The organism is Streptomyces tropicalis (assembly GCF_029269835.1).
GTDB classification, from domain to species: Bacteria; Actinomycetota; Actinomycetes; order Streptomycetales; family Streptomycetaceae; genus Streptomyces; species Streptomyces tropicalis.
Genome location: NZ_JARJBB010000008.1, coordinates 1 through 326803, shown reverse-complemented (window position 1 = coordinate 326803; position 326803 = coordinate 1). Strand labels below are relative to the sequence as shown.

The following is a 326803-nucleotide window of genomic DNA, read 5'->3' as shown; positions in this document are numbered from 1 at the left end:
CCCCCCACCCCGTCACATGTCCCCCGCCTCCTCCCAGTTGGCGGGGATGGCGGCCTTGTCCGGGTGTCCCAGGTGTCCCGGGTGTCTCGTGGCGGGCTCGAATGTCCCGGTTCTGTCACGTGACGGCCTTCGTCGCGTTCGGCGGGAACCCCGGCAGGGGGCGGGGCCCTCTTTACCCACGCACTGCAGCGGACCTCGCACATCACACGAACCTGGAGCAGCCCGTGACAACGCCGGACATAGCAGCGCGGCGCGCAATGGTGGCCTGTGCCGCCCTGGTGGTCGGCGCCCTGACCCTCACGGGATGCGGTGGCGACGCCAACGCCAAGGACGGCAAGGACGGCAAGGACACGACCAGGACGTCCGATGCGCAGATCGCCATCTCGGCGAAGGACGGCTCGACGAGCGCGTCGATCAACGCGACCGGGGTGAAGGTCAGCCGCGGCCGGCTGACCGAGGTGAAGATGACGGTGGCCGGTTCCGGGCAGCCGGTGCAGGGCTCGATCGCGGCGGACGGCAGCTCCTGGAAGCCGAAGGAGCAGCTGGAGCGGGGCACGAAGTACCAGATCTCGGCGACGGCGAAGGACACGGACGGCCGGACCGCCGCCGCGAACTCCATCTTCACGACGGTCACCACGGCGAACAGCTTCATCGGCACGTACACGCCGGACAACGGCGCGACGGTGGGTGTCGGCATGCCGGTGTCGTTCACCTTCGACAAGGCGATCAGCAACAGGAAGGACGTGCAGTCGCACATCACGGTGACGTCGAGCAGCGGCCAGCAGGTGGCGGGCCACTGGTTCGGCACGCAGCGGCTCGACTTCCGGCCGGAGCAGTACTGGAAGGCCGGCTCGAAGGTCACGATGAAGATCGACCTGGACGGCGTGCAGGGCGCGAACGGCGTCTACGGCGTGCAGAAGAAGACGGTGACGTTCACCGTGGGCCGTTCGCAGGTGTCCACGGTCGACGCCAACACGCAGACGATGACGGTCGTGCGGGACGGGCAGACGCTCAAGACGGTGCCGATCTCGGCGGGCAGCGCGCAGCACACCACGTACAACGGGCAGATGGTGATCTCGGAGAAGTTCGTGCAGACGCGCATGAACGGCTCGACGGTCGGCTTCGGCGGTGAGTACGACATCTCGGACGTGCCGCACGCGATGCGCCTGACGTCCTCCGGCACGTTCATCCACGGCAACTACTGGTACAACAAGGGCAATCCGCCGTTCGGCCGGGAGGGCACCAGCCACGGCTGCGTCGGCCTGGCGGACGTGCAGGGCGCGCAGGGCGACACCTCCGCGAAGTGGTTCTACGACAACTCGCTCATCGGTGACGTGGTGATCGTCAAGCACTCCCCCGACTCCACGGTGGCCCCGGACAACGGTCTGAACGGCTGGAACATGGACTGGAGCCAGTGGACCGCGGGGAGCGCGGCCTGACCGCCGAGGCGGCGGTGGGCACCGGTCGGTGAGACAGGGTGTGGGGCTCGGGTGGGCCGCGCGGGAACTTCCCGCGCGGCCCACCCGTTTTCGGGGCACACGTTTTCTCGGTTCGAGGACATGATGTCCGACCGAGGGGCTACGGTATGCACCCACCAGGTGACATGCAGCGACGCCGGGAGACACCTTGAGCGTTCCGTTCGAGACGGCAGCGTACGAGCCGCGCGAGTCGCCCGAGTCTCCGGAGGAGCAGCTCGCGCGGCTGCTGGGCCGTGCGCTGAATTCCTTCGAGCTGCCGGACGAGACGATACGGCTGCTCGACTGCGCCCTGGCCTATGACGGTTCGCTGCACTCGGCGCACCACAGTGCGGGGCTGCACCGGGAGACGTACCGGCACACGTGGCTGCTGGCGGACGGTTCGGCGTTGACGTTGTGGGAGCTGGTGCACAATCCCACGCCGGTCAGCGAGTCGCAGCACGAGGTGTATGTCGACGAGGAGGAGTTGCGCGCGGCGACGGCCCGGTTGCCGTTGCCGCCGGAGGCTCCGGATTTCGAGCTGCCGGTGCTGGTGCCCCTGTCGTCGGTGCCGGAGGTGCGGCACGCGTATGTGCCGGACGATTCGGCGGATCATGCGCGTCGGGTGCTGCGGCGGGCGGAGAATCCGGACCGTCCGGGTGCGCAGGTGGCGGCGCGGGTGGCGACGGCGGTGGCGCACCGGATCACGCAGGCGTTCGGGCGGCCGTGCCGGGCGGGGCGTGCGGGGTTGTGCTTCTCGCTGTACGAGCACGCGTTCCTGCTGGGCGACGGTGCGGAGGTCTCCCTGTGGGAGGTGGAGCACACGGCGACTCCGGAGGGCCGGCACATGTGCGAGGTGTACGCGTCGGAGGATGCGGCGCGGGATGCGATGGAGCGGCGGGCGGCGCAGGTGTCGTAGGGGCGCCGCGCGGCGGGGATGCCGTCGTTCGCGGGGGTGGTGCCGGCGTCGGGGGCGTGTCGCGGGCGGGGTGGTTCAGTGGCTGTCGTCGAGGCGGCGGACGAGGCCGGCGAAGGCGTCCTGTTCGGCGGGGGTGAGTTCGACGAATTCGCGCCGGGGTCCTGTCACGGGCTGCGGCGGGAGGGCCGGCAGGCGGGGGGTGGGCTGCCGTCGGGCCAGTTCGAGGCGGACGCCGCGCCGGATGCGGGCGAGGCCGACGACGCAGGCCGCGGTGAGCGCGGCGGGGAGGGCCACCACCATCCACATGAGGGGCGAGACGTGCTCAGGCATGCCTTCCAGTAGACACCACGGCCCGGACAGCGGGCCCGGACCGTGACGAATCTCGCAGGTGCCGTGAACAACTCACAGCACGCCAAAGGGACAAGGCGCCTCCCGCGGCCCGGGGGCCGCGGGAGGCGCCCCGGCCGGCGGGTCATGCCGCCACGGGCTGCTTCCGTCCGGCGGCGGTCGTGGAGGTGCCGTCGGCCGCTTCGGCGGCGGTGGTGCCGGGTGCGGGGGTGCGCAGGCTCTTGAGGACGACGACGAGGGCCGCGGTGGTGCAGACGCCGGCGGCGATGGCGACGAGGTAGAGGAGGGGGTTGCCGATGAGGGGGACGACGAAGATGCCGCCGTGCGGGGCGCGCAGGGTGGCACCGAAGGTCATCGACAGGGCGCCGGTGACGGCTCCGCCGGCCATGGCGGACGGGATGACCCGCAGGGGGTCGGCCGCGGCGAAGGGGATGGCGCCCTCGGTGATGAAGGAGGCGCCGAGGACCCAGGCGGCCTTGCCGTTCTCGCGTTCGGTGGGGGTGAAGAGCCGGCCGCGGACGGTGGTGGCCAGGGCCATGGCCAGGGGCGGCACCATGCCGGCGGCCATGACCGCGGCCATGATCTTCATGGCGGAGTCGCTGGGGCTGGAGACGGCGATGCCGGCGGTGGCGAAGGTGTAGGCGACCTTGTTGACGGGGCCGCCGAGGTCGAAGCACATCATGAGGCCGAGCAGGGCGCCGAGGAGGACGGCGTTGGCGCCGGTGAGACCGTTGAGCCAGTCGGTCATCGCCTTCTGCGCGGTGGCGATGGGCTTGCCGATGACGACGAACATCAGGAAGCCGACGATCGCCGAGGAGATCAGCGGGATCACGACCACGGGCATGATGCCGCGCAAGGCGTGCGGGATGCGGATGCGCTGGATCGCGATGACGACGCCGCCGGCGAGGAGTCCGGCGGCCAGGCCGCCGAGGAAGCCGGCGTTGATGGTGAGGGCGATGGCGCCGCCGACGAAGCCGGGGACGAGGCCCGGCCGGTCGGCCATGCCGTAGGCGATGTAGCCGGCGAGGACGGGGACGAGGAACCCGAAGGCCACGCCGCCGATCTGGAAGAGCAGTGCGGCCCAGCTGTCGGCCTGCGTCCAGACGAAGTGGCTGGTGACGGCGGGGGCCTTGTTGATGCCGTAGCCGCCGATGGCGAAGCCGAGGGCGATGAGCAGGCCGCCGGCGGCGACGAAGGGCACCATGTAACTGACGCCGGACATCAGCCATGTGCGCAGTTTGCTGCCGTAGCTCTCCTGGCTGCCGCCGGTCCGTTCGACGGGGGTGGCGGCGGGTGCGGCGGGGGTGGTGGCCTCGCCGTGGGCGGCCTTGTCGCGTACTTCGGCGATCAGTTCGGCGGGGCGGTTGATGCCCGCCTTCACGTTGACGTCGACGGTGGGTTTCCCGGCGAAGCGGTCCTTGTCGCGTACGGGGACGTCGTGGGCGAGGATCACGCCGTCGGCGGCGGCGATCACGGCCGGGTCGAGCCGGGCGAATCCGGCCGAGCCCTGTGTTTCGACGGCCACGTCGATGCCTGCCTCGCGGCCGGCGTTCTCCAGGGACTCGGCGGCCATGTAGGTGTGGGCGATGCCGGTGGGGCAGGAGGTGACGGCGACGATCCGGAACGGGCGGTCGCCGTCGGCCGGGGTGGGGGCGGTGTCCGCGCGGGTGGTGTCGTGGTGTGTGCCCGCCGTGGCGCCGGCGGAGGCCGCCGCCGGTGCCACGGCGGTGTTCGTGGGGCCGCCCGGGGGTGCGGGGGTGTGGTCGGCGGTGCCGGGCGCGGTGCGGTCCGCGCCGGACGGGCCGGCCGCGGCGGCGGCTTCCGTGTCCGGCGTTTTCGTGTCCGGCGTTTTCGTGTCCGGCGTTTTCGTGTCCGGTGCTTCCGCCGCCGGGGGCTCGTCGCCCCGGATGAGGGCGGCTGCGGCGGCCGGGTCGCCGGCCGCGCGCAGGGCGGTGGTGAAGTCGGTGTTCATCAACTGCCGGGCCAGCGACGACAGGATGGTGAGGTGGGCGTCGTCGGCGCCGGTGGGCGCGGCGATGAGGAAGATGAGGTCGGCGGGTCCGTCCGCGGCGCCGAAGTCGATGCCGTCGGTGCTGCGTCCGAAGGCGAGCGTCGGTTCGGTGACGTGGCTGCTGCGGCAGTGCGGGATGCCGATGCCGCCGTCGAGGCCGGTGGGCATCTGCGCCTCGCGGGCGGCGACGTCGGCGAGGAAGCCGTCGAGGTCGGTCACCCGGCCCTGGGCCACCATCCGCTCGGCGAGGGCGCGGGCGGCCGCTTCCTTCGTGTCGGCGGACAGGTCGAGGTCGACCAGGTCCGTGGTGATCATGTTGCTCATCGCGGGCTCCTTAGCACGCGTATCGCCCGGGCGGGGTGGGCGACGGGGGCGGGGACGGGGTGGGTGGGGCGGCGGGTCACGGGACCGGCTCCGTCAGGGGGCGGTCCACCGGCACCTGGGGTGTGACGGTGACCGCGGCCGGGTCGAGGTCCGTCGGCGCCGGCATGACGCTGCCGGGCAGGCGGACGGCGGCGGCGCCGTGGGCGACGGCGGAGGCCAGGGCGTCCGGGCCGCTGCCGCCGGCGATGAGGAAGCCGGCGAGGGAGGAGTCGCCGGCGCCGACGTTGCTGCGGACGGTGTCGACGGGGGCGCTGCCGAACCAGGCGCCGGTGGCGTCGACGAGCAGTTGTCCGTCGGCGCCGAGGCTGGCGAGGACGGCGCCCGCGCCGAGGCCGCGCAGTTCCTCGGCGGCCTTCAGGGCGTCGCCGACGGTTGCCAGGGGGCGGCCGACGGCCTCGGCCAGTTCCTCGGCGTTCGGCTTCACCACGTCCGGGCCCCTGCGCAGGGCCGCGAGCAGGGCGGGGCCGGAGGTGTCCAGTGCGATCCGGACTCCGGCGGTGTGCGCCCGGGCGACGAGGTCGGCGTACCAGGAGGGGGCGAGTCCCCGGGGAAGGCTGCCGCAGCAGGCGATCCAGTCGGCGCCGCGGGAGCGCTGCCGCACGGTCTCCAGGAGCAGTTCCTGTTCGGCGGCGGTGAGTTCGGGCCCCGGCGCGTTGATCTTGGTGAGGACGCCGTCTGCTTCTGCGAGGGCGATGTTGGAGCGGGTGGCTCCGGCGACGGGGACGGGGGCGGCCTCGATGCCCTGCGCGTCGAGGAGGTCGGCGACGAGCGCGCCGGGTGCGCCGCCCAGCGGCAGGACGGCGACGGTGCTCCGGCCGGCGGCGGCGATCGCGCGGGAGACGTTCACGCCCTTGCCACCGGGGTCCATGCGCTCGCCGGTGGCACGGACGACCTCGCCGCGCTCGAGGGAGGGGACCTCGTAGGTGCGGTCCAGGGACGGGTTGGGGGTGACGGTGACGATCATGCGCGTACCACTTCCGTGCCGCCGCGCTCGATGGCGGCGGCGTCCTCGGGGCTCAGTCCGGTGTCGGTGATCAGGAGGTCCGCGTCGCCCAGGCTCCCGAAGCGGGCGAAGTGCTCCTGGCCGTGCTTGGCGGAGTCGGCGAGCAGCACCACGCGGCGGGCGGCGGCGACGGCGGCGCGCTTGACCGCGGCCTCGGCGAGGTCGGGGGTGGTGAGGCCGTGGGCGGTGGAGAAGCCGTTGGCGGCGACGAACAGCACGTCGGCGCGGATCTCGCCGTAGGCGCGCAGGGCCCAGGCGTCGACGGCGGCGCGGGTGCGGTGGCGGACGCGGCCGCCGACGAGGTGCAGCTGGATGCCGGGGTGGTCGGCGAGGCGGGCCGCGATGGGCAGGCTGTGGGTGACGACGGTGAGCTCCGCCTCCAGCGGGAGCGCCGCGGCGAGGCGGGCCACGGTGGTGCCGGCGTCGAGGATCACGGTGCCCTCGGTGGGCAGCTCGGCGAGGGCGGCCTTGGCGATGCGGTCCTTCTCGCCGGCGGCGGTGGCTTCGCGCTCGGTGAGGTCGGGCTCGAAGTGGAGGCGGCCGGCGGGGATGGCGCCGCCGTGCACCCGGCGGAGCAGGCCGGCCCGGTCGAGGGCCTTCAGGTCGCGGCGGATGGTCTCCGCGGTGACCTGGAACTCCTCGGCGAGGGAGACGACGTCGACCCGGCCGCCGTCCCGGGCGAGCCGGAGGATCTCCTGCTGCCGCTCCGGTGCGTACATGTCCGCCTGCTTCCGACGATGCCCGAATTTGTGGTTTCACTCGGAGGCTACGCCCGGTTCTCCGGAAAGTAAACAGGTTCGGACTTGAATCGGGCATGAACGGGCTTCGCGTGCGTTCCGGGTGGGTCCGACTGGGGCCGGGTACCCCGGCACGAAGGTGCACAGCCTCAGGGCCCCGGGCACGACGAGGACCCGGCGCAGCCACGGCGAGGGCGACGGCACGGCGAAGGCCCGGCACCCCACGGGTGCCGGGCCTGTACCGGGGGCTTCCCTCGCGCCCTCGCCGCGCCTCGCCCCTCCCCCGCGACACCGCGGCGACCACGCGACCGGTCGTCGCCCGGGGTGCCCGCGGCGCGGGACGGGGCACCAGGCCGGGACGTCAGCCGACGGGCTCGCGCTCCGGCTCCCCCTGCGCCGACCGCTCCGGCGCGGACTCCTCCGACGCGCCCTCCACGTGCTGGGCGGGGCGGCGGGGCAGCGCGGACATCAGCACGAAGATGACGGCCATCACGCCGGCCACGTACCCCAGCGCGTGCTGGAAGGCGTGCACGAAGGCGGGACCCACCTGGGCCGGCGTCAGCCGGTCGCCGATCACGCCGAAGAACACCACGGACACCAGGCCGAGGCCGAGCGCGTTGCCCATCTGCTGCACGGTGTTGATCAGGCCGGAGGCCGAGCCGGCGTGCTCGCGCGGCACCTCGGACAGCACCGCGTCCGTCAGCGGGGCCACGATCAGGCCCATCCCGGCGCCCATCACGACCAGCGGCAGCGCCATCTGCCAGGAGGCGATGCCGAGGCCGTACCGGTGGGCCTCCCACAGGTAGAGCAGGACACCGGCCGCCATGATCAGGGCGCCCGCCTGGAGGACCTTGCGGCCGAAGCGCGGGACCAGCTTCTGCACCGACATCCCGGCCGCCACGGACACCGCGATGGAGAACGGGACGCCGGTCAGGCCCGCCCGGAGCGGGCTCCAGCCGAGGCCGATCTGCATGTACAGCGTCCAGACCAGGAAGAAGACACCGAGCGCGACGCCGAAGACCGTCTGCACGGCGATGCCGGCCGCGAAGCTCTTGACGCGGAAGAGGGACAGCTCGACCAGCGGGGAGCCGTCCCGCGCCGCCTTGCGCCGCTCGTACGCCACCAGGACGGCGAAGACGACGAGCGCACCCGCCATCAGGGCGTACCCCCACAGCGGCCAGCCCAGCTCGCGGCCGCGGGTCAGCGGGTACAGCAGCATCAGCAGGCCCAGCGTGACGAGGACGACGCCGACCAGGTCGAGCTTCAGGGCGCGCGGGGCCCGGGACTCGCTGATGAAGGGGCCGCCGAGCAGCAGGGCCGCGACACCGACGGGGAGGTTGATCAGGAAGATCGGGCGCCATTCGAGTCCGAAGAGGTTCCACTCGGTCAGCAGCGCGCCGAGCAGCGGGCCGGACACGGCCCCGAGTCCCACGATCGCGCCGAACAGGCCGAAGACCTTGCCGCGTTCGTGGGCCGGGAAGGTGGCGTGGACGATCGACAGGACCTGCGGCACCATCATCGCCGCCATGCCGCCCTGCAGGATGCGGGAGGCGACCAGCATCTCCGGGTTCGCCGCGAACCCGCACAGCGCGGACGCGAGCGTGAAGCCGCCGATGCCGAGCAGGAAGAGCCGCTTGCGTCCGTGGATGTCGCCGAGCCGCCCGCCGGTGATCAGGCCCGCGGCGAACGCGAGGGCGTACCCGGCGGTGATCCACTGGATCTGGCTGAAGGACGCGCCCGCGTCCCGCTGGATGGACGGGATCGCGATGTTGACGATCGTGACGTCCACGAGGTCCATGAAGGCCGCGGTCATCACGATCGCCAGGGCGAACCAGCGCCGGCGGTCCCCGGCGGCGCCGGCGCCCGGGCCGTCCGTGCTGCTGGTGGAGGGGAGGTCCGCCCCGCCGTCCGCGGTGCCGCCGGCGGGGGCGGGCACCTCGGTGGGGGTGGTGGTCGTGTCGGTGGTCATGACGACACCGTAGAAGACCATTAGGTCAGATCATGTCCTAGTGGTGCGGCATCCTCGACGGCATGACGACGGACACTCCGGCACGGCTGCTGCAGCTCCTGTCCCTGCTCCAGACACCCCGCGAGTGGCCCGGCGGCGAGCTCGCCGAGCGGCTCGGGGTGTCGCGCCGCACGGTGCGCCGCGACATCGACCGGCTCCGTGAGCTGGGCTATCCCGTCCAGGCGACGAAGGGGTCCGACGGCGGGTACCGGCTCGTCGCGGGCAAGGCGATGCCGCCGCTGGTGCTCGACGACGAGGAGGCCGTGGCCATCGCCGTCGGGCTGCGCGCGGGCGCCGGGCACGCGGTGGAGGGCGTGGACGAGGCGTCGGTGCGGGCCCTGGCGAAGCTGGAGCAGGTGCTGCCGGCCCGGCTGCGGCACCGCCTGTCCACCCTGCAGGCCGCGACGACCCCGCTGACCAGCGGGGACGGGGCGAGCATCGCGCCCGAGACGCTCACCGTGATCGCGGCGGCGGTGGCGGGCCGGGAGCGGCTGCGGTTCTCCTACCGGGCCGGGGACGGCACCGGGACGCGGCGGCTGACCGAGCCGTACCGTCTGGTGTCCACCGGGCGGCGCTGGTACCTCGTGGCCTACGACCTGGACCGCGACGACTGGCGGACCTTCCGGGTCGACCGGGTGCACGAGCCGTTCCCCACCGGGGCGCGGTTCGCCGGGCGGGAGCTGCCGACGGGGAGCGCGGCGGAGTACCTGCGCCAGTCGATGTACCGGCGGCAGGAGACGTACACCTTCAGCGTCACCTTCGCCGAGTCCGCGGACGCCGTCGCGGTGCGGGTGCCCGCCTGGCTGGGCACGCCGGAGCCCCTGGGCCCCGGCCGCTGCCGGCTGCGCGCCCCCACCGGCGACCGGGTCGAGTGGCTCGCCGTGCGCCTGGCCACGCTGGGGGTCGAGTTCACGGTGCAGGAGCCCGCGGAACTGGTCGACGCGGTACGGGAACTGGGGGCGCGGCTGACCCGGGCGGCGGGCGGGTGAGACGCACCCCCACCCCTCGACACGGGTCGGTGGGCACACCCCTCGGGACCGGGCGCCGTCCGGGGCCGGGCGCCATCCGGGACCGAGCGCCGTCCGGGGCCAGGCGTCGTCAGGACCAGGTGACGTCGCGCAGGGTGTCCAGATTGCGCAGGGCCAGTTGGGCGGGGCCGTCCGGACCCTCCGGCGGAGCCTCGCCCGCCGCCCACACCTCCATCGCCACACGCACCGCGGCCCCCGCCACGGCCGCGGCGAAGCGGACCTCCTGGGGAACGACGGGAGCCGCCTCCGGACCGGCCCCGGGAAGGCTCCCGGGGCGGACCTCGGGAGGGACGCCGGGGCCGGCGTCGGACGGGGCATCCGGAGAGCCACCCGGCGGGACGTCCGGTGCGCCACCCGGCGGAACGTCCGGTGCGCCACCCGGCGGAACGTCCGGAGCGGCACCCGGCGGAACGTCCGGCGAGGTGTCGGCCGGGACGTTCGCGGCAACGTTGTCGATGCGGGCCGTGAGCACCTCCGCCAGCGTCCGCTCGGATGCCTGGCAGACCTCCGCCCACACCTTGCGCACCGCCGGATTGGTGTCGGCCAGCCGGATGAGGGTGCGGACCCAGTGCCAGGAGGCCGGGGGAACGCCCGCGCCGGGGGTCAGGGTGTCGCGCACGGCGTGTTCGAGGGCCTGCAGGACGGAGAGGTCGGCGGGGGCGTCGCGCACCGCGTCCGTCCAGCGTTCGGCGCCCGTCGTGTAGAGGGGCGCGACGGCCTCCTCCTTGGTGGCGAAATAGCGGTAGAAGGTGCGCGGGGCGACGCCGGCGGCCTGGGCGATGTCCTCGGCGCGGGTGGCGCGCAGCCCGCGGGTGACGAAGAGGCGGGCCGCGGCCCGGGCGATCTCCATCCGGGTGACGGCCTTGCGCCGCTCGGTCAGGGTGGGGGGCGAGGGGGTACGTCTACGGGCGGGGGTGGGGCTGCTCACGTCGGCAGGTTATGCCCGTGTGGCACAATCTGCCATCTGGCGGGCCACCCCGGGGTTCAGGTCCGGGGTGCCCCGTCCTTCGCCCCGCGCGCGCGTGCCCACCCCCGGCCTCTCCCCTGCCTCGCGGGCCTGCCCTTTTGCCCCGCGGGCCTGCCCTTTCCCTCACGCCCTTCGCACGTCGCCCCGCGTACGGCGGCGGCTCCGCCCGCGGAAACAGCCGGGCTCCGGCACCTGGGGGGAGAGGTGCCGGAGCCCGACTCGGGAAGGTCCCGGCGCCGGGGGGTGGTGCGCAGGGACGTGGCTCATGGTGGTGCGGTTGGTGGCGATGTGCTTCGCGGCGGTGCGGTGCGTGGTGGTGCGGTGCGGTCCGCGGGTCCCGGAGTCCGGGCGGGGCATCGGGGCCGCGCCGTCCGCTCGGATGTCGATTCCGCGTTCGAGCCAGGGGGCCCTGAGGGGTTGTTCCCGGTGTTCTCGGCGTTGAAGCGACGGAGGAGCGCCGTGTTCGCGCCGTTTATGCCGCCCCGCGTACGCGGTGGTCGGCAGGCGGTGCGGACGGCCTCCGACGCAGCCGCCTCCCGACGTGCACGACCCCGTCGTGGCGGGAGGCGCAACCGGCAGCGCCGCGGGGGCACTTGCACCGGGCACCGCCCCGCCCGCCGGGTGCGGCTCAGGCCGCCGCGTCGAAGCCGGTGTCGCGGGCCAGCTTCTTCAGCTCCAGCAGGGCGTGCTTCTCGATCTGACGGATGCGCTCGCGCGTCAGGCCGTGCTCCTTGCCGACCTCGGTCAGGGTGCGCTCGCGGCCGTCATCGATGCCGTAGCGCATCTTGATGATGGAGGCGGTGCGCTGGTCGAGGCGGCCGATGAGGTCGTCGAGCTCCTCGCTGCGCAGCAGGGTCAGCACCGACTGCTCGGGCGACACGGCGGAGGTGTCCTCCAGGAGGTCGCCGAACTGGGTCTCCCCCTCGTCGTCGACCGACATGTTCAGCGAGACCGGGTCGCGGGCCCAGTCGAGGACGTCCGTGACGCGCTCCGGGTTGGAGTCGAGCTCGGCGGCGATCTCGGTGGGCTCGGGCTCCCGGCCGTGCTCGCGGTTGAACTCGCGCTGGACGCGGCGGATGCGGCCGAGCTCCTCCACGAGGTGGACGGGCAGCCGGATCGTGCGGGACTGGTCGGCTATCGAGCGCGTGATCGCCTGGCGGATCCACCAGGTGGCGTACGTGGAGAACTTGAAGCCCTTGCGGTAGTCGAACTTCTCCACCGCGCGGACCAGACCGGCGTTCCCCTCCTGGATCAGGTCGAGCAGGGGCAGGCCGCTGCGCGGGTACCGCCGGGCGACGGCGACGACCAGGCGGAGGTTGGAGCGGATGAACACGTCCTTGGCGCGCTCCCCGGCGGCCACCAGTGCCTCGAACTCCTCGCGGGAGGCGTCCGTCGGGGACTCCTCGGACCCGTCGAGGATCTGGCGGGCGAAGACGCCGGCCTCGATGACCTGGGACAGCTCGACCTCCTTGGCGGCGTCGAGCAGCGGTGTACGCGCGATCTCGTCGAGGTACATGCCGACCAGGTCGCGATCGGCGATCTCGCCGCCATGGGCGCGAACACTGCTTGCCGCGTCGGCCGTCTCGCCGGTGGCGGACTTACGACGGGCGACGGCACGGGTTGCCATGCGTGCTCCCTTGCGATGGGTGGGTCAGCGGGTGGTCCTCAGGACGCCGGACACTCTCTTCGGGGACTCTCCTCGTGTGCCCCGCATCCGAGGGAAACAACGACTGGAAACCGGACAGAATTCCCAACCCGCCCCCCGATTTTTCTGATCATGCAGTACCCTGTGCCGCCGCGCCCCGCTGCGGACCCGGTTCGGCACCACGGAGACGCAGGTCAGAGGGGGCGCCCGGAGATCGTCCGGACCCGCCCCGGCAGCCGCCGGGATTCCCCCGTGAGACTCCCGTCACATTCGACGCCACAGTCCCGGCGGGCCGCGGCGGCGATCGCGGTCGGCCTCCGGCCGGGAGGGCGTCGCCGTCGGCCGCCCCCACCCTCAAGGACGGGCGGCACCGGCGGAAGGTTGCCGCACCCCCGGACTCTCAGGAGATTCCCGGGCGCCGCTCACCCGGATGTACGCACGTCACGCGCACGCGTTTCAGCCGAACTGCACGGACCGCTTCGCCAGCCCCATCCAGAAGCCGTCGATCACGGACCGCTGCGCGTCCAGCTCGCCCCCGGCCTCGGCCGCGCCCATGGTCACGAAGAGCGGGGCGAAGTGCTCGGTGCGCGGGTGGGCGTAGCGTCCGGCCGGCGCCTTGCCGAGGAAGTCGAGCAGGGCGTCCCAGTCGCGGGTCTCCAGTGCGCGGCGGCCCCAGTCGTCGAACTCCGCCGACCAGGCGGGCACGCCGGGGCCGGTGTGGCGCAGCGCGGCCAGGTTGTGGGTGAAGAAGCCCGAGCCGACGATCAGCACGCCCGCGTCGCGCAGCGGCGCCAGCCTGCGCCCGATCTCCATGAGCCGGACCGGCTCCAGCGTCGGCAGGGAGATCTGCAGGACGGGGACGTCGGCCGCCGGGTACATCTCGACGAGCGGGACGTAGGCGCCGTGGTCGAGGCCGCGGTCGGGGACGTCCTGCACGGGTATGCCGGGGGCCCGCAGCAACTTGCGCACGTCATCGGCGAGTTCGGGGGCCCCGGGGGCGTCGTAGCGCACGCGGTAGTAGTGCTCGGGAAAGCCCCGGAAGTCGTACACGAGGGGCCGGGTCCCGACCGCGCCGAGGGCGAGCGGCGCCTCCTCCCAGTGCGCGGAGACCATGAGGACCGCCCGGGGCCGGGGCAGGGCGGCGGACCAGGCGGCGAGCTGGCCGGGCCAGACGGGGTCGTCCGCGAGCGGCGGGGCGCCGTGGCTGAGATAGAGGGCGGGCATGCGCTCCTGGGGGGTGGCGGACACGGGGCGGCTCCTCCGGCACGGATCGGATGAAGGGGGGTGGGAAGGGCGGACGACAGATTTACTTGAAACCTCAAGCTCCACTGCCGACCCTACGCCCGGATTGTTCAAGTTTCAAGAAGCAGGCTCGTAGAGTGGGGCCCATGAACACGGCACCCGCATCCGTCCCCGAGCCCGCCCCCGCTCCGGACGGAGCCCATCGCTGGCTCACCGACGAGGAGCAGCGCGTCTGGCGTTCCTACCTGCACGCGACCACGCTGCTGGAGGACCACCTCGACCGCCAGCTGCAGCGCGACGCGGGCATGCCGCACATCTACTACGGACTCCTCGTCCAGCTCGCCGAGGCCCCGCGCCGCCGGCTGCGGATGACCGAGCTGGCCATGAACGCGAAGATCACCCGCTCCCGCCTCTCGCACGCGATCGCACGACTGGAGAAGAGCGGCTGGGTGCGCCGGGAGGACTGCCCCTCCGACCGCCGGGGCCAGTTCACGGTGCTCACCGAGGAGGGGTACGGCGTCCTGCGCGAGACCGCGCCGGGCCATGTGCACGCCGTCCGCCAGGCCCTCTTCGAGCGCCTCTCCCCCGAACAGCAGAAGTCCCTCGGCGAGATCATGCAGATCGTCGCCGAGGGACTCCAGCCGGACGAAGCGGGTGCGGACCTGCCCTGGCTCCGCTGACCGGGCGGGGCCGGGCCCGATCCGGGCAGGCCGCGTCTGACGGGCGGGCGCGGGCCCTGCTCCGGGGTCCCGTACCCCGGGGCTCGTGACCCCGGGTACGAGCCCCCGGCTCGCGTCAGTGGGCGATGACGGGAACCGCCACCGCGTCCTCGACGCCCGCGGCCTCGCCCTCGCCGGCACCCGGACCGGCGACCGTGGCGCCGCCCGGACGGCCGGCGTTGACGAAGGTCAGCGCGATCACCGCGGCCAGGGCCAGGATGCCCACGGCGAACCAGATGGCGCTCGTGTAACCGTGCACCATGGCCTGCAGCCGCACCATCTGCTGCTGCGGTGCCGTCGCGGCGGTCGCCATGTGGTCGCGCACGTAGGCGGTCGTCGCGGAGGCCGCGATCGTGTTCAGCAGGGCCGTACCGATCGCGCCGCCGACCTGCTGCGAGGTGTTGACCATCGCGGAGGCGACACCGGCGTCGCGCGACTGGACGCCCTGGGTCGCCAGGGACATCGCCGGCATGAACGCCGTGCCCATGCCGAGGCCGAGCAGCAGCATCGCCGGCAGCAGCAGTGCCGCGTAGGAGGAGCCGACCTCCAGGCGGGTCAGCAGCAGCATCCCCAGCGAGGCGGCCAGGAAGCCCGGACCCATCAGCAGGCGCGGCGCGACCCGGGTCATCAGCCGGGCGCCGATCTGGGTGGACCCGGTGATCATGCCCGCGACCATCGGCAGGAAGGCGAAGCCGGTCTTCACCGGGGTGTAGCCCTTCACGACCTGGAGGTAGTAGGTCAGGAACAGGAAGAGCCCGAACATCCCGATGATCGCCAGGCCCAGGGAGAGGTAGACACCGCCCCGGCTGCGGTCGGTGACCACGCGCAGCGGCAGCAGCGGGGCCCGGACCTTGGACTCGACGAGGACGAACGCGAGGAGCAGCACGGCCGCCGCGACGAAGAGGCCGACGGTGAGGGCGTCGCTCCAGCCGTCGGACTCGGCGCGGGTGAAGCCGTAGACCAGGGACACCAGGCCGAGCGTGGACAGCACCACACCGGGGATGTCGAGCGGCGAGCGGTTGCGGCCGCCCTCCGGCTCGCGGATGACGAGGAACGCGCCGGCCGCGGCCACCACGGCGAACGGGATGTTCACGAAGAACGTCCAGCGCCAGTCGAGGTACTCGGTGAGGAACCCGCCGAGGATCAGGCCGACGGCGCCGCCGCCGCCCGCGATCGCGCCGTAGATGCCGAACGCCTTCGCGCGCTCCTTGGCGTCGGTGAACATCACGGCCAGCAGCGACAGCGCGGCGGGCGCCAGCAGCGCACCGAACACGCCCTGCAGGGCGCGCGCCCCGAACATCATCGCGCCGCTCGTGGCCGCCCCGCCCAGCGCGGACGCGGCGGCGAACCCGGCCAGGCCGGTGACGAAGGCCCGCTTGCGGCCCCACAGGTCGGCGATGCGGCCGCCGAAGAGCAGCAGACCGCCGAAGGCGAGGGCGTAGGCGGTGACGACCCACTGCCGGTTGCCGTCGGATATGCCGAGGTCGCGCTGGGCGGAGGGCAGGGCGATGTTCACGATGGTGGCGTCCAGGACGACCATCAGCTGGGCGAGCGCGATGAAGACGAGCGCCTTCCAGCGGTTGGCGTCGGGGACGCCGGGAGCCTGTACGGCTGTTTTGGACATGGGGGTACCCACTTCGGGACTTCGGAGCTGCGGAGCTTCGGGCTACGGAGCTGAGGGACTGCGGAGCTGGTGTCTTGCAGGACGTCGTGGTGGCAGCCGGCGCGGACAGGACGCGCGGGCAGGACGCCGGATCGGCGCCCGGACGGGAGGAGGGGCGGGGGAGGTACGGGTCTACGGGTCTGTCGGGCTGCGGGTCGGGTGTCCGGTGTCAGGCCTGGCGCAGGTCCTCCATGGTGGTGACCTCGCCGGGGAGGACGGAGCGGGCCGGGGCCCGCAGCCCGTCGAGGAACAACTGCAGATGGCGGTGCACGAAGCGGTCGAGGCCGAGGCAGCCGGTACCGGCCGGGGGCCGGCTGAGCTGGGCCACGGCCACCATCAGGTCGCCGACCCCGACGTCGGGGCGCAGCTGTCCGGCCGCCCTGGCCCGCTCCATGAGCTCCTCGATGAGGCGCTCGCCGCGTTCGCGTGCCGCTTCGAGATCGGGATGGTTCTGGTCGAAGGTGCTGGAGACCATCGGGCACAGCGCGCTGATGCGTTCGTCGGCGGCGGTGTGCACGAAGTGCTCCAGCGCGTCGAAGGCGTCGCCGGTCTCCGCGAGCGCCTGCGTCGCCGCCTGCGCCGTACGGTCCATGACGGAGCAGACGACCTCGCGGACGAGGGCGTCGCGGTCCGGGAAGTTGCGGTACACCGTGGCGTTGCCGACGCCGGCCCGGCGGGCGATCTCGTCGAGCGGCACCTCGGGGCCGTGCTCGACGAACATCTCGCGGGCGGCGGTGACGATCCGCTCCCGGTTGCGCAGGGCGTCGGCACGCGGCCGGGGTGCCTTGCGCGGCACGGGCGTCGCGGTCTGCACGGTGTACTCCTCGACTCGTTGATGCTCGGTGGCTCGGTGGCTCGGTGACCCGGGTGGGGTGACCGGTAGGTCGATGAGCCGGTTCGGTATGCCGACCGGACGACCGGCGGGGTCCGGGAGTCCGGGATCCGCCGATCCGGGGAAGGCGTCCCCGGTTTCGCTCGACACAGAGCCAAACGGGGAGAGGGTCCCCGGTTATTTCCCTCCTCCGGCATGCTTCCCGGTGACCTGAGTCACACCGCGGACGCCCGTGCACAGGACGCACGGAGACCGCCGCGCCGCACCCTCACCGCCACGGACCCCCCTCCCCCGGAACCCCACCCGACCGGCCCCTTCGTCCCACGATCGGTCCGCCCCAACGCGCGCCCGCCGCCCCGGCGACCCAGGGTGATCGCAAGGGTGCAGCCGGTCATCGGCGGCTGCCCGGAGCGAAAGGCCACGCATGCAGCCGCAGCCCCGCCGTCGGATATGCAAGCGCCGTGCCGCCGCCCTCGTCTCCGTCACCGCACTCACCTTCGCGGTCAGCACCTCCGCCGGAACCGGGCGCCCGTGGCCGGGCTCCTCGACGACCGGCTCCGGCTCGGCCGCCCTGGCCCGCTCCCCCGCCCTCACCCCCTGCCTCATCAGCGGCGCGTCGGCCGTGCAGATGTCCGAGGGCATACCCACCGCCGGGGGCTACGCCCACTCCACCGGCACCGTGCACGCCCTGACGCTGATGGTCGACTTCTCCGACGCGCCCGGCCAGGGCGACGCGCTCGACCGCTTCCACGAGTTCTTCCCGCAGACCCAGAACTGGTTCCGCACCGCGTCGTACGGGCGCCTGGACTACCGCCCCGAGACCCCGATAACCCACTGGCTGCGCATGCCGAAGTCGTTCAAGGACTACGGCATAGAACGCGGCGCCCCCTTCGACCCCGGCTACCGCGGGCTGGTCCAGGACATCGTGGCCGCCGCGGACCCCACGGTGGACTTCCAGGACTACGACCTGCTGAACGTCCTGATGACGCCCAACGCGGGCCCGTCCGCCCTGGACACGGTCCTGTCGGTCACGTTCGCCGGCAACGCCGAGGCCCCCGTCGCCGACGGCGTGCCGATCGCGAACGCCTCCTTCGTCTACTCCCGCCAGGACGACGGCTCCGGCTCCTACGACCACACCGGCTTCCGCGTCCTCCCCCACGAGAACGGCCACATCTTCGGCCTGCCCGACCTCTACACCCCGGAGGGCGGCGGCGCGGTCGGCCACTGGGACATCATGAGCGAGGACTGGGGAGCCGACAACGACCTCCTCGGCTGGCACAAGTGGAAGCTGGGGTGGCTGGACCCGTCCCAGGTCAGCTGCGCCTCCCGGCACGGCTCCACCGAGTACCCCCTCACCCCGCTGGCCACGGAGGGCGGCCCCAAGCTCATCTTCGTCCCCCTCGACGGCCGCACCGGCTACGCCCTCGAACTGCGCACCCAGGCCGGCAACGACGAGTCCGTGTGCCGGCCGGGCATCCTGATCTACAAGGTCAACGCGGACGTGGACACGGGAAGCGGCCCGGTCAAGGTCTACGACGCCCACCGCAACTCCGGTGGCTGCACCCGCAGCCCGAACATCCAGGCCGAACTCTCCGACGCCCCCTTCGCCCCCGGCGAGTCCTTCCGCGACCCCGGGGCGGGCATCCGTATCGACATCGCAGCGGCGGACCTGGACGGGAACTACCGGGTCCGCGTGACCCGCACATGACGCCGGTCCGCCCTCCCGGACCGGCTCGGCGGACACACCACCCCACCGCCCGGCACTGATCCGCTACGCTGTCAGGGACCGCCCTCATCGGCGGTCCCCACTTGCCGCAGCACGGCCGAGGACTCCCCCGGGAGCCCCCGCCCACGCGACCGGCAGGACCCCGCCTTCGTAGCTCAGGGGATAGAGCACCGCTCTCCTAAAGCGGGTGTCGCAGGTTCGAATCCTGCCGGGGGCACCAGGGCAAAGGCCCCGAACCGATCACGGTCCGGGGCCTTTGACATCCACTTCTGACATCAACGCGGGTGGTCACTGACGACCAGGACGCCTCCGCAGCAGCCGGTCCATGTGGCTCATGGCCTCGCGCTGCGTGTCCTGCACGACGTGCGTGTACACATCCATGGTGATGCTGATCTGCGAGTGCCCCAGGATCTCCATCACGACGCGAGGCGCGACCCCGGCCGCCGTGAGGAGCGTCGCGGTGCCGTGCCGGGCGTCGTGCAGCCGGATCACGCGAAGTCCGGCGGACTCGGCGACCCGGGTGAAGGAGCGATAGACGTTCCGCGGCTCGACCGGACGCCCGGTGCGGGTGGTGAACACGTAGGCCGACTCCTGCCACCCTTCCCCCGCCTTGGCACGAGCAGCCGCCTGCCGCAGGCGATGCCAGCGCAGGGGCGCGATGCAGAGCCCTGGCAGCGGGACGGCGCGGCGACGGCGGCTCTTAGGGTCGTCGTCATAGAGGACGCCACGGCGCCGCTGGGTCTGCTGGCGGACGTACAAAACCCGGTTCTCAAGGTCGAGGTCCGACCAGCGGAGCCCGATGATCTCGCCCCGCCGCAGGCCCATGGCGATGGCGAGCACGAAGGCCGCGTAAAGCGGGTCCTTGCGGGAGGCGACCAGGAAGTCGAGCGTCTCGTCCAGGGTCCAGGGCTTCAGCTCGCGGTTGTCGGTGCGCGGCGGCTCGACGAGCTTGGCGACGTTGCGCGTGATCAGTTCCTCGCGGCACGCGGAGGACAGCGCCGACCGCAGAACACGGTGTGCCTCCTTGGCCGTTGCCGCGGTGGTCTGCTGCTCCAGGCGGACGAGGAAGCGTCGGACGTCGGCCACGCCCAGGGCTTCGAGCTGCTTCGCACCGAGCAGCGGCACGAGGTAGAGCCGCACGTGCGCTTCGTACTTGTCGTAGGTGCTGAGCTTCCGCCGGGGCTTGATGACGTTGTCCAGCCAGTACGGCAGCCACTCGGAGAGCGGGGCCGACCGCGTGGGCACGGGCACGCCCTGGTCCACCTTGGCGAGCAGTTCACGGCGCTTGGCGTCGCACTCGGCCCAGGTCTTTCCGTAGGCGAACTTGCGGGCCCGGGTGCCGTCCGGCTGGAGCACATAGACCGCGCACTGGTAGCGGCCGTCCTTGCGCTTGGTGATGGTGCCGGCGCCGTTCGGGTTGCGCTTGCGCTGAGTGGCCATCAGGCACCCTCCTCGATGCGGCCCAGGATGAACGCCTGGACGGCGTCGGCAGGTATGCGCCTACAGCCATCGATCTTGATCGAGGTGAGGCGATGCGACCGGATCAGGTCGTAGACCTTGGAGCGTCCGATCTTGAGTCGCGCCATGACCTCCGGCACGGTCAACAGCTCGGGAGTGGCGGTGGTCATGCTGCGGCTCCTTCCATGGAGAAAGCTGCTGGGCGTTCCTCGCGTGCGATCTCACGGTTGAGTTGGAGGTCGCGGGCGATGGTGGCGGCGAGGGCGGATTCGCCGGGGGTGTGGCCGTGTCCGGCGTACTGCCAGTCGGCGAGGACGAGGACGGTGTCCGGCTCCTGGTCGTCCAGGCCGAGGGCGGTGTGTTCCTGGGCGGCGCGGTAGTCGGCGCGTTCCTGGCGGAGGGCGCCGAGGGTGGTGGAGTAGCGGCGGGACTTGGTGGAGAAGTGGCCGCGGAAGCCGAGCATGTGGGCCCAGGCCCAGAGGCGGCGGTCGGGGTAGAGCGGGTCGAGTTCTTTGCATGCCTTGATGAGGCGGCGGGTGTGGTCGGGGATTTGGTGGCGGTCGAGTTCGGAGAGTTCGCCGATGCGGCGGTCGAGGGTTCCGGTGTTCTCGGCGGCTTTGGTGGCGTACTTGGCGACGTAGGAGGCGACGGCCTGTTCAGTGATGTCGGAGCCGTCGCCGAAGGCCTTGATGGGCCGGACGTCGAGCTGGGTGCCCCAGCGGAAGGTGCGGGTGGGCTGGTCCTCGGCGGCCGGGACGGAGACCGAGGTGTAGGAGTGCGCGGCTGCGGCGCGGATGGCGTCGGTGAGGAGGTCGACGGTTGCCCAGGCGGGCGATGGGGTGCCGGGCCCTTCGGGGCCGTCGATGCGGATGACGGCGTGGAAGTGGAGGGCGCCGCGCTTCTGGAACTCGGCGACCTTGCCGTACGAGACGCGGGCGTTGCTCTGGAGCTCCCGCCGGGAGAGGCCGGCGCGGGCTCCGATCTCCCGGCGCAGGCGAGTGGTGAAGCGCTGCCAGAGCTGCCCGGCGTGGTTGTTGAACAGCACGGCGCCTGCGTAGTCGTAGGTGGCCGGGTCGAGGGCGGTGCCGAGAGCCGGATCGTCGGCGGCGTGGTGGGTGCCGCAGCGGCAGGTGCCGCGGTCGGGTCGGTTGTGCACGCGGCCGAAGGACGGGGCGGTGAGGGTGGCGAAGACGCGGGGGTGGTCGCGGACCGCGGCGGGGATGGCGCGGCGGTCGTCTCCGGCCAGGCCTGCGCGGATGAGGTGGTAGGTGTCTCCGGCGTAGGTCCAGGCGCAGGAGGGGCAGCGGGAGGCGCGGCGGTTGCCGCAGGCGATGCGGAGGCGTCCGCCGGGCTCGTTCTCGGTGCTGTAGTGGTAGAGGACCTGGCCGGTGGTCTTGTCTTTGTGGAGGGTCCAGCCGGTGAGGTGGATGGGGTCGGCGCAGCCGCCGGTGCGGCGGATCTGGTCTTCCCAGCGGTGGTAGTCGTCGGCCGAGGCCACCCTCAGCAGGTCGCCGAGGGTGGCCGGGTCGAGCAGCTGCTCAGGCACGGGCGCCCTCCCTGGTGCGGCGGGCGGGGGCGGTGCCGGTGCCGTGGCAGGTGGGGCAGTGGGCGGTGATGGTGCGCAGGTGGCCGTGGCGGTCGCGGCCGCCGAGGGTGATGGCGGCGGAGGCGAAGCCGTCGCAGGCCGGGCAGATCCTCGCCCGCGGCGGGGTGGGGTGGGTCATGATGGTGGTTCCTTTCGATTGCGGTTGGAAGGAACGGCCCCGGGTGGCGGCGTGCTTGGCGGCTTGTGCGCCACCCGGAGGCCACTCAGCGAGAGATGCGGGAGCCCCGTCGGCCACGGCCCTTGGCCGCATACATGGCCGCATCAGCAGCGGCGAGCGCGTCAGTCAGCGAAGGCGCCGCCAGCTCGGCGAGTGGGCAGACGCCGACCGATGCGGCCAGCGGCAGCGACGCCCCGTCGTAGGGCAGCGGCTGGTGGAGCGCGGCGGTGAGGGCGTCGAGGTCGACGGCGGCCAGGTCGCGGACGACGGCGACGAACTCATCCCCGCCCAGGCGGCCCGGGGTGCCGTGGTGGTCGCACCAGGTGCTCAGTCGGTCGGCGGTGGCGATGAGGGCGGCGTCTCCGGCGGCGTGGCCGTGGGTGTCGTTGAGGGTCTTGAAGTGGTCGAGGTCGACCAGGAGGACGGCGGCGTGCGGGTGCCGGCGGATGTTGTGTTCGGCGCGGGTGGTCCATCCGGCGCGGGTGTGCAGGCCGGTGAGCGGGTCGCGGCGGGCGGTGGCGAGGCGGCGGGTGAGGATGCCGCCGTGCACGGCCCAGCCCAGTAACGGCGCGATGGCGGCGGCTGTCTGCAGGTCCACGGTGTTCTCCTTGGCGAGGGCGGTTGGCTGGCGCAGTCCCGGGTCCTGGGTGGCGGCGGCGTGCTTGGCGGCTTGTGCGTCGCCCCGGAGGCCCGGGTCAGCGGCGGTGCTGGGCGGAGATGAGCGAGCGGGCGACCAGGGCGCAGATGGCGACGGATGCGGCGGTGACGGCGACCGCGAGGAGCATGGAGACCAGGACGGCGCCGACGATCAGGACCACGGCCGTGCCACCGCCGACCAGGGCGGCGAGGGTGCCCGGGGTGAGCTGCACGGTGGGCCGGGACGGCACCGGGGCCGCGGCCGGGGCGGTGGCCGCCGGGCGGTGCTCGATGACGGCGGGCGGGGCGTGGTGCCGGGTGGGGGTGGGCATGGTGGGGATCTTCGGGCGGAGCATGGCGGTTCTCCTTTCGCGACGGACCTATTTGGTGATGGCGGCGTTGATGGCGGGGGCGAGGACGCTGTCGGCGAGGAGGTAGCCGCCCAGGAGGAGGACGGAGATGAGCCACCAGGGCGGGCGGATGAGCTTGATGCCGAGGTAGCCGACGGCGGCGAGGGCGAGCCACAGAGGGACTTGCATGGCGGGGTGTCTCCTAGCGGACGCGGCAGCGGTGGGTGCGGGCGGCGAGCTGGGCGGCGGAGGCGCTGGAGTAGTCGGCGGACCAGCCGCAGCGGTCGGCGGTGCACACGGCGGCGTGCTTGGTCCGGCCGTTGCGGTCGCGGTGGGTGCCGATCTGCACCGGGCCGATCTGCATCACGGAGTGGAAGTGGTCGCGGGCAGGCATGGCGGTCGGTCTCCTTGCGGTCAGGCGAGGTGGGCGGCGATGGCGTCGGCGAGCTGGGGCGGGACGCCGAGGCGGGAGCGCAGGGTGTCGGTGTCGATCGGGGAGCCGGTCCGGGTCCGGTACTCGTCGGCGACCTTGCGGGCGTGATCGACCAGTACCGCCGGAACCGCAGGCACCGGAGCCGGAGTAGGGGCGGGGGCGGGAAGGGCCGCGGGAGCGGGTTCGTCGGCGAGCGCGGCTGGGGCGGCCTTCGGTTCCGGCTCGGGTTCCGTGAGCGGCTCGGGCGCGGGGTCCGTGTCGTGCTTCGGGGTCGGGTCGGGTGCCGGCGGAACGGTCTCCGGCTCCTGGTGGTTGCTGGAGTGGGCGAGGAGGGTGCCGCCGAGGAAGGCGAGGGCGGGCCATCCGGCGATGCCGAGGCGGAGCAGTGCGGGCGGGTTGGCCAGGTCGAGGAATCCGGCGGTGGCCACGTTCGCGCCGAGGGAGGCGAACAGGGCGATCACGAACCAGGACCAGGCCAGCCGGGACGGTCCCTCGCTGCGGAGGCGGCGCCAGGCGGCGACCATGAGCAGGTCGACGCTGACCGGGTAGGCCCATGCCTTCCACCCGTCCTGTCCGGCAGCGGAGGCCAGGTCGTGCAGGTGGGCGAAGGAGAGGGCTCCGGCGATGACGGCCTGGACCAGGACGGCGTCGACTCGGAGGGCGGGGCGGGCCATCAGGAGTCCTCGCCAGGGTCGTGGCCGGGCGGCGGCGCGGGCAGCGAGGCGGCCAGGGACGGGCTGACGGCGTCCACGAAGTCGAGGTCGGCGCCGGTGGTGTCGGCGTAGAGGGCGAGTTGGCCGAGCAGGAGCACGGTGCGGGCGAAGTCCTCGCAGTCGGGGCACATGCCGGGGTCTCCCTTCATCAGGCATGACGGGGGCAGGGACCTGGCGCGAAGACGGTCGCGCCGACCGGGGAGGGTGAGGGGTCAGGCGGTGGCGGGGGCTGTCTTGGACAGCGGCACCGGGTCCGCGGAACTGCCAGGCAGGGCAGGCCGGAAGGGAGCCAGCTCGGGCAGGTCCGGGGTCAGGTCCGCGTGCCGGTTGCAGGTGTTCACGGCCTGGCGCAGGGAGGTGTGTGGGGCGCGGATGCGGTGCCAACCACCGGTGGAGTCGCCTGCGACAGCGAGCCCGCGCATTTCGGCGGGGATCTGGATGGCGGCGATGACGGCGTCCGGGGAGATGTCGCCGAAGGCCATGTTGGCGGAGGTTTCGTCGTTGACGCGGTGGGCGGTGCGGCCGGTGAGCTGGGCGCGGAGCATGGTGATGCCCTTGCCGAGTTCGGAGCCGAAGCGCTGTCCGCAGATCTCCAGGTAGATGCCGGCGGCGCGGCCGAGCTGGGCGAGGCGGACCAGGGCGGTGATGATGCGGTCCCGCCGCTTCTCCTGCTCCTTGTTGGCGTAGAGGGCGAGTTCGGCGACCTCGTCGACCAGGACCACGACCGGGGTCGGGCGCAGGTGGTCGGGCAGGTCCCAGATGTCGGCGGCGATCTCCGCGTCCGGGACATCGGCGGTGATGCGCTGCTCGGCGCGGATGACCTGGTAGACGCCCTCCATCCGCTCCACGAGCGCATCGAGGAGTTCGGCGGCGGTGTCGGGGTTGTCGGCGAGCGCGGAGAAGCGGCGGGCCAGCGGGAACAGCTCGACGCCTTGCTTGCAGTCGATGCCGACCAGGGCGACGTTCATCGGGGCGAGCCCGGCGACCAGGTTGCGCTGGTAGACGGACTTGCCGGACTCCGTCGCCCCCAGGGTGAGGGCGTGGGGTATCGCCCGGTAGTCGCGGTAGTGCACCGAGCCGTCCTCGCGCAGCGCGACCGGGACCCGCATCGGCCGGGTGTCGGTCTTGGACGGCATCTGCACCCGCTTGAGCACGTCGTAGCCGGTCATCCGCACCTCGACCACGCCCGAGCGCAGCTCACGCGAGGTGACCCCGTACATCGAGAACGAGTGCCGCAGCCGGTCGGAGGCCGCCGCGACGTCGAAGGCATCCTGACCCGGGCGGAGCTTCAGTCGCAGGGCCAGGCCGGTCCGGGTCGGGCGCAGCCGCAGGATGCGAGGGGGACGGAACTCAGGGATGGGCCGGTTGGCGGCCCGGGCTAACGCCAGGCGCCACCGCGAGGGCGGAACCGTCAGGCCGCAGGCGTCCATGACCGTGGCGTAGCGGACCAGGACCCGCACGCTCGCGAGGGTGACCCCGAAGGTCAGCCAGTACCAGGCGGGGCGCCGCCACCGCAGGAGACCCGCGGCAGCGACGACCAGCACCAGCGCGACCGTGAAGCCGGTCATGATCAGGCCGCCTCAGAGGTCGCGGCAGCGTCGGCCAGCGAGGTCACCGCGACCGCGCGGAACGCGATCCCGTGCCGCTTCTGGCCGTTGAAGTCGTTCTCCCACGGCCGGGCAATCAGGCCCGTGAGCGCGACCGGGGTGCCCATGGCCAACTCACCCGAGATGCCGGGCTCCGGGACCGCGATGGACAGGATCTCCACCTCGTCGTTGGCCGCGAACATCACGTCCACCGTCATCATCCTCGCGCCGGTCTCGGCGTCGGTGGCGATCTCACCGGTACGGCGGTCCTTGATCTTGGGCTGGGGGGTCTTGGCGACCATCACGGTCGCGCCGGAGGTCTCGACGGGGATCTGACGCATGACGCGCTCCTTGGATCGATGCACCTAACGCACTTAGTACGTCAGCTTGGTCTAGAGGATGGACTTGTCTTACTTGGCATGTCAAGTGGTTCTCTCGACGCTGTCGCCGCGATGTGCTGCACTAGGTACGACAACCACGGAGAGGGGCTATGGCCGACTTCACTGCCGGGCGGGCCGCGTATTTGCAGATCGCGGACGAGTTCAAACGCCGGATCCGCGACGGGAAGCTCGCCCCGGGAGAGAAGCTGCCGTCAGAGGCGGAGCTGATGGCGGACCACTCTGTGTCGCGCACCGTTGCCCGCCAGGCCATCGCGCGTCTCCGCGAGGACGGCTACGCGGTCTCCCACCAGGGCAAGGGAAGCTTCGCCGCGATGCCGGGCGAGGGCAGCACCGTCAAGCGCAGCCCCGAGTTTGAGCAGATCACGGAGTACCTCTCGGAGGTTCGCCGGGACGTTCGCCGCCTCGCTGATCGGATGGACCAGCTGGAGGATCTGGTTCGGCAACAGGCCCAAGGACGTTGATCAGTTCGCCAGCTCGACGCGCCACGTCTGCCAGCTCCTCACAGAGCCCCTCTATCTGGTCGATCAGTTCCCGCTTCTCTGCCGGGGTCAGCACGGTCACAGCCCTCTCGTTGCCCTCTCGGTCTGATAGCCCCTCGGCCTGTCAGCAACGCTAGGCCCGTACGGACTCACCACCCCGGAAAAACCTTCCGGGGCCGTAGAGAGAGACGGGGGGACGCTCTTCCCATGCGAGGAATGACGACGAACCTGACGATCGGTGAGCGAGTTGCCTGGTACCGCCGCAGGCGTGGCATCTCCCAGGAGGTCCTGGCCGGACACGTCGGCCGGACGGTCGACTGGCTGAGCAAGGCCGAGAACAACCGCCTGGAGCTGGACAGACTCTCGGTCATTAAGTCACTGGCCGATGCACTCGACGTGTCGCTTGGGGACCTGCTCGCCGAGCCGACTCTCATGGACTGGACCGCCGATAGCGGGAGCCGCACGGTGCCGGCGCTCCGTTCGGCGCTGATGAACTACCGCCAGCTCACACCCTTGTTGGGTCTGCCGACGGAAGGCAGTCCGACCCCGCTGGAGGAACTGCGTACCAGCGTTGCCGAGGTGCTGGACGCCTACCAGGCATCTCGCTACGGCTTCGCTACCCACCGCCTGCCCCTGGTTTTGGCGGACGCGCTGATCGCGGCGCAGTCATACGAGGGGATCGACCGCGAGAAAGCCAACGCGTTGTTGGCGATGACGTACCAAAGCGCCGCCATGGTCCTCGGCAAGGTCGGCGAGGTGGATCTCGCGTGGATCGCCGCCGACCGGGGACTTGGCGCGGCGCAGCAGTCCGGAAATCCGGCGGTCACCGGGTCACTCTTCCGCTCCGTGGCTCACTGCCTCCTGTCGACCGGTCGCTTCGACGCTGCCGTGCAGCTCGTCGGGGATGCCGCCGACCACCTCCGTCCGGGGCTCATGGACGCCACCCCAGAATTCCTCTCCATCTACGGGACGCTCTTCCTCGCTGGTTCCATGGCAGCCGCCCGCGCGGACGATCGCTCAACCGTCCATGCGTTCCTGACCGAGGCCGACCAGGCCGCCCGCAAGCTCGGACAGGACGCGAACCACATGTGGACCGCATTCGGCCCGACCAACGTCGCCATCCACCGCGTGGCCACCGCGGCCGAGCTGGGCGACATGCAGATCGCCGCGGCCCTGGGCCCGCAGATCGACACCAGCGGCCTACCCATGGAGCGGCGGACACGCCACAACATCGAGGTGGCCCGCGCGCTCAGCGCCCACAACCGCACCGAAGACGCCATGGCGATGATCCTCGAGGCAGAGTCCTGGGCCCCTGAACAGGTACGCAGCCACTACCTTGCGCGCGAACTGGTACTCACGTGGGTACGCAACCACCGCGGGCGACCGAGCCGGACCATGGCGGGACTCGCCGACCGGCTGCACGTGGTCTAGGTGGGTACGCTCGGCTGCATGGCAGCGAACGAGCACGAAGCGAAGATGGCGCATCCGCGCATGGCGGCGGGTGCGCTCTTCTTTGATGCCGGCGGACGTGTCCTCATGGTGGAGCCCACGTACAAGGACTACTGGGACATCCCCGGGGGCTACGTCGAGAACGGCGAATCGCCTCTTCACGCTGCCGCCCGCGAGGTCCAGGAGGAGCTGGGCCTCACGACCACGCTCGGCAGCCTCCTGGCCGTTGACTGGGCACCGAACGCGACTGAAGGCGACAAGGTGCTCTACCTCTTCGACGGGGGCCAGCTCGCCCCCGAGGCCGTAGCGCGGATCCATCTCCAGGCCGACGAGCTGAAAGCCGTCAGGTTCGTCCCCCAGCACGAGATCGCAGAGCGCACGATCCCACGGCTGGCCCGCCGGATCCTGGCAGCGATCGAGGCCCGAGCCAAGAGCATCCCGGTGTACCTCGAGCACGGCCAGGCGCCGGGCGACGCGGCGGCATAGCGGAGGACGGCTCATGCCAGTCGAGAGTCCACGGCACTCGGTCTCGGTTGCCGGAATCACCGTGCGCGAAGACGGCAGGATCCTCGTCATCCGCCGAGCGGACAACGGCGCCTGGGAACCACCCGGCGGCGTGCTGGAACTGAACGAGGACCCACGGGGAGGCGTAGCCCGCGAGGTCCTGGAGGAGACCGGCATCGAGGTTGAGGTACGTCAACTCACCGGGGTCTACAAGAACATGAAGCTCGGCGTCGTGGCCCTCATCTTCCGCTGCGAGCCAGTGGCCGGCACCGAGCGGACGTCCAGCGAGTCAACTGCCGTCGAGTGGCTCCCACCCGACGAGGTCCGCGAGCGCATGTCCGAGGTCTTCGCGATCAGAGTCCTGGATGCCCTGGAGGGCAACGGGCCCTACGTACGGAGCCACGACGGCAGGGTCCTCATCCCAGCGGGATAAGACTTTCTCTACTTCATCAAGAGCTCGCTTCGCTCGCCGTCGCTCCCGACCTCCTGAACTGCAAGCAGTCCGATCAAAGATCGAAGGTGCCGCGCACAGCGCGGCGGCGCCGGACGACCGCCGTCGCGCCACCCCTCAATGCCTTCGGCACCGGGGCAGCGCGCCGTCGGCCGTCCGCGCCCACAAGGGGGCGAAGACCAGGCCGGGGCTGGGCTGGGCTGAGACAGCACAGCCGAGGTCTGAACAGTGCCTCCGGCGGGGGATCGGCCGGCACCGGGATGGAGGGGGCGCCGTTCGCGACTGCGGGCCCGTAGGGGGCTTGCGTGGGGAGCTCCCATCCCGTCCACCGCCGATCCAGGCAGAGCCGAGCAGGCGTGGTTCAGGGCGTCAAGGTCGTTCGTACGGTGGCGCGCTCCACCTTGACGCCCTGAACCACGCCTGCTCCACGGTGTGTGGGTCGACGGCGGACGGGATGGGAGCTGGGGGTAGGTGGTGGGTCGAGGTGGGGATGCGGGCGAAGGTGTGACCTTGGAAGTCTCAGGGGTGCGGGAGGAGCAGACAGGACAGACCCAAGTTGGCGATCCTCTGGACAAGCCGATCTCCAGTGCCGGTATATTTTCCGGCATGAATTCCTACCCGGAATCCCGAGAAGTGCTGTCAGGCTTAGGTGAGAAGGTCACTCACAGCCTGGCTCGATCAGTGAAGCTCGCAGCCGATGACCTGCGCATCTATCGCAGTTGGAACCCGGTGTGGGTGGCAGAGGCGAGCGAGCGCGGGCTGGCTAACTGGATCCACGACCGCCTGTGGGCTCACCTGACGACCCTGCTCGATGGGCACCCAGGAGTGACTCTCAGCGATGGGGAGCCCACCCGCGAAGTGGTCGTGGGTGTCAGCTATCGTCTGCGAGTCAAGCGTCATCGTGAAGATGGTCAGGTCAGCAGCTACGCGACTCAGACAGCCCTGGAGTTCTTTGCGCAGGGCGTGCAGGACACGTTTCCGGGAATGGAAGAGGTCCGCCTGGTCGCCGGCTATGAGTGGGAAGCTGACTCACGCGAGATCGGTGAAGCTGTTCTGTCACTGCGCGACGGTCAGGACAACGTGGTCTGGCTGGTGCCCCTGCCCGAGGTCGGCCAAGCTGGAGGCACGGTTCAGCCTGTCCGTCCCACGGCACCCGAGCCCTCACTCCCGTCGATCAACGTGCCCACGCCTGAGAAGCGCGAAACAACGGAGGATGGGTCGAAATGAGCAGTCTCGGCGAAGCGATTACAACAGCTCGCCGGGCCCTCGGTTACACCCAGGAAGAGTTGGCAGAGGCCGCTGGGGTGACCCAAGCGGCCCTGTCTCGCTACGAGAACGATCTACGTGAGCCTGAGAGCGAGGCGCTTGCACGACTCGCGGATGCACTGGGCGTGACCGTACCGTTCCTCAGGAGCGCCAGCTCCGTTCGAGGAGCGATGGCCGTAGACGCCCACATGCGGAAGCGGGCTACTGCGAAGGCCACGACGTGGCGTCAACTGGAATCCCAGCTGAACATGTATCGCATGCATGTCCGCCACTTGATGGAGGAAGTGTCGCTCCGAGCGCAACAGCGGATCCCGACGTTTGACCCCATCGACACCGATGCCGCTGATGCTGCGCGCATGGTTCGGATGCAGTGGCGCATGCCCATCGGCACTGTGAGGTCGCTTGTCCGGTGGGTGGAAGCGGCCGGCTGCATCGTCCTTGCCGAAGACTTCGGAACGACGCGCATTGATGGGCTCTCTCAGTGGGTGGATGACTACCCAGTGATGATGATCAACGTAGCGGCGCCTGTTGATCGCATCCGCCTCACAGTTGGTCATGAACTCGGGCATCTGTGTCTGCACTCCTCCGAGCCCACTCTCGCCATGGAGGAGGAGGCAACACGATTCGCGGCGGAGTTCTTGATGCCTGAAGAGGTCATCCGTCCTCAACTCCGGAACCTCACACTGGGCCGGCTGCATGACCTAAAGCGAGAGTGGGGAACGTCGATGCAGGCCATCATCGAACGTGCGCATGACTTGCAGGTCATCACTTCCACGAAGCGCGCGAACCTTTACAAGTCCCTAGGGAACCACGGGTGGCGGACGCGAGAGCCGTTGAGCGACGAGCTTCCTCCCGAGGTGCCTGCCCTGGCTCAATCCATTGGCGAGGCGATGGCTGATAAGGGGCTCAGCCGTGAGGAGATTGCAGAGATGGCCGGATTTTCGGATGCAGACCGGAACAAGCTCTTTGTCGCTACCACGCGTCGTCTGCGTGCAGTCTGAGCGACGCCGTCAAGTCGAGCACTAGTGGCTGACCTCACCGGTCGACACCAACAGCGGCGGACGGAGTCGGATCGCTGCGACGACCGCTACCCAAGTGCCTCGAGATGAAGAGGCACGCGGCCGGCGCTGGTAGCTCTCACCCTTGGCGATCGAGGGCCGGGGGTGCAGCTGCACTGCATGGCTGGGCACCTTGGGCGCCGACCCGCGTCCGCAAGCCTCAAGCGCTTAGTCCTCCCCCTCATTGTCAGTTGCCTGATCTATGACAACTAGCGATGTCGAGTGGGGCCCCACTAGGACTACAAACCGCTCGTCGAGTCTCAGGCGGATCGTAGTCTTTGCATCCGCGGCCACAGTACGCGCCGAGTCCAGTAGCGGCTGGGGCACGACCAGGCGCTCGGGCCGATTGGACAGTGAGAAGGTGTCCGATCCTCCTGCCCCCCGACCCTTCGCACTGCCGCGGGAAGAGAAGCGAAGAGGGCGGCGGACGCCGGGATAGAGCGCCGCGTAGAGTCCGCCGAACGTACTAACGTGACTGGCCCCAGCAGCAGAGAGACGGCACACGGGCACGCCTTCGACGGTGTGCCGCTCGACCAAGTAGGGCGAGAGCACGCCGGGATCCGAACACAGGAGCCTCGTGACCGTCCAGATGCCGGAATCCGAACGCTCGGATGCGTCGACGTTGTTGAGATCCACCAGGAGCTGCCATACGTCCGAGGGCTGAGCCGTGCGGTGAAACTGCTCCAGTCGGCGCGGTATGCGAACTAGGCCGCGGTCGTAGACCTCGGTCCAACGTTCCATGGCATGTCGCGCACCAGCCTGCCGCCGGGGGTCCGTGTCGTAGTCCGCGATGACGCGCTCACGCTGGGCTCGGACCTGCTTCTGCCGAAGCTCGCCAAGCTCATATGTCAGGACACGGCGTATGCGCTGCGCAGAGCGACCATACGAGAGGGCCAATTCGACCAGATTCGGATCATCAGGAGCGGGCCCGCGCCATGGGCCAGGCCTTGGTACATAGCGTTCAGCCATGGCTACGACCAGCTCAAACGCACGTGCCTGACGGCGCTGAACAGCAGGCGCCCGATCGATGGCTTGCTCTAGCCATTTACGAGGCAGGCCGAGTGCGGTAGCCACCTCATCCACGAACAGGGGGCGGCGGCTAGGGACAATGCCTTCGTTCTCGAACCGGCGATAGTTCTTGGGCGAGACCCCGAGGTGGCTCACCACATCCTGAGCCCGCAAGCCGGCGCCACGCCGGTAGTCGGCAAGCGTCCATGAGCTATGACGCGCTTTAAAGTTCATGAGTAGCCATGGGTGTACCCGCAACGCTTGAGCTAGGGCACGCACCCGCACCGGGTCCGGCACTCGGTGCCCGCTCTCGTAGGCGAGGATCTGCGCCTTCGTCGCCCCGATAGCTAGCGCCAAGGCTTCCGCGGTCATCGCCTCCGCGTCAGGGCGCCGATGGACGTTCATCCGGAAGTCGCGCAGTGCGGAAGGGTTGAAGTCGGCCAGGCCCCGTGCCATCCGTGTGCTCTTTCTCGTCGTTGGGACCAGTTTAGAGGTACCATCCGAGCGAAGGCTAACTGACATCGTTCGAGGCCACATGGCACCTGACCAGCAGTTTCGTTCATTTTAGTGGCAGAACTGGTGGATGCTCCCGCGGAAACGCGCGATGTTAGGTCTCGTTGGCCGCACGGTTTAGTGACCTCGGTCCACGTGTATCAGTTACGAAAGAGGCCCTGTACCTCCACGGTTGATCACACCGTAGGCGGGGGCACAGGGCCAGCGTGTGGGAGCGAGCTCCCGGAAGGCCCCTTGCTGCAACAAGGGGCTTTTCGCGGTCTAGCGGCGAATGTCGATCAGGTGACGCAACCGGGCACCGAGTGCCCATACCTTCTTGACGATCTTCCGGTTGTTACGCTCCCCGCCCTCCGGCGGGTTTTCCATACGCGGCACCCTTCTCTTGGTGGTGGAGCCGATCGGCCCCGATCGAGTGACCCGATCGACGGGTTACACCTCGAGAAAGATGTTGGGACGAGCTTACCGGGTCCGGCCCGTGATGCGTTCCCCGGAGCGGTACGACCAGTGACAACTTCCAAGCAGGTGTGCTCTTTGACGGGTACTCCGCAGCTCTGGGAGGCGGGGGGCAGGAGTCGCAACGGCGAACACATAGTCGAGTAATGCCTGTTGAAAGCCATCAATTCGTAGGTGAGCGCAGCGCGTCAGGTTCAAGATGGCCAAATGTGACTACGACATCTGGCGCAGGAGCGATCAGTATCGGAGTCGTCAGATCTCGTTGTTGTGGCGTCCATCACCTTCTGAGGGGTGGGCGGAGGATCCCTGGCCGTGGTAGATAGGCCACGCGTCGGCAGCACTAGCCTGTGGCCGGTAGCTTGGCCCCGATCCGCCGGCCGCTCGCCCCGCTAGCGACTGGAGTGCACTTGAAGGTCTCTGTCGATCAGAACCTCTGCTACGGCTCGGCCGACTGCGTGTACAGGGTCCCATCCGTCTTCACCACGGTTGACGGGTTCGGCGCCGTCATCCCGGGGCGTGAGGATGCGGGCCGGGACCCCCGAGTGCAGGACGCTGCTGAACGGTGCCCGTCTCAGGCCATCTCCATCACGGACTCGTAGCGCGGTGAGCGTCGCCCCGTCGGCCTGCCTGTCGGAGGCTGGCGTACAGCAGCGGAGTACAGCAACCGCAGTCGGCCAGAAGCGGCTTTGTGGGCCCGCAGCGCAACTGGTACCGGCCCTCACCGACCGGTCCACATAGAGCTACGGATCAGGAGACGGCCGTGCCATACGCGTGCCAGAACGGGCGGGGAACCGCGGGGAACAGCGGGCAGTCACAGTAGCCGTCCATGAGAACGGCCCCTGACCAAGTCTCCCTGGTCAGGGGCCGTTTTCACTGCTCTCAAAGCGGAGGCGGTGGGATTTGAACCCACGGTGACATCGCTGCCACGACGGTTTTCAAGATCGCTCACTCTGCCCTCAACGTCTGTGAGAACCCTTCTTCCGCGAGGTTGCGCAACGAAACAGCAGGTCAGAGCGCCTCTTCGTTCTCCTTCGACGCCACTCCCGACTGATGTATAGGAGGCGCAACACTCCAGTCGGCCGGAAGTGGCCCTGTGGGCCCATAGCGCAAGGTACGGCCCTCGCAGTGTTCGGGCAGCTCAGGGCTCGCACGGGGAAACGACGCTGCACGGCGCCCGGCCGGAACGGTCGAGGACGACGTCCGCGATGCTGCGGAGGGGGGGCAACTATTTTCGCCAGGTAGGAAGCGCGGTTCGCGGGTACCCGCGGTAACAACTTTTGTCATACGGCAATCATGCTGCCGCGCCCCCGGGAGAAAAATGACAGCCCCTGTGGACACCCCGATCCCTGAGCCCTCGCAGGCGTCCAGGCTTGCAGGTCGGTACGAGCTGGGTGAACATCTGGGGGCCGGCGGTGCCGCGGACGTCTATCGCGGCAAGGATCTACGTCTTGGTCGTCCGGTGGCGGTCAAGGTCTTCCGGGCGGGGAGCGGCACAGGTCTGAAGGACCGGTTCGAGGACGAAGCCGTCGTACTGGCCCGCCTGCAGCATCCGGGACTGGTCACCGTCTTCGACGTCGGCCGCCACGACGGCCAGGCCTTTCTCGTCATGCAACTGGTCGAGGGCCGCACCCTGCGTCAGCGCATCACCGAAACGACCATGGCCGTTACCGCTTTGATCGAGCTCGGGACCCGGCTGGCCGAGGCTCTCGGACACGTACACCGGGCGGGAATCCTGCACCGAGACGTCAAGCCGTCCAACATCCTGCTGGACGCGCAGAACCGGCCCTACCTCACCGACTTCGGCATCTCCCGGGCGATCGATGCCACCGCGTCCACGCGGGACGGCGCCCTCGTAGGAACCGCCGCATACTTGGCTCCCGAGCAGGTCACTGGCCGTCGCGTCGAGCAGAAGGCCGACATCTATGCTCTCGGTCTCGTACTACTGGAGTGCCTGACGGGCCGGCTGGAGTACGAGGGATCCCCAATGGAGTCTGCGGTCGCCCGGCTGCACCGGCCGCCGCGGATCCCCAGGCGACTGCCGGCGGAACTACGCCAACTCCTGGGCTTCATGACCGCGATCGAGGCAGCCGACCGGCCTGATGCGCAGACTTGCGCGGCAGTCCTGTCGGGGTTGCAGCGGATCGGGGAACCTGCCAGCGGTGCGATGACAACAGGCGGCATACAGCCAGGCTCCGAGTGCGGCACCCGTCGCGAAGGGAGCCGATCGGTTTCCCGACGTCGCAGGATGAAGCTCGCCGCGGCCGGAGCGCTGGTCACCGCGACAGCGCTCGGGATGACGGTGCCGACTTGGGGCTCCCAGGCCTCTACCGCCCCTGGGGCCTCCGCGGTCCCGTCCACCCCTCAGAAGGCCTCGGCGTCCGCCGGAAGCGGGGAACACAAGCCTGGGAACAGCGCTACCAAACCTGCCCGGTCAGGGGAGCCGGTGCCCGCAGTTGCCGTAGCGACGTCTGCCACTAGCACGGAACACAGGGCCGGGAACAGCGCTGTCACACCTGCCCGAATGGTGGAGTCAGTGCCCACAGTTGCCGTAGCGGCCGAGGTCGTGATTCGAACTTCGGCGACGCCTCCCTCGGCTCGGTTCCCGCGGCCTGAACCGGCCGGCAACAGGGGCCACCCTCACCCCGAAAAGGTGACCAGGGGCAGGGAGGAGAATTCTCGATCCAGCGAGCACTTGGCCAAGCGTGGGCCAAAGACGGAGAAGGACACGCCGGACAAGGGCAGAAGCCGAGGTCAACGGCGCCGGTAGTGACGGTGGGAGGGGCCGTCTCGCTGTGCCGGGTGGGGAGGTTGTGGGCGGCGGTGCTCCGAGGCTCAGGTTGCTCGACTTGCTGCCGAGCCGGATGCAGACGCCAGGTGCGACTGATGCACGACGGTCAGGTGTCACTCAACCCTGCAGCAGTCCCTTGTGGCAGGCGGCCATGGTGGCCACTCCCAGGATCAGGAGGGCCACCATAGTCATCTTCTTCACGCGGGCACCACGTCCTTGGACTCTGCCACCTTGCGCGTGCCCCAGTGCGTCGTCCGGGCCTGAGTCAGCGCCCAGTACATCGCAGGCTTGATCAGCAGCAGGTTCACCAGCGACACCAGCGGCGTCAGCAGGAGCCACGCGAAGAGCTTCTGCCGGGCGCCGAGCTCGGGCCTCAGCGCGGCGTACATGCCCGTCTGGGCGTAGGTCAGGATGACCCAGTAGCCCAGGCCGTACAGGAACATCACTTTGCTGCCCGTGTAGTGCGGGATCACGAACAGCACCCAGGCGTAGAACACCGGCGAGAGCGCGGTGAGCACCAAGCCGTACAGCCGGAAGAACAGCGGGGCCGCCGAGAAGTTCGTCAGCTCCCAGCCCACGTACTTCCAGTACGACTTGAACCACCGCACCCGCTGCGTCCACAGCTCGCTCAGGTCCTCCGGCATCGCGCTGTACACCCACGCCTCGTTCACCGCGACGACCTGGCCCTGCTGGAGCGCGTAATGGGTCAGACGGCGGTCATCCCCAGCCGTGCCGGAGGTCACGTAATCCTCCAGGTTGGCCAGCACGAACCCCTTGCGGTACAGCCCGAGGATGCCCGAGGTGGGCGCCACGGCACCAAGCTGGGAGCGCGCCATACGGGTGACCAGACACCACGTCACGATCTCCACGTCGATCACGCGAGTGAGTAGGTTGGCCGTTCGGTTGCGAACCAGGGTCAACCCGGTAGCCGCCTGGACACGCAGATCCGACATCGCCTTCATGCAGTGCCACAGCGCGTTCTCGTGGAGCACGGAGTCCGAGTCCACGGTAAGGATGAAGTCGTAGGACTCCGGATCCACCTGCCGCAGCACGTTGGCCTGGGCCTCACGCTTGCCCGCGTTGTCCTGCCGATGCCAGGTGACCAGCGGGTGATCGAACGGCACCACCGGCTCCCGAGAGCCGTCGTCGATCACGTGGATCTGCTCAGGGGGCCGCACCTGGTTGATCAAGCCCCACACAGTGGCGTAGAGGGCCTCCTGCGGCTCGTTGTAGGCCGGGACGATGGCCAGGACCCGACCGGAGGCGACCGGAAGGTGGGTGAAGCTACGCCCCTTCACGGCCGCTCCCAGCGAGTACAGGAGAACCACCGTCACCGCGCAGTAGAAGACCAGCACGACATCCCAGGCCTGGGTGCTCCACACGAAGTGGTAGACGAGGGTCCAGGCCGTGGCCGCCACGACAGCGGCCACGGACAGCATCACCTGCACCCTGGAGCGCCCCTCTACGGCCCAGGAGTGCTTGCGGTGGCTCCCCATGTCCTCAGCCCTGCGTCCGGCGGCCACGGGTGCCCCAGCGGTACGCGAACGCACCGATGAGGACGGCGGCGACCACAGCAGTGACGATCCATCCGAGCGTGATCGTTGTTCCGAAGAGCGTGATCGCTCCGACGCCCGTTTTGGCGAGCGCCCCTTCGTCGTATCCCATGTTTTCCCCTCCCATGGCTCCCAGAGCCTCTCGATGTGAGATGTCAGAGGCATGGCGCCCCTGGTATCCAGCACGCACACCCGTCCAGGCGACGCGCTTCTACAACCGCTCGATGTGCTCGGCGGCCGGCATGACGCCTCGGGTGTCGAGGACGTATGCCGCCTCGGCGGCAAGCTGATCCAGGTCGAATTGACCGTGCGGTGTGAGCACGACGACAGCGTCGAAGTCGCCCACGTTGATGCGGTTCCCCTCCGCGGAGAAGGGGATGGCCTGACAGCCGCCGTCACGCAGGTAGGGGTCGACGACGGTGACATCCGCCCCCATGGCACGCAGCCGGTCGATGACCTGTACGGCCGGCGACTGACGGGCGTCAGCCGTACCGGGCTTGTAGGCGGCGCCGAGGGCGAGAACACGGGCACCATGCACGCTGCGGCTGAAGCGGCGACTGAGAGAGTCCTGCAAGCGGCGCACCACGTAGTCGGGCTGGCTCTCGTTGATGTCCTGAGCCAGCTCGATGAGCCGGAAGGTCTGCCCGTGCCGGGTCTTGACGTGGTGGCTGAGGTAGACGGGGTCGATGGGCAGGCAGTGCCCACCAACACCGGGGCCGGGCAGGAACTTCGTGAAACCGAACGGCTTGGTCGCAGCCAGCTCGAGGGTGCTCCACACGTCGACGCCGAGTACGTGGGCCATCCGCGAAAGCTCATTGACCAGGGCGATATTGACGTGCCGATAGGTGTTCTCGAACACCTTCGCCAGTTCGGCCTCCTCCAAGCCGGAGGCCGGCACGGTGACCTCAGTGACGGAGTCGTAGAACGCCTTCACACGCTGCAGACAGGCGTCGGTGAGACCAGAGACGATCTTGGGTGTGTTCTCCAGCCTCCATTCGGCGTTACCCGGATCGATACGTTCGGGGCTGAAGCCGACATGGAAGTCACGGCCGGCGATGAGGCCCGAACCCTCTTCCAGCAAGGGTATGAGCACGTCGCGCGTGGTGCCGGGGTGCGTGGTCGACTCCAGTACCACGGTGGCTCCGGGCTCTATTCGGGCAGCCAGCACGCGGGCCGCCTCCCGCACACAACTGAGGTCCGGAGCACGGTCGGTCAACGGGGTCGGCACGGTGATGACTGCGACGTCGAAGCCCTTGACGTCTTCCGGGTCGCAGGTCGGCGTGTAGGCGCCAGAGCGCAAGGCGCCCTGCAGACGGTCGGAGTCAATGTCCTCAACGTAGGACGAGCCGGCAGCCAGCCTCTCGAAACGCTCCCGGTCAGGCTCATAGCCAGTCACGGTGTGTCCGGCCTCGGCGGCCCTCAAAGCCAGGGGCAGGCCGACATAGCCCTGCCCGAGCACGCCAATGCGCATGGTGGTTCCCTCCCCTTGATCCGGCTCGCAAGCCGGGAAAACGGCGCCCCTGAGATGCGACTGTCTGTTCCTGAAGCAGGCAGCCGCGGCGTCTGGTACTGCGTTGAAAGGTCCGGAAGCGGCGAGTTGAACCCCCCTCGGGTTACAGCGAGTGCCGCGCCGGGTCATCGTCGGATGCCGACGATCTTCACACTTCCCCCCCACCTGAGGAGGTTAAGCATTCAATAAGAGTCTGCCATATGCAACCGTATTCACCAATTCGATCACTGCACCCCTGCCGCGAGACCCCTCCCTCGTCGCCCGACCTGCAACTTCACTGCGTAGAGCCGCAGTTAGACTCACACTGGCCAGTCTCGACAGCGAACCGAAGGACCCCTCGGCAGTCACGGATCGACCGCACGGCACCTCGAAGCGCATAAAACGATCTTCACAAACACTCCGAGTTTGTGCTTGCTGGGACTTCAGTGGCCGCCTGAGAACCGAGGCCACTGGGGCAGTGCGAGAGCAGTGGGTCAACGAGAGCATGGTCCAAGGCGAATATGGTGACTTGTTCGGGAAGGTCGTCCTTCGGAAAAATCGCCCGACTGGCACCCCTGGCCGCGCCGCAGTCGGCGTCCTCCGAACGGTCGAAGGGTGCAGCGGCAGCGGGTGTCTAACTGCGTGACAACGCCGACGCGCACCGGCGGACGAGTGCGGACGCCTACGCACCATCAGGGCAGGTAGGGACTACCCCAGCCCAAGGCAGAGTGCCCGCCTCAGTTGCTTCGGGACGAAGAGGTCGCCGTGCCACAGCCGTGCCAGAAGCAGGGGTCAGCAGCGGTCAACAAGGGTAGCTAGCGTGTGCATCCGCGCCCGCTAGCTCGACCAGCGAAGCCGCAGGTCACGCGCCGTACGGCCCACCCTCTCTCCTAAAGTGGTTGTCCATCCATCTCACCGCGTCCACACTCGCTGGAACTCTTCGGCTGGGATGGCCTCCAGCGGCTCCACTTCAGGGTTGATCGCTTGGTCTGTCAGGCCGCCGTGCTCGTCCTCCAAGTGCTCCCAGCGGTACCGGTGGAGCTTGCCGGCCGAAGTCAGCTCGGCCTGCTTGACGACGATCAACTCGCCGCGGTCGGGTACCGCCTCGATGTACCAGAGGCCGCCTTCCTCGTCTGCGCACCGGAAGTGGCGGCGCAGGGTGGCCATCTCGTCGAGTGTTCGGTAGGAAGCCACGGTCTCGGCCGCGACGCGCTCCAAATCAATCACGAGTCGATCGTGCCAGCGAGCGCGTGTGGTTGCGCCGTTCTGACATCCACGAGTGACATCAACGGCGCCGGACGCCAGCACTCCTGGATGGTCTGGCATGGCCAGCGTGGCCGCGTGGCTCCCCAGGAGTGCCGCGCAGCGATCGAACTCCTAAAGCGGGTGTCGCAGGTTCGAATCCTGCCGGGGGCACGCAGAGAAGGGCCGGCTCAGGAGGGTTTTGCTCCCGGGCTGGCCCTTCGTCGTTCCAGGAGCCGTGCCGCACACGTGCCACTACGCCCGCGTCACCACCCAGGCGGCCCGCCCGTGTACGGGCGGAGGACGCACAGCAGATCGCCCGCCGCGAACTCATGTCAAGGGCATCGCTTCGCTCGCCGTCGCTCCCGGCCCCCCAAGCTGCAAAAAATCCGATCGAAGAGATCGAAGGTGCCGCGCACAGAGCGGCGGCGCCGGTCGGTCGCCGCCGCGCCGCCCCTCCCTGCCTTCGTCACCGGGCAGCGCACCGTCGCCGACCGCGGGCCCGTAGAGGGGAGCTCCCGTCCCGTCCGCCATCGACCCAGGCAGAACCGAGCAGGCGCGGTCCATGGTGTGTGGGTCGACGGCGGACGGGACGGGAGCCGGGGAAGGTGGTGGGTCAATCCGGTTGGTCAGTTCACGCAGCCAGGCACCGGGACTGCGCTGCCGGCGCAGTTGGTGGGATTGTTGTGCTTCACCTTGCTGTCGTTCAGGGCCACCGTGCCGGCCTTGTTGTTGATGCCGCCGGGAGGGGCGCTGCTGGTGTTGTGCTCCACCTTGCTGCTGGTGAGCGTGGCGGTCCCACCGTTGTTGGTCAGACCACCGCCCTGGGCACCCGTGCCGGTGGAGGTGTTGTGTTCGATCTTTAGCTGCTTGGTGCTCAGCGTGCCCTCGTTGTAGACGCCGCCACCCTGGGCGTTGGTCCCCTCGGCCGAGTTGTGTTCGATCTTTCCGCCGTCGATCGTCACCGTGGCGGCCACTCCCTGGTTCGAGATCCCCCCGCCCACGCCCGGCGCGTTCGCCGTTGCGGTGACCGTGTTGTGCTCCACACGGGTGTGGTGCAGGTTCACCTTGCCGGGGTTGAGGTTGAAGATCCCTCCACCGCCTCTGAAGCCACCGGTGCTGGCTGCGCTGTTCGAGAAGATCTCGGAATCATCGATCGTCGCCGGGCCGCTGTTGGCGAGTCCGCCGCCGACGCCGCCGGTGGCGTTATTGCTGATCGTGGTGCCGTCGGCGATGGTGAGGTCGCCTCTGCTCGAGATGCCGGCGCCGAATGCTGCCGAGGTGTTGTAGCCGACGACACTGTGACGGATCCGCACGGTGGCAGAGGCGAGAATGAAGAAGCCGCCGCCGTCGAAGGCGGTGCCGTTCCTCACGACGCTACGGGTGAGGTCGATGGTCCCACCCGAATTGGCGAAGATGTTGCCGCCGTCGGTGGCGGTGCCGTTCGTCACAACGCTATGGGTGAGGCTGAGTGTCCCACCCGGATTGACGAAGATGTTGCCACCAGCAGTACCCGGAACGCTGCCGTTGCGGACGGTGAGATCGTTGAGTGCCAGGTTCCCGGGTCCGTCGATTTCGAAGATGCGGAACAGGGCTGCCGTCGTCGGGTCTCGTTGGATGGTGGCGTCGCGTCCGTTGATGGTGAGTTTCTTGGTGATCACGGGCAGAGCGTTGTTGGCGTTGTCCGGCGTGGTGTAGCTGTACACGCAGTTGTGGGCCAGCACCAGCGTGTCCCCGGAGTGGGCGCTGGTGATCGCGTTCTTCAGTGCGGTCGGGTCACAGGGCACGTTGGTTGTCGCGGCCTGGGCCGTCACGGGCATGGCCACCAAACCCACCACCATGCCGGCCACAGCGATCCCGCCGCGCAGACAGGCGCCTCGAAACGCTGCCATGGGGCCTCCTTCTTCTCGGGCGGTAGCCCCGGTCCAGAGCTACATGTCCATCACGTCTGCTATCGCCCACAGTGACGACAGGCCGGATGTCAGCCCCTGCACGGCACGCCGATCTCCACCGAACAGACCACAAGAGCGGCGAGCGCAGCGGCTGCCCCCGACGTCACCCCTGAGGCGGTGGCTTCACATACCGCCCACCGCCGGCACACGGAACACCGGGCCCCGGGCGCCCAGCAGCCCGGGCACGGTCTGCCACAGGTCCGCTCCGTTCGCCCGCTCCCATCTCGCGGTCGCCCGGGACTGCGCCCACTGGGCCACGGCCACCGGAACCAGCATGAGGGGCGGCATCAGCTGATGCGATGCCAGGCCGATGAAGGTCATCCAGCAGACCGCTCCAGCCACGAATCCGGCCGTGCGCCGCAGCGCCGGCCGCTGCGCCGCGGCCTGACCGGTGTGCGGTTGTTCTTCGGCGCTGTCGATCCGCGCGGCATGCTCGTACGTGCGGCGAAGCCGGGCGGGGAGACGGAAGCGCAGCGGCAGGAGCACCAGGGACACAAGAGCCACCGCAACCGCTGCCACCAGGAGGGTCTCCAGCCGGTGGGCCGTACCGATCAGGACCAGCAGCAACGCTTCGGACAGCACCGCGCCCGCGCCCATCATCCGTGCGGAGGTCTGCTGGAAGTACACCACCCTTATCAGCCCGGGTCCGGCGTCCTCGGTCATCGTCCCAGCTCTCTGCCCGTACACCCGCACGGGCAGGGACGATCCAACGCCGTGGGGGAACGCGGCGTCAACAGACCGCGTGTCAGAAGATGGCCAAGGCTGTCGGGCCCCGGCTCCCGGGCGCACACGGAGCAGCCGCAGGCGTGCGTGCAGGGACGCTCCTCACGGTGGCTGGACACGACAACGCCCCCCGACCGAACCCAGGTCAGGGGCCCTTCTCGATGCTCTCAGCGTGGAGGCGGTGGGAGGTGAACCCCGGTTGTGCACGAAGGAGCCCTCCGCCCGCCGAATTCCCGCGGGCAGCGGGCTCCTTCGTGAGGTGCGGCCGACGGGTCAGCCGATGGTGGCGATGCCGTCGGTGGTGACGGTCGGGCGGCCCGAGGTGCCGACCACGACGATCTTCAGGGTGTGCTTGGCGGAGCTGGACCAGGTCTTGGTCCAGATCGCCTGGCGGTAGAGGGTGGTGGAGGACTTCAGGTCCACCGTGGTGACCTTGGCGCCGTCGACGTAGACGTACGCCTGGCCCGAAGTGGAGGCCCGCGAGACGATCCAGGCCACCGAGCGTCCGGTGAAGGTCCAGCTGATCGAGGCCTTGGCGGACGAGGAACTGTAGGAGTAGCCGCCCAGGTAGCTGGTGCCGCTCCGGTGCGTCCAGCTGCCGGCCCGGGTGGTGGAGGTCTCCTGGATGATGTTCGGCGTCCGGTAGACGGAGGCGCCGCGGGTGTTGCCGGCCACGTCGTACGCCTTCAGGGCGAACAGGTCCGAGGCGCCGGGCTTGGCGCTGGTCGGCCAGGAAGTCGCCGTCGGGCCGAAGGTGGCCGCGGCCGGCGAGGTCGCCGTGACCTTGGCGAGTGCCGCGTTGTCGGCGGCCTTCCAGGTCACCGTGACCGGGACCGCGGTGGAGTTCACCGTGCCGGTGCGCACCTGCACGCCGGGAGCGGTCGGGAAGGTCGGCGCGGTCGTGTCACCGACCAGGGCGGCCGAGCCGGACAGCGTGGTCGCCCCACGGACGTGGGTCGCGCGGACCTGGACGGTGTGGCTTCCGGAGGCGACCGAGATCGAGGTGGAGCGGGCGGAGCCGGAGGTGTGAGCCACGGCCTTTCCGTCGACCAGGACGTCGAACCCGGAGATCACCGCGGACGGCGTGGAGGTCGTCCAGCTCACCGTGGCCGAGCCCTTGGTGTAGTAGCTCGTCCCGGACTTGACCGCGCCGCCCGCGAGCCCGGTGACGGAGACGGCGCCGACCGGGCCGGACGCGTAGGAGCGGATGGTGCCCAGGGCGCTGTAGAGCTGGTTGCCGGGGCAGTCGGTGGCGAAGCCGTTGCGGTGCCCGGAGACGACGTTGAACGTGTAGTCCTTGCCCGGGGTGAAGCCGGAGCTGTCGGAGGAGCCCTCGGGCAGCGAGGCGGTGGCGGTGGCGGGATCCACGCCCGTCATGCCGAACTTCCACGCCGCGATCCGGGCGATGGAGCTCAGCAGGGCCGTGCTCGGCGTGGCTCCGGTGTAGGTGGTCTCCTGGGAGTCGCCGCCGCTGAGGTCGGTGTAGGTGCCGATGGCGGCCACGCCCATGCTGTTGGTGTTGAACCCGTAGGTCTGGGCGCCCACGACCGGCAGCGCCGTCCCGCCGAAGCGGCCCTCGAAGATGGTGCCGCACTTGTCGACCAGGAAGTTGTAGCCGATGTCGCGCCAGCCCTGGCTGAGGTGTGCGGCGTAGAGGCTGCGCACGATCGCGGGCGAGTCGGCGCAGGAGTAGTCGTTGGGGGTGTCGGTGTGGTGGACGAACATCACCTTCACCGCCGATCCGTACGACGGGTAGCCGGTCTCGCGGGCGCACTCGTCCGCGCCCCAGCCGGACCGGGTGACCACAGTCGGCGGTGCCACCGTCGAGGTGGTCGCGGCCGGCATCGGGTCCGGCGGGGTCGGCGACGCGGACGCGGAGGGGCTGCTGGAGGAGGCCGTGCAGGACGGGTACGCCTCGGACGGCGACGGAAGCTGGCTGGGCGACGTCGGGGACGCGCTGGGTGAGGCGGCTGCGGAGGTTCCGGTGGACGGCGCGACGGATGTCGAGTCCGTGGCCGTGGGAGTGTCCGTGGGCGAGGCGGAGTCCGTCGCGGTCGGAGTCCCCGAAGTGTCGCTGCCTGCTGTGGCCGTTGCGGTGTCGGTGGGGGCGACGCTGTCCGTCGGCGTCGCGGTGTCGGTGGCCGTAGCGTCCATGGCGTATCCCGCCAGGCCCATGCCGGAACCCTGCGTCGCGCCGGTGGCGGGCTTGCCCGGGTCGACCAGGTCCACCCGCAGCCCGGCGGGCAACGCGGTCGCCTTGCCCGCGCCGGTCGCACGGACCTGGATTCCGGCCGACGGCCCCGCCCACATGGGCGACATCCCACCCCGCACACCGGCACGGTTCAGCTCGGCGGCGTCGGGGATGTCGTCCGGCTGCTGCATCTTCAGCCACGACGTCCAGTGGCCGCTGACGGCGGAACGGGTCCGCACCTCCACCGTGCCGCGCAACGTGGCGTGCGCGCCGTTCCAGGTGACACCCACCATGCTGAACGGTGCGGTGGCCTGGGCCCCCAGCGTCTTGAGCGACGCACTGGCCCCGGTCAGGGACAGCGAGTGGACATGCGTCCTGATCGGTCCCCGCGCGGCCGACGCTCCGGCACTGCCTCCCGATCCGGCCATCGCGACGGTCGCCACAGCCACGCCGCCCCCGGCGACGACCGCCCCCAGCGCCAGCCACGTGCGCGTTTTCAGGCCGGCTCTACGACGACCGCGTCGAACCCTGTGTTCAGTTCTCATGCCCCACCCTTGAAGACCAGTTGTGGCTGTCGTCGCAGCCATTGCAGGGCACAGCTGTCTCAGGATGCCCCAGGACTACCAGCGCGCCCGGTCGTTTCGGCGTCACAGGTCCCGAACCCGGGCAGGGGCGGCGGACGCACGCCGAGGGCGACTGTCGGTGCGTGACCCGGACGACCGGATCAGCCGCGCCGGGAGCACCCATCTCCTTGCGGGGCGTGCCCCTTGCCTGCCGGATCCCGCGGGCCGCACCGGGAGCAGCGAGGACCGGGCCGAACCATCCGACTCGCGCGCCGGTCAAGGACTTCGACGTCTTCCCCGCTCGCGATGGACCGGGCGATACGCGGCGCCGCACGACGACCGGGGCGAGCCTGAAGACATCTGCTCCCGGGGCCGCTCGCGCGATGGAGGCACCAGGAATCCGGGGGGCACCTGACGTCTGCCCCTGACATCGACGAGGACCGTCTTCGAGCCGCTCTGAGTGCCCCGCTCCCTCTTTCATAAACAAGGCGTCAGCCGCGAATGAAGGAAACACCGCAGGGAAACCGGGGTGCAGGAGGTTGATAACAATGGTTCCCCTGCTACTCGTACTGCTTCTTGCGCTCATCCTGTTCGGTGCCGGTTTCGCTATCAAGATCCTTTGGTGGGTCGCGGTCGTCGTTCTGGTGCTGTGGCTCCTCGGCTTCGTGATGCGCTCCAACACCGCCGGCGGCGGCCGAGGCCGCTGGTACCGATGGTGACCTGATCGCGCACCTGCTCCCCACCCCGTGAAGGGCCCGGCCGTACCATCGCCGGGCCCTTCGCATGTACACATGCAGAGCGGCCCTCAGCGGCGTCGAAGCGCACAGGCATCCACGTTGCTCGGGCGAGTCACACTTGGATAACGGGGTATGCGGGCTTTGTCGAGGGCGGGTTGCGGCCGCGCGAAGGAACCAGCGCAACCTCCCGCCGTAGACCTGCCCTCGGCCTCACCCCGGCCGGCCCCCTCCGCCCGCCGGTCGCGTCCGGCTGAACACCTGGGAAATACTTCTCTTCGGTAGATGTCGAGTCTTCGGTAGATGTCGAGGTCAGACCACGGACATCGGGGCAGCGAGGGAATCCTGCCCCCTTTCCAGGTAGACGGCGCACTTCTCGGGTACGCGCAGCAGTACAACATTTGCCCGACGGCAATGATGTGGTCACGCCCCTGGGAGAGACATGACGACGCCTCTGGACACCCGCTTCCCTGAGTCCTCGCGGGCCGCCAGGCTTGCAGGACGGTACGAGCTGGGGGAGCTTCTGGGGTCCGGCGGTGCCGCCGACGTCTATCGCGGAACGGACCTGCGGCTCGGCCGTCCGGTGGCCGTCAAGGTGTTCCGGCCGGGGACCGCCACGGGCCTGAAGGACCGGTTCGAGGACGAAGCCCTGGTACTGGCCCGCCTGCAGCATCCGGGGCTGGTCACCGTCTTCGACGTCGGCCGCCACGACGGGCAGGCCTTTCTCGTCGTGCAGCTGATCGAGGGCGGCGACCTGCGCGGGCGCATCAATGCCTCGGCCATGGCCGTCCCTGCGGTGGTCGAGCTCGGGAGCCGCTTGGCCGAGGCGCTCGGGCACGTGCACGGGGCGGGAATCCTGCACCGCGACGTCAAGCCGTCCAACATCCTGCTGGACGTGCAGGACCGGCCCTACCTCACCGACTTCGGCATCTCCCGGCCGATCGACGCCACCGCGTCCACGCAGGCGGGCGGCCTCGTCGGAACCGCCGCCTACCTGTCCCCCGAGCAGGTGACCGGACGTCGCGTCGAGCAGAGGGCCGACATCTATGCTCTCGGTCTCGTACTGCTGGAGTGCCTGAAGGGCCGGCTGGAGTACGAGGGCACTCCGATGGAGTCGGCGGTCGCCAGGCTGCACCGCGCGCCTCGGATACCGAGGCGGCTTCCGCCGGAACTGCGCGACCTCCTGGGCTCCATGACCGCGATGGAGGCAGCGGACCGGCCCGACGCGCAGACCTGCGCGGCCGTCCTGGCGCGGTTGCAGCGGAACGAGGGAGCTGCCTCCGCCTCGATGCCGGCGGGCGGCGTCCCCGACGCCACGCAGCCCGACTCCGAGTGCGGCACCCGGCGCGAGGAGAGCCGATGGGCCTCCCGACACCGCGGCAGGACGCTCGCAGCAGCCGGAGCTGTGGTCGCGGCGACGGCGCTCGGCATGACGGTGCCGACCTGGGGCTCCGGGGCCTCGGCCGACCGGGGACCCGCGGCCACGGCACTGCCCAGCCCTCAGAAGCACTCGGCGTCCGCCGACAGCAGGAAGCGCGAGGCCGGGACCGGCACGGCCGCCCCTGCCCGGAGCAGGGAGCCGGCGCCCTCGGTCACCGCAGGGCCCGAGCACGTGACTCCCGCGGTGCCGGTCCCCCGCCCGACTCGGCTCCCTCGGGCAAGGCAGGCCCGTGGAACCGGTCATCACCACGGCAAGAAGGCCAAGCCCGCCGGTGGCAGGAAATCCGGACCCCACGGCGAACATGCGCCCAGGATCGGGCCGAGGGAGGGGGAGGACGCACCGGGCAAGGGCGGCAGAGGCGGACCTCACCGATAGCGACAGGTGCCAGGTGGCGCAGGACTACTCGGAGCGGAGCATCGAGCGCAGCGGCGACGACGGTGCCGGGACGCGGCACTCGCAGGATGCGTTCCAGGCAGCTTGCGGGACCGGGCGCGGGCCTCCGACATCCGGGCCTGATATCGAGAGCGGCAGATCAACGTGCCTCTCGCCAGCTCGTGCCGGAGGGGGCACGGCCCGCCGGCGCGCGCTGAGCAGCACAGGCCCAACGGGCTGATCGGACTTCATGGACCGGAGGCCACTCCCCACTGCCCCGGATCACGGTCCCGCACCGGTCCGCGTCAGCGCGGCCCCGATCACTCGTGGAGCGCCGGTCCAGGCGCCGACGGCCGCGGGCGGGTCGGCGTACCGGGCGGCGACATCCACTGCAGCACGGCCACGATCCACTGCGCACAGAACACCCGCCCCCGCGGCTACCGTGGGTGCGCGGGGGCTACGGGCCGGGCGCACTCCGGTGAAGGGGGGAACGGGTGCAGAACGAGCGAAGCCGCCCTGATTCGGCGGATCTCGTCGTGGCCGGGTGCGGATGGCTGCTCATCGTGGCGGTGATCTCCCTTCCCGGCCTCCTGCTGAAAGACGGACCGCTGACCGCATCAATGTCCGTGGTGGGCGGGCTGATCGGCTTCCTCCGAGCGCGCAGGAGACTGCACCGCTGACGGGCGTCATCCCTGCCGTGAACCACCCTGGGCAAGCCGGAGGTTCCGGCTCGCCCAGGGCTGAGCGCGGGCGGGCCCGTGAGTGTTGCTGAGACGCAGGGGTGCCCGGTCCCGGCGGCGTCTGCGGAGTCGCCCGCTTCGCCTCCTGTGCGACTCTCAGTGTCCGGCGGCTCCCTCATCGCCTCGTTCAGGTGGTGTCGAAGCTCGCCAGGGCGTGCCTGATCGCTGCGAGGGTCTCTTCGTCGGTGCAGTTGAGCTGTCTGGCTGCGGCCGCGTAGCTGTTCGCGTGCTCCTGGAGCTTCACCTTGGCGTCGGTTGCGGGTGCCGGGGCGATGACCTGGGTGCCGGAGCCTCGGCGGCTCTTGACGAGACCTGCGGCCTCCAGTTCGCGATAGGCCCGCACCACCGTGTTGTTGGCCAGCCCCAGGTCGGAGGCGAGCTGGCGCACGGGTGGGAGCCTGTCTCCCTTCCGCAGTCGGCCGACGGAGATCAGGTCAGCCAGTTGGGCGCGGATCTGCTCGTAGGGCGGCAGCGGGGAAGGGTGGACGACCCTGATGCTCGCATCGCCGGTGCTCATGGCCGCGCCTTGAGGTACACCTGCGGGAGCAGCGCGACGCACAGGCAGTGGCCTGCGGTCACGGCGGAGATGAGGGCGGCGATGACCAGCCCCCACAGCACCGCGATCTTCATCCCGCCCGCACAGGCCAGGCTCAGTACCACGACGCCCATGTTCACGGAGACGGCGAAAAGAGGGGCGCAGACGACCACTCCCCAGGCGCCGATCGCGGCCCTGGCCCCCGCGTGGCGCTGGTCGTCGCTTCCGGACCGGGCCGTGATGCGGCGCAGGATCAATGCGCAGGCGGCGGTGCCGAGCATCAGACCGCCGAGAATCGGCCACGCGTAGTACGGGCCGGGCCAGGGCGACAGCAACTGGTCTCCCTCCGGGCAGGTGACGGACAGAGCGCGGCCGGAGTGACCCGCATCGTCCGGCGAGGCCGTCGACACGGCGACGACCAGCAGGGCGACCAGGACGACGGCCTGCCCGGCGACGCCGGCGGTCAGGCCGTGCGGCACGAAGTCCCGTATCCGGCGCGGGGTCGTACTGGCGACTCTCAGCCGGCCGGGTCTCCGATGCGCGACCACGTCGGCCGCGAGCGCGCCCAGCATGACGCACAGGCCGAACGCGGCGAACTCGTAGAGCAGATCCACGTCCGACTCGGAGTCGAACGGGACCAGTGCGTTGACGGCCAGACCCGTCGCCGCGCCGGCCCACCGCACGGGGGTCTCGAGCCATTCCCGCCACGTGTGGTCCCGTCCTGCGACAGCAGGCATGCCGGCCCCTTCCCTCCCACAAGTGCATCAACTGTCTGACACAATTTCCTCCCGCGAGGCGAAGTGTGTCAAGGGGCTGATACGCATGTGGTAGGGGCAAGAGGCCGGTGAGGCGGTTCGGCGTCGGGCTCCACAGTCGGGCCGCAGGCGCACTCGACCGTATGGATGCCTGCGCGTGAGCCGCTGCCCAACGAGCCCCGGCGCCGCGGCTGGAAGATCGCTTGACCGGTCGTCGCGCCGTACGTGAGTGTTCTGCCCATGCCGGCTCCGACCGGGGGGTAGGAGCGGTGCGGGATGGACATGCGTCTCAGGGGGAAGACTTGCGTGATCTCCAGCAGTTGCCGGAATCCGGGTACGCCCACACGGCCGTCTGGGCACTGGCCATCGGTCTCGCTCTGGTCGGCTGCACCGCTCACCGGGACGCCGACTCCCCCGAGGGGCGGGCGGGTCGCGCCGCAAGCACACCGGCCAGAGGCCCCTCCCCCGGGCCGGCGCCGGACGGGACCCACGAACCTCACGCCGCGTCGGTCACCAGAGCTCCGAGGATCTCCGCGGATGGGATCACGCCGCTGGCGTCCGGCGCCGACGTCGCAGGGGACGGCCTGTATCCGATCCCTGGCGGGATCCACGCGGGCAAAACCCTTGCGATTGCCGTCAATTGTCAGGGTCCGGGCCGCCTCACCGTTGAGGTGGAACCGACGAACACGTCCTTTTCCCTCCCTTGCGAAAAGGACAGGGTGACTCCCGCCCTGAACGAGATCCCCATGGCCCAGGCCCGGGCTTCCAGCTCCCTGCGGTTCACCTCGGACCCCATGGTCACGTGGTCCTTCGCGGTCGGATGGGATCCCGATCCGCCCGAGCGGCACTGACCGTGTCGCCCCGGGCAGCCTCGCCGAAGCCGGCCCCGGCGCCGCGGAGGCCCGGCCGGCGTGACGGCTGGTGCGGTGCCGTGCCCGTCAGTCGGCCGGCGGGTGCCGCGCCGTGACCGTCAGTCGGCCACGCCCAGGTCCTCGCGCATGATCCGGCGCATGGCGGTGAGTGCGGGCTCGGCGGCCTTCAGGTCGGCGAGGGCCCGGTCCGCCGTCTCGCCCTCCCGGGAGTAGCCGCGGTCGATGCGCTTGGCGGTGGCGTCGATCGCGGCCAGGACGGTGTTCACCTCCCGGGACGCCCGGAGCACCGTCTCGGGGACGATCATCTGGGCCTCGGCGTAGCGGTCCCGGTACTCCCGGCGCGCCTGTTCGACCTGGGCCCGGTCGTCGTCGGTGTAGACGCCGTCGCGCAGACGGTGGAGGGCGTCCTTCAGCATGGTGTGGAAGTGGCGGGAGGCGCGGTTCATCGCCGTGTACACGGAGCGCCGCTCCTCGAAGAAGCGGCGTGCCGCCTCTGCCCGGCTCTCCTCCGCCTGCCGGCGCTTCGCCGCCCATGTCGTGACCACCGGCGCCAGGAGCGTCCCCAGCACTCCCACGACGGCGGTGACCATGGCGGCTGTCGTGGCACCCATGGAGGTGACCCTAGCGGCGGGCGCCGACAACGGGCCCTGAGGCATGCCTCGTTGTGGCAGGGGCGCTCAACCGCCTTCCGGGGGAGCCGTTCGTCCCGCTCGGGCGAGTGCCGCCTCGGCCTGCTCGGCCATGGCGGCGACGAGGTCCGCCGCGGGCGGCAGATCGGCGACGAGGTCGACGGCCTCGCCGGCCCAGACCGGCAGGGGCGGTACCTCGCCGCGGCCCACGTCCTCCTCGTAGGCCGCCCGGGCCTGCGGGTCCGCGGCCAGTTCCGCCTCCCGGCCCCGCCAGCGGTCGAGGTGACGGTGGCCCAGGGTGCGGGCGGTGTACCGGGAGGGCCAGGCGGAGCCGCGGACGATGTCCAGGACGCGGCTGCGCTCGGTGTCCTCGCCGCGCCCCTCGACGAGCGCGGCGGCGGTCGAGGGGTGGACCAGGGCTTCGGCCGTGGCCTGGAGGCGGGTGCCGACGACGGCGCCCTCGGCCCCCAGGGCGAGCGCGGCCGCCAGTCCGCGTCCGTCGGCGATCCCGCCGGCCGCCAGCACCGGCACGGGGTGCGCCAGGTCCACGACCAGCGGTACGAAGGGCAGGGTGGACCTGCCGTGCCGGGCTCCGTGTCCGCCGCTCTCGGTGCCCTGGGCCACGATCACGTCGGCGCCCAGGTCGACGGCCTGCCGGGCCTCCTCCAGGTCGGTGACCTGGACGATGAGCGCCGCGCCGGCCCGGCGGACGCGTTCGGCGTACGCGCTCGGGTCGCCGAAGGAGAACATCACCGCCGCGGGTTCGTACTCCAGGGCCCGCTCCACCGCGCGGGCGTCGATCTGCCAGGTCAGGAGGCCGACGCCCCATGGCCGGTCGGTGCCCTGGGTGATGAGGGGCACTTCACGGGCCAGCCAGTCCGGGGCGCCGTTGCCGGAGCCCAGCAGCCCGAGGCCGCCGCCGCGTGAGACGGCCGCCGTCAGTGCACCGCCGGCGGATCCGCCCATGGGGGCGAGCGCGATCGGATGCCGTACACCGAACAGCTTCGTGAACGCGGTCGACAAGGTCATGGCCGTCATCATGGCCCCGGTGGGGCCGCGGGGGTACACCTCACGGCCCCGGCCTCCCCGAGGGCCCGGCGGCCGGGCGGTCCGGCGGGCCCTCGGGGAGGCCGGGCGGCCGGCGCCGGGCCGGGGAAGCCCCGCCTCCCCGGGCCCCGGTCGGGCACGTACCCCCGCGCGGGCACGGCCGTCAGGCCCGCGCCTCGGCCGCCGCCTGCTGGTGGGCCGGCTGCGCGACGACGGGACGGCGGCGGGACGGCAGGCCGAGGTTCGGGTTGGCGACGCCCCAGGCCGCGCCCTTGCAGACGACTTCCTTGTAGCCGGCGGCGAGACGTCCCGTCAGGGCCGCGCCGACCGCGCGGTCGTCGGCGGTGACGTACTGGATGAGGCCCTCCCTGCGGCCCAGGGAGATGCACTGGTTGAAGTAGCGCAGCGGCACCCTGGGGAGCTTGCCGCCGGTCAGACGGGCGGCGATGACGCCGGCGGCCAGCCAGGCCATGGGGGTGCCCGACGCGCAGGACATCCGCAGCGGCTTGCCGCCGGGGCCGGTCGCCAGCGCCGCGTCGCCCACGGCGTAGACGTCCGGGTGCGAGACGGACCGCATGGTCCTGTCGACCACGATCCGGCCGGTGCCGGACACCTCCAGGGTGGTGGCCCGCGCGATCGGGTGGACGGCGAAGCCCGTGGTCCACACGGTGACCTCCGCGGGAATCGACGCGCCGTCGGCGGTGGTGACGCGGTCGGCCTCCACGGCGGTGACCGCGGTGTCCTCGTACACGGTGATGCCGAGCCGGTCGACGACCTTCCGAAGGTGCCGGCGGCCCTTGGGCGACAGCCAGTCGCCGAGGCCGCCGCGGGCGGCGAGGGCGACGTCGAGGTCCGGGCGGGCCTCGGCGATCTCGGTCACGGCCTCCAGGCCGGTGAGACCGCCGCCGACCACGACCACGGACGCCCCGGCCCCGAGGCCGGCCAGCCGCTCGCGCAGCCGGAGCGCCCCGGGGCGGCCGGCGATCTCGTGGGCGTGTTCGGCGACGCCGGGGACGGCCTGGTCGTTCCACGCGCTGCCGAGGGCGTAGACGAGGGTGTCGTACGGCAGTTCCCCGGTGCCGTCCGCGCCGGTCAGGGCGACGCTCCTGCGGTCGGCGTCGACGCCGGTGACCCGGGCCTGCCGGAACGCGACGCCGGTGCCCACGAACATCGCGCCGAGGGGCCGGGGTTCGAGGGTCTGGCCGGTCGCGAGCTGGTGCAGCCGGACGCGCTCGACGAAGTCGGGTTCGGCGTTGACGAGGGTGATGGCGGCGTCCTCGCGGCGCAGCCGCCTGGCGAGGCGTCCGGCGGTGACGGCTCCGGCGTATCCGGCTCCGAGGACGACGATGCGGTGCTGCATGTCCGGGCTCCTGTCTCGATCGGGTTCGCCCCTTGAACCGGGCGGCCCGCCGTTCCCTGACAGGAGTCGGATGTGAAGCAGCTCACAACGTGTCGGGAGGGGGTCAGAAGGCGTGGAGCAGGGGGTCTCCGTGGTCGGAGGCACCCCACCGCCGGTTCGCGCGTGCGAGCTTGTCGGGGTTGACCTGGTTGCGGAACGCGGCGATGCCCTCGGCGGTGATCTCCAGGCACATGACGCCGACGACCCGGCCGTCGACGACCGCGACGAGGGCGGGGCCGCCGTTGGCGGTCGTGATCCAGATGCCGGGCGAGCCGCCGGCCAGGGCGCGCTTGGCCCGGCTCGGCTTGAACAGGCCGCGCATGAACGTCGCGACCGCGAGGGCGCCCTCGAACGCCTTGGCGCGGGCCGGGACCTTCCCGCCGCCGTCGCCGATCGCGACGGCGTCCCCGGTGAGCAGCCGCACGAGCGGCTCGGTCCGGCCGCTGGTGGCGGCCGCGAGGAACTCCTCGACGATCCGCCGGGCGGCGTCGCGGTCGATCTCGGTGCGGGCGCGGCCGTCCGCGACGTGCTTCCGGGCGCGGTGGAGGATCTGCTGGCTGGCGGTCTCGGTGATGTCGAGGATCTCGGCGATCTCCCGGTGCGGGTAGGCGAAGGCCTCCCGCAGCACGTAGACCGCGCGTTCACCGGGCGACAGGCGCTCCAGGAGGGCGAGGACCGCGAAGGAGACCGACTCGCGCTGTTCGGCGGTGTCGGCGGGGCCGAGCATCGGGTCTCCGGCGAGCAGCGGCTCGGGGAGCCACTGGCCGACGTACGTCTCGCGCCGCGCGCGGGCCGAGGTGAGCTGGTTCAGGCACAGGTTGGTGAGCACCTTGGTCAGCCAGGCCTCGGGGACCTCGATCCGGTCGACGTCTGCGGCCTGCCAGCGCAGGAACGTCTCCTGCACGGCGTCCTCGGCCTCGCTCGCGGAGCCGAGCAGGCGGTAGGCGATGGCCTCCAGGCGGCCCCTGGATGCCTCGAACCGGTCCACGTCGCTCATGGTCAGGGCCATGGCCCGGATCCTAGCGGGGGTGGGGCGGGAGGGCCGCCGGATTACGCGGGCCTCCCGGGGCGGTGCCCGGGGCGGTCCTTCCGGGTGGGCGCGGTGCACGGAGGGCGTCCCGCGGGCGGTACACGGGGCGGCTCCCTCCCAGGGGCGCTGCGGCGGCTCTGCTCCGGCCTCTGCCGTGCCCCGGCGGCACCGGGAGGTCGACCGCTCGACCGACCGTCACTTTCCCGCGCAGCGGGGCCGCGGGGCGGTCGGGCGTCGCCCCCACCACCCGCGGGCGTCCTCGGGGGGCGCCGGGCCGCCGGGGATCAGGTCCGTGGCGAGGGGCGCAGGGACGACGTGGTGCGTCCGGTGCGGTCGCGGAGCAGGACGCGCAGGGTGTTGGCGTGCTCGTAGCCGACCCTGCGGGCGATCGCCTCCAGCGGGAGGCCGGTGGTGCGCAGCAGGTGGGAGGCGCGTTCGACCCGCAGGTCCTGCACGAAGCGGACCGGTGAGGTGCCGAGGACGCGCTGGACCGTGCGCTGCAGGGTCCGCTCGCTGACGCCCACGGCGCGGGCCGCTTCCGGGATGCTGATCGGGTCGGCGAGGCGTTCGCGGGCCCAGCGCTCGAAGGCCGCGACCGTCGGGTCGCTCTGCGCCAGGGCGCTGGGGATGGTGTACGCGGACTGCGACGGGCGTTCGTCGACGACGAGGTAGCGGGCGACGAGGTCGGCCGCGGCCGGGCTGGCCGACCGTACGACCGCCAGGGCGAGGTCGACGTGCCCGAAGGCGGCCCCCGCGGTGGTGACGTCGCCGGACGACACCACCATCCGGCTCTGGTCGAGCCGCACGGCGGGATACCAGGCGCGGAAGACCGGCGCGAGCCACCAGCTCGTGGTCGCCCGGCGGCCGTCCAGCGCCCCCGCCTCCGCGAGCAGGAAGGTGCCGGTGCACGCCGACGCGACCGGGGTGCCGCGGGCCCGCGTACGGGCGATCAGGTCCCGGACCGGGAGCGACGCCTCGCCGGCGACGTGGTCCAGGAGGGCCGGGGGACGGCGTTCGGCCAGGGCGGGGACGATCAGCAGGTCGGCGCGCTCCGCGCGGTCGGTGGGCTCGGTCGCGACGAGGTGCCCGGCGCCGGTGCGCACCTGGGGGCGGAAGCCGATCCTCGTCACGTTCCAGACGGGTGGGTCCGCGAGCTCCCCGCCCATCGCGCCGGCGGCGTCGAGCACGTCCAGGACCGCCGCCAGCCCCGAGTCGAACACCCCGTCGTACACGAGAACCGCCACGTCCATGACGGAAACCCTATCAAGGGAGTCGTTTCTGCCACTGCCGCATCCGAGGGCCGGCGCCGTACGTTCGCCGTGTGCCGGGCAGTCCGGCACGTGCAGGACGACGAGCAGTCGACGAGCAGGGGAGAGACCCGCAGTGAGCACGATGAGGATCGGTCTGCTGGCACGCATCGAGGCCAGGCCGGAACACGCCGACGCGGTCGCGGCGATGCTGCGCGACGCGGCGCAGCTGGCGGAGCAGGAGCAGCACACGGTCGCCTGGTTCGCGTTCCGCCAGGACGAGACCACCTTCGGCGTCTTCGACACCTTCGCCGACGAGGAGGGGCGTCAGGAGCACCTGCGCGGCCGGATCGCCGAGGCGCTGATGGGCGCGGCGGAGACGATGCTCAGCTCTCCTCCGGTCATCACGCCCGTGGACCTGCTGGGCTCGAAGGTCTCCTGATGGCCGCGGCCCACGACGCCGGCGCGCCGGAACCCGGGGACATACGCTCCCGGACGCACACCTGGCGGCCGCCCGTCCCCTGGTCGGAGGCCGGGGACCGGTCGGGTTCCGAACTGCTGCAGGGGATCCTGAAGGGCGAGCTGCCGGAGCCGCCCATCGGCGGGACGCTCGGGTTCCGGCTGGTGGCGGCCGACGAGGGCCGGGCGGTCTTCGAGGGCGAGCCCGGCGAGCACCTGCTGAATCCGATGGGCACCGTGCACGGGGGCTTCCTGGCCACGCTGCTCGACTCCGCCCTGGGCAGCGCGATCGCGACCGTGCTGCCCAGGGGCCGGGTCTACACGACGACGCAACTCGGCGTGCACCTGGTCCGCCCGGTCCTGCCGCACACACCGCTCCTGCGGTGCGAGGGCCACGCCGTCCACGTGGGCCGGACCACGGCCACCGCGGAGGCCCGGGTCGTCGGCGCGACCGACGGCAAGCTGTACGCCCACGGGAGCACGACCTGCGCGATCCTCACCCCGGTGCCGCCGGGAGACCGGGGGCGATAGGCGCGGGCGCACCGCCACGGCGTCCGGAAGGCCGCCCACGGCCGCACGGGACGCACGCGGACGCACGGGACGCACGGGACGCGCACCGAGGGGGTGGCCGCCGGACGGGGCGGCCGCCCCCTCGGGTGTACCCGCGGGCGTGCTGGTCCCCGGCAGAGCGCGGTCGGCCGGGGATACTCGGGGCCATGGTCGGTTCGGTGTCCGTGGGGGCGGTCGGGGGACGGGGTCTCGTGACCCGGGGGTCGCATGCTGCCCGGTGAGGAGCGGCGGCGGCTCGTCGCGGACGTGCTCGCGGTGGGCGCGCCGTACGGCCTGGTGCTCGCCGGCGGGCAGGCCGTGCAGGCGCTCGGGCTGGTGGACCGGCCGGGCCGTGAGCTGGAGGTCGCCACGGAGAGCCCGGCGGAGACCGGGGAGATCGTCGCCGCGGTGCGCGCCGGGCTGGAGGCGCGCGGGTGGGGCGTGCGGGTGGCGGAGGCCGAGCCGCTGGGCGCTCTGCTGGCCGTCACCGAACCGGTGACCGGCGAGGAGTGCGCGGTGCAGGTGGTCAAGGAGGTGCTGTGGCGGCCGGCGGCCGACACGGAGCTGGGGCCGGCGCTCTCCGAGGAGGACGCGGTCGGCACCCGGGTGCGGGCGCTGGCCGACCAGGGGCTCGCCGCCGATCTCGTCGACGTGCACGCCGTGTCGGACCGGTGGAGCCGCGCGGACCTGGAGGAGCTGGGCCGCCGGCACGCCGGTGGCGTCCTCGACCTCGCCGATCTGCGGGCCCGGCTGGACGGTGCCGAGTGGATCGACGACCGCGAACTGACCGCCTGCGGGCTGGATCCGGCGGCCGTGCCGGGCCTGCGCCGCTGGGCTCAGGAGTGGGCGGACGACATCGGTGAGCGCCTCGCGGAGTCCGAGGCACCCGACGACGGGGGCTGAGGGTCCGTGGGGGAACTGCTGGACCGTCAGGCGATCCGCCGGGGGGCCGCCGGGGATTTCTTGACGCACTCGTGACGCGGCCGGCCGCATCCATCGGGGGCCGTGCCGTGTCCTCCTCCATGTCCCACTGGCATCGGCGCCCGCCGTGCGCGGCCGGCGCCCGCTGAGGAATGGAGTGCCATGGAAGGCACTGTCGTCGGGGTCGTGCTCGTGGCCGTGGTGGTGCTGCTGGTGCTGCGCGCCGGGATGCGGGTGGTCAACCAGGTCGAGCGCGGGGTGGTGTTCCGCTGGGGCAAGGCCCTGCCGGGCGCCCGGCAGCCGGGGATCACCTTCCTGATCCCGTTCGCCGACCGGATGCGCAAGGTGAACGTGCAGGTGATCACCATGCCGGTGCCCACGCAGGAGGGCATCACCAAGGACAACGTCTCGGTGAAGGTCGACGCCGTCGTGTACTTCCGGGTGACCGACCCGCTGCGGGCCGCCATCGAGGTGCAGGACTACGGCTTCGCCGTGGGCCAGGTGGCCCAGTCCTCGCTGCGGTCGATCATCGGCAAGAGCGACCTGGACGATCTGCTCTCCGACCGGGAGCGGCTGCACGAGGGGCTCGCCCTGATGATCGACAGCCCGGCCGCCGGGTGGGGCATCCACATCGACCGGGTGGAGATCAAGGACGTACAGCTGCCGGAGTCCCTGAAGCGCTCGATGTCCCGGCAGGCGGAGGCCGAACGGGAGCGGCGGGCGCGGGTCATCACCGCGGACGGCGAGTTCCAGGCCGCGCAGCAGCTCGCGAACGCCTCGCGCATCATGGCGGACACCCCGGAGGCCATGCAGCTGCGGCTGCTGCAGACGGTGGTGGAGGTCGCCGCGGAGAAGAACTCCACGCTGGTGATGCCGTTCCCGGTGGAGCTGCTGCGGTACTTCGACCGGGCGGCGCAGAACCTGGCCGGCCCGGCGGCCGCACAGGCTCCCGCGCCCGCGGGGACGGAGGCGGCCGTTCCGGACGCGTCCGCGGTGGCCGCCGGATCCGGCGGCGGCGCCGACGCGTCGTGGACGGCTGCGGAGGCGCCGCGGACCGGGTCGGCGCCGGATCCTAGGACGGCGCCGGCCCCGAGGTCGGAGCCGGGGACGGTTCCGGGGCAGGGTGCCGGGACGGAGTCCGGGGCCGCCGGGCGGCCGTAGCCAGCGTCAGCGTCACGGCCGTCGACGCGGCCGCCAGGACCGTCATCGCCGTGGCGGGCGAGGCGAGTTGGGCCACCGAGCCCGCCAGGGTGGCGCTGAGGCCCTGGAGTGCGAGCATGCCGGCGGAGTGCAGTCCGAGGGCGTGGCCGCTGAGGTCGCCGGGGGTGAGGGCCATCAGCCGCTCCTGCTGGACCAGGCTCGCGCCGAAGCCGATGGAGGCGACGGCGGCCAGGGCCGCGGCGAGCGGCAGCGGCGGGCGCAGCGCGAAGCACGCGTAGGGCAGGGCGAGCAGCAGGAGCAGCGGGGTGGCCAGCCGGCGGCGCAGGGCCGGCGGCAGCAGCCGGCCGACGGTCACGTCCCCCGCGAACATGCCGAGGGCCGCGCACGCGAAGAGCGCACCCGCCGCGTCGGGGGCGTAGGACACGTAGAGGGACTCGCAGCCGACGATCAGGCCGTTGGGGAGCCACAGACCCAGGTAGGTGAGGCGGCGGGAACGGTCCGACCACAGCAGGGCGTTGGTGCGCCAGGTCGCGGCGACCGAGGCGCCGCCCCGGGTGCGCGGCGGGCGGCGGACCAGGCCGAGGCGGATCCCGGCGGCCGCGGCCGCGTAGAGCGCGGCGGCCGCGGCGAGGCAGATCCTCGGCGAGAGGGCGGCCACCAGCAGGCCGCCGGTCGCGTAGCCGGTGACCTGCGTGAGCCCGCTCACCATGTTGAAGACCGAACGCCCCAGCAGGTAGCCGTCCTTGGTGAGGATCTCGTTGAGCAGGCCCCAGCGGACGCCGCCGCCGAGGGAGGAGATCAGCCCCTGGGCGAGGACCACGGCGAGGAGCGCGCCCACCGGCAGGGCGGGCAGGGCGAGCAGGGCGGTGGTGGCCGCGAAGGCGAGGGCGATACCGGCGAGGGTCCGGCGCGGCGGGAGGCGGTCGCTGCCGGAGAGGAGGAAGGTCGCGCCGAGCACCTGCGCGAGCGACGGGCCGAACATGCTCAGCGCGGACAGCAGCGGTGAGCCCGTCGCCCGGTACACGAGCGTGCCGAGGGCGAGGCCGCTCACGGTCTGGGCGACGCCCAGGGCGGCCGAGGAGACGAGGAGCGGGGTGAACTCCGGAGTGCGGAACAGGTCCTGATAGCTGCGCATACGCGGAGTCTCGGGCGGCCCGGGAGCGACGGTTATTGTTTCGCGCGTCCGCGAAAGGTCGACGCGGGCGCACGGGGGCCGGCAGGGCCGTGCAGGGTCGGACGAGGGTGTACGGGGCCGTACGGGGAGGGGCCGGGCCGTGGGGTGGTGGCAGGTCAGTGCGGACACGCTCGCCGGGAGCCGCTTCGTGCTCTCCCCGCTCGCGGAGGCCTTCGCGTCGCTCCTGCTGCTGCACCGGGGCACCGGCGGGCACCCCGGTGAGCTGGACTGGCTGCGCGCGCACCTGCCCGCGTATCGGCGGCGGCTCGCGGAGGACCCGGTCACCGCGGCCCTGGTGCGCGCCGGGCTCGGCCGGCACTGGATCGCCGACTTCCTGACGCCGGCGCCCCGGGACGGGGAGGGGTTCGAGGAGGGGGTGGCCCGGGTGCGGGCGGCCGGTCCGGCGGCGGCCCGCGCCCATCTGCGCACCGCGCTGGCCGGGCCGCTGCCTGCCGTGCTGGAGCGGGACGACCTGCCCGAGCGGGCGGCCCGGCTCCTGGAGGACGTCTGGGCGGACGCGGTGCGGCCGTACTGGGAGCGGCGACGGCACCTGCTGGAGGCCGACGTGGTCGCGCGGACCGCACAGGTCAGCCGGGGCGGCTGGGCGGCCGCCCTGGACGCGCTGCGGCCGGGGACGCGGTGGCTCGGCGAGAGCCGGCTGCAGGTCAACCTCCACGAGTACCCGCCGCGGGAGATCTCCGGGGCCCGGCTCATGTTCGTGCCGGTCACCCCGCAGACCGGTTGGGTGTCGTGGGAGGAGCCGCACCGGTACGCCATCGTCTACCCGTGCGCGGGCGTCCTCGCCGGCACCGGGGGGCGGCGGGCCGCCGTGCCCGCGGCGCTCGGCGCGCTGCTGGGGGCCTCCCGGGCCGAGGTGCTGCTGCTGCTGGAGGCCCCGCTGAGCACCACGCAGCTGACGGCGGTGACCGGGCAGGCCCTCGGCTCCGTCGGCCGGCACCTGCGGGTGCTGCTGGACGCGGGGCTGGTGGAGCGGCGGCGGGCGGGCCGCTCCGTGCTGTACGCGCGCACCGCGGCGGGGCGGGCCGTGGTGGCCGCCGCGGGGGGCGCGGCCGGTGCGGGGCCGGGCGGCGGGGGCGCGGCCGGGCGGCGTTAGCATCCGCTCATGACCACAGCAGACAACAACGGATCCGGCCCCCTCGACGTGGAGATCGGCGCCCTCCAGGGCGGGCCCGCGGACCTCGGGCAGTACACGGGGCGACCCGTCCTCATCGTGAACGTGGCGTCCAAGTGCGGGCTGACCCCGCAGTACGCCGGCCTGGAACGGCTGCACGAGCGGTACGCCGGGCAGGGCTTCACCGTGCTCGGGGTGCCGTGCAACCAGTTCCTCGGCCAGGAGCCGGGCACCGCCGGTGAGATCGCCGAGTTCTGCTCGGCCACGTACGGCGTCACCTTCCCGATGACGGAGAAGGTGGAGGTCAACGGGGACGGCCGGCACCCGCTCTACGACCGCCTGGTCGGCTTCGCCGACGCCGAGGGGCACACCGGCGACGTCCGCTGGAACTTCGAGAAGTTCCTGATCGGACGGGACGGCAAGGTCGCCGCCCGCTTCTCCCCGCAGACCGAGCCGGACTCCGCCGGGATCGTCACGGCCGTCGAGGCCCAGCTCGCCTGACCACCGCCCCGGCGGACCCGGCCCGCGGACACCCGCCCGGGTCCGCCGCGGCGGGCCCGGGGGTCACTTCAGCAGTTCGTCGGGGCACGGGGTGCCGCGGGGCAGCTGGTACGGGGCCGCGAGGCGGTAGGTGCCCGCGCGGGGTGCCAGCAGCCGGGTCCAGCGGTCGCCCTTGGCGTCCGGTTCCGTCTCCCGCAGGCAGCCGTTGACGTTGACGTACGTCTTCGGCGCGCCCTCGGCCCGGTGCTTGGAGGCGTCCGTCTCCTGGGGCGGCTTGAGGCTCCTGCCGTGCGCGTCGACCAGGCTCAGCCAGGGCGAGTACGGGATGCGGATGAGGATGCGGCCCGCGGCCCGCACCTCGATGGTCAGCTCGCCCTGCTCGGCGCGGTCGACGACGGCGCCGGGCTCGGCGAGCGGCACCGGGTCGGTCACCCGGTACAGCTGCCAGTTCGCGTCGCCCCAGATCTGCCGCAGGTAGGGCATGCCCCGCAGCACGAGGGCGCGTTCGCGCTCGCCCCCGTCGCCGTCCGGTTCGCCCTTGGGCAGCACCACGTAGTGGACGGCCCAGCGCTGGAGCCACTCGTGGTAGTTCGCCGAGTCGAGGGTGTCGTCGTAGAAGAGCGGGTTGCGCTCCATGTCGGCCTGGCGGTTCCAGCCGCGGGCCAGGTTGACGTACGGCGCGAGGGCCGAGGCCTCGCGGTGGGAGCGGGCCGGGACCACCTCGACGCGGCCCTTCTCGGCGCCGGCCCGCTGGAGCTGGTTGACGAGCGGCGCCAGTTCCCGCGCCCAGGAGGCGGCAGGGGTGGTGTGGACGATGTCGTCGACGGACTTGAAGCCGAGCCAGACCACGAACCCGGCGAACGCGACGACGAGCGCGTACCAGCGGCGCGAGCGCGGGACGGCGAAGGGCACGGCCGCCACCAGGACCACCCCGGCGAACAGCATGGCCAGCCGGGTGATGTTCGACCCGATCTGGGAGCTGATCAGCCAGACCAGGACGACCGACAGTCCGTAGATCCCGGCGGTGATGCGGACCGTCCGCCACTCCTCCGGGACGAGGACCACGCACAGGATCGCGAACAGCAGCGGCAGGATCACCGAGGCGAACGACATCGGCTGGGTGCCGGAGAACGGGAACAGCCAGGCCGAGGCGGCCACCACGGCGGTCGGCGCGAGGCCCAGCGCCCAGGCGCCGGGGCGGCGCCTCTGCAGGAACATCGCGGCCGCGACCAGGCCGACGAACAGGCCGGCGACGGGCGAGGACATGGTGGCGAGCGCGGCCAGCGGCGCGGTCACCAGCGCCTTGGCCCAGCGTTTGTGGCGCCAGCGGTGGGGCCAGCAGAACACGGCGGCGACCGCGCCGAGCGCGAACACGGTGCCGAGGCCGAAGGTGACCCGGCCGGACACCGCGTTGCACAGCAGCCCGAAGACGCCGGCCAGCGCGGCCCACAGCGGGTTGCGCACGGCGCGGCTGCGGATGAGGACCATCGTCAGCAGGCCCGCGGACACCGTCCCCGCGATCATCATCGTGGTGCGGACGCCCAGGACGGACATCAGGTACGGCGAGACCACGCTGTAGGACACCGGGTGCATGCCGCCGTACCAGGCGAGGTTGTACGCCGAGTCGGGGTGGCGGCCGACGAACTCGGCCCAGGCGTCCTGGGCCGCGAGGTCGCCGCCGCTGTTGGCGAAGGTGAAGAACCAGATGACGTGCAGGGCGCCGGCCAGGGCGGTGACGGACAGCGCCGGGTGACGCAGCATCCGCTCGCGGACGGCCAGGACGGCCCGGGCGGTCCGGGACCGGCCGTCCGGCGGGGTGCCGGGGTCGTGCGGGACGCCGGAGCCGGCGGACGTGCCGCCTCCCGTACGGCCGGCCGGGTGAGCGGCGCCGCCGCGGTCACCGTCGGTGCCGGTCGCGGACAGGCGTATTCGCGGGCCGGTACCCGGGCCCGGTTCGGGGTCGTCGGCGCGTGTCGGCTCCGCAGTGGCCACCTGAAGGCACTCCCCGTGTCCCGTCTTCTGTTCTCGGCCGCTCCCCTTTCGGGTCCCGGGCCGCTCGGGCCCGTGCGCGGCCGTGTCCCGCGACCGGCGGCATGGCCTGTTTCGTGACGCTAGCACGCACCCCGCCGGGGGGCTCCCGGGTGGGGGCTCCCCGGCGGGGTGCGGGCGGACACGGCACGCGGCGGCCCGGGGGCCGGCCGGGCGGGTCAGCCGAGTCGGGTCAGCTTGGCGGCGAAGCCCGGCTCGGCGAGGTCCTGCTGGAGGGCGACCGGGACGCGGACCGCGCCGACGTGGCCGTCGCCCACGGTGAGGGTGCCCACCTTGGTGCCGGCCTTCGCCGTGTGCGGGACGTCGTCGGCCGCGAAGGACAGCTTCACCTTCAGGCCGGACCAGCCGACCGCGGTGACGTCCCGGGTGAGGACGACGGGGGTGTGGCCGCCGAGCTGGTCGTCCACGTAGCCGACGACGTCGCCCTTCTTCAGGATCTTGGCCGAGGCCAGCGCGCGCTCGGCACCGAGCAGCGCGGTCCGGCTGACCGCGTTCACCGTGTCGAGGATCGACGGGCGGTGCTGGCCGAGGATCGCGCCGACGACGGTGACCGTCTGCCCGCCGACCACCCTGTGGGCCGCGAAGAGCAGGTTGCCGCCCGCCGCGGTCGTGGTGCCGGTCTTGATGCCGATGGCGCCGGTCGTGTACGGCAGCTGGTTGTAGTTCGTCCAGGTGTGGCCGGAGGGGTCCTTCCAGCTCGACACCCGGGTGATGGCGACGAGCGCCGGGATGTCCACCACCGCGTTGCCGAGCTTCACCTGGTCGTGGGCCGTGGAGACGGTGGTCTCCTTCAGACCCGACGGGTCGGTGTACGTCGTGTCGGTCATCCCGAGTTTCCTGGCGGTGTCGTTCATCTTCGTGACGAACGCCGCCTCCGAACCCGCGTCCCAGCGGGCGAGCAGCCGCGCGATGTTGTTCGCGGACGGGACCATGATGGCGGACAGGGCCTGCTGCTCGGTCAGGTAGTCGCCCGCCTTGACGCTGTTGAGGGTGGACTCGCCGGCCTTGTCGTAGCCGCCCTCCTTCTCGGCGGTCGCGTCGACCTTGATCCGCGGACCCTCCTGACCCGGCTTCAGCGGGTGGTCCCGCAGGACGATGTACGCGGTCATCGTCTTGGCGACCGAGCCGATGGCGACCGGCGTCTGCTTGCCGAACTCGTCCATCGTGGCGATGCCGTCGACGTCCACCCAGCCCTGGCCCTCGCCCGGCCAGGGGAGCTTCGCCCCGCTGCCGTCGAAGGTGTAGCTGTCCTTCGCGGTGAGCGCGAGGGACGGCTTGGGCAGCGGCCGCAGGGCCTGCACGACCGCAAAGACGATCACGAGCAGGATGACCAGCGGGGTCCAGATCTTGACCCGGCGCACGGCGGTGCGCAGCGTCGTCTCCGGGGGCGGCGGCGTGTTCGTCAGCTCGGCCAGCAGGTCCAGCGGCGGCTTCGGCGGCAGCGGCTGCTGCGCGGTCCGCTCGGGGCCGATCTGCGGGACGGCCGCGGTGGCGTCGGCCGGGGGCGCGGGCGTGGTGGACCCCGGGGCGGCCGGGGGCGCGGCGGGCGGCTTCGGCCGGCGCGTCTCCGGGACGTCGAGCGACCTGAGCGCGACGAACTTGCTGGTGCGCTCGACGTCGGACTCGGGGGTCTTGGAGCCCTTGGGAGCCTTGGTGTCCCCGGAAGCCTTGGGGTCCTGGGGAGCCTTGGAGTCCCCGGAAGCCTTGGAGTCCTGGGGAGCCTTGGGGTCCTCGGACGTCTTCCCGCCGAGCTTCAGCATGGTGGTCGGCTGGTCGACGGCGGGCTTCTGCCCTCCGCCCAGCTTGAGCATGGTGGTCGGCTGGTCGACGGGGGGCTCGGGGCGGTCGGAGCCGCCGTCCTCGCCGTCAACGTCGGCCTCGTCCTCGGCCTCGCTCCCGGCGTCACCCTCGGGCTGGCGCGTGGCCCTGTCCTCGCCCTTGCCGGAGGGCGTGCCGTCGGTGTCGCCCGGCGTCGCGGTGTCGGCGTCGGTGCCGTCGGACGTCTCGCCGGTGTCGGAGTCGGAGTCGGAGTCGGCCGGGGCGTCGGTGTCGTCCGCGCCGGAGGGCTCGTCGTCCGCGGACTCGGACCGGGTCCCGGTCTCGGACCCGGACTCGGACTCGGACCGGGTCCCGGTCTCGGACCCGGTCTCGGACTCGGCGGTGGTGTCCGCGCCGTCCCCGCCGGACCCGGCGTCGGTGGCCTCGTCCGCGGGCTTTCCGGCGGACGAGGCGGGCTTCGGGGCGCGCGGGTCCTCGGAGGCTTCCTCGGAGGCGCTCCCGGCCTTGCCGGACGCCTTCTTCCCGGCGTCGCCGGTGCCCTTGCCGTCGGCGGAGTCCACCCAGGCCGCCACGGCGTCCCGCAGGCGCGCGTCACCGGCCGAGCCGGTGTCGGCGTCCTCGGCATCCTGGGTGTCCTCGGCATCCGCGTCGGCGGCGGTGCCGTCCGCGGGCTCGTCCGTGGGCCCGGTCTCCCCCGTGTCCCCGGACTTCCGGTCCGTCCCGGCGTCGTCGGAGCCCTCGGAGCCGCCGGAGTCACGGACCGCGTCGGAGCCCTCCGCCGCGGAGTCTTCGGAATCGCCCGAGTCGCCCGAGTCGCCGGCGTCCCGGGACTCCCCGGCGCCCTCGGCGCCGGTCCCGGTCTCGTCGGAGTCCCCCGCGCTCCCGCCCTCCGCGGCGCCCTCAGCGGCCTCGGGCCGTGCGCCGGTTCCGGGCGTCCGGGCCGCGCCCGACACGGCGTCAGGACCCGAACCGGGACCGGAGTCGGACCCGGGACCGGAGTCGGCCGCGTCCTTCACCACGTCCCGTACGGAGAGCACCTTCGTCGCCGTGTCGACGCCGCCGCGCCCCCCGGAGCCCCCGGACGTCCCGGACTCCCCCGCGAGGCCGATCCGGGGATCGCGGGCGCCTCGCGCCCCTCCCCCGGCCTCGGGAACCGGACCCTCGCTCCCCTGCGTCGGTTCTGCCGACGACCCGCGCTGCTTCGACCTGTCGGGGGACTCGCCCGCCACCGATGCCTCCTCCTCGCGGCGCACGCCCCGCGTGCGCCTACCGAACCATGTACCAGTGTCCTGTGTGCGGGCTATACCCGAGCGGTAGACGAGAACGACATACCTACCGGTTCCCTCACATACCGGTCACGTGCCCTCGACAGACCAATGTGAGAGGGGTCACCCTGTCATTCATCCACGCGGGGAGGCATGGATGGGCAGGAGCCGCAGAACAATTCCGGAAGAGCTTCTGATGCTCGCACTGGACCCGGCCACGGGTACCACTGCGCAGCCGCAGTCGCTCGACCTCGGTCTGGCCGGAGCACAGCTAGTGGAGCTGGCGCTGGCCGGACGGATAGCCCCAGACGGGGATCGTATCGCCGTGGTGGTCGCACGGCCCACAGGAGATCCAACTCTGGACTGCGCGTTGGAGTTGCTGCGACGGCGCGGCGCTCCGGTGCGGGCCGTCCACTGGATCGGCGGACCCCGGCTGGGGCTCCGTCAGACCTACCTCTCGCATCTGGAGCGGTGCGGCATGGTCGCCGCCGTGCCCGGCCAGATGTGCGGGGTGCTGCCGACGACGCGCTACCAGGCGGCGGACACCACGATCAGCCGGGAGATCCGGGCCCGGCTGGACTCCGCGATCCGCACCGGCGTGCCGCCGGACCCGCGGACGGCGGCGCTCGCCGCGCTGGCGCACGCGGTCGGCCTGGGCAAGCACCTGTACCCGGGCAACGAGGGCCGCTCGTCGCGGTCACGGCTGCGGGACCTGATCCGGCACGACCCGATGGGCGGTCTCGTGGCGCACGCCGTGATGGACGTCCAGAACGGCGTCGCGGCCCAGCCGCGCCGCGGTCCGGGCCCGGCCGGGCGTCAGGCCGCCGGGGCGAGGCCCGGGCCGGAGCCCGCACGCGGTGTCCCGGGGCAGCCCGCCCACGGCGTCCCGGCGCAGCCGCACCGCGGTTCGATGGTGCGCGCCGCCGTCCACTGAGCCGCACCGCGCCCCGCCGGACGGCGGGGCCGCACACCGCCCGCAGCCGCGCCGTCGGTCCCCACGGCCCGGCACGGGAGCAGTCGGCCCGGGCGGGCCGGCGGAACCTCGTGGTCCCGCCGGCCCGCCCGGTCGTGCGCCACCGCGGCGGCCGCGTCCCGGACCGCCGGTGCGGCCGCGGGTCCGCCGGTTCCGTACATCCGGTGTTCTCCAGCGGTGACCAGCCGCTTGGTGGCAATCTGCTCAACAGCAGATACGCAAAGCAGAGGCCCGCAGCCGGAGGTGCACGTTCCGTGGCGTCCAATGTCAATCCCACCGTCAGGCGACGCCGGCTGGGCCAGGAGCTGCGCAGGCTCCGCGAGCTCAAGGGCATGACGGCGGAGGAGGTGGCCGAGCGGCTGCTGGTGTCGCAGTCGAAGATCAGCCGCCTGGAGAACGGGCGGCGCAGCATCAGCCAGCGCGACGTCCGCGACCTGTGCGGGGTCTACGAGGTCGAGGACCACCGCATCGTCGACTCGCTGATGCAGATGGCCAAGGACTCGCGGCAGCAGGGCTGGTGGCACTCCTTCGGCGACATCCCGTACAGCGTCTACATCGGCCTGGAGACGGACGCGGCGAGCCTGCGGGTCTACGACCCCCAGGTGGTGCCGGGGCTGCTCCAGACCCGGCAGTACGCGGAGGCGCTGATCGCCGGCGCGCTGCCGGAGACGGCGCACGCGGACATCGAGAAGCGCGTCCAGGTCCGGATGCGGCGGCAGGAACGAATCTCCGCGGCGGAGAACCCGCTGCGGCTGTGGACCGTCCTGGACGAGGCGGCGCTGCGCCGGGCGGTCGGCAACAAGGGCCTGATGCGGGAGCAGTTGGAGCACCTGGTGGAGCAGTCCCGGCTGCCGCACGTGACCGTGCAGGTGATCCCCTTCGACATGGGCGCGCACCCGGGCCTGAACGGCCAGTACGCGATCCTGGAGTTCCCCGACGCGGCCGACTCCAGCGTGGTCTACATCGAGGGCGTGACCAGCGACCTGTACCTGGAGAAGGCCAACGACGTGCAGAAGTACAGCGTGATGTACGAGCACCTGAGGGCGCAGGCGCTGAACGTGGAGCAGTCGCGCCAGTTCATCGCGAAGATCGCCAAGGACTACGCCAACTGACCTCAGGGGAAACTCCGTTCCCGGCGGCGCGGTGCTGCACCGTACACCTTCGCCGGGCCGGAATGGAAGCTCCATTGGTATATGCCATCCGGTCGAGTGAATAGTCTCTTCGGGCGGCGAGTGTGGCGAGTAGCGTCGATCACGCCAACGGGCAAGAACGTTGGCGAAAAGCGCGCCGTGTTCCCGATCGGGCACGCAGTGCGGCGACAGCAACTCAACAACTTGCAATCCGGAGCAGAAATGGCAATTCGTCAGGGCGCCACGGGCACGTGGACCAAGTCCTCGTACTCCACGGGCAACGGCGCATGCGTCGAGGTCAAGTCACCGGTGGTCGCGGCCATGGCCGTGCGGGACTCCAAGGTCCCCGCGGGCCCGGTGCTGGACTTCCCGGCAGCGGCGTGGAGCGCGTTCGTGTCCTCCGTGAAGGCGTGAGGAGGAGGGTCCTCCCGATCCTCCGCGGCACACCGTCCGCCCTCGCACCACCGACAACCGCACAAGCACCACCGCACGAGCCCTCTCGACCAGTTCGCCGTCCTAGCCGAGGGGGCTCACCGGTGCCCGGCGCCCCGCGGGTCTGCCGCCAGGGGCTACGCGCCCCGCGGGTACCGCGCCAGCCAGCCGGGGGCGGACCCGGCCGGCCCGTGCAGGGCGGGGCCCTGGGTCATCTCCATGGCGAAGTCGTCGGCCAGGGCCAGCAGGGTGGGGCGGCCCTCCAACTCGGCGATCCAGCCGGGCGGCAGGGCGGTCTCGCCGTGCAGCGCGCCGAGCAGGCCGCCGGTGAGGGCGCCGGCGGCGCCCGAGGGGCCGCTCTGGTTCACCGCCAGGCACAGGCCGTGCCGGACGTCCTCGCCGACCAGCGTGCAGTACACCGCCACCGCCAGCAGGCCCTCGGCCGTGCCCTCCCCGGCCAGCTCCTCCACCCGGGCCGGGGCCGGCATGCCCTGCCGCACGGCGCCGAGGGCCCGCTGGAGGGCGTCGGAGACCGGCTGGTGACCCGGCCGCGCGGACAGCAGCGCCAGCGCCTTCTGCACCGCACCGTCGAGGGCGTCGCCGCGGGCGAGGGCGTGCACGATGACGGCGTACGCGCCCGCCGAGAGGCAGGCGGTGGGGTGGCCGTGGGTCTGCGCCGCGCACTCCACCGCGAGCTGCACCACCAGTTGGGGCTCCCAGCCGACGAGCAGGCCGAAGGGCGCGGAGCGGGCGGCCGCCTCCGGACCCCGCTCGGCCGGGTTCTTGGGCGCCTCCGGTGTGCCCATGATGTCGTCGCCCAGGCCGAGCAGCAGCGACCGGGCCGGGTCGCGGCGGGCGTACAGCCACTCCTCGCGGGCCAGCCAGCCGTCCTCCGCCCGGCGCTCGTCGGGCCCCCAGTCCCGCTGGGTGGCGGCCCACCGCAGATAGGCGCGGTGCAGGTCGGTCGGCGGGTGCCAGGCGCCCGCGTCCCGGCGAACCTGGGCGCGGATCAGGCCGTCCACGGAGAAGAGCGTCAGCTGGGTGAGGTGGGTGACGGCGCCGCGCCGCCCGTGGGCGGGGGCGAGGTCGGTCAGCCCCTCCGCGCCGTGGGCCTCCCGGATCGCCGCCAGGTCGAGCCGGTCCACCGGGGCGCCCAGGGCGTCGCCGAGGGCCGCGCCGAGGAGGGTGCCGCGCACCCGGCTGCGGAAGTCCTGCTGCTCGGCGCGCCCCCAGACGGCACCGGACGTCGCGCTCACCCGACCTCCCGTTCTGCACCGTCCGCACGTACGACGGGAGCACTGTAATCGAACGGGAACGGTGCGTTCGGAACCTGCGACGGCACGCCGGAACGCGGCGCGGCGGGGCCGGGGCGGGCGCCGCCGGGCGTCCCGGACGGCGATGCCCCCGTAGGGGCAGCCGTGTTGGCGAATCGGCGGGAAAGCGCGGAATCCGCGGCCGCCGGGAATGTCGACCTCGCGCCGTCCCGCATCCCGGACGGATCGCCTTTCCCCTTTCAGAGAATTCACAGAACGCACAACGGTTCCCCGCACAGCGAGCAGTGCCGGGCGGTGCGGTACGAGGCGGCGAAAGGCGGGTGGCGGTGGGAGCCGGGCGGAGGGCGGCGGAGTGCGGCGCCTACCGGACGACGGTCACCTTCGTCGGCACCGAGGTGAAGGTCCACAGGGCCCTGCCGTCCGCCTTGGGCATCCGGATGCCGCCGGTGCGCGTGCCCGCGGCGGGCGCCGGGGAGGAGCCGTCGACGGCGTTGGAGAAGGCCACGGACACGCCGGACTTGGCGGCGAAGTAGACGATGTGCTCGATCGGCACGCCGTCGGATCCGGTGGTGGCGTTCAGCCGGCGGGAGATGCCGTAGGTGCCGGGGTCCGGGGCGACCGCGCCCGGCCAGACCGTGAAGGTGCGGCGCGGGGCGTCGCCCTGGTCGACGAGCCAGACCCGGTGCTCGGCCAGCGCGTACACCACGCGCCGTCCGGTGCCGGTCCCGGCCGGGACGGCCGGCGGGGCCGGGGTCCGGGGCGCGGCGGAGGCGGAGGGGTGCGCGGAGGCCGTGGCGGAGGCTCCGGGGCGGGCGGCGCCGGCGGCGGGGTGCGGTCCGTGGTCCGCCCGCACCGCCAGCACGGTGACCGCGGCGACCGCCCCGACGGTCAGGCCGCCGACCCAGGCCCACGAAGGTATTCGGGCAGGCACGGGCACGCATCTCCTCAGCTGTTCGACCCCTCCGTCGGGGGTCGGATCATCGTACTGTGGGCGGTCCGCTGCCGGGCTCGTCAGTCCAGGACCGGCAGCAGCTCCGGCAGGTGGCCGTCGGAGGCGGCCGCGGTGCGCCGGCGCTCCTCGGGGACCTCGCCGTAGAGCGTGGTCCGCGGCTTCGCCGGGCGCCCGGCGGCCTCCGCCACCGCCACGAGGTCGCGCACCGACTTGTAGGAGCCGTACGACGAGCCCGCCATCCGCGAGATCGTCTCCTCCATGAGCGTCCCGCCGAGGTCGTTGGCCCCGGAGCGGAGCATCTCGGCGGCGCCCTCCGCGCCCAGCTTCACCCAGCTGGTCTGGATGTTCGGAATGTGGGGGTGCAGCAGCAGCCGCGCCATCGCCGTCACCGCGCGGTTGTCGCGGACGCCCGGTCCGGGCCGCGCGATGCCCGCGAGGTAGACGGGGGCGTTGGTGTGGATGAAGGGGAGCGTGACGAACTCGGTGAAACCGCCGGTCCGCTGCTGGATCCGGGCCAGGGTGCGCAGGTGGCCGAGCCAGTGGCGGGGCTGGTCGACATGGCCGTACATCATCGTGGAGGAGGAGCGGATGCCCAGCTCGTGGGCCGTGGTGACCACCTCGATCCAGGTCGCGGCGGGCAGCTTGCCCTTGGTGAGGACCCAGCGGACCTCGTCGTCCAGGATCTCGGCGGCGGTGCCCGGGATGCTGTCCAGGCCGGCCTCCCGGGCGGCGGTCAGCCACTCGCGGATCGACATCCCGGTGCGGGTGGCGCCGTTGACGACCTCCATCGGGGAGAAGGCGTGGACGTGCAGGCCCGGGACGCGCTCCTTCACCGCCCGGGCGATGTCGAAGTAGGCCGTGCCGGGCAGGTCGGGGTGGATGCCGCCCTGCATGCACACCTCCACGGCGCCGACGTCCCAGGCCTGCTGGGCGCGGTCGGCGACCTGGTCCAGGGAGAGCGTGTAGGCGTCGGCGTCGGTCCGGCGCTGGGCGAAGGCGCAGAACCGGCAGCCGGTGTAGCAGACGTTGGTGAAGTTGATGTTGCGGGTGACGATGTACGTCACGTCGTCGCCGACGGCCGACCTGCGCACGTCGTCCGCGGTGCGGCACAGCGCGTCCAGCGCGGGGCCGTCCGCGTGCAGCAGCGCCAGGGCCTCGGCGTCGGTCAGCCGGGTCGGGTCGTCGGCGGCCGTGCGCAGCGCCGCCCGCACGTCGGTGTCGATGCGCTCGGGGGCCATGCCGGGCGCGGCGGCCTCCCGCAGGGCGCCCCAGTCGCCGTAGACCTCGTCGAAGTCGTCGCGGCGGTCCGAGGTGCGGCCCTCGGTGTCGATCGACGTGTGCAGGTCCGTGCGTCCGGACGCGGTGAAGGCCTCCTCGGGCTCCTGCCAGGGCCGGCCCTCGACGACGGCGTCCTCGCGGGCCAGACCGGTCGCGGGGTCGGCCAGGGCCCGCACGTGGGGCAGCAGGCGCGGGTCGAGCCAGGGCTCGCCGCGGGTGACGAACTCCGGGTAGACGCACAGCCGTTCACGCAGGCCGAAGCCGGCGGCGGCCGACCGCTCGGCGAGCCGCTCGATCTGCGGCCAGGGGCGCTCGGGGTTGACGTGGTCGATGGTGAGCGGGGAGACACCGCCCCAGTCGTCGATGCCCGCGCCGATGAGGCGCTCGTACTCGCCGTCCACCAGGTTGGGCGGGGCCTGGAGACAGGCGGCGGGGCCCATGATGTGCCGGGCGACGGCGACCGTGGCGACGAGGTCGTCCAGGTCGGCGTCGGGCATGCCGCGCATCGCCGTGTCCGGCTTGGCGCGGAAGTTCTGGATGATCAGCTCCTGGATGCCGTGGTAGGCGCGGGAGATCCGGCGGAGCGCGAACAGCGACTCGGCGCGCTCCTCGTGGGTCTCGCCGATACCGATGAGGAGGCCGGAGGTGAAGGGGACGGAGGAGCGGCCGGCGTCCTCCAGCACCCGCAGCCGGACCGCGGGCTCCTTGTCCGGGGAGCCGTGGTGGGGGCCGCCGGGCTCGGACCACAGCCGGGTGGCGGTGGTCTCCAGCATCATGCCCATGGACGGCGCCACGGGCTTGAGCCGCTGGAAGTCCGTCCAGGTCATGACGCCCGGGTTGAGGTGGGGCAGCAGCCCGGTCTCCTCCAGGATGCGCACCGAGATCGCGCGGACGTAGGCGATGGTGTCGTCGTAGCCGTGCGCGTCGAGCCACTCGCGGGCCTCGGGCCAGCGGTCCTCGGGCTTGTCGCCGAGGGTGATGAGGGCTTCCTTGCAGCCGAGTTCGGCGCCGCGGCGGGCGATGTCGAGGACCTCGTCCGGGGACATGAACATCCCGTGCCCGGCGCGGCGCAGCCGGCCCGGCACGGTGACGAAGGTGCAGTAGTGGCACTTGTCCCGGCACAGCCGGGTCAGCGGGACGAAGACACTCCGGGAGTACGTGATGACGCCGGGCCGCCCGGCCGCCTCCAGGCCCGCGTCCCGCACCCGGGCGGCGGAGGCGGCGAGGTCGTCGAGGTGCTCGCCGCGGGCCTGGAGCAGCACCGCCGCCTCCGCGACGTCGAGGGCCACACCGTCCCGGGCACGTTTGAGCGCACGCCGCAGGGAGTTCTCGGTGGGGCCCGTTCCGGAGGTCGCGGAGGTCGTCATCCTCCGAGCATACGGTCGCGGTGATCAGCCCAGACAAGTGTGGCCGGATCCCCCGGGGACGGCGGCTCGGGCCCGCCCGAACGCCGCGCCCCCGCGGCCGGACCGTCCCGCCGGGGCGCGGAGCGGGGCGGCCGCGGCCCGGTCAGGCCGGCAGGTGGGGGGCGAGGGCGTCCAGGGTGTGCAGGACCTCCGCCTCGCCGGCCGGGGGCAGTTGGACCACGATCTCCTCGATGCCGAGGTCGGCGTAGTGGGCGAGTTTGCCCGGGGAGGGCACGACCGCGTAGGGGACGACCTGGAGGGCCGCCGGGTCCCGCCCGGCGTCCGCCCACGCGGTGCGCAGCACCGGCAGCGACTCGGACAGGCCGCGCCCGCCGATCGGCAGCCAGCCGTCGGCGTACTCGGCGATGTGCGCGAAGAGCTTCGGGCCGGCCGCCCCGCCGACGAGGGTGCGCGGCCCGACGACCGGGCCGCGCGGCTTCTGCACCGGCTTGGGGAAGGCCAGGCTGGCCCGCACGGCGCCGTACGGGCCGTCGTGGGCGGTGGGCTCCTCGGCCCACAGGGCGCGCATCAGCGCCATCCGGTCGCGGACGAGGTCGCGCCGGGTGCGCCAGTGGACGCCGTGGTCGGCGGCCTCCTCCACGTTCCAGCCGTAGCCGAGGCCGAGGGTGAACCGGCCGCCGGAGAGGTGGTCGAGGGTGGCGATCTGCTTGGCCAGGTCGATCGGGTCGTGCTGGGCGACGAGGGTGATGCCGGTGCCCAGGCCCAGCCGCTCGGTGACGGCGGCGGCCTGGCCGAGGGCGACGAACGCGTCGAAGGTGCGGGCGTACTCGCGCGGCAGGTCCCCGCCGGCCGGGTACGGGGTGGTCCGCTCGACGGGGATGTGGGTGTGCTCCGGCAGGTAGAGCCCGGCGAAGCCGCGCTGCTCCAGCTCACGGGCGAGCACGGTGGGGGCGACGGTCTCGTCGGTGAGGAAGATCGTGACGGCGATGCGCATGGCGGCCTCTCGGTGGGCGGCTGATGCCCCTCTTGTACCGGCAGACGCCCCCGGAGTCCATACCGACTGGTCGGAACTCAACTCCGTGCCGGGCCGCCCTCCGTTCCGCCCCGCCGCCCCGGGCCAGGGACAGGGCCGGGACGGGGCCGGTCCGGGACGGGCGAGGGCCCGGGACGGGCGAGGGCCCGGAACGGGCGAGGGCCCGGAACGGGCGAGGGCCCGGAACGGGCGAGGCGCGGGAGCCGCAGCCTCCGCGCCCCGGCAGGCCCCGCTCCCCCGCCCGTGCCCGTGCCCGGTGGTCCACCCCGGCGCAGCAGCACGGCGTCGACCGTCCACGGCGGGTACGGACGCGGGGAGCGGCGGCACGGGCGAGGACGGCCACCCGAGCGGGCCCGGCGGACGCGCGCCGTCCGCGACGGGCGCCGCCGCGGCGCTTACGTTGGAGGCGTGACCTTCGCGAGCGGCGCCGCGGCGGCGGACGGCGGCCAGGAGATCCGGACCGTCCGCGGCACCCTGCCGCCGGGCGCGCCGGACTACGTGTACGTGCCCGTCGAAGTCCCCGCCGGCGTACGGGAGATCCACGTGTCGTACGCCTACGACCGGCCCTCCGTCCCGGCCGGCACGCAGGGCAACGCGCTGGACATCGGCCTCTTCGACGAGCAGGGCACCGACCTGGGCGGACGGGGCTTCCGCGGCTGGTCGGGCGGGGCCCGCCCGGATTTCTTCGTGCGCGCCGACGACGCGACCCCCGGCTACCTCCCCGGGCCGGTCCGCGCGGGCACCTGGCACGTCGCCCTCGGCCCCTGCACGGTCGCGCCCCAGGGCCTGACCTACACGCTCACGGTGACGCTCACCTACGGCGAACCGGGCACGCCCGTCCCGCCGGTGTACCCGCCGCGCCGGGCGCGGGGCAGGGGCCGGGACTGGTATCGCGGCGACTGCCACGTGCACTCCTGGCACTCCGACGGGCGCCGCACGCCCGCCGAGATCGCGGCGCAGGCCCGGTCGGCCGGCCTGGACTTCATCAACTCCTCCGACCACAACACGCACGCGTCGCACCCGCACTGGGCGGACCAGGCGGGCGACGACCTGCTGATCATGCTCGGCGAGGAGGTCACCACCCGCAACGGGCACGTGCTGGCGCTCGGCACCGACCCGGGCACCTTCGTGGACTGGCGCTACCGGGCCCGGGACGGCCGCTTCGGGCACCACGCGCGCCGGATCCGCTCCGCCGGCGGCCTCGTGGTGCCCGCACACCCGCACGCCACCTGCCTCGGCTGCGGCTGGAAGTTCGGCTTCGGCGAGGCGGACGCGGTGGAGGTGTGGAACGGACCCTTCACGCCCGACGACGAGGTGACGCTGGCCGACTGGGACAACCGGCTGGTGGCGTCCGTGCGCGAGGGCCGCGGCTGGATCCCCGCGATGGGCAACAGCGACGCCCACCGCGCCCCGGACGCGGTGGGCACGCCGCAGACGGTCGTCCTGGCCGACGACCTGACCGTGGAGGCGGTCCAGGAGGGCATCCGCGCGGGCCGCTCCTACGTGGCCGAGTCCCGGCACGTCACGCTGGCCTTCTCCGCCACCGCGGGGCCGGGACGGCAGGCGGGCATCGGGGAGCGGCTGTCCGTGGACCCCGGCACGCCCGTCACGGTCCGCCTGGAGGTCTCGGGCGCCCCCCGCTGCTCGGTCCGGCTCGTCACCGACCAGGGCGTGCTGCTGACCGGGGATCCGCTGCCGGTCTCCGGCTCGGGCACCGTCGAGTGGCGGACGACCCCCGCCAACACGGCCTACGTGCGGGCGGAGGTCCGGCACGAGACGGCCGTCGGCCCGCTGCCCGGGGTGATGGCGGCCTTCACCAACCCCGTCTTCCTGGGGCACCGGTGACGGGGGCGGCGATCCGGAGGTGACGGTCCGGAAGTGACGGTCAAGAGGTGACGAACCGTCACTGGTGCGACGGGCCACGAGCGTACGGGATGCCCGGCGGGTGTGGAGACTGTGTGTGGAGGCGGTGGACCCCCGTGAGCCGCTCTGTGATCGGCGTCTCGGGCGGCTGACGCATCCGGTGTGAACAAGGCAAACTGACGGGGTCGGTCAGGATGTCTAGGGGGACGGCATGGACGGTGTACCGCGCGCCATGGACGGTGTGCCGCGCGTACCGGAACAGCGACGTCCCGGCTCCCCCGCGGAGCCGGACCGGCTGCGCTTCGGCGTGCTCGGCCCGGTGCGCGCCTGGCGCGGCGACGCCCCCCTCAGCACCGGCTCCCCCCAGCAGCGCGCCCTGCTCGCCGCCCTGCTGCTGCGCGAGGGGCGCACCGCGACCGCGGCCGAGCTGATCGACGCGCTGTGGGGCGAGGAGCCGCCGTCGCAGGCGCTCGCCGCGGTACGGACGTACGCCTCCCGGCTGCGCAAGGCACTGGACCCCGGGGTGCTGGTGAGCGAGTCCGGCGGGTACGCCGTGCGCGGGCTCGGCGAGGGCGCGCTGGACCTGGCGGCGGCCCAGGACCTGGCGGCGCGGGCGGAGAGGGCGCGCACGGCCGGCGACCTGTGCCGGGCACGGGAGGCCCTGGGCCGCGCCCTGGCCCTGTGGGACGGCGGGCCGCTGGCCGGGGTGCCGGGCCCCTACGCCGAGGCGCAGCGGGTCCGCCTGGAGGAGTGGCGGCTCCAACTGCTGGAGTCCCGCCTCGACATGGACCTGGAGCAGGGCTGCCATGCCGAGGCCGTCTCCGAGCTGACCGCGCTCACCGCGGAGCACCCGCTGCGCGAGCGGCTGCGCGAACTGCTGATGCTGGCGCTGTACCGCAGCGGCCGGCAGGCGGAGGCCCTCGCGGTGTACGCCGACACCCGGCGGCTGCTCGCCGACGAGCTCGGGGTGGACCCGTGCCCGGAGCTGCGCGAGCTCCAGCAGCGGATCCTGCAGGCCGACCCGGCGCTCGCGGAGGCGCCCTCCCCGGTGGCGGAGGCGCCGGTGGCACCGGTACGGCCCGCACAACTCCCGGCCACTGTCCCCGACTTCACCGGCCGTACGGCCTTCGTGGACGAGCTGAGCGAGGTGCTGGCGTCGGCGGACGGCCGGGTGATGGCGGTGTCCGCGCTGGCCGGGATCGGCGGCGTCGGCAAGACCACACTCGCGGTGCACGTGGCCCACCGGGCGCGGACGGCCTTCCCCGACGGCCAGCTCTACGTCGACCTCCAGGGCGCGGGCCCGCGGTCCGCGGAGCCGGAGACGGTGCTCGGCTCCTTCCTGCGCGCGCTCGGCACGGCCGACTCGGCGATCCCCGACTCGCTGGAGGAGCGGGCGGCTCTGTACCGGTCGGTGCTGGACGGACGCCGGGTGCTGGTCCTGCTGGACAACGCACGGGACGCGGCGCAGGTCCGGCCGCTGCTGCCGGGCACCGACGGCTGCGCGGCCCTGGTGACCTCGCGGGTGCGGATGGTGGACCTGGCGGGCGCGCACCTGGTGGACCTGGACGTGATGTCCCCGGAGGAGGCGCTGCAGCTGTTCACCCGGATCGTCGGCGAGGAGCGGGTGGCCTCCGAGCGGGAGGCGGCCCTGGACGTGGTCGCGGCGTGCGGCTTCCTGCCGCTGGCCATCCGCATCGCCGCCTCCCGGCTGGCGGCCCGCCGCACCTGGACGGTGTCGGTGCTGGCGGCGAAGCTCGCCGACGGGCGGCGCCGCCTGGACGAGCTGCAGGCCGGCGACCTCGCGGTGAAGGCGACCTTCGAACTCGGCTACGGGCAGCTGGAGCCGGCGCAGGCCCGCGCCTTCCGGCTGCTGGGCCTGGCCGACGGCCCGGACGTGTCGCTGGCCGCGGCCGCCGCCGTCCTGGACCTGCCGGTGGAGGAGACCGAGGACGTCCTGGAGTCGCTGGTCGACACCTCCCTGCTGGAGTCGGCCGCGCCCGGCCGCTACCGCTACCACGACCTGGTGCGGCTGTTCGCCCGCGCCTGTGCGGAGCGCGACGAGCATCCGCCGAGCGAGCGGGACGCCGCCCTGTCGCGGCTGCTGGACTTCTACCTCGCCACCGCGGCCGGGGTGTACGGCATCGAGCGGCCCGGGGACCGGCTGGTGGACCACCTCCAGACGGCCCGCCACCCCGGCCTCGCCTTCACCGACCGCCACCGCGCCCAGGACTGGCTGTACGCGGAGGCCGTGTCCCTGCTGGCCTGCGTGCGGCAGTCGGCCGTCCCCGGCTTCCTCCGCCGGGCCGTCGACACCCTGTGGGCGTGCGTGGACCTCGCGGAGTCGGGCACCAACTCCAAGGCGTACGAGAGCGTCGCCGCGGCCCTGCGCGAGGCGGCGGCGACGTCGGCCGACCCGCGTGCCGAGGCGCGGGCCCTGATCATGCTGGCCTACGTGCACCACATCACCGGCCGCTTCGACCTGGCGGTGCGCGCGGCGGGGCGCGCGGCCGAACTGAGCACCGGGGTCGACCCGCTGGCCGCCTGCTGGGCCTACAACACCCTGGGGGTGATCGCCCTCTACCAGAACCGGTACGACGACGGCGAGGCCCAGCTGGAACGCGCCATCGAGGGGTTCCGCGCCTGCCAGGACCGGCCGGGCGAGGCGAGCGCGCTGTGCAACCTCTCGCGCATCCACCTGGCCACCGGCCGCACCCACAGCGCGGTCGCCCTGGCGCAGCAGGGCACCGACACCTACGACGACATGGGGCACGCACTGAAGGGCGCCAACGGGCGTTACGCGCTGGGGCTGGCCCTCACCCAGAGCGGCCGCCCGGGGGAGGCGTCGGCCCGGCTCCAGGAGGCGCTGGCGGTGTTCCGGGACAGCCGCCAGCAACTGTGGGAGGGAATGGCCCTGTTCCGGCTGGCCGAGGTCGACCTCGTGGCGCTGCGCCCGGCGCAGGCCGCCGCCAACGCGGAACTGGCGCTCACCGTACTGCGCGACATCGGCGGCGACTGGCGCCGGGGGAACGCGCTCGTCGTGCTCGGCCGCGGTCTGCACGGCATCGGGCACACCGGTCGCGCCGAGGTGTGCTGGCGTGAGTCGCTGAGCCTGTTCGAGGCGCTGGGCGCGCCGGAGGCGGAGACGGTGCGGGAGCTGCTGGCGCCGCTGCCCGTGGCCTGAGGGCCGGCGCCGGGGCGTTCATCGTTCGTTTATCGCCGCCCGGCAGTCTCGGAGTTGTCGTTCCGTCGCGTCGGGGGGCGGGCGAAGCGACCAGGGGCCGTGCCATAGGGTGAACGGCCCTGATCCGCCCGGTCGGCGACCCTCGGGGGAGCCGCCGACCGGGCGCGCACGACGACCCATCAGCACCTGCACGGGGAGGCAGACATGAGCGACGAGAAGACCACCGACGGCAACATCCACGCGACCGAGAAGAAGCCGGGCACCGTCAGCACCGACAACATCCACGCCACGACCGAGCCCCTCAAGGGCGGCAACCCGCTGACGGCCGATGCCGGCGGCGACCAGGTCGCCCCGGACAACATCCACGCCACGGACGAGCGCGCCTGATTCCTCCCGCGGTCACGGGGGACACGGGCCGCGGGGAACCGGGCACGGGGGAGCGGGTACGGGGGAGCGGTCGCGGCGGCCCGGAGGGGAGCCGCCGCGACCGAGGCACGTCCGGACGAACGGGCGGACGTGCGACGAAGAGAATCGGCTGTGCCCACTCCTTCCGGAGCGGACACAGCCGATTTTTCGTGCGTGCGGGGGCCGCGGGCCTCAGCGGGTGGCGGGCGGGGCGACCGAGTCCACGACGCAGTGGGCGACCTTCGCGGCGTCGGCCGCGGTGGCGACGGGGACCTTCACGGTCGCCTTCCCGCGCGCGGGCACCTGGACCTGCCGCGGCCGGGACACGAGCGGGAGGTCGCCGGCGTCGCGGAAGCCGACGGTGACGGTGAAGGTGCCGGACGCGGAGTTCGGGTTGGCGACCTCGACGGTCGCGAACGGCGTCTTCGCGCTCGCGCAGCGCAGCAGCCGCGCGGTCGCGTCCTGCCGGGTGGTCCCGGTCGGGGAGCTGCTGGGCGTGTGCCGGTTGCGGTACGGGGTCCGGTAGCCGCCGGAGGAGCCGTAGCCGCGGCTCCTGTGCGTCGACGTGTCGTGGTCCTGGTGGGAGCTGCTGCATCCGCCGCCGCCCGAGGAGTGCCGGCTGTGGCTGTAGCTGTGTCCGTGGCTGCGTCCGGTGAAGCCGGTGAGGCAGAGGACGACCGCAGCCGACACCCCCGCGAGCCTGAGTGTGCGTCCCCGTGAGTTCATGCCCGCCAGCGTAGGCAGGGGGCTGTCACGGCCATGTCACCGGTGGGCGACCGTTGCGTACCCGGCGCAACGCCGGGTACCGCAACGCCGTCCGCCGTCAGGCCGTGCGGGCCGTGCCGGTGCCCTTCTCCGCGTCCAGCGCGTACACGCAGCGGTCCTTGCTGCACGCGTACACCACCCCGTCCCGGATCACCGGGGAGCCGGTGATCTCGCCGCCGGTGGCGAGCTTCCAGCGCAGCCGGCCGTCGTCGGCCTTGAGGGTGTACAGCAGGTGGTCGGTGGAGCCGAAGTGGATCCGGCCCTCGGCGACCACCGGGGAGCCCACCACGTCGCCGCCCGCCTGGAAGCGCCACTTGGGCGTGCCGGTCACCGCGTCCAGGGTGTAGAGGCCCTTGCCGCTGCCGACGTGCACATGGCCCGCGGCGACCAGGACCGGGTCGATCGCGGAACGCGCCTCGGTGGCGATGCGCCAGCGGTCGCGGCCGTCGGTGGCGTCCAGGGCGTAGACCGTGCCGAGGTAGTCGGCGAGGTAGACCCCGCCGCCGGTCACCGCCGGGCCGGACGCGAAGGCCGGCGGGCAGAGGAAGACCGCGGGGGCCTCGAAGTGCCAGCGCACCCGTCCGCCGGCGATGTCGAGGGCCAGGACGCGGGTACCGGCCGCGACGTAGACGTAGCCGTCGGGTGCCGGGGTGAGCCGTACCGGGACCCCGCCGCAGGAGGCGGCGTCGCCGATCGGGTAGGACCAGCGCTCCTCGCCGGTACGGGCCTCCAGGGCGCGCAGCCGGGCGTCCTGCCAGACGAACACCGTGCCCTCGTGGACGAGGGGGCCGGCCTCCGGGGACTCGAAGTCGCTCTGGGCTCCGGACAGCTCCCAGAGCTTGCGGCCGTTCGACGCCTCCCAGCCCTGGACGCCGCCGCCGCGGGTGCCGGTGACCACGGTGCCCCGGTCGGCGCGCAGCGAGTACACCCAGGCGTCGGTCTGCTGCCGCCACAGGTCGGCGCCCTCCCGGGCGTCGAGGGCGAACAGGGTGGGCCCGTCGGAGGCGTGGATCCTGCCGTCGGCGACCGCCATCGACCAGGCCACGTCCCGGGTCTTGAAGCGGCGGCGGCCGGTCGCCACGTCCAGGGCGTGCACCTCGAAGGAGGTGACGTACACGAGGTCGTCGGCGACGGACGGCGTCCCCCACACGTCGTTCGACATACGGAAGCGCCACGGGCGCCAGCCGGCCGCGGTCTCCGGGGGTGTGGCCGGGACGGCCGCGACCGCCGGGTCGGCGCCGTTGACGCCGGGGCGGGGCCGGGACCAGGACGCGGCCAGGCCGGCCTCCGGCGGCGGCGCCTTGACCGCGGCGGCACGGGCGTCGGCGACCCGCGGCCCGGGGCCGATCGGGACCTGTGCGCCGGCCAGCAGCACCGGACCGGTGCCGGGGGCGCCGACCGGGGCGGGCAGGGCCGGCGCCGGGACGACCGGGTCGTGCGAGGGCGGGGGCGGCACCGGGGGCCGGCCGCCGCTGCGGGGGCCGGCGGTGCTCTGCACGGGCGGGCGGCCGCCGCGGCGGCCCTCGATGAGCGCGACCGCCTTCTCCGGCAGCCAGGCCGAGGCGGTGCCGCTGTCGTCGGAGCCGGAGCCGAACAGGTGCGGGGCGAGCTGGGACTGGAGGTCCGCGGGCGTGGGCCGGCTCGGCGCCTCCATCTGCATGCAGGACTCGATCAGCGGGCGCAGCTCGTCGGGCAGGCCCTCCAGGTCGGGGCCCTCCCGCAGCAGCATGAAGACCGTCTCCACCGGGTTGGCGCCGTGGAAGGGGGCGTGCCCGGTGGCGGCGAAGACGAGGGTGGAGCCCAGCGAGAAGACGTCGCTGGCGCCGGTCACGCTGCGCGAGTCCTTCGCCTGCTCGGGGGACATGTAGGCGGGGGTGCCGACGGCGACGTTCGTCATGGTCAGGCGGGTGTTGGAGACGCCCGAGGCGATGCCGAAGTCGATCACCCGGGGGCCGTCCTCGACGACCAGGACGTTCGACGGCTTCAGGTCGCGGTGGACCAGCCCGGCCCCGTGGATGGACTGCAGCGCCTCGGCGACGCCCGCGGCGAGCCAGCGCACCGCCTGGGCCGGGAGGGGACCGCACTCGGTCACTATCTCCTCGAGCGAAGGCGCCGGGACGTAGGCGGTGGCGAGCCACGGCACGGCGGCACGCGGGTCGGCGTCGACGACCGCGGCCGTGTAGAAGCCGGAGACCGCGCGGGCCGCCTCGACCTCGCGCGTGAAGCGGACCCGGAACAGCTGGTCCTCGGCCAGTTCGGTCCGCACGGTCTTGATCGCCACCCGCCGGCCGGACGCCGAGCGCGCGAGATAGACCAGCCCCATGCCGCCGGCACCCAGCCGTCCCAGCACCTCGAACGGCCCGATCCGCCGCGGATCGTGCTGCGTCAGCTGACCCACCACTTGCCTGCCACCTCCCCGTACGAGCCGCGTCACCCACATATGTACGCGACCGAAGTGCAGCGTCTCACCACCGCACCGCCGTGGCGGCACGCACCCCGATTCTTCCTGGCCCGGGCACTGGTTGCGAACCCGGCGACTAATCAGGATGTCATGCCGCAAATCCCCCGCGTCCCGTCACGGAGGGCGACCCTCACCGCTGGAGCAGGGCGAAGGACGCCCCCTGATTGTCGGCGACGACCGCCGCGATGCCGTAGGACGTCTCGAAGGGTGGCACACGGACCCGCCCGCCGAGCCGGGTCACCGTGCCGAGGGCGGCGGCGCAGTCCTCGACCAGGAAGTGGACCACGAAGTGCGGGGGCATCTCGGGCGCGAAGGCGTCGGTGACGAGGGCGCGCCCCAGGTCCGGCCGGGCGCCGGGGCCGAGGAGGGTGTCGTGGAAGAGGCCGCCGTAGAAGGCGTCGGCGGCGGCCGCGTCCCGGGTGTAGAGCTGGGCCCAGGCGAAGGCGCCCGGCTCGTGGCGCCTGCCGAAGCCCGGGTGCCCCGCCGGCTGCCACAGCCCGAAGACCGCGCCCTCCGGGTCGGCGGCCAGGGCGGCGATGCCCCCGGCGACCGGGACGGGCTCCGTGATGACCGTGCCGCCGGCCGCCCGGATGCGCCGGGCCAGGTCCGCGGCGTCCGGCGTGGCCAGGTACACCGTCCAGACCGTGGGCATCCGCCCGTCCGCCTTGCGGGCGAGCGCGGCGACCGGCTCGCCGCCCAGCCGGGCCACCGCCGGGCCCCCGGGGACGACGGGCTGCTCGTCGAAGGTCCACCCGAAGAGCGCACCGTAGAACCACTTGCCGGCCTCGACGTCGGCGAGCTGCGCGTCCGCCCAGCAGGGCAGGCCCTCGGTGTACGCGGACGGGCTGTTTTCGGCCATGTCGCCAACGTAACCGCGGTGCGCGCAGGCCGCAGACCAGGCACAGCAGCCTCCGACTGCCCGTGCACCCCATTTGCAGTCGGCCAAATCGCGCTCCCATCACCCCTCGGTAAGCTGACGACATGACAGGACAAGTGCGTACCGTCGACGGCCGCGTGGCCGGTCGGCGTGGGCAGGCGACCCGGCAGAAGCTGCTCGACTGCCTCAGCGAGATGCTCAGCTCCTCCCCGTACCGCGACGTCAAAGTCATCGATGTCGCCCGGAAGGCCGGGACATCGCCCGCGACCTTCTACCAGTACTTTCCGGACGTCGAGGGTGCCGTCCTCGAGATCGCCGACCAAGTGGCCTCCGAGGGCGCCGGGTTGGCCGAACTGCTGGCGGGCCGCTCATGGGCCGGCAAGGCGGGCTGGCTGACCGCGCAGGAATTCGTCGACGGGTTCCTGGAGTTCTGGCGCCGCAACGACGCGATTCTGCGCGTGGTCGACCTCGGGGCCGCCGAGGGCGACAAGCGCTTCTACAAACTCAGGATGAAGGTCCTCAACGCGGTGAACGGCCCCCTGGCGGACGCTGTTGCCGAACTCCAGTCCAAGGGGCGGGTGGACAAGGACGTGAATCCGGCCGCGGTCGCCGGTTCACTGGTCACGATGCTCTCCGCGGTCGCCTCGCACCAGAAGGGTTTCACCTCCTGGGGCGTGAAGCAGGCCGAACTGCGCCCGAACCTGGCCCTGTTGGTCCATCTGGGCATCACCGGCCGGAAGCCGACGAAGTAGAACCGGTCGCACGTCCTGTCAGGCAGGCGGTGGTCCACCCCGGTGGGCGGCCGCCTGTTGCGCTGTGGCGGCGGTGCGGCGGCCCCGGGCGGCCCGCGGAGTGGGCGAGGCCGGTGGGGACTTCGCAACGGCCACCGCGCTCAGCGGTCGTTCGAGCCGTCCTCGTCCCGCAGCCTGCGCCCAAGGCAAGGTGCGGTGCAGCACGTGGAGGGCGACGGCCGGGACCGAGGTCTGCGGGCCCACGGCGAGCAGCCGGACCTGCTCCGGGCGGGCGCCCCTGGAACGTCTCGTCCTCCAGGTCCCCGACCACCAGCAGCGCGTGCACGGCGGACCCACGGAACGCCTCCAGCGCGGCCTGCAGCAGGAAGAACGGGGCCGACGGCACCGAACGGGTGAGGGTGCCCGCGCCGGGCCCGCCGCGGACGGGGGCTCGGGGGCCGGTGCGCGCGGACGGGTGCCCCCTCCAGCGCGCGAGGGAGCGGCCCCCGGCGGCGGCGTCCCGTGTCCGGGGCCCCTGCGGGGGCGGAGCCATACTCGGGGCATGGAGACCGATCTTCACGAGCTGCTGAGGTCCCTGCGGGTCTGGGACCCGGAGGTCACCGAGCTGCCGGCGTTCGACCCCGCGTCCGCGCCCGCCGATCCCCTGCCGCTGTTCACGGAGTGGATCGCGCGGGCCGCGGCGGCGGGCGAGCGGGAGCCGCACACGATGGCGCTGGCGACGGCCGACGAGGAGGGCCTCCCGGACGTCCGGATCGTGATGCTGCACGGCGCCGACGCGTCCGGCTGGACCTTCGGGACGCACGCCCACAGCCACAAGGGCCGCCAGCTGGCCGCGCTCCCGCACGCGGCACTCGCCTTCTACTGGCCGGTCCTGGGGCGCCAGGTCCGGGTGCGCGGGCCGGTGTCGGCCGCCCCCGCCGAGGAGGCGCACGCGGACCTGCACGCCCGCTCCACCGGGGCGCTGGCCGCCGCCCTCACCGGCCGGCAGAGCGAGGTGCTCGGCTCGCTCGGCGCACTGCACCGGGCGTCCGAGGATGCCTGGGAGCGGGCCCGGCGGGAGCCGGACGCCGAGGTGCCGTCCTGGACGCTGTACCGGCTGAGGGCCGAGGAGGTCGAGTTCTTCCAGGGCGACGCCCGGCGCCGCCACGTCCGGCTGCACTACCGGCGCACCGGGACCGGCTGGGACCGCACCCTGCTCTGGCCCTGAAGCGGAACCGCGCCCGGGCCGCTCCGCCCGGAGCCACCGCCCGGGCCGGTCCCGCCCCGGGGCGCCGACCGGACACGCCCGTCCGGAGGCGCCGGCTCACCCCGGGACGGACCGGTCCCGCCGATCGGTGAAGAGGTGGACGGCGAAGTCGGACACCGGGCGGTAGCCGATGCGCTGGTACAGGGCGTTGCTGGTCGGGTTGGCGAGGTCGGTGAAGAGGAGCACCTCGTCCGCCCCGGAGGACCGCGCGGCCCGGCTGGCCTCGGTGGTGACGGCGCCCGCGTAGCCGCGGCCGCGCAGCTCCGCCGGGGTGTACACGGCGACGACGCGGATCTGCCCGGCGACCCGGGGGGACGTGCCGGCCATGGAGACGGGGGTGCCGTCGGGGGTCTCCCAGAACAGCAGGTCGCCGCGCTCCACCCGGTCGTCGGCCCACTCCCCCGGATCGCGGCCGGCCGGTTCGCCGACCTCGGCGCAGAACTCCGCGTACCAGCGCGCCATCAGTGCGCGGTCCGCGGCTCCGGCCGCCCTGGCCCGTCCCGGCGGCACCGGCTGCGGCGCCGTCAGCTCCCCCAGCCGGTACAGGCGCAGCCGCTCGTGCAGCGAGGACGGGGTGCCGGTGTGCCGCTGCCAGGCCGCGGCGAGGGCGGCGGCGGTGTCCCGGTCGGCGTTGACGCCGCCCGGCGTGCGCCCGGCCGCGGCCAGCCGGCGGGCCAGGCCGTCGGCCTGCCCCTCGGTCAGCGAGGTGACCACGAGGGGATGCGGCGGGGTGCGGAAGAAGGCCGCCCGCACGGCACCGTCCTCCTCCAGCACCCCGAACTCGGGCGCGGCGCCGCCGTAGAGCCGTCCGCCGCGGGTGCGCAGGTTCTCCGTCACGGTGAGGTGCACGGTGTGCCGGTCCGGCCGGGAGCGCAGGAAGCCGCCCGCGCGGGCCAGGTAGTCCGTGAGGTCGTCCGTCAGGTACCAGTCGTCGAAGGCCATGGCCCATGATCGGCCCCGACGGCCGTGCCGCGCCCCCGTATTACGCCCCGGCAGGCGTCCCCGCCCCGGGCACCGGGTCGGCCGCGAGGCGGGCGTGCAGGTGGGCGTCCCGGAAGGCGTCGCGCCGCCCCTCCTCGAACATCTCCCCGCGCAGCGTCCCCTCGTAGCGGAAGCCGCAGCGCTCGGCGATGGTGCAGGAGGCCGCGTGGCCGACGGCGTGGCCCAGTTCGAGGCGGTGCAGGCCGAGGGCGTCGAAGCTCCAGCGGGCGGCGAGGTCCAGGGCGCGGGTCGCCACGCCCCGGCCGCGCGCCTCGGGCAGCACCCAGTAGCCGACGATCGCGCGGCCGAAGACGCGCCGGATCTCGTTCACGCCGAGGTGCCCGACCGCGGGGCCGTCCTCCGCCTCGGCTATCAGGAAGGGCACGGCGGTCCCCGCGGCGGCCTGCTCCCCGCGGGTGCGCAGCGCCTCGCGGGCGGTGGCGCGGTCCGTGATGGGCGTCAGGGGGGTGTTCCAGCGGGCGAACTCGCGGTCGGTGACACCGCGCAGGAAGGCGTCGACGTCGGCGTCGGACGCCGGGTCCCAGGGGCGCAGCCACAGGCCGCCGCCCGACAGCCGTACGGAGGACAGGTCGCCGGGGTCGGGGAGGTCGCGGGTCATCCCGTCATTCAAGCACCGGGCGCCCGGGCCGTGTTCCCCGGTCCGGAACGTCCCGTACGGGCTCCCTGCGCACCGTCCCGCGCACTCCCCCGCACCATCCCCACACCCGTGATCAATCCGCAACCAATTGTGGTCTTGACCGAGACCCATCAACCGGTTGCGTGATTACGCTCACGGACATGGCCGACTCCACCACGTCACCGCACCCCGGCGCCGCCCACCCGGCGGACCGTCCCGTCTACGTCGTCGGCGGCGGTCCGGGCGGGCTCGCCGCCGCCCACGCGCTGCGGGCCCGGGGGATACGCGCCGTCGTGCTGGAGCGGTCCGACCGGGTCGGCGCGTCCTGGCGGCGCCACTACGACCGGCTGCACCTGCACACCACCCGCCGTCTGTCGGCGCTGCCGGGACTGTCCATGCCGCGCCGGTTCGGCCGGTGGGTGTCCCGCGACGACGTGGTGCGCTACCTGGAGAAGTACGCCGAGCACCACGCACTGGAGATCGTGACCGGCGTCGAGGTCTCCCGCATCGAGCGCGCCCCCGACGGCGGCTGGCTGCTGCACGCCACCGGCGGCCGGGAGCTGACCGGCGCCGCGGTCGTGGTCGCCACCGGCCACAACCACACGCCCCGCGTGCCCGACTGGCCGGGCCGCGCGGCGTACACGGGCGAGTTCCTGCACGCCTCCGCCTACCGGAACGCCGCCCCCTACGCGGGCCGCGACGTGCTCGTCGTCGGCGTCGGCAACACCGGCGCCGAGATCGCCGTGGACCTGGTGGAGGGCGGGGCCTCGCGGGTGCGGCTCGCGGTGCGCACCGCCCCGCACCTGGTGCGCAGGTCGACGGCCGGCTGGGCCGCGCAGTACACCGGCATCCTGGTGCGTCGCCTGCCCGTCCGGCTGGTCGACCGGCTGGCCCGGCCGATGGCGCGGCTGAGCGTGCCGGACCTGTCCGCCCACGGCCTCCCCCGCCCGGACACCGGTCTGTACTCCCGGGTCACCGAGGGCGCGATCCCGGTCCAGGACGTCGGCCTCGTCGACGCGGTGCGCGGCGGGCGGGTCGAGATCGTGGCCGCGGTCGAGGGCTTCGAGGAGGACAAGGTCGTCCTCGCCGACGGCGGCCGGATCGCGCCGGACGCCGTCGTCGCGGCGACCGGCTACCTGCGGGCGCTGGAGGGCCTGGTCGGCCACCTCGACGTGCTGGACGGGCGCGGCCGGCCCGCCGTCCACGGCGGCCGCGCCCCGCAGCACGCGCCCGGCCTGTTCTTCACCGGCTTCACCAACCCCATCAGCGGCATGTTCCGCGAGATGGCGGCCGACGCGGAGCGGATCGCCCGCGCGGTGGCGAGGCAGGCCGTCCGCCGCGACGGACTGCGGGTGTCCCGCCTGCCGGACTGACCGCGGGGCCGCGGACGGGAGCGGGGCCCGGAACCGCCCCGCGCCGGGCGCGGGGCGACGGCGACGCCCGCCGGCGTCAGAGGGCGGCCGCCGGCAGTGTCCCCGCCCGGCGCCGGATCACCAGCGCCATCAGCGCCGCCACCGCGCACAGTGCTCCGGAGGCGTACCAGACCGGGTCGTAGGAGCCGAGGACGTCCCGGGCCACGCCGCCCGCGTAGGCGACCGCCGCCGCGCCGACCTGGTGCGAGGCCAGCACCCAGCCGAAGACGATGGCGCTGTTCTCGCCGTACTGCTCCCGGCACAGGGCCAGGGTCGGCGGGACGGTGGCCACCCAGTCCAGGCCGTAGAAGACGATGAAGAAGACCATCGGCGGGTGCACGCCGGGTGCCAGCAGCATCGGCAGGAACAGCAGCGAGATCCCGCGCAGCGCGTAGTACACGGCGAGCAGCCTGCGCGGCTCGAATCGGTCGGTGAACCAGCCGGAGGCGATGGTGCCGGCCACGTCGAACAGGCCGATCACGGCGAGCAGCGAGGCGGCGGTCGTGACGGGCATGCCGTGGTCGTGGGCGGCCGGCACGAAGTGGGTCTGGATCAGCCCGTTGGTGGAGGCGCCGCAGATCGCGAACGTCCCTGCCAGCAGCCAGAACGGGCCGGTGCGGACCGCGGAGGCCAGCGCGGCGACCGTGCGCCGGGCGGCACCGGCCGCGGGCGCGGGCCGCGGCACGAACACACTCGCCCCGTACGGCTTCAGGCCCGTGTCCGCCGGGTGGTCGCGCAGCAGCAGCCAGACGAAGGGGATCACCACGAGGGCGGCCAGCGCGACGGTCACCGCGGCCGGGCGCCAGCCGTGGTCCTGGACGATCCAGGACAGCACCGGCAGGAAGATCAGCTGTCCGGACGCGGAGGCGGCGGTGAGGATGCCGCTGACCAGGCCGCGGCGGGCGGTGAACCAGCGTTCGGTGACCGTGGCCGCGAACGCCAGCGCCATCGCGCCGGTGCCCAGGCCCACCAGCAGGCCCCAGCAGAGCAGGAGCTGCCAGGCCGCCGTCATCCACACGGTGGCTCCGGAGCCCGCGGCGATGACCGCGAGGGCCGCGGCGACGACCCGGCGGATGCCGAAGCGGTCCATCAGCGCGGCGGCGAAGGGGGCGGTGAGCCCGTACAGCGCCAGGTTGACCGAGACGGCGCCGCCGATGGTGCCGCGCGACCAGCCGAACTCCTGGTGCAGGGGGTCGATGAGCAGGCCCGGCAGGGAGCGGAAGGCGGCGGCACCGGTGATCGTCACGAAGGTGACGGCGGCGACGAACCAGGCCCGGTGGATCCGGGCCGGCTTCCGTCCGGCGGGGGTCTCGTCGAGGACCGCGGCTTCCGTTGTCTGGGTCACGTCATCTGTCTGGCTCACACCATCGAGCTTCGGGCGTCCGGACCGCACGAGCGAGTGGCCCGAAGGACAGTGTTCGCTACGATCGGGCCATGGCCACGGACAAGAACACGGGCACGGACACGGACACGGGCACCGGCGCGGGGTTCCGGCCCCACCGCGTGGTGGTGCTCGCGCTGGACGGGCTGCTCCCCTTCGAGCTGGGCATTCCGCACCGGATCTTCGGGCGGCCCCGGGACGCGGCGGGACGGCTGCTGTACGAGGTGGTCACCTGCTCGGTCCGGGCCCCGGGCCCGGTCGAGACGGACGCCGACTTCTCGCTCCACGTCGCGCACGGACCGGAGGCGCTGGCCACCGCCGACACCGTGATCGTGCCGGCCTCCTACGAACTCGGCCCGGTCTTCGAGGAGGGCGTGCTGACCGGCGAACTCGCCGCCGCCCTCGCCCGGATCCGGCCCGGCACCCGCCTCGCCTCGATCTGCACCGGCGTCTACGTGCTGGCCGCCGCCGGGCTGCTCGACGGGCGGCCCGCGACCACGCACTGGGCCGACGCCGACCGCTTCCAGCGGATGTTCCCGCAGGTCGAGGTGGACGCCGACGTGCTGTTCATCGACGACGGGGACGTGCTGACCTCGGCGGGCGTGGCCGCCGGGATCGACCTGTGCCTGCACATGGTGCGCCGCGACCACGGCACCGCGGTCGCCAACGACGTGGCCCGGCGCACCGTCGTACCGCCCCACCGCGACGGCGGGCAGGCCCAGTACATCGACCGGCCCGTCCCCGACCCGCAGCAGGCGACCACGACCGCGGCACGGGCCTGGGCGCTGGGCCGGCTGCACGAGCCGATCCAGCTGCGGGACATGGCCGCGCAGGAGGCCATGTCGTTACGGACGTTCACCCGGCGCTTCCGCGAGGAGGCCGGGCTGAGCCCCGGTCAGTGGATCACCCAGCAGCGGGTGGAGCGGGCCCGGCACCTGCTGGAGTCCACCGGCCTGTCCGTCGACCGGGTGGCCCGCGACGCCGGGTTCGGCACCGCCCAGTCGATGCGGCAGCACCTCCAGGCGGCGCTCGGGGTGACCCCGACGGCGTACCGCCGCACCTTCCGGACCGCGGCCGCGGGCGCCGGACGGCCTGCGTACGGGGTGACCACCGCCGGATAGCGTGGGCCGGTGCAGAAGAACACGCGTACGAGGAGATGGGGCCGCGTCCTGGCCGCCGCGGTGACGGCGCTGATCGGCGCGGTGGTGCTGACCGCCAACGTCGTCCACGTGGTGCGGGCGGAGGGCCGGATCTCCGCGCTGCGCGCGCACGGGCGCCGGGTGCCGGGCGACGCCGAGATCGTCCGCCACTGCTCCGGCGGCCGCTTCACCGAGTGCTCCACGACGAGCGTGTGGCTCGACTTCCGCGACGGCCGGGGCATCCCGGTGACGGCCGTCGAACCCCGCCTGGCCACCTCGCTCTACGTCCCGGCGGGACCGGCCGACGCCGACGGCCGGGTCCGCACCACCGTCGTCTACGACCCCGCCGCGCCGGAGGAGGCCCAGGCGGCCGGTGCCCTCGACTGGGGCCCCCTGGACCTGGCCGGGCACCGCTGGTTCGCCTTCGCGGTCGGCCTGGTGCTGGCCGGGGCGGGCGCGGTCGCGCTCCTCTCGGAGAACGGGTCCGGGGGACGCTAGGACGGCCGCACCCGGAGGACCGGGGCGCGCCGGGAGGACGTTGTCCACAGCCTGTGGAGAGAGAAGGGCGGTCCCCCCGCTCCCGCTCCCGCTCCCGTGAGAATCCGGCTGGCGGCGCGCTCTGCCCGCCCGAGCACGGCACCCCGCGCCGCCATCCGGCTCCGGCGCACCGATCCCAGCCCCCCTCGGCCCCGACGGGACCGGTCGACGCCGATCCGCGACCCGCACTCGCCGAGGGCCACCGTCACCCGGGCCCTCGCCGTCCCCTCGCGGCGAATCGCTGCCCCCCAAGCGTGATCAGGTCGGCACGTGTCGTCAACACCGGTGCGGCGATTTGCCCGTTACGCCGTTTTCGCCGCGGGCGCGCACGGAAGCACCACCCGGCGCACGCCGTTCACACCGGCCGAAAAGCGGCGCTGTCACGGGTGTTCGTGCACCACGCATGCCACCCACGGGTCCGCCCAGGGGACTTCGGCGGCCGGATCCCACCTCCACGGCGGCGGAGGGCCGGCCGCAGGGCGCCTCAGACCGCCTCGTACGCCAGACCGCCGTACGCCGTCGCCTCGCTGCCGTAGGCGTCCGGGACCGCCGACTCACCGGGCGGCGGGCATCGGTCCAGCTCGCACCAGATGCGCTTGCCCGCGCCCTCGCTGCTCCAGCCCCAGCGGTCGGCGAGCCCGTCGACGAGGGCGAGGCCGCGGCCGCCGGTGGCGTCGCCGTCCGCGCAGCGGGGCACCGGGGCCCGGGTGCTGGAGTCGGCCACCTCCAGGCGGACCACGGCCGCCTCCTCCGGCATCCCGGGGAGCGACAGCCGCAGCACGGCCGGGCAGCCGGTGTGCACCACGGCGTTGGTGACCAGCTCCGAGACGAGCAGGATCAGCGTCTCGGCGAGCGGCTCGTCGGCCCCTATTCCCGAGCCGGCGAGCCTCGATCGGGCCCACCTGCGAGCTCGCCCCACTTCCGCGGGGTCGGGCCGGATCTCCAGCTGCACTTGAAGCACCTGCACCGCTCACACCATCCGAACCGGCGGACCCATGGCCCCGCGTCGCGCGAGGGCCACGATCACAGCCATTTTCTGCATGGCCAGAACAACGGCCAGAGCAAGGGTCACGGAACGTGACTTCCGTGCGAGAAAGCATGGTTGACGTACCGTCACCGCTACAAGCGCTTCGGGCATATTCCCGCGCGAAGGAGTACCCGTGCGGCATACTGTGCGACGCTCGTCGCGGGGAGTCGAACGCACGGCGGGCACGACCCGCCCGGCCAGGCGAACGGCGGCGCGCACCGCCGGTTCCGGAGCCGCCTCGGGGGCGGCGCCGGGACGGCTCGTGCTCGGAACCACTCGCATTCGAGACAAGGTACCCGAGCCGGACGGCGACTCCAGGACGTGACGGGTCACACCGGGGACACAACCCGGTATCGACGCTCGGTCATTCCGGAACGCCACGTTCCGTGACATCGATGCCGTCGAGCCCCGGAGCACCGCAGCCAGGAGCCGTGCGGGCCGCCCCGGCCGGACGGCTTCCGCGGCCGCACCCCTCACGCTCCGTCACCGCGCGCGTGCGGTGGGCCGTACTCCCGGGCCAGTGGCCGCCACTCCCGCCCGCCTTGCTTTCGCAGGTGGGCCCGCTCCCGTCGTACGGCGGCCGGGGCGACGCGCCCCGCCGGGACGCCGGGCGGCGGGCCGGGGCGGCTCGGCGCGATCGGGACCGGCCGACCGGACGCCGGGCGAACGTGCGTACGGACGGAACCGGCCCCGGACGACGGGGGCGGCACCCCGGGGGACGCACCGTCCGCGGGACCGCGACCGGCCGTCCGAACTGCTCGCGCACCCGGGCGTGTTGCCCGGCCGCCCGCTCGAACACCAGCGCCGCCCGGGCATCGCCCGCGTCCCGTGCGGCCGCACGGCGCCCCCCTGTGCGGGCGCCGTGCACGTGCCGTCCGCGCCTCGGCTATTCGGGGACGGTGAAGTAGCGGGCGAAGGCGGGCACGACCTCCTGCTCGCCCACCCGGCCGTCGCCGTCGGCGTCCAGCGAGGCGGCGATGACCCGCGCGCCCTCCTCGGGCACCCCGAGGACCGTGAGCACCCGCACGGTGTCCGCGACCGTGGCGGCCCCGTCGCCGTCGTCGTCCGCGACGGCGAGGGCCGCGTGCAGGAAGGGCCGGGCGATCTCGGCGAACCGTCCGGGGTTGTCGCGCAGCCGCTTCACCGCGCCGCCGACGAACTCCGCGCGGGTGATGCGCTGGTCGCCGTCGCGGTCCGCCATGCCGGCCATGCCCTGCCAGAAGGCCTCGGCGCCCGCGTACAGCGCCTGGCCCTTGTCGGACCGGGCCGGGGTGGCGAACTCGGCGAGCAGCGCCTTGGCCGCCACGCTGAAGTCCTCCCGGTCGATCCAGCCGTTGCCGTCCTGGTCGAAGGTGGCGAACCGGGCCGCGATCCTGCGCTCGTACTCGCTGCTGACCATCTCTTCTCCGGCCGCCTCACGTGTGGGGATGCGTCTGGCAGGGAGCGTACGACGCCGGGGCGGTCCCAGGGACGGGAAAACGGCGGTTGTGCCAAGACCGGGGGAATTCCGGGACAACTCCGTGGAACACGCGCGGTCCCGGGGCGCGCGGGGGACGGGGCGGCCCGGCGGGCGGGACGGGGGCCGCACCGGGTGGGCGGGGCGGGTGCACGGCGCCGGGCCCGTCACGGGGACGGGGCACGGGCCCCGCGGAACTCACGCGGACAGCGGTTCCTCGTCCACCGCGGCGGCGACGTCGGGGTACACGTCGAACAGACGGCGCACGCCGAGGGCGCCGAGCACCCGGTTGACGTGGGAGCCGTCGACGGCCCCGCGGGCCGGGAGGATCAGCCGCAGCCGGCCCTGGCAGGACCGGATCAGCCGGCGGGCGGCGATGAGCACGCCGACGCCGCTGGAGTCGCAGAAGAGGACCTCCGACAGATCGAGGACGAGGTCGTGGCGCCCTTCCGCCACCACCTCGTGCACCTGCTGGCGCAGCACCGGCGAGGTCACCAGGTCCAGTTCGCCCGAGACCCGGAGCACGCTCCAGTCGCCCTGTTCGTCGCCGGTCACCTTGATCGCCACGGCCCGCCCTCCGCTCGCCGGATATACACCGGAACCGCCCGGAAACGGAAGCAGTTCCTACGCTTCTTTCCGCGCGGCTGCCCAGCGGCAGTTCCCCCAAACACCTTGCAACAAACCGACTGCGATCACTCAAGGTCTTGTTTCAGTCACCCTCGATCGTGTTCGATCGGGTATGGACAGTCATGGCCGAGCTTGGTCGGAACGTGCAGGGGTAGGCGGACGGACACCATGGGCCGCACGACGCGGACGCGCTGCCTGACGTCCTCCCTACCACCTGCGGGACGCCGGGGGGCGCACATTGCCACAAAGGGGCGTGCACCCTCGTACGTGCCGACTACATTCGGGGGGACGAGAGGCGCAGGCTGGACGCCGGAACCGGACCGCAGCCGCGGCACGATCGGGCGTGGAGGGGGCCGCATGACGACGAAGGACGCACCGCCCCGCTGGGACCGCAAGATGCAGCAGCGGCTCGCACGCGGCGAGGCGGCCGCCCTCGGCGAGCTCTACGACCGGTTCGCCTCGCTCGTGCACGGTCTCGCCCACCGCGTACTCGGAGACGAACGGGCGGCCGACGGCATCACCCGCGACGTCTTCGCCCACGTCTGGGAACACCCCGACGCCTACGACCCCCGGCAGGGGCCCCTGCGCTCCTGGGTCGCCGCGCTGACCGCCCGGCTCGCCGTGCAGCGGCTGCGCACCACGGAGACCGCCGCCCTGGCCCGCGGCGGCGAGGGCTCCGCCGAGGAACTGGAGGTCAGGGTGCGCCGCGCCTCGGTCGCGGCGCGCGCCGACTACATCGCCCACTCCATGCCCGCCCCGCTGCGGGCCGCCCTGGAGCTGGCCTACTTCCAGCGCCGCGACTACCGCCAGACCGCCGCCGACCTCGGTGTCACGGAGGACGAGGCCCGCCGCCGGCTCCGCCTCGGCCTCCAGCTGCTCTCCACCGCCCACGACGCCGGAACCCCCGGCGCACCACCCGGATGCGGGGGTGCGGCATGACCGGCGCGGACCCGCACGACGACCGCCCCACGTCCCCGGCCCCGGACGCCGAGCCCGGCCCCGGCCCCGAGGGCACGGAGGGGCCGGACGCGAGCGACGGTCCGGGCGCCGCACACGGCCCGCGCGCCGGGGGCGACCCCGGCGACGGCGGCACCGACGCATCCCGGGACGCCTGCGGGCCGGGCGCTGCGGACGGCGCCGGCGGCCCCGGTGCTGGTGCCGCAGGGGCCGACGGTCCGGGCGGTCCCGGCGGTGCGGGGGCCGGTGGCGCGGCCGGGCCCGGTGGGGTCGCAGGCACGGACGGTGGTGGGCCCGGGGCCGACGGGGCCCCGCGGATTCCGCTGCCCCGGGCCTCCGTCGAGGACGGCGGGCAGCCCCTGCCGGGCACCCGCCCCGCGCCGCCGCCCGCGCCCCTGGTGCTGGACCACCACGTCCTGAAATCGCTCCTCGGCGCCTGGGCCCTCGCGGCCTGCTCGCCGGAGGAGACCGCCGCCGTCGAGGAGCACCTCGGCGACTGCGGCGGCTGCGCGGACGAGGCGCTCCGGCTGCGCGCCGCGGTCGGCCTGCTCCATCCGCCCGAGAGCCTCGACCTGGACCCGGGCCTGCGCACCCGCGTCCTTCAGGGCTGCCTGGACCGGCGGCCGCCGCGCATCCCGGTGCCCCCGTGGGCGACGCCGTACGACGCCGAGACCGCGCGCCTCGACGCGCTGCTCCAGGACATCGGCGACGACGAGTGGGACGCGCCCGTGCGGCTGCGCTGGTTCGAGCGCGACGAGGAGACCAGCCGCCGCACCACCGTCGCCGGGGTCATCGCGCACCTGCTGAGCGTCGACGGGCTGGTGGGGGTCGCGCTCGGCCTCGACGATCCGCTGGCCGACCTGACGGACCCGGACGAGCCGAGCCCCGCGCGGCGCACCGAGGCGTACTGGCGGGCCTCCCGCCTCCCGCCGTCCCGCACGATCCGGGCGCCCTGGCGGGACCAGACGCACGCCCTGGTGCGGACGGTCGGCTTCACCGGCGGCACCTCCGGCGGGCTCGGGGTGTCGTACGGCGACTTCGTGCTGCCGCTGCGCGACGCGATGCTCGACCGGGCCTTCGAGTGCTGGGTGCACGCGGAGGACATCGCCGAGGCGGTGGACTACCCCTACGAGCCGCCGGCCCCGCGGCATCTGCACGAGATGATCGACCTCGCGGCGCGGATGCTGCCCGTGGCGCTGGCCGCCCGGCGTCAGGTCGGCCTCTCGGGTCCGGCCCCCGCCCGGCACCTGGTCGCCGCGGGCACGCCGGGACGCAGCCTGCGGCTGGAGATCGAGGGGCTCGGCGGCGGCGAGTGGCTGATCCCGCTGGACTCGCCCGGCGCGATCGGCTCCGCGGACCACGAGGTGGCCCATGTCGCCCTGGACGGCGTGGAGTTCTGCCGCCTGGCGGCCGGGCACGTCACTCCGCAGGAGGCCGCGGCCGGCCAGGTGGGCGACCGCGACGCGATCCGGGACGTGCTGCACGCGGCGGCCTCGCTGAGCCGCATGTAGCCGCCCCGCCCGGCAGGGCGGAGGCGTACCGAGCGAGGCCCGCGGGTGTCAGGCGAAGACGACCGTGCGCCGCCCGTTCAGCAGGATCCGGCGCTCGGCGTGCCACTTCACGGCCCGGGCCAGCGCCTGGCACTCGACGTCCCGGCCGACGGCGACCAGCTGGTCCGGCGTGACGTCGTGGCCCACCCGCTCGACCTCCTGCTCGATGATCGGCCCCTCGTCGAGGTCGGCCGTCACGTAGTGCGCGGTCGCGCCGATCAGCTTCACGCCCCGGGCGTGCGCCTGGTGGTACGGCTTGGCGCCCTTGAAGCTCGGCAGGAAGGAGTGGTGGATGTTGATGATCCGGCCGCTGAGCTGCTTGCACAGGTCGTCCGAGAGCACCTGCATGTAGCGGGCCAGGACGACCAGTTCGACCTGCTCCTCGCGGACGAGCTCCAGCAGCCGCGCCTCGGCCTCCGGCTTGGTGTCCCTCGTCACCGGGATGTGACGGAAGGGGATGCCGTAGGAGGCGACCAGTTCGGCGAAGTCGGTGTGGTTGGACACCACCGCCGCGATCTCCACCGGGAGCGCCCCGATCCGGGCGCGGAAGAGCAGGTCGTTCAGGCAGTGGCCGAACTTGCTGACCATCAGGACGATGCGCATCCGCTCGTCGGCCCGGTGGATCTGCCACTCCATGTGGAAGGAGTCGCCGATCGCCGCGAAGCTGGCGCGCAGCTTGTCCACGGTCACCGGCGCCTCGGCCGAGAAGTGGACGCGCATGAAGAACAGTCCCGTGTCGTGGTCGCCGAACTGCTGGCTGTCCTCGATGTTGCACCCGGTCATGAACAGGTAGCTGGACACGGCGTGCACGATGCCCTGCTTGTCGGGGCACGCGATGGTGAGAACGTACTGATCGGCCTCGGCCGCGGCTCGGGTGGACTGCTCGCTCATGCAGCACAGGGTCTCACGACCGTCCCGGGCGGCGGTGCGGCGTCCGGGGAGCGGACCGCGCCGCCGACGACAGGCCCTAGTGCTGTGACCGGAAAGGTTCACCGGCTCGCGACGCCCGGCACGGCACCTCGCCGCGTTGTCGCCTCACTCGAGTACATCCAGTACGCGGGCGACGCTCCGCCTTGCGATGCTCCCCCACAGCCTGAACGGCGTGGGAGGTGCCCCCAGCACCGGACGCCGCGAGCATCCCGGCACACCTTTCCGGCCACAGCACTAGGCGGCCCGGGTGACGATCCTCAGCACCTCGAGACTGCGCGGCGCGGCGTCCGGGTCCTCGCCGTCGCCGACGGCCATCCGGACGTGCGCGTCGCGGGCCGCGCGCACCGCCTCGGGCCAGCCGGCGTGGTCGAGGTACGCGGACACCGGGGCGTCCGGCCCGACCTGGTGCATCAGGCGCAGCACCCGCAGCACGGCCGTGTCGACCAGTGCCGCCTCCTGCGAGTCGCGGAAGATCGTGCCTATGTACTTCTCGGCGGACCAGTTGTCCAGCCAGGTGTCCTCGACCAGGCGGTACACGGCGTCGGTGACGTCGCCGTACCCTTCCACGCCTGCCAGCCAGACGTCCCGCTGGAACACCGGATCGGAGAGCATGTGCAGCGCGGAGCGCACGTTGCTGCGCCAGCGCCACCACGGCATGTCGTTCAGTGGCATGCCGCCCATGGTGGAGGAGCGACGGCCGCGACGGGAAGAGTTCTCCGAACCTTGCACGGTCACCGATCGTACGTTCTCCGCCCGGGCGCCCTCACCGGCCCCTGCAATTCACCGTGAGGTCACTCCTCGTTGACCATGGGTCACTCCCGGGTTAGCGGTGTGACGGAATCGTGCGTATGCATGACCGGCAGGCGACGCACCCGCAAGACGCTCCTCCTCGGCCTCCCCCGCCTCTCCCGGCGCGTCCGCAGAAGGGCCCTGCTGTCCGCGGGCGCCGCGGCGGCCTGCGCGTCGCTCGCCGCAGCCTGCGGCGTCGTCCCCGGCGCCACGGGGGCCTCGGGGGACGACGCCGTCACCGTGATGACCTGGGCCCCGGAGAACACCGGCGCGACCAACAAGCCCGGCATGCCCGCCATGGCCCGGGCCTACGCCCGCTGGGTCAACGCCCACGGCGGCATCGCCGGCCGCCGGCTCAAGGTGCTGACCTGCAACGAGGGCAACGACAGCGTGACCGCGGCGAAGTGCGCCCTGCGCGCCGTCAAGGAGAACGTGGTCGCCGTCGTCGGCTCCTACAGCCAGGACAGCGACTCCTTCTTCCCCCCGCTGGAGGGCGCGGGCATCCCCTACATAGGCGGCTACGGCGTCACGACCGCCGAGTTCACCCGGGCCCTGTCCTACCCCGTCAACGGCGGCCAGCCCGCCCTGCTGGCCGGCCTCGGCAAGGAGCTGGCCCCGGGCTGCGGCCCCGTCGCGCTGGTCCGGCCCGACACCATCGCGGGCGACGAGCTGCCCGGGATGCTCGACGCCGGGCTGCGGGCCGGCGGGCACCCCGCGGCACACGACCAGCGGGCCCCCGAGGACGCCACCGAGTACTCCGGCCAGTCCGGACTGGCACTGCGCCGGGCGACCGCCGGTCCCGGGCACCCGGGCTGCGTGATCCCCGCTCTCGGCGAGCGCACCGACATCTTCATGGACTCCTTCCGCCGGGACCGCGAGAGCTTCCCCTCGGTGCGGACCGCCGCCGTGGTGGGCAGCGTCGACCAGACGGTGATCGACGCGGGGGGCGGGGCCTCGGGGCCGTACGAGGGGTCGTACGTCACCGGCTGGTACCCGGTGGCGAGCGACCCGCGCTGGGACCCGATGAAGAAGGTCATCAACCAGGAGGCCTTCGGCGACAACCGCATCGACCCCGCGGACCCCGGTGTGCAGACCACGTGGATCGCCTACACCGTGCTCCGCGCCGTGCTCGAGAAGATCGGCGGCGGGGAGGTGACGGCGGACTCCGTGCACCGGACGCTGGACGCCGGGCTGCCGGTCGGCACCGGCGGCCTGACGCCGACGCTGAACTGGCGGCTGCGGGACCTGCTGGCCTCGGTCGGCTTCGCCCGGATGGTCAACTACGACGTGACCCTCCAGCAGGTCCGCGAGGGCCGGCTGGTGGCGGCCACCCGGGGCTTCGTCGATGTACGCGGAACCCTGGAGCGGGCGGACGTGTCCTGACCGCCGCCGGGGCCGGAACCGGGCGGGAGCCGCGACCGGCACGGGCGTACGCGCCGCACGGCCGGGACCCGGGCGCCGGCCGGTCCGGCCGGCGCCCGCTTCACCTCCGGCTCACCCACGCCGGCGCCCGGTTCACAACTGGGTCGGCTGGCGCTGGGTGAGCCCGTAGGTCCGGGCGATCGCGTTCCACAGCTGGGCGGCCTTGACCTTCTGGGCGCTGGCGACGCCGCTCTCCCGGTTTCCGGCCTGGGTCTCGCCGGTGGTGCGGGCGTGGCCCTTCCGGCAGCCCTTCTTGCCACCGACCTGGCCCGCCCAGGCCGCGTAGTGCCGGTCCGCCGACGCGGACGCCCTCCACGCGCCGTTCAGGGCGGCCGTGAGCTGGTCGTGCTGGGGCAGCTTGTCGACCTGCAACTGGCCCAGCCGGGTCACCAGACCGGTGCGCTGCTCGGCCGCGCCGCGCAGGTCGGAGGACGCCTGGGCGAGGTTGGTGCACGTCTTGACGGCGGCGACGGACTTGATCACGGCGGCCCGGCTGCTGCCGCTGTCCGAGAGCAGCTTGTCCAGCGCGACGGCCTGCGCGCGCGCCGGGTCGGCGCCCGCCGGGGCGGAGCCGGTGTCGGCCGGCGCGGTGGCGGAGACGTTCTGGCCGCCGCCGCTCGGGGTGTCGCCGCCCCCGCCGCCGCGCAGCAGGACGCCGGCGCCGATACCGATGACGACGATGCCCACGCCGACGGCGGCGATCACCGGCACCCGGGAGCCGGAGCCCCGGCCGCGGCCGCCGTCGCCGCCCCGGCCGCCGCCGTGGAAGCCGTCGTCCTGGCCGGGCGGGGCGTACCCGGGGCGGCCGTACGGGCGGCCGCCCTGAGGGTCCTGGACACGGGGCATCTGCTGGGTCGCCGGGGCCGGGCCCGCGGCGGCGTCGCTGCGGAAGAGGTTGTCGAACTCGGCGGGCGTCCGGCGCCCGGCGTCGTCGCCCGGTGCGTCGTACGGCGCACCGGCCCCCACGGGGGCGATGTACTGGGTGGCCTCGGCGTCGGCCGGGCCGCCGGGCGCGGCGGGGGGCAGCGGGCCGGCACCGTCCTGCGGCAGCCGGCCGAGGAAGCGGGTGTCCTGGTCGCCGGGCGCCTCGGGAGGCAGTGCCCCCTGGCCCATCGGCGGAAGGAACTGCGTGGCGCCGCCGTCGGCCGGGGCGGGCGGAAGGAACTGCGTGGCTCCCTCGCCCGCGGAGGCGCCGGGAACCGGGGGTATGTACCGGGTGGCTCCCTCGCCCGCGGGGGCGCCGGGAACCGGGGGTATGTACCGGGTGGCTCCCTCGTCGGCCGGGAGACCGGGGCCGGCGGGCGGAAGGCTCGGGCCGCCGGACGCGTAGGGAAGGTGCCGGCCGCCTGCCGCGGGGGGCTGCGGGGCCGCCGGGCCGCCGTACGACGGCGGGGCGGCGGGGTGCTGGGCGCCCTGGCCCGAGGAGCCCTCGGGGGGCAGGGCACCGCCGTAGGGCGAGCCGGCCGCCGGTCCGCCCTGGGAGGCGTCCGGTCCGCCCCACGCCGGGGACGGCGCCTGCGGGTACGGCTCCTGCACGGCGGGCTGCTGCCCGGCCGCGCCCCACCCGGGGGCCGCCGGGGGCTCCTGCCAGACCTGGTCGGACGGCTGCGGCGGGCCCTGCTGGTGGCCGGGCCCCCACGGCTGCCCCCACGCCTGGCCGCCGGCCGGGGCCGAGGCCTGGCCGGTCGCCGGCGGGACGGACGGGCGGCCGGCCGGTGAGCCGGTCATGCCCGGCAGCAGCGGCTCGCCACCGTCCGAGGGCAGCACGATGCCTTCGTGCGCGGGCCGCGCCGAGGGCTCCTCGCCCTGTCCGCTCTGCGTCACCGGGACTCCTACGAATGGGGGACCTTCGGAATCGTCGGGTCACGCTACCGGGTACCCGGAGCCCGGTGCCACGCAGCGGGGGGCCGCGCCTCCTCCCCTGTGACCGCTGTAACAAAACCTGCCCGCCAGGCGCTGTATTCGCCTCCGCGGACGCGAACGGCCGCCGTCCCACGCGCCGTCACGCAGCCGCCTGCACCCCCAGGCGGGCGCCGAACTCCCTGACCACCGGCTCGTCCCGGTACGGATCCAGCCGCTGCTGGAGGTCCTCCAGGTACTCGGCGCCCCGGTTGGAGCGCAGCGTCTCCAGCAGCTCCAACGCCTTCGTCCCGGTCGCGCAGGCCTGTTCGACCTCGCGCTGCTGCACCTGCGCCGTGGCGAGGAGCACATAGCCGATCGCCCGGCGCCGCGCCCGGGACGCGGGATGCCCGGCCAGCGACTGCTCGGCGCACCGCGCCGCCGCCTCGGCCTGCCCCAGGTCGCGGTGGCAGTGGGCCAACTCGTCGGCGAGGTAGGCCTCGTCGAAGTGGGCGATCCACACCGGGTCGTCTCCCGATCCGGGTTCGGCGCCCTCCAGCGCGCCCGCCGCCCGGCCGGCCGCGACCTGCGCCGCCCGCGCGTCGCCCAGCAGGGCGTGCCCGCGCGCCTCGGCGGCGTGGAACATCGCCTCCGCACGCGGCGTCACCCGGCCCCGCGCGCCCTCCTGCGCCGCCCGCGCCAACTGTGCGATCTCCCGCGGGTTCCCGAGCTGCGCGGCCAGGTGGCTCATCGAGGCGGCGAGGACGTATCCGCCGTAGCCGCGGTCGCCGCCCGCCTGTGCGAGCCGCAGCGCCTGGATGTAGTAGCGCTGCGCCAGGCCGGGTTGGCCGGTGTCGACGGCCATGTACCCGGCCAGCTCGGTCAGTCGGGCCACCGCGGCGAACAGGTCGCGGCCTACCGCCTCCCGGTAGGACCCGGCCAGCAGCCCGGAGACCACGCTGTTGAGGTAGTGCACGACGACCGGGCGCACGTGCCCGCTGCCGTAGGTGTGGTCCAGGTCCACCAGGGCCTGGGTCATGGCGGTGACGGCGGCCACGTCGGACTGGCCCACCCGGGGCCCGCCCGACCGGGCGACCTGCCCGTCCGGCGCGGAGATCAGCCAGTCCCGGCTGGGCTCCACCAGCGCGGACGCGGCGACGGACGAGCCGGACAGGAAGTCCCGGCGGCCCACGTCGGAGCGCCACAGCTCGCAGACCTGCTCGATCGCGCCCAGCACGGTCGGCGAGAACTGCAGGCCCACGCCCGAGGCGAGGTTCTTGCCGTTGGCCATGCCGATCTCGTCGATGGTGACCGTGCGGCCCAGCTTGCGGCCGAGCGCCTCGGCGATGACCGCGGGGGCCCGCCCGCGCGGCTGCTGCCCGCGCAGCCAGCGGGCCACGGACGTCTTGTCGTAGCGCAGGTCGAGTCCGTGCTCGGCACCGCACATGTTGACCCGGCGGGCCAGCCCGGCGTTCGAGCAGCCGGCTTCCTGGATGAGCGCCTGCAGCCGTTCGTTCGGCTGCCGCGCGACGAGAGGCCTTGCGGCCATGGCGTGAACCCCCTGTGGCTGCGGTGCCTGCCCGCGCACCGAGTTGACGTGTCTTCCCCGGCCCGATCCCGCGCGTCCCGGCGAGGAGATCCGGCCACGAAGATCGATGCCCAGCCGCGGCCCCGAAAATGCGAGACTTGCGAGGATTGCCGGGGTAACGGCGGTTGCCACCCCCCACGGAACTACCCACCACCCGCCGTCGATCCTCCTGCGCGCCCCCGCCTGTGCTCCCGTGCGCCCCGGACCCGGGAGCGGTGCTCTCCCCCGCGCGCGGTGCGGCCGTAACTCCAGGTGGGCACGGGAGTTGAGAGGGGCGTGGAAGAGACGATCCCGGGCACCGGAGCCGCGCCCCTCGCCGGCCAGATCCCCCAGCAGCGTGGCGAGTCGCTGGCGGAGACCGCCGTCCGCTATGTCGAGGAGCGCCACTGGGACGTGCTCCCCGGCACCTGGCTGGAGGCGGTGGACGGGGTGCAGCGCTGCTCCTGCGGCGCACCCGCGTGCGCCGTGCCCGGCGCGCACCCGGCGCGCGGGGACTGGACGGCGCAGGCCACGGGCAGTGCGACCGTCGCGCGCCGGATGTGGCAGCAGCACCCGACCGCGTCGATCCTGCTGCCCACCGGCTTCACCTTCGACGCCTTGGAGGTCCCCGAGAGCGCGGGCTTCCTGGCGCTGGCGCGGATGGAACGCATGGAGCTCTCGCTCGGCCCGGTGACGGTCACGCCGGACCGGCGGATGCTCTTCCTCGTCCTCCCCGGCGCCGCGGCGAAGGTGCCGGGCCTGGTCCGCGCGCTGGGCTGGTCGCCCTCCTCGCTCGACCTGGCCGTGCTCGGCGAGGGCGGCTGGCTGGCCGCGCCCCCCACGCGCTACGGGCAGCGGGGCGCCGTGCAGTGGGCGTGCCGGCCGACCCCGGCGAACCGGTGGCTGCCGGACGCCGAGGAGCTGATCTCGCCGCTGGCGTACGCCTGCGGGCGGGACCGGTAGGGCCGCTCCGCCCGGGCGGGGAAGGGCGTGGTTGCCGTGCTCGGAGAACTTCGCCACCTCGCCGGGGGCGGCCGGGCCTGGCGCCCGCGCCGACCGGCCCGTCCGCGCCGGTGGTCCGCGGAGCGGTCCGACGGTCCTGGCGCGGCCCGGGGGGCCGTGGCGTACTTCGTCGATCCTTGGCGTGGTTCGCCCCCTGACCGGACGGGGGCTCCCGCCGTAGGGTTGATCGCCGACGGAGGGAGATGTCGGTGAGTACGTGCGCCGTACGGGTACGGGGACTCTGGAAGCGCTTCGGGCAGCAGATCGCCGTGGCGGGGATCGATCTGGAGCTGCCCGCGGGGAAGTTCATCGGGCTGGTCGGCCCGAACGGCGCGGGGAAGACCACCACGCTGTCCATGGTCACCGGGCTGCTGCGGCCCGACCAGGGCAGCGTCGAGGTGGTCGGCCACGACGTCTGGCAGGACCCGGTGGCGGTGAAGGCGCGCATCGGGGTGCTGCCGGAGGGCCTCAGGCTCTTCGAGCGGCTGTCCGGACGCGAACTGCTCACCTACTCGGGCCGGTTGCGCGGCCTTCCCGCCCCCGAGGTCGACCGCCGGGCCACGCAGCTCCTGGACGTGCTCGACCTGGCCGGCGCCCAGCACAAGCTCGTCGTCGACTACTCGACCGGCATGCGCAAGAAGATCGGGCTCGCCGCCGCCCTGCTGCACAACCCCGAAGTCCTCTTCCTGGACGAGCCCTTCGAGGGCGTCGACCCGGTGTCCGCGCAGACCATCCGGGGCGTCCTGGAGCGGTACACCGCCTCCGGCGCGACCGTCGTCTTCTCCTCCCACGTGATGGAGCTGGTGGAGTCCCTCTGCGACTGGGTCGCCGTCATGGCCGCCGGCCGCATCCGCGCGCACGGCACCCTCTCCGAGGTGCGCGGCGAGGCGCCCACCCTTCAGCAGGCCTTCCTCGAACTCGTCGGCGCGCAGGGGCGGGACGCCGGCTCCGACCTCGACTGGCTCGGCGGCGGCGCCCGGTGAGCGCCGCCGCCGGGGCCGCCCCGGACGCCCGGGCCGCCTCCCTCACCGCCGTCGTCGTCCGCCTCAAGCTGTCCCTGCTGGGCAACGGCCTGCGCCGGTCCGGCGGCCGGCGCGCCGCGTTCGTCACGTCGGCCGTCGTCGCGCTGCTCTTCGCCGTGCTCCAGCTGCTCGGTCTGATCGCGCTGCGCGGCCACGCCCACATCGCCTCCGCCGTCGTGCCGGGCGCGGCGGTGCTGGCGGTGGGCTGGGCCGTGATGCCGCTGTTCTTCCCCGGCGGCGACGAGACCCTCGACCCGACGCGCCTGGTGATGCTCCCGCTGCGGCCGCGCCCCCTGGTGCGGGCCCTGCTGGCGGCCTCCCTGGTGGGCGTCGGGCCGCTGTTCACGGTGCTGCTGCTGGCGGGCTGCGCGGTCGCGGTGGCGCACGGGGCGGCCGCGGCGGCCGTCTCGGCCGTCGCCGTCGTCCTCGCCCTGCTGGTCTGCGTGGCCCTGGCCCGCGCCGTCGCCGCCGCCAACATCCGCCTGCTGACCAGCCGCAAGGGCCGCGACCTGGCGGTGCTCAGCGGTCTCGTCGTCGCCGTCGGCACGCAGCTGGTCAACTTCGGCATGCAGCGGCTCGGCACGGCGGGACTGGGCACGCTCGACCCGGTCGCAGGTGTGCTGCGCTGGGTGCCGCCCGCGTCGGCGATCGGCGCGGTGGACTCCGCGAGCCGGGGGGCGTGGGGCGTCGCGGCCGCCCAACTGGCCCTGTCCACGGCCGCGGTGGCGGCCCTGCTGGCGACCTGGTCGCGCACCCTGACCCGGTTGATGACCGCGCCCGACGCCTCCACGCTCCAGGACGACGGCGGTGCCGTGCGGGAGCGGGCCGGGCGCTCCGGGGCGGCGCGGCTGCTGCCGGCCGGCCGCACCGGCACCGTCATGGAGCGCAGCCTGCGCTACATCTGGCGGGACCCCAAGACGAAGGCGGCCTGGACGACCTCGCTCGCCATCGGCCTGATCGTGCCGGTCTTCAACGCGCTGCAGGGCACCGGCTCGCCCTACTTCGCCTGCTTCGCCACCGGGATGCTGGGCATCCAGATGTACAACCAGTTCGGGCAGGACACGTCCGCGTTCTGGATGGTCGCGCTGACGATCTCCTCCCCGCGGGACGCCTACGTCGAGCTGCGCGGGCGGGCGCTGGCCCTGCTGCTGATCACCCTGCCCTACGCGGTCCTCGTGACGGTGCTGACCACGGGGCTGCTCGGCCGGTGGCCGGAGCTGCCGGAGGTGCTCGGCCTGTCCTTCGCGCTGCTCGGGGCGATGCTGGCGGCCGGCGCCTGGACCTCGGCGCGCTTCCCGTACTCGATCCCGCAGGAGGGCTACAAGAACGTGGCCCCCGGCCAGATCGGCCTGGCCTGGATCTCCCTCTTCGGCGGCCTGATCGCGGCGGCGCTGCTCTGCTCCCCCGTGATCGCCCTCGCCGTCTGGGCGAACGTCTCCGCCTCCGGCCCCCGGTGGACCTGGCTCCTCCTCCCGGCCGGCGCGGTCCACGGGGCCGTACTGACCCTGGCGGGCCTCCGCCTCTCCGCCCCCCGCACGGCGGCCCGCCTCCCGGAGATCCTCACGGCGGTGAGCCGGAGCTGAGCCGCGCCCGCCTCGCGCACCGGGCCGCGGTCCGTCCCGGCCGGCGCACACGGTCCGTCCGTGCCGGCGCGGACGGCCGCGGGGGCCGGTCCCGGCCGGCACGGGCGGCGGATGCGGTCAGGGCCGGTCCGGCTGCATGAGGGTCGCCAGGTCCAGGGACGCGGCGATGCGGGCGGCGACGTCCTCGGCGTACGCGGTGTCGATGCGCTCGAAGGGTGCGCGGCCGGAGCTGCGCAGGAAGGTCACCACGCCCAGCGTGCGGCCCCGGCTGCGCAGCACCGCGCACAGGGCGTGCACGGTGTCCGCCGGCCACTTGCGGGACAGGGCCCACTCGCGGGACCGGTCGGCCGGCACCGCGCCCGCTCCGGCCCGCACCGACCCGGTCCGCTCGACGCACTGCACGGCGGGGTGCCCCTCGCCGTAGCCGACGGGGAGGCCGGCCCGTCCGCCGGGCAGGCTCGGCCCGGGGCCCCGGGAGGGCGTGGCCGCCATCCGCACCAGCCGGACCGGGGCGGGCGGCCCGTCGCCGCTGAGGACGCCGCCGGCCGGCCGGTCGACCAAGGCGTGGTCGGCGAAGCCGGCGAGCGCGAAGTCGAGGTGCACGGTGGCCGCCTCCACGGGGTCCTCGCACTCGGCGGCGGCCCGGGCGGCCCGGTGCAGCTGATTGCTGCGGAACCGCAGCAGCGCCGCCTCCTGCTCGCCCTGCCGGGCCTCGGTGACGTCGGTGAACAGCCAGGCGACCCCGAGCGGCACCGGCTCCTCCGCGAGCGGCGAGGCCAGCCGCACGAAGCCGCTGCGCCAGCAGCGCCGCCGCTCGTCCTCCTGGCCGCGCACGCTCACCCGGATCTCGGCCGGCGCGGGAGGCGCGCCCTCGGCCAGGACGTGGGTGAGGGCGCTCTCGACCTCCTCCGCGCCCTGGTCGAGCAGTTCGCCGAGCGGCCGCCCGAGCGCGGCGGAGCGGCCGGTGCCCAGCGCCCGCGCGGCGTACGCGTTGACCGCGGCGGGCCGCAGGTCGGCGTCGACGAGGACGACGCCCCAGGAGGCGTCCTCGAACAGCGCCTCGCTCAGGGCGATGGAGCGCTCCAGGTCGATCTGCGCGTGCACCTCGCTGAAGGCGCAGTACACGCCCGCGGGCGCACCGTCCGGTCCGCGCACGGCCGCGGACTGGGTCCGCACCAGGACGCGGCCGCCGTCCTTGGTGAGCAGCGCGAACTCGTGCACCTGCCGGCCCGGGGCCCGCATGGCGGACATCAGCCGCGCCTCGACCTCCTCGGCGTCGGCGCGGCGCACGGCCCACCCGGCGAAGCCGGACCGGCCGACCGCCTCGGCGGCGGTCCAGCCGAGGATGCGCTCCGCCTCGCGGTTCCAGTGGGTGACGACGCCGCGGGCGTCGAGGGCGCACAGGGCCGCGTCCATCCCGTCCAGCAGGGCGGCCAGCAGGTCGGACCCGGGGACGGGCGGGCCGTCCCGCCCGGGCTCGTCCGGCCCCAGTTCGCCGGTGGTCCCACTACGCCGGGAAGCACTCACCTGGACCCCCTGCAGGCTGCGTCCGCACGCACGGCGCGTCGATCCGCTCACTGCCTCTCATTCAACTCGAACGTGACGCAACGCACACCGGGTTCCCGCAAGATGGCGGGAGATTGAAGGAATCACGCTCCGGCCGGGGCCCCGGCGGCGGGCGGCGGCACGTCCCGCGCGGGGTCCCGGTCCAGCCGCCGGGTGATCCCAGGTCCGACTCGCCGGGCATCACGTACCGCTCCACCTCGGCGAACCCGCGGGCCCGCGCGAACCGGACGCCGTCGTCGGCGGCGGCCACGACCACGGTCTCCACCGCCCGCGCGCCGAGTGCCCGCGCGTGGGCGAGGCCCCGCTCGTACAGGGCCGCGCCGTGGCCGAGCCGACGGTGCCCGGGCAGCACGCGCGCGATGACCGTGGCGGCCGCGTCCGGGCCGGCCGGCGGGCGGGCGGACGGTGGAACAGCCGACGAGGACGTCGCCGAGGCAGGCGTTCTCCAGCCGGTTGCGCCCGGCGCGCTCGCGCACCTCGTCGAGGGCCGGCGCGGCCGGCGGCACGATCGTGTTGTGCACGTGCCGCCTGTCGCGGAGGAGGCCGTCGCCGGTGGCGGGTTCGATGCGCAGCGTGGACATGGCGGCAGCCGACCCCGGGCCCGCGGCGGGGTCGACCGCGGTGCGGCCGGGGCGGGGAGGGGTCGGCCCCGGTCCGCCGCGGCCGGAGCCGGCCGGTTCAGCGGCGGTAGAAGATGCGGTCGGCGTACGTGTCGAAGACGCGGCCGTTCCACTCGTGGCCGCCGTCGACGTTGCCCGAGCGCAGCAGCGGGGGCTCGATGCCGCGGTCGGCGAGGATCCCGGCGGTGGTGGCCATGACCGCCTGGAGCAGGGCCGAGGTGACGACGGTGGAGGCCGGGGCGAAGGGTGCCGCGACCGTGTCCAGGGTGAGTTCGGCGTCCCCGGGCGCGATCTTCGAGTCGAGGACGACGTCGCAGTGGTCCTTCAGGTAGGTCCCCGAGGAGTGGCGGGACGTGGTCGCGTCGGCGTAGGCGACGGAGGTGACGCCGACGACCCGCACGCCGAGCGAGCGCGCCGTGTGGGCCATCTCCACGGGGAGGGCGTTGCGGCCGGACAGGGACACGACCACCAGGGCGTCCCCGGCGCGGAGCGGGGAGGTCTCCAGGACGGCGGTGGCGAGACCGTCGACGCGCTCCAGGGCGGAGCCGAGGGTGGCCGGGACGACGTCGACGCCGACGGTGCCGGGCACGGCGAGCAGGTTCATCAGGGCCAGCCCGCCGGCCCGGTAGACGATGTCCTGGGCGGCCAGCGAGGAGTGCCCGGCGCCGAACGCGAAGAGGCGGCCCCCGGCGGCCACCGTGTCGGCCAGCAGCGTGCCGGCGGCCTCGATCGGCCCGGCCTCCTCGTCGCGGACCCGCCGGAGCAGGCCGATGGCGGCGTCGAAGAACTGGCCGGCCGGCGTGCGGTCGCTCATCCGGGGTCCCTTCTCGGTGTCGGGCTCTGTGGGCCGGGGTGGTGTGTCGGTGTGTCGCGGATCACGGTGAGGTCTGGACCAGATCCGTGTCAATACGGTGACCGGTGGCGCCCGACGGCGTGGCGGCGCGCGGGCGCCCGCGGTGGCGGACGGCGCCGCGGGAGCCGCGGTTCCCGCGGCGCGCTCCGGTTGTCGGTGGTATGCGTCAGAATTGAATCCAGGGCCAGCGCACGCGCCGGGAGCCGCCGAGTCTCCGGCAGAGGTAATCGAGGGGCACGTATGTCCGGACTGATCGACACCACGGAGATGTATCTCCGCACCATCCTCGAGCTGGAGGAGGAAGGCGTCGTCCCCATGCGCGCCCGGATCGCGGAGCGGCTCGACCAGAGCGGGCCCACCGTGAGCCAGACCGTCGCCCGGATGGAGCGCGACGGCCTCGTCGCCGTGGCCGCGGACCGGCACCTGGAGTTCACGGACGAGGGCCGCCGGCTGGCCACGCGCGTGATGCGCAAGCACCGGCTCGCCGAGTGCCTGCTGGTCGACGTGATCGGCCTGGAGTGGGAGCAGGTGCACGCCGAGGCGTGCCGCTGGGAGCACGTGATGAGCGAGGCGGTGGAGCGCCGCGTGCTGGAGCTGCTGCGCCACCCCACCGAGTCGCCGTACGGCAATCCGATCCCGGGCCTGGAGGAGCTGGGCGAGAAGGACGGCGCCCACCCGTTCCTCGACGAGGGCATGGTGTCGCTGGCCGACCTGGACCCGGGCGGCGACGGCATGACGGTCGTCGTGCGGCGCATCGGCGAGCCGATCCAGACGGACGCGCAGCTGATGCACACGCTGCGGCGCGCGGGGGTGCAGCCGGGCTCGGTGGTCAGCGTGACCGGGGCGGCGGGCGGGGTGCTCGTCGGCAGCGGCGGCGAGGCGGCCGAGCTGGCGGCGGACGTCGCGTCCCACGTCTTCGTCGCCAAGCGCTGAGCGGGCCGCTCCGCGATCGCGGCGAATCCGGGCCCGCGTGCGCCGAATCGCAGCGCTCGGGCGCTGCGCGTGCGAGGCTGTCGCGGAAGGCATAGGACCGTAAGGGGGCGGGAGGATGTGCCGAGCAGACGCGGAAGGCCCCGGCGCCGCAGGGCGCCGGGGCCTGTCCTCCCCTGTGCCGACCCGGAGCCCCGAGCTCCCAGGGTCGTCCCCTTCGGACCGATTTCCCCGAGCGGCCCGCCTCCCGTTGAAGATCTCCCCTCGGCGGCGGCGATCATGCCTCGAGGAGGGTCACTCGAACGAGGGGTGTTTCCTTGCACGGCCCTCATTCTCGAATGAGCTTTCGATAGCGTGGGAGTGACGGGCCACACCGGACGTGCGCTACAAGAAGGTGCATGACGAGACCGGCAGGGCGGCGGCACGACGGCGGAGGGGCCACGGCCCTGGGGACCCGCCGGCGGGGCCGCGGCCGGTCCGAGCGGAGCCAGGGGGGTACCAGGGCCAATGACGCGACGCATCGACGTGATCGGCACGGGTGGCGTGCGCCTTGCCGCCTGGGAGTTCGCCGACCCGCCCAAGACGGGTCCGGCGCCGGTGCTGCCCCGGCAGGCCGGGCCGGGGCAGCCGGTCCGCGGCCGGGCGTCCGGGCCGGATCCGGCCGGCCCGCCCGATCCGGCGGACGTCCCGGCCGGGCGGGGCTCCGGGGTGTTGTTACTGCACGGCCTCATGGGCCGGGCCTCCCACTGGGCCTCCACCGCCCGCTGGCTGTCCGAGCGGCACCGCGCCGTCGCGCTGGACCAGCGCGGCCACGGCCAGAGCGCCAAGCCGCCCCGCGCGGCGTACACCCGTGAGGCGTACGTCGACGACGCGGAGGCCGCCGTCGAGCAGCTCGGCCTCGGCCCGGCGGTCGTCGTCGGCCATGCCATGGGCGCCCTCACCGCCTGGCAGCTCGCCGCGAAGCGCCCCGACCTGGTCCGCGGCCTGATCATCTGCGACATGCGGGCCTCCGCCCTCGGTGCGGCCTCCCAGCGCGAGTGGGAGGACTGGTTCCGGGCCTGGCCCACCCCCTTCGCCACCCTCGCCGACGTGCGCAAGTGGTTCGGCGAGGACGACCCCTGGGTGGAGCGCCCCAACCCCGCCCGCGGCGCCTTCTACGCCGAGGTCATGCACGAGTGCCCCGACGGCTGGCGCCCCGTCTTCGAACCGGAGCGGATGCTCCAGTCCCGGGAGACCTGGGTCTACGACGCGCACTGGGAGGAGCTGGCCCAGGTCCGCTGCCCCGCCCTCGTCGTCCGCGGCCTCGACGGCGAACTGGGCCGCGCCGAGGCCCAGGAGATGGTCCGCGTCCTGCCCCGCGGCCAGTACGCGGAGGTCTCCGACGCCGGCCACCTCGTCCACTACGACCAGCCGGACGCCTGGCGCGCCGCCATCGAGACCTTCCTCGACACGGTCCTCACCGGCTGAGCCGGCCGCGGCCCGGACCGACCGGGTCACCACGTGCACGCCGTCGCCGTCGGCCGCGCGTGTCCGATCCGCTCCCCGCACACCGATCCGCCGGGTACCGTCCGCCGCCCCGTCACGGGGTCACGCCTGCGCACCGAAAAAACGGTTGATACGGGCCCGGCGCGTTCCTAGGGTGGGGGGTACACGAGAAGGGAGGTGGTTCGGCAGATGTATGGAAACCGGACGCGTGAGGTGACTGCGGGCTAGCGGCCCGTCACCCCACCGAGTGCGGTGCCGGACCGGCACGTGGAAGACGCGTGCAGCCGGCCCCATCCCAAGCAGTCACCCGACCCGCGGGCTTGCCGGCACGTCCGGCCGGCTCCTCCTCGCGAGGACCAGGCCCGCGGGTCGTCTGCGTCTGCGGGCGCCGGCCCGGCCCCACGCGGTCAGGGGCTCAGGCGCTCCACCCGCCAGCCGCCGTCCGGCTCGGCGACGTAGCGCAGCCGGTCGTGGAGGCGGTTCTCCCGGCCCTGCCAGAACTCCACGCTCCGCGGGGCGACCCGGAAGCCGCCCCAGTGCGGCGGCACGGGCACCTGCTCGCCCTCCGGGTGGCGGGCGGCCAGCTCCGCGTAGGCGGCGTCGAGGTCCGCCCGGGAGGCCACCACCGTGGACTGGGCGCTGGCCCAGGCGCCGAGCTGGGAGCCGTGCGGGCGGCTGCGGAAGTAGGCGGCGGTCTCGTCGCGCCCGGTTCGCCGGGCGACGCCCTGGACGATGACCTGGCGGGCCATCGGATGCCACGGGAAGAGCAGCGAGACGTGCGGGTTCTCGGCGAGGTCGCGGGCCTTGCGGGACTCGTAGTTGGTGTAGAAGACGAAGCCGTGCTCGTCGAAGGCCTTCAGCAGGACCGTGCGCGCGCTGGGGCGGCCGTCGGCGTCCGCGGTGGAGACGATCATCGCGTTGGGCTCGAACAGCCCGGCCTCCACGGCGGCCTGCTGGAACCAGCGGGCGAACTGCGCCACGGGCGTGTCGGCCAGGTCGGTCTCGGACAGCCCCTCGGCCCGGTAGTGCTTGCGCATGGAGGCGGGGTCGGCGGGAGCGCCCTCTCGGCCCTGCCGACGGGGTCCGGCTTCTTCGTCGGTCACGCGGTCATCCTGCCCTACGGCTACGGGGGACCGGTGGGGGTGTCATCGGGTCCGCTCCTGGCACCGGGTGCCGCGCACCCTCCCCAACCGTGACACACGGGGTTATCGTGCTGCTGCCGTTTCCGGTGGGGTGATGGCCGACCGCACGGGGCATGACAGGAATGTCCGCAGCGGACCGCGAGTCGCCGCCGCGACCGGGGATCCCTGCCGCGGACGCGCCTTCCCGGCGTCCGGCACCTGGCCGGCGTCCCCACCGCGTCATCCGCCGCACACATCACGAGGAGCCGCCTGATGTCCGACTTCGTACCCGGACTCGAGGGAGTCGTCGCGTTCGAGACGGAGATCGCCGAACCGGACAAGGAGGGCGGCGCCCTGCGGTACCGGGGCGTCGACATCGAGGAACTCGTCGGCCACGTCTCCTTCGGCAACGTGTGGGGACTGCTCGTGGACGGCGCCTTCAACCCCGGTCTGCCGCCCGCCGAGCCCTTCCCCATCCCGGTGCACTCCGGCGACATCCGCGTGGACGTGCAGTCGGCGCTGGCGATGCTGGCGCCGGTGTGGGGGCTGAGGCCGCTGCTCGACATCGACGCGGAGCGGGCCCGCGACGACCTGGCCCGGGCGGCCGTGATGGCGCTGTCCTACGTCGCGCAGTCGGCGCGCGGGCAGGGCCTGCCGATGGTGCCGCAGCGGGAGATCGACAAGGCGCAGTCCATCACCGAGCGCTTCATGATCCGCTGGCGCGGCGAGCCGGACCCCAAGCACGTTGCGGCGGTCGACGCCTACTGGACGTCCGCCGCGGAGCACGGCATGAACGCGTCCACCTTCACCGCCCGGGTCATCGCCTCCACCGGGGCCGACGTGGCGGCCGCCCTGTCGGGCGCGGTGGGTGCCATGTCGGGCCCGCTGCACGGCGGCGCCCCGTCCCGCGTGCTCGGGATGATCGAGGAGATCGAGCGGACCGGCGACGCGGTGGGCTACGTCAAGCAGGCGCTCGACCGCGGTGAGCGGCTGATGGGCTTCGGGCACCGGGTGTACCGGGCGGAGGACCCGCGGGCGCGGGTGCTGCGGCGGACGGCGCGCGAGCTGGGCGCCCCGCGCTTCGAGATCGCGGAGGCGCTGGAGAAGGCGGCGCTGGAGGAGCTGCACAACCGCCGGCCGGACCGGGTGCTGGCCACCAACGTGGAGTTCTGGGCGGCGATCATGCTGGACTTCGCCCAGGTCCCGGCGCACATGTTCACGTCCATGTTCACCTGCGCGCGGACCGCCGGCTGGTCGGCGCACATCCTGGAGCAGAAGCGCACCGGCCGCCTGGTGCGGCCCTCGGCCCGCTATGTGGGCCCCGGTCCGCGCAGCCCGCAGGAGGTCGCGGGCCACGCGGACATCGCGCACTGAGACGCACCGGCGGCACCCGCGCGACGGCGCCGCACACGGGGTGCCGCACGAGGGTGCCGCACACGGCGACACCGCACCCGTACGGTGCCGCGCGCACGGCACTCACGCAGGGCTGAGCAGCTCCGCGTGGTGCCGTTCGGCGACCAGGGGGTGGGCCCGCAGCTTGCCCTTGAGCTCGTTGTAGCCGTACTCGGCGAACAGCGGGTTGCCCGGGTCGTCGGTGGCGCCGGGGGCGGTGGAGGCGTACGGGAAGGGCAGCGGCTCGATCCGGGCGTCCAGGCGCGGGTTGTAGAAGAACGGCACGGAGAACCGCTCGGTGGCGCCGGGCGGTGAGACCACGCGGTGGTTGGTAGCCCTCAGGTAGCCGTCCGTGGCGACCTCCAGCAGCTCGCCGAGGTTGACGACGAAGGCGCCGGGCAGCGGCGGCACGGGGTGGAAGCGGCCGTCGGCGCGCTGCACCTCGAGGCCGCCGATCCGGTCCTGGAGCAGCAGCGTGAGGAAGCCGTAGTCCTTGTGGGCGCCGACGCCCTGGCCGGTGCCGTCGTCGGCGCTGCCGGGGTAGCGGACGAGCTTGAGGTGCGGGTGGGCGTGGGCGCCGAAGACGGGCGCGTAGAAGTCGGCGGGGGCGCCGATGGCGGTGAGCAGTTCGCGCAGCAGCCGGTCGGCGACCGCGCCGAGCCGGTCGATCCAGGTGAGGGCGGCCGCACGCAGCTCGGGCAGGGCGGCGGGCCACTGGTTGGGGCCCTGGAGCCACCAGTAGGCGGGTTCGCCGGGTGCGGGGATCCTGGCGGGGCGCTCGGCGCCTATGTCGAGCTGGTCGCGCCAGTCGCGGGCACCGGCCGTGCGTTCGTCGCCGGTGCGCGTGTAGCCGCGGAAGTGGGGCGAGCCGACGTTGTCCAGGGCCAGGCGGTCGGCCTCGGGGAGCCGGAAGAAGGCGTGCATCGCGGCGAGCAGGGCGTCCGTCTCGGCGGCGGTGACACCGTGCCCCACGAGCTGGAAGAAGCCGACGTCGTGGGCGGCGCCGTGCAGCCGGTCGTGCAGCCGGGCACGGGCCTCGGGGCCGCGGTCGGCGTCGGAGAGGTCGATGATCGGGAGCTGGTCGTACGACGGGTTCGCCGCCGCGGGGACCGTGTTCGTCATGGGAGCGTCCGCAGGGTGTACGGGGTCCCGGGCCGCAGCCATGGGTGGGCGTGCGGGCGCGGGTGCCGAATGGGCGGGGGATGCGGGCGCGTCAGGGGCGCGCCGCGAGAGAGGGCTGGGGTCAGGCGGAGCGCCGACAGCCCATGCTCGTGACGCGCACGTAGTCCACGTGTCGGCGTCGGACGAGCATCGGAAGCATGCGCACAGGGTACTGCGGCGCGCGGCGGGAGGAAGTGGCTTCGGTCACATCCGCGGCGGCCGTGCGGTACGGAGGGCGCCGTCGGCGCCGGGACCTGCGGCGCCGGGGTCAGACGAGGCCGTTCTCCAGCAGGGCCGCCCACTGGGCGACCACGCGCTCGCGGCGGGCGGAGTCGTCGGTGAGCAGGTTGGCCAGGCCCAGGCCGCGGGCCATGTCGAGGAGGCCCTGGACGGTCTCCCGGACGCCGGGGCGGGACTCGTCGGCGCCGAGCAGTTCCACGGCGATGCGGTGGGTCTCGCGGCCGACGCGGGCCTCGAGTTCGGCGACGCGGGGGCCGAGCTGGTCCTCGTGGGAGGCGGCGACCCACAGGTGGAGGGCGGCGCGGAAGAGGGGGCCGGTGTAGAGGTCGACGAGGGCGGCGACCACGGCCTGCCGGTCCCCGGCGGCGCCCTCGGGGAACAGGTCGCGCAGCGCGGTGGAGCGTTCCTCGGCGACGTACTCGACGGCGGCGGTGAAGAGGTCCTCGCGGGTCGGGAAGTGGTGCTGGGCGGCGCCGCGGGAGACGCCGGCGCGTTCGGCGACCACGGAGACCGTGGAGCCGGTCCAGCCGTGCTCGGCGAGGCAGGCCACGGCGGCCTCCAGGAGGCGCTGCCGGGTGGCCCGGCTGCGGTCCTGCTTGGGCACGCGGTCCCGTTCCGTCGTGCTCACACCACCCATGGGGGGTCCCGTCGTTCGAGGAAGGCCGTCATGCCCTCGCGGGCCGGCGCGGAGGCGAACAGCCGGGCCGAGAGCGCGGTCAGGTCGGCCGCCTCCCGGTCGAAGGCTTCCAGCACCCTAGCCGTGAGCAGCCGTTTCGTCTCGGCCAGGGCTTCGGGGGCGGAGCGGCGCAGGCCGTCGAGGACGGGGGCGAGGACGGTGTCGACGTCGTCGCCGGCGGCGGTGACCAGGCCGATGCGGGCCGCCTCGGCGGCGTCGAAGCGCTCGCCGGTGAGGTAGTACCGGGCCAGTGCGCGGGGGTCGGTGCGGGGCAGCAGCGGCAGGGTGATGACGGCGGGGGCGACGCCGATGCGGACCTCGGTGAAGGCGAAGCCGGCGCCGTGCGCGGCGGCGGCGATGTCGCAGGCGGCGAGCAGGCCGAGGCCGCCGGCCCGGACCTGCCCGGTGACGCGGGCGACCACGGGCTTGCGCAGGGCGACGACCGAGCGGAGCAGGCCGACCACGGCGTCGGGGGCGGGCGGGTCGCGCAGGTCGGCGCCGGCGCAGAAGGTGGTGCCGGTGTGGGTGAGCAGCACCGCGCGGACGCCGTCGTCCCGGTCGCATGCGGCGAGCGCGTCGGCCAGTTCGCCGACGAGGGCCGCGGACAGGGCGTTGCGGGTGTCCGGCGAGTCGAGGCTGAGGGCCTCGACGGCGCGTTCGCGGCTGCGTCCGATCAGGGTCACGCGGGCTCCTCGGGGGTGGGGTGCGGTCGTCGTGCGTACAGGTCCCGCAGGTGGCGCCGCAGGATCTTCCCGGAGGCCGCGCGGGGCACGGAGTCGACGAAGGTCACCTGCCGGATCCGCTTGTACGGGGCGACGCGTTCGGCGACGTACGCCATGAGACCGGCGGCGGAGGGCCCGGCCTCGCCGGGGCGGCGCACGGCGTAGGCGTGCGGTATCTCGTTGCCGTCGTCGTCGAGGACGCCGATGACGGCGGCGTCGGCGACGCCGGGGTGGGTGAGCAGCAGGGCCTCCAGTTCGGCGGGTGCCACCTGGTAGCCCTTGTACTTGATGAGTTCCTTGACCCGGTCGACGACGAACAGCCAGCCGTCGGGGTCGACGTGGCCGACGTCCCCGGTGTGCAGCCAGCCGTCGGGGTCGATCATCGCGGCGGTGGCGTCGGGGCGGCCGAGGTAGCCCTTCATGACCTGCGGTCCGCGGACGAGGATCTCGCCGGGCTCCCCGGTGCCCAGGTCCCGGCCGGGGTCGGTCAGGGAGACGATGCGCATCTCGGTGCCCGCGATGAGCCGGCCGACGGTGCCGGGCGGCGCCTCGTGCAGGGCGTCGGGCGGGACGACGTGGGTGCCGGGCGACAGTTCCGTCATGCCGTACGCCTGGCCGAGGGGCGGCAGGCCGAGGCGCCGGGAGCAGGCGGCGGCGAGGGCGGCGTCCAGGGGCGCGGCGGCGCTGACGACGTAGCGCAGCGACGACAGGTCGTACCGGTCGACCACCGGGTGCTTGGCGAGGGCCAGCACGATCGGCGGGGCCACGTACAGGTGGGTGATGCGGTGGTCCTGGACGGCGCGGAGGAAGTCCTCCAGGACGAAGCGGGGCAGGACCACGACGGTGGCGCCCTGGCGCAGCGGGGCGTTCATCAGCGCCGTCAGCCCGTAGATGTGGAAGAAGGGCAGGACGGCGAGGACGCGGTCGCCGGGGCGGGCGGAGATCGCGGGCTCCAGCTGGGCGAGGTTGGTGGCGATCTGCCGGTGGGTGAGCATGACGCCCTTGGGGGTGCCGGTGGTGCCGGAGGAGTACGGCAGGGCCGCCACGTCCCGCACCGGGTCGACGGCGACCTGCGGTTCGGGGGCGGTGGAGGCGAGCAGGTCGGCCAGCGAGCGGTGTCCGGGGGCGCCGTCGCAGACGAGGATCTCCCGGACCCCGCCGGCCAGTTCGGCGGCCCGGCGGGCGGTGTCGAGGAGCGGCCGGACGGTGACGATCCAGCGGGCGCCGCAGTCCCGCAGCTGCTGGGCGAACTCCTCGGCGGTGGCGAGCGGGTGGACGGTGGTGACGGTGGCGCCCGCGCGGGTGGCGGCGTAGAAGGCCACGGGGAAGGCGACGGTGTTGGGGCTGTGCAGGGCGAGCACGTCGCCCCGGCGCAGGCCGGACGCGGCGAGGGCGGCGGCGATGCGGCGGTGGGAGCGGTCCAGCTCTCCGTAGGTGAGGGTGGTGCCGTCGATGCCGTCGACGAGTGCCGGGGCGTCGCCGAGGTCCGCGGCGCGGCCCAGCACGGCCTCGTGGATGGGCAGTTCGACGGCCGGGACGTCCTTGTACGCGCTGCGGAACACGCTTCCTCCAGGCGGCTGCGGCGGCGGTGGCGGCCGGGCGGTCCGTGCCCGGTCCTTGTGCCCGGCGCGGGGCCGGCACGGGGACCGGGCGCGGCGGCGGGGACCGGGCGGACGCCGGTCAGTACGACTTGGGCAGGCCCAGGGTCTGGTGGGAGACGTAGTTGAGGATCATCTCCCGGCTCACCGGGGCGATCCGGGCCACCCGGGCCGCGGTGATCAGCGAGGCGAGCCCGAACTCGCGGGTGAGGCCGGCGCCGCCGAGGGTGTGCACGGCCTGGTCGACGGCCTTCACGCAGGCCTCCGCGGCCGCGTACTTGGCCATGTTGGCCGCCTCGCCGGCACCGGCGTCGTCGCCGGCGTCGTAGAGGTGGGCCGCCTTCTGCATCATCAGGCGGGCCAGTTCCAGCTCGATGTGCGCCTGGGCGAGGGGGTGGGCGATGGCCTGGTGGGCGCCGATGGGGGTCTTCCACACCGCGCGGTCGCGGGCGTACCCGACGGCCCGGTCCAGCGCGAAGCGGCCCATGCCGATCGCGAAGGCCGCGGTCATGATGCGCTCGGGGTTGAGGCCGGCGAAGAGCTGCAGCAGGCCCGCGTCCTCGTCGCCGACGAGGGCGTCGGCGGGCAGCCGCACATCGTCCAGGACGAGCTCGAACTGCTTCTCCGCCGCGCTCAGTTCCATGTCGATGGGCCGTCGCTGGAAGCCCTCGGCGTCCGGCGGGACGATGAACAGGCAGGGCTTGAGGCGTCCGGTGCGGGCGTCCTCGGTGCGGCCGACGATCAGGACGGCGTCGGCGAGGTCGACGCCGGATATGTACACCTTGCGGCCGGTGAGCAGCCAGTCGGCACCGTCGCGGCGGGCGGTGGTGGTGATGCGGTGGGAGTTGGAGCCGGCGTCGGGTTCGGTGATGCCGAAGGCCATGGTGCGGGTGCCGTCGGCGAGGCCGGGCAGCCAGGTGCGCTTCTGCTCCTCGGTGCCGAAGCGGGCGATGACCGTGCCGCAGATCGCGGGCGAGACGACGAGCATGAGCAGGGGGCAGCCGGCGGCGCCCAGCTCCTCCAGCACGATGGACAGTTCGGCGACGCCGCCGCCTCCGCCGCCGTACTCCTCGGGGAGGTTGACGCCGAGGTAGCCGAGCTTGCCCGCGTCGGCCCACAGTTCGGCGGGGTGGCGGCCCTCGGCGACGGTGCGGACGAGGTAGTCGCGGCCGTAGCGCCGGCCGAGGGAGGCCACCGCGGCGCGGAGGGCCTGCTGTTCTGCGGAGTCGGTCAGAGAGGTCATGGGGCTCCTTCGGACTGCGGGTGATCCGGGGGCTGGGCGCGCAGTTCCCGCACCGCCCCGGTCGCGTCGGAGCGGGACGGGCGGGTGTTCGGCGGCGGGGCCGGGACGGGGCGGGCCTCCTAGGAGGTCTCCTGCACCACCGCCAGGAGCGTCCCCGGCTCCACCTGCTGGCCCGGGGACACGGGTAGGGCGGTCAGGGTGCCGCTCGCGGGGGCGGTGATGCGGTGCTGCATCTTCATGGCCTCCAGCCAGACGAGGGGCTGTCCGGCCCGGACGGCGGCGCCCTCGGCCAGCCCCTCGGCGATCCTGACGACCGTCCCCGGCATCGGGGCCAGCAGGGAGCCCGGCTCGTGCCGGGCCGCCGGGTCGGGGAACCGCGGGAGGGCGGTGAGGCTGCTGCCGTTCACGTACACCCGGTCGTCGCCGTAGCGCGCGACGCCGTAGGTGCGCTGCACGCCGTCCACGTCGAGGACGACCCGGTGCGCGTCGGCGTGCACGACCCGCACCCCGTCGGCCGCGAGGCCCTGCCGGGTGTGGCGGTAGCGGACCTCGTGCTCCTCCCCCGCCCCCGCGTACCTCTTGGTCTGCGGCTGCGAGGGCAGGTTGCGCCAGCCGCCGAAGCGGGACCGGCCGTGGGCGTCGGCGAGGGCGGCGGCCAGCGGGGCGTACGGGTCGGGGGCGGGCTCGGTGAGGGCGGTGAGGTGGCGGTCGTAGAAGCCGGTGTTCATGCCGCCGCCGGTGAACTCCTCGTGACGCAGCGAGCGGACGAGCAGGTCCCGGTTGGTGACGGGACCGTGGACGGCGGCCCGCTCCAGGGCGCCGGCCAGCCGTCTCACGGCCTCGGCGCGGGTGGGGGCGTGGGCGACGACCTTGGCGAGCATCGGGTCGTAGTGGACGCCGACGGTGTCGCCGTCGGCGTAGCCGGTGTCGAGGCGGACGCCGCCGGGGACGGCCAGGCGGTGCAGGGTGCCGGTCTGCGGGGCCCATCCGGCGGCCGGGTCCTCCGCGTAGAGACGGGCCTCGACGGCGTGGCCGCGGGCGGCGGGCGGCTCGGCCGGGAGGGGCCGGCCCTCGGCGACGCGGATCTGCTCGGCGACCAGGTCGATCCCGAACACGGCCTCCGTGACGGGGTGTTCGACCTGGAGGCGGGTGTTCATCTCCAGGAAGTGGGCCCGGCCGTCGGCGACCAGGAACTCGACCGTGCCGGCGCCCTCGTAGGACACGGCCCGGGCCGCTCGGACCGCCGTCTCCTCCAGCTGCCGCACGAGGTCCGGCGGCAGGCCCGGGGCGGGGGCCTCCTCGATCACCTTCTGGTGGCGGCGCTGCAGGGAGCAGTCGCGGGTGCCCAGCGTCCACACCGTGCCGTGGGCGTCGGCGAGGACCTGCACCTCGACGTGGCGGCCCTGTTCGAGGTACGGCTCGGTGAAGACCTCGCCGTCGCCGAAGGCGCTCGCCGCCTCCGCGCGGGCCGCCGCCAGTGCGGCGTCCAGGTCGGCGAGGCGGCGCACCACGCGCATGCCGCGCCCGCCGCCGCCCGCGGCCGCCTTCACCAGCACCGGCAGGTCGGCCTCGGTCACCTCGGTCAGCGGCGGCACGCCCATCAGTTCCTTGGCGCGCGTCTTGGACGCCATCGCCTCGATCGCCTGCGGCGGCGGCCCGATCCAGACCAGGCCGGCGTCGCGCACGGCGCGCGCGAAGTCCGGGTTCTCGGACAGGAATCCGTATCCGGGGTGCACGGCGTCCGCGCCCGCGGCCTGCGCCGCCTTCACGATCAGGTCGCCGCGCAGGTACGTGTCCGAGGGCGCCGCCCCCGGCAGCCGGACCGCGGCGTCGGCCAGGCGCACGTGCAGCGCGTCCCGGTCGGCGTCCGAGTGCACGGCCACCGTGCGGATGCCGAGGCCGGCGCAGGTGCGGACGATCCGGCAGGCGATCTCGCCCCGGTTGGCGACGAGCAGAGTCGAAATCACGTGGTTCCTCACATCCGGAAGACGCCGAAGCCGCCGCGCGCGCCCTCGTAGGGGGCGGTGTGGATCGCGGAGAGGCACAGGCCGAGGACGGTGCGGGTGTCGCGCGGGTCGATGACGCCGTCGTCGTAGAGCCGGCCCGACAGGAACATCGGCAGCGACTCGGACTCGATCTGCTGCTCCACCATGGCCCGCAGCGCCGCGTCCGCCTCGTCGTCGTACGGGCGCCCCTTCGCGGCCGCGGACTGGCGGGCCACGATCGACAGCACGCCCGCGAGCTGCTGCGGGCCCATGACGGCGGACTTGGCGCTCGGCCAGGCGAACAGGAAGCGCGGGTCGTAGGCGCGGCCGCACATGCCGTAGTGGCCGGCGCCGTAGGAGGCGCCCATGAGGACCGACAGGTGCGGGACCCGGCTGTTCGACACCGCGTTGATCATCATGGCGCCGTGCTTGATGATGCCGCCCTGTTCGTACTCCCTGCCGACCATGTAGCCGGTGGTGTTGTGCAGGAACAGCAGCGGGATGTCGCGCTGGTTGGCGAGCTGGATGAACTGCGCGGCCTTCTGCGACTCCGCGCTGAAGAGCACGCCCTGCGCGTTGGCGAGGATGCCGACGGGATGCCCGTGCAGGGCCGCCCAGCCGGTCACCAGGCTGGTCCCGTACAGCGGCTTGAACTCGTCGAAGTCGGAGCCGTCTACGATCCGGGCGATCACCTCGCGCGGGTCGAAGGGCGTCCTCAGGTCGTCCGGGACGATCCCGAGGAGTTCCTCCTCGTCGTACTTCGGCGGGTCCGCGGGGCCCGGATCCGGGTACGCCTTGCGGTGGTTGAGGCGGGCGACCACGCGGCGCGCCTGGCGCAGGGCGTCGGGCTCGTCGACGGCGAAGTAGTCGGCCAGGCCCGAGACGCGGGCGTGCATCCCGGCGCCGCCGAGCGACTCGTCGTCGCTCTCCTCGCCGGTCGCCATCTTCACCAGCGGCGGGCCGCCGAGGAAGACCTTCGCCCGCTCCTTGACCATGACGACGTGGTCGGACATGCCGGGGACGTAGGCGCCGCCCGCCGTGGAGTTGCCGAAGACCACGGCGACGGTCGGGATCCCGGCGGCCGACAGCCGGGTCAGGTCCCGGAAGATCGCGCCGCCCGGGATGAAGATCTCCTTCTGCGAGGGCAGGTCGGCGCCCCCGGACTCGACCAGGCTGATGCAGGGCAGCCGGTTGGCGAGCGCGATGTCGTTGGCGCGCAGGGCCTTCTTCAGGCTCCACGGGTTGCTGGCGCCGCCGCGCACGGTCGGGTCGTTGGCGGTGATCATGCACTCCACGCCCTCGACCGTGCCGATGCCGGTGACGAGGGAGGCGCCGACGGTGTGGTCGCTGCCCCAGGCGGCGAGCGGGGAGAGCTCCAGGAAGGGGGTGTCGGGGTCGAGGAGCAGCTCGATGCGCTCGCGGGCGAGCAGCTTGCCGCGGCCGCGGTGCCGTTCGACGTACTTGGCGCCGCCGCCGGCGAGGGCCTTGGCGTGCTCGGCGTCGAGGTCGGCCAGCTTGGCCAGCATCGCCGACCGGTGCGTGCGGTACTCCTCGGCGGTGGTGTCCAGGGCGGTGGGCAGGACCGTCACAGCAGGGCCTCCGGTATGTCCAGGTGGCGGGAGCGCAGCCATTCGCCGAGGGCCTTGGCCTGCGGGTCGAAGCGGGCCTGCGCGGCGACGCCCTCGCCGAGGACGCCCTCGACGACGAAGTTCAGGGCGCGCAGCGCGGGCAGGACGTGGCGGACCACGGTGAGCGCGCGGGTCTCGGGGAGCAGGTCCCGGAAGCGGTCGGCGGTCAGCTCGTGGGCGAGCCAGCGCCAGGCGTCGTCGTCGCGCGCCCACACCCCGACGTTGGCGTCGCCGCCCTTGTCGCCGCTGCGGGCTCCGGCGACGAGCCCGAGCGGGGCCCGCCGGACGGGTCCCGGCGGCAGCGGGGCGGGCAGCGGCGGCTCCGGCACGGCGGCCAGGACACGGGTGTCCGGGGGCGCCGGGACGGGCAGGCGGCGGCCGTCGTCGAGGACGGCCTCGTGGGCGACGCCGTCGCGGGGCACGTACGCGGCCTCGAACACCCCGTACGGGGAGCCCTTCCCGGGCGGGGCGAGGACGTGGAAGCCGGGGTAGCTGGCGAGCGCCAGCTCCACGGCGGCGCCGGTGAGCGCGCGTCCCACGGCCTCCGGGCGGGGGTCGCGCACGACGAGCCGGAGCAGGGCGCTCGCGGTCTCCTCGGTCGGCGCGTCGGGGCGGTCGGTGCGGACGAGGTCCCAGCGCACCTCCGCCGGGCGGCCGTCGGCGGTGCCGAGGGCGTCCTCCATCTGGCTGCGGACGAGGGCGGCCTTGCGCTCGACGTCCAGGCCGGTGAGGACGAAGGCGACCTCGTTGCGGTGGCCGCCGAGGCGGTTGCGGCCGACCTTGAGGGTGGGCGGCGGGGCCTCGCCGCGGACCCCCTCCACGCGGACCCGGTCGGGCCCGTCCTGGGACAGCCGTACGGTGTCCAGCCGGGCGGTGACGTCGGGTCCGGCGTAGCGGGCACCGGCGGTCTCGTACAGCAGCTGGGCCGTCACGGTGCCGACGTCGACGACGCCGCCGGTGCCGGGGTGCTTGGTGACGACGGCGGTGCCGTCCGGGTGGATCTCGGCGAGCGGGAAGCCGGGGCGGCGCAGCCGGTCGGGGTCGTGGTCGGTGAAGAAGGCGTAGTTGCCGCCGGTGACCTGGGCCCCGCACTCCAGCAGGTGCCCGGCGACGACGGCGCCCGCGAGGCGGTCGTAGTCCCCCGGCCCCCAGCCGAAGTGGGCGGCGGCTGGCCCGGAGACCAGGGCCGCGTCGCTCACCCGGCCGGTGACCACGATGCCGGCGCCCTCGCGCAGGCAGGCGGCGATGCCGAAGCCGCCGAGGTAGGCGTGGGTGGCGAGACTGCCGGTGGCGGTCTGCCCGGGCCGGGCGGAGTCGGGGCCTGCGGGGTGGGCGGCGGTCAGGTCGTCGCCCTCGACGTGCGCGACCCGCACCGGGACGCCGAGCCGGTCCGCCAGTTTCCGTACGGCGTCGGCGAGTCCGGCGGGGTTGAGGCCGCCGGCGTTCACCACGATCCGCACCGACCGCTCGTGGGCGAGGCCGAGGCACTCCTCCAGCTGGCGCAGGAAGGTGCGGGCGTATCCGGCGGCGGGGTCCTTCAGCCGGTCGCGGGCGAGGATCAGCATGGTCAGCTCGGCGAGGTAGTCACCGGTGAGGACGTCGAGTTCGCCACCGGTGAGCATCTCGCGCAGGGCGTCGAAGCGGTCGCCGTAGAAGCCGGAGGCGTTGCCGACGCGCAGCACGCCCGTCACCGGGCGCCCGCCTCCGGCTCCCGCTCGGCACCGGACTTCCGTCCCTCGCCGGGCGGCCCCGCGAAGGCCTGGGCGATGCCGAGCCAGCGGTCGGCGTCCTCGCCCTCGGCCCGGAGGTCCAGGTCGTCGCGGTGGGCACGCTGGGTGACCAGCAGGCAGAAGTCGAGCGCGGACCCGGTGACGCGCTGCGAGGCGTCGGGCGGTCCGAAGGACCACGTCCCGCCCGACGGCGCCCGCAGTTCCACGCGGAACTCCGCCGCCGGCGGGGTGAGTCCGTGGACGGTGTGCGCGAAGTCCCGGGTGCGCACGCCCAGGCGCGCCACGTGCCGGATCCGGTCGGTGGGCGGCCGCACCACGCCGAGCGTGTCGGCGACGTCCAGGGCGTGGGCCCAGGTCTCCATCAGCCGGGCGGTGGCCATGGAGGCGGCGGCCATGGGCGGCCCGTACCAGGGGAAGCGGGCGCCGGACGGTGCGGCCCGCAGTGCCCGGTCGAGGGCGGTGCGCCCCTCCCGCCACGCCGCCAGCAGCTCGGCGGGCGGCCGGCGGGCGCCCTCCTCCGCGCCCTCGTCCACGAACGAGCCGGGGGCGGCGAGCGCCTTCTCCACCAGTCCGCGGAAGCCGTCCGCGTCGGTGACGGCGAGCAGCGCCGACCGGTCGGTCCAGGCGAGATGCGCGATCTGGTGGGCAACGGTCCAGCCGGGTGCGGGCGTCGGGAGCCTCCACTGCTCGGGGCTCAACTCGGTCACGAGCAGATCGAGTTCGTCGCTCTCGGCACGCAGGTCGTCGATGACGGGCGTCGGGTCGGCCATGGGGGGAGCATGGCAGCGGGCCCAGAAACAATCAAGCATGCTTGCATGAATTTTCGGACCGCCCGCGGCCGGGCGCGGGTGAGATGTACGGGGGTGGGGCGGGGCCGCCCCGATCAGGGGCGGGGTCGACCGGGACGGCACCCCGAACACCCCGGCCGAGGCGGCCGGGACGGCCTGAAGACTCCGGCCGAGCGGCCGGGACGGCCCCCGAACACTCCGGCCGGGACGACCCCCGAACGCCCCGGGTCGGGGCCGCCCCGCAACGCCCCCACCGGGGTGGGCGCGGCGCCGGGGTCCGCAGGACCCCCGCTCTACTGCCCCGCCGACGCCTCCGGGCCCGGCAGCGCCGCCGAGCCCCCGCGGCGGCCCACCTGGGTGCGGACCGCGCCCATGCTCGCCGCCACGACCAGGGCGATCGCGAGCGCCTGCCACGAGGAGAGGGACTGGCCGAGGACCAGGAACCCGGCGGTCGCGGCGAGGGCCGGCTCCAGGCTCATCATCACGGCGAAGGTGGAGGCGGGCAGGCGGCGCAGGGCGAGGAGTTCCAGGGTGTAGGGCAGGACCGAGGAGAGCAGCGCCACCGCCGCGCCCAGGGCGAAGGTCGTCGGGTCGGCGAGCTTCGCCCCCGACTCCGCGATCCCCAGCGGCAGGAAGAGCACCGCGCCGACGCCCATCGCCAGGGCCAGCCCGTCGGCCTGCGGGAAGCGCCGTCCGGTACGGGCGCTGAAGACGATGTACGCGGCCCACATCGCGCCCGCGCCGAGCGCGAAGGCGACTCCGGCGAGGTCGAGCCCGGCGAAGCCACCGCCGCCGAGGAGGAAGACCCCGGCGAGGGCGAGGGCGGCCCAGACGAGGTTGAGGGCACGGCGCGAGGCCAGCACCGACAGGGCCAGCGGCCCGAGGACCTCCAGGGTGACGGCGGGACCGAGGGGGATGCGGTCGACGGCCTGGTAGAAGAGGCCGTTCATGGCGGCCATGGCGACGCCGAAGACGACGACCGTGCCCCAGTCGGTGCGCGAGTGCCCGCGCAGCCGGGGCCGGCAGACCAGCAGCAGCACGATCGCGGCCACCAGCAGCCGCAGCGCCACGACCCCGAGCGCCCCGGCGCGCGGCATCAGCGTCACCGCCAGCGCGCCGCCGAACTGCACCGACACCCCGCCCGCCAGGACCAGGCCGACCGGCCCGAGCGAGCCCCTCCGGTGCGGCGCGCCGGCCTGCGGTGCGGGGGCGGCCGGGGCCGCGGACGAGGGCGCGGGCGTGGTGGCGCGGGGCGTGCCGGGGAGGCTCACGGGCGGTCCAGGGCTGACTCGGAGTGCGTTCATCGGGGTGTACTGCGGAGTCCAGGGTAATGGACTCAGTCAGGGGTGTGAACCCTTGACGCCACTGTCCTGCACAGGCCCTCGGCCGTCCACCGCGGGCTCCGGCCCCCGGTCGTCCGGCGCCCCGTCCAGCGCGTCGGCGAGGACCTCCGCCAGATGGCGGCCGCGCACCCCGGCGAGCTGCTCCAGCTGGGTCCGGCAGGAGAACCCGTCGGCCAGGACGACCGCCTCCGGCGGCGCGTCGCGGACCGAGGGCAGCAACTGCTCCTCCGCGCACGCCTTCGACACCTCCTCGTGGCCCCGGGTGAAGCCGAAGTCCCCGGCGAGGCCGCAGCATCCGCCGGACAGCTCGCCCGTCAGGCCCGCCGCCGCACGCAGCCGCCGCTCGGCCGCGTCCCCGAGGACCGCGTGCTGGTGGCAGTGGGTCTGCCCGGCGACCGGGCGGTCCAGCCGGGGCGGCCGCCAGGAGGGGGCGTGGCGTTCCAGGGTCTCGGCGAAGGTCAGCACCCGGTCGGCCAGGCGCCGGGCGCGCGGGTCGCCGGGCAGCAGCTCCGGGAGGTCGGTGCGCAGGGCGGCGGCGCAGCTCGGCTCCAGGACGACGACCGGGGCGTCGGTGTCCAGCACCGGCTCCATCAGGTACAGGGTGCGGCGCAGCACCGCGCGGGCCCGGTCGAGCTGGCCCGTCGACACGTAGGTCAGCCCGCAGCAGACCCGGCCGCGGCCGCGCAGCACCGCCACCGGGTCCAGCAGCGCCGACCGCCCCGCGGCCGGCCGCGGCAGCCGCAGCGTCGGCGGCAGCGCGACCCGCAGCCCGGCCGCCTCCAGCACCCGTACCGCGGCCCGGCCCACGGACGGCGAGAGGTGCTCGGTGAAGGTGTCGGGCCACAGGACGACGAGGTCGCCGGGGCCGTCGGCGGCCGGGCGCCGATCCCGCCACCAGCGGCTGAACGGCCGGGCGGCCAGCCGCGGGAGGTCCCGCCCGGGCGCGAACCCGCCGAGCCGCCCGGCCAGCGCCGCCGGGGCCCGCAGCGCGGCGAGCGCGTTGAGCAGCGGTGCGGTGCGGGTGCGGGCGATCCAGCGCAGCCACTGCGGCAGCCGGCCCATCGTGTAGTGCGCGGCGGGGCGGCGGCGCCCGGCGTAGTGGTGGTGCAGGAACTCCGCCTTGTAGGTGGCCATGTCGACGCCGACCGGGCAGTCGGAGCGGCAGCCCTTGCAGGACAGGCACAGGTCGAGGGCGTCGCGCACCTCGGTCGACTGCCAGCCGCCGGTGACCAGGTCGCCCGCGAGCATCTCGTGCAGCAGCCGGGCGCGCCCGCGCGTGGAGTGCTCATCCTCCCCGGTCGCCCGGAAGGACGGGCACATCACGTCCGCCCCGGAGGGCCGCGCCGTACGGCACTTGGCGACGCCGACGCAGCGGCGCACCGCCGCGGTGAAGTCGCCGCCGTCGGCCGGGTAGGCGAAGGCGACGTCGACGGGGCGGCGCGGCAGCACGTCGAAGCGCAGCCCCGAGTCCAGCGGCGCCGGGCGGACCAGCGTCCCCGGGTTCAGCAGGTCGTCGGGGTCCCAGACCGCCTTGGCCCGCTCGAAGAGGGCGACCGTCTCCGCGCCGTACATCACCGGCAGCAGCTCCGCCCGCGCCCGCCCGTCCCCGTGCTCCCCGGACAGGGAGCCGCCGTGCGCGACCACCAGCTCGGCGAGGTCCTGCGAGAAGCGCCGGAAGCGGGCGACACCGTCCGGTGTCAGCAGGTCGAAGTCGATCCGGACGTGGACGCAGCCGTCGCCGAAGTGCCCGTACGGCGTGCCGCGCAGCCCGTGCGCGGCCAGCAGCTCGCGGAAGGCGCGCAGGTAGGCGCCGAGCCGGGCCGGGGGCACCGCGCAGTCCTCCCAGCCGGGCCACGCCTCACTGCCGTCCGGCATGCGGGTGGCGGTGCCGGCGGCGTCCTCCCGCAGCCGCCACAGCGCCCGCCGCCCCGCCGGGTCGGTGACGACCGCGGCGTCGACGGCGCCGGCCGCGCGCACCACGGCCTCGGCCGCGGCACGCGCCTCCTCCGGCGACTCCCCGCCGGTCTCCACGAACAGCCAGGCCCCGCCGCGCGGCAGTCCGGACGCGGTCGGCACCAGGTCGCGCGCCATGCCCTCCACGGTGAGCGGCCGGCACGGCAGCAGCCCGGCCGCGGCCTCGGCGGCGGCGCTCTCGTCGGCGTACCCGAGGACCGCGAGCGCCCGCGCGCCGGGCGCCCGGACCAGCCCCACCACCGCCTCGGTGAGCACCGCGAGGGTGCCCTCCGAGCCGCAGAAGGACCGGGCGACGTCGGCGCCCCGCTCGGGCAGCAGGGCGTCCAGTGCGTAGCCGGAGATCCGGCGCGGCAGGTCCGGGAAACCGGTCCGCAGCCGGGCGGTCTCCCGCTCCGCCAGCTCCCGCAGGCCCGCGGGCGCCCCGGCCCACCCGGGCCCGAGTCGCAGCCGCTGCCCGCGCGCGGTGACGACGGACAGCTCCCGCACGCCGTCGGCGGTCGTGCCCCAGGCCACCGAGTGCGCGCCGCACGCGTTGTTGCCGATCATCCCGCCGAGGGTGCAGCGGCCGTGGGTGGAGGGGTCGGGCCCGAAGAGCAGCCGGTGCGGCGCCGCGGCCTCCTGGAGCCGGTCCAGCACCACCCCCGGCTGCACGAGGGCGGTCCGCTCCTCCGGGTCGACGGCGAGGACCTGGTTCATGTGCCGGGTGAAGTCGAGGACGACCCCCGTGCCGGTGGCCTGCCCGGCGATGGAGGTGCCGCCGCCGCGCGGCACCACCGGCACCGCGCGCTCCCGGCACACCTCCAGGACCGCGGCCACGTCGTCCGCGTCGCGCGGAGCGACCACGCCGAGCGGGACACGCCGGTAGTTGGACGCGTCCATGGTGACCAGCGCCCGGTCGGTGACCCGGAAGCCGACCTCGCCCCGCACCGCCCGGCGCAGTTCCGCCTCCAGGTCCGCGAGCCCGGGCGGGTCCGGACGGTCCGGGTGGTCCGGGTGGTCCGAGAGATCCGTCATGGCTCCAGGATGCCCGCGCGGCGCGGCGGCCACCGGCAGCGCGTCAACCTCGTAGGACCCGACAGTCCCGGAGGCTGACGGCGTCGTCTCATCGGACGGACACGGCTCCGTCCGCCGTCACCGAGGCGATACGCTCCGGCTCGTGGCTGAGATCCAGATTCCTGCTGACATCAAGCCCGCGGACGGTCGATTCGGCGCGGGTCCCTCCAAGGTGCGGGTGGAGGCGCTGGACGCGCTGGCCGCCACCGGGACGTCCCTGCTGGGCACCTCCCACCGCCAGGCCCCGGTCAAGAACCTGGTCGGCTCGGTGCGCGAGGGCATCCGCGCCCTGTTCTCCCTGCCGGACGGCTACGAGGTGGTCCTCGGCAACGGCGGGTCCACCGCGTTCTGGGACATCGCGACGCACGGCCTGATCGAGAACAAGTCGCAGCACCTGACCTTCGGCGAGTTCAGCTCCAAGTTCGCCAAGGCCGCGAAGCTCGCCCCCTGGCTGGCCGAACCGACCGTCGTCTCCGCCGACCCCGGCACGCACCCCGAGCCGCGGGCCGAGGCCGGCGTCGACGTCTACGCCTTCACCCACAACGAGACCTCCACGGGTGTCGCCATGCCGATCCGGCAGGTGGCCGGCGCCGACGAGGGCGCCCTCGTCCTGGTGGACGCCACCTCCGGCGCGGGCGGCCTGCCCGTCGACGTGGCCGAGACCGACGTCTACTACTTCGCCCCGCAGAAGTCCTTCGCCTCCGACGGCGGCCTGTGGATCGGCGTGTTCTCCCCGGCCGCGATCGAGCGCGCCGAGCGCGTGCACGCCTCGGGGCGCCACGTCCCGGAGTTCTTCTCGCTGCCGACGGCGATCGACAACTCCCGCAAGAACCAGACGTACAACACCCCGGCCCTGGCCACCCTGTTCCTGCTCGACGAGCAGCTGAAGTGGCTCAACGGCCAGGGCGGGCTGGCCTTCTCCACGGCCCGCACCAAGGACTCCTCGACCCGCCTGTACTCCTGGGCGGAGGAGTCGAAGTACGCGACCCCGTTCGTCTCCGACCCGGCCAAGCGGTCGCAGGTCATCGGCACGATCGACTTCGCCGACGAGATCGACGCGGCCGCCGTCGCCAAGGTGCTGCGCGCCAACGGCATCGTGGACACCGAGCCGTACCGCAAGCTCGGCCGCAACCAGCTGCGCATCGCGATGTTCCCGGCGATCGACCCGGCGGACGTCGAGGCGCTCACGAAGTGCGTCGACCACGTGATCGAGAAGCTGTAGCGGTTCCCCGCACGACGACGAGGGGCGCCCGGTGAGCACCGGGCGCCCCTCGTCGCGTGCCTCCCCGGCAGCGGCCCACCAGCTCGGAATGCAGCCGTAGTTTCAGCCCACGCCCGCAACCGAAACCTTCCGCATCCCCACGCACCGACAACACGTGCCCACCGCCCGGCGGCCCACGGGACGCCCGCCGGCGCCGCCGGCACAGGCGCTGCCGGACAGCCGGCCGCCATCTGCCGTACCCGCACGACGAGGCATGCCGGCAGGCACCGGACCGCGCCGGCCCGCCCACCTGGCAGGCCGGCGACGACGTGGTGCGGTCCTACGTCCCCAGGCCGTGACGCTCCACCGGCCCCGGCCGCTCACCGCCCGCACGGTCTCACCTCCGGCGCCCGAGCCTGCGCAGGCCGAGGAGCGCGGCCGCGACCACGGCGGCCGCGACGGCGACCGTCCCCAGGGATCCGGCGCCGCCCAGGATCCCGCCGCCGGAGGCGGAACTCCCGTCGGGGGAAGGGGACTCGGACGCGGACGCCCCCGGCGCGTCCCGGACCTCCACCGGGCTGTCGGCGCCCTCGCTGCCGTAGAGCAGTTTCGTGCCGTCGGCGCTGTACGTGACGGACTCGCCCTGCGCCTGGAGGGGCACGTTCAGCTGCCCGGTCCGCCGGATGCGGCCACCGTCGAAGTCGTAGGCGATGCCCCCGAAGTAGCCGCGGACGGCGAGCCGGCGGCCGTCGGGCGAGAAGGCCGCGTCGGTGGCCCACAGGTCGACCGGGGCGATCGGGCGGAAGACGTTGGTGCCGGAGGCGGAGAGCCGGGGCGGCCCCTCGAAGAGGTGACCGCCGTCCTCCTTCTTGTCGATGATGTACACGCGGCCCGTCCTCGGGTGCACCACCAGCGACTCGGCGTCGCGCGGCCCGTTCGCGTAGGTCACCGTGTACTGCGTCGCCCGCACGGTCTGATCGCGGAGCGCCTTGGGCTCGGGGAGCCGGTAGATCCAGACGTGGGACCAGGTGCCGCCGAGGTTGTCGCCGATGTCGCCGACGTAGATCTCGTTTCCGGGGCCGATGGAGATCGCCTCGACGTCCCGGGGCCGGCCGATGCCGCTGAGCGTGACGGTGGCGACGGTCCGGCCGGTCCTGCTGTCCACGGCGTAGAGGTACGGGCCGTCGTCGCTGTCGTTGTGGGTCCAGTAGATCCCGGGGTGCAGGTGCGAGGCGGCGAGGCCGCTGGACTCCTTGATGCGGGGGTCCTTGATGGTGAATCCGCCGTCCCCGTCGGCGGCGGGCGCGGGCGTGGCGAGCACGCCCACGAGGAGGGCCCCGGCGAGGAGGGCGAGCGGTCGGCGCATCCCCCAAGCCTGCCATCCCGCACCGGTGTTCACCCGGCGTGGCGGGCTTCACACCCCCTCGTACCCCACCGGCATCCGCCGTCGTCCATGATGAGCGGATGCTCAGGTTCATGCCCGTCGGTGACTCCATGACGATCGGAAGCGCGGGCGAACACACGTGGCGGTACCGGCTGTGGCAGCACCTGTCCGCCACCCACGGCGGCCCCTTCACACTCGTCGGGCCGCGCGAGACTCTCTACGACAAGGCGGCGGACGCTCCGGACTCGCTGGCCTACGCCGACCCTGCCTTCCCCCGCGGCCACCTGGCCGGCTGGGGCGAGGGCTGGCTGCACATGGCCCCGCTGATCGGACCGGCGATCCGCGCGACCCGGGCCGACGTGCTGCTGGTCTCCCTGGGCCTGATCGACCTCGGCTTCTACACCGACCCCGAGCAGACCGCGGAGAACGTGCACGCCTTCGTGGCCGCCGCGCGCGAGGCCGGTCCGCGCGTCCGGATGGTGCTGCTGCCGGTGATCCCGAACGTGCGGGCCGAGACCGACGCACCCTTCGGCGAGCAGGTGGCCCACTTCAACGTCCTCCTCGCCAAGGCGGTCGCCGACCTCGACACGCCCCGCTCGCCGATCCTGCTCGCCTCCCCGCCCGAGGACTACGACATCCACACGGACACCTACGACGGCACCCATCCCAACGCGCGCGGCGAACACCGCATCGCGGGCGCCTTCGCCACCGCGATGGACCAGGCGTGGGGGCTGGGCGGACCGTACCCGGCGTGATCACTTCGGCCTGATCCCGGCGTCTCCCGGACCCGCTCCGCATCGTTGTACCGCACGGCCGCACGGCGACGGACCGTCGTCCTCATCGGCACCGGCCTGAACCTCACCGACACGGTCGTCGGCCTCACCCTCGGGACGGACGAGTTCCCGCAGGATTGACCCCCGCCGCCCGGTTCCCTTGCATCGAGCGCACTCCAGGACGTTGGCTTGGGGACCATGAAGTACACGCAGCTCGGACGCACAGGACTCACCGTCGGCCGGCTGGTCCTCGGGACCATGAACTTCGGTCCGCAGACCGGCGAGGCGGACAGCCACGCGATCATGGACGCGGCCCTGGACGCGGGGATCAACCTCTTCGACACGGCCAACGTCTACGGCTGGGGCGAGAACAAGGGCCGCACCGAGACGATCATCGGCAACTGGTTCGCCAAGGGCGGCGACCGGCGCGACAAGGTCGTCCTCGCCACCAAGGTCTACGCGAACATGGCCCCCGACGGCAGCACCGTCTGGCCCAACCACGACAAGCTCTCCGCGCTCAACATCCGTCGTGCGGTCGACGCCAGCCTCAAGCGGCTGCAGACCGACCACATCGACCTGTACCAGTTCCACCACGTCGACCGGAGCACTCCCTTCGAGGAGATCTGGCAGGCGATCGACGTCCTGGTGCAGCAGGGCAAGATCCTCTATGCCGGGTCCTCCAACTTCCCCGGCTACAAGATCGCCCAGGCCAACGAGGCCGCCGCGCGGCGCGGCTCCTACGGGCTCGTCAGCGAGCAGTGCCTCTACAACCTCGCCGAGCGGCGCGCCGAGATGGAGGTCATCCCGGCCGCGCAGGACTACGGGCTCGGCGTCATCCCCTGGTCGCCGCTGCACGGCGGTCTGCTGGGCGGCGTGCTGCGCAAGCAGGTCGAAGGCGGACGGCGCGCCTCCGGACGGGCCGCGGACGCGCTGGGCGAGGCCGCCGTGCGGGACCGGGTGCAGGCCTACGAGGACCTGCTGGACAAGCACGGTCTGGAGCCCGGCGAGGTCGCCCTGGCCTGGCTGCTGACCCGGCCCGGCGTGACCGGCCCGATCGTCGGCCCGCGCACCGCCGAGCAGCTCGGCTCCGCCCTGCGGGCCGTGGAGCTGGACCTGTCCGAGGAGCTGCTGACCGGCCTGGACGAGATCTTCCCGGGCCCGGGCCCGTCCCCGGAGGCCTTCGCCTGGTAGCCCCCGGCCGGCGTCGATGCGGACGCCGGCGGCGGACGCTCCCCCACCGGGCCGTCCCCGGGCCCACAGCGGCCTGGGGGTGGCCGGGGGCCGCCGTGCGGGGGCGGAGCCATCACCGGCGCCGGGAAGTCGTCGTGCCGTGCGGGGCGTGGCCGCGGGGCGGGCGAGCCGTCGTACGGGACGGGGACGGCGCCGGGCCGCGGCACGGCGGACGCGGCGGGCACGACGGGTCAGCGGCCGAGTGCGGCCGCCAGGGCGACGACGGCGAGCATCAGCACGAGCGCACCGGCCATGATCCGGTTCCGGGTTTTCGGGTCCACGCCTTCGAGACTAACCGGCCCCGCCGAGTGGCCGGCGGCCGACCGTCTCGTACCGGGGCTGCTCGCCGGGCACACCGGACCTCGGCAGGCGGCTGCGGACCAGGGCGACCTCGTCGACCGTCCACGTACGGCTCGCGAAGTCGTCCAGCGCCGCCACGTACGGCCGGACGTCCACCGCCTCCCGGCCGCGCGCGAGGGTCAGGTGGGCCCGGTAGTGGCGGTGCTCCTCCATCGGCACGCCCGCCCTGCGCGCCGCGGCCTCCGCGCGCTGCGCGAGCTGCCGCAGGGCCGCCGGGTCGCCCTCCGCCCCCGCCCACAAGGCCCGGCCGTGCCCGAACTGCCCGCCGCCGCGCACCGCGAGCGGGAACGGCGCGGTGCGCCGGGCGGCCCGCGCCAGGCGCTCGGACAGCTCCGGCACGGTCTCCTCCCCGACCTCGCCGTAGAAGGCGAGCGTGAAGTGCCAGCCGGGCGGGCCCGTCCAGCGCAGCCGGTCCGCTCCGGGGAGCTGCCGCAACACGGCGATACGGTCGGCGAGTTGGCGGACCACGTCGTCCGGCGGGAGGACGGCGGCGAAGAGTCTCATGAAGCTCACCCTGCCACGCCGGCGGGGCGGCATCATGGCCCCATGCGGACGACGATCAGGCAAGGCGGCCCCGACGACATCCCTCTGATACTCGGCATGCTGGACAGCTGCGTCGCCTGGCTGGTGGCGCAGGGCCGCACCCGGCAGTGGGGCACCGAGCCGTGGTCGGAGAACCCTCGCGCGGTCGACCAGGTCACCCGCTACGCCACCGGGGGCACCCCCTGGATCGCCGAGCTGGACGGCGTCCCGGCGGCCACGCTCACCCTCACCGACGGGCCGGGGTCCTACGTCGCCCCGGCCGGAGAGCCCGAGCGCTACATCCACCTGCTGGCTTCCGACCGCCGCTTCGCCGGGCACGGGGCGGGCGGCGCGCTGCTGGCGCACGCCGCCGCGGAGACCGCCCGCGCGGGGGTCTCCCTGCTGCGGGTCGACTGCTACGCGGGCGACGACCGCAGGCTGATCACCTACTACGAGGGCCAGGGCTTCACCCCGACCGAGTCCCTCGCCCTCGGCCCGGACGCCTGGCCGTGCCAGGTCCTGATGCGCAGGGTCTGACAGAGCGGCCGACGGGACACCGGGCCGGGCCCGGCGCCCCGGGCGGGTGCGGCGCCCCCAGCGGGTGCGGCGCCCCGCCAAGGACGGCACCCCCTGCCGGACATGACGGCACCACCGGGAGGGCACCCGGCCGGGCACGGCGGCCCCCGGCCGGGACGGACCACCGGCATGGAACACCCGGGACGGCCCACCCGGGCACGGCACCCGACCGGGAACGCCCCCCAAGGGACGGACCACCCCGGGGCGGGCGACCGGGGACGGGCCACCGGGGACGGCGGCACACGACCGGGCTGACCACCCCGGAGACGGACCACCGGGGACGGACCGCCCAGGGACGGCGGCACGCGACCGGGCTGACCACCCCGGGGACGGACCACCGGGGACGCACCGCCCAGGGACGGACGTCGCCGGGCAACGGCACCCGCCGGGCCCCCGAAGAGGCGGACCACCCCGGGAACGGACCACCCGTAGGCGGGCCACCGGGGACGGCGGCACGTGACCGGGCTGACCACCCCGGAGACGGGCCACCGGGGACGGCGGCACACGACCGGGCTGACCACTCCGGGGACGGACCACCGGGGACGCACCGCCCAGGGACGGACGTCGCCGGGCAACGGTACCCGCCGGGCCCCGAAGGGACGGACCACCCCGGGGACGGACCGCGCAGGGACGGCGGCACGCGACCGGGCAGACCACCCCGGGGACGGACGTCGCCGGGGGACGGCACCCGCCGGACCCGAAGGGACGGACCACCCGGAGGCGGGCTACCAGAGACGAGCCGCCCGGGGACCGACACCGGCCGGGGACCGGGCCGCCCAGGTACCGACACCGGCCAGGGACCGGGCCGCCCAGGTACCGACACCGGCCGGGCACCGACACCGGCCGGGGACCGGGCCGCCCAGGTACCGACACCGGCCGGGGACCGGGCCGCCCGGGGACGGACACCGCCGGGGGACGGCCCCCGGCGGCGCGTCACGCCGCCGGGGCCAGGTCCTCGCGGCGTTCGCGAGGGACGAAGCGGACGTGCGGGTGGCCCCGGCGCCAGGCGACCGCCAGGCGCAGGCCGCCCGCGCGGGCCAGCAGCAGGCCGATCGTGACCGCCGAGGCGGCCGAGACGACGCCGCCGAGCACGAAGCCGATCCGGGGCCCGTAGGCGTCCGTGATCCAGCCGACGACCGGTGCGCCGAGCGGGGTGCCGCCGACGAAGACCATCATGAACAGGGCCATCACCCGGCCGCGCATGGCGGGGTCGGTGGCCATCTGCACCGCGGTGTTCGCCGTGACGTTGACCGTCAGGCCGCAGATCCCGATGGGGACCATCAGCACCGCGAACAGCCAGTACGACGGGGCCAGCGCGGCCACCACCTCCAGCGTGCCGAAGGCGGCCGCGCCCGCGACCAGCACCCGCAGCCGGGCCGTGCCGCGCCGCGCGGCGAGCAGCGCGCCCACCAGGGAGCCCACCGCCATCAGCGTGTTGAAGAGGCTGTAGCCGCCGGCGCCGGCGTGGTAGACGTCGTCGGCGAAGGCCGTCAGCCACACCGGGAAGTTGAAGCCGAAGGTGCCGATGAAGCCGACCAGGACGATCGGCCAGATCAGGTCCGGCCGCCCGGCGACGTAGCGCAGGCCCTCGCGGAGCTGGCCCTTGCCGCGCGGGGCGCGCTGCACGGCGTGCAGCTCGCGGGAGCGCATCAGCAGCAGCCCGGCGACGGGGGCGACGAAGGACAGGCCGTTGAAGAGGAACGCCCAGCCGGTGCCGACGCCGGTGATCAGCAGGCCCGCGACGGCGGGGCCGACCAGGCGGGCGGACTGGAAGTTCGCCGAGTTCAGGCTGACCGCGTTCTGGAGCTGGCCGGGGCCGACCATCTCGGACACGAAGGACTGGCGGGCCGGGTTGTCGACGACCGTGGCGAGTCCGACGGCGAAGGCGGCGACGTACACGTGCCAGACCTGGACCTGGCCGGTCAGGGTGAGCGCGGCGAGGGCGAGGCCGGTGAGGGCCATCGCGGTCTGCGTGACCAGCAGTGCGGGCCGCTTGGGCAGCCGGTCGACGAGGACCCCGCCGTAGAGGCCGAAGAGCAGCATGGGCAGGAACTGCAGGGCCGTGGTGATGCCGACGGCCGCGGAGGAGCCGGTGAGGCTGAGCACCAGCCAGTCCTGGGCGATGCGCTGCATCCAGGTGCCGGTGTTGGAGACGACCTGCCCGACGAAGAAGAGCCGGTAGTTCCGGATCTTCAGCGAGCTGAACATCGAGGTGCTGCGGGCGGGACGGGCCGAGGGGTCGTGGGTGGACGGTGCGGGGGCGGAAGCTGCTCCGGATCCCGAACTCAAAAGGGTCGCCTCCTTGCGTGACGTGCTTACAGGTGCGCGAGCTTCTCCAGCACGGGGGCGGCGGCGCGCAGTTTCGCCCACTCGTCCTCGTCCAGGCCCTCGACCAGGCCGGCCAGGAAGGCGTTCCGCTTGCGGCGGCTCTCCTCGAGCATGGTCTCGGCCTGCTCGGTCCTGGTGACGACCTTCTGGCGCCGGTCCTCGGGATGCGGCTCCAGCCGGACCAGCCCCTTGGCTTCGAGCAGCGCCACGATCCGTGTCATGGACGGCGGCTGCACGTGCTCCTTGCGGGCGAGCTCGCCCGGCGTGGCACTGCCGCAGTTGGACAGCGTGCCCAGCACCGACATCTCGGTGGGGCTCAGCGACTCGTCGACCCGCTGGTGCTTGAGCCGACGGGACAGCCGCATCACGGAGGAGCGCAGGGCGTTCACGGCGGCAGCGTCGTCGCCATGGGTAAGGTCCGGCATGTCTTTAGCGTAACTCATTACTCTCCCTAAAGACCAACGGTGACACGCCTCCATGCCGTGACCCTGGCCACTGCGGCACCATTTCGGCCGGATATCACTCGTACGGGTGATCCCCATGCGGAACGTGACACGTCGCGCCGAAGCGGGCGGCGACCCTCGTCTGCATGGGGACCAGCGTGCTCAGCCTGCGCATAGACCGTGAGCTGCTCGAACGGCTCCGGGACCACGCCGCCAAAAGAGGCATGAGCGTCCAGGACTATGTCGTCCGGACGCTCATGCGGGATGACTTCGACGAGCGGTTCCAGGCCGCCGTCGAGGAGACGGAGAGGTTCTACGGGGTCACCTGACCCCGCCGGGTCAGGTCAGGCCCAGGGCCGGCATCAGGTAGTAGAAGGCGAAGACCGCCGCCACCACGTACATCGCCGCCGGGATCTCGCGGGCGCGGCCCACCGCGAGGCGCAGCACCACGAAGGTGATGAAGCCCATGCCGATGCCGTTGGTGATCGAGTAGGTGAACGGCATCATCACCATCGTGATGAAGGCCGGGACCGCGATCGTGTAGTCCGACCAGTCGATCTCCCGGACCGAGCCGGCCAGGATCAGGAAGCCCACCGCGAGCAGGGCCGGGGTGGCCGCCTGGGACGGCACCATCGTGGCGACCGGGGTGAGGAAGAGGGCCACCGCGAAGAGGGCGCCGGTGATCACGTTGGCGAAGCCGGTGCGGGCGCCCTCGCCGACGCCGGCCGTGGACTCCACGAAGCAGGTGGTGGCCGAGGAGGAGCTGGCGCCGCCCGCGGCGACCGCGATGCCGTCCACGAAGAGCACCTTGCTGATGCCGGGCATCTGGCCCTGGGCGTCCGTGAGCCTGGCCTCGTCGCTGACGCCCATGATCGTGCCCATGGCGTCGAAGAAGCAGGACAGCAGCACGGTGAAGACGAAGAGGACGCCGGTCAGCACGCCGACCTTGGAGAACCCGCCGAAGAGGCTGACCTTGCCGATCAGGCCGAAGTCGGGGGTGGCGACCGGGTTGCCCGGCCACTTCGGGGTGGTCAGGCCCCAGGACGGCACCTTGGCGACGGCGTTGACGACCACCGCGAGCACGGTCATCGCGACGATCGAGATGAGGATGGCGCCCGGCACCTTGCGGATGATCAGCGCGAGGGTCAGCAGCGCGCCCAGGATGAAGACGAGGACCGGCCAGCCGTCGAGGTGGCCGTCGGCCCCGAGCTGGAGCGGCACGGTGGTGTGGGCGGCGTCCGGGATCCGGGAGACGAAGCCGGAGTCCACGAGTCCGATCAGCATGATGAACAGGCCGATACCGATGGAGATGCCCTTGCGCAGGCCGAGCGGCACGGCGTTCATGACCCGCTCCCGCAGGCCGGTGGCGACCAGCAGCATGACCACGAAGCCGGCCAGCACCACCATGCCCATGGCGTCCGGCCAGGACATCCGCGGGGCGAGCTGGAGGGCGACGACGGTGTTCACACCGAGGCCGGCGGCCAGGGCGATGGGCACGTTGCCGACGACGCCCATGAGGAGCGTGGTGAAGGCGGCGGTCACCGCGGTCGCGGTGACGAGCTGGCCGTTGTCGAGGTGGTGCCCGTACACGTCCGTCGCGCTGCCGAGGATGATCGGGTTCAGCACGATGATGTAGGCCATCGCGAAGAAGGTGGCGAAGCCGCCGCGGACCTCGCGGGACAGCGTGCTGCCCCGCTCGGAGATCTTGAAGTAGCGGTCGAGGGCGCCGTACGCGGGCGGCGTGCCCGGCTGCTCGGGCGCGGGGGCCTTGGCGGTGGCCGAGGTGGACATGCGGGTGACCTCAGGGGTGCGGGGGGTACGGACGTACCGGGGCCGGGAACATGATCGAGTCTCGCCACTCTCCGGTCACCGACGGGTCTCCCCCAGGTTTCCGTTGGTGTTTCATACGAACAGAAGTGGCCAGACTCGGACCGTTTCAGTATGAACATATGAAGCTCAAAAGGCTATCTCCGCGCGTAGACCCTTGGGACGTCAGGTGATCGTCCGGTGACCACCGCGGAAGCGGACGGTCCGGCGGGGCCGCCGTTCGGGGGCCGTAAGCTGAGGGCCATGGCGAAGTGGACCCCCAAGCACGAGGCGCCGGAGCCCCTGGAGGGCCCCGTGGTCGCGACCATCACCGGCGGCACGATCGTGTGGTTCGTCCTCTTCCTCGTCCAGCTCCCCTTCTACGGCTGGTACGCCGGCCACGGCCGCACCTGGTGGCTGTGGACCTGCCTCGCGGGCGGCGGCCTCGGCCTCATCGGCATCTGGTACGTCCGCCGGCGGGACGCGGCGATCAAGCGGGCCGCGGACGCCCCCGCGCCGCAGGAGCAGCAGCACACCTCGGCCGACTGACCCGCGCGGCCCGCCCGGGCCGCGCCGCGGACCTCCGCGCCCCGGACGCGGCCCCGCCGGCTCGGCGGGTGGAGCCGCGCATCCGCACGTACCGTCGAAGGCATGACCCACACCGACGCGGGCGCCGAACTCGACCCGGTGCACCCCGTGCCCGTCCCGGTGCGCGGCGGCGGGCTCACCGCCGCCGAGGTCGCCCAGCGCCTCGCGCGGGGGCAGGTCAACGACGTCCCGGTGCGCAGCAGCCGCTCCCTGGGCGAGATCGTCCGCGCGAACGTCTTCACCCGGTTCAACGCGATCATCGGCGTGCTGTGGCTGATCATGCTGTTCGTCGCGCCGATCCAGGACAGCCTGTTCGGCTTCGTGATCCTCGCCAACACCGGCATCGGCATCGTCCAGGAGTGGCGGGCCAAGCAGACCCTGGACTCGCTCGCCGTGATCGGGGAGGCGCGGCCCGCGGTCCGGCGGGACGGCACCACGGTGCGGATCGGCACCGGCGAGATCGTCCTGGACGACCTGCTGGAGATCGGCCCCGGCGACAAGGTCGTCGTGGACGGGGTCTGCGCCGAGGCCGACGGCCTGGAGATCGACGAGTCCCTGCTCACCGGGGAGGCCGAACCCGTCGTCAAGCGGTACGGCGACCCGGTGATGTCCGGCAGCTTCGTGGTGGCCGGGGGCGGCGCCTACCAGGCCACCAAGGTCGGCCGGGAGGCCTACGCCGCTGAGCTCGCCGAGGAGGCCTCCCGCTTCACGCTCGTCCACTCCGAGCTGCGCTCCGGCATCTCCACGATCCTGAAGTACGTCACCTGGATGATGGTGCCGACCGCGCTGGGCCTGATCGTCAGCCAGCTCGTGGTGAAGCGGACCGGCTTCAAGGACTCGGTCGCCCGGACGGTCGGCGGCATCATCCCGATGGTCCCCGAGGGCCTGGTGCTCCTCACCTCGGTCGCCTTCGCCATCGGTGTCATCCGGCTGGGACGTCGTCAGTGCCTGGTGCAGGAGCTGCCCGCCATCGAGGGCCTCGCCCGCGTGGACACGGTCTGCCTGGACAAGACCGGCACCCTCACCGAGGGCGGCATGGACGTCACCGAGCTGCGGCCCCTGGACGGCTACGAGGAGGCGTACGTCCGGACGGTGCTCGGCGCGCTCGGCGAGTCCGACCCGCGCCCCAACGCCTCACTCCAGGCGGTCATCGCCGCCTGCCCCGACACCGAGGAGTGGCGCTGTGTGGAGGCGCTGCCCTTCTCCTCCGCCCGCAAGTACAGCGGGGCGACCTTCAGCGAGGGCGACGGCCAGGCGAGCACCTGGCTGCTCGGCGCACCCGACGTGCTGCTGACCGCGGACGCCCCCGCGCTGGCCGAGACCGTCCGGCTGAACGAGCAGGGCCTGCGCGTGCTGCTGCTGGCCCGCGCCCGCCGCGAGCTCGACGACCCCGGCGTCGCCGACGGCGTCGCGCCGGCCGCCCTGGTCGTCCTGGAGCAGCGGCTGCGGCCCGACGCGGCCGGGACCCTGGACTACTTCGCCGAGCAGAACGTCCGGGCCAAGGTCATCTCCGGCGACAACGCGGTGTCCGTGGGTGCCGTCGCCGCCAAGGTGGGCCTGAGCGGCGCCACCGTCGACGCGCGCCGGCTGCCCGCGGAGCGCGAGGGCATGGCACGGGCGCTGGAGGAGGGCACCGTCTTCGGCCGGGTCACCCCGCAGCAGAAGCGGGACATGGTGGGCGCCCTCCAGTTCCGCGGGCACACCGTCGCGATGACCGGAGACGGCGTGAACGACGTGCTGGCGCTGAAGGACGCCGACATCGGCGTGTCGATGGGGTCGGGCTCGGAGGCGACCCGGGCGGTCGCGCAGATCGTGCTGCTGGACAACAGCTTCGCGGGGCTGCCCTCGGTGGTCGCCGAGGGGCGCCGGGTCATCGGCAACATCACCCGGGTCGCCACCCTGTTCCTGGTCAAGACGGTCTACTCGGTACTGCTGGCGGTGCTGGTGGTCTGCTGGCAGGTGGAGTACCCGTTCCTGCCCCGGCACCTGACGCTGCTGTCCACGCTGACGATCGGCGTGCCGGCCTTCTTCCTCGCCCTGGCGCCGAACACCGAGCGGGCCCGGCCGCACTTCGTGCGCCGGGTCATGCGCTACGCCGTGCCGGGCGGGGTGGTGGCCGCCGTGGCGACCTTCGTGACCTATCTCGCCGCCCGCCACCACTACACCGGGCCGGGCTCGCTGGAGGCGGAGACCAGCGCCGCGACGCTGACGCTGTTCCTGGTCTCGATGTGGGTGCTGGCGATCGTCGCCCGGCCCTACACCTGGTGGCGCGTCGCGCTGGTGGCGGCGATGGGCGCCGCGTTCGTGTGCGTGCTGCTGGTGCCGGCGCTCCAGCGCTTCTTCGCGCTCCACCTGGTGGGGGCGGTGATGCCGTGGACCGCGGTCCTCGTGGCCGCGGTCGCGGCGGTCGTCCTGGAGTTCCTGTGGCAGTGGGTCGACCGCCGCTTCCCGGCCTAGCCCGGCCGGTCGGGCCCGGCCGGGCGGTGGGGGTTACTGCACGTCGACGTAGTCGCCCGCGGCGCTGACCGCCGGGGTGGTCGAGGTGCCCGCGAAACTGAAGCGGTAGTAGCCGTCCACGCCCGCCGTGGTGGTGGTCCGCAGGTTGCCCGTGGAGTCCGTCGTGACGGTCTTCAGGGTGGTGTAGGTGCTCGTGCCGGCCTTGCGAAACTGGAGCTTCACCGACTGGCCGGTGTAGCCGTGGTAGGCGTGGTCCTCCCAGTTGGCCCGGGACAGCTTGCCGGTGACGGTGATGGTGCTCCCCTTCTTCACCGGCTCCGGCGCGGCGTCGGCGGTGAGCTTGGAGTACCGCTGGACCAGCGTGCTGCCCATGAGGTCCTGGTCCTTGTAACCGACCTTGCTGTAGTCGGGGTTGCTCTGGGACTGCCCGTTGAAGGCGATGGCCTCGGCGGCGGCGGTCCACTTGCCGGCGTCGACGTTCTGCAGGTCGCCGTCGGCGGGGTAGATGTCGATGGTCGCCGTGCAGGCGGCGGTGGTCGACGAGGTGGCGGTGCAGGTCGCCGGGTTGTCGCCGTAGAGCTCCTTGGACGGGTCGGCGAAGGAGCCCCGGTAGAGGAACGGGTCGGTGTAGAAGTCCTTGGCCGTGATGTCGACGTCCGCGCCGTGGGTCAGCGTGTACGTGACCGTGGTGGAGACCTCGTTGGTGGTGCCGACCTTGACCGCCGGAGCGATCTTGTAGTTGGAGAAGCTCACGTTGAGCGTGTACGGCGTGCCGCCGGTCGCGGGGGTGGTGCCGACGGCCTGCGCGGCCGGCACGGCGAGGGCGGTGAGGGCCAGGGCGCCGAGGGCGGCGGCCACGGTGGCTCGAATGCGCATGTGCGATCCCCACAGTGGAGAAAGGGGGCCCTGCGCCGGGCGGCCGGGCTTCGGGTGCGCTCGGCCGTCGTCCGGGCGGGCCCCGGATGATCGTGGAGTCTGTTGACTCACGCGGACAGATCCGCGGTGGCCGAAAAGGGTTGTGGTCGCGCGGCGGAATTTTACATTCCATACCTGCGCTTGACGTGTGCATTACATGATGGCCTCGGCAGGGCGCCGCCGACCGCGCGTCCACGGGCGGCGGCGCCGGGCGGTGCTACTGCACGTCGACGTAGTCACCCGTGGCGCTGACCGCCGGGGTGGTCGTGGTGCCCGCGAAGCTGAAGCGGTAGTAGCCGTCCACGCCCGCCGTGGTGGTGGTCCGCAGGTTGCCCGTGGAGTCCGTGGTGACGGTCTTCAGGGTGGTGTACGTGCTGGAGTCCTTCTTGCGGAACTGCAGCTTGACCGGCTGGCCCGTGTAGCCGTGGTACTGCAGGTCGTCCCAGTTGGCCCGGGACAGCTTGCCGGTGACCGTGACGGTCCTCCCCTTCTTCACCGGCTCCGGCGCGGCGTTGACGGTGAGCTTGGAGGCGCGCTGGACGTGGGTGGTCTTGTAGGCGTCCTTGATGACGTAGTCGCCGTCGTTGGCCGCGGCGCCCGCCCACACCTTCCAGGTGCCCGCCAGGAGGTTGGCGTAGATGTTGTCGTTGGGGTCGGCGACCAGGGTGACCTTGCAGGTCGCCGTGGTGGCGCCGGAGTTGGTGCAGCTGCCGACCTGGTCCTGGTCGATGGTGGCCGGGACGATGGCGCCGTCCGGCTGGTCCACGTTCGCGCCGTGCCACAGGACGGCGAAGGCGTCGTAGATCCCGGCCGGGTCGGTGGCGGTGACGGAGACGGTGAACGTCTTCTTCAGCGTGGTGCCCACCACGATGTCCTTGCCGGCGTTGACGGTGACGCCGGTGATGCGGGTGTCGCCCACGGTCTCGTCCGCCGGGGAGGCGGCGACGGAGGGCGCCTGCCCGGCGGCCGCGACGGAGCGGGCGGCCTGCGCACCCTTGGCGGCGGCCGGGATGTGCGCGGCGAGGTTCGCGTGACCGTCCGCCAGGGCGGCCGGCACGGCGAGGGCGGTGAGGGCCAGAGCGCCGGTCACAACGGCGACAGAGGCACGAATGCGCATGTGTAGTCCCCACGTGGAGGGGGCGAAGTGCGGCTCGGGAGCCCGCACGGTGCCCGGATCGAATCGGTGGAGTCCGCTGACTCCACCGACCAGACCCGGGCCGATAGTGAAAGGTTGTACGAACTGGTGAAGTTGTTTCGCACGGGACTTCACCCGGAGTTCACCTCAGTCGAACCAGCGGTCCCGCTCCAGCTCCTCGGTGCGGGACGGGTCCTCCAGCAGCGCGGCGACCTCGAACCGGCGCGGCCACTGCCCGGCCGCCCACGCCAGCCCCGCCGCCACGCCCTCCAGGGTCGCCGCGTGCAGCACCCCGTCCGGTGTCAGGCGCCAGTCCAACTCGATTCCGTCGACGACCAGTTCATCGTGTTCCACGTACGCCTCGGGGGTCCGCGGCCCGAGCAGCGCCCGCACCGGCCCGGGGACGTCGTGCCCGGTGCCGTCGGAGTCCACCCGGCCGGTGACCGACTCGCTCAGCCGCCGCACCTGGAACAGCTCCGCCAGGTCCGCCGCCCGCGCCGGCCGCACCGGCAGCAGCGGCACACCCCCGGTGAAGGGCAGCAGGTCCGGCGAGTCGCACACCACCGCGTCCGCCGCGTCCACCACCTCCACCCGTCCGTCGACCACGGCCCGCAGCTCGTCGGGCAGGGTCACCTGCTCCGGGTCCAGCTCGGCCAGAGCGCCGTACAGCGCGTGCAGTTGGGCCGCGCCCACCGGGCGGGCCGGGTCGGCGAGCCGGTCCAGCAGCTCGGCGGCGCCGCCGGGCTCGTCCAGCAGGGCGGCGACCGTGGTCCGCACGCCGAGCGCCCGCAGCACCTGCTCGTCGTCGAAGCCGGAGGCGTCGGCCTCGTCGTACAGTCCGCGCAGCAGCGGGTCGGAGCCCGCGGCGCGCAGCCCCGCAGGACGGCGCCCGCCGAGCACCGGGTGCCCGCGCAGCCACCACGCGGTGTAGGGCCGTACGACCTCGTGGGTTCCGTCCGGCAGCAGGATCCGCACCGGCTGGACGAGCGCGTCCCGCAGCGGCGGACGGGCCAGCCGGGCGAGGGCCGCGGGCCACTGGCCGTCGTCCACGAGGTCCAGGTCGCGCACGGCGACGATCTCCGTGGCGACCGGCGGCACCGGGGTGTCCGGGAAGCGGTCGAGGATGTCCTCGCACCACACGTCGACGGCGTCCAGCAGCCCGGGGTCGTCCGGCTCCGGGAAGTCGCCCTCGCGCGGCTCCAGTTCGTCCGGATCGAGGACCACGTCCGCCGCCCGCACCAGCGCGAAGTCCACCAGCACCCCGCAGGCCGCGAGCGGCTGTTCGCCCCACCGCGCGGCCAGCTCGGCGTCCACGGAGGGGAGTTCGCCCTCGCGCGCCACCTGTGCGAACGGGCCGCCGGGGAGGACGAGTTCGCCCGCGGGGGTCGGCTCGCCGTCCTCGTCGGGCAGGGCGAGCGCGCCCAGCCAGGGCTCGTCCCCGGGCTCCAGAGCCGCCTCCCGGACCAGGGCGAGGACCGTGTCGGCCAGCTCCTCGGCGTCCGGGGTGTCCTCGTCCCACGCGCCGGTGTCGTCGTCGAGTGAGGCCTGCACCGCGGCGCGGACCTGCGGGGTGGTGAGCACCGCGCGCGGGGTGGCGGGCAGGGCGCCCAGCTTCTCCAGGAGCGGGTGCGCGGCGTCCGGGTGGGCGACCTTCAGGCCGAGCCGCGCCAGCACCTCCGGGTCGGCCGGGGAGCCCTCGGGCAGCGGCAGCAGCACCTGGCGGGGCCCGATCGTCGTACGCCCGTCGGCCAGCGGCACGGGCAGCCCGGACAGCCGGTCCGGGTCCACCCCGGCCAGGCTGTCGTACAGCCGCCGCCACCAGCCCGGGTCCTTCTCCAGCCCGGCGAGCCGGTCGACCGCGTCGGTCAGCGGCACCCGGGCCACACCCAGCGTGCGCAGCTCCACGCGCCGCTCCAGCCCGGCGGGCACGAGAGTGGGCAGCACCTCGGCCAGGACGCGCACGGTGTCGGCGCCCGCGCCCTCCACCACCTCCGCGTCCCGCGGCCGCAGCGCCTCCGGCAGGTCCGCGTCGTGCTCGGACGGCGCGACGGCGGGCGGCAGGAACGCGGTCCGGGGCAGCCGGGCCAGGATCGCCTGCCGCAGCGCGCCGTCCAGCTCGCCCTTGCCGAGCGGGCCGGGCACCAGGCCGATCGTGCCGGCGTTCACCGGCCGCCAGTCGGCGAGCAGTTCGGCGTAGGCGTCCGCCGCGCGCTCGACCAGGAAGTCGGTGAGCGGCCCGGGGGCGGCGTGCCGGCGGGTGCTGTCCAGCGGGAGGGAGGCGATGAGCAGGGCGGGGACGCCGAGTGGCTCGTCGCTGGGCGTCGGCGCGTGGACCACGGGGCCGGTGCGCGGGCGGGCCGGGCCGCCGTCGGTGTCCACGGGCACGGCCCAGGTCACCGACCAGTGCGGGCGCAGCCGCTCCTCGACCGGGCGGTCGGCGAGCAGGTCGGGGGTGAGCGGGCCGTGCGCGGTGCTCGTGCGCCAGCGGGTGGTGCCGTCGCGGCTGTCCTCCACGACGGCCAGCGTGCCCTCGGCGCCTCGGCGCAGGGTGCGGGGAGCGGCGTCGCCGATCTCCACGACCACCTCCTCCAGCCCCGGCAGGGCGAGGAGCAGCGCGTCGTCCACGCCCTGGAGCAGCCGCTCGGCGAGGTCGGCGGCGGCCGGGTCGCGCAGCGGCAGGATGACGGCCGTGTCGTACGGATCGGGGGCGGTGCCCTCGGCGGCGAACGGCAGGCGCAGCAGAGGTACGTGGCCGTCCCGGCGGCGGATCTCGTCGCCGAGGCCGGGACTGTGCCGCGCGGTCTCCCCGGCGAGGCCGCGGGCCTCCGCCAGGGACCAGCGGACGCCGCCGTGCCGGCCGACGACCGCGGGCTCGTCGGTGACGGCGAGGACGGCGGCGAAACCGACGCCGAAGCGGCCCACCGAGGCGGTGTCCCGCTTCGCGGAGGCCCGCAGCGTGGACAGCGACTCCACGCCGGTCGCGTCCAGCGCGGCGCCGGTGTTCGCGGCGACCAGGTGGCCGTCGCGGAGGGTGAGGCGCAGCCGGCCGGGCGTCCCGGCGCGGGCGGCTGCGTCGGCGGCGTTCTGCGCCAACTCGACGACGAGGCGGTCCCGGTAGCCGCCGTGGACGAGATCCTCCTCGGCGTTGGCGTCCTCCCTGAACCGCGCGGGGCTGGTGGCCCACGCGTCCAGCACGCCGCGCCGCAGACGCGCGGTCCCGAACGGATCACCTCCGGCGGACGGCTGCACCCACATGCTCACGTTCACTCTCCTCATCGGCGTGACGACGACGAAGGTACCGCGCCGCGGACCGGCCCCCGCGCCCAGGACGGGGCACGCGGACCCCGCCGCACGCTCCGGATCCGGGCCCCCGCCCGCCGAAGACGGACGGTCCCCCGCGCCCGCCCTCACCCGGGGGGACGACTACCGACACCACGGGCTGACGCCGCCCCGGGTACGCAGGAGCGTCCCTCGGGGCACGACCGGAGGCGGCGCCGCGCCCCGTCCGGAGGCGGCGCCGCGCCCGGCCCGGACACGGCCCCGCGCCCCGTCCGGAGGCGGCGCCGCGCCCGGCGCGGACGGTCGGATGCCCCACGGCGGGCGGGGGCGACCGGTGGGGGCGGCGGCTGCCCCGGAGGAGGCGGGCGGCTGCCCCGGAGGGGCGGGAGAGCGAGCGCGGGCAGGACACGGCCGGCGCGTCCCCGCGCCCGGCGCGGGCGGCCGGGTGTCCCGCAGAGGCGTGCGGAGCCGCACGGAGGGGTGGGCGGGCGAGCGCGCCGCGGTTCGGGCAGGGGGCGGCCGGACACGGCGGCGCCCCCGAGGGCGGCCGAGCGCCGCGCAGGGCGGGCCGCCACCCGTGGGCGGGTACGCGCCCACGCCGCGGGCGGAACGCGGCCGGACACGACGAGGCGTCCCGGCGAGGGCGAGCATCGCGCAGGGAGGGCCGGAAGCTCCCGGAGAGGCAGGTGGGCGGGCGAGCGCGCCGCGGTTCGGGCAGGGGGCGGCCGGACACGGCGGCGCCCCCGAGGGCGGCCGAGCGCCGCGCAGGGCGGGCCGCCATCCGTGGGCGGGTACGCGCCCGCGCCGCGCGCGGAACGCGGCCGGACACGACGAGGCGTCCCGGCGAGGGCGGGCGTCGCGCAGAGCGCACCGGAGCCGACCCGGAGAGGCAGGTGGGCGGGCGCGGGGCGGGCGGGGTGCGCGGACGGCGGTCGGCGGGTCCGCAGCGTGGGACGGCCCCGGGGGACGGCCCCGGGGGACGGCCCCGGGGGACGGTGGGGCCGCCCGGGAGGGCGGCCGGCCGGCTACGAGTGGCCCAGGTCCGCCGTCGCGTCGTCCGCCGCCGACTCCGGCACGGAGCCGGAGTCCCGGGACGGGCGCAGCGGGAAGGGCTCCACCCGGGTCTCGTCGAGCACCGGTGCGGCGGGCTGCGGCGGCTTCGGCATGACCGCGGCCTCGGAGTGCCCGCCGCAGCCGTACGCCAGTGACACCACGCGGCCGTCGGCCGGGGCGAACTCGTTGGCGCACACACCGAAGGCCTGGCCGAGGGAGCCCCCCATGTGGACCAGGAACGCGCAGCTCACGCACGTGGCGGGGGCCGCCTGGGCCATCGGCGTCTTCGCGCCGAAGGACTCCTCCCAGCGGTCGGCGGCGGTGTGCAGCCCGTACCGGGAGAGTACGCGGGCGCGCCGCATGCCGATCTCCTCGGCGACCGCCGCGATCGAACCGCGCGAGGGCGCCGCCGGGAGGCTGCGCGGCGGGACGGCGGTGACCTCGGCGTCCTCCGCCTCCACCAGCTCGGCCATGTCCTTGGAGACGGCAGAGTTGGGGGCCGGCTCGTCCTCGCCGGAGAACCCGGGCTCCAGCCGCAGGTCGTCGGCGTCGGTGGGCAGCAGGTCGCCGGGGCCCAGGTCGCCGGGGCGCAGCCGCTCGCTCCACGGCACCCACTCGGGTGCCAGCACGGCGTCGGAGCCGGGCAGCAGGACGACCTCGTCGAGGGTGACGACCTTGGCGCGGGAGGCGCGGGCGACGGTCGCGGCCCAGCGCCAGCCGCGGTAGCCCGGTTCCGTGCAGGCGAAGTAGTGCGTGACGACGCGGTCACCCTCGGACACGACGCCCTCGTGCTCGCCGACGACGCCGGGAGCCGCCGCCTCCTCGGCTGCGGCGCGGGCGAGGTCGACGGCCTCGGCGCACAGGCGGTCGGGGGTGCGGCTTCGCGTGGTCGCTGCGCTCACAGGTATCGCTTCTCTCCTACGCCGTCTCTCGGGTGCGCCGGCCTGAGGGCGGGGGTGCGGACGGAGCGGACCCGGGGACCGCGTCGACGTCCACGCCCGATCGCACTCGGGCGCACCTACGTCATCCATTCTGCGGTATGCGCGTAAGGCGCGCGGCCGAGAACGTTCGCGCGACGCGCTGTGCACGCTACCTTCTCGCGTGCGCTCGGCCTACACCGACGGGGTGCTTCGCCGCCGCGCGGCGGGAGTTTCCTTCCCGGTCATGGCCTACCGGGGCCGGACGGAGGGGCGCCGGGACGGTCCGGAAGGGCCTCCCGCGAGACGCGACCGCCCGGGCGGGGCGGCCGCCCCGGGCGGGGGCCGCAAGGGTGCCTTCGGCCGGATCCCCCGTTCCGTCCGTGCCGTCTTCGCACTACCCGTGCCGGTCTCGGGGCACTATGACGGGGTGGCAGCCGCGAGGACGCCCCCGGGCGCCGCCGGGATCGGTGGGGCCAAGGGGGTCAAGGGGAGCAGCCGGGGCAGTGGTTCGGGCCGGTTCGGCGGGCCCGTCCGCGCGGTGGGCCGCGCCCTGCGGCTCCCGGTCTCGGGGACCGTCCGCCAGATCCGCCGGGCCACCCACGCGCACGGCGCCGGCGAGTCCGGACTCGGCAAGCTGATCGAACTGCACGCGGTGAACGGCGCCGGCGATGTCATGATCACCGTCGCCCTGGCCTCCACCGTCTTCTTCTCGGTGCCCACCGACGAGGCCCGCGGCCGGGTCGCGCTCTACCTGGCCATCACGATGGCCCCCTTCACCGTGCTGGCGCCGGTGATCGGCCCGCTCCTGGACCGCCTGCCGCACGGGCGGCGCGCCGCGATGGCCGGCGCGATGTTCGCCCGCGCGCTGCTCGCGCTGATCATCTCGGGGGCGGCGGCGACCGGCGGCCTGGAGCTGTATCCGGCGGCGCTCGGGGTGCTGGTCGCCTCCAAGGCGTACGGGGTGGTGCGCAGCGCCGTGGTGCCCCGGCTGCTGCCGCCCCGGTTCTCGCTGGTGAAGGCGAACTCCCGGGTGACGCTCGGCGGGCTGCTCGCCACCGGCGTGGCCGCCCCGATCGGCGCCGGGCTCCAGGCCGTCGGCTCGCCCTGGCCGCTCTACGGCGCCTTCGTGATCTTCGTGGCGGGGACCTTCCTGTCCTTCTCGCTGCCGCCGAAGGTCGACTCGGCACGCGGCGAGGACCGGGCCCTGCTGGCGGCGGACGAACGGCATCTGCACGGCCCGCACCGCAGGTCGGCGAAGCGGCCCGGCCTGCGCACGGTCGGCCCGGCCGTGACGCACGCCCTCGGCGCGAACGCCTGCCTGCGCTGCCTGTCCGGCTTCCTGATCTTCTTCCTCGCCTTCCTGCTGCGCGAGCACCCGATGGCCGGGCAGAGCGCGGCGGTGTCCCTGGGGGTCGTGGGCGTCGCGGCGGGAGCGGGCAACGCGCTCGGCACGGCGGTCGGGGCCTGGCTGCGGTCGCGGGCCCCGGAGCTGATCATCGTGACCGTGGTGGCGATCGTGCTGGGGGTGGCGGTCACCGCGACGGTCTTCTTCGGCGCGTTCCTGGTGGCCTGCCTGGCCGCGATCGCGGGCTTCGCGCAGGCGCTGGCCAAGCTGTCCCTGGACGCGCTGATCCAGCGGGACGTGCCCGAGCTGGTGCGCACCTCGGCGTTCGCCCGGTCCGAGACGATGCTGCAGATGGCGTGGGTGCTCGGCGGTGCCGTCGGCATCGTGCTGCCGCTGAACGGCACGCTGGGCCTGTCGGTGGCGGCCGCCATCGTGGCAGCCGGATGGCTGACCACCGTCCGCGGGTTGCTGGCCTCGGCCCGGCACGGGGGCGCGTCCCGGCCCCGCGTGGCCTGAGCCCCGGCCGCGGGGGGTACCCCCGCGGCTCCGCGGGACGGGGCGGGACGGCACGCCGTACCCCCGCGTGGCCGGAGGGCTCGACGTGCCCGATAGCCTTCGGCCATGACCTCGCTGCAATCCGCCGTGCGACGCCGCCGCGCCGTCGCCGCTGCCGGCGCCGTTACCGCCGGACTGCTCGCCCTCTCGGCCTGCCAGAAGCCGACGCCGCTGTCCACGATCACCGTCGGCCGGTCCACGGTGAGCTCGGAGGCCACCTGCTACAACGACGGCAACGCGCTCAAGGCCGCCGACCTGGCGAAGTGCCTGAAGGGCACCGGCATCAAGTCGATCAAGGTCGACCCCGACGACACGGTCCGCTTCGGCGTCGACCCGAAGATCGCGGACAAGGGCTGGACGATCCTGATGAACGGTCAGCCGCTGACCGACTCCAGCACCAAGACCTACCGGACCATCCCGGGCAGCGTGTTCTTCAACGCCCAGTACGGCGCCAGCGGCAACTCGACGCTGGTGTCGATCAAGGAGGGCGACAAGAACGTGACCGGTCTGTGGTCCTTCAAGCTGACGAAGGACTCCTGACCACGTCCCCCGCACGCGTGCTCGTGGCCACCGCCGTCCCCGCCGAACGGGACGCGGTGGCCCGGGCGTTCCCGGACCCGGTCCGCGAGGTGGCACTGCCCGGCGCGACCGTGCACCGGGCCGCCGGGTTCGACCTGCTCGCCGCCGGTGTCGGACCGGCCCCGGCGGCCGCCCGCACGGCGTCGGCCCTGACCGCGGCCGCCCTGGCCGGCGCCCCCTACGACCTCGTCGTGTCCGCCGGTGTCGGCGGCGGCTTCGCGCCGCACGCACCCGTCGCCTCCCTCGTCGTCGCCGACGAGATCACCGCCGCCGACCTCGGCGCCGAGACCGCCGACGGCTTCCTGCCCGTCACCGAGCTGGGCTTCGGCACCGTCACCCACCGTCCGCCCGCCGCACTCGTACGGGCGACCGCGGCGGCGACGGGAGCCCGCACCGGAGTGGTGCTGACCGTGTCGACCGTGACCGGGACCGCCGCCCGCGCCGACGCGCTGCGCACCCGCCACCCGCGTGCCCTGGCCGAGGCCATGGAGGGGTTCGGCGTGGCGGAGGCGGCCGCCGCCCACGGCGTGCCCGTGCTGGAGATCCGCGCGGTCTCCAACCCGGTCGGCCCCCGCGACCGCGCCGCCTGGCGGATCGGCGACGCCCTGGCGGCACTGGCCGCGGGGTTCGGGAAGCTCGCGCCCGTCCTGGAGAGTTGGAACCCACATGAGCCCTGACAGCCGGCGCCTGCAGATCGCCTACTCCCCCTGCCCCAACGACACCTTCGTCTTCGACGCCCTCGCCCACGGCCGGGTGCCGGGCGCCCCCGCGCCGGACGTCACCTTCGCGGACATCGACGTCACCAACGGCATGGCCGAGCGCGGCGAGTTCGACGTGCTGAAGGTGTCGTACGCGGTGCTGCCGTACGTCCTCGGCGAGTACGCGCTGCTGCCCTGCGGCGGCGCGCTGGGCCGGGGCTGCGGCCCGCTGGTCCTCACCCGTGAGCCGGGCTCCGGGGACGCCGCCGGCGGTGCGGGACTCGCGGGCCGCACGGTCGCGGTGCCGAGCGAGCGGTCGACGGCGTACCTGCTGTTCCGCCTGTGGGCCGCGGACACCGTGCCGGGCGGGGTCGGGGAGATCGTGGTGATGCCGTTCCACGAGATCATGCCGGCCGTCCGGGACGGCAAGGTCGACGCGGGCCTGGTGATCCACGAGGCGCGCTTCACCTACCAGAACTACGGCCTGCACAAGCTCGCCGACATGGGCGAGCACTGGGAGCAGACCACGGGGCTGCCGATCCCGCTCGGCGCGATCATCGCCAAGCGGTCGCTGGGGGCGCCCGCGCTGAAGGCGCTCGCGGACGCCGTCCGCGCCTCCGTGCGCGCCGCCTGGGACGACCCGGAGGCGTCCCGGCCGTACGTGATGGAGCACGCGCAGGAGATGGACCCGGCCGTCGCCGACCAGCACATCGGGCTGTACGTCAACGAGTTCACCGCCGACCTCGGCGAGGACGGCTACGCGGCCGTCCGCGGTCTGCTGACCCGCGCGGCGGCCGAGGGCCTGCTCCCGCCCCTCGCCCCCGACGCCCTCGACTTCCCGTAGGACCCGCGCACCGCGACGGCAGCGCCCGACGCGAACGACCGGCCCGGAGCGTCTCCGGGCCGGTCGTTCGCGTCGGGGCTCCGGGCCCTAGACGTCCAACTCGTCGGCGACCGCGCGCAGCAGGCCCGCGATCTTCTTGCCGGACGCCTTCTCCGGGTAGCGGCCCTTCTCCAGCATCGGCGTGATGTTCTCCAGGACGGTGGTCAGGTCCTGCACGATGGAGGCCAGCTCGTCCGGCTTGCGGCGCTGCGCGGCCGCCACCGACGGGGTCGGGTCGAGGATCGTCACGGACAGGGCCTGGTCTCCGCGCTGACCGGCCACCACACCGAACTCCACGCGCTGTCCCGGCTTGAGCACCTCGACTCCGGCGGGAAGGACCGAGGAATGGACGAAGACGTCCCCGCCGTCGTCGCGGGAGAGAAAGCCGAAGCCCTTCTCGCTGTTGAACCACTTGACCTTGCCGGTAGGCACGTCTGTCCTCGTCCTCGTACTCGTCGGAAAACTGCTTCGGAAACGGCTCTTGATAGCACTGGGGCGGGCCGCGTCGGACCCGCCGGTACCCAGGCTAATGGGCAGCGGGCGGGTGACAAGACGTCGCCGGGTTGTTCCTTCGCGCTGGGAACTACCCTGGTCTGGTGCGTGACAAAACCCGAACGAATTCCCCCGCGCCCGGTGACCGGCTGATCCGTGCCGGTGCCGTCGTGTTCTTCGTCGGCGCCGTGGCCACCCTGGTCACCCTGGTGCCTCTGTTCCTCGGCGCGAAGCCTTTTCCGACCTACATGTTCGGTCTGAGCATGCTCATGGCCGTCGGGTTCCTCATCGCGGGCGCGGGGTTGCTCCGGTCGATCGCGGCGGGCCGCCGTCAGGCGCGCGGCGACTCCCGGTAAGCGGCTCCGTCCGGCCGAATGCCCGCGCGATAGTCCGAAAACCAATTCGGGAACCCGGTCAGATCGGCGAGGACGACGTCCGCGCCGGCCGCGCGCAGTTCCTCCGCGGCACACGGCCCGGTGGCCACCGCCACCGACAGCGCGCCCGCCGTGCGGGCGCCGCGCACGTCCCCGACGTGGTCGCCGACGTAGACGCGGGCGCCGTGCGCGCGCAGCGCCTCGGCCTTCTGCTCCGCCCACAGCCCGCCGATCACCGCGTCGGCCGCGATGCCCAGGTGCTCCAGGTGCAGCCGGGCGTTGGGCTCGTGCTTGGCGGTGACCACGAGCGCCCGCCCGCCGGCCTGCTGCACGGCCGTGACCGCCTCGCGGGCGCCGGTCAGCGCGGGGGTCACCGCGACCGCGTACGCCGGGTACAGCGCGCGGTACAGGTCGCCGGCGGCCTCGACCCGGTCGGCCGGGAACCAGTGCTCCAGCTCCTGCGCGAGGGGCGGTCCCAGCCGGGTGACGGCCAGGTCGGCGTCTATGTGCACGCCCGTCCGCTCGGACAGCGCCAGGTAGCAGGCGCGGATGCCGGGGCGGGAGTCGATGAGGGTCATGTCGAGGTCGAAACCGACGGTGGGGGCGCACGAGGTCATGGACGACATTGTCCCCGGGGCCTCCGCGGCAGGGACGCCCGGCCGTCTCCCGGGGGCTCCACGCCGGGGACGCCCGGCCGTCCCCGGGGCCCACGCAGCCGGGACGCCCGACAGCCCCCGCCCGGGACCCTCCCGGCCGGACATCCCGCCCACTCCGGACCCACGCAGCCGGACATCCCGCCGCCCGGACCTTCCCGGCCGGGACACCCGGCAGGCTCCGGCCCCCTTGTGGGCGGGCGTCCCACCGGGGCGGTCCGTGGCCGGGGCGCGTGCCGGGCTCAGCGGCTGCGCTGCGAGCGCCAGAGCAGGAACAGTGCCGACAGCACGGCCGCGGCCCGGACCACCCACGGCCAGGTCTCGGTGACGGCGGCGTTCACGTGGCCCTGGGACAGGGGGGCGCCCCAGCGGCCGGTGCTGCGGCCCCACAGCCACAGGACGCCCGCCGCGACCGCCAGCCCCGGCATGCCCACGACCGCCCACTTGGACTCGGCGGGCGACAGGCGGCGGGAGGCGTAGGCGATGACCCAGCCCAGCCCGAGGGCGAACCAGTTGCCGAGGACGGCACCGGAGACGAGCAGCCCGGCCGCGATCAGCAGCAGCGGATTGCTCCACCCGCCGGCGCGCAGCGGCCGCAGCCGGCGGCGCACCGGGCCGGCCCTGCCGCCGACCACGGGCTCGCCGGTGTCACCGGCCTCCCCGGCGTCGGCGGCCCGCTCGACGGCCGGGGCACCGGGCCCGGTCCGCCCCGGCTCCCTCGGCGGCGGCGCCTTGAGCAGCTCCGGGATCTCCACGCCCCCGACGAAGCCCGGCACGTCGTCGCCGATGCCGAAGGGGGTGGTGCCGGAGCGCCACCAGTCGGGCCGCGTCGTCGCGTCGCCCACCTCGGCGGCGCCCGCCAGGTGCGGCGGCAGGGGACGCTCCGCGGAAGCGGGGCCCGGACCGGGGCGGGCCGGGCGCGGCCGCGGCACGACCCGGCGCAGCCCGCGGGGGCGCTCCGGCTCGTCGTCGGCGCTGTCGCGCTGGACCGGAACGAGGGGGGCCGGACCCGGACCGCCGTCCGCGGTCCCGCCCGGGTACCCGGTGCCTGCGGTGGCGGCTCCGCCCGCGGCCGTGACCACGTCGTCGGGGGTGCCCAGCCGGTCCAGGATGCGGCGGACGGCGGCCGGGCTGTCCACGGCGGCCCGGGCCCGGTGCCGGTCGATCTCGTTGCGCAGCTCGGAGACCAGACGCATCCGCGTGGCCGAGGACAGCTGCCGCTGGTGCGCCACGTCCCCGACGCGGCTCAAGTACTCGTAGACGACCTGGTCGCTCTCGATCCCCACGAAAACCCCTCCGGGGCCGACGGCGGTGACACCCCGTGGGGAGGACGGTAGCGCACCGCGACGGCACGGACGGCCCCGGCCGCCGCCTCCCTGCGGCGCCCCCACGCCCCCTTCGAGGTGGGGCGTTCCGCGATCGTGACCCGCCCGAGCAGGCCGTCCGCGGCAGGGGACCCGCTACCGTGGGTCGGATGAGCAGCGATGAGAAACCGGCGGCCCCGCGCTCGCTCGCCGAGGCGCTCCGCGGACGCGACGACGCCTGCCTGGCCGCGCTCCTGCGCAGCCGGCCCGATCTCATCACCCCCGTCCCGACGGACCTCACCCAGCTCGCCACCCGCGCCGGGACCCGCGCGTCGGTGGTCCGCGCCCTGGAGCGCCTGGACCGCTTCACCCTGCAGACGGCGGAGGCCCTCGCGGTGGCGGGCGACCCCGCGACCCGCGACGAGCTGCTCGGCCTGATGGCGGGGGACGCCGGGGACCCCGACGTCGCCGCGGCCCTGCCGCACGCCGTGGACACCCTGCGCGAACAGGCCCTCGCCTGGGGAGGCGACGACCGGCTGCGGCTGGTGCGCACCGCCCGCGAGCTGCTCGCCCCCTCCCCGCAGCATCCCTCCCCGACCGGGCTCGGCCCGACCGTGCAGGAGGCCACCGCCGGGATGTCGCCGGGACGGATCCAGGAACTGGTGGCCGCGGCCGGTCTGGCGTCCACCCACGACTCCGTGTCCGCGGTGGCCGCGCTCACCGCGCTCTTCCGGGACCGCCGCCGGATGGCCGCGCTGCTCGCCGCCGCCCCCGCCGACTCCCTCGACGTGCTGGACCGCCTGGTGTGGGGCCCGCCGTACGGCCAGGTCACCGCCGACCCGGCGCCCCGGCTGCGCTGGCTGCTGGACCGCGGCCTGCTGCTGCCGACCGCGCCCGGCACCGTCGTCCTGCCCCGCGAGGCGGCCCTGCACCTGCGCGGGGGCCGCGCGCACCGCGCGCCCGAACCGCTGCCGCCCGCCCTCGACTCCCTGACCGCGCACCCTCCCCGGGGTGTGGACGACACGGCGGCCGGGCAGGCCCACACCGCGCTCGCCACCGTCGAGGAACTGCTGAAGGACTGGGACGAGGGCGGCCCGAACGTGCTGCGCTCCGGCGGCCTGAGCGTGCGCGACCTCAAGCGCACCGCGGTCGCCCTGGACGTCTCCGAGCCGCTGGCCGCCTTCTGGGTGGAACTCGCCTACGCGGCGGGCCTGCTGGCCTCCGACGGGGAGGCGGACGAGCGGTACGCGGCGACCCCGGCCTACGACGAGTGGCGGGAGCAGTCACCGGCCGAGCGGTGGACCCGGCTCGCCGGGGCGTGGCTCGCGGCGACCCGGACACCGGGGCTGGTCGGCGGGCGGGACGCGAAGGACCGCTCGCTGTCGGCGCTCGGGCCGGGCCTGGACCGCTCCGCGGCGCCGGAGGTGCGGCACCGGGTGCTGGCGCTGCTCGCGGCACTGCCGCGGGGCTCGGCGCCGGACGCCGGGCAGTTGCTCGACCGGCTGCGCTGGGAGCGCCCGCTGCGCGGGCCGCAGCAGGACGACGACCTGCGCACCAGGCTGGCCCGGTGGACGCTCTCGGAGGCCGAACTGCTCGGGGTGACCGGGCGGGGCGCGCTGTCCGCGCACGGGCGGGCGCTGCTCGGGTCGCCGCCCGCCGCGCCCGCGGCCGGGGAGGCGGAGCCCTCGGGGCCGGGCGACAAGCTGCCCGTCCACCGGCAGGCCCGGCCCTCGGGAGCCGACGGCGTGCCGGAGCCGCCGTCCCCCGCCGACCGGGCGGCCGCGGCCGCCGCGGCGGCCCGTACCCTCGCCCCGCTGCTGCCCGAGCCGCTGGACCACGTCCTGCTCCAGGCCGACCTCACGGCGGTGGCGCCCGGCCCGCTGCGGCGGCCGCTGGCGGACGTGCTGGACGTCCTCGCGGACGTGGAGTCCAAGGGCGGGGCGACGGTGTACCGGTTCACGCCCGCGTCCGTGCGGCGGGCCCTGGACGCCGGCCGGACCGCCGGGGACCTGCACGCCTTCCTCACCGAGCACTCCCGCACCCCAGTGCCGCAGCCGCTGGCGTACCTGATCGACGACGTGGCCCGCCGGCACGGGCACCTGCGGGTGGGCGCCGCGTCGGCGTACGTCCGCTGCGACGACGACTCCGTGCTCCAGGAGATCCTCGCCGACAAGCGGTCCGCCGGGCTCCGGCTGCGCCGCCTGGCCCCCACGGTGCTGGCCGCGCAGGCGGACCCGGCGGCGCTCCTGGAGGGCCTGCGCGCGATGGGGTACGCCCCGGCCGCCGAGTCCGCGGCCGGCGACGTCCTCGTGACCCGTACCGACGCCCACCGCACCCCGCCGCGCACGGCGCCCGAACCGGTCCCGGACGGGCCCCCGGCGCCGGACGCGACCCTGCTGGGCGCGGCGGTCCGGGCGATCCGCGCGGGCGACCGGGCCTCCACCGCCCCGCGCAAGCCGGCCGCGACCGCGCCGGCCGACGGCGCACTGCCCCGCACCGCCGCCGCGGAGACCCTGGCCACCATGCAGGCGGCCGTCCTGACCGGCGAGGCGCTGTGGATCGGCTACGTCAACGCCGAGGGCGCCGCGAGCCAGCGCGTGATCGCGCCGATCCGTGTCGAGGGGGGCTTCGTGACGGCGTACGACCACACCGCGGACGAGGTCCGCACCTATCCGCTGCACCGGGTCACGGGGGTGGCCGAGCTGGCGGAGGACCCGTCGTGACCGGCCGCCGGTAGGGCACACTGGAGGATTGGCCGTACCGCGTGGCCGTCCGGGGCGCGGCGGCCGCAGGCAGCTCCGTGCAGAAAGGCAGCCGCGCGTGAATGGTCCGCTGATCGTCCAGTCCGACAAGACCCTGCTCCTCGAGGTCGACCACGAGCAGGCCGACGGCTGCCGTCGGGCCATCGCGCCGTTCGCCGAGCTGGAGCGGGCCCCCGAGCACATCCACACCTACCGGGTGACCCCGCTCGGCCTGTGGAACGCCCGCGCGGCCGGGCACGACGCGGAGCAGGTCGTGGACGCGCTGGTGCAGTACAGCCGCTACCCGGTGCCGCACGCGCTGCTCGTGGACATCGCCGAGACGATGGACCGCTACGGGCGGCTGACGCTCAGCAAGCACCCGGCGCACGGGCTGGTGCTGACCACCACCGACCGGCCGGTGCTGGAGGAGGTGCTGAAGTCCAAGCGGATCGCCCCGCTGGTCGGCGCCCGCATCGACCCCGACAGCGTGGCCGTGCACCCCTCCGAGCGCGGGCAGATCAAGCAGACGCTGCTGAAGCTGGGCTGGCCCGCCGAGGACCTCGCCGGGTACGTGGACGGCGAGGCCCATCCGATCGAGCTGGACGAGGACGGCTGGGCGCTGCGCCCGTACCAGAAGCAGGCGGTGGAGAACTTCTGGCACGGCGGCAGCGGCGTGGTCGTGCTGCCCTGCGGCGCGGGCAAGACGCTGGTCGGTGCGGGGTCGATGGCGCAGGCGAAGTCGACCACCCTGATCCTGGTGACCAACACCGTCTCCGCCCGGCAGTGGAAGCACGAGCTGGTGAGGCGGACCTCGCTGACCGAGGACGAGATCGGCGAGTACAGCGGGACGAGGAAGGAGATCCGCCCGGTCACCATCGCCACCTACCAGGTGCTGACCACCCGGCGGAAGGGCGTCTACCCGCACCTGGAGCTCTTCGACTCCCGCGACTGGGGCCTGATCGTCTACGACGAGGTGCACCTGCTGCCGGCGCCCGTCTTCAAGTTCACCGCCGACCTCCAGGCGCGGCGGCGGCTCGGGCTGACCGCCACGCTGGTGCGCGAGGACGGCCGGGAGTCGGACGTCTTCTCGCTGATCGGGCCGAAGCGCTTCGACGCCCCCTGGAAGGAGATCGAGGCGCAGGGCTACATCGCACCCGCGGACTGCGTCGAGGTCCGGGTGAACCTCACGGACTCCGAGCGGCTCGCCTACGCCACCGCCGAGACCGAGGAGAAGTACCGCTTCTGCGCGACGACGGCGACCAAGCGGAAGGTGACGGAGGCGATCGTCCGCCGCTTCGCCGGCCAGCAGATCCTCGTCATCGGCCAGTACATCGACCAGCTCGACGAGCTGGGCGAGCACCTGAACGCGCCGGTGATCAAGGGCGAGACGTCCAACACGCAGCGCGAGAAGCTCTTCGACGCCTTCCGCGAGGGCGAGATCAGCGTGCTGGTGGTGTCCAAGGTCGCGAACTTCTCCATCGACCTGCCGGAGGCGACGGTCGCCGTCCAGGTGTCCGGCACCTTCGGCTCGCGCCAGGAGGAGGCCCAGCGCCTCGGCCGGGTGCTGCGGCCCAAGGCCGACGGCCACCAGGCCCACTTCTACTCGGTGGTCGCCCGCGACACGATCGACCAGGACTTCGCCGCCCACCGCCAGCGGTTCCTGGCCGAGCAGGGCTACGCCTACCGGATCGTGGACGCCGACGACATCCTGTCGGAGGGCTGACCGGCCTCCCGCCCGGCGACCGGCGGGGCGCCGAGCGCGGCCGCGGCCAGCAGGGCCAGCGACAGCAGCGCGTAGGGCGAGGCGAGCGGCTCCTGCCACCACGGCAGGTGCAGGTCCAGGTCGCCGTCGCGGGGGATCAGCCACATCGTGCGGGCGGTGAAGACCACCACGGCCGCCGCCGCCCAGCGGCGGTGGCCCTGCGCCAGCAGCACGGCGATCAGCGGGACGCACCACACCCAGTGGTGGGACCAGCTGATCGGGGACACGAGCAGCGCGGTGAGCGCCGTCAGCAGCACCCCCCACCGCTCGTCCGGCACGCGGCGCGCCAGCCACAGCCCGGCCACCGCCACCACGAGCGCCGGCACCGCCCAGGCCGCTCCCGGCGCGGTCTCCCGCAGCGCGCGGGCGACCATCCCCTGGAGGGACTGGTCGGCGACGATCCAGACCTCGCCGACGCGGCCGGTCTCGAACAGCCGGCGGGTCCAGAAGTCGACGCCCGCGGACGGCAGGACGAGGGCGCTGCCGACGACCGTCGCCGTGAACGCGGCCGCCGCGGTGGCCGCCTCCCGGCGGCGGCCGCGCAGCAGCAGGTACACGATGAACAGCGCCGGAGTGAGCTTGATGCCGGTGGCCACGCCGAGCGCGGCGCCGCGGGCGCGGGCGCCGGGCGGCCGGGTGAGGTCCCACAGGACCAGGCAGGCGACGGCGAGGTTGACCTGCCCGTAGACGAAGGTCTGGAAGACCGGTTCGAGCCAGAGGGCGACGGCGGTCGCGGTGCACAGCACGGCGCGGGAGGCCGGGCGGCCCGCGAGGCGGGCGGAGAGGTCGACGAGCCACAGCAGCAGCAGGGCGTTGCCCGCGACGGCGGCCGCCTTCAGCAGCGGGACGGGGAGCCAGGCCAGGGGCACGAACAGCAGCGCCGCGAAGGGCGGGTAGGTGGCCGGGAGGTTCCCCTCGGTGACCCGGAAGCTGTAGAGGTCGCGGCCGTGGAGGACGGCCTGGCCCTCGGCGCGGTAGACCACCGCGTCGGGCATCGGCACCCGCTGGACGGCGAACAGGACGACGAGGGCCGCCAGGGAGACGGCGAGCAGGAGAACGGGCGTCGCTGCGCGTGACCGGCGGGCCACCGTCCTTTCTGGCACGGGGCGACCCTAGTGGGTGATCACCGGTGACGCACGCCCGCCTCCTCGCCGTACTCGCCGAGGACGACCACGTCGAACGCGGCGCCCGCGAAGACCTTGACGGCCCGCAGGACGTCGCCCACGCGGTGGCGGTGGCTGCCCTTGACGGCGGTGGCACCGGACGGACGCGCGACGGGGTGGATGGTTGCTGCGCTCATGACTCCATGGTGGAACCCGGGGCACGGGACGGGCATCGGCCCCCGGGACCGGCCTCCTCCTCTTGGCATACCCCTCTGGAGGGACGCCACCCCTTCCCCGGGCGGAGGGCTCCCCCAGGGGATGCCCGGGAGGCCGGGAAGGGCGCCCGGCCGTGCGGCGCGCCCTGGGAAAATGCGTTGGCTCCGTCGCCTCCCCGCGCCCTACACTGACCGTTTTCCCCGCCTCCCTTGCGGAGTGTCGCGCCGCCCGGACGGAAACCGGACGGCTTCCCGCAGCAGCCTGACCCGTAGGCCCACCGGAGGCGCCGCCTTGTCCCCCTCGTCCCCGTCCGCCGGACCCGCACGCCCCGCCGACGACCCGCTGCTCCGCGAGCGGACCCACCTCACGTCCTCCCGCGCCGCGCTGCGGGCCATGCGGGAGGACGTGGAGTCGCTCGACATCTCCGACGTCACCGCGAACTGGGTCAACGCCGCGGTCCTCGCCCGCCAGATCGACGACCGCATCAAGGCGCTGGCCGACCTCAGCGACACCCCGCTGTTCTTCGGCCGCCTCGACTACCTGCACGCCCCGGGCGCCGACCGGGCGGAGGGCGCCGAGGGCGAGCGGTTCTACATCGGCCGGCGGCACGTGCACGACGCGGACGGCGACCCGATGGTGATCGACTGGCGTGCGCCGGTCTCGCAGCCGTTCTACCGGGCGTCGAAGAAGGACCCGATGGACGTCGGGCTGCGCCGCCGCTTCGGCTACACCGGCGGCGACCTCACCGCGTACGAGGACGAGCACCTGTCGGACCCGGCGGAGGCGGCCGCCACCAGCAAGCTGCTCCAGCAGGAGATCGAGCGGCCGCGCGTGGGCCCGATGCGCGACATCGTCGCCACCATCCAGCCCGAGCAGGACGAGATCGTGCGCAGCGGCCTGTCCGGCACGGTCTGCGTGCAGGGCGGTCCCGGCACCGGCAAGACCGCCGTCGGCCTGCACCGGGTCGCCTACCTCCTGTACGCGCACCGGGAGCGGCTCGCCCGCACCGGCACCCTGGTCATCGGGCCGAACCGCTCCTTCCTCACCTACATCGAGCAGGTCCTGCCCGCCCTCGGCGAGTTGACGGTGCGTCAGGCGACGGTGGACGACCTGGTGGCCCGGGTCGAGGTGCGCGGCTCGGACGACGCGGACGCGGCGGTGGTCAAGGGCGACGCCCGGATGGCGGAGGTGCTGCGGCGGGCCGTGCTCTCCCACGTGACGATGCCCGCCGAGCCGGTCGTGGTGGTCCGCGGCTCCCGCCGCTGGCGGGTCCCGGCCCACGAACTCCGCACCATCGTGGAGGAGTTGCTGGAGCGCGGCATCCGCTACGGGGCCGCCCGCGAGGCGCTGCCGCAGCGCATCGCGCACGCCGTGCTGGTGCAGATGGAACGGGCCGGCGAGGCCCCGGACGACCGGGTGCAGGACGCCGTCGCCCGCAACGCCGCGGTGAAGGCGGCCGTCAAGTCCGTGTGGCCGCCGGTGGATCCGGCGAAGCTGGTGCTGCGGCTGCTGACCGACGCCGACTTCCTCGCCGCGCACGCGGAGGGGATCCTCACCGAGCAGGAGCGCAAGACGATCCTGTGGGCGAAGCCGGTGCGGTCGGTGAAGGCGGCCCGGTGGTCGGCCGCGGACGCCGTGCTCGTCGACGAGGCCGCCGACCTGGTGGAGCGGACCCACTCGCTCGGGCACGTGGTGCTGGACGAGGCGCAGGACCTCTCCCCCATGCAGTACCGGGCGGTCGGTCGGAGGTGCAGCACCGGCTCCGCGACGGTCCTCGGCGACCTCGCCCAGGGCACCACTCCGTGGGCGACCCGGTCCTGGGAGGAGGCCCTGGCCCACCTCGGCAAGGCGGAGGGGGTGGTCGAGGAGCTGACGGCGGGCTTCCGCGTGCCGACGGACGTGATCGCCTACGCCTCCCGGCTGCTGCCGCACATCGCCCCCGGGCTGGCGCCGGTAGCGTCGGTGCGCGAGAACCCGGGCTTCTTCCGAGTCCGCCCGGTCGGCGGGGACGCCGAGGTGGTCGGGGCCTGCGCGGAACTGCTGCGCAACGAGGGCTCGGTCGGCCTGATCGCCGCGGACGCCCGGGTGCCCGCGCTGGCCGGGGCGCTCGCCGCCGCGGGCCTCGGCCACCTCTCCCCCGGCGAGGAGACCACGCGGGAGACCCGGCTGACCCTGGTCCCGGCCTCGCTGGCCAAGGGCCTGGAGTACGACTACGTGGTCCTCGACGAACCGCAGGCGGTGGTCGACGGCGAGCCCGACGAGCGCACCGGCCTGCGCCGTCTGTACGTGACCCTGACCCGAGCGGTCTCGGGCCTGATCGTCACCCACACCACGGCACTCCCGGCCCAGCTGTCGGGCGACGCACCGCGGGGGTAGGCCCGGCCGGGTCCCCGCCCCACGCCGCCGCACGGACGCACCCGCCGCGCCGGGCCCGCCGCCCGGGTGCGCCGTCCGGGTGCGCCGTCCGGTGCAGCGCTCCGGCAGGCCGGGCACGCCCGAGCCGCCGGGCGAGCGCGAGAGGCCGGCGCGAGGGTAGCGGCCGGCGTGAGCGCGAGAGACCGGGCGAGGGCCCGGGCTCCCGTCCGGTCCGGCGTGTCCCCGCAGGGCCCGACCCGTCCGGGAGCGCGGCGCCGGGACCCGGGCGTCCGCCCCGCACGGCGTCGCGCGGGCCCCGGCCCGTTCCGGGACGGGGCCCGGCTCACTCCCCGTCGAGGACCGAGCGCCACCGTGCGACGGCCCGGGCGCAGACCGGGCCGGACCAGCCGCCTGGGCGGGCGGCGCCGCCGATGTGGAAGGCGTCGATCCCGGCGGCGCGCAGCGGCGGCACGTGCTCCAGGCGCAGTCCGCCGCCCACCATGATCCGCTGCTCGTACCCGGGCTCGCCGCTGCGTGCGGCCTCGGCGGCCAGGGTGGGCAGGCCGTCGTCGACGCCGCTCGCCGCGCCCGCGGTCAGATAGGTGTCGAGGCCGGGCAGTCCGTCCAGCTGCTTGCGCAGGGCCTCCCGGTCGGCGGCCCGGTCGATGGCGCGGTGGAAGGTCCACCGGCAGCCCTCCAGCACGGCGGCCAGCCGCTCCACGACGGCCAGGTCGGCCGCGCCGTCCGCGTCGAGGAAGCCGAGCACGAACTCCTCGGCGCCCTCGGCCCGCAGGTCCCCGGCGACCCGGACCAGCCGCTCCACGTCGTCCGCGGCGAAGCCGTCCGCGAGCCGCAGCATCACCCGCAGCGGGATGCCGACGGCGGCGCGGATCGCGGCGAAGACCGGAACCGGCGGGGTGAGCCCGTCGGCGGCCATGTCGGTGACCAGCTCGAGGCGGTCCGCGCCTCCGGCCTGGGCGGCGATCGCGTCCCCGGCGTCGAGGGCGATCACCTCCAGGACTGCACGCGTGCTCATAGGACCCCTTTCCTCGGTTTCCCCTGGAGCGAACAGGTCTAGTCCAATCTCAGGGTACGCCGAGCGGGCCGCCGCGCCGAGGAGGCGGTCGCCTCGGGCCGGGCCGGGGTCACCCGAAGATGTTCAGCTCCTCCCGGTCCGCCCCGGCCAGCTCGAAGTCCGCCCCGTGCGGCGGCACCGGCCGGCCCGCGTAGAGCCGGACGAGCGTGGCGGCGGCGCCGATGTAGCGGGCCGGGGTGCGCTCCCCGTCGGACTCGCCGAGGCGCAGCGGCTCGTCCAGGTCGTCCAGGTCGGCGTGGAGCGGCAGGTGTCCGTTGCCCCGGGTGATGTGCGCGAGCAGGGGCAGCGCGTACGGCAGTCCGTCGCCCTCGTACGCCCCCGCGGTGCCGAAGGTCTCCCGGACGTCGCCCGCGTGCACCCACTCCCCGAGGGCGATCATGTCCAGCGCCCCGCCGGCCCGGGCGATCAGCGGGCCGGCCTCGGTCATCCCGCGTTCCAGCTCGTCCACCACGCGGGCGTGCGGCCAGCCGGCGCGCTCGGCGATGTCCCGGTCGTTGGACTCGGGCGAGAACACGCCCTTCTCGAAGCGGCCCTCCACCACCCTGAGCAGCGCGGCGGAGCAGTGCGCGAGGACGTCGCGCACCGTCCAGCCGGGGCAGGCCGCGGTGGGCAGCGTGAAGTCCGCGTCCGGCCTGGATCGCAGCAGTGGGATCAGCGCGTCCCGCTCGACGGTGAGCAGCCGCCCGGGCAGCTCGGGGTCCCGTACCTCGTGCGTCTCGGCAGAAGTCATGCGGCCCACGCTAGTGCTGTGACCGAAAAGGTTCACCGACTCGCCAGACCTTTCCGGCCGGAGCACCGGGTGAGATCCGGCCCGTGGCGCCGGTGCGCGGCGCACCTTCACGAGCACCGCACCCGTCCGTGTCGCCCGCCGCCACCGGGACAATGGCCCCATGGCCGATTCCGCCGACCGCCCCGATCCCACCGGACCCGCGGGCCCCACCGACCCCACAGCCCCCACAGCCCCCGCCGGACCCGCCGGTCCCGCCACCCCCGTCGACCTCGACGCCCTGCGGGCACGCTTCGCCCGTGCGCTGGACGGTGCGCGGGGGCAGGGCGCCGGACCCGACCCGCTGCCGTACGCCGACCGGCTGCTCGCCCGCTGGCAGGAGCCGCAGCGGCGGTACCACACGCTCGCGCACCTCACCGCGGTCCTCGACCACGTCGACGCACTGGAGCGGTACGCGGCCGACCCGGACGCGGTGCGGCTGGCCGCCTGGTTCCACGACGCGGTCTACCTGCCCGACCGCTCGGAGAACGAGGAGCGCTCGGCCCGCCTCGCCGAGCGCGCCCTGCCCGAGGCGGGGGTGGGCCCGGACCGGACGGCGGAGGTGGCCCGGCTGGTCCGGCTGACCGTCACCCACGACCCCGCCGCCGGCGACCGCGACGGCCAGGTGCTGTGCGACGCCGACCTGGCGGTGCTCGCCGCGCCGCCCGCGCGGTACGCCGCCTACGCGGCCGACGTCCGCGCCGAGTACCACTTCGTGCCCGAGGACGCCTTCCGCGAGGGGCGTGCCGCGGTCCTGCGCCAACTCCTGGACCTTCCCCACCTGTTCAGGACACCCCACGGCCGCGGGCAGTGGGAGGAGCGGGCCCGCCGCAACCTCGCCGCGGAACTGGAAATGCTGTCGCCCTGATCACGCGCGGCCTGCGGGACATGGTTTTGCCGGCCTGGTGGGTCTGAGTGAGGAAGTCGACGTTCAGGTTGTCGACACCCGCTCGCTGGCTGCTGAAAGGGCGCACACGTGGCCGGGGAGACCTCGTATACGCCCACCGGCTCCTGTCACCAGGGCAAGGAGTCCGGGCGGCGATTCCACCACCAGCCAGGCGCTGAGGCCGTGTCCCGTGTGCAGGCCAGTTCCTTGCGGAGCAGGCCGTCGACGTCGTCGACTGTCAGCTCTGCGAACAGGGTGTCCAGGGGATCCAATGCGTTCTGGAGCAGTGCGACCAGGTCTCCCGGGAGCTGATGGCGCACCCGTTCCAGCTCGTCTCGCGCTTCGAGTCGCTCGCGATAGAGGTCGGACGGACACCAGCCGGAGGGAGCCCAGGCGGCTTCCAGATGCCGTACGAGCTTCTCCCAGGCGTGCAGGCGAGTGCTCGCCGTCCAGAACGGGGTTCCCGTGGTGCCGGTCTCCCGCGGGTGCAACCTGTTCAGCTCCGCGTCGAAGGCATCGGCAAGCGGGGTGGCGATCCGCAGTTCGCGGACCACCTCCGGGATGCGGGCGACGGTCACATGCGGAAGCCGGTCGACGGGAGCCTCGACCCTGTCGATGGTGTAATGCGGATCTTCGTCGTCGGAGTCGTACAGGCGTGCCCGCGTGACGAGTCCTTCTTTCGTGGCCAACCAGTACGCACTCGGCGGCGCTTCCTCGGCCGGAAAGAACACCACGGTCTCGGCGGCCCGCGCGAGTGCTGAAGCCAGCTCGTGCTCGCTCGGCTGTGGTTGCACCGCTTCCTGGACGTAGATGTCCAAGGAAGTGGACACATCCCCTCGGAGCGTTGCCATGTCGCACAGCACCAGAGCATCCCAGTTGCGCTGATCCTGGTCGCCGGCCTCGTCCGCCACGTCCACCTCCTGCACAGGCACCTGCAGGCACCAGGCAAGCGCGGCCTTGACGGTGTCGGGGATCAAGGACCCCACGGTGAGGAGGTTGTACGTCATTGCGGATAAGTCCCGTTGTAGATGTCCAGGGCCTTCTGCACGGCCTCCGGATTGTTTGTGAAGCGTGGATTCCGGGTCAACTGCGGTGCAGCGTCGATGTCCCCCTTGGCTTTCGCGAGCTGCTGGAGCGCGGCGTATTCGTTCCGGTCGAGCTTGACGATGCCCTTACCGCTGTCGGGGTACACCCTGCCTGTGTCTTCGACTCCGTAGCTGCGTCCGTTCACCTCATAGCGACTGGTGTTCGGATCCCAGGTTCCCTTGCCGGCAGCGATGTCGGAGACATCCTGGCTGATGTCCTGCTCGTAGCCGCGAAGTACGACGCTGTTCGCCTCCTTGACCTCGCCACGGCCTGACCCTGAGATCGTATGCCTCGCGTTCGGGGGCTTGAGCTCCTTGCCCGCCGCTGGTCCTTCCACCCCTCTCGCCGTGGGCCACGGCCCCCTTCCCGGGCCCACGCCCCCGGCTCCGGAGTCGCTGGTCCTCATCGCATAGCGGTCACCGGCCGCAAGGTCGTCAGCGGCTCCCGCGACCTCCCCCCGGAGCCCGGCCAGGGCCATACGAGGGCCGGCCAGATCGATGTCGACGGTGTCGAAGAAACTACGCAGGGCTCCGGAACGAATGACCTGCGCCGTCGCCCCGGCCCCTCCGAGGAGGCCGCCGAGGAGGGCGCCGGACACCCCGGCATCGTGGGCCTCGTCGAGGCTGAGACCGCCCTTCTGCTCGCCCAGTGCAATGGCCATGGGCTGGGTGAGTGCGAGGTTCACGGCGACGGATTCGACGCCGGCGAACGTCGCCGACGACAGAGTCGTGGCCGCGATGGCGGCGATCTCCTCCGACACCGCGACGCCCAGGCCCGCGGCGGCGTCCGCGATCCCGGCCGCCACCGCCACGGCGGCGTCCTCGGAGAGGCTGAAGGTGACGACGGCGAGGGCCCCGCCGACCACGAGCGTGGCACCGGCGATCTCCAGCTCGTGCTCCAGCTTCTTCTTCACCCCGTGGATGAAATCCGCATACGCATCCAGCGCCTTGGCCATGGCGCGGGCGGAGTCGGCGAGATCCTTCAGCCAGCCGCGCTTGTCGTGGTAGTAGCGGCGCCAGAACGGGTCGTCGAAGGCGGATATGGCCTCGCCCTTGTTGTGCTCGATGATGGAGCGGGCCGCCTTGTTGGCACCGGACGTGACATCGTCGACGTCGTCGGCGAAGTCCCGCCACGTCCTTGCGGCATGCCGCAACCCACCCTCGTCGGCCGCCGGCCACCACATGCCGGTCATGTCTTGGACGATCTTGCGGGCCTTGTCCGCAACGCTCACCGGCCGTCGTCCTCGGTGCCGTGGTCGACGTGGATCCGGCTGAACATGCTGCGAATCAGCTCTTCGTTGTCGATGTGACCGTCCGCCATGTCGACCATGGCCTCGCGAATGCTGGCCAGACCATCGGCCAGGATCTGGGTGGCGTGCTCGATCTGCGGGACGTGCGGGCCGTACACCTTGTGGAACTTCTCGCCCTGCTCGTCGTCACCCCACGGCGACCCCGCCTCCGCCAACCCCTGCTTCAGCTTGGTCAGAGCATGTGCAAGGGCAACGCTTTGATGTTCGAAAAGGGGCGCTGCCGCCTTGAGGTCGACGATCTTAATGTCGAGTATCTCGCCACTGTCACCCATGACTTGACGTCCTCCCCCTCCGTTAACTGCCCGGATGCTCGACCCTAGCCGTCGATCACCCTTTTACGATCGCACGAGCGCAAAGGGCGAGCAAAAGCCTCGTTCACCGGCCGTGAGCACTCTCACAACTCATGGGCATGAAGCTGGTGAACAGGCCCAGTTCAGCGCATGATCTCGTGGATTGTTACGAGGTCGGGGACGGGACCGGAGAATGTGCAGAAGCACACCACTCGGGCCGGTCCTCTTCTCAGCAACGGCACCCCGCAAGGTCGTCCCGGGCCGCACCCGGATCCCAACGGGCTTCCGGCGGTGGATGCCGCATCCGCGTCGATCATGTTGCCCCGCCCATTCAGCCAAACGCCAGCTGCTCTGCCGGGCCACCGGAGACATCAGGCTCTGCACGTAGCCCCGCATCCGCCGCTGAAGATCCACCCGCGAAAACCGGCCACCCGCCCGAACAAAGTCCAGTTCCGCCGCCCGCACCTCGGCATCAACCATCCCCACCATGCCCTGCGAACGACGCCGACCAGCTCAGGGCCATAAATCTCACTGGAGTACTAGGGTGCGCCCATGCGACCGATGAATGGGGACCGGGTGGCCGAGGCCGTGGCGGGCTGCACGGCGGTGCTGCGCACGGCCGTCGACCGCGACTGGAGGGCCGTCAGGGCCGGGAATCTCGACTGGGACTGCCACACCACGGCCGTCCATGTGGCCGACGACCTGATCGCCTACGCCGCCAACCTGGCCGGGGGTGCCCAGGACGACTACGTGCCCTTCGACCTCGCCCTGGACGAGGGCACCGCCAACGCGGGGCTGCTGCACGTGATCGAGGCGACGGGCGCCCTGCTCGCCGCGGCCGTGAACACCGCGCCGCCCGGCGCCCGCGCCTTCCACCCGTACCCGTTCCGCAGCGCGGACCGCGAGGGCTTCGCCGCGATGGGCGTCGCGGAGGTGCTGCTGCACACCCACGACCTCGCCCAGGGACTCGGGCTCGCCTACACGCCGTCGGACGACCTCGCCGAGGCCGTCCTGACCTGGCTGTTCCCGCATGTCCAGCCCGGTCCCGCGCCCTGGCCGACGCTGCTGTGGGCGACCGGCCGCGGCGAGCTGCCCGGCCGTGCCGCGGTGACCGAGTGGCGCTGGCGCAACAACCTCGCCCTGCCCGCCGACCGCCTGACCCTGACCGGCCTGCGCCCCGCCGCCGCCCGTGATCTGGCGCTGGGCGGCGACGGGGGCTTCTCCTGGGTGCCCGGCGGCCCGTACGAGGGCACGCGGGACGCCGCCGGCTTCCTGCGCAAGGCGTACGAAGCGGGGGTGCACCGGCCCGAGTTCGGGGTGTTCGTCATCGTCCGGCACGAGGACGGCCGTGCCGTCGGCGGCATCGGCTTCCACGGCCGGCCGGACACCGAGGGGCGCGTGGAGATCGGCTACGACCTCGCCGAGGCCGCCCGGGGTCACGGCTACGCCACGGAGGCGCTGCGCGCGCTGGGCGTGTGGGCGCTGGACCGGGACGAGGTGCGGACGGTGTGCGCCACCGTCGAGCGGGCCAACGTCCCCTCGCAGCGTGTGCTGGAGCGGGCCGGGTTCGTCCGGGCCGACGAGGCCGGTGGGAGCGCCGGGGCCGGTGGCGGCACGGCGCAGTTCTGCTACGAACTGCGTCCCTGATCGCGGCGCTTGGGGCGGCGCAGCCCGGACGCGTGCAGCAGCCGCACCACCTCGCGGCTGCTGATCTCGACCGCCCCGGCCGCGACGGCGTCCGCGTACCGGTGCGCGGGCAGGTCGTAGTGGTCGCGTTCGAAGGCGCGGTGCGGCACGCCCAGGCGCTCGGCGAAGCGGTGGAGTTCGTCGTAGGAGACGTCGCTGACGACGTGCGACCACAGGCGCCCGTGTCCGGGCCAGGTGGGCGGGTCGATGTAGACCGTCACGCCGCGGCCCTCCGGCGCGGCGCCGTCACGAGGCGGGTCCCCCACCGGTCGCCCGCGCCAGGCCGCCCACCGGCGCCACCCGCACGCCCGCCTCGGAGCACACCCAGTGCGGGTCGGGTCCCAGCTCCGGCTCGACGCCGAGGGCGTGCGGGTCGCCGGTGCCGCACACCGGGCACAGCGGCCAGCGCCCGTAGCGGTCCAGCAGGGCGTCCTGGACGTCCTGGGCGACCAGGCCGGCCACGAAGGGAGCGCCCTCGGGCCACTGCTCCACCCACCAGCGGCGCTGGACGACGGAGTCCTCCACGAGCGAGACCACGTCCGCCTGCGCGACGTCGCCCGCCACCAGGTCGGCGAGGACGAGGGCGCGGGCGGCGTGCAGAGCCTGCTCCAGGGGGCTGAGGGGGTCCATGCCTCCATTGTGCGCACTCTTGACCGCACCACGGAACCGAAAATAGCTTTCACGGTGTGACACAGGACGTGAAGGAAATTTTCGGCACCGCGGGTGCCACCGGCGGCGCGCCTCCCGCGCCGGCCGCCCTGGCCGCCAAGGTCCGCACCCTCGCCCCCTCGATGACCCGCTCCATGCAGCGCGTCGCCGAGGCCGTGGCCGGGGACCCGGCCGGCTGCGCCGCCCTCACCGTCACCGGACTCGCCGAGCTGACCGGCACCAGCGAGGCCACCGTGGTGCGCACCGCCCGACTCCTCGGCTACCCCGGGTACCGGGATCTGCGCCTGGCCCTGGCGGGGCTCGCCGCCCAGCAGCAGTCGGGCCGCGCGCCCGCGATCACCACCGACATCGCGGTGGACGACCCGATCGCCGACGTCGTCGCCAAACTCGCCTACGACGAGCAGCAGACGCTCGCCGACACCGCGGCCGGACTGGACACGGTGCAGCTCGGCGCGGCGGTCGCCGCACTGGCCGGCGCCCGCCGCACCGACGTGTACGGCATCGGCGCGTCCGGCCTGGTCGCCCAGGACCTCACCCAGAAGCTGCTGCGCATAGGGCGGATAGCCCACGCGCCCAGCGACCCGCACCTGGCCGTCACCAACGCGGTGCAGCTGTGCGCCGGGGACGTGGCCGTCGCCATCACCCACTCCGGCTCGACCGGTGACGTGATCGAGCCGCTGCGCGTCGCCTTCGAGCACGGCGCCACCACCATCGCGATCACCGGGCGGCCGGGAGCACCCGTCACCCAGTACGCCGACCACGTGCTGACCACGTCCACGGCCCGCGAGAGCGAGCTGCGCCCGGCGGCGATGTCGTCGCGCACCAGTCAACTGCTCGTCGTGGACTGCCTGTTCGTGGGCGTCGCGCAGCGGACGTACGACTCGGCCGCGTCGGCGCTGGCCGCGTCCTACGAGGCCCTGGCCCACCGGCACCGCAGCGCCTCGCGCTGACCGGGCGGTGGGCAGACGCGGGCGCCCGCCGGCCTCCGCGGGCCGGCGGGCGCTGCCGGGGCGTCACATCTTCGGCATCAGCACGGTGTCGATGATGTAGACGTTGGCGTTGGCCGTCTTCACGTTGCCGCAGACCACCTTGGCGGAGTCGTTGACCGTGTAGGACTCGCCGGAGCCGGCGGTCTTCAGGGTGCCCTTCTCCAGCGTCGGGTAGGTGCCCTTCGCCAGGTCCTTCGGAGCGAGCTTCTGGCCGACGACGTGGTAGGTGAGGATCTTCGTCAGCATGGCCTTGTCGCCCAGGACCTTGTTCAGCGTGGCCTTCGGGATCTTGTCGAAGGCGTCGTTGGTCGGCGCGAACACGGTGATGTTCTGCGCGTTGTTGAGGGTGTCGACCAGGCCGGCCTTCTTCACCGCCGAGACCAGCGTGGACAGCGCCGGGTTGTGGGAGGCGGCGGTGGCGACCGGGTCCTTGGCCATGCCGTCGAAGGAGCCGGCGCCGTTCTGCGGGACCGCGGAACAGGCCGGGCCGAAGGGCTGGTCCATGCTGCTCGCGCTGCTGCTCGAACCGCCCATGTCGCCGCCGCCCTTGGAGGCCGTCGCCGACGCCTTGCTGTCCGAGGCACCGGACGTGCCCGAGTCGCCGCTGCCCGAGCAGGCGGTCAGGACCAGGGGCAGCACGGCGGCGGCAGCGAGGAGACCGGTGGTACGGCGGATACGGGTGTTCATCATGTTTCTCCTGATCAATGCGCGGCGTTCTGTGTCCGCGCTCGGGGGTGCAGGGGGAAATCGGTCCGGGAGGGCCTGCCGGCCCTGCTGTTCGGTTCGGAGCGGCCTCAGTCGACGGTGACCACCACGGAATGCCGTCCGCTGGCGCCGTCGGGGATGGTGCGGGCTCTCTTCTCCGTCTGCACGGCTCCGGTGCGGTCGGTGGCGCGGACGGTGAGGGTGTGGCCGCCCTTGGCGGCCTGCCAGGGAAGGGACCACTGGCGCCAGGTGTCCCGGGTGTCCTCGGCCGCGAGGGTGGCCTGCTGCCAGGGGCCGTCGTCGACGCGGACCTCGACCTTGCCGATGCCCCGGTGCTGTGCCCAGGCGACCCCGGCGATCATCACGGTGCCCGCCGCGGGCCGGGCGAACGGCTTGGGGGTGTCGATGCGCGACTCCGTCTTGACCGGCGCCCTGCGGGCCCAGCCCCGCTTGACCCAGTAGGGGTCGTAGGAGTCGAACGTGGTCAGCTCGATGTCCTCGATCCACTTGCAGGCGGACACGAAGCCGTACAGGCCGGGCACGACCATGCGGACCGGGAAGCCGTGCTCGAAGGGGAGCGGCTCGCCGTTCATGCCGACGGCGAGCAGCGCGTCGCGGCCGTCCATGACGTCCTCGACGGGGCTGCCGATCGTCATGCCGTCGACCGAGCGCGCCACGAGCTGGTCGGCCGGGCCGCCCCTCGACGGAGGCCGCACCCCGCACTCGGCGAGCAGGTCCGCCAGGCGTACGCCGATCCAGCGGGCGTTGCCCACGTACGGACCGCCGACCTCGTTGGACACGCACGTCAGGGTGATGTCCCGCTCGACCTGCTCCCGGCGCAGCAGGTCGTCGAAGGTGAGGACGGCCGGTCGGCGCACCCCCTTGCCGTGGATGCGCAGCCGCCAGCCGGCGGCGTCCACCCTGGGGACCACCAGGGCGGTGTCCACGCGGTAGAAGTCCCTGTTCGGGGTGACGAACGGGCTGATCCCGGCGACCCGCAGCCCGGCCCCCTCCGGTACGGGCCGGGCCGGTGACCCGGGGCGGGGCAGGACGACCTGCTTGCGCGAGGCGACCGCGTTCTGCCCGCGCGAGCCGTTCAGCGACCGGCCGGCCGCGCCGGCGACGGCGGAGGCCGCCGCGGCGGAGGCGGCCGCGACGACGAACCCGCGACGGTCCCATCCCCCGGCGGCAGACGATCCGTCCGCCGCGTCAGCGGTCGCGGGCCCGTCCCCGGCCGCAGGCCCGTCTCCGGCCGCGGATCCGTCCCCGGTCGCGGACCCGTCCCCGGCCGCGGATCCCGACCGGGCGGCGGGCGGCCGCCGCACCGCGGTCAGGCGGCCCGCCAGGACGTACAGCAGCAGCGCCCCCACGACGGCTCCGACGGCGGAGGGGAGCGCGTCGGTGAGGCTGCGGGAGTCGGGACGGCCGACCGCGGCCGCCGCCCCGATCGCGCCGAACACGAGCACTCCGGCGGATCCGGCTCCGCGGAACCGCACCGCCAGTGCGCCCAGCGCCAGGGCCAGCACGGTCAGTACACCCAGGATGCCGAGCTGCAGCACGAGCTTGTCGTCGGTGCCGAAGTGACGGATCGCCCAGTCCTTGACCGGCGCCGGCGTCACGTCGATGGCCGCGCCTCCGACCGCGACGACCGGGCCGGCCTCCGGGCGCACCGCGGGCGCCACGAGCTCGGCCACCGCCAGCGACGCGAAGCCGGCCAGCAGGCCGCTCAGCGCGCCCAGCGCGCCCAGCGCACCCGGCGTGGGGCGCGGCGGACCCGGCCGCCCTCGCTGATCCTTCTCGTCGTCCTTCACGCCGGGAATCCGGTCCTGCCGCCGCAGCGGATTGGTGAATCCCCCGATCGGAGGAAAACGGATCTCACACCCATCCGGCACGCGTTCGGCAACGAATGAAGGGCCGAGCTTCGCCGGCTCCGTGCGGCTGGCTCAGCCGGATGGTGCCCTGTCCGGCGGGCCGCCGGGCCGGTGCCGCCAGGTGCGCGGACTGCAGCCGAAGTGCTCCCGGAACCAGCGGGAGAAGGCGCCGGGCGAGGAGAAGCCGAGGAGCGACGGTATCTCCGCGAGCGGTTGCGCGGGGCTGCTCACGAGCCGCGAGGCCAGCCGCCCCCTCGTCTCGTTGAGCAGTTCGGTGAAGGTATTCCCGGAGGCGGCCAGCCGACGGTGCAGGGTGCGCCGGTCGACGCCGAGGCTGCGTGCGACCTGTTCCGCGGAGCAGGAGCCGGTGGGCAGCAGCACGGTGATCAGGGCCCGCACCCGGTCCACCGTGGTGACCGGCCTCGGCCGGGACCGCACCGATTCCACGTACTCGCTGGCGTAGAGCAGGAGTTGCGGATCCGCGCCCGGGATCGGGATGTCCAGGTCGTCGGCGTACATCGTGATGCTGTTGGACCGGCACCCGAATTCCACGACGGAGTCGAAGAAGGCCTGCTGCGCCGTGGGGTCCTCCGGCGCGGAGTGCGTGAAGGAGGCGCGGAGCGGCCGCCATCCCTCGCCCAGCCGGCTGCGCAGGATGTCGGCCCACACGCCCAGGACCAGTTCGGACGACTGCCGGAGTTCCGCGCCCTCCACTTCGAGGCCCGCCGTGATGGTGGCCAGCCCGTCCTGTTCGGACAGCCGGCTGTCCAGGGCCTCGTTGTACATGGCCTGGTGGCTGATCAGCGTCCTGACGGCGGTGCGCAGGTCGGGGGCGTCGCGGACCACGAGGCTCACCGGTCCGAGGGTGGAGAGCCGGCGCATGGACACCATGAGCAGCCCGAAGTCCTGCCGGCCGCAGGCGGCGGCGGAGATCTCCAGCAGGCGGACCGCCGCGTGGGCGGGTATCCAGCGGTCCGGCACATCGAGGTCGGCGGGGTCGAGACCCACCCGGGCCAGCAGCGGTCCGGGGTCGACGTCCAGGGACCGGCAGAGCCGCGGGTGTCCCGTCAGCATCGCCGTCCGGACGAAAGGTTGCACTGTGCCACTCCAGGTCGAGACGGACCGGGTGGGCGGCCGTCCGTGTCTCTGCCGAGGACGACCGGCCTCATGCCGGCCTTGGGGACCCGAGGGGGTCCGGTCGCGGTGCCGAAGCCCGTTCTTCCGTCGTGCTGCCGGGGTCCGGCGGAGACGTCCCGGACAGCACGACACAGACGGAGGCAGTCGTTCCGGTACAGCATGACAGGAACATTCCACGGCGTCGTCACGGCGGCAGCCCGTACGGCCGCCCACCCGCCGGAGGCGTCGTGCGGGCCGGGGCCCGAGGTGGGGACGGGCCGGGATCCGCACCCAAGGGAAGCCCTCCTGACGCTGGTTGACGCTTTTGTGACCGTCCGTCCTCGGTTTGTGACTCTTCGGCCGGGAGGCCGCCCGGCAGCGCGCGGCCCGGGGGCGCCGAGGCATGCGGACGACGTCCCGTCAGGTGAAGTCCGCGTCCCGGTCGGTGATGTCGGCGCGGGGCGCCGCGCCAGCGACCCGCTCGCCGTCCGCGACCCTTCGGCACTCCCAAGTGCACTGCAATACATGAGAGTTGACGGTCATGAGGGTCACCCGTCCGGGCGGCCCGGCGCGACACGGCGGCAGCCGCGACCTCCGGGCCGGACCGGCCCCGGAAACGGCGCGCCTTGCCCGCGACACCGTGCCTTGCATACTGATCTCCGCACCCTCCCCACAAATCCTTCACACGTGGGGAGTTTCTTGTGTCGGCCTCCCCCGAGCGACCGAGTCCCACTGCTTGCCGTGGCCTTCCCGCCGCCCCGCGGTGGGAAGGACGGTTCCGGGTCTTCGTCAACGAGGAATCCATGCCCGCCTTCTGCGCACACTGCGGCAGTCCGCTGACCGCCGAGGGGCGCTTCTGCGCCTCGTGCGGCCGCCCCCACACCGGCTCCGGTCCCGCTCTCCCCGCTCCGGCGGTCACGGCGGCGGCTTCCGTCGCCGCGCCGCCCGCGGCGCCCCTGCTCCCCCCGGCTCCGCAGGCCCCGACGTCGGCTCCGGTCCCGCCGCCGCCCTCCGGTCCCCCGAGCGCCCCGGCGTGGGGCCCCTCCTCCGCCCCGGCCGCGGGCCTCCGCCCGGCGGGGCCGGGAGCCGCCCCCGTCACGGCGGCACTGGAACGGCTGCTGCGGGGCGACTGGTCGGCTCCCGCCCGCATCGCCGCCTGGCCCACCGCCCTCCTGATCGTCCTGGCCCTCGCCGCCGCGTCCGTCGTGGACGTCAAGGGGGTCGGGTTCGGCGACCTGTTCACCGCGGCGCTCGCCCTGGTGCTGTCGGCCCTCGGAGCGCACCCGGGCCTCGCGCTGACGGCGCGCGACGGGTTGCCGGCCTCGGCCGACCTCTCCCTGGTACCGCTGGGCGTCACGGCCCTGTGGGCCACCGCGCTCTGGGCAGGCGCCCGGTGGCACCAGCGCCGCACGGCGGGCACCGGCAGCCGGACGCCCGCCGCGGACGACGTCCTGCCGGCCGTGCGCGGCGCGCTGCTGACCGCCGCGGCCACCGGGCTTCTGGCCTGCGCGGCGGGCGTGTCCCTGACCGTGCCGGGATCGGGGCCCTCCGACATGGCGGCGGACTCCATGGACGGCTCCTGGGCGTCCGGCGGTATGGCCCTGTCGCTCTCCTGCTCCCCGCTGCGCGCGGCCGGGTGGTCCCTCCTGCTGGCGTCGGCGGTGCTCGTCCCCACCCTGTGCCGGGCGGCCGTCACGCGGGCAGCCGCCCGCCGGCCGGGCCTCGCCTCCTGGCTCCGCGCGGCCCGGCCGGCGGCCGCGTCCCTGGCGGTGGCGGTCCTCCTGGCCGGAACGGCCGCCGCGGTGGCCCTGGTGGCCGAGGCGGGTTCCGGGGCGCTGATACCGGCGGTCCTCCTCGCGCCCAACCTCGGCGCACTGCTGCTGGGCCTGTCCTGGGGGGCGCCCGTCCGGCTGACGGTCAGCGGCGTACGCCTCCCCCTGCCCGGGGTGGAGAGCGACGCGTCGGGACAGTCGGTGTCCGCGTCGCTGTTCGACCTGCACGGCGCGTGGCTGCCCGCGCTGGTCCTCCTGGGTGCGGTCGCGGCCGTCACGCTGGGGGTGGCCGCTCTGGGCAGGACGCCTCGACAGGCCGACCGGGTCCGTTTCGTGGTGTGCTTCGCCGCGGGATTCCTGCTGTGCGCCGTCCTCGCGGGGGCCGGCGCCGGGTTGTCCCTGTCGGGCGAGGCGGCCGAACTGCTGAACGTGCTGGCCGGCTCCGGCCTGGAGCTGACCGATTCCGGGACGGTGGCGGCGAGCGCCGGGCTCGCCGTGCCCGCCGCCGTCCTCGCGGCGGTCGTCTGGGGGACCGCGGGCGTGCTCGGCGTGCCGGTCGCGGCCCATCGCCTGTTCGGCCCCGACGCCGACAGCCTTCCCGTTCTCGCCGCCGCCCTGCGGCAGCGCCTCGGGGCCGCCCGGAGCACCCTGCCGGGCGGGGGTGCCGTCCCGGCGACCGGCAGCGGGGCCGGAGCGTACGCGGCACCCACGACGGCCGCGTACGCCGCACCGACCGCGCCCCTTCCGGACCGGGCACCCGCGGCACCCGCGGCCGCGCCCGAGGACGTCCGGACTCCCGCGGACCTCCCGACCGGCGGCACTCCGGACACCGCACCGGCCACCACCACGCGGGCTGCCACCCCGGTGCCCGCTGCTTCACCGGCCGTCACCCCGGCGACCACGCCCGCCACTCCACGAGCAGCCGCCGCACCCACCGCACCGGCCGTCACCGCACCCACCGTGCCCCTGGCCGCCACCCCGCCCACCGCCCCGCCGGCCGCTGCGGATTCCCTCGTGGCCCTCCCGCCGGAGTCCCGGCCGCGGCGCCGCCTGGGCTGGGGCACCGTCGCGGCGACCGTCGTGGCGAGCGCGGTCCTCGCCGGCGGTGCGACGGCGGCCGCGGTGTGGCTCGGGTCCGATCCGTCGACCCACCGCACGCCCGCGGATCGTGCCGCCGCCGGAGCCGGCCCGGTCGCGGCCCGGTCCTCGGGCCGCTCTCCGGAATCCGTCGCGCCCGGCGGCCCGGCCGGCACCGTCGCCTCCCCCTCCGCCCCCGCAGGAGGAGGGACAGGGGTGATGTCCTCGGTGGAGGACCTGCTGAAGGAGAACGCTCCGCTGCACGGCCAAGTGCAGGACGCCCTCACCGCGGCGAAGCACTGCTGGGACGGGGCGTCCTCCGTCCGGGACGCCCACGACCGGCTGACCGCCGTGTCGGCTCACCGCGACGACCTGGCCCGGCGGGTGAGAGCGCTCGTCCCGAAGGCGGACGGTGATCTGGCGCAGGCACTCGGCGCCCTGGAACGCGGCTGGACCGCGTCCGCGATCGCGGACAACGACTACGCGATGTGGGCCTCCGACCTGGCCGACAACATCGACGCCTACCCGATCGGCGGCTGCCCGAAGGACGGGGCGATCCTGGACGGCTCCGTGGCGCAGACGCCGAACGAGGACGCCACGCAGGCGAAGAAGGAGTTCGCCGACCTGTGGAACGCGCTTCCCCCGGACGGCCGGGCCGTGGTGGACCCGAGCACTCTCTAGTGCCGCGACCGGCGAGGTTCACCGGCTCGCGACGCCCGGCACGGCGGCTCGCCGCGTTGTCGCCTCACCCGAGTACATCCAGTACGCGGGCGACGCTCCGCCGTGCGATCCACCGCACCGGACGCCGCGAGCCTTGCGGCGAACCTTTCCGGCCACGGCACCAGCGGTGCTCCGCCCCGGGTGCCCGCGACGTGATCGCGGGCACCCGGGAGTCGGGGCGAGGGGGTGCCCGCCTCCCGCCGCGATGGGCGCCCGGTCCACCGCCGGCCCCCGGAACGCCCCACCGCCCCGGCGTACCCTGGACGCGACCGCCGGGCCGGTCCGCCGGTGGGCGGGGCGGCCGGGACCGGACCACGCGAGGACTGCGCCGACCGACGACCATGAACCACGCCCAGCTCACCGCCCTGGGCCGCGCCCTCCGCCTACTCGGCGAGCACGGCGAGGCCCTGACCGGCGACACCCCCGACGCCAAGCTCCACGAGGTCAAGGCGGACCTGCGGCGCGCCCTGGACCTGCTGGACGAGACGGTCTCCGCGGCCGCCCCCACCACCCGGTGCGCCGAGCACCCGGGCGGGCCCGTGGACACCGGCGCGCCCGACCTGTGCCTGCTGTGCGAGACCCGGCGCCGGACCGCCCGCCGGTCGCAGATGGACGGCTCCTACCCGTCCTACGAGCGCCCGGCCGCCGAGCCCGTCGAGCGCACCCCCTCCCGCTACGGCGTGCGCGGCGACCGCCCGCAGCCCCAGCAGCGCTGGCTGCCGGAGCTGTGGAACGGCCGTGAGTGGCAGCTGTGCGGGACGCCGCGCCGGGACCGCCGCGAGGCCGAGGCCTTCGTCAACGCCCAGCGCCGCGCCCCGCGCGCGGCCATGGCCTACCGGCTCGTGCACGAGTTCACCGACTACGAGGTGGTGCGCATGTGGGGCACCCCGGTCCGGGTGGACATCGAGCCGATGGGCGGCGGGCTCCCTTAGGTCCCCCGCCCGCACCGACGCGGTCGTGCCGGTGGGCCGTCGGGGTGACGCCGAGTCTGGCCGAATCTCTGCGGTGCGCCCTGTCGGCGCAGGTCAGAGGCGGTGCGGGTGACCCCTCGGGGTGGCTTCCGGCCGTGTTTCGGCGGGTTTCGCGGGGAACCAGGTTTTTAGCTAGAGCTAAAGGTGGCATGCTGAAAGAGCGGCAACGTCTGTTGCCGGCAGTCGACTTGGGGGTGTCTCACTTGAGCTTCTTCGCTCGCAGCGAGAGCAACGCCGAGGTGGCAGGTGCGCAACTGGCCCGGCAGGCCACGGCCTCGCTGGCCGGGCTGCTGGCGGGGCTGGGCAGATCGCGGTCCGACCTGGCCAAGGCGATGGGCGTGAGTCCGGGTCGGGTCAGCCAGATCCTCTCCGGGGACGCCAATCTGACGGTCCGTACGCTCGCCGCGGCGGCCGAGGCGCTCGGCGCCGACGTGGAGATCAGGTTCTGTCCCCGGCCGCAGGGCGTGCAGAGCGCCACGGCCGGCAGCGACGGCGCCTCGCCCGTGCGCGAGAACGGCCTTCCCTCCCGCCTGTGAACGCGGGACCCGCGGCCGGCCCCGGCGGCCGCCGCGACCGGCTCGCCGGGGGCTCTACCTGCGGGTGCCCCGGCGGGTGAACCAGCGCCGCTGCACCGGTACCGCCCCGCTGCGGTAGGCGTCGTCGGAGACGACCTTGTCCCGCAGCGCCTCCAGCTCGGGGTGCTCCGACCGCCGGCCCAGCTGGTAGGCGAGGAGGAGCAGGTGCGCGCAGTGCGCGCGGGCCTCCTCCAGGGTCCTGCGGCACTCGAAGCTCTCGTGCTCGGTGGGCCGCCCGGGCGCCGGCCAGCGCGTCCGGCAGGCCTCGTCCGTCCTGGTCTGCACGTCGAGGGCCACGTCGATCGCCCTCTCGGTGGCGTCGTAGGCGGCGTTGACCGTCTTGGCGACGGCGTTCTGCTGGTGGCGTTCCAGCAGGTAGTGCTTGACGCCGTGGGCGAAGAGCCGCAGCTGGGCCGACTCGCGGACGTCCTCGAGGAGCCGGTCGCACCAGGTGAGGCCGTCCGTCCTGAGCCGGTATTCGAGGCGCTCCATCAGCCAGGCGACGCCGAGTGTCATGAACTTGACGTACGGCTGGGTGGTCTCGTCCTGCTTCTTGCGGGGGATCGCCGCGGCGCCGGTGGCGAACCCGGCCGCCGCCGGGGGCAGCGCCGCCAGGTGCGGCAGGAGCTGTCCCGTGCCGACGGCCACCGCGCACATCAGCACCAGCACCGTGCACGCCAGTGCCGCGGACCTGCGGCTGCCGAGCAGCCTGCCCCTGCCGTGGAAGTGGCGCAGCAGCCCGAACCAGGCGACGCCCGCGCACACCACGGCCGGTAACACGAGGTCGGTCCACCAGGTCTGTTGGTACCAGCTCATCAACGATCCCGAGTCGTTCTCCATGGACAGCCAGGACCGTCGCCGGTGAAGCTGAGGTGAGGCCGGCTCCCCCGCGGCGCGCGCCCCGTCCTCGCCCGCCCCGCACGTCACGCGCGAGGCTACAGGGAGTGGTGGTGATGATGTCACCCACGACGACGCGCGCGTCCGCGGGTGACCGACAATCGGCCACCCCGCCGTCGCATCGGGCCGCCCGAACCGTCACATCGGGGCAGCGCCGTGGTCCCCCGGACGGACGGAAGCGGCCCCCCCCCCCACGGCGGGGCAGCGTACCGGTGCGTGCGGGCGCGGGGTCAGCTGAGGGACTTCAGCGCGGCCGCGTCGTACGGCTTCAGCTCGTCGAAGCGGTCGCCGAGGACCTTCGCCGCCCACTCCGGGTCCTGGAGCAGCGCGCGGCCGACGGCCACCATGTCGAACTCGTCGCGCTCCATGCGGTCCAGCAGGTTGTCGATGCTGCCCACGGCGGCGCCCTCGCCCTGGAACGCCTTGATGAAGTCGCCGTCCAGGCCGACCGAGCCGACGGAGATGACCTGCTTGCCGGTCAGCTTCTTCGTCCAGCCCGCGAGGTTGAGGTCCGAGCCCTCGAACTCCGGCAGCCAGTAGCGGCGGGTGGAGGCGTGGAAGACGTCCACACCGGCGGCCGACAGCGGGGCCAGGATGGCCTCCAGCTCCTCCGGGGTCTCCGCCAGGCGCGCGTCGTACGCCTCCTGCTTCCACTGCGAGTAGCGGAAGATCACCGGGAACTCGGCCGAGACCCGCTCGCGGACCGCGGCCACGATCTCCGCGGCGAACTGCGTCCGGGCCACCGGGTCGCCGCCGTAGCCGTCGGTGCGGCGGTTGGTGCCCTCCCACAGGAACTGGTCGAGCAGGTAGCCGTGGGCGCCGTGCAGCTCGACGCCGTCGAAGCCGATCCGCTCCGCGTCCGCCGCCGCGTCGGCGAACGCGCCGACGACGTCGTCCAGGTCCTGCCGGGTCATCGCCCGGCCGGTGCCCTCGGTGCCGTCGATGCGCAGCCCGGACGGGCCGACCGCGGGCGCCTCCGGGAAGGGCGCCTGGCCCTGCTGGCGCACCATGCCGATGTGCCACAGCTGCGGCACGATCGTGCCGCCGGCCGCGTGCACGGCCTCGGCGACCCGCGCCCAGCCCGCGAGCTGCTCCTCACCGTGGAACCGCGGCACCCGGTCGCTCTGCCCCGCCGAGTCGTGGCCGACGTAGGTGCCCTCGGTGACGATCAGGCCCACGCCCGCGGCGGCGCGGCGGGCGTAGTACGACAGCACGTCCTCGCCGGGGACTCCGCCCGGGGAGAACATGCGCGTCATCGGGGCCATGGCGATCCGGTTGGGGACGGTCAGGCCGTTCAGCGTGACGGGACGGGAGAGGAGCCGGGCCGCGCGGGAGGCGGACTCGGGTGCGGTGACGGTCACGGTGGGGGTCTCCTCGGCAGAACGATCGGGTACCGGTCGGTATGTGCACGCGCATGCAGTGCGCCTCCGGGTCAACCGCACCTCCGGCCCGGGAATTCCGCCGGCCCCCAGGTGTGAAGCAGAACACGCCCCGCACCCACGCCGGGCGGCGCCCCGGCCACGCCCCGCGTCCGGGCGGGCTCACGGCAGCCGCGCCGTGCGGTTCAGCCGCCGCACCCGCTCCCGCAGGACGTCCCCGGGCTCCGCCTCCCCCAGCTCCCCGGGCGGGCAGTCCCACTCCCGCCCGCCGCCCACCGGCCGTAACTGCACCCGGCCGCCCACGCGCCCCATGACCTCGCCGATCCGCCCGTCCCGCGCGTCCACGGCATAGGTCCCGACCTCCGCCGGCACCTCGGGCCCGCTCACGCGTCGCCGCCCCGCGCCCGCAGCGCGGCCGCCAGCCGCGAGGCCACGCCCAGGTTGCAGCGCCCCAGGTCGACCAGCGCGAAGGGATCGCCCTGCGCGCCCGTCACCGGATCGATCCGCAGCGACGGCAGGACGATGCCCACCTCGCCCAGCGCCGCCCGCAACTGCTGGACCGCCTCCTCGGCCGTCCGCGCGGGCCGCTCGCCCCTCGCCGCCTCCGCCATGCCACGTCCCTCCATGTCGCCCTCCACTCTGAGTGTCGGCATTCACCACACAGCGTGTCCACCCCGCCTCTAACCTGGCCAGACACGGCGACCCAACAACCCCTCCTGTGTGACAGGGAGTTGCCATGCCAGGACCGAAGGACCTCGACCCGTCCTCCTCGCCCCGCGCCCTCCTCGGCGCCGAGCTGCGCCACGCCCGGGAGCGGCGGGGACTCAGCCAGGCCGAGCTGGGCGAGCCGCTCTTCGTCAGCGGCTCGTTCATCGGCCAGCTGGAGGCCGGCACCCGGCGCCTGCACCGGGAGTACGCGGTGCAGATAGACGAGATCCTGGGCACCGGCGGCTTCTTCGCCCGCAACTGCGCGGCCCTCGCCGTGTCCCGCTACCCGGACCACTTCGCGGAGGCCGCGGAGGCGGAGGCGGTGGCGACGGGGATCCGGGAGTACACACAACTTCTGATCCCGGGTCTGCTGCAGACCAGGACCTATGCGGAGGCGGTGTTCCGCGCCTACAAGCCCACCGCAGCCGACGCGGAGATCGGCGACCTGGTGGCGGCACGCCTCGAACGCGCGCACCTTCTCGACGATCCAACAACGCCGTTGTTGTGGGCGGTCCTGGACGAGGCCGTGCTCCGCCGGGCGGTGGGAGGACGCGCGGTCATGGCGGAGGCGCTGCGTCATGTGACGGGTCTGGCCCGCAGGCACCGGATCATCGTGCAGGTGCTGCCGTTCGGGGCCGGGGCGCATGCGTCGATGACGGGCGCCCTGAAGCTCCTGGAGTTCGGGGATGCTCCCCCTCTCTCCTTCGTCGAAGGCCCGGACATGGGGAAGCTGCTGGACGACCCGGCCACGGTCGCCCGGCACGTGTTGACCTTCAGCCTCCTCCAGGCTGCGGCACTCTCGCCCCAGGAGTCCCTGGCCCTGGTCGAGTCGGTGACGCAGGATTACGAGCATGGAGACCAACACGCGTGAGTACGACCTGAGCACGGCCACCTGGCACAAGTCGAGCTACAGCGGGGGTGAAGGCGGCAACTGCCTGGAGGTCGCCCGCTGGCGCAAGTCCACGTACAGCGGCGGTGAGGGCGGCGACTGCCTCGAAGTCGCCGACGGCCACCCCGCCGTCGTCCCCGTCCGGGACTCCAAGGACCCCCTCGGCCCGAAGCTCGTGTTCCGGGCCGGGGCGTGGGCGGCGTTCGTGGCGGGCCTCGGGCGGAGCTGACCCGCCCCGGGCCCGGGGCTCGAGCCCCGAGCTCCGAGCCCTCTTTCCAAGGAACGGGTGGAGGGCCCAACCCGCCCTCCCACCCGGTCCGTTGACACGGTGCAGCCGATTTGCCACGCACGGTCACGAGGATCTAGCGTGCCCGCATAACGAACAGCCCCCGCCAGGTGCGCCAACACCTGCGGGGGCTTGACCTACGAGATCGAATGAGAGTCGATCCCATGGCTGACGCCCAGTTTAGTGCCGCCCCTGGGACCGCGCACATGTCTCCGCACCCGATGGCCAATCCGGGCTACGGAAAGCGCTCCGCGCCGGACCAGTCCCCCTGCTCCCCCGCGGACTTCGCGCACCTGCCGCCCCGCGAGGCGGCCGTCGCCGCCTACCTGGACCGGCTGCCCGAGGGCGCCGACATCTCGGTGAAGACGCTGGCCAGGACGCTGCCGTACGGCCAGTGCGCCCTGCGCACGGCGCTCAACACCCTCCAGCGGGCCGGTCACTTGCGCCGGGGACGGGAGTGCGTCGCCGCCCCGGGGCCGGACGCCGGGTCGCGCTGGATCACCCGATCGTGGTTCTCCCGTACGGCACGTGACGACGCGTGGTGGGCCGCGTTCACCCGCGGGGACGTCCCCTCGCAGGCAGCACAGGCACCGGCGGAGCGGCCCCGGACCACCCTGTCCCGCGCGCACGTCCTGCTCGCCGCGCTGGGCCGCACCGCTCCGGCGCTCTCGCTCTCCCGGACCGACTGCGCACGGCTCGCGCCGCTGGTGGCGGAGTGGTTCGCGCGCGGGGCGACGGACGGGGCCGTGGTCGCCGCGCTGACCGCCGGCCTGCCCACGCCGGTGCACCACCCGGCGGCCCTCCTCCACCGCCGGCTGACGGACAAGCTGCCCCCGAAGCCCCTCCCACGGGTGCCGCTGCGGGTCCTGGAGTGCGCGGAGTGCGGGAGCCCGGGCCGCCCGGAGGCCCTGCCGGGCGGCCTGTGCGGCGCCTGCCGCGGCGGCTCCCCGGCACGCCCCGGCCCCCACCTGCCTCCCCCCGCGGTCCACGCCCACGCCGCCCGCACCCGGGCCGCCCTGGCCTCCCGCCACAAAGGAGCAACCGCGTGAACCCACCGGACACACGCGCAGGTGTGTCCGGTTTCGACAGGGAGACCCATCCGCTCGTGGAAGCCCGCCAAGGGGGTGACTCGCGCGTCCTCCACCGTCCGGACACAGGCACCGTCACCATCCATGTACTGAAGGTCGGCCGCAGCCTCTGACCCGCCCCCCGGAGAACGCCCGAGGGCGGCACTCCTTGTCTCCAGGGAGTGCCGCCCTCGGTCCGAAGGACGGTCGATCAACCAGGGGTTGATCAGAAGTCCATGTCACCGCCCGGCATGCCGCCGCCGGCCGGCGCGGCGGCCTTCTCCGGCTTGTCGGCGATGACGGCCTCGGTGGTGAGGAACAGCGCGGCGATCGACGCGGCGTTCTGCAGCGCGGAACGCGTCACCTTCGCCGGGTCGATGATGCCCTCGGCGACCAGGTCGACGTACTCGCCGGTCGCGGCGTTCAGGCCGTGGCCCGGGGTCAGGTTGCGCACCTTCTCCACCACGACACCGCCCTCGAGGCCGGCGTTGACGGCGATCTGCTTCAGCGGGGCCTCCAGCGCGAGCTTCACGGCCTGCGCGCCGGTCGCCTCGTCGCCCTGGAGCTCCAGCTTCTCGAACACCTGGGAGGCCTGCAGCAGGGCCACGCCACCACCGGCGACGATGCCCTCCTCGACGGCCGCCTTGGCGTTGCGCACGGCGTCCTCGATGCGGTGCTTGCGCTCCTTGAGCTCCACCTCGGTGGCGGCACCGGCCTTGATGACCGCGACGCCGCCCGCGAGCTTCGCCAGGCGCTCCTGGAGCTTCTCGCGGTCGTAGTCCGAGTCGCTGTTCTCGATCTCGGCGCGGATCTGGTTGACCCGGCCGGCGACCTGGTCGGCGGAGCCGGCGCCGTCGACGATGGTGGTCTCGTCCTTGGTGATGACGACCTTGCGGGCGCGGCCCAGGAGGTCCAGGGTCGCGTTCTCCAGCTTGAGGCCGACCTCCTCGGAGATGACCTCGCCGCCCGTGAGGATGGCGATGTCGCCGAGCATGGCCTTGCGGCGGTCGCCGAAGCCCGGGGCCTTGACGGCGACGGACTTGAAGGTGCCGCGGATCTTGTTGACGACCAGGGTCGACAGGGCCTCGCCCTCGACGTCCTCGGCGATGATCAGCAGCGGCTTGCCCGACTGCATGACCTTCTCGAGGAGCGGGAGCAGGTCCTTGACCGAGGAGATCTTGGAGTTCGCGATGAGGATGTACGGGTCCTCGAGCGACGCCTCCATGCGCTCCATGTCGGTGGCGAAGTAGGCGGAGATGTAGCCCTTGTCGAAGCGCATGCCCTCGGTGAGCTCGAGCTCGAGACCGAAGGTCTGCGACTCCTCGACGGTGATGACGCCTTCCTTGCCGACCTTGTCCATGGCCTCGGCGATGAGCTCGCCGATCTGGGTGTCGGCGGCGGAGATGGAGGCGGTGGAGGCGATCTGCTCCTTGGTCTCGACCTCCTTGGCCTGGTCGAGCAGGGCGGTGGAGACGGCCTCGACGGCCTTCTCGATGCCGCGCTTCAGGGCCATCGGGTTGGCGCCGGCCGCGACGTTGCGCAGGCCTTCCTTGACCAGGGCCTGGGCCAGCACGGTCGCGGTGGTCGTACCGTCGCCGGCGACGTCGTCCGTCTTCTTGGCGACTTCCTTGACCAGCTCGGCGCCGATCTTCTCGTACGGGTCCTCGAGCTCGATCTCCTTGGCGATGGACACACCATCGTTGGTGATCGTGGGGGCGCCCCACTTCTTCTCGAGGACGACGTTGCGACCCTTGGGGCCGAGCGTCACCTTGACGGCGTCCGCGAGCTGGTTCATGCCGCGCTCGAGGCCGCGCCGCGCCTCCTCGTCGAACGCGATGATCTTGGCCATGTGAAGTGGTCCTCCCAGGACTGGGGGTGATGACTTCGGACCGCGCCCGCGCCCGCGACGGACGGCCCCCGGCCTGAGGTTCCCTGCACCTCCGGGCCCGTGGCCTCACCGACCCGGTCCTTCGTTGTCACTCTCACCTTCAGAGTGCTAACGCCAATGATTAGCACTCGACCCATGCGAGTGCAAGCGCCTTCGAGGATGAGGCGGGCGGATCGGCCGCGCGCGAACGCGCCGGGCGCGCCCCCGCCGCGACGCACCCGCAGGCACCGCACGCCCCCGGACGTGCGAAGGGCCCGCACCCCGTGGGTGCGGGCCCTTCGACAGAAGAACGTCGCTTGTGGTGGTCGCGCGATTCAGGCCGTGACGCGGACCATGTCGGCCTGCGGACCCTTCTGACCCTGCGAGATCTCGAACTCGACCCGCTGACCCTCTTCCAGCGAGCGGTAGCCGTCCATCTGGATCGCGCTGTAGTGGACGAAGACGTCCGCACCACCGTCGACCGCGATGAAGCCGTACCCCTTCTCCGCGTTGAACCACTTGACGGTGCCCTGAGCCATGCCTAACTCCCCTATTACTGGCCCTTGCACAGATCCACACTTCGCGGACCCGGGTCAGACCTCACCCCCGCTGGCGGGAGTGTGCGCCGGAACGCGTCGACCGCGGCTGAATGTATCTGTCCGACTGCCGTCTGCAACAGGTCAATCGGACGAGAATTCTGGACGGACGGAGTCCGGAAAGTGGCGAGAATTCGCCTGAATTCGGGGCAAGTCGGGCCCCACAAATGGCGCAAAAGCCGCGGAAAACCGGCGCACTTTGGCTGCTTCTCATCGACCGTGCGGCAGGAATCCAGGGCTCCCGAGGAGTGGATCAGGAGCGGCTTCCCCAACTGTACCGCGCTCAATCACGCAGAATGGCCCCCTCCGTTTCTCTTACGGAAGGGGCCGCGCGCTCTACGGTCCGTGACGGCCGTTACCGAAGGTAATTAACGGCCGGTAATGATCGCCGCCGCGATCGCCGGAATATCAGCCTCCGGCGACCGCCGGAATGATGGAGACGCCGGCCCCGTCGGGGGTGGCGGTCTGGAGACCCTGCTCGAAGCGGACGTCGTCGTCGTTGACGTAGACGTTGACGAAACGGCGCAGCCGGCCCTGGTCGTCGAGCACCCGGGCGGAGATGCCCGTGTGGTTCTTCTCCAGGTCGGTGATGACCTCCCCGAGGGTCTGCCCCTCGGCGCTCACCTCGGCCCGGCCGCCGGTGTAGGTGCGCAGGATGGTGGGGATGCGAACGGTCACGCTCATGCGAGGCCAGCCTCTCGGAAGGAGTCGAGGTTCGGGCGGATGGTGGCGGTGAGGCCGGTGCCGGCCACCGCGTCGAGGGTCTTGAGGCCGTCGCCGGTGTTGAGCACGACCGTGGTGAGCGCGGGGTCCAGGACGCCGTCCTCGATCAGCTTCCGCGTCACGCCGACCGTCACGCCGCCCGCCGTCTCCGCGAAGATGCCCTCGGTCCGGGCGAGCAGCTTGATGGCGTCCACCACCTGCTCGTCGGTGACGTCCTCCACGGCGCCGCCGGTGCGCCGTGCGATGTCCAGCACGTACGGGCCGTCCGCCGGGTTGCCGATGGCCAGGGACTTGGCGATGGTGTCCGGCTTCTGCGGGCGCACGACGTCGTGACCGGCCTTGAAGGCGGTCGACACCGGCGAGCAGCCCGCGGCCTGGGCGCCGAAGATCCGGTACGGCCGGTCCTCCACCAGGCCCAGCCCGATCAGCTCGCGCAGCCCCTTGTCGATCTTGGTGAGTTGGGAGCCGGAGGCGATCGGGACCACGATCTGGTCCGGCAGCCGCCAGCCGAGCTGCTCGCAGATCTCGTACGCCAGGGTCTTGGAGCCCTCGGCGTAGTACGGCCGCAGGTTGACGTTGACGAAGCCCCAGCCCTCGCCGGCCGGGTCGCCGATCAGCTCGGAGCAGAAGCGGTTCACGTCGTCGTAGTTGCCCTCGATGCCGACGAGTTCGCCGCCGTAGACCGCGGCCATGACGACCTTGCCCTGCTCCAGGTCGTGCGGGATGAACACGCAGGAGCGGAAGCCGGCCCGGGCGGCCGCGGCGCCCACCGCACCGGCCAGGTTGCCGGTGGAGGAGCAGGACAGGGTGGTGAAGCCGAAGGCGCGGGCGGCCTCCAGCGCCTGGGCGACCACGCGGTCCTTGAAGGAGTGCGTCGGGTTGCCGGAGTCGTCCTTGACGTACAGGCCGCCGGTCACGCCGAGCTCGCGCGCCAGGTTGTCGGCCCTGACCAGCGGGGTCCAGCCCGGGTTGAGGTTCGGCTTGTCCGCCACGTCGGCCGGGACGGGCAGCAGCGGCGCGTAGCGCCAGATGTTCGCGGGGCCCGCCTCGATCCGCTTGCGGAGCTCCTCGGCGTCGTACGCCGAGAAGTCGTAGGCGATCTCCAGCGGGCCGAAACACTCCTCGCACGCGAAGACCGGGCCGAGCGGCACCCGGTGGCCGCACTCGCGGCAGCTCAGGGCGGCGGCGGGGCCGAGGTCCACGGGGGAGTCGGTGCGGGGTGCGACAGTCTGCACAGCCATGTGAGGCGAGGCCCTTTCTCCTCATCTTCCTCACGACGCATCTCGCCGTGAGACGGATTTGGCACCTTCCCTAGCCGGGAGCCTCGCGGGGGCGGACCTGCCGTGCGCGTGCACAGCAGCCGTCACGAGAACCGGCTGGAGGGTTGCCGGGGCTTCATCGGGCCGTGTCCCTCTGCCCCTCTGGATGAGCGGTATGCGGTTGTGGGCGGCGGGGCGACCCCCGACATGCGATGGTCATCCGCCTTGTTCAAGACTGTAACCGAAGGCCAGGAGAGTTGAGATAGTCGTCCGAACCGCGAGACGCGGGCGCAGGTGACCGCGCCCCGGCCGCGATCCGAGTACCAGTGAGGAGCCGCCGACGTGCTGGAAGAAGTCGAGCGCTGGCTGAGGACACGCTCCTGGTCCGTGTCCGATCGCCCGCTGCACCGCGTCCTGGCCGCCAAGCGCGCGAGCGGCACGACGGTCAGCGTGGTGCTGCCCGCGCTGAACGAGGAGGAGACGGTCGGCGACATAGTCGCCGTGATCCGCCACGACCTGGTGCAGCAGGCACCGCTGGTCGACGAGATCGTCGTCGTCGACTCCGGCTCCACCGACCGCACCTCCGAGGTGGCCGCGGCCGCGGGGGCCCGCGTCGTCCACCGCGACGCGATCCTGCCGCGCCTTCCGTCGGTGCCCGGCAAGGGCGAGGTGCTGTGGCGGTCCCTGCTCGCCACCGAGGGGGACGTCGTCTGCTTCGTCGACGCCGACCTGAAGGAGTTCTCCTCGGACTTCGTCACCGGGATCGTCGGCCCGCTGCTCACCGACCCGTCGATCCAGCTGGTCAAGGCGATGTACGACCGGCCGCTGACCGTCCCCGGCGCGACGGCCGCCGGCCAGGGCGGCCGGGTCACCGAGCTGATGGCGCGTCCGCTGCTCAACATGCACTGGCCGCAGCTGGCCGGCTTCGTGCAGCCGCTCGGCGGCGAGTACGCGGCCCGCCGCTCGCTGCTGGAGCAGCTGCCCTTCCCGGTCGGCTACGGGGTCGAGCTCGGCATGCTGGTCGACGCGCTGCACCTGGTCGGCCTGGACGCGCTCGCCCAGGTCGACGTGGGGGTGCGCCGGCACCGCCACCAGGACGGGCAGGCCCTCGGCCGGATGGCCGCCGCGATCTACCGGACCGCGCAGCTGCGGCTGGCCCGCGGGCACCTGGTGCGGCCCGCGCTCACCCAGTTCGAGCGGGGCGCGGACGGCTTCGAGCCGCGGACGTACTCGGTGGACACCGAGGAGCGGCCGCCCATGATCGAGACACCCGAGTACGCGGCCCGGAAAGTGGCCTGAAACGCCGTCCCGCCCGGTACCTCCCGGCTACGAAGCGGAACCGTACGTTTGAGTGTTTCGGGGGCGGGCTAGGTTCAGGCGTATGGCTTCTACGCACGGTGCCGAGGTGCTGGTCGCGTCCAATCGCGGCCCCGTTTCGTACGAACTGCGCGAGGACGGCTCGCTGCACTCCCGCCGCGGAGGCGGAGGGCTGGTGTCCGGACTGTCGGCGATCGGCCCGGACGCGGGCGCGGTCTGGGTGTGCGCCGCGCTGGGCGACGCCGACCGGGAGGCGGCCCGCCGCTTCGAGGGCGACCGCAGGCTGCCCGCCGACGCGACCGGCGGCCAGCAGGTCCGCATGCTCGACATCGGGGCGGAGGTCTTCCACGACGCGTACAACGGCATCGCCAACTCGGTGCTGTGGTTCGTCCACCACATGCTGTACCAGACGCCTCTGGAGCCGGTCTTCGACGCGGAGTTCCGCCGCCGGTGGGCGTCCTACGAGGCGTACAACCGGGCCTTCGCCCAGGCGCTGGCGGAGGAGGCCGCCGAGGGAGCGGCCGTGGTGGTGCAGGACTACCACCTGACGCTGGTCCCGGGCATGCTGCGCGACCTCCGCCCGGACGTGCGGATCGGCCATTTCTCGCACACGCCGTGGGCGCCGGTGGACTACTTCCGGATGCTGCCCGACGACGTCGCCGAGCAGGTGCTGCGCGGGATGCTGGGCGCCGACCGGCTGGGCTTCCTGACCCGGCGGTGGGCGGACGCCTTCACCGCGTGCTGCGAGGAGGTCACCGGCGGCCTCGGCGGCACCCGGGTCGGGGTGCACGGGCTGGGCGCCGACGCCGACTTCCTGCGCGAGCGGGCGCACCGCGACGACGTCGGGGAGCGGATGGCGGCGCTGCGCGAGGAGATCGGCACCGCCCCCGACGGCGGCCCGCGCCGCACGATCGTCCGGGTGGACCGCACCGAGCTGTCAAAAAACATCGTGCGGGGCCTGCTGGCGTACCGGCAGCTGCTGGAGGACCACCCCGAATGGCGGGAGCGGGTCGCGCACGTCGCCTTCGCCTACCCCTCCCGGCAGGACCTCGCCGTCTACCGCGACTACACCGCCGAGGTGGAGCGGGTGGCGGCGGAGATCAACGAGCGGTACGGGACGCCCGGCTGGACGCCGGTCGTGCTGCACGTCAGGGACGACTTCGCGCGCTCGCTCGCCGCGTACCGCCTCGCCGACGTGGCCCTGGTCAACCCGATCCGGGACGGCATGAACCTGGTCGCCAAGGAGGTGCCGATCCTCTCCGACGGCGGATGCGCGCTGGTGCTGTCCCGGGAGGCCGGCGCGTACGCGGAGCTCGGCGAGGACGCGCTCGTGGTCAACCCCTACGACGTGACCGGCACCGCCCGCGCCCTCCACGAGGCGCTGACCATGCCGGACCACGAGCGGGCCGAGCGCTGCAAGCGCCTGACCGCCGCGGCGACCGCCCTCCCTCCGACCCGCTGGTTCCTGGACCAGCTGTCCGCCCTCCGCGACGAGCCCGCAGCGGGCTGAACCCGGCCCGGGCGAGCCCCGGCCGACAGGGCCGCACGCCGCCTGCCCGGCCGGGTGACGACGGGCGCCGTCGGGACCGGCAGGCGGCGCCACGGGCACCGTGGCGACGGACGTGTGGCGGGCGCCGTCGGGACCGGCAGACGGCGGGCGCCGTCGGGACGGGCAGGCGGCGGCACGGGCACCGTGGGGACGGACGTGCGGCGGGTGTGACGTCAGGACGGGCAGGCGGCGCCACGGGCACCGTGGCGACGGACGTGCGGCGGGCGCCGTCGGGACCGGCAGGCGGCGGGCGCCGTCAGGACCGGCAGGCGGCGGGCGCCGTCGGGACGGGCGGGCGGTGGGCGCCGTCAGGAGAGGTGGGCGGCCAGGGTCGCCAAGAGGTCGACCACTCCGGCGGGGCCGTCCACCACCAGGTCGGCGCGCTCGGCGAGTTCCGTGACCTCGGTGCTGCCGCTGCACACCAGCAGGCCCGGCACGCCGTCCGAGCGGAGCTCCTCCACCGCGGCGAAGGCCGGCAGGTCGCCCAGGTCGTCACCGGCGTAGAGGACCGCGGTGGCGCCCGACTCGCGGACGTGGTCGAGGAGTGCGACGCCCTTGTCCATGCCCGGCGGGCGCAGCTCCAGCACCAGGCGGCCCGGTTCGACGATCAGGCCGTGGCGGGCGGCGAGGTCGGTGAGCGGCCCGCGGAGCTGCTCGAACGCGGCCTGCGGGTCGTCCGCGCGGCGGGTGTGGACGGCGACCGCCCGGCCCTTCTCCTCGATCCAGGTGCCGTGCCGGGCGCCGATCCCGTCGAGCAGCGCGGGCAGCTCGGCGCGCACGGCGGCGACCCCGGGGTGGGGGTCGGGGGCGGTGAGGGTCCCGGTGGCGGCGTCCCAGCGCTCGGCGCCGTAGTGGCCGAGGACGACCAGGTGGTCCAGGCCGGGGGCGTCCGCGAAGCCGCCGTGGTGCACGGCGACCTCGGCCGGGCGGCCGGTGACCACCGCGACCGCGGCCACCTCGGGGGCGAGGGCGGCGAGCGCGGGCACCGCGTCGGGGTGGGCGCGGGCCGCGTCCGGGTCGGGGACGATCGGGGCGAGGGTGCCGTCGAAGTCGAGCGCGATCACCGCGCTCCGCGGCCGCGCGAGGATCGCGGCGAGTCCGTCCCGGCCGGCCCGGGTGACCGGCTCCGGCAGGGCCGGACGGGGGGTGGTGGAGTCCGTGTCGTGGCTGCCCATACCGCGAACCTATCCAGCGGGTGCCCGGCGCACTCCTCCGGCGCGCACCCCTGCGGCCGGCGCCGCCCGGCCGGGCCTCAGCGCTCGGCGCGCCGGGCGTCCCGCACCCGGCGGAGCCGGTTGACCGTCACCGGGTCGTGGGCGAGGGCGCGGGTGTCGTCCAGGAGGGCGTTGAGCAGCTGGTAGTAGCGCACCGGGGACAGGCCGAGCTCCTCGCGGATCGCGCGCTCCTTCGCGCCGGGGCCGGCGAAGCCCCGGCGCTCCAGCGCGAGGACGTCCCGCGCCTGGCGTCCGAGCTCCCGCCGCCCGGCCTGCCCGTCCCCGGCGGCCGGCGCGGCCTCCGTGTCCTGGGGGCGGGGCCCGTCCTGCGTGTCCCGCGCGTCCTGTCCGTCCTGCGTACCGGCCATACGGGCACCGTAGCCCCCGCCGCCGACAGCGGTGCGGGCGGACGGGCCCGTCACGGCGCCGCCGGCGACGGGCGGCCGCGGCCGCCTACCGCGCCGCGCTCTCCGCCGTGGACGCCGTGGCCTGGAGCTGGCCGAGGACCGCCGAGGGGCTGCCGCCGGGGGCGACGGCCTGGCCGATCTGCTTCTTCACGTCCGCGCTGACCTGGGCCCAGGAGGTGTTGCCCACCGGGTAGAGCTGCGCGAGCGGCAGCTCGTCCAGGAAGGGACGCAGGGCCTTGTCCTGCGCGGACGAGGTCATCGCGTCGGAGGCGGAGCTGGTGACCGGCAGCAGGTCGTACTCGCGGGAGAAGTCCAGGACGTTCTTGCGGTCGTAGACGAAGTCGAGGAAGTCGCCGATCTGGTCCCGGTGGCCGTTCTGCTTGAAGGCCATCATCCAGTCGGCGACGCCCATGGTGGCCTTGGCCCGGCCGTTGCGGCCGGGCATCGGCACCATGCCGAACTTCACGCCCTTCTTCGCGGCCTGCTGCATCAGCGTCGGGTGGCCGTTGAGCATGCCGACCTTGCCGTCGGCGAAGGCGGCGAAGGCGTCCGCGCGGTTGAGGTGCCCGGGGGCGACCGGCCCGGTCAGGCCCTTGCCGACCAGGTCGTCGCGCAGCCAGTCGAAGGTCTGGACGTTCTGCGGGGAGTCGATCGTGTAGGTGCCGATGTCGTCGGTGTAGCCGGAGCCGCCGCTGAGCAGCCACTGCATGGTCTCGGCCTGCGCCTCCTCCGGGCCGAGCGGCAGTGCGTAGGGGTACTTCACGCCCTTCGCCTTCAGCGCCGCGGCGTCGGCGGCGAGCTCGGACCACGTGGTGGGCGGGGTGAGCCCGGCCCCGGCGAAGAGGGTCTTGTTGTAGAAGAGGACGCGGGTGGAGGCCGCGAAGGGGATGCCGTACTGGACGTGGCGCAGCTCACCGGCGTCGGCGAGCTGCCCGACCAGGTCGGCCTGGACGGGGATGGAGAGGACGTCGTCGGCGCTGTAGAGCTTCCCCCGGGCCGCGTAGTCGGCGTAGGCGCCGACCTGCGCCATGTCCGGGGCGTGGCCGGCGGCGACCATCGCCTGGACCTTGCTGTCGACGTCGGTCCACGGGTAGACGCTGACCTCGACCTTCACGCCCGGGTGCTTGGCCTCGTAGTCCTTGACCAGGGCGTCCCAGTACTTCTTCGAGCTGTTGGCCGGGGAGTCGCCGTAGTCGGCGGCGACCAGTCTGAGGGTGACGTCGGAGGAGCCGGTGCTCCCGCAGCCGCCGAGGACCGCTGTCAGGCCCAGGGCGGACACCGCCGCGATCGTTCCAGTCCTCGCCCGCTGCACCGCTAACCGCCCCAAACCACTGCCGGCCGTGCGAGCGGAGTGCGCACAGAAACGGAACCTGTGCCCCCACACGGCGAAACTTTCGAATCGTCAGCCACAAGGTCTACACCACGCGAGTGGACTAGACCTCTTCCGGGTCGACGGGTCACACTGTCCCTCGTGGAACACGTCATCGCCCTCGATGTGGGCGGCACCGGCATGAAGGCCGCACTGGTCGCGGCCGACGGCCGTCTGCTGCACCGGGCCCGCCGGGCGACCGGCCGCGAACGCGGGCCCGACGCCGTCGTCGCGGGCATCCTCGACTTCGCCGCCGCCCTGCACGCCTGGGGGGCGGAGCACCTCGGCCGTCCCGCGGCCGCCGCCGGCGTGGCCGTCCCCGGCATCGTCGACGAGGAGAAGGGCGTCGCCGTCTACGCCGCCAACCTCGGCTGGCGCGACGTCCCGCTGCGCGCCCTGCTCGCCGAGCGGCTGGGCGGTGCGCCCGTGGCCCTCGGCCACGACGTGCGCACCGGCGGCCTGGCCGAGGGGCGGATCGGGGCGGGCCGGGGCACCGACCGGTTCCTCTTCGTCCCGCTCGGCACCGGGATCGCCGGCGCCATCGGCATCGACGGCCGGGTGGAGGCGGGTGCGCACGGCTTCGCCGGCGAGATCGGCCACATCGTGGTCCGCCCCGGCGGCACCCCCTGTCCGTGCGGTCAGCGCGGCTGCCTGGAGAGGTACGCCTCCGCCTCCGCGGTCGGCCAGGCGTGGGCCGCCGCGTCCGGGGAGCCGGAGGCGGACGCGGGGGGCTGCGCCGCGGCCGTACGCGCGGGCGACCCGCGGGCGCGCACGGTGTGGCAGGAGGCGGTGGACGCGCTCGCCGACGGGCTGGTCACCGCCCTCACCCTGCTGGACCCGCGCACGCTGATCATCGGCGGCGGGCTCGCCGAGGCGGGGGACACCCTGTTCACGCCGCTGCGGGAGGCCGTCGCACGGCGCGTGACCTTCCAGCAGCAGCCGGATGTCGTCCCCGCGGCGCTGGGGGACGCCGCGGGCTGCCTGGGCGCGGGACTGCTCGCCCGGGATCTCCTCAGCACGTCCCCTACTCCCCCGGAGGTAACCGCCTGATGGCCCCACGCAAGGTTCTCGCCGGCGCCCGGGTGGTCCTGCCCACCGGGATCGCCCACGGCGGCCGGGTCGCGGTCGAGGGACCGCGGATCGCCGCGGCCGGCCCCGCGCCCGCGGACCCCGGCACGCCCGGTACGACGGACACCCCCGCCGGCCCGGTCCTCGACGTCTCCGGCCACTGGCTGGTCCCCGGCTTCGTCGACCTGCACAACCACGGCGGCGGCGGCGCGTCCTTCACCTCCGGGACCGTCGACGAGGTCCTGCACGGCATCCGCACCCACCGGCGGCACGGCACCACCACCACGGTCGCCTCCACCGTCACCGGCGAGATGGACCTCCTCGTGCGGCGGGCCGGGATGCTGTCCGAACTGGCCGAGCAGGGCGATCTCGCCGGGATCCACTTCGAGGGCCCCTTCATCTCGCCGTGCCGCAAGGGCGCGCACTCCGAGGCACTGCTGCGCGACCCCGACCCGGCGGCGGTGCGCAAACTGGTCGAGGCGGCGCGCGGCCACGCCCGGATGATGACCCTGGCCGCCGAACTCCCCGGCGGCCTCGACTCCGTGCGGCTGCTCGCCGACCACGGGGTGATCGCGGCGATCGGGCACACCGACGCCACCTACGAGCAGACGGTGGAGGCGATCGACGCGGGCGCGACGGTGGCCACCCACCTGTTCAACGCCATGCCCGCGCTGGGCCATCGCGCGCCCGGCCCGATCGCGGCGCTGCTGGAGGACGAGCGGGTCACCGTCGAGCTGATCAACGACGGCACCCATCTGCACCCCGCCGCACTGGAGCTGGCGTTCCGTCACGCGGGCGCCGGGCGGGTCGCGTTCATCACCGACGCCATGGACGCGGCCGGCTTCGGCGACGGCCGCTATCTGCTCGGGCCGCTGGAGGTCGAGGTCCGCGAGGGTGTGGCCCGGCTGGTCGAGGGCGGATCCATCGCGGGCTCGACCCTCACCCTGGACCGGGCCTTCCGGCGGGCGGTGGCGGTCGACCGGCTGCCGGTGCCGGACGTGGTCGCGGCCCTGTCGGCCAACCCGGCGCGGCTGCTCGGCATCGACGACCGGGTCGGCTCGCTGGAGCCCGGCAAGGACGCCGACCTGGTGCTCCTGGACGACGACTTCGTGCTCAAGGGCGTGATGCGGCGCGGCGAATGGGTGGTCGATCCCCAACTGGGCTGATCCGTCCGGCCGTACGGCGGCGGTGGCCGGTCCGGGGACTGGGCCCGCCGCCGTACGTTTGGCATGATCGTGCCTCCGCACCGTCGCGCACCAGGCGCATTCACCGGGGGAGGCCGGCCGACGTGATCCTCACGGTCACGCTGAACACCGCTCTCGACCTCACCTACCGGGTGCCGTCGCTGCGGCCGCACGCCTCGCACCGGGTGACCGAGGTGACCGAGCGGCCCGGCGGCAAGGGGCTGAACGTGGCCCGGGTGCTGGCCGCCCTCGGCCACGAGGTGACGGTCACCGGCTTCGCGGGCGGCGCCACCGGACACATGGTGCGCGACCGGCTCGCCGGGACGCCGGGCCTGGTGGACGCGCTGGTGCCGGTGGCCGGGTCGACCCGGCGGACGGTGGCGGTCGTGGACGGGCGCACCGGCGACACCACCCAGCTCAACGAACCCGGGCCGCTGGTCTCCCCCGCCGAGTGGTCGGCCCTCCAGGACGCCTACGTGGACCTGCTCGGCTCGGTGACGGCGGTGGCGCTGTGCGGCAGCCTGCCGCCGGGGGTGCCGGTGGGGGCGTACGCGGGGCTGGTGCGCTCGGCGCGCGCCGCGGGCGTGCCCGTCCTGCTGGACACCAGCGGGGAGCCGCTGCGCCGGGCCGTCGCGGCGCGCCCCGACATCATCAAGCCGAACGCCGACGAGCTGGCCGAACTGACCGGCGCGCACGAGCCGTTGCGCGCGACCCAGGACGCCCGGCGGCGCGGAGCCCGCGCGGTCGTGGCCTCGCTCGGCGCGGAGGGCCTGCTCGCGCACACGGCCGAGGGCCGCTGGCGCGCCGCCCCGCCGTCCCGGGTCCCGGGCAACCCCACCGGGGCCGGTGACGCGGCGGTCGCGGGCCTGCTCTCCGGCCTGGTGGAACGCCTTCCCTGGCCCGACCGCCTGACCCGAGCGGTGGCCCTGTCCACCGCAGCGGTCCACTCCCCCACGGCCGGCGACATCGACCCGGCCCTCTACACGGACCTGCTGGACCGGGTGACGGTGCGGGGGGAGACCACGGCGGCCTGAGCCCTGCCGCCGGGGAACGCGGAACGGCCACCGCGTCCGGGACGCGACGGCCGTGCGGCGGTCAGCCGGCCGGGTCCTTCGACACCCAGTCCTTGACCAGCCACAGCTGGTCCAGGTTGGCGTCGCACTGGTTGCCCGCCTCGCAGGAGATCTTGATGGTGTTGGTGCCCTTGTTGAGCTGGACCCAGTTGTACGTCTTGGTCCAGCCCTTCTCGTAGTCGCCCGCGGGAGCGTTCGCCCAGTTCTTGAGCTTCACTCCCGTGGTGGAGGGCGTGCCGTTGATCGTCAGGGTGGCGGAACCGTCCTTGCCGGGGACGTCGTAGCCGAGGAAGACGGTGTACTTCCCGTTGTCCGGGATGCCGTTGACCGTCCAGGTGACGGAGGCGCCGGGCTGGTTGAAGCCGCCGACGTACACCCCGCCGTCCGCCTTGGCGCCCTTGACGTCCGACGCCGTGGTCGCGCCGCCGCCCAGCAGCAGGGCCTTGGCGTCGATCTTCGGCAGCCGGCCGTCGTCCGCCACGCTGCTGGTGGCCGACGGGGTCGCGGCGGAGCTCGGGGAGGTGCCCGTGCCGCCGCCCGCGTCGTTCTTCTTGTCCTTGCCGTCGCCGCCGGACATCGCGATGCCGATGCCGACGACCACCGCGGCGACCACGGCGATGGCGCCGATCAGCAGGCCCTTGGTGTTGGGGCCGCGACCGCGGCCGCCGCCCTGCGGGGCCGACTGGCGGGAACCGGAGCCGCCGCCGCCCGGGAGGGTCTCCGGGGCGCCGTGGTGGGTGTTCTGCTGCCCGTAGGCGCCCGTCTGCGGCACCTGGCCGTAGGCCGCCGTCGCCTGCTGGCCGTACTGCCGCTGGCCGACCGCGCGGACCCGGTTGACCGAGTTCGGGTAGCCGTAGCCGCCGGACGGCGGCTGGGCGCCGTTGGCCTGGCCGTCCGCGTACAGGTAGCCGAACGGGTCGTCGTCCTCGGGCGTGCTCGCGCCGTTGTTGCCGGGCGTCATCCCTTGGTACTCCTCAACAGGTGCGGGTCGGATGCGGTGGGTGGTGTGAAGTGCGAGCCTACCCGCTCCACGGGACCCAAACGGGTGACCGGGACCGCATCGAAAGGCTGACCTGCGGATCAACCGGCCCGTCGATGTTGTTTGGGACGAGATCGTTTCTCTACGTACATGCGTTCGTCGGCGGACTTCAACACTTCGTCCGCAGTCATGCCGCAGTGTGCCCACCCGATGCCGAAGCTCGCCCCGACGCGCACCGCGCGCCCCTCGGCCCGGATCGGCTGGATGATCTCGTTGCGCAGCCGCACGGCGAGGTCCTGGGCGTCGGCCCGCCCGAGGCCGTCGGCGAGGATGACGAACTCGTCGCCGCCGAGCCGGGCCACCGTGTCCCCGTCCCGCACGCCGTTGCTCAGCCGCCGGGCGACCTCGATCAGGACGGCGTCGCCCGCGTTGTGCCCGAACCGGTCGTTGATCGACTTGAAGCCGTCGAGGTCGCAGAAGAGGACCGCGAGACCCTTCATGCCGTCGTCCCGGTCGTCCTCGGGGGCCACGGTGTGCACATGGTGGTCGTAGGTGTCGTACGCGGCCTCTCCGGGCCGGAAGTCGAAGCCGTGCCCGCCGAGGTCGTACACCGGGTGGCCGTAGGCGGCGTCGAGCGAGTCGAGGTCCCCGGCGTGCGCCGACGCCGGGCGCCGGCACAGGCGGGCGGACAGCCGGGCGCGCAGCTCGGCCGAGTTCGGCAGGCCGGTCAGGGAGTCGTGGGAGGCGCGGTGGGCGAGCTGGAGCTCGCGGCGCTTGCGCTCCTCGATGTCCTCGACGTGGGTGAGCAGGAAGCGCGGGCCGTCGGCGGCGTCCGCGACGACGGAGTTGCGCAGCGACACCCAGACGTAGGTGCCGTCGCGGCGGGCCAGCCGCAGCTCGGCGCGGCCGCCCTCGGCGGAGGTGCGCAGCAGGGTGCCGACGTCCTCCTGGTGGACGAGGTCGGAGAAGGAGTAGCGGCGCATCGCGGAGGCCGGGCGGCCCAGCAGACGGCACAGCGCGTCGTTGGTCCGCAGGATCCGCCCGTGCTGGTCGCCGCCCATCTCGGCGATCGCCATGCCGGAGGGGGCGTACTCGAAGGCCTGGCGGAAGCTCTCCTCGCTGGCGCGCAGGGCCTGCTGGTCGCGCTCCAGGCGGACCAGGGCACGCTGCATGTTCGCCCGCAGCCGGGCGTTGCTGATCGCGATGGCGGCCTGGAACGCGTACATCTGGAGGGCCTCGCGCCCCCAGGCGCCGGGCCGGCGCCCGTTGCGCGGGCGGTCCACGGAGACCACGCCGAGCAGCTCGCCGCGCCGGCCGTCCGAGGCGCCCGGCGTCCACATGGGAGCGAAGAGCCGGTCCGAGGGGTGCCACTCGTCCTCGAAACGGGGCGCGGGGCCGTCGGTGTACCACTGCGGGACGTCGTCGTCGTCGAGGACCCAGCCCTCGGTGTGGGGGATGAACACCAGGTCGCCCCAGTGCTCCCCCATGCCGAGCCGGCGGTCCCAGTCGTCGCGCGGGCCGACCCGGCCGGTGATGAGCGCCTCGGCGGCCGCGTTGCCGGAGAAGGCGGCGACGACGAGGTCGCCGTCGGGGCGGACGAGGTTCACGCACGCCAGCTCGTAGCCGAGGCCGTTCACGACGCCGTCGGCGACCGTCTGCAGCGTGTCCGCCAGGCTGCGCGCGGTGTTCATGTCCGCCATGACCTGGTGCAGTTGCCGCAGGGTCGCAAGACGGACGTAGGGCTCCGACTCGGTCTCCATGCTCGCCCTCCCCCCGAGACCTCGCAGCGAATCAGGGTGCTCTTCGGCGTATCGTCTGTGCAGCGTCCCCGCCACTGAATCACAGCGCGAAGCCCACCCGGTACACAGGGTCAACAATTCCTGCCCCTTGTGACTCAAGTCACAGCTAAACGTGAACAATTGAGTGGAGTTTCTGCGTTTTCCCTGTGCCTTTCCTGAACGTAAATTTTGTGAGTGTGTGGACATGGTGCACGGGAAAGCCCGGGGACGCGCCCGAAACGGGTCAAGGGCGGCTCCGCCGCAGGTCCTAGGTCCGTTCTCGGGCGGAGGCCCGATGCGGCCGGCGCGGGCCGGTGGTTAGCGTTCCGTGTGTGTTGAACATTTCTCCCGCGCCGTCCTCCCCCGCCGCCCCGCCCCCGTCCGGGCATGCTGAGGGGGTGACCAACGACGAGTTCCGCGCCGCGATGTCCCGCCTGGCCGCGGGCGTGGTCCTGGTGACCGCGCAGGAGCCGCCGCTCGACCCGGACGACCCGCAGGCGCCCGCCGGCGAGGACGTGGGCATGACCGCCACGGCGTTCGTCTCGGTGTCGCTGGACCCGCCGCTGGCCATGGTCAGCCTGCGCACCGGCTCCCGGATGGACGACCTCCTCGCCGAACAGCCGCTGTGGGCGGTCTCCGTCCTCTCCGAGGGCCAGCGCCCCGTGGCCGGCCGCTTCGCCATGAAGGGCCGCATCAGCGACCGCCTGCTCTTCGCGGACCTGCCCTGCACGCGCGGCGAGGTCTCCGGCGCCCCACTGGTCGGGGACGCGCTGGCCACCCTGGAGCTGCGCACCGAGCAGCGGGTGCAGGCCGGCGACCACACCCTGGTGATCGGCCGCGTCCTGACCGCGCACGTCCCGGGCACGGCGGGGGGACCGCTCCTCCACTTCCGCGGCCGCTACGGGCACCTGGGCTGAGCCCCGCCGCCCGCGCGGGACGACCCGCCCGGCCCGGTCTCAGGTCCAGTTGCGGCCGGAGCGGCCCTGCTTGCGCTCCGAGCGCTGCTTCTTCTCCCGCAGGCGGCGCTCGTTGATCCCGCGCGGCACGCGGGTCGCCCGGCGCGGCCGGGGCGGCGGCGCGGTGGCCTCGGCGAGCAGCGCGGCCAGCCGCACGGCGGCGGCCTCGCGGTTGCGCCACTGGGAGCGGTGCTCGGAGGAGCGGACACTGACGACCCCGTCGACCAGCCGCCCGGCCAGGCGCTCCAGCGCCCGCTCCTTCCACACCGGCGGCAGCGCCTCGGTGCGCGCCAGGTCGAAGCGCAGCTCCACCTGGGAGTCGCTGGTGTTGACGTGCTGTCCGCCGGGCCCCGAGGAGCGCGAGAAACGCCACATGAGCTCCGCCTCGGGAAGCGAGACGGAACCGCGGACGAGATAGGGACCGGACATGTGCTCCATGTTCCCGGCCGGAGCGGGTCCACGTCACCCGCATTTCCCGGCGGGCGTCCCGGACGGCGGGTAAAAAAGGTAAAGAGATCCGGAACCGCAGGGACCCCCCTTGGCGTTCTCCAGGGTGACGGTAGCTTCGTCGGCAGTAAGCAACGAGGGAAGGGACTCCCAACAATGGCTGTAAGCCTGTCCAAGGGCGGCAACGTCTCGCTCACCAAGGAAGCGCCGGGCCTGACCGCCGTCACCGTGGGCCTCGGCTGGGACGTCCGCACCACCACGGGCACGGACTTCGACCTGGACGCCTCGGCGATCGCGGTGAACCAGCAGGGCAAGGTCTTCTCCGACGCCCACTTCGTCTTCTTCAACAACAAGCAGACGCCCGACGGTTCCATCGTCCACACCGGTGACAACCGCACGGGTGAGGGCGCCGGCGACGACGAGTCGATCAACGTGAACCTGTCCGCCCTCCCGGCCGACGTCGACAAGATCGTCTTCCCGGTCTCCATCTACGACGCCGAGAACCGCGGCCAGAACTTCGGCCAGGTCCGCAACGCGTACATCCGCATCGTCAACCAGAGCGGCGGCGCCGAGATCGCCCGCTACGACCTGTCGGAGGACGCGGCCACCGAGACCGCCATGGTCTTCGGCGAGCTGTACCGCAACGGCGCGGAGTGGAAGTTCCGCGCCGTCGGCCAGGGTTACGCCTCCGGCCTGGTCGGCATCGCCCAGGACTTCGGCGTCAACGTCTGACGGGTCCCGCACGCCCGCGCCCCGGCGCCCCGCGCGGGGGCCGGGGCGCGTTACGTTGCCGGGGTGCTCCTCGAACCTCTCCGCGTCGCCCCCGGCCCCGTCCGGCCGGACGACCTGCCGGCCGGCCTCACCGCGCTGTACGCCTCGCAGCGGGACTTCCACGCCCTCAGCGGCGACTTCCCCGACCCGGACGACATCCGCCCGGAGCAGGTCGCGGCCGCGCTGACCGAGGAGCTGGCGCACCCGGGCACCGAGGTCCTGATCGCCCGTGCCGACGGCCGTACGGCGGCCGTCGCGATCACCCTCGCCCACCACCCCGACCCGGCCGACCCCGACCCCTGGATCGGGCTGCTGATGGTCGACGCGGCCCTGCGGCGGCAGGGCGTCGGGCGCCGCACGGCCCTGCTCGTCGAGGACCGCTTCCGCGCCGCGGGCCGCACCGCCCTCCGCCTGGCCGTACTCGACGGCAACGCGCCGGCCCGGGCCTTCTGGACCGCCCTCGGCCACGAGGTCCTGGACCACCGCCCGGACCGGGAGCGCGGCCGGCCCTGCACCGTGATGCGCAAGGAGCTGCGCTGATCCGGGCACCGGCACGGCTCAGGGGCGGGCGGGCTTCCCGTCGCCGTACAGCCAGTCCTTCCAGATGCGGCTGAAGTCCTTGCCCGGCGCCTCCTTCTCCACGTACGCCGTGAACTGCGCGGTGTCCGCGTTGCCGTGGCGGTGGGCGGCGGCCCAGCCGCGCAGGATGCCGAAGAAGGCGTCGTCGCCCACCGTCTGCCGGATCTTGTGCAGCACCATCGCCCCGCGCTCGTAGACGGGGGTGTCGGAGATGTGCGCGGCGTCGCTGGGCCGGGCCGGCGGGTAGGACCACAGCGCCTTGTTGTCGGTGTCGTCGCCGTAGTAGTCGCCGCGGTAGAGCGCGTCGAAGGTGTGCTGCACGGTGTCGCCGCCGTGGTCCTCCTCCCACATCCACTCGGCGTAGGTCGCGAAGCCCTCGTTCAGCCACATGTCCTGCCAGGACCGCGGGGTGACCGAGTCGCCGTACCACTCGTGGACCAGCTCGTGGACGAGCGTGCCGAGGCCGGGGGCGCCCGCGAAGGTCGGGCGGTTCTGGGTCTCCAGGGCGTAGCCCGCGTCGTGCGGGCGGTCGACGATCGCGCCGACGGAGGAGAAGGGGTAGGGGCCGAAGCGGTGCTCGGCCCAGTCCACGATCTCCGGGATCCGCGCGAGCACCGCCCGGCTCGCCTGCACCTGGGTCGGGTCGACGGCCGTGTAGACCGGGAGCCCGCTCTTCGTGGTGGAGGTGGTGACGGTCCACTGGCCGATGGCGAGCGTGGCGAGGTAGGTCGCCATCGGCTCCGCGGTGTGCCAGTGGAAGGTGGTCCGCCCGCCGCTGGTGGTGCGGCTCTCCAACTCCCCGTTGGAGACGGCCTGGAGCCCCGAGGGCACCGTGACCGTCACGTCGTAGGCCGCCTTGTCGGAGGGGTGGTCGTTGCCCGGGAACCAGGCCATCGACCCGACCGGCTCGCCCAGCGCCAGCGCGCCGTCGGCGGTGCGCAGCCAGCCCTCCTGGGAGCCGTCGGGGTCGGTGACGGTCCGCGGGGAGCCCGCGTAGCGGACCGTCGCCGTGAAGGTCTCGCCGCGGTCCAGGTCGTCGTGCGGGCGGACGGCGAGCTCCTGCCCGGCGCGGTTGAAGCGGGCCGGGCGGCCCTCGACCGTGACACCCCGCACCTGCATGCCCCACAGGTCGAGGTCGAAGGCGGACAGGTCCCGCAGGGCGCGGGCGGTGATGACCGCCGTGCCGGTGAGGTGGCGCGTCCCGGGGTCGTAGGCGAGGGTCAGGCCGTAGTGGGCGACGTCGTAGCCGCCGTTGCCGGCCCTCGGGAAGTAGGGGTCGCGCAGGCCCGCGCCGCCGGGCGTGCCGTGCACCCCGCCGCCGCACGCGGTCAGGGCCAGGGCGAGCAGGGCGGCGGCACCGGCGGCGGCCGTGCGGGCGACGGGTGCGGAGGGGGACACGTGCGCGATCCTATGCGGCGCCGTGACACCATCGCCTACGTGCTCGACATCGGCTACGCCCTCTCCCTGCGCTTCCCGGATCCGCCGCAGACGGACTACCGGCGGGCGGACGTGCGCGCGCTGCGGCACGACCTGTTCTGCGGGGACGTCTACCTCGCCGACACCAAGGCGGACCGGGAGCTGGCCACGTCCTGGGGCTGGGTCCCGGTGCTCGACTTCGCGTGGGCGCTGTGCGACATCGTGGAGCGGCTGGACCGGGACCCGGCCGGCTCGCGGGCGTCCCGGCCGCAGCGGGCGGAGCTGGACTTCACCGAGTCCACCGACCGCATGCTCTTCGAGCGCCGCTTCGGCTGGGTCGACATCGCGTCGGACTGGATGCCCGCCGAGGAGCCCCCGCTGGCCTTCTCGCACGCGGAACTGCGCCGCGAGGCACGGGACTTCCTGCACGACCTGATCGCCGACCTGTGCGACCTGCACGAGGACCTGGCGGAGAACCCGGCCGTCTGGACGCTCCAGGCCCGCTTCCCGCGGGTGTCCTGAACGGGCGGAGGACGGCGGCCACCCGCACCGCACGACGCCGGTCGCACCCCTGTACGATCACGGCCCATGCCCGAGCCCATGTCCCGCCACCAGCGCGCCGCCCTCGGTTTCCTGAACCCCGGGGAGCAGCTCCAGACCTTCGGTGTCGTCGTCCCGGCCAAGTCCGCCAAGGGCAGCGGCCACGGGCAGATCGGCGGGGACCTCGGCGGCATGCTCGCCCGCAGCGTCGGCGCCCAGTCCGGCGGTGCCGGGAGCGTCGCGTCGGGCCTGCCCGCCACCTCCGGCGCCGCCCTGCTCCTGCGCGTCACCGACCAGCGCGTCGGCCTGGTGGACCCGCTGCGCGGCACCCCGGTGTGGGAGGTGCCCCGGACCTGGGTGGCGCGGGTCGAGCGCCGGCCCCGGCTCCAGCTGATGGCCCGGTTCCGGGTGCACTACTGCGACGGCTCCTGGCTGGCCTTCCTCACCATGCGGCGCCGCACCGCCGAGCAGTTCGGCGCCTGGCTCGGCTGACCGGGCCGGGGCGGCACGGGCCGCGCGCCTCCGGGCGGCCGCACGGACCCGCGGACGTCAGTCCTCCACCCGCAGGCCCAGTCCCGCCGCCAGCTGCGGCGCGAGGTCGAGCAGCTGGCCGGTGCTGATCACCGCGCCCGCGAGCCGGTCCATGCCGCGCGCGATCTCCAGCGGGGCCGCGCCGCGCAGGTCCACGTCGGTCAGCGTGGCCGAGCCGAGGTCGGCGCCCCGCAGCGCGCAGTCCACGAACTCGACCCGCTCCAGCCGGGCCCCGCCGAAGTCCGGTTCGACCAGGACGCAGCCCTCGAAGACGACGTCCCTGAGGCGCGCCCGGCGCAGATTCGGATAGTCGATCTTGCCACCCCGGATCCACACCCGCTCCAGGACCGCGCCGTGCAGCTGGACCCCGCCGAGGCGGGCGCCGGTCACCTCCACGTCCCGCAGGGTCGCCTCCGCCAGGTCGGTGCCGACCCCGCGCGGGGCGGTGATCACCGAGTCGAGCAGGCGCGCGTGCCGCAGCACGGTGTCGTCCAGGACGCAGTCCGTCAGCGCGCAGTCCAGGAAGCGGGCACCCGAGCCGTCCTGCCCGGCGAAGTCGGCGGCGCGGAACTCCAGCCCGTCGTAGTCCCCGTCCGGCGACAGGGGGGCGCCGTCGTGCGGGGCCGTCGGCGGCATCCGCACCTCGGGCCGCCGGGCCGGCCGCACGCCCTTCCCGCCGGCCCGGCGCTCCCCGGCCGCGGCCGTCCTGTCCGTCCCTCGCCTCACCATGCGCCCATCCTGCACCCCGCCACTGACAACGCCCCCGGCAGCGCCTCCAAACCGGCCCGGGGGGACAGAGATGCAGTACGTCCCGATTCATGATGTTCTGACCTGATGACTGTCACCCGAACAGGCGAATCCGGTGGTGCCGTGGACACCGATCCCCGACGCTGGTGGGGCCTGGTGGTCATCGCGCTCGCCCAGCTCATGGTGGTGCTGGACGCGACCATCGTGAACATCGCGCTCCCCTCCGCGCAGCGCGACCTCGGCCTGTCCGACGGCAACCGCCAGTGGGTCATCACCGCCTACACGCTCGCCTTCGGCGGGCTGCTCCTGCTGGGCGGCCGGGTCGCGGACCTGGTGGGGCGCAAGCGCACCTTCGTCGTCGGCCTGATCGGGTTCGCCGGGGCGTCCGCGCTGGGCGGCGCGGCCGGGTCCCCCGGGATGCTGTTCGGCGCCCGCGCCCTCCAGGGCGCCTTCGCCGCCGTCCTCGCGCCGTCGGCGCTGTCCCTGCTCACGACGACGTTCACCGCCCCCCGGGAGCGCGGGAAGGCGTTCGGCATCTACGGCGCACTCGCGGGCAGCGGCTCCGCGATCGGCTTCATCGTCGGCGGCCTGCTGACCCAGTACCTGAGCTGGCGCTGGTGCCTCTACGTCAACGTGCCCATCGCCGTGGTCGCGGTGGCCGGCGCCCTCGTGCTGCTGCACGACCGCCCCGGCCACGCGGCCCGGCTGGACGTGCCCGGCGCGCTGCTCGGCTGCGGCGGCCTGGTCGCGATCGTGTACGGCTTCAGCGAGGCGGAGTCGCACGGCTGGACGGACCCGCTGGTGCTGGGCCTGTTCGCGGGCGGCGTCGCTCTGCTGCTGGCGTTCGTGCGGTGGCAGACCCGTGCGCCGATGCCGCTGCTGCCGCTGCACATCGTCCGGGACCGCAACCGGGGCGGCTGCTTCCTGACCATGCTGCTGGCGGTGATCGGCATGTTCGGCCTGTTCCTGTTCATGACCTACTACCTGCAGGGCATCCTCGGCTACTCGCCGCTGCGGACCGGTCTGGCGTTCCTGCCGCTGACCGCCGCGATCATCGCCGGCTCGACGCAGATCTCCGCCCGGCTGCTCCAGCGCGTGGCGCCCCGGGTGCTCATGGTCCCCGGCACGGTCCTGGCGGCGGGCGGACTGGTGCTGCTGACCCGGCTGACGGTGACGTCGAGCTACGCGAGCGAGGTCCTGCCCGCGCTGGTGCTGATGGGCCTCGGCATGGGCCTGACCTTCATGCCGGTGTTCGCCACCGCCACCGCGGGCGTCGCCCCGCAGGACTCGGGCGTGACCTCCGCGACCGTGAACACCTGGCAGCAGGTGGGCGGTTCGATCGGCACCGCGCTGCTCAACACGATCGCCACGACCAGCAGCACCGCCTACGTCGCCGCCCGTCTGCGCAGTCCGGCGGACCGGGCCCGGGTGGTACCGGAGGCGGTGGTGCACGGCTACACCGTCGCGATCTGGTGGGCCGCGGCCGTGATGCTGCTGGCCGGCCTGGTCGCGGGCCTGCTGGTGACCGCGAAGGCGCCGCGGCGCGGCTCCCCGGCCGGGCGCCCGGTGCCGGAGCCGGCGGCCTGAGTCGGCTCGCCGGCCCCGGTGCCAAGCCGGTGCGTCAGCGCAGGCGGCGCGGGTCGATCGCCCAGATGCCGCGGCCGTGCGTGGCCGCGTAGAGCAGCCCGTCGGGGCCGGTGCGCAGCTGCATGACCGCGGTGGTGGGCAGGTTCCGGCCCGCGACCTTCCAGCCGCCCGAGTGCGGGCCGCGGACCAGGACGCCGAGGTCGGTGCCGAGCACGGTGGTGCCGTCCTTCAGCAGCACCACCGAGTTCGCCGGGACGTCCGGCAGGTTGCCGGAGACGTCCTTCCAGGTGGCGCCCCCGTCCCGGGTCTCGAAGAGGTGGCCCACCCCGGCGCCCGGACCCTCGGTCCACTTGCGGGAGAAGCCGTTGACCGCGAGCAGCACGTGGTGCGCGTCCGCCGGGTCGACCGCCAGGCCGGACAGGTAGCGGTTGGGCACGGTGCCGTCGGCGGGCAGGTTCAGCTGGTGCCAGCCGGTGCCGTCCGCGTTGCCGACCGCGATGCCGCGGGTGAAGCCCTGGTTGTTGCAGGGGCCGCACCAGGCCGCGTAGACGGTGCCGCCGGAGGAGGCGACCGCCGTGGCCGTGTGCCCGGCGCCGAGGTCGTAGGCGGCGGTCCACTCGCTGCCGCTGCGGATCGCCCAGCCCTTGGTGTTGATCCACACGTGCCGGCCACCCGCGACCCAGGTGCTGCTGTTCTTCAGGTCGGCGTTGAGCGGGGCGATGAAGCGGGCCTCGCCGGTGGCGCTGTCGGGCGGGGCCACCGAGTACGACGTGGCCCGGGACGGGTCGGTGGTCCAGCTGCCGTCGTTGACCGCGCAGTTCTGCGTGACGGACACCGCGAGGTAGACGTACTCCTGCGCGGTGTTGCAGCCGTTGGCCGGGTCGGTGATGGTGTCGCCGCCGTCGCCGCCGAAGTTCGAGCCCATCACGCGGTCGTGCGGGCGCAGGATCGACTGGCCGTTGTCCTGGAGGCCGCCGGTGACGTCGACCCCGTGGCCGTCGGCGCCGACACCCACCGAGTAGTACTGCAGGGCGTCCATGGTGCCGTCGTTCAGCGAGGTCCAGTCGGTGGCGTGGCCGTCGGCGTTCGCGCTGCCGTTCAGCGGGCGCCGGAAGGCGCCGCCGTCGTCGCCCACGATCACGTACGGGCTGCCGTGGTCACTGCCGACGGCGACCGCGTGCTGGTCGGCGTGGACGGTGGCGGGGCAGGAGCCGGACTGCCGGGACGGGTCGATGGACCAGCACGGGAAGCCGAAGTTCCAGTACGGTCCCGGGACCGTCCAGGAGTGGCCGCCGTCCTTGGTCTCGAAGACCTCCTCCAGACCCGCGTACACGTGGTCCGGGTTCTTCGGGTCGACGGTCAGGAACTGGTTGTACCAGGCCTGGATGCCGGGCTGGTAGCCGGCGCCGGTCAGCGCGGAGCCGGAGTCGCGCAGCTGCCGGTAGTCGGCGATGCGGGTCCACGGCCCGGTCGGCGAGCCGGACTTGGAGACGAAGATGCCCTCGAGACCGCTGTCGGGGTTCTCGTTCGTCTGCTCCGGCGACTGGTCGATGGCGTAGTAGCGGGAGCCGTCGGCGCTGTGCGCGAAGGTGACGTTGCCGACGTCGGCGCTGTCGCTCGGCAGGTCGCCGAGCGAGGTGAGCCGCTTCCAGGTCCCGCCGCTGCGGGCGTAGAAGCCGTTGTAGTCGTCGCCGCCGCGCCAGCCGACCGCGAGGACGACCCGGTCGGGGTTCTTCGGGTCGACGGCGATGTCGTTGGTGATGTTCTTGTAGGCGGCGTTCGGGTCGGCGGCCTTCGCATGGCCCGGCAGATAGTCCGGGTTGGGGGCGAACTCCAGCTTCCAGGCGCCCTTCAGCGTCTTCGTGGAGTGGCTCCACACCCCGAGCGTGGTGGCCGCCCAGACCTTGTCGCCGGCGAAGCGCAGCGCGTGGATCGAGGTCGACTCCAGCTCGTCGCCGCCGACCCGGTCGCGCTGCTCGAAGCGGCCGTGGCGGGGGTCGTCGAGGACGTAGACACCGGTGCCGAGGAAGGAGGTGGCGCTGGTGTTGGCCTCGCCGGTGGCGTACCAGAGGCGGCCGCGGCCGTCGAGCTGCAGATCGCCGGTGGACAGGGCGGGCAGCCGGTCGGAGATCTCGGTCCAGTGGCCGCCGCCGGTACGGGAGCGGAAGACGCCGCCGTTGGCCGAACCCGCGTAGACGTCGCCGTGGTTGTCGGCGGCGAGTCCGGTCACCCGGCCGGTGACGCGGCCCGCGCCGCCGCTGGAGTTGGAGTTGACGTCCCGGTAGCGCGGGTCGTCGGAGTTGTAAGGAAGCTGGGTGACGTCCCGCCAGTTCCCGTGGGTGCGCGGCAGGTTGCGCAGGGCCGTGTAGGCCGCCCCGTAGGCGCCGGGGGCGACGATGCCGGGCGACGTGCGGGCCTCGGCGTACTGGTCGGCCTGCTCGGCGATCTCCTCCCCTTCGTTGCCGCCGTCGTCGTCCCCTTCCTTCACGAGGGCCGACCGGCCCGCGTGCCGTTCGTGCGACTGGGCCTGGTGACGCAGCGCCCGCACCCCGAAGGGGTCGCTGCCACCCCCTGACGCCGCCTGGGCCTGAGTGATGGTCAGTCCCAGTGCGGCTGCAGTGACGAGCGCTGCCGCTGTTCGTCTTCCGTGCCGGCTTGTGGCCGCCATGAAGAACCCTCCCCGAAAAGCCGTGGCGTACATGACACAACCGGCACACAGCTTCGACGGGATCCGAGCGACGGGAGGCGCCCGTGACGGCAATCAGAACGTAAAGATTCGGCCGTGACGCAAAACGACCTCAGTGACGGCCCGCCACCCGGTCCGCCAGCCGCGCCAGCCGGGACGAGCGGGCGCTGTGGGTGACCAGCTCCCGGCGGTCCGCCGTGCGGTAGGCGGCGTACATGCCCTGCACGCCCAGCCAGCGCAGCGGCTCCGGCTCCCACCTGCGCACCCGGTGCCCGACCCAGGGCAGCCCGGTCAGCTCGGTCGGGCCCGCCTGGCCGGAGTCGAGCCGGACCAGGTCCCGCAGGGTGCGGGCGGCGAGGTTGGCGGTGGCGACGCCGGAGCCGACGTACCCGCCGGCCCAGCCCAGGCCGGTCGAGCGGTCCAGGGTGACGGTGGCGCACCAGTCGCGCGGCACCCCGAGCACCCCGGACCAGGCGTGCGCGACCCGCACTCCGGCCAGCGCGGGGAAGAAGCGGACCAGCAGGTCGTGCAGCGCACGGACGGTCGCCTCCTGGGTGCGGCCGTCGGAGTCGGTGCGCGAGCCGAAGCGGTACGGCACCCCGCGGCCGCCGAGCGCGATCCGCCCGTCGGCGGTGCGCTGGGCGTACATGTAGGCGTGCGCCATGTCGCCGAGCGTCTCGCGGCCCTCCCAGCCGACAGCCGCCCACTGCTCTCCGGTCAGCGGCTCGGTGGCGATCATCGACGAGTTCATCGGCAGCCAGGCCCGCCGCTGCCCCCTCAGCCCGGCGGTGAAGCCCTCGGTGCAGCGCAGCACGTAGGGCGCGCGGACGGTGCCGTACGGGGTGTCCGCGTGCCGGGGCCGGATCCCGGTGACCGGCGTCGACTCGTGGATCGTGACCCCGAGCGCCTCGACGGCCGCCGCGAGGCCCTTGACCAGCTTCGCCGGGTGCAGGCGGGCCCCGTGCGGGGTCCAGCCGGCGCCGACCGCGCCCGCGACCCGGATCCGCTCGGCGGTCGCGCGGGCGCCGTACAGCTCGCGGTCCTTCTCGCCGAACGCCAGCTCCTGCTCGTGGAAGGCCCGCAGCCGGGCCAACTGCGCCGGGGTCCGCGCCACTTCCAGCACGCCCCCGCGGTGCACGTCGGCGTCGACGCCCTCCTCGGCGGCGACCCGGACCACCTCCGCCACGGTGTCGTTCATCGCCCGCTGGAGCCGCACGGCGGCCTCGTGGCCGTGCAGGCGCGCATAGCGGCCGCGGCCCGCGATGCCGTTGTAGAGCCAGCCCCCGTTGCGGCCGGAGGCGCCGTAGCCGCAGAACCGCTGCTCCAGGACGGTGATGCGCAGGAAGGGCGCGGCCTTCTTCAGGTAGTAGGCCGTCCACAGCCCGGTGTAGCCGCCGCCGACGATCACGACGTCGGCGCTCGCGTCGCCGGTGAGCGGCTCCCGCGCCGGGGGGATGCCGTCGTCCGCGAACCAGAAGGAGATGCCGCCGTTGACCGCGCTGCGGGCCGAGGTGTCCATGGCGGGACGCTAGCTCCTGATGAGGGCCAGTGTCTCCTTCGGATTCCATGCTTTTCCACGGCCCCTGACCAGCGGATAGCAGCCGAGACCGATCAGCACGGAGGTGAAGTGGCCGAGATCGGTGAAGGTGCGCCCGAGGATCAGCGGCGCCCCGTAGAAGGCCAGCACCCCGGCCGCGTACAGGTACCGCCAGGGCGGGCCGATCCGGTAGGTCAGCACGGCCACCACCCCGGCCAGCGCGTAACTCACCCCCACGTCGAGGGTGTTCACGGCCGCGTCCGGCGCCACACCGCTCTGGACCGCCCACAGCAGCGCGCCCTCGCTGATCAGCGTCGCCAGCACGTGCGCGGCCACGCACACCAGCAGCCAGCGCAGCGTGCCCAGCCAGCGCTCGGCCTGGGCGTGGAAGACCGTGTACAGCGCCGCGTACGGCAGCCAGCGGCCGCTCGGGATCCACATGGCGCTGGCGAAGAGCGCCCGCACCGGGTTGTTCGACAGCTCGTGGATGTTGGTCGACCGCTGCCGCAGGAAGTCCTCCTCGAAATCCGGCGACATGTGGTGCAGGGCGACCGTCGTCACGAACAGGATCAGCAGCCAGACGTACGTGCCCGGGGCGCTGCGGACATAGGCCGCGACCGCCCCGAGCCCCCGTCGTATCCGGATGACCCCGTTCATATGAAAAGTATCGGTGCGAAGGTGATCGGGGTGCCTGCCGAGCCGACCGTTCTCAGGAGAAATTCAAACGCGGCGGCGGCCCCCGCCGGGGCGCCCCGCGCGCAGGACACGCCGCCGAATGGCCCATCCGGGGTCCGGCGACTCATCGGGTCATAGCGTACAGAATATGACGAAACGCCATACTGCTCTGGCCCTGTGCGTCGCCGCGCTCGCCGGCTCGGCAGTCGCCGCCGCCCCTGAGGTCGCGGTGCCGAGAACGCACGTGGTGCACCCCGGACAGTCGATCCAGAGGGCCGTGGACATTGCGAGGTCCGGTGACACCGTCCTGGTGCTGCCCGGCGTCTACCACGGGAGCGTCAGGGTCACGACGCCCCGACTGACCCTGCGCGGCGCGGGTCGGCGCACGGTCGTCGAGCCGGGCCCCCGGAACGCCGCGGACCGCTGCGCCAAGAGCGGCAACGGCATCTGCGTGACCGGCACCAGGAACAGGCGCCTCACCGGCGTCACCGTGTCCGACCTGGCCGTGACCGGCTTCACCCGCGCGGGCGTCTTCGGCATGGCGACCGACGGACTGGCCGTCCGCCGGGTCACCTCCGAGAGGAACGGCCTGTGGGGCTTCGCCGAGGAGCGCTCCGTGCGGAGCGTCTACCGGGGGAACACGGCCCGGGCCAACGGGGAAGCGGGCCTGTTCCTGGCGAACACCATCACCGCGGAGAAGGGCGCCTACGACACCGGGGGCACGCTGCTCCGGCAGAACCGCCTCGAGGGCAACCGCATCGGCGTCACCATCCGCCGCCTGCGCAACGTCACCGTCTCGCGCAACGTCGTCACCGGCAACTGCGCGGGCCTCTTCGTCGTTGGCGACGAGAACAAGCCCCGGGCCGGCGCGGTGACCGTGCGCCGCAACCGGATCGCCGCCAACAACAAGTACTGCGCGAAGACGGCGCGGCTGCCCTTCCTCCAAGGCTCGGGCGTCGTCCTGACCGGCGCGGAGGACTCCCTCGTCACCGGCAACACCATCACCGGCAACAGGGGCAGGTCCCCGATGTCCGGCGGAGTGGTGCTGTTCAAGAGCTTCGTGGGCGCCCCGAGCCGAGGCAACCGCGTCAGCGGCAACCGGCTCACGGACAACGCCCCGGCGGACCTGGTCAACCAGGAGACCACCAAGAGCAACAACCACTTCCAGGGCAACTCCTGCCGGGCCTCCAGGCCCGCGGGTCTGTGCTGACCGTCCGGCCCCACCCCGCCGCGGACCCGCACGGGTCCGCGGCCCCCAGAAGGAAGGAAGGCGGCAGATGACGACCGCACACTCCCCCAAGCTCTCGACCCCGCCCGGACAGGGGACCCAGCCGTCCCCTCCGCCGTCGATGCGGCTGCGCGAGCTCGCGTTCGGGGCGGCGTGTGCCGCCGCCCTCCGCGCCGTCGCACGGCTCGGCGTCGCCGACGCCCTCGGCGAGCAGCCCCTGCCGGTCGCGGACCTCGCGGCCGCGGTGAAGGCCGAGCCCAAGCCGCTGCGCCGGCTGCTGCGCGCCGTGTCCTGCTACGGGGTCTTCGCCGAGCAGGAGGACGGGACGTTCGCGCACACCGAGATGTCCCGGCTGCTGCGCGAGGACGACCCGCACAGCCTGCGCTACATCACCCTGTGGTGCACCGAGGCGTGGACCTGGGACGCCTGGCCGAAGCTCGACGAGGCCGTCCGCACCGGCCGCAACGTCGTCGAGGAGCTCTACGGCAAGGAGTTCTTCGTCTACCTCAACGAGGACGCCCCCGAGTCGGCGGACGTCTTCAACCGGGCCATGACGACCTCCAGCCGGCAGTCCGCCCAGGAGGTCGCCGCGCTGCTCGACCTGTCCGGCGCCTCGTCGGTCGCCGACATCGGCGGCGGCCAGGGCCACGTGGTCGCGAGTCTGCTGGAGAAGTACCCGGACATGCGGGGCACGCTGCTCGACCTGCCGCGCGTGGTGGAGAACGCCGACCCCCGACTGCTGCCGGGCGGCGCGCTCGCCGACCGGGTGCGGATCGTGCCCGGCGACTGCCGCGAGGACATCCCGGTCACCGCCGACGTCTACATCATCAAGAACATCCTCGAGTGGGACGACGAGAGCACGGCCCGGTGCCTGCGCAACGTCATCGAGGCGGGCGGCCCCAAGGCCCGCGTCGTGGTCATCGAGAACCTCGTCGACGACACCCCCTCCATGCGGTTCAGCACCGCGATGGACCTGCTGCTCCTGCTGAACGTGGGCGGGGCCAAGCACACCACCCGCAGCATGGAGGAACGGCTGACCGCCGCCGGTCTCGTCATCGACGAGATCAGCCCGGTCAACCCCTACCTGCACGCCTTCGACTGCACCGTCCCCGCCTGAGGGGACCGCAGCCGGCAGGACCGCCGGTCGCCGGGCCCACCGCACCGCGGGCCCGGCGACCGGCGGCCGTCCGAGGGGTCAGACGGCGGGCCGGCCGGCTCCGTCGCGCTCCCAGAAGTAGAAGCGCTGCGCCATCGCGTCCTTCGGCGAACGCCACGTCTCCGGGTCGTAGGCGCTGACGTACGCCGAGAGCCGCTCGCTGACGCCCCGGAACTCGGGGTGCCCGGCCACCTTGGCGATGGCGGGACCCGGGTCCCGGTCGGCCTCGACGAGGTGCATGTACACATCGCCGAACTGGAAGAGGCTGCGCCGGGTGACGCCGACCAGGTGCGGCAGCTCGCCCCGGTCCGACTCACCGAAGATCCTGGCGATGTCGGGGGCCGAGCCCGGGGCCATCCGGGCGACGATCAGTCCTTGGTGCATGGCCGTGTCCTCCGTCCCGGTCAGTCGGTGCTCAGGGCGGGCTCGGACCGGCGGCCCGCGGCGGCCCGCTCGATCCTGTCGCGGATCAGCGCCATCTGGACCTTCGAGTTCTTGTTGATGTTGTCGGTCATCCAGTCGTCGTCGACCGGGGCGTCCGGCTTCATCGCGAAGTCCTGCGTCCACACCATCCGGGTGCCGGAGGGCACCTGCTCGTACTGCCAGTGGATGTTCATGTGGGCGAAGGGCCCGGTCTCGACCCGGCGGGCGCGGACCGTGAGCGTGTCACGGTCGGGCTCGCGCTCCGAGACCCAGCTCCAGACGGTGCCGTTGTCGTCGGGGTGCATGGTGAGGCGGAAGGTGCACTTGTCCCCCTCCTGGGACAGGATCTCGGCGGAGGCGTACTCGCTGAACAGCTGCGGCCACCTCTCCACGTCGTTGGTCATGTCCCACACCAGGTCCAGTGGTGCGGCGATGGTGATCTCGTTCTGCGTGTGTCCGGCCATGTCAGGCTCCCGCGAGAAGGCTGCTGTTGACGAGGGCGAGGAATTCCCGCGGGGTCTTGCAACGCTCCGCGTCCACCGGCATCGCGGTACCGTGCCGGTTCTCCAGCTCGCCGACGATGCCGAGCAGGCCGAGCGAGTCGATGCCGAACTCCTCGAAAGCGGTGTCCGGCCGGTCCCGGAGCTCCTGCGGGCTGACGGTGATGCCGGCGGTCTTCTTCATGAGCTCGGACAGTTCTTCCACGGTGATGCGGTCACTCATGCGGTTCGTTCCTCTCCTTGTTGCTCCCGACGGCCCCGCTACGAGGCGCCGGCGGCGCCGTGCCGGAGCACCAGCGCCGAGTTCGACCCCATGAGCCCCCGGCTGAGGACCAGCGCCGTGCGCACCTGGGCGGCGCGGGCACGGTGGGTCACCAGGTCGAGGTCATGGCAGACGTCGAAGACATTCGGGGTGGGCGGGATCAGGTCGTGCTCCATCGCCAGCACCGCCGCAGCGGCGTCCAGCACCGGTGCGGCGCAGTAGCCCCGGCCGGTGCCGGTCTTCGGTGCCGTGACCGGCACGCGCCGGCCGCGGGCGCCGAGGGCGTCGGCGATCGCGAGGGCCTCGGCACGGTCCGCCTCCGGGACCCCGAGGGCGTCGGCGAAGACGACGTCGACCTCCTCCGGGGCGCAGCGGGCGTCGGCCAGTGCCCCGCGGATGGCCTCCGCGAGGCCCTGCCGGGACCGCTCCCAGCAGGAGGCGCCGGTGAAGGTGGAGGCGTGCCCGGCGACGAAGGCCCGTACGGGCACGCCCCGTTCACGGGCCGCCGCGGCCTCCTCGACCACCAGCATCGCGCCGCCCTCGGCGGGCACGAACCCGCACGCCTGGTCGGTGAAGGGCCGGTAGGCCCGCTCGGGGTCCTCGACACGGCTCAGCTCCGGGTAGCCCAACTGGCAGACCATCGAGTACGGCGCGAGCGGCGCCTCGGTGGAGCCGGCCACGATCACGTCGGTGCCGCGGTGCACCGCCCGCGCCGCGTGGGCGAGGGCGTCCAGGCCGCCCGCCTCGTCGGCGGCGACGACCGAGCAGGGCCCCTTGAGCCCGCGCCGGATGGAGATCTGGCCGGTGCTGGCCGCGTAGAACCAGGCGATCGACTGCCAGGGACCGACGAAGCGGCTGCCCTTGCCCCACAGCTTCTGGAGCTCCCGCTGGCCGAACTCGCCGCCGCCGGAGCCGGCCGCGGTGACCACGCCCGCGGAGAACGGCGCCTCGGCGATGTCCGCCTGGCCGAGCCGGGCGTCCTCCAGGGCGAGGTCGGCCGCGGCCATCCCGAAGTGGGTGAAGCGGTCGGTCTGCACCAGGTACCGCTCCTCGACCGCCGCGGACGGCTCGAAGGCGCGGACCTCGCCGGCCACCTTCAGCGGCAGGTGGCCGCAGCCCTCGCGGGTGACGCGGTCGAGGACGTTCAGCCCCTCCCGGGTGGCCTTCCAGAAGGTCTCCGTGCTGGTTCCGTTGGGCGCGACCACACCGATACCGGTGACGGCCGCACGCCGTTCGTGCGGTGCGCTCATCGTGTCGTCCTCCCTACGGCCGGGTCAGGATCACGGCGGACTGGAAGCCGCCGAAGCCGCTGCCCACGGAGAGCACGCTGGACAGCTTGCGCTCGCGGGCCTCCCGCGGGACGTAGTCCAGGTCGCACTCGGGGTCCGGGGTCTGGTAGTTCGCGGTCGGCGGGACCGCCTGACGGGCCAGGGCCAGCACACAGGCCACCACCTCGATCGCGCCGATCGCGCCGAGGGAGTGCCCCACCATCGACTTGATGGAGCTCATCGGCGTGTCGTAGGCGTGGTGCCCCAGGGCCCGCTTCACCGCCGCGGTCTCGTGGCGGTCGTTCTGCCGGGTGCCGGAGCCGTGCGCGTTGACGTAGTCGATCGCGGACCCGTCCAGCCGGGCGTGGTCCAGCGCGGTCTCGATGGCCCGGGCCATCTCCACGCCCTCGGGGGTCAGACCGGTCATGTGGTAGGCGTTGCCGAAGGTGGCGTAGCCGCTCAGCTCGCAGTACACCTGCGCACCGCGGGCCCGGGCGTGCTCCAGCTCCTCCAGGACGAGCACCGCACCGCCCTCGCCCATGACGAACCCGTCGCGGTCGTTGTCGAAGGGGCGCGAGGCGTGGGCCGGGTCGTCGTTGTTGGGGGAGGTGGCCTTGATCGCGTCGAAACAGGCCATCGTGATCGGGGAGATCGGCGAGTCCGACGCACCGGCTATGCAGATGTCGGCCCGGCCCTCCTCCACGGTGTGCAGGGCGTACCCGACCGCGTCGAGGCCGGAGGTGCAGCCGGTGGACACCGTCTGCACCGGTCCGCACGCCCCGAACCGCTCCGCCACCGTCGAGGCCAGGGTGCTGGGCGAGAACGCCCGGTGCAGATGGGGCTGCGCCTCGCGGTGGTCCACCTCCCAGTCCTGTCCGCCGTGGCTGACCAGGACGTAGTCGTTCTCCAGACGGGTGGTGCCGCCGACCGCGGTACCGAGGGACACCCCGATCCGCCAGGGGTTCTCCCCGGCGAGGTCGAGGCCCGAGTCGCGTACCGCCTCCTGACCGGCGGCCAGCGCGAACTGGATGTAGCGGTCGCAGCGCGCGACCTGCTCCGGGTCCAGTCCCGCGGCCACCGGGTCGAAGTCGCACTCCGCGGCGATCCGGGACCGCAGCCCGGCGGGGTCGAAGAACGTGATGCCCCGCGTGGCGGTGCGCCCGCCGGCCAGCAGGTCCCAGAACGCGGGGGCGCCGATGCCGCCCGGCGCCACCACGCCTATGCCGGTGACCGCCACCCGCCTGGTCACGATCGCACCTCCGCGGGCGCGGCCGGGGCCCCGGCCGGGACCGCCTCGGCGTCGGTGCCCTCGGTGTCGACGTGGCCGAGCTGCGGGCGCGGCGCCAGCGGACCCAGGTGGAAGACCAGGCGCGCCTCGGTGTCGCCGACGTTGCGGAAGCGGTGGCGCATGTACGCGGGGATCATCAGCCCCTGCTCGGGCTTCAGCGCGTGCGGCTCGCCGTCCAGGTCGACCTCCAGGTCGCCGCAGACGACGTACACGAACTCCTCGGAGTACGGGTGGTAGTGCTCACCGATGCGGTCACCGGGCTGCACGAGGGCCACGCCCATGAAACCGCTGGTCGAGCCGACCGTGGCCGGGGTGAGCATGGCGCGCAGATCGCCTCCGCGCCTGGTGTTGGGCTCGGTCTCGCTGAGGTCGACGATCCTGGGCCGGGGTTTGATCACGACGTTCCTCCGTGGGTGTGGTGCGGTCGGCGGGGGTGCGGCGCCCCGGCGGTCAGGACTCCGGCGCGGACCGGCGGTCGGTCACCAGGTCCATGCGGGCGAGGGTGAGCAGGTGGGCGGGGTCGGCGGCGCGTGGCGACGAACCGTCGACGAGGGTCGTCAGCTCGGCCGCCTGCGCCGGGTCCAGGCCGAGGGCGAGGAACGGGTCGGCGTCGAAGCCCTCCCGCACGTCGACCAGCCGGACCACCACGTCGTCGCGCTCGTAGACCGTGCTGCGCAGCATCGGCCCGTGCGGGTCACCGGCGGCGCGCTCGTCGTGCTGGGCGAGCCGTTCGGCCAGCTTCATGCCGAGGCCCGGCCGCGCCTGGTAGTAGAGCGCGTGCCGCTCGACCTCGGTCGCGTCGTCGGCGGTGACGTGGTGCACGGCGGGCAGCGCAGCCCGGGTGAAGAACACCCGCGCCGACTCCTGGTCGTCGAGGTCGCGGTGCTCCTCCAGGAAGGGGTTGATGGCCTCCTCCACGGCCCGCACCTCGGGCTGCCGGGACACGTGCCGCAGAGCGGCCAGCAGGTCGCCGCGCACCTCGATGGCCCGCACCACGCGGTTGCCGTGCATGAACAGCGAGGTGCGGCACAGCCGGGTGCTGTCGTCGACCCGGGCCTCGGGCGAGGCGTAGCCGGACAGGATCTTCGCGACCTGCTGCTCGCTGCCCGGTTTCACCGTGAAGGTGAGCGCGTGCCGGATCACGCCGTCGCCGATCCGCGGGGAGTTCTGCAGGCGCCGTTCGGCGGCCCCGGAGCGGGCCGCCTCGCCGCCGGTCTCGCGGACGATGTGGAAGCGCAGCGAGCGGGTGTCCCGGATGCAGCTGTGCATCGGCTGCACCATCTGCACGTGCTCCTCGCTGTTCACCCAGGCGAGGAACGGCGGGGCGCTCTCCCACTCACTGGTGATGAGCCACTGGGAGGGGTTCTCGATCGACTGGCAGAGCTGGTCGCTGACGTGCCCGGGGACGGACGCGACCTGCTTGCCCATCTGCTCGTAGGCCTCCAGGAACTGCTGCTGGGCGCCGTCGTAGACGTCGACCAGCAGCACGACCCGGAGCCGGGACCCGTCGAACACCGACTGGGAGACCCGCTTCGCGGCCCGTCGCAGCATCGGTTCTGAGGCTCGTTCAGACGTAGTGGTCATCCTGCGCACGTCTCCTTCGCGGGGCAGAGGTGGACGCCGGCCGCCGGTGACGCGACGTCAGCGTGATCTCGATCCTGTGCCGCTCCCGATCGGCGCGCGACTCGTATGAACCACGTGGGTGATCACACGGGTGATAGGTCCCCCGGACGTACGCGGAGCCGTCGCGCAGCGGGCATGGACCTTCCGATGCACCCCGCACCCGCACCCCCGCCCCTGGAGGCATCGATGCGTCAAGAAGCCGATCACCGGGTTCCCGTCCTGATCGTCGGGGGCTCCCTCGTGGGCCTGTCCACGTCCCTCTTCCTGGGCCGCCTCGGCGTGCCGCACCTCCTGGTCGAGCGGCACTCGGGCACGTCCGTCCACCCGCGCGGGCGCGGCAACAACGTGCGGACGATGGAGCTGTTCCGGGTGGCCGGCATCGAGCCGGACATCAAGGAGGCGGCCTCGCTGCTCGCGGACAACCACGGCATCCTGCAGACCCCGACACTGGCCGGGGACGCCGGGGAGTGGCTGTTCAAGCACATCGACCCGGGCGGCGGCATGGCGCGGTTCAGCCCCACCGGCTGGTGCCTGTGCAGCCAGAACGACCTGGAGCCGGTGCTGCTGCGGAGCGCCCGGGCCCTCGGCGGCGACCTGCGCTACTCCCACGAGATGGAGTCCTTCGCGCAGGATGCCGACGGGGTGACCGCGGTGGTCCGGGACCGGGCCACCGACACGCGGTACACCGTCCGCGCGGACTACCTGGTCGCCGCGGACGGGCCCCGCAGCCCGGTCCGCGACCGGCTCGGCATCGGGCAGAGCGGGCCCGGCGAGCTGTTCGCCAACGTGAGCCTGACCTTCCGCTCCAAGCTGCTCGCCGACGTCGTCGGCGACCGGCGCTTCATCTGCTGCTACCTCACCGACCCGGAGGCCGACGGCGCGCTGCTGCCCGTCGACAACAAGGAGCACTGGGTCTTCCACGCCCCCTGGCACCCCGAGCGGGGCGAGCAGCTGGAGGAGTTCACCGAGGAGCGCTGCGCCCGGCACATCCGCCGCGCCGTCGGCGTCCCCGACCTGGACGTGGAGATCACCGGCAAGGCGTCCTGGCGTGCCGCCGAACGGGTCGCCGACCGGTACCGGGACGGCCGGGTCCTGCTGGCCGGCGACTCCGCGCACGAGATGTCCCCGACCGGCGCCTTCGGCTCCAACACGGGCATCCAGGACGCCCACAACCTGGCCTGGAAGCTGGCCGCGGTCCTCCAGGGCTGGGCCGGACCCGGCCTGCTGGACACCTACGACGCCGAGCGCCGTCCGGTCGCCGCGGCCACCAGCGCCCGCGCCTCGGCCCGCTCCGTGGAGCACAGCCATCCCGGTTTCGCCCCGGCGCCCGGCGTCGGCGGCGGCCCGCGCGGCGGCATCCTCAACGTCGTCCTCGGCTACCGCTACCCGCAGGGCGCGGTCGCCGGCGCCGACCCGGCCCAGGAGGTCGTGCCCGACGGGGTGCGGCTGACCGGGGAGCCCGGCAGCCGGGCCCCGCACCTGTGGCTGCGCCGGACCGGGGAGCGGCCGGAGGGGCCGGAGCGGATCGAGCGGCTCGAGGTGCTCTCGACAGTCGACCTCTACGAGCGCTCCATGGTGCTGCTCAGCGACGCGCGGGGCGCCGGCGGCTGGCACGAGGCGGCCCTGCGCGTCGCCGGCGGGGACGGGGTCCGCCTGGAGTCGTACCGGATCGGGGACGGCCCCGGCGCCGACCTCGTGCCCGACGCCCCGGCCGGCTCGGAGGCACCGGACTGGGCCGGGCTGCACGGCACGACCACCGACGGCGCGGTGCTGGTGCGTCCTGACGGCTTCGTGGCGTGGCGTTCACCGGCCGGCGTGCCGGATCCGGAGCGGACGCTGCGCGAGGTCCTGGGAGCCGTCCTGCGGACCGCCTGAGGCCCGTCCGGCACCCGTCCGGGGCTCCACAGCGCCGAGGCCCCCGCACCGGACGGTGCGGGGGCCTCGGCGCTGTGGAGCCCCCTGTCGGATTCGAACCGACGACCTGCTGTTTACAAGACAGCCGCTCTGGACCAGCTGAGCTAAGGAGGCGTGCACGGACGCGCCCAGGCAGTGTACCCACCCCGTCTGCGCGCCCCGTCGAGAATTTCGGCGAAGTTCACCGGCCTCCGGGTACTGACAGGGGAGGCGGACGCCGGGTAGCGTCCTGTGCCGTTCACCCATGTGGACCTCACCACGGCGGACGCACCCGCCGTGGCCCACCACCTTCCTACAACGGATCGTCCGGCACGTTCCTGCCGGTAGAAGGGGGCCCATTCACCATGGCCACTGTCCAGTTCGACAAGGCGACCCGGATCTACCCGGGCACCGAGAAGCCCGCCGTCGACGGCCTCGACATCGACATCGAGGACGGCGAGTTCCTCGTCCTGGTCGGCCCGTCCGGCTGCGGCAAGTCCACCTCGCTCCGGATGCTCGCGGGGCTCGAGGACGTGAACGCCGGCGCCATCCGCATCGGCGACCGCGACGTGACCCACCTGCCGCCGAAGGACCGGGACATCGCCATGGTGTTCCAGAACTACGCCCTGTACCCGCACATGAGCGTCGCCGACAACATGGGCTTCGCGCTCAAGATCGCCGGCGTGAACAAGGCGGAGATCCGGCAGAAGGTCGAGGAGGCCGCGAAGATCCTCGACCTCACCGACTACCTGGACCGCAAGCCGAAGGCGCTCTCCGGCGGCCAGCGCCAGCGTGTCGCCATGGGCCGGGCCATCGTGCGCGAGCCCCAGGTGTTCCTCATGGACGAGCCGCTGTCCAACCTGGACGCCAAGCTCCGCGTGTCCACCCGTACGCAGATCGCCTCGCTCCAGCGCCGCCTCGGCATCACCACCGTCTACGTCACCCACGACCAGGTCGAGGCCATGACGATGGGCGACCGGGTGGCCGTGCTCAAGGACGGCCTGCTCCAGCAGGTCGACACCCCGCGCAACATGTACGACCGGCCCGCCAACCTCTTCGTCGCCGGCTTCATCGGCTCCCCGGCGATGAACCTGGTGGAGGTCCCGATCACCGACGGCGGCGTGAAGTTCGGCAACAGCGTCGTCCCGGTCAACCGCGAGGCCCTGAAGGCCGCCGCCGACAAGGGCGACCGCACGGTCACCGTCGGCGTCCGGCCCGAGCACTTCGACGTCGTCGAGCTGGACGGCGGCGCGGCCGCGTCCCTGTCGAAGGACTCCGCGGACGCCCCGGCCGGCCTGGCCGTGTCCGTCAACGTCGTCGAGGAGCTCGGCGCCGACGGCTACGTCTACGGCAGCGCCGAGGTCGGCGGCGAGACGAAGGACCTCGTGGTCCGCGTCAACGGCCGGCAGGTCCCCGACAAGGGCGCCCAGCTGCACGTCGTGCCGCGGCCGGGCGAGACCCACGTGTTCTCGACCTCCACGGGCGAGCGCCTCACCGACTGACGCCGCCGGGTGACGGAGCCCGGCCGAAACACCGGGACAACCACCCACAATTCACCCAGGTTGACGATCAGGGCCCCGCGCAGCGCCGCGGGGCCCTGTCCGTGCGCGCCCGATACCCCGGCGCACGGGACATTTCGAGTGGCGTGCGTCAACGCCCCACCCCGCCGACGATGCTTCCCGATCCCTCGAAGAGGTGACTAAATGTCGCCACATCATCACCGGGCGCTACCCTCACTCGCGTGAAGCACTCCACCACGCAACAGACGCGACGCGGCCGGGGCACCGCCCGCCGGATCGGCCGCTCCCTCGCCCTCGTCCTGCCCGTCGTCCTGGTGTTCTCCGGGACCCTCGCGGTCACCCGAGTCAACTGGTCGGGGAACTCCTCGAGCTCGGTGCTCACCGCGTCGGACGCCACCGTCACCGAGGTCTCCCACCAGACCCGCGCCCACGCCCCCGAGGACGTGCTGCGGGACCGGCTGATGACGGAGCTCCAGGAGAAGAACCCGGGCACCGCCCTCACCCACCTCCAGGAGGCCGTGAACGACCGTCCCTCGCTGGCCCGGTACTGCACGTCCATCGCCCGCGCCCTCGGCCGTGCCGCGGTCCGCATCTACGGCCCCACGCACGCCCAGTCCTTCGCCCGCCCGGTCTGCGACACCTCGTACGCCTCCGGCGTGCTGTCCGCCGCACGCGGCTGACCGGGCCTCTGCGGCCGCCGCCCGGCCCGGGGACATCCCGGGTGGGAAGTGGGTAACCACTGATTAAGGAGCGGCCGCAGGCGAAAGCGGCGGGCGGGGCGCCACGTACAGTTCGGGCATGACCCATCCGAATGCGGCGTCCCGCCCCACTCAAGCCGTCATCCTGGCCGGCGGCCAGGGATCGCGGCTGCGCCCGTACACCGACGACCGGCCGAAGCCGATGGTCGAGATCCCCGGCACGGGCACGCCGATCATCGGCCACCAGATCGCCTGGCTCGCCGAGGAGGGCGTGACGGACGTGGTGGTCTCCTGCGGCCACCTCGCCGAGGTCCTGCAGGGCTGGCTGAAGGTCACGGAGCTGCCCGTCACCGTCACCACCGTCGTGGAGACGGAGCCGCTGGGCCGGGGCGGCGGCCTGCGGTTCGCCGCCGCGCACCTGCCGCGGCCGGACCAGCCCTGGTACGCCACCAACGGGGACATCTGGACCCGTTTCTCGCTGCGCGACATGGCGGACTTCCACGCGGAGCGCGACGCCGTCGCCACGCTCGCGCTGGCCCGCCCCCGGCTTCCCTGGGGCGCCGTCAAGACGGACGGGTTCGGCCACATCACCGACTTCATCGAGGCCCCGCCCTCCACGTTCGAGATCAACGCGGGCGTCTACGTCTTCTCCTCCGAGTTCGCCGCCCTGCTCCCCGAGCGCGGCGACCACGAGCGGACCACGTTCCCGCGCCTGGCCCGCGAGCGCCGCCTGTCCGGCTTCCCGATCCCGCAGGGCGCCTACTGGCGCGCCATCGACACCGCGAAGGACCTCTCCGAGGCCGCGAAGGAGCTGGAGGCGCTGGGGCGCTGAGACGCCGCCGGGGCGGCACGCAGCGCGTCTCGGACGCCTCTCCTCCCCACCTCGCCCTGCCCCGCCGCACACGGTCCGCGGCGCCCGGGCGCACCCGTGCGGCGAAGGGGTCCCGCACCACCCGGTGCGGGACCCCTTCGCCGTACGGGGCCGTGCTCCGGCCGGGGAAGCGGCTATCCCAGCAGGCCGCCCACCAGGCCCGGGCGGCCCGAGGAGGAGCCGCCGCCGGTACCGGTGTCCGAACCGCCGCCCGGACCAGTGCCGCCGGTCGCCGAGCCTCCGGAGGTCGGGCCGGCGCTGGTGCTGGGGAGCTGCTCGACCGGGGCCGACCGGCGGGGCGGGACCTGGCCCGTGCCCTGGGTCTGGCTGGGCGTCCCGCCGGTGGCGGTGCCGCTCTCACGGGCCGCGCCCGGCGTGGCCGCGGGGCCGCCGGAGGGGCCCGCCGAGGACCGGCCGTGGGTGGGCGCGGTGGAGACCGACGGGGCCTTGCGGTGCCGCTGTCCGGGCGCCTGCGGGAGCGGGGAGCCCGGCAGTTCGTTGCGCGGGGACTCGCCGGGTCCGGGGACCACCACGCGGCCGGCCTCCCGGACCGCACCGCCGAGCAGCGAGCCGACGAGCAGGGTGAGGCCGGTGACCACGACGGTGAGCAGGGCACCGCGGCGCAGCACGAACTGGCGCAGCTCCCAGATGTCGGAGCGCGGGCCGAGCCGCCGCCAGGCCGAGGCGGCGAGCCGCCCGTCGACCGAGTAGACCGGGGCGCCGGCGATGAGCAGCGGGGACCAGGCGGCCAGGTAGATGATGTCCGGCGCGTCGTAGACCGGGACGGTCTTCCAGCTGACGGTGACGATGAGCGCGGCGGAGAGCAGCGCGCCGACGGCCGCGGCGACCCGCTGCCAGCAGCCCAGCACCGTGAGCACGCCGACGACGACCTGGAGGAAGGCGATGCACAGACCGGAGCCGACGGGGTGGTGGAGCGCGAACTGCCGCAGCGGCTCGGCGGCTTCCCAGGGGTGCAGGGTGTCGAGCCACTTCACCATGGAGCCGCGCTTGCCGCCGTCGAAGTACAGCGGGTCGCAGATCTTGCCCATGCCGGCGTAGATCGAGATGAACCCGAGGAAGATCCGCAGGGGCAGCAGGACCACCCCGAGGTTCATCCGGCGGCCCGGGAAGTAGGCGTGCCGCACCGGGTCCTCGCCCTGCCGCCCGGCACGCCGGTCCGCCTCCGCCGCCCCGTGGGGGTCGTATCCGGCGTAGCCGTCGTCCGCGTAGCCGTCGCCGGGGTAGGCGGGCCGGCCGTGTCCGGGGGTGTCGTACACGGGATCCCCGTACGCCGGATCCCCGTACGGCGCGCCGTAGCCGGGTTCGTCGTAGGCGCTGCCGACGGTCCGCATGTGCGGCAGCAGCCGCGTGACCTGCGGCTCGCCGGCGCGCCGGGGGCCCACGACGGGGGTCTCGACGGTCTGCTCCAGGTCGTCGTACCCGTCGTGGCCCAGGCCGTCGTGGCCCAGGCCGCCGTGTCCGTAGCCCGCGCCGGGGCCGACGCGCGGGAAGACCCGCGTGGCCCCGCCCTCGGCGGTCCGGTCCTCGTCGTGCCGGACGCTTCCGCTCCGCACGGCCTGCAGCAGTCGGTGGGCGCCGGTGTCGTCCGGGGCGGACCTGCCGCTCCAGACGACCGGGCGGCGGTGGCCGGCCGACCCGGGCCGGGGCACCGTGCCGGTCACGGGCACGCGACCGGGGTCCTGGGTGGCGCTCGTGTGCCGGGCGATGCGCGGGGACTGGATGCGCCGCGTGGCGACGCCCAACTGCACGCGGAAACTCGCGTGGTTGACGATGATCTGCGCCGGATCGCTCGGCACCTTCACCATGCTCAGCGCGGGAGCGTCGTCGATTCCCGACGAACGGTCCCCCGTGGGTGTGCGGGGTGTTCTGGTGTCCACACTCATCTAACCGAGTGATGCGGAGTTAGGACACTGTCTTGACCCGCCGGATCTGTCCGGACCGCGTCAAGGTTGTACCGCTCGCCCGGATTTACCCGGGCGGGGGACCGCCCGGACGCCCGTTCGGGCGCCCGGTGCGGGCCGGTTCAGGCGCGCCTGCGGGCCGCCTCGTAGAGCACGACACCCGCCGCGACACCGGCGTTCAGGGACTCCGCGCCACCGGGCATCGCGATCCGCACCCGCAGGTCGCAGGTCTCGCCGACGAGCCGGGACAGGCCCTTGCCCTCGGATCCGACCACGATGGCGACCGGACCGTCCAGCACCTCGAGGTCGCTCAGCTCGACCTCGCCGTCGGCCGCGAGACCGACCACCGTGATGCCCGCCTTCTTGTACGCCTCCAGGGCGCGCGTCAGGTTGGTGGCACGGGCGACGGGCGTCCGGGCGGCCGTGCCGGCGGAGGTCTTCCAGGCACCGGCGGTCATGCCGGCCGCACGCCGCTCGGGAACGAGGACGCCGTGGCCGCCGAAGGCGGAGACCGAGCGGACGACGGCACCCAGGTTGCGCGGGTCGGTCACCCCGTCGAGGGCGACGATCAGCGGGTCCTCGCCCGCGTCGTACGCGGCGCTCGCGAGGTCCTCGGGGTGCGCGTACTCGTAGGGCGGGACCTGGAGGACGAGGCCCTGGTGGTTCAGCCCGTTCGTCATCCGGTCCAGCTCGGGGCGCGGCGCCTCCATGAGGTTGATGCCGCCGCGCTCGGCCGCGAGGTGGAGCGCCTCGCGGACCCGCTCGTCGTTGTCGATGAACTGCTGGACGTAGAGCGTGGAGGCGGGTACGCCCTCGCGCAGCGCCTCCACCACCGGGTTGCGGCCGACGACGAGCTCGGACGAGGACCGTCCGCCCCCGCGGCGCTGCGTCGCCGGGCGCACCTGGGCGCGCCGGGTCTTCGCCTGGGCGGCGCGCTGCTTGGCGTGCCCCTTGCGCATCTCGGCGGGGGGCGTCGGTCCCTTGCCCTCCAGGCCCCGGCGTCGCTGGCCGCCACTGCCGACCTGCGCGCCCTTCTTGCCGGACATGCGGCGGTTGTTCGCGGCCATGACCTACCTGTCTCTGCTCTCTGCGTGACGGAGCGGCCCGCGTGGTGCGGTCCGCATGAAGCGTTCGATCGTACGGCCTGTGCGGGCCGTGCGCATCGCGAGGGTCGCCCGGGCTTCGGTGCCCTGCGCCCTTGCAGTGTGCCGTCCGGAGGGCCGGAGGGCACACCCGATCTTCGTGACCGCGCCGGGCTCAGCGGGCGCCGAGGCTCCAGCGGGGTCCCTGCGGGCTGTCCTCGATGACGAGTCCGGACTGGGACAGCTGGTCGCGGATGGCGTCCGCGGTCGCCCAGTCCTTGCGGGCGCGGGCACCCTCCCGCTGGTCGAGCACCAGGCGGACCAGGCTGTCGACGACGCCGTGCAGCTCCTCGCCGCGCCCGCCCTCCCCGGCCCACCGCGGATCCAGCGGGTCCAGACCGAGCACGCCGAGCATGGCCCGCACCTCGGCGAGCCGGGCCACGGCCGCCTCCTTGTCGTCGGCGGCCAGGGCGGAGTTGCCCTGCCGGACGGTGGTGTGCACGACCGCGAGCGCCTGCGGCACGCCCAGGTCGTCGTCCATCGCCTCGGCGAAGGCCGGCGGCACCTCGGCGGCGGGCTCGACCACTCCCCCGGCCAGCTCCACCACCCGCTGCACGAAGCCCTCGATCCGCGCGAACGCCGACTCCGCCTCGCGCAGCGACTCCTCGCTGTACTCGATCATCGAGCGGTAGTGCGGCGTGCCGAGGTAGTAGCGCAGGACGATCGGGCGCCACTGCTTGACCATCTCCGACACCAGCACCGAATTGCCCAGCGACTTCGACATCTTGTCGCCGGCCATGGTGACCCACGCGTTGTGCAGCCAGTACTGCGCGAAGTCGTCGCCGTAGGCCTTGGCCTGGGCGATCTCGTTCTCGTGGTGGGGGAAGACCAGGTCCAGGCCGCCGCCGTGGATGTCGAAGGCGGAGCCCAGGTACTTGTGCGCCATCGCGGAGCACTCCAGGTGCCACCCGGGACGCCCCCGGCCCCACGGCGTGGGCCAGCTCGGCTCCCCCGGCTTGACCGCCTTCCACAGGGCGAAGTCCCGCGGGTCCCGCTTGCCGGTCTCGCCCTCGCCGGTCGGCTGGAGCAGGTTCTCCAGCTCCTGCCGGGACAGCTCCAGGTACGACGGCAGGGAGCGCACGTCGAAGTACACGTTGCCGTCGGCGGCGTAGGCGTGGCCGCGCTCGATGAGGCCCTGCATCATCTCGATCATCTCGGGCACGTGGCCCGTGGCCCGCGGCTCGTACGTCGGCGGGAGGCAGCCCAGCGCCTCGTAGCCGTCGTTGAAGGCACGCTCGTTCTCGTAGCCGATCGCCCACCAGGGGCGGCCCTGCTCCGCGGCCTTCGCGATGATCTTGTCGTCGATGTCGGTGACGTTCCTGATGAACGTGACGTCGTAACCGCGGTGGGCGAACCAGCGGCGCAGGATGTCGAAGTTGAGGCCCGAGCGGATGTGCCCGATGTGGGGTGCCGCCTGCACGGTGGCGCCACACAGGTAGATCGAGACGCAGCCCGGCACGAGCGGGGTGAAGTCACGGATCTGCCGGGCGCTGGTGTCGTACAGGCGAATAGTCACCACTCCAGAGTAGTGGGCGCCGGGGGGTGCCTCACGACCCTTCCGGGAGCGGCACGCCGTTTCGCCGGGCCCGGCGGTGCGGCGGGGGCGCGCCGGGTGCGACGACGGGGGCGCCGGGGGCGCTCACAGCCTCCCGACGACCCTGCGCGGGGTGACCCGCACCACCACGCGCTCCGCGTCCTGCGCGGAGGACGGGTTGAACTCCGCGTACTTCTTGCCGGTGTACTTCACCGACAGCTCGTCGATGAGCTCCCGGCCGCCCCGCGTGGTCGTCTCGGCGGTGCCGCGGATCTCGGCGTACTCGTAGGGGGAGTCCGGGTCCAGCACGACGACGCCGACCCGCGGGTCGGCGTCGAGGTTCCTCTTCTTGCGGCGGTCCATGGTCGTGGAGAACAGGACGTCGTCGCCGTCCCGCTTCACCCAGACCGGGGACATCTGTGCCGAGCCGTCGGGCTGGACGGTTCCCACCACGACGAAGACGGGCCGGTCGAGCAGGGCCTTGAGCCGGTCGGACAGGACGGCGGTCATGGGCATCTCCGGGGCACGGTCGGACGGGGCACGGTCGGACGCGGGTCGGCGACGACTCTGCGTGTACCCTCGCACGCCCTCCGTCCCCCCGCACGGCGAACCGGACCGCCGCCCCCGGCCGGGCGGCTCAGCCGAGGCGGGCGACGAGTGCCGTCGCCACCGCCATCAGTCCCTCCCCGCGGCCCGGGAAGCCGAGGCCGTCCGTGGTGGCGCCGGAGACGGACACCGGCGCGCCGGCCGCCTCGGAGAGGATCCGCTGGGCCTCGTCGCGCCGCTTGCCGATCTTCGGCCGCGGGCCGACGACCTGCACCGCGACGTTGCCGATGCGGAAACCGGCCGCGCGCACGATCCGCGCGGCCTCGGTCAGCAGCGTGACCCCGGACGCGCCCGACCACTCGGGGCGCCCGGTGCCGAAGTGCTGCCCGAGGTCGCCGAGCCCGGCGGCGGAGAACAGCGCGTTGCACGCGGCGTGCGCGACCACGTCCGCGTCGGAGTGCCCGGCGAGGCCCGGGCCCTCGTCCTCCCACTTCAGACCGGCGCACCACAGCTCGCGGCCGTCCTCGAAGGCGTGGATGTCGGTGCCGATGCCGACCTGGGGCAGCGGCGCCGGCGCGGGGCCCGCGGAGGGATCAGAAGCCATCGTTCAGCCTCCGGCGGGCCAGCACGGCCTCCGCGAGGACCAGGTCCAGCGGGCGGGTGACCTTGAAGGCCTCCTCGTGGCCGGGGACGGCCACCACCCGCTCGCCTAGCTGCTCGACCATGCTCGCGTCGTCGGTGACGTCGCCGGTGACGGTCTTGTGCGCGCGCACCAGCGTGGCGCGGTCGAAGCCCTGCGGGGTCTGCACGGCCCGCAGCCGCGACCGGTCCGGCGTGGCGACCACGGGCTCCGGCGCTCCCGGCGCCCCGGCCGGCTCGACCTGCTTGACGGTGTCCGCGAGCGGCAGCGCGGGCACCACGGCGGCCGCCCCGCCGCGGACGGCCTCGATGACCGCGTCGACGGTGTCCACCGGGACCAGCGGGCGGGCCGCGTCGTGCACGAGGACGACGTCGTGGCCGGGGGGCAGCGCCTCCAGGCCGAGCCGCACGGACTCCTGGCGCGTCCCGCCGCCGGGGACGACGAGGACGTCGGTCCGCTCGGGCAGCGCGTGCGCGTCCAGCATCGACTTCACCTCGCCGGCACCGTCGGACGGGGCGACGACCACCACGAGGGAGACGGCGCGGGAGGCGGCCAGCGCGCGCACCGCGTGGACGAGCATCGGCGTGCCGTTCAGGCTGCGCAGGGCCTTGGGCGCGCCGGGGCCGAGGCGTACGCCACGGCCGGCGGCCGGGATCACGGCGGCGACGGGGGACGCCTGCGGGTCTGCCGCGGGCGAGGGGCGCGAATCGTCAGACATCGGTTCCTGTCAGGTTTGTGTGCTCGGCCTACGTGGGTATGGCCACAGGCAGCACCCGCGGCCGTCGGCCGGGGGACACCGAGCGACGCCTCGACCGGACCCCTTCCGTGACCCCGGCCGAGAAGCTCGCCCGGACCTGACACAGACAGTAGCGAGACGACGGTGCCGTGGGCGTCGCCCCGGGCGGATCGACGCGGGTGCGGTCTGCGCCGCGCAGCTCCGCGCGGGCGGGCGCAGCGGATGCGCACATGCCGCAGCGCCCGGCGACGTCATGGGCGTCATCGGGCACCGCGGCATGAATCGGTGTGCTGAAGCTGAGGCGGGGTGGGCTCCCGCCCTCGCGTCAGGACGCGAGGACCTCGTCGAGCAGGGCCTCTGCCTTGTCCTCGTTGGTGTTCTCCGCGAGGGCCAGCTCGCTCACCAGGATCTGGCGGGCCTTGGCGAGCATGCGCTTCTCACCGGCGGAGAGACCGCGCTCGCGCTCACGACGCCACAGGTCGCGCACGACTTCCGCGACCTTGATGACATCGCCGGAGGCGAGCTTCTCCAGATTCGCCTTGTAGCGACGCGACCAGTTCGTGGGCTCCTCGGCGTACGGAGCGCGCAGGACCTCGAAGACCCGGTCCAGCCCGTCCTGACCGACCACATCACGCACGCCGACGAACTCCGCATTGTCCGCTGGCACACGTACCGTCAGGTCGCCCTGGGCGACCTTCAGCACCAAGTAGGTCTTGTCCACGCCTTTGATCTGGCGAGTTTCGATAGCCTCGATCAGCGCGGCCCCGTGATGGGGATAGACCACGGTGTCGCCAACCTTGAACGTCATGTGACAGGTACCCCTTCCGTGGCTATCCAGGGTAACACGGATACGGCGTCTTCTGAATGGCGTTTTCGCAGGTCAGGGCATATCTCGGGGCTTGACAACAGCGACGGGGACGTGCTTCGGAAGGGTCACGGGGGGTAAGAGGAAGCGGGTATTCGCAGGTCGGAGGGGTACTTCACGCGAGGCGAAACGCGTACGTTACACACATCCGGCCGACTGTCCAAACGGCCGAACGTCCCGGTTTGTCTGGTTCCAGATGTACGAGTTCCGCTACTCCGTTCGGTGCGGGGCGCCGCACTCCGGCCGATTCCGGAATTGATCACACGGACACCGCGAGCACCTGCCGATCCCCGATGATCAATTACCCGGGGGCCGCGCATTCCTTCACCGAAAACCCCCCGGACGGATGCCGGGGCATACCGCGGTGGCCATAAGAGAATGGTGAGTCGCGGGCACTCCGAAGTGACGGGTGAGTCACTTGCGGCAGGTGGGAGCGAGCCGTCCGCGGGATGTGTTCCAGCTCTCGTCGAGGGCCCCCGGCACGCAGAGGGGCGGGTCGGGTGCGAGGCCCTGGGAACGGCTCGGTAACCTAAGGCCGCTGACAGACACTTAGGGTGGCTTTATAAAGGGGGCCGCCCTGCTCCGCCCACGTTCAAGGAGTTGCCGCCGCCGTGAGCAGCAGCCTTCGACGCGGCGCCCTCGCCGCCGCCGCCATCGCGTTCTCGATCGCCTCGCTCGCCGCGTGCGGTGCCGGCAACAACGCCCAGACTCTTGAGGTCAAGCCGGACAACGCGGCCACCTCGGTCGGCAACATCAAGATCCAGAACGCGGTGATCATCACCCAGCCGGACGTGCAGACCAAGGGCCCCGCGGTCCTCTCCGCGACCATCTTCAACACCGGCACCACCAACCAGACGCTGGACGCCGTCCGCATCGGCGGCGACGGCACCGCGCAGATCACGCCCGCGACGGGCAAGGGCAAGCTGACCGTCCCGGCCGGCGGCTCCGTCGTCGTCGGCGGCAAGGGCAACGCCTCGGCCGCCCTGTCCAACCCGGGCCCGGCCGTGCAGAACGGCAACGCGCAGCAGGTGACCTTCACCTTCAGCTCGACCGGCGACGTCAACCTGAAGGCCTTCGTCGTCCCCGCCGTGAGCTACTTCGACAAGTGGGGCCCGAGCAACGTCCCGGCCGTGCCGGGCGCCCCGGGCTCGCCGTCCGCCTCCGCCTCCGGGAAGCCCGGCAAGCCCGGGAAGCCGGCCAGGCCCGGCCGGCCGGCCGCGTCGGGCACCGGCTCGCCGTCGGCGTCCGCGACCGGCGCCGCGGGCACCCCGGCCCCGAACGACTCCGCGTCGCAGTCGGCGGCCGGTCACTGACACCCGCCGGGCCCGGGCCCGTACGACGACCAGGGGCGGCACCCTCGAAAGGGTGCCGCCCCTGGTCGTGTCCGTCGCCCCGGCCGCCGTCGCGGCCGGTGGCCGGGCCGCGCGGTCTACGGCTCGAACTTGTAGCCGAGGCCGCGGACCGTCACCAGGTAGCGCGGGGCGCCCGGGTCCGGCTCGATCTTCGCGCGCAGGCGCTTGACGTGGACGTCGAGGGTCTTGGTGTCGCCCACGTAGTCGGCGCCCCAGACCCGGTCGATGAGCTGCATCCGGGTCAGCACCCGCCCGGCGTTGCGCAGCAGCATCTCCAGCAGGTCGAACTCCTTCAGCGGCAGGTCCACCTTGGAGCCGGAGACGGTGACCACGTGGCGGTCGACGTCCATGCGCACGGGACCGGCCTCCAGAGCGGCCGGGGTGACCTCCTCCGGCTCGCCGCGGCGGCGCAGCACGGCACGGATGCGGGCGACCAGCTCACGGGAGGAGAAGGGCTTGGTGACGTAGTCGTCGGCCCCTATCTCCAGCCCGACGACCTTGTCGATCTCGCTGTCCTTGGCGGTCACCATGATCACGGGGACGTTGGAGCGGCCGCGCAGCTGCCGGCACACCTCCGTGCCGGGCAGCCCCGGCAGCATCAGGTCGAGGAGGACGAGGTCGGCGCCGTTGCGCTCGAACTCGTCGAGTCCGTCGGGGCCGGTGGCCGCCACGGCGACCTCGAAGCCCTCCTTGCGGAGCATGTACGACAGGGCGTCGGAGAAGGACTCCTCGTCCTCGACGACGAGCACTCGGGTCACGGAAGGACCTCCGGGGCAGGAAGCGGTTCGTACGGGGATGACTCGGGGGTCCCGGCCTCGTCGTCGAGGGCGGGGTGCTGCTGGGCGCGGTCACGGGCCGCACCGGCCTCGGGCAGGCGCAGGGTGAAGGTGGACCCCTGGCCCTCCGCGCTCCACACCGTGACCTCCCCGCCGTGCGAGGCGGCCACGTGCTTCACGATCGCCAGGCCCAGGCCGGTGCCGCCCGTGGCACGCGAGCGGGCCGGGTCGACGCGGTAGAAGCGCTCGAAGATGCGCTCCTTGTCCTTGTCGGAGATGCCGAGGCCCTGGTCGGTGACGGCGATCTCGATCAGGTCGCCGCCGGGGGCGGTCACCCGGCGGGCGGCGATGCCGACCCGGGTGCGGGGCGGGGAGTAGTTGACCGCGTTCTCGACGAGGTTGCCGAGAGCGGCGGCGAGCTGGCCGCGGTTGCCCCACACGTGGAGGTCCGCGGTGCCGCCGGCGGCCATGGTGATCTGCTTGGTGCCGGCCTGGTGCCGGCAGCGGTCGGCGGCCTCGGCGACCAGCTCGTCCACGCCGACCGGCTCGGCGTCCTCCAGCGGGTCGTCGTTCTGCACCCGGGAGAGGTCGATCAGCTCCTGCACGAGGCTGGTGAGGCGGGTGGCCTCGTTCTGCATGCGCCCGGCGAAGCGCTCCACGGCCTCGGGGTCGTCGGAGGCGTCCATCACGGCCTCGGACAGCAGGGAGAGGGCGCCGACCGGGGTCTTGAGCTCATGGCTCACATTGGCCACGAAGTCGCGGCGCACCGCCTCGATGCGGCGGGCCTCGGTCAGGTCCTCCACCAGCAGCAGGACCAGGCGCGAGCCGAGCGGGGCCACTCTGGCGGAGACCGCCAGGGCCTCGCCGCGCCCGGTGCCGCGCCGCGGGAGGTCCAGCTCCACCTGGCGTATCTCGCCGTCCCGCCGGGTGTCCCGGGCCATCTGGAGCATCGGTTCCACGGAGAGCCGCCCGCCGCGGACCAGCCCGAGGGCGTACGCGGCGGAGCTGGCCTTGACCACGGCGTCCGCCTCGTCGAGGACGACGGCGGAGGAGCGCAGCACGGACAGGACGGTGTCGACACCGGGCGGGAGCACCGGGTCGGTGTGCAGGGACGTGCGGGTCGGGCGCTTCTGCTCGCGCTCGCTCCAGCGGAACGCCAGCATGGCGATGACGCCGGTGAGCACTCCGGCGATCGCTGCCGCTGCGGCGACCGCCGCGTTCACGTTCATGCATCCAGGTTAGGCATGGGGTCCGACACGGCCACAGCCGTCCGAGGGCGAGCTCGAACACTCGTCGCCCAGAGTTCACCTTGGAGCCAGGACCGGTTCATTTGGGGTGGCGGAAACGGACGCGTACGGCCCGGAACGTGGGAGCGTGGGGTTCACACCGCTGGTTTTCACCGCGGCCCCGGCCCCGAACCCCCGAACGAAGACGCACGAGAGGGAACCTGATGCGGGACGCGTACCACGAGGAACTGGACTCGATCGGCGACGGTCTGGTGGAGATGGCCCGGCTGGCCGGGTCGGCGATCGGGCGCGCCACCACGGCCATCCTCGACGCCGACCTGAAGCTGGCCGAGAGCGTGATCGAGGCCGACAAGAAGGTCGACGAGCTCCAGCACGACCTGGAGGCCCGGGCGATAGCCCTGCTGGCCCGCCAGCAGCCGGTCGCCACCGACCTGCGGATCGTCGTCACGTCGCTGCGGATGTCCGCCGACCTGGAGCGCTCGGGGGACCTCGCCCAGCACGTGGCCAAGCTGGCCCGGCTGCGCTTCCCCCAGCGGGCGGTGCCGCAGGACCTGCACGCCACCATCCTGGAGATGGGCCAGCTCGCACAGCGCCTGATGGCGAAGGCCGCCGAGGTCATCGTCACCAAGGACGTCGACCTCGCGCTCCAGCTGGAGCAGGACGACGACGAGATGGACCTGCTGCACCGCACCCTCTTCCAGCACCTCATCGACGACCGCTGGAAGCACGGCATCGAGACGGCCGTGGACGTCACGCTGCTCGGCCGCTACTACGAGCGGTACGCGGACCACGCGGTCGCGGTCGCCAAGCGGGTGGTCTACCTGGTGACCGGCGAGCACGCGGACACCCTCCAGGCGTCGGAGATCCCCCCGGTGGCGGGTACCGAAGGGGCCTGACGGCCGGCTCCCGCGGGCCCGGTCCCGGCCCGCGGGTCCCGCGCCGGCCTGCCGTCCCGGCCCGCGGGCGACGCCTCGGGCCGCGGATGCGATCCCCGTTCCGGCCGTCCGGGTCCCGGGCCCGCTCCGCCCGGACGGGGGTGGCCGGAGGGCTCGGGCGTGAACGGCGCGGACGGGCGCGGAGCGAGCGGCCGGGCGCGGCTTCCGGGCGCCGGGGTGTGTGCGAGCCACTGTGCGCCGTTGATGCGCCCAGTGCAGCGGGCATGGAATGGGCACAGGCACCAGCCTCTAGGAGGGACCCATGGCCGAATCCCCCAGCACCACGCCCGACCCGACGCAGGAGCGCGAGACCGAGCAGCCGGCGCACGCCAGGAGCCTCCCGCTCCTCGCCGCCTGCGGCTGCGGCTCGGGCTGCGGCTGCGGCTGCCAGTCCGGAAGCCCCTGCCAGTGCGGCTGAGGGCACGGTCCCGTACGCCGTCCCCGTAGGACGCGTACGGCGCCCCGCCGCACTGGCAGGGGCTTCCCGTCCGCCCTCGGACGGCCCCGCAGGGCCCCGGCATCCGGCCGGGGCCCTGCGGCGCGTCAGCGGCGGGCGGACCCGCGCCGGCGGGAGCGCACCACCGCGGCGCCGCCCGCGAGCGCGAGCGCACCGGCCGCGGCGGCGACCAGCGCGGTGGCCCCGGAGGCGCCCGTCCCGGCGAGCGGCGGCGCGGACTCGCCCACGCTCACCATGGCGGCTGCGGACGAGTCGTCCGGGGGCGGGGCACCGGCCCCGCCCCCGGACGGTCCCGGCCCGGCCCGCCGGTCCCGCCCGGCCCGACGCATCGTGACGGAGCGCCCGCCGTGGTGGCGGGCGCTCCGGGGCGAGGGGGCAGGGGGTCAGCCCCGGCTGCGGCTCTCCGCCTCGGCCTGCGCCATGGCCTGGGCCTCGGCGTCGGCGAGCGCGACGGTGAAGCCGAGCGCCTCGGTGATGTGGGCCGCCGCCGCCATCACGCGTGCCGTCCCCACGACGGGGGCGATCGCCACGAGCACGTCCTGCACCTGCTCGATCGTCAGGTTCGCCCGCACGGCGGGCCCGACGTGGGCGAGGTAGGAGACGGCGGGGGCGTCCATGGCCGCGAGCGCGGCGATGCGGGTGAGGATGAGGGTGCTCTCGTCCAGGCCACAGCGTTCGAGCGAGTCGATGGTCATGGCGGCGAGGGTGTCGAGCACGGGTGTGTCGGACGTGGTGGTCATCTGGGTGCCGCCTTCCGGGCTGTGCGACGCCGTCACGCGTGGCCCACCACCGGGAGGAACCCGCACGCGCCGGCAGCTTGCATTTCCACCGTAAGCGGGCTCCGAGCCTGGCGCATGCCGGGCCGTTCGAGTGAATCCCCCTTCGGATCGGACGGCCCGAACGGGTGCTACCCGGTGGTCTTTGGGTAAAGGCTTCGACATCGACAGTTCAATGACCTTGTCCTGTGCATGACTCACTCGATGGGATGCGCGGAGACCACTTCGTGAGACTCCGGACCACACTCAGGGGGATTCATGCACACAGCCCGTACCGGAAGGGGAGCGGCGGCGTCCCTGGCCGCCGCCGCCGCTCTCCTCGTCGCCGCGCCGGGGACCACTCCGCCGGCCGGTGTGACCACCGCCGCGCCCGCCTCCGTGCCGCACACCACGGCCGTCCCGGCCGTCGCGGGGAACGTGCTGGCCCACAGCACGACCGGCCCGCTCTCCATCGAGCAGTGCCGTGCCAAGTGGAAGATCGCCTGCTACACCCCGCTCCAGTACCGCACCGCGTACCACCTCGACGGCCTGTACCGGAAGGGCGTCACGGGCAAGGGCCGCACCATCGTGATCGTGGACTCGTTCGGCTCGCCGACGGTCCAGCACGACCTCGACGTGTACTCCAGGCAGTTCGGCATCCACAGCACCAAGGTGAACGTGGTCAAGTGGGGCCACGTGCCCGCCTTCGACCCCAAGAACGCGGACATGACCGGCTGGGCCGGCGAGACCACCCTGGACGTCGAGGTGGCCCACGCCATGGCCCCCGCCGCCAAGATCGTCCTGGTGGAGACGGCGGTCGCCGAGACCGAGGGCACCACCGGCCTGCCCGAGATGATGAGCGCCGAGAGGCACCTGATCGACCACGGTGTCGGCGACGTCATCAGCCAGAGCTTCGGCGCCACCGAGAACACCTTCCCGGGCTTCGCCCGCGGCGACTTCACCAGCATCAAGAAGCTGCGCTACGCCTTCCAGGACGCGAACCGCAGGCACGTGACCGTCCTCGCCGCCTCCGGCGACGGCGGCGCCACCGACATGACCCTGGACGGCAAGCACTACTACAAGAAGCGCGTCAACTCCTGGCCGTCCTCGGACCCGCTGGTCACGTCCGTCGGCGGCACCCAGCTCCACCTCGACGACCAGGGCCGCCGCGTCAAGCCGGACAGCGTCTACAACGACCACGGCGCGGGCGGCGGCGGCCGGTCCCACGTCTTCGCCCGCCCGGCCTTCCAGGACGGTGTGCAAAAGACCGTCGGCACCCGCCGCGGCACCCCGGACGTGTCGATGGCGGCAGCGGTCGACGGCGGCGCCTGGATCTACTCCAGCTACGACCCGGCCGCCACCGGCTGGGAGGTCACCGGCGGCACCAGCGAGGCAACCCCGCTCTTCTCGGGCATCGTCGCCCTCGCCGACCAGGTCGCCGGCCACCGGGTGGGCAACATCAACGAGGCGCTCTACCGCCTCTCCACCCGCCACGCCGACGGCGTCGTCGACGTCGACGACGGCACCGACAACACGTACGCCGGCGTCCCCGGCTACACGGCCGTGAACGGCTACGACATGGCCACCGGCGTCGGCACCGTGGACGCCCTGCGCTTCGTCCCGGCCCTGGCCCGCGCCGCCCGCCGCTGACCCGCACGACCGCGCGCAGGGCACCCGCCCCCGCGTCCCGCAGCACGGCCGGCCCGGACGGCAACACCGGGCGGGCCGTGCCTGCGGGGGGAGGGACTGCGCACCGGTCCCGGGAGGCCGCCGTGCCGCGGGCCGGGCATCCGTCCGTGCAGGGCAGCCCTCGTGCAGCGGTCAACCGGAAGGGACGGAATCCCGCCGCCCCCACCCGCAACGGGGCACGGTGCGCGGCTACTTGCCGCTGAGCTCGGCCAGGAACCGGTCGAAGTTCCCCTCCGACCAGTGCTCGACTATCTGGCCGTGCGCCACGCGGTCGATGGAGATGCCACTGAGGTGGACCTGGTGGCCGGAGGCGGGGATGCCGAAGATCGTGCCGGTGTGGACGCCGCCGAAGGTCCAGCGCGTGACGGTCTTGTCGCCCTCCACGATCTGGTCCTCGACGGTCATCCTGTAGTCGGAGATCCCCGCCTTGATGCCGAGGTCCGCCTGGACCCAGTCCTCGCGCTTTCCGGGGCCGTCGAACCCGTGGAGCACCAGGTCCTTCGAGATGTAGCGGTCGAAGCCGGCGGCCAGGTCGCCGTTGTAGCTGGCGTAGAACGCCGAGGACACCTGACGCGGCGACAGGTTGTGGTGGTGCGCGTGGACGGTGGAGGCGCCGGGAGAGCCCTGGGCCTGCGCGGCCGCGGGCACGGCCACGGTGGTCAGCGCGGCGGCGACGGCGAGGCCCGTCAGGGCGCCGATCACCTTTCTGCGCCGTCCGGGTGCGGCGACGGCGATGGCGACGGACTCGGCCTCGGTGGTCCTTTTCGGAATCACGGCACACTCCTGAGAGGTGGGTGACGGTGCCCGACGGCACCGCATCGGCAGACGCGGAAAGCATGCACCGCCAAGTCCGAAAAGCCTCACGAATAGACCTGAAATCGCCTCTCCTTCGAGCAATTCTCCAGGCGTGAATACGGTTTGGAATCCTCCGCTTTCCGGTCCTCCGGAGAAGCGGGCCGCCGGACGCCATCGAGCCCCTTGCCGGCGGAGGATCCGCCGGCAAGGGGCTCGATGGTGGCACTCCGATCGGCGACTGCGTGCCGCGGCGTCGCCCGCGTGCCGAGTGGGAGACCGTCAGTACGGATGGTGGTTCGGCTTGTCCCGCCAGGCCTGGTAGGCCTGGTCGCCCAGCTCCGGGTACATCTGCTGGATGCTGATGCTCCGCTGGTCCGGGGGCCGCTGGAAGTCCTCGTACTGGAAGTCGTCGCTGAACCCGATCTCCTCGGTGGCCTTCCAGTCGCAGCTGAAGTAGACGGCGTCGATGCGCGCCCAGTAGATGGCGCTCATGCACATGGGACACGGGGCGCCGCTGGTGTAGATCGAGCATCCCTGGAGCATGCGGGCACGTTCCGGCAGGATGTCCGGCGAACCCTCGGGACGGGGCACCAACTCCAGCGTGTACTCGTTCTGATGGCCTTCCGAGACCGTCGGAGCATCCGGGTTGAGGTACTGAATCGCCTTGCGTATGGCCTCTACCTCGCCGTGCGCGGTGGGGTCCGCCGTGAGCAGCACGCGGTTCTGGCCGCGGGCGATGACCTCGTCGTCGTGGGTGATCACCGCGCCGAAGGGGCCTCCCCAGCCGTTCTCGACCGATTCGGTGGCCAGCTGCGCCGCTTCGCCCAGGTACTCCCTGTGTCCCATCTCGGTGCCTCCGCTCGAACGCTCTTTTGCACCATATGCCCCAGTTATCTACTCTAGGACGCGTGAGTCCTCCTGCAACACATGGCTCCCACGATGGCAGCGTGACCGTCGTGATCTCCCAGAAGGTCCGTCGGGGGCGTGAGGACGACTACCGGCGCTGGCAGGACCGAACCAACGAGGCCGCAGGCGAGTTCGACGGATTCGAGGGCACGGAGCAGTACGCTCCGCCCTCCCCCGGGGGAAACGAGTGGGTCGTCGTCTACCGCTTCTCCCACCTGGACCAGCTGACCGCGTGGATGAGGTCCGACACCCGCCGTGAACTCCTGGAACAGGGAAGGGACCTGTTCGATGAGGCGCCCGCGCAGGAAGTTCTCGCGGGCGGCACTCCGGTCCACGAGGCCGTCACCGCGGTGATCTCGCACGACGTGCGCCCCGACCAGGAGCGGGCGTTCGTGGGCTGGCAGGGAAAGATCCTGGCCGCTCAGCGGAAGTTCCCCGGGTTCATGGGCTCGGAGTTGTTCCGGCCCGTGAAGGGGGTCCAGGACAAGTGGGTCACTGTATTCCGCTTCGACACCCGCCACCACCTGGACACGTGGCTCGAATCGCCCACGCGCCGAAAGCTCCTCGCCGAAGGACAGGGCGCCTTCGTGTCCTACGACGTACGCAAGGTCGGATCCGCGTTCGGCAGCTGGTTCCGATTCGAGGAGGGCACGGAAGAAGGTCCTCCGCCCAACTGGAAGCAGGCCATGTCCGTGGTGCTGGCCCTCTATCCCACCGTCCAGGTCCTCAACCTGGCGGTGGGCCCCCGACTTGATGCGCTGGGCCTGCCCGGTTACGTCTCCTTGTTCATCTCGAACGTGTTGAGCGTGAGCATCCTGACGTGGCTGCTGATGCCGTTGGTGAACAGGGCCTTCGCCTTCTGGCTGGCGCCCAGCCGGGGGCGCTCCCTCCGCCTGGACGCGGCAGGGGCCGTGGCGGTGGCGATCTGCTGGCTGGCGTTCATCGTGATCTTCGGCCTGACCACCGGCTGACGTTCGGCCCAGGAGGTCGCCATGAGCGAAGACAGCGGGCGTTCGCGGATCGAGGGTGTGGTCCTCCACCGGGGCGACGCGGGCTACGAGACCGCCCGCGCGCACGCACTGTGGAACGGGCTCACACCGGACCGGCGTCCCGACATGATCGTCCGCGCCGCATGCGAACAGGACGTCCGACACGTCCTGAAGGTCGCCGCGTCCCGCGGTCTGCACGTCGCCGTGCGCGCGGGCGGGCACAGCTGGTGCGGTTCACCCCTGCGGGACGGAGGCGTACTCCTCGACCTCTCGGGGCTCGATCGGTGGGAGATCGACGCCGACTCGGCGACGGCGACCGTGCAGCCGGGTGCCATCGGCAGCAGGTTCGCGAGGGAGCTCGCCCGGCACGATCTCGCCTTCCCTGCAGGGCACTGCCCCTCCGTCGCTCTGGGCGGCTACCTCCTCAGCGGCGGCCTCGGCTGGAACTCCGGACTGTGGGGGGTGGGCTGCGCGAGCGTCCTGGAGGTCACCGCGGTGACCTCCGACGGTGACGTGCTCAGGTGCACCGAGGAGGAACACCCCGGCCTGTTCTGGGCGGCACGGGGCGCCGGACCCGGCTTCTTCGCCGTCGTCACCCGCTTCCGTCTCCGTCTGCAACCGCGCCCGTCCGCACTCGCCACCACCTCCTGCACCTTTCCCCTCGCGGCAGTCGGCCCCGTGGCCGACTGGGCCACCGAGACGGCGCGCGAACTGCCCGCGAACGTGGAACTGTCCCTCCTGCTGGCCACCGAGGGCGCATCCGGCGCGACGGACGGCCCGTCGTCCAAGGTGGTCGTCGTCACCGCCACCGCCTTCGCGAACGCGCACCCCGAGGCCGTCGGCGCCCTGCATCCGCTGCGGAGCCGCCCCCTCTCGGAACGGCCGCTGTCCCGGCAGCTCGACCGGCCGACGTCTCTCGCCGCCCTCTACGCCGCCGCCACGGACCTGTGGCCCGAGAAACACCGCTACGCGGCCGACACGCTGTGGTCGCACGAGAGCTACGCCTCGCTCCTGACGAAGCTGGGTGAGGCGTTCGCCGAAGCCCCGTCCGGGAATTCCGTCGTGCTGGCACCCGTGTCACCGGTCTCGCAGGAGGAAGGACTGCTGCGGAACATGGCGTTCTCCGTGCTCGGGGAGAGCTACGTCGTGCCCTACGCCGTCTGGTCCGACCCCGCGCACGACCACGTCAACGTGCGCTGGCTCCGCGAGGCCGTACGCGCAGTGGAGCCCTGGGGATCCGGTCACTACATCGCCGAAACGGACCTGACCGCCGATCCCTCCCGTGCCCGGCGATCGTTCACGACTGCCGACTGGGAACGCCTGCAATCGGTGCGAGCGGAATACGACCCGCAGGGCCTCTTCTTCTCCTACCTGTCCGGCCGGTGCGGCCCCGAGTGAGCGAAAAGCCCCCACCGGCGGTGACCCGCAGACAGGGGGGCTTGTTCACGGGCACTTGCTTTCTTCCTTCCCCGGATCTGGCGGGCTCTTGCTTTGCCTCGTGCGGCACTGGGCCGAAGGATCACATCCGGGATGTTGAACGCGCGCCCCATCGAATTGAGGGGAGGGAACACGCGACAGTGCGAAGGAAAGAGAGGACGATCGGTCCTCTTGCAGTCCGACCCACCCTGCAATCCACCAGTCGGGCGTCCGGCCGAAAAGAGGTGCACCGCTCCAGAGAGATTTTCTCTCCTGAGGCGCCGGCGGGGGCGGCCGGTGCCGAGGGATCCCGGCGGCGTGCTGCATCCGGCCGATGCGGCGCCGCCGGGACGCCGGCCTGGCGGAGGGCGGAGCCCCCCGGAGCAGGACCGCAGCCCAGGAACCCAAATGCCCCGATTATCGGGATTTACCGACAGAGATCACGTTCAGCCCGATGAATTCATCCGGTATGACGCCGTGGTGAGCCATGCCTTCCGAATCCACCGCAGCTCCTGAAACCGACGGGTTTCGGATGGCAATGCGGAACGGGATTCGACACCTCACCGGGAGAAGTGGACGCGGATTCCCCGGAGTTGTCGGGCTGCCGCCCCGCGGCCCGTTTCCAGCCGGTTCCCCATGCCCCCTCCGGCTGGTTCCGCGTGGGCTTCACCCTCCCCGATGCCGAACACACCTGCCGCAGACCGCTCTTGAGGTGAAAACGTGCGCGTGTCGGCGAAGTCGTGCCTATCCTTTGGTTGACGGGTGAAGATTGTGTATTAGGGTGAATGCCGTCCTGCCGATCGCCACCGAACGGCAGGGCTCCAGGGAGTTCCGCCCCGTCCGTTCCCAAGTCGCCCATGCGCGGCCGAGTTGATCCCTGGCGCCGTAACGCGACGGCGCCACAGCCGAATGGCGGACTCCTTCTGGGTGCTCAGTGGGCATCCGGCACGGCGAAACCCCGTGCCGGCCGTCGGCCTGTCCCGGCAACCCGCGACCGGTTGCGCAGCGGTCGCGGCGATCCCGCTCCCCACTGCTCCGACACTGAATTTCCCTCATGGTGACAACGATTCAATCTGAAGCGGGAGGCGCCCGGTGATCTTCTCCCGTGCTTCGCGAGAACGCCGTGACACAGCGAATGCCGCGGCGCAGTCACCGGAACCAGCAGCGCCTCCTCCCAGCTCCTCGCCCCCGGCGCCGCGTCCGCTGCCGGACCTCGTGCCGCTGACCGCGGAGGAGATCGCGCTGATGCGCGCGAGCGTGGGCGTGGTCGGCCCGCACGCAGCGGACATGACGGTGTATTTCTACGCCATTCTGTTCGCACGCCACCCCGAGGTGCGCGCGCTCTTCCCGGACAACCTGGACGTCCAGCGCGACCGGCTGCTGCGCGGGCTGCTGCAGATCGTCGACCTCGTCGACGACCCGGAGAACCTGATCCGTTTCTGCGGCCGGCTCGGTCGCGACCACCGCAAGTTCGGAGCGCTGGACGGCCACTACCCCGCGGTGGGCGAGTGCCTGCTCGCGTCCCTGGCCCGCTACGCCGGCCCGGCGTGGAGCCCGGAGCTGGCCGCCGCATGGACGCACGGATACGGCGTCGTCGCGCAGGTGATGATGCACGCCGCGGGGGAGGACGCACGCAGGGCGCCCGCGGTGTGGGAGGCGGAGATCATCCACCACCTGCACCGCGGCCACGGCATCGCGGAGATCACCGTGCGGCCCGACGCGCCCTACCCGTACACGGCAGGACAGTACGCGAGCGTGGAGACGCCCTGGAACCCCAAGGCGTGGCGCTACTACTCGCCCGCGCACGCGCCGCGACCGGACAACACCGTGACCTTCCACGTGCGCGCGGTCGCCAAGGGCCAGGTCAGCGAGGGCCTGGTCTACAACGCCAAGCCCGGGGACGTGGTGCGGCTCGGACCCACGCAGGGCGACATGACGCTCGACCCGCGCAGCGACCGGGACCTGGTGTGCGTGGCCGGCGGGACCGGCATGGCCCCCATCAAGGCCCTGGTCGAGGACGCGGCCCGCACCGGGACGGAGCGCTACGTCGACGTCTTCGTCGGCGCGCGGACCGCCGAGGAGCTCTACGGCCTGGACGACATGCTCAGGATGTCCCAGCGGCACCACTGGCTGTCCGTGCGGGCGGCGGTGTCGCACGAGCGTATTGCGGGGCTGGAGGGCACCCTGCCGCGGGTGCTGAACGAGTTCGGGCCGTGGTACCGGCACGAGGCGTTCCTCTCCGGGCCGGTGGACATGGTCACGCAGGCCAGCGCCACCCTGGCCCGGCAGGGCATCCCGCAGGAGCGGATCCATTTCGACCCCTTCGACGTGCCCGCCCTCGAGGCCTCGCTGCTGCCCCGGCGGATGCGGGAACCCCCCGAGGACTGAGCGTGCGGCCCGATCCGGCCGACCCGGCCCCGGCCGTGCGGCGACCCGCTCGCCGCGCCCGCCCGCCGGACTCGGCTCCGCCCCGTCCGCTCCCGGCCGAGCGGCCGCGCGACCACCGCCGGCGCGCCGGGCCCGTGTGAGCACCAGGCCCCGAGCAGGAGAGAATCCGGTGCATCTACCCCCTTCGTCCGACCCGGCCCGGCGCCGCCCGCCGGCGCACGAGGCCGTCCTGGCGGCCGCCGAGGTGTTCCTCCGCCAGTACGCCGCCGAGAACCCGGGCGACGGTGATCCGCGCCGGCGGCTCGCGGAGGTCACCGCGGAGGTGGAGCGCTGCGGCACGTACGAGCACACCCCGGCGGAGCTGGCGTTCGGCGCGCGGGTGGCCTGGCGCAACGCGGCGCGCTGCATAGGCCGGCTCTACTGGAACAACCTGGTCGTGCGGGACCTGCGGCACGTGACGCACCCCGACGACATCGCCGGTGAGTGCTTCGAGCATCTGCGGATCGCGACCAACGGAGGCCGTGTCCGGCCGGTCGTCAGCGTCTTCGCCCCCGACCGCCCCGGCCGCCCCGCCGCCACACTGCTGGGCGAGCAGCTGGTGCGCTACGCGGACGACCCGCGCAGTACCCACCGGGTGTCGCTGGCCCGGGGCTTGGGCTGGAAGGGCGGCGAAACCCCCTTCGAGGTGCTGCCGTTGCTGGTGCAGCCCGGCTCCGGCCTGCCCCCGGTGTTCTACGAGGTGCCCGAGGACGCCGTGCTGGAGGTGCCGTTGACGCATCCGTACCATCCCGGGTTCGCCGGCCTCGGTCTGCGCTGGTACTCGGTGCCGGCCGTCAGCGACATGTCGCTGGAGATCGGCGGGGTCACGTACCCGGCCGCGCCCTTCAACGGCTGGTACATGGGCACCGAGATCGGCTCGCGCAACCTCGCCGACACCGACCGCTACAACCTGCTGCCCGTCGTCGCCGAGCTGTTCGGCCTCGACACCCGCGACGAGCGCACCCTGTGGCGGGACCGCGCCCTGGTCGAGCTCAACCTGGCGGTCCTGCATTCCTTCGGGCAGGCGGGGGTGAGCATGGCCGACCACCACACGGAGTCGCAGCGGTTCCTCGCGCACGTGGACCGCGAGAGGCGGCACGGGCGCCCGGTGCCGACCGACTGGAGCTGGATCGTCCCGCCCCTGTCCGGAGGTGCGACCGCGGTGTTCCACCGCTACTACGACCCCGCGGATCCCGACCTGCGGCCGGCCTTCGTGCACCGGACCGCAGGGGCGCCGGAGGGATGCCCCTACGGCACCCCCCGAGAGGGCATCTGACGATTCAGACCACCGGTGGTCCCGCTTCGATGCGGCGCAGCACCGGAGGGAGCCGGTCCAGGTCGGGGCCGGTCTCGATCTGCCGCTCGTCCCACCAGGTGGCGCCGGCGTCGCGCAGGGGACCGATCACGTCCCTGGCCTTCGCTGCGTCCGGCGGCGTGGCACCGCCGAGCACCATCTCGAAGGGCCGCCCGGCCCCGGCTGCGCGGTGCTTGCGTACGTACCCGACCAGCTCGCGCACCTCCGCCACGTCCGGCACATGACCGTGCCGGGCCGTCTCGAAGAGCGGCACCGCGCCGTCCCAGCGTGCTGCCCGCCGCATGGGCGCACGACGCGGCCAGAACCCCCCGATCCACACCGGCGGACCGGGCTGCTGCACGGTGGCGGGCAGCAGCGTCACGTCGCGGACCTCGTAGTGCCGGCCGTGGTGGTCCACCGGCTCGCCGGACCAGAAGCGGCCCAGCAGCTCCAGTCCCTCGTCCAGCCGCTCGGCGAGGAGGCGTGGCTCGGCGGCGTCGCCGAAGCTGCGGTACTCGTCCTCGACCGGACCGCCCAGGCCAGCGGCGAAGATCACCCGGCCGCCGCTGACGTGGTCCAGGGTGGCCACCTGGCGGGCCAGCTGCTGCGGACGGTAACGGGGGACCGGCGTCAGCAGTGTGCCCAGCCGGATCCGGGAGGTGGCCAGCGCGGCCGCGGTCAGGAGCATCCAGGGGTCCCCGAAGGGACGCCCTTGGTGCCGCCGGTGCAGTACGTGGTCCCAGACGAAGAGCCCGTCCCAGCCGGCCTGTTCGGCGGCGACCGCAACGGCCGCGACGCCACGGGGGTCGGCGAAGTCACCGAAGTTCGGGATGTTGACGGAGAAGCGCATGCCAGCAGGATGCGCAGCCGGACGCGGGGCAGCAACCGGTTTCGGCACAGGCGGCTTCACTCCGGCAGGTCGCGGCTTGCCGCCCGCGAGGAATTCTCACCTCTGGTGCGTCGGCAGTACTGCCCGGGCCCACTCGTCCGCTGCGGGCCCACGACGCTCCGACAGCACGTGGCAGTGCGGATGCTTCGAGTCCTGGTAACGACCGAGGGTCGTCAGCACACGGCATGCTCCGTGTCGGGCGGTCACGCGCGCGGCCAAGTCACGGACCACCCTGAGAACCTCTGCGCGCAGCGTTTCGCCAGCGCCGCCCAGGTCAACGAGCGAGGGGACGCGCACTTTCGGCACGACGACCGCATGAACCGGCCGGAACGGCTCGGTGTGCTCGCGGCCCCGGCCGGTGAGGGAGTTGCCGTCCGGGCCCGCCCGTTCCTGATCCGCGACCCTGGGCGGCACGCGGAAATTGGCCTGCCGTTCATCCTGCCTTCCGTTCGGCCATGCTCACTGGGGCAGGCTCGCAGCAATTCCCACCAGCTCGTCCGCGCAAGGGAGTGCCTGTTCGCATGACGGCCGTACACAACGCACCCCGACCACCCCGCCGATTCGACGACGTCCCCGGGTGGTTCCCCGTACTGGACCAGATGCTCTTCGACTGGCTCCTGGCCCGCCAGGAGTCCGCGGGGATGCGGGGCGATCTGCTGGAAGTCGGGGTGTACATGGGGAAGAGCGCGATCTTCCTCGGCAGCCGCCTCCGGGACGGTGAGCGGTACACGGTGTGCGACCTCTTCGAGGGCGACGCGCCGGACGACGCCAACCGGGCGGAGTCCACGAAGTCGTACAGCGCGCTCAGCCGGCGGGCGTTCGAGGAGAACTACCTCTCCTTCCACGGCGAGTTGCCCCGTGTCCTGCAGGGCCCCAGCTCCCTGGTGCCGGAAGAGGTCGAGCCCCGCTCCTGCCGGTTCGTCCACATCGACGCCTCGCACCTGTACGAGCACGTGCACGCCGACATCGGCGCGGCGCACGACCTGCTGCTGCCAGGCGGAGTCGTCGTCCTGGACGACTTCCGTTCGGAGCACACGCCCGGCGTCTCCGTGGCCGCCTGGGAGGCAGTGCTCAACCGCGGTCTGCGCCCGATCTGCCTGAGCACACAGAAGCTGTACGGCACCTGGGGCGACCCCGGCCCGGTGCAGGAGGAGCTGCTGGCGATGGCACGCGGCCGCGGGGACTGCCACCTCAGCGTCCAGGAGGCGGCCGGACACCGCATCATCCGGCTCAAGTCCAAGGGCATGCGGGCGCCGTCCGTCCCGTCCTCCCGGCACGCCGCAGCGCCCGAGCCGGTCGCGGAACGGACAGCCGGTCGGCCCTCCACACCCGCCGCACCGGGCCGCAGCCTCACCCGCCGTATCGCGGCCGACCTGCTGCCGCCCGTCCTCACCCGTGCGATTCGCAGCTCCCGCGCGGCCAGGCGCTCGGCGCGGAGCTGACCCCCGGCGGTCGGCTCAGCGCACCAGGAGATCGATGGCGACCTTCAGTCGTTCGAGAAAGAACTCCCGTGACGGCGCCTGATGTTTGAGGCCGATCGATGTGCTGATCACCGTCCGGGCGACAGCAGGCGCCGCCTCCCGTCCTGTCTCTGCGGCGATCGCATCGGTGACCAGTTCCTCAAAACGCCGTGGCACCGTCTCCACCATCTCGCCGAGCAGATCGGGGTTGGCTTCGACGACCTCCGCGACATCGCGTGCCAAGGGGCCGATGTAGCGGCCCGCCCACTGGTCGAACGCTTCGACGAGACGCTCCGACAGGGGGTGTCCGGTGTCAGCCAGGACGTGTTCGACCGCTGCGATGTCGCGTTCCAGGGCTTGGGTGACCGCGGCTCGGAACAGGACCTCTTTCGAGGAGAAGAGGAAGTAGAGCCCTGGCCGGGAGATGTGCGCCGCCTGCGCCACCTCCTCCATCGAGGTCTTCCTGTAACCGAATCGCGCGAACGTGGTCAGGGCGGCGTCCAGAACCACGGCCCGCCGGCTGGTGTCGACGACTGCCGAGGACGGGCGGCCAGCATCAGGACTACTCATGGACCTCCAGCGAAAAGCCCCCTCCCGGCGGAGAACCCGCAGGTAGGGGCTTGTTCGTGCGTGCTTGCTTCTTCTTGCCCTGGGTCTTGCCGGGGATCTTGGCGACCTGCGTTTCCGCTGCTCAACGCAGTATTCGTGAGCGGTCAAATAGTCGTCATCAGTCATAGTTGGCCACTGTCGAGCGGCCTCGGACGGCCCAGGGACGGCCCAGAAAATGACCCGGCGGCCCTGGACCACCTGCGCCGCCGGAGCCACACACGCGCGGGCTGCCCGCCCTGTCCGGTCGCCCTCGTGGTCGACTCGCCCTACCTGTCGAGCGGGCTCCGGTCAGGAGTAGCGTGCCGTCCCGCATGCCGACCCGGCATCGCCGTCAACACGGGGGAACACATCATGCTTCGCAGAACCCGGCTGCTCATCGTGGCCGCCGTGGCCCTCGCCATCGTTCTGATCACCACCATCGTCAGCCTCATCGGCGGCTTTGACCGCACTGACGGCGGCCAGGTGGCGATCGTCCGCAATGGCGGCATGTTCGACAACCGGAACATACGTCAGATCATCCAGCCCGCCTCGGGACTCACGTGGCGCGGGCTCTACTCCACCAGCCACAAGTACCCGGCCCAGCAGCGCTTCTACACGATCACCGCGAAGGCCAACGCGGGAGACCGCTCGGGGGTGGACGTAGTGCACACCCCGTCTTCGGACGGCGTGGACATGGGCATCGAGGGCACCCTGTACTTCAGCCTCAACCTTGACCAGAAGACGTTGCGGGACTTCGACGACAAGTTCGGCACCCGCACCTTCACCGCCGCGAACGGTCGGACGTACCACGCCTACGACGGGGACGAGGGCTGGTCCGCCTTCCTGGACCAGATCATCCGGCCGGTGATCGACAACGATCTGCGCGAGCAGATCTCCCGGTTCCGCTGCGCGGAACTGGTCTCGTCCTGCTCGTTGGTGCAGAACAACGGCAGCGCCTCGGGCAGCAAGGTGGCCGGCAAGAGCAACAACGGCAACATCGCCGCGGTCCAGAACGCCATCAACAGCTCGCTGGCGGAGGATCTCGAATCCACCCTCGGGGACAAGTTCCTGATGGGCCTGCGCTTCAACCTGGTTCGGATCAGCCTCCCGGACAATGTGCAGCAGGCCGTCGACAAGGCCCAGGCTGCCTTCGCCGCCGTCTCCGAGGCCCAGGCCAAGGTCGCCCAGGCCCGTGCGGAGGCGGCCGCCAACGAGGCCCGTCAGCAGGGCTATTCCAAGTGCCCGGCCTGCGCCACCATCGACGAGATGAAGGCCATCCCGCCGAACGTCAGCACCTTCGCACCCGGGCAGGGCTTCGCCGTCACCCCCGGCGCGAAATAGCCGGGCGCGCCTTCCCGGACCATGCCGCCGGGGCAGGGCGAGCAGCCACTGGGCCAAGGCACGGAAGGCGGCAGGCGTCACGGCGGAGCTGCACTTCCACGATCCTCGGCATACGGGCAACACGCCGGCCTCGACGGCCGGGGCCAGTACGCGAGAGCTGATGACGCGGATGGGCCACAGCAGCTCGCGGGCGGCGCTCAGCTGGTCAGACTGTCTCGGGTGGCGCCTTGGATGTCAGCCGTTACGTTGTACCGGTGATCCGACTCGTCGCCGATGACTGCACCGTGGTACTCGATGAGAAGCAGGTGACCAAGATCCAGTTTTGGCTCTTGGAGCTCCTTCCCGCCTGGCGGTGTGAAGTAGTTCCCGGTCCTGGCGTTGAGATCGTGGTGCCGGACGTCGATCGACAGCTCGATGACATCACCCCGTGGGTGCTGTCCAAACTTGAAGAGATCGTCGGCTGTACGTTGCATCCTGGTTGATCCAGCCGATCTGTCGACAGGTCCGGCACCAGTTCGGAAGACGGCGTATGCGGAGGGCGACCGACCTGCGGAGTCCTGACCTGGGCCGGAGCGCGCCCGGTGCCGTCGTCCCCCGTGCGTGCCCGCTGAGTCCCGCAGGAGCGGGCACACGGCGGGCACGGCTCTGGAGTGATTGCGCCTGCTGACTACGTCGGTGGGATCAACCGCTGTCACCACTGAGTGGTATCCCTGGCCGCATGAATCTTCAGCAGGCGGACCCCAATGACCTCGCGGTGCTCCGTGCAGCCTTCGCTGTCGACGACGGCGGTCGGTCCGCGCTGGGCTGGGAAGCGGTGCGAGCCTTCGAAGCGAGGCACCGCATAGTTCTGCCGGAGCCCTATCGGACCTTCGTTGCGGAGATCACCGACGGCTCGTACTCCGGTCCGCCGGACTACGGGTTGGTGGGCCTGGCAGAGCTGCCCGATGACTGGGGGGACGACCGACCGGAACGTGACCTGAGCCAGCCCTTCCCCCTCACCTCGCAGTGGCTGTGGGAAGAGGACGACGCAGAGCCGTCGGAGGATACTGATTTGATCATCGACGGAGTCTTCGATCACGGGTCAATCGTCCTTGGGACGGACGGATGCGGCATGTACTGGCACCTCGTCGTCACCGGCCCGCATCGTGGACACGTCTGGTTGATCACCGGGGAAGGCGCCACTCCGTTCGGAGCCGAGTTCGGGTCCACCACGGCTGAGCCGGGATTCGTCGGGTGGGTTAAGCACTGGGCTGCCAACAAGCCCTGGTTCGAAGCTGCGTGACGAGGTAGGACAACGGGCGTTCGGTCCAGCAGGCGCACGAGCGGGCGGCGTAGCGACGTCGGCCGGGAGCTGCTTTGGCGCGAGTGATCACGGCCCCGTAGCGAGCGGATGCTCCATCGACGGCCCCACGACGGCCCGGGTGCACTGAAAAGCCCCCTTCCAGCGGAGAACCCGCAGGCAGGGGGCTTACTCGCGGGCGGTTACTTCTTCTTGCCCTGGTTCTTGACCGCCTCGATGGCCGCTGCGGCCGCCTCGGGGTCGAGGTAGGTGCCGCCGGGGGTGAGCGGCTTGAAGTCGGCGTCGAGCTCGTAGAGGAGGGGGATGCCGGTGGGGATGTTCAGGCCGGCGATGTCCTCGTCGGAGATCCGGTCCAGGTGCTTCACCAGGGCGCGCAGGCTGTTGCCGTGGGCCGCGACCAGGACCGTGCGGCCGGCCAGGAGGTCCGGGACGATGCCGTCGTACCAGTACGGGAGCATGCGGTGGACGACGTCCTTCAGGCACTCCGTCCGCGGGCGCAGCTCCGGCGGGAGCGTCGCGTAGCGCGGGTCGTCGGCCTGGGAGTACTCCGAGCCCTCCTCGATGGGGGGCGGCGGGACGTCGTAGGAGCGGCGCCAGAGCATGAACTGCTCCTCGCCGTACTCGGCCAGGGTGGCCGCCTTGTCCTTGCCCTGGAGGGCGCCGTAGTGGCGCTCGTTCAGCCGCCAGGTGCGGTGGACGGGGATCCAGTGGCGGTCCGCGGCCTCCAGGCCCAGCTGCGCCGTGCGGATCGCGCGCTTCTGGAGGGAGGTGTGGACCACGTCGGGCAGCAGGCCGGCGTCCTTCAGCAGCTCACCGCCGCGGACCGCCTCCTTCTCGCCCTTCTCGTTGAGGTTGACGTCCACCCAGCCGGTGAACAGGTTCTTCGCGTTCCACTCGCTCTCGCCGTGGCGGAGGAGGATCAGCTTGTACGGTGCGTCGGCCATGCCCCAGAGCGTAATCGACGCATTCGGGCCGCCGCCCGGGCCGCCCGGCAGGCGGACGTTTGACGGCATCTGTTAATCGAGTGGCCCTCCGCGCCGCGCCACCGTAAGTTGTGCTCACCGCTAGAGCCGCTTACATCACCGCCTGTGCCCGTGGGGGGATCCGCCATGTCCGTCACCCGTCTCAGACATGCCGCCCGGGAGACCGTGTCCGGGCTGCCCCGGGCCTTCTGGTGGCTGTGGACGAGCACCCTGGTCAACCGGCTCGGTGCCTTCGTCGCCACCTTCATGGCGCTCTACCTGACCGTGGACCGCGGCTACTCCGCCTCGTACGCCGGTCTCGTGGCCTCCCTGCACGGACTCGGCGGGGTCGTGTCCTCGCTCGGCGCCGGCGTGATGGCGGACCGGCTCGGACGGCGCCCGACGCTGCTCGCCGCCCAGTCCTCCACCGCCGCAGCGGTCGCGGTCCTCGGCTTCGTGCACGACCCCGTGGCCATCGCCGCCGTCGCCTTCGTCGTCGGCATGACGAGCAACGCCTCGCGGCCCGCGGTGCAGGCGATGATGGCCGACATCGTGCCGCCCGCGGACCGGGTGCGGGCCTTCTCGCTGAACTACTGGGCGATCAACCTCGGCTTCGCCGTCTCCTCCATGGCGGCCGGCTTCATCGCCGAGTTCAGCTACCGCGCCGGATTCCTGATCGAGGCGGGCATGACCCTGGTCTGCGCCGTCGTCGTCTTCCTGAAGCTGCCCGAGTCCCGGCCCGAGGCACCCGCGGACGTACCGGGCGGTGCACCCGACCCGGTCGGGCTCGCCACGGTCCTCCGGGACGGGCGCTTCATGGCCGTCGTCGGGCTGTCCTTCCTCGTCGCGCTGGTCTTCCAGCAGGGGTCGCTCGGCCTGCCCGTGGCGATGGGCGAGGCCGGGTTCACGCCCGCCGACTACGGCATGGCGATCGCGGTCAACGGCCTCCTGATCGTCGTGCTCCAGATCCCGGTCACGCGCTTCATCGAGCACCGGGACGCGCGCCGGCTGCTGGTCGTCTCCTCCCTGCTGGCCGGGTACGGCTTCGGGCTCACCGCGCTCGCCGGCTCGGTCGGGGTCTTCGCGCTGACGGTGCTGGTGTGGACGCTGGGCGAGATGATCAACGCGCCGACGCAGACCGGTCTGGTGGTGCGGCTGTCGCCGGTCCACGGCCGGGGGCGCTACCAGGGCGTGTACACGCTGTCCTGGTCGCTGGCCGCGCTGGTGGCCCCGCTGATGTCCGGCTTCGTCATCGACCACTTCGGCGCGGCCTGGCTGTGGGGGCTGTGCGCGCTCGTGGGGACCGCGGCGGCCGTCGGCTACGCGGCGCTGATGCGGCGCCTGCCCAAGGAGAGCGCCACGGCGGAGGTCCCGGCGGGAGCGACCCCCGCGCCGCCGGCGGTCCCGGCGCCGCAGGCACCCGTCGCACCGGTCGCCGCCGCCGCTCCGCTCGCGGGCGGTACGTCCGCGGACACGGCCGCCCCGGCGGGGCCGGCGGACGCGGCCCCCGAGGTCGCACCGGCCTGAGCCGCCCGCGCCGAAGCCGAAAGCCGCCCCGCCCGCGCCCGCCCGGGGATGGGCCCGACCGGACCGGTCCCGTCGCACCGGGCCGGGGGGGGCTGCCCGGCCCGTCCGGGCGGGTCCACCGCGCCGGCGCCCGGCCCGACCGGCCGCACGGCCCCGGCCCGGCTCAGTCCGCCGTCGGCCCCTCGGGCGAAGGGCCGCCGGGCGAAGGGCGCTCGGCCGGACGGCTGTCCCCCGTCGGCCGCTCCGTCAGGTGGCGGAACGCCTCCAGGTTCCGCGTCGGCTCGCCGCGGGACACACGCCAGGCGTACTCCCGCCGGATCGCCGAGGCGAAGCCCAGCTCCAGCAGGGTGTTGAAGCTGCCGTCGGCTGCCTCGAGCACCTGGCCGAGGAGCCGGTCGACCTCCTCGGCGGTGACCGAGGCGAGCGGCAGGCGGCCGGTGACGTAGATGTCGCCGAGCGGGTCGACGGCGTAACTCACGCCGTACAGCCTGAGGTTGCGCTCCAGCAGCCAGCGGTGCACCCCGGCCTCGTTCTCGTCGGGGTGGCGGACGACGAAGGCGTTCAGGGAGAGGGAGTGCCTGCCGGCGATCATGGACAGGGTGGTCGACAGCTTCCGGGTGCCGGGCAGTTTGACGACGTACGTGCCCGACTGCGGGCTCTCCCAGTCCAGTTCGGCGTCCTTCAGGGTCTCCTCGATGACCTGCGCCGCCCGCTGCTGCTCCGCCTCACCCATGGGGGGAGCGTACGCGACGGCGGTGGGCCTGCATCGCGGCCGTGTAGACGTCGGCCGTGGCGGCGGCCGAGGTGTCCCAGCCGAAGGACTGCGCGTGCCGGGCGGCCGCCGTGCCCATCCGGGCGGCCAGCGCCGGGTCGTCGGCGAAGTCGCGCAGCACCCGTGCGTAGGCGGCCGGGTCGTGCCCCTGCACCAGGACGCCCGTCTCCCCGTCCCGGACCGCGACCGGCAGTCCGCCGACCGCGGCGGCGAGGACCGGCGTGCCCGCCGCCTGGGCCTCGATCGCGACCAGGCCGAAGGACTCGCTGTACGACGGCATCACCAGCACCGACGCGGCCCGGAACCAGTCCGCGAGCTGTTCCTGCCCGACCGGCGGGCAGAACCGCACGACGTCGGCGATGCCGAGGCGGGCCGCCAGCTTCTGCAGCCCCTCGGGCTTGGCGAGGCCGCTGCCGCTGGGGCCGCCGACTATGGGCACCACGATGCGGGAGCGCAGCTCGGGCCGTTCGTCGAGGAGGGCGCCGACGGCCCGGAGCAGCACGTCGGGGGCCTTGAGGGGCTGGATGCGGCCGGCGAAGAGCGGGACCAGGGCGTCCTGCGGCAGGCCCAGGCGGGCGCGCGCGGCGGCACGGCCGTCGCCGGGCCGGAACCGGTCCAGGTTCACGCCCGGGTGCACGACGGCGACCTTCGCGGCCTCGGCGGAGTAGTGCCGGACCAGCTCGCCGGCCTCCTCGGCGGTGTTGGCGATCAGCCGGTCGGCGGCCGCGACGATCTGGGTCTCGCCGATGACCCGGGCGGCGGGCTCGGGGGTGTCTCCCGCGGCCAGGCTGGCGTTCTTCACCTTGGCCATGGTGTGCATGGCGTGCACCAGGGGGGCGCCCCAGCGCTGGGCGGCGAGCCAGCCGACGTGGCCGGAGAGCCAGTAGTGCGAGTGGACGAGGTCGTAGTGGCCGGGGCGGTGGCCGGCCCAGGCCTGCATCACCCCGTGGGTGAAGGCGCACAGCTGGGCCGGGAGGTCCTCCTTGGCCAGGCCCTCGTAGGGGCCCGCGTCGACGTGCCGGACGAGGACGCCGGGGGCCAGCTCCACGCTCGGCGGGAGGGTGCCGGTGGTGGCCCGGGTGAAGATCTCCACCTCGATGTTGATCGCGGCGAGGCGCTGGGCGAGTTCGACGATGTAGACGTTCATGCCGCCGGCGTCGCCCGTGCCCGGCTGGTGGAGGGGTGAGGTGTGCACGGAGAGCATGGCGACGCGCCGGGGCCTGCGGTGCAGCCTGAGCCGCGAGGGAGCCGCCGCAGAGCGACGCCCGAGCCTGCTGACGTACTGGCTCACGTGGCGTTCCTCCTTGATGCGGGCATGCCGGACCGGGAGCGCCGAGCGCCCTTCAGGGGCTAACGCCGGGAGGAGGTGGCTCCATTTCCGCCCCGCCCGCCTTTGCCGAAACATTGCCGATTCTCGCTCAACCGTTCGATGGACGCCGCGGAGGGCACCCGCACTCCCGGACGCGTGCCCGCATACCCTCGTAGGCATGACATCCCGCGCCGCGACCCGCCCCGTGGGCTCGGTGACGCGCGGGACGACCAACCCCAACCGGCTCCGCCGCATGGACCGCTGGATCGCGGCGGCGCACGGCGCCGAACTGCGCCGCGCCGCCGACCCGGTCGCCGTCGACCTCGGCTACGGCGCCGCCCCCTGGACGGCGGTCGAACTGCTGCACAGGCTGCGCACGGCCGCCCCCCGCACCCGGGTCGTGGGGATCGAGATCGAGCCGGCCCGGGTCGCCGCCGCGCAGCCCTACGCGCGCGAGGGGCTCGCCTTCCGGCACGGCGGCTTCGAGGTCCCGCTCGCCGCCCGCCCGCACCTCATCCGCGCGGCGAACGTGCTGCGCCAGTACGACGAGGGCGAGGTCGCCGCGGTCTGGCAGCGGCTGTGCGCCCGGCTCGCCCCGGCCGACGACCGCTCGCGCGGGGGCCTGCTGGTGGAGGGCACCTGCGACGAGGTCGGACGGCGGCACGCGTGGGTCGCCCTCGGCCCCGAGGGCCCCCGCACGGTCACCTTCGCCACCCGCCTGGGCGCCCTGGACCGCCCCTCCGACCTGGCCGAACGCCTGCCGAAGGCGCTCATCCACCGCAACGTCCCCGGCGAGCCCGTGCACGCCTTCCTGCGCGACTTCGACCGGGCTTGGGCGGCCGCCGCGCCCTACGCCTCCTACGGCGCCCGGCAGCGCTGGATCCGCGCGGTGCGCGACCTCACCGCCGACTGGCCGGTGACGGACGGACCGCCGCGCTGGCGGCAGGGCGAAGTGACGGTGGCCTGGCGGGCGTTGGCCCCGCAGGCCTGAGGCGCCCGGCCCCGGCGGCCGGCCGGCGCCTGCCGGCTCCGGCGTGGCGGGGAACGATCTCCCCGAGTCGTACGTCACACCGCCGGGGAGATCGTCATGACCCGCGCCCGCCCGGGGGAGGGAGCCGACGGGCGGCCGGGCCCGCGGGACCCACCCGCGTGCACGGCGTGTGCCTCTGTCACTTTGCGCCGCGACATGGCACGATCCCCGAGGCGCTCGAAAGTTACTGACGGTAAATCAGGTGGGGGCGGTATGCGACGGGGCAGGATCAACGCGCTCGCGGTGGCCGTGACCGTGGTCTGCGCGGTCACCGTACTGGCGGCACCGGGCACGGCGTTCGCCCACGCGGGGCCCGCGCCGGGCCCGTCGGCCTCCGCCTCCGCGGGCGGCCCGTCGGCCTCCCCCGCCCCGGCTCCGCTCGCGGACAAGGACCTGGAGGCCGTCGGCGCCCAGCTCGACAAGCTCTACCACGACGCCGCCGTGGCCACCGACGCGTACAACGCGGCCGAGGAGAAGTCCCGGAAGCAGTCGGCCGAGATCGACGGCCTCAACCGGAAGATCGCCGAGGGCCGGCAGCGGCTGGCCGCGCTGAAGGACCGCGCCGGGGCCGCGGCCCGCGCCCAGTACCGCAACGGCGGGCTGCCGCCGGAGGCGCGGCTCGTGCTGAGCGGCGACCCGCAGCAGTTCCTCGACGGCGCGGGCCGGGCGCGCGAGGGCGAGCGCGCGACCGAGGGCATGCTGTCGGAACTGGGCCGCGTCCAGAAGGACTTGCGGGAGTACGCCCGGGACGCCGCCGACCGCTGGAAGAGGCTGGAGGCCAACCGCAGGGCGAAGGCCACGGCGAAGAAGGAGATCGAGCAGCGGATCTCCGACGCCGAGAAGCTCCGGTCCACGCTGGAGGAGCGGCAGCGCGAGCGCCTGGACCGGCTGCAGCAGGACGCCGCGCTGAAGGCCCAGGCGGCCTGGCTCCGCACCGGCGTCCTCAAGGACCTCAGGACCACGGCGTCCGCGGCGGGCCGCAAGGCGGTGGAGTTCGCCACCGCCCAGCTCGGCAAGCCCTACGTCTGGGGCGCCGAGGGGCCGCAGACGTACGACTGCTCCGGGCTGACGTCCCAGGCCTGGGCGGCCGCCGGGCGGCCCATCCCGCGCACCTCGCAGGAGCAGTGGAGGCAGCTCCGGCACGTGGACGTCAAGGACATGCGACCGGGCGACCTGATCATCTACTTCGACGACGCCAGCCACGTGGCGATGTACGTCGGCGGCGGCACGATCGTGCACGCTCCGCGGCCGGGCCGGACGGTGACCGTCACGGGCGCCGGCACCATGCCGATCCTGGGCGTGGTCCGCCCGGACGCGGACTGAGGCCGGCGGGTCCGGCCGAGACCCGGACCGGGCGGCGGGCCGGGGAGCCGGACCGGTGCGGGGCCCGGTGGCCCCCGGTGACCTGGGCCACGTGACCCACCGCACCCGGCGCCGGGGGCCGCGGCCCGCACCGACGTGAGCTTCGTCATCCCGCCCGCATGGCCGTCCTGTCCAACTCCGGCAGGAATAGCAGCATATGACAGTGGCCGAAGCCCGGGCCTCCGGCCACGGACCATTCCGCTGCGGCGCCGACTACCGCTAAGGTCCCGGTCGGTGGCGCGAGGTCCCTCGCGTCTCCATGCCCTCGGGGGGAGGGAAGGAACCAGAACCATGCCCGTGCCCGTACCGCGGCAGAGAGCGATCCCGGCCGTCGAGAACGGCGGGGCGCAGACCGACTTCCCCGGCGGCCCCGCCGCAGCACAGGCCCCGCAGAAGGAAGCCACGGTCGAGAAGAACACCCGCGCCACCACGCCCGCCCACGCCCACAGCCCCCATCTCACCCTGCTGCTGATCGAGGACGACCCCGGCGGCTCGCCGCTCGTGCCCGAGCTCCTCGACCCGGCGGGCAAGCCGATCCGCGTCCGCACCGCCCGCAACCTCACCGAGGCCGCGCGGCTGCTGACCGACGACGTCCACTGCATCCTGCTGGACCTCGCGCTGCCCGCGCCCGGTCGCGCCGGCTCCGGCGACGACGGGGAGCTGGCCGTGCTCAAGCAGGTGCTCGAGCTGGCCCCCCGGCACGCCGTGCTGGCGCTGACCGCGTCCGGCGACGCCGAGCGCGGCGCCGAGGCGGTCCGGGTCGGCGCCCAGGACTACCTGTTCCGCGACGAGCTGGACGGGCGGCTGCTGAGCCGCGCCATCCGCTACGCGGTGGAGCGCAAGCGCTCCGACACCGCCGAGCGCCGGCTCGCCGAGGGCCGGCTGCGGGCGCAGGAGAACCGCCGGCTGGAGCGCGGCCTGCTGCCGACGCCCCTCCTGGAGGGTTCCCCGCTGCGGTTCGCCGCCCGCTACCGGCCCGGCCGCTCGCGGGCGCTGCTCGGCGGCGACTTCTACGACACCGTGCGCACGCCCGACGGCACCGTGCACGCCATGATCGGCGACGTCTGCGGGCACGGCCCCGACGAGGCCGCACTCGGCGTCGAGCTGCGGATCGCCTGGCGCGCGCTGACGCTGGCGGGGCTGTGCGGCGACGAGCTGCTGGGCACGCTGCAGCAGGTGCTGGAGCACGAGCGCTCGGACGACGAGATCTTCGCGACGCTGTGCACGGTGGACATCGCGCCCGACGGGCGCCGCGCCGGCCTGTGCCTGGCGGGCCACCCGTCGCCGCTGGTCGCCCGCCCCGGCCGTCCGGCGGAGCTGCTGCCGTACGACAACAACGGCCCGGCGCTGGGCCTGCTGCCCGGGGCCCGCTGGCCGCGGATGCAGGTGGAGCTGGGCGCCGAATGGAGCCTGATGCTCTACACCGACGGCCTGATCGAGGGCCGGGTCGGCGCGGGCGGCGACCGGCTGGGCCAGGACGGCATGGTGGAGATGGTCCGCCGCCAGCTGGCCCAGGGCCTGCACGGCGAGGACCTGCTGCGGGCCGCGGTGAACGAGGTCCGCGCACTGAACGGCGGCGAGCTGGCCGACGACGTGGCGGTCGTGCTGCTGGACCGGGTGCCGTAGCCCTCCGGCCGGCCGCGCCTCCCGCGACCGCACCCCTGACGCGGCCGAGCCCCCGCCCTTCCCGGGCGGGGGCTCGGCCGTGGTGTGTCCGAGGGTGCTCAGCGGCCGCCGTTGTACGGCCCGTACGGACCGTCGCTGCTGCTGCCGCGGCGGCGGCCCCAGCCGCTGCCGCCGGAGACCTGCTTCACGGCGGGGCGGACGTCCACGATGTAGACGATGCTCGCGATCACGCCGATGACCGGCAGGAACGACAGCACCGAGAACAGGGCGCTGACCACCAGCGCGAGGCCGAGGACGACGAGCCAGAACACCTTGTTCTGCTTGTCCGCCGCGCGGAAGGCGTCCTCACGGCGGAAGGCGGCGTCGCACAGCCCGAACGCGGCCAGGGCCATGAGCAGGATCTTCAACAACCCCAGGAACCCCGCGAAGCCCAACATCAGCATGCTGTCCACCGCCCGTTCTCTCCCGATTCCTCTGCGGCCACCGTACCCGGAGAAACGGGCCGGACACCCGAGGAGTGCCCGGCCCGTTCCGCCGCTGCTACTTCGCCGGCGGCGTGGTCTTCCGGCCGTTGGTCTTGCGGTTCACCGGGGGCTTGCGGACCGGGGCCGGCTTCTTGGCCGGGGGCTCGGCCACCTTGGACGCGGTGGGGGTGTCGTCCTTCACGGTCACCGGCTCCGTGCGCGGCTCGACCGCGATGGCGAGCTCCTCGACGTCCTCGGCGATCTCCTCGATGCCCTCGGCGGCCTGGCCGCGCCAGTTCCGCACGGTGCTCTCGCCGTGCTCGGCGACCTTCTCGTAGGTCTCGCGGGCCTTCACCGCGTACTCGGCGGCGACGCCGACACCGCGCAGGGCGAAGTCCTGGGCGGTCTCACCGAGCTTCTTCAGGTCGGAGTCGAGGTTGGTGGAGAACTTCTTCAGGTCGGAGTCCAGGGAGTTCAGGAACTCGCCCACCCGGTTCTGGATGGTCGTCTGGGTCTCCTTGACCCGGGTGCCGGCCTCCTTGGCGCGGGCGGCGGCCCGCTCCTGGACGGCCTTGGGGTCGGTGTTGCGCACGGCGTCGATGCGGGCCGGGGCCTCGGTACGGAACTGCTCCACCAGGGCGGGCACCTTCTTGGCCTGCTGCAGGGCCAGGTCCGCGGTGCCCGCGGCGAAGTAGAGCGGCGTCGGGTCGCTGAGGGTCTTGCGCAGGTCGTCGGTGATGGCCATGGTGCGGGACCTCCCGGGTCGTGTGCTGCTGAGGGTTTCAGGTGGTGCTGGTGCGCGGCCGGCCGGCCGGCTGTCCGTCCCGTTTCCGGGCCCTGCGGTCAGCCGGCCGGTCTCCGCTCGGCGGCGGCGCTGCCGCCGGACGTGCGGGTGGGGTGCTCCGCGGAACGGCCGCCGTCCACCGCGGGGGCGGGGCGTATGCCGTCCTCGCCGTCGGCTCCGGGGGTGTCCCCCGGGCCGTCGGGGCGGTCGGCGGGGGTGCCGTGGCCGGTGGGTCCGGCACCGGCCGTGCTCCCCGCGCCGTCGTCCGTGCCCTGGGCCGCCCTGGCGATCCCGAACCCGTTCTCCTTGCGGAAGGACTCGTAGATCTGGAGCAGCACCTGCTTCTGCCGCTCGCTGAGGGAGGGGTCGGCGAGGATGACGGCGCGCGTCTCCACCTCGTCCCGCTCCCGCTCGGCGTCGAGGATCCCGGCCCGCACGTACAGCGTCTCCGCGGAGATGCGCAGCGCCTTGGCGACCTGCTGCAGCACCTCCGCGCTCGGCTTGCGCAGCCCGCGCTCGATCTGGCTCAGGTACGGATTGGACACCCCGGCGGCATCGGCGAGCTGCCGCAGCGACAGCTGCGCATTGCGCCGCTGCTCGCGCAGGTACTCACCGAGGTTGCCGACGTTGAGCGATGCCATGCCCCTACCTTGCACCAGCTTCGCTAACAATTGCAAGCAGTCCGCTTGCAATTGTGCGCCACCCCACGTCCCCCGAGGGGTACCCCGCGACCGCCGGGAGTAACGGACACGCTCACGGCACGGGCGGACGGCCCGCCGGATCCGGGCAGCTCGGCCGGAGCGGGCCGGGGTCGGCCCGGGTGTGTGCACCGGGGCCAGGGTCCTCGGGCATGGGCGAAGGGACCTCCCTGCACTCCACCCGTTCGGCCTACGACACCGTCGCCGCCGGCTCCGAGGTGCTGCCGCGCGACGGGCTGGACGCCAATCCGCCGGTCCGCGGGCCGGACGAACGCGAGCGCCCCACGCTGGACTCTCCCCGCGCACCGGCCTGCCCGGCCCTGAACCCCGCACGGCACGGCCCCGGCGGTACGGCTCAGCCGATGGTGAGCCAGGCCCGGACCGCTGCCAGGTCGGTGTCGGTGAGGCCGCGGCGGTGGTCGACGCGGTGGAGGAGGGCGCGGGCCGTGTGGTGGGCGGCGACCCAGATGCGGTCGACGGCGGTGATCTCGTCGTCGAGCCAGACGAACGGGCGGCCGGCCGCGTGGGCCACCAGCGGCCGCGTCTTCCAGTGCAGCCCCCGCACCTCGTCCGGCCCGCTCTGCGCCGGGTCGGGCCAGTCCACGAGGGGCAGCGGCGGCAGCCCGAGCCGCGGGGCGACGCAGGTGTTCGCATCCTCCAGCCAGGTGGTCGCCCACACCGTCTCGCACCCGAGCGCCGCCAGCCGCGGGCCGAGCGTGGGATCGATCCGGGACAGCAGCGGATGGCCGGCGTCCCCGGGCGAGGGCGGCCCGTGGACGGGGTACGGGCGGGTCGACCCGTACGGGATCAGCGTCCCGTCGACGTCGAGGAAGAGCAGGGTCATCGGCACCAGGATGCGTCCCGGGGCACCGGCGCGCCTCGGGCGTCCCGCTACGCGCGCGCACGTCCGGGGTGGGCACCGGCCACCGAGCGGACCGGCAGGCCCAGGGAGCCGGTGGCCACCGCGAGGGTCGTCGCGTAGGAGTCGACGGCCCTGCGGACGTTGGGGGCGTCCAGGCCCGCCCGGGTCACCAGCCGGTCGAGGTCGACGTAGGCGGACCGGACGGTCTCCAGCCACCCGTACACCCGCCAGTCCCGCTGCCAGCCGGCCGTGCAGCGGGCGGGCATGCGCCGCTCCCAGCGGCGGAACATCCGCTCGCGGATCTCGGGGCGGTTGGGGGTCAGGTGCAGGTGCCGCACCAGGTCGTACAGCGGGTCGCCGACGAGCGCCATCTCCCAGTCGATGACGGTGAGGCCGCGGGCGCCCTCGCGGCGCACCAGGTTCCACGGGTTGAGGTCGCCGTGCAGCAGGGCCAGGGACCGCTCGCCGACCCCGTGGCGGGAGAGGATCTGGCGGAGCCGTTCGGCGTCCGGCAGGCCGAGCTGCCGGGCCAGCTGCTGCGACTCCTTCGGCAGACCCGCGACGAGCAGGACGAGCTGGTCGCAGAGCCAGGTGAAGAAGACCTCCTCGCCGGCGACCGGGTCGAGTTCCCGGTAGTCCACGTCCGCCAGGGCGCAGAGCTGGTCGACGAGCGCGTCCGCCTCGTGCGGCAGCAGGCCGTGCACCGGATGGTCCGGGGGGCGGTCGGCGTCGTCGGGCCCGACGTAGGTGTGGATCGCGAAGGCCTGGCCCCGGTGGCTGTGCCCGAGCGCGAGGGCCCGGGGCGCGTGCACCGGGACCCCGGACCGCTCGATGGCGCGCAGCACGGCGTGCTCGCTGAGGAAGCTCGGCTCCCGGCGGCACACGCGGGCCAGCCGGCGGCGCACCACGACCGGCTGGTCGACCCCGGGCACCCGGACCACCGAGTTGAGGTGGGCCGTGCCCTTGAAGACCCGGCCCGCGGGAGCCATCCCCTCGGCCATCAGGGCGTCGGACACGGCCCGTTCGGGGAAGTCGTCGCGGCGCGGGAGGCGCGGGTCCCAGGTCCACGCGAGGGCGCCGCGCGGGCGGCCGCGCGCGACCACGGTGCGGGAGGCGGTCCAGCGGAAGAGGATCCGCTCGATCTCCGTCCCGTCCGGCACGTCGGCGAGGCCCAGCGGCTCGGCCGCCGCCCGCAGCGCCCGGTGCACGCGGGACGTCGCCCCGTCCAGGTTCTTCTGGTCCTGGGTGCGGGCCAGTTCCGTCGCCGCGCGCATCACGTCCGGGTAGACGGACTGCGCCCGCTCGAAGGCGACGTAGTGGCGCAGGTCCCTGGCCAGGCCGTTGACCGCGGCGGGCCGGACGCGTTCCACGGCCGCCGCCCAGGCGTCCACGACCGCGTCCCGCTGGTGGGCGGGGTAGCGCATCCGCACCAGGTGGGTGGCGAGGTCGTGCAGCGGGTCGCCGTAGGTCGCCAGTTCCCAGTCGACGCAGGTCAGCGGCGGCACCCGGCCGTGCGACAGGATCAGGTTGTCGCGGTGCAGGTCGGTGTGGAGCAGGCCGAAGGGCCGGCGGGCCATCGCGGGCACCCGGGCGGCCAGCCGCGTCAGGGCGTCCTCGGGGATGCCCAGCTGCGCGAACAGCCCGCCGAAACCGGCCACGTTGGGCTGCCGGATCTGCTGGTTCGCCAGGCGGGCCAGCGTGCGCAGGAATCCCTGGCTGTCCGCGTGGTGGCCGGGCCAGCCGGACGGCAGCGGCGGCAGCGCCGCGCGCCGCACCCGGGTCGTCCGCGCGAGCAGGTCCGCGAGCGCGGCGACGTGCAGGGGGTCGACCGGCGTGCCGTCGGGGTACGGGCCGGAGAGCGGGACGCCCTCCACATGGCTGTGGACGGCGAACCCGTCCCCGGCGAACAGGCACCGGGGCGCCTCCGGGAGCACGTGCGCGACGGCGTCCAGCACACGCGTCTCGTCGTCCCAGGTGCGGATCACCACCGGCAGCGCGTCGGTGCGGCGGATCCGCACCGTCACGAGGGTGCCCGGCTCGCGGCCGAGGAGCGCGGCCACCGGCTCCGTCAGCGGTACGACGTGGTTCCGGTGGTGGTGTCCGCCGGTCGGCCGGCCCTGCCGGGCGAGCCGCACGAACGCCTCCATCTCGCGCCGGGCGCGCTCCCCCGGAGTGGGACGGGGGAGGGATGGTGCGCCCACGGCCGCTCCAGACGCTCGCACAGGAAGGAAGGTACGCAAACGGTATGTCACGGACATACCACGCACGACCGGTGCACGAGCCGGGTGGGCGCAAGGGGTGGTGCGCCTCGGCCGTGGGTCCGGCGCGCGTCAGCACCTTCCGGGCCGGCTGTCCCGGCTCTGGGCGTGCTTCACGTGTCCGGCGGAGCTGTTGCCCACGCGGTGCGGGCATGCTACAGCACCACCGCGGGGCGACCTGGACACTTCCGTCACTGCGTACACGGCGTCAGGACGGCCGCGGCGGCGGTCGCTCCGCCGGTGTGCCGGACGGTCGCTCCGGCCGCGTCTCAGGCACGGTCGCGCAGCGCGCGCAGCACCGCCTCCAGGGAGTCGACGACCAGCGCGGCTCCCGCCTCGCGCAGGAGCTTGGCCTTGCGGGGGTTGCGGGCGTAGCCGAGGAACGGGACGCCGGCGCGCAGCGAGGCCTCGTGGTCGGAGGGGGTGTCGCCGATCATCAGGGCGTCGGCGGGGGCCGCGCCCGTCGCGGTCAGGGCCCGGTTGAGGCAGTGCGGGTGGGGCTTGAGGTGGTGGAGCTCCCCGGTGCGGCCGTAGAGGTGGGGGGCGAAGCAGGGCAGCAGGCCGCGGCCCTCCAGGTAGCTGCGCACCACGACGGGCGAGTTGTTCGTGGCGATGGCCAGCCGCGAACCCATGGCCGCCCAGGTGCGGATCAGGGGGTCCGCGTACGGGGTGGGCATCGCCGAGGCCGCCGCCCTCAGCTCCTCCTGGGTGAGGCGCTCCTCCAGCTCGGCCACGAGGTCGCTGTTGGGGTGCCGGCGGTCGACGGCGCGCAGGACGACGTGCGGGTCGAGCGACTCCCGTTCGGGCGCGGACAGCAGACCGCGCAGGCCGCGTCCCTCCAGCCAGTCGGCGAGGTCGCCCGCGACCCGTTCCGCCGAGTGCCCGGCGAACAGCCGGCAGATCGGCCCGTCGAAGTCCCAGAGCACGACCCGTGCCCGTGTGATCGTCTCCCGCAGTCTTTCGGTCGCTTCCCCGGTCATTTCCATCACCGGTTCGGTCTGCGTCGCATCAGAAGTCACTAGGAGAGTGTCAGGTCCGTGGTGATGGTTTCCCAGAGGGCGTCGAACCACTTCTGCGATTCCGCCACGAACGCCGCGTCCCGCCGCCCGGCCGCCTCCTCGAAGGAGAACAGCAGGGACTCGGTGCCCATGACGTCGTACATGTCCAGCAGTCCGGCGTCGGAGGGTTCCTCCCGGCGGGTGATCATGTAGTACGCCATCAGGGCCTCCGCGCCGTTGAGCAGGTACAGCTTCATCGGCGGGGTGAACGGCAGGGCGCGGAAGGTCACCCGGACGTCGATGCCGTGGGTGGCCCGCAGGGCGGTGAGGTTGTGGCGCAGGACGTGGCCCTGGGCGTTGCGCTGGGCCAGCCAGCGCTGGTGCACCGGGTCGTCCTGGCTGTCCCGGTCCACCGAGATCGGGAAGGCCAGGTTGATGTTCCGCGACGGCAGCAGGATGCGGACGTCGATCGACTCCGGGCGGATGCGGCCCTCGTGGATGTGGCGCACGGGCTCGCCGAGCGCCAGCATCAGGGTCTCGGCGGTGAGGCAGGCGGCGTCGATACGGACCTGACGGGCCGCGAAGGCCTCCGTCAGCCGGGGGGCCAGACCGACCATCGTCGGCTGGGGCTCCGCGCGGGCCGGGCTGGGGACGGCCACGCGCGGCGGGCTGCCCTTGGTGACGTTGCTGAGGAGGCCGTCCTCCCGGAGTGACCGCAGGGCCTCGCGGACCGCGCCGCGCTCCACCCCGAACGCACCGGCGAGTTCGGCCTGGGTGGGAAGACGGTCGCCCGGCTTGAGCACACCGGAGCGGATGCGTTCCCGCAGGTGGTCGGCGATCTCCTGGGGCGAGCTCCTTCTGCTGCCGTTCACGGTCACGTTCTCCTGGGTCACGACCAAACGCTACAACTTTGATCCATCTAAAGGCACTTGTTTGAAAGTTGTTTATGAGTAGGTGCCAAGTGGGGACAACTTAAACAGAGTTGGTTGCCAACTTGGTTGAGTTGGCAGAGGTTTTGCCTCCCGCCCCCCGCGCCTCGACCGGCTCCGGTCCACTCCCGCACCGCCCACCGCCCGAAGGGGGAATCGCCGTGCCTGCTCCTGCTCTTCTCTCCGCCGTCCTCGTCGTCGGCTTCGAACAGATCGTCCAGTGGCGGTTCGGCGCCATGGGCGTCGTCGGCCTGCTGACCCTGTCCGTCGGCATCAAGGCCAAGAGCCCCGCCCTCAGCTCCGTCGGGGCGGTGGTCCTGGCGATGCTGCTCGCCGGCCCCGTCCTGTGACGGGCCGAGCACCCGCACCGCGCACCGGCCGGCCGTCCGCCGGCCCCGTGGGAGGCGTCAGGTCGTGAGCTGGAGCTCCGAGCTGATCGTCTCCCACAGTGCGTCGAACCACAGGTGGGACTGCTCGACGAAGGTCGCCTCGCGCGCCCCGGCACCCGGCACGAAGGGGAACAGCAGGGACTGCGTCCCCTCGGCGTCGTAGAGCTCGAGCCGCTCGTGGTCGACCTCCTCCGCACACCGCCGCAGCGTGTAGTACGCGAACAGCGCCTCCGTGCCGTTGAGCAGGTAGAGCTTGACCGGCGGGGTGAAGGGCAGGGCGCGGAAGGCGACCCGCACGTCGATGCCGTGACTGCCGCGCAGGGCCAGCAGGTTGTGGCGGAGCACCTGGCCCTGGGCGTTGCGCTGCCGCAGCCAGCGCCGTCGCAGGCCGCCGGACGCCGGGCCGGACTCCACCGGAGCCGGGAAGGCGAGGTCGATGTCCCGGCTGGGCAGCAGCACGCGCACGTCGACCTTGGCCGGTTTCAGCCGTCCGGCGTGAATCTGCCGCAGGGGTTCGCCGATGGCGAGGGTGAGCGAGATGGAGGTCAGGCAGAGCGCGTCGATCTGCACGTGGGGGGCCGCGAAGGCGGCGGCGATCCGGGGCGCGAGCGCGGGCGTGGTGGGCCGGGGCAGGCCCGCCGGGCCGGCCGCGGGGCCGGCGTCGGGTGCGACGGTCGCCGGGCTGCCCTGGGAGCCGCCGGTCAGCAGGCGCTCCGCCCGCAGGGTGCGCAGGGCCTCGCGCACCGTCCCGCGCTCGACGCCGAACTCCTCGGCGAGCGCGGCCTGGGTGGGCATGCGCCGTCCCGGCCGCAGCTCGCCGGTCCTGATCCGGCGCCGCAGCTCGTCGGCCACCTCGCGGTGTGACCGCCGTGGCCGCTGTGACCTCGTCCGTCCAGTGGCGGAGACGTGTTCCGGGTCCACTCCTCGACGGTACAACTTCGCGCCAACCTCGGGCAGTTCGCGGAAAGGTGGTTATGAGCCGCTTCCCGGCGGAGATAAGAGGAGTGAAGTTGGTGGCCAACTTCACCGACATGGTCGAACTTCCCGAGTGTTGGCCACCAGGGTGACGTCGGGGACTTCGGACCGAGTTCCCTTCCGGAGGGGAGCCGGGAGCCCGGCCGAGCGGCACCTCCCGGTGCCCGGTCACCGCACGGCACCACCGGCACAGCCACAACTCCACAGCCGTCGCACAGCCACAACTCCACAGCCGTCGCACAGCCACAACCGAACACCGGCACAGCCACAACCGAAGATCGGCACACCGCGGATGCGCCATCCGTGACCCCGTCCCCCGCAGGAAGGAGCCTCAGAAGATGTCCGGGCACCACGCGCGCCTGGACGTGCGGAGCAGGGCGTCGGCCTTCCGGGCGGCGCCCGCTCGTTCCTCCCGGACCCGGCCGAGCGCCGCGAGCCGCACCGCCGACTCGTCACCCAGCCACAGGGCCGCCAACTCCCCGACCTCCAGCGCGAGATCCGCACTCCGTGTGGTCGGCGTGCACGACACACCCTCCGGGGAGGCGTCCAGCAGCAGACGCCCGCCGGCGAGCCCGGCCGGGTCGGCGACGTCCAGCACGAGCGCCCCCCGCCCCTCGCAGGTCCGCGTCTCCAGGGCCCGCCGGACGTCCAGGATCCGCACCCACAGGAAGTCCGCCTGCGTGACGATGCCGGCCGCCCGCGGATCGGGCAGGAGCAGCGGGAGCAGATCGTCGGGGGCCCGCCAGCCGCTCCGGACGGACGTGATCCAGTCGACCGAGCACAGGTAGTGCCACAGGGCGCGCTCGGCGGCCGGGGTCACCGCGACCAGGTCCCTCACCCGCAGCGTGTTCTGCGGCTGCTTCGCGTCCCCCCAGGTGTCGTCGCAGTCGTAGGTGACCAGCCCCTCGACCGTGCCGTCCGCCGACCGGTACACCGCGTGGAACGGCTCGGTCCAGGGTTCGTCGGACACGCGCAGCTCGCCGGTCGCGATCCGCCACCAGCGCTCCCCGCGGCTGACCGCGCCGGGCTGGACGCGGCGCAGCCGCTCGTGCAGACCGGGCCCGGTCCTGCGGACCTCCGCGCCGTCCGCGAGGTCGATGCGCCCGCCGCCCTCCGGGCCGGACCACCGGGGGTCGAGGCCGGCGCGGGGCACGTCGACGGTCCACTGGGCGGCCCAGGCGGCGGGTCCGAAGCCGTAGCGGCCGTAGATCGGGTACTCGGCGGCGATCAGCGTGGCGACGACGTCACCGCGCTCCTTCGCGGCCGCGAGGTCCTGGGTCATCATCCGCGTCAGCAGGCCCCGGCGGCGGTGCGTGGCGGCGACGGAGACGTTGGTTATCGCGTTCGCCGGCACCGGGGTGCCGCCGACCGCCGTGAGCTCCTGGTCGAAGGAGCGGAAGGTGGCCACGACCGGGGCCGCCCCGCCCACGCGCGGGGCACCGGCGTCGAAGGCCCCCAGGGTGCGGGACGACGCGAGCGCCGCGCCGCGGCCGGCGACCTCCGCCGCGGACACCTTCGGCGGGCGCAGGAAACCGGTGTGCAGCGTACGGATCCAGGCGGGGTGCTCCGCCTCGGTGACGGGACGGACGTCGAGGTCGGGGCGCAGGGTCATGACGGGACCGTAGGCGGCTCCCGCGACGGTGTCGCGGGAATTTCCCTCCCCGGCCCTCCCGGGCCGGGGTCCGGTCGGTCACAGAAGGAGGTCGTCGACCTGCGCCTCCCCCTCGCGGTACCGGCGGGCGATCTCCGCGCTGCAGTCGTCGGCGGTGCGCTGGAGCCGCTGCCGGCGCCGGGACACCTGCCGCTCGTAGCGCACCAGCCGTGCCATCCCCGCGTTGAGCTCCAGGTCGGTGCGGGCCGCGAGGTCGGACAGCTCGACCTCGCCCAGCATCTCGGCGGCCAGCTGCCGGTACTCCTCGCTGTGCGGGGTGCCGAGCGTCACGTGCCGGGCCGAGGAACGCTGCCGGGCGGGCGCGTCCCGCAGGATCTCCGCGAGCATCTCCACCACCGAGGCGGGCTCGGCCGCGGGCACGGTGTCCCCGGGCTCGCCGGGCCGCCCGCCCGCCGCGGTGTCCTCGCCCGCCGCGTCCGGCTCGGCGGTCGCGGCGGGCGCGGCCCCGCGCCGGGCCAGCTCCGCGCGCAGGATGTCGATGCGCCCCTGCAGCAGCCGGCGCACGTAGCTCAGGTCTGCCTCGTCCCGCTGCGCCTGCCGGCGCAGCGTGCGCAGCTCCGGCAGACTCGGCACGGTCAGGTCGTGCTCCGGTGGATCGCCGGGCAGCCAGGGGCTGTCGGTGCGCTGGACGGGCGGCCGGTGGCTCTCCGTGCCGTCCGCACGGGTCGACGGGACCGCCGCGGACGGCTGCCCGGTACTCGATGTGCTCATGCGCCCCTACCGTCCCCTCGACCGGCGCGTACGGAAGCATCGTGCCACCCGAAGTGGCCCGTATGTGACCGAGTGCCCCCGATCGGCCCCAGATGGGGGGTTACGGAGCAGAAAGAAGCACGATATGGCCGGACCGCCGCGGCCGTCCGCACGGACCGAACCGGCCGACCGGCCCGAAACGGCGCCCGGACGACCCGGCATGATGGTCGGCATGCGTGCAGTGGTGCAGAGGGTGGACGGTGCGAGCGTCGTCGTGGACGGCGAGACGGTCGGGGAGATCGAGGGCGAGGGGCTGTGCGTCCTCGTCGGGATCACCCACGACGACACCAAGGAGAAGGCGGCCCAGCTCGCCCGCAAGCTGTGGTCGATCCGGATGCTGCAGGACGAGCGGTCGTGCAGCGACGTGGACGCCCCGCTGCTGGTCGTCAGCCAGTTCACCCTCTACGGCGACGCCCGCAAGGGCCGCCGCCCCACCTGGAACGCGGCCGCCCCGGGCGAGGTGGCGGAACCGCTGGTCGAGGAGGTGGTGGCCCGGCTGCGCGCGCTCGGCGCGACGGTGGCCACCGGCCGCTTCGGCGCACGCATGCGGGTGTCGCTGGCCAACGACGGCCCGTTCACGGTCCTGCTGGAGATGTGAGCCGGGCGGCCCGGAGGCCGGCGCGGGAGCCTACGGCTCGACCACGACCTCCTGGGCCGCGGCCGTGTCCCCGGCCGTCAGCCGGGCGTCCACCGGGACGTTCCGCTTCACCAGGGCCAGCGCGATCGGGCCGAGCTCGTGGTGGCGGGCGGACGTGGTGACGAAGCCGATCCGGCGTCCGTCCGCGCCCTCGTCCGCGAGGCGCACCTCGTCGCCGTGCACGGGCAGCCGGACCTCGCTGCCGTCGAGGTGCAGGAAGACCAGGCGGCGCGGCGGCTTGCCCAGGTTCTGCACCCGGGCCACCGTCTCCTGGCCGCGGTAGCAGCCCTTCTGCAGGTGCACCGCCGAGCCGATCCAGCCCAGCTCGTGCGGGATGGTGCGGTGGTCGGTCTCGAAGCCGAGCCGCGGGCGGTGCTGTTCCACCCGCAGCGCCTCGAGGGCCAGCAGGCCGACGGGCGGACCGGCCTTCTCCGCGTACGACTCGAGGTCGGCGCGGGGCAGGAAGAGGTCGCGGCCGTAGGCGGTCTCGCGGACCACGACGCCGTCGGGCACCTCGGCGATCGAGCCGGCCGGCAGGTGCACCACCGCGGTGTCGGCGGTGCGGTCGGCGACCTCGACGCGGTAGAAGAACTTCATCGACTCCAGGTAGGCGATCAGCGCCTCCTGCGTGCCGGGCTCCACATGGGCCCAGACCGTGGTGCCGTCGTCCACGAGGTACAGGGCGTGCTCGATGTGGCCGTGCGCCGAGAGGATCAGCGCCTCGGCGGCCTCGCCCACCGGCAGCCCGCTGACGTGCTGGGTGAGCAGCAGGTGGAGCCACGCGAGCCGGTCCTCGCCGGTGACCGTCACGACCCCGCGGTGGGAGAGGTCGACGAATCCGGAGCCGTCGGCGAGGGCGCGCTGTTCGCGGAAGAGGTCGCCGTAGTGCGCGGCGACCCCCTCGTCGACGCCCTCGGCGGCGACGGCACCGGGCAGGGACAGCAGGGGGCTCTTCATGGGCACAGCCTACGAGGTGGAGGGGGAACTCTTGAGCGAACAGGCACGGCACCGGCCGAAGATCGCGAAGTGCTTCATGTCGGTGTCGAAACCGAACTCCTCGCGCAGCTTCGCGGTGAAGTCGGCGGCCACCTCCACGTCCGCCTCGATCACGCCGGTGCAGTCGCGGCAGACCAGGTGGAGATGGTGGTGCCGGTCCGCCAGGTGGTACGTCGGCGCGCCGTGCCCGAGGTGGGCGTGGCTGACCAGCCCCAGCTCCTCCAGCAGCTCCAGCGTCCGGTACACGGTGGAGATGTTGACCCCCGACGCCGTCTTCCTCACTTCGCCGAGGATGTCGTCGGGGGTCGCGTGCTCCAGGGTGTCCACGGCTTCGAGCACGAGTTGCCGCTGCGGGGTCAGCCGATAGCCGCGCTGCCGCAGATCCGTCTTCCAGTCGGTGCTCACCACACTGAAAGTCTAGGGCCGGCCGCCGGGCTCGCTCACTTGAAGAACGCGATCCCGTCGTCCGGCAGGTCGTCGGGGAGGGCCTTGGCCCAGCGCTCGACGTCCTCGGGGGTGACGACCTTCTTCAGGTGCGCCGACATGTAGGGGCGCAGCTCGACCTCGGGGGTCTGCTTCTCGCCCACCCACATCAGGTCGCTCTTCACGTAGCCGTACAGCCGCTTGCCGCCGGTGTAGGGGGCGGAGGCGGCGGTGCGTGCCACGGCGTCGGTGACCAGGTCGATCTGGGGCTTCTGGTGGGCCATCTCGCCGTACCAGATCTCGATCACACCGTCGTCGCGGGTCATCGTGACCTCGACCTTGCGGTCGGCGTCGATCCGCCAGAAGCCGGACTCGGACTCCAGGGGACGGACCTTGTTGCCGTCGTTGTCCAGCACCCAGGTGTGGGAGCGGTACTCCAGGAAGTCCCGCCCGTCGTGGGTGAACGACACCTCCTGGCCGAAGTTGCACTTCTCGGCGCCGGGGAAGTCGTGCACGCCGGCGCCTGCCCAGTTGCCGAGCAGGAAGGCGAGGGGGACCAGGTCCTTGTGGAGGTCGGACGGGATCTCGATCATGAGCAGCTCTTCGTCGTGGCCGTCTGGGTGGTCGGGGTCAGCGCTGGCCCTGGTACAGCTTCTTCACGGTCAGCCCGGCGAAGGCGAGGACGCCGACGCAGACCAGGACCAGCAGGGTTTCGTAGAAGATCTCCACGGGGTGCTCCTCGGTTGAGCCAGGGGGCGGTACGTACACGGGACCGGGCCCCAGCTTAGTCGGCCGGGGTCCGGCCCTCCTGACGAGGTGGGCCGACCGGCCGGGGGCGCCGCCGGGCGGCGGCCGGGGCGGCGTTGACTACGATGCGGAGCATGGCGAAGAAGCTCGTGATCAAGGTGACGGCGGGGGCGGACGCCCCGGAGCGCTGCTCGCAGGCCTTCACCGTCGCCGCGGTGGCCGTGGCCAGCGGAGTCGACGTGTCCCTGTGGCTGACGGGTGAGTCGTCGTGGTTCGCGCTGCCGGGCCGGGCGGCCGGGTTCGAGCTGCCGCACGCGGCCCCGCTGCCCGGTCTGATCGACTCGATCCTGGCGGCCGGCCGGATCACCCTGTGCACCCAGTGCGCGGCCCGCCGCGAGATCACCGAGAAGGACGTCCTGGAGGGCGTGCGGATCGCGGGCGCGCAGGTCTTCGTCCAGGAGGCGATGCAGGACGGCGCGCAGGCGCTCGTCTACTAGGGCGTGTCCGCGACGTCGCGTCGTTCGCCCGCAGAGCGGGCGTCGCGGCGTCCGGTGCGTGCTCTCGGCGTGCCGGCCGGAAGTCCTCGTACGGGGCGTACTCGGGCTTTCGGCCGGTGCGGCGAGAGTGCGTGCCGGGCGTCGCGACGCAGACGGGACTTCACGGACACTCCCTAGGAGTCGCCGACGCGTCCACCGCGGGCCGCGACGCGGTCCCCGTCACGGCCACGGCAGGGCCCGCGGGAATCAGTGGCGCTTCCTGCCGTCCAATTCGTCCCACCACTCGTCGGACTGGGGATCGCCCGACGGGTCGTCCCACCAGCGGTCCTCCGGTCCGCGCCGGTTGGCGACCACGGCGGCGACGGGCGGGATGACCATCGCCACCAGGCACATGGCCACCGCCGCCGGGACCGACCAGATGCGCACCACGCCCCAGGCCAGGACGAACAGCGTGATGCAGAGACCCATCAGGGCGAAGTACACGTGACGCCGTCGTGCGTACATGGCTCCAGCGTAGGTCGCGCGGGCGCTCCCGGACACGTGGGAGGAGGCACCGCACGGCGAAGGGCCGCACCCCGAGGCGTCCAACCCGGGGGGGTGCGGCCCTTGCGCCGGTCTCCGGTGCGGGCTCAGACCGCGATCGCGACCTCCGCGAGGCCGCCCTGCTGGGCGACGACGGTGCGGTCGGCGGTGCCGCCGGGGACGAGGGCACGCAGGGTCCAGGTGCCCTCCGCCGCGTAGAAGCGGAACTGGCCCGTGGCGGAGGTGGGGACCTCCGCGGTGAACTCGCCGGTCGAGTCCAGCAGACGGACGTAGCCCGTCACCGGCTCGCCGTCGCGGGTCACCTGACCCTGGATCGTCGTCTCACCGGGCTTGATCGTCGAGGCGTCGGGGCCGCCGGCCTTCGCTCCACACATGTGTTCTCCAGAGGTTGGGACGGGTCGAAACGGTCTTACTTGCCGGCGCCGAGCTCGATCGGCACACCCACCAGGGAGCCGTACTCGGTCCAGGAGCCGTCGTAGTTCTTGACGTTGGGGACCTGGAGCAGCTCGTGCAGCACGAACCAGGTCAGCGCGGAGCGCTCGCCGATGCGGCAGTAGGCGATGGTGTCCTTGGCCAGGTCGACGTCCTCGGCCCCGTAGAGCTCCTTGAGGGCGTCGTCCGACTTGAAGGTGCCGTCGTCGTTGGCGTTCTTCGACCACGGGATGTTCTTCGCGCTGGGCACGTGGCCCGGACGCTGCGACTGCTCCTGCGGCAGGTGCGCCGGGGCGAGCAGCTTGCCGGAGAACTCGTCGGGGGACCGCACGTCGACCAGGTTCTGGCTGCCGATGGCGGCGATCACGTCGTCGCGGAAGGCGCGGATGGAGGCGTCCTGCGGCTCGGCCCGGTAGACGGTGCTCGGGCGCTCGGGCACGTCGGTGCCGTCGACCAGCTCGCGGGCGTCCAGCTCCCACTTCTTGCGGCCGCCGTCGAGCAGCTTGACGCCCTCGTGGCCGTAGAGCTTGAAGTACCAGTACGCGTACGAGGCGAACCAGTTGTTGTTGCCGCCGTAGAGGATCACCGTGTGGTCGTTGGCGATGCCCTTCCCCGACAGGAGCTTCTCGAAGCCCTCCTGGTCGATGAAGTCGCGGCGGACCGGGTCCTGGAGGTCCTTGGTCCAGTCGATGCGGATCGCGTTCCTGATGTGGTTCTTGTCGTAGGCCGAGGTGTCCTCGTCCACCTCGACGACGACGAGGTCCGGGTCGTCCAGGTGGTCCTGCAGCCAGTCGGCGTCGACCAGGACGTCGCTACGGCTCATGCTCAATCTCCTCCGGGGCAGATGCGGCGGGGCGTGCGTGGGGTGCGGGTACGCGCTTCGGCGATGGCGTGCGCGGCGCACGGAAGGCCCGCAGTCGGGCGCGGGGCCGGCGATACGGGAGGCGGAGGCTCCCGCTCAGAAGGGGCGACAGAGCATGGCGGCAACGCGGCACAGGTCCACTGCCCGCCGCTTCGTGAGATCCGCCTGTCGCTTCATGTGCCCGATCGTAGGGAGCGACGGGCGGCCGTGTCACCGGCGTGTCGCATGATGAGATGCGATCGTCCACCATGCGAGAGGCCTGGTGTCGTCGGGGCAGCACCGGGGGCTCCCCGCCGCTCGGCCGGGGCGGTGCATCTGCGGTGCGGACCAGGCCGTCTCGCCTGTCGGACACCGGCGATTCGGGGCGCCTCCGGAGACGGGTCCCGGAACCCGCCGTGCCCTGCCGCCGCGCGGCTTCGGAGCCCCACCGTCCGGCGCCACCCGCGGGCGCCGGGCTCCGGACGCCCGCCGGGGAGCACGGGACGGCCCTCAGCCGGCCAGCTTGACGTGCGAACCCTTCACCGTGATCTCGACGCCGTCCTTCGCGGCCCGCACCGAGTCCACCCGGATCCCGCCGGGCAGCCGGTCGACGGCCTGCTGGAAGTCGGTGATGGCCCGGACGCGGCTCTCGGCGATCTCGGCGCCGCCGAGCGCGGGAAGGGCGTCGGCCTTCACCCGCACCTCGTCGCCCTGGACCGTGACCGAGCTGAGCACGGCCACCGGGCGGGGCAGCCGGGCGCCGAGCACCGTGGCCTCCACGGCCACCTTGATCTTGCCGTTGCCGCCGTCGGACAGGCCGACCACCCGGGCGGTGATGCCCGGCGCGACGCGGGTGGGCTCGGACTTGGCGGTCCGCAGCAGTTCGGAGTAGGAGATGGTCGCGGTGCCGGTCGCCGAGTCGGCGGTGGCCGCGTGGTAGTCGCCGGAGAGGACCACGCCCCGGAGGTCGGCGTGGAGGCCGTCGATGCGGATCTTCTGGCCGTCGCCGGTGGCCGCCTCGTAGTGCCCGATGCCGACCTCGACGTCGTCGAGCTCGCCGCTCGCGACCTGGGTGAGGAAGGGGAAGCCCTTGATGGACACGTCCGGGGTGCTGTTCAGGTTCTCGCTGGTCCGCAGCCTGTCCGCCGCCTCGCCCTCGGCGAAGTGCACCGCGAGCCGGTCGGCCGCCGTGAACAGCCCGCCCAGGACCACGACGAGGATCAGAAGTATTCGCAGCGCGCGCATGGTTCCCCACCTCGGCCTTCCGGGGCGGCCGGCCGGCCGCCCCGGCGCGAGCGTAACCCGGGCGGCAAGACCTTCCGGCGGATTGTCGATCACCTGTGACATGTGCGGGCCCGGACAGCGGACCGCCCCCGGACCGGCGGGTGGGGCACGGTCGCGGGGGGCGGTCGGGAAAGCGGAGGGATCCAGGGCCTCTCGTTTGGATCATGCCGGGCTCGCGGGCCCTGGCACCGCGCCCTGATCCGGCATGATCCGAACGAAAGACCCTAGCCGAGCGCGCGTCCCAGCACCCACACCGCCGGGGCCGCGGCCGCCAGCGGCAGGGCCACACCGGCCGTGAAGTGCACGAAGCGCGAGGGGTAGTCGTAGCTCGCCGCGCGGTGGCCGACCAGGGCGCACACCGCGGCGCCCCCGCCGAGCAGCGCGCCCGCGGCGCCCGTCCCGGTCGCGCTGCCGACCGCGATGCCCGCACCGGCCGCCGCGAGCAGCGCGACGACCACCGAGACCGGGGTGGGCAGCGGGAGCGCACGGGCCAGGACTGCCACGGCGACCGCCGTCGCGCCGATCGCGACCGCGTCCGCCCCGGCGGCGAGGTAGCCGGTCGCGATGATCGCCAGGGCCGCGGCGGCCACGGTCGCCATCAGCCCGTACATCCGCTCGTCCGGGTCGGCGTGGGACCGCAGCTGGAGCACGAGGGTGAGCAGCACCCACACCCCGAGCGTGCCGAGGATCGCGGCCGGCGCGTGCTCCCGGCCCGCGCCCAGCACGGCCGCGTCCGCGGCCAGCGCGCCCGCGAAGCCGAGGGCGATGCCCTGCCGCGCGGGCCACATGCCGTTCAGCCGGAACCACCCCGCCGCGGTCACCCCCTGGAGCACGACGAGCGGGACGAGCAGCGCGAACGAGCCGAGCTCGGCCGTCCCGGCGAGCAGCAGCCCGAGCAGCGCCGTGAGCGCGGCCGGCTGCATCCCCGGCTCGATGACCGGCGAGCGGCCCTCGGCACGGGCCCGCTGCGCGTCGGTGACGCGGGTGTTTCCGGCCACGGTGGCCGGGCCGTACTCCGGCGCCTCCCCCGAGCCGCCCGCCGCCGCGGTGCCCGTGGGAGCCCCGGCGGAGGCCGCCGGGAGAGGGCCGCCGGACGCGCCGCGCGCGGCCGCCCCCTGGTGCCCCACGGGCGGGAGGTACGCGGTCTGCGCGGCCGCCGGGTCCTGCGGCCGGACCGGCGGCAGGTACGCGGTCTCCGCCAGCGCGGCCGGCTCCTGCTGCCCCACGGGCGGCAGGTACGCGGTCTCCGCCGGCGCGGCCGGCTGGTGCGCCCGGGTGCGGGACTCCCAGGTCTGCCCCTGCCACTGCTGGGTGTGCTGCTGCCCGGCCCGCGGGTCGTCGGGGGCGCCCGGCCGGCCGGGCCACTGCTGCCGCGGGTCCCCGGACTGCGCCTGCGGCCCTGCCTCCGGGTACGGCTGCGCCTGCGGGTACGGCTGGGCCTGCGGATGCGGGTGGTGCGGGTACGCCTGCGGGTACGCCTGCTGCCCCGGCTGCCCGTACGCCTGGTCCGGCTGGGACGGGTCGGCGTGCGGGTACGGCTGCTGCGGCCGGCCGTACTGCTGCGCGTACGGGTCGTAGCCCTCGTAGGGGGCCCCTTCATGCGGCCGGTCGGTCATCGTTCACCCTCCTGCGAACGGGGGGAGCACCTCGACCGTGCCGCCCTCGGTCAGCCGTACCGTGTCATGTCCGCGGGTCCCCACGGGGTCACCGTCGATGAGGAACGAGCAGCGCAGCAGCACGCGGGCGAGGTCGCCGGGGTGCTCCGCGCGCACCGCGTCGAGCGCCTGTGCGAGCGTGTCCGCCTCGTACGGCTCCTCGGCGACCCCGGCCGCGGCCTTCGCCGCAGCCCAGTAGCGCACCGTGACCTGTGCCATCCCGTCCCTCGGTTCCTCGGCAGTGAACAGGGCCAGGCTAGCCCGCCCGCGCGGCGGCCCAGTCCCCGATGCGGTGCAGCAGGCCGTCCGCGGCCGCGTGCTCGGCGTGGCCCATGCCCGGTTCGATCCACAGTTCGCCGTGGTCACCGGCGGCCTCGGCCAGCATGCGGGGGTGGTCCAGGGGGAAGTACGCGTCCTGGTCGCCGTGCACGATCAGCAGCGGGACGGGCGCGATCCGGCCGGCCGCCTCGACCGGGGGCAGCGGGACCGGGTCCCAGTCCCGGTGGTGGATGCGGGTCCGCAGGCCGTAGCGGCCCACCAGCCGGCCCTCGGGGCGGGTGACCAGCCAGTGCAGCCGGCGCATGGGGGCCGTGCCCCGGTAGTACCAGCGGGCCGGGGAGCTCACCGAGACCACCGCGTCCGGCCGCGCCCCCGCCGCGGCCGGGGTGCCGTCGGCCGCGCCGCCGAGGGCCGCCTGCCGCAGGACGACCGAGCCGCCCATGGAGAAGCCGACGGTCACCGCGCGCGCGTGCCCGAACCCGCGCGCCCATGCCACCGCCGCCGCGAGGTCGAGCACCTCCCGGTCGCCGACCGTCGAGCGCCCGCCCGAGGCGCCGTGGCCGCGGAAGGAGAAGGTGACCACCGCGCCGTGCCGGGCGAGGGCCCGCGCCACCCGGCGCACCTGCGGCCGGTCCAGGTCGCCGGTGAAGCCGTGGGCGACCACGAACACCGGCCCGCCGGGTGCGCTCCCGGCCGCTCCCGGCTCGTACCGGGCGTCGACATCCACCCCGTCCGCCGTGCGCAGATACATGCGGACCCTGGCGGGTAGGGGTGTCTCAGACTCCGGGACGATCGCCGAACGTGCCACATGATCTGCCGAACCCGAGCTCATGTCGGCTATTCTGCTGGGAAGAGGACTCGGGCAGCGACGCCCCCGGGTCCTTTTGTGCTTTCGGACCGTTGTACACGACGCGGGAGAAACCGCAGGTGTACGGGGCGACGGGGCGCACCGCGGTCCTCCGGGGCCGCAGCGGGTCCCCCGGGGCACGGGATTCGCACCACGTACGAGGCAGTGCCGCAGACGTCCTCGCAGGGACCGAGGAGGAACCAGACGCCATGGACGAGCGAACCGAGCACGAACGCACGACGATCCGGTCCGGGGGATCCCCCCGGACCGCGCGGAACCGAGGGCTCGGGGGTGGGGCGCGATGAGTTCCCTCCTGCTCCTGACCAACGCCCTCCAGCCGTCCGCGGAGGTGCTTCCCGCTCTCGGCCTGCTGCTGCACAACGTGCGGGTGGCCCCGGCGGAGGGCCCGGCCCTGGTGGACACCCCGGGCGCCGACGTCATCCTGATCGACGGGCGGCGCGACCTGCCGCAGGTGCGCAGCCTGTGCCAGCTGCTGCGCTCCACCGGCCCCGGCTGCCCGCTGGTCCTCGTCGTGACGGAGGGCGGCCTCGCGGCGGTCACCGCCGACTGGGGCATCGACGACGTGCTGCTCGACACCGCCGGGCCGGCCGAGGTCGAGGCCCGGCTGCGGCTGGCCATGGGCCGGCAGCAGCTGGTCAACGACGACTCCCCGATGGAGATCCGCAACGGCGACCTGTCGGTGGACGAGGCGACCTACAGCGCCAAGCTCAAGGGCCGGGTGCTGGACCTCACCTTCAAGGAGTTCGAGCTGCTGAAGTACCTCGCGCAGCACCCGGGCCGCGTCTTCACCCGCGCCCAGCTGCTGCAGGAGGTCTGGGGCTACGACTACTTCGGCGGCACCCGGACCGTCGACGTGCACGTGCGGCGGCTGCGCGCCAAGCTCGGCCCGGAGCACGAGTCGCTGATCGGCACGGTCCGCAACGTCGGCTACCGGTTCGTCACTCCCGAGAAGCCCGAGCGCTCCGCAGGCGGCGCCTCCCGGACGGGCGGGACCGCGGGCAAGGCCGCCGAGAAGAGCAGGACGGCCGGGGCCACCGGGGCAAAGCGGGACGATGCGGACACTCCGGCGGGCACGGTGAAGGCGGAGGCCGGCGCGGAGGCGTGACGGGGCGCCGGGCAGGGCATTGCTTCCGCACATCCACCGTGCGATACGCCCTGCCCGGAGGGGGTCAATCCGCGTAGACTCCGCGCGTGGCAAAGGTGACTCGGGACGATGTGGCGCGGCTGGCGGGGACGTCCACCGCCGTGGTGAGCTACGTCATCAACAACGGACCCCGGCCGGTCGCCCCGGCCACGCGGGAGCGCGTGCTCGCCGCGATCAAGGAACTGGGGTACCGGCCCGACCGGGTCGCCCAGGCCATGGCCTCGCGGCGCACCGACCTGATAGGTCTCATCGTCCCCGACGCCCGGCAGCCGTTCTTCGGCGAGATGGCGCACGCGGTCGAGTGGGCGGCGGCCGAGCGCGGCAAGATGGTCCTGGTCGGCAACTCGGACTACGTGAGCGAGCGCGAGGTCCACTACCTGCGGGCCTTCCTGGGGATGCGCGTCTCCGGGCTGATCCTGGTCAGCCACGCGCTGAACGACCACGCCGCCGCCGAGATCGACGCCTGGGACGCCCGGGTGGTGCTGCTGCACGAGCGGCCCGAGGCCATCGACGACGTCGCCGTCGTCACCGACGACCTGGGGGGTGCCCAGCTGGCCGTCCGGCACCTGCTGGAGCACGGCCACGAGTACGTCGCCTGCATGGGCGGCACGGCCGAGACCCCCGCCGTGGGCGACCCGGTCTCCGACCACGTCGAGGGCTGGCGGCGCGCCATGGCCGAGGCCGGCATCCCGACCGAGGGCCGGCTCTTCGAGGCCCCGTACAACCGCTACGACGCCTACCGGGTCGCCCTGGAGATCCTCGCCGGGCCGAACCGCCCGCCGGCCGTCTTCTGCTCCACCGACGACCAGGCCATCGGCCTGCTGCGGGCGGCGCGCGAGCTGCGGATCGACGTGCCCGGCGAGCTGGCCGTGGCCGGCTTCGACGACATCAAGGAGGCGGCCCTCGCGGACCCGCCGCTGACCACGGTCGCCTCGGACCGGTCGGCGATGGCGCGGGCCGCGGTCGACCTCGTCCTGGACGACGGGCTCCGGGTGGCGGGCTCGCGCCGGGAGCGCCTGAAGGTCTTCCCGTCGCGCCTGGTCCTGCGCGGGTCCTGCGGCTGCGGCTGAGCGGGCTCCGGGGCGGCTCCGGCCCCCCGGCCGCGGCGCCCTTATATCGGGCATACGAGGTTCTGTCGGGCTTCTCAGGCGGGACTCAGGAGCCTCTCATGATCACGGGTCACTCTCCTTGTCATGAGTGAGAGCATCCGCCGCAGCGGCGAGTACGACCACGCCCAGGGTGACGCGACCCAGCCGGCCGCGTACCCCCGGCAGCAGCACGCCTCCTCCCCCGTGAACCCGGAGTGGCCCCCGCCGCCGGCCCACGCGCCGGACCCGGTCGCGTTCGCCGGCGGCGGGAGCACCCCGTACGGCGGAGGCGTGCGGGGCGGCGGAGGCGCGCAGGGCGGCTGGGCCGGCTGGGGCGGCCACGGCGGAGGTCCCGGGGGGACGGGGACCTTCGCGGCGGAGCCCGCGCCCGCACCGCACCGGCGCGCCAGGGGCACCACGGCGCTGCTCGCGGCCGTGGCGATCGCCGCCGCCGCCATCGGGGGCGGCACCGCCTACGCCTTCCAGGAGCTGACCGGCAGGAACGCGGCCGCCGCCGGCGGCACCAGCGCCAACGCGGTGCCCGCCGGCCAGCGGGGCAGCATCGCGGCGATCGCCAAGGCGGTCAGCCCGAGCGTGGTCGAGGTCAACGCCACCCTCCCCGACGGCTCCTCCACCGGCTCCGGCGTGGTCGTCACCGGCGGCGGCGAGGTCGTCACCAACAACCACGTCGTCGCGGGCGCCTCGTCGGTCAAGGTGCGCACCAGCGACGGCCACCAGTACAGCGCGCGGGTCGTCGGCACCGACAGCTCCAAGGACCTCGCCCTGATCGACCTGCAGGGCGCCTCCGGCCTCAAGCCCGCCGCCCTCGGCGACTCCGCCGGCGTCGCGGTCGGCGACCAGGTCGTGGCCATCGGCTCCCCCGAGGGCCTCACCGGCACCGTCACCAGCGGCATCGTCTCGGCCCTTGACCGCGACGTGACCGTCTCCACCGACGAGAGCCAGGCGCAGGGCGGCGGCGGCGACGGACGCTGGCCGTTCCAGTTCGGCGGCCGGGAGTTCAACGGCGACACCGGCTCCTCCACCACCACGTACAGGGCGATCCAGACGGACGCGTCGCTGAACCCGGGCAACTCCGGCGGCGCACTGATCGACACCAGCGGCAACGTCATCGGCATCAACTCCGCGATGTACTCGTCCGGTTCCAGCACGGACTCGTCCAACGCGGGCAGCGTCGGCCTCGGTTTCGCGATCCCGGTCGACATCGTCAAGTCCGACCTGGCGAAACTGCGTTCAGGCTCCCAGAGCTGAAGCGGGCCCCTGCCGGGCAGACGGGTTCCACGAGCGCGTGAGCGAGTGAGAAGGAGTACGTCATGATCCAGCACGATCTGCACGAGACCACCGGCACCACCGAGACCTCCTCCCCCGCCGAGACCACCCGCGGCCTGCCCGCCGCCCGGATCCACGCCGCATCGGACCGCCCCCTCCCCGAGATCTCCGTCCCCGAGCTGATGGGCCTGCGCATCCCGGCCGGCCACCGCACGCACCGCCACAAGGTCCCGCTGCGCCGCCTGACCGCGGTCCGCGGCTGACCGGGACCGGACGGCCGCGCCCGACCCGCCCCGCCGCTCGCCGCCATCCGCCCCACGGGCCGGAAACGTGCGACGCTGAGACCGACCCACCACGACCGCACCCGAGGAACCCGAGCGATGAGCCCCGCCGATGGCGACCGTGACCCCCAGCGCATCCTGATCGTCGACGACGAGCCCGCGGTGCGCGAGGCGCTCCAGCGCAGTCTCGCCTTCGAGGGGTACGGCACCGAGGTCGCCGTCGACGGCGCGGACGCGCTGGAGAAGGCGGCCGCCTACCAGCCGGACCTGGTCGTCCTCGACATCCAGATGCCGCGCATGGACGGCCTCACCGCCGCCCGCCGCATCCGCGGCACCGGCGACACCACACCGATCCTCATGCTGACGGCCCGGGACACGGTCGGCGACCGTGTCACCGGGCTCGACGCGGGCGCCGACGACTACCTGGTCAAGCCCTTCGAGCTGGACGAGCTGTTCGCCCGCATCCGCGCACTGCTGCGGCGCAGCTCGTACGCGGCGGCCGTGGCGGCCACCCCCGACGACAGCGACACCCTGACCTTCGCCGACCTGCGCATGGACCTCGCCACCCGCGAGGTCGTCCGCGACGGGCGGCAGGTGGAGCTGACCCGCACCGAGTTCACCCTGCTGGAGATGTTCCTCGCCCACCCCCGCCAGGTCCTCACCCGCGAGCAGATCCTGAAGACGGTCTGGGGCTTCGACTTCGAGCCCTCGTCGAACTCGCTCGACGTCTACGTCATGTACCTGCGCCGCAAGACCGAGGCCGGCGGCGAGCCGCGCCTCGTGCACACCGTGCGCGGTGTCGGGTACGTCCTGCGGCAGGGCGGCGCCGAGTGAGGAACGCGGTACGCCGGCTGCGGTCCCTGCCGCTGCGGTCCCGGCTGGCCCTGCTGGTCGCGGCGGCGGTGGCCTTCGCGGTGGCCGCGGTCTCGGTGACCTGCTGGTTCATCGTGCAGAACCGGCTCTACAACGAGGTCGACAACAGACTCGGGAACGCCAACACCCACCAGCTGCTCGACGACACCCCCTATGTGACGGCGCTCCTCGCGAGCTGCCCCGTCGGCCCGGCGGGCGACTCCGCCGGCCGGCCCTCGTACTTCTACATGCAGCTGGTGACGTCGCAGGGCCGGTCCTGCGTCCTCCCCCAGTCCGAGGGCGTGGTCAGGGTGACGCCGACGGACCGCAGGATCGCCGCCCGGCCCGACCTCAGCATCCGCACCTTCCACAACAGCACCGACAGCGCGGGCAACAACGTCCGCGTGATGGTCGTCGCCATCCCCCTGCAGGGCGGCCCCGACGCGCAGCCCTACCCGGGCGCCGTGTTCACCCTCGGCCTCTCCCTGAAGGACACCGAGAAGACCCTCGACGGACTGGCGCTGCTGCTCCTGCTGGTCTCCGGCGTCGGCGTGATCGGCGCGGGGGCCGCCGGGCTCGCCGTGGCGCGGGCCGGGCTGCGGCCCGTGGACGAGCTGACCGAGGCGGTGGAGCACGTCGCCCGCACCGAGGACCTCACCATCCGCATCCCCGTGGCCGACGACACCGAGGACGAGATCGCCCGCCTGTCCCGCTCCTTCAACTCCATGACGTCGGCGCTGGCCAGCTCCCGCGACCTCCAGCAGCAGCTCATCGCGGACGCCGGGCACGAGCTGCGCACCCCCCTCACCTCGCTGCGCACCAACATCGAACTGCTCACCCGCAGCGAGGAGACCGGCCGCCCGCTGCCCGAGAGCGACCGCAAGGCGCTGCTCGCCTCGGTGAAGGCGCAGGTGACGGAGCTGGCCTCGCTGATCGGCGACCTCCAGGAGCTGTCGCGGGCGGAGGCGCAGCGCGGCGAACGCGTCCAGGTCGTCGCCTTCCAGGACACCGTGGAGGAGGCGCTGCGCCGGGCCAGGCTGCGCGGCCCCGAACTGACCATCACGGCGGCACTGTCCCCCTGGTTCGTCCGGGCGGAGCCGGCCGCGCTGGAGCGGGCGGTGGTCAACATCCTCGACAACGCGGTCAAGTTCAGCCCCGAGGGCGGCACCGTCGAGGTCGTCCTCGACGCGGGCGTGCTGACCGTCCGCGACCACGGGCCGGGCATCCCCGCCGACGAACTCCCGCACGTCTTCGACCGCTTCTGGCGCTCCCCGAGCGCCCGCGCGCTGCCCGGCTCCGGTCTCGGCCTGTCGATCGTCGCCCGCACCGTGCAGCACGCCGGCGGCCGGGTCGCCCTGGCCCCGGCCGACGGCGGCGGCACGGTCGCGACGGTCAGCCTGCCGGGCGCCCCGACCCCGCCGCCCGAACGGCCGTGACCGGCCCGGCCCGACCGGCGTGACCGGCTCCGGCCCGACCGGCGTGACCGGCTCCGGCCGCGCGGCCCGGCGCCGGACCGGGCACCGGCGGGGGCCGAAGTCGCCGCCCACGGCCGTACCCTCGTTTGCATGACCAGCGACGACACCGCACCGATCGCCCGCTCCCTCGAGACCTGCTCCGTCCTCTCCCCGGACCGGGCCGACGCCGTGCTCGGCCTGCTGGCGGAGGCCGCCCGCGCCGACGGCCGGCAGGCGGTGTCCGAGCAGGGGCGGCTCCAGCTGCGCGGCGGTGCCCGCGACGGCGTGTCCCACCTGCTGCTCACCCTCGGCGGCGAACTCGTCGGCTACGCGCAGCTGGAGGACACCGATCCGGTGGAGGCGCCCGCCGCGGAACTGGTCGTCCACCCGGCGCACCGCGGCCACGGCCACGGCCGGGCGCTCGGCTCCGCGCTGCTCGCCGCGTCCGGGAAGCGGCTGCGGGTGTGGGCGCACGGCGGCCACTCCGGTGCCCGGCACCTCGCCCAGGTCCTCGGACTCACCCTGTTCCGCGAACTGCGCCAGATGCGGCGGCCGCTCACCGGCGCCGACCTGCCCGAGCCGAAGCTGCCGGACGGCGTGACCGTCCGCGCCTTCGCCCCCGGCGAGGACGACGCCGCGTGGCTCGCGCTGAACGCGGAGGCGTTCGCGCACCACCCCGAGCAGGGCTCGCTGACGCAGCGGGACCTCGACGACCGCAAGGCCCAGCCCTGGTTCGACCCGCAGGGCTTCTTCCTCGCCGAACGGGACGGCCGCCTGGTCGGCTTCCACTGGACCAAGGTCCACGCCGAGGAGCAGCTCGGCGAGGTGTACGTGCTCGGGGTGCGGCCCGGCGTCCAGGGCGGCGGCCTCGGCAAGGCCCTCACCCTCGTCGGCCTGCGCCACCTGGCGGCCCAGGGCCTGCCGACGGCGATGCTCTACGTCGACGCCGACAACCAGGCGGCGGTCTCGGTCTACGAGCGCCTCGGATTCACCACCTACGAGACGGACCTGATGTACCGGACGGAAACCTGAGCCCCACGGGTCCCGGCCGCCCCTGACGAACACCGCCCGGCCCCGCGGTTCCGGGAACACGGCGCCGGACGGCCGGCCTCCTCGCGCAGGGACACCGCGCGGAGAGACCGGCACGTCCGCCGAGGCGTGCCGGAGGTGCCGGGCACGCTCATCGAAAGGCGCCCGGGGTCTCGGAACGCTCACCGCGAGCCGGGCACCGCACCCGGCGACGGCCGGAGCACCCACCGCACGCCGCCCGCGCTTCGAACCCCTGGCCCCCGGACACGCGTAACCCGGGCCCGGTCGGCTCCCAGGCGGCGTGCCTCGGGGGCCGTGGGCCGCGGGGCACCCGGTCCCCGGGCTGCGGGCCCACGGCTCGCTCCCGTGGGCCCGGCTCCCCCGGCCGGATCACGCCCCCCGAGGCGGCGGGCCCGGGGCTGCGGGGCGCGGCCCCCGAGCCGCCGAACCTCCGGCCCACCCCCGCGCCCCCGCTGCACCCCCGATCCGTTCACCTGAGCCCGGGGGCCGACCGCCACCCCACGATCCGGCCGCCCCGGCTCCGGGCACGCCGGGGGCGGACGCCCGCCCCCGATGCGCCCGTCCCGACCCCCAGGCCGGATGATCGGGCTCCCGGTGCGGATGCCAGGACCCCCGGGGTCCGGGCGCCCAGACCCCGGGGCGGCCGGATCGCGTGGGGGCGGACGCCCGGCCCCCGGAGGGCGGACCGGCACCCCGGGGGCCGGGCGCCCGCCCCCGGTGTGCGGCTGGCGGCCGGGGGCGGGCGACCGGCCCCCGGGAGCCGCCCCCCGCTATCCCGCACGTCATGTCTCCGTAACCAGTGATTCAGACGGGCTTGCGACGCTCGGCCAATGAAGCCCGCCGCGCCAGAGCCTTCGCCGCCCCCCGAGGGGGTCACGGGGAACGGGCACGTGCCCGACCACTCGCGGTCCCGGCCGGCCGGGGGGACTCCCACCGCCGCCGCGCTCCCGCTCCCCCGCTCCGACGCGCCTGTCTCACGCCCGGCGCGGAAGAATGGGTTCATGAGCCAGCCAGACGCCCAGGCCCCGGCGCACCCGTCTCCCACCGCCGCTCCCGTGGGAGGCCCTGCGGGCCGCGAGAACCTCCAGCACGCCCAGCCCTCCGTGGGCTCCATAGCCGCGCACCGCCCGCACACCGTGGCGGCCACGGTCTCCGACCTGGAACCCGACATCGACGCCGACCTCGACGGCTACGAGGAGTCCGCGGCCGACGGGGGCCCGCTGCCCCAGGGGCGCTTCCTCGACCGGGAACGCAGCTGGCTCGCCTTCAACGAGCGCGTGCTGGAACTGGCCGAGGACCCGAACACCCCCCTGCTGGAACGCGCCAACTTCCTGGCCATCTTTGCCAGCAACCTGGACGAGTTCTTCATGGTCCGGGTCGCCGGCCTCAAGCGCCGCATCGCCACCGGGGTCGCCACCCGGTCCGCCTCCGGGCTCCAGCCCCGCGAGGTGCTGGAGATGATCTGGGCCCGCTCCCGCGAGCTCATGGCCCGGCACGCCGCCTGCTACCACGAGGACGTCGCCCCCGCACTCGCGGAGGACGGCATCCACCTGGTCCGCTGGAGCGAGCTGACGGAGAAGGAGCAGGCCCGCCTGTTCACCCTCTTCCGGCACCAGATCTTCCCGGTGCTGACCCCGCTGGCCGTCGACCCCGCGCACCCCTTCCCGTACATCTCCGGCCTGTCGCTGAACCTGGCCGTCGTGGTGCGCAATCCGGTCACCGGGCACCGCCACTTCGCCCGCGTCAAGGTGCCGCCGCTGCTGTCCCGCTTCCTGGAGAGCTCCCCGGGCCGCTACGTCCCCATCGAGGACGTCATCGGCGCCCACCTGGAGGAGCTGTTCCCGGGCATGGAGGTGCTGGAGCACCACGCGTTCCGGCTCACCCGCAACGAGGACCTGGAGGTCGAGGAGGACGACGCGGAGAACCTGCTCCAGGCCCTGGAGAAGGAGCTCATGCGGCGCCGCTTCGGCCCTCCGGTGCGTCTGGAGGTCGAGGAGTCCATCGACCGCGAGGTCCTCGACCTGCTGGTGCGGGAGCTGAAGATCAGCGAGGCGGAGGTGTACCCGCTGCCGGGTCCCCTGGACCTCACCGGCCTCTTCCGCATCCACAGCCTCGACCGTCCCGAGCTGAAGTACCCGAAGTTCGTCGCCGGCACCCACCGCGACCTCGCCGAGGTCGAGTCGGCCTCCGCGCCGGACATCTTCGCCGCGCTGCGCGCCCGGGACGTGCTGCTGCACCACCCGTACGACTCCTTCTCGACGTCGGTGCAGGCCTTCCTGGAGCAGGCGGCCGCCGACCCGGACGTCCTCGCCATCAAGCAGACCCTGTACCGCACCTCCGGCGACTCCCCCATAGTCGACGCGCTCATCGACGCCGCCGAGTCCGGCAAGCAGGTCCTCGTCCTGGTCGAGATCAAGGCCCGCTTCGACGAGCACGCCAACATCAAGTGGGCGCGCAAGCTGGAGGAGTCCGGCTGCCACGTCGTGTACGGCCTGGTCGGCCTGAAGACCCACTGCAAGCTGTCGCTGGTGGTCCGCCAGGAGGGGGACACGCTGCGCCGGTACAGCCACGTCGGCACCGGCAACTACCACCCGAAGACCGCCCGCCTCTACGAGGACCTCGGGCTGCTCACCACCGACCCGCAGGTGGGCGCGGACCTGTCCGACCTGTTCAACCGGCTGTCGGGCTACTCCCGCCGCGAGACGTACCGCAGGCTGCTGGTCGCCCCCAAGTCCCTGCGGGACGGGCTGGTCGCGCGGATCGACAAGGAGGTCCAGCACCACCGTGCCGGACGTCCCGCCTTCATCCGCGTCAAGGTCAACTCGATGGTCGACGAGGCCGTCGTCGACGCGCTCTACCGCGCGTCCCAGGCAGGGGTGCCGGTCGACATCTGGGTGCGCGGCATCTGCGCGGTGCGCCCCGGCGTCGCCGGACTCTCCGAGAACATCCGCGTGCGGTCCATCCTCGGCCGCTTCCTGGAGCACTCCCGCGTCTTCGCCTTCGGCAACGGCGGCGAGGCGGAGGTCTGGATCGGCAGCGCCGACATGATGCACCGCAACCTCGACCGACGTATCGAGGCACTGGTGCGCGTCGTGGACCCGGCGCACCGGGCGTCGCTCAACCGGCTCCTGGAGACCGGGATGTCCGACACCACCGCCTCCTGGCACCTCGGCCCGGACGGCGAATGGACCCGGCACGCCACCGACGCGGACGGCCAGCCCCTGCGCAATGTCCAGGAGATGCTCATAGACGCCCGGAGGCGCCGGCGTGGCAATGCAACACCTTGACCCGACGGACGACCCCACCGCCGGGCCGGTACCCTCCGACATCCTCGCCCGCTATCTGCGGGACCGGGCGACGGAGTTCCTCCGCGCGCTGCGCCGGCACCGCGAGGCCGGCCCCGGCGGCCCTCCCGCCCGGACGGAGGCGCGGCCGGGCGGGAGCGGCCCGGAGGAGTCCGTCGACGCGGCGCGCGCCCTGCGCCGCTCGGCCCGCCGCATCAGCGGCAGCCTGCACACCTTCCGCCCCCTGCTGCAGGAGGCCTGGTCGGAGGAGATGCGGCCGGAACTGGCCTGGCTGTCCGGCGCGCTGGGCCGCGAGCACGCCTACCAGGCCCGGCTGGAGCGGCTGCTGCTCGCGCTGCACCGGCTGTCCGGGTCGGCGGCCCTGCCCGTCCAGGGCCTCGACCCGGCGGAGGTGGCCGCCGCCGGTCCGCCGTCCCACCCCGCTGCCCCGGACCGGGGCAACCTGACGGTCGGCGCGGCGAAGGCGGGCGCCCTGCTCGAACGGCAGCTGACCCTGGCCCGGACCCGGGCCCACTCCACCGCCCTCCAGGCCCTCGGCTCGGCCCGCTTCCACGCCGTCGCCGACCAGGTCGCCGTCCTGGCCAGCGAGGTCCCGCTGACGCCCGCCGCGGCCGCCGCCGACCTGCGCCCGCTCGCGGCGGCGGCCCAGGACCGGCTCCACGACGCGGTCGCCGCGCTGCCCCTGGTCACCGCCGGCAGCCCGTACAACGCGACCGCGCTGATCCACGGCCTGTCCCCCGACCCGTCCCCGCACCCGCAGGACGCGCCCTGGCACCAGGTCCGGCTGCTGCTGCGCCTGCACCGGTACGCCCGCGAGGTGGTGCTCGGCGGCGGCGCGCCCACGGACGTGCGGATCGCGGCGGCCGGGCGGGCCCTCGACCACCACCGCGACGCCGCCGAGGCGGCCGCCGCGGCCGCCTCGGCGGCCCGCACCCCCCGGATCGCCCCGGCGACGGCGTACGCGCTCGGTGTGCTCCACGCCGACCAGCGGCACGAGGTGGAGGCGGCCCGCTTCGCCTTCCAGCAGGCCTGGCAGATGCAGACCGTCAGCGCTCCCTGAGGCGGTGGGCCACCGGTGACTTCCCCGAAGGACACCGTCGTCCGGGCGGCCGGCTGCGTGCTGTGGCGCCGCTCGCCGGTCGACGGAACCCTGGAGCTCTGCCTCGTGCACCGGCCGAAGTACGACGACTGGTCCTGGCCCAAGGGCAAGCTCAAGCGCGGGGAGGACCCGCTCGCGGGCGCCCTGCGCGAGGTCGGGGAGGAGACCGGGCACACGGCCGTGCCCGGCGCCGAGCTGCCCACCGCGCACTACACGGCGGGCGGCCGCCCCAAGGAGGTCCGCTACTGGGCCGCCGAGGCCGTCTCGGGCCGCTTCACGCCCAACTCCGAGGTGGACCGCGTCCGCTGGCTGCCGCCCGCCGCCGCCCGCGCCCGCCTCACCCAGCTCCGCGACCGCGACCTCGTCGACGCGCTCCTGGCGGCCCTGCGCCACGCCTGACCCGCGCACGCTCCCGACGGCCCCCCGCCCGGGCCGGAGAGCGGCCCGGACGCTCAGCGGGCCGCCGCGTGCTCCTCGGCGTCCGTACGGGCCAGGCTGCGCGCCCGGCGCGCGGGACCGCGCCACCCGCAGGTGCACCGCGCCAGGCAGAAGCGGCCCTGTTCCACCGTCGTCGTGCGGTGTTCCCCGTCGTACGGGCCAGGGCCCGGCCCCTCCTGCTGCGCCACGGCGTCCACGGTACCCACACCGGGTGAACGGGGCGTTGCCGCGGGCCGGGGTCCTCCGTCCGGCGTGACGGGGCCACCTACCCGTCGTTAACCGGGTGACGGGGGCCCGTGACGGACGTACCGGCTGGGGGTAGGCAGGCCATGGCGGAGCAGCAGCGGACGGGGGTCCACCCCGGTCGGGCCGAGGCGGCGGCCCGCGGGAGGGCCGGCGGGGCGTTCCTCGCGACCGGCCTCCTGCTGGGCGCGTGCGCCACCGGGTGCGCGGGCGGCGGCGCGGCCGCCGACGACGCGCGGGCCGCGGACGACCCGGTGCAGACACTGCGGCACGCCCCCGACGCCCTGGTGCGGGCGGGCGGCGCCGAGGCGCGCACGTCCATGGAGATGGCCACCGGCGGCACACTCGTGACCATCCGCGGCGACGGCGTCTACGACTTCCGGGGCCGGCTCGGGCGGCTCACGCTGGTGCTGCCGCAGGACCCCGCGGCCACCGAGGCGCACCGCCCGATCACCGAACTCCTCGCGCCGGGCGCCCTGTTCATGAAGAACCGCGGCGCCGGTGTGCCCGCGGACAAGTGGGTGCGGGTGGACACCGCCGCGCTGTCCGACGGCAATCTCGTCACGGGCGGCGCCACCGACCCGTGCGCCGCCGCCGGGGTCCTGCGCGGCACGCGCACGGCGGCGTACGTGGGGGCGACCGAGCTGGCGGGGACGCCCGTGCGGCACTTCCGCGGCACCGCCGACCTGGTGCTCGCCGCGCGGGGCGCCCCGCCGGACACGGGTGCGGCGCTGCGCGCGGCGGCGAAAGGGTTCGCCACCGCCGAGGTCCCGTTCGACGCCTACCTCGACGACGCGGGCCGCGTCCGCAAGATCCGCCAGCGCTTCAGCTTCGTCAACGGCCGGCGGCCGGGCACGGTCGCCGTGTTCTCCACCACGCTGCTGTACGGCTTCGGGACCCCGGTGACCGTCCGGCTTCCGCACCCCGCCGACATCTACACGGGCCGCATCGCCGAGAATTGACCGCCGAACTAGCCCGTCCGTGCCATGCGCGGGGAGCGGCCCGCTCCCTACCCTGGTACTGCGGCCGGACGGGTGCGCCGGCTCGCGACGCCCGGCGGGCCTTCCCGGTCCCGGCGCCAGGAAGCCGGTGACGGCAGAGACGAGGTGACGCGCGTGGCTCCGGTCGGCGGTACGGCGGTGCAGGACCACGTGGCCCTCGCCGAGATCGAACTGTGCGGGGAGCTGATCATCGCGGCCTCGGCGGCCGAGGAGCGGCTCAGCCTGGAGAGCATCGACGAGGTGCTGCGGGTGGACGAGGAGCGCGGGGGCCCGGCCGCCCGCTGAGCGCCGGGACGGCCGTGGCGCGGGCTCCGGGACGCCGGGCGGCCGCCGGGCGCGGCGGCTCAGGTGCGCAGCAGGCGCCCGATGGCCTTCGTGGCCTCCTCGACCTTGGCGTCGATCTCCTCGCCCCCCTTGACCGCCGCGTCGGCGACGCAGTGGCGCAGGTGCTCCTCCAGCAGCTGGAGCGCGAAGGACTGCAGTGCCTTGGTGGAGGCGGACACCTGGGTGAGTATGTCGATGCAGTAGACGTCCTCGTCGACCATCCGCTGCAGCCCGCGGATCTGTCCCTCGATCCGGCGCAGCCGCTTGAGGTGCTCGTCCTTGTGATGGTGGTAGCCGTGGATCCCGCGGTCGTGGTCCGTCACCGCGCCGCCGGCGCCCTCGGAGGGCACCGCCGCGCCGGCCTCGGTGGTCGTCATAGCGGCCTCCCTCTCAGGGACGAGCTCCGACATATACCCCTACAGGGTATATCGAATCCAGCGGACCGGGTATACGCGCCGTGGTCGCCGCCTCGCACAGCGAACCCTTCCGCGCCGGGGCGCCGCCCCCGTGCCGAGCAGCGCGTCCGATGGGCGACACTGGGGGACGGCCCCTTAGCCGTGGCCGGATGATGCGCCTAGCATCACCCTGACCGAAACCGAAGCACCCCGAGGACCCCACGTGCGCTTTCGTCTGACCCCCAGGGAGACGAGCTTCTACGACATGTTCGCCGCATCCGCGGACAACATCGTCACGGGCTCGAAGCTCCTGATGGAACTGCTCGGGGCGGACTCCTCCGCCCGAGCCGAGATCGCAGAGCGTATGCGGGCCGCGGAACACGCCGGTGACGACGCCACGCATGCGATCTTCCACCAGCTGAACTCCTCGTTCATCACGCCCTTCGACCGCGAGGACATCTACTCCCTCGCGTCCTCCCTCGACGACATCATGGACTTCATGGAGGAGGCCGTCGACCTGGTCGTCCTCTACAACGTCGAGGAGCTCCCCAAGGGCGTCGAGCAGCAGATCGAGGTCCTGGCGCGGGCCGCGGAGCTGACGGCCGAGGCCATGCCGCACCTGCGGACCATGGACAACCTCACCGAGTACTGGATCGAGGTGAACCGTCTGGAGAACCAGGCGGACCAGATCCACCGCAAGCTCCTGGCCCACCTCTTCAACGGCAAGTACGACGCGATCGAGGTGCTGAAGCTCAAGCAGATCGTGGACGTGCTGGAGGAGGCGGCGGACGCCTTCGAGCACGTCGCCAACACGGTGGAGACCATCGCGGTCAAGGAGTCCTGAGGCGTCCATGGACACCTTTGCTCTGATTCTGACCATCATGGTCGCGCTCGGATTCGCCTACACCAACGGCTTCCACGACTCCGCCAACGCCATCGCCACGTCGGTGTCGACCCGCGCCCTCACCCCCCGGGCGGCGCTCGCCATGGCCGCCGTGATGAACCTCGCGGGTGCCTTCCTCGGCAGCGGGGTCGCCAAGACCGTCAGCGAGGGCCTGATCCAGACCCCCACGGGCGGCAAGGGCATGGGCATCCTCTTCGCCGCCCTGCTCGGCGCCATCGTGTGGAACCTGGTCACCTGGTACTTCGGCCTGCCCTCGTCGTCCTCGCACGCCCTGTTCGGCGGCATGGTCGGCGCGGCCCTCGCGGGCGGCACGACGGTCTACTGGTCCGGCGTGCTGGACAAGATCGTCACCCCGATGTTCCTGTCCCCCGTGGTCGGCCTGATCGTCGGCTACCTGGTGATGACGGCGATCATGTGGATGTTCCGCCGCGCCAACCCGCACAAGGCCAAGCGCGGCTTCCGGATAGCGCAGACGGTCTCGGCGGCCGGCATGGCGCTGGGCCACGGCCTGCAGGACGCCCAGAAGACCATGGGCGTCGTGGTGATGGCCCTGGTCATCGCCGACGTCGAGAAGTACGGCGACCCGATCCCGGTGTGGGTGAAGCTGGTCTCCGCGCTGATGCTGTCGCTCGGCACCTACGCGGGCGGCTGGCGCATCATGCGGACCCTCGGCCGCAAGATCATCGAGCTGGACCCGCCGCAGGGCTTCGCCGCGGAGACGACCGGCGCGTCGATCATGTTCGCCACCGCGTTCCTCTTCAAGGCGCCGATCTCCACCACCCACGTGATCACCTCGGCGATCATGGGCGTGGGCGCGACGAAGCGGGTGAACGCCGTCCGCTGGGGCGTCGCGAAGAACATCGTCCTCGGCTGGTTCATCACCATGCCGGCGGCGGCCCTCGTGGCCGCCGGATCCTTCTGGCTGATCGACCTGGCGTTCCTGTAGGAGCGGCCGGGCAGCGCAAGGGGCCCGCCCCCGGGTTCTCCGGGGGCGGGCCCTTTCTGCGTCCTCACGGTGGCACCGCCATGCAGCACCGCGAGGCGTCGGGGCGGGACGCCGGCTCAGCCGAAGCGGCCCGAGATGTAGTCCTCCGTGGCCTGCACGGACGGGTTGGAGAAGATGCGCTCGGTGTCGTCGATCTCGATCAGCCGGCCCGGCTGGCCGACCGCGGACAGGTTGAAGAACGCGGTGCGGTCCGAGACACGGGCGGCCTGCTGCATGTTGTGGGTCACGATGACGATCGTGAACCGCTCCTTCAGCTCGCCGATCAGGTCCTCGATGGCGAGGGTGGAGATCGGGTCCAGGGCCGAGCAGGGCTCGTCCATCAGCAGGACCTTCGGCTCGACCGCGATGGCGCGGGCGATGCACAGGCGCTGCTGCTGACCGCCGGACAGGCCGGAGCCCGGCTTGTTCAGGCGGTCCTTGACCTCGTTCCACAGGTTGGCGCCCTTGAGGGAGCGCTCGACGATGTCGTTCAGCTCGCTCTTGCGGTGGGTGCCGTTCAGGCGCAGGCCGGCCGCCACGTTGTCGAAGATCGACATGGTGGGGAAGGGGTTCGGGCGCTGGAAGACCATGCCCACCTCGCGGCGGACGGAGACCGGGTCGACCCCGGTGCCGTACAGGTCCTCGTCGTCGAGCAGCACCTTGCCCTCGACCCGGCCGCCCGGGGTGACCTCGTGCATGCGGTTGAGGGTGCGCAGGAACGTCGACTTGCCGCAGCCGGACGGCCCGATGAACGCCGTCACCGAACGCGGCTCGACCGTCATCGAGATGTCCTCGATCGCCTTGTGGGAGCCGTAGTAGGCGGTGAGACCGCTCACGTCGATTCGCTTGGCCATGACTACTTCTTCACTTCCAGTCTTCGGTCGCCGGTGGTCGCGGGCGCGTGGCGGGAGCCGCGCGCCGAAGCTCAGCGACCGGTCTTCGGGGCCTTCCAGCGGGCGATGCCGCGGGCCACCAGGTTGAGGATCATCACGAAGGCGATGAGGGTGAGGGCCGCCGCCCAGGCGCGGTCGTACGCGGCGCCGGAGCCGGAGCTGTTCGCGTACTGCTGGTAGATGTACAGCGGCAGCGAGCCCTGCGGGTCCTGGAAGGGGTTGGTGTTGATGAAGTTCGTACCCCACACCAGGAGCAGGACGGGAGCGGTCTCACCGGTGATGCGCGCGATCGCGAGCATCACGCCCGTGACGATGCCGCCGATGGAGGTCGGCAGCACCACCTTGAGGATCGTGCGCCACTTCGGGACGCCGAGCGCGAGAGAGGCCTCGCGCAGCTCGTTCGGGACGAGCTTGAGCATCTCCTCGGTGGAGCGCACCACCACGGGCATCATCAGGATCGACAGGGCCAGCGAGCCGGCGAAGCCGGAGTAGCCCATCTGAAGGATCAGGATCCAGAAGCTCAGGACGAAGAGGCCGGCGACGATCGACGGGATGCCCGTCATGACGTCGACGAAGAAGGTGACCGCCCGGGCGAGCCGGCCGCGGCCGTACTCGACGAGGTAGATCGCGGTGAGCACACCGATCGGCACGGCGATCAGGGTGGCCAGGCCGACCTGCTCCAGGGTGCCGAGCAGGGCGTGGTAGATGCCGCCGCCGGGCTGGGTGTCCGCGACGCCGGCCATCGAGTGGCTCAGGAAGTACCCGTCGAGGACCTTCACGCCCCGCTTGACCGTGGCCCAGATCAGCGAGGCCAGCGGGATGACGGCGACGAGGAAGCAGACCCAGACCAGGCTGGTCGCGATGCGGTCCCGGGCCTGGCGGCGGCCCTCGACCCGGGCCGCGACGACGTAGGTCGACAGCACGGCGAGGACGGCGGCGATCAGGCCCCACTGGACCCTGCTCTGCAGGCCGGCGCCCAGGCCGATGGCCACGGCGACGACGAGGGACCCGGCGACCGCGGCCACGGGGAACCACTTCGGCAGGCGCGCGCCGTGCAGGGAGCCGGCGCTCTTGTCGGTGACGGCAGGCGTGGTCATGCGTTGGCCCCCGAGTACTCCTTGCGGCGGTTGATGATCATGCGGGCCGCACCGTTGACGATCAGGGTGATCACGAACAGCACGAGGCCGGAGGCGATCAGCGCGTCCTGGCCGAACTCGGTGGCCTCGTTGAACTTGCTCGCGATGTTCTGGGCGAAGGTGCCGCCGCCCGGGTCGAGCAGGCTCGCCTTGATGTCGAAGGTCGGCGAGAGGACCGTGGCCACGGCCATGGTCTCGCCGAGCGCGCGGCCGAGGCCCAGCATCGACGCGGAGATCACGCCGGAGCGGCCGAAGGGCAGCACCGACATGCGCACGACCTCCCAGCGGGTGGCGCCGAGGGCCAGCGCGGCCTCCTCGTGCATCCGCGGGACCTGCCGGAAGACCTCACGGCTCACGTTGGTGATGATCGGCAGGATCATGATGGCCAGCAGGATGCCGACGGTCAGCAGGGAGCGCGCGGCGCCGCCCTGCCAGGACAGCACGCCGGTCCAGCCGAAGTAGTGGTCCAGCCATCCGTACAGGCCGCTGAGGTGCGGCACCAGGACGAGGGCGCCCCACAGGCCGTACACGATGGACGGCACGGCGGCCAGCAGGTCGATCACGTAGGCGATGGGACCGCTGAGCCGGCGGGGGGCGTAGTGGGTGAGGAACAGCGCGATGCCCACGGCGACCGGGACCGCGAGGGCCATCGCGATCACCGAGGAGACGACCGTGCCGAAGGCCAGGACGGCGATGCCGAACTGGGGCGGCAGGATGTTGGTGTTCCACTCGAAGGTGGTCAGGAAGCTGCCGTGGTCCTTGCTGATGGCGAGGCTCGCACGGTAGGCGAGGAAGACCGCGATCGCGGCCATGATCACCAGCAGCAGGATGCCCGAGCCGCGGGACAGACCGAGGAAGATCCGGTCGCCGGTGCGGCTGGCGCCGCGGGACGTGCGCGTGCGCGCGTCCGGGCCGGGGCGGGGCGTGGGGGGAGCAGCGTCGGTGTGCTGTGTGGATATGTCCATCGGGTTCTCCGGTCTGCGGAGCCGTGCGTGTCGTACGGCCCCTGGCGGCGGTGCACCGGACGGTGCGGCCCGGCCCCGATCAGGTGGGGAGGCCGGGCCGCACACTGGGATCAGTTCAGGCCGGCGATGGTGGTGCGGACCTTGGAGATGATCTCGTCGGGGATGGGGGCGTAGGAGGCGCCGGTCAGCTGCTTCTGACCGTCCTCGGACGCGGTGTAGGTGAGGAAGGACTTGACGCCCGGCAGCGTGGCGGCCTTGTTGCCCTTGTCACAGGCGATCTCGTAGGTGACCAGGGTCAGCGGGTAGGCGCCGTCCTCCTTGGGCTCGTAGTTGAGCTTCAGGGCGAGGTCCTTGCCGGTGCCGACGACCTTGGCGGAGGCGATGGCCTTCGAGGCGTTCTCGGTGGTCGCCTTGGCCGGGGTGGCGGCGGCGGTCTTCAGGTCGACCGTCTTGACGCCGTCGGAGGCGTAGGACAGCTCGAAGTAGGAGATCGCGCCCGCGGTCTGCTTCACCTGCTGGGCCAGGCCGGAGGAACCCTGGGCGGACTGGCCGCCCTTGGCCTGCCAGGCCTTGCCGCCGGAGTAGGGCCAGTCGCTCTTGGCGGTGGCCATCAGGTACTTGGTGAAGTTGTCCGTGGTGCCGGACTCGTCCGAGCGGTGGAACGCCTGGATCTTCAGGTTGGGCAGCTTGGCGCTCGGGTTGAGCTTCTTGATCGCCGCGTCGTTCCAGTTGGTGATCTTGCCGTTGAAGATCTTGGCGATGGTGGACGGGTCCAGGGTCAGGCTGTCGACGCCGGGGACGTTGAAGCCGACCGCGATCGGGCCGCCGACCATCGGCAGGTCGATGGCCTGGCCACCGGAGCAGACCGACTTGGACTTGGCGATCTCCTCGGGCTTCAGCGGGGAGTCCGAACCGGCGAACGCGGTCTGGCCCTGCAGGAAGGCGGTGATGCCCGCACCCGAGCCGGTCGGGTTGTAGTTGATCTGCACGCCCTTGCAGGCCTGGCCGTACTGCGTGTTCCAGGCGTCGATGGCGTTCTTCTGCGCCGAGGAACCGGACGCCTGCAGCTGGCCCTTGGCGTCGCCGCACTTGATCGAGCCGGGGGCCGCGGCCGCGGACGAGTTGCTGCCGCCACCGCCGTTGCTGTTGTTGTCCGAGCCGCACGCCGTGAGGGCCAGGGCGCCGGAGGCGGCGAGAGCGCCGAGAACGAGAGCCCGCCGGTTCTTGCGCTGAAGCTTCACTGAGGGAATTCCTTCCGATAGCCGCCGTCCTGATCGGCGGCGTGCGAAGTGTGGGTGACGCCGACGCGCAGGGCAGCGCATCAGCACCGGGTACGGCCGAAATTAGGCAGAACAGGTGAAGCCGCCGATGGCCAGAAGTGAACGGGGGGTGAACCCCTGCCGTCAGTGCGGTGAGGTAACGGAATGCTCACGGGGAGGGCACGTCCAGGTCCCGGCGCCGGGGGTGCCCGCCGCCCGGAATCCGGGGTGCCACCGGCCCACCGGGACGGTCCGCCCCGGAGTCCCACCCCCATCGTCGCGCCGTCCGGCCCGTCCCGCACCGCACACGCCTCCGGTGCCGGGGAACCCTCCGGACCCCGGGGCCGTCTCGATCCACGGGAGCCGACAGGAGGGGGCAGCAATGGAACGTCGTGCGTTCATCGGGGGGACCGCGGCCGTGATGGCGGGCGTGGCCACGGCGGCGTGCAGCGGGGGCTCGTCGGCGGGGGCCGCACCCGCCTCCGCCGCGGCCGCGGCCGGCGGCGCCGCCTCCGGCCCGCCGCTGCGGACCACGAGCGCGGCCGCCGCCGCGAACTGGGCCGCCCTCGCGCGCGACCTGGACGGCACCCTCGTCCGCCCCGGCGACGCCTCCTGGAAGACGGCCCACCAGCTCTACAACACCCGCTTCGACGCCCTGCGCCCGGCCGCGGTCGCCTACGTCGCGCACGCCGGCGACATACGCTCCACGCTCGCCTACGCCCGCGCGCACCGCGTCCCCGTCGCCATCCGCAACGGCGGTCACTCCTACGCGGGCTGGTCCTCCGGGGACGGCCGGCTCGTCGTCGACGTGTCCCGGCTGAACCGGATACGGGCGGCCGGCGGCTCGGCCGTGGTCGGCGCCGGCTCCAAACTGATCGACGTCTACCGGGCGCTGGCCGCCAGGGGCGTGACCGTACCCGCCGGCTCCTGCCCCACCGTCGGCGTCTCCGGGCTGGTGCTCGGCGGCGGCCACGGCGTGGTGTCCCGCGCCTACGGGCTGACCTGCGACAGCCTCACCCGCGCCACCCTGATCACGGCCGACGGACGGCAGCTGACCGCCTCCGCCACCGAGAACGAGGAGCTGTTCTGGGCGCTGCGCGGCGCGGGCAACGGGAACTTCGGCGTCGTGACCGAACTGGAGTTCCGCACCCACCCCGCGCCCCAGGCCGTCTCCGCCTACCTGACCTGGCCGTGGGAGAAGGCCGCCGCGGTGGTGAAGGCCTGGCAGGAGTGGGGCCCCGGCCAGCCGGACGAGATCTGGTCCTCACTGCACCTGGCGAACACCCCGGGCGGCACGCCGACCGTGTCCGTCGCCGCGTTCTCCCTGGGCACCTACGGCGAGCTGCAGAACGCGGTGGACCGGCTGGCCTCCGCGATCGGCGCCCGCGCGCGCAGCGTCTCGCTCCGCCGCCACACCTACGAGCAGTCCATGGAGGCGTACGCCGGCTGCTCCTCCTTCGCCACCGACGCGCAGTGCCACCTGCCCGGCTCCACACCCGGCCGCTCCCCGCAGGGCGCGCTCGGCCGGGAGACGTACGCGGCCCGCTCGGACTTCTTCGACCGCTCGCTCGGCCCGGCCGGGATCCAGGCGCTGCTGGCGCAACTGCGGTCGGTGCGGGGCGGCCCGGGCAGCATCGCCTTCACCGCGCTGGGTGGCGCGGTCAACCGCGTCGCCCCGACGGCGACGGCGTTCGTGCACCGCCGCTCCCGCATGCTCGCCCAGTACATCTCCTCCTGGCCGGCCGGCACCGCCGGGACCACGGCCCAGTCGTGGCTGGCCTCGGCCCACCGGGCGATGCAGCCGTACGCCTCCGGCGCGGCCTACCAGAACTACGCCGACCCCACGCTGCGCGACTGGCGCACGGCGTACTACGGCGACGCGGCCGGGCGGCTGGCGAAGGTGAAGCAGCAGTACGACCCGCACCGCTTCTTCTCCTACCCGCAGGCGCTGTAGGCGCGGCGGACGGCGCCCCCGCCCCGGGAGACGCGGGCGGCCCGGCACCCCCGAGGGGGCGCCGGGCCGCCGTGGTCCTCCCCGGTCCCGGGTGTCCGGTGCTCAGGCCGCGAGGTCGCGTTCCCCGGCGGCGCCGCTGCGCTCGTCGGCGCGGGTCTCCTGGACCACCGTGTCCGGGCCGGGCTCCGGCCGCCGCCGGGCGCGCACCAGCCGGCCGCCCCAGGACGACCGCTCGACCGCCGTCACCACCGGCGTCAGCAGCGCCATCGCGAGCGGCGACAGCAGCAGCGCGACCGCCGTGCCGAGGGCGAAGCCGCCGACCACGTCGGTCGGGTAGTGCACGCCCATGTACACCCGGCAGAAGCCCTCGAACAGGGCCAGGGCGATGCCGGCGAGCCCGAACCGCCGGTGGGCGACGAAGAGGGCGACGCCCATCGCCATCGTGATCGTCGCGTGGTCGCTCACGAAGGAGTAGTCCGTCTTGCCGGAGACCAGGACGTCCAGGCCCTGGTGGTCGAGGAAGGGCCGGGGGCGCTCCACGAAGCCCCGGATGGGCACGTTGACCAGGACGGCGAGGCCGGCGGCCAGCGGGGCCCACACCAGCGCGGCGACGGACGGCGCCGCATCCTCGCCGCCCCGGCGGCGCACGGACCACCAGCACCCCAGCACGAGCAGCACCATGGCGAGCAGCAGCCCGTACTCGCCGACGAACTCCATGCCCCGGTCGAACCAGTGCGGGGCGTCCTTGGCCAGGCCGTTGATGTCGTAGAGCAGGTCGACGTCGGGGTTCGACCCGGATTCGGCGAGTCCAGCCATGGTGCTGCGGCCCCTTCGTCGGTCTCGGCGGCCGCACCCGGTGTGCGCCGCGCCCTGCCACCCCCGTGGCTGTAGATCCGCTTCCGCTGCCCGCGCGTACGACACGCGCTCCGCCCGACGTCCGCTCGGCTACGTCAACAGGAACGCACGACCCCGATCGATACGTTCCACACTCCACCGAATGATCACGCAGACGTTATCGAAGAGAGACTCGTCTCCGCAGCTCAGGGGGTGGGTTCACGCTCGGTTCACACCTGGGTGGGCAGCGCTTTCGCGCCATCCTCGGTTACCCGGGTCCCCCCGAAGTAGTCCGGAGTGTCCACGGGGTCGAAGCGGATCACGGCCCCCGAGCGCGGGGCGTCGATCATGTACCCGCCGCCGACGTAGATGCCCACGTGCCGGATGGCCCGCGAGTCGGACGGGTCGTCCGAGAAGAACACCAGATCGCCCGGGAGCAGTTCGTCCCGCCTGGGGTGCGGCCCGGCGTTGTACTGGTCGTTGGCGACCCGCGGCAGCGTGATCCCCACGTTCTCGAACGCGGCCTTCGTCAGACCCGAGCAGTCGAACCGTCCGCCCTGGTCGGCGGTGCCGTCCCCGCCCCACAGATAGGGCGTCCCGAGCTTGCTCTGCGCGAACGAGATGGCCCCGGCGGCCTGCCGCGAGGGGTCGACGCGGGTGACGGGGGCGGCGAAGGTCCGCTGCAGCGTCGTGATCGTCTTCACGTAGTTCCGGGTCTCCCCGTAGGGCGGCACTCCGCCGTACCTGATGACGGCGTCCGGACCCGCGTTGTAGGCCGCGAGCATGTTCTGCGAGACGTCACCGGGGACGGTCTTCACGTACGACGCGAGACTGCAGTCGTAGGAGGCGGCCGACGGAATCGCGTCGTTCGGATCCCAGACGTCGCGCCGGCCGTCGCCGTTGCCGTCGATCCCGTGCGTGGCCCAGGTCCCGGGGATGAACTGCGCGATGCCCTCGGCGGCCGCCGCGCTGCGGGCGCGGGGGTTGAAGCCGCTCTCCTGGTACAACTGCGCCGCCAGCAGGGCGGGGTTGAGGGCCGGGCAGAGATTCCCCCAGCGCTGCACGAGGCTCTGGTAGACGGCGGGCACGGCCCCCTTGGCCAGCGCCACGCTGCCGCCGCCGACGCCGTTGACGAGGTTCCCCGCGACGACGTAGACGCCGACGACGAGGAGGGTCACGAGGGCGAGCCCGGACGAGACGGCGGCGATCGCTACGATCCATGCCTTACGCACCGTCAACCGCCCTTCGTGGTCCGGGAGTCCGCAGGCGCCAGTCTAGGGGCGGGCCCGGTGCTTCGGGGGTCCGCACACAAGGAGAAAAGGGCACGTGACGACGCCGTACCCGGCCCAGCAGCCCGTCTCGGGCAATCCGTACGCCGCGCAAGGCGCTTACACGCCGAATCCGGCCGCCCCCCAGCCGCAGGCGCCGTATGCCGCGCCCGGTCCGTACGCCCCCCAGCCGGGGCAGGTGCCGGGGGCCGCGGTGCCGGCAGGCTTTCCGGGGCACCATGTGCCGGGGGCCGCGTACGGGCTGCCGTACGGTGTCGCGCCCGCACCGGTGTGCCGGATATGCGGAGCCGGGCCCGCGGGCGACATCACGATCCGCCAGCACACCGGTCTGCTGGTGGCGATGCGGTTCGGCAGGATGGAGGGGCCGCTGTGCCGCGGGTGCGGGGTGGCACTCCACCGGGACATGACGGCCAGGACCCTGGCGGGCGGCTGGTGGAGCCCCGTCTCGCTGCTGCTGTTCACCCCGCTCACCCTGCTGTGGAACCTCTTCGTCCACTTCAGGCTGGCCAAGCTGCCGCAGCCCTCGCCCTCACCGCACGGCGTCGTGATGGACCAGGGCAAGCCGCTCTTCCGGCGCCCGCAGGCCTACGTGCCGCTGGTCATCCCCGTCTGGATCCTCGCCGTGTACACCTTCTCGAAGTAGGCGGGCAGCGGCGCGCCCCCGCGCCCCGCCAGGACGGCGGAGGGACGCAGGGGCGCGCGCAGGGAGGGTCCGTGCGGGCGGCTCACGGGTCGCTCGCCGCGTCCTTGTACAGCTCCGACGCCTCCCGCCCGAGGACGACGCTGTAGGAGGTGTCGGCGGTGGAGCCGCCCTGCTCGTGCCCGCCGAGCACGCCGACGACCTCGCGGTCCCCGTTGACCCACGGGCTTCCGCTGGTGCCCGCGGTGAACTCCGGGCAGTCGATGCGCTGCTGGGTGGCACTGTGGGCGCTCGGCTTGTTCGTGCAGCTGATGGGCGCCTCGCGGGAGTCGGGGTACCCGGTCACCGTCACCGCGGTCGCCCCGGTCCCGACGCCCGTCGCGAAGCGGTTGCCCCCGACGGTGTCCTCGATGCCCTTGCCGTCCCGGTAGTCCAGCACGGCGAAGGCCAGGTCGCTGTCCTCGTCCTGGTCCTTGGACCAATTGTCGGGCATGAAGCGTCTTTTGACCGTCCAGACCCCGAAGGGCGCCCGGCCGTCCCGGTATCCGGGCGCGAACACCAGGTCCTTGCCGCTGCCGAGGCAGTGCGCCGCGGTGACGACAAGGTTCCGGTTGGGGCTGTGCACGACCGACGCGGTGCAGAAGTGCTGACCGGACAGGCCTCCGCCCGGGGTCGCGACGAACAGTGCGCCCACCCGTGCGCTCTGCGCGGTGATGGCGGTGACCGCGGTGACGCCGAGCGGGCCGGGCCCGTCGTCGGCGGCCGCCACGGACGCCGAGGTGCCGGCCAGCAGGACCAGGGCACCGAACAGGGCGGACTGCCGGGTGCCGAGCCGCGGGCGGGCGTGATGTGCGGGGCTCTGGATACCTGAGGTGCGCTTCATCACGCCCCACTCTGTCCCACGAAGGTGAGAATCCCGTCTCGACTTCACTGAGATTTTCCTCAGAACGCTCGAACATCGCATCTCCGTGCCCTGGATGCGCGGATTCCCGCCCCGGCGCCTTCTACACCTGCGCGGCCAGGGAGAACGCCGCCCCGGTCAGCTCCTCCGACACCGTCCACAGGCGCCGTGCCACGACCGGGTCGCTCGCCGCCCGGCTGCGGCCGACCAGCGTCGGGGCGCCCCGCATCTCGCCGGGACCGTCCGGACCGACGTAACTGGCGCCCGGCAGGTCGCGGGTCGCGGCGTACAGGGTGGGCTGCGCGCCCGCCCGGTCGTCCTGGGCGAGGAACCGGTTGCCGACCTGCATGGCCACCCGCACGACCGGGTTGGCGGCATGGCTCTGCAGGTTGGTGGCCGCCCAGCCGGGGTGCGCGGCCAGCGCGCGGACCGGCGACCCGGCCTCGGCCAGCCTCCGCTGCAGCTCCAGGGTGAAGAGCAGGTTCGCCAGCTTGGACCGGGCGTAGGCGCGCTGCGGGGTGTACCCGCTGTCCAGGTTCAGGTCGTCGAAGTCGATCCGCGGGTTCCCCCAGCGGTGGGCGCCGGAGGACACGGTGACCACGCGGTCGGTGACGTGCGGCAGGAGCAGGTTGGTCAGCGCGAAGTGGCCCAGGTGGTTGGTGCCGAACTGCATCTCGAAGCCGTCCTTCGTGCGCTGCTTCGGCAGCATCATGACGCCGGCGTTGTTGATCAGCAGGTCCAGCGGGTCCGACCAGGCCGCGGCGAAGGCGCGCACCGAGTCGAGGTCGGCCAGGTCGAGCCGGCGGACCTCGGTGCTGCCCGGGATCCGGTCCGCGGCCGCGCGGCCCCGCTCCGGGTCGCGGACGGCGAGGACCACATGGGCCCCGGCGCGGGCGAGGGCGTCCGCGGCGGCCAGGCCGATGCCGCTGTTGGCTCCGGTGACCAGGGCGGTGCGGCCGGTGAGGTCGGGCAGTGCGGCCGCACGGGAGGTGTCAGGGGTGGCGTTCATGGCCAGCAATGTAGGCGCCGTCAACAATGATGTCAACGACAACAATGATGCCATCGCCAACTATGCTGGCAGCGCCTACATCGGGATACGATGACCCCCATGCCCACCCAGCGCCCCTACCACCACGGAGACCTGCGTGCCGCCCTCCTCGGCGGCGCCGAGCGCACGCTGCGTGAGCGGGGCGCCGCCGCCCTGTCGCTGCGTGAGCTCGCCCGCGAGACCGGCGTCAGCCATGCCGCCCCCGGCCGGCACTTCCGCGACAAGCAGGCCCTGCTCGACGCGCTGGCCCTGACGGGATTCGAGCGGCTGGCACAGGTCCTCGGGTCCGCCGACGACGCCGGCCTGCCGCTGGAGCGGCGCCTGGCCGCACTGGCCCGCGCCTACCTCGGCTTCACCGTGGACAACACGGCCCTGCTGGAGCTGATGTTCTCCCGCAAGCACGACCCGGACGTCTCCGAGCAGCTCGCCGCCGCCGTCGACCGGTCGATCGGCTCCTTCACCCGGCTCGTCGCCGACGCCCAGCAGCGCGGCGAGATCGTCGAGGGCGACCCCGAGCGCATCACCCTGGTCGCCGCGGCGGGCCTGCACGGCCTCGCCGCACTGGTGGCGGGCGGCAGCCTGCCGCCGGAGGAGGCCCTCGCGGGGCTCGACGAGCACGTCCGCCTCGTCCTCCACGGCCTCCGCCCCCGCTGACCGGGCCCGCGGCCCCCACCACCTGCCCGACGGCCCTCCGCGCCGACCGGCCGCGCCGGCCCACCGGACCGCGGGCCCACGCCCCCCGCACCCGCCGGAAGCACCCGGGACCCCCGGCACGCCTCCGTCCGCCCCCTGTGCGACGGGTCAAGCCGTGGCCATCGCGCCACCATGCCTGCACCATCGGCCGGTAAGCGGGCGGCGCGTTCGGTAAGGCGGGGGTCAGAATTCCGGCCACCGCCTTGTTGTCACGTACTCAACAAGCCATCGTCGTCGCGGGCCACCGCCCCCGCCGAGGACGCTCCGGCGGCAGCGCGGCCGGCCCCGGACGCCTCCCCGCCGGGTCAACGGGGAGCCGCCGGCACCAGGAGGACGTGGGGTCTCCTCGGCGGTTGCAGACGAACGGGCCGCGGCAGCCTGCCGCGGCCCGTTCGTCGTGCGAAAGCGTGAGACCATCGTGACGGCCCCTCACCCGACTGGCCGTCAGAAAACGGGCGCAGCCGGAAAAAGGGTCAACGACGGAACCACTCGACAGGTTTCGGTCCGCCTTCATTGCCCGGCGTGACCTGCCGTGATACACCGTCATACACAGAGTGACCAGGCGCACCTTCGCCCACCACTCCCCGCCCGTCCGACCCCTCGGCGCGCGGCGGTGGCAAGGTATCCGTACGAAACCCGCCAAGCAATGACGCCAAGTCGACATACCCGGGCGTGATTGTCGGCGAGAATGAGGCCCGACCTCTGCGCGCCCGCAGAGGCACGCGGAACTACCCAACTGGGGGCGGTGACTTACATGCTCTTTGCGGCCGACAAGGGTGACATCAACACCATCATCGGCGGGATCGCTCCGAACTGGGGCCCCTTCGGCAGCCTGGGCAACGAGGCGAAGGTGATGATCGAGGTGGTGATGGCCGTCGCCATCCTGCTGTGCCTCGGCATCGCCGTCTGGGGCGCCGCGAAGCAGCGCATCGGCGCCACGGCACTGCGCGACACCTTCAGCGCCGAACAGGGCAAGGGCCTCATCATCGCCGGGCTGACGGGAGTGTTCATCATCGGCTCGCTCGGCACGCTCTTCACCATCGTGTACGGCATGGCCGTATAACCGGCGCATGACCGGCGCGCGCGTGCGCATGCCACCCCGCCGGACCCGCAGGTCCGGCTCCCCGGGCGCGCCCGGTGCTCCCGCTCCCCCCACCCACCACCGTGCCCACCGGCTGAGGTTGCGTTTCCCTGATGTCGAGTCACCACACCGCGCCCGCGCGGGAACCAGCACGGCTACCGTCGTACATCCAGGCGTTCCGGTACGAGGCCGAGGGGGCGTACGGGACATGAGTCTCGGAGACGAGCACGGGTACGGCGACACCGCGCGCGCCGACGACGGGTACGGGGGCAGCGGGCAGACCCGCACCCGGCTGCCCGACCGCGCCGGCGACCCGTACGGCGGGGCGCGGCGCGGCGGCCGCTCGTCGTCCCGCAGCCTCATCACGGTCGTCGGCGTCGTCGTGCTCCTCATCGCCGCGATCGCCTTCGCGAACCGCGGCGGAGACAACGGACCCACCGCCTCAGGCCCGAAGGGCTCCGCCGCGAAACCGGCCCCGACCGCGGCGACGGGGGAACAGCCGGTCCGGGCGAAGACGGGCGGCATCCCCACCGGTTACACCCAGGACGCGCAGGGCGCTCAGAGCGCGGCCGCCAACTACTCGGTGGCGCTGGGCTCCACGGGGATGTTCACCACCGCCCAGCGGCACCAGATCGTCGACACCGTCTATGCGTCCGACGTCGCCGCCCGCCGCCGCTCGGAACTGGACGGCGCGTACTCGAGCGCGAAGTTCCTCAGCACCATCGGTCTCGCCAAGGACGGCAGCGCCCCACCCGGCCAGACCTTCGTCTCGCGGGTCGTCCCCGTGGGCACGAAGCTGACCTCCCTGACCGGGAGGAGCGCGACGGTCGAGGTCTGGTACACCTCGCTCTTCGGCCTCTCCGGGGAGGCGTCGACCAATCCCGTCTCCGAGAGCTGGTTCACCACCACCTACGAGATGACCTGGGCCGGCGACTGGAAGGTCACCGACTTCCAGCAGAAGGACGGCCCCGTGCCGGTGGGCCGCGACCAAAAGGCCTCCACCGCCCACGACATGACGAAGGCCGTCGAGGAATACGGAGGGTTCACGTATGCGCGCTAGCCGCCGCTTCCTCAAGGTCTCAGCCCTACTGACCGCCGTGCAGGCCGGAGCCGTGGTCCTGGCCACCCGGGCGTTCGCCGCGCCCCCGCCCAGCCCCTCTCCCACGGGGAGCAAGGACCCCTGCGGCCTGATCCGCGGCCCCGCCAAGGACTACTGCGAGCGGGGCACCAGCCCCAAGGGCGTCACCGGCACCCCCAACGACATCACCTCCCCCCTGGACCCCCTCTCCTCCCTCGCCAAGGGCTGTGCCGACGCCGCGTCCTGGACCATCGACAAGCTCAGCAAGGCGGTGCAGCAGACCGCCAACGTCGACTTCACCAACACCAAGTTCCTCCAGCAGTACGCCGTGGTGTTCGCCGCGTCGACGATCCTCACCCTGCTGCTGTGGCTGCTCGCCGTCGCCAAGCGCGCCGTCCGCGGCGTGCCGCTGACCACCGCCATCTCCGAGGCCGTCGGCTTCCTCTGGCTGACCGTCCTCGCCTCCGCCTTCACCCCGCTGATCCTCTACACCGTCGTCTCGGCCGCCGACGGCGTCAGCGACGTCCTGGCGAGGGCCACCGGCAACCAGGCGGACACGTTCTTCGGCACGTTCTCCGCCGCCATCGGCAAGGGCGACCACATCGGCGGCGGCCCGATCATGCTGATCGTCGTCTCCCTGGTGTCCATCCTCGCCGCGGGCGTCTTGTGGCTGGAACTGGTCCTGCGCGCCGCCCTCCTCTACGTCGGCGCCCTCCTCGGCACCGTCGTCTACGCCGGGCTGGTCGACAAGAACCTGTGGGGCCACGTCCGGCGCTGGGCCGGAATCATGATCGCCGTGATCCTCGTCAAGCCGGTCATCGTCATCGTCCTCGGCCTCGCCGGCGCCCTGGCCTCCGGCGACAACGGCCCCGGCGCCTTCTCCGCCGTCGTCTCCGGACTGGCCATCATCCTGCTGGCCATCTTCGCCAGCGCGATGATCTACCGCTTCGTCCCCGGCTTCGGCGACGAGATCTCCGCCGGCCGCAACAACCGCATGATGCAGGGCGCCGAGAGCAAGGCCGCCGCCGTCATCAGCTCCCCCGCCACCCTGGTCGCCCAGGGCATCAAGACCCACAGCACCCGCGCCGACAGCAACGGATCCGGCGGCGGCTCCTCGTCGGCACCTCGCCCGGCCAACCCCGCCTCCGGAGGCGTCGCCGCCCACAGCGCACGCGTCCCGGACGGCGGCGGATCCGTCCCCTCCGCCGCACCCGCTCCCCGCGCGCCCAGCCCGGTGAACACCCCGCACGCCAGCAGCACCCGCAACAGCAGCAAGCCCTCGGGAGGTGAAGGGCGTTGACGACCGAGTCCCACATGTCCCCCACGATCGCGCCCCGCCGTACGTATCTGATCGGCCGCGCCCGGCCCAACGCCGTCGTCGGACGCAACCGCGAGTCGGGCGAGATCGCCCTGATCGTCGCGGGCGCCTTCCTCGGCATGATGTCCGGGCTCCTCGTCCCCGTGCTCTCGCTGCGGATCGTGCTGCTCACGGGCTTCCCGCTGCTCGCGCTCGCCGCGGTGTACGTGCCCTACCGGCGCCGCACGTTCTACAAGTGGTTCGAGATCAACCGCAGTTACAAGCGCACCGTCAAGCGCGGCACCGCCTACCGCTCCGGCGCGCAGGAGGCCGGCACCCGCCTCGACGGCCGCGAGATCGAGGTCGGGCCACCACCCGGCATCGGCCGCATCAGCTGGCTCGCCGCCCCCTTCGGCCCCGACGAGATCGCCGTCCTGCTGCACGCCGACCGCAAGACCGTCACCGCGTGCATCGAGATCGAGGGCCCCGGCGTCGGCCTGCGCGACTCCGAGGACCAGGAGGCGCTCGTCGACCGCTTCGGCACCCTCCTCAAGCACGTGGCCAACGGCGACGGCTTCGTCACCCGCCTGCAGATGCTCGCCCGCACCCTGCCCGCCGACCCCGACGCCCACGCCAAGGACGTCGCGGTCCGCGGCGACGACCGCGCACCGCACTGGCTGTCCCGCTCGTACGACCAGTTGCAGTCCATGGTGTCCACCAGCAGCGAGCAGCACCGCGCGTACCTCGTCGCCTGCATGCACTACTCCCGCGAACTGGCCGCCGAGGCCCAGGCCATGGCCCGCGCCGCCCGCCCGCACGGCGGACGCAAGCTCGACCGGGACTCCGGCCTCGCGGTCGTCATGGCCCGCGAGCTCACCGACATCTGCTCCCGCCTCCAGGAGGCCGACATCCGCGTGCGCCAGCCCCTCGGGCAGGGACGGCTGGCCTCGCTGATCCACTCCATGTACGACCCGGACCACCCCATCGACCACATCCAGGCGATGTCCCAGCGCAACGCCTGGCCGGCCGAACTCGACGCCATGGAGCCCACCTACCTCCAGGCCAAGACCCGGGAGTCGGCGACCCGTGCCCCCTGGTGCCACGCCACCGCCTGGGTGAAGGAGTGGCCGATGACCCCGGTCGGCGTGAACTTCCTCGCCCCGCTGCTCGTCCACACCCCCGACGTCATCCGGACCGTCGCCGTCACCATGGACCTCGAACCCACCGAGATCGCCATCGAGCGGATGCTGACCGAGAAGACCAACGACGTCGCCGACGCGAGCCGCGCCGCCAAGATGAACCGCACCGTCGACCCCCGCGACGTGGCCGCCCACCACCGCCTCGACCAGCGCGGCGAGGACCTCGCGAGCGGTGCCGCGGGCGTCAACCTCGTCGGCTACATCACCGTCTCCGCCCGATCGCCGGAGTCCCTGGCGCGCGACAAGCGCACCATCCGGGCCTCGGCCGGAAAGTCGTACCTGAAGCTGGAGTGGTGCGACCGCGAGCACCACCGCTCCTTCGTGAACACGCTTCCCTTCGCCACCGGAATCCGACGGTAGGGACTGATGCTCTGATGCGGGACCCGCTGACCGCCCTCACCGACGCCTTCACGTCCTTCCTGTTCGGCAAGGTCGAGACGACCCGGCTGCCGGTGCGCACGTCCACCGGCCAGGCCCAGGCGGTCTACCTGCCCACCGCCGCGCCCGGCCTCGGCGACTCCGGCGTCATCATCGGCCGCGAGGTCTACTCCGGGAAGGGCTACATCTACGACCCCTTCCAGCTCTACGGCCAGCAGCTCCCCGCGCCGCACTGGCTGGTCCTCGGCGAATCCGGCAACGGCAAGTCCGCGCTGGAGAAGACCTACGTCCTGCGCCAGCTGCGCTTCCGCGACCGGCAGGTCGTCGTCCTCGACGCCCAGGGCGAGGACGGCGTCGGCGAGTGGAACCTCATCGCCGAGGAGCTCGGCATAACGCCGATCCGGCTCGACCCGACGGCCGCCCTCGACCACGGCATCCGGCTCAACCCCCTGGACCCGGCGATCACGACGACCGGCCAGCTCGCCCTGCTGCGCACCATCGTCGAGGTCGCGATGGGCCACGGCCTCGACGAGCGCTCCGGCTTCGCCCTCAAGGTCGCCCACGCCTACGTCAACGAGACCATCGTGGAACGCCAGCCGGTGCTCACCGATATCGTCGAGCAACTCCGCCACCCCGAACCGGAGTCCGCGGAGGCGATGAACGTCGCCATAGACGACGTACGGGCCTGGGGCCTGGACGTGGCCCTGGTCCTGGACCGCCTGGTCGACGGCGACCTGCGGGGCATGTTCGACGGCCCCACCACGGTCGGCATCGACCTCGACGCCCCGCTCATCGTCTTCGACCTGTCCCACATCGACCGCAACTCCATCGCCATGCCCATCCTGATGGCGATCGTCGGCGTGTGGCTGGAGCACACCTGGATCCGCCCCGACCGGAAGAAGCGCATCTTCCTGGTCGAGGAGGCCTGGCACATCATCAACAGCCCGTTCGTGGCCCAGCTGTTCCAGCGGCTGCTGAAGTTCGGGCGACGGCTCGGCCTGTCCTTCGTCGCGGTCGTCCACCACCTGTCCGACGTGGTGGACGGAGCGGCCGCGAAGGAGGCGGCGGCGATCCTGAAGATGGCGTCCACGAGGACGATCTACGCCCAGAAGGCCGACGAGGCCAGAGCGACCGGCGGGGTGCTGGGCCTGCCGCGCTGGGCGGTGGAGATCATCCCGACCCTCACCCCCGGCATCGCGGTGTGGGACGTCAACGGCAACGTCCAGGTGGTCAAACACCTGGTCACCGAGACCGAACGCCCCCTCGTCTTCACCGACCGCGCCATGACCGAGTCCTCCGCCGACCTCGCCACCGACGACGCCCTGCGCGCGGCCGAGCTGGAGGCGGAACAGCGGGCGGCCGCGTTCGTGGAACACCACATCGCCGATCTGGACGGCTCCTCCGAGTCGACGGTGGCCTAGGCAGGGAGACACGGCGTGCGACCCGACGACCGCGACCAGGTGCAGGGCCGCCGGGACGGCCCGGGAGGCATCCCGGACGGCCTGCTCGTCGGCCTGCTCGCCTTCCTGCTCGGCATGACCGTGCTGGTGTGGACGGCCACCGGCCTCGCGGGCCTGTTCTCCCACGGCGCCTGGCCGCCCGGGATCTCCTTCACCCGCACTCCCCTGGCCATGCGCCATCTCATCGGCGCCCCGCACGACCTGGCCGGCGCATGGCCCGGCACCCCGCCCGGCGGGCTCTCCGGCTACGGGCTGTTCTGGGGCCTGTTCATCGGCCAGCTGATGGTGCTGCTGGTGCTGACGGTCTTCGTGATGGGCACGTGCGCGCGCTGGAGAGCGGTCCGGCTGCGCAGACGCCAGGAGGCCGCAGCCGCAGCGCCGGCGAAGGAACAGGCCCCCGGGCCCGGCACCCACGAGGTCCCCGCCCCGCACGACGTCCCCGCCCCGCGCACGGTGGTCGCCGCACCGCACCCGGCACCCTCGGCCCCCGCACCCCAGCGACCCGAGGCCCCGCAGCCGGAGCGCCCCCGGAGCCCGGCGGGGGCACCGCACCCCCTGCCGGCGGACACCGGACCGGTCGCCGCTCCCGCCGTCGCGCCCCTCCTCGCCAAACGGCCCGGCAGCCGCACGGGGATCGTGCTGGGCACCCCGGAGACCCGCCGGGCCGCCGCCGCACGGGCCGTGCGCGACGCCGAGGGAGCCGCCCTCGTGGTCACCTCCCACCCGGCCCTGTGGCAGGACACCAAGGACGCCCGCGCCAAACTCGGCCCGGTCCACCTCTACGACCCCGGCCACCTGTGCGACACCCCGGCCCGCCTGCACTGGTCCCCCACGTCGGGCTGCGAGGACCTGCGGACCGCCGCCGCCCGGGCCGCCGCCCTCCTCGCCCCGGTCCGCCCCACCGCCCGGATCGACCAGCTCCTCGCCGACACCGCCGAGACCCTGCTCCGCTGCTGTCTGCACGCCGCCGCCGTCGACGGACGCACCGTCCGCCACGTGCACCGCTGGGCACAGGGCATGCAGGTCCAGGAGGCCGTGCGCGTGCTGCGGACCGACCCGCGGGCAGCCGCCGGATCGGCCGGCGAGCTGGAGTCCGCGCTCACCTCGCACCCCCAGCGCCGTGACATCGCGCAGGAACTGACGGGCCGTGCCCTGTCCGCGCTGCTCACCGTCAACATCCGCGAAGCGTGCACTCCTCACCGAAGTGATGCCCTCGCCTTGGATTCCTTCGTGAGCGAAGGGGGCACGCTCTATGTGGTCGGGGAATCCATCGAGGACCCCCGGACCCACCCGGGTGCGATGCCCTTCCTCACGGCACTCGCCTCAAGCGTGGTCGAGCACGGCCGGCACATGGCCGAACGGTCATCCTCCGGTCGGCTCGACCCACCACTCGCCCTCGTCCTCGACGACGTGGCGGCCGTCGCCCCCCTGCCCCAGCTCCCCGAGCTGCTGGCCACCGGCGCCGACCGCGGCCTGACCGCCCTCGCTCTGCTGCGCTCCCGGGAGCAGGCCCGCAGCCGCTGGCCGCGCCACGACCTGCCCTTCCCGGAGCAGACCCCGGGCGCCCCGGCCACCGTCGTCGGCGACCAGGGCGCCTGAAGCCCACCACGACCGCTCCGCTCCTACGCCTCCTGGAGCGCCGCAGTCCGCTCCAGCACGAACTCCAACTCCCGCTCCTGCGGGGCCTGCGGCAGCGGCACCGTGAGCCCGCTCGGCTCGAACCCGAGCCGGCGGTAGAAACGCTGGGCACGCCCGTTGTCCTCGTGCACGATCAGCCGGACCCGGTCCGCGCCCTCGTCCCAGGACCACTCCAGGGCCGCGTCGAACAGCACCTCCGTCAGCCCGCAGCCCCGGTGCTCGGAGCGCATGAACACGCCCACGAGATGACCCTGCCTGCGCTCCACGGGGAACCCGGCCCAGTCCGTCGTGCCGGCCTCCTCGATCAGCACGGTGACGGTCCCGGCCCACGCGCCGTCCGGTCCCTCCGCCACGAACTGCCGTACGCCGCTGCCCTCTTCGGCGGCCCGGGCTGCACGCCCCTGCCAGAACGAGTCCGGCTCGGCAGCGGCCTGGTCGTAGGTCTCCAGGAAGGCGAGGTGGGCCACGGGGTCGCGGAGCGCGAGGAGCCGCAGCGCCTTCACGGCCGGCCACTCCTCGGCCCGTACGGCCCGGACGACGTACTTCTCGCTGGTGTCGACGCTGCTCATGGGCGCTACCGTACGGCACCCGCCTCCGCCGCCGACAACCGTTTTCCCCGCCGGGTCCCGTAAGACCCCTGAAATGCAGAAAACCCCGCACCATACGGTGCGGGGTTTTCCCCAACATTAGTTCGGCGGCGTCCTACTCTCCCACAGGGTCCCCCCTGCAGTACCATCGGCGCTGTAAGGCTTAGCTTCCGG

Annotated in this window: 297 protein-coding genes, 2 tRNA genes, 1 rRNA gene, 3 pseudogenes and 1 riboswitch; of the genes and pseudogenes, 128 read left to right on the top strand and 175 right to left on the bottom strand. The window is 73.4% G+C overall.

Features of this window, described 5'->3' with window-relative positions:
- The first annotated feature begins 224 nt into the window (after window positions 1-224).
- Entirely contained in the window at window positions 225-1439 is a 1215-nt protein-coding gene (locus tag P3H78_RS18595) for a L,D-transpeptidase (protein WP_276110137.1), read from the top strand.
- Window positions 1440-1626: 187 nt separating this feature from the next.
- On the top strand, window positions 1627-2373 hold the full coding sequence (locus P3H78_RS18590) for a DUF6227 family protein (protein ID WP_276110136.1): 747 nt from the start codon (window positions 1627-1629) through the stop codon (window positions 2371-2373).
- 75 nt (window positions 2374-2448) lie between these two features.
- Here P3H78_RS18590 and P3H78_RS18585 read toward each other — a convergent pair whose 3' ends face one another.
- The 5 genes from P3H78_RS18585 to P3H78_RS18565 form a co-directional block, all read right to left on the bottom strand.
- The gene (locus P3H78_RS18585) at window positions 2449-2703 is read right to left on the bottom strand and encodes a hypothetical protein (protein WP_276110135.1); all 255 of its coding nucleotides are present in this window, start codon (window positions 2701-2703) and stop codon (window positions 2449-2451) included.
- Between the two features lie 142 nt (window positions 2704-2845).
- Window positions 2846-5056, bottom strand: a complete 2211-nt coding sequence (locus P3H78_RS18580; protein ID WP_276110134.1) for a PTS fructose transporter subunit IIABC — start codon at window positions 5054-5056, stop codon at window positions 2846-2848.
- A gap of 76 nt (window positions 5057-5132) precedes the next feature.
- A complete protein-coding gene (pfkB, locus tag P3H78_RS18575; RefSeq protein WP_276110133.1) occupies window positions 5133-6080 on the bottom strand; it encodes a 1-phosphofructokinase in 948 nt (315 codons plus the stop codon).
- Window positions 6077-6838: a DeoR/GlpR family DNA-binding transcription regulator gene (locus P3H78_RS18570; protein WP_276110132.1), complete on the bottom strand. Its 762-nt coding sequence runs from the start codon at window positions 6836-6838 to the stop codon at window positions 6077-6079. The genes pfkB and P3H78_RS18570 overlap by 4 nt, the downstream gene beginning before the upstream one ends.
- 379 nt (window positions 6839-7217) lie before the next feature.
- Window positions 7218-8669, bottom strand: coding sequence for an MFS transporter (locus P3H78_RS18565; protein ID WP_276110158.1), 1452 nt, complete (start codon window positions 8667-8669; stop codon window positions 7218-7220).
- Between the two features lie 218 nt (window positions 8670-8887).
- Here P3H78_RS18565 and P3H78_RS18560 point away from each other — a divergent pair, with 218 nt between their 5' ends.
- Entirely contained in the window at window positions 8888-9853 is a 966-nt protein-coding gene (locus P3H78_RS18560) for a helix-turn-helix transcriptional regulator (RefSeq protein ID WP_276110131.1), read from the top strand.
- Window positions 9854-9962: 109 nt separating this feature from the next.
- Here P3H78_RS18560 and P3H78_RS18555 read toward each other — a convergent pair whose 3' ends face one another.
- From P3H78_RS18555 to P3H78_RS18545, 3 genes are all read right to left on the bottom strand, one after another.
- Window positions 9963-10742, bottom strand: a complete 780-nt coding sequence (locus P3H78_RS18555; protein WP_276110157.1) for a TetR/AcrR family transcriptional regulator — start codon at window positions 10740-10742, stop codon at window positions 9963-9965.
- Window positions 10743-11487: 745 nt separating this feature from the next.
- Window positions 11488-12486 carry a sigma-70 family RNA polymerase sigma factor gene (locus P3H78_RS18550; protein ID WP_276110130.1) on the bottom strand — a complete coding sequence of 333 codons (999 nt, stop codon included), beginning with the start codon at window positions 12484-12486 and terminating at the stop codon, window positions 11488-11490.
- Window positions 12487-12960: 474 nt separating this feature from the next.
- A complete protein-coding gene (locus P3H78_RS18545) occupies window positions 12961-13752 on the bottom strand; it encodes a dioxygenase family protein (RefSeq protein ID WP_276110129.1) in 792 nt (263 codons plus the stop codon).
- A gap of 140 nt (window positions 13753-13892) precedes the next feature.
- Here P3H78_RS18545 and P3H78_RS18540 point away from each other — a divergent pair, with 140 nt between their 5' ends.
- Window positions 13893-14426 carry a MarR family winged helix-turn-helix transcriptional regulator gene (locus P3H78_RS18540; protein ID WP_276110127.1) on the top strand — a complete coding sequence of 178 codons (534 nt, stop codon included), beginning with the start codon at window positions 13893-13895 and terminating at the stop codon, window positions 14424-14426.
- A gap of 115 nt (window positions 14427-14541) precedes the next feature.
- On the opposite strand, the gene P3H78_RS18535 is transcribed toward P3H78_RS18540, so the two are convergent.
- Together P3H78_RS18535 and P3H78_RS18530 are read right to left on the bottom strand one after the other, a co-directional pair.
- Window positions 14542-16089 (bottom strand): MFS transporter, encoded by a 1548-nt coding sequence (locus P3H78_RS18535; protein ID WP_276110126.1) that lies wholly within the window; start codon window positions 16087-16089, stop codon window positions 14542-14544.
- A 208-nt stretch (window positions 16090-16297) separates the two neighbouring features.
- Window positions 16298-16942: a TetR/AcrR family transcriptional regulator gene (locus P3H78_RS18530; protein ID WP_276110125.1), complete on the bottom strand. Its 645-nt coding sequence runs from the start codon at window positions 16940-16942 to the stop codon at window positions 16298-16300.
- Window positions 16943-17384: 442 nt separating this feature from the next.
- On the opposite strand from P3H78_RS18530, the gene P3H78_RS18525 reads away from it, so the two are divergent.
- On the top strand, window positions 17385-18668 hold the full coding sequence (locus P3H78_RS18525) for a M6 family metalloprotease domain-containing protein (protein WP_276110124.1): 1284 nt from the start codon (window positions 17385-17387) through the stop codon (window positions 18666-18668).
- Window positions 18669-18830: 162 nt separating this feature from the next.
- Window positions 18831-18906: transfer RNA gene (locus P3H78_RS18520), tRNA-Arg, on the top strand.
- A 68-nt stretch (window positions 18907-18974) separates the two neighbouring features.
- On the opposite strand, the gene P3H78_RS18515 is transcribed toward P3H78_RS18520, so the two are convergent.
- From P3H78_RS18515 to P3H78_RS18460, 12 genes are all read right to left on the bottom strand, one after another.
- Window positions 18975-20126, bottom strand: a complete 1152-nt coding sequence (locus P3H78_RS18515; RefSeq protein WP_276110123.1) for a tyrosine-type recombinase/integrase — start codon at window positions 20124-20126, stop codon at window positions 18975-18977.
- Window positions 20126-20314 carry a helix-turn-helix transcriptional regulator gene (locus tag P3H78_RS18510; protein WP_276110122.1) on the bottom strand — a complete coding sequence of 63 codons (189 nt, stop codon included), beginning with the start codon at window positions 20312-20314 and terminating at the stop codon, window positions 20126-20128. Before P3H78_RS18510 ends, P3H78_RS18515 begins: the two co-directional genes overlap by 1 nt.
- Window positions 20311-21690 carry a replication initiator protein RepSA gene (gene repSA, locus P3H78_RS18505; RefSeq protein ID WP_276110121.1) on the bottom strand — a complete coding sequence of 460 codons (1380 nt, stop codon included), beginning with the start codon at window positions 21688-21690 and terminating at the stop codon, window positions 20311-20313. The genes P3H78_RS18510 and repSA overlap by 4 nt, the downstream gene beginning before the upstream one ends.
- Window positions 21683-21868, bottom strand: a complete 186-nt coding sequence (locus tag P3H78_RS18500) for a hypothetical protein (protein WP_276110120.1) — start codon at window positions 21866-21868, stop codon at window positions 21683-21685. Before P3H78_RS18500 ends, repSA begins: the two co-directional genes overlap by 8 nt.
- Before the next feature lie 85 nt (window positions 21869-21953).
- Complete coding sequence (locus P3H78_RS18495; protein WP_276110119.1) at window positions 21954-22505, bottom strand: GGDEF domain-containing protein; 552 nt, start codon at window positions 22503-22505, stop codon at window positions 21954-21956.
- Between the two features lie 97 nt (window positions 22506-22602).
- Window positions 22603-22899, bottom strand: coding sequence for a SpdD-like protein (locus P3H78_RS18490; RefSeq protein ID WP_276110118.1), 297 nt, complete (start codon window positions 22897-22899; stop codon window positions 22603-22605).
- 24 nt (window positions 22900-22923) lie between these two features.
- Window positions 22924-23082 carry a hypothetical protein gene (locus P3H78_RS18485; protein WP_276110117.1) on the bottom strand — a complete coding sequence of 53 codons (159 nt, stop codon included), beginning with the start codon at window positions 23080-23082 and terminating at the stop codon, window positions 22924-22926.
- A gap of 13 nt (window positions 23083-23095) precedes the next feature.
- Entirely contained in the window at window positions 23096-23287 is a 192-nt protein-coding gene (locus P3H78_RS18480; RefSeq protein ID WP_276110116.1) for a mobile element transfer protein, read from the bottom strand.
- A gap of 20 nt (window positions 23288-23307) precedes the next feature.
- The gene (locus tag P3H78_RS18475; protein WP_276110156.1) at window positions 23308-24003 is read right to left on the bottom strand and encodes a DUF2637 domain-containing protein; all 696 of its coding nucleotides are present in this window, start codon (window positions 24001-24003) and stop codon (window positions 23308-23310) included.
- A complete protein-coding gene (locus tag P3H78_RS18470; RefSeq protein WP_276110115.1) occupies window positions 24000-24170 on the bottom strand; it encodes a hypothetical protein in 171 nt (56 codons plus the stop codon). The genes P3H78_RS18475 and P3H78_RS18470 overlap by 4 nt, the downstream gene beginning before the upstream one ends.
- Window positions 24171-24251: 81 nt before the next feature.
- A complete protein-coding gene (locus P3H78_RS18465; RefSeq protein WP_276110114.1) occupies window positions 24252-25607 on the bottom strand; it encodes an FtsK/SpoIIIE domain-containing protein in 1356 nt (451 codons plus the stop codon).
- A 2-nt stretch (window positions 25608-25609) separates the two neighbouring features.
- A complete protein-coding gene (locus P3H78_RS18460; protein ID WP_276110113.1) occupies window positions 25610-25966 on the bottom strand; it encodes an SCO3933 family regulatory protein in 357 nt (118 codons plus the stop codon).
- 149 nt (window positions 25967-26115) lie between these two features.
- Between P3H78_RS18460 and P3H78_RS18455 the strand changes: the two genes are divergently transcribed.
- From P3H78_RS18455 to P3H78_RS18430, 6 genes are all read left to right on the top strand, one after another.
- Complete coding sequence (locus P3H78_RS18455; RefSeq protein WP_276110112.1) at window positions 26116-26487, top strand: winged helix-turn-helix domain-containing protein; 372 nt, start codon at window positions 26116-26118, stop codon at window positions 26485-26487.
- A gap of 234 nt (window positions 26488-26721) precedes the next feature.
- Window positions 26722-27936, top strand: a complete 1215-nt coding sequence (locus P3H78_RS18450) for a helix-turn-helix domain-containing protein (RefSeq protein WP_276110111.1) — start codon at window positions 26722-26724, stop codon at window positions 27934-27936.
- Between the two features lie 18 nt (window positions 27937-27954).
- On the top strand, window positions 27955-28440 hold the full coding sequence (locus P3H78_RS18445) for an NUDIX domain-containing protein (RefSeq protein ID WP_276110110.1): 486 nt from the start codon (window positions 27955-27957) through the stop codon (window positions 28438-28440).
- A gap of 13 nt (window positions 28441-28453) precedes the next feature.
- Entirely contained in the window at window positions 28454-28891 is a 438-nt protein-coding gene (locus P3H78_RS18440) for an NUDIX hydrolase (RefSeq protein ID WP_276110109.1), read from the top strand.
- A 528-nt stretch (window positions 28892-29419) separates the two neighbouring features.
- Window positions 29420-30136, top strand: a complete 717-nt coding sequence (locus P3H78_RS18435; RefSeq protein ID WP_276110108.1) for a hypothetical protein — start codon at window positions 29420-29422, stop codon at window positions 30134-30136.
- Window positions 30133-31176: a helix-turn-helix domain-containing protein gene (locus P3H78_RS18430; RefSeq protein ID WP_276110107.1), complete on the top strand. Its 1044-nt coding sequence runs from the start codon at window positions 30133-30135 to the stop codon at window positions 31174-31176. Before P3H78_RS18435 ends, P3H78_RS18430 begins: the two co-directional genes overlap by 4 nt.
- A gap of 225 nt (window positions 31177-31401) precedes the next feature.
- On the opposite strand, the gene P3H78_RS18425 is transcribed toward P3H78_RS18430, so the two are convergent.
- Window positions 31402-32697: a helix-turn-helix transcriptional regulator gene (locus P3H78_RS18425; protein WP_276110106.1), complete on the bottom strand. Its 1296-nt coding sequence runs from the start codon at window positions 32695-32697 to the stop codon at window positions 31402-31404.
- Between the two features lie 857 nt (window positions 32698-33554).
- Between P3H78_RS18425 and P3H78_RS18420 the strand changes: the two genes are divergently transcribed.
- Together P3H78_RS18420 and P3H78_RS18415 are read left to right on the top strand one after the other, a co-directional pair.
- On the top strand, window positions 33555-33806 hold the full coding sequence (locus tag P3H78_RS18420; protein ID WP_438827990.1) for a ferredoxin: 252 nt from the start codon (window positions 33555-33557) through the stop codon (window positions 33804-33806).
- 719 nt (window positions 33807-34525) lie between these two features.
- Window positions 34526-35974: a serine/threonine-protein kinase gene (locus tag P3H78_RS18415; RefSeq protein ID WP_276110104.1), complete on the top strand. Its 1449-nt coding sequence runs from the start codon at window positions 34526-34528 to the stop codon at window positions 35972-35974.
- Between the two features lie 218 nt (window positions 35975-36192).
- Here P3H78_RS18415 and P3H78_RS18410 read toward each other — a convergent pair whose 3' ends face one another.
- The 7 genes from P3H78_RS18410 to P3H78_RS18380 form a co-directional block, all read right to left on the bottom strand.
- A complete protein-coding gene (locus P3H78_RS18410) occupies window positions 36193-37434 on the bottom strand; it encodes a glycosyltransferase family 2 protein (RefSeq protein WP_276110155.1) in 1242 nt (413 codons plus the stop codon).
- 61 nt (window positions 37435-37495) lie between these two features.
- Window positions 37496-37660 carry a hypothetical protein gene (locus tag P3H78_RS18405; protein ID WP_276110102.1) on the bottom strand — a complete coding sequence of 55 codons (165 nt, stop codon included), beginning with the start codon at window positions 37658-37660 and terminating at the stop codon, window positions 37496-37498.
- Window positions 37661-37759: 99 nt separating this feature from the next.
- Window positions 37760-39019, bottom strand: a complete 1260-nt coding sequence (locus P3H78_RS18400) for a nucleotide sugar dehydrogenase (protein ID WP_276110100.1) — start codon at window positions 39017-39019, stop codon at window positions 37760-37762.
- Window positions 39020-39949: 930 nt separating this feature from the next.
- Window positions 39950-40264, bottom strand: coding sequence for a hypothetical protein (locus tag P3H78_RS18395; protein WP_276110099.1), 315 nt, complete (start codon window positions 40262-40264; stop codon window positions 39950-39952).
- A gap of 644 nt (window positions 40265-40908) precedes the next feature.
- Window positions 40909-42171 carry a hypothetical protein gene (locus P3H78_RS18390; RefSeq protein ID WP_276110098.1) on the bottom strand — a complete coding sequence of 421 codons (1263 nt, stop codon included), beginning with the start codon at window positions 42169-42171 and terminating at the stop codon, window positions 40909-40911.
- Window positions 42172-42354: 183 nt separating this feature from the next.
- Window positions 42355-42894 (bottom strand): hypothetical protein, encoded by a 540-nt coding sequence (locus P3H78_RS18385; protein ID WP_276110097.1) that lies wholly within the window; start codon window positions 42892-42894, stop codon window positions 42355-42357.
- A gap of 333 nt (window positions 42895-43227) precedes the next feature.
- Window positions 43228-45594, bottom strand: coding sequence for a peptidoglycan recognition protein family protein (locus P3H78_RS18380; RefSeq protein ID WP_276110096.1), 2367 nt, complete (start codon window positions 45592-45594; stop codon window positions 43228-43230).
- Window positions 45595-46256: 662 nt separating this feature from the next.
- Here P3H78_RS18380 and P3H78_RS18375 point away from each other — a divergent pair.
- The 3 genes from P3H78_RS18375 to P3H78_RS18365 all read left to right on the top strand — a co-directional run bounded on the left by P3H78_RS18375 (window position 46257) and on the right by P3H78_RS18365 (window position 48935).
- Window positions 46257-46427, top strand: a complete 171-nt coding sequence (locus tag P3H78_RS18375) for a DUF5670 family protein (RefSeq protein ID WP_276110095.1) — start codon at window positions 46257-46259, stop codon at window positions 46425-46427.
- Window positions 46428-46884: 457 nt separating this feature from the next.
- Window positions 46885-48258, top strand: a complete 1374-nt coding sequence (locus P3H78_RS18370; RefSeq protein WP_276110094.1) for a serine/threonine-protein kinase — start codon at window positions 46885-46887, stop codon at window positions 48256-48258.
- A gap of 491 nt (window positions 48259-48749) precedes the next feature.
- Window positions 48750-48935 (top strand): hypothetical protein, encoded by a 186-nt coding sequence (locus P3H78_RS18365; protein ID WP_276110092.1) that lies wholly within the window; start codon window positions 48750-48752, stop codon window positions 48933-48935.
- A gap of 187 nt (window positions 48936-49122) precedes the next feature.
- On the opposite strand, the gene P3H78_RS18360 is transcribed toward P3H78_RS18365, so the two are convergent.
- Window positions 49123-49512, bottom strand: coding sequence for a GntR family transcriptional regulator (locus P3H78_RS18360; protein ID WP_276110091.1), 390 nt, complete (start codon window positions 49510-49512; stop codon window positions 49123-49125).
- The gene (locus P3H78_RS18355; protein WP_276110090.1) at window positions 49509-50267 is read right to left on the bottom strand and encodes a hypothetical protein; all 759 of its coding nucleotides are present in this window, start codon (window positions 50265-50267) and stop codon (window positions 49509-49511) included. The genes P3H78_RS18360 and P3H78_RS18355 overlap by 4 nt, the downstream gene beginning before the upstream one ends.
- A 737-nt stretch (window positions 50268-51004) precedes the next feature.
- Between P3H78_RS18355 and P3H78_RS18350 the strand changes: the two genes are divergently transcribed.
- Window positions 51005-51136 carry a hypothetical protein gene (locus P3H78_RS18350; protein ID WP_276110089.1) on the top strand — a complete coding sequence of 44 codons (132 nt, stop codon included), beginning with the start codon at window positions 51005-51007 and terminating at the stop codon, window positions 51134-51136.
- Window positions 51137-51255: 119 nt separating this feature from the next.
- Here the strand turns inward: P3H78_RS18350 and P3H78_RS18345 are convergent, their stop codons facing one another.
- The 5 genes from P3H78_RS18345 to P3H78_RS18325 form a co-directional block, all read right to left on the bottom strand.
- Complete coding sequence (locus tag P3H78_RS18345) at window positions 51256-51768, bottom strand: hypothetical protein (RefSeq protein WP_276110088.1); 513 nt, start codon at window positions 51766-51768, stop codon at window positions 51256-51258.
- Between the two features lie 66 nt (window positions 51769-51834).
- Window positions 51835-52815 carry an NAD(P)H-dependent flavin oxidoreductase gene (locus P3H78_RS18340; RefSeq protein WP_276110087.1) on the bottom strand — a complete coding sequence of 327 codons (981 nt, stop codon included), beginning with the start codon at window positions 52813-52815 and terminating at the stop codon, window positions 51835-51837.
- 181 nt (window positions 52816-52996) lie between these two features.
- A complete protein-coding gene (locus P3H78_RS18335; RefSeq protein ID WP_276110086.1) occupies window positions 52997-54193 on the bottom strand; it encodes an NAD(P)/FAD-dependent oxidoreductase in 1197 nt (398 codons plus the stop codon).
- A 103-nt stretch (window positions 54194-54296) separates the two neighbouring features.
- A complete protein-coding gene (gene sigJ / locus P3H78_RS18330) occupies window positions 54297-55241 on the bottom strand; it encodes an RNA polymerase sigma factor SigJ (protein ID WP_276110085.1) in 945 nt (314 codons plus the stop codon).
- Window positions 55242-55546: 305 nt separating this feature from the next.
- A complete protein-coding gene (locus P3H78_RS18325) occupies window positions 55547-56512 on the bottom strand; it encodes a GlxA family transcriptional regulator (protein WP_276110084.1) in 966 nt (321 codons plus the stop codon).
- A gap of 142 nt (window positions 56513-56654) precedes the next feature.
- Here P3H78_RS18325 and P3H78_RS18320 point away from each other — a divergent pair, with 142 nt between their 5' ends.
- The 4 genes from P3H78_RS18320 (at window position 56655) to P3H78_RS18305 (ending at window position 59599) form a co-directional block, all read left to right on the top strand.
- Complete coding sequence (locus P3H78_RS18320) at window positions 56655-56951, top strand: putative quinol monooxygenase (protein ID WP_276110154.1); 297 nt, start codon at window positions 56655-56657, stop codon at window positions 56949-56951.
- Entirely contained in the window at window positions 56951-57499 is a 549-nt protein-coding gene (locus tag P3H78_RS18315) for a PaaI family thioesterase (RefSeq protein WP_276110083.1), read from the top strand. The genes P3H78_RS18320 and P3H78_RS18315 overlap by 1 nt, the downstream gene beginning before the upstream one ends.
- A gap of 246 nt (window positions 57500-57745) precedes the next feature.
- On the top strand, window positions 57746-58420 hold the full coding sequence (locus tag P3H78_RS18310; protein ID WP_276110082.1) for a hypothetical protein: 675 nt from the start codon (window positions 57746-57748) through the stop codon (window positions 58418-58420).
- Between the two features lie 180 nt (window positions 58421-58600).
- Window positions 58601-59599: a slipin family protein gene (locus tag P3H78_RS18305; RefSeq protein WP_276110081.1), complete on the top strand. Its 999-nt coding sequence runs from the start codon at window positions 58601-58603 to the stop codon at window positions 59597-59599.
- Here the strand turns inward: P3H78_RS18305 and P3H78_RS18300 are convergent.
- The gene (locus P3H78_RS18300; protein WP_276110080.1) at window positions 59511-60734 is read right to left on the bottom strand and encodes an MFS transporter; all 1224 of its coding nucleotides are present in this window, start codon (window positions 60732-60734) and stop codon (window positions 59511-59513) included. The genes P3H78_RS18305 and P3H78_RS18300 overlap by 89 nt on opposite strands.
- Before the next feature lie 139 nt (window positions 60735-60873).
- Here P3H78_RS18300 and P3H78_RS18295 point away from each other — a divergent pair, with 139 nt between their 5' ends.
- Both P3H78_RS18295 and P3H78_RS18290 read left to right on the top strand, forming a co-directional pair.
- Entirely contained in the window at window positions 60874-61887 is a 1014-nt protein-coding gene (locus P3H78_RS18295) for an ArsR/SmtB family transcription factor (RefSeq protein ID WP_276110079.1), read from the top strand.
- Window positions 61888-61896: 9 nt separating this feature from the next.
- Window positions 61897-62406 carry a glutathione peroxidase gene (locus P3H78_RS18290; protein ID WP_276110078.1) on the top strand — a complete coding sequence of 170 codons (510 nt, stop codon included), beginning with the start codon at window positions 61897-61899 and terminating at the stop codon, window positions 62404-62406.
- 63 nt (window positions 62407-62469) lie between these two features.
- Here the strand turns inward: P3H78_RS18290 and P3H78_RS18285 are convergent, their stop codons facing one another.
- Together P3H78_RS18285 and P3H78_RS18280 are read right to left on the bottom strand one after the other, a co-directional pair.
- Complete coding sequence (locus P3H78_RS18285; protein WP_276110077.1) at window positions 62470-64398, bottom strand: DUF8823 domain-containing protein; 1929 nt, start codon at window positions 64396-64398, stop codon at window positions 62470-62472.
- 215 nt (window positions 64399-64613) lie between these two features.
- Window positions 64614-67271, bottom strand: a complete 2658-nt coding sequence (locus P3H78_RS18280; RefSeq protein ID WP_438827989.1) for a D-alanyl-D-alanine carboxypeptidase family protein — start codon at window positions 67269-67271, stop codon at window positions 64614-64616.
- Between the two features lie 385 nt (window positions 67272-67656).
- Here P3H78_RS18280 and P3H78_RS18275 point away from each other — a divergent pair, with 385 nt between their 5' ends.
- From P3H78_RS18275 to P3H78_RS18265, 3 genes are all read left to right on the top strand, one after another.
- Window positions 67657-68433, top strand: coding sequence for a GOLPH3/VPS74 family protein (locus tag P3H78_RS18275; RefSeq protein WP_276110075.1), 777 nt, complete (start codon window positions 67657-67659; stop codon window positions 68431-68433).
- Between the two features lie 293 nt (window positions 68434-68726).
- The gene (locus P3H78_RS18270) at window positions 68727-69584 is read left to right on the top strand and encodes a helix-turn-helix domain-containing protein (RefSeq protein ID WP_276110074.1); all 858 of its coding nucleotides are present in this window, start codon (window positions 68727-68729) and stop codon (window positions 69582-69584) included.
- Between the two features lie 240 nt (window positions 69585-69824).
- Window positions 69825-70016: a DUF397 domain-containing protein gene (locus tag P3H78_RS18265; RefSeq protein WP_276110073.1), complete on the top strand. Its 192-nt coding sequence runs from the start codon at window positions 69825-69827 to the stop codon at window positions 70014-70016.
- Window positions 70017-70171: 155 nt separating this feature from the next.
- Here the strand turns inward: P3H78_RS18265 and P3H78_RS18260 are convergent, their stop codons facing one another.
- From P3H78_RS18260 to P3H78_RS18245, 4 genes are all read right to left on the bottom strand, one after another.
- Window positions 70172-71290 (bottom strand): ADP-ribosylglycohydrolase family protein, encoded by a 1119-nt coding sequence (locus P3H78_RS18260; RefSeq protein ID WP_276110072.1) that lies wholly within the window; start codon window positions 71288-71290, stop codon window positions 70172-70174.
- A 379-nt stretch (window positions 71291-71669) separates the two neighbouring features.
- Entirely contained in the window at window positions 71670-72239 is a 570-nt protein-coding gene (locus P3H78_RS18255) for a hypothetical protein (RefSeq protein ID WP_276110071.1), read from the bottom strand.
- Between the two features lie 80 nt (window positions 72240-72319).
- Window positions 72320-74905, bottom strand: coding sequence for a bifunctional FO biosynthesis protein CofGH (locus P3H78_RS18250; protein ID WP_276110070.1), 2586 nt, complete (start codon window positions 74903-74905; stop codon window positions 72320-72322).
- 142 nt (window positions 74906-75047) lie between these two features.
- The gene (locus P3H78_RS18245) at window positions 75048-75899 is read right to left on the bottom strand and encodes a TIGR03619 family F420-dependent LLM class oxidoreductase (RefSeq protein WP_276110069.1); all 852 of its coding nucleotides are present in this window, start codon (window positions 75897-75899) and stop codon (window positions 75048-75050) included.
- 295 nt (window positions 75900-76194) lie between these two features.
- Here P3H78_RS18245 and P3H78_RS18240 point away from each other — a divergent pair.
- From P3H78_RS18240 to P3H78_RS18230, 3 genes and pseudogenes are all read left to right on the top strand, one after another.
- A pseudogene (locus tag P3H78_RS18240) lies at window positions 76195-77783 on the top strand (CehA/McbA family metallohydrolase).
- A 250-nt stretch (window positions 77784-78033) separates the two neighbouring features.
- On the top strand, window positions 78034-80982 hold the full coding sequence (gene afsR, locus P3H78_RS18235) for an SARP-family global regulator AfsR (RefSeq protein ID WP_276110153.1): 2949 nt from the start codon (window positions 78034-78036) through the stop codon (window positions 80980-80982).
- Between the two features lie 204 nt (window positions 80983-81186).
- The gene (locus tag P3H78_RS18230; protein ID WP_276110068.1) at window positions 81187-81369 is read left to right on the top strand and encodes a hypothetical protein; all 183 of its coding nucleotides are present in this window, start codon (window positions 81187-81189) and stop codon (window positions 81367-81369) included.
- Window positions 81370-81579: 210 nt separating this feature from the next.
- Here the strand turns inward: P3H78_RS18230 and P3H78_RS18225 are convergent, their stop codons facing one another.
- The 3 genes from P3H78_RS18225 to kbpA form a co-directional block, all read right to left on the bottom strand.
- A complete protein-coding gene (locus tag P3H78_RS18225) occupies window positions 81580-82113 on the bottom strand; it encodes a hypothetical protein (RefSeq protein WP_276110067.1) in 534 nt (177 codons plus the stop codon).
- A gap of 97 nt (window positions 82114-82210) precedes the next feature.
- Window positions 82211-84553 carry an outer membrane protein assembly factor BamB family protein gene (locus tag P3H78_RS18220; RefSeq protein WP_276110066.1) on the bottom strand — a complete coding sequence of 781 codons (2343 nt, stop codon included), beginning with the start codon at window positions 84551-84553 and terminating at the stop codon, window positions 82211-82213.
- Between the two features lie 190 nt (window positions 84554-84743).
- The gene (gene kbpA / locus P3H78_RS18215) at window positions 84744-85472 is read right to left on the bottom strand and encodes an AfsK-binding protein KbpA (RefSeq protein ID WP_276110065.1); all 729 of its coding nucleotides are present in this window, start codon (window positions 85470-85472) and stop codon (window positions 84744-84746) included.
- Between the two features lie 134 nt (window positions 85473-85606).
- Here kbpA and P3H78_RS18210 point away from each other — a divergent pair, with 134 nt between their 5' ends.
- On the top strand, window positions 85607-86242 hold the full coding sequence (locus tag P3H78_RS18210) for a TetR family transcriptional regulator (RefSeq protein WP_276110152.1): 636 nt from the start codon (window positions 85607-85609) through the stop codon (window positions 86240-86242).
- Window positions 86243-86783: 541 nt separating this feature from the next.
- Window positions 86784-87449: a pyridoxine/pyridoxamine 5'-phosphate oxidase gene (locus tag P3H78_RS18205; RefSeq protein WP_276110064.1), complete on the top strand. Its 666-nt coding sequence runs from the start codon at window positions 86784-86786 to the stop codon at window positions 87447-87449.
- Window positions 87450-87545: 96 nt separating this feature from the next.
- Here the strand turns inward: P3H78_RS18205 and P3H78_RS18200 are convergent, their stop codons facing one another.
- Both P3H78_RS18200 and P3H78_RS18195 read right to left on the bottom strand, forming a co-directional pair.
- Window positions 87546-88430: a GNAT family N-acetyltransferase gene (locus P3H78_RS18200; RefSeq protein ID WP_276110063.1), complete on the bottom strand. Its 885-nt coding sequence runs from the start codon at window positions 88428-88430 to the stop codon at window positions 87546-87548.
- 40 nt (window positions 88431-88470) lie between these two features.
- Window positions 88471-89088: a GNAT family N-acetyltransferase gene (locus P3H78_RS18195; protein WP_276110062.1), complete on the bottom strand. Its 618-nt coding sequence runs from the start codon at window positions 89086-89088 to the stop codon at window positions 88471-88473.
- 179 nt (window positions 89089-89267) lie between these two features.
- Between P3H78_RS18195 and P3H78_RS18190 the strand changes: the two genes are divergently transcribed.
- The gene (locus P3H78_RS18190) at window positions 89268-90479 is read left to right on the top strand and encodes a flavin-containing monooxygenase (protein ID WP_276110061.1); all 1212 of its coding nucleotides are present in this window, start codon (window positions 89268-89270) and stop codon (window positions 90477-90479) included.
- Window positions 90480-90555: 76 nt separating this feature from the next.
- Here P3H78_RS18190 and P3H78_RS18185 read toward each other — a convergent pair whose 3' ends face one another.
- On the bottom strand, window positions 90556-91863 hold the full coding sequence (locus P3H78_RS18185) for an MFS transporter (RefSeq protein ID WP_276110060.1): 1308 nt from the start codon (window positions 91861-91863) through the stop codon (window positions 90556-90558).
- Between the two features lie 89 nt (window positions 91864-91952).
- On the opposite strand from P3H78_RS18185, the gene P3H78_RS18180 reads away from it, so the two are divergent.
- Both P3H78_RS18180 and P3H78_RS18175 read left to right on the top strand, forming a co-directional pair.
- Window positions 91953-93020 carry a GlxA family transcriptional regulator gene (locus tag P3H78_RS18180; protein ID WP_276110059.1) on the top strand — a complete coding sequence of 356 codons (1068 nt, stop codon included), beginning with the start codon at window positions 91953-91955 and terminating at the stop codon, window positions 93018-93020.
- A gap of 9 nt (window positions 93021-93029) precedes the next feature.
- Entirely contained in the window at window positions 93030-93536 is a 507-nt protein-coding gene (locus P3H78_RS18175; RefSeq protein ID WP_276110058.1) for a DUF3592 domain-containing protein, read from the top strand.
- A 523-nt stretch (window positions 93537-94059) separates the two neighbouring features.
- On the opposite strand, the gene P3H78_RS18170 is transcribed toward P3H78_RS18175, so the two are convergent.
- The 3 genes from P3H78_RS18170 to P3H78_RS18160 all read right to left on the bottom strand — a co-directional run bounded on the left by P3H78_RS18170 (window position 94060) and on the right by P3H78_RS18160 (window position 96625).
- Window positions 94060-94527 carry an ATP-binding protein gene (locus tag P3H78_RS18170; protein WP_276110151.1) on the bottom strand — a complete coding sequence of 156 codons (468 nt, stop codon included), beginning with the start codon at window positions 94525-94527 and terminating at the stop codon, window positions 94060-94062.
- A gap of 961 nt (window positions 94528-95488) precedes the next feature.
- Window positions 95489-96001 (bottom strand): EF-hand domain-containing protein, encoded by a 513-nt coding sequence (locus P3H78_RS18165; protein ID WP_276110057.1) that lies wholly within the window; start codon window positions 95999-96001, stop codon window positions 95489-95491.
- Window positions 96002-96256: 255 nt separating this feature from the next.
- Window positions 96257-96625 carry an STAS domain-containing protein gene (locus P3H78_RS18160; RefSeq protein WP_276110056.1) on the bottom strand — a complete coding sequence of 123 codons (369 nt, stop codon included), beginning with the start codon at window positions 96623-96625 and terminating at the stop codon, window positions 96257-96259.
- A gap of 417 nt (window positions 96626-97042) precedes the next feature.
- On the opposite strand from P3H78_RS18160, the gene P3H78_RS18155 reads away from it, so the two are divergent.
- Together P3H78_RS18155 and P3H78_RS18150 are read left to right on the top strand one after the other, a co-directional pair.
- Window positions 97043-97624 carry a sigma-70 family RNA polymerase sigma factor gene (locus P3H78_RS18155; RefSeq protein ID WP_276110055.1) on the top strand — a complete coding sequence of 194 codons (582 nt, stop codon included), beginning with the start codon at window positions 97043-97045 and terminating at the stop codon, window positions 97622-97624.
- Window positions 97621-99153, top strand: coding sequence for a zf-HC2 domain-containing protein (locus P3H78_RS18150; protein WP_276110054.1), 1533 nt, complete (start codon window positions 97621-97623; stop codon window positions 99151-99153). Before P3H78_RS18155 ends, P3H78_RS18150 begins: the two co-directional genes overlap by 4 nt.
- A 48-nt stretch (window positions 99154-99201) precedes the next feature.
- Here the strand turns inward: P3H78_RS18150 and purU are convergent, their stop codons facing one another.
- Window positions 99202-100083, bottom strand: coding sequence for a formyltetrahydrofolate deformylase (gene purU, locus P3H78_RS18145; protein ID WP_276110053.1), 882 nt, complete (start codon window positions 100081-100083; stop codon window positions 99202-99204).
- Between the two features lie 273 nt (window positions 100084-100356).
- A complete protein-coding gene (locus P3H78_RS18140; protein ID WP_276110052.1) occupies window positions 100357-100857 on the bottom strand; it encodes an SCO4402 family protein in 501 nt (166 codons plus the stop codon).
- A 117-nt stretch (window positions 100858-100974) separates the two neighbouring features.
- Here P3H78_RS18140 and P3H78_RS18135 point away from each other — a divergent pair, with 117 nt between their 5' ends.
- Complete coding sequence (locus P3H78_RS18135) at window positions 100975-102294, top strand: ABC transporter substrate-binding protein (protein ID WP_276110051.1); 1320 nt, start codon at window positions 100975-100977, stop codon at window positions 102292-102294.
- Window positions 102295-102426: 132 nt separating this feature from the next.
- Here the strand turns inward: P3H78_RS18135 and P3H78_RS18130 are convergent, their stop codons facing one another.
- Both P3H78_RS18130 and P3H78_RS18125 read right to left on the bottom strand, forming a co-directional pair.
- Window positions 102427-104157, bottom strand: coding sequence for a hypothetical protein (locus P3H78_RS18130; RefSeq protein WP_276110050.1), 1731 nt, complete (start codon window positions 104155-104157; stop codon window positions 102427-102429).
- 178 nt (window positions 104158-104335) lie between these two features.
- Window positions 104336-105721: an NsdA family TPR-like regulatory protein gene (locus P3H78_RS18125; RefSeq protein WP_276110049.1), complete on the bottom strand. Its 1386-nt coding sequence runs from the start codon at window positions 105719-105721 to the stop codon at window positions 104336-104338.
- A 315-nt stretch (window positions 105722-106036) separates the two neighbouring features.
- Between P3H78_RS18125 and P3H78_RS18120 the strand changes: the two genes are divergently transcribed.
- From P3H78_RS18120 to P3H78_RS18110, 3 genes are all read left to right on the top strand, one after another.
- Complete coding sequence (locus P3H78_RS18120) at window positions 106037-106702, top strand: bifunctional DNA primase/polymerase (protein ID WP_276110048.1); 666 nt, start codon at window positions 106037-106039, stop codon at window positions 106700-106702.
- A 242-nt stretch (window positions 106703-106944) separates the two neighbouring features.
- The gene (locus tag P3H78_RS18115) at window positions 106945-107724 is read left to right on the top strand and encodes an ABC transporter ATP-binding protein (RefSeq protein WP_438827988.1); all 780 of its coding nucleotides are present in this window, start codon (window positions 106945-106947) and stop codon (window positions 107722-107724) included.
- Window positions 107721-109346: a transporter gene (locus P3H78_RS18110; protein WP_276110046.1), complete on the top strand. Its 1626-nt coding sequence runs from the start codon at window positions 107721-107723 to the stop codon at window positions 109344-109346. The genes P3H78_RS18115 and P3H78_RS18110 overlap by 4 nt, the downstream gene beginning before the upstream one ends.
- Before the next feature lie 117 nt (window positions 109347-109463).
- On the opposite strand, the gene P3H78_RS18105 is transcribed toward P3H78_RS18110, so the two are convergent.
- From P3H78_RS18105 to P3H78_RS18095, 3 genes and pseudogenes are all read right to left on the bottom strand, one after another.
- Complete coding sequence (locus P3H78_RS18105; protein ID WP_276110045.1) at window positions 109464-110873, bottom strand: PAS domain-containing protein; 1410 nt, start codon at window positions 110871-110873, stop codon at window positions 109464-109466.
- A gap of 205 nt (window positions 110874-111078) precedes the next feature.
- Window positions 111079-111493, bottom strand: a pseudogene (locus tag P3H78_RS18100) (GNAT family N-acetyltransferase); the annotation flags it as partial.
- A gap of 97 nt (window positions 111494-111590) precedes the next feature.
- Window positions 111591-112346, bottom strand: a complete 756-nt coding sequence (locus tag P3H78_RS18095; RefSeq protein ID WP_276110044.1) for an SIS domain-containing protein — start codon at window positions 112344-112346, stop codon at window positions 111591-111593.
- Window positions 112347-112625: 279 nt separating this feature from the next.
- Here P3H78_RS18095 and P3H78_RS18090 point away from each other — a divergent pair, with 279 nt between their 5' ends.
- Together P3H78_RS18090 and P3H78_RS18085 are read left to right on the top strand one after the other, a co-directional pair.
- On the top strand, window positions 112626-113318 hold the full coding sequence (locus P3H78_RS18090; protein ID WP_276110043.1) for an iron-dependent transcriptional repressor DtxR: 693 nt from the start codon (window positions 112626-112628) through the stop codon (window positions 113316-113318).
- A 504-nt stretch (window positions 113319-113822) separates the two neighbouring features.
- Entirely contained in the window at window positions 113823-114782 is a 960-nt protein-coding gene (locus tag P3H78_RS18085) for an alpha/beta fold hydrolase (protein WP_276110042.1), read from the top strand.
- 425 nt (window positions 114783-115207) lie between these two features.
- Here P3H78_RS18085 and pdxH read toward each other — a convergent pair whose 3' ends face one another.
- Window positions 115208-115837 carry a pyridoxamine 5'-phosphate oxidase gene (pdxH, locus tag P3H78_RS18080; protein ID WP_276110150.1) on the bottom strand — a complete coding sequence of 210 codons (630 nt, stop codon included), beginning with the start codon at window positions 115835-115837 and terminating at the stop codon, window positions 115208-115210.
- A gap of 357 nt (window positions 115838-116194) precedes the next feature.
- On the opposite strand from pdxH, the gene P3H78_RS18075 reads away from it, so the two are divergent.
- A complete protein-coding gene (locus tag P3H78_RS18075; protein WP_276110041.1) occupies window positions 116195-117295 on the top strand; it encodes a citrate synthase 2 in 1101 nt (366 codons plus the stop codon).
- Window positions 117296-117397: 102 nt separating this feature from the next.
- On the opposite strand, the gene P3H78_RS18070 is transcribed toward P3H78_RS18075, so the two are convergent.
- From P3H78_RS18070 to P3H78_RS18020, 11 genes are all read right to left on the bottom strand, one after another.
- A complete protein-coding gene (locus P3H78_RS18070; protein WP_276110040.1) occupies window positions 117398-118435 on the bottom strand; it encodes an isopenicillin N synthase family dioxygenase in 1038 nt (345 codons plus the stop codon).
- Window positions 118436-118742: 307 nt separating this feature from the next.
- Window positions 118743-119351, bottom strand: coding sequence for a TetR/AcrR family transcriptional regulator (locus P3H78_RS18065; RefSeq protein WP_276110039.1), 609 nt, complete (start codon window positions 119349-119351; stop codon window positions 118743-118745).
- Window positions 119339-120073, bottom strand: coding sequence for an enoyl-CoA hydratase family protein (locus P3H78_RS18060; RefSeq protein ID WP_276110038.1), 735 nt, complete (start codon window positions 120071-120073; stop codon window positions 119339-119341). The genes P3H78_RS18065 and P3H78_RS18060 overlap by 13 nt, the downstream gene beginning before the upstream one ends.
- Window positions 120070-121674: a 4-coumarate--CoA ligase family protein gene (locus P3H78_RS18055; RefSeq protein ID WP_276110037.1), complete on the bottom strand. Its 1605-nt coding sequence runs from the start codon at window positions 121672-121674 to the stop codon at window positions 120070-120072. The genes P3H78_RS18060 and P3H78_RS18055 overlap by 4 nt, the downstream gene beginning before the upstream one ends.
- A 118-nt stretch (window positions 121675-121792) precedes the next feature.
- Window positions 121793-122953: an acyl-CoA dehydrogenase family protein gene (locus P3H78_RS18050; protein WP_276110036.1), complete on the bottom strand. Its 1161-nt coding sequence runs from the start codon at window positions 122951-122953 to the stop codon at window positions 121793-121795.
- A 119-nt stretch (window positions 122954-123072) separates the two neighbouring features.
- Window positions 123073-124920, bottom strand: coding sequence for an acetyl/propionyl/methylcrotonyl-CoA carboxylase subunit alpha (locus tag P3H78_RS18045; RefSeq protein WP_276110035.1), 1848 nt, complete (start codon window positions 124918-124920; stop codon window positions 123073-123075).
- A gap of 8 nt (window positions 124921-124928) precedes the next feature.
- Window positions 124929-126527: an acyl-CoA carboxylase subunit beta gene (locus tag P3H78_RS18040; protein ID WP_276110034.1), complete on the bottom strand. Its 1599-nt coding sequence runs from the start codon at window positions 126525-126527 to the stop codon at window positions 124929-124931.
- Window positions 126524-128257: an acyclic terpene utilization AtuA family protein gene (locus P3H78_RS18035; RefSeq protein ID WP_276110033.1), complete on the bottom strand. Its 1734-nt coding sequence runs from the start codon at window positions 128255-128257 to the stop codon at window positions 126524-126526. The genes P3H78_RS18040 and P3H78_RS18035 overlap by 4 nt, the downstream gene beginning before the upstream one ends.
- Window positions 128254-129066 carry a TIGR03084 family metal-binding protein gene (locus P3H78_RS18030; RefSeq protein ID WP_276110032.1) on the bottom strand — a complete coding sequence of 271 codons (813 nt, stop codon included), beginning with the start codon at window positions 129064-129066 and terminating at the stop codon, window positions 128254-128256. The genes P3H78_RS18035 and P3H78_RS18030 overlap by 4 nt, the downstream gene beginning before the upstream one ends.
- Before the next feature lie 311 nt (window positions 129067-129377).
- On the bottom strand, window positions 129378-130388 hold the full coding sequence (locus P3H78_RS18025) for an EamA family transporter (protein ID WP_276110031.1): 1011 nt from the start codon (window positions 130386-130388) through the stop codon (window positions 129378-129380).
- A gap of 36 nt (window positions 130389-130424) precedes the next feature.
- Complete coding sequence (locus P3H78_RS18020; protein WP_276110030.1) at window positions 130425-133415, bottom strand: FAD-binding and (Fe-S)-binding domain-containing protein; 2991 nt, start codon at window positions 133413-133415, stop codon at window positions 130425-130427.
- Window positions 133416-133557: 142 nt separating this feature from the next.
- Between P3H78_RS18020 and serC the strand changes: the two genes are divergently transcribed.
- On the top strand, window positions 133558-134676 hold the full coding sequence (gene serC, locus P3H78_RS18015; protein WP_276110029.1) for a phosphoserine transaminase: 1119 nt from the start codon (window positions 133558-133560) through the stop codon (window positions 134674-134676).
- A 376-nt stretch (window positions 134677-135052) separates the two neighbouring features.
- Here serC and P3H78_RS18010 read toward each other — a convergent pair whose 3' ends face one another.
- A complete protein-coding gene (locus P3H78_RS18010) occupies window positions 135053-136021 on the bottom strand; it encodes a TolB-like translocation protein (RefSeq protein ID WP_276110028.1) in 969 nt (322 codons plus the stop codon).
- A 98-nt stretch (window positions 136022-136119) separates the two neighbouring features.
- On the opposite strand from P3H78_RS18010, the gene P3H78_RS18005 reads away from it, so the two are divergent.
- Window positions 136120-136794, top strand: a complete 675-nt coding sequence (locus P3H78_RS18005) for a GDSL-type esterase/lipase family protein (protein WP_276110027.1) — start codon at window positions 136120-136122, stop codon at window positions 136792-136794.
- A 216-nt stretch (window positions 136795-137010) separates the two neighbouring features.
- Window positions 137011-138003 (top strand): aldo/keto reductase, encoded by a 993-nt coding sequence (locus P3H78_RS18000; RefSeq protein WP_276110149.1) that lies wholly within the window; start codon window positions 137011-137013, stop codon window positions 138001-138003.
- A 330-nt stretch (window positions 138004-138333) separates the two neighbouring features.
- On the opposite strand, the gene thpR is transcribed toward P3H78_RS18000, so the two are convergent.
- A complete protein-coding gene (gene thpR / locus P3H78_RS17995; RefSeq protein ID WP_276110026.1) occupies window positions 138334-138906 on the bottom strand; it encodes an RNA 2',3'-cyclic phosphodiesterase in 573 nt (190 codons plus the stop codon).
- A gap of 42 nt (window positions 138907-138948) precedes the next feature.
- Between thpR and P3H78_RS17990 the strand changes: the two genes are divergently transcribed.
- Window positions 138949-139461, top strand: a complete 513-nt coding sequence (locus tag P3H78_RS17990) for a GNAT family N-acetyltransferase (protein ID WP_276110025.1) — start codon at window positions 138949-138951, stop codon at window positions 139459-139461.
- Window positions 139462-140433: 972 nt separating this feature from the next.
- Here the strand turns inward: P3H78_RS17990 and P3H78_RS17985 are convergent.
- Both P3H78_RS17985 and P3H78_RS17980 read right to left on the bottom strand, forming a co-directional pair.
- On the bottom strand, window positions 140434-141789 hold the full coding sequence (locus P3H78_RS17985; RefSeq protein ID WP_313884413.1) for an MFS transporter: 1356 nt from the start codon (window positions 141787-141789) through the stop codon (window positions 140434-140436).
- A 26-nt stretch (window positions 141790-141815) separates the two neighbouring features.
- A complete protein-coding gene (locus P3H78_RS17980) occupies window positions 141816-142253 on the bottom strand; it encodes a MarR family winged helix-turn-helix transcriptional regulator (RefSeq protein ID WP_276110024.1) in 438 nt (145 codons plus the stop codon).
- Window positions 142254-142417: 164 nt separating this feature from the next.
- Here P3H78_RS17980 and P3H78_RS17975 point away from each other — a divergent pair, with 164 nt between their 5' ends.
- Window positions 142418-142600, top strand: coding sequence for a ribbon-helix-helix protein, CopG family (locus P3H78_RS17975; protein ID WP_276110023.1), 183 nt, complete (start codon window positions 142418-142420; stop codon window positions 142598-142600).
- 10 nt (window positions 142601-142610) lie between these two features.
- Here the strand turns inward: P3H78_RS17975 and P3H78_RS17970 are convergent, their stop codons facing one another.
- A complete protein-coding gene (locus P3H78_RS17970; RefSeq protein ID WP_276110022.1) occupies window positions 142611-144062 on the bottom strand; it encodes an NCS2 family permease in 1452 nt (483 codons plus the stop codon).
- A 279-nt stretch (window positions 144063-144341) separates the two neighbouring features.
- Here P3H78_RS17970 and P3H78_RS17965 point away from each other — a divergent pair, with 279 nt between their 5' ends.
- Window positions 144342-144626, top strand: a complete 285-nt coding sequence (locus tag P3H78_RS17965) for a DUF2530 domain-containing protein (protein ID WP_276110021.1) — start codon at window positions 144342-144344, stop codon at window positions 144624-144626.
- A 102-nt stretch (window positions 144627-144728) separates the two neighbouring features.
- A complete protein-coding gene (locus P3H78_RS17960; RefSeq protein WP_276110020.1) occupies window positions 144729-147122 on the top strand; it encodes an HAD-IC family P-type ATPase in 2394 nt (797 codons plus the stop codon).
- 33 nt (window positions 147123-147155) lie between these two features.
- Here the strand turns inward: P3H78_RS17960 and P3H78_RS17955 are convergent, their stop codons facing one another.
- The 4 genes from P3H78_RS17955 to P3H78_RS17940 form a co-directional block, all read right to left on the bottom strand.
- Window positions 147156-147998: a hypothetical protein gene (locus P3H78_RS17955; RefSeq protein WP_276110019.1), complete on the bottom strand. Its 843-nt coding sequence runs from the start codon at window positions 147996-147998 to the stop codon at window positions 147156-147158.
- A 256-nt stretch (window positions 147999-148254) separates the two neighbouring features.
- Window positions 148255-149154, bottom strand: a complete 900-nt coding sequence (locus P3H78_RS17950; RefSeq protein ID WP_276110018.1) for a calcium-binding protein — start codon at window positions 149152-149154, stop codon at window positions 148255-148257.
- A gap of 165 nt (window positions 149155-149319) precedes the next feature.
- The gene (locus tag P3H78_RS17945; RefSeq protein WP_276110017.1) at window positions 149320-152433 is read right to left on the bottom strand and encodes a sacsin N-terminal ATP-binding-like domain-containing protein; all 3114 of its coding nucleotides are present in this window, start codon (window positions 152431-152433) and stop codon (window positions 149320-149322) included.
- Window positions 152434-153476: 1043 nt separating this feature from the next.
- Window positions 153477-154406 (bottom strand): DUF3027 domain-containing protein, encoded by a 930-nt coding sequence (locus P3H78_RS17940; protein ID WP_276110016.1) that lies wholly within the window; start codon window positions 154404-154406, stop codon window positions 153477-153479.
- Between the two features lie 445 nt (window positions 154407-154851).
- Here P3H78_RS17940 and P3H78_RS17935 point away from each other — a divergent pair, with 445 nt between their 5' ends.
- The 4 genes from P3H78_RS17935 to P3H78_RS17920 all read left to right on the top strand — a co-directional run bounded on the left by P3H78_RS17935 (window position 154852) and on the right by P3H78_RS17920 (window position 158445).
- Window positions 154852-156285 (top strand): MFS transporter, encoded by a 1434-nt coding sequence (locus P3H78_RS17935; protein WP_276110015.1) that lies wholly within the window; start codon window positions 154852-154854, stop codon window positions 156283-156285.
- 105 nt (window positions 156286-156390) lie between these two features.
- Window positions 156391-156864, top strand: a complete 474-nt coding sequence (locus P3H78_RS17930) for a DUF2771 domain-containing protein (RefSeq protein WP_276110014.1) — start codon at window positions 156391-156393, stop codon at window positions 156862-156864.
- Window positions 156834-157580, top strand: coding sequence for a futalosine hydrolase (locus P3H78_RS17925; protein ID WP_276110013.1), 747 nt, complete (start codon window positions 156834-156836; stop codon window positions 157578-157580). Before P3H78_RS17930 ends, P3H78_RS17925 begins: the two co-directional genes overlap by 31 nt.
- Complete coding sequence (locus P3H78_RS17920; RefSeq protein ID WP_276110012.1) at window positions 157570-158445, top strand: 1,4-dihydroxy-6-naphtoate synthase; 876 nt, start codon at window positions 157570-157572, stop codon at window positions 158443-158445. The genes P3H78_RS17925 and P3H78_RS17920 overlap by 11 nt, the downstream gene beginning before the upstream one ends.
- A gap of 87 nt (window positions 158446-158532) precedes the next feature.
- Here the strand turns inward: P3H78_RS17920 and P3H78_RS17915 are convergent, their stop codons facing one another.
- Window positions 158533-158916 carry a cold-shock protein gene (locus P3H78_RS17915; protein WP_276110011.1) on the bottom strand — a complete coding sequence of 128 codons (384 nt, stop codon included), beginning with the start codon at window positions 158914-158916 and terminating at the stop codon, window positions 158533-158535.
- Between the two features lie 164 nt (window positions 158917-159080).
- Between P3H78_RS17915 and P3H78_RS17910 the strand changes: the two genes are divergently transcribed.
- A complete protein-coding gene (locus P3H78_RS17910; protein ID WP_276110010.1) occupies window positions 159081-159332 on the top strand; it encodes a hypothetical protein in 252 nt (83 codons plus the stop codon).
- Here P3H78_RS17910 and P3H78_RS17905 read toward each other — a convergent pair.
- Entirely contained in the window at window positions 159308-159976 is a 669-nt protein-coding gene (locus P3H78_RS17905; protein ID WP_276110009.1) for an HAD family hydrolase, read from the bottom strand. The genes P3H78_RS17910 and P3H78_RS17905 overlap by 25 nt on opposite strands.
- A 269-nt stretch (window positions 159977-160245) precedes the next feature.
- A complete protein-coding gene (locus tag P3H78_RS17900; RefSeq protein ID WP_276110008.1) occupies window positions 160246-161289 on the bottom strand; it encodes a hypothetical protein in 1044 nt (347 codons plus the stop codon).
- A gap of 188 nt (window positions 161290-161477) precedes the next feature.
- Between P3H78_RS17900 and P3H78_RS17895 the strand changes: the two genes are divergently transcribed.
- Both P3H78_RS17895 and P3H78_RS17890 read left to right on the top strand, forming a co-directional pair.
- A complete protein-coding gene (locus P3H78_RS17895; protein ID WP_276110007.1) occupies window positions 161478-164030 on the top strand; it encodes a helicase-associated domain-containing protein in 2553 nt (850 codons plus the stop codon).
- Between the two features lie 97 nt (window positions 164031-164127).
- Window positions 164128-165771, top strand: coding sequence for a DNA repair helicase XPB (locus tag P3H78_RS17890; RefSeq protein ID WP_276110006.1), 1644 nt, complete (start codon window positions 164128-164130; stop codon window positions 165769-165771).
- On the opposite strand, the gene P3H78_RS17885 is transcribed toward P3H78_RS17890, so the two are convergent.
- Window positions 165729-166913 (bottom strand): glycosyltransferase 87 family protein, encoded by a 1185-nt coding sequence (locus P3H78_RS17885; RefSeq protein WP_276110005.1) that lies wholly within the window; start codon window positions 166911-166913, stop codon window positions 165729-165731. The two genes, P3H78_RS17890 and P3H78_RS17885, sit on opposite strands and share 43 nt — an antisense overlap.
- Window positions 166914-166933: 20 nt before the next feature.
- Window positions 166934-167110: a hypothetical protein gene (locus tag P3H78_RS17880; RefSeq protein ID WP_276110004.1), complete on the bottom strand. Its 177-nt coding sequence runs from the start codon at window positions 167108-167110 to the stop codon at window positions 166934-166936.
- 310 nt (window positions 167111-167420) lie between these two features.
- Between P3H78_RS17880 and P3H78_RS17875 the strand changes: the two genes are divergently transcribed.
- Window positions 167421-169505 (top strand): HelD family protein, encoded by a 2085-nt coding sequence (locus P3H78_RS17875; protein WP_498073048.1) that lies wholly within the window; start codon window positions 167421-167423, stop codon window positions 169503-169505.
- Window positions 169506-169827: 322 nt separating this feature from the next.
- Here the strand turns inward: P3H78_RS17875 and P3H78_RS17870 are convergent, their stop codons facing one another.
- Together P3H78_RS17870 and P3H78_RS17865 are read right to left on the bottom strand one after the other, a co-directional pair.
- Window positions 169828-170520 (bottom strand): copper homeostasis protein CutC, encoded by a 693-nt coding sequence (locus P3H78_RS17870; protein WP_276110003.1) that lies wholly within the window; start codon window positions 170518-170520, stop codon window positions 169828-169830.
- Between the two features lie 109 nt (window positions 170521-170629).
- The gene (locus P3H78_RS17865; RefSeq protein WP_276110002.1) at window positions 170630-171310 is read right to left on the bottom strand and encodes a maleylpyruvate isomerase family mycothiol-dependent enzyme; all 681 of its coding nucleotides are present in this window, start codon (window positions 171308-171310) and stop codon (window positions 170630-170632) included.
- A gap of 160 nt (window positions 171311-171470) precedes the next feature.
- Here P3H78_RS17865 and P3H78_RS17860 point away from each other — a divergent pair, with 160 nt between their 5' ends.
- Complete coding sequence (locus P3H78_RS17860) at window positions 171471-172214, top strand: HD domain-containing protein (protein ID WP_276110001.1); 744 nt, start codon at window positions 171471-171473, stop codon at window positions 172212-172214.
- A gap of 146 nt (window positions 172215-172360) precedes the next feature.
- On the opposite strand, the gene P3H78_RS17855 is transcribed toward P3H78_RS17860, so the two are convergent.
- From P3H78_RS17855 to P3H78_RS17845, 3 genes are read right to left on the bottom strand one after another with little or no spacing between them, the layout of a single operon-like run.
- Window positions 172361-173239, bottom strand: coding sequence for a hypothetical protein (locus P3H78_RS17855; protein ID WP_276110000.1), 879 nt, complete (start codon window positions 173237-173239; stop codon window positions 172361-172363).
- Window positions 173236-174549 (bottom strand): WXG100-like domain-containing protein, encoded by a 1314-nt coding sequence (locus P3H78_RS17850; protein ID WP_276109999.1) that lies wholly within the window; start codon window positions 174547-174549, stop codon window positions 173236-173238. The genes P3H78_RS17855 and P3H78_RS17850 overlap by 4 nt, the downstream gene beginning before the upstream one ends.
- The gene (locus P3H78_RS17845; protein ID WP_276109998.1) at window positions 174546-174899 is read right to left on the bottom strand and encodes a hypothetical protein; all 354 of its coding nucleotides are present in this window, start codon (window positions 174897-174899) and stop codon (window positions 174546-174548) included. Before P3H78_RS17845 ends, P3H78_RS17850 begins: the two co-directional genes overlap by 4 nt.
- A 570-nt stretch (window positions 174900-175469) precedes the next feature.
- Here P3H78_RS17845 and P3H78_RS17840 point away from each other — a divergent pair.
- On the top strand, window positions 175470-176564 hold the full coding sequence (locus P3H78_RS17840) for a GNAT family N-acetyltransferase (protein ID WP_438827986.1): 1095 nt from the start codon (window positions 175470-175472) through the stop codon (window positions 176562-176564).
- Here the strand turns inward: P3H78_RS17840 and P3H78_RS17835 are convergent.
- Both P3H78_RS17835 and P3H78_RS17830 read right to left on the bottom strand, forming a co-directional pair.
- Window positions 176546-176824: a DUF4031 domain-containing protein gene (locus P3H78_RS17835; protein ID WP_276109997.1), complete on the bottom strand. Its 279-nt coding sequence runs from the start codon at window positions 176822-176824 to the stop codon at window positions 176546-176548. The genes P3H78_RS17840 and P3H78_RS17835 overlap by 19 nt on opposite strands.
- A 25-nt stretch (window positions 176825-176849) precedes the next feature.
- Entirely contained in the window at window positions 176850-177233 is a 384-nt protein-coding gene (locus P3H78_RS17830) for a DUF8819 family protein (RefSeq protein ID WP_276109996.1), read from the bottom strand.
- 56 nt (window positions 177234-177289) lie between these two features.
- Between P3H78_RS17830 and P3H78_RS17825 the strand changes: the two genes are divergently transcribed.
- Window positions 177290-178222 (top strand): MurR/RpiR family transcriptional regulator, encoded by a 933-nt coding sequence (locus tag P3H78_RS17825; RefSeq protein ID WP_276109995.1) that lies wholly within the window; start codon window positions 177290-177292, stop codon window positions 178220-178222.
- Window positions 178223-178285: 63 nt separating this feature from the next.
- On the opposite strand, the gene P3H78_RS17820 is transcribed toward P3H78_RS17825, so the two are convergent.
- The 4 genes from P3H78_RS17820 to P3H78_RS17805 all read right to left on the bottom strand — a co-directional run bounded on the left by P3H78_RS17820 (window position 178286) and on the right by P3H78_RS17805 (window position 182496).
- Complete coding sequence (locus tag P3H78_RS17820) at window positions 178286-178948, bottom strand: fasciclin domain-containing protein (RefSeq protein WP_276109994.1); 663 nt, start codon at window positions 178946-178948, stop codon at window positions 178286-178288.
- A gap of 107 nt (window positions 178949-179055) precedes the next feature.
- Window positions 179056-180714 (bottom strand): sulfite oxidase, encoded by a 1659-nt coding sequence (locus P3H78_RS17815; RefSeq protein WP_276110145.1) that lies wholly within the window; start codon window positions 180712-180714, stop codon window positions 179056-179058.
- Between the two features lie 195 nt (window positions 180715-180909).
- Window positions 180910-181935, bottom strand: coding sequence for an AraC family transcriptional regulator (locus P3H78_RS17810; RefSeq protein WP_276109993.1), 1026 nt, complete (start codon window positions 181933-181935; stop codon window positions 180910-180912).
- Window positions 181936-182373: 438 nt separating this feature from the next.
- Window positions 182374-182496 carry a hypothetical protein gene (locus tag P3H78_RS17805; protein WP_276109992.1) on the bottom strand — a complete coding sequence of 41 codons (123 nt, stop codon included), beginning with the start codon at window positions 182494-182496 and terminating at the stop codon, window positions 182374-182376.
- A gap of 260 nt (window positions 182497-182756) precedes the next feature.
- On the opposite strand from P3H78_RS17805, the gene P3H78_RS17800 reads away from it, so the two are divergent.
- The 3 genes from P3H78_RS17800 to P3H78_RS17790 all read left to right on the top strand — a co-directional run bounded on the left by P3H78_RS17800 (window position 182757) and on the right by P3H78_RS17790 (window position 187029).
- A complete protein-coding gene (locus tag P3H78_RS17800; RefSeq protein ID WP_276109991.1) occupies window positions 182757-185483 on the top strand; it encodes a zinc ribbon domain-containing protein in 2727 nt (908 codons plus the stop codon).
- Between the two features lie 380 nt (window positions 185484-185863).
- Window positions 185864-186454 (top strand): hypothetical protein, encoded by a 591-nt coding sequence (locus tag P3H78_RS17795; protein ID WP_276109990.1) that lies wholly within the window; start codon window positions 185864-185866, stop codon window positions 186452-186454.
- Window positions 186455-186696: 242 nt separating this feature from the next.
- Window positions 186697-187029: a helix-turn-helix domain-containing protein gene (locus P3H78_RS17790; protein WP_276109988.1), complete on the top strand. Its 333-nt coding sequence runs from the start codon at window positions 186697-186699 to the stop codon at window positions 187027-187029.
- A 54-nt stretch (window positions 187030-187083) separates the two neighbouring features.
- Here the strand turns inward: P3H78_RS17790 and P3H78_RS17785 are convergent, their stop codons facing one another.
- The 4 genes from P3H78_RS17785 to P3H78_RS17770 form a co-directional block, all read right to left on the bottom strand.
- The gene (locus tag P3H78_RS17785; protein WP_276109987.1) at window positions 187084-187884 is read right to left on the bottom strand and encodes a hypothetical protein; all 801 of its coding nucleotides are present in this window, start codon (window positions 187882-187884) and stop codon (window positions 187084-187086) included.
- A gap of 311 nt (window positions 187885-188195) precedes the next feature.
- Complete coding sequence (locus tag P3H78_RS17780) at window positions 188196-189326, bottom strand: NADH:flavin oxidoreductase (protein ID WP_276109986.1); 1131 nt, start codon at window positions 189324-189326, stop codon at window positions 188196-188198.
- Window positions 189327-189506: 180 nt separating this feature from the next.
- Window positions 189507-189731, bottom strand: coding sequence for a hypothetical protein (locus P3H78_RS17775; protein WP_276109985.1), 225 nt, complete (start codon window positions 189729-189731; stop codon window positions 189507-189509).
- Window positions 189728-189997 carry a hypothetical protein gene (locus tag P3H78_RS17770; RefSeq protein ID WP_276109984.1) on the bottom strand — a complete coding sequence of 90 codons (270 nt, stop codon included), beginning with the start codon at window positions 189995-189997 and terminating at the stop codon, window positions 189728-189730. The genes P3H78_RS17775 and P3H78_RS17770 overlap by 4 nt, the downstream gene beginning before the upstream one ends.
- A gap of 83 nt (window positions 189998-190080) precedes the next feature.
- Here P3H78_RS17770 and P3H78_RS17765 point away from each other — a divergent pair, with 83 nt between their 5' ends.
- From P3H78_RS17765 to P3H78_RS17755, 3 genes are all read left to right on the top strand, one after another.
- Window positions 190081-190923, top strand: a complete 843-nt coding sequence (locus P3H78_RS17765) for a helix-turn-helix domain-containing protein (protein WP_276109983.1) — start codon at window positions 190081-190083, stop codon at window positions 190921-190923.
- Window positions 190904-191170 (top strand): DUF397 domain-containing protein, encoded by a 267-nt coding sequence (locus P3H78_RS17760; protein ID WP_276109982.1) that lies wholly within the window; start codon window positions 190904-190906, stop codon window positions 191168-191170. Before P3H78_RS17765 ends, P3H78_RS17760 begins: the two co-directional genes overlap by 20 nt.
- A gap of 278 nt (window positions 191171-191448) precedes the next feature.
- A complete protein-coding gene (locus P3H78_RS17755) occupies window positions 191449-192276 on the top strand; it encodes a hypothetical protein (protein ID WP_276110143.1) in 828 nt (275 codons plus the stop codon).
- A gap of 244 nt (window positions 192277-192520) precedes the next feature.
- Here P3H78_RS17755 and groL read toward each other — a convergent pair whose 3' ends face one another.
- From groL to thrC, 4 genes are all read right to left on the bottom strand, one after another.
- Window positions 192521-194143, bottom strand: a complete 1623-nt coding sequence (groL, locus tag P3H78_RS17750) for a chaperonin GroEL (RefSeq protein ID WP_276109981.1) — start codon at window positions 194141-194143, stop codon at window positions 192521-192523.
- 353 nt (window positions 194144-194496) lie between these two features.
- Window positions 194497-194700 carry a cold-shock protein gene (locus P3H78_RS17745; RefSeq protein WP_009189266.1) on the bottom strand — a complete coding sequence of 68 codons (204 nt, stop codon included), beginning with the start codon at window positions 194698-194700 and terminating at the stop codon, window positions 194497-194499.
- 465 nt (window positions 194701-195165) lie between these two features.
- Window positions 195166-195441 carry a MoaD/ThiS family protein gene (locus tag P3H78_RS17740; RefSeq protein ID WP_276109980.1) on the bottom strand — a complete coding sequence of 92 codons (276 nt, stop codon included), beginning with the start codon at window positions 195439-195441 and terminating at the stop codon, window positions 195166-195168.
- On the bottom strand, window positions 195438-196721 hold the full coding sequence (gene thrC / locus P3H78_RS17735) for a threonine synthase (protein ID WP_276109979.1): 1284 nt from the start codon (window positions 196719-196721) through the stop codon (window positions 195438-195440). The genes P3H78_RS17740 and thrC overlap by 4 nt, the downstream gene beginning before the upstream one ends.
- Before the next feature lie 18 nt (window positions 196722-196739).
- Window positions 196740-196912, bottom strand: a riboswitch (SAM riboswitch).
- 169 nt (window positions 196913-197081) lie between these two features.
- Here thrC and P3H78_RS17730 point away from each other — a divergent pair.
- Together P3H78_RS17730 and P3H78_RS17725 are read left to right on the top strand one after the other, a co-directional pair.
- Window positions 197082-198038: a glucosyl-3-phosphoglycerate synthase gene (locus tag P3H78_RS17730; RefSeq protein WP_276109978.1), complete on the top strand. Its 957-nt coding sequence runs from the start codon at window positions 197082-197084 to the stop codon at window positions 198036-198038.
- A gap of 82 nt (window positions 198039-198120) precedes the next feature.
- Complete coding sequence (locus P3H78_RS17725) at window positions 198121-199566, top strand: alpha,alpha-trehalose-phosphate synthase (UDP-forming) (RefSeq protein WP_276109977.1); 1446 nt, start codon at window positions 198121-198123, stop codon at window positions 199564-199566.
- 347 nt (window positions 199567-199913) lie between these two features.
- On the opposite strand, the gene otsB is transcribed toward P3H78_RS17725, so the two are convergent.
- The 3 genes from otsB to P3H78_RS17710 form a co-directional block, all read right to left on the bottom strand.
- Window positions 199914-200780 carry a trehalose-phosphatase gene (gene otsB, locus P3H78_RS17720; protein ID WP_276109976.1) on the bottom strand — a complete coding sequence of 289 codons (867 nt, stop codon included), beginning with the start codon at window positions 200778-200780 and terminating at the stop codon, window positions 199914-199916.
- Between the two features lie 77 nt (window positions 200781-200857).
- On the bottom strand, window positions 200858-201187 hold the full coding sequence (locus P3H78_RS33550; RefSeq protein ID WP_438827985.1) for a DUF3263 domain-containing protein: 330 nt from the start codon (window positions 201185-201187) through the stop codon (window positions 200858-200860).
- An 85-nt stretch (window positions 201188-201272) separates the two neighbouring features.
- On the bottom strand, window positions 201273-202538 hold the full coding sequence (locus P3H78_RS17710; RefSeq protein WP_498073047.1) for an extracellular solute-binding protein: 1266 nt from the start codon (window positions 202536-202538) through the stop codon (window positions 201273-201275).
- 159 nt (window positions 202539-202697) lie between these two features.
- Here P3H78_RS17710 and P3H78_RS17705 point away from each other — a divergent pair, with 159 nt between their 5' ends.
- The 3 genes from P3H78_RS17705 to P3H78_RS17695 all read left to right on the top strand — a co-directional run bounded on the left by P3H78_RS17705 (window position 202698) and on the right by P3H78_RS17695 (window position 205881).
- The gene (locus tag P3H78_RS17705; protein ID WP_276109974.1) at window positions 202698-203645 is read left to right on the top strand and encodes an ROK family protein; all 948 of its coding nucleotides are present in this window, start codon (window positions 202698-202700) and stop codon (window positions 203643-203645) included.
- The gene (nagA, locus tag P3H78_RS17700) at window positions 203645-204829 is read left to right on the top strand and encodes an N-acetylglucosamine-6-phosphate deacetylase (protein ID WP_276109973.1); all 1185 of its coding nucleotides are present in this window, start codon (window positions 203645-203647) and stop codon (window positions 204827-204829) included. The genes P3H78_RS17705 and nagA overlap by 1 nt, the downstream gene beginning before the upstream one ends.
- Window positions 204830-204951: 122 nt before the next feature.
- Window positions 204952-205881 carry a 1-phosphofructokinase family hexose kinase gene (locus P3H78_RS17695; RefSeq protein ID WP_276109972.1) on the top strand — a complete coding sequence of 310 codons (930 nt, stop codon included), beginning with the start codon at window positions 204952-204954 and terminating at the stop codon, window positions 205879-205881.
- A 61-nt stretch (window positions 205882-205942) separates the two neighbouring features.
- Here the strand turns inward: P3H78_RS17695 and P3H78_RS17690 are convergent, their stop codons facing one another.
- Entirely contained in the window at window positions 205943-206881 is a 939-nt protein-coding gene (locus P3H78_RS17690; protein ID WP_276109971.1) for a carbohydrate-binding protein, read from the bottom strand.
- A gap of 119 nt (window positions 206882-207000) precedes the next feature.
- Window positions 207001-208659, bottom strand: coding sequence for a diguanylate cyclase CdgB (gene cdgB, locus P3H78_RS17685; RefSeq protein ID WP_276109970.1), 1659 nt, complete (start codon window positions 208657-208659; stop codon window positions 207001-207003).
- A gap of 350 nt (window positions 208660-209009) precedes the next feature.
- Here cdgB and P3H78_RS17680 point away from each other — a divergent pair, with 350 nt between their 5' ends.
- A complete protein-coding gene (locus P3H78_RS17680; protein WP_276109969.1) occupies window positions 209010-209594 on the top strand; it encodes a flavin reductase family protein in 585 nt (194 codons plus the stop codon).
- 39 nt (window positions 209595-209633) lie between these two features.
- Here the strand turns inward: P3H78_RS17680 and arfB are convergent, their stop codons facing one another.
- Window positions 209634-210071 carry an alternative ribosome rescue aminoacyl-tRNA hydrolase ArfB gene (arfB, locus tag P3H78_RS17675; protein WP_276109968.1) on the bottom strand — a complete coding sequence of 146 codons (438 nt, stop codon included), beginning with the start codon at window positions 210069-210071 and terminating at the stop codon, window positions 209634-209636.
- A gap of 165 nt (window positions 210072-210236) precedes the next feature.
- On the opposite strand from arfB, the gene P3H78_RS17670 reads away from it, so the two are divergent.
- Window positions 210237-210812 (top strand): TerD family protein, encoded by a 576-nt coding sequence (locus tag P3H78_RS17670; RefSeq protein WP_276109967.1) that lies wholly within the window; start codon window positions 210237-210239, stop codon window positions 210810-210812.
- Between the two features lie 63 nt (window positions 210813-210875).
- Complete coding sequence (locus tag P3H78_RS17665; protein WP_276109966.1) at window positions 210876-211391, top strand: GNAT family N-acetyltransferase; 516 nt, start codon at window positions 210876-210878, stop codon at window positions 211389-211391.
- An 18-nt stretch (window positions 211392-211409) separates the two neighbouring features.
- Here P3H78_RS17665 and P3H78_RS17660 read toward each other — a convergent pair whose 3' ends face one another.
- A complete protein-coding gene (locus P3H78_RS17660) occupies window positions 211410-212828 on the bottom strand; it encodes a M1 family metallopeptidase (RefSeq protein ID WP_276109965.1) in 1419 nt (472 codons plus the stop codon).
- 39 nt (window positions 212829-212867) lie between these two features.
- On the opposite strand from P3H78_RS17660, the gene P3H78_RS17655 reads away from it, so the two are divergent.
- Complete coding sequence (locus tag P3H78_RS17655; protein ID WP_276110140.1) at window positions 212868-213368, top strand: hypothetical protein; 501 nt, start codon at window positions 212868-212870, stop codon at window positions 213366-213368.
- A gap of 66 nt (window positions 213369-213434) precedes the next feature.
- The gene (locus P3H78_RS17650) at window positions 213435-213878 is read left to right on the top strand and encodes a hypothetical protein (RefSeq protein ID WP_276109964.1); all 444 of its coding nucleotides are present in this window, start codon (window positions 213435-213437) and stop codon (window positions 213876-213878) included.
- A gap of 57 nt (window positions 213879-213935) precedes the next feature.
- On the opposite strand, the gene P3H78_RS17645 is transcribed toward P3H78_RS17650, so the two are convergent.
- Window positions 213936-214646: a pentapeptide repeat-containing protein gene (locus P3H78_RS17645; RefSeq protein ID WP_276109963.1), complete on the bottom strand. Its 711-nt coding sequence runs from the start codon at window positions 214644-214646 to the stop codon at window positions 213936-213938.
- Between the two features lie 105 nt (window positions 214647-214751).
- Here P3H78_RS17645 and P3H78_RS17640 point away from each other — a divergent pair, with 105 nt between their 5' ends.
- Entirely contained in the window at window positions 214752-216251 is a 1500-nt protein-coding gene (locus tag P3H78_RS17640) for an MFS transporter (RefSeq protein ID WP_276109962.1), read from the top strand.
- Between the two features lie 34 nt (window positions 216252-216285).
- Here P3H78_RS17640 and P3H78_RS17635 read toward each other — a convergent pair whose 3' ends face one another.
- From P3H78_RS17635 to P3H78_RS17625, 3 genes are all read right to left on the bottom strand, one after another.
- Entirely contained in the window at window positions 216286-218919 is a 2634-nt protein-coding gene (locus P3H78_RS17635) for a glycosyl hydrolase (protein WP_276109961.1), read from the bottom strand.
- A 130-nt stretch (window positions 218920-219049) separates the two neighbouring features.
- The gene (locus P3H78_RS17630; RefSeq protein WP_276109960.1) at window positions 219050-220456 is read right to left on the bottom strand and encodes an NAD(P)/FAD-dependent oxidoreductase; all 1407 of its coding nucleotides are present in this window, start codon (window positions 220454-220456) and stop codon (window positions 219050-219052) included.
- Between the two features lie 9 nt (window positions 220457-220465).
- Window positions 220466-221131 (bottom strand): rhomboid-like protein, encoded by a 666-nt coding sequence (locus tag P3H78_RS17625; protein WP_276109959.1) that lies wholly within the window; start codon window positions 221129-221131, stop codon window positions 220466-220468.
- Window positions 221132-221297: 166 nt separating this feature from the next.
- On the opposite strand from P3H78_RS17625, the gene P3H78_RS17620 reads away from it, so the two are divergent.
- A complete protein-coding gene (locus tag P3H78_RS17620) occupies window positions 221298-222359 on the top strand; it encodes a right-handed parallel beta-helix repeat-containing protein (RefSeq protein WP_276109958.1) in 1062 nt (353 codons plus the stop codon).
- A gap of 67 nt (window positions 222360-222426) precedes the next feature.
- The gene (locus P3H78_RS17615) at window positions 222427-223494 is read left to right on the top strand and encodes a methyltransferase (RefSeq protein ID WP_276109957.1); all 1068 of its coding nucleotides are present in this window, start codon (window positions 222427-222429) and stop codon (window positions 223492-223494) included.
- Between the two features lie 78 nt (window positions 223495-223572).
- On the opposite strand, the gene P3H78_RS17610 is transcribed toward P3H78_RS17615, so the two are convergent.
- From P3H78_RS17610 to P3H78_RS17580, 7 genes are read right to left on the bottom strand one after another with little or no spacing between them, the layout of a single operon-like run.
- The gene (locus P3H78_RS17610) at window positions 223573-223917 is read right to left on the bottom strand and encodes a TcmI family type II polyketide cyclase (protein WP_276109956.1); all 345 of its coding nucleotides are present in this window, start codon (window positions 223915-223917) and stop codon (window positions 223573-223575) included.
- Between the two features lie 20 nt (window positions 223918-223937).
- Window positions 223938-224420 (bottom strand): SRPBCC family protein, encoded by a 483-nt coding sequence (locus tag P3H78_RS17605; RefSeq protein WP_276109955.1) that lies wholly within the window; start codon window positions 224418-224420, stop codon window positions 223938-223940.
- A 1-nt stretch (window position 224421) separates the two neighbouring features.
- Entirely contained in the window at window positions 224422-224679 is a 258-nt protein-coding gene (locus P3H78_RS17600) for an acyl carrier protein (protein WP_276109954.1), read from the bottom strand.
- 38 nt (window positions 224680-224717) lie between these two features.
- The gene (locus P3H78_RS17595; protein WP_276109953.1) at window positions 224718-225968 is read right to left on the bottom strand and encodes a beta-ketoacyl synthase N-terminal-like domain-containing protein; all 1251 of its coding nucleotides are present in this window, start codon (window positions 225966-225968) and stop codon (window positions 224718-224720) included.
- Window positions 225969-225981: 13 nt separating this feature from the next.
- Window positions 225982-227235, bottom strand: a complete 1254-nt coding sequence (locus P3H78_RS17590; RefSeq protein ID WP_276109952.1) for a beta-ketoacyl-[acyl-carrier-protein] synthase family protein — start codon at window positions 227233-227235, stop codon at window positions 225982-225984.
- Window positions 227232-227672, bottom strand: a complete 441-nt coding sequence (locus P3H78_RS17585) for a cupin domain-containing protein (protein ID WP_276109951.1) — start codon at window positions 227670-227672, stop codon at window positions 227232-227234. The genes P3H78_RS17590 and P3H78_RS17585 overlap by 4 nt, the downstream gene beginning before the upstream one ends.
- Before the next feature lie 52 nt (window positions 227673-227724).
- Entirely contained in the window at window positions 227725-228858 is a 1134-nt protein-coding gene (locus P3H78_RS17580) for a SchA/CurD-like domain-containing protein (protein ID WP_276109950.1), read from the bottom strand.
- 225 nt (window positions 228859-229083) lie between these two features.
- Between P3H78_RS17580 and P3H78_RS17575 the strand changes: the two genes are divergently transcribed.
- On the top strand, window positions 229084-230772 hold the full coding sequence (locus tag P3H78_RS17575) for an FAD-dependent oxidoreductase (protein ID WP_276109949.1): 1689 nt from the start codon (window positions 229084-229086) through the stop codon (window positions 230770-230772).
- A gap of 75 nt (window positions 230773-230847) precedes the next feature.
- Here P3H78_RS17575 and P3H78_RS17570 read toward each other — a convergent pair.
- Window positions 230848-230925: transfer RNA gene (locus P3H78_RS17570), tRNA-Thr, on the bottom strand.
- Between the two features lie 230 nt (window positions 230926-231155).
- Here P3H78_RS17570 and P3H78_RS17565 point away from each other — a divergent pair.
- The 3 genes from P3H78_RS17565 (at window position 231156) to P3H78_RS17555 (ending at window position 233840) form a co-directional block, all read left to right on the top strand.
- Window positions 231156-232292 carry an ABC transporter ATP-binding protein gene (locus P3H78_RS17565; protein ID WP_276109948.1) on the top strand — a complete coding sequence of 379 codons (1137 nt, stop codon included), beginning with the start codon at window positions 231156-231158 and terminating at the stop codon, window positions 232290-232292.
- Window positions 232293-232531: 239 nt separating this feature from the next.
- Window positions 232532-232990, top strand: a complete 459-nt coding sequence (locus tag P3H78_RS17560) for a hypothetical protein (RefSeq protein ID WP_276109947.1) — start codon at window positions 232532-232534, stop codon at window positions 232988-232990.
- Between the two features lie 118 nt (window positions 232991-233108).
- Complete coding sequence (locus P3H78_RS17555) at window positions 233109-233840, top strand: nucleotidyltransferase family protein (RefSeq protein ID WP_276109946.1); 732 nt, start codon at window positions 233109-233111, stop codon at window positions 233838-233840.
- 173 nt (window positions 233841-234013) lie between these two features.
- Here P3H78_RS17555 and P3H78_RS17550 read toward each other — a convergent pair whose 3' ends face one another.
- The 7 genes from P3H78_RS17550 to P3H78_RS17520 form a co-directional block, all read right to left on the bottom strand.
- The gene (locus P3H78_RS17550) at window positions 234014-235783 is read right to left on the bottom strand and encodes a DoxX family membrane protein (protein WP_276109945.1); all 1770 of its coding nucleotides are present in this window, start codon (window positions 235781-235783) and stop codon (window positions 234014-234016) included.
- Between the two features lie 140 nt (window positions 235784-235923).
- On the bottom strand, window positions 235924-236868 hold the full coding sequence (gene rlmB / locus P3H78_RS17545) for a 23S rRNA (guanosine(2251)-2'-O)-methyltransferase RlmB (protein ID WP_276109944.1): 945 nt from the start codon (window positions 236866-236868) through the stop codon (window positions 235924-235926).
- A gap of 190 nt (window positions 236869-237058) precedes the next feature.
- Complete coding sequence (gene cysS / locus P3H78_RS17540) at window positions 237059-238459, bottom strand: cysteine--tRNA ligase (protein WP_276109943.1); 1401 nt, start codon at window positions 238457-238459, stop codon at window positions 237059-237061.
- A gap of 123 nt (window positions 238460-238582) precedes the next feature.
- Window positions 238583-238987: a PPOX class F420-dependent oxidoreductase gene (locus P3H78_RS17535; RefSeq protein WP_276109942.1), complete on the bottom strand. Its 405-nt coding sequence runs from the start codon at window positions 238985-238987 to the stop codon at window positions 238583-238585.
- A gap of 127 nt (window positions 238988-239114) precedes the next feature.
- A complete protein-coding gene (gene ispF, locus P3H78_RS17530) occupies window positions 239115-239627 on the bottom strand; it encodes a 2-C-methyl-D-erythritol 2,4-cyclodiphosphate synthase (RefSeq protein ID WP_276109941.1) in 513 nt (170 codons plus the stop codon).
- Complete coding sequence (gene ispD, locus P3H78_RS17525) at window positions 239617-240381, bottom strand: 2-C-methyl-D-erythritol 4-phosphate cytidylyltransferase (RefSeq protein ID WP_276109940.1); 765 nt, start codon at window positions 240379-240381, stop codon at window positions 239617-239619. Before ispD ends, ispF begins: the two co-directional genes overlap by 11 nt.
- Before the next feature lie 343 nt (window positions 240382-240724).
- Window positions 240725-241207 (bottom strand): CarD family transcriptional regulator, encoded by a 483-nt coding sequence (locus P3H78_RS17520; protein ID WP_003953493.1) that lies wholly within the window; start codon window positions 241205-241207, stop codon window positions 240725-240727.
- A 668-nt stretch (window positions 241208-241875) separates the two neighbouring features.
- On the opposite strand from P3H78_RS17520, the gene P3H78_RS17515 reads away from it, so the two are divergent.
- A complete protein-coding gene (locus P3H78_RS17515) occupies window positions 241876-242577 on the top strand; it encodes a copper chaperone PCu(A)C domain-containing protein (RefSeq protein WP_276109939.1) in 702 nt (233 codons plus the stop codon).
- Window positions 242578-242693: 116 nt separating this feature from the next.
- Here P3H78_RS17515 and phoP read toward each other — a convergent pair whose 3' ends face one another.
- On the bottom strand, window positions 242694-243365 hold the full coding sequence (gene phoP / locus P3H78_RS17510) for a two-component system response regulator PhoP (protein ID WP_018568744.1): 672 nt from the start codon (window positions 243363-243365) through the stop codon (window positions 242694-242696).
- 5 nt (window positions 243366-243370) lie between these two features.
- Complete coding sequence (gene phoR, locus P3H78_RS17505; protein ID WP_276109938.1) at window positions 243371-244621, bottom strand: two-component system sensor histidine kinase PhoR; 1251 nt, start codon at window positions 244619-244621, stop codon at window positions 243371-243373.
- Between the two features lie 221 nt (window positions 244622-244842).
- Here phoR and phoU point away from each other — a divergent pair, with 221 nt between their 5' ends.
- Complete coding sequence (gene phoU / locus P3H78_RS17500; protein WP_276109937.1) at window positions 244843-245535, top strand: phosphate signaling complex protein PhoU; 693 nt, start codon at window positions 244843-244845, stop codon at window positions 245533-245535.
- 301 nt (window positions 245536-245836) lie between these two features.
- Complete coding sequence (locus P3H78_RS17495; protein ID WP_276109936.1) at window positions 245837-245992, top strand: hypothetical protein; 156 nt, start codon at window positions 245837-245839, stop codon at window positions 245990-245992.
- Window positions 245993-246117: 125 nt separating this feature from the next.
- Here P3H78_RS17495 and P3H78_RS17490 read toward each other — a convergent pair whose 3' ends face one another.
- Together P3H78_RS17490 and P3H78_RS17485 are read right to left on the bottom strand one after the other, a co-directional pair.
- Window positions 246118-246267, bottom strand: coding sequence for an LPXTG cell wall anchor domain-containing protein (locus P3H78_RS17490; RefSeq protein ID WP_276109935.1), 150 nt, complete (start codon window positions 246265-246267; stop codon window positions 246118-246120).
- Between the two features lie 147 nt (window positions 246268-246414).
- A complete protein-coding gene (locus P3H78_RS17485) occupies window positions 246415-246771 on the bottom strand; it encodes a carboxymuconolactone decarboxylase family protein (RefSeq protein ID WP_276109934.1) in 357 nt (118 codons plus the stop codon).
- Window positions 246772-247065: 294 nt separating this feature from the next.
- Here P3H78_RS17485 and P3H78_RS17480 point away from each other — a divergent pair, with 294 nt between their 5' ends.
- Window positions 247066-248436: a S53 family peptidase gene (locus P3H78_RS17480; RefSeq protein WP_276109933.1), complete on the top strand. Its 1371-nt coding sequence runs from the start codon at window positions 247066-247068 to the stop codon at window positions 248434-248436.
- Window positions 248437-248664: 228 nt separating this feature from the next.
- On the opposite strand, the gene P3H78_RS17475 is transcribed toward P3H78_RS17480, so the two are convergent.
- Together P3H78_RS17475 and P3H78_RS17470 are read right to left on the bottom strand one after the other, a co-directional pair.
- Window positions 248665-249249, bottom strand: coding sequence for an ester cyclase (locus P3H78_RS17475; RefSeq protein ID WP_276109932.1), 585 nt, complete (start codon window positions 249247-249249; stop codon window positions 248665-248667).
- A 300-nt stretch (window positions 249250-249549) separates the two neighbouring features.
- Window positions 249550-250116 carry a nucleoside deaminase gene (locus P3H78_RS17470; protein WP_276109931.1) on the bottom strand — a complete coding sequence of 189 codons (567 nt, stop codon included), beginning with the start codon at window positions 250114-250116 and terminating at the stop codon, window positions 249550-249552.
- Between the two features lie 101 nt (window positions 250117-250217).
- Here P3H78_RS17470 and P3H78_RS17465 point away from each other — a divergent pair, with 101 nt between their 5' ends.
- The 4 genes from P3H78_RS17465 (at window position 250218) to P3H78_RS17450 (ending at window position 256284) form a co-directional block, all read left to right on the top strand.
- On the top strand, window positions 250218-251147 hold the full coding sequence (locus P3H78_RS17465; protein ID WP_276109930.1) for an antibiotic biosynthesis monooxygenase: 930 nt from the start codon (window positions 250218-250220) through the stop codon (window positions 251145-251147).
- A 21-nt stretch (window positions 251148-251168) separates the two neighbouring features.
- The gene (locus tag P3H78_RS17460; protein ID WP_276109929.1) at window positions 251169-252563 is read left to right on the top strand and encodes an FAD-binding oxidoreductase; all 1395 of its coding nucleotides are present in this window, start codon (window positions 251169-251171) and stop codon (window positions 252561-252563) included.
- A gap of 1233 nt (window positions 252564-253796) precedes the next feature.
- Window positions 253797-254969 (top strand): globin domain-containing protein, encoded by a 1173-nt coding sequence (locus tag P3H78_RS17455; RefSeq protein WP_276109928.1) that lies wholly within the window; start codon window positions 253797-253799, stop codon window positions 254967-254969.
- Window positions 254970-255138: 169 nt separating this feature from the next.
- The gene (locus tag P3H78_RS17450) at window positions 255139-256284 is read left to right on the top strand and encodes a nitric oxide synthase oxygenase (protein ID WP_438827984.1); all 1146 of its coding nucleotides are present in this window, start codon (window positions 255139-255141) and stop codon (window positions 256282-256284) included.
- A gap of 4 nt (window positions 256285-256288) precedes the next feature.
- On the opposite strand, the gene P3H78_RS17445 is transcribed toward P3H78_RS17450, so the two are convergent.
- The gene (locus P3H78_RS17445; protein ID WP_276109927.1) at window positions 256289-257152 is read right to left on the bottom strand and encodes an LLM class flavin-dependent oxidoreductase; all 864 of its coding nucleotides are present in this window, start codon (window positions 257150-257152) and stop codon (window positions 256289-256291) included.
- A 560-nt stretch (window positions 257153-257712) separates the two neighbouring features.
- Here P3H78_RS17445 and P3H78_RS17440 point away from each other — a divergent pair.
- Complete coding sequence (locus P3H78_RS17440) at window positions 257713-258633, top strand: class I SAM-dependent methyltransferase (RefSeq protein WP_276109926.1); 921 nt, start codon at window positions 257713-257715, stop codon at window positions 258631-258633.
- Window positions 258634-258648: 15 nt separating this feature from the next.
- Here P3H78_RS17440 and P3H78_RS17435 read toward each other — a convergent pair whose 3' ends face one another.
- Entirely contained in the window at window positions 258649-259221 is a 573-nt protein-coding gene (locus P3H78_RS17435; RefSeq protein ID WP_276109925.1) for a TetR/AcrR family transcriptional regulator, read from the bottom strand.
- A 390-nt stretch (window positions 259222-259611) separates the two neighbouring features.
- Between P3H78_RS17435 and P3H78_RS17430 the strand changes: the two genes are divergently transcribed.
- From P3H78_RS17430 to P3H78_RS17415, 4 genes and pseudogenes are all read left to right on the top strand, one after another.
- Window positions 259612-260580 (top strand): SPFH domain-containing protein, encoded by a 969-nt coding sequence (locus P3H78_RS17430; protein ID WP_276109924.1) that lies wholly within the window; start codon window positions 259612-259614, stop codon window positions 260578-260580.
- A gap of 37 nt (window positions 260581-260617) precedes the next feature.
- Window positions 260618-260779, top strand: a pseudogene (locus P3H78_RS17425) (tyrosine-type recombinase/integrase); the annotation flags it as partial.
- Window positions 260780-260834: 55 nt separating this feature from the next.
- Window positions 260835-261062 (top strand): hypothetical protein, encoded by a 228-nt coding sequence (locus tag P3H78_RS17420; protein ID WP_276109923.1) that lies wholly within the window; start codon window positions 260835-260837, stop codon window positions 261060-261062.
- 236 nt (window positions 261063-261298) lie between these two features.
- Complete coding sequence (locus P3H78_RS17415) at window positions 261299-261862, top strand: SMI1/KNR4 family protein (protein ID WP_276109922.1); 564 nt, start codon at window positions 261299-261301, stop codon at window positions 261860-261862.
- Between the two features lie 200 nt (window positions 261863-262062).
- Here the strand turns inward: P3H78_RS17415 and P3H78_RS17410 are convergent, their stop codons facing one another.
- Window positions 262063-262824, bottom strand: a complete 762-nt coding sequence (locus P3H78_RS17410; protein ID WP_276109921.1) for a phosphoglyceromutase — start codon at window positions 262822-262824, stop codon at window positions 262063-262065.
- Between the two features lie 165 nt (window positions 262825-262989).
- On the opposite strand from P3H78_RS17410, the gene P3H78_RS17405 reads away from it, so the two are divergent.
- Window positions 262990-264369 (top strand): MDR family MFS transporter, encoded by a 1380-nt coding sequence (locus P3H78_RS17405; RefSeq protein WP_276109920.1) that lies wholly within the window; start codon window positions 262990-262992, stop codon window positions 264367-264369.
- 163 nt (window positions 264370-264532) lie between these two features.
- Here P3H78_RS17405 and P3H78_RS17400 read toward each other — a convergent pair whose 3' ends face one another.
- Both P3H78_RS17400 and mshA read right to left on the bottom strand, forming a co-directional pair.
- Window positions 264533-265102 carry a type III secretion system chaperone family protein gene (locus tag P3H78_RS17400; protein ID WP_276109919.1) on the bottom strand — a complete coding sequence of 190 codons (570 nt, stop codon included), beginning with the start codon at window positions 265100-265102 and terminating at the stop codon, window positions 264533-264535.
- Window positions 265095-266432 (bottom strand): D-inositol-3-phosphate glycosyltransferase, encoded by a 1338-nt coding sequence (gene mshA / locus P3H78_RS17395; protein WP_276109918.1) that lies wholly within the window; start codon window positions 266430-266432, stop codon window positions 265095-265097. Before mshA ends, P3H78_RS17400 begins: the two co-directional genes overlap by 8 nt.
- 196 nt (window positions 266433-266628) lie before the next feature.
- Here mshA and P3H78_RS17390 point away from each other — a divergent pair, with 196 nt between their 5' ends.
- The 3 genes from P3H78_RS17390 to P3H78_RS17380 all read left to right on the top strand — a co-directional run bounded on the left by P3H78_RS17390 (window position 266629) and on the right by P3H78_RS17380 (window position 270468).
- On the top strand, window positions 266629-267441 hold the full coding sequence (locus P3H78_RS17390; RefSeq protein ID WP_276109917.1) for a class I SAM-dependent methyltransferase: 813 nt from the start codon (window positions 266629-266631) through the stop codon (window positions 267439-267441).
- A gap of 252 nt (window positions 267442-267693) precedes the next feature.
- Entirely contained in the window at window positions 267694-268803 is a 1110-nt protein-coding gene (locus P3H78_RS17385) for a C40 family peptidase (RefSeq protein ID WP_276109916.1), read from the top strand.
- A gap of 330 nt (window positions 268804-269133) precedes the next feature.
- Window positions 269134-270468 carry a PP2C family protein-serine/threonine phosphatase gene (locus P3H78_RS17380; RefSeq protein ID WP_276109915.1) on the top strand — a complete coding sequence of 445 codons (1335 nt, stop codon included), beginning with the start codon at window positions 269134-269136 and terminating at the stop codon, window positions 270466-270468.
- A 98-nt stretch (window positions 270469-270566) separates the two neighbouring features.
- Here the strand turns inward: P3H78_RS17380 and P3H78_RS17375 are convergent, their stop codons facing one another.
- The 7 genes from P3H78_RS17375 to P3H78_RS17345 all read right to left on the bottom strand — a co-directional run bounded on the left by P3H78_RS17375 (window position 270567) and on the right by P3H78_RS17345 (window position 277431).
- Window positions 270567-270911 (bottom strand): DUF2516 family protein, encoded by a 345-nt coding sequence (locus P3H78_RS17375; protein WP_276110138.1) that lies wholly within the window; start codon window positions 270909-270911, stop codon window positions 270567-270569.
- Window positions 270912-271008: 97 nt separating this feature from the next.
- On the bottom strand, window positions 271009-271677 hold the full coding sequence (locus P3H78_RS17370) for a hypothetical protein (RefSeq protein WP_276109914.1): 669 nt from the start codon (window positions 271675-271677) through the stop codon (window positions 271009-271011).
- Between the two features lie 98 nt (window positions 271678-271775).
- Window positions 271776-272357: a helix-turn-helix domain-containing protein gene (locus P3H78_RS17365; protein WP_276109913.1), complete on the bottom strand. Its 582-nt coding sequence runs from the start codon at window positions 272355-272357 to the stop codon at window positions 271776-271778.
- Window positions 272358-272769: 412 nt separating this feature from the next.
- On the bottom strand, window positions 272770-273258 hold the full coding sequence (locus tag P3H78_RS17360; RefSeq protein ID WP_276109912.1) for an HAD domain-containing protein: 489 nt from the start codon (window positions 273256-273258) through the stop codon (window positions 272770-272772).
- Between the two features lie 47 nt (window positions 273259-273305).
- The gene (locus P3H78_RS17355) at window positions 273306-275477 is read right to left on the bottom strand and encodes an aminoglycoside phosphotransferase family protein (RefSeq protein WP_276109911.1); all 2172 of its coding nucleotides are present in this window, start codon (window positions 275475-275477) and stop codon (window positions 273306-273308) included.
- Window positions 275478-275803: 326 nt separating this feature from the next.
- Window positions 275804-276604 (bottom strand): HAD family hydrolase, encoded by an 801-nt coding sequence (locus P3H78_RS17350; protein ID WP_276109910.1) that lies wholly within the window; start codon window positions 276602-276604, stop codon window positions 275804-275806.
- Window positions 276553-277431: a FadR/GntR family transcriptional regulator gene (locus P3H78_RS17345; RefSeq protein ID WP_276109909.1), complete on the bottom strand. Its 879-nt coding sequence runs from the start codon at window positions 277429-277431 to the stop codon at window positions 276553-276555. The genes P3H78_RS17350 and P3H78_RS17345 overlap by 52 nt, the downstream gene beginning before the upstream one ends.
- Before the next feature lie 191 nt (window positions 277432-277622).
- On the opposite strand from P3H78_RS17345, the gene P3H78_RS17340 reads away from it, so the two are divergent.
- On the top strand, window positions 277623-277811 hold the full coding sequence (locus tag P3H78_RS17340) for a hypothetical protein (RefSeq protein ID WP_276109908.1): 189 nt from the start codon (window positions 277623-277625) through the stop codon (window positions 277809-277811).
- A gap of 57 nt (window positions 277812-277868) precedes the next feature.
- Here the strand turns inward: P3H78_RS17340 and P3H78_RS17335 are convergent, their stop codons facing one another.
- The 3 genes from P3H78_RS17335 to P3H78_RS17325 all read right to left on the bottom strand — a co-directional run bounded on the left by P3H78_RS17335 (window position 277869) and on the right by P3H78_RS17325 (window position 281208).
- Window positions 277869-278771, bottom strand: coding sequence for a winged helix-turn-helix domain-containing protein (locus P3H78_RS17335; RefSeq protein WP_276109907.1), 903 nt, complete (start codon window positions 278769-278771; stop codon window positions 277869-277871).
- A 385-nt stretch (window positions 278772-279156) separates the two neighbouring features.
- Window positions 279157-280437, bottom strand: coding sequence for a GNAT family N-acetyltransferase (locus tag P3H78_RS17330; RefSeq protein WP_276109905.1), 1281 nt, complete (start codon window positions 280435-280437; stop codon window positions 279157-279159).
- A 78-nt stretch (window positions 280438-280515) separates the two neighbouring features.
- Window positions 280516-281208, bottom strand: coding sequence for an RsiG family protein (locus P3H78_RS17325; protein ID WP_276109904.1), 693 nt, complete (start codon window positions 281206-281208; stop codon window positions 280516-280518).
- Between the two features lie 211 nt (window positions 281209-281419).
- Here P3H78_RS17325 and dtd point away from each other — a divergent pair, with 211 nt between their 5' ends.
- Window positions 281420-281845, top strand: coding sequence for a D-aminoacyl-tRNA deacylase (gene dtd / locus P3H78_RS17320; RefSeq protein WP_276109903.1), 426 nt, complete (start codon window positions 281420-281422; stop codon window positions 281843-281845).
- A 30-nt stretch (window positions 281846-281875) separates the two neighbouring features.
- Here the strand turns inward: dtd and ygfZ are convergent, their stop codons facing one another.
- Genes ygfZ through P3H78_RS17305 form a run of 3 tightly spaced genes read right to left on the bottom strand, consistent with a single transcriptional unit; the run spans window position 281876 to window position 283896 of the window.
- The gene (gene ygfZ, locus P3H78_RS17315; RefSeq protein WP_276109902.1) at window positions 281876-282841 is read right to left on the bottom strand and encodes a CAF17-like 4Fe-4S cluster assembly/insertion protein YgfZ; all 966 of its coding nucleotides are present in this window, start codon (window positions 282839-282841) and stop codon (window positions 281876-281878) included.
- Window positions 282842-282850: 9 nt separating this feature from the next.
- Window positions 282851-283288 carry a Fur family transcriptional regulator gene (locus P3H78_RS17310; protein WP_276109901.1) on the bottom strand — a complete coding sequence of 146 codons (438 nt, stop codon included), beginning with the start codon at window positions 283286-283288 and terminating at the stop codon, window positions 282851-282853.
- A 32-nt stretch (window positions 283289-283320) separates the two neighbouring features.
- Window positions 283321-283896, bottom strand: a complete 576-nt coding sequence (locus P3H78_RS17305) for a heme-binding beta-barrel domain-containing protein (RefSeq protein WP_276109900.1) — start codon at window positions 283894-283896, stop codon at window positions 283321-283323.
- 288 nt (window positions 283897-284184) lie between these two features.
- On the opposite strand from P3H78_RS17305, the gene P3H78_RS17300 reads away from it, so the two are divergent.
- Entirely contained in the window at window positions 284185-284547 is a 363-nt protein-coding gene (locus P3H78_RS17300) for a DsrE family protein (protein WP_276109899.1), read from the top strand.
- A gap of 246 nt (window positions 284548-284793) precedes the next feature.
- On the opposite strand, the gene P3H78_RS17295 is transcribed toward P3H78_RS17300, so the two are convergent.
- The 8 genes from P3H78_RS17295 to P3H78_RS17265 all read right to left on the bottom strand — a co-directional run bounded on the left by P3H78_RS17295 (window position 284794) and on the right by P3H78_RS17265 (window position 290413).
- A complete protein-coding gene (locus P3H78_RS17295; protein WP_276109898.1) occupies window positions 284794-285051 on the bottom strand; it encodes a DUF3099 domain-containing protein in 258 nt (85 codons plus the stop codon).
- 125 nt (window positions 285052-285176) lie between these two features.
- The gene (locus P3H78_RS17290) at window positions 285177-285464 is read right to left on the bottom strand and encodes a DUF1416 domain-containing protein (RefSeq protein WP_006348354.1); all 288 of its coding nucleotides are present in this window, start codon (window positions 285462-285464) and stop codon (window positions 285177-285179) included.
- A 35-nt stretch (window positions 285465-285499) separates the two neighbouring features.
- Window positions 285500-286345, bottom strand: coding sequence for a sulfurtransferase (locus P3H78_RS17285; protein ID WP_276109897.1), 846 nt, complete (start codon window positions 286343-286345; stop codon window positions 285500-285502).
- A gap of 135 nt (window positions 286346-286480) precedes the next feature.
- Window positions 286481-286561, bottom strand: a complete 81-nt coding sequence (locus P3H78_RS33425; RefSeq protein ID WP_350751515.1) for an Ms5788A family Cys-rich leader peptide — start codon at window positions 286559-286561, stop codon at window positions 286481-286483.
- A 312-nt stretch (window positions 286562-286873) separates the two neighbouring features.
- Window positions 286874-287608: an LmeA family phospholipid-binding protein gene (locus P3H78_RS17280; protein ID WP_276109896.1), complete on the bottom strand. Its 735-nt coding sequence runs from the start codon at window positions 287606-287608 to the stop codon at window positions 286874-286876.
- 263 nt (window positions 287609-287871) lie between these two features.
- On the bottom strand, window positions 287872-289263 hold the full coding sequence (locus P3H78_RS17275) for a hypothetical protein (RefSeq protein WP_276109895.1): 1392 nt from the start codon (window positions 289261-289263) through the stop codon (window positions 287872-287874).
- Window positions 289264-289266: 3 nt separating this feature from the next.
- Window positions 289267-289521, bottom strand: a complete 255-nt coding sequence (locus tag P3H78_RS17270) for a MoaD/ThiS family protein (protein ID WP_276109894.1) — start codon at window positions 289519-289521, stop codon at window positions 289267-289269.
- 37 nt (window positions 289522-289558) lie between these two features.
- Window positions 289559-290413: an alpha/beta hydrolase gene (locus P3H78_RS17265; protein ID WP_276109893.1), complete on the bottom strand. Its 855-nt coding sequence runs from the start codon at window positions 290411-290413 to the stop codon at window positions 289559-289561.
- A gap of 316 nt (window positions 290414-290729) precedes the next feature.
- On the opposite strand from P3H78_RS17265, the gene P3H78_RS17260 reads away from it, so the two are divergent.
- The 10 genes from P3H78_RS17260 to P3H78_RS17215 all read left to right on the top strand — a co-directional run bounded on the left by P3H78_RS17260 (window position 290730) and on the right by P3H78_RS17215 (window position 302408).
- Window positions 290730-291554 (top strand): response regulator transcription factor, encoded by an 825-nt coding sequence (locus P3H78_RS17260; RefSeq protein WP_276109892.1) that lies wholly within the window; start codon window positions 290730-290732, stop codon window positions 291552-291554.
- 86 nt (window positions 291555-291640) lie between these two features.
- Window positions 291641-292663, top strand: coding sequence for a LacI family DNA-binding transcriptional regulator (locus P3H78_RS17255; RefSeq protein ID WP_276109891.1), 1023 nt, complete (start codon window positions 291641-291643; stop codon window positions 292661-292663).
- Window positions 292664-292786: 123 nt separating this feature from the next.
- Window positions 292787-293950 carry a S1C family serine protease gene (locus P3H78_RS17250; RefSeq protein WP_276109890.1) on the top strand — a complete coding sequence of 388 codons (1164 nt, stop codon included), beginning with the start codon at window positions 292787-292789 and terminating at the stop codon, window positions 293948-293950.
- Between the two features lie 62 nt (window positions 293951-294012).
- Window positions 294013-294231: a hypothetical protein gene (locus P3H78_RS17245; protein ID WP_276109889.1), complete on the top strand. Its 219-nt coding sequence runs from the start codon at window positions 294013-294015 to the stop codon at window positions 294229-294231.
- Window positions 294232-294348: 117 nt separating this feature from the next.
- Entirely contained in the window at window positions 294349-295083 is a 735-nt protein-coding gene (locus P3H78_RS17240) for a response regulator transcription factor (RefSeq protein ID WP_276109888.1), read from the top strand.
- Window positions 295080-296537, top strand: a complete 1458-nt coding sequence (locus tag P3H78_RS17235) for a HAMP domain-containing sensor histidine kinase (RefSeq protein ID WP_276109887.1) — start codon at window positions 295080-295082, stop codon at window positions 296535-296537. Before P3H78_RS17240 ends, P3H78_RS17235 begins: the two co-directional genes overlap by 4 nt.
- 129 nt (window positions 296538-296666) lie before the next feature.
- Window positions 296667-297587: a mycothiol synthase gene (gene mshD, locus P3H78_RS17230; RefSeq protein ID WP_276109886.1), complete on the top strand. Its 921-nt coding sequence runs from the start codon at window positions 296667-296669 to the stop codon at window positions 297585-297587.
- Between the two features lie 848 nt (window positions 297588-298435).
- Entirely contained in the window at window positions 298436-300892 is a 2457-nt protein-coding gene (locus tag P3H78_RS17225) for an RNA degradosome polyphosphate kinase (RefSeq protein WP_438827983.1), read from the top strand.
- Entirely contained in the window at window positions 300873-301970 is a 1098-nt protein-coding gene (locus P3H78_RS17220; RefSeq protein WP_276109884.1) for a CHAD domain-containing protein, read from the top strand. The genes P3H78_RS17225 and P3H78_RS17220 overlap by 20 nt, the downstream gene beginning before the upstream one ends.
- A gap of 15 nt (window positions 301971-301985) precedes the next feature.
- Complete coding sequence (locus P3H78_RS17215) at window positions 301986-302408, top strand: NUDIX hydrolase (RefSeq protein WP_276109883.1); 423 nt, start codon at window positions 301986-301988, stop codon at window positions 302406-302408.
- Window positions 302409-302461: 53 nt separating this feature from the next.
- Here the strand turns inward: P3H78_RS17215 and P3H78_RS17210 are convergent, their stop codons facing one another.
- A complete protein-coding gene (locus P3H78_RS17210; protein WP_438827982.1) occupies window positions 302462-302644 on the bottom strand; it encodes a hypothetical protein in 183 nt (60 codons plus the stop codon).
- Window positions 302645-302776: 132 nt separating this feature from the next.
- On the opposite strand from P3H78_RS17210, the gene P3H78_RS17205 reads away from it, so the two are divergent.
- Both P3H78_RS17205 and P3H78_RS17200 read left to right on the top strand, forming a co-directional pair.
- Window positions 302777-303652, top strand: coding sequence for a hypothetical protein (locus P3H78_RS17205; protein WP_276109881.1), 876 nt, complete (start codon window positions 302777-302779; stop codon window positions 303650-303652).
- Between the two features lie 144 nt (window positions 303653-303796).
- Window positions 303797-303976 carry a hypothetical protein gene (locus P3H78_RS17200; RefSeq protein WP_276109880.1) on the top strand — a complete coding sequence of 60 codons (180 nt, stop codon included), beginning with the start codon at window positions 303797-303799 and terminating at the stop codon, window positions 303974-303976.
- Between the two features lie 59 nt (window positions 303977-304035).
- On the opposite strand, the gene P3H78_RS17195 is transcribed toward P3H78_RS17200, so the two are convergent.
- Window positions 304036-304392: a metal-sensitive transcriptional regulator gene (locus P3H78_RS17195; RefSeq protein ID WP_276109879.1), complete on the bottom strand. Its 357-nt coding sequence runs from the start codon at window positions 304390-304392 to the stop codon at window positions 304036-304038.
- Window positions 304393-304633: 241 nt separating this feature from the next.
- Here P3H78_RS17195 and P3H78_RS17190 point away from each other — a divergent pair, with 241 nt between their 5' ends.
- Both P3H78_RS17190 and P3H78_RS17185 read left to right on the top strand, forming a co-directional pair.
- Entirely contained in the window at window positions 304634-305254 is a 621-nt protein-coding gene (locus tag P3H78_RS17190; protein WP_028797706.1) for a DUF47 domain-containing protein, read from the top strand.
- A gap of 7 nt (window positions 305255-305261) precedes the next feature.
- Window positions 305262-306260 (top strand): inorganic phosphate transporter, encoded by a 999-nt coding sequence (locus P3H78_RS17185; RefSeq protein ID WP_276109878.1) that lies wholly within the window; start codon window positions 305262-305264, stop codon window positions 306258-306260.
- Between the two features lie 116 nt (window positions 306261-306376).
- Here P3H78_RS17185 and pstB read toward each other — a convergent pair whose 3' ends face one another.
- The 4 genes from pstB to pstS form a co-directional block, all read right to left on the bottom strand.
- Window positions 306377-307153, bottom strand: a complete 777-nt coding sequence (pstB, locus tag P3H78_RS17180) for a phosphate ABC transporter ATP-binding protein PstB (RefSeq protein ID WP_276109877.1) — start codon at window positions 307151-307153, stop codon at window positions 306377-306379.
- A gap of 71 nt (window positions 307154-307224) precedes the next feature.
- Window positions 307225-308289 (bottom strand): phosphate ABC transporter permease PstA, encoded by a 1065-nt coding sequence (gene pstA / locus P3H78_RS17175; protein ID WP_276109876.1) that lies wholly within the window; start codon window positions 308287-308289, stop codon window positions 307225-307227.
- The gene (gene pstC / locus P3H78_RS17170; RefSeq protein ID WP_276109875.1) at window positions 308286-309293 is read right to left on the bottom strand and encodes a phosphate ABC transporter permease subunit PstC; all 1008 of its coding nucleotides are present in this window, start codon (window positions 309291-309293) and stop codon (window positions 308286-308288) included. The genes pstA and pstC overlap by 4 nt, the downstream gene beginning before the upstream one ends.
- Before the next feature lie 110 nt (window positions 309294-309403).
- A complete protein-coding gene (pstS, locus tag P3H78_RS17165; RefSeq protein WP_276109874.1) occupies window positions 309404-310534 on the bottom strand; it encodes a phosphate ABC transporter substrate-binding protein PstS in 1131 nt (376 codons plus the stop codon).
- A gap of 400 nt (window positions 310535-310934) precedes the next feature.
- On the opposite strand from pstS, the gene P3H78_RS17160 reads away from it, so the two are divergent.
- Entirely contained in the window at window positions 310935-312506 is a 1572-nt protein-coding gene (locus P3H78_RS17160; protein ID WP_276109873.1) for an FAD-binding oxidoreductase, read from the top strand.
- A 102-nt stretch (window positions 312507-312608) separates the two neighbouring features.
- On the opposite strand, the gene P3H78_RS17155 is transcribed toward P3H78_RS17160, so the two are convergent.
- Both P3H78_RS17155 and P3H78_RS17150 read right to left on the bottom strand, forming a co-directional pair.
- Window positions 312609-313322, bottom strand: a complete 714-nt coding sequence (locus P3H78_RS17155; RefSeq protein WP_276109872.1) for a phosphatase PAP2 family protein — start codon at window positions 313320-313322, stop codon at window positions 312609-312611.
- A 248-nt stretch (window positions 313323-313570) separates the two neighbouring features.
- Window positions 313571-314578 carry a bifunctional lytic transglycosylase/C40 family peptidase gene (locus P3H78_RS17150; protein WP_276109871.1) on the bottom strand — a complete coding sequence of 336 codons (1008 nt, stop codon included), beginning with the start codon at window positions 314576-314578 and terminating at the stop codon, window positions 313571-313573.
- 88 nt (window positions 314579-314666) lie between these two features.
- Here P3H78_RS17150 and P3H78_RS17145 point away from each other — a divergent pair, with 88 nt between their 5' ends.
- The gene (locus P3H78_RS17145) at window positions 314667-315272 is read left to right on the top strand and encodes a hypothetical protein (protein WP_276109870.1); all 606 of its coding nucleotides are present in this window, start codon (window positions 314667-314669) and stop codon (window positions 315270-315272) included.
- Window positions 315273-315354: 82 nt separating this feature from the next.
- On the opposite strand, the gene P3H78_RS17140 is transcribed toward P3H78_RS17145, so the two are convergent.
- Complete coding sequence (locus P3H78_RS17140) at window positions 315355-316152, bottom strand: trypsin-like serine peptidase (protein WP_276109869.1); 798 nt, start codon at window positions 316150-316152, stop codon at window positions 315355-315357.
- Between the two features lie 121 nt (window positions 316153-316273).
- A complete protein-coding gene (locus P3H78_RS17135) occupies window positions 316274-317179 on the bottom strand; it encodes an oxidoreductase (protein WP_276109868.1) in 906 nt (301 codons plus the stop codon).
- A 90-nt stretch (window positions 317180-317269) separates the two neighbouring features.
- On the opposite strand from P3H78_RS17135, the gene P3H78_RS17130 reads away from it, so the two are divergent.
- The 7 genes from P3H78_RS17130 (at window position 317270) to P3H78_RS17100 (ending at window position 326003) form a co-directional block, all read left to right on the top strand.
- Window positions 317270-317872, top strand: a complete 603-nt coding sequence (locus P3H78_RS17130) for a TetR/AcrR family transcriptional regulator (RefSeq protein ID WP_276109867.1) — start codon at window positions 317270-317272, stop codon at window positions 317870-317872.
- A 793-nt stretch (window positions 317873-318665) separates the two neighbouring features.
- A complete protein-coding gene (locus P3H78_RS17125; protein ID WP_009189392.1) occupies window positions 318666-318974 on the top strand; it encodes a DUF8827 family protein in 309 nt (102 codons plus the stop codon).
- 226 nt (window positions 318975-319200) lie between these two features.
- The gene (locus P3H78_RS17120) at window positions 319201-320052 is read left to right on the top strand and encodes a hypothetical protein (RefSeq protein WP_276109865.1); all 852 of its coding nucleotides are present in this window, start codon (window positions 319201-319203) and stop codon (window positions 320050-320052) included.
- Window positions 320042-321370, top strand: a complete 1329-nt coding sequence (locus P3H78_RS17115) for a hypothetical protein (RefSeq protein WP_276109864.1) — start codon at window positions 320042-320044, stop codon at window positions 321368-321370. Before P3H78_RS17120 ends, P3H78_RS17115 begins: the two co-directional genes overlap by 11 nt.
- Window positions 321371-321384: 14 nt before the next feature.
- Window positions 321385-322926, top strand: coding sequence for an SCO6880 family protein (locus P3H78_RS17110; RefSeq protein WP_438827991.1), 1542 nt, complete (start codon window positions 321385-321387; stop codon window positions 322924-322926).
- Between the two features lie 14 nt (window positions 322927-322940).
- On the top strand, window positions 322941-324365 hold the full coding sequence (locus P3H78_RS17105; RefSeq protein ID WP_276109862.1) for an ATP-binding protein: 1425 nt from the start codon (window positions 322941-322943) through the stop codon (window positions 324363-324365).
- 15 nt (window positions 324366-324380) lie between these two features.
- Complete coding sequence (locus P3H78_RS17100) at window positions 324381-326003, top strand: TraM recognition domain-containing protein (RefSeq protein ID WP_276109861.1); 1623 nt, start codon at window positions 324381-324383, stop codon at window positions 326001-326003.
- 23 nt (window positions 326004-326026) lie between these two features.
- Here the strand turns inward: P3H78_RS17100 and P3H78_RS17095 are convergent, their stop codons facing one another.
- On the bottom strand, window positions 326027-326611 hold the full coding sequence (locus P3H78_RS17095) for a GNAT family N-acetyltransferase (protein WP_276109860.1): 585 nt from the start codon (window positions 326609-326611) through the stop codon (window positions 326027-326029).
- 120 nt (window positions 326612-326731) lie between these two features.
- A 5S ribosomal RNA gene (gene rrf, locus P3H78_RS33545) occupies window positions 326732-326803 on the bottom strand; the annotation flags it as partial.

What these genes read in the sequence shown, in the direction of transcription:
- pdxH (WP_276110150.1), bottom strand. Translation starts at nt 115,837, where the DNA reads ATGCGCAAGCACTACCGGGCCGAGGGGCTGTCCGAGACCGACCTGGCC.
- ygfZ (WP_276109902.1), bottom strand. Translation starts at nt 282,841, where the DNA reads ATGAAGAGCCCCCTGCTGTCCCTGCCCGGTGCCGTCGCCGCCGAGGGC.
- P3H78_RS17120 (WP_276109865.1), top strand. Translation starts at nt 319,201, where the DNA reads ATGAGTCTCGGAGACGAGCACGGGTACGGCGACACCGCGCGCGCCGAC.
- P3H78_RS18275 (WP_276110075.1), top strand. Translation starts at nt 67,657, where the DNA reads ATGGGCAGGAGCCGCAGAACAATTCCGGAAGAGCTTCTGATGCTCGCA.
- P3H78_RS17305 (WP_276109900.1), bottom strand. Translation starts at nt 283,896, where the DNA reads ATGATCGAGATCCCGTCCGACCTCCACAAGGACCTGGTCCCCCTCGCC.
- P3H78_RS17630 (WP_276109960.1), bottom strand. Translation starts at nt 220,456, where the DNA reads ATGGACACCTCGGCCCGCAGCGCGGTCAACGGCGGCATCTCCTTCTGG.
- pfkB (WP_276110133.1), bottom strand. Translation starts at nt 6,080, where the DNA reads ATGATCGTCACCGTCACCCCCAACCCGTCCCTGGACCGCACCTACGAG.
- P3H78_RS17785 (WP_276109987.1), bottom strand. Translation starts at nt 187,884, where the DNA reads ATGAGCTGGTACCAACAGACCTGGTGGACCGACCTCGTGTTACCGGCC.
- dtd (WP_276109903.1), top strand. Translation starts at nt 281,420, where the DNA reads ATGCGTGCAGTGGTGCAGAGGGTGGACGGTGCGAGCGTCGTCGTGGAC.
- P3H78_RS17535 (WP_276109942.1), bottom strand. Translation starts at nt 238,987, where the DNA reads ATGACCGCCGTCCTGTCCGACCGGCTCAAGGCCCTGCTCGACCGGCCC.
- P3H78_RS17645 (WP_276109963.1), bottom strand. Translation starts at nt 214,646, where the DNA reads ATGGTGAGGCGAGGGACGGACAGGACGGCCGCGGCCGGGGAGCGCCGG.
- P3H78_RS17860 (WP_276110001.1), top strand. Translation starts at nt 171,471, where the DNA reads ATGGCCGATTCCGCCGACCGCCCCGATCCCACCGGACCCGCGGGCCCC.
- P3H78_RS18345 (WP_276110088.1), bottom strand. Translation starts at nt 51,768, where the DNA reads ATGGGTGCCACGACAGCCGCCATGGTCACCGCCGTCGTGGGAGTGCTG.
- P3H78_RS18390 (WP_276110098.1), bottom strand. Translation starts at nt 42,171, where the DNA reads ATGGCAGCGTTTCGAGGCGCCTGTCTGCGCGGCGGGATCGCTGTGGCC.
- P3H78_RS17830 (WP_276109996.1), bottom strand. Translation starts at nt 177,233, where the DNA reads ATGGACCCCCTCAGCCCCCTGGAGCAGGCTCTGCACGCCGCCCGCGCC.
- P3H78_RS18490 (WP_276110118.1), bottom strand. Translation starts at nt 22,899, where the DNA reads ATGCTCCGCCCGAAGATCCCCACCATGCCCACCCCCACCCGGCACCAC.
- P3H78_RS17440 (WP_276109926.1), top strand. Translation starts at nt 257,713, where the DNA reads ATGACGGCCGTACACAACGCACCCCGACCACCCCGCCGATTCGACGAC.
- P3H78_RS17975 (WP_276110023.1), top strand. Translation starts at nt 142,418, where the DNA reads ATGGGGACCAGCGTGCTCAGCCTGCGCATAGACCGTGAGCTGCTCGAA.
- P3H78_RS17115 (WP_276109864.1), top strand. Translation starts at nt 320,042, where the DNA reads ATGCGCGCTAGCCGCCGCTTCCTCAAGGTCTCAGCCCTACTGACCGCC.
- P3H78_RS17110 (WP_438827991.1), top strand. Translation starts at nt 321,385, where the DNA reads ATGTCCCCCACGATCGCGCCCCGCCGTACGTATCTGATCGGCCGCGCC.
- P3H78_RS17295 (WP_276109898.1), bottom strand. Translation starts at nt 285,051, where the DNA reads ATGTACGCACGACGGCGTCACGTGTACTTCGCCCTGATGGGTCTCTGC.
- P3H78_RS18400 (WP_276110100.1), bottom strand. Translation starts at nt 39,019, where the DNA reads ATGCGCATTGGCGTGCTCGGGCAGGGCTATGTCGGCCTGCCCCTGGCT.
- P3H78_RS18200 (WP_276110063.1), bottom strand. Translation starts at nt 88,430, where the DNA reads ATGGCCTTCGACGACTGGTACCTGACGGACGACCTCACGGACTACCTG.
- P3H78_RS18030 (WP_276110032.1), bottom strand. Translation starts at nt 129,066, where the DNA reads ATGGCCGACCCGACGCCCGTCATCGACGACCTGCGTGCCGAGAGCGAC.
- P3H78_RS18425 (WP_276110106.1), bottom strand. Translation starts at nt 32,697, where the DNA reads ATGGCACGGGGCCTGGCCGACTTCAACCCTTCCGCACTGCGCGACTTC.
- P3H78_RS18125 (WP_276110049.1), bottom strand. Translation starts at nt 105,721, where the DNA reads ATGGCCGCAAGGCCTCTCGTCGCGCGGCAGCCGAACGAACGGCTGCAG.
- P3H78_RS17865 (WP_276110002.1), bottom strand. Translation starts at nt 171,310, where the DNA reads ATGACTTCTGCCGAGACGCACGAGGTACGGGACCCCGAGCTGCCCGGG.
- P3H78_RS17770 (WP_276109984.1), bottom strand. Translation starts at nt 189,997, where the DNA reads ATGCCGACACTCAGAGTGGAGGGCGACATGGAGGGACGTGGCATGGCG.
- P3H78_RS17290 (WP_006348354.1), bottom strand. Translation starts at nt 285,464, where the DNA reads ATGTGTGGAGCGAAGGCCGGCGGCCCCGACGCCTCGACGATCAAGCCC.
- P3H78_RS17635 (WP_276109961.1), bottom strand. Translation starts at nt 218,919, where the DNA reads ATGGCGGCCACAAGCCGGCACGGAAGACGAACAGCGGCAGCGCTCGTC.
- P3H78_RS17105 (WP_276109862.1), top strand. Translation starts at nt 322,941, where the DNA reads ATGCGGGACCCGCTGACCGCCCTCACCGACGCCTTCACGTCCTTCCTG.
- P3H78_RS17130 (WP_276109867.1), top strand. Translation starts at nt 317,270, where the DNA reads ATGACCCCCATGCCCACCCAGCGCCCCTACCACCACGGAGACCTGCGT.
- P3H78_RS17480 (WP_276109933.1), top strand. Translation starts at nt 247,066, where the DNA reads ATGCACACAGCCCGTACCGGAAGGGGAGCGGCGGCGTCCCTGGCCGCC.
- P3H78_RS17225 (WP_438827983.1), top strand. Translation starts at nt 298,436, where the DNA reads ATGAAGCCCGCCGCGCCAGAGCCTTCGCCGCCCCCCGAGGGGGTCACG.
- P3H78_RS17470 (WP_276109931.1), bottom strand. Translation starts at nt 250,116, where the DNA reads ATGGGACACAGGGAGTACCTGGGCGAAGCGGCGCAGCTGGCCACCGAA.
- P3H78_RS18570 (WP_276110132.1), bottom strand. Translation starts at nt 6,838, where the DNA reads ATGTACGCACCGGAGCGGCAGCAGGAGATCCTCCGGCTCGCCCGGGAC.
- P3H78_RS18440 (WP_276110109.1), top strand. Translation starts at nt 28,454, where the DNA reads ATGCCAGTCGAGAGTCCACGGCACTCGGTCTCGGTTGCCGGAATCACC.
- P3H78_RS18065 (WP_276110039.1), bottom strand. Translation starts at nt 119,351, where the DNA reads ATGGGTGGTGTGAGCACGACGGAACGGGACCGCGTGCCCAAGCAGGAC.
- P3H78_RS18340 (WP_276110087.1), bottom strand. Translation starts at nt 52,815, where the DNA reads ATGACCTTGTCGACCGCGTTCACGAAGCTGTTCGGTGTACGGCATCCG.
- P3H78_RS18465 (WP_276110114.1), bottom strand. Translation starts at nt 25,607, where the DNA reads ATGACCGGCTTCACGGTCGCGCTGGTGCTGGTCGTCGCTGCCGCGGGT.
- P3H78_RS17755 (WP_276110143.1), top strand. Translation starts at nt 191,449, where the DNA reads ATGGCCAATCCGGGCTACGGAAAGCGCTCCGCGCCGGACCAGTCCCCC.
- P3H78_RS18485 (WP_276110117.1), bottom strand. Translation starts at nt 23,082, where the DNA reads ATGCAAGTCCCTCTGTGGCTCGCCCTCGCCGCCGTCGGCTACCTCGGC.
- P3H78_RS18050 (WP_276110036.1), bottom strand. Translation starts at nt 122,953, where the DNA reads ATGACCTCTCTGACCGACTCCGCAGAACAGCAGGCCCTCCGCGCCGCG.
- P3H78_RS17250 (WP_276109890.1), top strand. Translation starts at nt 292,787, where the DNA reads ATGAGTGAGAGCATCCGCCGCAGCGGCGAGTACGACCACGCCCAGGGT.
- P3H78_RS17185 (WP_276109878.1), top strand. Translation starts at nt 305,262, where the DNA reads ATGGACACCTTTGCTCTGATTCTGACCATCATGGTCGCGCTCGGATTC.
- P3H78_RS18555 (WP_276110157.1), bottom strand. Translation starts at nt 10,742, where the DNA reads ATGGAGATCGCCCGGGCCGCGGCCCGCCTCTTCGTCACCCGCGGGCTG.
- thrC (WP_276109979.1), bottom strand. Translation starts at nt 196,721, where the DNA reads ATGGCTGTGCAGACTGTCGCACCCCGCACCGACTCCCCCGTGGACCTC.
- P3H78_RS18010 (WP_276110028.1), bottom strand. Translation starts at nt 136,021, where the DNA reads ATGCGCCGACCGCTCGCCCTCCTCGCCGGGGCCCTCCTCGTGGGCGTG.
- P3H78_RS18225 (WP_276110067.1), bottom strand. Translation starts at nt 82,113, where the DNA reads ATGAACTCACGGGGACGCACACTCAGGCTCGCGGGGGTGTCGGCTGCG.
- P3H78_RS17330 (WP_276109905.1), bottom strand. Translation starts at nt 280,437, where the DNA reads ATGACCCTGCGCCCCGACCTCGACGTCCGTCCCGTCACCGAGGCGGAG.
- P3H78_RS18410 (WP_276110155.1), bottom strand. Translation starts at nt 37,434, where the DNA reads ATGCTGTCCGTGGCCGCTGTCGTGGCGGCCACGGCCTGGACCCTCGTC.
- P3H78_RS17300 (WP_276109899.1), top strand. Translation starts at nt 284,185, where the DNA reads ATGGCGAAGAAGCTCGTGATCAAGGTGACGGCGGGGGCGGACGCCCCG.
- P3H78_RS18500 (WP_276110120.1), bottom strand. Translation starts at nt 21,868, where the DNA reads ATGACCCACCCCACCCCGCCGCGGGCGAGGATCTGCCCGGCCTGCGAC.
- P3H78_RS17240 (WP_276109888.1), top strand. Translation starts at nt 294,349, where the DNA reads ATGAGCCCCGCCGATGGCGACCGTGACCCCCAGCGCATCCTGATCGTC.
- P3H78_RS17260 (WP_276109892.1), top strand. Translation starts at nt 290,730, where the DNA reads ATGAGTTCCCTCCTGCTCCTGACCAACGCCCTCCAGCCGTCCGCGGAG.
- P3H78_RS17880 (WP_276110004.1), bottom strand. Translation starts at nt 167,110, where the DNA reads ATGAGCGCAGCAACCATCCACCCCGTCGCGCGTCCGTCCGGTGCCACC.
- P3H78_RS18250 (WP_276110070.1), bottom strand. Translation starts at nt 74,905, where the DNA reads ATGACGACCTCCGCGACCTCCGGAACGGGCCCCACCGAGAACTCCCTG.
- P3H78_RS17375 (WP_276110138.1), bottom strand. Translation starts at nt 270,911, where the DNA reads ATGCTGATGTTGGGCTTCGCGGGGTTCCTGGGGTTGTTGAAGATCCTG.
- P3H78_RS18515 (WP_276110123.1), bottom strand. Translation starts at nt 20,126, where the DNA reads ATGGCCACTCAGCGCAAGCGCAACCCGAACGGCGCCGGCACCATCACC.
- P3H78_RS18525 (WP_276110124.1), top strand. Translation starts at nt 17,385, where the DNA reads ATGCAGCCGCAGCCCCGCCGTCGGATATGCAAGCGCCGTGCCGCCGCC.
- P3H78_RS17445 (WP_276109927.1), bottom strand. Translation starts at nt 257,152, where the DNA reads ATGCGCTTCTCCGTCAACATCCCGAACTTCGGTGACTTCGCCGACCCC.
- P3H78_RS17160 (WP_276109873.1), top strand. Translation starts at nt 310,935, where the DNA reads ATGGAACGTCGTGCGTTCATCGGGGGGACCGCGGCCGTGATGGCGGGC.
- P3H78_RS18430 (WP_276110107.1), top strand. Translation starts at nt 30,133, where the DNA reads ATGAGCAGTCTCGGCGAAGCGATTACAACAGCTCGCCGGGCCCTCGGT.
- P3H78_RS18265 (WP_276110073.1), top strand. Translation starts at nt 69,825, where the DNA reads ATGGCAATTCGTCAGGGCGCCACGGGCACGTGGACCAAGTCCTCGTAC.
- P3H78_RS17650 (WP_276109964.1), top strand. Translation starts at nt 213,435, where the DNA reads ATGCCCGAGCCCATGTCCCGCCACCAGCGCGCCGCCCTCGGTTTCCTG.
- P3H78_RS17390 (WP_276109917.1), top strand. Translation starts at nt 266,629, where the DNA reads ATGACATCCCGCGCCGCGACCCGCCCCGTGGGCTCGGTGACGCGCGGG.
- P3H78_RS18115 (WP_438827988.1), top strand. Translation starts at nt 106,945, where the DNA reads ATGTCGGTGAGTACGTGCGCCGTACGGGTACGGGGACTCTGGAAGCGC.
- P3H78_RS18205 (WP_276110064.1), top strand. Translation starts at nt 86,784, where the DNA reads ATGGAGACCGATCTTCACGAGCTGCTGAGGTCCCTGCGGGTCTGGGAC.
- P3H78_RS17725 (WP_276109977.1), top strand. Translation starts at nt 198,121, where the DNA reads ATGGCTTCTACGCACGGTGCCGAGGTGCTGGTCGCGTCCAATCGCGGC.
- P3H78_RS17805 (WP_276109992.1), bottom strand. Translation starts at nt 182,496, where the DNA reads ATGACCGTCAACTCTCATGTATTGCAGTGCACTTGGGAGTGCCGAAGG.
- P3H78_RS17765 (WP_276109983.1), top strand. Translation starts at nt 190,081, where the DNA reads ATGCCAGGACCGAAGGACCTCGACCCGTCCTCCTCGCCCCGCGCCCTC.
- P3H78_RS17565 (WP_276109948.1), top strand. Translation starts at nt 231,156, where the DNA reads ATGGCCACTGTCCAGTTCGACAAGGCGACCCGGATCTACCCGGGCACC.
- P3H78_RS18540 (WP_276110127.1), top strand. Translation starts at nt 13,893, where the DNA reads ATGAACACGGCACCCGCATCCGTCCCCGAGCCCGCCCCCGCTCCGGAC.
- P3H78_RS17690 (WP_276109971.1), bottom strand. Translation starts at nt 206,881, where the DNA reads ATGACGCCCGGCAACAACGGCGCGAGCACGCCCGAGGACGACGACCCG.
- P3H78_RS17870 (WP_276110003.1), bottom strand. Translation starts at nt 170,520, where the DNA reads ATGAGCACGCGTGCAGTCCTGGAGGTGATCGCCCTCGACGCCGGGGAC.
- P3H78_RS18150 (WP_276110054.1), top strand. Translation starts at nt 97,621, where the DNA reads ATGACCGGCGCGGACCCGCACGACGACCGCCCCACGTCCCCGGCCCCG.
- P3H78_RS18370 (WP_276110094.1), top strand. Translation starts at nt 46,885, where the DNA reads ATGACGACGCCTCTGGACACCCGCTTCCCTGAGTCCTCGCGGGCCGCC.
- P3H78_RS17280 (WP_276109896.1), bottom strand. Translation starts at nt 287,608, where the DNA reads ATGCGCGCGCTGCGAATACTTCTGATCCTCGTCGTGGTCCTGGGCGGG.
- phoR (WP_276109938.1), bottom strand. Translation starts at nt 244,621, where the DNA reads ATGAACGTGAACGCGGCGGTCGCCGCAGCGGCAGCGATCGCCGGAGTG.
- phoU (WP_276109937.1), top strand. Translation starts at nt 244,843, where the DNA reads ATGCGGGACGCGTACCACGAGGAACTGGACTCGATCGGCGACGGTCTG.
- P3H78_RS17275 (WP_276109895.1), bottom strand. Translation starts at nt 289,263, where the DNA reads ATGACCGACCGGCCGCATGAAGGGGCCCCCTACGAGGGCTACGACCCG.
- P3H78_RS17625 (WP_276109959.1), bottom strand. Translation starts at nt 221,131, where the DNA reads ATGAACGGGGTCATCCGGATACGACGGGGGCTCGGGGCGGTCGCGGCC.
- P3H78_RS17930 (WP_276110014.1), top strand. Translation starts at nt 156,391, where the DNA reads ATGACCTCGCTGCAATCCGCCGTGCGACGCCGCCGCGCCGTCGCCGCT.
- P3H78_RS18360 (WP_276110091.1), bottom strand. Translation starts at nt 49,512, where the DNA reads ATGAGCACCGGCGATGCGAGCATCAGGGTCGTCCACCCTTCCCCGCTG.
- pstC (WP_276109875.1), bottom strand. Translation starts at nt 309,293, where the DNA reads ATGGACATATCCACACAGCACACCGACGCTGCTCCCCCCACGCCCCGC.
- ispD (WP_276109940.1), bottom strand. Translation starts at nt 240,381, where the DNA reads ATGTCTGACGATTCGCGCCCCTCGCCCGCGGCAGACCCGCAGGCGTCC.
- P3H78_RS18000 (WP_276110149.1), top strand. Translation starts at nt 137,011, where the DNA reads ATGAAGTACACGCAGCTCGGACGCACAGGACTCACCGTCGGCCGGCTG.
- P3H78_RS18190 (WP_276110061.1), top strand. Translation starts at nt 89,268, where the DNA reads ATGGCCGACTCCACCACGTCACCGCACCCCGGCGCCGCCCACCCGGCG.
- P3H78_RS18070 (WP_276110040.1), bottom strand. Translation starts at nt 118,435, where the DNA reads ATGACGAACACGGTCCCCGCGGCGGCGAACCCGTCGTACGACCAGCTC.
- otsB (WP_276109976.1), bottom strand. Translation starts at nt 200,780, where the DNA reads ATGGGCAGCCACGACACGGACTCCACCACCCCCCGTCCGGCCCTGCCG.
- pstB (WP_276109877.1), bottom strand. Translation starts at nt 307,153, where the DNA reads ATGGCCAAGCGAATCGACGTGAGCGGTCTCACCGCCTACTACGGCTCC.
- P3H78_RS17385 (WP_276109916.1), top strand. Translation starts at nt 267,694, where the DNA reads ATGCGACGGGGCAGGATCAACGCGCTCGCGGTGGCCGTGACCGTGGTC.
- P3H78_RS17125 (WP_009189392.1), top strand. Translation starts at nt 318,666, where the DNA reads ATGCTCTTTGCGGCCGACAAGGGTGACATCAACACCATCATCGGCGGG.
- P3H78_RS17205 (WP_276109881.1), top strand. Translation starts at nt 302,777, where the DNA reads ATGGCGGAGCAGCAGCGGACGGGGGTCCACCCCGGTCGGGCCGAGGCG.
- P3H78_RS17140 (WP_276109869.1), bottom strand. Translation starts at nt 316,152, where the DNA reads ATGAAGCGCACCTCAGGTATCCAGAGCCCCGCACATCACGCCCGCCCG.
- P3H78_RS18325 (WP_276110084.1), bottom strand. Translation starts at nt 56,512, where the DNA reads ATGGACGTGGCGGTTCTCGTGTACGACGGGGTGTTCGACTCGGGGCTG.
- P3H78_RS17135 (WP_276109868.1), bottom strand. Translation starts at nt 317,179, where the DNA reads ATGAACGCCACCCCTGACACCTCCCGTGCGGCCGCACTGCCCGACCTC.
- P3H78_RS17990 (WP_276110025.1), top strand. Translation starts at nt 138,949, where the DNA reads ATGCGGACGACGATCAGGCAAGGCGGCCCCGACGACATCCCTCTGATA.
- P3H78_RS17740 (WP_276109980.1), bottom strand. Translation starts at nt 195,441, where the DNA reads ATGAGCGTGACCGTTCGCATCCCCACCATCCTGCGCACCTACACCGGC.
- P3H78_RS17285 (WP_276109897.1), bottom strand. Translation starts at nt 286,345, where the DNA reads ATGAGCCGTAGCGACGTCCTGGTCGACGCCGACTGGCTGCAGGACCAC.
- P3H78_RS18075 (WP_276110041.1), top strand. Translation starts at nt 116,195, where the DNA reads ATGTCCGACTTCGTACCCGGACTCGAGGGAGTCGTCGCGTTCGAGACG.
- P3H78_RS18445 (WP_276110110.1), top strand. Translation starts at nt 27,955, where the DNA reads ATGGCAGCGAACGAGCACGAAGCGAAGATGGCGCATCCGCGCATGGCG.
- P3H78_RS17265 (WP_276109893.1), bottom strand. Translation starts at nt 290,413, where the DNA reads ATGAGCTCGGGTTCGGCAGATCATGTGGCACGTTCGGCGATCGTCCCG.
- ispF (WP_276109941.1), bottom strand. Translation starts at nt 239,627, where the DNA reads ATGGCTTCTGATCCCTCCGCGGGCCCCGCGCCGGCGCCGCTGCCCCAG.
- P3H78_RS18165 (WP_276110057.1), bottom strand. Translation starts at nt 96,001, where the DNA reads ATGGTCAGCAGCGAGTACGAGCGCAGGATCGCGGCCCGGTTCGCCACC.
- P3H78_RS17555 (WP_276109946.1), top strand. Translation starts at nt 233,109, where the DNA reads ATGACCCATCCGAATGCGGCGTCCCGCCCCACTCAAGCCGTCATCCTG.
- mshD (WP_276109886.1), top strand. Translation starts at nt 296,667, where the DNA reads ATGACCAGCGACGACACCGCACCGATCGCCCGCTCCCTCGAGACCTGC.
- P3H78_RS18135 (WP_276110051.1), top strand. Translation starts at nt 100,975, where the DNA reads ATGACCGGCAGGCGACGCACCCGCAAGACGCTCCTCCTCGGCCTCCCC.
- P3H78_RS18375 (WP_276110095.1), top strand. Translation starts at nt 46,257, where the DNA reads ATGGTTCCCCTGCTACTCGTACTGCTTCTTGCGCTCATCCTGTTCGGT.
- P3H78_RS18315 (WP_276110083.1), top strand. Translation starts at nt 56,951, where the DNA reads ATGGCCGCGGCCCACGACGCCGGCGCGCCGGAACCCGGGGACATACGC.
- P3H78_RS17605 (WP_276109955.1), bottom strand. Translation starts at nt 224,420, where the DNA reads ATGGCCGGACACACGCAGAACGAGATCACCATCGCCGCACCACTGGAC.
- P3H78_RS17845 (WP_276109998.1), bottom strand. Translation starts at nt 174,899, where the DNA reads ATGGGTGACAGTGGCGAGATACTCGACATTAAGATCGTCGACCTCAAG.
- P3H78_RS18300 (WP_276110080.1), bottom strand. Translation starts at nt 60,734, where the DNA reads ATGCGCAGCTATCAGGACCTGTTCCGCACTCCGGAGTTCACCCCGCTC.
- P3H78_RS17955 (WP_276110019.1), bottom strand. Translation starts at nt 147,998, where the DNA reads ATGCGCATTCGAGCCACCGTGGCCGCCGCCCTCGGCGCCCTGGCCCTC.
- P3H78_RS17960 (WP_276110020.1), top strand. Translation starts at nt 144,729, where the DNA reads ATGACCCACACCGACGCGGGCGCCGAACTCGACCCGGTGCACCCCGTG.
- P3H78_RS17840 (WP_438827986.1), top strand. Translation starts at nt 175,470, where the DNA reads ATGCGACCGATGAATGGGGACCGGGTGGCCGAGGCCGTGGCGGGCTGC.
- P3H78_RS17195 (WP_276109879.1), bottom strand. Translation starts at nt 304,392, where the DNA reads ATGACGACCACCGAGGCCGGCGCGGCGGTGCCCTCCGAGGGCGCCGGC.
- kbpA (WP_276110065.1), bottom strand. Translation starts at nt 85,472, where the DNA reads ATGGCCGAAAACAGCCCGTCCGCGTACACCGAGGGCCTGCCCTGCTGG.
- P3H78_RS18305 (WP_276110081.1), top strand. Translation starts at nt 58,601, where the DNA reads ATGGAAGGCACTGTCGTCGGGGTCGTGCTCGTGGCCGTGGTGGTGCTG.
- P3H78_RS17485 (WP_276109934.1), bottom strand. Translation starts at nt 246,771, where the DNA reads ATGACCACCACGTCCGACACACCCGTGCTCGACACCCTCGCCGCCATG.
- P3H78_RS17430 (WP_276109924.1), top strand. Translation starts at nt 259,612, where the DNA reads ATGCTTCGCAGAACCCGGCTGCTCATCGTGGCCGCCGTGGCCCTCGCC.
- P3H78_RS17400 (WP_276109919.1), bottom strand. Translation starts at nt 265,102, where the DNA reads ATGGGTGAGGCGGAGCAGCAGCGGGCGGCGCAGGTCATCGAGGAGACC.
- P3H78_RS17495 (WP_276109936.1), top strand. Translation starts at nt 245,837, where the DNA reads ATGGCCGAATCCCCCAGCACCACGCCCGACCCGACGCAGGAGCGCGAG.
- P3H78_RS17095 (WP_276109860.1), bottom strand. Translation starts at nt 326,611, where the DNA reads ATGAGCAGCGTCGACACCAGCGAGAAGTACGTCGTCCGGGCCGTACGG.
- P3H78_RS17415 (WP_276109922.1), top strand. Translation starts at nt 261,299, where the DNA reads ATGAATCTTCAGCAGGCGGACCCCAATGACCTCGCGGTGCTCCGTGCA.
- P3H78_RS17370 (WP_276109914.1), bottom strand. Translation starts at nt 271,677, where the DNA reads ATGGCCATCACCGACGACCTGCGCAAGACCCTCAGCGACCCGACGCCG.
- P3H78_RS18550 (WP_276110130.1), bottom strand. Translation starts at nt 12,486, where the DNA reads ATGGCAACCCGTGCCGTCGCCCGTCGTAAGTCCGCCACCGGCGAGACG.
- P3H78_RS18405 (WP_276110102.1), bottom strand. Translation starts at nt 37,660, where the DNA reads ATGGGATACGACGAAGGGGCGCTCGCCAAAACGGGCGTCGGAGCGATC.
- P3H78_RS18230 (WP_276110068.1), top strand. Translation starts at nt 81,187, where the DNA reads ATGAGCGACGAGAAGACCACCGACGGCAACATCCACGCGACCGAGAAG.
- P3H78_RS17460 (WP_276109929.1), top strand. Translation starts at nt 251,169, where the DNA reads ATGAGCGAAGACAGCGGGCGTTCGCGGATCGAGGGTGTGGTCCTCCAC.
- P3H78_RS17610 (WP_276109956.1), bottom strand. Translation starts at nt 223,917, where the DNA reads ATGCACCAAGGACTGATCGTCGCCCGGATGGCCCCGGGCTCGGCCCCC.
- P3H78_RS17520 (WP_003953493.1), bottom strand. Translation starts at nt 241,207, where the DNA reads ATGACGTTCAAGGTTGGCGACACCGTGGTCTATCCCCATCACGGGGCC.
- P3H78_RS18460 (WP_276110113.1), bottom strand. Translation starts at nt 25,966, where the DNA reads ATGCGTCAGATCCCCGTCGAGACCTCCGGCGCGACCGTGATGGTCGCC.
- P3H78_RS18510 (WP_276110122.1), bottom strand. Translation starts at nt 20,314, where the DNA reads ATGACCACCGCCACTCCCGAGCTGTTGACCGTGCCGGAGGTCATGGCG.
- P3H78_RS17800 (WP_276109991.1), top strand. Translation starts at nt 182,757, where the DNA reads ATGCCCGCCTTCTGCGCACACTGCGGCAGTCCGCTGACCGCCGAGGGG.
- P3H78_RS17970 (WP_276110022.1), bottom strand. Translation starts at nt 144,062, where the DNA reads ATGTCCACCTCGGCCACCGCCAAGGCCCCCGCGCCCGAGCAGCCGGGC.
- P3H78_RS18565 (WP_276110158.1), bottom strand. Translation starts at nt 8,669, where the DNA reads ATGACCGCGGCCTTCATGGACCTCGTGGACGTCACGATCGTCAACATC.
- P3H78_RS18455 (WP_276110112.1), top strand. Translation starts at nt 26,116, where the DNA reads ATGGCCGACTTCACTGCCGGGCGGGCCGCGTATTTGCAGATCGCGGAC.
- P3H78_RS17580 (WP_276109950.1), bottom strand. Translation starts at nt 228,858, where the DNA reads ATGACCACTACGTCTGAACGAGCCTCAGAACCGATGCTGCGACGGGCC.
- thpR (WP_276110026.1), bottom strand. Translation starts at nt 138,906, where the DNA reads ATGAGACTCTTCGCCGCCGTCCTCCCGCCGGACGACGTGGTCCGCCAA.
- P3H78_RS17360 (WP_276109912.1), bottom strand. Translation starts at nt 273,258, where the DNA reads ATGACCCTGCTCTTCCTCGACGTCGACGGGACGCTGATCCCGTACGGG.
- groL (WP_276109981.1), bottom strand. Translation starts at nt 194,143, where the DNA reads ATGGCCAAGATCATCGCGTTCGACGAGGAGGCGCGGCGCGGCCTCGAG.
- P3H78_RS18585 (WP_276110135.1), bottom strand. Translation starts at nt 2,703, where the DNA reads ATGCCTGAGCACGTCTCGCCCCTCATGTGGATGGTGGTGGCCCTCCCC.
- P3H78_RS17405 (WP_276109920.1), top strand. Translation starts at nt 262,990, where the DNA reads ATGTCCGTCACCCGTCTCAGACATGCCGCCCGGGAGACCGTGTCCGGG.
- P3H78_RS17325 (WP_276109904.1), bottom strand. Translation starts at nt 281,208, where the DNA reads ATGAGCACATCGAGTACCGGGCAGCCGTCCGCGGCGGTCCCGTCGACC.
- P3H78_RS17670 (WP_276109967.1), top strand. Translation starts at nt 210,237, where the DNA reads ATGGCTGTAAGCCTGTCCAAGGGCGGCAACGTCTCGCTCACCAAGGAA.
- P3H78_RS17550 (WP_276109945.1), bottom strand. Translation starts at nt 235,783, where the DNA reads ATGAGTGTGGACACCAGAACACCCCGCACACCCACGGGGGACCGTTCG.
- cdgB (WP_276109970.1), bottom strand. Translation starts at nt 208,659, where the DNA reads ATGGAGACCGAGTCGGAGCCCTACGTCCGTCTTGCGACCCTGCGGCAA.
- P3H78_RS17595 (WP_276109953.1), bottom strand. Translation starts at nt 225,968, where the DNA reads ATGAGCGCACCGCACGAACGGCGTGCGGCCGTCACCGGTATCGGTGTG.
- arfB (WP_276109968.1), bottom strand. Translation starts at nt 210,071, where the DNA reads ATGGAGCACATGTCCGGTCCCTATCTCGTCCGCGGTTCCGTCTCGCTT.
- P3H78_RS17615 (WP_276109957.1), top strand. Translation starts at nt 222,427, where the DNA reads ATGACGACCGCACACTCCCCCAAGCTCTCGACCCCGCCCGGACAGGGG.
- P3H78_RS18560 (WP_276110131.1), top strand. Translation starts at nt 8,888, where the DNA reads ATGACGACGGACACTCCGGCACGGCTGCTGCAGCTCCTGTCCCTGCTC.
- P3H78_RS17575 (WP_276109949.1), top strand. Translation starts at nt 229,084, where the DNA reads ATGCGTCAAGAAGCCGATCACCGGGTTCCCGTCCTGATCGTCGGGGGC.
- P3H78_RS18535 (WP_276110126.1), bottom strand. Translation starts at nt 16,089, where the DNA reads ATGTCCAAAACAGCCGTACAGGCTCCCGGCGTCCCCGACGCCAACCGC.
- P3H78_RS17895 (WP_276110007.1), top strand. Translation starts at nt 161,478, where the DNA reads ATGAGCAGCGATGAGAAACCGGCGGCCCCGCGCTCGCTCGCCGAGGCG.
- P3H78_RS18450 (WP_276110111.1), top strand. Translation starts at nt 26,722, where the DNA reads ATGACGACGAACCTGACGATCGGTGAGCGAGTTGCCTGGTACCGCCGC.
- P3H78_RS18085 (WP_276110042.1), top strand. Translation starts at nt 113,823, where the DNA reads ATGACGCGACGCATCGACGTGATCGGCACGGGTGGCGTGCGCCTTGCC.
- P3H78_RS18580 (WP_276110134.1), bottom strand. Translation starts at nt 5,056, where the DNA reads ATGAGCAACATGATCACCACGGACCTGGTCGACCTCGACCTGTCCGCC.
- P3H78_RS18245 (WP_276110069.1), bottom strand. Translation starts at nt 75,899, where the DNA reads ATGCGCATCGCCGTCACGATCTTCCTCACCGACGAGACCGTCGCCCCC.
- P3H78_RS17965 (WP_276110021.1), top strand. Translation starts at nt 144,342, where the DNA reads ATGGCGAAGTGGACCCCCAAGCACGAGGCGCCGGAGCCCCTGGAGGGC.
- P3H78_RS18005 (WP_276110027.1), top strand. Translation starts at nt 136,120, where the DNA reads ATGCTCAGGTTCATGCCCGTCGGTGACTCCATGACGATCGGAAGCGCG.
- P3H78_RS17920 (WP_276110012.1), top strand. Translation starts at nt 157,570, where the DNA reads ATGAGCCCTGACAGCCGGCGCCTGCAGATCGCCTACTCCCCCTGCCCC.
- P3H78_RS17270 (WP_276109894.1), bottom strand. Translation starts at nt 289,521, where the DNA reads ATGGCACAGGTCACGGTGCGCTACTGGGCTGCGGCGAAGGCCGCGGCC.
- P3H78_RS18090 (WP_276110043.1), top strand. Translation starts at nt 112,626, where the DNA reads ATGTCCGGACTGATCGACACCACGGAGATGTATCTCCGCACCATCCTC.
- P3H78_RS18180 (WP_276110059.1), top strand. Translation starts at nt 91,953, where the DNA reads ATGGCCACGGACAAGAACACGGGCACGGACACGGACACGGGCACCGGC.
- P3H78_RS17365 (WP_276109913.1), bottom strand. Translation starts at nt 272,357, where the DNA reads ATGGCATCGCTCAACGTCGGCAACCTCGGTGAGTACCTGCGCGAGCAG.
- rlmB (WP_276109944.1), bottom strand. Translation starts at nt 236,868, where the DNA reads ATGGCCGCGAACAACCGCCGCATGTCCGGCAAGAAGGGCGCGCAGGTC.
- sigJ (WP_276110085.1), bottom strand. Translation starts at nt 55,241, where the DNA reads ATGGCCCTGACCATGAGCGACGTGGACCGGTTCGAGGCATCCAGGGGC.
- P3H78_RS18020 (WP_276110030.1), bottom strand. Translation starts at nt 133,415, where the DNA reads ATGACGGATCTCTCGGACCACCCGGACCACCCGGACCGTCCGGACCCG.
- P3H78_RS18385 (WP_276110097.1), bottom strand. Translation starts at nt 42,894, where the DNA reads ATGACCGAGGACGCCGGACCCGGGCTGATAAGGGTGGTGTACTTCCAG.
- P3H78_RS18480 (WP_276110116.1), bottom strand. Translation starts at nt 23,287, where the DNA reads ATGCCTGCCCGCGACCACTTCCACTCCGTGATGCAGATCGGCCCGGTG.
- afsR (WP_276110153.1), top strand. Translation starts at nt 78,034, where the DNA reads ATGGACGGTGTGCCGCGCGTACCGGAACAGCGACGTCCCGGCTCCCCC.
- P3H78_RS18470 (WP_276110115.1), bottom strand. Translation starts at nt 24,170, where the DNA reads ATGTGCCCCGACTGCGAGGACTTCGCCCGCACCGTGCTCCTGCTCGGC.
- P3H78_RS33425 (WP_350751515.1), bottom strand. Translation starts at nt 286,561, where the DNA reads ATGAAGCGACAGGCGGATCTCACGAAGCGGCGGGCAGTGGACCTGTGC.
- P3H78_RS17620 (WP_276109958.1), top strand. Translation starts at nt 221,298, where the DNA reads ATGACGAAACGCCATACTGCTCTGGCCCTGTGCGTCGCCGCGCTCGCC.
- P3H78_RS17245 (WP_276109889.1), top strand. Translation starts at nt 294,013, where the DNA reads ATGATCCAGCACGATCTGCACGAGACCACCGGCACCACCGAGACCTCC.
- P3H78_RS18335 (WP_276110086.1), bottom strand. Translation starts at nt 54,193, where the DNA reads ATGCAGCACCGCATCGTCGTCCTCGGAGCCGGATACGCCGGAGCCGTC.
- P3H78_RS17155 (WP_276109872.1), bottom strand. Translation starts at nt 313,322, where the DNA reads ATGGCTGGACTCGCCGAATCCGGGTCGAACCCCGACGTCGACCTGCTC.
- P3H78_RS17435 (WP_276109925.1), bottom strand. Translation starts at nt 259,221, where the DNA reads ATGAGTAGTCCTGATGCTGGCCGCCCGTCCTCGGCAGTCGTCGACACC.
- P3H78_RS17980 (WP_276110024.1), bottom strand. Translation starts at nt 142,253, where the DNA reads ATGCCGGACCTTACCCATGGCGACGACGCTGCCGCCGTGAACGCCCTG.
- P3H78_RS17640 (WP_276109962.1), top strand. Translation starts at nt 214,752, where the DNA reads ATGACTGTCACCCGAACAGGCGAATCCGGTGGTGCCGTGGACACCGAT.
- P3H78_RS18025 (WP_276110031.1), bottom strand. Translation starts at nt 130,388, where the DNA reads ATGAACGCACTCCGAGTCAGCCCTGGACCGCCCGTGAGCCTCCCCGGC.
- P3H78_RS33550 (WP_438827985.1), bottom strand. Translation starts at nt 201,187, where the DNA reads ATGGCCGGTACGCAGGACGGACAGGACGCGCGGGACACGCAGGACGGG.
- P3H78_RS18095 (WP_276110044.1), bottom strand. Translation starts at nt 112,346, where the DNA reads ATGAGCGACCGCACGCCGGCCGGCCAGTTCTTCGACGCCGCCATCGGC.
- P3H78_RS17795 (WP_276109990.1), top strand. Translation starts at nt 185,864, where the DNA reads ATGAACCACGCCCAGCTCACCGCCCTGGGCCGCGCCCTCCGCCTACTC.
- P3H78_RS18155 (WP_276110055.1), top strand. Translation starts at nt 97,043, where the DNA reads ATGACGACGAAGGACGCACCGCCCCGCTGGGACCGCAAGATGCAGCAG.
- P3H78_RS17490 (WP_276109935.1), bottom strand. Translation starts at nt 246,267, where the DNA reads ATGGTGAGCGTGGGCGAGTCCGCGCCGCCGCTCGCCGGGACGGGCGCC.
- P3H78_RS18355 (WP_276110090.1), bottom strand. Translation starts at nt 50,267, where the DNA reads ATGCCTGCTGTCGCAGGACGGGACCACACGTGGCGGGAATGGCTCGAG.
- P3H78_RS18320 (WP_276110154.1), top strand. Translation starts at nt 56,655, where the DNA reads ATGAGGATCGGTCTGCTGGCACGCATCGAGGCCAGGCCGGAACACGCC.
- P3H78_RS17410 (WP_276109921.1), bottom strand. Translation starts at nt 262,824, where the DNA reads ATGGCCGACGCACCGTACAAGCTGATCCTCCTCCGCCACGGCGAGAGC.
- P3H78_RS17905 (WP_276110009.1), bottom strand. Translation starts at nt 159,976, where the DNA reads ATGTCGTCCATGACCTCGTGCGCCCCCACCGTCGGTTTCGACCTCGAC.
- P3H78_RS18415 (WP_276110104.1), top strand. Translation starts at nt 34,526, where the DNA reads ATGACAGCCCCTGTGGACACCCCGATCCCTGAGCCCTCGCAGGCGTCC.
- P3H78_RS17950 (WP_276110018.1), bottom strand. Translation starts at nt 149,154, where the DNA reads ATGCGCATTCGTGCCTCTGTCGCCGTTGTGACCGGCGCTCTGGCCCTC.
- P3H78_RS18290 (WP_276110078.1), top strand. Translation starts at nt 61,897, where the DNA reads ATGACCACAGCAGACAACAACGGATCCGGCCCCCTCGACGTGGAGATC.
- P3H78_RS17855 (WP_276110000.1), bottom strand. Translation starts at nt 173,239, where the DNA reads ATGACGTACAACCTCCTCACCGTGGGGTCCTTGATCCCCGACACCGTC.
- P3H78_RS18195 (WP_276110062.1), bottom strand. Translation starts at nt 89,088, where the DNA reads ATGACCCGCGACCTCCCCGACCCCGGCGACCTGTCCTCCGTACGGCTG.
- P3H78_RS18310 (WP_276110082.1), top strand. Translation starts at nt 57,746, where the DNA reads ATGCTGCCCGGTGAGGAGCGGCGGCGGCTCGTCGCGGACGTGCTCGCG.
- P3H78_RS17745 (WP_009189266.1), bottom strand. Translation starts at nt 194,700, where the DNA reads ATGGCTCAGGGCACCGTCAAGTGGTTCAACGCGGAGAAGGGGTACGGC.
- P3H78_RS17820 (WP_276109994.1), bottom strand. Translation starts at nt 178,948, where the DNA reads ATGAACACCCGTATCCGCCGTACCACCGGTCTCCTCGCTGCCGCCGCC.
- purU (WP_276110053.1), bottom strand. Translation starts at nt 100,083, where the DNA reads ATGAGCGAGCAGTCCACCCGAGCCGCGGCCGAGGCCGATCAGTACGTT.
- P3H78_RS17760 (WP_276109982.1), top strand. Translation starts at nt 190,904, where the DNA reads ATGGAGACCAACACGCGTGAGTACGACCTGAGCACGGCCACCTGGCAC.
- P3H78_RS17380 (WP_276109915.1), top strand. Translation starts at nt 269,134, where the DNA reads ATGCCCGTGCCCGTACCGCGGCAGAGAGCGATCCCGGCCGTCGAGAAC.
- pstA (WP_276109876.1), bottom strand. Translation starts at nt 308,289, where the DNA reads ATGACCACGCCTGCCGTCACCGACAAGAGCGCCGGCTCCCTGCACGGC.
- nagA (WP_276109973.1), top strand. Translation starts at nt 203,645, where the DNA reads ATGGCCCCACGCAAGGTTCTCGCCGGCGCCCGGGTGGTCCTGCCCACC.
- P3H78_RS17600 (WP_276109954.1), bottom strand. Translation starts at nt 224,679, where the DNA reads ATGAGTGACCGCATCACCGTGGAAGAACTGTCCGAGCTCATGAAGAAG.